This window comes from Streptomyces sp. HUAS 31 (assembly GCF_028198125.1).
Lineage (GTDB): Bacteria > Actinomycetota > Actinomycetes > Streptomycetales > Streptomycetaceae > Streptomyces > Streptomyces chartreusis.
Window position 1 is genome coordinate 2846215 of the sequence record NZ_CP116353.1, and the last position, 457606, is coordinate 3303820.

Genomic DNA, 457606 nt, shown 5'->3' on the forward strand with positions numbered 1-457606 from the left:
AAACCGTTCCCTCGATCGTGGCACACGGAACGGACGATCGTCAGGCAAGCAAGCCGGCGCTTGACCTTGCCGCAACGTCAACGTCTCTACTGGTCCCATGCGGATCGGAGAACTCGCCGCCGCGGTCGGTGTCACCACTCGGACCGTGCGGCACTACCACCATCAGGGGCTGCTGCCCGAGCCGGAGCGGCGGCCCAACGGGTATCGGGAGTACACGCTGCGGCATGCCGTCGTGCTGGCGCGGATCCGGCGGCTGACGGAGCTGGGGCTGGGGCTCGCCGAGGTGCGGGACGTGCTCGCCGAGGACGCCGGGAAGGATCTCGCCGAGGTGCTCACCGAGCTGGACGAGGATCTCGCGCGGCAGGAGGTGGCGATCCGGGAGCGGCGGCAGCGGCTGCGGACGCTGCTGGAGACGGAGGGCGCGGTGACCGCCGAGGGGCCCGTGTCGCCCCAGCTCGCGGCGCTCTTCCGGGACATGGGGCAGGTCTCCGACTCGCCCATGGCCGTCAAGGACCGGGAGATGCTCGCGCTGATCGAGACCACGGCCGGCGCGGAGGGCCGGGACCAGCTCGTGGGCGCGTTCGAGAAGGCGTTCACCCGGCCGGGCGCCAAGGAGCAGGTCCTCGCGGCCTACGCGCTGCTCGACGACCTCGCCGACGCCGACCCCGCCGACCCGCGCGTGGACGACGCGGCCCGCGCCCTGGTCGACTGCCTCGCCCCCGACCTGCTGCCCGAGAAGCTGGACGTCGACCCCGACAGCAGCTTCCTGCGGGCCTTCTACGCCGACTTCGCCCCGGCCCAGGCGGAGGCCATCCGCCGCACACTCCGCCTCCTCATCGAAACGGAAGGAGACGAGCCTTGATGCGGACCGTACTCGTCCTCGTCCGGCACGAGCTGCGGCTCCTCTCGAGCATCGGGCTGTGGGTGGCCCGGCGGCCGCACCAAACAGGGGAAGGAGCCGCCTTCGGGTACTCGCGCGGCCAGGGCCCGATGATGCTGGGATTCGGGTTCGTGATCGTGATCGAGTCGATCATGATGTCCGTGCTGCTGCGGAACCATCCGGCCGTGCAGCGGGCGTGGTTCACGGTGGACGTGTACACCCTGGTGCTCATCGTCGGGATGCACGCCGCCTCCGTCGTACGGCCGCACGTCCTCGACGACGACGTCCTGCGCGTCCGGCTTGCCGCGCACGTCGATCTGCGCATACCGCTGGAGAAGATCGCCCGGGCCCGCCGCGAGCTGCGCACCACGCATGAGCGGACCGAGGGCGAGCTGAACCTCGCCATCGGCTCGCAGACCACCGTGACGCTCGAACTCACCGAGCCCGTCGCCCACTTCACCTTCCTCGGGCGTCGTCAGGACATCCGGCTCGTGCGCTTCCACGCCGACGACGCCGACGGCCTCGTCAAGGCGATCACACGGGCTCGAAGCGCACCTTCGCCGATCCCGGATCCGACTGGGTGAGCCGGACCCTGATCCGCTCCCCCAGCGGCAGGTGCTCCCCGTCCCTGTTCTCGATCCGGCCGATGATCGCCGGGGACTCCAACTGCACGGTCCCGACGGCGGGCCGGCGCTCCTCCACCTCCACCACGCAGCCGTCGAAGACCTCGCCCACCCGGTCCTTGAGCAGCGCCGACTCCACGATGTCCAGGCACTCCCGCTCGACCGTGCCCGCGCGCCGGCTGCCCTCGGCCATCCGGGCCGGCAGCGCGTCGAGGGCTGCCGCCACCCACTCGGGCACCGGCCGGCCGGCGGTGGCCGCCAGGCAGATCTCGGACACGTACCGGTCGACGAGGCGGCGCAGCGGGGCCGTGCAGTGGGCGTAGGGGGCGGCCACGGCGGAGTGGGTGGTGATGGGCGGGAGGGTACCGTCGCGGAACACCGTGTAGCCGGCGCCGCGCAGCAGGGTCGTGCACTCCTGGAGGAAGGCCGCGTGGCGGGGGCGGTGCGGGTCCAGGGAACGGACCAGTTCGGCGTACGACACGTGGTGCGGCCAGTCGATGTGCAGGGCGTGCGCGGTGTGGCGCAGGCGGCCGACCGCGCCGTCGGGGGCGGCGGGGAGGGTGCGCAGGATGCCGGTGCCGAGGGAGAGCATCAGGTCGGCGGCGGCCATGCCGGTGAGCAGGGAGATCTGGGAGTTCCAGCCGTCGGCGGGCAGCGGGGCGCGGTAGGCGAGCTCGTAGGTGTGGTCGTGCTCGACGATCTCCTGCTCGGGTACGCCGAGCGAGATTCCGCCGCGCTCCACCTCCAGCTTCTCCCGCAGCAGCCCGATCTCCTTCAGCAGCGCCAGCGGCTCCTCGGCGGTCCCCGTGTCGATCTGCTTCTGCACGCCCGCGTAGTCCAGCCTGGCCCGGCTGCGCACCAGGGCCCGGGTGACGTCGACGGCGACGGTACGGCCGTCCCCGTCGAGGTCGATCGTCCACAGCACGGCGGGCCGGTCCTGGTCGGGGAGCAGGCTGGCCGCGCCCTCGCTCAGCGACTCGGGGTGCAGCGGGACGCGCAGGTCGGGGAAGTAGAGGGTGGTCACCCGCCGGTGGGCCTCCTGGTCGAGCGGGCCCGCCGGTACGACGAAGGCGGCGACGTCGGCGATGGCGTACCGGACGCGGTAGCCGGTGCCGTGCCGGGAGAGGTGCATCGCCTGGTCGAGGTCGGTGGAGGCGGGCGGGTCGATGGTGAGGAAGGGAAGGTCGGTGGCGTCGTACGGGGGGAGGGCCGGGGCCTTGGCCGTCTCCTCGGCCTGCGCCAGCGCCTCGGGCGGGAAGCCTGCGGGGACGCCGAGCTCGTGGCGCAGGGCGGTGAGGGCGGCCCGGAGGGGGGCTTCGGGGGCGCCGGTCACGCGGATGTGGCGGCGGGGCATGTGTCGAGCGTAGGGCGAGGTTCGCCGGGTGGCACGCCGTACGCTGTGGCGGAGTTCGAGTGAGGGAGTACGTGTGCTTGTCCTGTTGCCGCCGTCCGAAGGCAAGGCCTCGTCCGGTCGTGGTGCGCCGCTGAAGCTGGAGTCGCTGTCCCTGCCGGGGCTGGGCGAGGCCCGGGAGGCGGTACTGCGGGAGCTGGTCGAGCTGTGTGCCGGTGACGAGGACAAGGCGCGGGACGTGCTCGGGCTGAGCGAGGGCCTGCGGGGCGAGGTCGCTAAGAACGCCGGGCTGCCGACGGCGGGCGCGCGGCCGGCCGGGGAGATCTACACCGGGGTGCTGTACGACGCCCTGGACCTGGCGTCGCTCGACGCCGCCGCCAAGAAGCGCGCCACTCGCTCGCTGCTCGTCTTCTCCGGGCTGTGGGGCGCGGTGCGCGTCAACGACCGCATCCCCTCCTACCGCTGCTCGATGGGCGTGAAGCTGCCCGGCCTCGGGGCGCTCGGGGCGCACTGGCGGGCGCCGATGGCGGACGTGCTGCCCGAGGCGGCCGGGGACGGGCTGGTGCTGGACCTGCGGTCGTCGGCGTACGCGGCGGCGTGGAAGCCGAAGGGCGAGGTGGCCGGGCGGACGGCTTCGGTACGGGTGCTGCACGCGCCGACGCGGAAGGTCGTCAGCCACTTCAACAAGGCGACCAAGGGGCGGATCGTACGGAGCCTGCTGACGGCGGGTGCCGTGCCCCAGGGGCCGGCGGAGCTGGTAGAGGCGCTGCGGGACCTCGGGTACGAGGTCGAGGTGGAGGCGCCGGCCAGGGCCGGGAAGGCGTGGACGCTGGACGTGCTGGTGGAGGAGATCCACTGACCGGCCCATCCCTCTTATTGCAGCCTGTGCAATGGGCTTTGCGCAGGCTGCATCTCGTGGGCAGGATGAGGCCATGACCTCAGTCCTGGATCTCGCGCCCGTCGTCCCCGTGGTCGTGATCGACGACCCCTCCGACGCCGTACCGCTGGCCCGGGCGCTGGTCGCGGGCGGGCTGCCCGCGATCGAGGTGACGTTGCGGACGCCGGCCGCGCTGGAGGCGATCGGGGCCGTCGCGGAAGCGGTGCCGGACGCGGTGGTCGGCGCGGGCACGGTGATCACGCCGGAGCAGGTGACGCTGGCGGTCACGGCGGGGGCGCGTTTTCTGGTGAGCCCCGGCTGGACCGACCTGCTGCTGGAGGCCATGCGGGCCTCCGGGGTGCCGTATCTGCCGGGGGTGTCGACCACGTCCGAGGTGGTGGCGCTGCTGGAGCGCGGGGTGCGGGAGATGAAGTTCTTCCCGGCCGAGGCGGCGGGCGGCACGGCGTATCTCAAGTCGCTGAACGGGCCGTTGCCGCAGGCCCGGTTCTGCCCCACGGGCGGGATCGGTCCGGCTACCGCGCCCGACTATCTCGCGCTGCCCAACGTCGGCTGTGTGGGCGGCAGTTGGATGCTCCCGGCGGACGCGATCGCCGCGCGGGACTGGGGGCGCGTCGAGGCGCTGGCCCGGGAAGCGGCGGGACTACGGGCGCAGGTGTGAGGTGTCGTTGAAGAGGCGGACGCTGGCGTTGCCGTCGGCGTAGTACGCGACCGCCGAGAGGGAGGCCGCGGAGAGTTCCATGCGGAACAGGGACTCGGGCGGGGCGCCCAGGGCGAGGCGTACGAACGTCTTGATCGGCGTGACGTGGCTGACGAGGAGGACCGTGCGGCCCGCGTACGCCGCGACCAGTTTGTCGCGGGTGGCGGCGATCCGGGTCGCGGTGGCCGCGAAGCTCTCGCCGTCGCCGGTGGGGCGGGCCTCGGGGTCGGCGAGCCAGGCGTTGAGGTCCTCGGCGTAGCGCTCGCGGACCTCGCCGAAGGTGAGGCCCTCCCAGGCGCCGAAGTCCGTCTCGCGCAGGCCGTCGTCGACGGTCACGTCCAGGCCGAGGTGGGCTGCGACGATGCCGGCGGTCTCCCGGGTACGGGTGAGCGGCGATGCCACGACGGCCTGGACGGTGCCGCGCCTGGCGAGGGCGGCGCCGACCCGCTCGGCCTGCTCGCGGCCGACGTCGGAGAGGGAGGGGTCGGTCCCGCCGCTCCCGGAGAACCGCTTCTGGGGCGTCAGCGGTGTTTCCCCGTGCCGCAGCAGCACGAAGGTGGCGGGCGCCCCCATGTCGGCGGGACCCCAGCCGGTGGCGGGCGCGGCCACGCTCCGCGCGGCCCTGACATCGGCCTCGGCCCTGCCATCAACCCCGGACCCGACGTCAGCCCCGGCCCTGACGGCTCCGCCGCCGGAACTCTCCGCCGCTCCGCGGCGGGACGAAGAACCGGCGGAGGCAGCAGCGCCGCCGGCCCGCCCCTCCGACAGCGCCGCGCGCGCCCGCGCCGCGCCCGCAGCAGCGTCCCCGGGCGGACCGGCCGGCTCCGGCTCGGCCACCGCCCGCGCGGCTCGCGCGTCAGCCGCCTCCAACTCCGCCGTGGAACCCGAGGCCGACCACTGCTCCCCCCGCTTCCCGGCATCCATCGCCTCGTTGGCCAGCCGGTCCGCGTGCTTGTTCTGCTCCCGGGGGATCCACTCGTACGTCACCTGGGGCGCCGGGAAGACCTTCGACGCCTCGAAGGCCAGGGGCTTCATGTCGGGGTGCTTGATCTTCCAGCGGCCCGACATCTGCTCGATGACCAGCTTGGAGTCCATGCGGACGTGCACCGTGGCCGTCGGGTCGAGTTCGTGCGCGGCGCGCAGGCCCGCGACGAGGCCGCGGTACTCGGCGACGTTGTTCGTGGCGACGCCGATGTACTCGGCCGCCTCGGCCAGCGTCTGCCCCGTGGTCGCGTCGATGACGACCGAGCCGTAGCCCGCGGGCCCCGGGTTGCCCCGTGACCCGCCGTCGGCCTCGACGATGAACTCCCGCACGATCAACGCCCCTTACCGAGCCCCTTGCCTACCGGGTCCTACAGACCGGACTCCGCCGTGCGCACCAGGATCCGGCGGCAGTTCTCGCAGCGCACCACCGTGTCGGGCGCGGCCGCGCGGACCTCGCTCAGCTCGGTGATGGCGAGCTCCTGGCGGCAGCCCTGGCAGGTGCGCTGGTACAGCTTGGCCGCACCGATGCCGCCCTGCTGCGCACGGAGCTTGTCGTAGAGCTTGAGAAGGTCCGCGGGGACCGAACCGGCCATGACCTCGCGCTCCTTGGTGACCGAGGCGACCTCGCCGTCGATCTCCTCGAAGGAGGCGTCGCGGCGGGCGGTCGCGTCGTCGACCTTGCCCTGGACCGCGCCGACCCGCTCGGTCAGCTCGGCGACCCGCTCCTGCGCGGACTCGCGGCGCTCCATGACCTCCAGGACGACGTCCTCCAGGTCGCCCTGGCGCTTGGCGAGGGAGGTGATCTCGTGCTGGAGGTTCTCCAGGTCCTTCGGGGAGGTGACGGCACCGGAGTCCAGGCGCTGCTGGTCGCGGGCGGCGCGCTGGCGCACCTGGTCCACGTCCTGCTCGGCCTTGGTCTGCTCGCGGGCGGTGTCGCTCTCCTCGGTCTGCGCGGCGACGAGCAGGTCGCGCAGCTGGGTGTGGTCCTTGGTCAGCGACTCGATCTCGGCGTGCTCGGGCAGCGACTTCCGCCGGTGCGCGAGCTGCTGGAGGCGGACGTCGAGGGCCTGGACGTCGAGGAGTCGGATCTGGTCGGCCGGCGCGGCGTTCAGTTGGGGGCTCCCGTGGTTCGAGTGGGCGGGTTGGACGCCGCGTGGGCGGTCCAGGGGTCGGTGACCGTGTCGGAGACGTGGACGCGCAGTCCCCATCCGTTGCGGTCGGAGATCTCGTCGAGCTGGGTGGCCGCCAGCTCGCACCAGGGCCATTCGGTGGCCCAGTGCGCCGCGTCGAGCAGCGCGAGAGGACTGTGGGCGCGGGCCTCGGAGACCGGGTGGTGGCGCAGGTCCGCGGTGAGGAAGGCGTCGACGCCGGCGGCCCGCACCTGGTCGAAGAGGCTGTCGCCGGAGCCGCCGCTGACGGCGATGGTGCGGACGGTCGCCTCGGGGTCGCCGGCGACGCGGATGCCCTGCGCGGTGGCGGGCAGCCGCTCGGCGGCTTTCAGAGCGAGCTCGCGCACGGTGAGCGGGTGGTCCAGCTCGCAGATCCGGCCGAGGCCGCGGCGCCCGGAAGGGTCCGTCGGGTCCGGCACCAGCGGGCCGACGACGCGCAGGTCCAGCGCGCCGGCCAGGGCGTCGCTGACTCCGGGGTCGGCGGTGTCGGCATTGGTGTGCGCCACGTGCAGGGCGATGTCGTTCTTGATCAGGGTGTGCACGACGCGGCCCTTGAAGGTGGAGGCCGCGACCGTCGTCGTACCGCGGAGGTAGAGCGGGTGGTGGGTGACCAGCAGGTCGGCGTCCAGCTTCACCGCCTCGTCCACGATCTCCTGGACCGGGTCGACGGCGAACAGGACCCGGGAGACCTCCTGGTCGGGGTCGCCCACGACGGTGCCGACCGCGTCCCAGGACTCGGCCCGTTCGGCGGGCCACAGGTTCTCCAGCGCGGCGATGACTTCAGACAGACGGGGCACGAGGGCAAGGCTACCTGGCTGGTCCCCGCGGATGTACCGGCGCCGGAGCCGCTCGCCCGCCCCGCCGGCCGGCCCCTGCGCACGGGCCGCTCCGCTCAGCACACACCCTCTGGTTTCCTCAGGCGAATCGTTCCTCTGCCATCCCTTTGTGTGAAGCGGAACGTCCCCGGTCCCACGCCTGTGCGTGCGAAAACTAGCTTCGTCACCGGAGGTGACCGGACCATGACGGCCAGTGCGTCCCCTGAGCTCTCGACCGCGTTCGAGGAGGAGGGATCCCCACCGCCCGTGGCGGAGGACGAGGGCGGCGACGCGCCTCGTACGGAGTGCACCATCGCGGCGGACGGTTCCTACGCCGCCCGTCTCGCCCTCGACGGCGACTGCTGGTTCCCGGAGCGCTGGACCCTGGACGGCCCCGAGCCGTACGCGGTGCCGCTGCCCTCGCATCAGCCGGAGGAGCCCGGCACCGAGGTGCAGCCGATGGGCGACGGGCGGGTCCTCATCCGCCGCCCGACCGACGGCCGGCACGTCTTCTCGCTGCTGTATCCGACCGGGCCCGGCACGGGCGAGCTCGCGCTCGGCGCGGTCCAGTGCCCGCAGGAGGGGACCCGGCTGCGGTTGCTGCCGCCGGCGCCGGGCGGCGACAAGGCGTACGCCCTCGCGGTGGGCCGGAGCTCCAGCACGGTGTGGCTGGTGGCGGGCGGCGCCTTCGGGCCGGAGCACGTGGCGCGGATCCCGGGGCGCTGTTCGGGCGGGGTGTGGCTGGACCGGGAGGGGCGGATGCTGGCCCTCGACCGGGAGTCGGAGGGCCGTACCAAGGCCGTGGTGGTCGATCTGGAGCGGGGCGGCGAGGTGTCGCCGCTGTTGCAGATCACGGCCGACAGCGACGACCGGGTGCTGCTCGCCGACCCGGACAGCGGGCTGCTGCTGATCCGCTCGGACGCGCCCTCGCCCGGGCAGGAACGGTTGGGCTGGGGGGTGCTGGGCAGCACCCTGCCGGTGCGCTTCCCGGAGTGCCTGCGGATGCCGGAGTGCGTGGTGACGCCGTTCGCGATCCAGCCGGGGCAGGTGCTTACGCCGGAGAGCTGCGGGGTGGCGCTGCGCATCGACGGGCCGCTCGCAAGCTGGGTCGCGGTGTGGCGGCCCGCCGAGCGGCAGCTGCGGCATCTCGCGGCGCCCGAGGGGTGGCTGGCGGGTGCCGGGCTGTGGACGCGGGAGGGGGTGCTGCAACTGCCGTACGCCACCGAGGAGGTGCCGTGCGGGGTGGCCCGGGTGGAGGCTGCGGGGGTGAGGGGCGCCGTGGACGCGGAGCCGGGGACGGCGTCGGCGGCGGCGGAATCGGCCGCTTCTACGGGCGCGGAAACGGACCCTCCGGGTCCCGTCGCACCCCGGCCCGTTCCGTTGCAGCAAGCGCCGTTGGGCGGTCTTGTAACGAAGTAGTGCCGGTTGGCGTGGCCGCCTGGATTCGGCCCGTGGTGGGCCGGTTAAACTCGCCCGGCTGTTAGAAGGATCATGTTTACGGGGTGAGTTTTCCGATGAGCAACGCCAGCACGACCCAGCCGGGGCCGGCCGACGTTCACGACGTACAGAAGGTCTCCGGTCACGGCAGGCACCGTGGTCAGATCTCGGCCCAGGAAGGCGAGACGGCCCCCCGCGGCCGTCACCGCAAGCCGGCCGAGGAGAGCGAGACGGCAGTCTGACGCTGACGCCGCTCGGCCCCGCCCCCGGCATGAGGGGGCGGGGCCGTTCGCGTACCTAGGTCCTTTTCAGTCCGAGGACTTCCGCCGCCGCGAACGTCTCCCCCGCCGGCTGCTGCGCGTAGTGCGCGGTCAGCAGCGCGTCGAGCTCGTCGTAGGTGAAGGTGTCCTGCTTGCTGTCGAACTTGGCGGCCACCCTCGGCCGTTCGACGACGGCGACCATGCCGCCGTGCACGACGAGCAGTTGCCCGTTGACGCGCGCGGCTGCCGGGGACGCCAGGTAGCCGACGAGCGGGGCGACATGCTCGGGGGCGAGCGGGTCGAGCCCGCCCTCGGGCCGCTCCAGGCCCGCGAAGACGTCCTCGGTCATCCGGGTGCGGGCGCGCGGGCAGATGGCGTTGGCGGTGACGCCGTACTTGGCGAGCGCGAGGGCGGTGGAGGTGGTGAGGCCGACGATGCCGCCCTTGGCCGCCGCGTAGTTGGGCTGCCCGGCGGATCCGGCGAGGAACGCCTCCGAGGAGGTGTTCACGATCCGCCCGTACACCGCCCCTCCCGCCGCCTTGGAGCGCTCGCGCCAGTGCGCGGCGGCGAAGTGGGTCGTGTTGAAGTGGCCCTTGAGGTGGACCCGGATCACCGAGTCCCACTCATCCTCGGTCATGGAGAAGACCATGCGGTCACGCAGGATGCCCGCGTTGTTGACGAGGACGTCCAGCTTCCCGAACTCGGCGATGGCCAGCCGGATCAGTTCCCCGGCCTGCCGGAAGTCCGCCACGTCGCCGGTGTGCGACAGCGCCTTCCCGCCCGCCGCGCGGATCTCGGCGGCGACCTCCTCGGCGGGTCCCGCAGATGCCTCGCCGGAACCGTCCCGGCCCGGCTGCCCGAAGTCGTTGACGACCACGGCGGCGCCGAGCCGGGCGAGTTCGAGCGCCTCGGCCCGGCCCAGGCCCCGGCCGGCACCGGTCACGACAGCGGACAGCCCTTCCAGTGGCAACGACACGAAATACCCCCGTCAGATCTCGATGCAGGTACGCAGCGCGGCGCCCGTGCGCATCTGGTCCAGGGCCTCGTTGATCTCGGCCAGCGGCACGCGGTGGGTGATCAGGCCGTCCAGGTCGATACGGCCCGCGCGCCACAGCGCGATCGTCCGCTCGTAGGAACGCAGCACGTCGCCGCCGCCGTACATGGACGGCAGGATGCGCTTCTCGTCGAAGAACAGCTCGAACATGTTGAGCTGAAGGAAGTCGTCCATGGCGCCGGCGCCCACGACGACGAGGGTGCCGCCGCGCCGGGTGTTCTCGTAGGCCGTGCGGGCGGTGGCGGACCGGCCGACGACCTCGAAGACGTAGTCGAAGCCCTCGCCGGCGGTGACCTGCTGCTTGGCGTCGGCCAGCTCGTCCGGGGAGACGGCCCTGGTGGCGCCGAACTTGAGGGCGGCCTCGCGGCGGGAGGCGACCGGGTCGACGGCGACGATCTCGGCGGCGCCCCTGAGCCTGGCGCCCTGGATCGCCGAGATGCCGACGCCCCCGCAGCCGATGACGGCGACCGACGAACCGGCCTCCAGATCGGCGGTGTTGAGGGCCGCACCGAGCCCGGTGGTGACGCCGCAGCCGATCAGGGCCGCGATGTCGAAGGGCACGTCGTCGGGGATCGGCACCGCGCAGCCCGCGTCGACCACGACCTCCTCGGTGAAGGTGCCGGTGCCGGCGAAGCCGAACAGGTCACCGCCGGGGCGCTTGAAGTTGGGGGTGCCGGCGTTCATGAACCCGGCCAGGCACAGCTCGGTCTGGCCGCGCTTGCACGCGGGGCAGGCTCCGCAGGCGGGCAGCCAGCACAGCACGACCCGGTCGCCCGGCTTGAGGTTCCGTACGCCTTCCCCGACGTCGAGGATCTCGCCCGCGCCCTCGTGTCCGGGCACGAACGGGGCGGGCTGGGGCAGGACGCCGTTCATCGCGGACAGGTCGGAGTGACACAGTCCGGTGGCCCGCACCCGGACCCGCACCTTCCCGGGGCCAAAGCCCACCGCCTCGACGTCGTCGAGGACCTCCAGCTTGTCCTGGCCGATCTCGTGCAGTACGGCTGCGCGCATGGTGCGGCTCCCCTCCAGGGCGTTCGGGCTCAGGTGTGTTCGACGACGGTGTCGGCGAGGACGGGCGCGTCGTCCCGCTCTACCGCGCTCACGGCGACCCGCACGGAGCCCTCGCCGGGCCACATGCGGATCCGCAGGGTCTCCCCCGGGTACACGACCCCGGCGAACCGGGTGACGTAGGAGCGCACCCGGGTCACATCGCCGCCGAGCAGCGTGTCGACGACCGCCTTGAGGGTCATGCCGTAGGTGCACAGACCGTGCAGGATGGGCCGCTCGAAACCGGCGACCTTGGCGAACTCCGGGTCGGCGTGCAGCGGGTTCCAGTCGCCGGAGAGGCGGTAGAGCAGGGCCTGGTCCTCGCGCACGGAGCGCTCCACGGTCCGGTCCGGATCGCCGGCGGGGGGTTCGAGGCGGGCCGAGGGACCCCGGTCGCCGCCCCAGCCGCCCTCGCCCTTGATGAAGATCTGGGAGTCGTTCGTCCACAACGGCCCGTCGGTGTCCGCCACTTCGGTGCGCAGCACCAGCACGGCCGCCTTGCCCTTGTCGTAGACGGCGGCGATCCGGTTGGTCGCGGTGGCGGTGCCCGTCGCGGGGATGGGCCGGTGCAGCACGATGCTCTGGCCGCCGTGCAGGACGCGGGCGAGGTCGACCTCGATGCCCGGCATGGACAGGCCGCTGATCACGCCGGGCGATCCGGAGCCGGCGACGGTGGCGAAGCTCGGCAGGACGTGCAGCCGGGACTCCAGGGTGTACCGCAGTTCGTCGGGGTCGGTGGCGGGCAGGCCGGCGCCGATGCCGAGGTGGTAGAGCTGGACGTCCTTGGAGTTCCAGGAGATCTCGCCGGTCCGGGGTTCGGCGGCGAGGGCCTTGGCTGCGTCGATGGGCATACGGCTCCTGACATTGGCGGAGTTCCTGCGAGCGGCGGAGCAAGACCTCGGTACGGCCGTCCGCACCGTCGGCCGCACCGAGGTCGTCACGGGCCGTTCTAGAACGCGTTCCAGTCCGGCGACCTCTGTATAGCCGAGCGCACCGCAGTTGTGAAGGCTCCTGACGCGGCATCAGATCGGGTTCGCCGGATCGGCGTGGCGGTGACATTTGTCCTGCCGTATCGCGTACGGCCGCCACTGCCGCGCGGCGGCCCGGGTCCGTACCGTCGGTGTCATCGGTTCTCATCCGACAGGGGGCAGGGCATGGCCTGGTTGCGCAAGACCCGCGGGAGCTCGTGCGAGACGTTCAGGGACGAGCGGAGCCCCAACGGCTTCAGTCTGCTGCCCTGGCTGCTGATGGGCATGGGCGCCTTCTCCAACCTGTTCCAGGGGGAGACCCCGGACCCGTGGATCGGCGGGCTCGGGCTGCTCACCTTCAACTCGCTCTACGTCTACGTGTCGTTCCGCTCCTTCGTGAAGGAGACGCGCGAGGCGACCTCGACCCGGGTGGCACTGGCGCTGCTGGGCCTGGTCACCTGCGCGCTGGCGCTGGCGTACGGCGGCAACTGGCTGCTGTTCTTCCCGCTGCTCGGGCTGGCCACGGGCGCGGCCGTGCGGATGCCTCAGCTTCGTCCGGTCGGTCTGGTCGTGGGGGTGCTGGCCGGCGGAGTCTCCGTGTTCCACGACGGCTGGGGCGGCCTCGACATCGCCTACGCCACCTGGATCTCGACGATGGTGACGGCGGCGATCCTGTCCCTGTCCGAGGCGGTACGGCAGCTGCGCACGGCCCGCGAGGAGCTGGCCCGGCGTGCGGTGGAGGAGGAGCGGCTGCGGTTCTCCCGGGATCTGCACGACCTGCTCGGCCACACGCTGTCGGTGATCGTGGTGAAGTCGGAGGCGGCGCGGCGGCTCGCCGAGGGGGATGTGGCGGCGGCGCAGGCCCAGCTCAACGACATCGAGGCGGTCGGGCGGCAGGCGCTGACCGAGATCCGCGAGGCCGTCACGGGGTACCGGCAGGGCACCTTGCGCGACGAGCTGGACCGTGCGGTGTCGGCCCTGCGGGCCGCCGGCATCGAGCCCGTCGTACGCCGCTCGGGGCCGCCGCTGGTGCCGCAGACCGAGGCCCTGTTGGGGTGGGTGGTGCGGGAGGCGGTCACGAACGTCGTCCGGCACAGTGCCGCTGCGCGGTGCGAGATCGTCGTGGCGGGCAGTGGTGGGGAGCGGGTCCGGCTGACAGTGACGGACGACGGGGGTGGCGGGGAGCAGGCCGTGCCGCCGGGGGCCGTCGGCGGCACGGGTCTGAAGGGGCTGACGGAGCGGCTGTCCACGGCCGGGGGCACGCTGACGGCAGGGCGTGGGCCGCGTCAGGGGTTCGTGGTGACGGCGGAATTGCCGGTGGAGGCGCGGGGGTTGGTGGCGGAGCGGGTCGAGGTGGGTGTGGGCAGTCCGGTGGGTTGAGTTCGCCGAAGGACGGCTGGGGTTGCGCGGCCATGGCGACTGCGGGTGGGTGGGGGCTGGTCGCGCAGTTCCCCGCGCCCCTCAGGTGGGCTGCTGTGCCGCCAGATTTGCCGCGCCGCTCAGGTGGGCTGCTGTGCCGCCAGATTTGCCGCGCCGCTCGGGTGGGCTGCGCCGCCTCGTCCCGCCGGCCTGCGCGGGCGGCCTCGGTCTGACCGGCGGAGGCGATCCGCACGGCGTCCGGGAGCCGTCGTGCAGGAGGACCTCGGCGGTCCTGGGCGGGTAGGTCGGACAGCTGCGGGGGAGGTCCTGATCAGCCTCGTGCGTCCTACGCTTGGCCCGTGAACGAGATGCCGCGGGACCATCGGCCCACCAAGTCCATTCGGGTTCTGCTGGCCGAGGACCAGGGGATGATGCGCGGAGCTCTCGCCTTACTGCTCGGGATGGAGCCGGACATCACGGTCGTGGCGCAGGTCTCGGCCGGTGACACCATCGTGGACGCCGCTCTCACCCACCGCCCCGACGTCGCCCTTCTCGACATCGAACTCCCCGGTCTCAGCGGCCTCGACGCCGCGGCAGAGCTGCGCGACCAGGTCCCCGACTGCCGGGTGCTGATCCTGACGACGTTCGGCCGCCCCGGCTATCTGCGCCGGGCCATGGAAGCGGGCGCCGCCGGTTTCCTGGTCAAGGACGGCCCCGTGGAGGAACTCGCCGTCGCCGTACGCCGGGTGCTCACCGGTGAGACGGTGATCGACCCCGCCCTCGCCGCGGCCGCCCTGAGCGCCGGCCCCAATCCGCTCACCGCCCGTGAACGCGACGTCCTCAACGCCTCGACGGAGGGCGCGACGGTCGCCGACATCGCCGGCAAGCTCCATCTGTCCGAGTCCACCGTCCGCAACTACCTCTCCTCCGCCATCGGCAAGACGGGCACCCGCAACCGGATGGAGGCCCTGCGGGAGGCCCGCCAGCAGGGGTGGCTCTGACCCCGGGAGCCGCCCCTGCCGGCGAGCCGAGTCGAGCCGCTCCCCCTACTCGGCACCGCCGCCTACCTCGTCACCGCCACCGACTTGTACTCAGTCCCCTTGGGGGCGAGGCACACGAACCAGTTCACCGGGGAGCCGTCCGCCGGGCGGATCACGAAGTCGTCGCTGTTGTAGTCACCCGCCTCGGACACCACGGGGACCTCGGTCTTCGAGCCGTCCTGCCAGGTGCAGGTGACGCTGCGGGCGGTCACGGCGACCTGGCCGACGACCAGACGCTCCGGGCCGCTCTCGGAACCCGGCTCCAGAGGTACCGAGACGGCCTCGATGTCCTTGCCGGACATGTTGTCCTCGGCGGTGAAGGTGTCCTCGATCAGCACCTGGTCGCTCGTCGCGTCCCCGTATTCGCGCCGCACGAAGTACGAGCTCCGGCCGATCAGGTCGGAGGCCTCGCGCAGGTCCGACGGGATGTGCCCGAACTCGGCCATCGCGCCGCGCTCCTCCCGTGCCTCGCGCTCGTTGCGCGGTGCCTCCCAGACGTCGAGGTACACCCGCCAGTCCTTGCCGGCGTCGGTCCCCAGCGCTAGCAGGGTCCGCGCGGGTGTGCGCACGTCCGGAGCCGGTTCGGTGGGCGGGCTGGTCGCCACCGAGGCGCCCCGGTCGCCGTCCCCGCCCGGGATGCCCGCCACCGCGAGCGTGCCCGCCGAGCCCACCAGCACCAGGGCCGTCGCCGTGGCCACGGCCCAGCGGCGGGCCCTGCGGCGGCGGCCGCCCCGAAGGACCGCGTCGTAGGGGGCTATACCGATCTCGACCTCGTCCGCGGCGTCGGCCAGCAGCAGGGCGATGTCCGTGTTGGTCATGTCGTGGCTGGTCATGCCGTGGTTCGTCTCCCGGTCCGCGCTCATCGGCTGCGTCCTCCCTGCGTCACCGTCTCGGCCAGTCCCGGTATGGCGCGGAGTTTCGCGATCCCCTTGGCCGCGTTGCTCTTCACCGCGCCGACGGAACAGCCCATCGCCTCCGCCGTCTGTGTCTCGGTCAGGTCCTCCCAATAGCGCAGGACCACCGCCTCCCGCTGCCGTGGCGGCAGTTGGGCCAGCGCCGAGAGCAGCGCGTCGCGGTCCTCGGCCTGGGCGATGCGGTCGCCGGTGTCCGGCACCTCGCGCGCCAGTCCCGAGTCGTCCTTGGGCGCCAGGAACTCCCTGAGCCTTCTGCGGTGCTTGCGTGCGTGCGCGTTGATCATCACGCGCCGTACATAAGCCTCCGGGTCGTCGGCCGAGCCGACCCTGCGCCAGGCCACATAGACCTGTTCGAGCGTCGACTGGACCAGGTCCTCCGCGGCGTGCTGTTCCCCCGTGAGGAGAAATGCCGTCCGCAGCAGGCGTGGCCAGCGGCCGATGACAAAGCTCTGGAACTCCGAGTCCCGAGCCGCCTTGCGATCCCCCATGGGCACCTCCCTAGATATTCAAAGGAGTCCATGGAGCCCCCGGATCGTTGCCTCGGATGTCGCCTCAGTTCGCGGAGGAGGTCGAGGAGGTCACGGAAGAGGGCTGGGGCGAGGCCGCGGCGGTCTTCCTCGGCAGCCACACCAGCATCAGCACCGCCCCCACCAGCAGCACCGCGGTCGACGTACGGAACACCAGCGCGTACCCCTCGGTCAGCGCCCCCGGCGCCCCGCTCCCCTCAGAACGGGCCGCCGCGATCGTCGACATGACCGCGAGCCCCAGGGAACCACCCATCGTGCGGGAGGTGTTGACCAGCCCCGACACCAGTCCCGCCTCCTCCGGCCGCGCCCCGGACATGGCCAGGGACGCGAGCGGGGGCGTCGCCAGGCCCGCGCCCAGCATCATCAGGATCCCCGGCACCATGATCGAGGTGATGTATCCGCCGTCGACGCTCAGCATCGACTGCCAGCCGAAGCCGACGGCCGCCACCAGCGTCCCCGCCACCGCCACGGCGCGCGGCCCGGCCCCTCGCATGAGCCGCGGCGCGAGCTTGGAACCGAGGACCACCGCCAGCGAGCTCGGCGCCAGTGCCAGACCGGCCTCCAGCGGGGTGTAGTGGAGCACGTTCTGGGAGTACAGGGTCATGAAGAACCACATGCAGAACATCGCCGACCCGCACAGGAACATCGCCGCGTTCGCCGACGCCACCGCCCGCACCCGGAGCAGCCCGAGCGGCATCAGCGGGGCCGCCGTACGCGCCTCGACGGCGAGGAAGACGCCGATCAGCGCGAGACCGGCGAGCAGCGGCACGACCGTGTCCGGCGCCGTCCAGCCCGCGGCCTCGGTCTGTGAGATGCCGAACGCCAGGGTCGCGAGCCCGGCCGTCACCAGCACGGCTCCCGGGAGATCCAGCCGCCGCCCCTCCCCCGCCCGGCTCTCCGCCAGCCAGAGCACCGCCCCGGCCAGCACGACCGCACCCACCGGCACATTGATCAGCAGGACCCAGCGCCAGGACAGCAGGTCCACCAGGACCCCGCCGACCAGCCCGCCCGCGGCACCGCCGCCCGCGCCGACGGCGGTCCACGTCCCTATCGCCCGCGCCCGGGCCGCCCCCTCCGGCACCGCCGCCGTCACGATCGTCAGCGTCGAGGGCGCCAGCACCGCCGCGCCCAGCCCCTGCACGCCCCGCGCGGCCAGCAGCTGCCAGTCCTGCTGGGCCAGCCCGCCGGCCAGCGAGGCCAGGGTGAACAGGCCGAGCCCGACGAGGAACATCCGCTTGCGGCCGTACAGGTCCCCGGCCCGCCCGCCCAGCAGCATGAACCCGGCGAAGGCGATGGCGTAGGCGTTCACCACCCACTGCAGGCCCTGCGCGTCCAATCCCAGATCGGCCCGCATCGACGGCAGCGCCACGTTCACGACGGCCACGTCGAGCACGACGAGGAACTGTCCGGCGCACGCGAGCGCCACCACCAGCCAGGTGGGAGGCGCGGATCGGCGAGGGGCACGGGTGACGTCGGCGGCATCGAGCATGGGTGTCATGCTCTCAACGACCGACGCTCCTGGCATCAGGAATTCGGCCTAGGCCCGGCCCCGGTGGACCTAGGACCACGTCCTCGGCACGGGAACAGACCCCGGCACCGGGACCGGCCCGATCCAGCCCGTTCCCCAAGAGAAGGTCAAGAATTCGTTAGTGACCCAAAGCATCGGAATAGTTGCCCAGGCAGACGGAGTTCGGTGTACACATGACACGAACGACGAACGAACAGCCCATGGGCAGAGCGGACACCGGCACCCCGGGCCCCTCCGGCGCCCTTGTCCCGGTCCTCGCCTTCGCGGGCATCGTTGTCGCGGTGATGCAGACCCTGCTCGTCCCGGTCATCAAGGACCTGCCGCAACTGCTCGGCACCGAGCCCAGCAACGCCACCTGGGTCCTGACCTCCACCCTGCTCTCGGGCGCCGTGGCCACCCCGATCATGGGCCGCCTCGGTGACCTGTACGGCAAGCGGCGCATGCTGATAGCCAGCCTGTCGGTGATGGTCGTCGGCGCCCTGATCAGCGCGTTCACCAGCGCCCTCCTCCCCATGATCGTCGGCCGTACCCTCCAGGGCTTCGCCATGGGCGCGATCCCGCTCGGCATCGGCCTGATGCGCGACATGCTGCCCCGCGAGAAGCTCGGCTCGGCGATGGCGCTGATGAGCTCCTCGATCGGCGTCGGCGGCGGCCTCGCACTGCCCGCCGCGGCCCTGGTCGCCCAGCACACCAACTGGCACGCCCTCTTCTACGGCGCCGCCGGCCTCGGTGTCCTGTCCATCGCCCTCACCCTCCTCGTCGTACCGGAGTCCAAGGTCCGCGCGGAAGGCACCTTCGACGGCCTCGGCGCGCTCGGCCTCTCCGTCGGCCTCGTCCTCTTCCTCCTGCCGATCACCAAGGGCAGCGACTGGGGCTGGACGTCGGCCACCACCCTCGGCATGTTCGCCGGCTCGGCGGCCGTCCTGCTCCTGTGGGGCGTCTACGAGCTGCGCTCGAAGGCCCCGCTGGTCGACCTGCGCACCACCGCCCGCCCGGCCGTCCTCTTCACCAACCTCGCGTCGATCATGGTCGGCGTCAGCTTCTACGTCGTCTCCCTGGTTCTGCCCCAGCTGCTCCAGCTGCCGAAGGAGACCGGCTACGGCCTCGGCCAGTCGATGGTCGTCGCGGGCCTGCTCGTCGCCCCGCTCGGCCTGACGATGATGTTCACGGCCCCCGTCTACGCCCGGCTCTCGGCGAAGTACGGCCCCAAGACCACGCTGATCCTCGGCATGCTGATCATCGCGATCGGCTACGGCGCCGGCCTCGGCCTGATGAGCGCCGCCTGGCAGAGCCTGGTCATCGCGGTGGTCCTCGGCGCGGGCATCGGCCTCGCCTACTCCTCCCTGCCCGCCCTGATCATCGGCGCGGTCCCCGCCTCCGAGACGGGCGCGGCGAACGGCCTCAACACCCTGATGCGTTCCATCGGTACGTCGGTCTCCAGCGCCGTCATCGGCATGGTCCTGGCCAACACCGCGAACAACGTCGGCGGCGTGGCCATCCCGACCATGCACGGCTTCCGCGTCTCCTTCCTGATCGCGACCGCCGCCGTCGCCGTCGGCCTCCTCCTCGCCCTCTTCCTGCCGAAGCAGCGCCCGGCCGCCCACACGCAGCTGCGCGCCAGCAGCGAGGAGGACGCCAACCTGGAGCGCGCCGAGGAAGCCCTGCGCAGCTTCCGGGGCCGGGTCCTGGACGCCGGGGGCACCCCGGTCGCCCGCGCCAAGGTCACCCTGATCGACCGCCGGGGCCGCCAGGCCGGCGCCACCCTCTCCGCCGACGACGGCAGCTACGCCCTCGCCGTCCCCGCCCAGGGCGCCTACGTCCTGGCCGCGCGGGCCGACGGCCACGCCCCGCTCGCCTCGTCGGCCACCCACACGGGCGACGACAGTCCGGTCGACCTGGACCTGTCGCTGCCGGGAGAAACGGTCACCGCCTGACGCACCGGCCGCCCGCCCACGCCCCCCGTCGTCCACATGACGGGGGGCGTGGTGCACGATGGGCGCCCGTACGGTCGTACGACCGACCCACCGCCCCGCCCGTGTGCAACCGGAAGGACCCCCATGGCCCCGGCCCCCAAGCCCGAGATCCTGGCCGCGTTCGAGGCCGCGAAGGGCTTCATGCCCACGGGCGAGGGGCTCGCGCTCCATGCGGCGGCGGTCGAGGCCGGCAGCCTCGGGCTGCCCCTCCTGGAGGTCGGCACCTACTGCGGCCGCTCCACGATCCTGCTCGCCGACGCCGCCCGCGAGGCCGGTGTGACAGCTCTCACGGTCGACCACCACCGCGGCAGCGAGGAGCAGCAGCCGGGCTGGGAGTACCACGACCCGGAGACGGTCGACCCGGCGATCGGCCTCATGGACACGCTGCCGACGTTCCGCCGCACCCTGCACGCGGCGGGTCTGGAGGAGCACGCGATCGCCCTGGTCGGCCGTTCCCCGCAGGTCGCGAAGGTCTGGGGCACTCCGCTCGGCCTGGTCTTCATCGACGGCGGCCACACCGACGAGCACGCGAACGCCGACTACGAGGGCTGGGCCCCGCATGTCGCCGAGGACGGCCTGCTGGTCATCCACGACGTGTTCCCGGACCCGGAGGACGAGTTCACGGGCCAGGCCCCGTACCGGGTCTACCTCCGGGCGCTGGAGTCCGGCGCGTTCACGGAGGTGTCGGTGACGGACTCGCTGCGGGTGCTGAAGCGGACGGGCACGGGAATCTGAACCGCGGCGCGGCTCGGCCGTGGCCTTCCCGCGTCGGCCGCGGTCGGCCCGTAAGGTGTCAGGCGTGTCGTACGTAGGTCCGGACTTCGATCCTCCCCAGCCCCGCCGCGGCCGCCGCCGCGTCCTCACCGTGGGCCTCGCCGCGCTGGTGCCCGGGGCGCTGCTCGGCTGGGTGATGTACGAGGCGGTGGGCGGCGACGGAGGCGGCTCCGGCAACGCGGCCGTGCAGCCGTCGCAGGCACCCTCGGACGAGACGCCGACGGACTCCACCACGAGCGACGACAAGCCGCCGGGCCCCACTCCGACGACGGACTCCACGTCAGCGCCGGCCGGCTCCGGCTCCGGCTCTCTCGACGGCAAGGTCGTCGTCATCGACCCGGGCCACAACCCGAACAACTTCCGGCACACGTCCGAGATCAACCGCAAGGTGAACATCGGCACGAACTGGAAGGAGTGCGACACGACGGGTACGTCGACGAACGACGGCTACTCCGAGGCCGAGTTCACACTCGACGTCGCCCATCGCATGCGCACGCTGCTGGAGAAGCAGGGCGCCACGGTCAAGTTCACACAGGACGGCGACCGTTCCTGGGGACCGTGCGTCGACGAGCGGGCCGAGATCGGCAACAAGGCGCACGCCGACGCGGTCGTCTCCATCCACGCCGACGGCGCGGGCTCCGGCCAACGGGGCTTCCACGTCATCCTCCCCGGCAAGGTGGACGAGGGCGCCGCGAACACCGGCCCCATCGTCGCCCCCTCCCGCGCCCTCGGCGAACGCGTCGCGGGCTCCTTCGTCCGCGTCACGGGCAACGCCCCCTCCAACTACATCGGCGGCGGCACCGGTCTCGTCACGCGTAAGGACCTCGGCGGTCTCAATCTGTCAACGGTTCCGAAGGTGTTCATCGAGTGCGGCAACATGCGCGATAGCAAGGACGCGGCACAGCTCACCAGCGGAGCCTGGCGCCAGAAGGCGGCGCAAGGGATCTCTGAGGGAATCGTGAGTTTCCTGGAGAGGTAGTTCAAGCCAGAAATCGTCATGCGCATGCTCAAATACACCTCAAAACGGTTGCAGAAGCACTCCCCCCTTGATCAGCTGTCCTTGACCGAAGGCGATCAATGCCTTCTCTTTCATGACCATGGGGGATCAGTTGAAGCTCCAATCAGTCCAGCGAGGCGCCACCATTGTCGCCTTGTCCATGAGCCTGCTCGGCATGGGCGCCTCAGCACACGCCGCCCCAGGCACGAAGGGCTCCGATTTCGCGAACACGGGGGAGCGCGGCTCCGTAGCAAAGAGGCTGATCAACGTGCGCTCAATCGGAACCAAGTGCGGCAAGGAACCGATCGCGATGGCCTCAGGCCGAGGCAAGATGACGCTGCGCATAGACGAGACCCGATCCAAAGGCACAGTACTCTCGAAGAACATCGAAGCCTCGAAGGGTGTCATCAGCGCTGGCGTCGGCTGGGATGTGACGAAGTCCCGCAGCATCACCGTGAGCGGCTCTAAGGAAGTACCGCGCGGCAAGCATGGGACGTTGACGGCTTACGTGAAGTACTCCGGGAAGAAGTTCGACGTGCAGGCATGGCTCATACCGGAGGACGTAAAGTGGGTCGCTCAGAAGAACAAGACGGCTTATAAGCCGATCGGCGTCTGCTTCAAGTACAGCGAGCGATAGTCGAGTCACGAGCCACGTCCAGCCCTTGGAGAAGCGGCCCGCCGGAGATATCCCGGTGGGCCGCTTCTCGCTGCGGACCCAAGGTTGCAGTCCGCAGCTCAACTCATAGCCACCTTTGAACCGGGTCGGCCGAACTTGATCGAAATAGTAGGCATCGCATCACAAGCCGTGGATCGACGCCCATTTCCTCGCTGTAACCCGAACGCACGACCATCACCCGACGATATCGTTTGTCCTTGCGTGCAGCGGCGACGGCAACGCCCAGCACGAAACACGAAGGACCTGAAGTCATTCACTCCCCGGCCTAGAGGCCGGAGCGCATCTCTGAGTTGAGAGTCGCGCCCCGTTTGACCAGCCCCAGTCATCACCACAAGGAGGTGCATCCGATGACTACGTTCAGTTCACGTGAGAAGACCCACCGCGCCGTGCTTCCTCAGCGGCGCGCTCTGGAATCCGCAGGAGCAGACACCCCTGGGAGTAGGGACGAAACGGCTTGCGGACTCCCGGCCACCGTGCCGGGCGCGGGTGCTGAACATGGGCGAGGGGAGATCCTGTCGGCGGGCACCCATCCGGCAGGACGTCACCCCTTTCCCGCTGAAGCGGGGAAGGGCGAGACCCGTGAGGGTCATCCAGCGGTGTTCGTTCTGGACAGACACCACCAACCGCTCATGCCATGTACGCCGGCCCGTGCCCGCAAACTCCTCAGTCACGGACGAGCCGTCGTGCATCGTCACGCCCCATTTGTAATCCGCCTCAAATACCGTACCGCCGCCACCTCGGAAGTGACCGGAGTTGAGCTGGGTATCGACCCAGGCAGCAGATTCACCGGCATCGCCCTGTTCCGGGCAGTCGACGAAGCGGACGCATCCGTCCGCCACGGCCTGTTCGCGATCGAGCTCGTACACCGAGGCGGACCGATCAGCGTCAGGCTTACCTCCCGGGCCACGCTCAGGCGGGCACGCAGGCAGCGGAACCGCCGTTATCGAGCACCCCGCTTCAACAACCGCGCACGGCCTGAAGGCTGGCTCGCTCCGTCCTTGAGGCACCGGGTCGACACCATCACCGCGTGGGTGACCAGGATGACCCGCTGGGCTCCTGTGCGCGCGGTGCATGTGGAACTCTCCGTCTTTGATGCTCATGCCATGAGCGCCGGCACGTCTGCATCCGATGCCGAGTATCGAGGCGGCACGCTACAAGGAATGGAGGTGCGTGAGTACCTACTGATGAAGTGGAACCGGGCGTGCGCCTACTGCGGAGCAACGAGCACCCCTCTCAACATCGACCACATCCATCCGCGATCGCGAGGCGGATCCGACCGTGTCTCCAACCTGACCCTCGCCTGCCTTCCCTGCAACAAGCGAAAAAGCAACATGCCGGTCGAGGACTTCCTCAAGAAGAAGCCCGCTGTGCTCTCAAAGATTCTTCAACAGGCGAAGACTCCACTGCGCGACGCCGCAGCGATGAACGCGACCCGTTGCGCAGTGCTCCGAGCGCTCAAGGCCCTACACCCAGACGTACGGCCGTCCACCGGTGGCCGGACAAGATGGAATCGTCGACGCACCGCAACGCCCAAAAGTCACACCCTTGACGCCCTGTGCGTCGGAATTCTGGCAAGCGTGGTGTGCCACCCCAGAGCCATTCAAGTGGTGACGGCAACTGGACGCGGTACCTACCGTCGCACCGCCCCCGACCGATACGGCTTCCCTCGCCTCGCCCTGCCCCGCACCAAGCAATACTTCGGCTACGCAACCGGCGACCTCGTACGCGCGAACGTCCCCACCGGCAAGCGCCAGGGCAGCCACACGGGCCGCGTCGCCGTTCGCGCCACCGGCAACTTCAACATCAAGACCCGCCATGGACTGGTCCAGGGCGTCAACCACCGACACGTCCGCCTCCTCCAACGAGCCGACGGCTACGCCTACACCACACGGGCCGAAGTCGCACATGCCTGACCTGTACGTATCAATCCGTCAACGGTTTCCAAGTCATACGGCTGTTCGCGCAGCGGCGCGATAACAAGAACGCGGCGCTGCTGACCAGCGGCGTGGGGCGCCGCAAGTGCGGGCGTGGAGTCTCTGAAGGGATCGTGAGTTTCCTGCGGGGGTAGTGGTCCACGGGCTGATCCCGGCGGACAACCTCGTCGGTCGGACGATAAGGTCGGCCATACGATGAGGGGCCACCCCCGCGCTTCACACAGGGGCCTGACGGCGACATGGTGACAGCGACGCCTCTACCGACGACGAGACGACCTACGAAGGACCTTTGAAGTGAATATCCGCTCCCTCACTCGAGGCGACGGCGTGGTGATCGGAGCAGCGGTATTGCTGTTCATCGCGTCCCTCCTCGATGTCGCCAGCTGCGACGGCCCTGACGCATACTGCAGCAACGTGCCGAACGCGTGGGGCTTCAACCTTGGCCTCGGGCTCGGCACCTACATGACTGGCGTGATCGGCGGTGCGCTCGTCGCGCTGGCCCGTCTGCTGCCTCAGCCGCGCAAGGTCGCGGGTCTTGACCTGGGACCCGTCGGTGTCGCACTCACGGTCGCGTCCGCCTGGGCCCTGCTGTGGTGGACGATCGACGTGGACGGTGTGGGTGCCGGACTCATCCTCGGCCTGATCGCCGCCCTGATCCTCGCCGGCGGCGCCATCGCCACCCCCCTCGTCCCCGCCCTCCAGGCCGCCCTCCTCCCGGCCCCCAGCCCCTCCGCTCCGCAGCCCTACGGCGGGCAGCCGCAGGGTGGTTACGGTTACCCCGGGGCCCAGCAGCCGCAGCCCTACGGTGGGCAGCCGCAGGCCGGGCAGCCATTCGGGGGTGGGCAGCCGCAGGCTCCCGCGCCGACCGCCGGTGGGGACTTCTCGCCGTTCTGGTTCGCCGTGCCCGTGCCGCGGCCCCTGTTCGCGGAGGACGGCTCGCCGGCGCCGATCGCCGAACTGGCGCCGGGCACCTGGTACCTGGCCGTCGAGCAGCGTGGCGCCACCCTGGTCGCGCAGACGCAGGACGGCCGTCGTGGTGTTCTCCAGGACACCTCGGGCATTCAGCGCGGCTGAGTCGCACAGCAAGCCGTACCGCGGCCCCTCACCCTTCCCGGTGAGGGGCCGTTGTCGTACAGTCGCCCTCCGGTCCAAAGACCTGACGATCCGTCAGTAGGAGGCAGGCTTATGCGGCTCGGGCTCGCACTCGGGTACTGGGGGCGCGGCCCCTCCCCGGACCACGTACCGCTCGCCCAGGAGGCGGAGCGGCTCGGCTACGACTCCGTGTGGACCGCCGAGTCCTGGGGCTCGGACGCCTTCACCGCGCTCACCTGGATCGCCGCGCGGACGTCGACGATCAGGCTCGGTACCGCCGTCGCGCAGATGGCCGCCCGCTCCCCCACGACCACCGCCATGCACGCCCTCACCCTCGACCACCTCTCCGGCGGGCGGATGATGTTGGGGCTCGGGCTGTCCGGGCCGCAGGTGGTGGAGGGGTGGTACGGGCGGCCGTTCCCGAAGTCGCCGCTCACCGCGACGAGGGAGTACGTCGATGTCGTACGCCAAGTGCTGCGGCGCGAGGGGCCGGTGGCGCTGGACGGGCGTTTCCACTCCCACCCGTACAGCGGGCCGGACGGCACCGGCATCGGGAAGGCGCTGAAGCCGATCACGCATCCGCTGCGGGCGGACCTTCCCGTGCTGCTGGGTGCCGAGGGGCCGAAGAACGTGGCCCAGACCATCCGGATCGCCGACGGCTGGCTGCCGTTGTACTGGTCGCCGAGCAGGCCCGACGTGTACGGGGAGACCGTCGCCGAGTTGCCCGAGGGGTTCCTCGTCGCGCCGATGGCCCGGGTCCAGGTCTGCGACGACGTCTCCGAGGGGCTGTTGCCCGTCAAGGCCATGCTCGGGTTCTACATCGGCGGCATGGGCCACGCGGCCCGCAACTTCCACGCCGACCTGATGGCGCGCATGGGGTATGAGGAGGAGGCGCGGCGGATCCAGGAGCTGTTCCTCAGCGGTCGTAAGGAGGAGGCCGTGCTCGCCGTGCCGGACGCGTTCGCCGACGAGATCTCGCTGGTCGGGCCGCGTGAACGGATCGCCGAGCGGCTGGAGTTGTGGCGCAAGGGGCCGGTGACCGATCTGCTGGTGCTCTCGCCCGACCGGCCCACGCTGCGTCTGCTCGCCGAGCTCAACTCATAGCTTCGGTAGAAGAGTTCATTGGAATACCGAGATCGGGTCCAGGGTGAGTTCGCCCGTCGTGGCGTTCCAGGCGCGTACCCGGCCCAGGCAGGTGGCGGGGAACTCCTCGTCCGCCGAGTAGCGGTCGACGCGGAACTCCTCCTCGCGCACCCAGGACCTCTCGCAGGTGATCTTCACCTGCGCGCGGGGTTCGCCGGTGCCGTAGCGGGCGCGCAGGACGACGTCCTCGCCGTCCCCGCGGACGGTGAACAGGCCGGAGACCGAGACGTACGTCCCCCTGACCGCGGTCAGCGGGGTGCCCCTGGCCTCGGTGCCGCGCAGTTCGTCGGCGAGGGCCGCGGTGAGGAAGAGCTGCCCGGTCGCGAGGTCGGCGTCCACCACCATGTCCCGGGCCCGCAGCCGGTCCATGATCAGGCGGATCGTCTTCATGGGCGTGTTGGGCTCCCAGTACTCCCTGCGCGTCTGCGTGTTGGTGTCGCGCTCGGCCCGGCCGCCGACGGTGAAGCGGCCGAACAGCCCGAAGCCGGTGGAGACGCTGGTCTCGTGGGAGACGTTCACGTCGGCCTTCGGTATGCCGAGGATGTCCGCGACGCCCTCGACCCGCGTCTCGTGGAGATAGATGCACATGCCGGAGAACATGCGGCCGTCCCGCACGCGCCGTCTGCGCCGGGCGGCCACCCAGCGGGCCACCACGTACTGCGCCACCACGGCGACGCACACCGCTGTCAGGAGCCAGACGACCATCCAAGGCCACCGCAGGCTCCACCACTGACTGTCAATGACACCCACGGATCTCCTTGAAGGCGTCGGAGAGGGATGACTCGTCGGCGTCGACCATTCGGCCTCCGGTCGCGCGGGCAGCCTTGTCCAGAGCCGCCGCGTCGGCCTCGCCGAAGTGGACGGGGAAGGTGGGCACTTCGCGTGCTTCGGCGCCCAGGCGCTCGTACCGGCGCAGGAACTCCGCGTAGGAGATGCCCGCGTTGCTCTCGCCGTCCGTCATCAGCACGATGGCGACGGGCCGTTCGGGTGCCTCGCGCACGGCGTCGGTGGCGATGCGGTAGCCGCGGTCGAGGGCGGACCAGACGGCGGTGGAGTCGTCGAAGGAGCCGGCGGCCACGACCTTGCCGAGGGCGCGCAGGTCGCCGTCGCCGCGCACGGTGACCGTGCGTTCCTGGAGGACCCGCCCGCCGAACCGTACGACGGTGAGGTGTTCGCCCCGGTAGAAGCGGGCGAACTTGCCGGTGGAGGTGGGGTCGGCGCCGCTGAGCCCGGCGAACGCGGCGCGCAGGCCGGCGATCCGCTCGCCGCGCATGGAGCCGGAGAAGTCGAGCAGGAACACCACCTGGTCGGTGGTGGCGCTCGCGGGATCGCCGTAGTCGGCGACGAGCCGTTCCACGACGGAGAGCCGGTCGGGGTAGGACAGGGCGTTGCCGACCGCCTCGCGCAGCGGCTCGGCCGGGGTGACGTCCTGGTTGACCGGGCGGCGCCAGGTGCGCCGCATCAGCTCGCGCTGCACGTCGTCCCGCAGCAGCCAGTCGACGACCTTGCGGTAGGCGCCCCGCTCGTCGGTGTCGAGGAGGAGCAGCGGGAAGTCGGACAGCACCATGCCGTCGTCGGGGTGGACGATCCGCAGGGGTTCGCGCAGTTTCTTCGAGGCGTTGAGGGAGAGCAGCTCCGACTCGTGGGCGATCAGCGCGTTCGCCTCGCCCTGATGGCCCAGGTAGGCGGCGATGAGCTCCCGCGAGCTGGCGCCGGTGAGGGTCTGGCCGGAGCGGAAGCCGCGCAACCGGTCGCAGGAGACGTCCTGTTCGCGCAGTGCGCTGCCGGTGCCGGCGGCGGCGGTGGCGACGCCGACGAGGGCCGCGCGCCCGGTGTCGCTGCTGCGCGGATCGGCCATCCCGAACCGTACGGTGCCGTCGGCCGCCGCGTCCGCGATGTCCGCCCAGGACAGCCTCGCGTCCGGCGACCGGGCCGTCAGCGTGTCGACGGTCCCCGGGGTGAGGCCGACGACCACGGGCGAGCGCATGATCGGCGTCGACTCGGGGCGGGCCGCCCGTTCGCCCTTGTCCTGGAGCCGCAGCAGGAAGGAGCGGTCGGAGGCCGGCCAGGCCAGGTCGTACGACGAGCCGCGGGCGCCGGACAGGTCGGCCGTGGCCCGGTAGTCCATGTCGAGCTCGACGCCGGTGTCGTCCTTCAGGTCGCCCAGCAGTGGTTCCAGGTCGGCGAGTTCGGGGCTGGCGAGGACGCGCAGGGTGACGTCCTCGTCTCCGCCGCCGCAGGAGGTGAGGGCGGCGAGCAGGGTCAGCGTCAGGCAGGCGGTGAGGGTGCGGCGCTTCACGGGGTGTCCCGGACGGCCGGGGGGCAGGTGCCCACGGAGTCGATGATCTCCTCCAGGACGTCCAGGTCGGGTTCGTAGACCTTGGTCTCGTCGCGGTTGGGTCTCGGCACCTGGATGCCGTGGTCGTCCAGGTAGCCGTTGAGCTGGTCGCTGGTGCCGTCCTCGCCGGAGAAGCGGACGCGGAAGCCCAGTTCGATGGCTCGCCGGCGCAGTTCGGGGTCGTCCTGGATGACGCGGACGAGCCGGTCGCCCTCGCCGCTGAGGGAGATGAGCTGGGGCTCGGTGAGGGCGTAGGGCGTCGGGTAGAGCAGGACGCGGTCGGTGTCGGCCTCGCCGTGCTCGCGCTCGTGGGCGATCTGGTGGGCAAGGTACTGGTGCTCGTAGATCAGGGAGATGGGCGCGATGCTCTCGCCGAGGTCGGAGAGGTAGCTGTCGGCCTGTTCGTCGGCCCACATGCCCTGGAGGTCGATGAGGGGTTTGATCTTCCGGGCGACGGTCCGGGCCTCCGCCATCGCCTTGGTCTCGTCGGCCTGGCCGGCGCCGGGTGTGCTGTCCCCGTTGGCCACGAACGCGAGGATGCTCAGGTAGGTGCCGGCGGCGTTGGACTCGCAGACGCTGGAGGTGCGCACCAGGACCCGGCCGCTGTTGCTTCGGCCGCCGGGCCGGTCGAAGCCGATGCCGTTCCAGGTGTCGGCGCGTTCGGTGACGCCGTCCCGGTCCTGATCGCCGGTCAGGGCCCGGTCCTTGGTGCCGACCCTGCCGTCGAGCAGGCCCATGAAACGGTCCATGTCGAGGTCGTAGTAGAGCGTCCGGCCGCCGGCGGCCGGGGCCGGGGGGGTGGCCACGCCCATCTTCTCCAGGGTCTCGGCGTAGGCCCGGAACGTGCCGAGCACCAGCGGTGTCACGAAGGGGCGCACCGAACGCACCGAGCGGTCCTGCCGGTCGAGGATCAGCTTGGCCGCGGGCTGGCCGGACGGGAAGACGGCGTCCATGCCCGTCAGGGACTGCGTGGCGATGCCGCGGGAGCCGAGGCGGTGGATGTCGACGCGCAGGCCGTGCTTCAGCAGCAGTCGCTGCACCTCGGGGTCCTTGAAGTAGTCGGACTTGGAGGCCATCCTGGCCTCGATCGTGACGACCCGGTCGAACGGCCGCAGCGCGTTGCCCGTGACCAGCAGGGCGATCAGCCCGGCCAGGGCGAGCGGAAGGGCGAGAAGGACGTGGACCGGTAAGCGTGCGCGAGGGCGGTTCCTGTCACGGGTGCGCAGTCGTGGTTCCTGCGCGGTGCGGGGTCTGTCGGCTTCGGATGTGGCGTGCGGTCTGTCTGCTTCGGACACCGGCCCTCCTGCCCTCTCCGGGAGGAGGATCGTCGATGTTCACGATGACCGGTGAACGACATTGCGGGGAACGCCAGTTGAACGTAGCGCCCCGTTCACGTCTCGGCTTCCCGTCGCACGCAGCAGGTTTCGTTCACGCATCAAGGGCAACCCGGAGGGCATGTCCCCTCGATATAGCGCCAACCAGGCCGGCCGGGTCATCGCGATCGTCGCCGATGTCATGGCCCTCATTCTGGGCCTGTGGATTCTGATGTATCTGCTGGACGCGAACCCGGCGAACGACTTCGTCCAGTTCGTCCATGACGCGGCCCGCTGGCTGGCCGGCTGGTCGCACGACCTGTTCACGTTCGACGAGGAGTGGGCGAGGGTGGTCGCCGGTTACGGGCTGGCCGCGGTCGTGTACCTGTTCGTGGGTCACGCCATCGCCGGCCGAGTGCACCGCCACTGAGGCGACCCGGGCGAGCCGAGCACGCCCGCGGTGGCGCACCCCGCTTGCCTTCAGCCGCAGCAGTCCGGGTCCAGCCCCGCGGGCAGGCGGTCCCCGCCGAACACGGCGCAGGTCGCCTCGTGCCCGCCGAGCGCCGCGACGGCCAGCAGCAGGGAACCGGCGGTCCAGGTCGTCAGTTCGCGGGGCCAGACGGCCTCGTCCTCGAAGACGTACCCGGTCCAGTACAGCCCGCTCTCGGCATCCCGCAGATGCTGGATCGACTGCAGGATGTCCAGCGCCCGGTCGGACTCGCCCATCGCCCACAGGGCCAGGGCGAGTTCGGCCGACTCGCCGCCCGTCACCCACGGGTTCGGTACGACGCACCGGACCCCGAGGCCGGGCACGACGAAACGCTCCCAGCCCTCCTCCATTCGGGACTTGGCCTCGGCGCCCGTGAGCGCGCCGCCCAGCACGGGGTAGTACCAGTCCATGGAGTAGCGGTCCTTGTCGAGGAACCGCTCCGGATGCCGGCGTATCGCGTGCCGCAGCGCGCCCGCGGCCAACTCCCAGTCCGGTTGCGGCTCTTCGCGCTGCTCGGCGATGGCGAGAGCGCACCGCAGGGCGTGGTGGATCGAGGAGGAACCGGTGAGCAGAGCGTCCGGGTTCGCCGTGCCGTCCTCGTCGCGCCGCCAGCCGATCTGCCCGCCGGGCTGCTGGAGTTGCAGGACGAACTCGATGGCGGCGTAGACGGACGGCCACATGCGGTCGAGGAAGGTGTCGTCGCCGGTGGAGAGGTAGTGATGCCACACGCCCACCGCGATGTAGGCGACGAAGTTGGTCTCGCGTCCGGTGTCGGTGACGTCGTCGAAGGCACCGTCCGCGTAGGCCGCGTACCAGGAGCCGTCGTCGTTCTGATGCGTCGCCAGCCAGGTGTACGCCCGCTCGGCCGCCGCGTGTTCACCGGCGGTGTCCAGCGCCATCGCGGCCTCGACGTGGTCCCAGGGGTCGAGGTGGTGCCCGCGGAACCACGGGATCGCCCCGTCCTCCCGCTGCACCGCGAGGATGCCGGCCACGGTCGCGGCGGCCTCCTCGGCGGTGAGGACCCCGGGCAGGACGAGGTGTTCTGTCCGGGGGGTGGTCACTTGGCGGCCGCCTCGGAGGTCTCGGAGGTCTCGGAGGTCTCGGACAGCCGCGGCAGGTGCGGCTTGGTCGCGTACGCCACGAAGCTCTTGCCGATCAGCGGGTTCAGCGCCTGCTCGGCGACCCGGGTGGCCAGCGGCTTCTTCATGATGTCCCAGACCAGCAGCTTGTGGTACGCCCGCACCGGCAGCGCCTTGTCGTTGTCGACACCGAACGCGCACTTGAGCCACCAGTACGGCGAGTGCAGCGCGTGGGCGTGGTGGGTGCCGTACGGCTTGAGGCCCGCACCGCGGATCTTCGCGAGGAGTTCGTCCGCCTTGTAGATGCGGATGTGGCCGCCCTCGACCTCGTGGTACTCGTCGGACAGCGCCCAGCACACCTTCTCGGGGCCGTAGCGCGGGACGGTGATGGCGATCCGGCCGCCGGGCTTGAGCACCCGCACCATCTCGGCGAGTACGCCCTTGTCGTCCGGGATGTGCTCCATGACCTCGGAGATGATCACGACGTCGAAGGACTCGTCGGGGAAGGGCAGCGCGAGCGCGTCGCCCTCCATCGCCGTGGCGGTGGCGCCCTCGGGGGCCTCGCCGGCCTCCTTCATCGCCGCGAACCACTTCGCGACCTCGCGGATCTCCTCGCCGTTCTGGTCCAGCGCCACGACCTGGGCGCCGCGCCGGTAGCACTCGAACGCGTGCCGGCCGGCACCGCAGCCGAGGTCCAGGACGCGGTCGCCCGGGGCGAGCGGGAACCGGGAGAAGTCGACGGTCAGCACGAGGCCCTGCCTTCGGGGTTGGATGCGGCGAGTTGCTTGGGGGCGAATGTCTGGGGGGCCGCGGAGCGGTCCGGTGTCGTGCCGGCGGAGCGGGCGACGGCCTCCCGGTACCGGGCCACCGTCCCCTCGGCGGCTCGCGCCCAGGTGAAGTGGCGCAGCACCCGCTCACGTCCGGCGGCACCAAGGCGTACTCGCAGTTCCGGGTCGCCCAGCAGCCGGCTCAGTCCGGCGGCCAGCGCCCCGGCGTCCCCCGGCGGCACCGCCAGACACGTCTCGCCGTCGCGTCCGGCGACCTCGGGAATCGCCCCGCCGGTCGTGGCGACGAGCGGCGTCCCGGTGGCCATGGCCTCGGCGGCCGGCAGGGAGAAGCCCTCGTACAGCGACGGCACGCAGGCGACCTCGGCCGAGCGGACCAGGTCGACGAGTTCGGCGTCGGAGATGCCCTTGACGAACTCGACGGCGCCTTCGAGGCCGTAGCGCTCGACGGCCTGCGCGACCGGGCCCTCGGTGGGCCGCTTGCCGACGACGACGAGATGGGCGTCGGGGTGCTCGGTGCGGACCTTGGCGAGCGCCTCGACGAGGAAGACCAGGCCCTTGAGCGGGACGTCCGCGCTGGAGGTCGTGACGATGCGGCCGGGGATCCGCCGGACCGACGGATCCGGCGAGAAAAGGTCGGTGTCGGCGCCGATGTGCACCACGTGGACGCGGTCCTGGGCGACGCCGAGGTGGTCGACGATCTCCTGGCGGGACGTGCCGGAGACGGTGAGGACGGACGGCAGGCGGCGCGCCACGCGCTTCTGCATCCGGGTGAAGGCGTACCAGCGCCGCACCGACATCCGCCGGCGCCACCCGTCCGCGGCGTCCAGCTCCAACTGGCGGTCCACGGTGATGGGGTGGTGGATGGTGGTGACGAGCGGGGCGCCGACATCGCCCAACAGGCCGTAACCCAGGGTCTGGTTGTCGTGCACGACGTCGAAGTCGCCGCTGCGGGTGCGCAGCAGGCGGCGGGCGCGCAGCGAGAAGGTCAGCGGCTCGGGGAAGCCGCCGGTCCACATCGTCCCCACTTCCAGGGCGTCGATCCAGTCGCGGTACTCGTCGCGTCCGGGCGTGCGGAAGGGGTCGGGCTGGCGGTAGAGGTCGAGGCTGGGGAGCTCGGTGAGGGTCAGCCGGCCGGCGTACTCCGCGCCCTCGTCGAGGACGGGGTAGGGCTGGGAGCCGATGACCTCGACGCGGTGGCCGAGGCGGGCCAGCTCGCGGGAGAGATGACGTACGTAGACGCCCTGGCCGCCGCAGAACGGGTTCCCTTTGTAGGTGAGAAGCGCGATGTCGAGCGGTCGCTCGCCGTCGGCGGCAAGGTCCTCCGAGGCCGCGGCCTCCCTGGCCCCAGCGGTCACTCCGGACCCCCTTCTCCCTGCACTGTCCCGCGAGATTACGCCGGGACGCTAATCTAGAACAAGTTTCAGACTTGATCGTTCAAGAGGCTCTGAATCTACCGGCAGGTAGCGCCGCTGTGAGCGATGGATCAGGTGATTCACGCCACGACCGAGGCCCTGGCATGCTCTGTCCGGTCACTCACCCTCACCGACTGTCACGGAACGGGATCCATGCCTGCGGAAGCCAGTAGCGCGAGCCCCTCCTCACCGCCTCTCACCGAGCGGCAGGAGGCCCGTCGCCGACGCATCCTGCACGCCAGCGCGCAGCTCGCCAGCCGGGGCGGCTTCGACGCCGTTCAGATGCGCGAGGTCGCGGAGTCCTCACAGGTGGCGCTCGGCACGCTGTACCGCTACTTCCCGTCCAAGGTGCATCTGCTGGTCGCCACGATGCAGGACCAGTTGGAGCACATGCACGGCACGCTCCGGAAGAAGCCGCCGCAGGGCGCGACCGCCGCCGAGCGGGTCGCGGAGACCCTGATGCGGGCGTTCCGGGCCCTGCAGCGCGAGCCGCATCTGGCGGACGCGATGGTCCGTGCGCTGACCTTCGCCGACCGCAGCGTCTCCCCCGAGGTCGACCAGGTCTCCCGGCAGACCACGGTGATCATCCTGGACGCGATGGGCCTGGAGAACCCGACGCCCGAGCAGCTCTCCGCCGTCCGGGTGATCGAGCACACCTGGCACTCGGCCCTGATCACCTGGTTGTCCGGACGCGCCTCGATCGCCCAGGTGAAGATCGACATCGAGACGGTGTGCCGCTTGATCGACCTGACGAGCCCGGAAGAGCGCTGACCGCCCCGCGGCACACGTAAGACCTACGAGACGGGTTCCCTTCGCCGGCATGGTCCGGATCAGGTGTTGGGGGTCGCCTTCCGGTCGTACGCCGCGTACGACCTTCCGGCCTCTCAGCCCGACCGTCGACGTCGGCACCGGCGGAAACCCTGTGTCTCTCGCCAGAGTCGGCTACTCCGGTCGGACTCCCTCACTCGCCTCGTAGGCCGACTTCCAGAATAGAACGAATGCCCGGAAATGAACCCGTCCAGAGGAAGATTTCTGGTGCTATTCCTCGGGCGGGAACACCGGCTCCCCGCTCCCGAGCAGGGTGATCACGATCGCCTCGACGGGGCAGCTCTCCGCCGCCGCCAGGATCCGCTCGTTCGCGTCGGTCTCCGGGTCGGCCGGATGGGACTGGCGGCCGGTGTCGAGGCGGAAGCCGTCGGGGGCGTGGTGGACGCACTGGGCCGAGCCGATGCACACCGACCGGTCGACCTCGACTTGCCAGCGGTCACCCATCCCCTACGCCTCCCAGCCGGCCGGGAGGTGGATCATCTTGTGCTCCAGATACTCGCCGAAGCCCTCGGGCCCGAACTCCCGGCCCAGTCCGGAGTTCTTGTAGCCGCCGAACGGGCCCAGCATGTCCAGGCTGAAGGTGTTCACCGAGTACGTCCCGGTACGGACCTGCCGCGCGATCTCGATGCCGTGCCCGGTGTCGGCGGTCCAGACGCTGCCGCTGAGGCCGTAGTCGGAGTCGTTGGCGATCTTCACGGCCTCGGACTCGTCGCCGTAGGGAAGGAGGCAGATCACCGGCCCGAAGATCTCCTCGCGGGCGATCCGCATGGAGTTCTCGACGTCCCCGAAGAGCGTCGGCTCGACGTACCAGCCCTTGTCCCGCCCCGCCGGTCGCCCGCCGCCGACCAGGATCTTCGCGCCTTCCTCCTGCCCGATGCGGATGTAGTCGAGGTTGCGGCGCTGCTGCCGCTGCGCGACCAGCGGGCCCACCTGGGTCGCCGGGTCGAGCGGGTCGCCGACCACCAGCGCGCCGGCCGCGGCGGCGAAGGCCTCGGCGAACTCGTCGTAGCGGGAGCGCGGGAGCAGGATGCGGGTCTGGGCGACGCACGCCTGGCCGTTGTTCATCCAGGCCGCCGGCACGACACCGGCGACGGTCGCCTCGACGTCGGCGTCCGGCAGGACGACGGCCGCCGACTTGCCGCCCAGCTCCAGCGTCACACGGGTGAGATTGCGGGCGGCGACCTCCATGACGCGCTTGCCGGCGGCCACCGAGCCGGTGAAGGAGACCTTGTCGATCGAGGGATGCCCGACGAGATACTCGCTCACATCACGGTCCGCGGGAAGGACGGACAGCACGCCCTCGGGCAGCCCGGCGTCCTTCGCCATCTCGGCGAGGAGATAGGCGTCGAGCGGCGACTCGGGCGAGGGCTTGAGGATGACCGTGCAGCCGGTGAGCAGCGCGGGTGCGAGCTTGGCGGCGGCGACGAACTGCGGGACGTTCCAGGGGACCACGGCCGCCACGACCCCGACGGGCTCGCGCCGCACGAGGATCTTCCCCAGCACCCCGTCGCGTGTCTCCTCGTAGGTGAAGTTCCGGGCGACCGTGATCGCCGCGTCCCAGACCATCATCGCGCCGAGGGCCTGGGCGAGGACGCTCCAGGAGTACGGGGAGCCGTTCTCGGAGGAGATCACGCGGGCGATCTCCTCGTGCCGAACGGCGATCGCGTCCTTGATGCGGGTGACGACCTCGATCCGCTCTTCGAGGCTCATCCGCGGCCAGGGCCCCTCGTCGAACGCCTTGCGCGCCACCGCGACGGCCCGGTCGACGTCGGCGGGCGAGGCGTGCGGCACGCGTCCGATGACCTCTTCCGTGTGCGGCGAGATCACCTCGATGACGTCCTTGCCCAGGGGGTCGGTCAACTCCCCGCCGATGAACAGCTGTCCGTGTTCCACGAGCTCGGTCATGGCCGACTGCCTTCCCGGTGCGTGACTCTGACGATCCATCAGATCTACGGCACTGATACCAGTTCCGTCCGGAGTAGTCCACGGACCGCACGTAGATGACTCGGGCTCCCATCGGAACCTGTTCTAGTTATAGTGATCGGGTCGGCCGGAACGTGTCGCGGCGATTGGGGAACCCATGACGCAGATGTACGACCACGGCGGCGGCGTGAAGTCGATCCGGGTCCCCATCCCCGACAACCCCCTGGGCCACACCCTGGTGTACGTCGTCGACACCGACCGGGGCCCGGTGCTCGTCGACACCGGCTGGGACGACCCGACGTCCTGGGACACCCTCGCCGAGGGCCTCGCGGCGTGCGGCACCGGGCCCGGCGAGATCAACGGCGTGGTGATCACCCATCACCACCCCGACCATCACGGTCTGTCGGGCAAGGTGCGCGATGCGTCGGGCGCCTGGATCGCGATGCACGCGGCGGACGCGGCGATCGTCAGGCGCACCCGCACGACCCGCCCCGACCGCTGGTTCACCTACATGGCGGCCAAACTCACGGCGGCCGGCGCCCCCGAGGACCACGTGGCCCCGCTACGCACGGCTCGCCGCCCCAGCACGATGCCGGGCTTCACCCCGGCCGCCCCCGACCGCGAGATCGTCCCCGGCGAACTCCTCGACCTCCCCGGCCGCCGCCTGCGCGCGATCTGGACGCCGGGCCACACCCCCGGCCATGTCTGCCTCCACCTGGAGGAGGACCACCCCGCGCGACTCCCGGGCCACGGCCGCCTCTTCTCCGGCGACCACCTGCTCCCCGGGATCACCCCGCACATCGGCCTGTACGAGGACCCCGACGACACGACAGTGACCGACCCGCTGGGCGACTACCTTGCTTCCCTGGAACGCATCGCCGCCCTGACCCCGGCGGAGGTACTCCCGGCCCACCAGCACACGTTCACGGACGCCCCCGCCCGCGTACGCCGGCTCCTCACCCACCACGAGGACCGCCTCACCGACCTCCTCACCCTCCTCGCCACTCCCCTCACCCCCTGGCAACTCGCCGAACGCATGGAGTGGAACCGCCCCTGGGCCCAGATCCCGTACCCGTCCCGCAACATCGCGATCGCGGAGGCGGAGGCACATCTGAGGCGGCTGGTGAAGCTGGGGAGGGCGGAGGCGGTGGCGGGGAGTGAGCCGGTGGCTTATGTGGCGGTGTGAGAACAGAAGGTCTGCCGGGTACCGGGACCGCTGTGCTCATGTCGCGCAGCAGTGCTCTTACCTGCACTCACAGGGCCGTTCTCCTCGAACGGGGTTGGCCGGAGGTCGTCTTGTCATGGGCCTTGCGCGAATGCAGCATGAAGGTGTCGAGTTGCCGACGCCGCTGCCGGAATACCCAGTACGGGACGCGACACAATTGCGGGTTCTAGGTGCTCCGGGGCGCATCACCCGAGGGGAACTGTCATGCACAGCGACGTAGAGAACCGCGCCGCCGCACGCGCAGTGGGTGAAACCCCTCGTGCCGCGGGCAAGGCAGACCACCCCGGTCGCGAGCAGCTCACGAAACTGAGTCTCCGAAGTGAGTCGGTCGTCATGCGCGCCACGTCGATCGGCGACAACGCCTCCGCAGGATTCAACTCCCACATCTGAACGGAGCGGAACGACGTGCCGGCGCCAATGGCAGCACGGCCCTTCCGGCAGTTCGTAGTGAAGGTTCACAGTCGGTGCGACCTGGCCTGTGACCACTGTTATGTCTACAAACACGCAGATCAGAGCTGGCGCCGCCGCCCCCGGGTAATGGCGCCGCACGTCGTCAGGGCCACCGCCGAACGCATCGCCGAGCATGCCCGGGCGCACCGGCTCAAGCGGGTCACCGTCGTTTTGCACGGCGGGGAACCATTGCTCGCCGGTCCCGAACGACTGGCTGCCCTGGCACGCGAACTGCGCCGTTCGCTGGACGGCATCGCGGTGCTCGACCTCCGTATGCAGACCAACGGACTGCTCCTCGACGACGAATTCTGCGCGCTCCTGGTACGTGAGCGCATCCACGCGGGCGTCTCCCTGGACGGAGACAGGGTCTCCCACGACCGTCACCGGGTGCGGGCCGACGGGGCCGGGAGCTACGACGACACGGTGCGGGCGCTTCGACTGCTCGGACAGCCCGCCCACCGTCCGGCGTTCGCGGGCCTGTTGTGCACCGTGGACGTGAACAACGACCCGGACGCCGTCTATGACGCGTTGGCCGAAGTACGGCCTCCGCGCGTGGACTTCCTGCTTCCCCATGCCACATGGGACCACCCGCCGGCCCGGCCGCGCGGCAGCACGGACTATGCGGACTGGCTGATCGCCTCGTACGAGCGGTGGAACGCGGACGGCCGGCCCTTCAGCGTCCGCGTGTTCGAGTCGGTGGAGGCCGCGGCGACGGGCGAGCCCGGCTTCACCGAGGCACTCGGGCTCGGCAGCCCCGACCTCCTGGTGATAGAGACGGACGGGGCGATCGAACAGGCCGACTGGCTCAAGACGGTGGCCGAGGGCGCCCCGGAGACCGGCTATCACGTCCTGGTCAACAGCTTCGACGAGGCCGCTCGACACTCCGGCTTCCAAGCCCGGAGCCTGGGCCTGGACGGGCTGTCCGCGCAGTGCCGGGCATGCCCGGTGGTGAACATCTGCGGCGGCGGTCTCTACGGGCACCGGTTCAGAACCGGCAGCGGATTCGTCAACCCGTCCGTGTATTGCGCCGACTTGCTCAAGCTCATCCAGCACATACGGTCGACCGCCCCCAAGACACAACGACACTCCGTGCCGCCGGCCGACATCGGCGCGCTCACCGGCGGCGGTGCGCTGGAGCACGCGGCCGTACTGCGTCTGTCGGAAGCACAGTTGGACCTGCGCCGCGCGATGCTGGCCTATCTTCTCCGCGCCGGCGTCGGCTCGCAGGACACCTGGCAAGCCTTGCTGGAGTTGGACGGCCCAGACCTGGACGCCGTGCTCGCGGACCCCGCGGTCCATTCCTGGGCGGTGGCGGCATGCTCCTCCGACGCGCACGGACAGGCGGCACCGGACACCGACCTCCTCGAAGGGCTGGCTCTGGCGACAGCCGTCCGCGCACGGTGTCGTCTGGAGCTCACGGTTCGAGTGGGCGCGGATGGCGTCGTGCCGCTTCCGTCGGTCGGCCGACTGCGTCTGCTGCCCGACCGCGGGTCCCTCGTGGCCGGAGACAGAGTCCGGTTGGGCACGAACAGCGGGCGCGTGTGGCGGGCCGACGGCGGCACGGCCAGCTGGGAACCCGTGCAACGCCTGTCGAGCGAGGGGTTGGAGGTGAGACTGCAGCGAGACGATTCCCGCACGACGGACAGCGGCACTCCGGCCGACCTCACGGCCACTTGGCGAGCGTCTCTGGCAGCTGCTTGGGGCGTTCTTGCCCGTCGGCACCCACACCAAGCCGCCGCGCTGGCGGCCGGGGTGAACACGCTGGTGCTGCTCGACAGCGCTCCGTCGGAGGACGCCTCCCGCCCACCCTTCGGCGCTCTGGCGCTGGCGCCGACCGACACCGAGCAGGACCTCGTCGCGGCCATGCTCCGAGAGTGGCAATACGCGAAGTTCGCAGCCCTCCGCGACCTGCTCGACCTGGGCGGCACAGGCCAGGAGGCGGCATTGCGACGGGCGTACGCCCGACTGGCCGTGGCCCGAGCATGGCACGCCCGTCGAGGACGGGCCGCCCGGGCCGAGGCGGAACTCTGGGGGAAGCAGACCCTCGCCGCGCTGGACGCCTTCGCCGCAGAGACCGACGCCCCCACTTCAGCCGGCCTGCGCATGGCAACGGACATCAGGACGGCCGCTCACTCGCTCATGACGGGCCCATGACGACGCCGTACACGGGTCCCGGGCTGGCCGACGACCTACAGGCACTCGGACTGCGGTCGGGCGACATCGTCCTGGTGCATTCCTCGCTGCGCCGCATCGGCCGTACCGAACACGGAGCGGCGACGGTCGTCGAAGGCTTGCGAGCCGTCATCGGCCCTGCGGGCACCGTCGTCGTGCCGACGTTTACGGCGGCCAACTCGCTGTCCTCCTCCACCTACCGCGAACGGATCAAGGGCATGACCCGGCCGGAGATCGCCGCGTTCCGGGAGACGATGCCCGGGTTCGACGCGGCCACCACGCCCAGCGATGGCATGGGAGCGGTCGCCGAGTGGGTGCGCCGTACGCCGGGGGCGCGGCGCAGCACTCACCCACAGACGTCGCTGGCCGCGTCGGGCCCACTTGCCGCTGCCCTGACTCGGGACCACCCGCTCACCTGCCACCTCGGGGAGTCCTCTCCGCTGGGGCGCCTCTATGGGCTCGACGCCCGTATCTTGCTGCTGGGCGTGGGCTTCGAGTCGTGCACGGCTTTTCACCTCGGCGAATACCGATTGCCCGACCCTCCCCTGCGTCGCTACGACTGTGTGGTCGCCCACGGACGGCAGGAGGGCGGGGAACCAGGGCGGCGATGGCTGTCATTCGAGGATGTGGCCTTGGACGACGGGGACTTCGCATACCTTGGGGCCTGGCTGGAGCGCCGACGCTCGGACACTGGGGCGAGCATCGTGCGGTGCGGTCGAGTGGGCGGAGGAATTGCCCGGCTCCTCCCTATGGCTCATTCGGTGGACTTGGCTGTGGAATGGTTCAAGGAACACCGCACGGCTGGAGGGGGCAGCGCAGGTGACCGAATCCCACTTATCGGGCCGCCCGGCTGACAGCCAGGATCTGTACTTTTTCCACAGCTACGCGCAGGTGCCCGGCGCCGCCGGCCTGCGTGCGCCGGACGAGCGGCAGGAGGCGTTCCATCAGCTGCTGTGCCAGTTCGTCCTGCAACTGACCACGCACGACGGGGAAACCCCGATCGGCTTCCTCGACAAGCGCATGCCCCTGGGCGGCGAGTGGGAGAAGAACCTGAAGGAGGCGCTGGCGACCTGCCGGGTCTTCATGCCGGTGTATTCACCCCGGTATTTCGCCAGTCACTGGTGCGGGGTCGAGTTCGACGGCTTCCTCCGGCGGCAGGCCGAGCACCACCGCAGTGAGCGCTACACCGTCAGCGCGATCCTCCCGGTGCTGTGGACGTCTCCCGGCAGGATCGTGATGCCCAAGGTCGTCGAGCCTTTCCAGTGGTACAGCCTCGATCTCGGAGACGACTACCGGCGCATGGGGCTGCTGGGTCTGATGGAGGCGGGCAAGTGGCGCGTCTACCGGCGAACCGTGTGGCGGCTCGCCGAGCGAATCGTCGACGTGGCCACGGCTGCCCGGCTCAAATCCTGCGACGTCAAGCTGTTCGACGATCTGAGCAACGTCTTCGCGCCACGTACTCAGGGGGACTCATGACGGACTCGACTCCGGTCTTCTTCCTCAGCTACGCCCGCACGCCAGGGCCCCAGGGGGCCGACGCCGACCAGCCGGTCTTCTCCTTCTTCGAGGAACTCGGGGAGCAAGTGGCCCGCCTCACCGGCGTGCCCGCGGAGCAGGCCGGTCATGTGGACCGTCCCGACGCTGCGTCCGATGGATGGCTCTCGAAGCTGACAGCCAGCAGTGTCTTCGTCCCGCTGTACGCGCCGCGCTACTTCACAGACCCGCTCTGCGGCCGCCAGTGGACTGCCTTCAAGCGACGCGTCGGCCCCGACTACGGCCGGGCCGTGGTCCCCGTCCTGTGGATCCCGCACCGGCAGGGCACCACACTGCCGATGGCCGTCCTGGACATCCCTCCCCATCTGCCGCGCGAGAGTGGGGAGGAGCAGCGCGCCCAGGACCGCTACTCCGAGTCCGGCCTCTACCAGCTCATGGAGATGGAGGATGACGACCAGCGCGCCTACCGTGCGGTCCTGGGACGACTCGCTCAGCGCATTGCGCGGGCGTGGGAGGACACTCCTCCGCGACCCGTCAGCATCGAGCGGCTGACTGATCGGCGTGGCCTGGTGGACGCCTTCGCGCTCCAACCGTCGAAGCCGACCCTGCGGATCACGGTGGTCGCGCCGACCGCCGGCCGACTCCCGCCGGGGCGTGAGGCAGCCTCCTACGGACCGGATACCGAGTCATGGCGGCCCTATCGCACAGCGCACGGGACGCTGACGCAGCAGGCCTTCGCTCTCGCCCGCAATCTCGGATTCGAGCCGGAGCTGGTCCCGATCGAGAAGGCCTACGAGAGCATTGCCCACGAAGGCTCCGCGCGAGAACCCGCCAGGCCCATCGCTCCCTCCGTCCTCGTGGTCGACGCGTGGGTGCTGGGCGATCTCCGGATCGCTGAGCAGGTACAGCACATCGTCCGGGCCAACCGGCCCTGGCTGGCGGTGATGGCGGTGCTGGCCGAGGACGACCCACAGACCCAGCGCGACGAGGCGCGGCTGCAGTCACTGCTGGAGACGACTCTGTCCCGGCACCGGCATCTACGGGAGATGCCTCGCACCGCTCGGGGTACCGCCGCACGAGGCATCCGGAAGGCCGATGCCTTCGCCTGGCTGTTCGCGGAGTTGGCGAAAAGCTGCTATTTGCGGTATCTCGATTCCATCCAGGATGTTTCCCCGCGCCCGTCGTCCGACCCGGCGCGGAGTCACGGGGTTCGGAGGCCAACCAGTGACTGACGAGAACGGCGCGGGTGAAGTGGCGGGGATGCCTACTTCGGGTCCGGAGGAAACGACCCGAGGAAAGGTCATCACCTTCTATTCGTACAAGGGCGGCACCGGCCGCACCATGTCGCTCGCCAACACCGCCTGGATCCTGGCATCGGGGGGCAAGCGGGTACTGGTCGTCGACTGGGACCTGGACGCACCCGGCCTCGACCGCTTTCTGCACCCCTTCCTCGACCAGGACCGGTTACGGACCGCGCAAGGCATCATCGACCTCTTCCTGCACTTCAACCAGACGGTGATGGAACAGCGCAGGCAGCCGGAGACACACGCACAGGACGAGTGGGAGACCGCCGAAGCGGCCTGGGTGGCCACACAGGCCCACTTCAATCATTGCGTCATCCCGATCGACTGGGCATTTCCGAACGGTGGCCGGCTGGACTACGTCTCGCCCGGTACGCAGAACAAGGAGTACCTGTCGGCGTACTCGCAGTTCGACTGGATGCGCTTCCTGGACCACACCTGGCACGGGCCCGTCTTCGTCGAAGCTCTGAAGCAGGAACTCACCCAGAACTACGACTACGTCCTGATCGACAGCCGCACCGGTCTGAGCGACGTCTCCGACGTGTGCACGGTGCTGCTGCCTGATGCCCTGGTCGTCGCCTTCACGCCCAGCAGCCAGGGGATGGACGGCGCACAGGCCGTGGCGCAGAAGATCGACAGCCTCTACGGGTATCGCGGGATCCGGATCATCCCGGTCCCCATGCGCGTGGAGGACGCGAACGGCGAGGCCGACCGGCTGGAGGCGGCGCGGGAGCAGATGCGGGCGAAGTTCGCCGACATCGTGCGCCGCCACTGCGCCCTGGACGCCCAGGAGTACTGGGGCAAGGTCGAGATCCCGTACCGGCCCTTCTACGCCTACGAGGAACTACTGGCCCCCTTCAGGGACGCCCCCGGCAGCCCTACCTCCATGCTCGCCGCGTGCGAACGGCTGACGGAAGTCATCTCCGGCGGCGATGTCACCGCGTTCCCCCGTTTGGACGACGCGGAGCGCAAGCGGGTCCTCGCGCTGTACAAGCGGCCCAGGCCACTGCAGAACACCGACATCCATGTCAGCTTTGTGCCCGAGGATCGCACCTGGGCCGACTGGATCGAGTTCACGCTCAAGTCCGTGGGTTTCCAGGTGCATCTGGTGTCCAACGGTACGACTCACCCGTCCGAACGCTCCGTCCCTGATCCGACCGGGAAGTCGGCCACCCGAACTCTCGCGGTCCTGTCCCACGCCTACCGGGACTCCGCGGAAGCACGAGCGGCGTGGGAGACGACCGACGCCGTCGACGGTCTGGGCAATCGGCGCACCCTGGTGACCGTGCGCGTGGACGACGTACGGATGAGCCCTCCGTTCTCCGATCGCGCCGCCGCCGATCTGGCCCGTTGCGGTCCCAATGAGGAGGCGGCGAGACAGGCGCTGCTGAATGCCGTGGAGGCCCCGACACAGCCGCTGTTCAGCCCGGCCGCCGCAAGCGACAGAGGCCCGCGTTTCCCGGGGGCCGAGCCCTTCGTGTTCTCCCTGCCGATCCGCAACCCGTCCTTCACCGGACGCGAGGAGTTGCTCGGACACCTGCGCGATCGGCTGCGGGCCGGTAACGGCACGGTGCTTCTGCGCGGCATGGGTGGCGTGGGCAAGACGATGCTGGCCCTGGAGTTCGCCCACCGCTTCAAGAGCGACTACGACGTCGTCTGGCACATCCAGGCCGATCAGCGAAACCTCGCAGTGGAGCAGTTCGCGGGGCTGGCAGGCCATCTGGAGGTCTCCGAGCGCAAGAACCCGACGGCGACGGCGGCCGCGGTCAAGGACGCGCTGCGTCTGGGTCGGCCCTACAGCCGCTGGCTGCTGATCCTCGACAACGTCGAGCACGTGAACGATCTGTCCGATCTGCTGGTGAGCAGCAAGGCAGGCCACGTCCTGATCACCAGTCAGCGCTCCGAGGGCTGGGAACGGTACGCGGAGATCGCCGATGTCGGTGTGTTCGAGCGCGAGGAGAGCGTCGCGCACCTCAAGCGCAGGCTCACCGAGTGCAGCACCGAGGAGGCCGACGAAGTGGCTTCGGCCCTCGGCGATCTACCGCTGGCTGTCGAGCACGCGGCCGCAGTGCTCAAGGAGAGCGGCCTTCAGACCCAGGAGTACGTCAAACTGCTCGAGCGCCAGCCCGCCGCCGACACGGCCGGTCTGAGCCCCGACGACCGGCTCCTCGACGTTTCCAAGACCTGGAGCGTGGCCATCGGGCAGCTCAACAAGAACTTCCCTCCGGCGGTTCAACTCCTCAAACTGGCCGCCTGGTTCAGCCCTGAGCCGATCTCCATGGATCTGCTGCAAAGCACGCAGATCGCACAGTCCCTCACCGGTCAGGGCAGCACACGCGATCAGGAGTTCCGGCCGCGCGCCTTCGACAGCACGGAAATGATCGCGCGCGCGTTCCAGGAACTGAGTCGACTCTCGCTCGCGACGGTGGACCGCAAGTCACGCAGTCTCCGCGTGCACCGCCTGGTGCAGATGTCGGTGCGCCTGAACATGACGGAGGAAGATCAGGAGGCCACGCGGGACGTCGTCTTCCGCACCTTGGTGGCCGCCCGTCCCGAACAGGACGACCCCGAGGACCACAACACCTGGGAGCGCTACCGCATCATCTGGCCTCACCTGGGAACTTCTTGGGCCCTGGCAGCACCCGACTACGGCATCCGCAAGCTGATCGTGGACCGAGTTCGCCAGTTGCGCCGCCGCGGCGAGCTGAAGCAGGCGTACGACCTGAGCACGCGCGTGCATCAGGGCTGGCTGGAACACAGCGGACCCGACGAACGCTGGGTGCTGCACATGGGCTTCCAGATCGCCAACATCCTTCGTGCCCAGGGCAGATACCAAGAGGCCCTGGAACTGGACATGGATGTACTGCACCGCCAGGAAGCGGCCCTGGACAGCCCGCACGACCTCCACATCCTCATGACGTCCGGCGGTGTGGCTGCCGACCTGCGCGGTCTGGGCCGCTACAGCGAGGCGCTGGAACGCGACCGGCTCAACCACGAGCAGTTCCTGGAGTTGTTCGGCGAAGACCATCCGCGCAGCCTCATTGCGGCCAACAATTACGCGGTATGTCTGCGGGTGTTGGGGCAGTACACGGACGCGCTGCGGCTGGACCGCAAGACCATGGAGACCCGGAACAAGATCCTCGGCCCGGAACATGCCTACACCCGGGCATCAACCATCAGTTACGCCCGCGATCTCCTCGACTGCGGCGACTACGCCGGATCCGAGCTTCCGTTGCGGCGGACCTACGACCAATGCCTCTCCCATCAGCAGTTCGGGCCGTCCGCTCCCACCACCATCAACGCGGGCAAAGCGCTGTCGGGTGCCCTGCACCAGATGGGCCGGGCCCAGGAAGCGGAGGACCTGACACGCACGGTGCTGTCCAACCTTCCCTCCGAGGAAGGGTCGGCCTCGCCCAACCGGCTGCTGCTCCACCTGGGCCTGGCCGGGATCCTGGGCGCGCAGGGTCGTACCGAAGAGGCCCTCGAGCTGGCCCGCCGGGTCCTGGACGACTGCCGTCGGTTCTTCCAAGACCAACACCCCTACACAGCAGCCTGCTACGCGAACCTGGCCGTACTGCTCTACACGGCCAACGAGGCGGCTTCCTCACTGGCACACGCCGAGCAAGCCGCAAGGGTCTTCGCGGCGATCTTCGACGACGACCACCCGTTCACCCTGATGTGCCGGGTGAACCTGGCCAATGCCCAGGCCGCACTGGGGCAGCGTGGACGGGCCCGCGCTACCTACGAGGAGGTACTGGACCGGCTTCGCGATGTCCTCAACGACGACCAGCACCCCGCCCCACTGGTCTGCGCGGCCAACCTGGCAGTGGTCCTGAACGAGTTGGGAGAGAGCGAGGCGGCCGACCGGCTGCGTGAGGAAGTGCTGGGCGCGATCACCGCGCGGCTCGGGGCCGATCATCCCCGCGCTCTGGCCCTGCGCGAGTGGAGTCGGTCGGGCTGGGAGTTCGACCCGCACCCGATCTGATCTGCGATGTGCTCGCCCACGTCGGCGAGCACATCCGCTACACGGCGGCCCCGAAGCGCTCGCGAGCACGGTCGCGAAGCCAAGCGAGTATTTCCGGTACGGCCGGCAGCGCGGCGAAGTGAGCCGCCCCTGGCTTCAGCACGGCAGTCGCTGAGGGAATGCGTTCGGCAAGCCATCGGAAGTGACCGACGGGCGAGAAGGTGTCGTGCTCACCGTGCCAAAGCAGCAGCGGGACTTCGACGATCTTGCCCGGCTCAAAGCCCCAGTCCCGTCGGAAGGACAGCACGTCGTCGAGCCAGCCGAACGAGGAGCGCACCACACTGGTCTCGTAGTTGGCGAGGAGCAGGCCGCGGATCCCACCGTGTCCCACCACAGCCTTGTCTGCCGTGGGCATCTCCGGAGTCAGTAACCCCAGCAGTGACTCCGGCTTGTCACGAATGGCATCCGCGTTGCTGGCCAGGTTGGCCTTGAGCTTTTCCAGGCACTCCTCGGAACCATCGCGGAGAGCCGCTCGGGCGGCCTTGTAGGCGATGACGTTGGACGGGGCCATCCCCTCGAACCATTCGAGCCCGTCCGCATCGGGAGGAGCGATGCTGACCAGAACGGCAGCACTGGCGACTCTGTCCGGAAGCAGCGCCGCACACGCCAACGCATGCGGCCCGCCACCAGAACGGCCCAGCACGGAAAACGGTCCAAGATTCAACTGGTCGGCGATGGCCGCCACATCCGCGGCGGCGTGACGCACAGCGCGGCCTTTTAACCGCTGCGACTCCCCGTACCCCGGCCGGTCGTAGGAGATGAGCCGGATGCCCAGCTTGTAGAGAACGCTGGTCCGTGGACGCGGACCGACCCTGCTGCCCGGAGTGCCATGCAGCAAGAACACCGGGTGGCCCTTCGGGTCCCCCGACGTCTCGAAGAAGAGCAGCCTGCCATCGCCGCTCTTGACACTTCCCAACACCAGGTGTGCCTCCCGTCGCCAGCGCCGCGGCCGCCCGGAGCAGGACCCAGAGAATCAGCATCCCGCCCGTCAGAGCGCCAGTCGACACACAAACCAGCCGTCATTCGCGACGGACCAAGGGTTTTCCGTAAGACGCAATGCCACGGGGTGACGGTTGCGCGTCCCGCAGGCCGCTCGCACCGACCAAACGGTAGAGGATTCCCACCCTCCGGCAGGTCATTCCAGCCACACCGATAGCCATTCGGCGCAAAATCCATGTTTGGTTTGACACTTCTGTGATCGCAACGCCCAAGGGCGGCGATCACGCGGTCCGAGGGCAGTACCCACATGATGGAGCCACTCGACACGCCTCGCATCCTGACGTCGGCCGATACCGATCCGTCCGCGAGGAAGAGCCGATGCCCCGGCCGGGATCATGCACACGCCCACCATGAAGCTCGGCAACCCCTGCAACATCCATGGGCGAAATCCAGCCGAACCGGCCACCCTCGACCTCGCTCGGCACCGGACCGCCTCCGCCGCCCCCAGCCCCCTCTCGCCCCCCACCTACCCCCGGGTAGAGTGTCGCCGTCGTCATCACACCCGTACGTGGGAAAGCCGGTGCAAATCCGGCGCTGACCCGCAACCGTGAACCGGTCGTCGTCGAAGGCCGGTGAGCCGGATCGCCGCGTACGGGAAGTGACCGGCTCACGTGCCCCGGCAGTCCGCCGGAGTGCGGCACCGTCGAGGTATACGGAGCCGAGCCGCCGGGGTCTCCCCTGTGCTGCCCGGTTCCCCTTAGGGAAGGGCACCCGCCGATCATGTACGTCCGTCGCAGCGCCGCGGTCCTGGCCGCCGCCGTCGTGATCGGCGCGGCCGCGCCGGCCATAGCCGCCGACTCCTCCCCCTCGGCCTCGCCGAAGCCCACGTACCCCGCCGAGCTGTACGGCACCACCGATCCCACCTACGACGGCGTCTGGCGGCAGTCCCTCGCGATGCTCGCTCAGAACACCGTCGGGGTGAAGCCCGCCCCGAAGGCCGTGGACTGGCTGCTCACGCAGCAGTGCGCGAACGGGGCCTTCGCGCCCTACCGTGCCGACGCCGGCGCCGACTGCGACGCCAAGACCCTCGTCGACACCAACAACACGGCCGCCGCCGTCCAGGCGCTGGTCGCGCTCGGCGGGCACGACGCCGCCGTCTCCAAGGCCGTGACCTGGCTGAAGTCCGTCCAGAACAAGGACGGCGGCTGGGGATACATGCCGGGCGGGGCCAGCGACACCAACTCCACGTCCGTGGTGATCGGTGCGCTCACCACTGCCGGGGAGAAGCCGGCGGACGTACGCAAGGACGGGAAGACGGCCTACGACGCCCTCAACGAGCTCGCCCTGCCCTGCAAGGACGACGACGGCGGCGCCTTCGCCTTCCAGCCCGACAAGAAGGGCAAACTGCTCGCCAACGCCGACGCCACCGCGGCCGGCGTCCTCGGCTCGCTCGGCAAGGGCCTCGTCGTGAGCCCCGGCAAGGACGCGCCCGCCGCGGACTGCACCGACGGCGGCTACCCGTCCTCGCAGCAGGCCGCCGTCAACGGCGCCGCCTACCTCACCGACGCCCTCGCCAAGGACGGCCACCTCACCTCCACCCTCCCCGGCGCCGAGGACCAGCCCGACTACGGCAACACCGCCGACGCGGTCGTCGCGCTGGCCGCTCTCTCCGGTGCCGACGCCGCCGAGAAGCCGCTGCGCTGGCTGGAGCAGAACTCCGCGAAGTGGGCGAAGCAGAGCGGCCCGGCCGCCTACGCCCAGCTGATCCTCGCCGCCCACGCCACCGGCGCCGACCCCCGCGACTTCGGCGGCGCCGACCTGGTGAAGCAGCTCAACGCCACCGGCCCCGCACCGCAGGCCGCGACGAAGGCCACGAACGAGGAGAAGACCAAGGACGACAGTCCCTTCGGGGTCTGGTGGTACGTCGGCATCTTCCTCGTCGTCGGCATCGGCATCGGCTTCCTGCTGAGCGGCCGCAAGAAGGGCCCCCAGGCGTGATCCGCCGCGTGCTCGCCCCGCTCCTGGCCGCGCTGGTCCTGCTGACCGGCGCGGCCCAGGGCGCGCAGGCGGCCGGCTACCGCTACTGGTCCTTCTGGGAGCGCCAGGGCGACACGTGGGTCTACGCCACCCAGGGCCCCTCCCTCGCCCGCCCCTCCGACGGTGACGTCCAGGGCTTCCGGTTCGCCGTGAGCGAGGACTCGAAGGACGCGACACAGCCCAGGGGCGCGGCCGAGTTCGCGGTGATCTGCGCCAGGACGCCCGCCGAGGACGGCAAGAAGCGAATCGCCCTGGTCATCGACTTCGGTACGGCGGCCGACGCCCCGTCCGGCGAGACGCCTCCCGCCCGCCGTACGGCCTGTGCCCGGGTGGCTCCCGACGCGACCACGGCCGAGGCCCTCGCGGCCGTCGCCAAGCCCCTGCGCTACGACACCAACGCCCTGTTGTGCGCGATCACCGGGTATCCGCAGAAGGGCTGCGGCGATCAGGTGTCGGGGGGCGGCCGGGAGACCGGGCAGCCGACCGCGGCCGGGCAGACCGCCGGCGCGGCCGAGGACGACTCGGACGGCGGGCTCTCGCTCGGCCTGGTCGCGGGCATCGCCGTGGTGGTGGTGCTGGGGGCGGCGGCGGTCTGGCAGGCACGGCGGCGCGGGGATGCTTGAGCGCACCGCGCCCCGGACGGGAGGCTGGTCCTCCGCGGCACAGTCGTGGCTGATCGCGCAGTTCCCCGCGCCCCTTCGGGGCGCTGCCGTCCCTCCCTTGCACCCCGGCGCCTGGTGGCTCTGGGCCCTCGCTCTCGGCACCGCCGCCACCCGCACCACCAACCCCCTCCTCCTCGCCCTCCTCATCGCGACCTCCGCGTACGTCGTGGCGACCTGCCGCCCGAACGCCCCCTGGGCCCGCTCCTACTCCGTCTTCTTCAAGCTGGCCCTGGCCGTCCTCCTCATCCGGCTCGTCTTCGCCGTGCTCCTCGGCTCCCCGCTCCCCGGCACGCACGTGATCGTCACCCTCCCCGAGATCCCCCTCCCCGACTGGGCGCAGGGGATCCGCCTGGGCGGCAAGGTCACCGTCGAGACCGTCCTCATCGCCTTCTACGACGGCCTGCGCCTCGCGACGCTCCTCATCTGCGTGGGCGCGGCGAACTCCCTCGCCAACCCCACCCGCCTGCTCAAGTCCCTGCCCGGCGCGCTCTACGAGATCGGCGTGGCGGTCGTCGTCGCCCTCACCTACGCCCCGAATCTCATCGCCGACGTCCAGCGGCTGCGTGCCGCCCGCCGGCTGCGCGGCCGGCCCGACACCGGCGTCCGCGGCCTCCTCCAGGTGGCGCTCCCGGTCCTGGAGGGCGCGTTGGAGCGGTCGGTCGCCCTCGCCGCCGCGATGGACGCGCGCGGCTACGGCCGTACCGCCGACGTCCCGCCCCGCGTCCGCCGCACGACCACCGCGCTCACCCTCGGCGGCCTGCTGGGCGTCTGCGCCGGGACGTACGGGCTGCTCACCGCCGACGGCGGCACCTACGGACTCCCGGTCCTCCTCGCCGGAGTCGTCGCCGCGCTCGCGGGCCTGCGCCTGGGCAGTCGGCGTTCCCCGCGCACCCGTTACCGCCCCGACCGCTGGGACGCCCGCGCCTGGCTGGTCGCCGGTTCCGGCGCGGCGGTCGCCGCCCTGCTGACCCTGGCCGCGGACCGCACCCCGGAAGCCCTGAACCCCGGCGTGATCCCCCTCGTCGCCCCCACCCTTCCCCTGTGGCCCGCGGCAGCGGTCCTCCTCGGCCTCCTCCCGGCCTTCATCAGCCCCACGCCTCGCACTCCCGCCGTCCCCAAGGAGCCGTCGTGATCCGCTTCGAGAACGTCTCCGTGACGTACGACGGTGCCGCCGAACCAACTGTCCAGGGAGTGGACTTCGAGGTCCCGGAGGGCGAACTGGTGCTGCTGGCGGGCCCGTCCGGCGTCGGCAAGTCCACCGTGCTCGGCGCGGTGAGCGGGCTCGTGCCGCACTTCACCGGCGGCACCCTGCGCGGCCGCGTCACGGTGGCCGGCCGGGACACCCGTACGCACAAGCCGCGTGAACTCGCCGACGTGGTCGGCACGGTGGGCCAGGACCCCCTGTCCCACTTCGTCACGGACACGGTCGAGGACGAGCTCGCCTACGGCATGGAGTCGCTCGGCCTGGCTCCGGCCGTGATGCGCCGCCGCGTCGAGGAGACCCTCGACCTTCTCGGCCTCGCCGACCTGCGCGGCCGTTCCATCGCCACCCTCTCCGGCGGCCAGCAGCAGCGCGTGGCGATCGGCTCGGTCCTCACCCCGCACCCGAGCGTCCTGGTCCTCGACGAGCCGACGTCGGCGCTGGACCCGGCCGCCGCGGAAGAGGTCCTGGCAGTCCTCCAACGCCTGGTCCACGACCTCGGAACGACGGTCCTGATGGCCGAACACCGCCTGGAACGCGTGGTCCAGTACGCCGACAGGATCGCCCTCCTGCCCTCCCCCGGCCAGGCCCCGCTCCTGGGCACCCCGGCGGAGATCATGGCCGTCTCCCCGGTCTACCCACCGGTGGTGGCCCTCGGCCGCCTGGCCGGCTGGAACCCGCTTCCCCTGACGGTGAGAGACGCCCGCAGAAGAGCAGCAGACCTACGCCAACAGCTTGAGCAACGGCACACCAGCGCCGCTCAAGACCGCCGGGAACCGGTCGAGCAACGGCACACCAACGCCGCTCAAGACCGCCGGGAACCGGTCGAGCAACGGCACACCAGCGCCGCTCAAGACCGCCGGGAACCGGTCGAGGAACAGCACACGAGCGCCGCTCAGGGGCGCGGGGAACTGCGCGACCAGCCACGACCGACCCGCAGCCGCCGCCTCACCACACCCCCCACCCCCTCCGCCGCCACCCCCCACCGCTGGTTCCGCCGCAAGCAGACCCCCACCGCCCCGACATCTCCCCATGCCGCCGAAGTACAGGCCCTCTCCGTAACCCGCGACCACATCCGCGCCCTGCGCCACATCGACCTCACCGTCACCCCCGGCGAGACCGTCGCCCTCATGGGCCGCAACGGCGCCGGCAAGTCCACCCTGCTCAACACCCTGGTCGGCCTGGTGGAACCCACCACCGGCTCGGTGGCCGTGGGCGGCACCGTCCCCCACCGCACCCCGCCCCGGGACCTCGTCCGCCGAGTAGGACTCGTCCCGCAGGAACCCCGCGACCTCCTCTACGCCGACACTGTCGCCGCCGAGTGCACGGCCGCCGACGCCGACGCCGGCGCCGAACCCGGCACCTGCCGCACCCTCGTCTCCGAGCTCCTCCCGGGCATCGCCGACGACACCCACCCCCGCGACCTCTCCGAGGGCCAGCGGCTGACGCTCGCCCTGGCCGTCGTCCTGACCGCCCGCCCCCCGCTGCTCCTCCTCGACGAGCCGACCCGCGGCCTGGACTACGCGGCGAAGGAACGCCTCGTGACCCTGCTGCGCGACCTGGCCGGCCGAGGCCACGCCATCGTGCTGGCCACCCATGACGTGGAGCTCGCCGCCGAGCTCGCCGACCGGGTCGTCCTGCTGGCCGAGGGCGAGGTGATCGCCGACGGCCCGACCGCGGACGTCGTCGTCTCCTCCCCCTCCTTCGCACCGCAGGTCACCAAGATCCTCGCCCCGCAGGAGTGGCTCACGGTCACACAGGTGCGAAAGGCACTGGCATGAGCGCCACGAAGAGCCCGCGCCGAACCCGCCCCGTCGACCTCGGCCCCCGCTCCATCGCCGCTCTCGCCCTCGTCAGTGCCGTAGGTGTCGCCGCCCTGATGTGGCCCTTCCTCGCCCCGCCCGAGTCGGCCGTCATCGCGCACAGCGAGGACGCCCCCTGGTTCTTCGCCTGCCTGCTCGTGCTGCTCGTCGCGGTCGTCGGGGCGACGATCTCGGAGTCGGGGCTCGGGCCGAAGGCGGTCGCGATGCTCGGGGTGCTGGCCGCGACGGGCGCCGCGCTGCGCCCGATCGGTGCCGGCACCGCCGGTCTGGAGCCGATGTTCTTCCTCATGGTGCTGAGCGGCCGCGTCCTCGGCCCCGGCTTCGGGTTCGTGCTCGGCTCGGTCACGATGTTCGCGTCGGCGCTGCTCACGGGCGGCGTGGGCCCGTGGATGCCGTTCCAGATGCTCGCGATGGGCTGGTTCACCATGGGGGCCGGGCTGCTCCCGGACCGCGACCGGCTGCGCGGCCGGGGCGAACTCCTGCTCCTGAGCGCGTACGGCTTCCCGGCGGCGTTCGCCTACGGCGTCGTCACGAATCTGGCGGGCTGGACCTTCATGAAGGGGCAGGCCTCGTCCATCGCCTTCTCCGCGGACTCCCCCGTGTCCGTCAACCTGGCCCGTTTCGTCGCGTACTGCCTGGCCACCTCCCTGGGCTGGGACCTGGGCCGGGCCGTCACCACCGTCGTGCTGACCCTGTTCCTCGGCCCGGTGATCCTCCGGGCCCTGCGGCGGGCCACTCGGCGGGCCGCTTTCGAGAGCCCCGTCACGTTCGACGCACCCGCACGGTGAGGGCTCACGCGCGGACCGTCACCCGCGCGGTGAAGCACCCCACATGACCCATGTCACCTACGATCCGCCCTAGTCGGACAAATCGGATGTCATGTACGCGTCCGCACCGCCCCTGACCTGCGGATAGAGAGCCACGTCACACAGGCCGCCCGACCCCCGCATACGACCACAACTAGCAAAAGGGCTCATTGCGGACACCCTCCCGGCCTGTTTCTCTGGATGACGTCGCACGGCGCCGACGTGCCCTCAGGGCCGCGGCGCCGACGCATGCCACCGCCTCGCATCGCATGGCTCCGGCACGCACACGACGCCCTGTCCCCGAAGAAAGGCTCCCCGTGTCCGCTGTTTCTCTCCTCCGCCGCGCCTCCGCCCCGAAGAAGGCCCTCGCCGGTGTCACGCTGGCCGCTGCCGCCGCCGGCACGCTGTTCGCCGCCGCGCCCTCGCAGGCCGCGACGACCGGGTCCTCCTCCGCGCAGGCCACGGCGAAGAAGATGATCTCGGACTCCAGCCAGTACCAGTGCTTCTCCAAGATCGTCGACCACGAGAGCGACTGGAACGTCAACGCCACGAACTCCTCGTCCGGCGCCTACGGCCTGGTCCAGGCCCTGCCGGGCAACAAGATGGCTTCCGCCGGCTCCGACTGGAAGACCAACCCGGCCACCCAGATCAAGTGGGGCCTGGACTACATGAAGGACCGCTACGGCAGCCCGTGCGGCGCCTGGGGCTTCTGGCAGTCCAACGGCTGGTACTGAGCCGAGCCGAACCCCAGCCCTGAACCGAAGGCGGCGACCCCCGATCCCCGGGGTCGCCGTCTTCGTCGTGTCCGCGCACGGCCTGACCCAGTCGCGGGGGAGGCAGGAACGGGGCGTAGGGACAGGGGTGCTCCTGCCTCCCTCGGGACGGGTCAGCCGCTGCTGACCCGGAGTTCCTTCACTCCGTTGATCCACGCGGAGCGAAGACGGCGGGGGTCGCCGACCAGGCGCAGGTCGGGCATCGCGTCGGCCACCGCGTTGAAGATCAGGTCGATCTCCAGCACCGCCAGGGACTTGCCCAGGCAGTAGTGCGGGCCTCCGCCGCCGAATCCGAGGTGGGGGTTGGGGTCGCGGGTGATGTCGAAGGCGTCCGGATCCTCGAAGACCTCGGGGTCGTGGTTCGCCGAGGCATAGAAGATTCCTACCCGGTCACCCTTCTTTATGCGCTTCCCGCCCAGATCCGTGTCCTGGGTGGCCGTGCGCTGGAAGGACACCACCGGCGTCGCCCAGCGGACGATCTCCTCCGCGGCCGTCTCGGGGCGCTCCCTCTTGTACAGCTCCCACTGTTCGGGGTGGGTGAGGAAGGCGTGCATGCCGTGGGTGATGGCGTTGCGGGTGGTCTCGTTGCCCGCGACGGCCAGCATCAGCACGAAGAAGCCGAATTCGTCCGAGCCCAGGTTGCCCTCGTCCTCGGCGGCCACCAGCGTGGTGACGATGTCCTTCGCCGGGCACGCCTTGCGGTCGGCGGCCATGTTCATCGCGTAGGCGATGAGCTCGGTGGCCGACTCGGCGCCGACCTCCTCGGTGATGGCGTACTCGGGGTCGTCGTAGGCGATCATCTTGTTGGACCAGTCGAAGATCTTGGCCCGGTCGTCCTGCGGGATGCCGATCAGCTCGGCGATGGCCTGCAGGGGCAGTTCGCAGGCGACCTCGGTCACGAAGTCGAAGGGGCCCGCGTGCTCACGGGCGTTCGCGGCGATGTTCAGCGCCCGCGTCCGCAGGCGTTCCTCCAGGGCGCGGATGGCGCGCGGGGTGAAGACGCGCTGGACGATCTGGCGGACCCGGGTGTGCTCGGGCGGGTCCATGTTCAACAGGATCAGACGTTGCGCGTCGATGGCGTCGCGCTCGATGTGTTCGTTGAAGCGGATGATCGCGGTGTTGAGGGTCGACGAGAACAACTCCGGGTGTGTCGATACGTACTTGACGTCCGCGTGCCGGGTCACCGCCCAGTAGCCCTCGTCCTGGAATCCGGCCACGTTGGCCGGCTGCGGGATCCAGCGGACCGGTTCGGCCCGGCGCAGCTCGGCGAACTCCGGGAGGGGTACGCGGTGGTGCAGCACATCGGGGTCGGTGAAGTCGAACCCGTCGGGAAGCGCTGGACAGGACATCGGCAGCTCCAGCCATCTGACGGTCCATCAGAACAGGGTTGCCGCGAAGGTAGTAACGGGTTCTACAAGTGGCAAGAGGCGCGGCACCCCCAATCCGGTGCGGAATTCGTGCAGATCTCCGCAGATCAAGACTCCGGAGCGTGCACGACCCTTGCGGTGACCGACATCACGTCAGCAGACTGCAAGGGGAACTAGAACACGTACTAGTTCCTGGCGGAAAGCCGAGGAGAGCCGAGAGGACCCCGCACCCATGGCTGCCGAACCCGTGATCGTCGAAGCAGTGCGCACCCCCATCGGCAAGCGCGGCGGCGCGCTCGCCAACCTCCACCCCGCCTATCTCCTGGGCGAGACCTACCGCGAGCTCCTGGGCCGTACGGGCATCCCCGCCGACTGCGTCGAGCAGATCGTCGGCGGCACGGTGACCCACGCCGGCGAACAGTCCATGAACCCCGCGCGCACGGCCTGGCTGACCATGGGCCTGCCCTACGAGACGGCGGCGACGACCGTCGACTGCCAGTGCGGCTCCTCCCAGCAGGCGTCGCACATGACGGCCAACATGATCGCCGCGGGCGTCATCGACGTCGGCATCAGCTGCGGCGTCGAGGCGATGTCCCGGGTGCCGCTGGGGTCGGGTTCCAAGCACGGGCCCGGCAAGCCGTTCCCCGACGAGTGGAACGTCGACCTGCCCAACCAGTTCGAGGCGGCCGAGCGCATCGCCCGGCACCGGGGGCTGACCCGCGAGAACGTCGACTCGCTCGGGCTCGTCTCGCAGGAGCGGGCCGCCGCCGCCTGGGCCGAGGAGCGGTTCAAGCGGGAGACGTTCGCCGTCCAGGTCCCGACGACCGAGGAGGAGCAGCGCGCCGGGCAGGGCATGTGGCGGCTGGTCGACAAGGACGAGGGTCTGCGCGACACGTCCATGGAGGCGCTGGCGGGCCTGAAGTCCGTCATGCCTACGGCCGTTCACACGGCCGGCAACTCCTCACAGATCAGCGACGGGGCCTCGGCGATCATGTGGGCGTCGAAGCGGATGGCTCGCGCGCTGAAGCTGCGCCCGCGGGCCCGGATCGTCGCCCAGGCCCTCGTCGGCTCCGACCCGCACTTCCACCTCGACGGACCGATCGACGCGACGAAGGCCGTGCTGGGCAAGGCCGGGATGTCCCTGAAGGACATCGACCTGGTCGAGATCAACGAGGCGTTCGCCTCAGTGGTGTTGAGCTGGGCGCAGGTCTTCGAGCAGGACCTGGAGAAGGTCAACGTCAACGGCGGCGCGATCGCCCTCGGGCACCCGGTGGGAGCCACCGGGGCCCGGCTCATCACGACCGCGCTTCATGAACTGGAGCGGGCGGACAAGGAGTTCGCCCTGGTGACGATGTGCGCGGGCGGCGGACTGGCCACCGGCACGATCATTCAGCGGCTGTAGTCCAGTCCAGGAACGCCGTGAACGTGGCGGGCTCGAACGCGAGCATCGGGCCCGCCGTGTTCTTTGAGTCGCGGATCGCGACGGAGGTACGGGATTCACCGACCTCGACGCACTCGCCGCCCTGGTCGCCGCTGTAGCTGGACTTACGCCACTGGATCGCCGTCAGCATCTCGGTGCTCTCCATAACGCTCCTCCATCACACGCCGGATCAACTCCGCCGAGTCCTTGAGGGAGAGGGCGGCGGCTTGGAGATGATCGTATCGGAGCGAGCAGTCCTTGACGCTGTCCGGGTTGGCCGTCGGATGCCCGCTGCCGTACCCCTCGGTGTAGACGATGGTGGGATCGCCGGGGAAGCGGAAGACAGTGAATGAGCCCTGCAATCCCGCGTGCGCACCGGCCGAAAACGGCAGGACCTGGATGTTGACTCGCTGATTGCGCTCGAAGGACAGCAGGTGGGCCAACTGACCGCGCATGGTTGCCGGGCCGCCGATTTCCTGGTGCAGGGCCGCCTCGCTCAGGATCATCCAGAAGACCGGCGCCTCGCTCTTCTCGAAGATGCGCTGCCGGGCCAGCCGTACCTCGGTGCGGTCGTCGAGGTCGGTGTCGTCCAGCACTCCGAGCACGGCACGCGCGTACTCCTTGGTCTGCAACAGACCGTGCACCATGTGCGTCTGGAAGGTACCGATCTCGATCGCCCGGGACTCCAGCTCGGCCACCTGCTGGAACCAGGCCGGAAGTTGACTGCGCATCACCAGCTCGTGCAGGCGGGACAGCAGTCCGCCCGTGCCCAGTGCGATGTCCGCCCGCTCGCTGAACGGCAGCGTCGGCAACTTTCTCGCCGTTTCGATCTGGCCGACCAGGGAGCCGGTGCAGTAGACGATGTCCCCCAGCTTCTTCTGCGTCAGCCCGGCCTCCTCGCGGTACCGGCGCAGTTCGAAGCCGTAGTAGTCGAGTGGCGAGGCGCCCGGGTCCAGGGTGTTGATGTGGGTCACGCAGAGCTCCCTCTCACGCAACTGGGCCCACTCCGGGACCCGTTGTATCCGTTCCGTAGCCCAAAGTAGTCGTGCGAGGTCAGGCTCGTACCGTGAACGGATACATTCAGTACCGGCTGCGCCTGACCGCCGGTGACCACTCGGCCCGGCACATCCGCGCCGTCGTGCGCTCGCTGCTCGGCGAGTGGGAGATGCGTGAACTGACCGACGCCGTGGAACTGGGCGTGACCGAGCTGGTCGCCAACGTCGTACGGCATGTTCCGGACCGGCGCTGCGAGGTGCTGGTGCTGCGGCAGCGGGACAGGGTGCGGATCGAGGTGTCGGACGGGTGCCCCCGACTACCGTCCGCCATGGCGGAGTTGGACCTGGACTCCGAGAACGGGCGGGGGCTCGTGCTGCTGGACGCCGTGGCCGACAAGTGGGGTGTGGACACCGCCGGGCGACGGGACGGCAAGACCGTGTGGTTCGAGTGCGGAACCACACGGTCGGGATTCACCGGCTCGCCGTCAGCCCTTGGCGGGCTCCAGCTTGATGCTGAAGTGGCGGAGGATCGGTGACTGCTCGGTGATGCGGTAACCGTGCACCGAGCTGGGGTCCTTGGCTATGTCCGCCAGGGTCTGGGCCACGTGGTCGTAGTGGCTGCGGGTGTAGACCCGGCGGGGCAGGGCCAGCCGTACGAGTTCGTAGGGCGCCGACTTGATCGGGTTGCCGTGCTCGTCCTCCTCGCCGAGGTAGAGGGATCCCAGCTCGGCCGAGCGGATGCCGCCGCGCAGGTAGAGCTGGCAGGCCAGCGAGTGGCCGGGGTACTGGTGGGGCGGGATGTGGGGCAGCAGCCGCCCGGCGTTGAGGTACAGGGCGTGCAGGCCGGCCGGCTCGACGATGTCGACGCCCGTGTCCCGGATGCGCTGGGCGAGGTGGGCGGCGATGTCGGCGCGCTCCGCCAGGTAGGAGGGCTCGGTGACCTCCACCAGGCCCTGGGCCATCATGTCCAGGTCGCGCCCGGCGAGACCGCCGTAGGTGGCGAATCCCTCGGTCGCGATGAGGAGGCGCTCGCACTTCTGGGCGAGCTCGGGGTCCTTCAGGCCGATGAAGCCGCCGATGTGGACGATGCCGTCCTTCTTGGCGCTCATGATGCAGCCGTCCGCGAGGCGGAAGGCCTCCTCGGCGACCTGGCGCGGGGTGCGGTCCTGGTAGCCGGGCTCGTGACGGGTCACCAGCCAGGCGTTCTCCGCGAACCGTGCGGCGTCGAGGATCATGGGGACGCTGTGGCGCCGGCAGAGGTCGGCGGTCCGGCGGAGGTTGTCCATGGAGACCGGCTGTCCGCCGCCGCCGTTGTTGGTGATGGTCATCACCACTGCGGCCACCGGGGACTCCTGCTGGTTCTGGAGGATCTGCTCCAGCGCCTTCAGGTCGATGTTGCCCTTGAAGCGGTGCGGGCTGTCCAGGTCCTTGGCCTCGGGGCAGGGAATGTCCCGGGCCTGGCAGCCGACCAGTTCCACATTGGCGCGGGTGGTGTCGAAGTGCGTGTTGGACACCACGGTGCTGCCCGGGGTGAGCAGCGAGGTGAACAGGATGCGCTCGGCCGCGCGTCCCTGGTGGGCGGGCAGGAGGTGCGGATAGCCGGTGAGTTCGCTGACGGTCTCGTGCCAGCGGTAGAACGACCGGGAGCCTGCGTAGGACTCGTCGCCGTTCATGCCGGCGGAGAGCTGGGCGGCGGAGATCGCGCCGGTGCCGGAGTCGCTCAGCAGGTCGATGGTGACCTCGTCGGCACGCAGGTCGAACAGGTTGTAGGAGACCCGTCGCAGGGCTTCCTCACGCTGCTGGGGGGTGGTGAGCGGGATGGGCTCGACGACCTTGATGCGGTAGGGCTCCACGGCTCCTTCTTTCTGATGTTGCTCGGGGCATTCCGATACTGCGCGGGCGGCCTTGTGACGCTGCGCTGGCTTTTCTTATGACGCGCGGATCACTGCGCGGGGGGACGCACCGCGTATGCCTCCGAGGAGACGTAGGCGGTGATGCGGGGTCGGCGGTCGCGCTCGTGCGCCAGTGCCAGGTACGCGATCAGGCCGACGCCGTCGGAGAGTTGCCGCGTACTGAGGGCGGCGAGGGCGCGGCGCAGCATCGAGGGGTCCATGCCGAAGTGGGTCAGCACGGCGGTGGCGCGGGCGAGCGCCTCCTCGTCGTCCCTGACGTAGTCACGGACCGGGACGTGCAGGGTGAACCCGCTGGGCCGGCCGGACCCGGTGTCGGTGAAGGAGTGGCAGGTCAGCGCGGGCCGCCGGTCCAGTCGCGACTCCGGCCCGCCTCCCGCCCCGGTGGGCGGGCGCCCTTCGGCGGCGAGGTGGAAGAAGGCTTCCACGTCCTCGCGTGCCGGGCCGGGCTGCGCGCGGTTCAGTGCGTACGCCTCGGATGCCGCGAGGCGCGGATGCGCGGTGTAGACCTTGACCCGGGGGGTGTCCCAGGTGCCGAGGTCCAGTGCGACGAAGGGATACCCGGTCGTGTCGGGCAGGTTCTCGAAAGCCTGCCGGTGACCGAGTCGGTGGAGTGCCTCCCGCACGGTGGCCGTGGCCCGTTCGGGCCCGGTGGCGGAGGGGTTGAGGTAGACCTTGACGCCGGGTACGCCGCCGGGACGTAACTCCAGCGCGTACCAGAGGGCCAGGTGACCTTGTGGGTTCGAGGGCAGGAACAGGTCCTGGAGACGGTCGAGCTGGGCGGTGGAGAAGTCCCAGCGGCGGGCCATCTCCCGGATGGCGTCGAGCCCTTGGCGGCCGTTGTCCGCCAAGTCGCCCGCCGCGCAGCCGGGTTCGACCAGGACACGCAGGCCCGGGGCCACTCCCGGCCGGAAGGCCAGGGAGAACTCGACCGGTGTGTGATCGTCGGAAATGAAACTGGGTGTGGCGGGCGGCTCGGAGAGCGAGCGACCGCACGCGTCCCCGAGGGACTCCAGGACGATGTGCGCGTACAGCGCCGACTCCGCCGCCGAGGAGCCCACGACCGAGCCCAGACGCAGCAGTTGGCCGACGACGTGATCGGCGAGAGTGGGGGTGTACTCGTAGGTGACCGGTGCCTCGGTGACCGGCGCCGTGCTCGCCGTGCTCACCGGACCTCCCCGGCCGGGGCAAAAAGATACCCGCCGGTGAAGGCGGGTATCCGGCCATAGGGCCATTCTGCTTGGACGCCTATGAGGCCTATGAGGAAGTCCTTCTCCTGAATGAACGTGTGGGACCGGGTGACGGGGCGCAGGGCACGAGCGGCAGCGGGGTTGAACTCCACAGCCCCTCCTTCATCATGTGACGACTCAGATACCCTGCGCAGTCATACCCCGACGCTTTAACGTTCATGCTGTTGCCAGGGGCAGTTGCCTGTTACCTGTGTCACGATCCGGAACCAGGGGTTACGCCCTGACCCACTTCAGGAAGGAACTCCAGAGCCCTCCGCGCTCCTTGTTGGCGTCCGCGTCGGCGGCGGATTCCTGTGCCGTCTGGGACGGCTGGGGCTGCACCGCACGGCGCGGGGTGGTCGGGGTGAAACGGGCCGGCAACTGCGCCAGGGCGCGGTTGAACGGGCCGGGCCGCCAGGTCAGGCTCTCCTCGGGGACGGCGAGTTCGACGTCGGGCAGCTCGTTGAAGAGGTGCTCGATCGCCGCCAGGGTGATGAGGCGGGCCGGCTCCTTGGAGGGGCAGGCGTGCGGGCCCGCGCTCCAGGCGAGGTGGGCCCGGTTGCTGGACTGCCCCGCCGCGGAGCGCGCCGAGGCGGCGTTGGCGGCCTGGAAGCCGACCAGCACCAGATCGCCGGCGCTGAGCTTGCCGCCGGCGAACTCCATGTCCCTGGCCGGGTAGTGGGGCGCGTAGTTCGAGATGGGCGGGTTGTGCCACAGGGTCTCGTCGAGCGCCTCTTCCAGCAGCCCGTTCTGTGCGTACCGGTCGTTGGTCAGCAGCAGGTGCACGGTGTTGGCGATGAGGTTGCGCAGCGGTTCCGCGCCGGCGCCGATCAGCAGCACCAGCTGATGGATCATCTCCGCGTCGTCCAGCTTGGCCGGGTGCTGCATCAGCCAGGAGGTGACGTCGTCGCCGGGCCGCGCCCGCTTCAGCGCGACCAGTTCGCCGACCGCCTGGATCAGGACCTCGTTGGCCCGCTCGGCGTTGATGCCGTCGAAGATGCCGGAGACGCCGAACATGACCCGGTCGCCGATCTCCGCCGGGCAGCCGAACAGTTCGTTGAAGACGAACAGCGGGAGCTGCTTGGCGTAGTCGTTGAGCAGGTCCGCGGAGCCGCGGGTGCTGAACTGGGCGAGGAGGTAGTGCGCGATCCGGTCGACGTTCACGCTCAGCCGGTGGCTGTCGACCCGGGCGAAGCTCTCGGTGACGGCCTGGCGCAGCCGCAGGTGCTCGGCTCCGTCGGTGAACATGCAGGTGGGCCGAGGGCCGAGCAGGGGAAGGACCGGGCTGTCCGGGCTGATGCGGCCCTCGTTGAGGTCGCGCCAGCGGCGGGGGTCCTTGCGGAAGTCCCCCGGGTTCTGGAGCAGGTCCAGCGCCGCCGCGTAGTCCGTGACGAGGGTCGCGGGCACGCCCGGGGCCAGCTCGACGGGGGCCGTCGGGCCGTGGTGGCGCATGTAGTCGAAGTAGGCCTGGGGGTCGGCGGCGAACTCCGCCGTGTACATGGGTATCCGTTGCCCGCTGCCGTGCGCCGGGCAGCCGGGCGGCGGTGCGGGGAAGTCTTCGCTGGTCATGCGTGCTCCAGAGCGGCGCGTTCCTGTAGGTAGCGAACGAGAGTGATCAGCGCCTGCGCCGATGAGTTCTCGTCACGTGCGTCCATTACGACGACGGGGGTGTCCGGCAGCAGGTCGAGCGCTTCCCGCAGGGCCGCTTCGGTGCGTTCGGGCGTGTGGTCGAAACGGTTGACGGCGATGGCGTAGGACAGGCCGTACTGCTCGATCAGGTCGATCACGGCGAAGGAGTCCGCCAGCCGTTCGGGGTCCACCAGGACCAGGGCGCCGAGGGCACCCCGGGCCATGTCCTCCCAGATCTGGATGAACCGCTGCTGACCGGGCGTGCCGAACAGGTAGAGCACCACGTGGTCGCTGATCGTCAGCCGCCCGAAGTCCATGGCGACCGTGGTGGTGGTCTTGCTCCGCACGCCCTTGAGGTCGTCGACCGCCTCCGCCACCCGCGTCATGTCCTCCTCGGTGGACAGCGGGGGGATCTCGGAGATGGTGCCGATGAAGGTGGTCTTGCCGACGGCGAAGTGCCCGACGACAAGGATCTTCACCGCCGTCTGCGCCTCGCCGCCCCGGACATAGGCGTCCTCATCCAAAACGCGCTTGGAGTCCATCCAGCACCTCCTGGAGAAGTTGTTGGTCGACGAGACGCGCCCGCGGCACGGGCGCTCGGGTGATCAGGTATCCCCCCTCTGCCAGCGAGCTGAGGAGGATCTTGAGCACACCCAGGGGGAGTTGGGTGTGCCCGGCGAGCTCGGCGACCGAGAGGTAGCCGCCGGAGCACATGTCCAGGACGTGCTGCTCCTCGGGGGAGAGCCGGGTGGGACGCTGCCGCTCGTCGCTGACCGTCGTCACAAGGGTGATGAGGGAGAACTTGTCCTCGGCGGGCAGCTGGCGCCCGCGTGTGATGACGTACGGCCGTACTAACTCAGCGGCTTCTGACTCTTCGGGGGTGTAGTCAGTCATGAGCGGTGGCCGATGTCCTCACGGGGTGATGTGGCCAGTTCCTTGCCCAACTGGCCGACCAGTTGCTGCATTCGGAAGGTGATGTCCGCCATGTCGATCTCGGGGGCCGCCGAGACCGCGAGGTAGGCACCCTCGCCTGCGGAGATCAGGAAGACCCAGCCGCCGTCGAACTCCACCAGCGTCTGGCGCCACTGCATGTGCTCGCCGTCGACGAAGAAGCCCAGGGACCGGCTGAGCGACTGCACACCGCTCATCGCGGCCGCCACCGTGTCCGCCGAGTCCCGCCCGAGGTCCTTCGTGCGGGCCATCAGCAGACCGTCGGCCGAGACCAGGACCGCGTGCAGCGCCCCGGGAATCTCCAGGGCACTGTCCAGCATCCAAGACAGGTCGTTCTTCACGAGGTGGTCTCCGGTCCCTTGCGTCCGTCGGCGTGGCTCCCGCGCATCGCGTCCAGGGGCGCGGCGCGGCCGGTCTGGGTCCCCCGTTGAAAGGCGCTCATGATCGACGCCGTCTCCTCGGTGGAGCGACCCGGTGATCGCGCGGTACCGCCACTGCTCGGGACGACGGCCATGGGACGCTGCTTGCGCCGGCGCTTGGGCAGCCCGTCGGAGGTCGTCGCCGGGGCGTCGCCGCCGACTTCGTCCGCCTGTGCGTCGGCGTGGGCGGCCGCGTTCGGGATCTTGGGCTCCGGCATGCTGGTCAACAGCTCCTCCGGAACGAGTACGACCGCACGGACACCTCCGTAGGGGGAGGTGGAGTCGACGGAGACGGTGAAGCCGTAGCGCTCGCAGAGCGCGCCGATCACCGCGAATCCGAACTGCGGAGGGTTGCCCAGGTCGGAGACGCTCGCCGCGCGTTCCCCGGACAGCAGCTCCGCCGCCCTGGCCTTCTCCTCCTCGTTCATGCCGACACCCGCGTCGTCGACCACGATGCAGATGCCCTTGGGCACGGACCGGACGTTGATCTCGACCACGGTCTCGGGCGCCGAGTAGCTGGTGGCGTTGTCGAGCAGTTCCGCGACCGCGAGCGCGATGGCCTCGACCGCCCTGCTGGTGACGCCGTAGTCCACCTGCGACAGGATCTCGACCCGCTGGTAGTGGCGGATCCTTCCCTGCGCGCTGCGGATCACGTCGTAGACCGAGGCGGGGTCACGCTGCCGGCCGAGCCAGCCCTGGCACAGAACGGCGATGGACTGCGCCCGCCGGCCGAACTGCGAGTTCATATGGTCGATCTCCAGCAGATCCCGGAGAATCGGTGAATCTCCGTATTTGCTCTGCAACTTGGAGATGACCAGCTGCTGTTCGGCCGCAAGGCCCTGAAGTGTCCGCATCGCGGACTTCAGCACGGTTTTGGTCTCTTCGCCGGCCCGTTCCTCGGTCTGCCGGACGATCGCGTCGTATCCGCCCTCGAGATCGACGTACGAGGACTTGAGCTCGTCGTTCCGCTTGCGTAACTTTCGTATCGCCTTCTGCTGGCGAACAATGATCGTGGCCGCTGCAGGGGCGCCGACAACGAGCCCCCAGATCGCCGGATCCATCACGTATTGCGTCATAAGACTCTCTTCGAGCGACAGAAGCCCCGTTGCTGGAAACCCGCCCGGTCGACCCGGGGGGCGGCAGTACACACGGGCTTGCCGACAGGGGCTCGCCCTTGCCGCCGAGACGTTTCGCCCCGGAGCTCGCGGCCTGCCTGGCAAGTGCAGGGAGCATATCACCGGAGTTGACTGACGCTTCGTCAAATACCTGGTCAATGCCCTCAGTTGGCGGAGATTCGGGTGCCGGGAGATGAAGAATTCGTGTACTCGCCTGTCGCGTCTGGTAACCCGCGGCCGATACCGCCAATGAACGTACCGACCCGAAACCGCGTCTTGGCTCACATGGTCCCTGCCGAACTCACGCGTACCAGACCCGCGCCCCCGGCGTCCGAAGCCGGGCAGTCGCTCCCGCGCACCCTGTGGCACCGCCACAGGGTGCCGTTGCTCGCCACGCTCCCCGCGCTCCCCCTGTACGCGATCTGGTGGGCGTTCCTCGCCACCGGCGGCGGAGACCTCGCGGCGCAGTACGCCTGGGCCGGCTTCGCGGCCCGGCACGGTGATTCCGCTTACAACCTTTTCTGGTACGGAGGCACGCACACCGCCAACTACAGCCTCATATCCCCCTACTTGATGGCCGCCGTCGGCGTGCGGGCCCTCACCGTCGTCTCCGGCATCGCCGCCACCTGGCTCGCGGCCGTGCTCATGGAGCGCGCCGGCCTGCGAAGACCCCTCGGCCCGGCTCTGCTCGCGTCGTTCGCCCTCTGGTGCAACGTGGCCTCCGGCCGCACCACCTTCGCCCTCGGTGTCGCCTTCGGGCTCGCCGCGTGCCTGATGCTCACCCGCGACCGGCGGATCGTCCTCGCCGCCGCCTACGCCGCCCTCGCGACCATGGCCAGCCCCGTGGCCGGGCTGTTCCTGGTCGTCGTGGGCGCCGCCTTCCTCGTCACCCGCGACTGGCCCCGCGCCCTCGCCCTGCTCCTGCCGCCCGCCCTCACTGTCGGCCTGACCACCCTGCTGTTCCCCTTCAAGGGCGAGCAGCTGATGTTCGCCGGACGAATATGGCCGCCGTTCCTCTTCGGCCTGGCCGTCACCTTCCTCGCCCCGCGCTCCTGGCGCGTCGCCCGCATCAGCGGTGCCGTGTACGCGGCGGGGACCGTCCTGACGTATCTCATCGCCTCCCCCATAGGCACCAACGTCGAGCGCTTCGCCGAGCTGTTCGCGCCCGCCGCGCTCCTCGCCGTCCTGCTCGCCCAGCCGCAGCTCGCGAAGGTCCGCCGGAACCTGCTGGTCACCGCCCTGGTCCTGTCCGTCGCCTGGGTCGGCAAGAAGACCGCCGACGACCTGTACGTCTCCACCACCGTGCCGGCCTGGGCCGCCGAGACCCACGGCGTGGTCCGCGCCCTGGACCACCTAGGCGCCGACCGCACCCGCGTCGAGGTCGTTCCCGCCCGCAACCACCGCGAGGCCAGCGGACTCGCCCCGCACGTGAACATGGCCCGCGGCTGGAACCGCCAGCTCGACATGGAGCGGGCCCGGCTGTTCTACGACGGGTCCTTCTCGGCCACCACCTACCGGGCCTGGCTGGACCGCTGGGCCGTCGGATTCGTGGTGCTGCCGCTGGGCAAGCCCGACGGGTACGCCAAGGTCGAGGCACAGCTGGTGCGCGACAACCGGCCCGAGTGGCTGGAGCCGGTGTGGCAGGACGCCCACTGGAAGGTGTTCCGGGTGCGCGACGCGCAGCCGCTGGTGAGCGAGCCCGCGACCGTCGTGTCGACGTCCAGCGTCGACGTCGTCGTCCGCATGTCACGGCCGGGCAGCGCCACCGTACGCATCGCCTACTCGCAGTGGCTGCACACCGACGGCGGCGGTTGCCTGAAGCCGCAGGGCGAGTTCACCCGGCTCACCGTGTCCGCGCCCGGCGAGTACCGGATCAGCTCGGAGTACGGTCCTTCACCGGCGCCCGGGAGTCGCTGCTGACCTCTTCGGCCCGCGCCGTCACCGCCTTGGCGCGCGGGCCCTGGAACAGGTACGTCACCGCGAAGCCGGCGCCCACCACGGCCGCGCCGCCGACCGCGTCCAGCACCCAGTGGTTGCCGGTGACGACGATCGCGGTGACCGTGAACAGCGGGTGCAGCAGGCCGAGGGCCTTCATCCACCATCGTGGGGCGAGGATCAGGATGACCAGGCCGCACCACAGGGACCAGCCGAAGTGCAGTGAGGGCATCGCCGCGTACTGGTTGGTGAGCTCGGTCAGCGTGCCGTAGTCGGGCTGGGTGAAGTCCTGCGGGCCGTGCACCGTGTCGATGAAGCCGAGGCCGGGCATCAGGCGCGGCGGGGCGAGCGGGTAGAGCCAGAAGCCGATCAGGGCGAAGACGGTGGCGAAGCCGATCGCGGTGCGCGCCCAGCGGTAGTCGACGGGGCGGCGCCAGTACAGGACGGCGAGGATCGCCAGCGGGACGCCGAAGTGGAACGACTCGTAGTAGAAGTCGAAGAAGCTCCGCAGCCAGTCGACCCCCACGACCGCGTGGTTGGCCCAGTGCTCGATGTCGATGCCCAGGGCACGTTCGACGGAGTGGATCTCCTCGCCGTGCTGCTCGGCGGTGACCCGGCCGGCCGAGTTGGAGCCGCCGGCCGCGGCCAGCCTGATCTGGGCGTAGGCGTAGTAGGTGACCCGGATCAGCAGCAGCTCGAAGAGCAGGTTCGGGCGGCTGATCACCCGGCGCAGGAACGGCACCAGCGGGATGTGCCGGAAGCGTGCGGGGACCTTGTCGGCGTACCTGGTCGGGACCGGTGTCTGCCAGTAGGGCGAGGTGCGCGACAGGAACGGCACGACGGCCGCCGTGGCGATGGCGGCGAGCAGGACGAGGTCGGCGCGCAGCGGGTGCAGGATCAGCTTGTCCGGCACCATCATCTTCGCCGGCAGGGTCATCACCAGCACGATCGCGACCGGCCAGACGTACCGGTCGGAGGCCCGTCTGCCGACCTGCCCGACGACCGCCAGCAGCACCCACAGCAGCTGGTGCTGCCAGGCGGTGGGCGACACGACGATGGCCGCGCAGCCGGTGATGGCGACGGCCAGCAGGAGCTGCCCGTCGTGGGCGTAGCGCACGGCACGGCGCACCGCCAGGGCGGCGACGCCGGCGCCGAGCAGCAGGAAGAGGACGATCTCCAGGGGCCCGGTCAGCCCGAGCCGCAGCAGGGCGCCGTGCAGGGACTGGTTGCCGAGGTCGTCGGCACGTCCGCCGAGGCCGACGCCCGCCATGTGGTGCACCCAGTAGGTGTACGAGTCGCTCGGCATCGCCACCCAGGCGACCGCCGTGCACGCGGCGAACGTGACGCCCGTGGAGAGCGCGGCCCGGCGACGGCCGGTGAACCACAGCAGCGGCGTGAACAGCAGCAGGGTGGGCTGGAGGGCGGCGGCGACGCCGATGAGCACGCCGCTGGCCCGCTCGCCGCGCACGGCGAAGCAGCCGAGCAGGACGAGCAGGACCGGCATGATGCTGGTCTGGCCGAGGTAGAGCGTGTTGCGCACCGGCAGCGACAGCATCAGCAGGCTGATCGCGACGGGCGCGGCGAGCAGTGAGGTGCGCCGGCTGACCGGCTGCGGCAGGGCACGGGCGGCGACCAGGCCGAGGACGACGACCAGCAGCAGGGTGCCGAAGGTCCAGCCCCAGCCGAGGGCCTGCTCCGCGGCGCGGGTGAGCGGTTTCAGGACGAGTCCGCCGAACGGGGTACCGGTGAACTCGGTCGAGTCGTACAGCGAACCCTTCACGTGCAGGACGCCGTCCGGTCCGACCCAGGTCTCCAGGTCCGTCAGCCGCTCCCCGCGCGGGGTGCCGAGGACGACGGCGACCTCCCGCAGGGCGAGGATCGCGACGATCAGCCACAGGCCGAGCCGCGCCACGCGTACGCGCGCCTGGACCGCGCCGACGGCCGTCGCCCCGATGGCCTCCGGTCGCCCACCATGATCCGCATTCGCCACGCCTCGTCGGCCTCCCGCCCCGATTCGTCCCACGCGTCCCATGCGTCAAGATCCTTACGGACCAAGTGGGGCTCGCACCACCCCGGGGAGAGACGCAGGCAACCCCCGATTCACCTGACGTCCGCTCTCCTTTTGTCCGGATGACGATAGTCGGAGCGGGATTCGGACGCCTCCGCTGGGGGCGGCGTGGCTCACATCCGGCGGCCCCGGCCACAGAACCGGATCATCCGCCGTACCGTCTGAAGCCCTGTCGCCGGCGGGGCTTCGGAGGGCCGGCCGGTACGGAGGACGGAGGGGGCTGGACACGATGGCTGAATTACTGCGGCAAGGGGCACGCGGGCGGGCTCTGGCCGTCGTCCTGGCGCTGCTCGCCCTCCAGCTCGGCCAGCTCGTGGCGCCCGCGTGGGCGTGCGGCTGCGGCGCCATGGTGCCCGGCGACACACGCCGGGTGGCCGTCGGCCGGGAGGAGTCCGTGGTCCGCTGGGACGGGGCACGGGAGCAGGTCGTGATGCGCCTGACCGTCGACGGGGACGCCGAGCGCGTCGCGTGGATCATGCCGGTGCCGGGACGTGCGACGGTCCGCCTCGGCGACCCGGCGCTCTTCGACGAGCTGCACGAGGTCACCGCCCCCGTGCACCGCACGCGGTACCACTTCTGGCCGCAGGACGGCGACTGGCCGCTGGTGGCCGACGACGACACCGCGGGTGCCCCGCCACCGCCCGGCGCCGGAGCGCCCGTGGGCGTGGTCGGCCGGCAGCGGCTCGGCCCCTTCGAGGTGGCCCGGCTGACGGCCACCGACCCGGCCGCGCTGGACGGCTGGCTCGACGCCAACGGCTTCGCCCTGCCGCCCCGGCTGGCGGGCGCCCTGCGGCCGTACGTCGACCGGCGCTGGGAGTACGTGGCCGTGAAGCTGACCCCGCGGACCGGTGGGACGGCACTCACCGGCGCCCTGGACCCCCTGCACCTGACCTTCCGCACCGACGAGCCGGTCTACCCGATGCGCCTGTCGCGGCTGGCCGCCACCCCGCAGTCCCTGGGCCTGTACGTGCTCGCCGCGCACCGGATGGAACCGGCGTCCCGGATCGGCGGCGAACGCCCCCGGGTCACGTACGCCGGACGGGTGACGGCACGGACCGGCCCGCTGGCGGAGCTGGCGGCGGGAGCGCCGTTCCTGACGGCGATCGGCCAGGAGTTCCCGTCCCCCGAACGCATCTCCGGCGACCACGTGCTGCGCCGGGCGGCGGCCGACGACACCTTCCGGCAGGTCATCCACGAGGACCGGCTGCGCACGCTGGCCGGCGTCCCCCTGTGGCTGCTGACGGTCACCACGGCCCTCGTCGCGGCGATCGCGGGGGCGGCGGTGTTCGCCGTACGACGCACCCGGCCCCGTCTCCCCGAGATGTCACGGCCGCCTGCGGCGAGCGGCTGAATCCACCATCCTGGAATTCCGGACTCCGGACCGGTGAGAGATCGTCGGTAGTGCCACTCGGTGCTTTCCAACCGGCCATACGAAAGGCAAGGCGATGAGCGAGCCGCAGGTCTGGGACGACGTCGACGAGTACTTCTCCTCCCAGCTCTCACCCGACGACGAGATCCTCCTGGCGGCCCTGCGCGACAGCGAGGCGGCCGGACTGCCGGCCATCGGCGTCACCGCGACACAGGGCAAGCTGCTTCAGCTCCTCGCCCAGATCCAGGGCGCCCGCAACATCCTGGAGATCGGCACCCTCGGCGGCTACAGCACCATCTGGATGGCCCGCGCCCTGCCCTCCGACGGCCGTCTGATCTCGCTGGAGTACAGCGCCAAGTACGCCGAGGTCGCCTCCCGCAACATCGCGCGGGCCGGCCTGGACAAGGTCGTCGAGGTCCGGGTCGGCCCGGCCCTGGAGTCCCTGCCGAAGCTGGCCGACGAGAACCCCGCCCCCTTCGACCTGGTCTTCATCGACGCCGACAAGGCCAACAACCCGCACTACGTCGACTGGGCGCTGCGGCTGACGAGCACCGGCAGCCTGATCGTCGTCGACAACGTGGTGCGCGGCGGCCGGGTCGTCGAGACGGACAGCGACGCGCCGGACGTGCGGGGCACCCGCGCCGCCATCGAACTGATCGGCAGCCACCCGAGGTTGAGCGGCACGGCGATCCAGACGGTGGGCGGCAAGGGCTACGACGGCTTCGCGCTGGCGCGCGTGCTGGCGTAGCCCCGCCGCCCGGACTCAGGCCTCGTGGTAGAAGCCGACGTTGACGCTGCGGGGGGCGGTGCGGTCGTGGATGACGATCTCGCCGCTGCCGCCCCTCGGCAGCGGCACGGAGCCGCCGTACGCGATCGGCTGGGCGTACTCCCCCACGGTCAGCCGTACCTCGGAGGACGGGTCGGGCTGCGAGCCGCGCAGCCAGCTCACCTGCCAGCCACCGTCCGGTCCGCACAGGAACTCCAGATGCACTCGGGACACGAACAGCCAGTCGTCCGGCGTCGAGAGCCGGCAGACCTGTTTGTCGCGGCCCACCCGCAGCACGGCGCCCGGCTCGCTGGGCGCGTCGGCCATGAGCATGCCGGCCGTGGCACCCTCGTCCGCCGCGGACACGGCGGCCATGGTGAGTTCGAGCACGAGCGCCCCTCCTGAAACGTCCATTACGGCGGCCGTTTTGGCCGCCGACGCCGCATGATAAATCGCCCGGCACTGCCGCGTCCGGCACAATGAACTCATGACCGAGCGAAAGCCCCCCGGTGTCCCGTTCGAGTCCTGGGTCGACAAGCAGATTCACGACGCGCAGGTACGCGGCGACTTCGACAGCCTGCCCGGCAGGGGCGAACCACTGCCGAACGACCTGGAAGCGCCGTACGACGAACTGTGGTGGGTAAAACGCAAGATGGCCCGCGAGGGCCTGTCGGTCCTGCCCCCCGCGCTGGCCCTGCGCAAGGAGGCGGAGGACGCGCTGACGGCGGCGTACGCGGCTCCGTCGGAGCGGGCGGTCCGGAAGATCATCACGGACGTCAACGCCAAGATCCGCGACATGCTGCTGAAGCCGCCGCCCGGCCCTCCCCTGGGCCGCAAGCCGTACGACGTGGAAGAAGTCGTGGGGCAGTGGCGGGAGCGCCGGGCAACGGCCGGGTCAGGTGTGCCGGATGTGCCGGACGGTTCGCGTGCGTCAGATGTGTAGCAGCCGTTCCGCCAGCTCTCGGTAGTCGCGCAGGGCGAGCCGGAGCCGCTCGGTGTCGTCCTTCTCCTCGGTGTCCTGCCAGGACGTGCGCAGGGTGCGACGCCGCTCGCGGACGGTCTCGGCGAACCGGGCCACGATGGCCTCGACCACCTGATCCGCCTCCTCGACGGCGGCCCGGGGACCGTCGACGAATCCGGAGACGGCGTGCTGCAGCCGGAGCTCGAACTTGTCGGACTCGTCGTTCCCCACGAGCGGAGCGTCCGCACGCTCGCTCTTCGTGGTGACTACGGCCCGCGCCGCACCGCCGGTGGGCGCGAGAGCGGGCCCGCTCCCAGCCGGCTCCTTGCCGGTCGTGGTGTCGGTCATGTCACTCAACTCCCCTTCGCCTGACGCCCCGTGAACGACCACGGCATATGGCCGCCGGTCTTCCTCCGCGCTTCGTGGGACTCACGGTGCCGCTCGACCGGAACCGCCACCAGTTCCTCGAACAGCGCACGGGCCTCGACCATGGCCTCACGCATCTCCTCCGTACCCGGCCCGCCTTCGGCCCCCGCACGGGCTGCACGGTGCACCCGGCGGTAGCCGTGCACGCGGCTCGCGTGGTGCACGGACAGCGCGGAGAGCTGCTCCTCGTACTGGTCGCCGTCCGGGTAGCCCCGCGCGTGCGCCAGCTCCGCGAGCAGCCGGTCCGCCTCGTCCACGGCTTCCTTCGGCGAGTCGACGAAGCGCTCCTGGGCCGCCGTCCAGCGAGCCTCGTAGCGCTCGACCTCGGTCGTCTCCAGCGTCCGCTCCCGCAGCCCGCCGTGCCGCTCCACCCGCTGGGCGAGTTCGCGTTCGGCGGCCTTGGCGTCCCCGTCGTGCCGGGCCACGGTCCGCTCGTACTCGGGCCCGAAGCGCCGCTTCAGGCTCCCACCGCCCTGTGCGCCGCGAGTCCGCAGGGCCATGACGGTCACGCCGAGCACGGCGACCGCCGCAATCACGATCAGAATGATCACACCTGTTGACATGCGTGGCGAGTTGCCCGCAATGGGCTCCCCAAACTGCTGCCGACGGCGTGTCGATTCAACGGTTCCCCGATCGACGTCATGGTGAAAGCCACTAGACCCACACGCCGCACACGGAAGGATTCAAGCCATGTCACTGGTCCGGGTCCACAACTTCACCATCTCCCTCGACGGCTTCGGCACCGGCGAGGGCCTGAGCCTCGACGCCCCCTTCGGCCACGCCGGCGAACGGCTGCACGAGTGGATGTTCGCCACTCGCTGGTGGCGCGAGCGGACCGGCGAGCCCGGCGGCAACGGCGGCGTCGACGACGCCTTCGCACGGCAGTTCATGCCCGGCATCGGCGCCGAGATCATGGGCGCCGGAAAGTTCGGCTACCCCGGCTGGCACGAGAACCCCGACTGGACGGGCTGGTGGGGCCCCAACCCGCCCTTCCACACCCCGACCTTCATCGCCACCCAGCACACCCGCCCGTCGATCGAGATGGAGGGCGGCACGACGTTCCACTTCCTGAACGCCTCCCCCGCCGAGGTCCTCGCGGCGGCCCGCAAGGCGGCGGGCGACCAGGACATCCGCATCGGCGGCGGAGTGAGGCTCCTGCGCGACTTCCTCTCCGCCCGCCTGATCGACCACGCGCACATCGTGGTGGCCCCCCTCCTCCTCAATCGAGGCCAACGCCTCTGGGACGGCCTGGAGGGCCTCGAACAGCACTACGCGACCGAGTCCATCGCGTCCCCCAGCGGAGTGACCCACCTGACGCTCACCCGCCGAGACGGAACGGACTGACGGCGGCTGCGGGTGCGTGGGGGCTGGTCGCGCAGTTCCCCGCGCCCCTGAAAGCAGGGCGTTGCAGCCGGCCCGCGTGAAGCCGTGACCGCAGCCATCACAACCGTCCGCGCAGTTCCCCGCGCCCCTGAAAGAAGGGCGTTGCAGCCAAGCCGCGTACGGCGGCAAGGGGACGTGCCGGGGGGTGTCCGCCCGCAGCGGCGGGCGTCAAGACACAGCACCCTTCTGATGCCGGGCAACCGCCCGACCGAGGACGGACACCCCCCGGCACGGCCCCGACCCACCACACAACCGTAGGCGCTACGCAAGCCCCCACAGCCCGCAACGGGCCGCCGCAGGCATCACCGCCCCCCACCGCCGGAGGCACCCGGCTGCTCCCGCTCAGACCCACACAACTCCGCATTCAGATCCTTGACCAACTGAGCCAAATCCGTAGGCCGCTCCGGCCCCCACCAATCCCCCAACAACTCCGCCAACGACTCCTCCCGAACCCGAGCCAGCCGATCGGCCACCACCCGCCCCTTCTCACTCAGCACCAGCTCCAACCCCTCCCGGACAGCCAACCCCCGCCCCTTCTCACTCAGCACCAGCTCCAACCCCTCCCGGACAGCCAACCCCCGCCCCTCCACCTGCCGAGCCGCATCCAGAATCACCGGCAACGGCACAGTGCTCTTCTCGGCCAGCACCCCCGGCTCCACCCACCCGTACCGCTTGATCCGCAGCAACAACCAACTCGCGGCCGGCAACAGGTCGTACCCCGCCCGCTCGGTGATCGTCCGGTACACCTCCCGCCGCCCCTCCCGAGTCCCCAGCACCGACAACGCCCGGCACACCTCGTCGTACGACGACCGCTCCACGGGATTACTGGCCAACGTCTCGGTCACATCGGGCGCCGTCACCGACCCCCGCAGCTTGTCCTCCCGCAGGAACCACGCCAGCACGAACCCGACCACCGCGACCGGCGCCGCGTACAGGAACACATCGGTGATCGAGGACGCGTACGCCTCCAACGCCTCCGGCCGCAGCCCACTCGGCAACTCCGCGATCCCGCGCGGATCCGCCTCCAGCCCCTCCAGCGAGACCCCCTGAGGCAGCCGCACCCCCTGGTACGCCTCCACGAGTTTGTCGTCCAGCCGGGCCGCAAAGATCGTCCCGAAGATCGCGACCCCGAACGACGCCCCGATCGACCGGAAGAACGTCGCCCCGGAGGTCGCGACGCCAAGGTCCTTGTACGGCACGGCGTTCTGCACGATCAGCACGAGCACCTGCATGACCAACCCGAGCCCCAGCCCGAACACGAAGAAGTACACGCTCATCGCCCAGGTGGAGCTGTCCACCTCCAGCTGATGGAGCAGCAGAAGCCCGATCACCGTCACCCCGGTCCCGGCGATCGGGAACACCTTCCAGCGGCCGGTACGGCTCACGATCTGCCCGGACCCGGTGGACGCCAGCAGCATGCCGACGACCATCGGCAGCATGTGCACCCCGGACAGGGTCGGGCTGATGCCCTGCACGATCTGGAGGAACGTCGGCAGATAGGTCATCGCGCCGAACATGGCGAACCCGACGATGAAGCTGATGACCGCGGACAGCGTGAAGGTCCGCACCCGGAACAACCTCAGCGGTAGCACGGGTTCGGCGGCCGTCCGCTCCACCGCCACGAACGCCGCGGCGAGCACCACCCCGAGCAGCGCCAGCCCGACGATCTGCACCGACCCCCACGCCCAGGTCGTCCCACCCAGTGAGGCGACCAGCACCAGACAGGTGGCGACGGAGGCGATGAGGAACGTACCGAGGTAGTCGATGACATGACGGGTCGCCTTGTGCGGGATCCGCAGCACGGCGGCGATGACGACGAGCGCGACGACCCCGACGGGCAGGTTGATGTAGAACACCCACCGCCAGCTCAGATGCTCGGTGAAGACCCCGCCGAGCAGCGGCCCGAGCACACTGCTCGCGCCGAACACGGCACCGAACAGCCCTTGGTACCGGCCACGTTCACGCGGCGGCACGATGTCCCCGACGATCGCCATGGACAGCACCATCAGCCCGCCGCCGCCGACGCCCTGGACGGCCCGGAAGGCGATGAGCTGAGCCATGTCCTGCGCCATGCCGCACAGCGCGGAACCGACGAGGAAGATCACGATCGCGATCTGGAACAGGCGTTTGCGCCCGTACTGGTCACCGAGCTTGCCCCACAGCGGCGTGGCGGCCGTGGACGCCAGCAGATACGCCGTCACCACCCACGACAGGTGCTCGAGCCCTCCGAGGTCGCTGACGATGGTGGGCAGCGCGGTGGACACGATCGTCTGGTCGAGCGCGGCGAGCAGCATCCCGAGGAGCAGCGCGCCGATGGACACGAGGACATTGCCGGGCACGTTCTCGTGCGCCGCGGCGCGCCGTTCCGGGGGCTGCGCGTCACGCACATTTCCCGTCATACCGTGCGCGTCCCCGGCCATGAAGACCTCCCGAGGGTCTCGTTACCCCCTCCATCATGATCGCTGTGTCCCGTTATGGCCCGTCGAGTCCCATTGGAATCGTCCCTTCCGGGGGCTTGGGGAGAGAGCGTGAGGAACGTCTGCATAATCTGGGGAGTTCGCGAGGGAGGGACGAACGCGTGACAGAGCCGAGGGGCACCAAGGGCGCCGGGGATCCACAGGATCCGGGTAGCCCGAACGGTCACCTTTGCCCGGAGTGCGGTACGCCGAGAGCGGCCGACAACACCCCGTCGTGCGGCTGCGGCGAGCGCGCGTCCGAGGCTCTCAGAGACGCCCGTACGGCGGAGGCGGCAGCGGCGGGAGACTTCGATCCGCTGCGCATTCGGCCATACGTGGAGCTGGAGGGCGACAACGCCGCCGAAACGATGCAGCTGCGCCAGGTGGACCCGCGGCAGCCGGCGCCGCCCGCGCCAGCGGCCACCGATGACGCCCAGACTCTCGCCACCCCGCTGGCGTCCGGGGCCACGACCCCGAACGCCCAGGACCTGAGCCTGTTCGAGTCGACTCCGACGACGGCCCCGGCCCCGGCCCCCGCCGACGACGCCGACTGGGACGACTCACCGAGCACGGCCCCCCGCCCCCGACACCGCCGCACGATCCTGCTGGGCGCGGGCGGAGCGCTCGTGGTCGTGATGACGGCGGCGGGCCTGGCGAGCGGCATGTTCACGTACGACGCGCCGTCCCGGAAGACGGCGCTGCCGCACGACGTACGGGCGAGTGTCCCGGTGCCGTCGACCAGCAAGTCGGAGACGACCGCCGCCCCGACCGAGACCGCGACGGGGTCGGCTCCGGCCCCGACCTCCGCGTCACCGTCGGAGAGCCCGACCGAGTCGCCGTCCCCCACCCGGTCGACGTCGTCGCCGAGCCCGACCCCGTCGACGGAACCGACGAAGTCGCCGTCCACGACGGAGGCGGCGACCGACCCCGACGAGGAGTCCCCCGCCGCGCGCCAGCCCACGCCGCCGGTCCTGAGCCGTGGCGACCGGGGTCCCGAGGTCACGGAACTGGAACTCCGCCTCACCCAGCTCGGCCTGTACACGCGGCAGGCGAGGGGGAACTACAACGAGGGCGTGGAGGACGCGGTCGCCCGGTACCAGTGGGCACGGGGGATCCAGTCGGACGACTACGGGGTCTACGACCTGGAGACCAGGGAACGACTGGAATCAGAAACCACGGAGCCGTGACGCGGCGCTGCGGGGGCCGTACGCGGAAGAGCTCGGGGCCCGGGGTTCGTCGGCGGGTGCGGGCCGGTGGGGGTCGTTCGCGCAGTTCCCCGCGCCCCTGAAGTTGGCGGCTGTGAGGCCAACCCTCGGATGCGCTGGGAGCTGCGCCTCTGGGTTGGCGGTCGCTGGGCCGACCTTCAGGGGCGCGGGGAACTGCGCGATCAGCCACAGGCGGCCCGCACCCGCCGACGAACCGCCCGCCCCGCCCCCTCAGGCGATGACGAACCGCCCGCCCCGCCCCCTCAGGCGATGACGAGCCGGACCCCGCCGCCCCCGTCCACCGCCTCGACCCGAACCTGCCGCAGGTCCCTCACCAGCACATCAGGCCCGTGGAACCCGGCCCGCGCACCGACCCCCACAACCCGCATCCCCGCGGAGCGCCCCGCCTCGATGCCGGCCCCGGAGTCCTCGAACACCACACAGTCCGCCGGCGCGACCCCCAGCTCGGCGGCCCCCTTCAGGAACCCCTCGGGGTCGGGCTTGCTCGCGCCGACCGACTCCGCGGTCACCCGCACGTCCGGCAGTTCCAGCCCGGCCGCGGCCATCCGTGCCGTGGACAGCGCGACATCGGCCGACGTCACCAGCGCATGCGGCAACCCCCGCAGCGAGGCCAGAAACTCCGGCGCCCCCGGAATCGGCACGACGCCGTCGACGTCCGCCGTCTCCTCGGCGAGCATGCGCGCATTGTCCGCGTGGTTCTGCTCCATCGGCCGGTCGGGCAGCAGCAGCGCCATCGAGGCGTACCCCTGACGCCCGTGCACGACCTTCATCACCTCGTCGCCGTCGAGCCCGTGCCGCTCGGCCCAGCGACGCCAGATCCGCTCCACGACGGCGTCCGAGTTGACGAGCGTGCCGTCCATGTCGAGCAGGAGGGCACGGGCGGTGATCACGGTGGACTCGGTGGGCGCGGCGGTGGCCGTCATCGGCAACTCCAAGGCGAGGGGCGCGGGGGTACAGGGGTGGCCCCCGGAGGGACAAGGTGACCCCGCCCGCCGGTCAGGGAAAACGGGCGGGAGTCACTTTGTTCCTCCACGGTACAAAACCGAGCCCCGATCGCGCCACCGCCTCCAGAAACCGTTCACCGACAGTTCAGCTCCGAACGACCTCCGAACGACCTCCGAGCGACCTCCGGACGGCCTCCGCACGGCCTCCGGACGATCGGACCCGGACGGTCCGCCGCCATCGGCTCAGCCCGCGATCGCCTCGTACAGGCTCCAGACACCCAGGGTCAGCATCACGAGCGCCGCCACCTTGGTGATCAGCTTCAGCGGCACCCGCTTCATCAGGGCCTTGCCGCCGACGATGCCGATCCCGGCCACGGCCCACAGCGCCAGCACCGCGCCGATACCGACGGACAGCGGATCGTCATAGCGGGCCGCGAGGTTGGCCGTCATGATCTGCGTCAGATCACCGAACTCGGCGACCAGGATGAGCATGAACCCGGCTCCGGAGACCTTCCAGAAGGACTGGTTCTCCGGCTTGCGGACCTCTCCCTCGTCCTCGTCCTTCTTCATGAGCAGCACGGCCGCGCCGCCCAGGAAGAGCACTCCGGTGAGCGCGTGCAGGATCTGCTGCGGGAGCAGGGTCAGCACACTGCCGGCCGCCACGGCCAGCGCGACATGCACCGCGAACGCGGCGGCGACGCCCGCGAAGACGTACGAGGCGCGATAGCGCGTACCGAGGACGAGCCCGGCGAGCGCGGTCTTGTCGGGCAGTTCGGCGAGGAAGACGACGCCGAAGACGACCGCCGTCACGGTGAAGCTGATCAAGGTTCCTCAATCGGTCGGGCTACCCCACCGAGAGCAATGTCACTGCGCTACGACACCTCGGCACGGCAGCACACTGAGCGCCCGTGCCGTGCGGCACAGGCGTGCACTGCTTGCCGAAGGTCTCGCTGGCCGACCTCGTGGACGAGGTCCGCCTCCGGGCGCCGGCTCAGACGAGCTGAGCAGTATGTCGACGGTCCGGCGAAGAGCTACTCCCCTTCTGCGCCACCCATGGTACGCGACGGAGTCGAACGAGCCATCGACGGATTCACAGGAAGAAAGTCACAGTCTCAACCTTGTCGTGTCATGAACACGTCACTAGCTTCTTACCGGACGCACACCTCCCCGCAATGCGGCGTGGCGAGCATTCCAACGCTCGCTCGCCAACACCCCCACCCCTCAAGGGAGTTCGCATGTCGAAGTTCTACGCGCGTCGACGGGTCAGCATACTCGCGGCCCTCAGCGGCCTCATAGCCTCCGTCGCGATTTTCAACGCCCCGACCGCCTCCGCCGCGCTCCCCACCCCCGTCAGCGCCGCCACCGCCCGCACCTACCTCGCCTCGCTCACCGTGGCCACCGAGGACCGCACGGGCTACGACCGCGACCTGTTCCCGCACTGGATCACCCAGTCCGGCGCCTGCAACACCCGCGAGGTAGTCCTCAAGCGCGACGGCACGAACGTCGTCCAGGACTCCTCCTGTGCCGCCACGAGCGGCAGTTGGTACTCCGTCTACGACGGCGCCACCTGGACCGCCGCCTCCGACCTCGACATCGACCACCTGGTGCCGCTGGCCGAGGCCTGGGACTCCGGCGCCGACAGCTGGACCACCTCCCGGCGCCAGTCCTTCGCCAACGACCTGACCCGCCCGCAGCTGATCGCCGTCACGGACAACGTGAACCAGGCCAAGGGCGACCAGGACCCGGCCACCTGGATGCCGTCGCGCACCGCGTACCGCTGCACGTACGTCCGCGCCTGGGTGCAGGTGAAGTACTACTACGGCCTCTCGGTCGACTCGGCGGAGAAGTCCGCCCTCACGAACTACCTCGCGAGCTGCTGAACCGGGCACCAGTGCCCGGCCGACGGTGGGCCGACCGTGAGCCTGCGGAGTTCGGCAAACTGTGATCTGCGGAACCTCCCCGTTCCCCTCCGTCGTTCCGTACCGTACGGGGCGACGGAGGAGGGCATGACGTGGCCGAACTGCGCCTGGGTCCGCTGCTGAGGTACGTCGACGGCTCGACCGCGACCGTGTGGGTCGAGGCGAGCCGTCCGTGCGCCGTGCGGGTGCGCGGGGCGGACGGGTCCGGCGGCGAGGCCCGTACCTTCCAGGTCGCCGGCCACCACTACGCCCTGGTGCCGGTCACCGGCCTCACACCGGGGACGACGACGCCGTACGAGGTCCACCTCGACGGCACGGGCGTGTGGCCGCTCCCCGGCTCGCCCTTCCCGCCGTCCGTCATCCGCACCCCGGCCGACGGCGACCCCGTCCGGCTCGCCTTCGGCTCCTGCCGCTGGGCGGCGCCTCCCGCCGACGAGAGGGACCCGGTCGGGCCGGACGCCCTGGACACGCTGGCCGCCCGGATGGCGGCCGACCCGGACGGCGAGCGGCCTGACGTGCTGGTGCTGCTGGGCGACCAGGTGTACGCCGACGAGACCTCCAAGGCGACCAGGCGCTGGCTGGCCGCCCGCCGCGACCTGAGCGAACCGCCGGGCGACGAGGTCGCGGACTACGAGGAGTACACCCGCCTCTACTACGAGTCCTGGCTCGACCCGGAGGTGCGCTGGCTGCTGTCCACCGTGCCCAGCTGCATGATCTTCGACGACCACGACGTCATAGACGACTGGAACACCTCCGCAGCCTGGCTCGCCGACATGCGGGCCACACCGTGGTGGCGCGAGCGCCTGCTGAGCGGGCTGATGTCGTACTGGGTCCACCAGCACCTGGGCAATCTGTCCCCGGCCGAGCTGGCCGCCGACCCGCTCTTCGCCGCCGTGCGCGAAGCCCCCGACGGCACCGACGAGCTGCGCTCCTTCGCCTGCAAGGCGGACGCCGACCCGGCTTCGGTCCGCTGGAGCTACCGCCGCGACTTCGGCCGGGTGCGGCTGCTGATGGTGGACACCCGGGCGGCCCGCGTCCTCGACGAGGAGGCGCGGTCGATGCTCGACCCCGGCGAGGCGCGATGGCTGCGCGAGCAGGCGCTGGAAGCCCCCGGCTCCTACGACCACCTCCTCATCGGCACGTCCCTGCCGTGGCTGCTGCCGCATCTGGTGCACGACGCCGAGGCGTGGAACGCGGCCCTGTGCCGGGGCGAGCGCGGGGAGCGCTGGGCGCGGTTCGGCGAGGATCTGCGGCGGCGGGCCGACCTGGAGCACTGGGCGGCGTTCCCGTCGTCCTTCGACGCGCTGACGGAGCTGATCGCCGAGGCCGGCTCGGGGCCGGACGCGCCGGCGACGGTGTGCGTCCTGTCGGGGGACGTGCATCACGCGTACATCGCCGAGCCGGCCTGGCCGGCCGGCACCGGGCCCGACGCCCGGGTCCTGCAGCTGACCTGTTCGCCCGTGCACAACGCCATCCCGCTCGCGATCCGGCTCGGCTTCCGCTTCGGCTGGAGCGGGCTCGCCCGGGTGCTGGGGCGGCGGTTCGCGGGACACGGGGGCTGCCCGAAGCCGCCGATCGACTGGCGCCGGACGGGCGGGCCGTGGTTCGGCAACCAGCTGATGACCCTGACCCTGGGGAGGCGCTCGGCGCGGCTGCGGCTGGAGCAGGCGCGGGGCGCTGCGCGGCTGGACGTGGTGGCGGAGTCGCAACTCACGCCGTGACGGTGGGCCGTGGCGCGTGACAGCTCGGGGGTTCGGGCCGGTCGGCGGCTGCGGGCCGGTGGGGGCCGTTCGCGCAGTTCCCCGCGCCCCTGGGTAGGCGGCCGCCAGGCCAACCTTCAGGGGCGCGGGGAACTGCGCGAACGACCCACGACAACCCGCAGCCGACGACCGGCCCGAACCCCCGCAATATCACCGCCGCGTCCGAACTCGCCCCACATTCGAACCGTTGCGACCGCTTGTGACCGGCGTGGCACGTGATGCTCGTGATGCATCCCACACTCACCGACCCCCGGGCTGAGTTCGCCCCTTCGACGACGGCATGATGAGCCGGACCGTCCGCTTCCGCCCGACGGCTCACCCGCTCCAATGCGCCCCACACGCCCGGGAGTCACCCCTTTGACCGCACCGACCCCCGCTCCGACCTCGGTCTCCATCGCCCTGGTCGGCGCCGGCCCCCGCGGCACCAGCGTCCTGGAACGCCTCTGCGCCTGCGCTCCCGAACTCCTGCCGCCCGGCGCGCGCCTCACCGTCCATGTGATCGACCCGGCGCCGCCCGGCCCGGGACGGGTGTGGCGGACCGCGCAGTCGCCCGAGCTGCTGATGAACACGGTGGCCTCGCAGGTCACCCTGTTCACCGACGAGAGCGTCGACTGCTCGGGCCCGATCCGGCCCGGCCCCAGCCTGTACGACTGGGCGGCGGGCGAGCTGGGGCCCGACGAGTACCCGACCCGCGCCCAGTACGGCCGTTACCTGGAGTGGGTGTTCGCGAAGGTCGTGCGCGAGGCTCCGCCCACCGTGCGCGTCGAGACGTACGCGACCCGTGCGGTACGGCTCGACGACGCGCCCGACGGCCGCCAGACCCTCACCCTGGACGACGGCCGCGTCCTGCCCGGCCTGTCCGCCGTGGTGCTGGCGCAGGGCCATCTCCCGACGGCCGCCGACACGGCCCAGCGCCATCTCGCCGCCCACGCCGAGCGGCACGGACTGCGGTACGTCGCGCCCGCCAACCCGGCCGACGTGGACCTGTCCGCCGTATCCCCCGGTGAACCCGTGCTGTTGCGCGGCCTCGGTCTCAACTTCTTCGACCACATGGCCCTGTTGACGACGGGCCGCGGCGGCCGATTCGTCCGTGACGACGAGGGCCTGCGCTACCTCCCCTCCGGCAACGAGCCGCGTCTGTACGCCGGTTCGCGGCGCGGCATCCCGTACCAGGCCCGCGGCGACAACGCGAAGGGGCCGTACGGCCGTCATCTCCCGCTCGTGCTGACGCCGGAGGTGATCGCCGGCTTCCGCAAGCGCGCCGACTCCGGCGAGGCGCCGGACTTCCTCGCGGAGATATGGCCGCTGGTGGCGAAGGAGGTGGAGACGGTGTACTACGCGGCGCTGATACCGGGGGCCGGGCGACCGGAGTTCACCGAGCGCTTCCTGGCCGTCCCTCATCGCGATCCCCAAGAGGCCTTGCTGTTGGACGAGTTCGGGATACCGGAGGGCGAGCGCTGGAGCTGGGACCGGGTCTCGCGGCCGTACGGGGAGCACGGCTTCCCGGATCGCGGGCGGTGGCGCGACTGGCTGCTGGCGCATCTGCGCGAGGACGCGGCCCAGGCCGCCCGGGGCAATGTGCACGGCCCGCTGAAGTCGGCCCTGGACGTGCTGCGCGACCTGCGCAACGAACTGCGCCTGATCGTCGACCACGCGGGCCTCACCGGCACCTCGCGCCGGGATCATCTGGACCGCTGGTACACCCCGCTCAACGCCTTCCTGTCCATCGGCCCGCCGCGGCGACGCGTCGAGGAGCTGGTGGCCCTGATGGAGGCGGGCGTGGTGGAGGTGCTCGGGCCGCGGCTCGAAGTGCGAGAGGAGGCGGACGCCTGGGTCGCGCACTCCCCCGAGGTGCCGGGTTCCGTAGTGCGCGCGACGACGCTGATCGAAGCCCGGCTGCCCGAACCGGACTTGCGGCGCACGGCGGACGAACTGCTCGCCCGGCTGCTGAAGACGGGACAGTGCCGGCCGCACACGGTCGACGGCTACGAGACCGGCGGGCTGGACGTGACCGCGCGCCCGTACCGGCTGATTGACCGTCAAGGGCAGCCGCACGCAAGGCGGTTCGCGTTCGGCGTGCCGACGGAGGGGGTGCACTGGGTGACGGCGGCGGGAGCGCGGCCGGGTGTGGATTCGGTCACTCTTTCGGATGCGGATGCGGTGGCCAGGGCGGCACTACGTGCCGTTATCCCCGGGGCGGAAGGGGATGCCGGGACGCAAGTGTGGCCAAATGTTGAACTTGCAAGCATCGATTAGGCAAGCCTAACGTGGGGCCACCGTTCACTTTCCGTCCCCAGGCCGGTGCCCACCGGCACCGGCCGCAGCCAGACCGAGGGAGCCCCCCACATGACCGGACGCCTCAACAGCGCCCAGCCGTATGCCATCGGCCTGTTCCGCATCGTCGTCGGCCTGCTCTTCGCCTGCCACGGCGCCAACTCGCTCTTCGGCGCCTTCGGCGGCGAGACCCCGGACACCGGCGCCTGGCCCGCCTGGTACGCCGCGGTGATCGAACTCGTCGGCGGCAGCCTGGTCCTGCTCGGCCTCGGCACCCGTGCCGCGGCGTTCATATCCTCCGGCGCGATGGCGTACGCGTACTTCAAGGTCCACCAGCCGCAGGCCCTGTGGCCCATCGAGAACAGCGGCGAGGGCGCCGCCATGTACTGCTGGGCGATGTTCCTGCTGATCTTCACCGGCTCCGGCGCCTTCGGCCTGGACCGGCTGTTCACCAAGCGCTCCGCGGCACAGAGCAGCACGGCGACCGACCAGACGCCGGTCGCGGCCTGACCTCCGGGACCCGGACCTCGCGGCCGGCCGCCGCCCCGGCCGGGTCCCACTCGACGGCGTCCGCGCCCGCGCACCTCGCGGGTACGGGCGCCGTCGCGCGTGCTCTGCGTGTTCGCGCGCCCTCGGCCGGGTGAACATGCTGTGCCGAACACACGAGCACCCGATGGATCTCCTGTCACACCCCCGGCGTACGCTGTATGGCTGTCACATGCCGCCCCTGCCGCTCCCCCAGGACGTCGCGGCACGGGTCTGGCCACGGGGGTAAACGGGGAGTTGCAGTGCTCGAGGGGATCGAGGACGTGGGCGCGTTGACCGCGGGCCCATGGATCTATGTGGTGGTCGCGGTCTCGGTGCTGCTGGACGTGTTCGTGCCCGTCCTGCCCAGCGGCGTTCTGGTCATCACGGCGGCCACGGCCGCTGCCGCGGGTTCCGGTGCCGCCACCGGGGAGGTCCCCGGCGAGGTTCCGGACATTCTGGCGCTGACGCTCTGCGCCGCGACGGCCTCCGTCCTCGGCGACCTCGTCGCCTACCGCGTCGCCCGGCGCGGCGGCGCCCGGCTGGACCGCGCGATCGCCCGCTCCCGCCGGCTGAGCGCGGCGCAGGAACGTCTCGGCGCGGCCCTGGCCCGGGGCGGCGGCGCCCTGGTGGTACTGGCCCGCTTCGCCCCGGCCGGCCGCTCGGTGGTCTCCCTCGGCGCCGGCGCCACCCATCGCCGCGTCCGCGACTTCCTGCCCTGGTCCGCCCTTGCGGGCCTGGCCTGGGCCGTCTACAGCGTGGCCCTCGGCTACTTCGGCGCCCAGTGGCTGGGCGCGACCTGGCTGGCGACGGCGGTGTCGGTGGCGGCGCTGTTCGCGGCGGGGGCGGGGGCGACGTATTTGGTGCGGCGGGAGCCTTCGGCGTAGCCAGGGCGCCCAAGGGCTCGGGGCTTCGGGTCCGACGGCGACTGCGGGCTGTGTGTGGCTGGTCGCGCAGTTCCCCGCGCCCCTTGGGTGGGCTGAGCTGCGGCCGACTCAGGGGCGCGGGGAACTGCGCGACCAGCCCCCGCCGACCCGCACCCGGCAGACGGCCCCGCCCCGTTACCCGGCGGCAGCCCCGCGCGCCGTCGCGGGCGCGCCTCGCACCTCCAGTCCGTCGAGCAGTTCGGCCGTGGCCTCGGCGATGGCCTCCACGGCTCGGTCGAAGACCTCCCTGTTGTGCGCGGCCGGGGCACGGAAGCCGGAGACCTTGCGCACGTACTGGAGGGCGGCGGCCCGAATCTCTTCCTCCGTCGCCTCCTCGGGCAACACGGGCGGACGGAGTGTCTTGATACTGCGGCACATGTCGAACAGTCTCCCTCGGAACCGTGCCCGTCTGCCATGATCACGTCCGGGGCGGCCACCGCTGAGGGGGCGGGGCCGACCGACGAGAGGATGCGCATGACCGCGAACGACGGACTCACCGTGGCGATCCTGGGCCCGGGCGGCATCGGCGGACTGCTCGCCGCGCTGCTGTCCCGCTCCGGCCACCGTGTCATCTGCCTGGCCGGCGACGAGACGGCGAAGACCCTGAGCGCGAAGGGCATCCACGTCCGCAGCGGCCTGTTCGGGGACTTCACGGCCCCGGTCGAGGCCGACACCGAGCTCCGCGAACCGGTCGACGCCTGTCTGATCGCGGTCAAGGCCACGGCCCTGGACGCGTCCCTGACCCGGGTCCCGCCCGCCGTGCTGGGCGACGGGCTGGTCGTACCGTTCCTGAACGGCGTGGAGCACCCCGAGCTGCTGCGCGCCCGCTACCGCGCGGACCGGGTGGCGCCCGCCGCGATCCGTGCCGAGTCGACCCGCGTCGCGCCGGGGGAGATCGAGCACGGGACGCCGTTCGCCGAGATCGACCTGACCGGCGACTCGGTCCCCGACGACCGCCTGGCCGCCCTGGCGCAGGTCCTCGACGCGGCCGGCCCGACGACCCGGGTGCACGCCGACGAGGCGGCGACGCTGTGGTCGAAGATGTCACTGCTGGCGCCCTTCGCCCTCCTCACCACCCGCTACGCCCTGCCCATCGGGGACGTACGCACCCGACACCGCGAGGAGTTGCTCGCCCTCGTCGACGAGTCGACAGCCGTCAGCGCGGCCTGCGGCGGCCCCTCCGACCCGTCCATGGCCATCGCCCGCTACGACGCCTTCCCGGCCACCACGAAGTCCTCGATGCAGCGTGACGCGGAGGCGGGCCGCCCCCTCGAACTGGACGCCATCGGCGGCGCGTTGCTCCGCGCGGCGGACCGCCACGGAGTTCCGGTGCCGGTGGCGACCCGCCTGGTGGGCGAGTTGCGGGCAGCGGGCCACTAACCGGCGGTTCAGTCCCACGAGTTGAAGAGCACCGCTCCGACGGTCTCGGGCCGCCAGTAGTCGATCTGCCGCCACTCCACGGCGGACAGGGCGGAGGTGTCCGCCGAGGAGAGCGGCGACAGCAGCACCGCCGCGCTCAGCACGGTGAATCCGAAGTCGCCGAGGCCGGCGGCCCAGGCGGGCGCCTCCCGGAACTGGTCGGTGTACCAGTCGTGCGGCTCGTCCACGAACGCGACAAGTGGTGTGTAGGCCTGGAACAGGGTGCAGCAGCGGCCGTCCGGGCGCTCGATCGTGGCGGTGTGGAAGGTCTGCGCGATCTGCCGCGCCTCGAACTCCCCGACCCGTCCGCCGGCGGCCCGGGCCGCCGCGTACCACGCCGTACGGCACGCCCTGGGGTCGGTCCGCCGTATGTCGGGATCGCCGCTGGTGAAGAACCCCGTCGAGCCCCGCATCAGCCGGAAACCGTCGCCCGGACCCGCCATCCACGCCTCCCGCCCCGCCCGTGTCCCGCGCCGCCCGTCCCGATCATGCCCCCACACACTCGTTCGCATGAACCCCCCAAAGGCACTCGCAACCCAAAATCGAACAGGCGTAGCATTGCGGCGTGGCTACGCCCTATGACTTTCCGAGTGACCTGCTCGCCGGTCAGGAGGAGCTGCATCAGGTCCGGGCCGAGCTGTCGGCCCTGCTGAAGCGGCTGCCCTGGTCGGTCGAACCCCTGGACGGGTTCAGCGACGACAACGGCTGGCGCAAGGTCGAGCGCCCCGCCTCCCCCGGCTGGACGGAGGACGAGCAGGCCGAGGTGGAGAAGCTCCGGCAGCGCGAGCACGAACTCGCGGTGTTCGTCAGCGGCCACCGGTTCTGGTCGGAGATGGCGGGCTCGGACCGGGTCGACGCCCGCACGAAGCTGAAGCACGCACACGGGGCGACCGAGGGAACCTGAAGCGCGCGGCCGAAGTAGCCGCGCATGAAGGGCAGTTCAGAATCCGGACGTGGACAGAACCGCCCGACGACCGCCCCCGAGGCCCGCCACCATGCGGGCCTCCGCCGTTTCCTGACCCCGACTCACATAGGTCACAGAATCATCCCAACGTCTTCACACCTCCCACACATCAGATATGTTCACCCCTCACGCAAATTGCGCCAAGGGGGGCACATGAGCCAGCAGTACCCGCAGCAGCCCGGATACGGGCCGCCGCAGCAGCCGACGCAGCCCGGCTACGGCTATCCGCAGCAGCCCGGTTGGGGCGGTCCCCCGCCCCAGCCGCCGAAGAAGCGGAGCATCGGCAAGATCCTCGGCATCACGGGAGCCGTCCTCGTCGGCCTCATCGTGATCGGCGCGATCGCCGGCGGCGGAGGAGACGACTCCACCGACAAGAGCAACAAGGACAAGGCCGTCGCCGCCACCTCGAACAAGCCCAAGGCCGCCGAGGAGCCGGCTGCCGAGGAACAGGCCGCCGAGGAACCCGCGAAGGAGGAGCCGGCCGCGGACAAGAGCCAGGCCGAGCAGTTCAAGGCCTGCGTCACCAAGTCCGGTACGGACAGCGAGAAGGCCGCCGTCGGCCACGTCACCAAGGTGACCGGCACCGACAAGACCAACGACATCCTCGACGCCGCCGAGGTCTTCACCGACTACAAGGGCGGGTTCCTGAGCGAGAACGCCGGCGACGCCAAGCTGATCGCGTCGGCCTTCGCGTCCTGCTACGAGTCGAAGAACGGTCTGGTGACCATCTACGGCAGCGACGGCGACATGATCGCCAACGGGAACTACTGACCCGTTCCGACGGACCCCACCGACCGTCGCAGACCGGCCCGGCCCGCACCCGTGCGCGGGCCGGGCCTTCTCGTCGGGCGGGACGGAACGGAAACGGCCCCCGGAGATCCCTCCGAGGGCCGTGGAACGCCGGCTGGGCCGGTGTTCTCTCTGGTGGGCGCGGACGGTTTCGAACCGCCGACATCCTGCTTGTAAGGCAGGCGCTCTACCCCTGAGCTACGCACCCGAGAACGAGTGGACAGCCTACCTTGCCTGGGGCCATGTCCCGCAAACCCGTTCCGGCGAAGGTCAGGGAAGTCCTGGGGTTATCCCCACCATGGATCCGGGAGCGGCCCGGATCCCGCACCGAGCCCGGGGTCCGTACGGTCGAAGCACCATCGCAGCCCTGGGCCGAAGAGGTCGGCCCGGGGAACTCTCAGGGGGAGATCGTCATGGCCCGTACCGTTCCAGCCCGCGCCCTCGCCATCTCCGGGGCGGTCGTGGCGCTCGTCGCGGGACTCGCCGCCTGTGGCGCCTCCGCCGGGGACGACAAGGAGCCGGACCACAAGTCGTTCGCGCTGGAGGGGCGGACACTGACCGTCGACTCGGACGACTCGGCGCTGGAGATCGTCGCCGCCGACTCGAACAAGGCCGGCACGGTGGAGGTCACCCGGTGGTTCCAGGGGTCGGTCGCGATCGGGTCGGACCCGAAGGTGACCTGGGAGATGAAGGACGACCGGCTGGTGCTGCGGGAGAAGTGCAACGGCATGATCGCCGACTGCGCGACCAAGCACCGCATCGAGGTGCCCCGCGGAGTCACCGTGAAGGTCGAGGACGGCGACGGCAGCGTGCGGGCGCGCGGCTTCCGGGACGCGCTGAGCGTGCACACCGGGGACGGCTCCGTGCACGTCACCGACTCCAGCGGCCCGCTGGACCTGCGCACGGGCGACGGGTCCGTGCGGGTCTCCGACGTCTCCTCGCGCCAGGTGAAGGCACAGACCGGGGACGGCTCCGTGAAGCTCGAACTGGGCACCGTGCCGGACAAGGTGGAGACCCGCACCGGCGACGGATCGGTGACGATCGAGCTGCCGCGGGCGACGTACCGCGTGACGACGAAGACCGGTGACGGCGGGGTGGATGTGTCCGTGCCGCGCAGCGACACCAGCTCCCATGTGGTCTCCGCCAGCACCGGCGACGGAAAAGTCACTGTGCGAACCGCGAACTAACCGGCCCGTGTGTTCGTCCTAAACCGGTGGGAGAATGACACCGGGCAGGGTGAATGACAGCACGGGAGAGGGATGTGACGGCGACACCTCGACAGCCGAAATCGCCGTCAGTGCCGCGTGGGCGCAGCCGCTTCGCGCGGGGCCTCCCGCAGGCCGTCCCAAGGGTCGCCCCGCAGCCCGCCTCCCGGATCGCAGGGCGCCCGCGCCGAGCCCTGCGCGACTCCCTCGCCGACTCCCTCACGCTCGTCGCCCTCCCCCTGGTCGTCGCCCTCGCGCTGCCCGCCTCCTTCGCCGGCGGCGGCACCCGGCGCTGGTTCGGGGGCCGGGCCGAGAGCCAGCGGGCCGAGGCGCAGGCCGCGAAGGACGCCGCGGCGGCAGCGTTCTACGAGCTGGACACGGCCCAGCGGGATCTGCGGATCTCGATCGAGACGATCGCGGCCGTGGACGACTCCCCGGCCGCCCGGCGGGCGATCACCGACTTCGACGCCCTGGGGCGGCGCATCGACGAGGTGAGCCACCAGTACATCAACGCGGTCGACGCCCACGACCTCGACCGCGACGACCTGGAGGCCGCGGCCGCGGCCCGCGCCCGTACGGAGCTGGCGAAGGCCAAGGACGACCTCGACAACGTCAAGCGCGAGCTGGACCGGTTCGCGGACGGTCTCGGTCCGCTGCTCGGCAAGGCCGAGACCCAGCTGGCCCGGCTCGCCCCGGCCGTCGAGCGCGCCCGGCAGGGCCTGCTCGCCGCGTCGAACGCGCTGGACACCGTGCGCACATCGGGGCTGCGGGCCGACGACCTCGCGGCCCGGCTCGCGACCCTCGCCCCGGAGCTGACGAAGCTGAACCAGGGCGCCGGGCAGCACGGCGTACCGCAGACGCTGGAGCGCGCCGAGCGGGTCGCGCGGGAGGCGGAAGCGGTCCGGGTGGAGGCGGAGCGGCTGCCGGAGAAGGCGGCCGAGATCGACCACCGGCTCGTGTCGCTGCGGACCCGCGCCCAGGCACTCACCACCCGTGCCGGGCAGGTGGAGCCGGTGCTGAGCGAGCTGCGGCGGCGGTTCACGGCGGCCTGCTGGCAGGACCTCCAGGGTGTCCCGGACCTGGCCGGGGAGAACGTACGGCAGGCGGAGCGGAAGCTGACCGAGGCCCAGGCGGCGCGCGACGAACAGCGCTGGCCGGACGCCACCGCGCTGCTGTCCACGGTCCGGGCCCTGCTGAACATCACCGACGAGTCGGTGTCGGCGGCCGGTGACCGGCTGCGCCGGCTGAACGCCGTGCAGAAGGACCCGCAGCAGGAGATCGACCGGACCCGGTTCGCGATCCGGGACGCCCAGCGGCTGGCGATGGCGGGACGGAACACGCCCGACCCGCGGCACGCGCGCCCGCTGGACGACTCGGTCGCCCGGCTGGAGCGGGCGATCGGCACCCTGGAGGGCCGCCACCCCGACTACTGGCACTTCCTGACCGAGACGGAGGCCGTACGGCAGTCGGTGGCCCGGGTCGTCGCGCAGATCCGCGACGAGCGCGGCGCCGGACACTGAGCCGCACAGCCTCCGTCCAGGGGGCGATCAGGTGCGGTAGGCGTAGAAGGCCGCGTTCGAGTACGACGCGATGATGCTCGCCACCGAACGCCGGTAGGTGTTGGTGGAGTGGTACGTCAGATACGGCACGCCCTGCGGGCTGCGGTAGGAGACGAACATGGTGTGGTCCTTGGACCCGTCCTTGTCGAAGTCCATCTGGAGCACGTCACCGACGTCCAGCTGGTAGACGTTGGCGAGCGGGGTGGTCCGCTTGGAGTTCTGGGCGAACCAGGACCACTCGTTGACGCCGATGAACGAGTGCGACTGGATGTCCGCGTTGCCGAACCACTTGGTGTAGTCGTACACGTAGCCCGGGACGTGCTTCCAGCCGCCCGCCTTCAGGGACTGGCTGACGAAGTTGGTGCAGTCGCCGCCGGCGCCCTGGCCGTTGAAGTCCGGGTAGTCCTTGTTGTAGTTGCTCCAGTACTTCTCCGCGTAGGCGGCCATGGCCTTGTAGTCCAGGGCGGCGCCCGTGAGCGTCTTGGGCTTGGCCGGGGCGGGGTAGGTGGTCGCGGCGCGCGGGGCCGACGGCATGGTGTCGTCGACCGTGGGCGCCTTCACGGACGGCCCCGCGACCGTGTTCACCGCCATGCCCTGGTCGGTGTCGCGGATGCCGGTGAGCTGCCAGTCGCCGTGCCGGTCGGCGGTGAAGGTGAGCTCGTGGTGTGCCTGGAAGCCGGTGGTCCTCGGCTCGTCGCCGCGGACCTTGGCGTAGGTCAGGGTCGTGGTCTCGGTGACGGCGGCCTCGGCCGTACGACCCTTGACGCGGGTGGCGTCCAGGGTGACGGCGGTGTCGGCCTTGCGGTACCTCTCGCCGAGCCGCGCGAGGAGGTCCTTGCGCCGGTCGAGCGTGGTGAGGGCGGTGTCCTCGCCGCGGGCGGTGCGGGAGGACAGACGGACGTCGCCGGAGAAGCCGTCGGTCAGCGGCTTCGCGCTCCGCACGCCGTCGACCAGGGCCTGGGTGCGGTCGGTGAAGACCGCGTCCGCCAGCCGCTGGAAGGTGGCCCGGGTCCCGGCGTCCACCGTCGGGTCGTCGACGACCGTGGCGCCGGCGCTCCAGGTGGGCAGCAGTGCCGCCGAGGCGGCGATCGAGGCGACGGCCGCCGCGACTATGGTGACGCGACGGCGCGCGGGCATGGGTGTTCTTGATCTCACGGGGATTCTCCTTGCCCGGGGTGGTCGAACCCGGGCAAGGAATGTTTACACCTTCTCCTCAACTGTGAAGAACCCGGGGGTAGTTGAGCCTTCAGCGGACTACTTCACCACCGTCGACCAGTCCGGCGACTGCGCCGGGTCCAGCCCGCGCAGCCGTTGGAGCGTCTCGGGCTTCTGCACGTCCATCCAGTCCGCGAGCTCCTTGAAGGACACGCACTTGACGTCCTTCTTCGTGCAGACGTTCTCGATCACCTCGTCGACGGCCTTCATGTAGATGCCGCCGTTCCACTCCTCGAAGTGGTTGCCGATGAACAGCGGGGCCCGGCTGCCGTAGTAGACCCGGTTGAAGCCGGCCATGTAGGTGTCGAGGGTCTCCTGCTGCCACTCGGCGTGCCTGGCCGGGTCGCCGTCGGTCTCGCCGTCGGACTGGTTGTAGAGGAAGTTGAAGTCCATCGACAGGCCCTGGAAGTCGCCCTTCTCGTACGGGAGCATCTGGAGCGGGAAGTCCCAGATGCCGTTCTTCTTCGTCGGCCATATCTGGAAGTCGCCGGTGGAGCTGGCGTCGTAGCGCCACTTGTAGCTCTTCATGGCCTTCAGCAGGTTCGCCTGGCCCTCGAGGCAGGGTGCGCGGCCGCCGGTGACCTCCTTGCGGAAGTCGAACGGCAGCGGGTCGAGGTCGGTGTAGCCGGTGTTGGTCTTCCACCGCTCCACGAAGTCGTAGAACTGGTCGATCTCGCTCTTCCACTCCGCCACGCTCCAGTCGTCGCCGCCCTTGGCGCCGCAGAAGTGGCCGTTGAAGTGGGTGCCGATCTCGTTCCCGTCCGTCCACGCCTTGCCGAGCTGCTCCAGCGTGGTGCGGATGTGCTCGTCGGTGGGGAAGCTGATGGCCGACGAGCCCTTGGGGTGCTGGGGCGGGGAGTAGAGGTCCTTCTTGTCCTTGGGCAGGAGGTAGATGCCGGTGAGGAAGAACGTCATGTGGGCGTCGTACTTCCTCGCCATCTCCCGGTAGTGCGAGAAGAGTTCGTCGTCGCCCTGGAGCGCGCCGTCCCAGGAGAAGACGACGAACTGGGGCGGCTTCTGGCCGGGCTTGAGGGGCTGCGGCTTCAACTGGCCCTTCTGCGGGCCGGTGTAGGAGGTCGAGCCGTCGCCGAGGACCTTCGTCCTGCCGTCCCACTCGGGTTCGCCGCTCGGCTCGGAGGAGGCGCGGCCGCCGTCCGCCGGGGAGGCGCCGGAGGACGCGGTCGGGGCCGTGTTGCCCGTGCGGTTGAGGACCAGATAGCCGCCGACGAGGGACGCGACGACGAGCAGGGCCGCCAGGGTCAGCATCCCCGGGGGCGGGTTGCGGCGGGGTTCGCGGGGTCGGCGACGGCGGCCGGACGGAGACATCATGGGCGGCTCAATCTGCGAGGGAGGTGGGGGGTTGCGGGGGGGGTGGGGCGCCGGGTCAGCCGAGACCTTGGGCGCCGGACCAGATGCCGTACGGGACGCTGCCGGCGGGGGTGCCGGCGATGCCCTTCAGCGGCAGTGGTTCGAGGCTCTTGGTGAGATCGATGCGGTAGGCCACGACGGCCGTCGACACGGAGGACGCGGTGCCGACGTACCAGGCCGCGGTGTCGTCCTGGGTGGTGCCGGTCTTGCCCGCCACCCGCGCGGCGGAGGCCGCGGTGGCCGGGTGGGCGAGGCTGAAGGCGGACCTGAGCGCGGACTGGACCTGCTCGGCCACCTTCGCCGTCACGGCACGGCGGGAGGCGGGCTTCGTCAGCCGCACCGTGGAGCCGTTACGCGTGATCCGGGCCACCGAGTACGGCTCGACGTGCGTGCCCCCGGCGGCGAACGTGGCGTACCCGCTCGCCATCCGGATCGCGCTGGGCGTGGCGCTGCCCAGGGACAGTGCCGGCACCTGCGGCCCGAAGCTGGAGGAGAGCAGCCCGGCCGCCTCCGCGGTCCGGCGCACCTTGTCCAGGCCGGTGTCCATGCCGAGCTGCATGAACGGCGTGTTCACGGACTGCGCGAGCGCCTGGTGAAGGCTGATCCGCCCATAGTCCTTGCGGCCGTCGTTGCGGGCGGCGACCCGTTTGCCGCTGCGGTCCCAGTACGGCCCCTCGGGCGTCATGACCGGCACACCGTCGTCGCCGTCGTACAGCGTGTCCGGAGTGACCTCGGTCGGGCCGCCGTCGCGGGTGCGTTGGACGCCGTTCTGGAGCGCGGAGGCGTAGACGAACGGCTGGAAGGCCGAACCGGCGGGCACGGTGGTCGAGTTGGACTCGTTGTAGCCCTGCCTACGGTGGTCCGGGCCGCCGTAGACGGCGAGGATCCGTCCGTCGGTGGCGACCGAGGCGGCACCGTAGTGCGCGGCCCTCGCCGTGGCCGCGTCCGCCTTGCGGGCCTTGCCGCGGGCCCTGGTCACGGCGTCGGTGAGCGCGGTCTCCCGTTTGCGGTCGAAGGTCGTGTAGATCTGGTAGCCGCCGAGGTCGAACTGCTTGTCCGTCAGACGCGCCGACTTCTTGGCGTACTGCGCGGCCAGCTCCACCAAATAGTCGCTCTGCTTGCCGGTGTCGTACCCACGGGCCTGCTTCAACGGCTCGGGGAAGGTCTTGTACTTCGCCCGCTGCGCCGGTGACAGCCGGCCGAGGTCGACCATGCGGTCGAGGATCCAGGACCAGCGCTCCACGGCCCGCGCGTGGTTGGCCCTGCTCAGCGCGGGGTCGTAGAGGGCCGCCCCCTTGAGGAGGGAGGCGAGGACGGCGGCCTCGCTGACGTCGAGTTCGGAGACGTCCTTGCCGTAGTAGGCCTGGGCGGCGCGCTGCATGCCGTAGGTCCCGCGGCCGAACCAGCTCGTGTTGAGGTAGCCCTGAAGGATGTCGTCCTTGCTCATCCGGTTGTCGAGCTTGAGGGCGAGCATGGCCTCGGTGAACTTGCGGCCGACCGAGCGGTCCTGGTTGAGGTAGACGTTCTTGACGTACTGCTGGGTGATGGTGGAGCCGCCCTGGGTGTCGCCCTCACCGAAGGTGCGCCACACGGCCCGGCCGATTCCGCTGAGGGAGATGCCCGGGTCGCTGTAGAAGCTGGCGTTCTCGGCGGCGAGCACCGCCCAGCGGACGTCCTCGGGTATGTCCTTCAGCGGCATGTCCTGCCGCCGCACCCAGCCGGTACGGGCCATGGGTGTCCCGTCGGACCAGAAGTAGACGTTGTCCTGCTGGGTCGCGTACGAGTTGAGGTTCTCGGGGATGTCGGTGGTGGCGTAGCCCACGCCCAGGCCGACGGTGATCAGGCCGAGGAACGTCAGGACGCCGCCGAGCCACTGCTGCCACGACGGCGCCCAGCGGCGCCAGCCGGTGCGGCCGGGGCGCGGGTACCGCGGGCGCAGCCGACGGACGTAGGGCGCGGCACGGGTCACCCAGGGGCCCGCGGCCGCCTTGAGGCGGGACAGGGCGGCCGGGCGCGTGGCCTTGCGGCGGCGCCCCGGTGGGCGGAATCGGCTCTTGTCCGAAGAGTCGTCGGAATTGCGGGATAAACCCGCCTCGACCGTTCGCAATTGCACGGTCTCGTCCGGCGGGAGCGCGGGGACCTTTAACTGCATGGTCTCGTCCGGCTCCTGCCCAGCCCTGGTCACGGCTGCGCCCCTCCCCGCATTAGGTCGTGCCCGCGAGGAAGGGCATGGCCACCGTGGTCAACGGCAGCGCGCCCCCTGTTCCCCCGGCCTTACGGCTCCTCCCGGCAATCGAAAAGTATCAGTGACCTTTTCAAATTCTCCACACCGGTATCGGACAGCGTCGATCGCAAACGACCGCAGAGGGGTGTGTAACCGGTCATGCCGATTAACCTGTGACCATGCCTCGCTACGAATACCGCTGCCGCAGCTGCGGCGACACGTTTGAACTGAGCCGTCCGATGGCGGAGTCCTCCGCGCCGGCGAGCTGCCCTGCGGGGCATGACGACACGGTGAAGCTTTTGTCGACGGTGGCTGTCGGGGGAACGGCGGCAGCACCCGCCCCTGCGCCGAAGTCGGGCGGAGGCGGGTGCTGTGGCGGCGGGTGTTGCGGCTAGCTGGATCGGGTGCGTAGCTGTCTGCGGGCAGGTGGGGGCTGGTCGCGCAGTTCCCCGCGCCCCTAGCGGGGCGCTTCTGTGCGGGTTGCCTTCAGAAATTCCCGCAGGATGCGCTCCCCCGCCAGCACGCCGCGCTCCGGCAGCGCGCTGATCGCCGGGGCCGTCCAGTCGGCGTCCGCGAGCTCTCCGTGGCCCGGGCGCCAGCCCTGGTCGGCGGCGAGGAGGAGGTCGGCGTCCAGGAGGGAGTCACCGGCGGCCAGGGTCAGGTCGGCGCCGGTGCGGCGGGCGACCTCGCGCACGGCGGCGCTCTTGGTCAGCGGCTTCGGGACGGCGTAGATCTTGCGGCCCTGGAGGGACACCGTCCAGCCGCGGTTCTCCGCCCACACCGCGAGCTCCTTGACCCACTCCTCGGGCAGCAGCTCGCGCTCGACGACGAGGTAGGCGAAGAGGTCCTCGGCGACCCGGTGCTTGCGCACCCACGCCGGGGACGCCGACGCCATCAGGTGGTCCTGCACCTCCGCGAGCGGCGCGCACTGCTCGGCCAGCCGGGCGGCGACCCGCGCGCTCCAGTCCTGGTCGGCGACGCCGTCGACGAGGATGTGGCCGCCGTTGGCGCAGATCGCGTACTTCGGCGCGGGGCCCGGCAGGTTGATGCGCTGGTACTGCTTACGGGTCCGGGTCGTCGTCGGCACGAACACCGCCGCGTCACCGAGGTCGGTCAGCAGCTGGGCCGCCGTCTCGGTCATGTACGACAGCGGCCTGCTCTCGTGCACCTCCACGCACAGCAGCCTCGGCGCCCGCGCGTCCGGCATGGTCAGCGCGAGGGCCGCGGCGGAGTAGATCAGCGTACGGTCGAGGTCGCTCGCCACCAGTACCGGCATCAGAGGTTCACCGCCCGGCCGTCGGCACCCGTCGCGCCCCGCGTGTACTTGGGGTGGATCAACCCCACGCAGGTGTACGGCAGTTCGGCCACTTCCTCCACCGGTACTCCCCTTTGTTCGGCCAGCAGTCGTACATGGTCCAGGTCGGCGCCGGCTCCGGCCCGCGCCAGGATCTTCCAGGGCACCCGGCGCAGCAGCACCCGCGTGGTCTCGCCGACGCCCGGCTTGACGAGGTTCACGTCGTGGATGCCGTACTCCTCGCTGATGCGCTCGACGGCCGCCCAGCCCTCCCAGGTCGGCTCGCGGTCGCCCGACAGCAGCTCCTTGGCGGTCGCGTCGACGGCGTCCACGACCTCCGCGAAGCGTGCGGACACGGCGTCCAGGAAGGCCACGGAGACGTCGGCGCCGGCGAGTTCGCGGTAGAACTTCGCGCCGTGGTAGTCGTTCGGGCCGACCAGGTCGGCGCGCAGGACGGTACGGGAAATCAGGCCGGAGACCGTGGAGTTGAGGCACGCGGAGGGAATCAGGTAGTCCTCGCGGGTGCCGTACGTCCGCACGCAGGAGCCCGGGTCGGCCAGTACGGCGATCTCCGGGTCGAAGCCGGTGATGCCGTCGGACGCCTCGAACTCCCTTATCGCAGCGGTGAGTTCGCGGGTGATGGCGCCCTTGCCTGTCCAGCCGTCGACGAAGACGACGTCCCGCGGGTCGTGGTGCGCGGCCAGCCAGCGCAGGGCGTTGGCGTCGATGCCGCGGCCGCGCACGATCGAGACGGCGTAGTGGGGCAGTTCGAGGCCGTGCCGGAACTGGGCCCAGCGGCGCATCAGGACGCCGACGGGGGTGCCCGCGCGGGCGAGTGAGACGAGCACCGGCCTGGGCGAGCGCTCCGCCAGCACGATCTCCGTCACCGCGCCGGCCGCCTGCGCGAGGCGTGCCGCCGACTCGGCCAGTGCCGTCTGGAACAGCTCCTGGTACTGCTCGCTCGGCTGGTACTCGACGGGCAGGGACTCGGCGTAGTGCGCGCCCCCGCTCTGGATGGCCTCTTCCCGCTCCTCGGTCGGCGCCTCCAGCGTCACGTCCGAGAGGTCCTGGAGCAGCCAGCCGACCTCCTCGGGGGCGTACGAGGAGAAGGCGGGGCCGCGGAGGGGCTCGGGCAGCATCGGGTGCCTTTCGGGAAGGGCCAGGGGCCCGGGGACGTACGACGGCACCACCGCCAGCAGGACCTGCGGGGCATGGGCCGAGAGCCGGGCCAGCAGGCCGTCGGGCGCGTGCAGCTCGGGGGTGTCGGCGACCGAGTCGACGACGGCTATGACGGCGTCGAAGCCGGCGCCGGCGACGTTGTACGCGTAGCGCTCGCCGGGGCCGTCGGCGGGGGTGTCGTGGGCCGGGAAGACCAGGCGGGTGCGTATCGCGTACCCCGGGTCGTCGACGGCGAGGACGGGCGAGCGGGTGGTGGTCGAGTAGCGGACCTCGACGCCCTCGGCGACCTGCTCCAGCTCACGGGCGAGCCTGAGGGGGGCGTACATCAGCTCCTCGAAGCCGAGTACGAGGACGCTCCGCGCATTGGCCGGGAGTGCCTCTGCGAGGCGGGCGGTCATGGCGGGGAGGGCGTCCTCGAGGTGGCTGCGGTGCGCGGGGGTGAAGCCGTGCCGACCCCCGTCGGGGAGGCCGGGGGGCCAGTGCAGGTCTATACGGGTGATGTGGGGGTGGGTGCGCGCGTCCTCCGGCTGCAGGCCGGTGGGGCCTTGTCGCGCAGTTCCCCGCGCCCCTAGGGGGTTGCTCTCCTGGTCGGCTTCAATGCCAAGCCCGCTGCTTGGGGGGTTGCCCTCCCGGCCGGCTTCAGCGGCAAGCCCGCTGCCCGGCGCGTTGCCCTCCCGGCCGGCTTCAGCGGCGACGCCGCTGTTTGGGGGCGCGGGGAACTGCGCGACCGGCCCCGACGGCGCCGCAGACGACAGACCACCGGCCCCGGCACTCTCCGCCTCGTACCGCGCCACCAACTCCTGCCCCTTTTCCAACACCCCCTCCGGCAGCCGTACAGTCCCCGTGGCGGCCGCCACCAGATCAACCCGGGCACCGATCTCACCGGCGAATTCCGCGAGGCGCCCCGCGTCGGCCGCGGACCGCATGTCCACCAGCGCGACCACGACGTACCGCCGCCGCGGATACCGCTCATGAAGGTCACGCACGGTGTTCAGCACCGTGTTCCCCGTCGAGAACTCGTCGTCGACCAGGACCAGCGGCCCGTCACCCACCAGCAGCGCAGGGTCCTCCGGCAGCAGCAGATGGGACGTGGCGTGCGAGTGGGACTCCTCGAAGCCGCCCGCGCGGGCCACGCCGGCGACCGGCCGGCGGGTGGAGTGCAGATACGGGGCGAGCCCGACACCGTCGGCGACGGAGTGCCCCAGCCCGGTCGCCGTCTCCGCGTACCCGAGGACGACCGCCCTGGCGGCCTCCTCCGCGCCCAGCAGCTCCCGCACCCGGCACCCCAGGGCGAAGCCCGCGCCGTACACCACGGAGGGTGACTGCGGTACGTGCTTGCCGAGCACGTTGGAGACCAGCAGATGGGCCCGCTTGGGGTTGCGCCGCAGGGCGAGCCCCAGCATCCCGGTGAGCTCGTCGTCGCCCTCGAGCCGGACCCCGAGCCGCTCGGCGACCCAGCTCCCGGACCAGACCCCGTCGTTCACTGCCTTGTTCATGCGTCCCTTGGTTATAGAAGCCGGTCAGCCGGTGGAGGCCGGTCGGCCGGATCGAAGCCGGTCGGCCCGGTTCAGGCCGGGATCCCGGCGGCCAGCAGCTCCACGAAGCCGATGTCCTCATTGGCCACACCGAACGCCTCGGCCCGCAGCATGGTCCGCTCGGCCCAGGCCCGGTGCGGCTTCACCTCATTCATCTTGTTCGTGTACTGCGACCTGAGTACACCCCCGCCGCAGCGCTCGGGCCGCAGGATGTCCTCGGCGTCGCTGAACTCCTCGTGGCTGACCACGGACAGTGCGTGCACGGGCAGCACATGGGAGGGGTGGATACACGTCTTGCCGAGCAGGCCGTTGGCGTGGTCCATGGTGATCTCGCGCAGCAGGCCGTCCATGGAGTGCTCGATCAGGGCCTCGCGCAGTTCCTCGGCCTGGCCCTCCAGGAAGGGGCTGCGGCGCAGCTGAGGCTTGAACATACGTTCCTGCACCCGGAAGTACTCCCACACCGGCCCGGTCACCGTGAACCCGGTGCCGTCGGCCCGGCCCAGCATGTTCACCACGTCGGCGATCACGGAGGCGACGATCTGGACGTCGTAGGCCGTCATGTCCGGGGCCCGGCGCAGCCCGTACGAGGAGCAGAAGTCGGTCACGCCCAGGCGCAGCGCGAGCACCCGGTCCCGGTACTTGTCGACGGCACGGAAGATGCCCTCCAGGGTCTCCACGCGCGACTCGCGGTAGAGCAGCTCGGGCGACTCCAGCACCGGCATGGCGAACAGGCGGCGGCCGCTGTGCGCCTCGGCGGTGGCGAGGGCCTCCAGGAAGGGCATGCCGCGGTCCCCGGTGAACTTCGGCAGCACGAATCCGGACAGCAGCCGCACGGCAGGACCGATTCTGCGCACCAGGTCGGGGATCTGCTCGGGGGTGCGGACCCGGATGAAGAGCAGCGGCAGATCGTCCGCGCCGTCGCGTGCGGCGAGGTCGGCGAACTGGCGGACCAGGTTCTCCTCGCCCTCAGCGACGTCCTCGTCACCGATCGAATCCTCCAGGCACAGCACCATCGAGACCACGCCGCGTCCGGTCTGCTTGACGATGTCCTCGGCGAGCCGCGGCCGCGTGGCCGGACTGTAGAGCGTGGCGCCCAGGGCCGCGGAGAGCAGCCGGGCCGGAGAGTCGGCGGTGAACTCGCACGGTTCCTGGTGGAACAGGCGCTGCCGCACCTCCGGGGCGATGTGCCCGAAATGACGCATAGAACTCCCCCGTGGAGACTGAGTGACCCCTGTGACCGGTTCACAGGTGGCCGGTAATAGTACGTAGATACCCATGTCGGGGGTTCCCGACGGCCATGAATTTCTGGTAACGCGGACAAACACGACCGCGCACGCCATGTGTACCCCCGCGTTGTCGTGACCAGGACGGAGAGGGCAGGATGACGGCATGACGCACGCGATGTTGAAGGGGTCGAACGTCCCGCTCGAAGCCACGACGGTACGCGCCGTGCTGCGCTGGACGCCCGGGCAGGGGGTTCCGGATGTCGACGCCTCGGCTCTGCTCCTCGGCCCCGACGGTCGTGTGCGCTCCGACGAGGACTTCGTCTTCTACAACCAGCCCCGGCACCCCTCCGGGAAGGTCTGGCGACTCGGCAAGAAGCGACTCGCCGATGGCCTCACCGACACGATCCAGACAGATCTGGCCGGTGTCGAGTCCGGCGTCGGTCAGATTCTGGTGGTCGCATCGGCGGACGGCGTCGTCTTCGACCGCGTACGGGACCTGCGCATCCTGCTGTACGACGCGGCGGCCGCCGAGGGTGATCCGCTGGCGTACTTCGACATCAAGCCGGAGACGGGCCAGGAGACGGCCCTGATCTGCGGCGAGCTGTACCGCCGCGGCGACGGCTGGAAGTTCCGCGCGCTCGGCGAGGGCTATTCGGACGGCCTCAAGGGACTGGCCACGGACTTCGGCATCTCGGTGGACGAGTCGGAGACCCTGGACGACCACTCGCAGACACCCGAGATCTCCCAGCCGCTGCCGCCCGAGCAGCCGACGACCACGGTCCCGCCGCAGCCGGCGTACGGCTACCCGCAGCAGCCCCCGCCGACCCAGCCGGCGTACGGCTACCCCCAGCCGACCAGCCAGCCGGCCATGGTCCAGTCCGGCTACGGCTACCCGCCCCCGGTGACGACGGTGGCGGCCCCGGACTTCCGCCTGCCGCCCCAGGGCCCGCAATTCATCGGACGATGACGGGAGCGCCCCTTCAGGGGCGCCTCCGCCCGGGCGGCTACTTCTCCGCCTTGGTCTTGTAGCCGCGCCCCCACTGCAGTCCCCACCCGAACAACCGGTCCAGCTCCGCCTGGAACCCGTAGACGAACTTCACCTCGCGCCGGACCCAGATCTCGTCCTTCACGTTCTCGATCATCACCACCGCACAGGACCGGGCCTGCGGGTGCCGCTCGTCCAGGCCGATCTCGATCCGGGGCCCGTTGCTCGGATAGAGCGTGACGATCGCGTGCGTGCGGTCGAAGGCCGGCGTCTGGTCGTAGATGTACACGAAGACCAGCAGCCGCTTGATGTTCTCGCGGTGATCGAGGTTGACGTATATCGTCTCGCCGGACGCCGACCCGAACCGGTCGTCCCCGCTGAGTTTCACGTACGGCGGCGAGTTGACGTCCCCGAGGAACCCGCCCAGCGGCTGGACGACGCCCTTCGTGCCGTCGGTCAGCTCGTACAGCGCCCCGAGGTCCAGGTCGACGTTGACCATGCTCTGGCTGTGCCCGAGCACCTCCGGCGGCCTGAGCGCCTTGAAGGGGTGCCGCAGCAGGCTCTCCCGCTGCGAGCCCCCGATGTCGGACGTCCGCATCCGCCAGGTCAGGTTGATCCGCAGGTGCCCGGTCGCGGCGCCCTGCTTGGTGAGCGAGACCCTGTCGTGCCGTTTCGTCAGTTCGATCGAGTTCGACGACGCGCTGCCCGAGTCGAACTCGGCCGCCCGGCCACGCCAGAGCCCGTCCAAGAAGCCCATTCCGCCCCCACGTCCCACTAAGCCCCGCGTCCACTGGATATACCGACGGGGCGGCCGGACGTCCGGCCGCCCCGTCGAGAGCGTTCCTCAACCGCGGGGGTGTCACACCCCGGACGACACCTCAGTCTTCTCGTCCGAGGCCTCCGCTTTTCCCTCCGCCGCCGCCAGCGCGCGGTTGCGCCGCACCGAGGACCAGAAGGACCAGGCGATCAGGATCACGCCGACCGAGCCGGTGATGAACTCGTTGATCTCGTACTGGATGGTGACCAGCAGGATCGCGGCGAGCGCGCCGATCGCGTAGTGCGCGCCGTGCTCCAGGTAGACGTAGTCGTCGAGGGTTCCCTGGCGCACCAGGTACACGGTCAGCGACCGGACGTACATCGCGCCGATGCCGAGGCCCAGCGCCATCAGGACGATGTCGTTGGTGATGGCGAAGGCGCCGATCACACCGTCGAAGGAGAAGGACGCGTCCAGGACCTCCAGGTAGAGGAACATGAAGAACGCGGCCTTGCCGGCCAGGGCGACCGCGGAGCGGGGCTTGCCGGTGCGCTCGGCCTCTTCCTCCGCCTCGTGCTCGCGTTCCTCCTCCTCTTCGAGCTTGTCCTCGAAGTAGCCGGAGAGACCGCCCACGATCAGGTACGTGATCAGACCGCCGATACCGGAGAGCAGAACCGTCTCCGCCTTGTCGACGTGCGCGCCGCCGTGCTGGTGGGCGTTGGCCGCGAAGGTGAGGGCCGAGATCAGCAGGACGATCAGGGCGATGCAGACCGACAGCATGTCGACCTTGCCGAGCTTGGCCAGCGGGCGCTCCAGCCAGCTCAGCCACTTGATGTCCCGGTCCTCGAAGATGAAGTCCAGGAAGATCATCAGCAGGAACATGCCACCGAACGCGGCGATCGCCGGGTGGGCGTCCGTCACCAGCTGCTGGTACTGGTCCTTGTCGCTGAGCGCGAGGTCGACCGCCTCGATCGGGTTCAGCGACGCGGTGACCGCGACGATGACGACAGGGAAGACCAGTCGCATGCCGAACACGGCGATCAGGATGCCGATGGTGAGGAAGATCTTCTGCCAGAAGGCATTCATCTTCTTCAGGATCCCGGCGTTGACCACCGCGTTGTCGAACGACAGCGAGATCTCGAGGACGGAGAGGATCGCCACGATGCCGAGGGCGCTCCACCCCCCGAAGAGGACCGCCGCAACCAGGCCGAGCGCGGTGACCGCGAACGACCAGCCGAAGGTTTTCAGAACCACTGGCTACCCAATCCTATGTGTACGGGGCTCCCGCGCGCCGCACTCGGCTTTACGAAGACTTTGAACCCGAAGTCTAGTCGGCCGCCCTCCGGACCCCACCGGGGCCCGGCTTTTGCTCATATCGCGTTATGAGACGTTGACCCCGAAGTCGAGTGCGATGCCCCGGAGTCCGGACGCGTACCCCTGTCCCACCGCCCGGAACTTCCACTCGCCCTGGTAGCGGTAGACCTCGCCGAAGATCATGGCGGTCTCGGTGGAGGCGTCCTCGCTGAGGTCGTAGCGGGCGAGTTCCTGGCCGTCGGCCTGGTTCACGACCCGGATGAAGGCGTTGCTGACCTGGCCGAAGGTCTGGCCGCGTTCGTCGGCCATGTGGATCGAGACCGGGAAGACGATCTTGTCGCAGTGGGCCGGCACCTTGGACAGGTCGATCAGGATCGACTCGTCGTCGCCGTCGCCCTCGCCGGTGAGGTTGTCGCCGGTGTGCTCCACCGAGCCGTCCGGGCTCTTGAGCTGGTTGTAGAAGACGAACCACTCATCGCCCAGTACCCGACCGCCGCTGCACACCAGCGCGCTGGCGTCGAGGTCGAAGGGGGCTCCGGTGGTGGAGCGCGCGTCCCAGCCGAGCCCGACCATCACCTGAGTGAGGTTGGGTGCGGCCTTGGACAGGGAGACATTTCCTCCCTTGGCGAGCGTGACGCCCATGATGCTGGTCCTCCCCGCGTGATGCTTCTTTGGTTGTCCTGCACTACCCCGAAGGGGGCACCCCCAGGCGCCGCACCCGAACGGTACGGCGCCTGACTCGCCCGGTGGTGTTCCGGGCGATCACATCTCGGATGCCGAACTCAGACGTTCACACCGAAGTCCTGCGCGATGCCGCGCAGGCCCGACGCGTAGCCCTGGCCGATGGCGCGGAACTTCCACTCCGCACCGTGGCGGTACAGCTCGCCGAAGACCATGGCGGTCTCGGTGGACGCGTCCTCGCTGAGGTCGTAGCGAGCGATCTCGGCGCCGCCGGCCTGGTTCACGACACGGATGAACGCGTTGCGCACCTGGCCGAAGGACTGCTGACGGTTCTCGGCGTCGTAGATCGAGACCGGGAAGACGATCTTCTCGATGTCGGCCGGGACGCCCGCGAGGTTGACCTTGATCTGCTCGTCGTCGCCCTCGCCCTCACCGGTGAGGTTGTCGCCGGTGTGCTCGACCGAGCCGTCGGAGCTCTTGAGGTTGTTGAAGAACACGAAGTTGGCATCGCTGCCGACCTTGCCCGTGTTGTTCAGCAGCAGCGCGCTGGCGTCGAGGTCGAAGTCCGTGCCCGTCGTGGTGCGCACGTCCCACCCCAGACCGACGATGACCGCGGTCAGGCCGGGCGCTTCCTTGCTCAGTGATACGTTGCCGCCCTTGCTGAGGCTGACTCCCACGAGTCCTCCATTGGTGTCCAGGGGCGGGGAGCCCCGCCGTGCGTTTGATATCGGATCAACGACTCGATCCTAGTGACGGGTTCCCGTGGCTCGCATGGCTTGGTGCCGAAGAATCACAGGTGTCGGTCACGGGAGGGGTCAGAGGGTGTCTAGCGCCGCGACGTACTCGTTCAGGTCACGCGCGTCCGGCAGGGCGTTGACGACGGTCCAGCGGACGACGCCCTCCTTGTCGATGACGAAGGTGCCGCGCACCGCGCAGCCCTTGTCCTCCGCGAAGACGCCGTAGGCCCGGCTGACCTCGCCGTGCGGCCAGAAGTCGCTGAGCAGCGGGTATTCCAGGCCCTCCTGCTCGCCGAAGACGCGCAGGGTGTGGATGGAGTCGTTGGAGACGGCGAGCACCTGGGTGTCGCGGTCGGAGAACTTCGGGAGGTTGTCGCGGACCTCGCACAGCTCGCCCGTGCACACGCCGGTGAAGGCGAAGGGGTAGAAGAGCAGGACGACGTTCTGGGAACCACGGAAGTCGGAGAGCTTCACGGTGGCGCCGTGGTTGTCCTTGAGCTCGAAGTCGGGGGCCTTGTCGCCGACCTGGATCGCCATCTTCGTGGATGTCCCTTCGGTGGGGCTGTTCGGGTGGGACCCACCCTATGCAGCGGCCACCGCGCGCAGCGCAGAAGGCCGGGCCGGGCTCCTCGGCCCGACCCGGCACAGCCACCGGTTACTTCTTGGACTTGGCGGCCTTGGGCGTCACCAGCCGGCTGCCGCTCCAGTCCTTGCCGACGCTGACGCTCTTGGACGCCGACAGTCCCGCCGTGGTCGCGGCTTCGGAGATGTCGCTGGGCTCCACGTAGCCGTCACGGCCGGTCTTCGGTGTGAGGAGCAGGATCGAGCCACCTTCTTCGATGTACGTGGTGGCATCCACCAGCGCATCCGTCAGGTCGCCGTCCTCGTCGCGGAACCACAGCACCACGGCGTCTGCGACGTCGTCGTACTCCTCGTCCACCAGCTGGCTGCCGATGACTTCCTCAATGGACTCGCGGAGCTCCTGGTCGACGTCGTCGTCGAAGCCGATCTCCTGGACCACCTGCTCGGGCTGGAACCCCAGCCTGACGGCAGGGCTCGTCCGCTCCTCCGCGTGGTCCGCGGTCGCGCTCACGGGTTGCCTCCTGATCATGTCTTGGGAATAACTCAGCCACGCGCGTGCGCGAAGCATTGGCCGTAGTCCACACGGGCGGGACGGATCGCGCAAGTACCCGGCCGTTCAGACCGCCGAAACGGTGACGATCCTGAACGTGTCACCGCAACTCCAGGCACACCCTCATGGTCTCAAGGTGACGCGCACCACACCAATCTGCCCCCTTTGTGAGTTTGGGAACCATGACTGGGTACTCCACCGTTCACGAAGCGCCGGTTACCTAACAGTAGAGATGACGTTTGGCGCCCCGAGGTACACGATGGGGAGCGGTGCAGACACCCAGAAATACGGCCCTCTGACAGGTAAGGAACAGCGTGGCTTCCGGATCAGATCGCAACCCGATCATCATTGGCGGCCTTCCGAGTCAGGTTCCTGACTTCGATCCCGAGGAAACCCAGGAGTGGCTCGATTCGCTCGACGCCGCCGTGGACGAGCGCGGCCGGGAGCGGGCCCGCTATCTGATGTTGCGGCTGATCGAGCGGGCGCGTGAGAAGCGCGTGGCCGTGCCCGAGATGCGCAGCACGGACTACGTCAACACCATCGCGACCAGGGACGAGCCGTTCTTCCCGGGCAACGAGGAGATCGAGCGCAAGATCCTCAACGCCACCCGGTGGAACGCCGCGGTGATGGTGTCCAGGGCACAGCGCCCCGGCATCGGCGTCGGCGGTCACATCGCCACCTTCGCCTCCTCCGCCTCCCTCTACGACGTGGGCTTCAACCACTTCTTCCGGGGCAAGGACGAGGGCGACGGCGGCGACCAGGTCTTCTTCCAGGGCCACGCCTCCCCGGGCATCTACGCGCGCGCGTTCCTGCTGGACCGCCTCAGCGAGCAGAACCTCGACGCGTTCCGCCAGGAGAAGTCGAAGGCGCCGTACGGACTGTCCTCCTACCCGCACCCGCGGCTGATGCCGGACTTCTGGGAGTTCCCGACCGTGTCGATGGGCCTCGGCCCGATCGGCGCGATCTACCAGGCGCGGATGAACCGCTACATGGAGGCGCGCGGCATCGCGGACACCTCCAAGTCGCACGTGTGGGCGTTCCTCGGCGACGGCGAGATGGACGAGCCGGAGTCGCTCGGCCAGCTGTCCATCGCCGCCCGTGAGGGCCTGGACAACCTGACCTTCGTGGTGAACTGCAACCTCCAGCGCCTCGACGGCCCGGTGCGGGGCAACGGCAAGGTCATCCAGGAGCTGGAGTCGATCTTCCGCGGCGCCGGCTGGAACGTGATCAAGCTCATCTGGGACCGCACCTGGGACCCGCTGCTCGCCCAGGACCGCGACGGCCTGCTGGTCAACCGCATGAACACCACGCCGGACGGCCAGTTCCAGACGTACGCCACCGAGACGGGCGCGTACATCCGCGACCACTTCTTCGGCGACGACCAGCGGCTGCGCACGATGGTCGAGGGCATGACCGACGACCAGATCCTGCACCTGGGCCGCGGCGGTCACGACCACAAGAAGATCTTCGCGGCCTTCTCGGCGGCCAAGGCGCACAAGGGCCAGCCGACGGTGATCCTCGCCAAGACGATCAAGGGCTGGACCCTCGGTCCCAACTTCGAGGGCCGCAACGCCACGCACCAGATGAAGAAGCTGACGGTCGACGACCTCAAGCGCTTCCGCGACCGGCTGCACCTGCCGATCGCCGACAAGGACCTGGACAGCGGAGCGCCGCCGTACTACCACCCGGGGCGCGACTCCGAGGAGATCCAGTACATGCACGACCGCCGCAAGGGGCTCGGCGGTTACGTCCCGACGCGTGTGGTGCGCTCCCAGCCGCTGGCGCTGCCGGACGACAAGACGTACGCGACCGTGAAGAAGGGCTCGGGCCACCAGTCCATCGCGACGACCATGGCCTTCGTCCGGCTCCTCAAGGACCTCATGCGGGACAAGGAGATCGGCAAGCGGTTCGTGCTGATCGCGCCGGACGAGTACCGCACGTTCGGCATGGACTCCTTCTTCCCGAGTGCGAAGATCTACAACCCGCTCGGCCAGCAGTACGAGTCGGTCGACCGTGATCTGCTGCTCGCGTACAAGGAGTCGCCGCAGGGCCAGATGCTGCACGACGGCATCTCGGAGGCCGGCTGCACGGCCTCGCTGATCGCGGCGGGCTCGGCGTACGCCACACACGGCGAGCCGCTGATCCCGGTGTACGTCTTCTACTCGATGTTCGGTTTCCAGCGCACCGGCGACCAGTTCTGGCAGATGTCGGACCAGCTGGCGCGCGGTTTCGTACTGGGTGCGACCGCCGGCCGTACGACCCTGACCGGCGAGGGCCTCCAGCACGCGGACGGCCACTCCCAGCTGCTCGCCTCCACGAACCCGGGCTGTGTCGCCTACGACCCTGCCTACTCGTACGAGATCGCGCACATCGTGCAGGACGGTCTGCGCCGGATGTACGGCGGCGACGCCGAGCACCCGCACGGCGAGGACGTCTTCTACTACCTCACCGTCTACAACGAGCCCATCCAGCACCCGGCCGAGCCTACGAGCGTCGACGTCGAGGGCATCCTCAAGGGCGTCCACCGGCTGAGCGAGGGCACCGCGGGGTCGATCCCGGCGCAGATCATGGCCTCGGGTGTCGCCGTCCCGTGGGCGATCGAGGCGCAGAAGATCCTCGCCGAGGAGTGGAACGTCAAGGCCGACGTCTGGTCGGCGACGTCCTGGAACGAGCTGCGGCGCGAGGCCGTGGAGTGCGAGGAGCACAACCTGCTGCATCCCGAGGAGGAGCAGCGGGTGCCGTACGTGACCCGGAAGCTGAGCGGGGCCGAGGGGCCGTTCGTGGCCGTCTCCGACTGGATGCGGTCGGTGCCGGACCAGATCGCGCGCTGGGTGCCGGGCACCTACCAGTCGCTGGGCGCGGACGGCTTCGGCTTCGCGGACACCCGTGGCGCGGCCCGCCGCTTCTTCCACATCGACGCCCAGTCGATCGTGGTCGGGGTGCTGACCGAGCTGGCCAAGGAGGGCAAGGTGGACCGGTCGGCGCTGAAGCAGGCGATCGACCGCTACCAGCTGCTCGATGTGTCGGCGGCGGACCCGGGCGCCGCGGGAGGCGACGCGTAGCGTCCGTCAACCGCCAGAAGGGGTGGTGTTCCCGTGGGTGACCAGGGGATACACCACCCCTTCACATTTCCTACGATGCGGCCATGAAGCAAGCGGTGGCGCAGTTGCGCTGGGAGCGGCACGCCCAGCGGCCCCTGTTCGGTCTGGCCCTGGCGTTCGCCGTGGCCTATGCGGTGCCGATCGTCCGGCCCGACGCGAGCCGCGTGGTCGTGGACACGTGCCTCGCGGTGGAGTGGGTGGTGTGGGGCGCGTTCGCGCTGGACTACGTGGTCCGGCTGGCGCTCGCCGAGCGACGGCGGGACTTCGTACGGTCGCACTGGCTGGACCTCGGCGCGGTGCTGCTGCCGCTGATACAGCCGTTGCGGCTGCTGCGGCTGGTGTCGACGCTGCTGCTGGTGGGGCAGCGGGCGCGGATGGCGTCCCAGATACGGCTCACCACGTATGTCGCCGGCGCCGTGGTCGGGCTGATGATGTTCGGCTCGCTGGCGGTGCTGTCCGTCGAACGGGACTCACCGAACGGGAACATCAAGACGCTGGGTGACGCGGTGTGGTGGTCGTTCACGACGATGACGACCGTGGGGTACGGCGATCACGCCCCGACCACGGGGGTGGGGCGGATGCTCGCCGTCGGGCTGATGCTCTCCGGCATCGCTCTGCTCGGTGTGGTCACCGCGAACATCGCCGCGTGGTTCATAGCCCGGTTCGAGATGGACGACGTCGAAGAGCGCCGCCAGACCGAGGCGATACGCGTGCTCACGGAGGAGGTCCGGGCACTGCGGGCGGAGGTCGCGGCGCTGTCCGGGGCCGATGTGAGTGTGCCGGCCCCAGGAGCGCGGGGAACGGCGCGATCAGCCCCTGACCCGCAGCCGCCCTCGGACGTACAGACCCGAGGACTGTGATGCGTCTGCGGGCCGGTGGGGCTGGTCGCGCGGTTCCCCGCGCCCCTTACGGGGCGCCACGGCACCGGACTCCAGCGGGACCGCTCAGAACAGCCCGCCGCCCGGCGAAGCCGCGCCCGCCAGCCAGATGATCGCCAGCAGTGTGTCTATCGCGCCCAGCACCACCGCGACCAACGCCGAGACGTGGCGAGACCCGGACCAGGTGCGGCCCATGGACAGCCAGCCGCAGGCGATCGCCACCGGGCCGAGGATGATGCCCAGTACGAAGAAACCGGCGATCGCGCAGATGGCTCCGATGATTCCCAGAGTCGCGCGGTCCGGCCCGGTCCGTGACCACGTCCGGCCACGTGAGCGGGGGTGCCTGCGCGTGCTGTGTCCGAAGCCTGCCATCGTCAACTCCCTGAGTCGGCGTTCGACTTGGCGGGTACCCACGGCACGCGCTTCATGCCTCGATGTCCGGACCCCGGCGCGCTGACCCCCTCCGGCAGCGCGCCGCAGGCCCTGGCTTGACCCACTGTGACCTGCGGCGAATGCCGATCGGGAGGGATCTTCGGCGTTGTCACCCTGATAGGGGAACCAACGCCCGGATCCCTCCCGACGAGTCCAACCGGCGCCCTGGGCGCGTCAGATGTGCGCGGCGCCCGCTCCGGCTTCCGCGTTCTCGCCGCGCTTGGTGAGGAACGCGACCGCGACCGCCACGAGCGCCACACCGGCGGCGACGAGGGAGGCGAGGCTCATGCCGGAGATGAACGTGTCGTGCGCCACGTCCGTGATCTTCGTGACGACGGCGTCCGGCGTGCCCGGCGCGACCGGGGCCACACCCACCTGGACCGCCTCGGAGGCCTGGGCCTCCTGGGCCGGGGTGAGCGCCGGGAGCCCGGCGTCCGCCCAGTTGCCGGCGAGGTCGCTGTCGACCTTGGAGGCCATGACGGCGCCGAGGACGGCCGTACCGAGGCTGCCGCCGATCTGCATCGCGGCCTGCTGGAGACCGCCGGCCACACCGGACAGCTCCATGGGCGCGTTGCCGACGATGACCTCGGTGGCGCCGACCATGACCGGCGCGAGGCCGAGGCCGAGCAGGGCGAACCAGACCGACATGATGCCGCTGCCGGTGTCCGTCTGAAGCGTGGACATGCCGTACATGGCGATCGCGGTGAGGGCCATGCCGCCGGCCAGCGGGACCCGCGGGCCGAACTTGGTGATCATCGCGCCCGCGAGCGGGGAGCCGACGATCATCATGCCGGTGAGCGGCAGCAGGTGCAGGCCCGCGTCGATCGGGCTCATGCCGTGGACGTTCTGGAGGTAGAACGTCACGAAGAACAGGCCGCCCATGAAGGCGATGGCCATCAGGACCATCAGGACGACACCCGCGGACAGCGGGACCGAGCGGAACAGCGCGAGCGGGATCAGCGGTTCGCGGACCTTCGTCTCCCAGAAGCCGAAGAGCGCGAAGCCGATCACCGAGGCGGCTATGAACGCCCACGTCTTGCCGTCGCCCCAGCCCCACTCGGGGGCCTTGATGAGCGCCCAGACCAGGCAGAACATCGCGGCGGACAGCAGGGCGATGCCCAGGATGTCGAAGGAGCGCGGGGCCTTCTCGGCACGGTGGTCGAGCAGGATCAGCACACCGAGGACGACGGCGAGGATGCCGACCGGCACGTTGATGAAGAACACCGACTGCCAGTTGACGTGCTCGACGAGGACGCCGCCGAGGATCGGGCCGCCGGCGGTCGAGGCGCCGATGACCATGCCCCAGATGCCGATGGCCATGTTGAGCTTCTCGGCCGGGAAGGTGGCACGCAGCAGGCCGAGCGCGGCCGGCATGAGCAGCGCGCCGAACAGGCCCTGGAAGACACGGAAGGTGACGACCAGCGCGATGCTGTCGGACATGCCGATGGCACCGGAGGCGGCGGCGAAGCCGACCACGCCGATCAGGAAGGTCTGGCGGTGCCCGAAGCGGTCACCGAGCTTGCCCGCGGTGATCAGGGAGACCGCGAGGGCGAGGAAGTAGCCGTTGGTGATCCACTGCACCTCGGCGAAGGTGGCGCCGAGGTCCTTCTGGATGGCCGGGTTGGCGATGGCCACGATGGTGCCGTCGAGGGCCACCATCATGACCCCGACCGCGACGGTGATGAGGGTGAACCAAGGGTGCCCGCGAAGCCCCTTGGCCGGTGCCGCGTCCGACGGGACCGCCGGTGCGTCGCCCCCCGACCCCGTCTTGTCGATGGTGGTCTGACTAGTCATGTGTTCGAGGCTAATGACAGCCGCTGACAATTGACAAACCAATTCACAAGTCGGTAACTGACACCTATGGAAACACTGCGCGAACGCAAGAAGCAGCGCACCCGGGACTCGCTGCTGCGTACCGCGCTGGAGCTCTTCACCAGCCAGGGCTATGAGCACACGACCGTCGACGACATCGCCGCGGCCGTCGATGTGTCGCAGCGCACGTTCTTCCGGTACTTCGCCGGCAAGGAGGAGGCCGCCCTGGCGCTCCAGGACATGACCGTGGCGCACTTCCTGGACGCGGTGCGCGCCCGCCCGGCGCACGAGCCGCCCATGGAGGCGCTGCGGCAGGCGGTCCTGGAGGGCTGGGACACGCTGAACGACGTGATCGAGGCCGTCGCGCCGGTCGAGCTCTACCTGCGCATGTACCAGGTGGTGGAGTCGACGCCCGTGCTGCTCGCCGCCCATCTGCGCCGGTCCGTCGAGATCGAGGAGGCCATCGCGCTCATCCTCGCCGAGCGCGAGGGCGTCGACCCGGACACCGATCCGCGGCCGCGCCTGACGGTGGCCGTGTTCGGCGGGGTGATGCGACTGACGGAGCGTCAGTGGAGTACGGGAGAGGACTTCAGCCTCGACGCGATGCGGGCACTGACCGTCTCGTATCTCGAGCAGATCGGCCCCGCACTCAGCGAGAGCTGGCGAACACACTGAGGTCATGGGCGTGTTCGCAGCGCTGTGATCGAAACGTGATACCTGTCACTTGGTTAACGCGAGACCCTCCCGTTCTCCTAGTGTGTCCTCCCAGTGACTTCCTTCGACACCTCCCCGCAACTGAACGTCTGGCGCGCTCTTCTCGCGCTGGCCGTGGTGTTCGTGATGCTGGCGACCACCGGTTGGACCGCCCTGCGACACCACCGCGGCTCCGCTCCGCTCCAGGCCTCGATCAGCGCCTGGGAGCGCGGCAGCATCGCCGGGCACGAACTGCCGGCCGTGAACTCCTCCCCCACGCGGCTCGCCCGGTTCTTCGCCTCGCTCACCGACGCACAGCGCACGAGCCTCGCCGACCGCTATTCGCTCGCGGTCGGCAACATGAACGGCGCGCCGGTCGAGCTGCGCTACCGCGCGAACCGCTTCGCGCTCGACGACGCCCGTGACGTCGAGCGCAAACGCATGCACGACAAACGGCTCACGCCCGACGGGCAGCGCGAGGCGGGCCGCCGTATGCATCGCTTCGAGGACATGATGCGGCCGCAACGGCACATCCTCGCCTTCGATCCGGACGGCTCCGGGCGGGCCGCCGAGGTGTTCGGAGACCTGACCAGGGCCGAGCGGATCTCGGTCGTCGTCCCCGGCGTCGACACCGATCTGCTCACCTTCCAGCGCACCAACCGCAAGTACACGGCACCGGTCGGCATGGCCGAGTCGCTGTACGCGGCCGAGCGCGAGGCCGACTCGACGACACGCACGGCCGTGATCGCCTGGGCCGACTACACCGCGCCGAACGGGCTCGGCATCGACTCGGCGACCGCGATGCGGGCCCAGTCGGGAGCCGTACGGCTGAACGCGCTGGTGCGGGGCCTGCCCGGCAGTTCGCCCGTCTCCCTGTTCTGCCACAGCTACGGCTCGGTGCTGTGCGGCCTCGCCGCGCCCGCGCTGCCGGAGCGGGTGGCCGACATAGCGGTGGCCGGCAGCCCCGGGATGCGGGTCGCGAAGGCTTCCCAGCTGGGTACGTCCGCACGCGTGTGGGCGATGCGGGACGCGGACGACTGGGTGCAGGACGTGCCGTATCTGGAGGTCGGCGGGCTGGGGCACGGGGAGGACCCGGTGTCCTCGGCTTTCGGCGCCCGGGTGCTGTCGGCGTGGGACGCGAAGGGCCACGCCGGTTATTTCGAGCCGGGCACGGAGAGTGTGGCGAACTTCGCCGAGATCGGCGTTGGCGCATACCACGCGGTGCGCTGCGCACACGATGCCGAGGCCTGTCGGGCGGGTTTGTCCGACACGGCGTCGGCCGGACGCGCGTAGACGCGCAGGAATTGCGGTGTGCGCGAGGTGGCGACGGAGGAGCACGTGCCGCATACGATGAGCCGCATGGGTGACGTACTGGCCGGATTTCATGCCGCCTGGGAGTTCGAGTCCGACTCCGTGCTCATCCGTTACGAACGGGGGATTCGAACACCTAAGCTCTTTCAGGCGCTCGGTGAGCGTCGTGTTCCCTATGCGGCGATCGGTGCGGTGACGCTGACGCACGGCAAACGCGGAACCGTCGCCCTGTGCATCGAGCCCAGGCCCGGCGCAGATCCGCTGCTGGAGGCGGCGGCAGGGCAGTTGAAGGAGAGCGGCGACCCGTACCGGCTGGTGCTGCCCGCGGAGCGCGAGACGCTGGCCGAGTACTACGGCGACGAACTGCGGGCGCAGCTTACGGAGTCCGGGCCGGCGGAGGAGTTCCTCGTGGGGGCGCCCGAGGTGCCGATGCACTTCAAGGCGTATGACGCGAAAGCCACCTTTGACGGCAAAATCGTCCGTTTCAGGTGGTTTTGGACCGGTGCGTCCTCGGCGAAGTGGAAGGCCGGGGACCAGAGTTTCCCGGTGGCCGAGCTGAGCGGCGTGGAGTGGCGGTCGCCGGAGGTGTTCGAGGGGCATCTACGGCTGCTGCGGCGGGACTCGGCGGACGGACAGCCGGCGCAGGCGGATCAGGATCCGGCGGCCGTCGTGTTCGGGCTCGGGTACGGGCCTGTGCACGAGTCGTTGCCGTTCGCGGCGGCGGTTCTGTCGGCCGTGCGGAGGCGTGGGCCGGTCGCCGCGGTGCCGGCCAGTGCGCCGAGGCGCGATCCGGCCGACATCGCGGAGAGGATCCGGCATCTGGGCGAGCTCCATGAAGCGGGGCTCGTGACGGACGAGGAGTTCTCGTCCAAGAAGGCGGAGTTGCTGGCGGAGCTTTAGGGCTTCGCCTTCTGCCGGGTACTGGTCGTTCGGCGGGTGCGGGTCGGTGGGGGCCGGTCGCGCAGTTCCCCGCGCCCCTGAGGGAGTTGCAGATCCCGGCGCCTCGGAGCGCCGCGGCTTTCCTCCTCGAAAGGCCGCGGCTCTCCGCCTCGGTGGGGCGTGCTACTCCCTGCCCGCCGAAGCGAACCGCATGTCCGCGTACCTGTCTCCGGCCACCTTCGATGCGATCGGCTCCAGCAGCGCCAGCTCCTCCTCGGTCAGGACGATCCGGGTCGCCGCCGTGTTCTCCTCGACGCGGGACGGCTTGCGGGTGCCCGGGATCGGGACGATCGGGAGGCCGTGCACCGATGCGCGCTGCTGGACCCAGGCCAGGGCGATCTGTCCGAGCGTCGCTCCGTGGGCCTCGGCGACCGTGCGGATCGGGTCCAGGAGGGCGGCGTTGGCCGCGGCGTTCTCGCCGGTGTAGCGGGGCTGCTGGCGGCGGAAGTCGTCGGCGGTGAGGTCCTCGGCCTTGGCGAAGGAGCCGGTGAGGAAGCCGCGGCCGAGCGGGGAGTACGGCACCAGGGTCACGCCCAGTTCCCGGGCGGCCGGCACCACCTTCGCCTCGATGTCACGGCTGAACAGCGACCACTCGGACTGCACGGCCGCGATCGGGTGCACGGCGTGCGCGGTGCGCAGCTCGTCCCCCGTCACCTCGCTGAGGCCCAGTTGCTTGATCTTGCCCTCGCGGACCAGCTCCGCCATGACGCCGACGGTCTCCTCCAGGGGGACTTTCACGTCGCGGCGGTGCATGTAGTAGAGGTCGATCACGTCGACGTCCAGGCGCTTCAGGCTCGCCTCGACGCACTGGCGTATGTAGGGCGCGTCGTTGCGGATGATCCGCCTGGTCGGGTCCTCGGGGTGGATCGCCAGGGCGAACTTCGTGGCGATCACCAGCTCGTCGCGGTGGGCCCGGAAGAACGGGGAGAGGAACTTCTCGTTCTCCCCCGCCCCGTACGCGTCCGCCGTGTCGTACAGCGTGACGCCCAGTTCCAGGGCCCGCTCCAGGGTCGCCCTGGACTCGTCCGCGTCCGACGGGCCGTACGCGAAGCTCATGCCCATGCAGCCGAGGCCCTGGACTCCGACCTCGGGTCCGGTCGCGCCGAGTCGTGCCGTCGCGATCCTGCTGTCGGTCATACCGCGTTCTCCGTCTTCTCCTGCTCGAACAGACGCCCTGCGTCCGCGTAGAAACTGATCTTCCGGTCGAGCACGGCGAGCGTGTCCTGGAGCTCGGCGATCCGCGCGAGGACGTCGCGCCGGGTCGTCTCCAGCAGTTCGAAGCGCTCGCCGAAGGTGTGGTCGCCCTCGCGCACCAGCTCGGCGTACCGGACCATGTCGGCGACGGGCATGCCGGTCAGCCGCAGCTTGCCGACGAGGTCGAGCCAGTCCAGGTCCCGGTTGCTGTAGCGGCGCTGGCCCGTGTGGGAGCGGTCGACGTGCGGCATCAGACCGATCCGCTCGTACCAGCGCAGGGTGTGGGCCGTCAGACCGGTGAAGGCGACGACCTCGCTGATCGTGTAGCTGTCCTGGCCCGCGGGCCGCCGATGGGGGTGCGGCGGGGCGGCGCAGGTGTCGGTCCTGGTACTCGTGGTCTCCATCACCGTCATGACCTCAACGCTATGACCTTGGAGTGCGCTCCAAGCAAGCGGAAACGGTAAGAAAACCGCGGGACATGACGGGATCACTATGGCTCACGCGCGCCCGCGACCCCTCGATGCGCCGGCACCTTCGGGCCGCATAGGCTCGACGGCATGTCCTTGCAGAGCCTCGCACTGATCGAGAACTGGCCCGTGCCCACCGCGGCGGCGGGTGTCGTACGCGCGGACGGCACGGTCGTGGGTACGCACGGTCCCGTCGGGCACCGCTTCCCACTGGCCTCGGTCACCAAGCCGCTGGCCGCGTACGCGGTCCTCGTCGCCTACGAGGAGGGCGCGGTCGAGCTCGACGAGCCGGCCGGGCCCGCGGGGTCGACGGTGCGGCACCTGCTCGCGCACACCTCGGGGCTGGCCTTCGACGAGCACCGGGTGACGGCCCCGCCCGGGGAGCGCCGGCTGTACTCCAACGCCGGGTTCGAGCAGCTCGGGGACCATGTGGCCAAGGCGACGGACATCCCGTTCGCGGAGTATCTGCGCCAGGCGGTCCTGGAGCCGCTGGGCATGACGGCCACGTCCCTGGAGGGCTCCCCGGCCAAGGACGGCGTGTCGAGCGTCGAGGACCTGCTGCGGTTCGCCGCCGAGGTGCAGGCGCCCCGGCTGCTGGACCCGCGCACGGTCGCCGAGGCGATGACCGTCCAGTACCCGGGGACGAAGGGCGTCCTGCCTGGGTACGGGCACCAGAACCCCAACGACTGGGGTCTCGGCTTCGAGATCCGCGACGGAAAGTCCCCGCACTGGACGGGCGCCTCGTCCTCGCCGCGCACCTTCGGGCACTTCGGGCAGTCGGGTACGTTCCTGTGGTTCGACCCCGAGGCGGGCGCGGCCTGCGTCGCGCTGACGGACCGGGCGTTCGGGCCGTGGGCGGTCGAGGTGTGGCCGCCGTTCACGGACGCGGTGCTGGCGGGGCTGTAGGCCCGGTCACCCGTCCTTGGGCGACCCGGGCTCCGGCAGGGCGCCGAGTTCCTCGCCCGCGCCCTCGGTGTCGATGTGCGGCAGGATCCTGTCCAGCCAGCGGGGCGTCCACCAGGCGTGCTCGCCCAGCAGCGTCATCACGGCGGGCACCATGAGCAGCCGGACCACCGTGGCGTCGATGAGCACACTGACGGCGAGTCCCAGGCCCAGCATCTTGACGACGATGTTGTCGCTGATGATGAAGGCCGCGAACACGCTCACCATGATCAGCGCCGCGCAGGTGATCACACGTGCGGTGATCTCCAGCGCGTGCGCGACCGAGTCCTTGGCGTCCCCGGTGCGCTTCCACGCCTCGTGCACCCGGGACAGCAGGAAGATCTCGTAGTCCATGCTCAGACCGAAGATGATCGCGAACATCATCATCGGCACATAGCTCTCGATGGGCACCTTGCCGTGCACGCCCAGCGCGGGCCCGCCCCAGCCCCACTGGAAGACGGCGACCACGACGCCGTACGAGGCCGCGATCGACAGGACGTTGAGGACGGCCGCCTTCACCGCGACCAGCAGGCCGCGGAAGACCGCGAGGACGATCAGGAAGGCGAGGCCGACCACGACGAGGATGATCAGCGGCAGCCGCTCGGCGACGATGTTGCGGAAGTCGACCTGGGCGGCCGTGGTCCCGGTGACGTAGCCCTTGGCGTCGGTGCCGGACGCCGCGTCGGGGAGCGTGTGGTCGTAGAGCCGGTTGACGAGGTTGGTGGTGTCCTTGTTCTGCGGGGACACCGACGAGTAGACCGTGCCGACCAGGACGTCGCCGTCCTGGGTCGGTTGCAGTGGGCTGACGAAAGAGGTGCCGGACGCGTCGTTCAGGGCCTGCTGGGTCTTCGAGGCCAGGTCGGAGCGCTGCGAGTCCGGAACGTTCGTCTGGTCCACGACGACGGTGAGCGGCCCGTTGGAGCCCGCGCCGAAGGCGTCCGTCATCAGGTCGAAGGCCCGCCGGTCGGTGAAGGACGTGGGATCGGCGCCGTCGCCGATGTGGCCGAGCTGGATCGAGAAGACGGGGATGGCCAGCACCGCGACGGTGACCACGCCGGCGGACAGATACCGCCACGGATGGTGCTCCACGCGCTTGGCATAGCGGTGCCAGGTGCCCTGCGAGATGTCGCCTCCGGGTTCGGTCTCGGCGATGGGCCTGCGCACGTGCCAGCGGTCGATGTTGTGGCCGACCAGCCCCAGCAGGGCCGGGACCAGGGTCAGCGCGCCCAGGACGGCGGAGACGACCGTGACGGCCGCGGCGACGCCCAGCAGGCCGATGAAACTCACGCCGGACACCCACAGGCCCATCAGGGCGACGATCACCGTGGTGCCGGAGACCAGCACCGCGCGTCCGCTGGTGGCGGCGGCGTGTCCCGCGGCGCGCACCGGATCGGCGCCGTCCATGAGGTTCTGCCGGTGCCGGGTGAGCAGGAAGAGGGCGTAGTCGATGCCGACCCCGAGGCCGATCATCGTGGCCAGGGTGGGCGAGACGGTGGCGAAGGTGAACGCGATGGCGAGCAGCCCGAGGCAGGCCAGTCCGCCGACCACCGCGATCAGGGCGGAGATCAGCGGCAGGAACGCGGCGATCAGGCTGCCGAAGCCGATCAGCAGGACGACGATGGCCACACCGAACCCGATCGCCTCGCTGATCCGGTCGTTGCCGGCGGGCCGCTCCAGCTCGCCGAGCGATCCGCCGTACTCGACCTCGACGCCGGCCTGTCTGAGCGGCTCCACGGCGTTGTCGACGCCGTTCAGGTAGCTGTCGCCGAGGAGGGAGGGCTGTTCGTCGAAGCGGATGGTGATGTAGCCGGTCTTCCCGTCCGAGGACAGCGGCCCGACCTTGGAGGAGGTGGCCTCCAGCGGGTTCTGCACGCTCAGCACGTGCGGCAGCTTCTGGAGGTCGGCGACGGTGGTCGACATCTGTGAGCCGAACGAGGTCAGGGGCTTGTCCGCGTCGTGCATGACGATCTGGCTGCTGTAGCCGCCGGCCTGCGGATCGTGCTCCTTGAGGACGTCCAGGCCCTCCTCGGACTGCACGTCGGACAGGGCGAAGTTGTCCGAGTACTCCCCGCCGTGGATGTGGTTGAGAGCCTGGAGCACGCCGAGCGCCACGACCCAGGCGACGATCACGATCACGAAGTGGTGGGCACACCACTCACCGAGCCGTCGCAGTCCCCCACTTTTCGGGGCATCGCCCCGTCCCCCTTCGGCCTTGCGTCTTGCCATGGGCTCGGCTCTTCTCTGCCGGGCGGGTTCGAGACCTCCATTTGACGATGCCCCGACCGATCGGGCATCTCGAACATCACCCGCTAGCCGGCCATCTCCCACATCAGCAGCTCCGCCGCGCTCACCCCCACCGCCTCCACGTCCTTGGCGTCCGTGATGCGGGCCGCGTCCCCGGCGCCCAGCTCCTCGCCGTCCAGGCGCACCGCGCCGCGCACGACATGCACGTACAGATACGCCCCGTCCGGTACGGCCGTCCGCTCGCCCGCGCCCAGCCGGCGTACATGGAGCATGGCGCCGGCCTCCGGCACGGCGTACGGCGTGGAGTCGGCGATGCCGTGGACGATCTCGTACGCGCTCTCGCCGCCCGGCGAGAGCGGGGCCAGCCAGGTCTGGAGGAAGGTCAGGGGCACCTCGGCGTCGTTGCGCTCGACGTGCCGTACGCCGCCCGCCGAGCTGAGCCGCTGGACGTCACCGGGGCCGACCCGGGTCTCGTGGCCGGTGGAGTCGCGGTGGGTGAGCTCGCCCTCGACGACCCAGGTCACGATCTCGGTGTGGCTGTGCGGGTGCTCGTCGAAGCCGGCGCCGGGCGCGAGCCGCTCCTCGTTGCAGGCGATCATCACACCGAAGCGGAGGTTGTCGGGGTCGTAGTGCGGGCCGAAGGAGAAGGCGTGGCGCGACTCGATGCCCGAGGCCGGATCCCCTCCCGGATAGCGCTCCGCGGCGCGCCGTACATCCATCACGGCACCACCGTAGCCGCACCGGGAAAGGCTCACCCGCGACCCTCCGGCACGCACTCGCGTCCGGATAAGGCAGTCTTGTCCCCGTGCCCGAACCCGAAGCCCGAAATTCCCCCGCCGCCGCACACGACGCCCATGACCACTCCGCGACCCTGAAGCGGCTGGAGAAGTCCTCCGGTTCCCTCGCCGCGCAGGCCATCGCGCGGATGGACGAGACGCTGCCGTGGTACCGGGCCATGCCCCCGGAGAACCGTTCCTGGATCGGGCTCGTCGCCCAGGCTGGTATCGCCGCCTTCACCGAGTGGTTCCGGCATCCCGACGCGCCGCAGGCGATCTCCACCGACGTCTTCGGGACCGCCCCGCGCGAACTGACCCGCGCCATCACGCTGCGCCAGACCGTGGAGATGGTGCGCACGACCATCGAGGTCATGGAGTCGGCGATCGACGAGGTCGCCGCTCCCGGCGACGAGAGCGTGCTGCGCGAAGCGCTGCTCGTCTACGCCCGGGAGATCGCCTTCGCCACCGCCCAGGTCTACGCCCAGGCCGCCGAGGCACGCGGTGCCTGGGACGCCCGCCTGGAGTCGCTCGTGGTCAACGCCGTCCTCAGCGGCGAGGCCGACGAGGGCGCCGTGTCGCGGGCCGCGGCGCTCGGCTGGAACTCGCCCGAGCATGTGTGCGTGGTGCTCGGGACGGCGCCCGACGGGGACAGCGAGCTGACCGTGGAGGCCATCCGGCGGGCCGCGCGGCACGCGAAGCTCCAGGTGCTGACCGGGGTGCTCGGGGACCGGCTGGTGGTGATCGCGGGCGGCAGCGACAGCCCGCTCGCCGTGGCCAAGTCGCTGATCGGGCCGTATGCCGCCGGGCCCGTGGTCGCGGGCCCCGTCGTACCGGATCTGCTGGCCGCGACGCGGTCCGCGCAGGCCGCGGCGGCCGGGCTGAAGGCGTGTTCCGCCTGGCAGGACGCCCCGCGGCCGGTGCTCGCCGACGATCTGCTCCCGGAGCGTGCCATCGCGGGCGATCCGAGTGCGCGCGAGCAGTTGGTGGAGGAGATCTACAGACCGCTTGAGGAAGCAGGCTCCGCTCTTCTGGAGACGCTCTCCGTCTATCTCGAACAGGCGAGCAGTCTGGAGGGCGCGGCGCGGATGCTGTTCGTGCATCCCAACACCGTGCGCTACCGGCTTCGACGTGTGACTGACGTCACCGGCTGGTCGCCGTCCGATGTACGCTCCGCGTTCACTTTGCGGATCGCGCTGATCCTGGGGCGTCTGGCCGACGGCGATCTCCAGCTCTAGGCTTTTGTCGGGGCCCCACAAAACCCCCTCGTGTTCTTCGTCCTTGTCCCCACGGGCGGCGCTGCCCGTCCCCAAGAGAGAGTGTGAGAGTGCTCGTACTCGTCGCTCCCGGCCAGGGCGCCCAGACGCCCGGCTTCCTGACCCCCTGGCTCGAACTGCCCGGTGCCGCCGACCGCCTCGGTGCCTGGTCGGACGCCATCGGACTGGACCTCGCCCACTACGGGACGCAGGCCGACGCCGACGCCATCCGGGACACCGCCGTGGCGCAGCCGCTGCTCGTCGCGGCCGGCATCCTGTCCGCCGCGGCACTCGGTGACATTGCTCCCGGTGCCGTCGCCGGCCACAGCGTCGGTGAGATCACCGCGGCCGCCTACGCGGGCGTCCTCGACGACACCGCCGCGCTGACCCTCGTGCGCAAGCGGGGCCTGGCCATGGCCGAGGCCGCCGCGATCACCGAGACCGGCATGTCGGCGCTGCTCGGCGGCGACCCCGAGGTCAGCGTCGCGCACCTGGAGAAGCTGGGCCTGACCCCGGCGAACATGAACGGCGCCGGCCAGATCGTGGCCGCGGGCACCATGGAGCAGCTCGCCGCGCTGAACGAGGACAAGCCGGAGGGCGTGCGCAAGGTCGTCCCGCTGAAGGTCGCCGGCGCGTTCCACACGCACCACATGGGCCCGGCCGTCGACAAGCTGGCCGAGGCGGCCAAGGAGCTCGTCCCCGGCGACCCCAAGGTCACCTACGTCTCCAACAAGGACGGCCACGCGGTCGCCACCGGTGCCGAGGTGCTGGAGCGGCTCGTCGGGCAGGTCGCCAACCCGGTCCGCTGGGACCTGTGCATGGAGACCTTCAAGGAGCTCGGCGTCACGGCCCTGATCGAGGCGTGCCCGGGCGGCACGCTGACCGGGCTGGCCAAGCGCGCGCTGCCGGGTGTGAAGACCCTGGCTCTCAAGACCCCCGACGACCTGGACGCTGCTCGCGAGCTCATCGCAGAGCACGCCTGACAAGGAGCCCGGAGCATGGCGAAGCTGAAGCCCAGCAAGGGCGCCCCGTACGCGCGCATCCTCGGCGTGGGCGGTTACCGTCCCACGCGTGTGGTGCCCAACGAGGTGATCCTGGAGAAGATCGACTCGTCCGACGAGTGGATCCGTTCGCGCTCCGGCATCGAGACGCGGCACTGGGCGAGCGACGAGGAGACCGTCGCCGCGATGTCGATCGAGGCGTCCGGCAAGGCCATCGCCGACGCCGGGATCTCCGCCGAGCAGATCGGCGGCGTGATCGTCTCGACCGTCTCGCACTTCAAGCAGACCCCGGCCGTCGCCACCGAGATCGCCGACAAGCTCGGCACGAACAAGGCCGCCGCCTTCGACATCTCGGCCGGCTGCGCGGGCTTCGGCTACGGTCTCACCCTCGCCAAGGGCATGATCGTCGAGGGTTCCGCCGAGTACGTCCTGGTCATCGGCGTCGAGCGGCTGTCCGACCTCACCGACCTGGAGGACCGCGCGACGGCCTTCCTGTTCGGCGACGGCGCCGGGGCGGTCGTCGTGGGCCCCGCCAAGGAGCCCGCCATCGGCCCGACCGTCTGGGGCTCCGAGGGCGACAAGTCCGAGACGATCAAGCAGACCGTGCCGTGGACGGACTACCGCGCCGGCGAGGTCGACAAGTTCCCCGCGATCACGCAGGAGGGCCAGGCGGTCTTCCGCTGGGCCGTGTTCGAGATGGCGAAGGTCGCCCAGCAGGCGCTGGACGCGGCCGGGATCACCTCGGACGACCTGGACGTCTTCATCCCGCACCAGGCCAACGAGCGGATCATCGACTCGATGGTGAAGACACTCAAGCTGCCGGAACACGTCACGGTCGCCCGTGACGTGCGCACCACCGGCAACACCTCGGCCGCCTCGATCCCGCTCGCGATGGAGCGGCTCCTGGCGACCGGCGAGGCGAAGAGCGGCGACACCGCGCTCGTCATCGGATTCGGGGCGGGTCTCGTATACGCCGCGACGGTCGTTACTCTCCCCTAGGCACTCCGTGCCGGATCATGTGAGCCGGCACGGGAAACGCACCACCTGCCGCTCACGCGGCGGACGCCAAACCCTCTGAGATATCTACGAAGGAGCGCCAAGATGGCCGCCACTCAGGAAGAGATCGTCGCCGGTCTCGCCGACATCGTGAACGAGATCGCCGGCATCCCGGTTGAGGACGTCCAGCTGGACAAGTCCTTCACCGACGACCTGGACGTCGACTCGCTGTCCATGGTCGAGGTCGTCGTCGCCGCCGAAGAGCGCTTCGACGTCAAGATCCCGGACGAGGACGTCAAGAACCTCAAGACCGTGGGCGACGCGACCGACTACATCCTCAAGCACCAGGGCTGATCCTCCGATCCACCCTGGGGCTGCCTGCCCCGCCACCCGGCGGTGGCGCCGCTGAATCCTCGTATCCGTTGGAGAAAGAATTCCCGTGAGCTCGACCAATCGCACCGTGGTCGTCACCGGTATCGGCGCAACCACACCGCTGGGTGGCGACGCAGCCTCTACCTGGGAGGGCCTGATCGCCGGCAAGTCCGGCGTCAAGCCCCTGGAGCAGGAATGGGCCGCCGAGCAGGCGGTCCGCATCGCCGCGCCGGTCGCCGTGGAGCCGACCGAGGTCATCCCCCGGCCGCAGGCCCGCCGCCTGGACCGCTCGGCGCAGTTCGCGCTGATCGCGGCCAAGGAGGCCTGGGCCGACGCCGGTTTCGAGGCCAAGGCCGGTGAGGACCCGAAGGTCGACCCCGACCGCCTCGGTGCCGTCATCGCCTCCGGCATCGGTGGCGTGACGACCCTGCTCGACCAGTACGACGTGCTCAAGGACAAGGGCGTTCGCCGTGTCTCGCCGCACACCGTCCCCATGCTGATGCCGAACAGCCCCTCCGCGAACGTGGGTCTGGCCGTGGGCGCCCGTGCGGGCGTGCACACGCCGGTCTCCGCGTGCGCCTCGGGCGCCGAGGCCATCGGCTACGCCATCGAGATGATCCGCACCGGCCGCGCCGACATCGTCGTCGCGGGTGGCACGGAGGCGGCGATCCACCCGCTGCCGATCGCCGCGTTCGGCAACATGATGGCGATGTCCAAGAACAACGACGACCCGCAGGGCGCGTCGCGTCCCTACGACGTCGCCCGCGACGGCTTCGTCCTCGGTGAGGGCGCCGGCGTGGTCGTCCTGGAGTCCGCCGAGCACGCCGCGAAGCGCGGGGCCCGGGTGTACGCCGAGGCGGTCGGGCAGGGCATCTCCGCCGACGCGCACGACATCGTGCAGCCGGAGCCGGAGGGGCGGGGCATCTCGCAGGCCCTGCAGAACCTGCTGGACCGCAACGACCTGGACCCGGCGGAGATCGTGCACGTCAACGCGCACGCGACGTCGACGCCGGCCGGTGACATCGCCGAGCTGAAGGCGCTGCGGAAGGTGTTCGGTGACGACGCCGACCACATGGCCGTGTCGGCCACCAAGTCGATGACGGGTCATCTGCTGGGTGGCGCCGGTGGTGTGGAGACCGTGGCGACGGTGCTCGCGCTGTACCACCGGGTGGCTCCGCCGACCATCAACGTCGAGAACCTGGACCCGGAGGCCGAGGCGAACGCCGACGTCGTCCGCGGCGAGGCCCGCAAGCTGCCCGTGGAGGGCCGCATCGCCGCGCTGAACGACTCGTTCGGCTTCGGCGGGCACAACGTGGTGCTGGCGTTCCGGACGGTCTGAGCGACCTCTGTACGTACGTGAAGGGCCCCCACCTCCCGAGGTGGGGGCCCTTCACATGTCCGGGACTCAGACCACTTGGTGCAACCAGCGCACCGGTGCGCCCTCGCCCGCGTATCTGAAGGGCTCCAACTCGTCGTCCCACGGCTTGCCGAGGAGTTTGGCGATCTCGGCCTCCAGGTCCGTCTCGTCGCGCTGTGAGCGGGCGAGGGCGGCGCGCAGGCGGTCCTCCGGGATGAGGATGTCGCCGTGGATGCCGGTCACGGCGTGGAAGATGCCGAGTTCGGGCGTGCAGCTGTAGCGCTCGCCCTCTGCGGTGGGGCAGGGCTCGGCCGTCACCTCGAAGCGCAGCAGGTGCCAGCCGCGCAGGGCGGAGGCCAGCTTGGAGGCGGTGCCCGCCTCGGCCTGCCAGGAGAACTCCGAGCGCCAGGTGCCGGGCGCGGCGGGCTGCCGGATCCAGTCGAGGTTGACGCGCGTGCCGAGCACCCCGGCGACGGCCCACTCGACGTGCGGGCACAGCGCGCGCGGCGCGGAGTGCACGTACAGAACTCCACGTGTCGTCACCGGGACCTCCGGGCAGAGCGGACATCTTGCGAACTGGCGGACGATCGTGGCCGGGCGGCCACGTTGATGGCGAGGCTACCGTGCGGCGGCGCAAGGAGTGTGACGTACCGTCGGTCCAGGTGCCGTCAAACGCCCGCCATTCACCCGGGGGGACGCTTGTACGGGTGTGAGCCGTTGCATCGGCCGGGCGGGAACCCTCGTGCGTTGTTATTGGTTGGACACTTCAGTGGGTGGCCGACCGGGACGGACGAGGGGATGGACCAGGGCATGCCGAAGCGACGGCACCTTTCGCGCACCGTCCTGGCCGCCGTGACCGCGGCGGTCCTTGGTGCCGCCGGCTGTGACGCCGTCGGCGGCGACTCGCCGGCACCCTCCGGCACCGACGCGCGCAGCACCCGCCCGTCGCCGAAGCCGACGCCCACCTGGGACCGCAGCCCGGCCTCCGTCGCGGCCGTGGGCGACTCCATCACCCGTGGTTTCGACGCCTGCTCGGTCCTGTCGGACTGCCCCGAGGTGTCCTGGGCGACCGGCAGCAGCCCCCGGGTCGACAGCCTGGCCGTGCGGCTGCTGGGGAGGACGAAGGCGGCCCGGCAGAGCTGGAACTACGCGGTGACCGGGGCCCGGATGGCGGACGTTCCCGGGCAGATGGCCCAGGCGGCGACACGCAGGCCCGAGTTGGTGGCGGTGATGGCGGGGGCGAACGACGCCTGCCGTGCGTCGACCGACGCGATGACCCCCGTGGCCGACTTCCGGGCGCAGTTCGAGGACGCGATGAGCACGCTGCGCGAGTCGCTGCCGAAGACGCAGGTGTTCGTGGCGAGCGTGCCGAATCTGATGCGGCTGTGGGAGCAGGGCCGTACCAACCCGCTGGGCAAGCAGGTGTGGAAGCTCGGCATCTGCCCGTCGATGCTGAGCGACCCCGACTCCCTCACCACGCAGTCCAACCAGCGGCGCGAGACGGTGCAGGGGCGTGTCGAGGCGTACAACAAGGTGCTGAAGGAGGTCTGCGGGAAGGACCGCCGGTGTCGTTTCGACGACGGGGCGGTGTACGACTTCCGGTTCGGCACCGAGCAGCTGAGCCAGTGGGACTGGTTCCATCCGAGTGTCGACGGCCAGGCACGGCTGGCCGAGATCGCCTACCGGACAGTCACGAACTAGTGTTCCGCTCATGAGCGAACACTTCGGCACACTTTCCGACGGCACCGAGGTCCACCGATGGACCCTGGAGCGCGCCGGCGTGCGGGTACGAGTGCTGTCGTACGGCGGGATCGTGCAGTCGCTCGAGGTGCCCGACCGGGACGGGCACCGGGCGGACGTGGTGCTGGGGTTCGCCGGCCTCGACGAATATCTGACCCACCCGGGGCCCTATCTCGGCGCCCTCATCGGGCGGTACGCCAACCGGATCGCCGGCGGCCGCTTCCCGCTGGACGACCTGACGTACGCGCTGGAGCCCAACACGCCGCCCAACTCCCTGCACGGCGGCGAGCGCGGCTTCGACAAGCGGGTGTGGGACGTGACGCCCGTCGAGCACGGGCTGCGGCTGGAGCGGGTCAGCCCGTACGGCGAGGAGGGCTTCCCGGGCCGGCTGGAGGTCACGGTGACCTACACGCTGGACGCCGACGGGGCGCTGCGGATCGCGTACGAGGCGGTGACGGACGCGCCGACCGTGGTGAACCTGACCAATCACAGCTACTTCAACCTCGCCGGGGCAGGTTCCGGCAGCGCGGGCGGGCACGAACTGCGGCTGGCGGCCTCCCGGTTCACCCCGGTGGACGGGGACCTCATTCCGACCGGCGCCCTGGACGACGTCACGGAGACCCGCTTCGACTTCCGTCAGGCGCGCAAGGTCGGCGCCGGGTACGACCACAACTTCGTGCTCGACAAGGGCGTGACGGCGACCGCGCAGGAGGTCGCCGAGCTGTACGACCCGTCGAGCGGGCGGGTGCTGACGGTGGCGACGACCGAGCCCGGCCTCCAGCTCTACACCGGCGATCATCTGCCCGAGCCGTTCGCTCCGGGTGACGGCATCGCGCTGGAGACCCAGCACTTCCCCGACTCCCCGAACCGGCCGGAGTTCCCGAGCACCGTGCTGCGGCCGGGCGAGGTCTTCCGCTCGGAGACGGTGTACGGCTTCTCGGCGCGCTGAGGCGGCGGCGAACCCACGAGCCCCGGTCCAGGTGTTGTCAGGGTCCTGGACCGGGGCTGTTCCTGGGTACTTCTCCCGGGTCAGACGTTAATCGTCGCCGTGACCCGACGGTCCGCGATCGAGCGCCCCACCTGGATCTCGTACGAACCCTTCACAAAGGTCCACGCATTGGTCTTCTCGTCCCAGACCTCGAACGCCCGGCGCGGCAGTTCGACCACGGCCTCGCCCCGCTCCCCCGGTCCCGCCTCCACAGCGGCGAACCCGGCAAGCCACCGCGCCGGCCGCTCGGCGTCCGGCTCGCTCGGCGCCAGATAGACCTGCACGACCTCGCGCCCGGCGCGCTCGCCGGAGTTGCGGACGCGGACGGTGACGGTGCTGCCCTTGACCTCGGCGGACTCGTAGGTCCAGTCGGTGTAGCCGAGGCCGTGTCCGAAGGGGTACGACGGGGCCCTGCCGTGCTTCTCCCAGGCGCGGTAGCCGATGAAGACGCCCTCGGTGTACGACAGCCCGCCGGACGTGGGGACGACCTCGGTGACCGGGGCGTCGGTCAGGGAGCCCCAGGTGGTGGGCAGTCGGCCGCCCGGCTCGTGGGTGCCCGTGAGGACGTCCGCCAGGGCGGCGCCGCCCTCCTGGCCGGGGAACCAGCTCAGCAGCACCGCGGCGACGTCCGCGCGCCACGGCAGTTCCACCGGGGAGCCGGAGTTGACGACCACGACGGTGTTCGGGTTGCCAGCGGCGACGGCGCGCACCAGCTCGTCCTGGTGGCCCGGGAGCCGGAGGTCCGTGCGGTCGAAGCCCTCGGACTCGACGCGGTCGGTGGTGGCGACCACGACGACGGCCGTGTCGGCGGCCCGGGCGGCCTCGACGGCCTCGGCGATCAGCTCGTCGGGGGCGCGCTGCGGCTCCTGGTGGGCGAGCGTGAAACCGACGACCTTCATCGGGACGTCCTCGGGGAACTCCACGACGTGGGTGAGGGAGACCTCCACAGGGGTGCCGGCGGTGAGTTCGGGCTGGGCGCGCGGGACGGGGGCGCCGAAGAAGGTGATGAAGGGGTCGTCCTTGGCGGGGCGCTGGACGTCGTCGTAGTAGGTGGTGCCGTCGATGACGAGCCGGAAGCCGCCGATGCCCTTGATGCCGAAGGTGTGCGCGCCGGTTTCGCGCGGGGTGAAGGTGCCGGTCAGCTCGACGGAGTGCAGGGCCTCGTGGGTGACGCCCTCGGGGAGGTCGGAGCCCATCCACTGGATGTGGCCGCTCGGCGCGGACCCGGTGCCGATGACGTTGCCGTCGGCGTCCCGGCACACGGCTCGCAGCTCGAAGCCCTTGTCGGCGACGGCGAGTTCGGTGTTCGGGTCGGCGCCGACGGCGTAGGTGAGGGTGCCCTCGGGGAGCGCGGCGGTGAGGCCGTCGAGCGGGGAGACGACGCCGGCGGGGAAGACGGTGGCGGAGCCGCCGCCGAGGACGCGGGCGTCGCGGGCGGCGGCTCCGATGAGGGCGACCGTGCCGTTCGGGCGCAGCGGGAGGGCGCCGTCGTTGCGGACCAGGACGAAGGAGCGGCGGGCGATCTCGCGGGCCAGGGCACGGCCGTCGAGGGTCTCGGGGAGGTCGGTGACCACGGGCTCGGCGCCGTCGAGGATGCCGACGCGGGCGGCGAGCCGCAGGACGTTGCGCACGGCTTCGTCGACCTCGGCCTCGGCGACCCCGCCGTCGCGTACGGCCCGGGCGAGGGGTTCGCCGTACACGGTCCGCGGTCCCGGCATGGCGGCGTCGAGGCCGCCCTTGATCGCGCCGGCGGTGGACCGGGCGGCCGTCCAGTCGGAGACGTTGAAGCCGTCGAAGCCCCATTCGCCGCGCAGGACCTCGTTGACGAGGTGGTGGTGCTCGGTCATCGTCGTGCCGTTGACCGTGTTGTAGGCGGTCATGATGCCCCAGGGGCGGGCGTTCTCGACGATGATCTCGAAGGGTGCCAGGTACAGCTCGCGCAGGGCGCGTTCGCTCACGGTGTTGTCGACGGTGAAGCGGTCGGTCTCGGCGTCGTTGGCGACGAAGTGCTTCACGGTGGTGCCGACGCCGCCGGCCTGGACGCCGCTCACATAGGCCGCGCCGATCGTCCCCGTCAGATACGGGTCCTCGCTGTACGCCTCGAAGTGACGTCCGCCCAGCGGGGACCGGTGGAGGTTGACGGTGGGGGCGAGGAGCACGTGGACGCCCTTGCGGCGGGCCTCCTGGGCGAGGAGGGTGCCCGCGCGGCGGGCGAGGGCCGGGTCCCAGGTCGCGGCGAGGGCGGTGGGCGAGGGCAGAGCGACGGACGGGTCGTCGGCGGTCCAGCGCACGCCCCGGACGCCGATCGGACCGTCGGACATGACGAGGGACTCCAGGCCGATCCCGGGGAGCGCGGGCAGGGTCCACATGTCCTGGCCGGAGAGCAGTCGCGCCTTCGCGTCGAGGTCGAGCCGGGCGAGGGCCGCCTCGACGACCGCCTCGCGTGCTTCATCGGCCTGGGTGCGCCTTGCCGCCATCGCGGTGCCTCCTCGTTGAGTGCCTGCCTGGTGTGCCCCCATCCTGCATCGGCCACCTGTAGACCGGTAGGTTTCGTTATCTTGCTGTTATATTAGGGGTACGTCGATGCCGTACGGTGACGCCATGAACGCGAGGGTCAGGAGCGAGGAGCGCCGTGCCGAGATCGTGCGGGCGGCCCTGGAGGTGATCGCCGAGCGCGGTTACCGCGGCGCGAGCCTGGGCGCGGTCGCGGAGCGGGTCGGGCTCACCCAGCAGGGGCTGCTGCACTACTTCCCGACCAAGGACGCGCTGCTCGTCGCCGTGCTCCAGGAGCGGGACCAGTGGGACGCGGTGCCCAACACCCGGTGGCGCATGGACCTGCTGGCCTCGCTGGTCGAGTACAACGCGATGCGGCCCGGCATCATCCAGACCTTCTCCGCGCTGCTCGGCGAGAGCGTGACGGAGGGTCATCCGGCGCGCGAGTACTTCACGGAGCGCTACGTCCAGGTCCGCGCGAACATGGCGGAGATGCTGCGCGCAGAGTACGGCGACCGGCTGCCGAACGGACTGACCCCGGAGCGTACGGCTCCGCTGCTGGTCGCCGTGATGGACGGCCTCCAGTACCAGTGGCTCCTGGACCCCGAGTCGGTGGACATGCCGGGCGCGTTCCGGGACTTCCTCAGCCTGCTGGGTGAGAGGCGGGAAGGAACGGACTGACCGCGGCGACGACCTCGACCTCCACGCGGGCCTCCGGCCGGAACAGCCTCGGCACCTCGAAGGTCATGCTGGTGGGCGGGGTGCCGGTGAGGAACTGCCGCCGCACGGTGCCGTACTCCTCCAGGGTGCCGATGTCGGTGAGGCAGGTGCGGATGTTGACGACGTCCGCGAGGGTCGCGCCGTGCGCCGCGAGCAGCGCCGCGATCGTCTCGAAGATGCCCCGGGTCTGCTCGGCGACCGTCTCGCCCCCGGCGATCTGCCCGGAGAGGAACAACAGGGCGCTGCCGTCTGCGTGTTCGACGCGGGCGACCTGGGAGTAGTACGGGCTGAGCGGCTGGGGCGCGGAGGCCGGGTTGCCGATGGTGATCTGCATGCCTTCGACGCTAGGTCCGCCCCTTGCGATGCGACAAGCGAATGTCCAGCATGGCTGCCATGACGGATCAGCATGGCTTTCCCGAGGTCTCCACGGTGTGGCTGCGGGCGTTCCTCGAAGTCGCCCGGCAGGGCTCCTTCACCGGCGCCGCGCGCACCCTCGGGTGGACGCAGTCGGCGGTGTCCCGTCAGATCTCCACGTTGGAGGGGGCGTTGGGCGGCGTTCCGCTGTTCGACCGGCTGCCGCGCGGGGTGCGGCTCACCGAGGCCGGGCGGGCGCTCGTGCCGTACGCGGAGACCGTCGGGGAGTCGCTGCACGGTGCCGTGCGCGAGCTGGCCGCGCTGCGGGAGGTGGCCGGCGGGCGGCTGCGGTTCGGTGCCTTCGCCACGGCCGACGCGGGACTGGTACCGCGGGCCCTGGCCGGCTTCCGTGCCCGGCACCCCCGCGTCCACGTGACACGCGAGGAGGGCTTCACCCCGGTGCTCCTCGACCGCCTGAGCGCCGGCCATCTCGACCTCGCCGTCGTCTCCACCACGGGCCGCGCCCCGCTGGAGGCGTACGCGCTCCACCACCTCCTCGACGAGTCCCTGTACGTCGCCGTACCCGCCTCCCATCCCCTGGCCGGCCACGAAGGCCCGGTACGGCTGGGCCGGTTCGCCGACGCCGACTGGATCTCCGGCAGTTCCCACCCGGAGGGCACCCTCCTCGACGCGGCGCTGCGACAGGGCTTCCGGCCGCGTGTCGCGCATGTCGTCGGCGAGTGGACCGCCAAGCAGGGGTACGTCGCCGCCGGCCTCGGGGTGGCCCTGGTCCCGGCGCTGGCCGCCGCGTCCGTGCGCCCCGACGTCCGGCTCGTGCCGGTGCTGGACGTGGGCGGCCCGGCGCGGGCGGTGTACGCGGCGACGGCACGGGGGCGGTCACTGCCGCCGGCCGTGCGGGAGTTCCTGAAAGTGCTGGGGGAAGCGGCGGTGAAGATGTCCGGTGCCATGGCGTAGACCACTCCCGTCACGCGATACTTCCGGCGTCCCGCACGACGCACTTGATGCGCCCCCACCGTGACGGAAGGACCGGAAGTCCTTTGAATTCCATACGTGTTCGGATCGGCGTCCTCGGACTGGCTCTGCTGGCCGGACTCTCGGCCCCGACGGCGGGCACCGCTGCCGCCGCCGGTACTCAAGCGGCGCCGCCGACCGTCGAGGAGCAACGGCTCGACAGGGCCGTGCCCCAGGAGATACTGCGCCGCTCCGGATTCGACGCCCCGGCCGCGCGGTTCGCCCGCGACCTCGGGGCGGCGCACTCGTACGCGCAGGCCCGCCATGTCGTCGAGCGGACCGGTTCGGCGCTGTGGCGCAGGGCCGTGGACCGGGCGCAGGGGCGGGGGCCGGCCGGGGGTGATCTGAGCCGGGACGACGATCGGCCGTTGTACTGGGCGCGGTTGTCGATGACGCGCGAGGTGCGGACCTGGGAGCCGGGCTTCGGGCTGAGCGACGGGCAGCGGGGCGCGCTGCTGGACGCGCTGGAGCGGACCTCACGTGGTCAGACCGACATCCGGCTGCCGCAGGGCAAGGGGATCGGGCGGATCCTGGTCACCGGCTTCGACCCGTTCACGCTCGACCGTGACATCCGTATCTCCAATCCGTCCGGGGCCACCGCGCTCGCCCTCGACGGCACGGTGATCGAGACGGCGGACGGGCCGGCGCGGGTGGAGACCGCCGTGTTCCCGGTGCGCTGGCAGGACTTCGCCGAGGGCACGGTGGAGCGGACGCTGCGGCCGTATCTGAAGCAGGTCGACCTGTTCACCACCGTGAGCCAGGGCCGGGTCGGGCGGTTCGACGTCGAGCGGACCAACGGGGCCTGGCGGGGCGGCTTCCCGGACAACGACAACGTCTCCCGCACCGAGACCGTGCCGGTCGCCGACCCGGCCTCGCAGCCGCAGTGGACGACGACGACCCTGCCGTACGCGAAGATCGTCGCCGCGAGCACGGGCCGGTTCCCGGTGTACGACAACACGAGCGTGACCGAGATCCCGGCGGGCGGGACGCAGGCCGTGGTCCGGCCGGACGGGCCGACGCCCGGCTCGAGCGCGCGAGCCGGGGGCGGCGGGGACTACCTGTCCAACGAGATCGCCTACCGGGCGACGCTGCTGCGGGACCGGCTCGGCCTGCACGACACGCTGCCGGGCGGGCATGTGCACACGCCGGTGCTGCAGTTCGGGGCGGGCAACACCGACCCGGCGACCGGGTCGGTGACCGACCCCGAGTTCGTGGCGAACCGGCTGGACATCATCGCCCAGGTCCGGACGATCCTGAAGGTGGCCGCCGGCAGCCCGGTCACCGGCTGACGCTCTCCTGGTCGGGCGCGGGCGCCCCGTCCTCCTGGGTCTCCTCGCCCAGCAGCTCGCGCGCCATCAGCGTCGCCCCCGCCACCGCGCCCGGCATCAGGAACACCGCGACGAACGGGATCAGGAAGGCGGCGGCGAGGGGCGTGCCGAAGCCCCAGATCAGGGTCTTGCGGGAGCGCAGGAGGGTGAGGCGGTCGCGGAGTTCGACGCGGCGGCGCTGGAGGGCGACAGCGGTGAGTTCCTCGGTGAGGAAGAAGCCCGTGACCACGACGCCGAGCACCGGTACGACCGTCTGGCCGACGACCGGGGTGAAGCCGAGGGCGAAGAGCAGCACGCCCCACAGCGCGGCGCGCAGGACGATCCGCAGGCTGTCGCGGCCCGAGATCCACAGCTCGCGCCAGAGCGGCAGGCCGGACTCGGGCGCGGTGCCGTCCGGGGAGACGTCCCGGTCGACCTTCTCGGAGAGGTTCTCGTAGAAGGGCTGGCCGATCAGGAGAGTCACGGCGGTGAAGGTGACGACCGACAGAAGCAGGCCCAGGAGGAACAGCACGGCGGTGAGGAAGCCGCGGAACAGGCCCTGCCAGGGGCTCGACCAGTCGTCGGCGAACGGCGTCGACCAGGACACGAAGTCCTCGCCCCACAGCGCGAGCGCGACGAGCGCGCCCGCGTAGAGCGCCAGGGTGATCAGGCCCGGGATCAGCCCGAAGCCGTACTGCTTGCCGTGCCGGGCCACCCATCGCTGGCCCTTGAGGAAATACCTGAAACCGGCACCAAGATCGCGCATGGCAAGAACTCTAGTCGGGGCGTGTCACACCTCAGTCACAGCCGTTTCGGGGCCGGGTCACCATGACCTCTACACGGGGCTGACGGCCACCACGACACCCGGCTCGGCCGCCGGACTGACCGCCGCCGACACCCGTACCGCGACCCCGCGTGCCACGCGTCCGGTGCGCGAGGCCCCGGCGAGCAGGACCGGCTGGAGGCGTTCCAGTCCGGCCACGAGGAGTTCCTCGCCGGCGATCAGGGCGGGACGGGCGGCCTTGGCCGTGGCCGCCGCCACCTCCGTGAGATCGGCGAGCGGCGGGAGTGCGGCGCGGACGACGTTCGCGCCGGCGGCGGCCGTCCGCTCGGCGAGGGCGACCTGGAGCGGCATCAGCGGGGCCAGCGCGGCCGTCAACGCGTCCGCGATACGGCGCAGTTCGGGGGACGACTCGCGCAGGACCTCCGCGGCGGCGCGCAGCAGCGGGGTCACGGCGAGCAGGGCACCCGCGGCGACGCCCGCCGTCGCCGGCAGCAGGGGCGAGGTCGCCTCGACGAGTTCACCGAGCGCCGCCGCGAACTCCTCGATCGCCGGTTCCACCGCGTCCAGCACCGGCAGCAGGCTGTCGCCGAGGGCCGCGAGCAGGGCCTGCGCCGGTTCGCTCACCGGGTGGACGGCGAGGGGCGCCCCACTGGTGCCGAGGCGGGTGAGGGTCTCGACGATGCGGTAGAAGGCCTCCTGGGCCTGCGGGGAGGCGCTGGCCTCTGCCAGTTCGGCGGTGGTCCGCCGCAGTACGCGCAGGACCTCGGCGCCCGATCCGTCCTTGGGATCGAAAGTGTTGAGGGCGATCCGGGTGAGGTTCCCGGCAGTGTCCAGGAGCTGGCCGGTGATGTCGGTCGTGCTGCGCGCCATGCGGAGTACGTCGTCCCTGCTGGGGAGCGTGGGGATCGTTGCCATGAGTCCTCCTCGCCTTGCACACCCGGGGCCCTCAGCATGCCCGGTCCGGGTGCCCCGGCATGGGCCGTCCGGGGCATCGGTGACACCAACTCCCTCTTGTTGCGGTTGAGTCGAACAGGTACACCTCGCCGTACCGATCACAGGAAGTTCCCGGAGGAGGTACGCGTGCGCATCACGAGAACCGTTCCTGCGAGACCCGTTCCGATCACCGCCCTGGTCCTGGCCACGGCCGGCTCACTGCTGCTCACCCCGCAGACCGCCGTCGCCGAGCCCCGGCCGCCGGTCCACCGCGAGACCGCGCCGGAGGGGCCGGCCGCGCAGACGCCCCTGAGCGCGGCCCGGCGGGCCCTGGCCGCGGCGAGATCCGAGTCCACCACCGAGGCCGCCGCGGAGTCCGCCTCCGCCGCCGTGCTCGGCGACGACAGCCGCGGCTACCCCCGTCGCCAGGTCCTCGCCCCCGACCCCGAGAACCCGGCCGACAGGTCCATCAAGCTCGGTCTCGCCCCGTACCACTCCATCGCGCCGAAGCTGAACGCCCTCCAGGCCCTGGGCGACCGGGTGAGCGTGGAGGTCGCGGGGCGGTCGGCCGGCGGGCACCGGCTGTACCTCGTCACCGTCACCGCCCCGGAGAGCGCCCGCCAGGCCCGCGCCCAGGCGCGCATGCGCGAGCTCATCGAGAACGCGCCCGCGCTCGCCGCCAAGTCGCCCGGGATCAACCGGGACTACAAGGCGCCGGTCTTTCTCAACAACAACATCCACGGCAACGAGTGGGAGGGCACCGACGCCTCCCTGAAGCTCATCGAACGGCTCGCCACCGCCGACGACAGCGCGACGCGCGACCTACTCGCGCACAGCCGGCTCTACTTCAACATCACCGCCAACCCCGACGGCCGGATCGCCGGGACCCGCGCGAACGCGGGCGGCTTCGACCTGAACCGGGACTTCGTCACCGCCTCGCAGCCCGAGGTGCGGGCGATGCGGCGCATCATGATCGACAAGCAGCCGGCCGTCATGCTCGACCTGCACGGCTACGTCAACGGCACCCTCATCGAGCCGACCACTCCCCCGCACGGCGAGAACTACGAGTACGACCTGTTCCTGAAGAACACCTACGCCAACGCCCTCGGCATGGAGGCCGCCGTCAACGGCCTCGGCTACACGGCCGAGAAGGACGGCGTGCAGCCCGCGCAGATCCCGTTCCGGGACCAGGAGGAGGGCTGGGACGACTGGCCGCCGATCTTCACCCCGCAGTACGCGGCCTACCACGGCACGGTCGCCGCGCACACGGTGGAGATCCCGATGCGGGTGAACAACGCCGACTACGCGAGCCTGCCCGTCACCGAGCTGCGCCGCCGCTCCGCCATCAACGTCGACGTCGCCGGAGCCGCCCTGCGCGCCACCCTCGACTTCGTACGCACCCGGCGCGCCTCACTCGTCGCCGACCAGATCGAGGTCTTCCGGCGCGGGGCCACGGGCGCCGCCCAGGTCCCGGTGTCCGAGGAGACCGTCCCGGGCGTCCCCGGCATCGGCCCCGAGGACGTCTACACGACGACGTTCCCCCGCGCCTACGTCATCCCGGCAGGCCGCGCCGCCCAGCGCTCGGCGACGGCCGCCGCCCGCCTGGTGGACCACCTTCTCGCCAACGACGTCCGCGTCACGCGGGCACGGCACGACTTCCGGCTCGGCTCACGGACGTACGCGAAGGGCTCGTACGTCGTCGACCTGCGCCAGTCCAAGCGCGGCCTGGCGAACGCGCTGCTCGCGGACGGGCGCGACATCAGCGACAAGGTGTCGGTGATGTACGACATCTCGGGCTGGAGTCTGGGCCGGCTGTGGGGCGCGACGGTCGAGCCCGTGACCCGCGGCAGCCTGGCCGGCGCCCCGCTGCGGCCGGTGTCGGCCGCCGCCCCGGTCGGGTACGTCGCCCCGCGCGGCGACCTGCGGCTGCGGCTGGACGACCCGCGCGAGGTCGCGGCCCTGAACTCGCTGCTCCAGCAGGGTGTTCCGGCCCGCCGGGCGGCCGACGGCAGTGCGATCGTCCCGGCGTCCGCCCGCGCGAGGGCGGAGGCGGCGGCACGGACGTACGACGTCGCCTTCGACGCGACGAAGGTCAAGGGCACGGCCCCGCTGCACCGCACGCGAGTCGCCGCCGCCGTCACACCGGGTGAGCTCCTGGCGCTGCGGGAGATGAACTTCGAGGTCACTCCGGTCTCGCCGGGCGTGCTGAACGCCGGGTTCGACTGGTCGTCGGTGGACGTGCTGTTCGTGTCGGCGGGGCTGGACCACGACGATCTGACCGACGGCGCCCGCAGCGCCCTCGACACCTTCCTGGACGGGCACGGCCTGGTCGGGCGAGGTGTCACGGGTGCCGAGCTCAACGCGGCGGCCGGGCTGCTTGCCGTGAAGCCGGTCGAGGGCAACGGGGACGCCAACGGCGTGGTGCGGGTGGCGAACTCGCGCAGCGCCCTGATGAACGGCGCCCCCTCGCACGGCTTCGTCTACGCGCCCGTGTGGTTCACCGACCTCGGCCCGGGTGTCCGGGTGGAGCAGTCGTACGCCAACGGCGATCCGCTCGTCTCCGGGCACTGGCGGCCGTCGCAGGACGGCACCGGCGGGCCCGCGGACGCGGCGGGGCGGGCCTCGGTGGTCAGCGGGCCGCAGGCGGTCCTGTTCGGCACCGAGCCGATGTTCCGGGATCACCCCAAGGGAGAATTCGCCCAGGTCGGACGGGCGTTGTTCAGCATGGCGGACGCCGCCGGCACCAGATGAGGAGAGCGGATGACGCAAGGAATCCACGGCACCGTCGCGGACGGCTTCGAGCCGGTGCGCGAGGAGTTCGCCACGTTCGTCGCGGGTGAACTCCCCGACTACGAAGGACAGTTGTGCGCCTATGTGCACGGCCGGAAGGTCGTCGATCTGTGGGCGGGTGACGGCTGCGACGCCGACTCCCTGCACGGCGTGTTCTCCTCCACCAAGGGCGCCGCGTACCTCGTGGTCGCGCTGCTCATCCAGGAGGGCACGCTGGAGCCGGACCGGAAGGTGACGTACTACTGGCCGGAGTTCGGGGCCGAGGGCAAGGGCGGGCTGACCCTGCGCGACCTGCTCTCGCACCGGGCCGGCGTGGTCGGGCTGGACGCCGGGTTCACCGGGGCGGAGCTGGCCGACGACCGCGCGATCGCCGAGCGGCTCGCCGACCAGCGGCCGTTCTGGCGGCCGGGCACGGCCTTCGGCTACCACGCGTTCGTCATCGGCGCGCTCGTCGGCGAGGTCGTGCGCCGGGCCACCGGCCGCACCCTTCAGGAGGTGTACGAGGAGCGGATCCGGGCGCCGTACGGCCTGGACTTCCACCTCGGACTCCCCGAGGAGCTGGAGCCGCGCTACCGCTCGGTGCAGCCGATGGCGCCGACGCCGGAGCAGCAGGCGGTGCTGGACGCGACGCCGACGGGGCCGCACACCCTGGCCTCGATCGCGTTCAACACGCATGTGCCGGGGGCCGGCGAACTCGTGGACTACCCCAACTCCCGTGCCGTGCGCGCGAGCGGGCCGGCCTCCGCGGGGGGTGTGGCGTCCGCGCGCGGGCTCGCCGGGATGTACGCGGCGGCGATCAGCGAGGTGGACGAGCGCCCGCCGCTGCTGAAGCCGGACACGATCGCCGAGGTGGGCCAGATCCACTCCACCGGGTACGACCTGGTGGCCCGGTTCCACAAGTCCTTCGGCCTCGGCTTCCAGGCGATCTCCGACTACGTCTACCCGTTCCTGGGCGCGGGCTCCTTCGGCCACAGCGGCGCGGGCGGCTCCCAGGCCTTCGCCGACCCCCGCAGCGGGCTCGCCTACGGCTACACCCGGCGCCGGTTCGCCTATCCGGGCGGGGCGGCGCCGGAGAACGACCGGCTGGTGCACGCGGTGCATCGCGCGGCGCTGGGCTCCGCCCAGTAGCTCGGGGGGCTCGGTCGTGTCGCGGGTGCGGCCCGGTGGGGGCTGGTCGCGCAGTTCCCCGCGCCCCTTCAGGGCGCAGGCCGCACCCTGCGTCCAAGGGTGCGGCCTGCGCCGTGCAAGACGAACGCGTCAGAGCAGCGTCACGCTGATGTTGCCGCGCGTCGCCTTCGAGTACGGGCAGACCTGGTGGGCCTTCTCAAGCAGGTCCCGGGCCGTCGCGGCGTCGACGTTCGGGATGGCCGCCGAGATCTCGACGATGATCCCGAAGCCGTCGTCGTTCTTGCCTATGCCGACCTTCGCGGTGACGGTCGAGCCGGAGATGTCGGCCTTCTCCTGGCGCGCGACGACGCCGAGGGCGCCCTGGAAACAGGCGCTGTAGCCGGCGGCGAACAGCTGCTCCGGGTTGGTGCCGGCGCCGCTGCCGCCCATCTCCTTCGGCGGGTTCACCACGACGTCGAGCTTGCCGTCGTCGGTGGCGACCCGGCCGTCGCGACCGTTCTCGGCGGTGGCGACGGCCGTGTACAGGACCTCGGACTGCTGGATGGTCATGCGGTGTCTTCTCCTTCTCGGTCCGCCGCGACTCGCGCCCACGATCGACGACGGTTTCGGAAAGAAGTTACCGCATACCGGAAACCCACAGAAGGCGTCAGAGCTTGACGATCATCTTTCCGGTGTTGTCGCCGCGCAGAACCCCGAGGAACGCCTCCAGGTTGTTCTCGATGCCCTCGACGACCGTCTCGCGGTACTTGAGCTGCCCCGAGGCGACCCAGGGGCCGACCTCCTGGACGAACTGCTGCTGGAGGTCGTAGTGGTCGCCGACCAGAACGCCCTCGACGCGCAGCCGGTTCTGGAGGATCTTGACCATGTTGCGCGGGCCGGGGGTCGGCTCGGTCGCGTTGTACTGCGAGATCATGCCGCAGATCACGGCCCGGCCCCTGAGGTTGAGCGCGCCGATCGCGGCCTCCAGGTGCTCGCCGCCGACGTTGTCGAAGTAGACGTCGATCCCGTCCGGGGCGGCCTCAGCCAGCTGCTCGCGGACCGGGCCGTTCTTGTAGTTGAAGGCGGCGTCGAAGCCGTACTCCTCGACGAGGAGCTTGACCTTCTCGTCGGAGCCGGCGGAGCCGATGACCCGCGAGGCACCCTTGAGCTTCGCGATCTGGCCGACCTGGCTGCCGACGGCACCCGCGGCGCCGGACACGAAGACCGCGTCGCCCTCCTTGAAGGCACCGACCCGCAGCAGGCCCGCGTACGCGGTCAGGCCGGTCATGCCGAGGACGCCGAGGTACGTGGACAGGGGCGCGGCCTCGGGGTCGACCTTGACGGCGGCCGTCGCGTCCATGACGGCGTACTCGCGCCAGCCGAAGAAGTGCAGGACGTGGTCGCCGACCGCGAAGCCCTCGGCGTTGGAGGCGACGACCTCGCCGACGGCACCGCCCTGCATGACCTTGCCGAGCTCGAACGGCGCGGCGTAGGACTTGGCGTCCGACATGCGGCCGCGCATGTACGGGTCGACGGAGAGGTACTTGTTCCGTACGAGCACCTGGCCCTCACGGGGCGTGCGGACCTCGGTCTCGACCAGGGCGAAGTCCTCGGGCTTGGGCCAGCCGACGGGGCGGGAGATGAGGTGCCATTCGCGGTTGGTCATGGGGGTGCGCCTTTCCTGGTCCACTGCTTTTGCTGCTTCCACTGCTTCTGCTGCCAAATTTACTTCAGCATCTGAAACAACCATGCTCCTGAATATTTCAGGATGTCAAGTAACAGGGTTACCCTGAGGGCATGGCCACTCCGCACAAGACCCGCCGTCCGGATGAACTGACCCTTGAAGTCGTCGACCTCATCGGTTCGGTCGTGGCCCGGTACCACGAGGAGTACGAGGAGGCCGCCGCCGAGCACGCGCTGACCGGGGCGCAGGCGCGGCTGCTGAGTCTGCTGTCGCTGGAGCCGCTGCCGATGCGGAAGCTGGCGCAGCGCTTGCGGTGCGAGCCGTCGAACGTGACCGGGATCGTGGACCGGCTGGAGGCGCGGGGGCTGGTGGAACGGCGGCCGGATCCGGCGGACCGACGGGTGAAGCTGGCGGCGGTGACCGAGGACGGGCGGACGGTGGCTCGGGGGCTGCGTGAGTCGCTGCGGTTCGCTCGGGAGCCGCTTGCGGGGTTGTCGGAGGAGGAGCGGTTGGCACTGCGGGATCTGTTGCGCCGCATGTTGGGGGTACGGCAGGAGGACGTGCCGCAGTAGGCCGTCGTTCGGGTGCCGGCCCGTCGGGGCCGGTCGCGCGGTTCCCCGCGCCCCTGAAGGCGTTGCCGAACCGCGGCTGACGAGGGCGGCCGGCTTGGGCCTGGCGCCTTGAGCGGCGGTTCTGCAGTGCCCCCAGGGGCGCGGGGAACCGCGCGAGCGGCCCCAACGCGCCCGCAGACGCGAGAGGGCCTGCCGTGGCACATCCCCCGGCGGGATCACCCCGTGCAGGTGATGCGGGGGCCGGGGAGCAAACGGTGGGATGTGTCTGTGGGTGGTGAACGGAGACACGCCGGCACGGGGCCGCGGTGGGCGGCCCGTCTGGCGTTGCTCGTCGCCGCCGGGGCGCTCGTGCTGGTGCTGACCGCGGCCGGGATCGACAGTCTCGGCCTGTTGGTGGTCGGGCTGGCGGGGCTCGCCGTCACCGCCGCCGCTCTGTGGTGGACGCTCTCGCGGCGCGGGCTGGTGCGGGCGCTGGCTGCGGTGCTCGCGTTGCTGACGCCGGGTGCGGTGCTGCTGGCGTACTCGGCGGTGGGGCTGCTGTGGGCCGTGCTGTCGGCCCTCGCGCTGTGGGCCGTCGCGGCGCTGATCGGGCGGTCCGCCCTCGCGGCGGACGCCGGGCACACGAAGGAACGGATCCGTTCGACGCCCCCGCCCAAGGCACCGTTCCTCATCATGAACCCCCGCTCCGGCGGCGGAAAGGTCGGCAGGTTCGACCTCGTGGCGAAGGCGCGGGCCCGGGGCGCCGAGGTCGTCGTGCTGGACCCGGCGCATCCCCAGGACGTCGAGGCACTCGCCCGCCGGGCCGTCGCCGAGGGAGCCGATCTGCTGGGGGTCGCGGGCGGCGACGGCACCCAGGCGCTGGTGGCGGGGGTGGCCGCCGGGCACGGTCTGCCGTTCATGGTGATCTCCGCCGGCACCCGCAACCACTTCGCCATGGACCTCGGCCTGGACCGGGACGACCCCTCGAAGTGCCTCGACGCGCTGACCGACGGCATCGAACTCCGCGTCGACCTCGGCCGGATCGGTGAGCGCGTGTTCGTGAACACCGCGTCCTTCGGGGCGTACGCGACGGTGGTGCAGAGCCCCGCGTACCGCGACGACAAGGTGCGCACCGTCCTGCGGGAGCTCCCGGACCTGCTCACCCATCACACCGGTCCGCGGCTCACCGTGCGGGCGGGGCAGGTGGCCATCGACGCTCCCCAGGGCGTGCTGATCAGCAACAACCCCTACGGTCTCGGCGACGCGGCCGGTCTGGGCCGGCGGCCCCGGCTGGACTCCGGCGCCCTCGGCGTCCTCGGGGTCAGCGTCGACAACGCCGCGCAGGCGGCCGGGCTGCTGCGCGGCCAGCAGGCGCGCGGACTGATCTCACTGGCCGCGGAGGAGGTGGTGGTCCGCTCCGACGCGCCCGACGTCCCGGTGGGCGTCGACGGCGAGGCCCTGCTGCTGCCCGCTCCCGTCGTGTGCCGCGTGATGCCGGGCGCACTGCGTGTGCGCGTACCGCGCGACCGGCCGGGCGTGCCCGACGCGAAGCCACCGGTCGACTGGCGGGCCCTGCGCCGACTGGCGTTCGCACACCGGACCGGGGGTGCCGGCGGGTGACATCACTGGGGGCACCACCGGGTGACGTCAGTGCCTCGAACGCCGGTCACTCACCACATGCACCACCGTGTGACGTTCACCGAGGCGAACGCCGACCGCTCAGGTGCACCACCACAGGAACCGGTTGCACGTCTCCGACGGCGACGGGTCCGGGGTCGGGTCCGAGGCGGTCGGCTCGGTCGTCGGCGTCGGGTCCCCGGCCGAGGTGGGGGTGGGAGCCGGGTCCTGGGTGGACGGGCCGGAGCCGCCGCCCGTCGTCGAGGACTGGGGGTCCTTCGACGGGGTCTCGCCGTCCTCGTCCTTCTTGTCCTTGTCCTTGGGGGACTTGGAGACCGAAGGGGAGGCCGAGGGGTCGTTCGACGCCTTGTCCGCGCCCGCTCCGGCGCTCCCGTCCGTGGCGTCCGGCGAGGGCGACACCTCCGACTCCGCGGCGCCCTCCGCCGACTCGTCCCCGGCGGCGGCCGGCTTGGCGCTCCTGCCGGGGGCGTCCATGCCGAGTTCCGCGAGGCTGAGGCCGCCGGCCGCGAGCACGAACCCGGCCGTGATCAGCAGGACCCGGCGACGGCGGCGCCGGTGCGCGGCGGCCTTGCGATCGCGACGGCTTCCGCCGCCCGCCCCGGACTCCTCGTCGAGGTCCGGGTCGTCCTCGTCCTCGTAGTCGTCGTCGTACCCGGCGGATTCGTCGCTCTCCGCGTACTCGTCGGGCTCTTCGTAGGCGCGCTTGCGTCCACGGCCGCGCCGCTGTGCCGCCCGTCGTGCGGCACGCCCGCCGACCGGCGCGTCCGCGGCGACCGGCTCCGCCTCCGGGACGTCCTCCGGCTCCGCGGCCGACTCGGCCTGCTGAGCGCGCGGTTCGTCGTGACGCCCGTCGTACTGGGCGCCGACGTACGGGGCGCCGCCGTACTGGTCCGTGCCGTACCCGCCGTTGTACTGCCCCGCGCCCGCGTACCCGTCGTACGCGCCCTGGCCCGCGGCTCCCGCGGGCCGTTCGGCCAGCTGCGGGTACGCCTGGTCCGGAGCACCCGCGTACACCCGGGGTTGTTCGACCGTGGCGCCGCACCCCGGGCAGGCGAGGGCGCCATTCAGGTGCCGTCGGCACGGGTGGCAGTAGTCCATGACGCGGGAAGACTAGGTTCCGCAGACGCACAGTTCCTAGTCACAGCTGTGAAAGTTCTGTATGAAACAAGCCGTTCGTGCATGGCGAGTTGACGGATATGCGCGGACACGCCAGAGACGCCCTCCACGCTCCGCGACGGGTTGCCCGAAATCCGTATCGAAAGCGGTGTCGAAACCGTTATGTGTTCGACCCATTGACACTCCGACCGCCCTCTCCCTACTGTCACGTCAGCATTTCGAACGTGTGACGAAATCTCGAACACACTCGAATGCGACGCCAAATGAGCCGACGACGCAGCAAGGGGCAACTGCCGTGCGCATCACCGGAATCAGCACACACGTGGTCGGGACGCCGTGGCGCAACCTGACCTACGTCCAGGTGCACACCGACGAGGGGGTCACCGGAGTCGGCGAGACCCGGATGCTGGGCCACACCGACGCGCTGATCGGCTACCTGCGGGAGGCCGAGGCCAACCACATTCTCGGTTCGGACCCGTTCGCTGTCGAGGACCTCGTCCGCCGCATGAAGTACGGCGACTACGGCCGGGCCGGCGAGATCGTGATGTCCGGTATCGCCGTGATCGAGATGGCCTGCTGGGACATCAAGGGCAAGGCCCTCGGCGTACCGGTCTGGCAGCTCCTGGGCGGCAAGGTCACCGACAAGGTGAAGGCGTACGCCAACGGCTGGTACACCACGGAGCGGACCCCGGAGGCGTACCACAAGGCCGCCCAGGGCGTCATGGAGCGCGGGTACAAGGCGCTCAAGATCGACCCCTTCGGCACCGGGCACTTCGAGCTCGACCACGAGCAGTCCCTCTACGCCGTCTCGCTCATCGAGGCCGTGCGGGACGCCATCGGCCCCGACGCCGAGCTGATGCTGGAGATGCACGGCCGCTTCTCCCCCGCCACCGCGGTGCGGCTCGCCAAGGAGCTGGCGCCCTTCAAGCCGGCGTGGCTGGAGGAGCCCTGCCCGCCGGAGAACCTGAAGGCGCTGGAGAAGGTCGCCGCCAAGGTCGACATCCCGGTCGCCACCGGCGAGCGGATCCACGACCGCATCGAGTTCCGTGAGCTCTTCGAGAGCCAGGCCGTCGACATCATCCAGCCCGACGTCGGCCACATCGGCGGCATCTGGGAGACCCGCAAGCTGGCCGCGACCGCCGAGACCCACTACGTGCTGGTCGCCCCGCACAACGTCGGCGGCTCGGTCCTGACCGCCGCCTCCCTCCAGGTCGGCTTCACCTCCCCGAACTTCAAGATCCTGGAGCACTTCAACGACTTCGCCGACGCGGAGATCAAGAAGGTCGTCAAGGGCGCGCCGCAGGTGAACCCGGAGGACGGCTGCTTCCACCTCTCCGACGCCCCGGGCCTCGGGGTGGAGTTCGACGCCGACGCCGCCGCCGAGTTCCCGCAGCAGCAGGCCCGCTTCGACCTGTGGGCCGAGGGCTGGGAGCAGCGCAAGCCCAAGGGCTCGCAGTGAGCACCGCCGTCGTCATCGAGGCGCCCGGCGAGCACCGGCTCACCGAGCACACGCCGCGTGCGCCGGAGGCCGGCGAGGCGCTGGTGCGGGTCCACGCGGTCGGGATCTGCGGCAGCGACCGGGAGGTGTACCAGGGCAACCGGCCCGAGGGGTACGTCCGTTACCCGCTCACGCCGGGGCACGAGTGGTCCGGGACCGTGCAGGCGGTCGGGGCCGGGGTGCCATCGGGTCTCGTCGGCCGCAAGGTCGTCGGCGAGGGGTTCCGCAACTGCCAGGTCTGCGACCGCTGTCACGCCGGTGAGACGACGCTGTGCGGCGCGGGCTACGAGGAGACCGGGTTCACCCAGCCCGGCGCCATGGCGGGCACGCTGACGCTCCCCGCCCGGCTGCTGCACGTCCTGCCGGACGACTGCGACCTGACCGCCGCGGCCCTGCTGGAGCCGGCCGCCTGCATCGCCGCCGCGGCGATCAAGGCGAACGCGCTGCCGGGTGAGCGGGTGGCCGTGGTGGGCACCGGGACGCTCGGGATGTTCGCCGTCCAGTTCCTCAAGGCGGGTTCGCCGGGCGAGCTGCTCGTGGTGGGCACGCGGCGCGACCGGGAGGCGCTGTCGCGGCAGTACGGCGCGACCGACTTCCGCACCAAGGACCAGGAGCTCCCGGACGACTTCGACGTCGTCATCGAGACCGCCGGGTCCGCGGACGCGGCGCGGGTCTCCGCCGGTCTGCTGCGGCGCGGCGGGCGGCTGGTCCTCACCGGGATCCCGGCGCCGGGCGCGCAGGGGCTCGACCCGACCGATCTGGTCGTACGGCAGCTGGAGGTGCACACCGTGTTCGGGGCACCGCCGGACGCCTGGGCACACACGGTGCGCGTGTTCGCGGCCGGACTGCTCGATCCGCTGCCGCTCGTCACGCACGAGCTGCCGCTCCAGGAGTTCCCGCAGGCGATCGAGCTCGTCGGATCCGGCGATCCCAAGGTGGGCAAGGTCCTCCTCCGTCCTTGAGTGACCCCGGGAAAGTGCAGGCACGCCCCCACGCCCCCCCGGCGCCCCTCAGCCGTACGCCGGTACGGGGGCAACCTGACGGTCCCCGTACCGGCGTACACCCAAGACCCGCACGCCTTGAGCCGCGAACCTCGTCCGATATTTCGAACCAGAAGGACAGCTTGTGACCGACGCTTCCGCAGCCCGTCGACCCGGTGAGCAGGTGCTCTCCGCCCTCGGCCTGGGCGCGCCCGACCTCTCCCCCGCCGACGCCTCGCCCCACTCCTTCCCGGGCGGTGGCCGCTGGCGCACCGAGATCCCCTCGTGCGAGGGTCCCGAAGCGCTCGCCGTCGTCCTCAAGGAAGCCTCGCTGCTGGACGTGCCGATCCACCGGATCAGCCAGGGCAGCGGCGTGTGGATGCTGACCGACGCCGAGATCGCCGAGATGGTCGACGCGACGAACGAACGCGACATCGAGCTCTGCCTGTTCACCGGCCCGCGCGGCACCTGGGACATCGGCGGCTCCACGCGCACCGACTCGCGGGGAGCGGGACTGCGCGCCCGGGGCCACGACGCCGTCGCCGGCTGCGTCGAGGACGCCGTACGGGCCACGGAGCTGGGCGTCAAGTGTCTGCTCGTCGCCGACGAGGGCGTGCTGTGGACGCTGCACCGGGCGCGGGCCGCCGGGATCATCCCGGCAGACACCACCCTCAAGGTGAGCGCGCTGATAGGCCCGGTCAACCCGGCCGCCTACGCGGTCTACGAGAACCTCGGCGCCGACTCGATCAACGTGCCCAGCGATCTCACGCTCGATCACCTCACCGAGATCCGGCGGGTCTCGGCCGCCCCCATGGACATGTACATCGAGGCCCCCGACGATCTCGGCGGCTATGTCCGGATGTACGAGGTCGCCGAGCTGATCCGGCGCGGCGCACCGCTCTATCTGAAGTTCGGGCTCTCCAAGGCCCCCGGGATCTACCCCTACGGACACCACATGCGGGACCTGACGCTGGCCACCGCCCGGGAACGCGTACGGCGCGGCCGGCTGGCCCTGGACCTGCTCGCACGGCACGGAGCTGACGGCGACATGGCGCCTCTCGGTTCACGGCTGCCCGGAACTCTGAACCGATTCGAAACTCCCGCATAACGTTCCGGACAAACCCCCTTCACAGAAGAAGACGCAGTCGAACACAATCCCACACACCCTCGGTCTACTCTCACCGCTGGCCGAACAGCCCTCGACACGCGTCCCCGCAATCGCCCAGACCGAGCCCTGCTCACCCACATCAAGGATGATGATCATGCGTACACGCAGAGCCGCACTCGCCGCCATCGCCTCCGCCGCGTCCCTCGCACTGACCCTGACCGCCTGCGGCCAGAGCGGTGAGGGCGGCTCCAAGGAGGAAGGCGGGGACACCAAGGGCGCGACCATCGGCATCGCGATGCCGACCAAGTCCTCCGAGCGCTGGATAGCCGACGGCAAGAACGTCGTCGCGGACCTGGAGTCCAAGGGCTACAAGACCAAGCTGGTCTACGGCGAGGACGACCCGGACCAGCAGGTCTCGCAGATCGAGAACCTGATCACGCAGGGCGTCAAGGCGCTGATCGTCGCGGCCATCGACAACAAGTCGATGAACAACGTGCTCCAGCAGGCCAAGGACGCCGACATCCCGGTGATCTCCTACGACCGCCTCATCCTCGGCACCGAGAACGTCGACTACTACGCGTCGTTCGACAACGAGAAGGTCGGCGAGCTCCAGGCCGACTACATGGTCGAGAAGCTCGGCCTGAAGGACGGCTCGAAGAAGGGCCCCTTCAACATCGAGCTGTTCGCCGGCTCGAACGACGACAACAACACCCGCTACTTCTTCGGTGGGGCGATGAAGGTGCTGCAGCCCTACATCGACAAGAAGCAGCTCGTCGTCCGCTCCGGTCAGACCAAGCTGACCCAGGTCACCACCCTGCGCTGGGACGGCGGCACCGCCCAGAAGCGCATGGACGACATCCTGACCTCGGCCTACAAGAGCGAGCGCGTGGACGCGGTCCTCTCGCCCTACGACGGCATCTCCATCGGCATCCTGTCGGCCCTGAAGTCGGACGACTACGGCTCCAAGAGCAAGCCGCTGCCGGTCGTCACCGGTCAGGACGCCGAGGTCGCGTCGGTGAAGTCGATCATCGCCGACGAGCAGTCGATGACCGTCTACAAGGACACCCGCGAGCTCGCCAAGGTCGCCTCGGGCATGGTCGATTCCCTGCTCAACGACAAGAAGCCCGAGGTCAACGACACCAAGACGTATGACAACGGCTCGAAGGTCGTCCCGGCGTACCTGCTGGAGCCGGTCGCGGTCGACAAGACCAACTACCAGAAGGAGGTCGTCGACTCCGGCTACATCAAGGAAAGCGACCTCAAGTAACCGCCGGCCCACTCTGATTGGAAGGCACGACCATGGCGGGACCCGTCCTGGAAATGCGCTCGATCGTCAAGACCTTTCCCGGCGTCAAGGCGCTGTCGGACGTCACGCTGACCGTCCGGCAGGGCGAGGTCCACGCCATCTGCGGGGAGAACGGCGCCGGCAAGTCGACCCTCATGAAGGTCCTCTCCGGCGTCCACCCGCACGGCACCTACGAGGGCGACATCCTCTTCGAGGGGGAGGTCTGCGAGTTCAAGGACATCAGGGCCAGTGAGGATCACGGCATCGTGATCATCCACCAGGAACTGGCCCTGATCCCCTACCTCTCCATCGCGGAGAACATCTTCCTCGGCAACGAGCACGCCACGCGCGGGATCATCAGCTGGACCGAGACCCTCAAGCACGCCACCGAACTGCTGCGCCGGGTCGGCCTCTCCGACCACCCCGACACCCGCGTCGCCGACATCGGCGTGGGCAAGCAGCAGCTCGTGGAGATCGCGAAGGCGCTGTCGAAGAAGGTGAAGCTGCTCATCCTCGACGAGCCGACCGCGGCTCTGAACGACGAGGACAGCGGCAAACTCCTGGATCTGATCCTGGAGTTGAAGAAGCAGGGCATCACCTCGATCATCATCTCCCACAAGCTCAACGAGATCCGCAAGGTCGCCGACTCGGTGACGATCCTGCGCGACGGCCAGACCATCGAGACCCTCGATGTGAAGGCGCCGGAGACCAGCGAGGACCGGATCATCAGCGGAATGGTCGGCCGGGACCTGGAGCACCGCTTCCCCGACCGCACCCCGCACGAGCCGGAGGAGGGCGCGGCCCCCGCGCTGGAGATCCGCAACTGGACCGTGCACCACCCGATCGACCAGCAGCGCAAGGTCGTCGACGACGTGTCGATCGAGGTGCGGCGCGGGGAGATCGTCGGTATCGCGGGCCTGATGGGCGCCGGCCGCACCGAGCTCGCGATGAGCGTGTTCGGGCGGACCTACGGCCGCTACCACGGCGGCACGGTCCTCAAGGACGGCAAGGAGATCCGTACGAAGTCCGTCCCCGAGGCGGTGAAGAACGGCATCGCCTATGTCACCGAGGACCGCAAGCACTACGGCCTGAACCTCATCGACACCATCAACCGCAACATCTCGCTCAGCGCGCTGGGCAAGGTCGCCAAGCGGGGCGTGGTCGACGAGCACGGGGAGCGGCAGGTCGCCGAAGGCTTCCGCAAGTCCATGAACATCAAGGCACCGACGGTCTTCGAGCCGGTGGGCAAGCTGTCCGGCGGCAACCAGCAGAAGGTCGTTCTCAGCAAGTGGATCTTCGCCGGTCCCGATGTGCTGATCCTGGACGAGCCGACGCGCGGCATCGACGTCGGTGCCAAGTACGAGATCTACACGGTCATCGACCAGCTGGCCGCCCAGGGCAAGGCGGTCGTCTTCATCTCCTCCGAGCTGCCGGAGCTGCTCGGCATGTGTGACCGCATCTACACGATGGCCGCGGGGCGGCTGACCGGCGAGTTCTCGCGGGCCGAGGCCTCGCAGGAATCGCTGATGCGTCAGATGACTAAGGACAAAGAGGTAACCCGATGAGCACGGATGTGACCGCCAAGACCCCGGCCCCCGCGCCGCCGGGCAAGAGCGGAGGGGCCGCGGGCGACGGCCTGCTCCAACTGGTGCTGGAGGGCCTGCGCCGCAACATGCGGCAGTACGGCATGCTGATCGCGCTCGGCCTGATCGTGGTGCTGTTCGCGGTGTGGACCGACGGCGACCTGCTGCTGCCGCGCAACGTCTCCAACCTGGTGCTCCAGAACAGCTACATCCTGATCCTCGCGATCGGCATGATGCTGGTGATCATCGCGGGCCACATCGACCTGTCGGTGGGATCACTGACGGCGTTCATCGGCTCGATGGCCGCCGTGTTCATGGTCAAGAACGACCTGCCATGGCCCGTCGCGGTCATCCTCTGCCTCGCCATGGGCGCGCTCGCGGGCGCGGCACAAGGGTTCTTCATCGCGTACGGCGGAATACCATCCTTCATCGTGACCCTCGCGGGCATGCTGATCTTCCGCGGTCTCACCGAGATCTTCCTGGAGGGCCAGACCCTCGGCCCGTTCCCTGAGGGCCTGCAGAAGGTCGCCAACGGCTTCCTGCCCGAGGTCGGACCGAACACGAACTACCACAACCTCACTCTGCTGCTCGGCTTCGCGATGATCGCCTTCGTGGTCTTCCAGGAGTTCCGGGACCGCCGCCGGCAGCAGGAGTTCTCCCTGGACGTCCCGCCCTTCAAGCTGTTCCTGCTGAAGCTGGTCGCGCTCGGCGCCGCCATCCTCACGCTGACCATGCTGCTCGCAAGCTACAAGGGCGCCCCGATCGTGCTGCTCATCCTGGGCGTGCTGCTCGTCGGCTTCGGCTACGTCATGCGCAACGCGATCATCGGCCGCCACATCTACGCGATCGGCGGCAACCTGCCCGCGGCCAAGCTGTCGGGTGTGAAGGACAAGAAGGTCACCTTCCTGGTCTTCCTGAACATGGGCATGCTCGCGGCCCTGGCGGGTCTGGTCTTCGCCGCCCGCTTCAACGCGGCCTCTCCCAAGGCCGGCCTCAACTTCGAGCTGGAGGCCATCGCGGCCTCGTTCATCGGCGGCGCGTCGATGAGCGGCGGCGTCGGCACGGTACTCGGCGCGATCATCGGTGGCCTGGTCCTGGGCGTGCTGAACAACGGCATGAACCTCGTCGGCATCGGCACCGACTGGCAGCAGGTCATCAAGGGCCTGGTACTGCTGGCGGCGGTCGGATTCGACGTGTGGAACAAGCGCAAGGTCGGTTCGTAAGTCCAAGCACAGGGCCCCGCCGGAAGGCGGGGCCCTTCAACTTCCTGAGCAGGAGCCGCACATGGACATGAGCAGACGTACGGTCATCGCCGGTGCCGCGGCGGCGGGGATCACCGCCGCGACCATCGGCAGCGCGCACGCCACGGGAGACCGGACGCCGGTGAAGTCGCTCTTCGGCAGACTCGCCGACGGCACGAAGGTGTACAGCTGGTCGCTGGCCAACGGCGGCACGCGGATGAAGGTCCTCTCCTACGGCGGCATCGTGCAGTCCCTGGAGATCCCGGACCGGCGCGGCCACTACGCCAACGTCTCGCTCGGCTTCGACAACATCGAGGACTACGTCGCGGGGAGCCCGTACTTCGGGGCGCTGATCGGCCGCTACGGCAACCGGATCGGCAAGGGGCAGTTCACCCTCGACGGCAAGGCCTACCAGGTCAACGTCAACGACGGCGCGAACAGCCTGCACGGCGGCGCCAAGGGCTTCGACAAGCGCGTGTGGGACGTCGAGCCGTTCACCAAGGGCTCCGACGTCGGCCTGCACCTGTACTACACCTCCGTCGACGGCGAGATGGGCTACCCGGGCACGCTCAAGGTGAAGGTGACGTACAGCCTCACCAAGTACGGCGACTGGCGCATCGACTACGCGGCCACCACCGACAAGGCCACCGTCGTCAACCTCACCAGCCACGTCTACTGGAACCTCGCGGGCGAGGGCAGCGGCACGATCGAGAACCACGAGCTGAAGATCGACGCCTCCCGCTACACCCCCGTCGACTCGGGCCTCATCCCCACCGGTGAGCTGGCCCCCGTCGCCGGCACCCCCTTCGACTTCCGCCGCAGCAAGCGGATAGGCGAGGACCTGCGCGAGCCGCACCAGCAGCTGCTCTACGGCAAGGGCATCGACCACAACTGGGTGCTCGACAAGGGCATCTCGCCGCGTCCCGAGTGGATCGCGACCCTGAAGGACCCCTCCTCCGGCCGCACCCTGCGGATGGCGTCCACCGAGCCGGGCCTGCAGTTCTATTCCGGCAACTTCCTCGACGGCACCCTGGTCGGCACCGGCGGCCGCACCTACCGGCAGGGGGACGCGCTGTGCCTGGAGACACAGCACTTCCCGGACTCGCCGAACAAGCCGGCCTTCCCGTCCACGGTGCTGCGACCGGGGCAGACGTACCGGTCGACGACGATCCACTCGTTCAGCCGCTGAGTCCGGATCAGCCGCTGAGCCCGGCTGATCCGTCCGTTCTGACGGTTCTTCACAGGTGGCGCACAACTTCTCACCGACTTCTCAGTGGTTGAACAGCGCCACCCCAGTATCCGTATGTAAGGGCGGCCCGTGCTCCCCCGCGCGGGCCACCCAAAGACGACGGGCCCGGTCGTCCCCACCGGGCCCGCCCCATACGGAGGTTCCATGGCCGACAACGTCACCTCGCTGTTCCGCAGCACCGCGGCACACAGCCCGTCGATGGCGGCGCTGACGCGTGAGGGCGGCGACGGGGCCGGTCCGGTCGACTTCTGCATTCCCTGCAACCCGTACTTCCCGACGCCGGAGATGTTCGAGGACATGGGGGCCCGGCTGCGGGACATCATCACGTACTACCCGAGCAGTGCCGACACGATCACGGCCGAACTGTGCAGCCTGCTCCAGCTTCCGCCGCAGTGCGTGGCGATGGGCAACGGCTCCACGGAGCTGATCACCTGGATCGACCACCTGATGGTCCGGGAGTCCCTCGCCATCCCCGTCCCCACGTTCGGCCGCTGGACCGACCAGCCCATGGAGACCGGCAAGCGGGTCGACATGTTCCCGCTCCAGGAGTCCAGCGGCTTCGCGCTGGACCTCGCGCAGTACGCCGAGTTCATCCGGGCCAGGGGGACCCGGGTGGCGGTCATCTGCAACCCCAACAACCCTGACGGCGGCTACCTCCACAAGCACGCGCTCGTGCAGTTCATGGACGCCATGGCCGACCTGGACCTGGTCATCATCGACGAGTCCTTCCTGGAGTTCGCCGACGCCGAGCAGGAGCCGTCGGTCGTCCAGGAGGCGATGCTGCGCCCGAACGTGATCGTGCTGCGCAGCCTCGGCAAGAACTTCGGCCTGCACGGCATCCGCTTCGGCTACCTCGTCGCCAACCCGGCGCTGGCCGGCATGGTCCGCTCGATGCTGCCGAAGTGGAACCTCAACGCGTTCGCCGAGCACGTGGTGTTCATGCTCAAGAACCACGGCGCCGAGTACGCGCAGAGCCTGCACCAGGTGCGCCGCGACCGCCTCGACATGGCGAGCCACCTGGCCCAGCTGCCCGGCCTGACGGTCTACCCGTCGCAGGGCAACTTCCTCTTCGTGCGCCTCCCCGTGGGCGCCGAGGGCACCGTGGTCCGCGACCGGCTGCTCACCGAGCACCGGATCCTGGTCCGCGAGTGCGGCAACAAGATCGGTTCGTCCAGCCGCTTCCTGCGACTCGTGGTGCGCCCCCAGGTGGACGTGCGTCGCCTGGTGTCCGGCCTGGAGCAGGTGCTCTACGGGTCCAGGAGGGGAGCCGCCGTACCCGAGCTGGGTACAGGGACCAACTACAGCTCGGGTACGGCGGCCGTGGACCGGTTGGTCAGCTCCACCAACGGCGCGGGAATGCCGGGTCTTGCCGCACAGGCCATGGCGGCGCCGATGCCTGCGGCGCCTCAGCCGCAGGCGGTGCCGCAGGGGGGCGGTATGCCGATGCCGGCGCCGGTTCCGGTGGCCCCGGCCGCCGCGGCCCCTGCGCCGGCTCCCGCTCCGACGCCCATGCCCGCGCCGATGCCGGCGCCGGCTCCCGTGGCGACACCCGCGCCCGCCCCTGCGCCGATGTCGTTCCCCTCGCCCGTGGCGCCCGCCGCGGCGGTGGTGCCGCCCGGGCCCACGCCGCCGGGGGTGCCGGCGCGTGGGGGGCTTACGGCCGCGCAGGTGCGGGGTACCACCGGGCCGGGGTTGACTCCGGCGCCGGCGACCGGGTGGCCGAACAGCCAGAGCTGGCCGAATGCGGCGGGGATGGGGCAGGTGGGGTAGCGCCCTCTCGCCGTAGGGGTGAGGTGTTGTCGCGGGTGCTGCGCCGTCGTGGCTTGTCGCGCAGTTCCCCGCGCCCCTGAGGGGGTTGCGGCTAGGCCGGGTTCAATCGCCACTGTTGGCACGTGTTGTTCAGCCAGGTCCACTGGCGTACGTCCGTGCCGTCCGCCGCGCCGCAGTTCGCCACGTCGGCCACCTTGCCCGTGGCCTGGTTGACGATCCTGACGTGACCGGTGTCCGTGGCGACGAAGCGGAAGCGCTGGCAGGTGTTGTTCAGCCACGACCACTGGCGCAGGTCGGCGCCGTCGGCGCCGGAGCAGTTCTCGGTGTCGAGGACCTTGCCGGTGGCGACGTTCACCAGGCGGTGGGTGTCGTCGCCGAGGTCCTCCAGGCGCCACTTCTGGTTGTTGCCGCCGCCGCACGACCACTGCTGCACATTGGCGCCGTCCGCCGTCGAACTCCCCGCCACGTCCAGGCACTTGCCGCTGTTGCGGTTGACGACCGTGTACGTGGTGGAGGCGGTGGCGGGCTCACCGGACGGGCCGGCGAGGGAGGCGCCCAGGCGTACGGGAGTGCCGAAGTCCGGTGTGCCGTCGGAGTTCCAGGTGAACTTCTGCGCCCGGGTCGTACGGCCGTTGTCGCAGCCGTCGGAGGCGGAGTCGTTGGCGTGGTAGACGATCCAGTTCTCGGTGCCGTCGGGTGAGGTGAAGAAGCCGTTGTGGCCGGGGCCGTACACGCCGTTGGTGTCGCTGCGCTGGAAGACGGGCGTGGACTTCTTGGTCCAGGAGGAGGCCGACAGGGGGTCCGACCCCGTCAGCGTGAGCCGGCCGAGTTTGTAGTCGGGTGTCCAGCAGCCGCTGCCCGAGTAGACGAGGAAGGTTCTGCCGCCGCGCTGGAGGATCTCCGGGCCCTCGTTGACCGTGCCGTTGCGCTCCCAGTCGTACGTGGGCGTGGAGATGGTGGAGAAGCCGGTGGCCAGGGTGTACGGGTTGGACATCCGGGCCGCGACGAGGTTCTGCGTACCGCCGCCGCTCGCGCTGCCGAAGAGATACAGCTGACCGTTGATGGTGGCCACGTTCGGGTCCAGCATCCAGGCGGAGTTGAGCTGGTTGCGGTACGTGTACGGGCCCATCGGGTCGGAGCCGGCGCTCTCCAGTACGTGGGTGCGCTGGGTGGGGATGTAGTCGGAGACGTTCTGTCCGGCGACGTAGTACAGGTACCAGCGGCCGTCGAGGAAGTGCAGCTCCGGGGCCCAGATGTTGCAGCAGCGGTTCGCCGCGTCGCCCTGCCACACCTGCACGCTCGGGGCGGAGGCGAGGCCGGCGAGGGTCGGGGACTTCCGGATGGTGATGGCGTCAGTCCAGCTAGTCGTCACCAGGTAGTAGTTGCCGTCGTGGTAGGCGATCCAGGGGTCGGCGCCCTTGACCGACTTGACGGGGTTGACGAACGAGGCGGCGCTCGCGGACGGCTGGCCGAGGCTCAGCGCGAGCAGCAGGGCCGCCAGCAGGGTCAGTAGGCGACGGGCCATCCGCTGCTCCAGTTCAGAAGGTTGATGCCCAGCTTGGGCGTGCCGTTGTCGGTGCCGTCGTAGTAGTGGTAGACGATCAGGTCGCCGTCGACGTCGTTCATGATCGACTGGCCGCCGGGGCCGATGACGCTGCCGTGCGACTCCAGGACGGGCGTGCCGCCGTTGTTGAGCATCGAGACGCCGTTGCGGTCGTAGTACGGGCCGGTGACGCTCGTGGCGCGGCCGACCTTGACCTTGTAGGTGCTGCTCGTGCCGGCGCAGCAGGTGTCGTAGGAGGCGAAGAGGTAGTAGTAACCGCCCCGCTTGACGACGAAGGGGGCCTCCACGGCCTTGGTGCCGGTCGGGCGGGAGGCGAGGGAGTAGCGGGTGGTGTCGGAGGAGAGCTGTTTGCCGGTGGCGGGGTTGATCCGGATCATCTTGATCCCGGTCCACCAACTGCCGAAGGACAGCCACCACTTGCCGTCGTCGTCGACGAAGAGGTTCGGGTCGATGGCGTTGTAGTCACTGGCTGAGCCGGAGGTGTAGACGGTGCCGTAGTCGGTCCAGCTGCCCGGCTGTCCGGTCGTGGAGCCCGCCAGGCCGATGGCGGAGGTGTTCGAGCCGAACTTCGAGACGGAGTAGTACATCAGGTACTTGCCGCCGTGGAACGAGATGTCAGGCGCCCATGCCTCCGGGACGGAGGAGTACGTCGACCACCAGCCGGGGCGGCTGCCGAAGGCGTCGGCGCCCGCGCTGAAGGCGGTGCGGTCGGACGACGTCTTGCTCGCGATGCCGCCGCCGGTGGCGTACAGCAGGTACTGGCCGGAGGAGGTGCGGATCATCGACGGGTCGTGGGTGACGACGGACCCGGTGACCCGGCCGGGATTGGGGTAGGCCGACGCCGAGGACGGGATCAGGGCGAGGAGCGCGGCGACGGGAAGAGCGAGGAGGGTGGTGCGCTTGCGGCTCATGCGGGTCCTCCTTGCGGTGGGGGTGTCAGACTGGTCGATATACCGAACAGTGCTCGCAAGTTCGAACGGGACCGTAGAATCGAAGCGCTTGCGCGTCAATGCCCCGCGCGTGAACCAGGTAGCACGCAGGTGTGGATTCCGAACAGCATCGGTCGTTTCCCGCTCCGCGCGCGACCCGCTGGGGTAGTTGTGGACGCATGATGCCCTTGGAGGAAGCACGGGACGAGCTGAAGCATCTGCTGGTCCGCTGCGAACGGTGGTTACGGGCGGTCGACGAGGTGTCGGATCTTCTCCCCGACGCCCGTGACCTGGGCTCCGACGTCGAGCGCATGGAGGCCCTGCGCACCCGCGCCCTGTCGACCATGCTCAAGGTGGCACTGCTCGGACGGCAGTCCTCGGGCAAGAGCTTCCTCATCAGCGGCCTCCAAGGCGGCCTGAAATACCTCCCGTTCATCGATGAGGACGGCGAGCAGTCGGACGAGTACGTCGGGATCCTGCCGTCGTCGGCGAGTCCGACCACCGCCTGCCCCTCGACGGTCATCCCCATCGGGGACGACCCCACGGTCGACGCGTACGGGCGGGGGCTGCTGCGGGTCAAGTTCAGGGGGCGAGCCGACTGGGTGGAGGTCGGCACGGATCTGCACCGTGCCGAAGTGGCCGCCTACGCGGCTGCGGACGGCAACAGGGCCGATCGCCGCTCGGAGCACGTCAACGATCACGTCGAGCGGATCGAACTGCTCATCTCCAAGGCGCGACTGCCGATCAAGCTCTTCGACCTGCCGGGCTCGGAGTCCGAGGACGAGGAGCGCGACGAGATCATGTACGAGGCCTGGAAGGAGGCCGACTGCTTCATCTACGTCAGCCAGGCCACCGAGGCCCTGACCTCGAACGAACTGCGCCTGATCCGTGATCTGTACTCGCACGCGGTACCGGCCAGGAAGCGGGTGCTGTGGGTCCTCTCCGGGATCGACCGGGCGGCACAGCGCGAGCACAACCAGGCGGCCTGGAAGAACGTACTGGCGACCAACAACCAGTATCTGCGTGACCGTTACCCCAGCTCCGAGCGGTTCATCGGGGAGGGCTTCCTTCCCGTGTCGGCGGCCCTGGAGGCCCAGGCGGAGTTCGAGGAGGGCAAGGGCAGGGACGGAAGCGCGCTTCACCGGCGCGGCCGGATGGGGGAACTGCGCGACCGCCTCCAGGGCCTGCTGGAGTCCGGCGCCGGGCACAAGCATCTGAAGCTGATCGGGGACGAGGCGGGCTGGGTCGTACGGCGCAGACGGCGGACCGTCGCCGATGTGCTGGATGCCCACCGGGTGGCCGTGGACCAGCTTGAGGTCCAGCGGGACGGCCTCCGGCAGGAGCTGGAAGGCATGGACGAGTCCCTGCAGCGGATGCTGACGGAGCTGAACGACGAACTCGACCGCAGGATCCGCAAGACCCAGCGGCCGTTCAACGGTCTGGCGAGCGAACTGCACCGGGGGCTGGACGGCTTGATCGACGCCGGCAACCTGAGTGCCGAGCACGTCAACGAGATCGGCGTCCGTCACGTCCAGCTCTTCAACGAGTGGATGACGGGCCCCGACGGACCGGGCACGCTCTGGGAGCGCGAACGCGCGGCGCTCGACGACAGCGCCCGGCTGTTCCTGCGGTCACTGTTCGGCGAGGACACCGGCTCCCGGCTGGTCGGACCCGAGCCGCTCGACCTCGACTCCATCCCGGTGGCGAACGACGGGGACAACCCCTGGCGGGCGTACGGCGTGGTTCAGGACGCGGCCAACGTGCTCGGTGTCGCGAGCCCGCTCGCCGGCGGCGCGGTCTGGCTGACGACGAGCCTCAGTCTCGCCACCATCGCGGTACCGGTGGGAGCGGCCGTCCTCGCCGCCATCGGCATCGCCAGGATCACGGACTTCCTGCGGGAACGGGAGTCCAAGATCCAGCAGGCCCGCCAGGAACGCAAGGACATGGTCGACGAGCAGGCCAAGGAGGCCCGCACCGGCTTCGAGGAGATGGTGCGCAGCGACGGCCGGCGCGTGATCGACGCGGCCGCGGAGTACCACCACCGGCACCGGGCCCGGCTGCGCGCGACGCTGGACGAGATAGTGCAACGGATGCGCGCCGAGGACACCGAAGGCAGCCGCGAGATCGTCAGGCGCCTGACGCCGGTCGAGGAGCAGGGCCGTGCCATCGCCGCCGACATGCAGGACCTGCTCGACCGCAACAGGACGGTCTGACGGCCCACCAGCACACACCGACCCGTCAGATGGGCCTGCGCAGGCCCGTGATGAGGAGTTCCACCAGTCGGCGGGCGTCGTAGCGGGGGTCGTTGTCCGCGCCGATGCAGAGGTTGCCGACGCCGCGCATGAGTTCGTAGGCCTCGATGCCGGAGCGGATCTCGCCGGCGTCGGCGGCGGCTTCGAGCAGGTCGGTGCAGACGGGGAGCAGACGGTCGAGGAAGTAGGTGTGCAGGGTCTCGAAGCCCGCGCTGTCGGAGTGCAGCACGCCCGCGAGGCCGTGCTTGGTGACCAGGAAGTCGACGAAGAGGTCGATCCACTCGCGCAGCGCGGTGAACGGGGAGTCGGCGGCGGCCAGCAGCCTCGGGCCGGCTTCGGCGCACTCCTCGATCTGATGGCGGTAGACGGCGGTCACGAGGTCCGCCCGGGTCGGGAAGTGGCGGTAGATCGTGCCCATCCCGACGCCCGCCCTGGCCGCGATCCGGCGGATCGGCGCGTCGACGCCCGAGGTGACGAAGACCTCGGCGGCCGCGGCGAGCAGCGTCTGCTGGTTGCGCTGCGCGTCGGCCCGCTTGGTTCGGGCCGGTGTCTTCCCGGCCGGGTTCTCGGTGGACATCAGGCATTCCTCTGGCGCCGTTGACAAAACGGAACAGCGCTCCGGATACTAAATGGAGCAGCGTTCCGGTTCAGGTTAGTCGAGCCGTGCGCTTCCTGCCATCCACCCTGCCCACCTTCCGGTCGAAGCGACCAGGTGCAGCCAGGGCCCCAGAAGGGAATCGCTCATGTCCGCATCCACACAGAGCACCGTCATCGACCCGCCCGTACCCGTGATGTCGTACGGCCCGGTGGTGCTGCCGATCCCCGGCCGCCCCGTCGATCTGCACCTGCGCGTCACCGCCCCCGCGACCGGCGGCGACCTGCCCGTCATCCTCCTCTCGCACGGGCACGGCCCCTCGAACCACCTCTCCTCGCTGCACGGCTACGCGCCGCTCGCCGACCGCTGGGCCGCGCAGGGCTTCGTCGTCGTCCAGCCCACCCACCTCAGCTCCAGGACCCTGAGCCACCTCGTCGCCGACGCCCCCGGGGCGCCCTTCTTCTGGCGGGCGCGCGCCGAGGACATGACGCACCTGCTCGACCGGTTCGACGCGATCGAGGCCGCCGTGCCGCGACTCGCCGGACGCGTGGACCGCACCCGCGTCGCCGTCGCCGGGCACTCGCTCGGCGGCCACACCGCCGGCCTCCTGCTGGGCGCCCGCAACACCGACCCCGACACGGGGGAAGCGGTGGACCTGCTCGAACCCCGCATCACCGCGGGCGTGCTGCTCGCGGCGCCCGGCAGGGGCGGCGACGACGTCCTGAACGGGCCGATGGCGGAGGCCATCTCGTTCGTCCACTCGTCCGACTTCTCCACCATGACCACCGCCGCCCTGGTCGTCGCGGGCGACAAGGACGAATCCCGGCACTTCACGGACGCCGGACCGGAGTGGCACACCGACCCCTACACCCTCGCGCCCGGCCCCAAGACCCTGCTCACCCTGTTCGGCGCCGAGCACGGTCTCGGCGGCATCGCCGGCTACGACGCCGCCGAGACCACCGACGAGAACCCGGCGCTCGTGGCCGCCCTCGGCCGCCTCGTCCCGGCCTACCTCCGCACCCGGTTCGACCCCGCCGACGACGCCTGGCGTACGACGAGCGACGCGCTGACGACCGGCCGGGACGCCGTCGGACGGGTGGAGTCCAAGTAGCCGGGACGGCCCTGCCTAAAGACCGGCAGAGAACTTGACGGGCACTCACTTTGCCCAACTGACAGCCCATCAACAGCATCGTTTTCTACGGTGCCGTGTCCATGACAGACACTTCGAAGGCAACCCCCACCGCGATCGGACGCCGCACCGTACTGATCGCCACCGGCGCCACGGCCGCGGCACTGACCGTGGGCGCGGCAGCGCCCGAAGCCCCCACAGCCGCCCAGGCACCCGTCGCCGCCGCGGCCGTCTGCACCCTCACGAAGGAGATGACCGAAGGCCCCTACTACCTCGACGGACAGCTCGTCCGCGCCGACGTGAGCGAGGACAAGACCGGCATCCCGCTGGAGCTCACCCTCACCGTCGTCGACGACAGCACCTGCGCGCCCCTGAACAAGGCCCTGGTGGAGATCTGGCACTGCGACGCGCTCGGCGAGTACTCCGGCTTCGTCGGCAACAACGGCCACGACGAGCCCGACAACGGCACCTTCCTGCGCGGCGGCGTGCTCACCGGCTCGGACGGCGTCGCCCGCATCACAACGGTGTACCCCGGCTGGTACCGCGGCCGCTGCGTCCACATCCACGTCAAGGTGCACACCGACGTCACCCTCACCGCCGACGGCTCGTTCACCGGCGGCCAGGAACTCCACACCGGCCAGCTCTTCTTCAGCGAGACGATCACCACGCGGGTCGCGGCCCTGGCCACCTACGCCGCCAACACCGTCCCGCGCACCACCCTCGCCCAGGACGGCATCTACGACGACGGAGGCGCCGCGTCCGGCCTGCTGACCCTGGCCGCGCTCGGCAGCTCGCCCTCCGCCGGCTACGCGGGGACGCTGGCCCTGGGCGTGGAGAGCTAGCCGAACCCGACCCCTACGACCGGGCCGCGCCCGCCGCTTCCGGCGGGCGCGGCCCTACGTGCGCACTACTTGGCCGGGCACTGCTTCCAGGCCAGGTGGTACACCGTGCTGATGTCGCCGTCGGTCGAGTCCATGGTCATGAAGCTGACCTTGCTCGGCGAGGACGAACCGAGGTTCACCCGCAGCTCGGTGTTGATGTTGAAGTTGCGCTGAACCCCGCAGGGCGCCCAGACCAGTTGGGCCCAGTCGGTCTCGTCGGTGGCCTGCCAGTTGTCGTTGAGCGGGCCGCTGAACGGGTGGCTGCGGAACTGCGTGTTCGGCGAGCCCTGGAAGTAGTACGAGGCTCTCTGTATGGCGTTCGAGCCGGACTGCAGGGCGGCGAAGCCGCGGTAGTCGGCGCTGGCGATGGCGTAGGTGAAGCCGCCGGGGACGTGCACGACCAGGCTGAGCTGGCAGTTCTTACGGAACGCCGTGGGGTCGGAGTTGCCGCCGACCTGGGCGAGGTAGTCGCTGTACGTCACCGTGAACGCGGTGTTGTCCTCGGAGACGGCGACCGCCGTGGTGCCCTGGGGGCAGCCGGAGCCGTTCACCGTGGCGACCTTGATGACGATCTTGTCCGGCGGCGGGTCTTCGAACGCCGGCGACGCTTGCGCGGGCAGCGCAGCGATGAGAAGAGCGGCCAGAGAGGCGCCGCTCAGCAGGAATCTCAGGAGTCCACGTGCCATGGATCTCTCCTCGGAAAATGGGGGGTGGCTGCGCCCCCGACCCCTTTCGGCCCCGCCGAGTCTTCGTTGAATCCTTGAAGAAACAGTGAGGTTCCTGTGAAGGTCGAAGGCGTACCGCATCGTAGGAGCCACGGATGTGGCCGACAGGGGCCAACTCCGGCCATTTACAACGCAGTTGAGCTGCGCGCTATTGAGCCGTTCGCATCCGCACACCCATCCGTCACCGGCAACGCACTCAACTCCCCTCACATGACGCGAATCGCAGGGCTCACCGCCCGCGCGGTGCGCTTTCGTATGCGAGTGCACACGGGTGTGCCGGTCGCCGATGGCTCGTACACAGGGCGCGAGGTCATTCACATCGGGCGGCTGTGCTGGGACGACGGGGTGGGTGCCGCGGTCCGCGGGTCCTCACGGCACGTGGTGACACGGTGGCGGACGGCCACAAGGCGACCTTGACAGCGGGGGCCGGTGCCGCACTCCACGGATCGGTCAGGTGCCGACGGGCTGCCGTTCGTCCACGGGCTCGGTTCCGGCCGCCCTCCGCTCCTTCAGATGGGCGCGTACCGAGTACGCCAGGGCGGCTGCCCACAGCCCGTACAGGGCGACGTGGAGGACGTCGTTCGGCAGCAGGGTGCGGGCGTTGGTCACGACGATCACCCCGCCGACCGCCGAGCCCAGCACCCGCGGCGGCAGCAGCCGCACCAGCCACGCGGCGATCGGCGCGGCCACGAGTCCGCCCAGCAGGAACGCGGCGACCCAGACGACGTCGATGCCCTGGGAGCCCAGCGAGAACAGGAACCCGAGACTGGCGGCGACCGCCACCAGGAACTCGCTGGTGTCGATGGAACCGATCACCTTGCGGGGTTCCATCCGGCCACCGGCCAGCAGCGCCGGTGTGCCGACCGGCCCCCAGCCCCCTCCCCCGGTGGCGTCCAGGAAGCCGGCGAGCAGCCCGAGCGGGGCCAGGAACCGGCGCCTGAGCGGCTTGCCCAGGCGGTCCTTCGGCAGGCCCCGGAAGGTGAACCGGGCCATGACGTACACACCGAGCCCGAGCAGGATCAGGGACATCACCGGCTTCGCGAGCCCGGTCGACAGCCGGGACAGCACCGTCGCCCCGAGGAACGCGCCCACCGCGCCGGGCACCCCGATCCGCGTGACGACCTTCCAGTCGACGTTGCCGAAGCGCCAGTGCGCGGCCCCGGACATCAGGGTCGTGCCGATCTCGGCGAGATGGACGGTCGCGGAGGCGGCGGCGGGATTGGTGCCCAGGGCCAGCAGCAGCGTGGTCGAGGTCACCCCGTAGGCCATGCCGAGGCTGCCGTCGACGAGCTGGGCACCGAGGCCCGCGAGGGCGAGCAGGATCAGCGTGCGCATGGGGGGTGACGGTAGGGCCCCAAACTGAGCGCGGCCTTAGGGAAGCTGAGCGCAGTCCTGGAGCCCCATGAGGATTTCTCAGGTGGCTCGATCAACCCAGCCGGATCACGTTCCACGACAGCGGTTCCAGTACGGCGGTGAGCCGGCCGTCCTTCACCGCCGTGCCCTCGACCTGGTGCGGGGCGACCCGCTCGGGGTCGTCGAGGGTGTTGCGGGCGTCCGGATCGGCGTCCGCGAGGGCGCTGTGCTCGACGACGCGCGTGACGTCGAGGCCGTTCAGGGTGACGTCGAGGGGCAGGGCCTCGGTGCGGCTGCGGTTGACGGCGAAGACGGTGACCGAGCCGTCGTCGGCGCGCACGGCGGTGGCGTGCAGCAGGTCGGCCTCGCCGTACTTCTTCGTCTCGTACGTCGGTGAGTCGACCCGGACGTCGAGGACCCGGCCGCGGCCGTGCGCGGCGGCCTGCGCGAAGGGGAAGAACGTCGTCTGCCGCCAGGCGGGGCCGCCCGGTTCGGTCATGATCGGGGCGATGACGTTCACGAGCTGCGCCAGGCAGGCGACGGTGACGCGGTCGGCGTGACGCAGCAGGGCGATGAGGAGCGAGCCGAAGACGACGGCGTCGGTGACGCTGTAGTTGTCCTCCAGCAGGCGCGGGGCCTCGGGCCAGTCGTGCTGCTCGAAGGTCTTGGCGTGCGCCTCCCACTCGGGCAGGTACCAGACGTTCCACTCGTCGAAGGAGAGGTTGATCCGCTTCTTCGACTTCAGCCGGGCGCCCACGTGGTCGGCGGTGGCGACGACGTTGTCGATGAAGGACTCCATGTCGACGGCGGACGCGAGGAAGGAGTCGATGTCGCCGTTCTCGGGCCAGTAGTAGGCGTGCAGCGAGATGTGGTCGACGAGGTCGTACGTCTCCTTCAGGACCGTCGCCTCCCACTCGGCGAAGGTCGGCATGGACTGGCTGGAGGAACCGCAGGCGACGAGCTCGACGCGCGGGTCGATCTGGCGCATGGCGCGGGCGGTCTCGGCAGCGACGCGGCCGTACTCCTCGGCCGTCTTGTGGCCGGTCTGCCAGGGGCCGTCCATCTCGTTGCCCAGGCACCACAGCCGGATGCCGAAGGGGTCCTTGTCACCGTGGGCGACACGCAGGTCGGACAGGGCGGTGCCCTCGGGGTGGTTGGCGTACTCCTGGAGTTCGAGGGCTTCGGCGACGCCGCGGGTGCCGAGGTTGACGGCCATCATGGGCTCGGCCTGCGGGCCGATCTTGCGCAGGAAGTCGATGTACTCGGAGAGGCCGAAGCGGTTGGACTCCGTCGAGTGCCAGGCGAGGTCGAGGCGGCGGGGGCGGTCCTCGGCGGGGCCGACGGAGTCCTCCCACTTGTGGCCCGACACGAAGTTGCCGCCGGGGTAGCGCACGGCCGTGACGCCGAGTTCGCGGACGAGGTCGAGGACGTCCTGGCGCAGGCCCTTGTCGTCGGCCGTGGGGTGGCCGGGTTCGAAGATGCCGGTGTAGACGCAGCGGCCGAGGTGTTCGACGAAGCTGCCGAAGAGGCGGGGGTTGACCTCGCCGACGGTGAAGGCGGGGTCGAGGGTGAAGCGGGCGGTGTGCATGGTCGCCTTTCGGGGTGGGTGGTTCTGGTTGATTGGCGGCTGCGGGTCGTGGGGGTTGCTCGCGCAGTTCCCCGCGCCCCTGAAAGCGAAAAGCCTCTACTGGCCCGCCAGACCGGTATGGGCCACTCCCGCCACGATCTGGCGTTGGAAGAAGACGAAGACGACGATCAGCGGCAGGCCCGCCATGAGGCCGCCGGCCATGAGCTGGGCCCACTGGATGCCGTAGGAGTTCATGACGGTCGCGATGCCGTTCGGCATGGTCATCAGGTCGGGGTTGTTGGTGACCATGTAGGGCCACAGGAAGTTGTTCCACGACGCGATGAAGGTGAAGATGCCGACCGCCGCGAGGGAGGGGCGGGCGAGCGGGACGACGATGGTGAAGAAGACCCGCCAGCGGCCCGCTCCGTCGATGAACGCGGCCTCCTCCAGCTCGCGCGGGACGCCCTGGAAGAACTTGTAGAGGATGTAGACCATCGCGGCGGGCGCGCACTGCGGCAGGATCATGCCCCAGTAGGTGTCGACCATCCCCATCTGCTGGACCGTGGTGAACAGCGGGACGCCGAGGACCGCCGGGGAGATCATCAGGCCCGCCATCACGACGCCCATCAGCACGCCCTTGCCACGGAACTCCGTGCGGGCGAAGCCGTATCCGGCCAGTGCGCTCACCACCAGGACGACGGACGTCACGCAGACCGAGACGACCAGGGAGTTCACGAACCAGTCGGTGATGTTGCCGGTCTCGAACAGGGCCGTCCACGCCTGCCCCGTCCAGTCCTTCGGCAGCCAGTGCGGGGGCACCTCCACCGCCTCGGTCTCCGACTTCAGGGAGGTGAACAGGCCCCAGGCGAAGGGCGCGAGGAAGACGACGGAGACCGCCGTGCCAAGGAGGGTGAGGACGATCTGGCTCGGGGTCCAGGGCCTGCGGGGCTGTGCGGCCGTACTCATCGGGTGGCCTCCTCACGGTTGCGCAGCAGCCACATCCTGGCGAGGGCGACGACCGCGATGATCACGAAGAAGATGACGGAGATCGCCGAGGCGTAGCCCACGCGATAGCTGGTGAAGCCCTCTTCGAGGGTGTACTGCACGAAGGTGCGGGTGGAGTTCTCCGGTCCGGGACCGAAGTCCAGCATCACGACCGCCTGGTCGAAGACCTGGAGCGAGGCGAGGATCTGGAGCGTGACGACCAGGCCGGTGATGTTGCGCAGCATCGGCAGGGTGATGTGGACCATGCGGTGCCAGGCGTTCGCGCCGTCGAGCTTGGCGGCCTCGTAGAGGTGGTCGGGGATGGACTGGAGCGCGGCGAGGTAGAGCAGGAAGCTGAAGCCGACCGTCCACCACAGCGTGGTGATGACGATGGCGAGCATCGCGTACGACTTGTCGGTCAGCCACGGGGTCTCGATGCCGAGGACGTGGTTGACCATTCCCGTGCCGGGGTTGAACAGCCACTGCCACAGGTTGCCGGCGACGGTGGAGGGCAGCAGGAAGGGCGCGAAGAAGCACAGCCGCCACAGCCATCTGCCGCGCTCGATGTGATGGGCCAGCATCGCGAGGAGGAAGGCGAGGACGGTGATGCAGGGCACGACCAGGAGCGTGAAGTACGCGCTGTGGCCGAGCGCGTCCCACATCAGCGGGTCGTCGAGGGCCTCGCGGTAGTTGTCGAGGCCGACGAAGCTCTCGCCGTCGCCGGTGATGTTGGCGTCGGTGAGGCTGAGGTAGATGCCGCGCAGCAGCGGCCAGATCACGAACAGCGTGAACAGCACCAGGAACGGCGCCACGAACCAGCCGCCGTGCTGGAAGCCCTGCTTGCGGCGGATGGTGGCGCTGTCGGCGGCGGTCGTCACGCGGGGCGGTGCGAGGACGGACTCGGCGGTCGTCATACGGCCGCACCTCCTTGCGCGGCGGTCCGGCCGTCCATGGGGTTCTTCATGGCGAGCAGCGCGGCCAGTTCGCTCTTCATTCGGCGGGCGACGGCGTCGGGTTTCGCGGAGCCCATGGTCGAGGAGACGACGATCGGGCCGACGCGCTGGGCGAGGATGCCGGTGGAGCCCGCGAACCACACCTTCGGCTCGTTGGCCTGGTGGTCCATGGCCGAGGCGTACTCGTTCTGCGGTTCGAGCTTTCGGTACGAGGCGGTGGACAGGGTGGGTGTGTACGCGGGGATGTGGCCGCCGGCCGCCCACTGCCGTGCGTGCGTGACGATGTAGGCGGCGAGCCGGTGGGCCCCGTCGTTCGCGGCGCCGCCCCGGTCGGACCGGTGGGGCAGGACGAAGGCGTGCGACTCGGCGTGGGTGGCCTGTTCGCCGAAGACGGGCGGCAGCGGGACGGCGCCGTAGTCGAGCTTCGCGCCCGAGTAGACCGGCACCGACCAGTTGCCCTCCCAGGCGAAGGGGGCGCCGTTGATGAACTGTTCGGCGCCGACGGTGCCCATGCCCGGGTTCGCGTACCCGTCGGCGATGTGCCGGCGCAGGAACTGAAGGACCTGGGTGGCCTTGTCGGTGTCGAAGGTGACCTCGGTGTTGTCCTTGTCGAACCAGGTGCCGCCGAGCTGGGTGTAGAAGGCGACGAAGAACCACCACTGGAAGTTCTGGTCGTTGACCCACAGTCCGATGGTCTGCAGACCCTTCTTCGTGGCCTTCCTGGCCTCCTTCAGCACGCCGAACCAGTCGTCGGCCGAGGTGATGGGCACGATCCGGCCGTCGGAGCCGAGCAGGCCGGCCTTCTTCAGCACGTCCTTGCGGTAGAAGCAGAGCTGGACGTGGATGTCGAGCGGGAGGGCGTAGAGCCTGCCGTCGATGACGCCGCGCTGCCACAGGGCGGGGTTGAAGTCGGCCTCCCGTACGCCGTACTCGGCGAGCAGGCCGACGTCCCAGGGGTCCAGGAGGCGGCCGGGCGAGAAGCCGGTGACCCGGCCGAGGTGCATCACGCCGAGGTCGGGTGCGCGGTTGCCGGCGGCGGCCATGGCGAGCTTGGTGTAGAAGGGGTTGCCCCACTGGAGGGTGGAGTCCTTGACGTCGATGCCGGGGTTCGCCGCGCGGAAGGCGTCGAGCATCGCGATCATGTTGGAGCCGTCGCCGCCGCTGAACAGGTTCCAGTAGCGCACCCGGGTGTCCGCGCTGGAGGCGAGCGCGTCGGCGCCGGTGCCCAGCGCCGCGAAGCCGAAACTGCCGGCCACCGCCAATCCTCCGGCGGCGGCCAGAAGTTGCCTGCGATTCAGGTCAGGTCGTCCCATTGCCTGCCCTTACTGTTCGAGATCTCGAATTCTGCACGTAACTTCGAACGGGACCGTAGGATGCAAGCGCTTTCCAGTCAATGCCTCGTGCACGAATTGCCTCGTGCACGAATTCCGACCACCGGCGGTCGTTCTCGGTTGAACGACGGTCGTCGGATCGCATGACGCGAACAGTTCGCGCCGCGTAGGCTCGAACGGCCCGACCGAACGGTGGGGGAACAGGGGGTGCGATGGACATCGCGGGCGCGCGCAGGAGGGCGGCCCGGGTCGCCGCGGCGTTACGGCCACGGCGTTCTCCCGTCGCCGCCGGGATGCGGGAGCTGGCTTCCGATCTCAGCGCGGCCGTGCGGGCCGGGCCCCACCCCCCGGCGGACGTCGGCGAGTTGTGCCGCGCACTGTGCGCGGAGATGAGCGCGCGGCGCGGCGGACGGCCGGTGGAACTGCGGTTCGAGCGGTTCCCGGACGAGATCGAAGTGACCGGTCTGTGCGTGGAGTTCCAGGACTTCGACCTGGTCATCGTCGAGGAGCGGGCGGAGGCGGTGCAGCGGCTGGTCGTCCTCGGCCACGAGCTGTGGCATCTGCACGCCGGCCACCGCCACCACCACACCGCCGGCAGCGCCGCCGCGCACGCCCTCGCAGGCGGTCCCGGCTGGCAGGACACGGCCCTCGCGGTGGCCGCGCGCAACGGCTCGCGGCAGCGGGACGAGGCGGAGGCCGACGACTTCGGACACCGGCTGGCGGCGGCGTTCCGGCCGCTGCTGTCGGGCGGGAGCGGCACGGACGCGCCCCTCGCGCCGGTCCAGCGGTCCCTGGGCTACCGGGGGCAGAAGCGGGGTACGGCACCATGACGGCGCTCGCACTGACGCCCTCGGAGTTCGTCAACGAGTTCTATCCGACGTTCTGGTGGATCCCCGCCGGGATCCTCGCCGCCGCCCTCGCCATCAAGCTGCCCAGCATCATCCGGCTGTGGCACGACCCGCTGCTGCGCGCGGTCGGCGGGCTGCTGCTGCTCGCCTGCTCGGTGTTCGTGTTCGTGGCGCCGTCGACGATCGCCCGCGTCAACCGCCTGACGGGCATCACGAACTTCTCAGGGCCCTGGGTGTACTCCCTGCTCACCGCGTTCTGCGCGTGCTGTCTGCTGCTGATCACCACCTGGCGCAGCGGGCTGTCCGACCGCTCCCCGCGCACCCGCCGCGCCATGCGCGGAGTCGTCGCCGCGTACTCCGGCGTGATCATCGCGATGTGGGTGCTGTTCGCGCTGGCCGAGGTGCCCGTGGAGCGGCTGCGGGACCTGGACACCTACTACGCCACCACGCCGTACATGCGCGAGCTGATCGTGCTCTATCTGCTCGCGCACACCACGGCGGCCCTGGTCACCAACTGGCTGATCTGGAACTGGATCCGCACCGACGGACTGGACGCCTGGCTGCGCTGGGGCCTGAAGTGCCTCGGCGTCGGCTACACCCTGCAGCTGATCTTCGACGCCGCCAAGGTGACCGCCGTGGTGGCCCGTTGGACCGGCCGGAACCTGGACTGGCTGAGCACGGCGGTGGCGCCGCCCATCGCCTGTCTGTCCGCCATCCTGGTCGCGGTGGGCTTCATCCTTCCGCACGCCGGCCAGTATCTGCACGACCGCTGGCGCATCCGGCTCGCGCACCACGAACTGCGGCCGCTGTACCTGCTGATGAGGACCGTCAACGGCGGCGGCATCCCCTTCGTCCTGCGCGCCACCCCGGAGCTGCGGCTGATCCGCCGCGAGACGTTCATCCGCGATGTGCTGCTGCCGCTGGCCCGGTTCGTGGACGAGGAGCAGCGCGGGCGTTCCTACGACGCCGCCGTCGGCCTCGGCCTGCCGCCGCTGCGGGCGAAGGCGCTGGCCGCCGCGGTGGCGATCCTGGACGCCGTCGACGCGAGGAACGCGGCCCGCGAGGGCGACGGCGCGGGCGAGACCGACACCACGGAGCTGCTGGGGGACATCGGCGCCATGTCCCGGGCGCTGCGCGACGCGGAGGACATCCGGACCGTACGGGAACGGGCCCGGCCACAGGTCCGGCCGGACGGCGTGCAAGTAACCAACTGAGCCGCCCTTAACGGACGTTGCGGGCGAAGGGGCGCCCCGGGCGCTGCTCCCCCAAGGCAGCGCCCGGACCCCCGTGACAGGCCCGGGGCAGCCTCGCAGACAGCGAGCCGGCAGAGCTCGTGTCCCCCGTCGAGGCAGGCCCCGGCCTCATCCGACCGCGTCAAGAGGCGGGTGCGCAGCCGGAAGTCGTGAGCCGCGGAAGCGGAATACGTCTTTCAGTGACGCGATCATTGCTCGCGGTGACCTTCACTGTCAACCATTGCTGCGAATCTATGCAGTTATTACTGCCGACGTTCGCTGGCCGCGGCCCGGGGGACCCGATACGCTCCCGTAAGCCCCAGCCACGGATCCGGCCGACAAGCCCAGGGAGAACAGGGAGACCTCGGTGAGAGACGCCCACGCTTCCCTCGCCGAACTGCGCGAGCGCCTCGAGGAGCTCACCGGCCGGCCCGGCGGGCTGGCCGACGTGCTGGACGTCGCCAAACTGTCGTACGCGACCGGCATGTCCGTGGAGACGATCGTCGCCCTGCTGGCGGGGCGGAGCGTGCCGGAGACGAGCCTGGGCGAGCGCGTCCGGCAGCGGCTGGACTTCCTGCGCGAGACCCGGCGCCGCCCCGACGGCAAGCGGTACTCCCTCGACGAACTCGCCAAAATCGCGGGCACGAGCAGGCAGTGGCTCAGCGAGTGGCGGCGCAGCGGACTGCCCAGCCTGGAGCACGCCGACCGGATCCGGCGCCACTTCGACCTGCCCGCGGGCTTCTTCACCGCCGACGAGGCCGAGGCCCTGCACGCCGCGCTCCAGCCGGTACTGGGAGAGCTGGAGGCGAAGGCCGATCCGCTGGCCCCGCTGCGCACCCCCGGGTTCTACCGGCTGGCCAGGCGTGCTCCGCACATGTCGCCGCGCAAGCTTCAGGCGCTGGCGGAATGGGCCGAGATGATCACGGAGCGCGGCCCGGCGGAGGACGACGACCTCTGAGGACGCGGTACGTGCCGTGTGCATGCTCGGTTTCGGCCATCCCTGGCCGACCGCCGGTGCTCGAGGTGGCTGAGGCGACGCGGGACTTGGCATATTGCACAGGGTCGAACGTCCAGCGGCCACGGGGAGAACCGTGCGTACGAACAGGGAGATGCGTCGTCTCGCCGACGCCCTCATCGGTCCCATCCGCGTGCCCGTCCCCGCGGACGCGGAGACCCTGTTCCAGGCGGTGGTCGACTCGGCCGTCCAGTGGCGCGGACGCCCCATCGTCGTCCACCGCGAGGTCTTTCCCCCGCACACCGCCAGCGGGCTGTGGCTGGAGCGCGAGACACACGACGACGTCATCGTCGACAAGCGGGCCGCCGTATGGCACCAGACAGTGATCTTCTGCCATGAGGTGTGGCACATGCACCAGCGGCGCGGCCCCGCCACCGGCCCGCGACCCGCCGCCGCCCGCACCGACTTCACCCTCGCCGACGAGCAGGAGGCCGACCGGTTCGGCATGCTGATGGGCCGTCGGCTGCGCACCTGGCTGGAGGCGTCGGCGGACTCCGTGTTCGCCGCCGGAGGGGACGCCCAGGACCTCGCCGGGCGCATCGGGGCCGCGCTCAACTACCGCGGGACCAGAGGATGAACGGGCTGCTCGGCTACGTCAGCTGCGCGGTGCTGTGGCTCGTCCTGGCGGTGAAGGCCCCGGATCTGCTCCGGCACCGGGACGACCCCTATCTGCGCACCATCTGCGCGGTGCTGGGCCTGGGCGGACTGTGTTTCCTGCTGGGCGCCCCGCCCACGGTCGGCGCCGTGAACCGGCTCGGCCAGATCCCCAACCTCGCGGCCCCGCTGACGTATGCGGCGATCACCGCCTACAGCGCCGCCTCCCAGATCCTGGTCGTCCTGTGGCGCGGCGGACCCGGCGTGCATCGCACCGCCCGCCGCTGGGTGCTCGCCTACACCGGTGTGGTGCTGTGCATCGCGGTGCTGTTCCTGCTGGGCGACGCCCCGGTGGAGCGCCGGGAGGACCTGGACACCTACTACGCGACGACGCCGTATCTGCGCGAGATGATCCTGCTCTATCTCGTCGGGCACCTGACCGCTGTCTCCGTCACCGGCGTCTCGGCGCTGCGCTGGGCCCGTGAGGTGCGGGGCCCGCTGCGCGCGGGGCTGATCACGCTGGGCACCGGTGCCATGTGCGGCGCCGGGTACAGCCTGTCCAAGCTCGTCGCCGTGGCCGCCCGCTGGTCCGGACAGGACTGGCCTTCGCTCGGCACGGACGTCGCGCAGGCCGCCGCCGGTCTGGGCGCCCTGCTGACGGCCGCCGGCGTGCTGATCCCGGTGGCCGGGCCCCGGCTGGCCGAGTGGCGGAGCGCCTGGCGGACGTACGTACGTCTCGCGCCGCTGGAGCGGGAACTCGACGACATCCTCGCCCGCCGCCGGCTGCGCCTGCCGCGCCCGCGCTGGTCCTCCCCCGCGACCCGGCTGATCTGGCGCCAGACCAGCATCCACAACGGGCTCAGCCACCTGGACGCCCACGTCGACCGGGAGTTGTACGACGAGACCCGCGAGGCCGCCCTGCGGACCACGGGCGACCCCGAGCGGGCCGCGGCCACGGCGTGGGCGGCGGTGATCTCGGCGGCGGCCAGGCTCTGCCTCACGGACCACGACGGCGGGGCCACGGATCCGGCGCCCTGGCGGGCGGTCCGGCGGCCGGGGTACGCCGGTGAGTCGGAGTGGTTCCAGGAGCGGGCGCCCGGCACGGACGCGCTCGTGCGCATCGCGGACGCGCTGGCCGGCTCGCCGCTCGTGCGGGCCACGGCCGGGGCGCCGGCGGTCGCGGCCGAACGGAGCTCCGCCGTATGAGCCTTGTCGTCTATCTGGCGGCCGCCGTCCTCGCGCTGTCCGCCGCCGTGCTGTTCCGCCGCCCGCGCACGACACCCGGCAAGCCGTCGCCCCTGCGCAACCCGCTGACCGTGTCGACCTGCGTCGCCATCGCGCTCGGCGCGGTCGTGTTCCTGTGCTCGGCGCCGATGACGCTGGCCGCCGTCAACGAGCTCACCGGCATCCCGAACTTCGGCGCCCCGCTGACCTACGGGCTGCTCTCGGCGTACAGCTGCTCGCTGCTGATCCTGCTGATCAACTGGCGCGGCGGGCCCCGGGAGCGGGTACGGCGGCTGGTGCTGCGCAGTATCGCCGTGTACGCCCCGCTGATCGTGGCCGTCGTCGTGCTGTTCACGCTCGCGGACGCGCGTGTGGAGCGGCTGAACGACCTCGACACGTACTACGCCAACACCCCCGGCATGCGCGAGATGATCGTGCTCTATCTGCTCGGGCACAGCGCGGCGATCGTGGCGATGTCGGTGGTGTGCGTGCGGTGGGGGCGGGAGGTCACCGGGCTGCTGCGGGCCGGGCTGTGGCTGATCTGCGTGGGCGCGCTGCTGGACCTGGTGGGGTTCCAGCTGACCAAGTACACGGCCGTGGTGGCCCGTTGGACCGGCCACGACCTGGACTTCCTGTCCACCAAGGTCGCCCCGCCGATGGCCGCGCTGGCCGCGCTGATCTGCTCCGCCGGGTTCGTGCTGCCGAGGCTGCTGCCGGCCGCCGTCGGGCACTGGCGCGGGCTGCGCGACTACCGGCGCCTGGACCCGCTGTGGCTGCGGGTGGGATTCGTGTCGACGGCCCCGAAGCCCGCGTCCTCCTGGTGGCAGTCGCCTGCGGAGCGGCTGCACTGGCGCGAAGTGGCCATCCATGACGCCCTGCTGGCGCTGGCGCCGTACTTCGACGACCGGGTGCGCGAGCGGGCGCGGTCGGCCGCCCTGTCCGAGGGTGCCTCCGCGCACGAGGCGCGTGTCGCCGCGGAGGCCGCCATGCTCGCCGCGGCGGCCCGTCGGGCGGCGGCCCGCGAGGATCCGCTGCGCACGCCGAGCACCTGCCGGCTGCACGCCACGGAGACGTCCGGCGCGGGCGGTCTGGTGGAGTTGGCGCAGGCTCTGGGGGCAACGCCTGCCGCGGACACGGTGCGTGAAGGTACGGTGAGGGCCTGAGCGCTCCGCTGGGGGCGCCGCGAAGGGGAGTTGCCACGGATTGCCGTCGGTCGTGTGCCGCGCCGTCGTGGCTTGTCGCGCAGTTCCCCGCGCCCCTTCGGGGCGCTGCCGGACTGCCGTCGACAAGCCGGGCGCCCGGGCCGGCCGGACTTCGTGGCCGCTGAGTGCGAGGGGTCGCAGTGGCGCGTAGAGCTGTCGTCATCGGTGCGGGACTGGCCGGCATGTTGGCCGCGGCGGCCCTGTCCACGGTCGCCGACGAGGTGGTCGTACTCGACCGGGACGAGTTGCCCGACGGGCCGGAGCACCGCAAGGGCCTGCCGCAGGGACGGCACGCTCATCTCCTCATGGCGGGCGGCCTGGCCGCGATGGAGGACCTGGTGCCGGGCGTGAGCATGCGCAAGCATCTGCTCGCCGCGGGGGCGCACGAGGTCCCGGTCGCCAACGGCATGGTCGCCCTCACCCCCGAGGGCTGGTTCCGGCGCTGGCGGCATCCCGGGCCGCAGATGGTGACGAGCACGCGGGCGCTGCTGGACTGGGCGATACGGGTCGCGGTGCTCGCCAACACCGGCGTGGAGATACGCAAGGCGCAGGCGCTGGAGCTGACGGGCTCGCGGCAGCGGGTCACCGGAGTGCGGCTCGCGACCGCCGAAGGGACCGAGGAACTCCCGGCCGACTTCGTGGTGGACGCGAGCGGGCGCGGCTCACGGGCCGTCAAATGGCTGGGAGGACTGGGCATCTCCGATGTCCGTGAGAAGACGGTGGACGCCGGTCTGGTGAACGCCACCCGTCTCTACCGCACGCCCGCCGGCGCCGATCGCTTCCCCCTGACCATCGTGCAGGCCAACCCCTACCTGGGCCTGCCCGGCCGCAGCGGGATGATGCTGCCGATCGAGGGCGACCGCTGGATGGTGAGCCTCGCCGGCACCCGGGGCGGCGGCGAACCCCCCTCGGACCCGGACGACTTCCTGCGCTACGCCCTCGACCTGCCGGACCCCATCGTGGGCCGGCTGATCTCCGGCGCGGAACCGCTCACGGACGTCCACGTCAGCCGCAGCACCAGCAACCACCGGCGGTACCTGGAGAAGACGCGGCACTGGCCCGAGCGCTTCGTCGTCCTCGGTGACGCGCTGGCCACCTTCAATCCGGCCTACGGGCAGGGCATGTCGGTGGCGGCGATGGGTGCGCAGGTGCTGAGCCGGGAGCTGCGGCGCACGGGCCTGGCCGGGGACGGCCTCGCCCGGCGGGTGCAGAAGGCGGCGGCGCGGTCGGTGGAGGGGGCGTGGACGATGGCGGTCAGCCAGGACGTCTGGTTCCCCGGCACCCGGGGCGGCTCGCCCGGGTTCGCGGACCGTCTGGTCACCGCGTACACCCGCCGCATGATCCGCACGGCGACCGCCTCGTACACGGCGGCGTCGGCGGTGTGGGACGTGACGAGCATGACCACGGGGCCGACGCGGCTGCTGCGTCCGTCGACGGTGCTGGCGACGCTGAGCGGCCCGCCGCTGCCGCCGGCGGTGGGCGCACCGCTCACGAAGGAGGAGCGGGAGATCCTGCGGGAGCTGGACCGGACGGGAGGCTGACGGGTACCGCCACCGGCACCCGTCCGCGCCCTTTCTCGTCAGCCGGCGGAGGCGGGCCGCGCCTTTCGCATCAGTCGGCGAGGGCGGGCCGCGCCTTTCCGCACCACCCGGCGAAGGCGGGCCGCGCCTTTCGCGTCACCCCGCGGAGACGGGCCGCGCCTTTCCGCACCACCCGGCGAAGGCGGGCCGCCCCTTTCGCGTCACCCGGCGAAGGCGGGCCGCCCCTTTCGCGTCACCCCGCGGAGACGGGCCACGCCTTTCCCCATCACCCGGCGGAGACGGGCCGCGCCTTTCCGCATCACCCGGCGAAGGCGGGCCGCCCCTTTCGCGTCAGCCGGCGAAGGCGGGCTGGGCCAGCCCCTTCCCCGCGCCCGGGACCACGAGCAGTGAGCCCGACAGCGGGAGCGGGGACTTCAGGCCGACGCGGGCCGTGGTGATGTACAGGTCGGTCAGGTCGGGCCCGGCGAACGCGCACGCGGTCACCCGGGGCACCGGGAGCTCGATGACCCGGTCCAGCTCACCGGCCGGCGTGTAGCGGCGTACCGCCGAGCCGTCCCACAGGGCCACCCACACACAGCCGTCGGCGTCCACGGTGAGCCCGTCGGGGAACCCGGCGCCGTCCTCGATCTCGGCGAACTGCCGCCGGTCGCCGACCCGCCCGTCCGCGTGGTCGAAGACGTCGATGCGTCGCGTGGGCGAGTCGATGTAGTACATGAGGCCGCCGTCGGGGCTCCAGCCCGTGCCGTTGCTGACCGCCACGTCGTCGAGGACGAGGTCGACCGAACCGTCACCGGTGAAGCGGGACAGGCTTCCGCCGCCGGGGGCCTCGTCGTAGCGCATGGTGCCCGCCCACAGGGAGCCGTCGGGGGCGACGGCGGCGTCGTTGGCGCGGCGGCCGGGCACGGGCTCGTGGTGCAGCCAGCGGAAGCTGTCGTCCGCGTCGAGCAGTCCGACGCCGTCACGGAGGTTGAGGACGAGTCCGCCGCCGGCACGGGGCTTGACAGCGCCGACGTGCTGCGGGGTCGTACGGACGCTCCGCCGCCCGGAGACGGGGTCGTAACTGTGGATCCGCGACCCGAGGATGTCGATCCAGAGCAGCCGGCCGCTGCGCGCGTCCCAGGTCGGGCCCTCGCCGAGCTCGGCCTCCACCCGGACCGCGACCTCGTAGCCCGCGCTCACGCCACGCTCCGGTGTCCGAGGCGCTCCGACAGCTCGGCGGCGCCCTTGGCTGCGAGCTGCTCCAGCTCCGCGCGGCGCTCGTCGCTCCAGCGGATCATGGGGACGGAGATGGAGAGGGCGGCGACGACCTGCCCGGCGCGGTCCCGCACCGGTGCGGCCACGCACGAGACGTCCGGGTTGGACTCCCGGCTCTCCACGGCGATCCCGCGCTGCCGGATCGAGGCGAGGGCCTCGCGCAGGGCGACCGGGTCGGTGATGCTGTTCGGAGTCATCGCGACGAGCTCGGCCCCGTCGGGGACCCGGGAGCTGAGCTCCGGCTCGGGAAGGGAGGCCAGCAGCATCTTGCCGACGGACGTGCAGTGCGCGGGGAGCCTGCGGCCGGCGGCGGACACCATCCGCACCGCGTGCGTGGAGTCGACCTTGGCGATGTAGATGACGTCCGTGCCCTCGAGGATCGCCACGTGCACGGTCTCGTCGCAGGTCTCGGCGACGGACCGCGCGACCTGCTGTCCCTCGGCCGCGAGGTCGAGCTGCTCGGCGTATCGGCTCCCGAGCTGGTACGGCCGTACGCCCAGGCGGTACCGTCCCGGCTGACCGGGGACCTGGACGATGTACGACCGGGCTGCGAGCGTGGTGACGAGCTCGTGCACGGTGGTGCGCGGCAGCTGGAGCTTGCGCACGATGTCGGGAGCGGAGAGCGTGCCGTCCCCGTCGAGGAAAAGCTCGAGAATGTCCAGAGCCCGCGTCACGGCTGGTACGAGGCGTCCCACGTCCGGCCCCCTCCCTTACGTCAATGTGGCTGCGTTCGATATTTCAACAGCCGATCGGGATAACGAACACAGGCTACTCAAAGTCCGTTTACCCCGGCAATGGCCCTGCGCGGACCAGCCCGAAAGCTCCTCGGACGCGATGGATGATCACGACGCGGCTGGACGGAGGCGGAAGCCGCGTCCGCGGCACCGCTTCAGTCGCGCGGCCTCCCCGGCCTGGCGTACGTCACGTCGAAGTCCGTCGTCCACCGCTCCCCGTCGGGAGACTGTTCCCAGCTGCCCTCGATGGTGTTGCCGTCGGGGCTGACGGTGACGGTGAGGCGTTGGTGGAAGCCGGGGGCCGCGCGCCACTGGTGCCAGGTGCGGCCGGTCATGGTGGCCCGGTAGACGCGGGCGACCGCGCGGCCGTCGGCGTAGAGGACCGTGAATTCGTCGGACGTGTCGTCGTAGCCGATCAGGGCGAGGGTCGGGAAGGGGGCGTTCGGGGCCCAGGCGCCGGGGAGAGCGGTGTCGGGGCCGACGTCCGCGCGCTGGGCGAGGAACGCGCCGCCCTCCGTCCAGGCGAACTCCGTGCGGATCGGGCCGACGGTGCGGTCGGCGGCCCACAGTTCCCATTCGCCGAGCATGACGTCGAGTCGACGCAGGGCGGGGTGGGGTGTCGGTTGGCGCATCGGGGGTTCCTCCTGCTTCGGGTCCAGGTGCGGTGGTGACCGGGCTCGGGGCGGGAACTCATCGTTCTGGCGGGGTTCGCGGAGCAGGCGGGGGCGCGGCGGGTACGCCGACCTCAGTACGCGCGGTTACTCCCGCTGTCAGACGTGCTCGCCGGCCCCGACCGGCACCGTGATGTCCATGTCTTCCACGCCCTCGAAGAACACGTCGTCCGCCTCGGCCAAGCGGCTCAGCCGGCCCGCGCGCCGGGCCGCCCTCGTCGTCCATGTCGTCGCCTCCGCGAGCTGGGTCGGGCTCACGCTCGGGCTGCTCGCGCTAGGGATCACCGCGGCCGGTACCGGGTCCGCGGTGACCGTGGAGGCGTCGGTGCGGGCCATGAAGTTGTTCGCCGACTGGCTGCTGCTGCCGGTCGCGTTCCTCACGCTGGTCAGCGGGCTGGTGCTGTCCCTGGGCACGCAGTGGGGGCTGGCGCGGCACCGGTGGGTCTACGTCAAGTTCTGGCTGACCCTCGCGACGACCGTCGCCACCGTCCTCGCGCTGCGCCCCGGCGTGAACTCCGCGGTGGCCGCCGTCGCCGCGGGCGGGCCGCTGCCGGACGCCGGTGACGTCATGATGGGGCCGATCGTGTCCCTGTCGGCGTACGTCTTCATGACGGTGATCTCCGTGCTCAAGCCCTGGGGGCCGACCAAGCGCGGCCGGAGGCTGCGGGAGGCCGACGGCCGACGGTCCCGCACCTCCACGAAGCCGGCCGAGTCGGCCGAGAAGAGCCGGCCCGCTCGGCTGGGCGCCTGACGCGTGAACCCGACGTCACAGGTACTGCCCGTCGTCCGCACCCTTCCCCGCCCCCGGCCACACCTTCACCGCCGCCACATGCGCGAAGTTGACCAGGGCGAAGCCGTTCTCGGCGTCGTCCGGGGCGGTCAGTTCGAAGCGGAGGGTACGGGACTCGTCGAAGGCCTCGTTGAGGGCCGCGACCGCCGAGTCCAGGGTCGGGAAGTCGCCGGTGCGCAGCGTGAGGGGTTCGCCCTTCACGGGCTGGAGCCAGATGTGTAACTCCGGGTTCGCGGGCATACGGCCACCATGCGCGCCGGGCCCGGCCCGCACAAGTGCCCCGCCCCGGGCAACCCCCGGCTCCCCGGCGGCGACCGGTACGTGAAGTCCCGTCCCCCACCCAGGGAGTTCACGATGCGTACCCGTCTGTCCCGCCTCGGCGCGTTGCTCGTCGCGCTGTTCGCCCTCGTGGTCGCGCCCGGCGTGACCGCCGCCCCGGCCAGGGCCGCCGACCAGTGGAATCCGCCCTCGGGTCTGGTCCAGCCCCTCGGCGAGGTCTGGAACCACGTCGAGTCGACGTACCCCGACCTCTACGGCTTCCGCAACTACGGCTGGGACCAGGTCATGGCCAACCGTGGCAGCGTCAACTACTGCGTCCGCTGGGAGTCGGACGCCCCGGTCAGCGCCGCCCTGCGGGACCAGATCCACGCCGCGCTGAAGAAGCAGTTCGGGAAGTGGACGGCGGCCATGACCGAGAGCGACGGCACCGGGCACAACGCCTGGCCGTACCGGAACGTACCGGTCAACATCGTCGGCTGGGCCGTGAAGAACCGGTCCCAACTCCAGTGGAGCGACAGCTCCGTCGACATCTACGCCGGAACGCTGGACTCCGGCGGTGCGCCGCAGTGCGCGCCCGACTGCGGGCGGTTCTTCCACCAGGACGGCGACTACTCCATGTGCCCGGGCGGCGCCGCCCGCCACTACGACCAGTCGCTGTGGCTGACCAAGGGCTTCCAGGGCGGGGCCGGCGGCGACTGGGGGCAGCGCGTCGGACAGGAGTACTTCACCTCCGCGCTCGGCCAGGAGAACATCCACATCTATCTGCACGAGGTCGGCCACACCTTCGGCCTCGACGACTTCTACGACTGGAGCCCGACCGGCCAGTGCTGCTTCCTGATGAAGGCCGGCTCCGCCACACAGATCACCGAGTTCGACAAGTGGATGTTCCGAGACTTCTGGCGCCATCTGAAGAGCCGTTACGGGCTCTGAGGCGCATACGCCGGGTCCAACTCCCTATGATCTGAGGACCTTTACGAGTCGGAGGTCCGATGGATCCGGCCAGCGTCGGTACGACCGCTCGCATCGCCTCGTCGGTGGCGCGACCGATCATCGCCAGGCTCTTCGTGAAGGAGGGGCCGGGCGCCGGACTCGTCGACAAACCGGTACGCGTGTCACGGTTGGTGAGCTGGAGCGGCGAGAAGCGCACGCTCACCCACCTCGACATGTGGAAGATCGCCCGGGAACTGGTCAAGGTGGCCGTCGAGGCGAATCCTCACGAGGCGCCGATCGCGTCCGACGAACGCGAAGCCCTGGCCGACGCCCTCGCGGCGACGCTGAGCGCCCTGGGCGAGCTGGACATGGACGACGTACAGGCGGTCCGGCTCGGCCAGGACGAGCTGGCACGGCGTCTCAGGGCGGAGCGTGCGGACGCCACCAGAGACCTGTCGGCCGACGCCACCGCCCTGTACGACAGCCTCCTCGAACTGAGCTGTCTGCACATCCTGCACTTCTTCACCCAGCGCTCGACCTTCGTCGCGGGCTCGCTCGTCGCACAGACCCGCATGCTCGACGAGGCACTGCGCACCCTGGACGCGCTGGTGGACCGGATCCCCCGCCCCGGCAGCGCAGACCAGGAGTTCGAGGCCCGCTACCTGGCCCATGTCGAGCGCAAATACGGCAAGCTCAACATCTTCGGTCTCGATCTGAGCGACCCCGACCGGGCCCGCTGGCCACTGGACACCGCGTATCTGAACCTGGAACTGGCCTCGCAGCGGGCCGGAGGCTCGCCGTCGGCGAACCGGCGGCGGGTGGAGGAGGCCCTCTCGGGGTGCAACCGGGCGATGCTGCGGGGCATGGCGGGGTCGGGCAAGACCACACTGCTGCAGTGGATGGCCGTCTCCGCAGCGCAGAACGCCTTCCCGGACGGGCTCGCGGGACTGCGCGGCCGCGTGCCCTTCATGCTCCCGCTGCGCGCACTCGTCCAGCGGCAGAGGCTGCCCGGCCCCGAGGAGTTTCTCGGGGCGGCCGGCAGCGTCCTGCACGGTCTCCAGCCCGAGCACTGGGCGGACCGCGTACTCGCGAGCGGCCGGGGCATGGTCCTCATCGACGGTGTGGACGAGGTCTCCGAGAGCGAACGGCCCGGGGTGCGGCGCTGGTTGCACGATCTCGTCGAGCTGTATCCGCAGACGTTCTTCCTGGTCACCTCCCGCCCGTCGGCCGTCGGTACCCATTGGCTCGGGGAACTCGACTTCGCCGAGTTCAATCTGCTCCCGATGACCCGCCATGACGTCGACCGGTTCGTCCACCGGTGGCACGAGGCCGTGTCGACCACGGTCGACGAGCCCGAGGAGCGGCAGGCCGTCGAGCGGTGCCGGGACGCCCTGAGCGCCACACTGCGGCAGAAGTACGACCTGTACCGGCTGGCCACCAACCCCTTGATGTGCGCGCTCATCTGCGCCCTGCACCGCGACCGGCTCACCCACCTCCCCGAGCGCCGGATGGAGTTGTACGCCGCCGCGCTGACGATGCTGCTGGTGCGCCGTGACAAGGAGCGCGAGATCGCCGCTCCCGAGGGGCTGGCGCCCACGGAGGAGGCCCAGGTCCAACTGCTCCAGCGGATCGCGTACTGGCTGATCCGGAACGGACGCTCGGAGGCGGCCCAGACCACCGCGGTCCGCATCATCCGCGAGAAGCTCCCGGCCATGCCGCATCTGGCACTGCCCGACCGCGCCGACGACGTCTTCGGCTTCCTGCTGCTGCGCAGCGGGCTGTTGAGGGAGCCGTCGGCCGGCATGGTGGACTTCATCCACCGCACGTTCCAGGACTATCTGGGGGCCAAGGCGGCCGTCGAGGCCGAGGACCTCGACCTGATCGCCGAGTCCGGCCGCGACGACCAGTGGGACGACGTGATCCGACTCGCCGTCGGGCACGCCCGCGACGGCGAACGCGCCTATCTCCTGCGGAAACTGGTAGAGCTGGGCGACCAGACCGCCGACCCGCGGCTGCGCAGGCGCTACCACCTGCTGGCCGCCGCCTCGCTGGAGCACGCCACCACCCTCGATCCGGCGGTCCGCGCCGCGGTGAACCTGCGGGCCTCGGCGCTCATTCCCCCGGACACCGCGGCGGACGCGGAGGAACTCGCCACCGCCGGCGACATCGTCCTCGACTTCCTGCCCGGCCCCGAGCGGCTGACCCCGGAACAGGCCCGGGCGACGGTGATGACCATCGCCCGGATCGGCGGGGAGACAGCGCTGGACCAGCTGGCCCGCTTCAAGCGCGTGGCCGACCGTGACGTACGGCAGGAAGTCGCACTGTCCTGGCCGTACTTCGATGCGCGTGCCTTCACCGACGAGATCCTGGACGGGCTGCCGCTGGACGACGTCACGCTGCATCTGACCGGCCCCGAGCAGATCGCCTGTCTCGACTCGCTCGAGCGCATTCCGCATCTCTCCGTCCGAGGACAGATGCTGACGGCGGAGCTCGTGGACGTCCTCGCCCCGATGAAGGTCCACTTCCTGTCGATCGCGGCGGCGAGCGCCGTTTCGATCACGCTGCCCGCAATGACCCCGCTGAGCGGGCTGAGCCGACTCGCGATCGAGTCCTGCGACGTCATCAGGGACCTGACCGGGCTCAGCGGCACAGCGGCCGTGGAACTATCCCTGCATCGGCTGCCGGACGGGGTGGACCTCTCCTTCCTGGCCCGAGCCGCGAACCTGAGGACTCTGACCCTGTCCTCGCCGCACGGGATCCCGCTGCCCGGCGCACCGCTGGCCCAGGTCACCTCGCTCACCGTGGAGGGCGTACTGACCGGCAGGCAGACCCCCGATTTCGCCGCGGCCTTCCCCTCGCTCACCTCGCTGACTCTGCGCCTTTCCTGCCAGAGCTACCAGTCGGCCGTCGACCTCTCCGCGCTGCGGAACATGCCGCGCGCGCAGATCGACGTGGTCCTGGTGGACGCCGGGAAACTCCATGGCACGGAAGGGCTGCCCGCGGACCGCGTCACCGTACGGCACGAAGGGCGCGACCGCTCGGAGGGCCGTGCCAGATCCGGACTGCTACGGCGGTTCCGCTCCTAGCGGCAGCCGGGGCGCGGTGTCCCGGCCCGGCCTACCGGCGCGTCTCGCCCAGGGCTCCTCTCAACCGCTGTGCGCGCAGCACCAGTTCCAGTTCGAAGCGGCGGTCCGGGTCGTCCATCTCCTCGCCCCAGAGTTCCCGGATCTGGCGCAGGCGGTAGCGGACCGTCTGGGGGTGTACGCCCAGGCGGGCCGCCACCTCGGGGGCGCCGCCCCTGGTTTCCAGCCAGGCCAGGAGGGTCTCCGCGAGGCGTCGGCCGTGGGTGGGTCCGCACTGCTCCAGTGGGGCCAGGCATCTGACGGCCAGGTCGTCGATGAGTTCCTCGGGCTGGAGGAGCACCAGGGCCTCCGTGTGTTCGGTGCAGTAGATGACCTCGCCGGCCGGCAGCAGCCGGCGTTCCATCAGATGGACGGCGGCCTCGGCCCAGCGCAGCGACTTCGCCGCGTCGGAGAGGGGCACCGGGGGGCCGATCGCGCCGGACCAGCCGCACAGCGCCCGGTTCAGCAGTTCGGGGCGGCCGGCGGCGGCCGGCTCGGGGACGACCATGCGTGGCTGCTCGTACTCCAGGTCGAGCAGCACGCCCTGTCCGACGGCGGGCGCCAGTGCCTCCCGGGCCGGCCGCAGCAGCACGCCCACCGCGACCTTCTCGGGCAGCGGCCAGCCGATCCGCGCGGCCCGCTCGGTAAGGGCGTCCGCCGGATCGCCCCGGTGGTGTTCGGCCAGCAGCAGTTCCATCAACCGGCGCTGGAGACGCAGCCGCTCGCCCGCCTGGCGCGCCGCGGCCTCGGCGTAGCCGCGCACCGACTGGTCGACGAGGCCGTCGAGATACTCGTAACCGGCGTCCACCAGCTCGTACATCGCGGGCGGCGGGATGTCGACGCGCTGGCCGATCTCGGCGAACCTGCGCCAGGCCAGCCGTACGCCCAGCCGGTAGATCGCCTGGAGGGAGTCGAGCGATCTGCCGTTGAGGCCCTCGCCGCGGCCGAACTCCTGGAAGACGCCCGGGGGCACGCGCGGGCGGCCCTCCGAGGTCTCCAGGTGCTGCACGAAGACCTCGATCGCGCGTCGTATGCCGACCAGGGCCATCGGCTCGCCCGACTCGTCGAGGACGACCGGCAGATGCGGGTACTCGCGCTGGATCTCGCGCAGGATCTCCTCGGCGAGGGCGGGCGCGTCCGCCATGGCCAGCTCCGCGAAGCGACGGACCTGGAAGCGGGGAACGTCACGCCAGGCCGACCGGGTGGCGGGGGGCGTGGCCGTGGAGCGGGTGGCGGCCACGGTCAACTCCCCTGGCCGGCTTGCTCGTAGGTGATCAATGGGGTGTTCGGCTGGTCGGGGGTCGCTTCAAGGAGTGCGACGACGCCGAGCGCGGCTCCCACCGCGAGAACGGCGGCGAGCGCGACGGTCAGCGCGGCGGCGAGCAGTCTGGGCATCGCAGGGTCAGCCTTCCTGTCCGAAGGTCCCGGAGGTCCCGACGGTTCCGGAGAACTCGAAGGTCCCGGCGGTCCCGGTGGTCCCGGAGGTTTCCCCACCCCGGTGTCGCTTGCCCGATCCCGACCCCTGCCTGTCGGCCCAGTCTCGACAAGGCGTGACAGCGCGTCAAGACATTGACACTCCGTCAATGGACGCCTACGGTTCCCGGCCCAAGAACGGCCAGGCATCGACCGTGCGTCAACCCCCCAGGAGTGCCGGATGCGCCGTACAGCCTCATCTCTCTCGCTGATCCTGCTGGGCCTCGGCACGTTTCTGCTGGTACTGGCGCCGATGCTGGCCTGGTACGTCACCCCGCGGGCCGCCGTGAACCCCATCGACATCGACACCACCGCCGTCTACAAGGGCACCGGGAGTGTCTTCGACACCGACAAGATCGAGACCGTGCCCGACCAGCGGATCACCGTCACCCAGCGGGTGCGGGGCGACGTGGCGGCGAGCGAGCGCAGCGGTGACGCCGTCTGGGACGTGATCACCACCGTCGACACCGACAAGTCGCTGCCGGCCGCGGACCCGCACGACGCGCTGGACTACACCCCGCACCGCTGGGTGATGGACCGCAGGACCACCAGGCCGGTGCACTGCTGCGGCGAGAAGCCGTACATCGAGGGCGAGGCCTATCTGAAGTTCCCCTTCGACGTGCGGAAACGCTCCTACCAGTGGTGGGACAACACCGGCGGCACGACGGTGACGATGCGCTACGACGGCACCGAGAGGATCCAGGGCTACACGGGCTACCGGTTCACCGCCACGGTCGCGCCCCGCAAGGTCGGCACCCGCCTCGTCCCCGGCAGCCTCGTCGACGAGCCGAACCGGCCGCAGGTGCTGGCCGAGGAGTGGTACTCCAACCACGGATTCAAGCTGGTCGTGGACCAGCGCACCGGCCGGGTGATCTACGCGCAGACCGGGCCGCGCCGCACGCTGCGGGCGCCGGGCGGCGACAAGGACGCGGCGGTGCTGCTGGACAGCGAGAAGATCGCGTTCACGACGGCCACGCAGAAGGAGGCCGTACGGCAGGCGCGGGAGGACACCGACCGGCTGCGGCTCGTGGGTACGACGTTGCCCATCGGGGCTGCTGCGGCGGGATTCGCGCTTGCGGTGGTGGGCGGGGTTTTGGTGGCACGTGGGCGAAAGCGCCCGGAAGAGCCGGGGACGGTCGAGATGCCCCAGCCCTCGCTCACAATGTGACGTGACGTCAGCTCTAATAAAGCCGGAAATTGTCACGCCGGTGAGTAGCCGTGGCGAACCGCTGGGCGAAAACTGTCCAACCCCACCCGGACACAGCCTGTCCACACCCCATGCACAACGACCGTAAGACGTCCGAAAACCTTCGTTTCCCCCACAGGAACCCAAACCCTCCCTCCCCCACGCTGAGTTCCGCACCCTGAGACGAGTTGGAGCACTCATGCCCCAGCACGTGCCCACCCCTCTGCATGCCGCTCTCCCCTGGGCATCGCAGCACTCCCCGGCGCACCCCCCACATCCGCGCCGAATCGTTTTTCTTGCCCATCGTGACCTGGGCAATCGATCCGCCGGCGGCTCCGAGCTGCTGGTCGACCGCCTGGCCGACGGCCTCACCCGGCTCGGCCACCAGGTCACCCTGCTGTGCGGAGGCCCCGCTGCCTACCGCGACTACCGGGTCGTCTCGGCCGGCGGCTCGTACGGTCACTACCTGCGCGCCAGATCCGCCTTCACCCGTCAGGTCGGGGACTGCGATCTGCTCGTCGAGGTCTGCAACGGGATGCCGTACTTCGCGCCCATGTGGCACCGCGGACCCACGCTGTGCCTGGTCAACCATGTACACACCGATCTGTGGCAGATGCGGTTCGGCGGACCGCTGGCACCGGCCGCCCGGCTCGGCCGAAGACTGGAGCACTGGGCGCTGACCGGTGCGCAGCAGCAGGGTCTGCTGGTCGCCGTGTCCCCGTCGACCGCGCACGCGCTGCGGGCGATCGGTGTCGAACGGGACCGTATTCGTGTCGTGCACAACGGGGTCGAGGAGCCGGGCCCCCTCGGCGACCGTTCGCCGGAGCCGCTGTTCGTGGCCGTCGGGCGGCTCGTGGAGTACAAGCGGATCGATCTGCTGCTGCGGTTGTGGGAGCGGGTGCGGCCGGTCACCGGCGGCCGGCTCCTCATCGTCGGGGACGGGCCCGAGCGTGCCGGGTTGCAGGCGCTCGCCGGTCCCGGCGTCGAGTTCACCGGACACGTTTCCGAGGCGGAGAAGCACCGGCTTCTGTGTGCGGCGTGGCTGCTGCTGCATCCGTCCGCGATCGAGGGATGGGGGCTCGTCGTCACCGAGGCCGCGACCCGGGAGACGCCGACCGTCGCCTTCGATGTGCCGGGACTTCGGGATTCCGTCGTGGACGGGGAGACCGGGGTGCTGGCGCGGGGTGAGTCGTCGTTCGCCGCCGCTTGGTGCACGCTCGCCCTGTCGGGACATCGCCGGGAGCTGATGGGGAAGGCGGCGCGGGACCGGGCCGCCCGGTATCGGTGGGAACGGACCGTGCGGCAGTTCCTGGCGGTCGCCGGTGAGGCGGTGAAGGGGCATGACGCCTATGCGCCGTAGGGGTGGGGCCGTCCCGCGCGTGCCGGTACGTCGTGGCTCGTCGCGCAGTTCCCCGCGCCCCTATCGGGGCGCCACCGAACCCCCAGTCGTCAAGGACCCTTCCTTCCGGCGTTCCCTCGCCCTCTTTCGTGCCTTCATGCGTGAGCAGGACGACCCCGATTTCTGCTACTCGCTGCTTGCCCGTGATGCCGTCGATCAAGTGGAGGCATACGGCGGGCCGGTCGACGGGCGGGTCGTCGTGGACGTCGGCGGAGGCGGCGGTTACTTCACCCGGGAGTTCCGGGCACGGGGTGCTCACGCCTTCCTCTTCGAGCCGGACTTGGCTGAACTCGGCGAGAAACCCCCCGAAGGAGCCGTCGTCGCCGACGGATACCTGTTGCCCCTTCAGGACGGCGTCGCCGATGTCACCTTCTCCTCCAATGTGCTGGAGCACGTGGCCGATCCGCAGACCTTTCTCAGTGAGCTGGCACGGGTGACGCGGCCCGGCGGGCTGATCTACGTGTCGTTCACCAACTGGCTGTCCCCCTGGGGCGGCCACGAGTGGGCCCCCTGGCACTACTTCGGCGCCGAGCGGGCCCGGGCCCGCTATCGCCGGCGTACCGGGCGGGCCGCCAAGCACACCCTCGGCGAGAACCTCTTCGCCGTGCACATCGGCACCACCCTGCGGCAGGTGCGCGCCCGCGACGACGTGAAGGTCGTCTCGGCGCGCTCCCGCTACTGGCCGTTCCTCGCGGAAGCCGTCGTAAAGGCACCCGGCATCCGCGAGTTCGCCACCTGGAACCTCCTCCTCATCCTCAGGCGGTGTCCACCATGACGACGACCACGGTCCAGGCTCCTCCCCCGGCGGCCGTGCCCACCTCCGCGCCCGCCTCGGGCCCGCCGGAGGGTCCGCGGTCGCGGCGCTGGCTGCTGGGGTTCTGGGCCGTGGTGCTCGTGCTGTTCCTCGCGGCACAGCCGGGGCGGCAGACCTTCGACACCAAGCTGGGCGTGACCGTCGATCCGGGGCAGTTCCTCGCCGACCTCGGGCAGTTGTGGCACGACGAGGGCGGGTTCGGCGGGATACAGGACCAGTACGCGGGCTATCTGTGGCCGATGCTGCCGTTCTACTGGCTGGCCGATCTCGTACGGCTGCCGGTGTGGATGGCGGAGCGGCTGTGGATGTCGCTGATCGTGTCCGTCGCCTTCTGGGGCGCGCTGCGACTGGCGGAGCGGCTGCGCGTGGGCAGCGACGGATCGCGCCTGGTGGCCGCCGTCGCGTACGCGCTGTGGCCGGTCTTCACCATCGTCGTCGGGTCGACGTCCGCCGCCGCGCTGCCGGGTGCGTTCCTGCCCTGGGTGCTGCTGCCGCTGACGAACGAGCGGTACACGGCGCGGGTCGCCGCGCTGCGGTCGGCGCTGGTCATCCCCTTCATGGGCGGCGTCAACGCGGCCTCGACGCTGGCCTCGCTGCTGCCGGTCGGGCTGTATCTGCTGTCCCGTCCACCGGGGCCACGGCAGCGGAAGCTGATCGGCTGGTGGGTGCCGGGGGTGATCCTGGCGACCGCCTGGTGGGTGGTCCCGCTGCTGCTGCTCGGCACGTACGGGGAGAACTTCCTTCCGTACGTGGAGAGTTCGCAGACCACGACCGAGACCATGTCGGCGACCGAGGCGCTGCGCGGCGGCGGCAACTGGGTCGCCTATCTGCACTTCGGCGAGGCCTGGCTGCCGGCCGGCTGGACCGTCGCCGCGTCCGTCGTGGTGGTCGTCTGCTCGACGCTCGCCGCCGGGCTGGGGCTCGCGGGGCTCGCCCGGCGGGACATGCCGGAGCGGCGCTGGCTGGTGCTGACCGTGGTGACGGTGGTGCTGATCCTGCTCGCCGGGTACGGCGGCGCGTTCGGCGCGCCCTTCCACGGGGTCGTGCAGGACTGGCTGAACGGCTGGCTGGTCCCCTTCCGCAACATCTACAAGTTCCAGACGGGGCTGGCCCTGGCGCTGGTGCTCGGCCTCGCCCATCTGGTGGGCGTGGCGGCCGAGGCGCGCGGGGCGCGACCGGTGCCGGGGCGGCGGTTCGCCGCGCTGATCGCGGCCGTGCTGGTGCTGCCGGGTCTGCTGCTGCCGTATCTCAACGGCTCGATCCTCAACCCGGGTTCCTTCAAGGAGATCCCCGAGTACTGGCAGAGCACGGCCGACTGGATGAAGAAGTACTCCCCCGACGCCCGTGCCCTCGTCGTCCCGGCGACCGCGCACGGCATCTACACCTGGGGCTCGACCATCGACCAGCCCCTCGACGTCCTCGCCGACTCGCGCTGGGCGCAGCGGGACTACGTCCCCTTCGGCACCCCCGGCAACCGGCGCGCGATGGACGCCGTCGAGCAGGCCCTGATGACCGGGGGCCGGGTGCCGGGGCTGGCCGACTTCCTGAGCCGGGCGGGCGTGTACTACGTCGTCGTCCGCAACGACCTCGACCCCGACCAGATCGGCTCGGTCCCGACGGCGACGGTGAAGCGGGCCCTGGAGCAGTCCGGGTACCAGCGGGTGACCGGCATCGGGCCGGTCATGACCGGCGGGCGGATCGCCGAGGACACCCCGCTCCAGGTGGAGGGGCTGTATCCGCGGCAGCGGGCGGTGGAGATCTACCGGCCGGCCGACGCCGACGTGCCGCGACCGCACCAGGCCGGGCTGCAACCGGTCGCCGACACGGCCGTCGTCTCCGGCGGCCCGGAGGCGCTGCTGCCGCTGGCGTCCCGGTTGCGGGGCCGGCCGAGTGTGCTGACGGGCGACAACCACCCCGGGCTCGGCTCACCGCAGGTGCAGGTCACCGGTGACGGGCTGCGGCGCGCGGACACCCGGTTCGGGCTTGTCAACGCCAACACCTCGTACACGTACACCCGCGACGAGCGCAACGCGCCGGACGCCGCCCAGGACGCGGGCGAGAAACCGCACCAGATCCTGCCCGGCACGGGCGCCGGCCACCAGACCGTGGCCGAGCTGCGCGGGGCGCGTTCGGTGACGGCGTCCTCGTACGGCAGCTGGCTCTTCCATCTGCCGCAGTTCGATCCGGTGAACGCCTTCGACGGCAACCCGGACACGGCGTGGACCGAGGGTTCGGAGGGCTCGCCGGACGGTGAGTGGCTGCGGATCGCCTTCGCGGGCGGGTCGTACGACATGCCGTCGTCGTTCAAGGTGACGCCGCTGCCGCAGGAGGCGGTGCGGGCGGCGGCCACGCGGGTGCGGGTGGAGACGGAGAAGGGCTCGGTGAGCAGCTTCCTGCGGCCGGACGGCACGGCCCAGAGCGTCAAGGCGCCTGCGGGCGCGACGCGTTGGATGAAGCTGACGATCACGGACTCGGTGGCCCGGCAGGCCGGACTGACCGGCGCGGGCTTCTCCGAGATCGCCCTGCCGGACGTGACGGTGACCCGACTGCTGCGGCTGCCGACGGACGCCGAGGACTCCGCGGCCGCCGCCGAGATCGTCTCGCTGTCCCGGGCGGCGGACCCGACCGGCCTGTCGGCGACCGGCACGGAGGCGGGCCTGCACCGGCGCTTCGGCACGGCCGGCGCGGGGACGTACCAGATGCGGGCGAGCGCGGTGCCGGTCGCCGGCACGGAGCTGGACGAGCTGCTGTACGAGGTGGCGCCGGACCAGAAGAACCGGATCGTCGCGACCGCCGACTCCACGGCGCGGCTGGGGGCGGGGCTGTCGCCGCGCAACCTGACCGACGGCGACCTGACCACCGCGTGGATCGCGGGCGACCGTCCGACGATCCATCTGCGCTGGCCCGACAAGCAGGCCGTCGGGGAGATAGTGCTGGCGCCGGCCGGCGGGCTCTCCACCCGGCCGACCGAGGTCCACATCAGCTCCCCGGACGGCGCGGCGATCGCGGGCGTCGACGAGAACGGAAACGTCCGCTTCCCGCCGATCACCACCGACCGCCTGGACATCACCGTCACGGAGACGGCCCCGCTGACCCTCTACAACCCGGTGGTGGACGAGGACCTGCAACTGCCGGTCGGCCTCACGGAGGCCTACGTCCCGGCCCTCGACCAGTACCGGACCCCGCCGCCGCGCGGCTCCCGGCCGTTCTCGCTGCCGTGCGGCAAGGGGCCGGTCGTCTCGGTGGACGGGGAGCTGTACGGGACGAGCGTGCGGGGAACCGTCGGGGACCTCGTCGAGCGGCGGCAGGTCGAGGTGACGCTCTGCCAGCAGGGCCGTGCGGACGCCGAGTTGCGGCTAGCGGCCGGGGAGCACCGGGTGGAGGCCGGGGACGGCGGGCCGCTCGTGCTGACCGACGTGACGCTGACCCGCGGCACGGTCGCCGAGGCCACGACCGCGGCGCGCGACCTCGGGATACGGGACTGGCTCGGCGACCGGCGCGCGGTCACCGTGGGCTCGGGCGCGGCGAGCTATCTGACGATGTACGAGAACTTCAACGACGGCTGGCACGCCACGCTGAACGGCAAGGAGCTCACGCCGGTCCGGCTGGACGGCTGGCAGCAGGGCTGGCGGATCCCGGCGGGCGCCGGCGGCACGGTCGAGCTGTCGTACGAGCCGGCGGTGGCCTACGAGGCCGGGCTGATCGGCGGCGCCGTCGGCGTCGCCCTGCTGGCCGGGCTGGTGCTGTGGCGCCGGCGGGCCCCGAACACCGACGAGCCGCAGGCCGTGCCGCCGCTGCCGGGGTTGTGGCTCGGCACGGTCGCCGTGACGGTGGTCGGCGTGTTCGTCGCCGGCTGGTTCGCGCTGCTGGTGCCGGCCCTGGCCCTGCTGGCATGGCGCAGGCACGTCCTGCTGGTGCCGCTCGCGCTCCTGGCGCTCGCCGGGGCGGGGATCGCCGCCGCGGTCGGGGCCGGGGAGCCGGTGGGCGCAGGGGACGGCGCGTTCGGGCGTACGGCCCAGGTGCTGGCGCTGATCGGGCTGTTCGCGGGAGTCGTGAGCGTACGGGAGAGGGCTGCCGGGGTGCCTTCGGGCGCCGGGGGCGGTGCCGGGGCGCCGATGGGTGCCGCAGGGGGTGTCCCTGGCGGTGTCCCGAGCGGCTATCCGGAGGCGCCGACGCAGCCGTTGCCGCATCGGGTGCGCGGGCGCAGCGCGCTCGGGACCGATCCCGAGGGCGAGTGGGAGCCGGGTACGAACTATCCGCGCCCCACGTCCGGACCGGCCGCTCCCGAGTCCGGGCCTACCGCCCCCGAGTCCGGGCCTACCGCCCCCGAGTCCGGGCCTACCGCCCCCGAGTCCGGGCCGCACAACTCCGCGTCCGGGCCGACCGTCTCCGCCCGCGGTCCCGGCGTACCGGACCCCGATCCACCGACCACGCGCATCCCGCCACGCAAGCCGCGCCTGCGGGCGACCGGTCCCGAGGGCGCCCCGGCGCCCGCCCGGGAGCACGGCACCGGAACGGCCGGCGACGGGAAGGACGACTCCGGGAAGGGCCAGGCCCCATGACCGCACTCCAGCAACCCGCGCGCGCCGAGGGTCCGTCGCGGCCGGTACGTGTGCCGTTCCCCGTCGTGGACGAGGTCGCCCGGCACTGCCTCCAGGAGGAGGAACCGGAGACGGTCCATATCGAGGTCCATCTGCCGGGACGGCTGGACGAGGCGCGGCTGCGGACGGCCTTCGCGCAGGCGCTGGGCCGGCATCCGCGGATTCTGATGCGGGAGGCGCCGGGGCGGTGGTACCGGCGCCGGTACGAATGGGAGCTGACGGCGGAGCCGGACGTGGAGGTGGTGAGCTTTCCGGCGCCGGGCCGCAACGCCCTGCGGGACGCACGGACCAGGGCGCTCACCCAGGCGCCGCCGTTGACCCTGTCGCCGCCGATCAGGCTGGAGGTCGTACAGCGGAGCGGGCCGGTCGAGGGCAGCGAGGCGACGGACGCCGTGGGAGAGACCAGGGGACGCGGAGGGGCCCGGACGGCTGCTCCCGCGCCGCTCGGGACCGTTCTCTTCCTCACCATCAACCACACCGCCCTCGACGGCCCCGCCTGCCTCCGCGTCCTCGCCACCGCCGCCGAGATCTACGGCGGCCGGGACAACTCCCCCGCGGCCGCGCCGGTCCGCACGCAGGAGCCCCCGCCGCCACCCGAGGAGACCCCCTCCAACTGGTCACCGCCCGCGCGGGTGGCGCCCGGCACCCCCGAGAGCTCTCAGGGCAACGGCATGCTCGTCACCGAACTCCCCCTGCCGCACCGCCCCAAGGGCTCCCCCTACACCGTCAACGACCAGCTCATGGTCACCACGGCCCTGACGATCGCCCACTGGAACAGGGAACACGGCGACCGGCCCCGCCCGCTGCGGATCACCATGCCCGTGGACGACCGCCCCCGGGACGCCACCATGCCCATCGGCAACGGCACCCGGCTCGTCGAAGTCCCCTTCACTCCGGCGGAGTTGGCGGCACACGCCCCGGCCGACATGCCGGCGCTGCTGCACCGCACGGCCACCCGCACCCGCGCCCTGAAGTCCCTCCCCCGGCCCCAGCTCGGCCACGGCGCGGCCCTCCTCACCGCGCCGGTCGCCCCCGTCGCCTGGCGCGCCGCCGTCACCCGGGGCCTGCGCAGAGCCGCCGCGCCCTGGACCTCGACGACCCTGCTCAGCAACATCGGCCGTATCCCCTACGCCCTGGACTTCGGCGCGGACGCCGGCCGGGCGCACGCCGTGTGGTTCTCGGCGCCCGCCCGGATGCCGCGCGGCCTGACCGTCACCACCGCTTCCACGGCCGGCCGCCTCCACCTCGCCCTGCGCTGGTCGCGGGCCCTGCTCAGCCACGGCGACGGAGCCCATCTGCGGGACCTGTTCGAGCACTACCTGCACTCCACGGAGGTGACCGAGTGACGACGACCGCCCCACCCCCGAAGGACCTCCGCGACTTCTACGAGAACCCCGCCGTCCCGGTCGCCTCCGGCACCCCCCGCAGCCGCCGCCAGGCCCGCATGCTCGCCGAGGCCCTGGGCCCGGCGACCGACGGACGGGCGCGCACCGTCCTCGACATCGGCTGCGGCGACGGTACCGCCGCGGCCACCGCCGCCCCCTTCCTCACCGGCCACCGCATCGTGGGCCTGGACTGGTCCCAGGACGCCCTGCGGCGGGCCCGCACCCGGATCCCGTACGCCGTGCGCGGTGAACTCACCGACGGCGGGCTGCCGTTGCGGACCGGATCCGCCGACGCCGTGCTGTTCAGCGAGGTGCTCGAGCACCTCGTGGACCCGGACGCCGCCCTGGACGAGATCCGCCGGGTGCTGCGTCCCGGCGGCCATCTGATGCTGTCCACCCCGAACCTGGCCGCCTGGTACAACCGGGCGCTGCTGCTGGCCGGGGTGCAGCCGGTGTTCTCGGAGGTCAGCCTGCGCGGGATCCACGGCCGGCCGGGACGGGAGGTCGTGGGGCATCTGCGGCTCTACACCGCCCGCGCGCTGCGGGAGTTCGTGGCCGCGTCCGGCTTCGAGGTCGTACGGCTGGCGGGTGCGCCCTTCCACGGCGTACCGCGGGCGCTGCGCCCGCTCGACCGGCTGGCCTGTGCCAGACCGTCGCTCGCGTCGATCCTGCTTCTGCACGCGCGGCGGACCTAGGGGGGGACCATGTGGTGGGGAGTGGCCGCGGCCCTGATGGCGAACACCCTGTACAGCCTCGGTTTCGTCCTGGAGAAACGGGCGCTCACCGCCCTCCCTGAGGTGACGATCCGGCAACCCGCCCGGCTGCTGCGGCTGGTGCTCGGCAGCCCGCTGTGGATCGGCGGGTCCCTCGCTCTCGCCGCCGGTTTCGCCGCCCAGCTCGTGGTCTACCGCACTCTGCCGATCGCCGCCGCGCAGGGCATCTTCGTCTCCGGCCTGGTGCTGCTCGTGCTGCTGTCCGCTCGGCTGCTGGGCGAGGAGACCAGCGGGCGGGAGCGGTACGCGCTCGGCGCGATCCTCGCCGCGCTGCTGATGGTCGTCCTGTCGCTGCGCGAAGGGTCCGACGGCGGGGAGACGGTCGGCCAGGAGGCGCCGTATCCGCTGATCCTGCTGGTGTGCGTGCCGTCGCTGGCGGCGGGCGTGTGGCTGTACGGCTCCGCCGAGCGCAGGACCCGGCACCGGCACCGGCTTCCGACGACCGGCGTCGAGTACGGAGTGGCGGTGGGACTGCTGTACGGGGTCAGTTCCCTCGCGATCAAGGGAGTGTCGAGCCATCTGACGACCGGTGGGCTGGGCGGCGCGGTGCTCGGCCTGCTGCGCTCGCCGTACCCGTATCTTCTGCTCTTCACCGGCGCGTTCGGTCTTGTGATGTCGCAGGCCGCGCTGCAACGCTGCCGGGCCTCGCTGATCGTGCCGGTGTGCACGACGGTGACCTGCGTGTACACGGCCGTGCTCGGCACGCTGTCGTTCGGCGAGGCGCTGCCCGGGGACCCGCTGCGGCTGGCGCTGCGGGTGGCGGGCACGGCGCTCGCCCTGACCGTACTGATGTCGATGCCCCGGCACGACCGGCAGCCCGCTCCACCCTCGCAACCCTCCATCGGTGCCAAGGAGTTGACGCCACCGTGAAACCCGACGACCCACTCCTGCGGATCCTGGCCTGCCCGCTCGACAAGGGGCCGCTGCACCTGGTCGTGCCCGACACCCCGGCCGGGAAGGACACCGAGGAGGACCCGGCAGAGACTGCCGAAGCTCTGTACAACCCGCGCCTGCACCGCCGTTACCCCATCATCGACGGCATCCCGCAGCTGCTGCCGGACTCCGGCCGGCAGGTCTCCGACGACGAACACGAGGAACTCCTCAAACGGATGGCCACATGACCAGGACGATGGCAGCGCGCCTGGCCCCGTACCTGCCGGTCAAGCTGGTCGCGGCGACCGCCAGGGCCGTCTATCCGCGCTTCGAACCGGAACTGGCCCGGATCGCCGACCTGTGCCCGCCCGGCTGCGGCACGGCGGTCGACGTCGGCGGCTGGTACGGCCCCTGGACGCACCGGCTGCGCAGACGCGCACGGCAGGTGGTGACCATCGAGCCGGTCCCGCATCTGGCGCGGCTCCTCGCCTCGGGGACCCCGCCGAACGTGCGCGTGATCCAGGCCGCCGCCTCCGACCGCCCCGGCACGGCCCGCCTCTGGCTGCCGCCGGGCGACTCCGGCGACCGCGGTGTGTCGTCGCTGGTCCGCCGGGACATCCACGCCCGCGCCCTGCACGTGCCCTGCGTCGCCCTCGACGACCTCGGCCTCAAGGACGTCGACTTCATCAAGGTCGACGTGGACGGCAACGAGCTGGCGGTGCTGCGCGGCGCGACCGGCGTCCTGGCCCGCGACCGCCCGGCGCTCTTCGTGGAACTGGAGTCCCGCATCCAGCCCATCGCCCCGGTGGTGACGTATCTGTCCCTGCTGCGCTACGACGGCTGGGTGCTGCCCGGCAGCAGTTGGGTGCCGCTGGCGTCGTTCCCGCTGGAGGCGCACCAGGCGAAGGCGTCGTACGTCGCCTCCCAGGGCCTGCTCCGCCGGGTCCTGCCGTTCGGTGCCCTTCGGGGGCCGCGCTACGTCAACTCGGTCCTGTTCCTGCCGGACGGCCGCCGGCCCGCCGGACCGGTGGGCGACCATGGGTCACATGCCCTCCGGAAAGCCGCCCGCTAGCCCGTTCACCGCCGCCGACTTCCAGCTGGTGCTGCTGCGCCGCATGGCCGACCACAATCCGGACCTGGTGGAGGACGCCCGCCGTGAGCTGGGCGTCTCCCTCGCCGAGATGCGGGAGGCGAACAAGCGGTGGCAGGCGATGGTCCGCTCTCCGCGGGCGCGCGCCGCCGCCTCGCGGTACCGGTCGGTGCTGGGCGCGCCGGAGTCCGTCGTCACCCGCAAGGTCGGCGACCTGGAGTGCGAGGCCTGGTTGTGGCCGCTCCCGCTCTGGCCCGACCTGCGCTTCGAGGTACTGCTCGCCCCGAACGGCGCGGTCTGGAACGAGTGGCTGGTCCGCGCCCCCGGCGCCGCCGCCCCGCCCCTGCGCACCCTCGCCGACCTCACCCCCTGGTCCTGCACGGTCGACGAGGCGGCCAGGGCCTTCGCCCCGGCCCGCCCACTGGAGGGCACGGCTCCCACGCGGTGGGGTCTTGCGTTCGTGGCGCCGGACGAGGGGGGTGTGCGGCGGGAGGTGGTGGCGGAGTTCACTTGGGGGTTGTTGCAGCGGGTGGGGGTGCGCTAGTCCGGAGAGCGCCGGGTCAGCGAGCGGTGGCGGCCTCCCCAGAAGCCAGGTCAGCGGACCGCGGCGGCCTCCACCAGAAGCCAGCTCAGCGGACCGCGGCGGCCTCCACCAGAAGCCAGCTCAGCGAGAGGTGGCGGCCTCCGCCAGGAGCGCTTCCACGACGCGCGGCATCGACCCGGGGTGCAGCCACAGGAAGAGGTTCGGCTCGACCAGCTCCAGTTCCATGACCCGGGGCTGTCCGTCCTCCCCGTCGACGAGGTCCACGCGCGCGTACAGCAGCTCGGCGGCCTCGGGTACGGCGGCCAGGGCGCGCTCGGCGACGGCGAGTTCGGCCGGGGTCGGGGTCCAGGGCTCCAGGCCGGGGTGGGCGACCTTGCGCTCGTCGTAGGGCGTGCCCGGGGTGAGGACCGCGCCCTTGCGGCCGGCGTGCAGGAAGCGGCCGCCGAAGAACTGGAGCGCCCGTTCACCGCTGACGTCGATGCTCTCGACGTAGGGCTGCACCATCGCGGTGAACCCCTCCGCATGCATGCGCGCGAGCTGCCGTACGGCCGTCTCGTGCTCGTCGGGTGTGTAGCGGGCGGCGAAGCGGGCGCCCGCGCCGGAGGTGGGCTTGACGACGTACTCGTGGTCGGCCGGGAGGTCGGCGGTGTCGCCGGGGGCGAGGTAGCGGGTGGGCACGACGGGCACACCGGCGGCGGCGAGGTCGCCGAGGTAACGCTTGTCGGCGTTCCAGCGGACCACGCCGGCCGGGTTCGCGAGCCGGGTGGCCTTGCCGCAGCGCTCGGCCCACGCCAGGAACTCGGCGGCGCGCCAGCTGTAGTCCCAGGTGGAGCGGATGACGGCGAGGTCGTAGCGGCCCCAGTCGGCCGTCTCGTCGTCCCAGTGCACGATGTCGGCCTCGGCGCCGGCCTCCGTCAGTGCCCGCGCCAGCACGGGCAGGTCGCGGTCGACGCTGATCTGGGCGCCGGGGCGGCAGGTGACGAGGGCGATGCGGGGCACGCCGGGCTCCTCCGTGTCGGACGGGTGTGCGGTTCCGCAGGCTAACAAGCCTCTGCGGAACCGGGACAGCCCGCTTGACCTTCACCTTCGGTGAAGCCACAGCATCGGTGCGAGGAATCGAGGGGATCGCGATGCGCGAGAACATGCTGACGATCGGGGCCTTCGCCAAGGCAGCCCGGCTGTCGCCGAAGGCGCTGCGGCTGTACGACGAGCTGGATCTGCTGAAGCCCGGCCGGGTGGACCCGGACACCGGGTACCGGTACTACGCCGTCGCGCAGCTGGAGCGGGCCAGGCTGGTCGCGTGGCTGCGGCGGCTGGGGATGCCGCTGGCCCGGATCCGTCAGGTGTGCGCGCTGCGACCGGCCGACGCCGCCCGTGAGATCCGCGCGTACTGGGCGCGGGTGGAGACGGAGACGGCGGCGCGGCGCGATCTCGCGGAGTTCCTCGTAGAGGAGTTGTCCGCTGCGTCTGTGTCGAGAAAGGACACCACCATGCTGGAACTGCGCTACTGCGCCCACTCGGACCGGGGCCTGGTCCGCCCCGCCAACCAGGACACGGCCTACGCCGGCTCCCGCCTGCTGGCGGTGGCCGACGGCTTCGGCCCGACGGGCCACCCCGCGAGCAGCGCCGCCATCGACGCCCTCCGCATCCTGGACACCCCCGAGGCTCCCACGGGCAACGTCCTGAACCTCCTGGACGACGCGGTACGGGGAGCGACGGACGCCGTGCACGATGCGGTGGCCGGCGATGGAGAGGACGCCGGTACGACACTGACCGCACTGCTGTGGACGGGCTCGCGGCTGGCCCTGGTCCACATCGGCGACTCCCGCGCCTATGTGCTGCGCGGCGGCGGCCTGTTCCGCATCACGGACGACCACACCGTGGTCCAGTCGATGATCGACGAGGGCCGCCTGACACCGGAGGAGGCGGCGACCCACCCCCAGCGCATGCTGCTCCTCAAGGCCCTGACCCCGACCGCCACCCCGGACCTGCGCCTCCAGGACGCCGAACCAGGCGACCGCTACCTCCTGTGCTCCGACGGCCTCTCCCGAGTCATCCCCGACCCCCAGATCCGCCACCTCCTCACCTCCACCCCAACCCCGGACACGGCCGTCCACGCCCTGATAGCAGCAGCGAACGAGGCCGGCGGCCCGGACAACGTCAGCTGCGTGGTGGCAGACGTGGTGGGGCCGTCGGCGGCCTGATCGCACTCCATCCCCCTCCGCATCTGCCTCGGTCGCCTGTTGTGGCTGCCTTTCCAGCCCTTGCGCCTGCTCAGCAACGCAGGTCGAGGGCGTACAGCTCGACGCTGAGCACAAAGGGTTCCGGCACGGGACCGGGGTGAGCGTCCAGCCGACGTCCCTCACCGGCAGGCTCCCCGGATACTCCGCCGCCCAGTAGCTCACTGTCGCCACCGGCACCCCGGCTGGGAGGGGTCCGCGCAGGATGGAACCCGCGGTCAGCCTTCTCCGTCCGGCTCCCAGTCGAGCAGCCGCACCTTCGCCACCGTGCGGACGTGGCGGCGCATGGCGGTGGCCGCGCGGCTCGGCTGCCCGGCGGCGATGGCGTCGAGGATGGCCTGGTGCTGGGCGAGGGAGCGGGTGGGCCGGTGCGGCTGGCGCAGCGACTCGGTGCGGCTCTCGGCGATCTGGCCGGCGATGGAGCGCATGAACTCGGCGAGGATGCTGCTGTGCGCGGCGGCGGTGACGGCGGCGTGGAACAGGCGGTCGCCCTCGACCCCGTGGCCGTCGTCCTCGATCTCCCTCGCCATGTGCGCGAGCGCCGACCGCATCGCCGCGAGGTCCTCCTCCGTGCGGCGCTCGGCGGCCAGTTCGGCGAGTTTCGTCTCCAGCGCCTCGCGGGCCTCCAGGACGTCCGGCAGGCGCCGGCGGCGCTCGACCATCCGCTCCACGGGCTCCACGTCGAGGCTGTCGCGGACGAGATACATGCCGCCCCCGTGCCGCACCTCGACCAGGCCCTGCACCTCCAGGACGACGATCGCCTGCTTCACGGAAGCCCGGCTGACCCCCAGCCGCTGGGCCAGATCACGCTCGGTCGGCAGGCGGTCCCCGGCACCGAGACCGCCTTCGGCGACGTAGGCGCGCAGCCGGTCGAGCACCTGCTCGTAGAGGCGCTGTTTGGTCATGGGGCGCAGGGCGTCGGTCACGATTTCCCCCTTCTCGTCGGGAGCGTAACACCGGGCGGACAGGTGATCGGGCGCATCGAGTGGCCAATTGGCTGAGCCAATTCTTGTGCGAACCCTTGACGTTCCCGGCCCGCCAGCCCACGCTTTCCAGCCATCACCCCAATTGGCTCAGCCACTTTGCCAATCCAAGGGGTGTGGAACCCCGCAACCGCTCCGGGACCCAAAGACGGGAGCCCGCATGTCCCCCGAACTCATCTCGATCCTCGTCCTCGCCGTGGTGTTCGTCATCGCGACGACCCGCTCGATCAACATGGGCGCGCTGGCCTTCGCCGCCGCCTTCGCGGTCGGCACGCTGGTCGCCGACCTCGACGCGGACGGCATCTTCGCCGGCTTCCCCGGCGATCTGTTCGTCGTCCTCGTCGGCGTCACGTACCTCTTCGCCATCGCCCGCTCCAACGGCACCACCGACTGGCTGGTGCACGCCTCCGTCCGGCTCGTGCGCGGTCGGGTGGCGCTCATCCCCTGGGTGATGTTCGCCCTCACCGGCGCGCTCACCGCGATCGGAGCAGTGAGCCCCGCCGCAGTGGCGATCGTCGCGCCGATCGCGCTGAGCTTCGCCGCGCGTTACGGGATCAGCCCGCTGCTGATGGGCGCGATGGTCGTGCACGGCGCGCAGGGCGGCGGCTTCTCGCCGATCAGCATCTACGGCTCGATCGTCAACGGCATCGTCGAGCGGGAGAAGCTGCCCGGCAACGAGGTCACGCTGTTCCTGGCCTCGCTGATCGTCAACCTCGTCATCGCGGCGGTGGTGTTCGTCGCGTGCGGAGGGCTCCGGCTGTGGCGGCAGGGGTCGGTGATAGAGGTCGACGGAAGCGTGGAGGGCCACGGAGGCTTGGAGGGCGCCGGAGGTGCCCTGAAGGGGCGCGGGGAACTGCGCGACCAGCCACAACCGACCGGCACAGGGACCACGACAGATCCCGGCACCCACTCCTCCCCCACCCCCGCCCCCACCCCCTCCCCCTCTTCCTCCCCCACCGCGACCGCCACCCGCGAAGCGACCCCCGCCCCCACCTCCTCCTCCCTCCCCCTCACCCCACCCCGCATAGCGACCCTCCTCTCCCTGGTCGCCCTCGTCATCGCCGTCCTCGTCCTCGACCTGGACGCGGGCCTGACCGCGATCACCCTCGCCGTCGTCCTCAGCGCGATCTGGCCGGACGACAGCCGCAAGGCGGTCGGCGAGATCGCCTGGCCGACGGTGCTGCTGATCTGCGGTGTGCTGACGTACGTCGGCGTACTCGACGAGATGGGCACCATCACCTGGGCCGGCGAGGGCGTCGGCGGCATCGGCGTACCGCTGCTGGCCGCCGTACTGCTCTGCTACATCGGCGCGATCGTCTCGGCGTTCGCCTCGTCCGTCGGCATCATGGGCGCGCTCATCCCGCTCGCCGTGCCGTTCCTGGCGCAGGGCGAGATCGGCGCGGTCGGCATGGTGGCGGCACTCGCGGTGTCAGCGACGGTGGTCGACGTGAGTCCCTTCTCGACGAACGGCGCGCTGGTGCTGGCCGCGGCACCCGATGTCGACCGTGAGCGTTTCTTCCGCCAGTTGATGGTGTACGGAGGGATCGTGGTGGCGGTGGTGCCCGCGGTGGTGTGGCTGTTGATGGTCGTGCCGGGCTGGGGGTAGGCCGGTGGACGACAGCACTCGGTGTCCGTTGAACAGCTAAGGAGTACGACGCGTGTCCTCTCTCTTCCCGGCCCTGACGGCCGGTCCGGCGGGGCGGGTGGCCCTGAGCTTCGGCGACCGGACCCTGACGTACGGCGAGCTCGGCGCCGCCGCCGGTGCCCTCGCGGCACGGATCGGCGGGGCGGGCAGAGTGGCCGTCTGGGCGACCCCGGCGCTGGAGACCGCCGTTGCGGTGGTGGCGGCGCTGGAGGCCGGTGTCGCCGCCGTACCGCTCAACCCGAAGTCCGGGGAGAAGGAGCTCGGGCACATCCTGTCCGACTGCGCGCCGACGGTGGTGCTGGCGGCGGCAGGGGACGAACTGCCCGCAGCTCTGGGCGACTTGGAACGCGTTGATGTGGATGTGCGCGGCGCCGCCCCGCTCCCGGCCGCGCACGCGTCCGCCGAGGACCCCGCCCTGATCGTCTACACCTCCGGCACCACCGGCCCGCCCAAGGGCGCCGTCATCCCCCGCCGGGCCGTCACCCACACCCTGGACGCGCTCGCCGACGCCTGGCAGTGGACCGGCGAGGACGTACTGGTCCACGGCCTGCCCCTGTTCCATGTGCACGGCCTGGTCCTCGGCGTCCTCGGCCCGCTGCGGCGCGGCGGATCGGTGCGCCACCTGGGCCGGTTCGGCACGGAGGGCGTGGCGCGGGAGCTGAACGAGGGCGCGACCATGATGTTCGGCGTGCCGACGATGTACCACCGCGTCGCCCAGGCCCTGCCCGAGGACCCGGGCCTGGCGCAGGCGCTGGGCAAGGCCCGTCTGCTCGTGTCGGGTTCGGCGGCGCTCCCCGTCCACGACCACGAGCGGATCACGGCGGCGACCGGGCAGCGGGTCGTCGAGCGGTACGGCATGACGGAGACGCTGATGAACACCAGCGTCCGCGCGGACGGCGAGGCCAGGGCCGGCACCGTCGGCGTGCCGCTGCCGGGCGTGGAGCTGCGGCTGGTGGAGGAGGACGGGACGCCGATCACGTCGCAGGACGGCGAGACGGTGGGCGAGATCCAGGTGCGCGGCCCGAACCTGTTCACCGAGTACCTCAACCGCCCCGACGCGACGGCCGCCGCGTTCACCGCCGACGGCTGGTTCCGCACCGGCGACATGGCGGTGCGGGAGGCCGACGGCTACGTCCGTATCGTCGGCCGCAAGGCCACCGACCTGATCAAGAGCGGGGGTTACAAGATCGGGGCGGGCGAGATCGAGAACGCGCTCCTGGAACACCCGGGGGTGCGGGAGGCGGCGGTGACCGGGGAGCCGGACCCGGACCTGGGCGAGCGGATCGTGGCGTGGATCGTCCCGTCCGACCCCCAGTCGCCGCCGTCGATCGAGGAGTTGGCGGACCATGTGGCCGCCCGCCTCGCCCCGCACAAGCGCCCCCGCAGGGTCCACCACCTGGACGAGCTGCCCCGCAACGACATGGGGAAGATCATGAAGCGGGCGCTGACTTCATGACGGAACGGCTCGCGGCCCGGCAGGTCGTCGCCCTGCTGACCGACAACTCCTCCTTCACCGAACTCCCGTACCCGGAAAGGCAGTCGGCACCGGACGGCCCCCTCGCCTGGGACGGCTACGACGCCTCGCGCGCCCGTGCCGTCGAACGCACCGGGGAGCACGAGTCGGTGGTCTGCGGCACCGGCACGATCGAGGGGACGCGGACGGTCCTGATCGCCTTCGAGTTCGGCTTCCTGGGCGGTTCGCTGGGCGAACGCACCGGCGACCGGCTGGAGGCGGCGTACGCCCATGCCCGCGCCCACCGCCTGCCCGTCGTCCCGCTGGTGGCGACAGGCGGCAGCCGGATGCAGGAGGGCATGCTCGCCCTCACCCAACTCCAGCGCGTGGCACGCCAGTCGGCGCTCACCCGGGAGGCCGGCCTGCCGCAGATCGCGGTGCTCCGGGACCCGACGACCGGCGGCGGCTGGGCCACCCTCGGCGCGGGCGCCGACGTGAGCCTGGCCCTGCCCGGCGCCCAGATCGGGTTCGCCGGCTCCCGGGTCCGCCCACCGGACGCGGACCCGTCGGCGTACACGGCGGAGGCGCAGGTGGCGGCGGGGGCGGTGGACGGAGTGGTGCGCCCCGGGGAGCTACGGGGCCGACTGGCCCGCTGGCTGCGCCTGCTGACGACCCCCTCCACCGCCCCCGCCCCACCACCGGCCCCCCTCGGCACCACGACCCTGCCGTCCACCGGCTGGGCCGCGGTCCAGCGCGCCCGCTCCCCCCGTCGCCCCCGCGCCGACGCCTACTTGGACGCCTACTTCACCCACCGCGTCACCATCAGCGGCGACCGCTGCGGCGGCACCGACCCCGACGGCATGCTCTGCGGCTTCGGCGAGCACGACGGCCGTACGATCGCCTACGCCGCCCAGACCGGCACGGCCACCCGCCCCGCCGGCTACCGCACCGCCACCCGCCTGATCCGCCTCGCGGACCGGCTCGGCATCCCGGTACTGACCCTGGTGGACACACCGGGCGCCGCCAACGACGCGGAGGCGGAGCGGCAGGGGGTGGGCGCGGCCATCGCGGACCTGTTCGGCACGGTGGCCTCCGCCCGCACCCCGATCACCACCCTCCTGATCGGCGAGGGCGGCTCGGGCGGCGCCCTGGCCCTGGCCGCGCCGGGCAACACGTGGGCGACCCCGGACAGCTACTTCTCGGTGATCGGGCCGGAGATGGCTGCGGCGATCCTGAAGCGCGGGGAAGGGGAGGTGGAGGCGACGGCGGATCAACTGCGGATCAGACCGCACGACTTGGTGGAGCTGGGAGTGATCCGGGGCGTCGTCGAAGGGTAGGGAGCGGAGGACGAGGGGAGGGGACGGTCGGCGGCGAAGGCCGTCGGGAAGGGACAGGTTCCGAAAGCGGGGGCGGCTGCGACGGCCGTCCGGAACAATGGGTGTGCTCGACGGACGACGGGTGACGGGGGCGTCATGACAGGTCTGCGGGGTGCGGAGTGGCATGCCCGGATCGAGTGCGGGGGCAGGGTGTCGGGGGCGGGGTTCCTGGTGGCCCGCGACAAGGTGCTGACCTGCGCGCACGTGATCGAGGACGGTGACGTCGCACCGGTGACGGTGACCTTCCCGCAGCGTCCCGACGAGGCTCCCGTGGCCGCGCGGGTCGTGGCGCACGGCGGCTGGGACGGCCGGATGTCCGAACTGGGCGACATGGCCGTGCTGGAGCTGGACCGTGAGCCGGAGATCGTCCCGGCTCCGCTCGCCCCCGCCGACGTCGCGCACGACGACCGCAGGCTCATGGCCTACGGCTTCCCCGCCGGGTACGACGAGGACGGCACGATCGCCGAGTGCCGCACCGTGACCGAGCTGCTGCTCAGCGGCGAGTGGATCCAACTGGAGACCTGGAGCGGGCACGGCCAGCCGCTGGCCGTCGGCTTCAGCGGTGCCGCGGTCACCCTGGTCGAGACCGGCCAGGTCATCGGCATGGTCACGGCGGCGGCCGGCGCCCACGGCGTGCGCACCGGACGCATGATGCCCACGCGTGTGCTCGCCCGCTACTGGCCGGGACTCAGCGCCCTCGTGCCGCAGCCGCGCGGCATGCGGAAGCGCGACCCGGAGCATCGCTTCGTCCCCGACTCCGAACCCGTCACCCCGGTCCCGGGCCATCCCGACGGCCCCCGGCTGCGTGCGCTCGTCGAGCGAGCCGCGCGTGCCGGTCTCGACTGCGACCCCATGCGGCTCTACTCGGCCGCGGCGGGCTCGTACGACCCCTTGCCGCCCCGGGAAGGCTTCGGCTCGTTGTGGTCGGCCGCGTGGTTCGTGCTGTGCGAGGTGGACGACCCGGACACCGTGACACGGTTCGCCGACCGTCTCGACGCCCTGCTCACCGCGCCGCCCCGGGCCGAGACCGGCGCCATCCTCGTCGAGCTGGGGCACAGCGGCGCCGGTGCGGACCTGGTGCGGGTGGAGGTGTCGGCGTACAGCGCGGGGCGCCGGCATCCGGTGCCGGCGCAGACGGTTCCGAAGTCCCTGCTGCGGACCTGCGTCCAGGACCGTATCGAGGACGCCTTCTGTCATCTGACGCCGGGCGCGGACGAGTTGATCGCCTTCGCGCTGCCCCGCGACTGGCTGGACTGGCCCGTCGACCGCTGGGAGAAGGGGCCCGACGACGACACACCGCTCGGCTGCGTCCACCCGGTGGTGGTGACCGACCACGCCCGGCGCAGAACCAGCACGCGGCATGTCCTGACCAGTGCCTGGAAGCAACTGGACTCCCGTACCGGCGCCCGTGTGCACCGCGTCGCGTGCGGGGGTGTCGAGGACCCGCGGAAGCTGCGGCTGGCGCTCGTGCAGTCCGAGGAGTGCCTGGCCGGCTTCGGGGCGACGTCCGATGCCGCCCGCACCCGCCCGCACTTCGAGACGTCGCTGACCGCGCCGGCCCCGGTGATCGTGTGGTCCCGGCGGGGCTGCGACCCGGACCGGGCGGACTGCACGGGCGCCTCCGACTGCCCCGGCACGGCGTTCCTGGACGCCCTCGACACCCTCGTCTCCCAGGTGCCGCCCGCCCAGCTCCCGCGCCAGGTGCTGAATCTGCGGCAGCTGGCCGACGCGGAGGAGGAGCACTGGGCGCGCGACATCCAGCTCCTGTGGGACGACCCCCGCCGTTTCACCGACCCGCACGCCACGGCCGTACACCGACGGTCGCCCGTCGCCTGACCCGTCCGCCGCCCCTGGGAGCACCATGCCGCACTGGTCCGTCTACACCGGCACCAACGAGCCGCACGACGCCGTCGCCGAGCTGCCCGCGCCGCCGCCGTGGCGGGCGTTCGACGGCGGCCCCGCGCTGTCGCCGCCGGGCGAAACCGACGACGAGGCGGCGGTCTCCCCGGACCGGGTGCACCGGGCGAGGACGTACGTGCCGACCCCGGAGAGCGTCCAGTTGGTCAACGCGGCGCTGTGTCTGCGCCGCCCGCTGCTGGTCACCGGGCCGCCCGGCACCGGCAAGTCGTCACTGGCCTACGCGGTGGCCCGCGAGCTGCGCCTCGGCCCGGTGCTGCGCTGGAACATCACCAGTCGCAGCACCCTCGCCGACGGCCTCTACCAGTACGACCCGCTCTCCCGCCTGTACGCGGCCCGGAGGGACGACGGCCACACCCACGCCCCCGACGGCGTCGAGGACCATCTGCGTCTCGGCCCCCTGGGCACGGCCCTGCTCCCCTACGACCGTCCGCGCGCCCTCCTCGTCGACGAGATCGACAAGAGCGATCTCGATCTGCCGAACGACCTGCTGAACGTCATGGAGGAGGGCCAGTACGAGATCCCGGAACTGGTCCGCGCGGCCCGCCACTCCCGCGACGGCACGGCGCAGGTCCTGGCCGACGGCACGGACACCCCGGTGCCGGTCGCCCGCGGCCGGGTCCGCTGCCGCGCCTTCCCCTTCGTCGTCCTGACCAGCAACGGTGAACGTGAGTTCCCGCCCGCCTTCCTGCGCCGCTGCGTGCGGCTGCGGCTGCGCCGCCCCGACCGCACCCAGCTCACCGACATCGTCCGCGCCCATCTCGGCGAACCCGATGCGCGGGCTCAGGGGCTGATCGCCGAGTTCCTGACCCGCGCCGGCACCGGCGAACTGGCCACGGACCAGCTCCTCAACGCCATCTACCTCACCGGGGTCGCCGGCCTGGAGGCCGACTCCCGCGAGAAACTGGCCGAGCGGCTGATGCCGTTTCTGAGCACGGCGGCCGACGGCGATGGCTTCTGAGGGGCGAGGACAGGAGCAAAGGTGGTCGGCTCCGGGGCCGGCCGCTTCATCGTCGGTACGTTCCGCGGAGGGTGCGGGGTCCGGCGTCGCCCGGCTGGCCGCCGTCCTGGCCGCCGCCACGGGTTCCGACCCTTCTACGGACGGCGGGCCCACATCCCGGGAACTGGCCGAACTCCTCTGGTTCGCCCAGCAGTTGGGCGGACCCGGAGAAGGGGGCCACGGCCCGGCGGCAGCCACCCGCCCCATCGCCGACTCGACCGTCACCCCGGACGCGCCCACCGCGGTACCGGCAGACCCCGCCCCGTCGAACACCGCGGCGCCCGGAACCCCCGCCCCGCCCTCCGGCGGACGCGTCCCTCTCCACCTCCCGGAGCCCTCGCACCCCGGCGCGGCGCACTCGCACGGCACCACCGCGCTGTTCGCCCCCGCGCCCCCGATGCTCGCCCACCCCCTCGCGCTCCAGCGCGCCCTGCGCCCCCTCAAGCGCAAGGTCCCCTCCCCTCGCGCCCGGCTCCTCGACGAGGACGCCACGGCCGACCGGATCGCCCGGCTCGGCGGACGTCCCGACGTGTGGTTCCCGGTGCTGCGCCCGGCACCGGACCGCTGGCTGCGCCTGAACCTGGTGTACGACACGGGCCCGACGATGCCCGTGTGGCGGCCCCTGGTGCGTGAACTGCACACCACGCTCGCCCAGTCGGGCGTCTTCCGCACGGTCACCGTGCACCGGGCCACCCCTGACGGCCGCGCCCACCACGTCCCCCTGCTCGCCGACGGCCGCACGGCCACCCTGATCGTCAGCGACTGCATGGGCCCGCAGTGGCGCCCCGGTCCGGCGGGCGACCGCTGGTACCGCACCCTGCGCCGCTGGGCGACACGCATGCCCCTGGCCGTCGTACAGCCACTGCCCGAACACCTCTGGCACACCACGGCCCTGCCCGCCGCCCCCGGCCTGCTCACCGCGCCGACCGCGGCGGCACCGTCGGCCGCGCTGACCTTCGTGCCGTACGAGAATGCGGCCCGGGAGTCGATCCACGGCGCCCTCCCGCTTCCCGTGCTGGAGCCAGCGCCCGCCTGGCTCGCCAACTGGGCCGCCCTGCTCGCCGCGCCGGGCGGCGGCCATACGCCCGGTGCCCTGGCCTGGCTGCCTCCGACGCCGGAACCGCCCGCCGAACAGGCCCCGGCCGTCACCGCGTTGCCGGCGCCGGACCTGGTCCTGCACTTCCGGGCCACCGCTTCCCCGGAGGCCTTCCGTATCGCCGGCCATCTCGCACTGGCCAATCCCTCCCTGCCGGTGATGCGTCTCGTCCAACGCGCCCTGGACCGCAGCCCTCGCCCGCAGCACCTGGCCGAGATCATCCTCAGCGGCCTGCTGACAGCGGTCCCGGGGCCGCCGGGGTCGTACGAGTTCCGGCCGGGGGTGCGGGAGTTGCTGCTGCGGTCCCTGCCACGGACGGCTCGCACACGGACGCGGGAGTTCCTGGCCCGGGTGGGCGAGTCGATCGACGAGCAGGCGGCCGTCACGCCGGGTGAGTTCCGTGTCGAGACACAGGGCGAGGAGGGGACGGAGTTCGCGACGGTCCGCGCCGAGACGGTGGAGCGACTGGGCGGCGAGACCGAGGAGGGTCTGGTCGGCGGGCGGTACCGGCTGCTGGGCCGGCGGGGGCCGAGTCAGCGCATGTGGGCGGCTGTCGACATGCAGACCGACCGGCCCGTCGTCGTACACCGCTACTGGCCGCAAGCCGCCCCGCAGGAGCGGTTCCTGCGGGAGGCGCGGGCACTGGCGGAGCTGCGGCACCCGAATGTCGTACGCGTGCTGGACTACGGCGTGGAGGCCGAACGGCCGTATCTGGTGGCCGAGTTCGTGGACGGGATCACACTGGCCGAGCTGCTGCTCGGCAGTGGGCCGGGGGTCTCCTTCCGGGTGTACGCGCAGTTGGTGTCCGATGTCGTACCCGCGCTGGAGGCCCTGCACGAGCGCGGTCTGGTGCGTGGGCAGGAGGGCTGGGACGGACTGCTGCTGCGCCCGGACGGGGCAGTGGTGATCAGCAGGTTCGCGCTGGGAGAGGACTCACAGGGCCACGACGAGAGGTCGGACTTCCTCCTGTTCAGGTCGATGCTCAGAGCCCTGGCCTCGGACAGCCCGGTCAGTCTGAGGTTCCAGCGGTTGCAGGCGGAACTGGCGCAGGGCACGGATCCGGTCGACGCCGTACGGCGGCTGCCGCGCTCGGCCGCCTTCGACTGGTCGCTCGGCGGGGTGGAGGCCGACCGCCTGCGCATCACCCTGCTCGGCCCCCTGAACATCAGGCGGGCCGGCCGCTTCCTCACCGCGTCCCCGGACGCTCAGGCCCTGCTGTGCATGCTCCTGCTCAAGCAGGGTCGCCGCGTCACCCGCACCCAGCTGGCCGAGGGCCTCTGGGAGCGGCCTCCGTCGGGCGCGGAGGCCACGCGCCGCCTGCACGAGGTGGCGACGGAAGTACGGCACTGCCTCGGCGCCGGCACGCTCGCCGAGCTCACCGACGGGTACGCGCTGCACCTGCCGGGCGACTACCTCGACATCCACCACTGCGAGGAACTCGTCGCCCGGCGCACCGACGACCTGCCCCCGGACGCCCAACGCTCCCTCGTCCAGGACGCCCTGAGCCTCTTCTACGGCGATCCCCTGGACGGCATCCCCGGCCCCGCCGCGAAGGCGACCCGTGCCCGGCTGCGCACCCTGCGCCTCACACTCTGTGCCGCCCGGGCCGAACTCGACCTGGAATGCGGTGACTTCGCACAGGCCGCGACCGATCTGGCCGGCCTCGTGCAGGATCACCCGGACCGCGAGGACCTTCGCCGGCTGCACATCCTGGCGCTGAAGGGGATGGGCCGGATCACGGAGGCGATGGAGGCGTACGAGTCCTATGCCGAGGTCCGCCAGCGCCAACACGGCGATCCGATCGACCCCGCCCTGCACGAGCTGTACGTCGAGCTGCACGCGGCGCCCGGACGCGAGCGGCCGACGATCGTCTTCGAGGCGGCCGGACTGGACGAACGGCCCGACACCCGGGACGCCCTGGGCCGCGCGGTGACCCAGCTGCTGTCCCGCGGGGATCTGGCCTCGCACCAGTACGAGGTACTGGCCCGCGACAACGGCTACGTCGTGCTGACCGAGCCGGACGCCTATGTCCTGCCCGTACTGGTCGCGCTGCTGCGCAATCTGCCGGAGGCCCTGGCGGAGGTCGAGGAGCCGCCGCGGTTCCGCGTGACGTTCTGGCACGCGCCCTGGTTCGCCGAGTCGACCCGGCCCGTCGTACCGGAGGAGGTGCAGGCCGTTCTCGACGCCGCCGACGCGGACGTGCTGGTCGTCGTCTCCCCCACCCTGTACGAGGAGTTCGCGGACAGCTCCGCCACCCTCGGCCCGGCCCGCTTCGAACCGCTGCGCACGGGCCACGGACCCGGTGCGCCCCTGGCCTGGTACAGCACCCTGAATCTGCCCGGCCGCGGCCAGACCGACGAGAGCCCCCAGGACCTGGTGCGGGGCCCCTTCACCACTCCCGACGCCGGCAGGCTCGGCACCCCGGACCCGGGCCGCACGGCCGTGGTGATCGCCCCGAGCGACGGCCCGATGATCGTCCTGCACCCGGCCCACCCCCTCTCCAGGAATCCGCCGCGGCTCACGACGTACTACGAGGTCGACCTCACGGTGCACCGCACCGGCACCGTCCTCTCCCTCCCCGGCTCAGGCGGCGGGACCTTCGTCGCCACGGCCGAGCTGTCCTGGCACGTCCAGGACCCGGTCGCCTTCCTGCGCAGCGGGGCCACGGGCGTCGTCGGCGTCCTTCTCAGGCACGTCGCCACCGAGGCGAGCCGTATCACCCGCCGCTACCCCTTGCGCCGGGCCGGGGCCGCCCAGCAGGCCGTACGCGCCCGGCTGCAGAACTGGCCGGTGCCCGGGCTGTCGGTGACGTGCGCGGTCCAGCTGGCGGGTGAAACGCCGCCGGGGCAGGCCACCCCCGCGCCCCCGCAGCCGTCCGACACGGCCCCCACGGCCACCCCCGCCGATCTCCTCCGCGCTGCCGAGATCGTTCTGCTCGGCTTCGAGGGGCCGCTGACCAGTCCGTTCTCCGCGAAGGCAGCCCGCAGCGCCGCCCTCGACCTGCTCTCCCTGGTCGTCGACCACCGTGACCCCGAGGACGCGCTGGCGGGCCGACCCCTCACAGGTGCCGGCGGTGCCCCCATCCCGCTCCAGGAGGAACTCGTACACCCCCTGGAGGTACTGCGCGCCTTCGCGGACAACGGCACCCTCGCCACGCTCCTGAGCGACCGCCTCGACGAACTGGAGCTGCGGGCCGTGACCGGGGCCCGCGCGACCCCGGGCGTCGGTGATCTCGTCCGTACTCTGCACGCCTGCGGACGCCGCCTGGCCGTCGTCACCGACTTCTGCGAGCGGGTCGTCCACCGCTACCTGGAACCCCGGGAACTTCCCGTGTCGGCGGTCTTCGGCCGCGGTCTGCCGCTGATGCCGGATCCGGAGCGCCTGCGCCTCGCCCAGAGCCGCTTCGGCCGCACCGCCGCGTTCCTGCTGATCACCTCCACGGCCGCCGAGGTCACGGCCGCCCGGCGCCGTGGCATCCCCGTCATCGGCTACGCCGGCTCCCCCGCGGTCGAACGACGCCTGCGCAAGGCCGGCTGCGACCTGATCGTCGACAGCCTCGCGCCCTTACTCGACGCCGCCCACTCGCTCTGACCGCGACACGCCGCCTGACATCCCATCAGATCCAGAACCCCCCATTCAGCGGCACCCCACCCGGCCCCCTCCAGAAGGCGCCCCCTCCTGGTCCGCCCTCACGATCGATGTCAAGGAGGCTCGCCGCACGGCGGCCCGCACCCACGACCCGTCACCCAAAGCGAGGCCCGCCACCCACCCGGCGGACCCATGGTCTGCGTTTTCCGGGAGGACCCCCATGACCGCCACTCTGGAGCAGCTGCGTCGCTGCCACTTCGCCGTCGATCTGGGGGCGGCCAGGACCCGTGTCTATGTCAAGGGCTCGGGGCTCGTCGTCGACCAGCCGTCCGTCGCCGCCGTCAACACCCGCACCGGCGCCCTGATCGCAGTCGGCGAGTTCGCGGAGCGGATGACCGGCCGGACCCCGGACTACATCCGCGTCATGCGGCCCGTCTCCGGCGGCACCGTCGTCGACATCGAGATGGCGCAGCGCATGCTGCGGCACCTGCTCGGCGACAAGATGCGCCGCGCCCTGCGCCGCAAGCCGTTCCTGCGCGCGGCGGCCTGCACGCCGCACGACGCCGACCCGCTCGCCCAGCGCGCGGCGATCGAGACCCTGGTCGGTCTCGGCGCGCGGCGCGTGGAACTCGTCGACACCCTCATCGCCGCCGCCGTGGGCTGCGGGCTGCCCGTGGAGCAGCCCGAGGCCAGCATGATCATGGTGTGCGGGGCCGCCGCGACCGAGGTCGCCGTGCTCTCCCTCGGCAACATCGTCACCGCCGAGCGGATCCGGGTCGGCGGCGAGGCCGTGGACCACGCGATCGTGCAGCACCTGCGGCACGAGCACGAGCTGATGCTGCCCAGCCAGAACGTACGGCCGCTCCAGCTCGCCCTGTCCGGCAACGGGCTCACCCCGCACGGCCCCGCCTCCACCGAGATCCACGGCCGCGACGTCTGCACCGGCCTCGCCCGCTCCGTGCAGGTCGACACCGCCGCCGTGCGGGACGCCATCCAGACGCCGCTCACCGCCGTCCTCGACAGCATCGGGAAGGTGCTGCGCGACTGCCCGCCCGACCTGGTGGCCGACCTCGCCGACCGCGGCATCATGATGGTCGGCGGCAGCGCCCTGCTCCCCGGCTTCGACCAGATGCTCCGCCAGGCCACCCGCATGCCGGTGCACATCGCCGAGCGACCCGACATCTGCGCGGTCCAGGGCCTGGGCACCATGCTGGAGGGCAAGATCGAGCCGATGGAACTGAACCCGATCTCCTCCTGAACCCCGGCCGGCCTCAGCGCGCCGGCTGCGCCAGGTGCTCCGCGAGGCCGGGCGCCAGCTCCTCCGCCTTCGCCAGGTCCTTGCGGTCCGCCGCCGCGCGGGCCGCGTTCAGGTCCGTCGTCACCGTGGCCGCCACCGCACCGCCCGTGTCGTTCTTCAGCCGCTCCCAGACGAGTTCGAGGCTGGTGACGTCGCCGGCGACGGCGCCCTCGTCCCCGGCGGACGCGTCGATCCCCAACTGCCGTGCCCACAGGGCGAAGCGGTCCAGGTCGACCGTACGTACCGGCTCGTACCGCAGCCGCAGGTCGGACGTGTTCTGGGCGACCCGCAGGGCCGCGGCGAGCGTCTCCTGTCCGTCCTTCGCGGTCACGGCCTCGTCGAGCGAGTCGAGGTCGCGGGTCATCTGGGTCGCGAGCAGTTTCGGTACGGCGTCGGAGTCGCGGTACGCCGTCCACGCTTCGCGTACCGCGCCCAGGTCCGCGGCGGTCACCTCGCCGTCCTGCACGGCCCTCGCGGCACGGTCGAGGGTCCTCAACTCCGTGGGCAGCGGGCCCTGTCGCGTGTCCGTCGGTGCGGCCAGTGACACCGCCTCCAGGTCGCCGCCGCTGTTGCCGGTGGAGAACTCGCCGTACCCGGGGGCGAAGGTCTTGTCCTCCGTCGAGCCGTCCAGGTGCAGTTCGTGCACGGTGATCGCGCCCTTCACCGGCCCGTACGGTCCGTCGACGGTCCGGCCGATCTGCTTCACCGTGACCTCCTCGAAGACCACGCCGGGCAGGTTCTCCGTCCGGTAGACGTCACCCCGCTCCGGATGCGCCGGCATGATCATCGCCGCGGGCGCGTTGTCGCGGCCCGCCTGCCAGGTGCCCTCGGTGTCCGCGACGACGCCGTCCTCGTAGTTGAAGACGTCCTCGCCGAGGTACCAGACGGAACCGTCGTCGGCCTGGGCGTACCGGTCGAGGGCGACCTCGTGCACCCGGCCGCCCGCGAAGGCGACGTACTGCGAGGTCAGGGCCTGGACCTTGTCGCCGCCGAGGTCGATGGTCCTGGTGCCGGGCAGCGTGCTGACCTCGGTGCGGAACGGCTCCCCGTCGGTCTGGCCTCCCATGACGACCTGGTCCGTCTCGGCGGTCGGGTGCAGGGGGTTGGTGATCCGCGTCGGGTCGGTGAACTTCGGCTGGGCCAGGTCGACACGGTCGCTCTCGGGGGCGAGCGGCAGGCAGTCCTTGCCGGTCTCGCCGGTCTGCTCGTCGACGACGTGCACGCAGTCGCCGGCGCGCGCGTTCCCCGCACCGCCCGAGCAGGCGCCGACCGTCAGCACGACGGCTCCCAGAACCGCCTCCGGCCACGGCAACTTGCGGCGACTGTTCATGACGGCCTCCTCGATACCGGTCGCAAGTCCAGACGCTTCGAGAGTGCCTCGCAAGCCCTGAACGGACCCTGAACGTCCCTGAACGCCGTGTCAGAAAGGGCTTGAGCAGGAGGTGGTCCGCTGCGGGTGCGTGGGGGCTGGTCGCGCAGTTCCCCGCGCCCCTGAAGGGGCGTCCGCTGCACGTGCTTGTCTTTTAGGGGCGCGGGGAACTGCGCGACCAGCCACGACCCACCTGCACCCGCCCCGCAACCACCACCCCCTGGGCGAACCGCACTCAACCCGCCGGCAAGGTCACCACGAACCGCGCCCCGCCCAACCCCTCACTCACCCCCACCTCCACCCGCCCCCCATGCGCCACCGCCACCTCCGCGACGATCGACAGCCCCAACCCCGCCCCACCCAGCCCCAGCCCCGGACCCACCCCCACTCCCCGCGCCCGGGACTCGTCCAGCCGTACGAAGCGCTCGAAGACCCGCCTCCGTTCGCCGGCCGGCACACCCGCCCCGTCGTCCTCGACCACCAGCCGCACCCACCCGTCCCCCACGTCGGACAGCCCGAACGCCACCCGCGCCCGGGCATGCAGCGCCGCGTTCTCGCCGAGGTTGCGCACCAGTCGCCGTAGCGCCTCCTCGTCCCCGTTCACCCGCCCCGCACTCACCGCCGTGCTGTCGACCCGCACACCCGGCGAGGCCGACCGCAGCCGGGCCGCCTCCGCCAGGACCAGGTCGTCGAGGTCGACCGGCCGCAGGCCGCCCCGCAGCAGCGCACTCTCGTCAGCGCGGGCGAGCAGCAGCAGGTCGTCGACCAGGCGCTGCATGCGCAGGGCCTCGTCGAGCACCGTCGCGGCCAGGGCCCCCGTGTCGGCGCGCTCGGGGTGGGCGAGGGCGACTTCGGCGTGCTGGCGGACGGTGGCCACGGGTGAGCGCAGTTCGTGGGAGGCGTCGGAGACGAAGCGGCGCTGCGCGGCCTCGGCACGGGTCACCCGGCGCAGGGCGCGGCCGACGCCGGCCCAGGTCGCCGCGGCGGCGAGGACGAGCAGGACGGGCAGGCCGATGAGCAGCAGCCAGGTGACGGTGTCCGTGGCCTCGGCGACCCGGGAGGAGTCCCGCCCGTCGAGGACGACGAGTTCCCGGTCCCCGTCCCGGGCGCCGACCGCGACGACCAGGAAGGGGTCGTCGAGGAGCGGGGCGTCCACGGTGGCGCTCTCACCGGGTTCCAGCCGGGCCGCCGCGGGCCGCCCGGCGACGTTCTCGCTGGCCGCGACGACGGTGCCGTCCGCCGCGAGGACCTGGAGGAACTCCTCGTCGGGCGCGGACACGGTCAGCGCGGGCACCCCGCGCCCCGCCTCGATGACCTGGGCGACCTCCGAGGCGCGCTCCCGGGCGGCGTCCCGTACGTCGCCGCTGAGCTCGGTGCGCAGCCCGACGACGAGCCCGACACCGGCGGCGATCAGGGCGAGGGCCACGGCGAGCACGGCGACGGCCGTGGCACGGACCCGTACCGCCCGCAGCCGGCGCTCGTCCCGCTCGCTCGTCATGGGGCGCCAGAGCTCCCGTCACCCGTCGTCGGGCACGAGCCGGTACCCGTGCCCCCGCGACGTCAGCAGCGACTGCCGTCCGAAGGGCCGGTCGACCTTGTTCCGCAGCCGCCGTACGTACACCTCGACGATGTTGGGGTCGCCCTCGAAGTCGTCGCCCCACACATGGTCGAGGATGGTCCGCTTGGACAGTGCCTCCCCGGTCCGCCGCAGCAGGAACTCCAGGACCGCGAACTCCCGTGCGGTGACGTCGATGTCATGGCCGCCCCGGCTGACGGTCCGGGCCGCCGGGTCGAGCCGCAGATCGCCGGCGGCGAGCACGGCGGGCCGCTGCCGTGCCTCCCGGCGCAGCAGCGCGCGCAGCCTGGCCAGGAGCACGGCATAGGAGACGGGCTTGGTCAGATAGTCGTCGGCGCCGGTGTCGAGGCCCTCGATCTCGTCCCACTCGCCCTCCTTGGCGGTGAGCATGAGGATGGGCGTCCAGTCGCGTTCAGCGCGCAGGGTCCGGCACAGGCGGTAGCCGTTGAGCTTCGGGAGCATCACGTCAAGGACGATCGCGTCGTAGCCGCGCTCGCGGGCCAGCCACAGGCCGTCCACCCCGTCGAGGGCCACGTCGACGGCGAAGCCCTCGGCCTCCAGGCCGTCCCTGAGCCCTGCCGCGAACCGCTCCTCGTCCTCGACGACCAGCACCCGCATGCCCTCACGCTACGTCGGTGAGGGCGTCCGGGCCCGGTGTCAGTACGGCAGGATCCGTCCCGACGGCGTGCGCCGGTCGATCTCGCCCCTGGTGTCGCGGGGAGCGGCGGGCCGGCGGGTGACACGAACACGAACATGGGTCTGGCGGTTCATGGCGCCCTCCTCGTATCTCGGGTCCGTTGCGACCAGCCTTCTCTCCGCAACCTTTCGGCACATCGTGCCCACGGAGGCACTTGTCATGCGTCCGTGGCATGAGCGGATGGGGGCGGAGCTACTTCCGGGGGAGGACGGCGCCCCTGGCTCACCTCGGGGTACCACCGCGTGCGCCGCCCGTGGAGGCACGCCGCCGGGTGTGCAGCGGCCCGGCGGCGGTCCTGGCGCCGCGCGGGATCTGCTGCTCGAACGCGGCCAGCGCGATCGGGCTGTCCGGCGGTACGACGGCCATCATGTGGCGCCGCTGCGCCTCCGCGACGGCGTCCCCGGCGGCACTGCCGTGCCGGGCGTGCACGATGCGCAGTTCCCCTTCGCCGGAGCCGCGGCGGCCGACGGGGGTGACGCCGGCGTTGGTGCCGTCGGGGAGGGTCACCCACAGTTGGAAGTCGTCGTACCGGAAGTAGTCCGCGGCCTTGATCGGCCAGGGGTAGTGGTGCTCGCCGGCCGCCTTGGGCAGGACGCCGGAGTGGTCGGGGGTGGTGAGCGGCACGCACGAGTTGAACAGGGAGTCGGTCCACGCCTCGACGCCGTCGGCGTCCTCGATCTGGGTGTCGAGCAGCTTGCGGGCGCGTTTGTAGCCCAGTTCGTCCAGGGCGGGCAGGGTCAGCGGGAAAGCGGCGATCAGCTCGGCGGCTTCGCGGCGGAGCCGGTCGACCTTCTCGGGGTCGGCGCAGAACTGCGCGCTCCACTCGATGCCGACCCGGGCCCGGTACATCCGCCAGCCGCCTCCGCCCTGCTCGGTCTTCACCCAGAGGCTGCCGCCGTGGTGCATCTCCCAGGGGCCCGGGCCGTACGGCAGCTCCGCGTCCGCGGCCGCCAGCTCGGCGAGGATCAGCTTCGCGGTCGCCTTCGCGGCGCGGAACTGCGAGGACTGGGTGCGCTCCGGGTGCTTGACGACCCGTATCTCCCAAGGGTGGTTCTCCTTGCGGTTCTTGCCGAGCTGGAACCTGCTCCGGGTCACCGGCCGTGCCAGGAGATCAGTCATGTCCGGCCTCCTTTCGGCTCTCCTTCCATCGTCCGCCGGTACCACCCGCCCGTCGACCGCGCTGGACCCGGCCCGCCGACAGGCGCACGCTCGTCAGTGGGGCCCCCGACACCTCTCCCCCACCGCCCCGGTACGGAAGTGATCTCGATGGAAGACAAGCAATGGACCGTGCGGATCCACATCACCGAGGACGGCGACGACACCCGCGCCGAGGCCGTGCTGACCACGCAGGACACGCCTGAGGACCTGATGGCCGTGACCGGCCGGGGTGTGGCCCACCGCAACCCCGTCGACCGGCCGATCCCCGAGATCGGCGACGAACTCGCCGCCAGCCGCGCCCTGGAGGACCTGGCGATCCGGCTGCACGACGTCGCGTCCGACGACATCGTGAACATGGCCGGACCGGCCGACCGGGACGGCAGCGGGGCGTGGGAGCGGCCCTGAAGGGTTCGGGAGCCGCCTAGACGTCCAGCCAGCTGTAGCGCCGCTCGGGCCGTCCCGCCTGCCCGTACCGCAGGGACACCTCGGCCCGGCCCGTGACGCTGAAGTGCTCCAGATAGCGCCGGGCGCTGACCCGGGACACCCCGGAGCGGGCCGCGCACTCGGCGGCGGAGAGGCTGCCGTCGGCCGCCCGTAGCTCGCGTTCGATCAGTTCGGCGGTCTCCACGCTCATGCCCTTGGGCAGGGCGGCCGGCGCGGCGGTGGGCGCGGCGCCCCGGGCCAGTGCCCGGTCGACGTCGGACTGGCCGCTGACCACGGCCGCGTAGAGGTTGCTGCGCCGGGCCGCGTACTGCTCCAGGCGGGTGCGCAGGTCCTCCGCGTCGAAGGGCTTCAGCAGATAGTCGACGACACCCTGGCGTACGGCGCCGCGGACCGCCTCGGACTCGCGTGCCGCGCTGATCACCATGACGTCGCAGTCGTGCCCGGCGGTGCGCAGCCGGGGGATGATCTCCAGGCCGAACATGTCGGGCAGGTAGAGGTCGAGCAGCACCAGGTCCGGTTGCAGCTCGCCGACCGCGGCGATCGCCTGCTCGCCGCAGTTCGCGGTGCCGATCACCCGGAACCCGTCGACGTCGTTGACGAATCCACGGTGGATCCGCGCCACCATGAAGTCGTCCTCCACGATCAGGACGTCGATCATCGGACTGCCTCCGTCGCTCGGTCGGCCGGTCGGCCGACGGACATGCGGGCGGTGAACATGGCGCCCTCCTCGGTGTTGGCCACCGACACCTCGCCGCCCCGGCGCTTGCACACCAGTCGGGTCAGCGCCAGGCCGATGCCGCGGTCGCCGCCCTGCGCGGCCTTGGTGGTGAACCCGTGCAGGAACACCTCCTGCGCGAGCTCGGGCGCCACCCCGGGCCCCGAGTCCCGTACGACGATCTCCACGCTGGAGGCGTCCTGGCGCAGCTCCACCTCCACCCATGCCTCGGGGTCGCCCTCCCCCTGCCGGGCGCCGCCGGCGGCGGCGTCGACGGCATTGTCCACGAGGTTGCCGAGCACGGTCGCCACGTCCGCGGAGTCGGTCGGCTCCAGCCGGTCCAGGGAGGTGCGCTCGGAGATCTTCAGCCGCACCTTGCGTTCCGCGGCCAGCGCCGACTTCGCCATGAGCAGCGCGGCGACGGCCCGGTCACCGACCCGGCTGGTGATGCTCACGTCGAGCGACTCGCGGTGCTTGCGCAGGGCGCGGACGTAGCGGACGACCTCGTCGTGCTCGTTGATCTGGATGAGCCCGGAGATGGTGTGCAGCTGGTTGGAGAACTCGTGGGCCTGGGCGCGCAGCAGTTCGGCGGAGCTGCGGAAGGAGCCCAACTCCCTTTCCAGCTGGGCGAGTTCGGTGCGGTCGCGCAGGGTCGTCACCGAGCCGAGGAGGCGGCCGTCCTTGGTGACGTCCATGCGGTTCATCACCAGGACGCGGCCCCGGCGGATGACGACCTCGTCCCGTCGCGCGGGATCGCCGGATTCGCCCTCGCGCGGGGTCCCGGCCAGGACGTCGTAGAGCCGCCCCTCGATTCCGAGGTCGGCCAGGCTCATCCCGACACAGTTCTCGGGCAGGTCCAGCAGGCCGCGGCCGACGGCGTTGACGAGCGTGAGGCGCTGCTGCGGGTCGAGGGCGACCACGCCCTCGGCGATCCCGAACAGCATCGCCTCCCGGTGCTCGGCGAGCCCGGCGATCTCGCGCGGCTCCATGCCGAAGGTCTGGCGTTTGATGCGCCGGGCCAGCAGCCAGGAGCCGGCCAGGCCGAGGACGCTGGCGACGCCGAGGTAGACCAGCAGATAGGAGGAGGCGCCGACGAGCCGCTGCCACACCGACGGGGAGGTCCGCCCGATCATCACGGTGCCGAGGTGGTCCCCGGCGTTCTTCGTCTCCGCCCCGAGCACCGGCGCCTGCGCGACGAGCTGGGTGACGCCGCCCACCGGCAGCTCCCCGGACCAGCCGACGGCCTCGGTGACCTGGGGTCCGTCGCCCGGCATCCGCGTTCCGACGAGGGTCGGGTCGGTGGCCGCTACGATCTCGCCGTCGGTGTCGGCGACGAGGGCGGAGGTGACACCGGACCTGGTGAGCGTGGACTGGAGCAGCGGGGCGAGCATCTCGGCCGGCGCGGGCCGCACGAGCTGCGTGCGCACCAGGGGGTTGCCCGCCGTCTCCTCGGCGAGGGCGGTCACCCGGCGCCCCTCGACCCGGTCGAACGTGGCCTTGGACTGCGCCAGCGAGACCGCCGCGACGGCGGCGAGCACGATCACGACAATGGCGAGCTGCCATACCAGCAGCTCACCTGCGAGCGTCTGACGCCTGTGTGGCCGGGACGTTATGACCACTATGAACTCAACCTTCAATGGTCACACAACCGAGACGGGGTGTCTCAGGAACCGCACAATCATGGCGCCGGAACGGGCCGAGCGAAAGAGATGAGCCATGAGAAGTCGACGAGCCGCACTTGTCGGAGCTCTTGCCGCCGTGTCGATGGTCGCGGTGAGCGCCTGCGGCGCCACCGCCGACAAGGACGAGTCCGGAGGTGGAAGCGGGTCCGGCAAGCCCGTGACCGGCCTTCGGCTGATGGTCCCCAACACCCCGGGCAGCGGTTACGACCTCACCGCCCGCACCGTCACCCAGGTCATGCAGGACACCGAGGTCGCCTCCGGCGTGCAGGTCTTCAACCTGCCCGGCGCCAGCGGCACCGTGGGCCTGCAGCGCCTGGTGAACGAGAAGGGCAACGGCAAGATGGCCATGCAGATGGGCCTCGGTGTCGTGGGAGCCTCGTACACCTCGAAGTCGAAGGCGACGCTGACCGACACCACGCCGCTCGCCAAGCTGATCGAGGAGGCCGGCGCGATCGTGGTGCCGAAGGACTCCCCGTACAAGACGATGGACGACCTCGTCACCGCCTGGAAGAAGAACCCCAAGAAGTTCGCGGTGGGCGGCGGCTCGACGGCGGGCGGCCCCGACCATCTGCTGCCGATGCAGCTGGCGAAGGCCGTCGGCATCAAGCCGAAGGACGTCAACTTCGTCTCCTACGACGGCGGCGGCGAGCTGCTGCCGGCCATCCTCGGCAACAAGCTGGCCTTCGGCGCCAGCGGGTACAGCGAGTTCCTCGACCAGATCGAGGCCGGCCAGGTCCGCGTCCTCGCGGTCACCAGCGAGAAGCCGATCGAGGCGCTGAAGGACGCCCCCACGCTGAAGGACTCCGGCATCGACCTGGTCTTCACCAACTGGCGCGGCATCGTGGCCCCTCCGGGCATCACCGAGGAGCAGAAGAAGACCTGGGTCGACGCCCTGACCACGATGCACGACTCCAAGGAGTGGCAGGCGCAGCTGGAGAAGAACGGCTGGGTCGACGCCTTCGCGACCGGTGACGAGTTCGGCACCTTCCTGACCGAGCAGGACAAGGCGGTCGCCGACCTGCTGGCCGAGCTCGGGCTGGCATGAGCTCCCAGGTGAAGGACGAACGGACCGTGGAGGACTCCCCTCCGCCCCGGGAGGGCGGGGACCGCACGCAGTACGGCATGTGCGCGTTCCTCGCCCTGCTGGGCACCGCCGTGGTCGTGGACGCCCTCGGCATCCCGCACATCACCAGCGGGACCGACCCGGTCGGCCCGCGCGCGGTCCCGCTGATCCTGGGCACGCTGCTGGTGGTGCTCGCGGTGCTGTACGCCGTCGATGTGGCCCGGGGCGGCCACGGCGAGCCGGAGGCCGGCGAGGACGTCGACCTGTCGGGCGGCGCCGACTGGCGCACGGTGGCGCTGCTGGTCGCGGTGTTCGTGGCGAACGCGCTGCTCATCGAGCGGCTCGGCTGGGTGATCAGCGGCGGCCTGCTGTTCTGGGGCACGGCGTTCGCGCTCGGCAACCGGCACTACATACGCAATCTGCTGATCGCCGCGACGCTCTCCCTGACGACCTTCTACGCCTTCGCGATCGGCCTCGGCGTGAACCTCCCCGCCGGCGTGCTGCAAGGAATCCTGTGAGGCCGCGATGGACAACCTGAACAACCTCATGCAGGGCTTCGCGGACATCATGGACCCGCTGAATCTGCTGCTCGCCCTGGTCGGCGTGATCATCGGCACCGCGGTGGGCGTCCTGCCGGGCATCGGCCCGGCGATGACGGTGGCCCTGCTGCTGCCCATCACCTACGGCATGGAGCCGGTGCAGGCGTTCATCATGTTCGCCGGCATCTTCTACGGCGGCATGTACGGCGGCTCGACGACGTCGATCCTGCTGAACACCCCGGGCGAGTCCTCGTCGGTGGTCACCGCCATCGAGGGCAACAAGATGGCGAAGGCGGGCCGAGCCGCCCAGGCGCTGGCGACGGCGGCGATCGGCTCCTTCGTGGCGGGCACCATCGGCACCCTGCTGCTGGTCCTGATCACCCCGTTCGTGGTGGACTTCGCGGTCAGCCTGGGCGCGCCGGACTACTTCGCGCTGATGCTGCTGTCGTTCATCGCCGTGACGTCGATCCTGGGCTCGTCCCGCATCCGCGGCTTCATATCCCTGCTCCTCGGCCTGACGATCGGCCTGGTCGGCATCGACACGGTCTCGGGCCAGCAGCGCCTGACCCTCGGCATACCGCAGCTGGCCGACGGCATCGACGTCGTCGTGGTCGCCGTCGGCATCTTCGCGGTCGGCGAGGCGCTGTGGGTGGCCGCGCATCTGCGCCGCCGGCCGGCCGAGGTGATACCCGTCGGCCGCCCGTGGATGGGCCGGCAGGACTGGAAGCGGTCCTGGAAGCCCTGGCTGCGGGGGACGGCGTACGGCTTCCCGTTCGGCGCGCTGCCGGCCGGTGGCGCGGAGATCCCGACGTTCCTGTCGTACGCCACCGAGAAGCGGCTGACCAAGCACCCCGAGGAGTTCGGCAAGGGCGCCATCGAGGGTGTGGCGGGCCCGGAGGCCGCGAACAACGCCTCCGCCGCGGGCACCCTGGTCCCGATGCTGGCGATCGGCCTGCCGACCAACGCCACGGCGGCGGTCATGCTGGCCGCCTTCCAGTCGTACGGCATCCAGCCCGGGCCCCTGCTCTTCGAGCGTGAGGCGAGCCTGGTCTGGGTCCTGATCGCCAGCCTCTTCGTCGGCAACCTGCTGCTGTTGCTGCTGAACCTGCCGCTGGCCCCGGTGTGGGCGAAGCTGCTCCAGATCCCGCGCCCCTACCTGTACGCGGGCATCCTCTTCTTCGCCACGATGGGCGCCTACGCCGTCAACGCGCAGCCGCTCGATCTGTTCATCCTCCTCACCCTGGGCCTGCTGGGCTTCGCCATGCGACGCTTCGGGCTGCCGGTCCTGCCGCTGATCGTCGGCGTGATCCTCGGCCCGCGCGCGGAGCTCCAGGGCCGGCGCTCCCTCCAGCTGTCCGGCGGCGAGATGTCGGGGCTGCTGGGCGGACCGGTGTCGTACACGGTCTACACGGTGATCGTCCTGGTCCTGGTGTGGCCGCTGATCCGCAGATTCGTCGTACGTCCCCTGCGCGCGCGTAGCGCCGCCTGAGCATCTGGAGAAAACGAGATGACCATCCTGGTCGGCTACGTCCCCTCACCGGAGGGGGAGGCGGCCCTGCGCGCGGCGATCGACGAGGCCCGCCGGCGCAAGGAGAAACTCCTGGTCGTGAACACCACGCGGGGCGACTCCCTGGTGGATCCCCGCTTCGCGCAGGAACCCGATCTGAGCCATGTCCGCGAGGACCTCGCGGCCCTCGGCATCGACTTCGACATCCGCCAGGTCCTGGGCGCCCGTGACGCCGCCGAGGAGATCATCGACCTCGCGGAGACCAAGGACGCCTCCCTGGTGGTGATCGGGCTGCGGCGGCGCAGCGCGGTCGGCAAGCTGATCATGGGTTCGGCGGCCCAGCAGATCCTGCTGGGCGTGGGCTGCCCGGTCCTGGCCGTGAAGGCGGAGGGCTGACATGGTGCTGCGGACCTTCGGCTGGTCGTTCGCCGTCACGGCGCTCGGCCTCGCCTTCGCCGCGTGGCAGTGGGGCTGGGAGGCATTCGGGATCGTGCTGATCCTGTCGGTCCTGGAGATATCGCTGTCCTTCGACAACGCGGTCGTCAACGCCGGCGTGCTGAAGAAGATGAATGCCTTCTGGCAGCGCATCTTCCTCACCCTCGGCATCCTGATCGCGGTGTTCGGCATGCGGCTGGTGTTCCCGGTCGTGATCGTCGCCATCAGCGCCAAGGTCGGGCCCGTGGAGGCGGTCCGGCTCGCCCTGGACGACCCCGGCCGCTACCAGGACCTGGTCACCGACGCGCACCCGGCGATCGCGGCCTTCGGCGGCATGTTCCTGCTGATGATCTTCCTGGAGTTCATCCTGGAGGATCGCGAGATCAAGTGGCTGGCCTGGCTGGAGCGCCCGCTCGCGAGGCTCGGCAAGATCGACATGCTGGCGGTCTGCCTGGCTCTGATCGCCCTGCTCGCGACGGCGCTGACCTTCGCCGGCCACGCCCACGTCAGCACCGGCCACGCGGACAAGACCGCCACCGTGCTGCTGTCCGGGGTCGCCGGTCTGATCACGTATCTCGTGGTCGGCGGTCTCTCCGGGTTCTTCGAGGACCGGCTCGAAGAGGAGGAGGAACACGAGCACGAGGAGGAGGAGAGGGCCCGGGCCGAGGGCCGGCCGGTCTCGGCGGTCGCGCTCGCCGGCAAGGCCGCGTTCTTCCTCTTCCTCTACCTGGAGGTCCTGGACGCGTCGTTCTCCTTCGACGGCGTGATCGGCGCCTTCGCCATCACCAACCACATCTTCTGGATGGCGCTCGGCCTCGGCATCGGCGCGATGTACGTCCGTTCGCTCACGGTCTACCTGGTCCGGCAGGGCACCCTCGACGACTACGTCTACCTGGAGCACGGCGCCCACTACGCCATCGGCGCCCTCGCCGCGATCCTGCTGATCACCATCCAGCACCAGATCAGCGAGATCATCACGGGCCTGATCGGTGTGGTCCTGATCGCCGCGTCCTTCCTCGCCTCGGTTCGCCGCAACAGGGCGCTGGAGGCGTCCGGGGCGGACGGGACGGACGGGACGGCCGCGGACGGGACGGACGACGCTCAGGACGAGCGGGACGAGAAGGCGGAGGTGACGTCGGGGGCGTGAGACGCGGCCGGGCCTCCGGGGCGGGGCTTTCGGGCGGGACACAAGGCGTGATCCGGGGCAAACGTGGTCCACGACATAGGCGTTTTCGCCCGATTATGGCTAGCTGGATGTGTTTGCCTCGCGCACAGCGTCGCGTCATCCACGCGCCGTCCTCGTCGATCGCCCGCCCTGGAGACTCATGCGCCTCCGCGCCCCCTCCGTCCCGCGAACCGTCTCGGCTCGCCGTATCAGCTCGCTTCCGCCCCTGGCCCTGGCCGGCGGTGCCCTCACCGTCGGCATCGGCGGCCTGTATCTCGCCGGGCTGCTGCTCTCGGGCGGCGACATAGAGGGCGGCACGACAGTGCGCGGCGTGGACATCGGGGGCCTGAGCCGGGCGGAGGCCGTCAAGAAGCTGGAGGACCGACTGGGACCGGCCGGCGCCCGCGAGCTGACCGTGACGATCGGTGACCGCAGGACCACCGTCGATCCTTCGAAGGTCGGCATCACCTTCGACTACGAGAGGACCGTGGACCGCGCGGGCCGCACCGAGAACGCCGACCCGTTCAGCGTGATCGGCGGCCTCTTCAGCTCGGGCGGCCCGGTCGAGCCGGCCGTGCACGTCGACGAGGACAAGGCCCACGGCACGCTGAAGAAGATGGCGAAGGCGCTCGACCAGAAGGTCCGCGAGGGCGCCGTCGGCTTCGAGAACGGCCAGGTGCGGCCGGTCACCCCGCACAGCGGCCACGCCCTCGACACGGACGCCGCTGTCGGCACCCTGAGCACCGCCTTCCTGGAGGGCGACGCCAAGGCCGTCACCGCCCTGCCCACCCATGAGACGAAGCCCAAGGTCACCGAGCGGGAGATGCGCCGGGCGGTGCGCGAGTTCGCGGAGCCCGCCATGTCGGCGCCCGTCACCCTCACCGCGGCCGACCGGCGCTTCAGCATCGAGCAGCCCGTCCTGGGCGAGCACCTTCGGATGCGCGCGGACGACGCCGGGCACCTCACGCCGAAGCTGGACGCCGCGGGCCTGCGCGCCGACCCCGCCGTGGCCCACCCCCTGTCCACGCTGCCCGCCCGGGCGCACAACGCCGAGCTGCGCCTCGTCGGCAACCGGGTCGGGGTGGCCGAGGACGGCCGGGCCGGACATGTCGTCACCGACAAGGCGCTGGGCAAGGCCGTGATGCCGCTGCTCACCCGGCGGGGCGCCGCCCGCAGCGGCGAGATCGCCACGCTCGTGGCCGAGCCGCAGGTGACCCGCGCGAACGTCGAGCGGCTCGGCCTGCGCGAGCAGATGTCCTCCTTCACCGTCAACTTCGAACCGGCGCCGTACCGCTCGCGCAACATCGGCCGCGCGGTGGAACTGATCAACGGCTCCGTCGTCATGCCCGGCAAGGACTGGAGCTTCAACCGGACCGTCGGCGAGCGCACCGAGGCCAACGGCTTCGTGGAGGGTGTGATGATCCTCAACGACGAGTTCACCAGGGCGCCCGGCGGCGGTGTGTCGGCGGTGGCGACGACCATGTTCAACGCGATGTTCTTCGCCGGCGTCAAACCTCTGGAGCACGGCGCCCACTCGTTCTACATCGAGCGCTACCCGGAGGGCCGTGAGGCGACGGTGGCCTGGGGCAGCCTGGACCTGAGGTTCAACAACGACTCGGGCCACGCCATCTACATCCAGGCCCATTCCACCGACTCCTCGGTGACGATCTCCTTCCTGGGCACCCGCAAGTACGACGACATCGGTGCGATCAAGAGCCCGCGCACCAATGTGAAGCAGCCCGAGCGGAAGGTGAGCACGGCCGAACGGTGCGTCCCGCAGACTCCGTTGGAGGGCTTCGACGTGGCCGTGCAGCGGGTCTTCGTCCAGGACGGCCAGGTGGTGCGGCGCGAGCCGTTCCGCACGCACTACCACCCGCGTGACGAGATCGTCTGCGAGCCGCAGTCGCCGTAAGGACCGTAGCCCGGCCGTGTGACATGCCCCGGCCCGAAGCGGCCGCCCAGCGTGCCGGTGCGGCCCAACCACGGCGCGTGGTGCTTGGGTCGGGGCACCGGGCACGCGGCGGTTCTGGCACCGGGCTGCTCATGTCCCCGTGCGGACCGGCGGCCGATCCACTCCCGGCCTTCCCCCACCGTGTCGCCCGCCACCGGTGACGCGTGCCGTCCCAGACGCCGAAGGAGAGATCGCGATGGCAGGAACGGCCGACGACAAGGCGCCGGCGCTGAACGCCCAGCTGCTCAGGGGCCAGAAGGCGCTGGTGACCGGCGCCAACTCGGGCATCGGCCTGGCGACCGCGGTCGCCCTTGGCCGGGCCGGGGCGGACGTCGTGGTGAACTACGTCGCCGGCGCGGACGAGGCCGAGAAGGTCGTGGAGCAGATCAAGGCCCACGGGGTCCGCTCCTACGCCCACCAGGCCGACGTGTCCGACGAGGACCAGGTCGTGGCCATGGTCGCGCAGATGGTGGAGGAGTTCGGCACCATCGACATCATGGTGGCCAACGCGGGCCTCCAGCGGGACGCGCCCCTGACCGACATGACGCTCGCCCACTGGCAGAAGGTCATCGACGTCAATCTGACGGGCCAGTTCCTGTGCGCCCGCGAGGCCGCCAAGGAGTTCATGCGCCGGGGCGTGGTCGAGGAGGTGTCCCGCTCGGCCGGGAAGATCATCTGCATGAGCTCCGTCCACCAGGTCATCCCCTGGTCGGGGCACGTGAACTACGCCTCCTCCAAGGGCGGGGTGGGCATGCTGATGCAGACCCTCGCCCAGGAGCTGGCCCCGCAGCGGATCAGGGTCAACGCGATCGCGCCGGGCGCCATCCGCACCCCGATCAACTACGACGCCTGGTCCACTCCGGAGGCCGAGGCCGACCTGCTGCGGCTGATCCCGTACAAGCGGGTGGGCGACCCGGAGGACATCGCCAACGCCGCGGTCGCGATGGCGTCCGACCTGCTCGACTACGTCGTGGGCAGCACGCTCTACGTCGACGGCGGCATGACGCTCTTCCCCGGCTTCGCCACCGGCGGCTGACCCCCCGGGCAGGGGTGCCCGCACCCGCGTCCCGGCCCGTCCGGTGTCCCCGTCCGGCGCACACCTCGCCGTTCCGCACCCCGCGACCCCGCGGGCCCAGACCACCGAGGCACACATGATCGGCACCGTGTCCCTGCTGGCGGCGAGCACCCCGCCCCAACTCCTGCCGGCCCGTGAGCTGATGGCGTTCACGCTCGCCTCGCACATCCTGCTGGTCCCGTTCGGTGTGGCCCTGCCGTTCATCACGCTGGTCATGCACCACCGGGGACTGCGCCGCAACGACCCCGTCGCGCTCAAGCTCGCCCGGCGCTGGTCGGCCGTGATGGCGATCCAGTTCGCCGTCGGGGTCGTCACCGGCACCGTGCTGTCCTTCGAACTCGGCCTGCTGTGGCCGGGGATGATGGGCCGCTGGGGTGACGTCTTCGGCCTCGGGTTCGGCGTCGAGGCGTGGGCGTTCTTCCTTGAGGCGATCCTGATCGCGATCTACCTCTACGGCTGGCGCCGCCTCAAGCCCTGGACGCACTTCTGGCTGGCCGTGCCGCTGCCGCTGACCGCGCTGCTGGGGGCGTTCGGCATCATCGCGGCCAACTCCTGGATGAACACGCCGCAGGGGTTCGAACTCGACGCGAACGGTGATCCCGTCCAGGTCGACGTACGGCAGGCGATCTTCACCCCGATCTTCGGCCCGGAGTACTGGCACTTCGTGGTGGCGATGTTCCTGACGGCCGGTTACCTGGTCGCCGGTGTGTACGCGGTCGGCTGGCTGCGCGGGCGCCGCGACCGGTATCACCGGCTCGGCTTCACGGTGCCGTTCACCGTGGCCGCGATCCTGACCCCGATCCAGTTCATGCTCGGCGACTCCGCCGCCCGGTCCGTCTTCCACAAGCAGCCGATCAAGTTCGCGGCCATGGAGATCGTCTGGGAGACGGACACCCATGTCCCCGAGTACCTGTTCGGGCGGCTGAACAGCGACGGATCGATCTCCGGCGGGATCAAGATCCCCCAACTGGACTCGATCCTCGCCGGCTTCAAACCCAGCACCAAGGTGACCGGGCTGACGTCGGTACCGGCCTCGGACCGTCCCAACGCCGTCCAGGCCACCATCGTCCACTGGGCGTTCGACATCATGGCCACCATCGGGAGCCTGCTGATCCTGCTCGCCCTCTGGTACGCCTGGTGCTGGTGGCGGCGCCGGGACCTGCCGCACAGCCGCTGGTTCTTCCGCTGCGCGGCGATCGCGGGCGCGGCCTGCCTGGTGACCGTGGAGTGCGGCTGGATCACCACCGAGGTGGGCCGTCAGCCCTGGATCGTCTACAACCACATGCGGGTCTCGGAGGCGGTGACCGACACCCGTGCCGGCTCGCTCTGGGCCATGCTCGGCATCGTCATGGCCGTGTACGTGTGCGTCTTCGGAGCGTTCCTCGCGGTCCTGCTGAAGATGCGGACGCGCTGGCGCATCGCCGACGAGGCCGACCCGACCGCCCGCACCGGGCCGCACCCGGAGACCGACACCCCCTACGGCCCCAGGGGCGAGCCCGAACCGGCGGGCGCCCGCACCGCGCCCGGTGACGGCTCCGGCGACTCCGCGGGCGGTGCGTCGTGATGGCCGACCTCATCGCCTGGGTGATGGTCCTCGCCATCGCCGCCTATGCCTGCGCCGGCGGCACCGACTACGGCGCCGGGTTCTGGGACCTGCTGGCCGGCGGGGCCGAACGCGGGCGGCGGCCCCGTTGGCTCATCGACCACGCCATGGCGCCGGTCTGGGAGACCAACAACGTCTGGCTGATCTTCGTCCTGGTCGTCATGTGGACGGGCTTCCCGACGCTGTTCCAGGCCGTGTTCACCGCCCTGTGGCTGCCGCTCGCCCTCGCCGCGGTCGGGCTGGTGCTGCGCGGCGCCGGGTTCGCCCTGCGCAAGCCGACCCGGCGGCTCGCCCGACGACGGATCTACGGTGCCGCGTTCGCCCTGGCGTCGCTGGTCACGCCGTTCTTCCTGGGGGCGGCGCTCGGCGCCGTCGCCGCCGGCCGGGTCGCCGTCAGCACGACCGCCACCGCGGACGCCTGGGCCAATCCGACGTCGGTCCTGACGGGCCTGCTGGCCGTCGCCGCCACCGCGTTCCTGGGAGCGGTGTTCCTCTGCTCCGACGCGCTGCGCTTCGACGCGGAGGACCTGGTGGACTACTTCCGGGTGCGCGCGCTGTTCGCCTTCGCCGCCGTCGTCGTCCTCGCGATCGTCGCCCTGCCCGTCACCCACGACGACGCCCGCTACGTCTGGGACGGGCTGACCAGCGGCTGGGGTCTGCTGCCGGTGATCCTGGCCGGGGTGTGCGGGGTTGCCACGGTGCTGCTCCTGCTTCGCCGGTCCTACGCGTGGACCCGGTACACCTCGGTGGCGAGCGTCGCGCTGATCGTCGTCGCCTGGGGCCTGGCGCAACGGCCCTATCTGCTGCCCACCTCCCTGACGGTGTCCGAGGCGGCCGGTGCCGCGCACACCCTGCGCTGGCTGGCGATCGTCACGGTCATCGCCGTCGTCCTGGTCGGCCCGGCGCTGGTGCTGCTCTACCGGCTCGACACCATGGGCACCCTGGAGCCGCTCACGGACGCCGACACCGGGGCCGCGAAGGCGCCGGGGGACAACTACTGACCCGCCGTCCCGTCAGCGCAGCCGTTCGGCGATGTGGTCACCGACCCGCAGGGCGTTCGCCATGGCGGTCAGTGACGGGTTCACCGCACCGATGCTCGGGAAGAAGCCGGTGTCCACGACGTAGAGGTTGTCGAGATCGTGGGCCTTGCAGTGCACGTCGAGGGCGGAGCTGCGCGGGTCCGTGCCGAACCGTACGGTGCCGGCCTGGTGCGCGGTGGCCCCGATGGGCATGCCCTTGTGCAGGTAGAGGCTGTGCGGCAGCAGATGGTGCTCGTGCATGCCCAGGTGTTCGAGCATCCCGCGCAGCTTGTGCTGGAGGCGCTCGAGCCCGGCGATGTTGTTCTTCTCGTCCAGGGCGAGATGGACCCCGTCGTCCTCGTCGAGGGTGACGCGGCTCTCGGGCAGCGGGAGGTCCTCCCCGCACAGCCAGAAGTCGACGGCGTGGTGGGCGAGCGTCTCGAACGGCATGTCGGGCGCGACGGCGCCGGCCCAGCGGGGCGCCTCGCCGTGGATCTGGTCGGCGTCGGACTTGCCGAGCATCTGGATGCCGCCGAGCGGGAAGTCCCAGTCGTCCGCGCCCAGATACCAGTCGTGCAGCGCCAGGGTCTTCTGGAACCTGGTGGGGTTGGGCTCCTTCGACACGGCCATCAGGGCCAGGTTGTTGTGCCGCATGTAGTGGCGTCCCACCACGTCGGAGCTGTTGGCGAGGCCGCCCGGGTGCCGGTCGTTCGCCGAACGCAGCAGCAGTACGGCGGAGTTGACCGCGCCGCAGGCCACCACCACGATGTCGGCGCTGAACGACTCGGTCATGTCGCCGATTCGGGTGACCACCTTGGTGACGGTGCGCCCGGTCGGGTCGGTCTCCAGGCGCCGCACCTCGGCGCCGGTCACCATCGTGACGTTGTCGTGCCGCAGCGCCGGATCGACGCAGATCACCTGCGCGTCGGACTTGGCGCCCAGCAGGCAAGGGAAGCCGTCGACCCGGTCGCAGCGGATGCAGGCGCTGGTGCGGGTCGCCCCGCCGTTCTCGTCCTGGGTGAGGTTCACGCCGATGGGCAGGTGGAAGGGGTGCAGGCCCCGCTTCTCCAGGTCGTCGCTCAACTGCTGGATGCGCGGCTCGTGCTCGACCGGGGGGTGCGGGTACTGGCCGCTGACCTGACCTTCCGTCGGGTCCTCGCCGTGCCGGCCGTGCACCAGGTAGAGCTGCTCGGCCTGGGTGTAGTACGGCTCCAGGTCCTCGTAGCGGATCGGCCAGGCCGGTGAGACGCCGTCGTGGTGGCGCAGCTCGCCGAAGTCCTCGGGCCGCAGCCGGAAGAGCGCGGCGCCGTAGAACTTGGTGTTGCCGCCGACGTAGTAGTTGACCTCCGGCGGGAACTCCTTGCCGTGCTTGTCGTACCAGAACTCCGGGGCGCGGTACTTGCCCTTGATGAAGACGGCGGTGGACTCCCAGTTGTCGCGCTCACGCGGCAGGTAGTCGCCGCGTTCCAGGATCAGGACGCGTTTGCCGGTGGGGGCCAGCCGGTGGGCGAGTGTGCCGCCGCCCGCTCCCGTGCCGATGATGATGACGTCGTAGTGCCGGTCGTCGGCCATGCGCAGACCCCCGTTCCGGGAGTGGAACATGTGCCCCCTGTTTCGACGGTATCGGCCGCCTCCGGGAGCGGCGACTCGGCGGGGATCCCGGGCCTGCTCAGAGGACCGCGATCGGATTGACCGGCGAGCCGGTGGCCTCCGGCAGCCGCAGGGGCGCGACGACACAGAGGAACGACCAGCGCCCCTCCTCCTCGCACACCTGCGCCAGGTCCTCGAACTGGAGGTAGTCCAGCAGGTACAGGCCCATGGCGTGGATCGCCAGCACGTGTACGGGGAAGTCGACGCCGTCGGTGCAGCTCGGGGCGGTGTCGTTGTTGCCGTCGCCGCCGAGCACGGCGACCCGGCGCTCCGCGAGGAACTCCATCGCGGACGGATGCAGCCCGGCGCGCGCCCGCGCCACGTGCCAGGCGCCCAGCTCGGCGCGGCGCAGCCGGTGGCCGACCCGGACGAACAGCAGGTCGCCCTCGGTCACCCGGACGTCCTGGGCGCGCTCGGCCGCGCCGAGGTCGTCGGCACTCACGTGATCACCCGGTTCGAGCCAGGGCACGCCGCGCAGCCGCGGGATGTCCAGGAGCACGCCACGGCCCACGATGCCGTCGTGGGCGGCGTCGATCGCGAGCGCGGTGGCGCCGCCCTCGGTGACGGTGCTCGCGGGGACGCCGCCGTGCAGGGTGCCGTCGTAGATCACATGGCACAGGGCGTCGACATGGCTGTCGGCGTCGCCGTGGACGTTCATGGCGAAGCAGTCCATGGCGAAGTGGAGTCCGCTCCCGGACTCGCCGGACCGCCCGGGCCACTGGCTCATCCGGTGCCTGGCGGGCTCCGGATCGTCGGGGCCGGGCGCCGTCTGCACCGGAGCGGCCATGGTTACCGTCCGGCCGGTGCGCACCTCACGGGTCGCGGCCAGCACCCGGGCGGGGTTGCGGGCGCCGCCTGCGTCGGCCTCGGCGGCGCGCCCCGCCAGGCGCCGGTACAGCGCGTCGAACTCGGCCGGGGTGAGCCTGGCGGGACGGGCATCGGTGGCCATGGCTCAGCGCCCCTGCGCAGCCGCGTCGAGCGCCTCGTCGAGAGTGAGGGCGGCCATGATCAGGGACAGATGCGTGAAGGCCTGGGGGAAGTTGCCGAGCTGCTCCCCGGAGGGGCCGATCTCCTCCGCGAAGAGGCCGACATGGTTGGCGTACGTCTGCATCTTCTCGAAGGTGTAGCGGGCCTGGGGCAGCCGTCCCGCGCGGGCCAGCGCGTCGACGTAGAGGAAGGTGCACAGGCTGAAGGTGCCCTCCGAGCCGCGCAGGCCGTCCGGGGAGGCCGCCGGGTCGTAGCGGTAGACGAGGCTGTCGGAGACGAGCCTGCGGTCCATCGCGTCCAGCGTCGACAGCCAGGTCCGGTCCCGGGCCGCGACGAAACCGACCCTGGGCATCAGCAGCAGCGAGGCGTCCAGCACGTCGCCGTCGTAGTGCTGGACGAAGGCCTGCTCCTTCTCGCTCCAGCCGCGCTCCACGACCTGGTCGAAGATGGCGTCCCGCGCCGCGCGCCACCGCTCAACGTCGGCCGGTCTGCGGAAGGTGTCGGCCAGCCGCATCCCGTGGTCGAAGGCGACCCAGGACATCACCCGGCTGTAGGTGAAGTTCCGCCGGCCGCCGCGGGTCTCCCAGATGCCCTCGTCCGGCCGGTCCCAGGCGTCGGCGAACCAGTCCAGTGTCCTGCTCAGCGTCCGCCAGCCCTCGAAGCTGGACTGCTGCGCGACCTCCTGCCCCTGGGAGACGGCGTAGAGGGCCTCGCCGTAGATGTCCAGCTGGAGCTGGTCGGCGGCGCCGTTGCCGATGCGGACCGGCGCGGAGCCGCGGTAGCCCTCGAAGTGGTCCAGGGTCTCCTCCGGCAGGTCGGGGCTGCCGTCGACCCGGTACATCGTCTGGAGCGGCTCCCCCTCCTTGCCCTCGCGCTCGCGCAGCCGGTCCACCAGCCAGTGGACGAAGGAGACGGCCTCCTCGGCGAACCCGAGGTCCAGCATGACCCGCACGGACAGCGCGGAGTCGCGCACCCAGGTGAACCGGTAGTCCCAGTTGCGCTCCCCGCCGATCTGTTCGGGCAGGCCCATGGTGGCGGCCGCGATCAGGGCGCCGGTGGGGGCGTAGGTGAGGAGCTTGAGGGTGATGGCCGAGCGGTGCACCAGCTCGGGCCAGCGGCCCTGGTAGCGGCACTGGCGCAGCCACTTCCGCCAGAACAGGGCGACTTCCTCGAACTGTCCGGTCAGCCCGTCGACGGACGGGGGGTCGGGCGCGGCGCCGCCGGGCGCGCAGACGGTGAACACCGCGCCGCCCGACTCGCCGGCCCGCAGCGTCACCCGGCCGCGCACGTCCCGGCCGTCCGGTTCCAGCGGGAAGGAGCAGCGCAGGTGGGCGTCGATGCCGGGGGCCCGGAACAGGGCGCCGTCCGCGTCGAGTTCGAGCTCGTGCTCGGCGCGGCCGTAGTCGAAGCGCGGCCGGCATTCGAGGGTGAAGTCGACCGTGCCACGCACGACCCGGACGACCCGGATCAGGGTGTGCCGGTCGGTGGCCGTGCGGCTGTTGTCGAGCGGCATGAAGTCGAGGACCTCGCCGACCCCGTCCGGTGACATGAACCGGGTGACCAGGATGGCGGTGTCGGGGTAGTAGAGCTGCCGGCAGGTCCCCTCGGGATGCTCGGGGGACAGCCGCAGATAGCCGCCGCGGTCGTGGTCGAGCAGGGCGGCGAAGACGCTGGGCGAATCGAACCGGGGGGCGGCGAACCAGTCGACGACGCCCTGCGAGGAGACGAGGGCGGCGGTCTGGAGGTCGCCCACCAGCCCGTGTTCGGCGATGGGGGGATAGCGGTCCATTGCGGCTCCGAAATCTCTGAGGAGCAATCTCGGACGGGCCCTGTTCCCACTATCGGGCAACCGCCCCGGTGCCGCCCGCCCTGTCGGTTTGCCGACCGCTCTCCCCGTGGGCGTTACTGAATGTTGCCAGAAGAACACGGAGGGCGAGGCACGGAAGGGGCCGTCATGCAGATGATCCACCTCAGGCTGGTGAGCCCCGCCGATCTCACCCCTCGGGTGTTCGAGCTGCTGACCGGCGACCGCTTCGTCTTCAACCTGGTTCTCCTGCCGGTGCGGGCTCAGCGTCCCACCGGCGACACGATCGTGTGCGACGTCCTGGCGGGCGGCGCGAACACCGTCCTGCGCGGGCTGCGCGAGCTCGGTCTCGACCGGCGCGGGTCCATGGTGATCGAGCCGGTGGAGATCGCGTTCTCCGGCATCGCCGCCGAGACGGAACGGCAGCAGCTCGGTCCGCTCGCCCACGCGCCCGTCTGGGAGGAGGTCGAGGCACGCATCCGCGCGGAGGGCACGTACGTGCCGAGTTTCTACGTCTATCTCGTCATCGCCGGTCTCCTCGCGGCGTCGGGCATCTTCACCAACTCGCAGATCCTCATCGTCGCGGCGATGGTGGTCGGGCCGGAGTACGGCGCCATCACCAGCGTCGCGCTGGGTATCGACCACCGCAGCGGCACCAGGATCCGGCAGGGCCTGCTCGCGCTGACCAATGGTTTCCTGCTGGCCATCGCGGTGACGCTGGTGTTCTCGTGGGTGATCCGGGTCCGCGACCTGCAGCCCACGGCCTTCGAACTGGGCATCAGGCCCGTCTCCTCGCTCATCGACGCCCCCAACTTCTTCTCCGTCGTCGTGGCGGTGCTGGCCGGAGTCGTCGGCATCATGTCGCTGACCCAGGCCAGGACGAGCGCGCTGCTCGGCGTCTTCATCTCGGTCACCACGATCCCGGCCGCCGCGGGCATCGGCGTGTCGCTCGCGTTCTCCGACTGGGACCAGGCACGCGGCTCACTGGCCCAACTCCTGCTCAACATCGTGCTGTTGATCGTGGTGGGCGTGCTGACGCTCAGGTTCCAGCGGTTCATCTGGCGGCGCATCGGCCGACACAGTGGGCGCACCGAGGCACGCTGAGCCTCTCCCCTCAGCCCTCCTCCGGCGCTCCCCCGGGTCGATCCGGCACCGGTCCGATCATGACGGCGACGTCACCGGGCCGCGGCTCGGGCGGGTCACCGCCGCCCGCGGGCTCCAGCCGGCCGCCGGCCCGCACCAGGAGCAGCAGGTCGTACTCGCGCGGGACCGGGCCCTCGAACCGCCGCGCCACGATGCGGGCACCCTGCGCGTACCGCTCGGACACGGCGAGCCGGCTGAGCCGCGGAGCGAGCAGCGTCTCCCCGGTGCCGTACGGGGCCACCACTCCGTACTCGCGGCTGCGCGGGCCGAGGCGGTGAACCGGCACCCCTGCGCCGCGGCGCAGCACCATCGACGCCAGCGCGTTGAAGTCGTCCTCGTCCGTGAGGAACAGCACCGCGGTGATGCCTTCGAGCCGGGCACCGCGTCCGGTGGCCGCCGCCAGCAGCTCCCCCGGCGCCAGTTCGAGGCCCGCCGCCCGGATACGCCCCCGCTGTTCCTCGGAACTGGCCCACATCAGCACCTCAGGCCCCGCCGACCGCAGGGCGCGCCCGAGCGCGACGGCCCAGGGGTCGCCGCCGACCAGCAGCGGGCGGGCGCGGGTGGTCCGGGTGGCACCGAGACGCCGTGCGACGGGGACCGCGGTCAGGCCGTACAGCGTCACGGTCGCGGCGATGACCAGGAAGGTGACCGGCAGGATCTTCGAGGCCCCGCCGATGCCCGCGGCGACCAGACCGGTGGCGAAGGTCGACGCGTTGGCCGCGGCCACGATGCCGCGCGGCGCCATCCACGCGAGGAAGCCGCGCTCGCCACGGCTCAGGCCGGCCCCGAGCGTCGCCAGCCACACGGCCAGCGGACGGGCGACCAACACGAGGACCGCGACCAGGCCGAGGGCCGGCAGGACCACATGGTGCAGCGAGTCCGGGGTGACCGAGGCGGAGATGCTCACGAACAGCAGGCCGATGATGAGCTGCACCAGCGTCTCGAGGAAGGGCCGTTCCTCCGGCACGTCGAACCGGGGCAGATGCACCACCGCCAGCCCCATGACGATCGCGGCGATCAGCCCGGAGTCCGCGCGGACCATGTCGCAGGCCGCCGCCACCGCGATCACCGTGGCCAGCTGCGCGGAGGTGGCCTGCACCTCGCTCGGCCGCAGCCGGACCAGCAGCAGCCACAGCAGGGCCGTCCCCACGACGGCCCCGGCCAGACCGGTCCCGACACTGATCGCGAACTGCACGAGCTGGGTGCCGTCGCCCCTGGTGCCGCCGTCGTCGAGGACGGCGGCGAAGACCAGGGCGCCCAGGACGGCGCCGACCGGGTCGACGAGGGAGCCCTCCCAGACGAGGATCCGCTGGAGCCGATCTGCCGGCCGAACGAAGGCCAGCAGCGGTCCGACGACGGTCGGCCCCGACACCACGAGGATCGCGCCGAGCATCACCGCGGCCTGACTCGACATCCCCAGCACGGGCACGGCGAACAGGGTGGTGAACGCCCAGGACACGGCCACGCCGACCACGATCAGCCGGAGCACGGTGCGGCGCTCACGACCGCGCAGCAGGCGCAGATCGAGCCCCAGCCCGGCGTCGTAGAGGATCACCGCGACGGCGAGCGACACCAGCGGCTCGAAGGCCGCGCCCAGCAGCCGCTCGGGGTGGATGTCGTCGGTCAGCGCGCCCGCGACGAAGCCGGCCGGCAGCAGGACGATCAGCGCGGGGATGCGCGCACGTGAGGCGAGGATCTGGGAGCCGACCGCGAGCACGAAGGTCAGCCCCACTCCGAAGAGGACCTCGTCGGTCGTCACCGCTCGCTTTCCCCGGCTTCTCCCCCGCTTGAGTCGCTCGTCGTTCGCGTCTCATGCTCACTCGGCGGGGAGTTCCTCGCATCTCCGACGGGTGTGCGGCGGATTCCGGTCCGGGAAACCGGAGTTGACGCCTCGTACGGAACGTTTCTTCGCGAAAGAGACGTGCGTGGTGGGGCGGGTGGGACTCGAACCCACGGCCGACGGATTATGAGTCCGCTGCTCTAACCGGCTGAGCTACCGCCCCATAGCGGCGTGTCGCGTACAAGTGTGCGCGCCGTCTGCCGCAGCATAGCCGCTCATACGATCTCCTGCTTCGTATGGTCGACTTCGCATGCCCTGAAGGACTCCGCTCCGACCTGCACGGTTCCCGCCGCAGGTGATCAAGCATGAAAAAGGACCCCCAAGGGGGTCCTCGTTCAGCGTGCTCCCCCGACTGGACTCGAACCAGTAACCTGCCGGTTAACAGCCGGCTGCTCTGCCAATTGAGCTACGGAGGACCGAGCTCCCCGGACTGGACTCGAACCAGTAACCTGCCGGTTAACAGCCGGCTGCTCTGCCAATTGAGCTACCGAGGAAGGTCTCGTTTTGCATCGAACGCACCTACCTGGGTATTCGCCAGGGGGCGTGCGCTCGCTGCGACACATACATTAGCGCAAGCAGGGGGGTGCTCCGCCAATCGGTTCCCCCCGGCACCGACGCCGCACCAGGGACCTACTCAAGGGAAGGGTGGCAGCCATGCGCTACCGGCTCACGTTCGTCATCGGAGTAGCCGTCGGTTACGTCCTCGGGACACGCGCCGGACGCGAGCGCTACGAGCAGCTGAAGAAGACCGCCCGGGACATCTCCCAGAACCCCGCGGTGCGCAACACCGCGGAGTCGGCGGCGCAGCAGGGCCGGGTGTTCGCGGGCAAGGCGTACCACACGGTCAGCGAGAAGGTCGGCGACCGGGTCCCGGAAACAGTGGCCCAACGAGTCCGCTCCCTACGGGAGCGCAGCGCCCACAACGGAGGCGCGGAGGACGACTGGGGCACCAGCAACACATGACAGCACCTCTTGGGCGCCGGGTACAGCAGCCCACTCAGGGGCTCGGGGAACTGCGCGACCGGCCCCCCACGCACCTGCACCCGAAAGCCGCCACGAACCCCCACGACGCCCACGGCCCAAGCAAGCGCAGCGCTACGGCACAATTTGGGCCATGGGGATAGTCGCCGGGCTGGACAGTTCGCCCGATTTCACGCGCATCGTCGTCTGCGACACGGACACAGGCGCCGTGCTCAGGCAGGGGTACGCCCCGCACCCGGGGGAGTCGCCGGAGGGCGGCGCGCGTCCCTCCGACGTCGACCCGCAGGCCTGGCTGCTCTCACTCGGTGAGGCGGCCACCGGCGGGCTGCTCGAAGGTGTGCAGGCCATCGGCGTGTCGGCGCAGCAGAACGCGCTGGTCCCGCTCGACGCGCAGGGCAACACCGTGCGCCCCGCGATGGTCGGCGGCGACAAGCGCGCCCAGGTCGCGGCGGCGGATCTGATCGACGCGCTGGGCGGGCGCGGGGCCTGGGCGCAGGCGGTGGGCTGTGTGCCGCAGGCCGCGCAGCCGGTGACCAAGCTGCGCTGGCTCGCCAAGACCGAGCCGGAGAACGCCGCGCGCACCGCCGTACTCATGCAGGCGCACGACTGGCTGGTGTGGCAGCTTCTGGGCCGGCCCGTGAGAAGGACCACAGACCGGGGCGGCGCCTCCGGCACCGGCTACTGGTCGGCCGCGGCCGGCGGCTACCGCACCGATCTCGTCGAGCTGGCGCTCGGCCACCAGGCCATGCTGCCCGAGGTGATCGGGCCGGCGGAGGCGGCCGGTACGACTCCGGAGGGGCTGCTGATCTCCGCGGGGACGGGCGAGACCATGGCCGCCGCCTTCGGGCTCGGCATCGGGCTCGGCGACGCCGTCGTGTCGCTCGGCGCGTCCGGTTCCGTGATGGCCGTGCACCCCGAGGCGCTCGTCGACAGCTCCGGGATGATCACCTCCCTGGCCGACGCGACCGGCATGCACCTCCCGGTCGTCACCACACTCAACGCCGTGCGCACCCTGCGCGGCACCGCCGAACTCCTCGGCGTGCCGGACCTGGAGGGCCTGTCGGACCTGGCGATGAAGTCGACGCCGGGCTCCCACGGCCTGGTGTTCCTGCCCTACCTGGAGGGTGAGCGGACGCCGAACCTGCCGCACACCGCGGGCACGCTCGCGGGGCTGCGGCGGGAGTCGATGAAGCCGGAGCATCTGGCGCGGGCCGCGTTCGAGGGCATGCTGTGCGGGCTCGCGGACGCGCTCGACGTGCTGCGCGGCCGGGGTGTCGAGGTGCGGCGGGTCTTCCTGCTCGGCGCGGTGGCCGAGCTGCCGGCCGTGCAGGCGGCGGCGCCCGCGCTGTTCGGGACGCAGGTCGTCGTACCGCAGCCCGCGGACTACGCGGCGCGAGGGGCCGCCCGGCAGGCCGCGTGGGCGCTCGGCGCGTCGCAGGGCTCGCTCGACCCGCGCACCCCGCCCATCTGGCAGGGCGCGGCGGCGCAGGTCCTGGAACCCGGCGAGGAACTGGCGGTGGGCCAGGCGGTGCGCCAGCAGTTCGTGTCGGTGCGCGAGCAGACCCATCCCGGGGCGTTCCGGTCGTAGCGGCCGGGGCGTTTCGGTCGTGGCGAGACGGGCGCTGTGGATCTTCGGAAGGTAAGAGAGAGGTAGGAACCGGACCCGGAAGGCCGTATGAGGGGGCGCTGACGGCTTAATCGGTTGAGGTAACGCCGCTGGAGTGTTCGACGATAGGGGCCAGGGGCAACCAAAGGCCGCCCCGTCGCCGACTCCGAGAGAAGCAGCGTGCTCATACGACTTCTGCGGACCCACCTCAGTCCGTACCGAAAACCCATCGCCTTGCTGGTGCTGCTGCAGTTCCTGCAGACCTGCGCCACTCTCTACCTGCCCACGCTGAACGCGGACATCATCGACAAGGGTGTCGTCAACGGCGACACCGGCTACATCCTGAGCTACGGCGCCCTGATGATCGGCATCTCGCTGGCGCAGGTCGTGTGCAACATCGGTGCCGTCTACTACGGCGCCCGCACCGCCTCGGCGCTCGGCCGGGACGTACGGGCCGCCGTCTTCGACCGGGTGCAGTCCTTCTCGGCGCGTGAGCTCGGCCACTTCGGCGCGCCGTCGCTGATCACCCGGACGACCAATGACGTCCAGCAGGTGCAGATGCTGGCGCTGATGACGTTCACGCTGATGGTGTCGGCGCCCATCATGTGCGTCGGCGGGATCGTGCTGGCGCTCGGCCTGGACGTGCCGCTGTCCGCGGTGCTGGTCGCCGTGGTGCCCACCCTCGGCATCAGCGTGACCCTGATCGTGCGTCGGCTGCGGCCGCTGTTCCGGACCATGCAGGTGCGCCTGGACACGGTGAACCGGGTGCTGCGCGAGCAGATCACCGGCAACCGGGTGATCCGCGCGTTCGTGCGCGACGAGTACGAGCAGAGCCGGTTCCAGAAGGCCAACGCCGGGCTGACCGACATGGCGCTGGGCACCGGCAACCTGCTCGCGCTGATGTTCCCGATCGTCATGACGGTGGTGAACCTGTCGTCCATCGCGGTGGTGTGGTTCGGCGCCCACCGCATCGACTCGGGCGGCATGCAGATCGGTGACCTGACGGCGTTCCTCGCCTATCTGATGCAGATCGTGATGTCCGTGATGATGGCCACCTTCATGTTCATGATGGTGCCGCGCGCGGAGGTGTGCGCCGAGCGCATCCAGGAGGTCCTGGACACCTCCTCCAGCGTGGTGCCGCCGACCGCGCCGGTGCGGGAGCTGCGCCGGCACGGTCATCTGGAGATCCAGGGCGGCGGGTTCCGCTACCCGGGTGCCGAGGAGCCGGTGCTGAAGTCGATCGACCTGGTCGCGCGGCCGGGTGAGACGACGGCCGTGATCGGCTCGACGGGCAGCGGCAAGTCGACCCTGCTGGGGCTGGTCCCCCGGCTGTTCGACGCTACCGACGGCCGGGTGCTGGTGGACGGGGAGGACGTGGCGAGGATCGACCCGCAGCTCCTCGCGAAGACCGTCGGCCTGGTGCCGCAGAAGCCGTACCTGTTCGCCGGGACGGTGGCGACCAACCTCCGCTACGGCAATCCGGAGGCGACGGACGAGGAGCTGTGGCACGCGCTGGAGGTGGCGCAGGCCAAGGAGTTCGTGGAGCGTCTGGAGGGCGGGCTGAACGCGCCCGTAGCCCAGGGCGGCACGAACGTCTCGGGCGGTCAGCGGCAGCGGCTCGCGATCGCGCGCACGCTGGTGCAGCGCCCGGAGATCTATCTCTTCGACGACTCCTTCTCCGCCCTCGACTACGCCACCGACGCCGCCCTGCGCGCCGCGCTCCAGCGTGAGACGTCCGAGGCGACCGTCGTCATCGTCGCGCAGCGGGTGGCGACCATCCGGGACGCGGACCGGATCGTGGTGCTGGACGAGGGCCGGGTCGTCGGCACGGGCCGGCACCACGAACTCATGGCGGACAACGAGACGTACCGGGAGATCGTGCTCTCCCAGCTGACGGAAGCGGAGGCCGCCTGATGGCCGGGCCCATGGGACGGATGATGGCCGGCGGCGGGCCCGATCAGCGGTCGCTGGACTTCAAGGTGTCGGGCCGGCGGCTGATCGCGCGGTTCAAGCCCGAGCGGATCACCATCTACGTGCTGCTGTTCTGCGTGGTGGTGAGCGTGGGCCTGTCGGTCGCGGGGCCGAAGATCCTCGGTGAGGCCACCGACCTGGTCTTCGCGGGCATCGTCGGGCGCCAGTTCAAGTCCGGGATGACCAAGGAACAGGTCCTCGCGGCCATGCGGGAGCGCGGCGACGACCAGATCGCCGACATGCTGCGCAGCACCGACTTCACGCCCGGCCAGGGCATCGACTTCGGGGCCGTGGGGAACGTCCTGCTGTTCGCGCTGGCCGTGTTCACGGTCGCCGGTCTGCTGATGGCGGTGGCGACGCGGCTGGTGAACCGGGCCGTGAACCGCACGATGTACCGGATGCGGGAGGACGTCCAGACGAAGCTGTCGCGGCTGCCGCTGTCGTACTTCGACAAGCGTCAGCGCGGTGAGGTGCTGTCGCGGGCGACCAACGACATCGACAACATCGGGCAGACTCTCCAGCAGTCGATGGGGCAGCTGATCAACTCGGTGCTGACCATCATCGGTGTGCTGGCGATGATGTTCTGGGTGTCGTGGCTGCTGGCGCTGGTCGCGCTGGTGACCGTGCCGTTGTCGTTCTTCGTCGCCACGCGCGTGGGCAAGCGGTCGCAGCCGCACTTCGTGCAGCAGTGGCGTACGACCGGCAAGCTCAACGCGCACGTGGAGGAGATGTACACCGGGCACACCCTGGTGAAGGTGTTCGGGCGGCAGGAGGAGTCGGCCAGGCAGTTCGCCGAGCAGAACGACGCACTGTACGAGGCCGGGTTCAAGGCACAGTTCAACAGCGGTGTCATGCAGCCGCTGATGCTGTTCGTGTCGAACCTGAACTACGTCCTGGTCGCCGTGGTCGGCGGACTGCGGGTCGCCTCGGGTTCGCTGTCGATCGGTGACGTGCAGGCGTTCATCCAGTACTCGCGGCAGTTCTCGATGCCGCTGACGCAGGTGGCGTCGATGGCGAACCTCGTGCAGTCCGGTGTCGCCTCGGCCGAGCGGGTCTTCGAGCTCCTCGACGCGGAGGAGCAGCAGGCGGATCCGGTGCCGGGCGTGCGGCCGGAGGAGCTGCGGGGCCGGGTGGCGCTGGAGGGCGTGTCCTTCCGGTACGACCCGGAGAAGCCGCTGATCGAGGACCTGTCGCTGAAGGTGGAACCCGGGCACACGGTCGCGATCGTGGGGCCGACGGGTGCCGGCAAGACGACCCTGGTCAACCTGCTGATGCGCTTCTACGACGTGTCGTCCGGGCGCATCACCCTCGACGGCGTGGACATCGCCCGGATGTCGCGGGACGAGCTGCGCGCCGGGATCGGGATGGTGCTCCAGGACACCTGGCTGTTCGGCGGCACCATCGCCGAGAACATCGCCTACGGGGCGTCCAGGGAGGTCACTCGCGGCGAGATCGAGGAGGCCGCGCGGGCCGCCCACGCCGACCGGTTCATCCGTACGCTGCCCGACGGGTACGACACGGTGATCGACGACGAGGGGTCGGGGGTCAGCGCGGGCGAGAAGCAGCTGATCACCATCGCGCGGGCGTTCCTGTCCGACCCGGTGATCCTGGTGCTGGACGAGGCGACGTCCTCGGTCGACACCCGTACCGAGGTGCTGATCCAGAAGGCGATGGCGAAGCTGGCGCACGGGCGTACGTCGTTCGTGATCGCGCACCGGCTGTCGACGATTCGGGACGCGGACACGATCCTGGTGATGGAGGACGGTTCGATCGTGGAACAGGGTGCGCACGGGGAGCTGTTGGCGGCCGACGGCTCGTATGCGCGGTTGTACAAGGCGCAGTTCGCGCAGGCGGTGGCGGAGGTGGACTGAGTCGCGGTTCGGGGGTACCACAAGGGGTCGTGGGGCGGCTGCGGGTCGGTTGTGGCCGGTCGCGCAGTTCCCCGCGCCCCTGGGTACGTGAACCGAACGCTCCTCAGTCCAGATAGCCCCTCAGCTGGTCCGCGAAGGCGTGGTCGCGGAGCTTGTTGAGGGTCTTGGACTCGATCTGGCGGATGCGTTCCCGTGTCACGCCGAAGATGCGGCCTATCTCCTCCAGCGTGCGGGGGCGGCCGTCCGCGAGGCCGTAGCGCAGCTGTACGACCTTGCGTTCGCGCTCGCCCAGAGTCGACAGCACCGCCTCCAGGTGCTCCCTGAGCAGCAGGAACGCCGCCGACTCCACCGGCGACGTCGCGTCGCCGTCCTCGATCAGGTCGCCGAGGGCGACATCGTCCTCCTCACCCACGGGCGCGTGCAGCGACACCGGTTCCTGGGCGAGGCGCAGGACCTCGCTGACCCGCTCGGGCGCCAGGTCGAGGTGGTCGGCGACCTCTTCCGGCGTCGGTTCGTAGCCGCGCTCCTGGAGCATGCGGCGCTGGACGCGGACGACCCGGTTGATCAGCTCGACGACGTGGACCGGCACCCGGATGGTGCGGGCCTGGTCGGCGAGGGCACGGGACATGGCCTGGCGGATCCACCAGGTGGCGTACGTCGAGAACTTGTAGCCGCGGGCGTAGTCGAACTTCTCGACGGCCCGGATCAGCCCGAGGTTGCCCTCCTGGACCAGGTCGAGCATGGTCAGGCCGCGGCCGACGTACCGCTTGGCGACCGATACCACGAGCCGCAGGTTCGCCTCGATGAGGCGCCGCTTGGCCATCCGGCCCATGACGACCAGACGGTCCAGGTCGAGTGCGAGCCGGCCGTCCAGACCGGGGGTGCCGAGCTTCTCCTCGGCGAACAGGCCGGCCTCGACGCGACGGGCGAGTTCGACCTCCTCGGCAGCGGTGAGCAGCGGGATCCGGCCGATCTCCCGCAGGTACTGGCGGAAGAGGTCCGAGGAGGGACCGCTGTTGTCGGCGCGGGCCCGGGCCGGCAGCGGCGTCTCGACCGGCTCGGCGGTGTCAGCGGTGTCCAGCACCTCGGCCGGCGGCTCCGCCGGTTCGGGCGCGGTATCGGGTTCCGCCTCGGGGTGGTGCGCGACACGGTTCTGCGGCGGCACCGCGACGAGAACGTCGGTCTCCGCGTCAGCGGCCTTGCCGTCCGTACCGGTGTCGGTCTGGATGAGGGTCTGGGTCTGCACGGGGGCGACCTCCAGGATGATCGCTGCCGATGCGTACGGCAGCGCTGCTTCGAGGGCGGAGTCGGCGGCCTCGCCGCTGTCCGTCCCGTACGCGATGAGCGGAACCGCGGGGGTGTGGGACCCGTGGGGGACGGATCGGCCGCGCTCCGAGGACTCAGGCACCGGAACCCAGTGTGGAGTACGACACATCGCCGCCACGAGGGGCGTGCGGTGACTTTTTGCAATCGGGCCGTGACCGCGCGGTTATCCCTGCGGCCGGGGAACCGGGGAACGGTCAGAGCGCCGCGGCGCCGTGTCCGCGCAATGCCTGGTCGTACTGCTGCAGCACCCACAGCTCGTTCTGCACGGAGGCCAGTTGGGCCGGGTCGCCGCCCGCGCCGAGCCGGGTGAGCTGACTCTGTACGTCACGCACACGGCGCTCCACGGCGCGGCGGCGGACGGTGACGAGCTGTTCGCCGGCGTAGTTCTCGTCGACGGTCCTGCGCATGATCGCCTCGACGGCCAGCTCGGTGACCATCGCGCGGACCTGGTCGTCGGGGGCCGCGTCACGGACCCGGACCAGGTACTCCTGCGCGTCCTGGAGGCCGTACTCCGCGCCGCCCGCGTCCATGATCGCCTGGCGTACGGCGGCGTAGGGGGCGGCGGTGAACTCGTCGATGCCGTACGCGTCGAACGCCGGGGAGACCAACTCGGGGCGCTGGAGGGCGAGTTTGAGCAGCTCGCGTTCGGTGGCGTAGACGGGGTTGCGCAGGGTCAGGGCGGGGCCGGAGGTGCGGGGCGCGGGCGCGGCGTCGTACTGCTGCTGCCCGCGGGACGTGGGTGCCTGTCCCCTGCCGCCCCGGTCGCGCGCCCACCGGGCCAGCTGGGCCACCCGCTTGACGACGAACTGGGTGTCCAGGATGCCGAGCATGCCCGCGAGCTGGACGGCGACCTCGTGCTGGGCGCCGCTGTTCTTGATGCGGGCGACGATCGGGGCGGCCTCGTCCAGGGCGGCGGCGCGGCCTCCCGGGGTGTCGAGGTCGTAGCGGACGACGATCTGGCGCAGCGCGAACTCGAACAGCGGGGTGCGCGGTTCGACCAGGTCGGAGACGGCCTCGTCGCCCTTGGCGAGGCGCAGTTCGCAGGGGTCCATGCCGTCGGGCGCGATGGCGATGTAGGTCTCCGCCGCGAACTTCTGGTCGTCCTCGAAGGCGCGCAGGGCCGCCTTCTGGCCGGCCGCGTCGCCGTCGAAGGTGAAGATGACCCGGGCCGAGCCGTTGTCCATCAGCAGCCGGCGCAGGATCTTGATGTGGTCGCCGCCGAAGGCGGTGCCGCAGGTCGCGATGGCCGTGGTGACGCCGGCCAGGTGGCAGGCCATGACGTCGGTGTAGCCCTCGACGACGACCGCGCGGCTCGCCTTCGCGATGTCCTTCTTCGCGAGGTCGATGCCGTAGAGGACGTGGGACTTCTTGTAGATCGCCGTCTCGGGAGTGTTGAGGTACTTCGGGCCGTTGTCCGCCTCGTACAGCTTGCGGGCGCCGAAGCCGACGACGTCGCCGCCGATGTCGCGGATCGGCCACATGAGGCGGCCCCGGAAGCGGTCGATGGGGCCGCGGCGGCCCTCCTGCGACAGCCCGGACAGCAGGAGCTCCTTGTCGGTGAAGCCCTTGCCGCGCAGATAGCGGGTGAGGTGGTCCCAGCCCTGGGGGCTGTAGCCGACGGAGAAGTGCTGGGCGGCGGCCTGGTCGAAGCCGCGCTCGGCGAGGAACTGCCGGCCGGTGTCGGCCTCCGGACCGGCTGCGAGCTGCTCCATGTACCAGTCGGCGGCGATCTTGTGGGCCTCGACCAGGCGGATGCGTTCGCCGCGCTGGTGGGAGGGGTTGTAGCCGCCCTCCTCGTAGCGCAGGGTGATGCCGGCCTGGGCGGCGAGCCGCTCGACGGCCTCCGAGAAGGTGAGGTGGTCGACCTTCATCACGAACGTGATGGTGTCGCCGCCCTCCTGGCAGCCGAAGCAGTGGAAGAACCCCTTGCTGGGGCTGACCTGGAAGGAGGGCGACTTCTCATCATGGAAGGGGCACAGCCCCTTGAGGTTCCCGCCGCCCGCGTTGCGCAGTTGGAGGTACTCGGACACCACGGCGTCGATCGGGACCGCGTCCCGTACCGCTTTCACGTCCTCGTCGTTGATCCGTCCTGCCACAGGGTGATTCTACGGGGCAGGACTGACACTCCTGAGGTGAGCTGCTCACCCCCGGCCGGGGGTCCGGGGGTTGTCCCCCGGGAATTGCAGCACGGGGGCGCACTGACACCTACGGTGCGAGGTTTTCGAGCGGAATGTGCGGATCCGCCAGACTCTCGGCGTTCACCTGCGTCTTCGAGCGGATCAGCTGCTGGATCGGCTCTGTGACGTCCCACACGTTCACGTTCATCCCGGCGAGCACCCGGCCGTCCTTCATCCAGAACGCGATGAACTCCCGCTTCCCTGCGTCGCCGCGGATCACCACTTCGTCGTACGACCCCGGGGGCGCCCAGCCGGAGTACTCCATGCCCAGGTCGTACTGGTCGGAGAAGAAGTAGGGCACGCGGTCGTAGGTGACGTCCCGCTCCAGCATCGCCCGGGCCGCCACCGGGCCGCCGTTGAGCGCGTTGGCCCAGTGCTCCACCCGCAGCCGGGTGTCGAACAGGGCGTGCGGGAAGGACGCCACGTCGCCGGCGGCGTAGATGTCGGGGTCAGAGGTGCGCAGCCGCTCGTCGACGACGACGCCCCGGCCGTGGGCGCGGTCGGCGATCTCCAGCCCGGCCGCCTCCGCGAGGCCGATGCGGGGGGCCGCGCCGATCGCGGCGAGGACGCCGTGCGCGGGGTGCTCCTCGCCGTCGTCGGTGCGCGCGGCCAGCACCATGCCGTCCTGGCCGACGATCTCCGTCAGCCGCCGGCCGAAGTGGAACCGCACGCCGCGCTCCCGGTGCAGCTCGGCGAAGAGGCCGCCCAGCTCGGGGCCGAGGACGCCGTGCAGCGGAGTCGGCTCGGGCTCGATGACGGTGACCTCGGCGCCGTACTCACGGGCCGCCGCGGCGACCTCCAGGCCGATCCAGCCGGCGCCGGCGATCACGATGTGGCCGTTGTCCCGGCCGAGGGAGGCGAGGACGCCCTTGAGGCGCTCGGCGTGCGCGAGGCGGCGCAGGTGGTGCACGCCGGCCAGGTCGGTGCCCGGGATGTCGAGGCGGCGCGGCTCGGCACCGGTGGCCAGCAGGAGCTTGTCGTAGTGGACGACGGTGCCGTCCTCGCCGAACCGCACCGTCTTCGCCGTACGGTCGATCGCGTCGACGGTCTGGCCGAGGTGCAGCTCGATGTCGTTGCGCGCGTACCAGGCGGGTTCGTGCACGAAGACGCTGTCGCGCTCCTCCTTGCCGAGGAGGTAGCCCTTGGACAGCGGCGGCCGCTCGTACGGGTGGTCGCGCTCGTCGCAGATCAGTATCACCCGCCCGGTGAAGCCCTCGGCCCGGAGCGTCTCGGCCGCCTTGGCGCCGGCGAGCCCTCCTCCGACGATGACGAATGTCTGATCCGCGTCGACCACTTGATGCCTCCTCGTAAGGGTGCCGCCACATGAGCGTCCCGCACGCAGCGTGATGCGGGAAGAGGGGGTGACCCGATCAGGCCACGCAGGGTCACTTTCGAGTGCCCGTTCGCCCCCGGTGTCTCACCCGTCGCACGGGGGTGACGGCATCGGCGCTCACGCCCGCTGGGTGAGCCGCCCGTGCAGGGCGCGCGCCGAGGCGTCCGTGAGGGACCCGATCTGGTCGACGATCACGCGCTTGCGGGCGCGATCGTCGCCGGCCGCGTCGAACAGGGCCCGGAACTGCGGGTCGAGTCCCTCGGGCGCGCGGGCGGTGAGCGCCTCGGCCAGTTCGGCGACGACGATCCGCTGGTCGGCACGGAGCCGCTCCTGCTCGGCGCGCTGCATGACGTACCGGTCGGCGACGGCCTTGAGGACCGCGCACTCCAGGCGGGTCGGGCGGGGTACGACGAGTTCGGCGCCGTAGCGGGTGAGCCGGCCGTCGCCGTGGGCGGCGCGGGTGGCGGTCTCGGCGGCCAGGCAGAAGCGGCCGATGAGCTGGCTGGTGGCGTCCTTCAGCCGGGCCTGGGCGACGGCCGAGCCGTCGTAGCCGTGCGGCCACCAGGGGGCGTCCTGGAGCCGGTCGAGGGCGGCGGCGAGTTCCGCGGGGTCGGTGTCCTCGGGGACGTAGCGGCCGATGGCCACCGCGAAGACCTCGCGGCGTTCGGGTTCGGCGTGCAGGCAGTTGGGGTCGATGTGGCCGGCGTGCAGGCCGTCCTCGACGTCGTGCACGGAGTACGCCACGTCGTCGGACCAGTCCATGACCTGGGCCTCGAAGGTGGTGCGGGTACCGGGGGCGTCCTTGCGGACCCAGTCGAAGACGGGCCTGTCGTCGTCGTAGACGCCGAACTTCGGGGATCCCGGGTCGGTGGGGTGGGCGCCGCGGGGCCAGGGGTACTTGGTGGCGGCGTCGAGGGTGGCGCGGGTGAGGTTGAGGCCGACGGAGCCCTCCGGGGTGAACCGCTTGGGCTCGATGCGGGTGAGCAGGCGCAGGGACTGGGCGTTGCCCTCGAAGCCGCCGCAGTCCTCGGCGAACTCGTTCAGTGCGACTTCGCCGTTGTGGCCGAAGGGTGGGTGGCCGAGGTCGTGGGAGAGGCAGGCGGCCTCCACGAGGTCGGGGTCGCAGCCGAGGGCCGCGCCGAGTTCGCGGCCGACCTGGGCGCACTCCAGGGAGTGGGTCAGGCGGGTTCGGGGGCTGGGGTCCCATGCGTTGCTGTGGGTTCCCGGTGTCACGACCTGGGTTTTGCCGGCGAGCCTTCTCAGCGCGGCGGAATGCAGGATTCGGGCGCGGTCCCGTTGGAAGGCGGTCCGGCCGGGGCGCTTGTCCGGTTCGGGGGCCCAGCGTTCGAGTGACTGCAGGTCGTACGGCATGACTCGACAGTACGGGCAGGGGGTGACAAACGGAGTGCGGCTTTGCGTCCGCCGGGTGCGCCTTCGCGTCTGCCGGGTGCGCCTTCGTGTCTGCCGGGTGCTGTTGAGTCGGCGGGTGCGGGTCGTCGGTGGCTGGTCGCGCAGTTCCCCGCGCCCCTGGGTTGGACACCTCCCCCGGCGTCCTAGGCGGTCGCCAGTTCCGCTGTCGTCGTCACCGGCGTCGCCGCCGTCCGGTCGTAGCGGTGCAGGAGCAGTCTCGCCATCGCCGGGTGGGTGCCCAGCGGCGCCGACGCAATCCAGGGGGCCTTCTCCGCGCACTCCGTCGCGAAGCGGCCGGGGGCCGTGAAGTAGGAGGCGACGGCCACCCTTGTGCGGCCCCTTGCCGCCAAGGCGGCCAGTGCGTCCGGGACCGTCGGAGCCGCCGTCGTGGCGTAGGCCGGGACGACCGGGACGCCGAGGCGGTCGGCCAGGAGCCGGGCCGTGCGGGATGTGTCGACCTTGGACTCGGGATCGCGGGAACCCGCCGCCGCCAGGATCACCGCGCTCTCGCCGCGCGTGGCCTCGTCCATGCGGGTGCGCCAGCCGGCCTCCACCAGGCGGGCCGTGAGGGCCTCCACCAGCAGGGGGTGCGGGCCGAGCGCGCCGGCCACGCGTGCGCGTACCGACGACTCGGCGGCCATCTCGGGGATGTCCCGCTTGATGTGGTAGCCGCGGCTGAGGAGGAGCGGGACGAGGATCGCCCGGCGGTCGCCGAGGGCGGCGAGGGTGTCGGGGAGCAGGGGCTCGTTCAGCTCGATGTGGCCGAGGTGGACCGGCAGGCCGGGGCGCAGCACGCGGACCTGGTCGAGGAGCGCGCGGACGGTACTCAGGGCGCGCGGGTCGCGGCTGCCGTGGGCCACGACGACGAGCGCGGGCGGCCGGGGGCGCCGGCTCCCGTCGCGCGAGACGAGGCTGAGCTGGCTGGCGAGCTGGCTGCTGATCCGGTTCATGAGGTGCGCCGTACTGTCGAGGTGGGCCGTCGTGGACTCGTCGTGAAGGTGGTTCGACGCCGTCATGAACCGATGGTGGCGGCGGGACGTTGCCGCCCCGTTTCGCAGGAATAACGGGTTCTTACACCGGGTTCACGGCGCGGTACCCGGGCGGTGTGAGGTGGCATGACCTGCGGTTTCACCGGCCGACGTGAAGCTGCTCACGCCGTGCGGAGTGAACCGCGGCGGCCGGGCGGGCGTCCCTGAAGGTCGAGGACAGGCCGTGTGCCGACCGGGGAGGGACCGTCCGATGCGCCGACCGAAGCTGGGCCGACCGAGACTTCCGCGCACCCGTGCCGGGCAGCGGCGGCTGGTGCAGGCCGTGATGGCGGGATGCGTGCTGGGGCTGCTCCCCGCCACCTGGATGTACGTCGTCGCCGGCGACCGCCTGCGCACCACGGCGGACGTGCCGCGCACCGACGTGGCCGTCGTCTTCGGGGCCGGGCTGTGGGACGGCGAGCCCTCCCCCTATCTCGCCCACCGGCTGGACGCGGCGGCCGAGTTGTACCGCGCGGGGCGGATCAAGGTGGTCCTGGTCACCGGTGACAACAGCCGCGAGGACTACGACGAGCCCGACGCCATGCGCGCGTACCTGACCGGGCACGGGGTGCCCGACGCGCACATCGTCAGCGACTACGCGGGCTTCGACACCTGGGACTCCTGCGTCCGGGCCAGGAAGATCTTCGGCGTGCGCGAGGCGGTGCTGATCAGCCAGGGCTTCCACATCCGGCGGGCGGTCGCGCTGTGCGAGGAGGCCGGGGTGACGTCGTACGGCGTCGGCGTGCCGGACAAGCACGACATGACCTGGTACTACGGCGGCACCCGGGAGATCCTCGCGGCCGGCAAGGCCGCCCTGGACGCCGTCTTCGAGCCCGACCCCCACTTCCTCGGGCGCAAGGAGCCGGGGGTCGCCAACGCGCTGGCCGAGCGACGGTAGCGGCGCCCGGAACGGACGGCCCACGCTCTCGCGCGCAGGTTTTGACGCGCGCACGCCAGCCGACCGTGTGAATGACCCTGCCGAGAGCTTTCCGTAGTCGTTCAACTACTCATAGTGTCCGCGTCAGTTGCGGTGGTGGATCGGACCGCCGCCGCGTCTGGGGGAAAGGACACCTGATGACTCGTCTTCGCTCTCTGTTCGCCACGGCCGCGGCGGCGGTGCTGATCGCCGGCACCGCAGCGGCGGGAACCGCGTCCGCGGCCGACGCCGGACAGCCGAGGGAGCCGGGCTGCGCCAAGCTCTGGGGCTACGGTCCCGGCTGGGCGGACATCTACAACGAGTGCGGGTACACCATCTTCGCCAGCGTCGAGGTCGACGGTTTTGACCCGACGTGCATCCAGATCGGCCCGGGTGCGATCGGGACGATCGGCCTGGAGCCCGGCGACGTCCCGTACTACGCGTACGTGTGCTGATCCAGGGCGTCCTCTGACCAAGGACGGCCCCTGAACGGGCGGGAGCGGGGCATCGGCCCGGCTCCCGCCCTCCTTCATGTCCGGACCCGCCGGGCGCCTCACGACGGCGTCGCGGCGGCGGGGAGGGCACCGTCCCGGCCGCGTAACAGGGGGCCGTCGCGGGCGTAACACGCCGGAAGCACGCTGAAGGGCATGCAGAACTCCGCGACGCCCACCCACTGCCCGTACTGCGCCCTGCAGTGCGGAATGAACCTCACGCCCCAGCAGGACGGGGGTGTCGCGGTGGTCGAGCGCCCGGACTTCCCGGTCAACCGGGGAGCGCTGTGCGGCAAGGGCCGTACGGCTGCCGCGGTGCTGGCTCCGGGCGTCCGTCTGACCTCGCCGCTGGTGCGGTCGGGCGGCACGCTCGTGCCGGCCACGTGGGACGAGGCGCTGGACCGCGTCGCGCAGGGCCTGCACCGCACGCGTACGGAACATGGCCCGGACGCGTGCGGTGTCTTCGGCGGGGGCGGCCTGACGAACGAGAAGGCGTACAGCCTCGGCAAGTTCGCGCGGATCGTGCTCGGCACCTCGCAGATCGACTACAACGGCCGCTTCTGCATGTCGTCGGCGGCCGCGGCCGGGATGAAGGCGTTCGGCCTGGACCGGGGGCTGCCGTTCCCACTGGAGGACATCCCGAGGACCGGCTGCGTCATCCTCGTCGGCTCCAACCCCGCGGAGACGATGCCGCCCTCGCTGCGCTACTTCACCGAGCTGCGGGAGAACGGCGGCACACTGATCGTCGTCGACCCGCGCCGCACGAGGACCGCCGAGCAGGCCGATCTGCACCTGGCCCCGCGCCCCGGCACCGACCTCGCGCTCGCCCTCGGCCTGCTGCACCTGGTCGTCGCCGAGGGGCGGGTGGACGAGGAGTACGTCCAGGAGCGCACGGCCGGCTGGGAGGACGCGCGGGCCGCCGCGATGGCGCACTGGCCGGAGTACGTGGAGCGGATCACGGGGGTGCCCGTGCCGCAGCTCCGGGAGGCCGTAGGGATGTTCTGCGAGCCGGAGCACGCCATGGTGCTGACCGCACGCGGACCCGAGCAGCAGTCCAAGGGCACCGACACCGTGGGCGCCTGGATCAACCTGTGCCTGGCGACGGGGCGGGCGGGCCGGCCGCTGTCCGGATACGGCTGCCTGACCGGGCAGGGCAACGGGCAGGGCGGGCGCGAACACGGCCAGAAGGCCGACCAGTTGCCCGGCTACCGCAAGCTGGACGACCCGGCGGCGCGGCGGCATGTCGCCGAGGTGTGGGGCGTGGACCCGGACAGCCTGCCCGGCCCGGGGCGCAGCGCCTACGAACTGCTGGACGCACTCGGCACCGACATCAAGTCCCTGCTGCTGATGGGCTCCAACCCGGTGGTGTCGGCACCGCGGGCCGCGCACATCGAGGAGCGCATCAAGTCCCTCGACTTCCTCGCCGTGTGCGACGTCGTGCTGTCGGAGACGGCGGAGCTCGCGGACGTCGTCCTGCCGGTGACGCAGTGGGCGGAGGAGACGGGCACGACGACCAACCTGGAGGGCCGGGTCCTGCTGCGCCGCCGCGCGATCACCCCGCCGGAGGGGGTCCGCAGCGACCTGGAGATCATGCACGAGCTCGCGGCGCGGCTGAGCGGGGAACGGGCGCTGGAGAAGGGCTTCCCGACCGACGCCGAGGAGGTCTTCGAGGAGCTGAGGCGGGCGAGCGCGGGCGGGCCGGCCGACTATTCGGGGATCACGTACCGGAGGCTGGCGGAGGAGAACGGGGTGTTCTGGCCGTGTCCGGCGGTGACGGGGGCGGCCGACGACGCGGGCGACTCCGAGGACGCCTCGCTGGACGCCGGGCCCGACGACCCCGCGCAGGACCACGACGCCGACACGGCACCGCACCCCGGCACGCCCCGTCTCTTCCTCGACCGCTTCGCCACACCCGACGGACGCGCGAGGTTCGCGCCCGTCTCGCACCGGGCGGCCGCCGAGGAACCCGACGACGAGTACCCGGTCCTGCTCACCACCGGGCGGGTCGTGGCCCAGTACCAGTCCGGCGCCCAGACCCGCCGCGTCGACGAACTGAACAATGCGGCGCCGGGCCCCTTCGTGGAGCTCCACCCCCGGCTGGCGGCCCGGCTCGGAGCGGCCGACGGCGACCCGTTGGCCGTGATCTCACGCCGGGGCCGCGCGGTGGCCCCCGCCCGCATCACGACCGCCATCCGCCCCGACACGGTCTTCATGCCCTTCCACTGGCCGGGCGAGGGCCGCGCCAACACCCTGACCAACCCGGCACTGGACCCGACATCCCGAATGCCGGAATTCAAGACGTGCGCGGTAAGGGTGGAGCCGGTCGAGTCTTAACGCCCCGCTCAGCGCCGTCCCCAGTCCCCGCTCGCGATCGGCGCGCCCCGGGCCCGCAGCCGGGCCGCGACAGCCGGGGCGGCCACGTACACCCATGCCCGTACGGCGGTTCCGTCGGTCTCGCGGAGCACCTGGCGGGCGACGCGCTCGTAGAGGCTCCGTGGGTCTCCCGGGGTGTACTCCTCCAGCAGGTCAAGGGCGGTCAGCAGCGCCGGGTACTCCTCGGGGCGAGCGGTGACCAGATCGCCGTGCACGACGCCGCCCACCTCCTCGACGACGTACGGATAACCCGGCCCGTCGTACAGCACCGCCCCCTCCATCCGCGCCGGCTCCTCCGCGCGCACGCGCCCCCGCAGGAACAGGTCGTGGTTGGGCTCACCGGGCCGCAGGGTGCCGTAGACGAAGAACGGGAGTCGAGGAGAGAGGGTCACGGAAACGATTCTCTCCTCTCACACACCTCCACGTATTCACCCTGGCCACAGCCTGTTCACGCCCCCTTGAATCTGGGTCAGCTCCCGAGCATCCGCCCAGTTCAAGGAGACCGATGAGCCGAATACGGCCGCACATCCGACGTTCCCGACTGGCCACCGCGGGCACCGCGGTCGCCGTCGCCGGCCTGCTGGCCGCCGTCCTCACCCCCACCGCCGGCGCGGACGAACCGCCCAGCAGGGCCGACGCCGTGGAGAACGCGGCCTCGGTCCTCTCCGAGGTCGCGGGGAGCCTGGGCCTGACGGCCGCACAGGACACCCGCGTCCGGGACGTGGTGGTGGACTCGGACGGCGCACAGCATGTCCGCTACGACCGGACGTATCACCGACTCCCCGTTATCGGGGGCGACTTCGTCGTGCATCTGAAGAAGGACGGCACGTACCGCGGCGCCTCCCGCGCCGTCGCGCGCCCCATCTCCCTGAAGAGCGTGTCGCCCGAGGTCTCCGGGCCCCGGGCCGCCGACCTCGCCGCGACCGCCCTGCGCGCCGTGAACGTCGGCGAGACGCTCAAGAAGCTCACGTCCAGGCCCGAGCTGGTGGTCGACGCCCTGCACGGCGCCCCGAAGCTGGCCTGGCGGACCGACGCGGTCGCGCAGGACTCCCTCGGCAACCCGGTCGCCCGGACCGTGCTGACCGACGCCGGCACGGGCAGGCAGATCGACGCGTGGGACAGCATCGAGACGGCGTCCGGTGACGGCAAGTCGCTGTACGCGGGCACGGTGCCGCTGCAGACGACGGCGTCGGGGTCGTCGTACCAGCTCAAGGACGCCACGCGCGGCGGCACTTACACGGGTGACGCGGCGAACAAGACCGACCTGTGCGTCCTGACGATCTGCCTCAACCGTGCTCCCGCGACGGTCTTCACCGACGCCGACAACCACTGGGGCACCGGCAGCACGGCCGACCGCTCTTCGGCGGCGGTGGACGCGCAGTACGGCACGGACGCGACGTGGGACTACTACCGGGACGTCCACGGCCGCAACGGCATCGCGGGCGACGGCAAGGGCTCGTTCAACCGTGTGCACTACGGCAACGCCTACAACAACGCGTTCTGGGACGACAGTTGCTTCTGCATGACGTACGGCGACGGTGACGGCACCCAGCTCGGTCCGCTGGTGTCGCTGGACGTCGCGGGGCACGAGATGTCGCACGGCGTGACGTCGAAGACGGCGGCGCTGACGTACTCGGGCGAGTCCGGCGGGCTGAACGAGGCGACATCCGACATCTTCGGGTCGCTGGTGGAGTTCCACGCGGACAACTCCTCGGACCCCGGGGACTATCTGATCGGCGAGAAGATCGTCCGGTCGGGGCTCGGGCGCGATGCCCTGCGGTACATGGACAAGCCGTCGAAGGACGGGGTCTCGGTGGACTGCTGGAGCACGTCGACCGCGCAGCTGGACGTGCACTACTCGTCGGGGGTCGGCAACCACTTCGCGTATCTGCTGGCCGAGGGCAGCGGGGCGAAGACGATCAACGGGGTGAGTTACAACTCCCCCACCTGTGACGGGTCTTCGGTGAGCGGGATCGGGCGGGACAAGCTCGGGAAGATCTGGTACCGGGCGCTGACCGTCTACATGACGTCCTCGACGAAGTACGCGGGGGCGCGGACCGCGACGCTCAGCGCGGCCAAGGATCTGTACGGCGCCGGAAGTGCGGAGGAGCGTGCGGTCGCTGCGGCTTGGAGCGCGGTGAACGTGGGCTGACGTTCGGGGCAGGAGGTGGGGGTGAGCCGCGTGGCCGGGTGCCGGTCGTAAATGGCTGGTCGCGCAGTTCCCCGCGCCCCTAGGTTGGCACGGTCCCGCCCAGCCAGGATGGAGCCGTATGTCGTCCGGTCGTGAGTCGTCCGTCGTGAAGATGCGCGCCGATGAGCTGGACATCGACGCGGCGCTGGTCGCCCGGCTCGTCGCGGAGCAGTTCCCGGAGTGGGGCGGGCTGGCGGTGCGGCGGGTCCGTTCCGCCGGGACCGACAACGCGATGTACCGGCTGGGCGACGACATGGTCGTACGGCTGCCGCGGCTGCCCGGCGGGGCCAGGCAGGTCGACACCGAGCACCGCTGGCTGCCGCGCCTGGCGCCGCGTCTTCCGCTGGCCGTCCCGGTACCGCTGGCGAAGGGCGCGCCGGGCGCCGGCTACGCACTGCCGTGGGGTGTGTACCGCTGGCTCGACGGCGAGAACGCCCACGACGCGCCGCTGACCGAACTGGCGGACGCGGCCGAGCGGTTGGGCCGGTTCGTGGCGGCGCTGCGGAAGGTGGACGCGGCCGGCGGTCCGCCGTCCTGGCGGGGCGGACCGGTGGGCGAGAACGACGCCCACGTCCGCACCGCGATCCGCGACCTGGGCGCCGCCGGCACGCTGGACGCCCCGGCGGCGACCGCGGTCTGGGAGGACGCCCTCCGTCTCCCGCAGTGGGACGACGCCCCCGTCTGGCTCCACGGCGACCTCCTCCCGGGCAACCTGCTGACCTCCGCCGGCCGGCTCGCCGCCGTCATCGACTTCGGCGGCCTCGGGGTCGGCGACCCGGCGGCCGACACCATCGCCGCGTGGGCCGTCTTCGACGCCGAGGCCCGCGAGGTGTTCCGTGCGGCGGCCGACGTCGACGAGGCGACCTGGGCCCGCGGCCGGGGGTGGGCGCTGTGCTTCGGCCTGATGGCGGAGCACTACTACGGCGACACCTGCGGAAACGGCACGAATCCGGTGCTGGCGTCCGTGGGGCGGCGGACGGTCGCGGAGGTACTGGCGGAGGCGCACCCGGGCCACGTGTCCTGCTGATTCCGTCACCCGTTCACACCCCGGCGCCCCGCCCAACCGATTCTCTTTCACGCCGCCCTCGTCCCGCCCCGGTGACCTGCTGAAACGGTGCCGTACGCGGGTCCGTCCGCTCCCTCGGAGCGCCCGGCAACCCCTCTTTCGGCGTGTCTCGGGGAGCGCGCTCGCCGTGCCGGGCCTTTCCTCGGAAGGGCAGGGCTCGGCCGACGGCGGCACATGGGGGTGTCGCGGGCCGTCGGTCCGTTGCGCTCGGAGGAGCATCGATGCGTCGTACCGCCCGTCTGCTGACCGGGACCGCGCTGGCCGTCGGCGCCCTGGCGACCCTCGTCGCACCGGCGTACGGCACCGACTCGGACGGCCTGGAGCTGCGCCCGGCCTCGGTCGATCCGGGCGAGCAGGTCACGGTGGACACGACCGCGTGCCGGGACGGCGGCGCGGCGGGCGACGCCAGCGCGGTCGGCGCCGGTTCGTTCACGCTGGCGCCGCGGGAGCGGGCGGCGAGCGGACGGTTCCGGGTGCCGCCGAGCGCGCAGCCGGGGACGTACGAGATCGTCGCGACCTGCGCCAACGGCGGCAAGCGGATCGCGGGCGACCTGGTGGTCACGCTGACGCCGGCGAGCGGGCAGCAGGCTCATCCGAGAGGAAGTGTGAAGACGGGGGTCGGCGGTGCTCTTGACCGCGACCCCGTGCAGACCGCGGCCGGCGTGGCGGCTCTCGCCGTCGCCGCCGCGGGCGGTACCTGGCTCCTGCATCGCCGGGCGAGAGGCGACGGGATCTGACGGACACCCTCCGCTGTCCGTCCGCCGGTACCGCACGTCCCCTCCCCCTCCGGGTCCGACGCCCCTCGCGGCCCGGAGGGGGAACGGGTGGTCCGAGGAGAGTCACGGGAGGCTCGCGTGCGCAGTCGAAGGAGCGTCGGTGACGCCGCGATAGCCGCCGCCACCGTCCTCGCCGTGTGCTGCGGGGCCTGGCTGCTGCACAGCGGCGGCGAGACGCACGCCCCGCCGCAGCCGTCGCCGGCGCAGGCCGGGGCCGCCCCGCCGGACACCGGGAGCGGCGGCCCGCGCACCGGCCCGCGCGACCCGCTGCACGCCGCCGCGCTCGCACTGGCGCCCTCCCCGCCCGACCGCATACGCATACCGTCGATCCGCGTCGACGCCGCCCTCATGGGCCTCGGCCTGACGCGGAACGGCAGCCTCGACGTCCCGCCCGCCGGCCGGGAGAACCTCGCCGGCTGGTACGAGGCCGGCACCACGCCCGGTGAGACGGGCACCGCGATCGTCGCCGGCCATGTCGACGACGCCGACGGGCCCGCGGTCTTCTACCGCCTCGGCGCCCTGCGCAGGGGCAGCACGATCGAGGTGGCCCGCCGCGACGGCGGCACGGCCGTGTTCTCCGTCGACGCCGTCGAGGTGTACGACGCGAAGGGCTTCCCGGACGAGAAGGTGTACGGCGCCGCGGCCCGCCCCGAACTGCGCGTGATCACCTGCGGCGGTGGCTACTCACGGACGACCGGCTACCGGGGCAACGTCGTCGTGTTCGCGCATCTGACCGGCAGCCGCTGACCGCTCCTCGCGCGGACCCAGGATGTTCTCCCGGCCCCATGCCCCGAGCGGGGCCAGCGCCGCGTTGAGCGAGACGCCCAGCGGCGTGAGGGAGTACTCGACGCGCGGCGGCACCTCGTCGTATGCCTCCCGGTGCACGATGCCGTCGGCCTCCAGCTCCCGCAGCTGGGCCGCGAGCACCTTCTCGGTCACTCCCGCGAGCTCCCGGCGCAGCTCCCCGAAGCGGCACGGACGTTCGTTCAGCGCCCACAGGACGAGCACCTTCCACTTGCCGCCCACCACGTCCATCGCCGCGTCGATCCCGCAGACGTACGCCCCCGGCCGCCGTCCGACCGCCATGCCGCCCCTCCCCTGCCTGGCCCCTTTCCCACAGGTAACCGCCCACTCGGAAGTACGTACTTGAGCGGGCCGTTCCCCTGCGACGAGCCTAAACGCCATGACTGACAACCCCGTTGCCTCCCGAACCCCCCTGTCCCTCCTCGGCACCGGTGCGATGGGCACCGCCCTGGCCCGTTCCTGGCTCGCCGCCGGCCATCCGGTCACCGTCTGGAACCGCACCCCGGCCCGTGCCGCGCACCTCGCCGCCGAGGGCGCGGCCGTCGCCGCGAGTGCCGTGGAGGCGGTGGCCGCGAACCGGCTGGTCGTGCTCTGTCTGCTCGACGACGCCTCGGTCGGCGACGCCCTGGACGGCGTCGACCTGTCCGGCCGTGACCTGGTGAACCTCACCACCGGGACGCCCGCCCAGGGCCGCGCCCGTGCCGCCTGGGCGCAGTCGCGCGGTGCCCGTTTCCTGGACGCCGGGATCATGGCCGTACCGCCGATGATCGGGGATGCGCGGTCCGGGGCGTATGTCCTCTACAGCGGCTCGTCCGGCCTGTTCGAGGAGCACGGCGCCGCCCTCGCCGTCCCGGCGGGCACCCGCTACGTCGGCTCGGACCCGGGGTTCGCGGCGCTGCACGACGTGGCGTTGCTGAGCGCGATGAGCGGCATGTTCGCCGGCGTCCTGCACGCCTTCGCGCTGATCCGCCGGGAGGACGTCGCCCCGAAGGACTTCGCGCCGCTGCTGGTGTCGTGGCTCGGCGCCATGGCCCCCGCCGCCCACAAGGCGGCCGAGCAACTCGGGAGCGGCGACTACGGCAAGGACGTCGTCTCCAACCTCGCGATGCAGGTCGCGGGCAACGCCACGCTGCTGGCCACGGCCGAGGAGCAGGGTGTGAGCCCGGAGCTGCTGACGCCGTACATGGCGCTGATGGAGCGGTGGCTGGCCGAGGGGCACGGCGACGAGGACACCACCGGCGCGGTCGAACTGCTCGATGTGCGGCGGGCGGAAGGTGGCCCCGTCTAGGCCAGCCACTGCTCGTACGCGAGCTTCACCACGAGGGAGAAGACCACCGTCAGCAGGACGACCCGGACGAACCCGCTGCCCTTCTTCAGGGCCGTGTGAGCTCCCAGGGTGCCACCGGCGAGGTTGAACACGGCCATCACCGCGGCCAGTTGCCACAGGACGGTGCCCTGCCAGGCGAAGGTGGCGAGCGCGCCGGCGTTGGTGCAGCAGTTGACGATCTTCGCGGTCGCGGAGGCGGTGACGAGGTCGAGGTGGAGCACGGCGGTGAGGGCGAGGACCAGGAACGTCCCGGTGCCGGGGCCGATCAGGCCGTCGTAGAAGCCGATGCCCAGGCCCGCGAGGCCGATCGCCGCGAGGATCCGGCGGGGGGAGGCAGGGCCGGTCGCCGGGGCGGTGCCGAAGGCGGGCCGCAGGATCACGAAGGCGGCCACGCCCAGCAGCACCACCATGATCACGGGCTTGAGCACCTCGGTGCTCATCCCGGCCGCGAAGAAGGCGCCCCCGGAGGAGCCCGCGAGCGCGGCGAGGCCGATGCGCACGGCGAGGCGTACGTCCACCGGCGCCTTGCGGGCGTACGTCACCGCGGCCCCGGTCGTGCCGACGATGGCGACCGCCTTGTTGGTGCCGAGCGCGTAGGCGGCCGGGGTGCTCGCCGGGAGGCCGAGCAGCAGGGCGGGGAGCAGCAGCAGTCCGCCGCCGCCGACCACGGCGTCGATCCAGCCGGCCGCGAGGGCCGCGAGGCACAGGACGACGACCGTGGTCAGGGATATGTCGGGCATGATCGCGACCCTAGGCAGGGGATGCGTGTGCCGTCCATGTACCTGAGGAGCATCTGAGGTTCCCGGCCGGCCGCGCCCCCGTCACGCGCGCGTGCCCTCCAGGTATCTGAGCACCGCCAGCACCCGGCGGTGCCCGGTCTCCGACGGCGGGAGGTCGAGCTTGGTGAAGATGTTGGCGATGTGCTTCTCCACGGCCCGTTCGGAGACCGTCAGCGCGGTCGCGACGGCGTGGTTCGTCCGGCCCTCGGCCATCAGGGCGAGCACCTCGCGCTCGCGGGGCGTGAGCGCGTCCAGGGCCGTGGCGCGCCGGCTCGCGCCGAAGAGCTGGGCGACGACCTCCGGGTCCAGCGCGGTGCCGCCGGCCGCGACCCGCTCCAGCGCGCCCACGAACTCCCCGATGTCGACGACCCGTTCCTTGAGCAGATAGCCGAACCCGGCGGGGTCGCTGAGCAGCCGGGCGGCGTGCGCGGTCTCGACGTACTGCGAGAACAGCAGGACCCCGAGGCCGGGGTGCTCGTGCCGCAGCCGCAGCGCCGCGCGTACGCCCTCGTCGCTCTGGGTGGGCGGCAGCCTGATGTCGACGACGGCGACGTCGGGGGCGTGTTCGGCGACGGCGGTCAGGAGCGCCTCCGCGTCGGAGACCGCGGCGGCGACCTCGACGTCCCTGAGCTGGAGGAGTTGCACGAGCCCGTCGCGCAGGATGGCGGAGTCCTCGGCGATGACGACGCGCATGCGGCTCCGATCGGCGGTGCGGGGCGGTCCGTGGGGCCGAGTCAGGCGCGGGGCAGCTCGACGGTGACCACCGTAGGCCCTCCCGGCGGGCTGTCGCAGGTGAGGGTGCCGTCGACCGTGCGCACCCGGGCCAGCAGCCCGGTGAGTCCGGAGCCCGCGCCGATCACCGCTCCGCCCCGGCCGTCGTCGGCGACGCGCAGGCGCAGCGTGCCGTCGTGGGCGGTCACGGTCACCGTGGCCGTGTCGGCGCCGCTGTGCTTGGTGGCGTTGGCGAGGAGTTCGGCGGTGCAGAAGTAGGCGATGGACTCGACGGCCGGGGTGGGGCGGGTGCGAATGTCGGTGCTGACGTCGACGCTCAAGGGGCTGTCCGCGGCGAGGGTGGCGAGGGCCGCGGGCAGGCCCTCGTCCAGTACGGGCGGATGGATGCCCTTGACCAGGTGGCGCAGGTCGGCGATGGCCTGGGTGGCGTTGGAGCGGGCGGTGTCGACGGCGGCGAGGACACGGCCGCGGCCGGCGTCGGCGGTGACCAGTTCGTGGATCACGGTCAGATGCATGGCGAGCCCGACGAGCCGGGCCTGGGTGCCATCGTGCAGGTCGCGTTCGATCCGGCGCAGGGTGGCGGCGGCGTCCTCGACGGCGTGCGCGCGGGTCTCCTCCAGGGCACGGATCCGGCGGTCGGCGGCGCTCGGGCCGAGCAGCGCCGTCAGCAGCAGACGGTGGGGGGTGAGGGCGTGCCGCAGCAGGGCGGGGGCGAGGGCGAGCAGCAGCAGCCCGGCCGTGACCGGGATCAGCCAGCGCGGCCAGCTGTCGACCTGGTGGCCGAAGAGCTCCAGCGACACCCGCGTCACCGAGCCGTCGGCATGGTGGACGGTGCGGTGGTTCAGGTCCTTGAGCAGCGGATGCAGGGCGAACAGGGCGCCGTATACGTATCCGGCGAGGACGGCCACGAGTCCGAGGACCGCGGTGAACGGGGTCGACAGCGCGCAGGCCACGGCCCGCCAGCCCACCCGCTCCCCGAGCAGCGCCCGCCGCCGGCCCAGCACCCCTGCGCCGCCCGGCGGGGTGGGCGGCTCGATCTCCACGCCGAGCAGCCCGCGGGCCAGGCCCCGCTGGACCGCGCCCAGCGCCAGGGCCCCGCGCACGGTCCCGGCGATCAGCCACAGCCCGAGCGTGGTCACGGAGAGCACTCCGCCCAGCGCCAGCCCGACCAGGACCAGTACGAAGCCGACCAGCGCCAGCGGGAAGGCGACGACCGCGTACAGCAGGGCGGCCAGGGCACGGCGGCCGAAGGTGGCGGCGGCGAGGGAGCGGAGGCGGTTCACGACGGCCAACCTAGGCGAGGGCCGTGCGGGCCCACCGGAGCTGGAGCCCGGTCAGCGCGCGTACGACGCACGGCATGAGCAGCAGGAAGCCGAGCCCGCCGACGATCGCGTGGAACGCCCAGGCCCCGGCGAACGTGGGCCCGCCCCACGCGCCGGCGGGATCGCCGCCCGCGCGCAGGGGCCAGCCCAGGTTCATCGGCACGATCGACCAGCCGTACAGCGTGACGACGGCGCAGATCAGGTTCAGCGGCAGCGCGACCAGCGCGTGCACCAGGCCGCTCCGGGGGCCCCCGGGGATCTCGGCGCCGAGCAGCCGTCGTGCCAGCCCGCGCTGCCAGCGGCCGGTGGGCAGTCCCGTCGCCGCGAGGGGCACGCACAGCGCCCCCACCGGAAGCGCGGTCACCGCGTACGCGGTCCGCCGCCACGTCTGCGCGGTGAACGGCTCACGCACGAGCCGCCACACCCATACGGCGGCGACGTCCCGCCCGGCCGGTCCCCTCCTGCGAACGAGGTCCATCACGCGTTCCCCCCCTGGCATGAGCTGCTGAAAACCGATGCCTCCAGACTCCCGCCGCGCCGGGTCGTATTCGATGGGGGCTGCACGGAAACCGGGGGTACGGTTCACCCCACCCCGCCCGGCCTCACAGCCCGCCCCCGCCGCGCCCTTTGAACCCTCACATCCGCACCCCGGCCCCGCTGAGGGCAGCGTTCCTCGTGGGAAACAGACGTGATGCGGTCGGGAAACACCGGCAACGCACGCTCCTGGACATGACCTCGAATACGCGTGTGGTGGTGATCGGCGCCGGCCTCGCGGGCGTACGGCTCGCCCGGCGGCTCGGCGAGCTGGGCACGCCCGTGACGCTCGTCGGCGACGAGGAGCACCGCCCGTACAACCGGGTGCTGCTCGCCGAGGTGCTGGCCGGACGGTACAGCCCCGACGTGATCGCCCTGCCGGCGCCCGCGGAGCTGACCCGGGGCCGGGTCACCGGCATCGACCGCGAGATGCGAGCCGTACATCTCGCGGACGGGTCGGAGATCGCATACGACACCCTCGTCCTGGCCACCGGCTCCAACGCGGTGCTGCCGCCGCTGCGCGGGCTGTTCACCCCGGACCACCAACTGCCCGAGGGGGTCCACGCCTTCCGCACCATGGACGACTGCCTGGGCCTGTCCAAGGCGGTACGGCCGGGGGTGCGGGCGGTCGTGATCGGCGGTGGGCTCCTCGGGGTCTCCGCGGCCCGCGCGCTGGCACTGCGCGGCGCGCAGGTCGTGCTCGCCCAGCAGTCCGAGCGGCTGATGGAACGTCAACTCGACCCGGCCGCCTCCAAGCTGGTCCGGCGCCATCTCACGGGCCTCGGCGTCGAGGTGCACACCGATCTGCGGGTGCGGGACGTGCGCTGCGTCGGCGGCGCGGTCCGCTCGGTGGAGATGGCCGACGGGTACGCCCTCGACGCCGACCTCGTGGTCCTGGCCTGCGGAGTCCACCCGCGCGCCGGGCTCGCCAAGGAGGCGGGGCTCGCCGTGCACAAGGGCATCCTCGTCGACGACGAACTCCGTACGTCCGACCCGCACATCCGGGCCGTCGGCGACTGCGCGCAGCACGACGGCACGGTGTACGGGCTGGCCGCGCCCGCGCTGGAACAGGCCGACGTCCTCGCCGAGTCGCTGGCCGGGGACGGCGGTGCCCGCTACACCGGCACGCGTGCGCTGACCCGGCTGACGCTGGCCGGCGAGGGCTTCTTCGACCTCGCCGCGTTCGGCGAGACCGAGGCCCTGCCCGGTGACGACGTCGTGCAGCTCACCGACGCCACCCGCGGCACCTACCGCAAGGTCGTCGTCCGCGACGACCGCCTGGTCGGCGGGGTCCTCGTCGGCGAACTCGGCACCGTCGGCGCGCTCGCCCGCGCCTGGGAGGGAGCAGAGCCGCTCCCCGACGACGCCCCCCTGCTCCACCTGCTCACCAACGATGGAGGCTCCTGATGACCGCCACCCCGGAGGCCACGGAGGCCACCCCCACGATCGTGCTCGTCGGCCACGGCATGGTCGGCCAGCGCTTCCTCGAAGCGCTCGCCCAGCGCGGCCTGACCGCCACCCACCGCGTGGTGGTGCTGTGCGAGGAGCCGCGTCCGGCATACGACCGTGTGGCGCTGACCTCGTACTTCTCGGGGAAGACGCCCGAGGACCTGTCCATGACGGACATGGAGTTCATTCAGACGCACGGCATCGAGCTGTACGTCGGCGACCCGGCCGTCTCCGTCGACCGCGAGGCGAGGAAGGTCACCGCCCGGTCCGGTGAGGTCTTCGAGTACGAGACCCTCGTCCTCGCCACCGGCTCCTACCCCTTCGTGCCGCCGGTCCCGAACAAGGACGCCGAAGGCTGCTTCGTCTACCGCACGATCGACGACCTGCTCGCGATCGAGGAGTACGCGAAGTCCCGCACGACCGGTGCCGTGGTCGGCGGCGGTCTGCTCGGCCTGGAGGCGGCCGGTGCGCTGAAGGGTCTCGGACTGACCTCGCACATCGTGGAGTTCGCGCCCCGGCTGATGCCCGTCCAGGTCGACGAGGGCGGCGGCGCCGCGCTGCTGCGCACCATCGAGGACATGGGCCTCACCGTGCACACGGGGGTCGGCACGCAGGAGATCGTGGTCGACGAGACGGGCGCCGTCACCGGCATGAAGCTGTCCGACGGCTCCGAACTCGCCACGGATCTCGTGGTGTTCAGCGCCGGTGTCCGCCCCCGCGACCAGCTGGCCCGCGACTGTGGTCTCACGGTCGGCGAGCGCGGCGGCATCACGGTCGACGAGCAGTGCCGTACGGTCGCCGACCCGCACGTCTTCGCGATCGGCGAGTGCGCGCTGGCCTCCGACGGCCGGGTGTACGGCCTGGTGGCCCCCGGCTACGAGCAGGCCGAGACGGCCGCCGCGACGATCGCCGCCGACGAGGCGTCCTTCACCGGCGCCGACCTCTCCACCAAGCTCAAGCTCCTCGGCGTGGACGTGGCGTCCTTCGGCGACGCGCACGGCGCCACCGAGGACTGCCTGGACGTCGTGTACTCCGACTCCCGCGCGGGCCTGTACAAGAAGCTGGTCATCGGCCGCGACGGCACGCTGCTCGGCGGCATCCTGGTCGGTGACGCGGAGGCGTACGGCACCCTGAAGGCGTTCACCGGCTCGGTGCCGCCGGTCTCCCCCGAGTCGCTGGTGCTGCCGGCGGGCGCCGGTGCACCCGCCCAGCTCGGCCCGTCCGCGCTGCCGGACGAGGCGATCATCTGCTCCTGCAACAACGTCACCAAGGGCACGATCCGCGGCGCGGTCACCGACCACCAGTGCACGACCGTGCCCGAGGTGAAGAAGTGCACCAAGGCCGGTACGACGTGCGGCAGCTGTGTCAAGGTCCTCGGCCAGCTGATCACCGCCGAGCTGGAGGCGTCAGGCGTCGAGGTCGACAAGGGCCTGTGCGGCTGCTTCGCGCAGACCCGCGAGGAGCTCTACGAGATCGTCCTCGCCCTGCGCATCAACACCTACCAGGACCTCCTGGACCGCTACGGCCGCGACGGCGCCCGGGGCGGCGACGGCTGCGAGATCTGCAAGCCGGCGGTCGGCTCGATCATCGCCTCCCTCGCCCCGACGATCGGCGCGAGCGGCTACGTCCTGGACGGCGAGCAGGCGGCCCTCCAGGACAGCAACGACCACTTCCTCGCCAACATCCAGAAGAACGGCTCGTACTCCGTCGTACCGCGCATCGCCGGTGGTGAGATCACCCCCGAGGGGCTGATCGTGATCGGCGAGATCGCCCGGGACTTCGGCCTTTACACCAAGATCACCGGCGGCCAGCGGATCGACATGTTCGGCGCGCGGGTCGAACAACTCCCGCTGATCTGGGCGAGGTTGGTGGACGCGGGCTTCGAGTCGGGGCACGCGTACGGCAAGTCGCTGCGGACCGTGAAGTCCTGCGTGGGCCGGACCTGGTGCCGCTACGGCGTCCAGGACTCGGTCCGGATGGCGATCGACCTGGAGCTGCGCTACCGGGGCCTGCGCTCGCCGCACAAGCTGAAGTCGGCGGTCTCCGGCTGCCAGCGCGAGTGCGCGGAGGCCCAGTCGAAGGACTTCGGCGTGATCGCCACCGCGGGCGGCTGGAACCTCTACGTCGGCGGCAACGGCGGCGCCACCCCGCGTCACGCGGACCTGCTCGCGCAGGACCTCTCCGACGCCGAGCTGATCCGGCTGATCGACCGCTTCCTGATGTTCTACATCCGCACCGCGGACCGGCTGGAGCGCACCTCGGTCTGGCTGGAGCGGATCCCCGGCGGCCTGGACCACGTCCGTGACGTGGTCGTCGAGGACTCCCTCGGCATCTGCGAGGAGCTGGAGACGCTGATGGCGGCCCACGTCGCGAACTACCGCGACGAGTGGTCGGAGACCATCAACGACCCCGAGAAGCTGGCTCGCTTCGTCTCCTTCGTCAACGCCCCCGACACCCCCGACCCGGTCGTCGGCTTCGTCCCCGAGCGCGACCAGATCAAGCCCGACCTGCCGCTGCTGACCATCGGCCACCGTCCCCTGGAAGGAAGCGCCCAGCGATGACCCTGGCACCCGAGACGACCGACCTGAAGATCCAAGTACGGCTGGACGAGGACTGGTTGACGGTCTGCGACCTGACCCGGCTGCTCCCGGGCCGCGGTGTGGCGGCGCTGCTGCCGGACGGCGGCCAGGTGGCCCTGTTCCGCGACCGCGCCGGGCAGCTGTACGCGATCGACAACCGCGATCCGTTCGGCGGCGCGGCGGTGCTCTCCCGCGGCCTGACCGGCAGCCACCAGGGCCGCCCGTTCGTGGCCTCGCCCCTGCTCAAGCAGCGGTTCGACCTGGAGACCGGGCAGTGCCTGGACGACGAGTCGGTGCGGATCACGACGTACGAGGTACGGGCCGCGTAGCAATCTTTCTTGACCGGTCGTTCTCGATCGAACTAGGCTGCGAAACGTGGCCAGGACCAAGGAATTCGACCCCGAGGCCGCGCTGCAGGCAGCTCTTGAGCTGTTCTGGCGGCGCGGCTACGAGGCGACGTCGATGTCCGACCTCGTCGAGCACCTCGGCATCGGACGGGCGAGTCTGTACGCGACCTTCGGCAACAAGCACGAGCTGTACCTGAAGGCGCTGGAGCGCTACGACCGGACCGGACTCCCGCCGATCGTGCGGGAGTTGTCCCAGCCGGGCCCCGCGCTGCCGGCCGTACGCGCCGTCGTCCGGCGGTACGCGACGGAGGCCACGGACGCCCGGCTGCGCCTGAACGGCTGCATGATCACCAACACCGCGGCGGAACTCGGCCCGCACGACCCGGCCGCGGCCCGGCACGTGGAGCGCAACTGGGACCAGTTGGAGACGGTGCTGCACTCGGCGCTGGTCCGCGCGCAGGCACAGGGCGAACTGCGCGCCGGGCGCGACCCGCTCACCCTGGCCCGGATGCTGCTCGTGCTGCTCCAGGGACTGCGCGTGGTCGGCAAGGCGTCGGCAGACCCGGCACGGGTGCGGGACGCGGCGGAGCAGGCACTGGCACTGCTGGACTGAGGAGCGCCTCGAACCGGGGCGCTCCTTTTTTCTGCACTCATACTGAACCGATCGTTCAAGATAACTGGGGAGATCATGACCATCACCTCGCACCACCGCGCGCGCTTCACGGACCGGACCGCCCTGGTCACCGGTGCCGGCTCGGGTATCGGACGGACCGTCGCGCTGGCGCTCGCGACGGAGGGGGCGAACGTCGTCGCGGCGGGGCGCCGGCGGGAGCAACTGGAGGAGACGGTGGCTCTGGTCGAGGCGGCGGGCGGCAAGGCGCTGGCGGTGACCGCGGACGTCTCGCGCGCGGCGGACCTGGAGGCCGCGGTGGCCGCCGCCGTCGAGTTCTTCGGCTCCCTGGACGTCGCGGTGAACAACGCGGGCGTCTTCCGGGGCGGCGCCCCGCTGGCCGAACTCTCCGAGGAGGACTGGCGCACCCAGCTCGACATCAACGTCACGGGCGTCTTCCTCGCCCTGCGCGCCGAGATCCGGCAGATGCGCACCCAGCCGACGGGCGGCGCGATCGTCAACATCGCCTCGACCTTCGGCGTCCACACCCGCAACCCCGGCGCCGCCGCCTACTCCGCCTCCAAGGCGGCCGTCTCCGTGCTCACCCGGGGCGCCGCCCTGGACCACATCCGCGACGGCGTCCGCATCAACGCGGTCAGCCCGGGAGCCGTGGAGACTCCGATGTCGCTGCGCCCCGGCGAGGACGACGGGGCCCGCGCGGCCCGTGCCCGCGCCTCCCTCCCCCTCGGCCGTATCTCGACGACGGACGAGGTGGCCGCGGCCGTCCTCTATCTCGCCTCGGACGACGCCACTTCGGTGGTGGGCACGGACCTGGTGGTGGACAGCGGGGCGACCGCCTGAGTCCACGGGCTCGTGGGGACCGTCCGGACAACGGGGCGACCGCCTGAGTCCACGGGCTCGTGGGGATCAGCGGCTCGCGCGCCGCCGGAGCGCCAGCAGCACCCCGCCCCCGGCGAGCAGGGCCGCGCCGCCCGCCGCCAGGTACGGGGTGCTGTCGTCGCCGCCGGTCGCGGCGAGGTCGGTGCCGTCCTGCTTCTCGCCGTCGGCCGCCTCGCCGGAGGCCGTGCCTTCCTCCGCGACGCCTTCCTCCGCCGACCCTTCTCCCACCGGGACGAAGCCGGCCGGCGGGTTGTCGCAGCCGAGGCCGTCGCCGTCGCGGTCGAGACGGGAGGCGTAGTGCTCGTCGCTCGCGGGGATGTCGGAGTACCCGTTGGCGTACGCCTCGGCGCAGTTCTCGAACGGGTGGGCACCGTCATGGGCGGCGGCAGTGGACGGCAGTGCGGCCAGCGCCAGCGCGGCGACGACGATGGCGCCGGGCTTGCGGAGCAGGTTCACGGGGAGTCCTTCCCTGGTCGTTCACGAGGTGACGAACGTAGCCAGGGGCCGCTGATGCGGCGGAGTTATGAAGGACCCGTGATGCTAACGTGACGTGACCGGACGGTAGCTCTCCGCATGGATGTCCGCGGGGTCCATGTGACCGCCGGGCAGCGGTCCCGCGTCCAGGTAGAACCACTCGGCGTCCGGGCCGGGAGCCGACGCGGGCATCGGTTCCGGCCGCGGGACGGGCCCGGTGGTGACCGGCCCTTCCGCCTTCGCCGGTCCCGGCATCAGCAGCTCCACACGCAGCCCCAGCCCCCGCTGCTGCGCGGTGAATTCCTCCACCTGGCTGCGGCAGGCGTGATCGAGATGCGTCACGCCGGTCAGGTCCAGGCGGATGCGCGGCCTGCCCGAGGCCGCCGCGCTCTCCAGCGCCTCGATGACCTGCGGCAGCCGTAGGAAGGTCGCGTTACCGGCCATGACGACCTTCGCGGTGTCCTCCTCGACGTGCTGCCGGATCACCGTCCGCGACATGCGCAGGGCCGCCAGGACGATCCCGGCCGCGAGGCCGATCAGGACGCCTTCCAGCAGCGCGGTCGCCACGATGACCAGTGTCGTCGTCGTCATCACCACGAACTCGCCGCGATCCTGGCGCCACATCTTCGGGAACTCCTCCGGCGCGAACAGCTTCCAGCCGCTGTGCACCAGGACGCCCGCGAGCACCGAGATCGGGATCAGCGCCAGGACCTGCGGCAGCAGCAGCGCGAAGGCCAGCAGCCAAAGGCCGTGCAGGGTGCGGGAGATACGGGTCTTCGCACCCGCCTGGACGTTGGCCGAGCTGCGCGCCACGACCGCCGTGATCGGGAGGGCGCCGAGGATGCCGGCGATGGTGTTCCCGGCGCCCTGGGCGATGAGTTCGGTGTTGTAGCGGGTGCGCGGGCCGCTGTGTATACGGTCCACGGCGGCCGCGGTGAACAGGCTCTCCGCCGAGGCGATCACCGTGAAGGTGAGGATGGAGGTGATGACCGCGGCGTCCGCCAGCCCCGCGAACTCCCCCGCGCCCGGCACCCGTACGGATGCCAGCAGATTGCCGACCTGGAGCGTCTTCACGTCCACGCCGGGCAGCGCGGCCACCACGATGCCGATGCCGACCGCTACCAGCGCGGCCGGAATCCTTTTCGCCGGGCCCGGCGCCTTCTTCCACAGGAAGCTCAGCACGATCGTGGCGATGCCGAGCAGCGTGGCGATCATCGCCTGCGGGTCGGTGAGGACGTCGGCGAACAGGCCCGGGATCCCGGCCATGTTCTCGATCGGTGTGCCGGGTGCCTTGGCGTCGGACATCGGATAGGCCTGGCTGAACATCAGCGGCAGCCCGATGCCGGCCAGCATGCCCTGGACCACGGCCAGGGAGATCGCCTGGAACATCCGGCCGAGGCGTACGACGCCGAGGACGATCTGGAGGATGCCGGAGAACAGGACGATCACGCCGAGCATCGCCAGGCCGTGCTCCAGCACCGTCTCCGCGACCAGCGCGGCGAGCCCGGCGGCCGGCCCGCTGACCTGGAGCGTGCTGCCCCGGACCGCGCCGACGACCAGACCGCCGATCACCCCGGAGATGATGCCGAGTTCGGCGGGCACACCGGAGGCCACCGCGACGCCGATGCACAGCGGCAGCGCGACGAGGAAGACGACGAGCGAGGCGGTGATCTCGTTGGCGAGATCGAGCCGCGCACCGCCGGTCTTCGCCGGGCCCGCTCCCGCTCCCGCTCCCGTACCGGGAGCCGCACCGCGCGCACCGCCGGTCTTCGCCGGGCCCGCTCCCGCTCCCGTACCGGAGGCCGCACCCGCAGCCGTGGCCGCGCTCGTGTTCGCGGTCTTCGCCGGCCCCGCGCCCCCGGCCTTCGCGCCGCCCCCTTTGCCGCGCGTCCGCCCGCGCGCATGCGCCCCGCTCATCCGGTATGCACCCGGAACCGGCCGTCGCCCTCCAGCTCGTGCACCTGCCCGGTGTCGACCTCGTAGTACCAGCCGTGCAGCCGCAGCCGTCCCCCGTCCAGCCGCTGCCGCACCACCGGGTAGGTCCGCAGTACGGCGAGCTGGTTGACGACATTGCCCTGTGCCACGTCCGGCAGCGAGGGGTCGTCGGAGGCGGCGGTGAGGACCGGCGCCAGTTCGGGGCGGGCCAGCTGGAGCCAGGCGTCCACGCCCGGCAGCGAGGTCAGGTCGTCGCCGGACTTCAGCGCGCCCATGGCACCGCAGTGTGAGTGACCGCACACGACGATGTCCTGAACCCCGAGCACCTCCAGTGCGTACTCGATGGTGGCGGCCTCCCCCGACGCGCCGGGACTGCCGTACGGCGGCACGATATTGCCCGCGTTGCGCAGCTCGAATATCTCTCCGGGCCGCGCACCGGTAATCAGTGCGGGTATGACCCGCGAGTCCGAGCAGGTTATGAAGAGTGCCTCGGGATATTGCCCCTCGGCCAGTTTCCGGTATTCGACGCTCTCGAAATCTACCCTGCGCCTGAACGAGCGGGCACGGTCCAGCAATGCCTTCAACGATGCCTCCGCAGCTTGGAGTTCGACCAGTTCACAGCACCGTAGAGGAGGGCACGCCAGAGGAAGGTTAAGTAAAACCCAGAGCGCGTCCAGCAATTGGACATTCTTTGTCGCAATGCCCCGCAAGCGCTTGTTTCTTGTAGCGTGTCGACGTCAGGGCAAAGAATGCAAATTCACGGAGAGACAGGACGCATGGGCATACGAGTGCTGCTCATCGAGGACGACGAGACGATCGCCGAACCGCTCACCGAGGGATTGGCTTCCTTCGGACTGACGGTGGATCACGTGACCACCGGGGCGGAGGGGTTGAGAAGGCCGTACGGCGATGTCGTCCTGCTCGACCTGGGGTTGCCGGACATGGACGGCATCGATGTGTGCCGGGGCATCCGGCAGCTCTCGGACGTGCCGGTCATCATCCTGAGTGCGCGGGGTGAGGAGGCCGACCGGGTGCTGGGCCTGGAGCTGGGGGCGGACGACTATCTCGCGAAGCCGTTCAGCATCCGGGAGCTGGTGGCACGGGTGCGCGCCGTGACCCGCCGGACCCAGCGGACGGAGACGGCGGCGGAGACGCCGCGTACGGAGACTCCGGGCGAGCCGGAGCGTTTCGAGCCGGCGGCGCTGGACCGTGGCCGTACGGAGGCGCTGGTGGAGCGGCTGCGCGCCGGGGCGCTGGCGGAACGGGCGGCCGCCCCGCCGCCCGCCGCACCCTCGTACGAGGCCGAGCTGCTTCCGTCGTACGACGACCCGACACCCCGGCCCTCGTACCCGCCCGGCCCGTTGGTCGTGGACCGCCGGACCCGTCAGGTCTGGGTCGGCGAGATCCCCGTCACCCTCACGCCGAAGGAGTTCGAGCTGCTGGCGCTGCTGACCGAGGATCCGGGTGCGGTGTACTCCCGGCAGCAGATCCTGGACCGGGTGTGGGACCCGCACTACGAGGGCCCGACCAAGACACTGGACGTCCATGTCGCCTCGCTACGGCGCAAGTTGGGCAACCCGGCGTGGATCCAGACGCTGCGCGGGGTCGGCTTCCGGCTGGCGGTGCAGACCGAACCGGGCGGGCGGCAGGTGTCCTCGCCGTGACCCGCCGGCTGCTGCTCAGCTACCTCAGCCTCGCCGCGCTCGTACTGCTGTGCCTGGAGATCCCGCTGGGCTTCGTGTACTCACGCAGCGAGCGGGAGCGGGTGGTGAACGCGGCGAAGGACGAGGCCGAGTCGGTCTCCGCGTACGCCTCGCTGTCGCTCAGCGCGGGCCGTGCGGAGCGGGATCTGCCGCGCCGGGTGGTGCACTGCGCGGAGCGGATCGGCGGCAAGGTGGTGATCGTGGACGCCGTGGGCACGCTGCTCGCGACCTCGCATCCGCGGGCCGCCGTCATGTCGTCCGACCTCGCCTCGCGCCCCGGTATCGCCGCCGCCCTGCGCGGCACCTCCACGGTGGACGTGCGTACGTCGACCATCGGCGGGGTCGAGTACCTCTCGGTGGCGGCGCCGGTCCGGCACACCTCGGGGCTGCAGGGCGCCGTATGGCTGACGGTGCCGACCCGGACGGTGCACGAACGCGTCCATCACGTCTGGCTTTTGCTGGCCCTCGGCGGGCTCGGCGTGCTCACGGCGGTCGCGGTCGTGGGGTTCGCCATCGCCCGCTGGACCGGCCGGCCGATCCGTGAACTGGAGCGGGCCACCCATGAGTTGGCCGAGGGCGGGCGGGCCACGCCGGTGACGATGACGAAGGGCCCGCCGGAGGTGCGCCGGCTGGCCACCGCGTTCAACCGTACGGCGGCCCGGCTCGCCCATCTCCTTGCCGCCCAGCGGGCGTTCGCGGGCGAGGCGTCGCACCAGCTCAAGACGCCGCTCGCGGCACTGCGGCTGCGGCTGGAGAACCTGGAGCCGAACGTCGCCGCCCGTGGCCTCGGCAGCCTCACCGCCGCCGTGACCGAGACGGACCGGCTGTCCCGGATGGTCGAGGGGCTGCTGGCGATGGCCCGCCTGGAGGAGGACTCCGCGTCGCCCGCCCAGGTCGACGTGGGTGCCGTCTGCGCGGAGCGGCACCGCACCTGGCAGCCGCTGTTCGAGCGACAGCGGGTCTCGCTGGTGCTGTTCGCGGGCAGTGTGGGGCCGGTGCTGGCGGTGCCGGGCGGCGTCGAACAGATCGTGGACAACCTGCTCTCCAACGCGCTGCGCGCCTCCCCGCGCGACTCCACCGTGACGATGGAGCTGCGGCTGCACGTCCCGGCCAAGCGCGCCCTGCGTGACGCCCGTCCCGCCTGGGTCGACCTGCACATCACCGACGAGGGCCCCGGCATGACCGCGGAGCAGCGGGACCGCGCCTTCGACCGGTTCTGGCGGGCACCGGGCGCCCCCAAGGGCGGCACGGGCCTCGGTCTGTCGCTGGTCCAGCGTCTCGCCCACGCGAGCGGCGGCGAGGCGATCCTGCACGCCGCGAGTTCGGGCGGTCTGGACGCGGTGATCCGCCTGCCGTCGGCGGAGCCGCCGCGCGAGGGGCACGGGCCGCTCGGTCCGCTCGGCCCTCTCGGTCCGGGGGTCGACAAGGCGTCCGGGCAACGCAGGCGGGTGATACCGGCGTTGCGTGCGTGAGGGCGGGGATACTCAGGGGGCGCACAGGGGTGGCAGCACTCCGGGGAGCGTACGCGGGTGAGACTCAGCTGAGCGCCGATGAGCAGCACACATCCAGCACTCGGGTATGCCGTCCGTCGGTCATGCGTTGGCCACGGTCCGTCCACCATGCGCCCCTAGTTTCCATGCCGCCCCCCAGGCACGACCCCCGTCGCCGACCGGTGGCGGGGCGGTCTCCACCTCTTGGAGTGAGAGTGGAACGTCGTAATCTGCTGCGTGCGGCCGTCCTCGGCGGTTCTGCCGCCGTCTTCGGCGGAACCCTGTGGCGCGGCGCCGCGTACGCCGCGCCGGCCCAGCCCGGCCCCGGCCCCTACGGGGCGCTGGGCTCCCCCGACGCCAACGGCATCAGACTCCCCAGCGGCTTCACCAGCCGCGTCATCGCCCGCTCCGGCCAGACGGTCTCCGGAACGTCGTACACCTGGCACAACGCCCCCGACGGCGGCGCCTGTTACGCGGACGGCAGCGGCTGGATCTACGTCTCCAACTCGGAGGTAAACCCCTCCGGTGGCGCGAGCGCGGTGAAGTTCTCGTCGTCGGGCTCGATCACGGCCGCGTACCGCATCCTCTCGTCCACCCGGCAGAACTGCGCGGGCGGCAAGACCCCGTGGAACACCTGGCTGTCCTGCGAGGAGGTGTCCCTGGGCTACGTCTACGAGACCGACCCGTGGGGTGTGAACGCCTCTGTGCAGCGCGCCGCGATGGGCCGCTTCAAGCACGAGGCGGCGGCGGCCGACCCGGTGCGGCAGGTGATCTACCTGACGGAGGACGAGACGAACGGCCGCTTCTACCGCTTCGTGCCGACGACCTGGGGCAACCTGTCCTCCGGCACCCTCCAGGTGATGGTCGCCGGCAGTGGCACCTCCGGCTCCTTCAGCTGGGCGAACGTCCCCGACCCGGACGGCTCCCCGACCGCCACCCGCTCCCAGGTCTCGGGCTCCAAGTCCTTCAACGGCGGCGAGGGCTGCCACTACGCCGACAACACGGTCTGGTTCACGACCAAGGGCGACAACCGGGTCTGGCAGCTCAACCTCACGTCGAACACCTACGAGCTGGCCTACGACGACTCCCTCGTCAACGGCACGGCCCCGCTCACCGGCGTCGACAACATCACCGGCTCCTCCTCCGGTGACCTGTTCGTCGCCGAGGACGGCGGCAACATGGAGATCTGCCTGATCACCCCGGACGACGTCGTCGCCTCGTTCCTGCGCATCGACGGCCAGTCCGGCTCGGAGATCACCGGCCCGGCGTTCTCCCCCGACGGCACCCGCCTGTACTTCTCCAGCCAGCGCGGCACGAGCGGCAGTTCGTCGGGCGGCATCACGTACGAGGTGACGGGACCCTTCCGCGCGTAGCGGTCACAAAACAGCCACACCTCCACCACACCCGCTCACCGGGCATTACGGTCATCCCCTCACGCAACACCAGTGGGGGGATGACATGACCAATCCGTACACCACGGCGCCCATGCCGCCGCAGCCACCGCTGCGCCCGGCCCCGAAGTGGGCCCGCAAACGCTACGTACTGCCCGCCCTCGCCCTTGCCTTCTTCATCGGCATCGGCGCGGGCGGCGCGTCCGGCGACGACTCGAAGACCACCGCGGCAAAGCCCACGTCGGCATCACCACAGCCCACGGTCACCGTCACCACGACGGCCGAGGCGCCCGAACCCGAGCCGGCCCCGACGGTGACGGCCACCAAGACGGTCAAGGTCACCAGGACGGTCACGGCCACACCCGCCCCGGACACCGCCACCGTCGACGACGACTCCTCCGGCGCGGACGTCCACTACGCCAACTGCTCCGAGGCCCGCGCGGCCGGCGCGGCCCCCGTCCACCGAGGCGAACCGGGCTACGCCTCCCACCTGGACCGGGACAACGACGGGGTGGGCTGCGACAGCTGAGGCCGCGACAGCTGAGGCCGCGACGGCCGAGGGCCGCGACGACCGCCCGCCGCGGTGCAGCTCGCGGCGGGCGACGACTTCACAGGTCCGGGCTCATTCGACGGGCCAGGGCTCACTTCACCGGGCCGGACGACTGGCCCCAAGCCCTGGACGAGGAACTAGGCCTCCGCCAGCGCAAGGTCAGGACGCTTTTGCAAGGTCGGTGCTCTACTACCTGCCATGGCGACACTTACGGAGCTTCAGCCTGCCCCTGTCATCGACGAGACCGCCCGGCTGCTGACCGAGCACTACGTCTTCCCCGAGATAGCCGAGCAGGTCGCCGGCCTGCTGCAACGACGCCTCGCCGAGGGCGCCTACGACGTCGACGGCGTCGAGGAGCTCGCCCGTGCGGTCACCGCGGACCTGCAGTCCGTCAACGGCGACCGACACCTGAGACTGAAGCACCACACCGACCCGGTTTCCCCCGAGCAGGGGGCGGCCACCATGGAAGCCATGCGCCGGGACTTCGACTCCTCACTGGGCGGTGCACCCCGGGTGGAACTGCTCGACGGAGGGGTCGCCGCACTGGAGCTGGCTCCGATGCTGTTTCCGCTGGAGTGGGCCGCCGAACCGCTGGGTGCCGCGCTCACCCTGGTCTCCCGCGCCCGGGCGCTGATCGTGGACCTGCGCGCCAACCGGGGCGGCGACCCGGACACGGTCGCCTTCGTCTGCAGCTACTTGCTCGACAACCGCACCCACCTCAACACCATGCACTGGCGTGACGGCGAGCGCCGCGAGCAGTCCTGGAGCCTGCCGCACGTTCCCGGCGCCCGCTTCGGCGGCAGCAAGCCGTTGTACGTGCTGTCCAGTGACAGCACCTTCTCCGCCGCCGAGGAGCTGGCGTACAACCTCCAGCAGCTCGGCCGCGCCGTGATCGTCGGCGAGCGCACCCGCGGCGGCGCACATCCGTGCAAGGGCTGGACGGTGCACCCGCACCTGGAGGCCACCATCCCCATGGGCCGCGCCATCAACCCCGTCTCCGGCACGAATTGGGAGGGCACGGGTGTGCAGCCGGACATCCCCTGCTCTGCTGCCGACGCCCTCGACCACGCACACTCGCTGGCCCTCGCCCGACTGGCAGGCTGACCCGGCCCGACGGTCTCGACGCGCGACGCACGGAAGGGCGGCACCCCCGCACGGGTGCCGCCCTCCTTCGTGATCCGGAGCCGCCGTCCATCGGTCTTGAGGGTCGGGGACGGACGGCGGCTCCGGGGTCGAAGGGGCCGTACGGGCTCGATGGCTCGTACGGCCCGTACCGCTAGCGGTGGTCGCTGCCCGCCGACTCGGACGCCGCGCGCCCCGCCTCGAGTCGCGCCACCGGGATGCGGAACGGCGAGCAGGAGACGTAGTCGAGGCCGACCTCGTGGAAGAAGTGCACCGACTCGGGGTCGCCGCCGTGCTCGCCGCAGACGCCGAGCTTCAGGTCGGGGCGGGTCTCACGGCCCGCCTTCGCCGCCGCCGCGACCAGGGAGCCGACGCCGTCCTTGTCGATCGTCTCGAACGGGGAGACGCCGAAGATGCCCTTCTCCAGGTACGCCGTGAAGAAGCTCGCCTCCACGTCGTCCCGGCTGAAGCCCCACACCGTCTGGGTGAGGTCGTTCGTGCCGAAGCTGAAGAACTCCGCCGCTTCCGCGATCTGGCCCGCCGTCAGCGCGGCGCGCGGGAGCTCGATCATCGTGCCGATCGAGAGCTTCAGCTTCGTGCCCGTCGCCGCCTCGACCTCCGCGATGACCTGGTCGGCCTCCTCGCGGACGATCTCCAGCTCCTGGACGGTGCCGACGAGCGGGATCATGATCTCGGCGCGCGGGTCGCCCTTGGCGTTCTTGCGGGCCGCCGCCGCTTCCGCGATCGCGCGGACCTGCATCGTGAACAGGCCGGGGATGACCAGGCCCAGGCGTACGCCGCGCAGACCCAGCATCGGGTTCTGCTCGTGCAGGCGGTGGACGGCCTGGAGGAGGCGCAGCTCGTTCTCGTGGGGCTCCTGACGGGACTCCGCCAGGGCCACCCGGACCGAGAGCTCCGTGATGTCCGGAAGGAACTCGTGCAGCGGCGGGTCGAGGAGACGGATCGTCACCGGCAGCCCGTCCATCGCCGAGAACAGCTCGACGAAGTCCTTCTTCTGGAGCGGCAGCAGCTCCGCGAGGGCGGCCTCGCGGACCTCTTCGGTGTCGGCGAGGATCAGCCGCTCGACCATCTCGCGGCGCTCACCGAGGAACATGTGCTCGGTGCGGCACAGGCCGATGCCCTGGGCGCCGAAGCGACGGGCGCGCAACGCGTCCTCGGCGTTGTCCGCGTTGGCGCGCACCCGCAGCCGGCGCTTGCGGTCCGCGAACGCCATGATGCGGTGGACGGCCTCCACCAGCTCGTCGGCGTCCTGCGCACCGGCGTGCATGCGGCCCTCGAAGTACTCCACGACGGGAGAGGGGACCACCGGGACCTCGCCCAGGTAGACCTTGCCGGACGAGCCGTCGATCGAGATGACGTCGCCCTCCTCGACGACGTGTCCCCCGGGGACCGTCATCCGGCGGCGCTTGGTGTCGACCTCGAGCTCCTCGGCGCCACAGACACAGGTCTTGCCCATGCCGCGCGCGACCACGGCCGCGTGGGATGTCTTGCCGCCGCGCGAGGTCAGGATGCCCTCGGCCGCGATCATGCCGTCGAGGTCGTCGGGGTTGGTCTCCCGGCGGACCAGGATGACCTTCTCGCCCGAACGCGACCACTTGACCGCGGTGTACGAGTCGAAGACGGCCTTGCCGACCGCCGCACCCGGCGACGCCGCGATGCCCCGGCCGACCTGCTCGACCTTGGCCTCCTCGTCGAACTTCGGGAACATCAGCTGCGCGAGCTGGGCGCCGTTGACGCGCTGGAGCGCCTCCGCCTCGTCGATGAGGCCCTGGTCCACGAGCTGGGTCGCGATACGGAAGGCGGCGCCCGCGGTGCGCTTGCCGACACGGGTCTGGAGCATCCACAGCTGACCGCGCTCGATCGTGAACTCGATGTCGCAGAGGTCCTTGTAGTGGTTCTCCAGCGTCTCCATGATCTGCATCAGCTGGTCGTACGACTTCTTGTCGATCGACTCCAGCTCAGCGAGCGGCACGGTGTTGCGGATGCCCGCGACCACGTCCTCGCCTTGGGCGTTCTGGAGGTAGTCGCCGTAGACGCCCTGGTGGCCGGAGGCGGGGTCGCGGGTGAAGGCGACGCCCGTGCCGGAGTCCGGGCCGAGGTTGCCGAAGACCATCGAGCAGACGTTGACGGCCGTGCCGAGGTCGCCGGGGATGCGCTCCTGGCGGCGGTACAGCTTGGCGCGGTCGGTGTTCCACGAGTTGAAGACCGCCTCGATGGCGAGGTCCATCTGCTCGCGGGGCTCCTGCGGGAAGTCCCGGCCGGCCTCCTTCTTGACGATCTTCTTGAAGGCGGTGACCAGCTTCTTGAGGTCGGCGGCCTCCAGGTCGGTGTCGACCGTGACCTTCTTGGCCTCCTTGGCCTTGTCGAGAGCCTCCTCGAAGAGGTCGCCGTCGACGCCGAGGACGGTCTTGCCGAACATCTGGATGAGGCGGCGGTAGGAGTCCCACGCGAACCGCTCGTCGCCGGCCTGCTCGGCGAGGCCCTTCACGGACTTGTCGGAGAGTCCGATGTTGAGGACCGTGTCCATCATGCCGGGCATGGAGAACTTGGCGCCGGAACGGACCGAGACCAGCAGAGGGTTGTCGGCCTGGCCGAGCTTCTTGCCCATGCGGCTCTCGAGAGCGTCGAGGTGCGCACTCACCTCGTCACGCAGTGCCGCCGGCTCCGCCCCGCTGTCGAGGTAGACCTTGCAGGCTTCCGTCGTGATCGTGAAGCCAGGGGGAACGGGAAGCCCCAGGTTGGTCATCTCGGCGAGGTTCGCGCCCTTGCCACCCAGGAGGTCCTTGAGGTCCTTGTTCCCCTCGGTGAAGTCGTAAACGAACTTCGCTACGTGGGGTTCTTTGTTTTCCGACACGGTCTCGACTCCCTCGAGGACGCGGTGGCTGCCCTGACGGCGAGGAACATACCCAGATCGAAGGCGCCTGGGTACGTCTACTCACGCGTCATGCGCCTGTAACCACCCGTCCGCCAGTGGATCGAAAGTCAAGGCTTGGCAAGCCGTGACGGGGTTATGTTTTCACTTCTTGAACGCAAGAGCGTCGACAAGTGCAGTTTCCCGCTCACATGAGCAGCCTTACCGCACGTTTGATTTCGATCGATGAACGATCAAGGGGTGGCACCCAGTGCCACCCCTTGGAGAAGTGCAGTCGCTCAAGATCCGCTCATCTGAGCGGAACCCTTATCAAGGGTGGCGAGAATCACGCTGCCACAGCCGCCGGAATTTCACCATGCGGACCCGACCTCGAAACGGAAACACGGCCGTCACACACCCAGCGCGACCAGCCGATCTTCCACTCGCTCGGGCGCGTAGAGATGCTCCACGACGAGCGCCCCGGCCCCGATCAGCCCGGCCCGCTCCCCCAGCCGCGAGGTCACGACGTCCAGATGAGCGGTGGAGCGCGGCAGCGCCCGCTGGTACAGCAGTTCCCGGACCCCGGTGAGGAAGGCCGTCCCGGCCAGATCCCCGGCGATCATCAGCACCCCGGGGTTGAGCAGCGTCACCACGGTCGCCAGCACGTCCCCGACCTGCCGCCCGGCCTCTCGCGCCAGCGCGGCCGCCCCCGGGTGCCCGGACGCGAGCAGGTCCCGCACGTCCGAGCCGGAGGCCGCGGGCACGCCCGTCTCGGCCAGTCGCCGGGCCACGGCACGGCCGCTGGCGACGGCGGCCAGACAGCCGTAGGAACCGCAGCGGCACTCGGCGTCCGCGCCCACCCGGATGTGCCCGATGTCGCCGGCGCCCCCGTCGATGCCCCGGTAGACCGAGCCGTCCACGACGACGCCCGCGCCGATACCGGTCGACACCTTGACCAGGACGAAGGCCGAGCAGTCCGGGTATCCGGTGCGCTGTTCGCCGTAGGCCATGAGGTTGGCGTCGTTGTCGACGAGGACCGGCACCGGTGCCGCGCCGGTCTCCTCGCCGAAGGCCCTCGCCAGCCGGCCCGTTATGTCGTAGCCGTCCCAGCCGGGCATGATCGGCGGCTGGACGACGCGGCCGGTCTCGCTGTCCACGGGGCCCGGCACCGCGAGTCCGATGCCGCAGACCTCCTCGGCCCCCCGCCCGGCCTTCTCCAGCAGCTCGGCGAACCAGCGCCCCAGGTCGCCAAGGACCGCCTCGGGCCCGTCCTCGACGACCAGCGTCCCGCTGTGCTCGGCGAGGATCTCGCCGGTCAGTGTGAGTACGGCGGCACGCGCGTGCCGGGTCTCCAGGTCGGCGGCGAGCACGATGGCGTGGGCGTCGTCGAACTCCAGCGTGATGGAGGGGCGTCCTCCCAGCGGGGAGTCCACGGGACCGCCGGCGCCCTCGCGCAGCCAGCCGGCGCGGAAGAGGCGGTCGAGGCGCTGGCCGACGGTGGCACGGGACAGCCCGGTCGCCTGCTGAAGTGCCCCGCGCGTGACGGCCCGTCCGCTCCGCACCAGTTCGAGCAGTTCCCCGGCGCTGGCCTGACCCCGTGCGCTCATGCACACCCCCTTGTGTTTCTCAAGCTTGCATTACATATTAGGTTTTGCGTGTTAAATAGACGTAACTCTAAGGTGTTGCCGACCGAACCGGTCGACCTGACGTCTTTTCGGGGAGCCCCGAGTGGATCGCACTGCCCAACTCACCGCCCGCCGCGCGGACCGTGACATTGCATACGATCCGCCGCCCGCGGCCGATTCCCCGCACGCCGGAGCCGCCCGCGTACTGGAGGAGAACTGGACCGGCACCTCCACGGTGCCCTCACGTGGTCTGTACCCCCACCAGTGGTCCTGGGACTCCGCGTTCATCGCGATCGGCCTCCGGCACGTCTCGCCGTTACGGGCGCAGACGGAACTGGAGACACTGCTCGATGCCCAGTGGGGTGACGGGCGCGTCCCGCACATCGTCTTCAACCCCTCCGTGCCGCTCGACGCCTACTTCCCGAGCCCCGACTTCTGGCGCTCCTCGACCGCCGGGCGGGCCGCGGGCGCCCCGCGCACCGTACAGACCTCCGGCATCGTGCAGCCACCGGTGCACGCGCTGGCCGCCTGGCTGGTGCACCGCGCCGACCCTGGGCTGTCCCGGGCGCGCGGTTTCCTCACCCGGGTCTATCCCCGGCTGGCCGCCTGGCACCGCTATCTGCTGCACCGGCGCGACCTCGGCGGCGCCGGCCTCGCGTCGGTCGTGCACCCCTGGGAACAGGGCATGGACAACAGCCCCTGCTGGGACGTGCCCCTGCGCCGCGTCCCGCCCGCGCCGACCCGCTCCTTCCGCCGCGCCGACCTCGACCACGGGGCGGCGGAGGACCGGCCGACCGATCTCGACTACGGGCGGTACGTGCGACTGGCGACGGACTACCGGGACCGCGGATACGCCGACGGCGGAAGTGCGGAGGCGGCCCGAACGGCCTCGTTCGAGGGTGGTGGCGGGGGACGAGCGGGCCTGTTCGCCGTCGAGGACCCGGCGTTCAACGCCCTGCTCATCGCCTCCGAGCACGCGCTGGCCGGCATCGCGCGGGAGCTGGGGGCGACCGGCACGGCAAGGCACGCCCGCGCCGAGCGCCTGACGGCGGCGCTGATCGACCGCATGTGGGATCCGGCGAGCGGGATGTTCCTCTGCCACGACGTACGGGCGGGCGGGCTCATCCCCGAACGCGGCGTCAGCGGCCTGATCCCGCTCCTGCTGCCCACCCTCCCGCGCGACATCGCCGCCACCCTGGTCGGCACGGCGCACGGCCCGCACTTCGGCCTCGGCCGCACCACCCGCCTCGCCCCGTCGTACGACCTGCTGGGCGAGGCATTCGACCCGAACCGCTACTGGCGGGGCCCGGCCTGGTTCAACACCGGCTGGCTGCTGGAGCGGGGCCTGCGCACGCACGGCGAGCGGGACCGGGCCGAGGCGCTGCGCGAGGCGATGCTCGACCTCGCCGTCGCCTCCGACTTCGCCGAGTACGTCGATCCGTACACCGGCAAGGGCTGCGGCACCACACGCTTCAGCTGGACGGCGGCGCTCACGCTCGACCTGCTGCACGACTTCGAGGACCTCATGGACCCCAAGGGAGGGAACCGGGAATGACGGACCGTCACCATCTGCTCGTGTACGGGGGTACGTTCGCCGCCGTGGGCGACGCCGGCGACATCAGCGGCGTACGGGCCGCCGGCTCTCCGGAGGGGTTGTTCGTACGCGACGCCAGGCATCTGAGCCGCTGGCAGCTCACCGTGGACGGGGCGGTGCCCGAGACGCTCTCGCCGGTGGCCGACGGTGACACGGCACGCTGTGTGCTGGTGCCGCGCGGCGGACGCGACGAACCTCCGGCGTACACGCTCTTCCGCGAACAGGCCGTCGGTGACGGCTCGTTCATCGACGCGATCCGTGTGACGAGCAACCGTCCGGTGCCGACGACGATCCATCTCGCGCTGACCGTCGACGCCGACTTCACCGACCAGTTCGAGCTGCGCTCGGACCACCGCACCTACGCCAAGTCCGGCGTCAAGCGCCGCCGCCAGGCCCTCGATCACGGCGTGGAGTTCAGCTACCAGCGGGGCGAGTGGCGCTCGGTGACGACGGTGACGGCCGAGCCCGCGCCGGACGCCGTCGAGGAGACCGGGACCGGTGCCCGCCGGCTGGTGTGGGCGCTGGACCTCGAACCGCACGGCACGACGGAGCTGACGCTGCGCGTGATGGCCCGCCCGCACGGCGACAAACGGGCCCTGCGCGTACCCCGCTCCCCCGCCGCCCTCTCCGCCCAACTCCTCTCGCAGGAGGGTGAGTTCGTCGAGGGCGTGGCCTTCCCGACGGGCTGGCCCGAGCTCGCCGCGGCCTGTGCGCGGGGCCTGGCCGACCTCGCCGCGCTCCAGGTCCCGGCGACGGGCCCCGACGGCGAGGAGCTGCGCGTTCCGGCCGCCGGAGCCCCCTGGTTCCTGACGCTGCTGGGCCGGGACGCCCTGCTCACCTCGCTCTTCACGCTGCCCTACCGGCCCCGGCTCGCCGCGGCCACCCTTCCGGCGCTGGCGGCGACCCAGGCGACGGAACGGACGGGACCGGACGGGGTCTGTCAGCCCGGCAAGATCGTGCACGAGGTCCGGCACGGCGAGCTGGCGCACTTCGGGCAGGTGCCGTACGGCCGTTACTACGGTTCCGTGGACGCGACGCCGCTGTTCCTGATCCTGCTCGGCGCGTATGTGGAGCAGACCGGGGACACGCCCCTGGCGCGGCGCCTGGAGTCGCACGCCCGTGCCGCGATCGGCTGGATGCTGGACCACGGCGGCCTGACCACCCGCGGCTATCTGGTCTACCGCGCCGACCAGGGCGGCCTCGCCAACCAGAACTGGAAGGACTCCCCCGGCGCGATCTGTTCCTCCGACGGCACCCGGCCGGCCGGCCCGGTGATGGCGGCGGGCGCCCAGGGCTATGCGTACGACGCCCTGCGCCGCACGGCGTGGCTGGCCCGCACGGCGTGGCAGGACGGGACGTACGCGGCGCTCCTGGAGCAGGCGGCGGCCGATCTGCGCGACCGTTTCCAGCGGGACTTCTGGATGCCGGCGCACTCCTTCCCGGCCCTGGCGCTGGACGGCGAGGGCCGCCAGGTGGACGCCCTCGCATCCGACGCCGGGCATCTGCTCTGGTCCGGGCTGCTGGACAAGGAGTACGGCGAGCTGGTGGGCCGGCGGCTGCTGGAGCCGGACTTCTTCTCCGGCTGGGGCGTGCGCACGCTTGCCTCCGGTCAGCCCGCCTACCACCCCCTGTCGTACCACCGCGGCTCGGTCTGGCCGCACGACAACGCCCTGATCAGCCTGGGGCTGGCGCGTTACGGCCTGCATGACGAGGCCCGGACGGTGGCGCACGCCCTGGTGGACGCGGCGACCACGACCGGGCATCGGCTGCCGGAGGTGCTGGCGGGCTACGGCCGCGACACCCACACGGAGCCGGTGCCGTACCCGCACGCGTGCGAACGGGAGTCCCGCTCGGCGGCGGCGCCGCTTGCTCTGCTGACGGCGGTGGGCGGCGCGTAGCGGCCCCTCTATGCATCTCCCACCCGCCCCACCCGTACAACTCTCGTCGCCGGGTGCGGGTGGCCCTTGTGGGCGCTGATCACCATCGGCGGCTGCAGGCCCGCGCGACCTGCGGCCGCCGCCCCCGCGAGCCTGTTGGCCCGCCGTTTGCCGGGTGTTTGCCGAGCGCTGGGGCTCGGGGGCTGAACATAGGTGCAGGCCAGCCCGTACGAGGTGATGGCGGGCCCCCAGCCTCCCCAGCGAGGCCCGCCACAACTCCAGCAGGGGCCTCGCACGGAAGGACCTTCGGGTGCCTGTCTTCACGCGCTTTCGTCAACCCAACAGCAAGAACGACGACTTGACCGACAAGGCCCCCACCGACAAGAAGCCCTCGGAAGAGCCCGCGCCGGACAACCAGCCGATCGAACCCGCGGCCGCCGACACCGACGAGCCCTCGACGGCGGATGCCCGGACCCTCGCCCCCGCCCCCACCGACGACGAGCCCTCGACGGGCGACGGGCCCGGCGACCCCGCGAACGCAGAGGAGCCTTCGGCAGACGACCGGACTCTCGAAGCCGCGGACGCCGACGGCGATGAACCCCCGCAGGGGCCACCCGCACCCGGCGACGAGAGTGTCACGGGTGGGGCGGGTGGGAGGGAATCGGGCGAAGGCGGAGCCGAGGACGAAAGGGGGCGGCGGCCATACCTCCGCTGGGCCCTCACCCTCCTCGCCGCCGCCCTCATCTACGTCTGCCTCCAGATGCCGAACACCCTCGGCAACCTCAGACTCCGGGAGTTCGTCCGCCTCCCCGCGGAAGCGGTCATCGGCGCCGCCGTACTCCTCAGCCTCCCCCGCCGCCCCCGCCTGATCACCGCGGCGATATCCGGCGCGGCTCTCGGCGCCCTCACCGTCCTCAACGTCCTGGACATGGGCTTCAACGAGTACCTGGGCCGGCACTTCAACATCGTCCTGGACTGGGAACTCCTCGACGACGCCCAGTCGTACATGCAGGACTCCATGGGCGGCTCCACCGCGGTGCTGCTCACGGTCGGCGCGATACTCCTCGCCGTGGTCCTGATAACCGTGGTCGCCCTCGCCACCGTCCACGTCGCCAACCTCCTTGCCCGGCACAAGGCGAACGCGTCCAAGGGCGCCCTGATGGCCGGCACCGTCTGGATCACCTGCACGGCGTTCGGCGTCCAGATCGCCGGCGTGCCGATCGCCGCCGACCACACCGCCGGCGTCGTCAAGGTGCACGCCCACCGCGCGCTGGACACCCTGCGCGACGAGGCGCAGTTCGCCAAGGACGCGAAGGCCGACACGTTCGGCGGCACACCACCCGCCCAGCTCGTCCCCGACCTGCGCGGCAAGGACATCGTCTTCACCTTCATCGAGAGCTACGGCCGCAGCGCGATCGAGGACCCGGAGATCGCCCCCGGCGTCACGAGCACGCTCGACACCAGCACGAAGGCCCTGGCGAAGGCCGGCTTCCACGCGAAGAGCGGCTGGCTGACGTCGGCGACGTTCGGCGGGAACAGCTGGCTGGGCCACTCCACCACCCTGTCCGGCCTGTGGATCGACAACCAGCAGCGCTACCGCACGGTCATGGCCAGCGACCACCTCAGCCTCACCAAGGTCTTCAAGAAGACCGGCGACTGGGACACGGTCGGCGTGATGCCGGGCGTGCAGAAGAGCTGGCCGGAACAGAAGTACTACGGCTTGGACAAGGTCTACAACGCCTTCCAACTCGGCTACAAGGGACCGAAGTTCAGCTGGTCGACGATGCCCGACCAGTACGCCCTGGAAGCCTTCCAGCGCCAGGTCCACGGCAAGGAGCGCGACAAGCCCCTGATGTCGGAGATCATCCTGACCTCCAGCCACCAGCCCTGGGCCCCGATCCCGAAGATGGTCGACTGGGACGATCTGGGTGACGGCTCGGTCTTCAAGTCCATCCAGAAGGCGGGCGTGAAGCCGGGAGACATCATCTCCGACTCCACCCGCTCCAAGCAGGAGTACGGCAAGTCCGTCTCGTACTCCGTCACCAGCCTCACCCAGTGGCTGGAGCGCTACGGCACCGACGACACCGTCCTCGTCTTCCTGGGCGACCACCAGCCGATGTCCCGGGTCAGCGGCGTCAGGGCCAGCCGGGACGTGCCGATCTCGATCGTCGCGAAGGACCCGAAGGTGCTGGACAAGATCGCCGACTGGAACTGGACGGACGGCCTCCAGCCCGCGCCCAAGGCCCCGGTGTGGAAGATGAGCTCCTTCCGTGACCGCTTCCTGACGGCCTACGGCTCCACGCCGAACCCGTCGAAGTAGCCCCGCCGGACCGCACGGGCGCATCAGCCCCCGGAGGTGTCCAGCTCCGCGTCCTCGCTGATGCCCGCGCAGTCGTAGGGGTCCTTCAGCCAGCCGTCCGGCAGCACCACCCGGTTGTTGCCGGACGTACGGCCGCGGGGCCCGTCGGCGCCGGCGGGCCAGGGCTGGTCGAGGTCCAGCTCGTCGAGACCGCCGCGCAGCGCCTGGAGCGAGGACGTGATCGCGAGCCGCTTGCGCATCTCGGAGCCGACCGCGAAGCCCTTCAGGTACCAGGCGACGTGCTTGCGGAAGTCGATGACACCGCGCGCCTCGTCGCCGATCCACTCGCCGAGCAGCGTGGCGTGCCGGACCATGACGTCGGCTACCTCACGCAGCGTCGGCCGCGCGATGTCCTGCGTACGTCCTTCGAAGACCGCGACCAGGTCGGCGAACAGCCAGGGCCGCCCGAGGCACCCGCGTCCGACGACCACGCCGTCGCAGCCGGTCTCGCGCACCATCCGCACCGCGTCCTCGGCCGACCAGATGTCGCCGTTGCCGAGCACGGGGATCTCCGGCACATGCTCCTTCAGGCGCGCGATGGCGTCCCAGTCGGCGGTGCCGCCGTAGTGCTGGGCGGCGGTGCGGCCGTGCAGCGCGATGGCCGTGACGCCCTCCTCGACGGCGATCCGCCCGGCGTCGAGGTAGGTGATGTGGTCGTCGTCGATGCCCTTGCGCATCTTCATCGTGACCGGCAGGTCACCGGCCCCGCTGACGGCCTCCCGCAGGATCGCCCGCAGCAGGTTCCGCTTGAACGGCAGCGCGGAGCCGCCGCCCTTGCGGGTCACCTTCGGCACCGGGCAGCCGAAGTTCAGGTCGATGTGATCGGCCAGGCCCTCCTCCGCGATCATGCGGACGGCCTTGCCGACGGTGGCGGGGTCGACGCCGTACAGCTGGATCGAGCGCGGCTTCTCGGTCGCGTCGAAGTGGATCAGCTGCATGGTCTTCTCGTTGCGCTCGACCAGCGCCCGGGTCGTGATCATCTCGCTGACGAACAGCCCCTTGCCGCCGCTGAACTCCCTGCACAGGGTGCGGAAGGGCGCGTTCGTGATCCCGGCCATGGGGGCGAGGACGACGGGCGGCTGGACGGTGTGGGGGCCGATCTGCAACGGCGAGGCGGTCGTGGGCATCCACCCATTCTCACGTACCGGACCGGGTGCGGCTAAATTCATTAGTTAGGCGTACTATTCAAGGATGCCGGAGCTCAGCCCACGCCGCCGAGTGCTGGTCCTCGCGATCTGCTGCATGAGCCTGCTGATCGTGAGCCTCGACACCACGGCCCTCAACGTCTCCCTCCCCGCGATGCAGCGCGATCTCGGCGCGAGCACATCGGGGCTGCAGTGGACGATCGACGCGTACACCCTCGTCCTGGCCTCGCTGCTGATGCTGGCCGGCTCCACGGCGGACCGGATCGGCCGCAAACGCGTCTTCATGACCGGCCTGATCCTGTTCACCATCGGCTCGGCCCTGTGCTCCGCCGCACCGACCCTCGATTCGCTGATCGTCTTCCGGATGGTGCAGGCGGTCGGCGGTTCGATGCTCAACCCGGTCGCGATGTCGATCATCACCAACACCTTCACCGACCCGCGCGAACGGGCGCGGGCGATCGGCGTGTGGGGCGGTGTCGTCGGCATCTCGATGGCCGCGGGACCGCTGGTCGGGGGTCTGCTCGTGGACGCGGTCGACTGGCGTGCGATCTTCTGGGTCAACCTTCCGGTGGGCCTGACCGCCCTCCTGCTCACCCTCCGCTTCGTCCCCGAGTCCAGGGCGCCCAAGGCCCGCCGGCTGGACCCGGTGGGCCAGCTCCTGGTGATCGCGCTGTTCGGCGCGCTGACGTACGCGATCATCGAGGCGCCGAACGCCGGGTTCGCCTCGGTGCTGCCGTTCGCGGCGGTCGCGGCGGCGGCCCTGCTCGGCCTCCTCTGGTACGAGCCGCGCCGTGCCGAGCCCCTGATCGACCTGCGGTTCTTCCGGTCGGCGCCGTTCAGCGGGGCCACGGTGATCGCGATCGGCGCGTTCGCCGCGCTGGGCGGGTTCCTGTTCCTGTCGACGCTGTACCTGCAGAACGTGCGCGGGCTGGACGCGCTGCACGCGGGTCTGTGGATGCTGCCGATGGCGACGCCGATGTTCCTGTGCGCACCGCTGTCCGGGCGGCTGGTCGGCAGCCGGGGGCCGCGGCTGCCGCTGCTGGTCGCGGGCGTCGCGATGACGACGAGCTGCGCGCTGTTCGCGCTCTTCGAGGCGGAGACGTCCAATGTCACGCTGCTGCTCGGGTACGTGCTGTTCGGCATCGGGTTCGGGTTCGTGAACGCGCCGATCACCAATACGGCGGTGTCGGGGATGCCGCGGGCCCAGGCCGGGGTCGCGGCCGCCGTCGCCTCCACCAGTCGTCAGCTGGGGCAGACGCTGGGGGTGGCGGTGATCGGGGCGGTGCTGGCGGCCGGGATCGGTTCGTCCTCGTACCGGGAGTCGTTCGTGGCCGCCGCCGGGCCTGGGTGGTGGGTTCTCACGGGGTGCGGGCTGCTCGTCCTTGTCGTGGGCGCCGTGACGAGTGGGCCGTGGGCACGCAGGACTGCTGAACGTACGGCTCAGACGCTGGAGTCCGCCGAGATTCGCGATGCGTCCCGGGTTGTCGCGTAGTTCGGCGGCTATCGGTGAGTGGGGGCTGGCCGCGCAGTTCCCCGCGCCCCTTTGAGGGCGATTTCGTGCAGCTTCTCCAGTCGTACTCCCGACTCCTCGTCCGCCGGGACGTAAGTCACCATCCTCGGGCCCACGTCCGGGCTCAGCCACAGGTCGGTGTGGTCGACCAGGATTCGGCCGACGTGGCGGTTGAGGAACTCCTTGCGCTTGCTGCGGTGGGACACCACCTCGTGGCGCTCCCAGACCTCGCGGAACTCGGGGGATTCGGTGCGCAGGCGCCCGAGGAGCATCTTCCAGGCGGGCTCGCCGAGATGACCGGCCATCGCGGCCCGGAAGCGAGCGGCCATCAGGCGCTGGGTCTCCTCCAGGTGCACGATCGAGGACTGCCAGTCCTGGTTGGTGTACGACAGGATCATGCAGTTGCGGTCCTCGGGCGGCACCGCCTCCAGGTCGCAGAGCAGCAGGCCGTAGGTGCGGTTGTGGGCGAGGATGTCGTACCGGCTGTTCTGCAGGCACGCCGGATACGGCTCCAGCTGCTCCAGTACTGCCCGCATCGCGGGCGTCACCGACGGGCAGGCCGTCGCGGGCGTGGGGTCCACCGCCCCGGCCAGCTGGAAGAGATGGGACCGCTCGCTGGGGTCGAGCATCAGGGTGCGGGCGAGGGCGTCGAGGACCTGGACGGAGACCTGGATGTCGCGGGCCTGCTCCAACCACGTGTACCAGGTCACCCCGACAGCGGCGAGGTGGGCGACCTCCTCGCGGCGCAGGCCGGGTGTGCGGCGCCGGCTGCCGCGGGGCAGGCCGACCTGCTCGGGGGTGATGTGCTCGCGGCGATGGCGCAGGAAGGCGGCGAGTTCATGGCGGCGGACCGCCGAGGCGGCCGTACCGTGCGAGCCGTCCGCGGTCGCCGTCGTCTCCTGCGCCATGGTCGTCATTCCTCCAGCCTGCCGCTTCCCCGACCCTGTTTCCAGGTGGTTCCGCTACCAGGATAAGGACACTCTGGTACCAGTCTCCGGGCCGTCGCAGCCTGGTGAGCGTGACCGAAACCATCACTTCGCACAAGGCCGACCGGGCCACCGCGGCGGCGCCCTCGCTCGGTGGCCTCGGCCTGTTCACGGTGCTGCTCGCAGCGGCACTGCCCCTCATCGACTTCTTCATCGTCAACGTGGCCCTGCCCACCATCGGCCACGACCTCGCGGCGAGCGAGGCCGTGCTCGAACTCGTGGTGGCGGGCTACGGGTTGGCGTACGCCGTGCTGCTCGTCCTCGGCGGGCGGCTCGGTGACCTGTTCGGCCGGCGTCGGCTGTTCCTCGGCGGCATGGCGGCCTTCGGGCTGACGTCGCTGGCGTGCGGCCTCGCCCCCAGCGCGTGGATGCTCGTCGCGGCGCGGGTCGCGCAGGGCGCGGCGTCCGCGGCGATGCTGCCGCAGGTGCTCGCCACGATCCAGTCGGCCACCAGCGGCGGGCGCCGCGCGAAGGCCATGGGCCTGTACGGCGCGACGGCCGGCCTGTCGATGGTCGCCGGGCAGATCCTCGGCGGCGTCCTGGTCGCGGCGGACATCTGGGGCACGGGCTGGCGCTCGGTGTTCCTGGTGAACGTGCCCGTCGTCCTGGTCGGCCTGTTCCTGGCCGCCCGCACGGTCCCCGAGACCCGCTCCCAGCACCCGGAGCCGCTCGACGGCCCCGGCACGGTCCTGCTCGCCGCCGCACTGATCACGCTGCTGGCCCCGCTCACCGAGGGCCGGGCGGCGGGCTGGCCGCTGTGGACGTGGCTGTCGCTGGCGGCGTTCCCGTTCGTGGCGGCGGCGTTCTACGCGGTGGAGCGCAGGGCGGACCGCAAGGGCCGTACGCCGCTGGTGCCGCCGAGTCTGTTCGGCCTGCTGTCGCTGCGCCGCGGTCTGGTGATGATCGTGCCGTTCTCGATCGGCTTCAGCGGCTTCATGTTCGTGATCGCGGTGGCGTTGCAGCAGGGTGCGGGGCTCGGTCCGGTCGGGGCGGGTCTTGCGCTGGTGCCGATGGCGGTGGCGTTCTTCTTCGTCTCGCTCGCCGGCCCGCGGCTGGTCGCCCGGTACGGCACCCGGATCGTGACCGCCGGTGCCGCGATCCAGGGCGTCGGCGTGGCCCTGATAGCGCTGGCCGCCTGGCGTTCCTGGCCGGACCTCGGCCTGCTCGAACTGCTTCCGGGCGCGGCGATCGCCGGTGCGGGCCAGGCCCTCCAACTCCCGGTCGTCTTCCGGATCGTGCTGTCCGAGGTGCCGCCGGCCAGGGCGGGCGTGGGCAGCGGGGTGATGATCACGACCCAGCAGTCGGCGCTGGCGCTGGGTGTGGCGACCCTCGGCACCCTGTTCCTCTCCCTCGTCCCGGGGGCGGGCATGCGGGACGCCCTGGTGACGACGCTGCTGGTCCAGCTGGCCGGTGTGGCGCTGACGGGCCTGCTCAGCCTGCGTCTGCCGCGCACGATCTCCTGAGCGAGTTGTGAGGGTGTGGCCACAGGTTGGTCAACTCGCCGGGCGGGAGTCCCTGTTGATGTTGGTCTTGTTGCACACTCCTTGCTGCGCGGCGCCGCGCATGGAATCTCGATGTCCTCGGACGCTGGAGGCGTCATGCTGGAGATCAACACGAGCAAGGTGAGCCGCTGGGACCACCACGGACGAGAACATGTCGTACGGGTACTCCGCAGGGGCACGCAGCGCACGGTCAGATGCGACACCTGTGGCTGGCGCAAGGGCGCGCAGTTCCTGCCCTGGCTGAAGGCGGAGGAGCATCTGGCCGAGGCCCACCAGGCCACGGTGGACCCGACCGAGTCGCAGACCGGCGGATGAGCCTCATCCGCCGCTACCGGCCCGGGGACCGCGAGGCCGTCGAGGACATCTGCGTCCGCACGGCGCACCTGGGCGGCGACAGCCGGCCGCACTACCGGGACCCCGGCATCTTCCCGGCGACCTTCGCGGTCCCGTACGCCGTCCTGGAGCCGGACCTGGCGTTCGTCCTGGACGACGGGGACGGGCGGGCCGTCGGCTATGTCGTGGGCGCCGCGGACACCCCGCGCTTCGTGACGGCGTTCCGCACACGGTGGCTGCCGTCGGCCGCCGGCCGGTATCCCCTGCCGGAGGGGCCGCCCCGTACGCCGGACGAGGAGTTGGTCGGGCTGCTGCACGACCCGGAGCGGATGCTCGTCGCGGAGGTCGCCGCCTACCCGGCCCATCTCCACATCGACCTGCTGCCCGGCTGGCAGGGCCGCGGCCACGGGCGCGCGCTGATGCGCACCCTGCTGCAGGCCCTCGGGGACAAGGGGGTCCCGGCGGTGCACCTGACGATGGTCACCGCCAACACCCCGGCGCGGGCGTTCTACGACCGGCTGGGCTTCCACGAGATAGCCGTCCCGGACCCGGGCCCGGTCACCTTCCTCGGCCGTACGACGGGCGCACTCGACACCCTGTGACGGCTCAGCCGCGGGCCCGCAGCCCGCACAGCAGCAGGTCCACGAGGGCCTCGAAGTCGCCCTCCACGCCGGGCCGTTCCCACTCCCGGGCGTAGTGCGGGTCGTGGAAGAAGCCGGTCGCCTGGAACAGGGCGCCCGCGGTGACGGCCGGGTCCTCGGCGGTGAAGGCGCCCGCGGCGACGCCCGCGCGCACGAGCTCGGTGAGCTGGCCGGTGAGTTCGGCGATGTGCTCGCCGACGACCGTCTCGGCGGTCTCGGTGGTCAGCACCGTGTAGGTGGCGAACAGCTCCGGGTCGTCGAACGCCTTGCGGCGCTTGGCGGCGAACAGCGCCGCGAGCCACTCGCGCACCCGGGTCTCCGGTTCCAGGTCGGGTGCCGCGACGATGGCCGCGAGCACCTGCGTGGTCCGGTCCAGCCACCGCTTGGTGACCGCTTCGCGCAGCGCCGCCTTGGTACGGAAGTGCCGGTAGACGCTGCCATGGCTGACGCCGAGCGCGCGGGCCACGTCGACCACGGTGGCCTTGGCCGGGCCGTGGCGGCGCAGCACCTCCTCGGTGGCTTCGAGGATGCGCTCGGCGGTCAGGGTCTGGGGCGTCGGTGGCATGCTCTAGACCGTACCTGGCAGGGGGCTGGTCACTTGCTGCCCAGGTATGCCATCTGCGGGGCCGGGTAGCGGTCGCCCGCCGCGGCGTCCGCCGGGACCGCCCGCTCGATCGCCGCGAGGTCGGCGTCGTCCAGCGTGACGTCCAGCGCGCCCAGCGACTCGGTGAGCCGCTCGCGGGTGCGGGCGCCGACGAGCGGCACGATGTCGTCGCCGCGGGAGAGCACCCAGGCGATGGCGATCTGGGCGACGGAGACGCCCTTCTGCCCGGCGATCTTCCGCAGGGCCTCGACGAGGTCGAGGTTGTGCTGGAGGTTCTCGCCCTGGAAACGGGGAGAGTACGCCCGGAAGTCGTTGGCGGCGAGCTGCCGGTCGCGGGTGAAGTGACCGGAGATCAGCCCGCGCGACAGGACGCCGTACGCGGTGATGGAGATGCCCAGTTCACGGGTGGCCGGCAGGACCTCCTCCTCGATGCCGCGGGAGATCAGGGAGTACTCGATCTGAAGGTCGGCGATCGGGGCGGTGGTGGCGGCCCGGCGGATGGTGTCCGCGCCGACCTCGCTGAGGCCGACGTGGCGGACGTATCCCTTCTCGATCAGTTCGGAGATCGCGCCGACGGTCTCCTCGATCGGTACGTCGGGGTCGAGCCGGGCGATCCGGTAGACGTCGATGTGGTCGACGCCCAGGCGCTGGAGGGAGTAGGCGGCGAAGTTCTTCACGGCGGCCGGGCGGCCGTCGTGTCCGATCCAGTCGCCGTCCGGGGAGCGCAGGGCGCCGAACTTCACGCTGACCAGGGCCTGTTCGCGCAGGGCGGCGGGTGCGGTGCGCAGCGCCTCGCCGATCAGCATCTCGTTGTGGCCCATGGCGTAGAAGTCGCCGGTGTCCAGCAGCGTCACGCCCGCTTCGAGGGCGGCGTGGACGGTGGCGATCGACTCGGTCCGGTCCGCGTCGCCGTACAGCGCGGACATGCCCATGCAGCCGAGGCCGAGGGCGGAGACCTGGGGGCCGGTGGTTCCGAGGGAGCGGGTTTGCATCGTCATGCCTCCACCATGCCCTAACAGCTGACAGATTTCAATATCTGTCATTCCATACTTGTCAGCGCACTCACCTGCCCCCCAATGTGGTCCAGACCTATTGACGAAAGGTCTGGACCACGAGCACTGTCATGCCTACGACATCGCGCCCCGACCCCCACCGGGAGGCCCCGTATGCTCCGCCGCGCCCTCAGCTTGCTCACCGCGGCTCTGGCGACCGTCTGTCTCGCCCAGCTCCCCGCCGCGTCCCCCGCGTCAGCCGCCGACACCTGCGCGGTGAAGTCCAAGCCGTCCGGCAAGGTCCTCCAGGGCTACTGGGAGAACTGGGACGGCGCCGCCAACGGCGTCCACCCGCCCTTCGGCTGGACCCCGATCACCGACTCCCGCATGGCCGCGCACGGCTACAACGTGATCAACGCGGCGTTCCCGGTCATCCGCTCCGACGGCACGGCCCTGTGGGAGGACGGCATGGACAGCGGGGTGAAGGTGGCCACCCCCGCGGAGATGTGCGCGGCCAAGGCGTCCGGCCAGACGATCCTGCTCTCGATCGGCGGCGCGACCGCCGGCATCGACCTCAACTCGACGGCCGTCGCGGACAGGTTCGTCGCGACGATCGTGCCGATCCTGAAGAAGTACAACTTCGACGGCATCGACATCGACATCGAGACGGGCCTGGTGGGCAGCGGGAACATCAGCCAACTGTCCACGTCCCAGGCCAACCTGATCCGCATCATCGACGGGATCCTGGCGCAGATGCCGTCCAACTTCGGCCTGACGATGGCCCCGGAGACGGCGTACGTCACCGGCGGCAGCGTCGTCTACGGCTCGATCTGGGGCGCGTACCTGCCCATCATCAAGAAGTACGCCGACAACGGCCGCCTGTGGTGGCTGAACATGCAGTACTACAACGGCAGCATGTACGGCTGCTCCGGCGACTCCTACTCGGCGGGCACCGTCGCCGGCTTCACCGCCCAGACGGACTGCCTCAACAAGGGCCTTGTAGTGCAGGGCACGACCATCAAGGTGCCCTACGACAAGCAGGTGCCCGGCCTGCCCGCACAGTCCGGCGCGGGCGGCGGCTACATGTCACCGTCCCTCGTCGCCCAGGCCTGGCGGCACTACGGCACCTCGCTCAAGGGCCTGATGACCTGGTCGATCAACTGGGACGGCTCGAAGAACTGGACCTTCGGCGACAACGTCAGGTCGTTGCAGGGCCGTTGACGCCGGGGGCACGCAGGTCCCGGACATACCGGTCGAGCAGCGTGCCGTCATCGGTGAACCGCTGCCCGCCGGGCGTGAACCCCGCCCGGCGGGCCACTGCCATGGACGCCGCGTTCCCCGGCCCCACCTGGATCACGGCCTCCTTACTGCCCACGCCGGCCGCGTACCGGCAGACCAGGAGGACGGCGCGGGTGGCCAGGCCGCGTCCCCGCCACGCCGGATAGAGGCCATAGGCGACATTGACCTGGCCGCGGGTGAGGCCCTCCGCCGCGAAGCGCAGGTCGATCGTGCCCGCGAGCGTCCCGTCGGCGCCCGCGCGGATGCCGAAGGCGCGCAGCGAGCCGGCCGTCGCCCACTGTTCCTCGCAGTGCCGGATGTAGGCGTCGACGCCCTCGCGCGTGCCGGGGCCGCCGCTGAGCCAGCGGACCAACTGCTCGTCCTCGCCCGCGAGATGGGCCTCGGCGTCGGCCGGGCGCAGCGGGGACAGGGTGATCACCCCGTCGGACAGTTCCACCTCACGCAACCCCGGGACACCTGCCCTCAGCCCAGTCCATCGGCGTACAGGGCGGCGAACAGGCCCTGCACACGGGTGCCGTCGGGCAACTGCCAGGCGCCGCCGACATGGCCGATGGCCCCCTCGGGCGGCAGCGGGGCACCCTGCGGGGCGGGCCGCAGGACACGGTGCAGCCGCAGGGTCGTGCCGTCCGGCGCGGCCAGCAGGGTGCCGCTCGCCGAGTCCTCGACGACGGGGGCGGCGACCTGCCCCGCCCCGAGGCCCGGACCGGCGTAGGAGCGGGTGACCTCCCGGTCGACGGCGTCGGTGACGCTCTGCGCCTGGGCCTCGGCCCGCCCCTCGATCAGCGCCCACAACCGGTCGACCAGCACCGGGTCGTGGCAGCCGTCGTAGGCCCAGCGCGGCCCGAGCACCCCGTGCTCCATGGTGCCGACGAGGGCGTGCTCGGCGCCTTCGAGAGGAGCGCCGCGATACGTCAGCGGAACCAGATAGCCGACCGTCTCCGGACCGGAGTCGTCCGTCACCACCATGAACTCGATCCCGACCTCGCCCTCCGGGTCGTCCAGCCGGAAGCCACCGGCCTTGACCGGCCGGGCTTCACCGGCGCCGACGTACCACGGGCGGGTGGGCAGCCACGCGGTGAGCAGTTCCAGCTTCGTCGGCTTGAGGGTGGTGTGGTGAATGATGGCCATGCCGCAGGCTCTCACGGAAACCCGACCGACTGGTACGCTTTTTCGATCATGATGACGACGTACTTCTTCCACCTCCGCTAGCCGCTCCGTCGGCACGACGCGGAACACCCCGGCGCCGGCGATGCGGGACGGTCCTCCACCGTCCCGGGCTTCGACGTGGGAGAAGACGGCATCATGCGCACACCGCGCGTGTTCCTGGTGGCCCGGTGCGTACGCGGGCTGGAGTCCGCCCTCGGCACCGAGGTTCTGCGGACGCACTCCGCGACCATCGACCGGATCGGCCACCGCGAGGTGGGCTTCCGGGTGACCGACGACGACATCGCCCCTCGGCTCCGCACCGCCGACGATGTCTTCCTGCCGGCCCACCGCCGGCCGGACATCGGCCCGCACAAGAGCGACCTGCCCGAACTGGCCTCCCTGGCCCGCGAGTTCGACCTGGCGGACCTGGCCCGCGACCGCCGGACCTTGGGCGGCCCGTCCGGCTTCGGCGACGGCATCGAGATCTCGGCGTCCTTCCTGGGCCGCAGGACGTACAACCGCTACGACATCGAGGACACCGTCGGCCGGGTGCTGGCCGAGCGGGCGGGGCTGCCGTACCACTCGCGCCGGCACGGCGAGGCGCCCCCGCCCGGCCACAGCGGCTGGCGGCTGACCCTGGACGGCACCGACGCCACCCTGCTGCTGCGTCTGGGCCGGCGCCCCGCGCACCGGCGCGCCTACAAGAACGCGACGATCCCGGGCACCCTGCACCCGCCGGTCGCCGCCGCCATGGCCCAGGCCGCCGAACTACGGCCGGGACAACGGGTGCTGGACCCCTGCTGCGGCGCGGGCACGCTGCTGATCGAGGCCCATCACACGGCGCCGGGCACCACCCTGCTCGGCTTCGACCTCGACCCGGCCGCGCGCCGGGCGGCACGGGAGAACGCCGGCCGGCTGCCGGTCACGGTCCGCCGCGGCGACGCCGGGGCCCTCCCCCTCGCCGACCGCAGCGTGGACCGCGTGCTGTGCAACCCGCCGTGGGGCGCACAGGTCGACGCGAGCGGCCGTCTCGCCGGGCACCCGGAACGCTGGTGGCACGAACTCGCCAGGGTCCTCACGGACGAGGGACGCGCGGTGGTGCTCCTGCCGGACGCGAGCAGCCTCGCCCACGCCCTGACGGTCGGCCTGTCCCCGGTCCACGTCCAACGCCTCAGCCTGTTCGGCAGCCGACCGCTCCTGATCCACCTGGAACGCCGAGTCCTCGCACCCCCCAAGGGGCGCGGGGAACTGCGCGACCAGCCCCCCGTCGCCGCAGCCGAACCACGGCGCACCCGGCGGAGCCGCTAGCGGGCGGTGACCGCCAGCTTCGCGCCCAGCGCCAGGAACGACCCGGCGAAGGTCCGCCGCAGCCACGTCATCACCCGGGGCCGGGAGGTGACGTGGCTGCGCACGGAGGCCGCGAGGACGCCGTACGCCGCGAAGACCACGAACGTCGCCGCCATGAACACCCCGCTGAGCACGAGCATGCGGGGCACCGCGTTCGCCTCGGCCGGGTCCACGAACTGCGGCAGGAAGGCGAAGAAGAACATCGTCAGCTTCGGATTGAGGATGTTGATCAGCACGCCCCGTAGGACCACCCGCCCCACGGACAGCGGCGCGGGCTCCTCGTCCACCACGAGGGCGTCCTTGTCCCTGATCGTCGCCCACGCCATGTACAGCAGATAGGCGACGCCCGCGAACTTCAGCACCTGAAAGGCGGTCGCACTCGCGTGCAGCAGCGCGGCGACGCCGGTGATCGTGGCCACCATGTGCGGCACGATCCCGAGCGTGCAGCCGAGCGCGGCGACGACACTCGCCCGCCGCCCACGGGACAGAGCGGCGGCGAGCGTGTAGACGACACCGGTACCGGGAGTCGCGACGACGACGAGGGTGGTGAGAAGAAAGGCGAGACTCATACGGACCACCCTGCCGGGCCCGCCGTGGAGCCGTACAAGGCCAATCGCCCACCCGGTTCCGGGACCAATCACCGCTCCGTTCGACACGGTTGGGCGATGGCCGGAGAATCGAAGTGTCGGGCGAGCAGCCCCCGGTGGCGCCTGCCCCCGGCTCCGTGGACGGCCCTGCGCCACCGCAGAGGAGGCGCCATGACCATCCGTATCGCCACCTTCAACGCGGAGAACCTCTTCCGCCGACCCAAGGCCCTCGGCATCCCTGATGTCGAACGACGGCGCCGTATCCTTGCCGACTTCGCCGAGTTGGTGTCGCTGCTGGACCTGGGGAGGTACGAGCGGGACGAGAAGCTGAGGATCGCCGAACTCGTCCAGAAGCACCGGGCCTACGAGACGAACCCGAAGAACCCCCCGCCGATCTTCGTGAACCAGACCCGGATAGGCGGAGCCAAGCTCTTCCAGACCTTCGGAGAGCCGGGTAGCGCCGACTTCGAGGTACGGGTCGTCGCCAGCGGCCGTGGAAACTGGACGGGTTGGGCCGAACTCGTGCGGGAGGACCTGGGCGGGGACGCCGTGAAGAACACCGGCCGAGTGGTCGCCGAGGTCAACGCCGACATCCTGCTGATGGTCGAGGTCGAGGACCGGCTCACCCTGCAGCGCTTCAACGAGCAGATCCTCGACGGGGCCCTGAAGATGAAGCCGTACCCGTACAGCATGCTGATCGACGGCAACGACATCCGCGGTATCGACATCGGAGTGCTGAGCCGCCACCCGATCACCTCGATACGGCCGCATCTCTTCGAGCGCCACGACAACCGGCCGTTGTTCAGCCGGGACTGCCCCGAGTTCGAGATCGATCTCGGCGGAGAGAAGCCCTTGTGGCTGCTCGGCAACCACCTCAAGAGCAAGAGCAGTGACGACCCGGCGCTGCGACTGGCCCAGGCCCGGCGGGTGGCGAAGATCTACGAGGCCGCCCTGAAGCGCTCGCCGAAGGTCGTGGTCGCCGGAGACCTCAACGACTCCCCCGACAGCGAACCCGTAGAAGCGCTCCTGGAGACCGGCCTTCAGGACGCGATGAGTCACCCGGCCTACCGGGGACTGCCCGGCACCTTCGGTGAGTGCGACTCACCCCGCCGCAAGATCGACTACCTGCTCATGTCGCCGCAGGTGTTCAGCGGCGTACAGCACGTCGCCCTGGAGACCCGCGGAATCCACGCCGAGGGCATCAAGTCCTTCGACTCCGTGAAGTCGAGCGCCGACGCCGCCTCCGATCACGCCGCTCTCTACGCCGATCTGGACCTGTGAACGACAAGTTCCCCGCACCCCTCATGGGGTGCGGGGAACTGTGCGGCGGTCGTGGAGCGGGCTAGCAGCCGACGAGGCGGCTGGCCAGGTAGCCCTCGATCTGGTCCAGGGAGATGCGTTCCTGCTTCATGGAGTCGCGCTCACGCACCGTCACCGCGTTGTCCTCGAGCGTGTCGAAGTCGACCGTCACGCAGTACGGCGTGCCGATCTCGTCCTGACGGCGGTAGCGGCGGCCGATCGCGCCGGCGTCGTCGAACTCGATGTTCCAGTTCTGCCGCAGGGCCTGGGCGAGGCCCTTGGCCTTCGGGGAGAGCTCGGGGTTGCGGGAGAGCGGGAGCACCGCGACCTTCACGGGCGCCAGGCGGTGGTCGAGGCGCAGCACCGTGCGCTTCTCCATCTTGCCCTTGGCGTTCGGCGCCTCGTCCTCGACGTAGGCGTCGAGCAGGAACGCCAGCATCGCGCGGCCGACACCGGCGGCCGGCTCGATGACGTACGGCGTCCAGCGCTCCTGGGCCTCCTGGTCGTAGTAGAAGAGGTCGTGACCGGAGGCCTTGGAGTGGGCGTTCAGGTCGTAGTCGGTGCGGTTGGCGACGCCCTCCAGCTCGCCCCACTCGTTGCCGCCGAACTGGAAGCGGTACTCGATGTCAGCGGTGCGCTTGGAGTAGTGGGAGAGCTTCTCCTTCGGGTGCTCGTACCACCGCATGTTCTCCTCGCGCATGCCCAGGCCGGTGTACCAGTTCCAGCGCTGCTCCATCCAGTACTCCTGCCACTTCTCGTCCTCGCCCGGCTTGACGAAGAACTCCATCTCCATCTGCTCGAACTCGCGGGTGCGGAAGATGAAGTTGCCGGGCGTGATCTCGTTGCGGAAGGACTTGCCCATCTGGGCGATACCGAACGGCGGCTTCTTGCGCGAAGCGGTCTGCACCTGGGCGAAGTTGGTGAAGATGCCCTGGGCGGTCTCGGGGCGCAGATAGGCGACGGAGCCGGAGTCCTGCGTCGGGCCGAGGTGGGTGGAGAGGAGACCCGAGAACTGCTTGGGCTCGGTGAACTGGCCCTTGTTGCCGCAGTTCGGGCAGTTGATGTCCGCGAGGCCGTTCTCCGGGAGGTGGCCCTTCTTGGCCTCGTACGCCTCCTCCAGGTGGTCCGCGCGGAACCGCTTGTGGCAGGAGGTGCACTCGGTGAGCGGGTCCGTGAAGGTGGCGACGTGGCCGGAGGCGACCCAGACCTCGGGCGCCAGGATCACGGACGAGTCGAGCCCGACGACGTCCTCGCGCGACGTCACCATGTAGCGCCACCACTGGCGCTTGAGGTTCTCCTTGAGCTCGACACCCAGCGGCCCGTAGTCCCAGGCGGCCTTCTGGCCGCCGTAGATCTCACTACAAGGGAAAACGAAGCCACGGCGCTTGCTCAGGCTGACGATGGTGTCGATCTTGTCGGCGGCCACGGTGCTCTCTTCATTACGACGACGGGCGACGAAGCGAGGCGCTTCACAGCGAATGCTTCAGGGTACCGGCGGGCACTCCCCCTCAATCAAATCGGTAGCCCTCTGTGGACGGCCGCTCACGCTTGTTGACAACCGTTTCCAACTTCGCTGAAAATGACTGTCATGAACGTACGACGACCTCACATATCCGGGATCGCCCTCGCGGCCGTCACCGCAGTCGGTATCGGCACCCTCTCGGCCTGCTCCTCCGACAGCGCCGCCGCGGGCAACACGGACAAGTTCGACGTCGTCGCGTCGTTCTACCCCATGGCCTTCCTCGCCGAGCAGATCGGCGGGGACCATGTGAAGGTCACCAGCCTCACCGAGCCCGGCCAGGAGCCGCACGACCTGGAGATCAGCGCCCGGCAGCGGGCCCAGCTGGAGGACTCCGACGCGGCCCTCTACCTCAAGGGTCTGCAGCCCTCGGTGGACGAGGCCATCGGCCAGTCCGGGCTCGACACGAAGATCGACGCCGCCACCCTCACGAAGCTGGAGGACCACGGCGACGTCGAGCACGACCACGAGGGCGAGGAGGCCCACTCCGAGGAATCGCACTCGGAGGAGGAGGGGCACGCCCTCGATCCGCACGTCTGGCTCGACCCGGTGAAGTACGCCGAGATCGCCAAGGGCGTCGGCGCGGCCTTCGAGAAGGCGGACCCCGACCACGCCGCCGACTACAAGAAGCGCACCGAGGCCCTGGTCAAGAGGCTCGGCACGCTGAACACCGAGTTCACGGACGGCCTGAAGGACACCCGCTCCAAGGTCTTCTTCACGAACCACTCCGCCTTCGGCTACCTCGCCGAGCGCTACGGCCTGACCCAGGAGGCCATCACCGGCGTCGACCCGGACAGCGAGCCGAGTCCGGCCCGGATGAAGGAGCTCCAGCAGGAGGCCAAGGCGGACGGTGTGACCACCGTGTTCTACGAGACACTCGTATCCGACAAGACCGCCAAGACCCTCGCCGACGACGCCGGCCTGAAGACGGACGTGCTCGATCCGCTGGAGGGCATCACCGACAAGTCCAAGGGCGACGACTACTTCGGGGTCATGGAGGCCAACCTCGCGGCCCTGAAGACCGCCCTGGGAGCCAAATGATCGACCCTACGGAGGACGGCATGACCGAGCCCGTCATTTCGCTGCGCGGCGTCCGCGCCGAGCTGGGCTCGCGCCCCGTCCTGCGCGGCATCGACCTCACCGTGCACCGCGGTGAGGTCGTCGCCCTGCTCGGCGCCAACGGCTCCGGCAAGTCGACGGCCGTGCGCAGCGTCATCGGCCAGGTGCCGGTCAGCGCCGGCGAGATCGAGCTGTTCGGCACCGCGCGGGCCCGGTTCCGCGACTGGGCGCGGGTGGGCTACGTCCCGCAGCGCACGACGGCCGCCGGCGGGGTGCCCGCCACGGTCGGCGAGGTCGTCTCCTCGGGCCGCCTGTCCCGCACCCGTTTCGGGATCTTCCGCAAGGCCGACCACGTGGCCGTGCGGCACGCCCTGGAGCTGGTCGGCATGGCGGACCGGGTGAAGGACTCCGTGAACGCCCTGTCCGGCGGCCAGCACCAGCGGGTGCTCATCGCCCGCGCGCTGGCCTCCGAGCCCGAGCTGCTGATCATGGACGAGCCGATGGCGGGCGTGGACCTGGCCAGCCAGGAAGTGCTCGCGCGCACGCTCACCGAGCAGGTCGCGGGCGGTGCGACGGTCCTGCTCGTGCTGCACGAGCTGGGGCCTCTGGAGCCCTTGATCGACCGGGCGGTCGTCCTGCGCGACGGCTGCGTCATGCACGACGGTCCGCCCCCGAAGGCGCTCGGCCAGCACGCGCTGCCCGGCCACGACCACGTACACCCGCACGCGGCTCACGACGCCGAACCGATCCGGACGGGACTGCTGAGCTGATGGACTTCCTGAACTACGAATTCATGCAGCGGGCGCTGCTCGCCGCCGTCCTGGTCGGCATCACCGCCCCCGCCGTCGGCATCTACCTCGTCCAGCGCCGCCAGGCCCTGATGGGCGACGGCATCGGCCATGTCGCGATGACCGGCGTCGGCCTCGGCTTCCTGCTGTCCTGGTCGCCGGTGTGGATGGCCACGCTGGTGTCGGTGCTCGGCGCGGTACTGATGGAACTGATCCGCTGGTACGGCCGCACCCGCGGCGACATCGCCCTCGCGATGCTCTTCTACGGCGGCATGGCCGGCGGCGTGATGCTGATCAACCTCGCGCCGAACGGCTCGAACGCGAACCTGACCTCGTACCTGTTCGGCTCCCTGTCCACGGTGAGCGAGTCGGACGTGACGGCGATCATCCTGCTCGCCGCCTTCGTGGTCCTCGTCACCCTCGGGCTGCGCCGTCAGCTGTTCGCGGTGAGCCAGGACGAGGAGTTCGCGAGGGTCACCGGGCTTCCGGTGCGCGCCCTGAACCTGCTGACGGCGATCACCGCGGCGGTGACCGTGACGGTCGCCATGAGGGTGGTCGGGCTGCTGCTGGTGAGCGCGCTGATGGTGGTGCCGGTGGCGGCGGCGCAGCAGCTGACGCGCAGCTTCGCGGCGACGTTCGCCATCGCCGTGGCGATCGGCATCACGGTGACCATCGGCGGCACCGTGACCTCGTACTACCAGGACGTGCCGCCCGGCGCGACGATCGTGCTGCTGACCATCGGCGCGTTCATCGCGCTGACCGCGCTGGCGACCCCGCTGGCCCGGCGCAGGGCCCGCGCCCTGGCGGCGGCGCAACCCTCCGGCGACCCGGCGGAGTGCGCGATTCCGGCCAGCAGGGAGAGCGACGGGAAGGTGAGCGTCTGACCGCGCTCAGCCCGGGCTGGCACAATGGCCCGGCAAGGCGCAGACGTAAGGAGGCAAACCGGTGACGACCGCTGGACCGCCCGTGAAGGGCCGCGCGACTCGGCAGCGGGCCGCTGTGGCGGCGGCCCTGGACGAGGTCGACGAGTTCCGCAGCGCGCAGGAACTCCACGACATGCTCAAGCACAAGGGCGACTCGGTCGGCCTCACCACGGTCTACCGCACCCTCCAGTCCCTCGCCGACGCCGGCGAGGTCGACGTCCTGCGCACCTCCGACGGCGAGTCGGTCTACCGCCGCTGCTCGTCCGGCGAGCACCACCACCATCTCGTCTGCCGTGTCTGCGGCAAGGCGGTCGAGGTGGAGGGCCCGGCCGTGGAGAAGTGGGCCGACGCGATCGCGGCCGAGCACGGCTATGTGAACGTGGCGCACACGGTTGAGATCTTCGGCACATGTGCGGAGTGCGCGGCCGCCAACGACTGAGGCGAATCAGGCCAGTTGGCCAAAAGATAGACCCCTTGTAATCTCTTCGTGATCTTGTGTTCATATGATCATTACGGCTTCTGCGACCACAGGAGCCACAGAGAACACAGGGGAGAACAACTTGAGACTGGGACGTATGGCAGGTGTGGCCGCCGCGAGCGCCGCGCTCGTGATGGGTGTCGCGAACTCCGCGGTGGCCGCCGACCACACCATGCACACGGGGGACGCCTGGGGCAACGTGCCTGGCGTCGACTGGAGCGGCACCGGCTTCTTCAACGAGTACGGTGACGTTGTCACGATCAAGGACAACGACGCCGACGGCCGTGGTGTCACGATGAACGTGTACATCGGCAGCCCGGACGGCAACCCGCGCTACTCCTTCACCGTCGGTGGCGAGGGCAACACCGCCACCAAGAAGGCCAGCATGGGCGGCAAGTACGACCTGCCGGAGAACACGTACATCGGCTTCAAGTTCTGCCGGGCGCCTGACGGCGAGTGCAAGGACTACAAGTTCCTCAACGACAACTGATGTTGCTCTGAGCGGAACCACGAACGGCCCCGCTCCACTTCGGTGGAGCGGGGCCGTTCCCGTATGTCCCGGAGGTCAGCTCTCCTCGGGGCGGCCTTCCATGGCGAGCAGCTCCTCGTTCGGGATCGCGCCCCCGAACCGCCGGTCGCGCGAGGCGAACTCCACGCAGGCGCGCCACAGGTCGCGGCGGTCGAAGTCCGGCCACAGCACGTCCTGGAAGACCATCTCGGCGTAAGCGCTCTGCCAGAGAAGGTAGTTGGAGGTGCGCTGCTCACCGCTGGGGCGCAGGAACAGGTCCACGTCCGGCATGTCCGGGTAGTAGAGGTACTTCGCGAAGGTCTTCTCGTTGACCTTGGACGGGTCCAGCCGCCCGGCCCGTACGTCCTCGGCGAGGGCCTGCGCGGCGTCCGCGATCTCGGCCCGGCCGCCGTAGTTCATGCAGAAGTACAGGGTCAGCCGGTCGTTGTCCTTGGTCTGCTCCTGGGAGATCTCCAGCTCCTTGGCGACCGACTTCCACAGCTTGGGCATCCGGCCGACCCACCGCACCCGGATCCCCAGCTCGTCGAGCTGGTCCCGGGTCTTGCGGATGAAGTCCCGGTTGAAGTTCATCAGGAAGCGCACCTCGTCGGGCGAGCGCTTCCAGTTCTCGGTGGAGAAGGCGTACAGCGAGATCGCGCCCACGCCCATCTCGACGGCGCCCTGGAGGACGTCCAGCACCCGCTCGGCACCGACCTTGTGGCCCTCGGTGCGCGGCAGCCCGCGCTCCTTGGCCCAGCGGCCGTTCCCGTCCATGACGATCGCCACATGCTTCGGGATCAGCTCGCCCGGGAGCTTCGGCGCCCGGGCGCCGGACGGGTGCGGCTCCGGCGTGCTGTACTCGCGTCGCCGGCGCCCGAGGAACCCACTTACCGCCATGTGCTTGTCGTCTCCCTCTACTTTTCCACGTACCGAAGCGAACGCAGCCCGCGCTCCATGTGCCAGTGCAGATAGGCCGACACCAGCCCACTGCCCTCCCGGACGTACCGCGGCTCGCAGGCGTCCGCGGTCCCCCAGTCTCCCGTAAGCAGCGCCCCGAGCAGTTCCAGGGTCTGCGGCGACGGTACGACGCTACCGGGCACCCGGCAGTCGACACAGACCGAGCCCCCGGAGGAGACCGAGAAGAAGCGGTTCGGTCCGGGCATGCCGCACTTCGCACAGTCGCTGAAGGTCGGGGCGTAGCCGTTCACGGCGAGGGACCGCAGCAGGAAGGCGTCGAGAACGAGGTGCGGGGCGTGCTCGCCGCGGGACAGCGTGCGCAGGGCCCCGACCAGCAGCAGATACTGCTGCACCGCCGGCTCGCCCTCGTGGTCGGTGAACCGCTCGGCGGTCTCCAGCATGGCCGTCCCGGCGGTGTAGCGGGCGTAGTCGCTGACGATCCCGCTGCCGTACGGAGCGATGGTCTCGCTCTGGGTGCACAGCGGCAGACCGCGCCCGATCAGCTCGCTCCCCCGCGCGAAGAACTGCACGTCGACGTGGGAGAAGGGTTCGAGCCGGGCACCGAACTTGGACTTCGTGCGCCGCACACCCCGCGCCACGGCCCGCACCCGTCCGTGCCCACGGGTGAGCAGCGTGATGATCCGGTCCGCTTCCCCTAGCTTCTGGGTGCGCAGCACGATGCCGTCGTCGCGGAACAGACTCATGGGTTCATTCTCGCGTACGGCGGGGGTCAGGGGGTGCGGTCGGGGTGGCTTATGGCCTCCCAGGGGGCCTGATTCCACGGGCTGGCGCGGTTCTCCGGGTCCAGGAGGGCCTTCAGATGCTCGTCGGCGATCGCCTGCGACGCCGGCAGGTCGGACTCCCCCGCGTCCCGCAGTCCCGCCCGCCACACCCGCCGGCCGAGCAGATAGTGATCGGCGTACTCCTGCCAGGAGGCGTACTGCCTCACCACCGTCGGCACGATGTTCTTCAGCGCGGTCCAGGCGTCGGCCTCGCCGATCATCCCGCAGGCGAAGCCCCGGCGGGTGATGTCGACGTACAGCGCCGCGTCCCAGGCCAGCGGGGAGACGCCGGTCTGCCGGTACGCCCGCGCCCGGTAGCCGCTGCGGGACAGGTCGTCGAGCCGGCCGACCAGGGCCTCACGCGAGGTGATCTCCCACTGGTCGGCCAGCCAGCGCCGGGCGCTGTCGTCGTCGATCCGCACATACGGGTACAGCGTCGTGCGCGAGGCGCTCTTGCCCCTGCTCACCGGCGCGCTCAGCGACACCATCCACAGCTGGTGCGTGGTGAGCGGCACGGGGTAGCGGCGGGCCGCCTTCACACCACGCCTTCTCCATCTCCACAAGGCCATGCCGCCGCACCCTATGCGCACCCGCCTACGTCAAGGAACCTCACCCCTGCTGCGAGCGTTCGCGTACGCCGTCGCGGCGCGCAGCCGCTCGGCGGGCGTCGCGTTGCGTACGGCCGCCGGCTCCGCGTCCCATTCCTTGCCGCCGCCGTACGGCCTCAGCTGCACATACGGTCCCTCGTGTCCCATCACGATCCCGATCCGACCCGAACGAGTGTCGATCACGTACGACCCGACGGGTGGCTTCATCGCAGCACCGCGGCGAGGCGCCTCGCGGTCTCCACGGAACAACGGCCCAATTCGACGAGCGGGCACGGAGCTTCACGCGCAAGACTCGCCGGATCGATCCGGAGTGTCGGGAGCGTAATTCCTGCCTTCTCCAGCACCGCCCGCAATTCCTTCACCGTTTCCTCCGCTTCTTCGACGCAACGCGCCGAGTGTCGTGCCGTCACCTGACTCCCCTCGAATTCGGGTTTCACCCTTTCCATCTCCATGGTGACCTGCGACGCCTACACTCGGCAGGAGTCTGTGCCCTACAAGTGCAGGGCAGTGCAAGGGGGTTGGCCATGGCCAACGGTTCACGTCAGGCGGCCTGGGAGTTCTTCGGGGCGGAGCTGAAACGGCGCCGGGAGAACGCGGGTATCACTCAGGTGGAACTGGGTTCCCGGGTATTTGTCTCCGGTGGATACATCGGCCAGTTCGAACAGGCAATTCGAAAGCCGCAACGGGATGTCGCCGAGCGGATTGATGAGGCCCTGCAAACCGACGGTATTTTCGAGCGACTTTGGCGAAAGCTCATCAAGGAACAGCCCTACACCGAGTACTTCGCGCATGTGGCGGAACTGGAGCGCCTGGCGACGGAGATCTGCGAGTACGCGCCGATGGTGATCCCGGGGCTTCTCCAGACGCCGGGCTACGCGCGGGCGGTCTTCCTGGCGAGCAATCCGCTGGCGGCCGACGAGTACATCGAGGAACTGCTCATGGGCCGCATGGAGCGAACACGACTCCTCAAGGACGCCACACGGCCCGTGTACTGGGCGGTCCTGCACGAGGCGGCCCTGCGCATCCCGGTCGGCTCCTCTGAGGTCATGGCGGGCCAGCTGGACCACATCACGGCGCTGATGCGAGAGCGCAAGGTGCTGGCGCAGGTCCTGCCATCCGCGGCAGGGGCCCACCCGGAGATGGGCAAGATGATCAAGCTGATGGAGTTCGAGGACGCCCCACCAACTGTCTATACAGAGGGCGTTCTTTCGGGGAATCTGCTGGACGACCCAGCTGTGGTGAAGCGAGTCCGGTCGTCTTACGATCTGCTCAGGGCCACCGCGTTGTCGGGGGAGGCATCCCTGGCCCTGATCGAGTCGGCAGCGGAGGACTACAGACGATGCGCGAGTACGACCTGAGCAAGGCTCGCTGGCGCAAGAGCAGCTACAGCGGCGGCAGCGGCGGCGAGGACTGCGTCGAGATAGCCGACGGAGTCCCCGGCGTCATCCCTGTCCGAGACTCCAAACTGGCCTCGGACAGTCCCGTACTCCTCGTTCCGGCTCACGCCTGGGACAGGTTCCTCACGTGTCTGAGGTGACCCGCGGAGCCGTCTGCTGACGTTCCGCCTCTGCCCACAGCTCGGTGAACTGGGTGATGTGGTCCTCGATGTGGTCCGGCTCGGTGCTCAGCAGCGTGCTGTCCGGGTTGTTCTCCTGGTCGGGCTTGGTCTCGTGGCAGAGCTCTCCGTCGAAGACGATGAAGTCGCTCACCCTCGGGTTGGACTGCATCAGCGACCGCACCGCGATACGCGCGTCGATACCCCGTCGGCGATGGCTCTCGCACAGCGCTCTGAGTTCCGACGTGACCTCGTCGGGGTCCCGCACGATGAACAGCCGCCGGATCTCCACGCCGCGCCGCTTGATCGCCTTCTCCTGCGCGGCGAGGTACCGCTCGGCCGGCCCGCTGTTCCAGAACTCCCGGTCCACCGAGGTGCTGGTGGCGTCGAGGGTCATCTTCACGCAGTCGGTGATGTCGATCAGCCACTCGTGGTTCTCGCCGGGGCAGTCCGCGCTGCCGCTGCCGAGCCCCTCCATCATCTTGGCGAGCCTGCCCAGTTCCTTCTCGGCGAAGGACTGCACGATGTCGCCGCCCTGTTCACGGACCTTGGTGTAGCCGAGGACCAGCCGGGTCACCTCGTCGGACCGCAGCACCGAACCGTCGACCTGACTGAACAGCGTCGTCGCGGCGAGGATCTCGTTGAAGCGGGTGTCAACCTTCTCGAACCGCTCGCCGAAGTCGATGAGGTACTGCACTATCAGCGCCGCGCTGCCGATGACGATGGACGCCACCCACTGCCAGATGTTGCCGTCGTCCTCGCTGAGAATGCTGGTGAGCAGGAAGGCCCCGCCCGCCGCTCCGGCCGTGATCAGGATCCGCCAGAACATCTTCGGCATCCGCTGTTCCTGGCGCGGTGCCGCATGTCCGTTATTTCCTGCCCCTAACGATGACGCTCCACTCATCTCTCATCCCCCGTCGGGTGTTTCTTCCGGTACTGCCCCTCACGGTGTGCTCAGCGCCTGGTGGGGCGTGGCCACGGCCTGGAGGGCCAGTCGATCTCGGATGCGCCGGCTCAGGTTCTCCCACTGGCGGGAGAAGCCCGGCTTCTCTTCCAGCACGTCCCACAAATGACCCAGCGCCGGGTCCACGTGCGCGCGCGGCATCCACAGATGCAGCAGATGTACGACGACCGGTTGCAGCGTCTCGACCACGGAGGGCCCGTCCGCCGTACCGAGCCGGCTGTTGTCAAGCATGTGCTGAACAGTCGTCAAAAGCCAGTCGTGCAGGGCGAGATCTTCGCAAATGCCCGCCGCCGATGCCGCCGGAATGTGCTCCGGCAGCCGTAGCTCCATGGTCCGCAGCCCGCCCTCGGCGAGGGTGAAGTTCACCAGGGACGCCCGCTCCCCGTCAGAGGTGCGCCGGGCGATCCAACGCAGCCTCGTGGGGCTGGACTTGAACGGCACCCGGCGATCGAGGAGCGGATGCCGGCGCAGCTCGGCCAGCAGGCCCTCGGCGATCATCCCGAGGTCGAGCTCACCGCGCCGCGCGCCCTGCAACACGCCCTCGGCGGTGGCCTGTTGGGGCAGCTTGCCGAAGGGCTCGACCAGACCGGGGCGGACCAGATACTGCCCCCAGGGGCGGCGCATGTCGGGGCCGGACGCCGGGAGGCTGAAGTACGCCGTCGACTGCAGGAGCCGGCCCTCCGTCAGCGACGCGCGGGCGGCGACCGTACCGACGGCCCGGACCTTGGAGCCGTTGGAGGCGGGCAGCCGGCAGTCCACACCCGTCAGGACCTCGGGCGACAGGGCGTACATGGACGGCCGCTCGGAGACCCGGACGTGTTCGTCGGCCCGCAGCCTGAGCAACTGGGCGGCGGCCCGGCCGTCCATGGCCTGATGGGACGGCAGCAGACAGGTGCGCACCTCGCCGCAGGCGAGGACCGAGCGCGCGGGTTGTCCGAAGGCCGCCGTCATCTCAGGTCCCCTCAGCCTCGGAGGAGTCGCCGGGCTCCTCGTAGAAGACGTAGGTGGCGCGCTGCGCGACCGCCGCGGGAACCGGCATCCCCTCGCCGGCGGACCGCTCGGCGACCTGCTGGAGCGCACCGGCGTCGACGTCTATCTGGTCCAGGATGAGCCGTACGGCGTCCTCGACGGCGAGGAAGCGGTTCGGCATCAGGGTGCAGGTGCGGTAGGCGCTGAAGGCCGCCTTGGTGTCGGTGAGTCTGATCAGCGGCGGGAGCCGGTCCCAGTCCTGGGGAAACTCCGCGCTCTCCCACTGGGTCGGCAGCAGCACGGGCTCGCCGAGGTGCCGTAACAGGCCGAGCCGGGCGAGCTGCCAGACGGCGGCCAGGAACGGGCAGGACCACAGCCTCTTGCCGTCCTTCTCGGACCAGAGCTCCACGTCCATGAAGATGGAGTGGTTGCGGGCCGCGGTCTCCTGGGGTGCCGCCCAGCCCTTGACGGCGCCCAGGGCGCTGCGTGAAGTCGACGGTGTGCGCTGGCCGTTGGCGAGCCAGCCGCTGTGGCTCACGGAGGGGCGGGAGCCGTAGCTGCCGGGCGGCGGCGACTCGACGAGGCGGTGCATGACCGATTCCGCGAGCTCGATGCGCTCGGCGACCGCGCACGCCGACTCGCGGGCGAGGTAGTCGATGACAAGGCCCGCCTTCTCGGCCTCCTTGAGCACCATCGGGATCAGCTCGGCCGGAGTGGAGAAGCGCGTGAAGTAGTCGTCGATCAGGAAGCAGGTGCTGATCCGGGGCCGCTTGCTGCGGCGGGCCGCGGAGGCGCGCACGGCGTCCACCCAGATCCGCACCTCGGCGAAGTGCTCGGCCAGCCGCTTGGGGCCCGCCTCGAAGTCCTCCATGTACAGGTGGCCCAGCTCCAGCGACAGGTGGGCCAGCGGAACGGACTGGGTGCGCCGCTCCGCGGTGGTCTCCTGGAACACGGCCTCACTCACGCCTGCTCCCAGTACTTGTCGTCGGTCAGGCGGCCGGCGAGCTGGCTGAGCGCCTGCCAGGTCTCCTGGTTGGCGATCTGGCTGTCGAGCACGTCCTCGTCGGTGATGAGCTGCTCACGCCACTGGAGGACCGGTTCGAGCGGTACCGAGCCGAGGACCTGGCTGTAGCCGATGCCGTGCGTGGAGGCGAGCTGCTTGAGGTCGCCGTCGGTCTTGCGCATCCACGCGGACTGGGTGGGCGAGACCTGCGACCACAGCGGTGACTCGGGGTCGGGTACGGCGGCCCGCACGAAGCGGATCGAGTTGCGCAGCGCGTCCTCGCCGTGGCCGCGCTCGACCCCGCCCGCGACGATGCCGCGCTTGCCGAACACCAGGCTGGCGGCGGCTCCGACATGCTGGCGGGTCCAGCGGTGGAAGACCAGCCAGCGGGCGGTGACCTCGCTCATCTCGGTCTGTGCGGTGGCCTCCAGGACCATGTCGACGGCGTAGGAGCGGCCGGCGCTGAGGTCGACGATCACCAGGTCGAACTCGTAGTACAGCGTCATCAGCAGGTCGACGCAGCGGCGGAGGTTGTCGTCGCTGGTGGCGAACTCGCCGCCGCTGACGTCACCCGGCATCAGCACAAGGCGTCCGCTGCCCGGCGGCGGGAACCGCAGCACCTGGTGCTCCGTCTCGGCCCACACGTCGATCCGGGCCGGTTCGCTGACCTCTCCTATGAGGTAGGCGTGCAGTCCGCGGTCCTCGGTGGCCTGACGGGCGTCACCCACGTCGAAGACGGCCGCGGCGGTGGGTGAGCCGAAGTCGAAGTCCAGGTAGCAGACGTCGTCCCCGGCCATCGCGCGGTGGTAGGCGAGGTTGGCGCTCGTGACGGAGCGGCCCGTGCCTCCTTTGTCGGAGGCGGCGAAGATCAGCACGGTTCACACTCCCCGGTCCGCGGCTTCGCGGGCGCGGGCGAGCGAGTCGAGCTGTCCCAGCACGTCGAGCGTCAACGCGTAGGCGGTACCCGGCTGTTCGTCCACGAGGCTGCGGGCCCGGCGCAGCTTGACCTCGATGTTCCTGAGCTGCATGCCGTGCCGGCCGGCGTCCGAGGGCGCGGGTTCCATCTGTTCGTTGCCCAGCAGGTGCGCGGACTCACTGAGCAACGCCCTTGCGAGGTCGGTCAGTTCGAGGCTGCGGATCGGGGGCTGCCGGTACATGGCGTGGGCCTGCACCATGACCTCGGTGACACGCTCGGTGATGCTCCAGGACACCGGTACGCGCCGTTTGTGGATCTCCGCCTCGGGATACGCGGCGTGGACGTTGTCCCACAGGCCGACGCCCTCGCCGTCGCGGATACGGCGGCGCCACATGTGGTCGAAGATGTCCTCGGAGAGCCGCAGCAGCCGGTCGTGCGAGCCGAGGTTGCGGGACAGGGTGCACAGCTGGACGGTCCGCTTCAGCAGCTGGGCGGAGAAGTCGGTCATGGCCCAGGTCATGGGCGGCCCCAGCCGCTCGCTGCCCTGCAACGGCAGGGCGACGCCGACGTTGTGCAGCTCGTGCACCATCGGGTCGTCGCGGGTCATACGGCTGGTGATGCGGCCGCGCTCGGCGAGGCGCTCCATGATGCCGACGGTGCGGGTGAGGTCGTCGTCGGTGGCCCGGCGGCGCATCAGGTCGTGCACCAGGATGGCGGCGACGGAGAGGGAGAAGTACTCGGACTCCAGCTTCTGTCCCGTCGTACGCCAGGGGATGTCCTCCAGGGGCCAGCGGTCGTCGTCGAAGCGGGCGATGCGGGACCAGTACTGCTGGGTCAGTTCCCACCGCAGCCGGAGCGCCTCGGCGAGTCGCTGCTGTTCGTTGTTGAGCAGGCCGAGGGTCAGAGTGCGGTCGGAGAAGAGGTCCTGGATACCGTCGAGGGCGACCACGGTGAAGTACAGGTACGGCACCGCGTTGGCGACGCCCTCGGGCTGCGGTCCGACCGGTTCCGTCGTCTCGACCTCGGGCGAGTCCTTGACCATGGTCCAGGCCCAGCCGCACTCGAACAGCTGGTTCTCGTCCTTGAGTCCCTCCTGGACGTCGATGCCGAGGTACACGCTCTCGACGATCGCCGCGCGCAGCGCGCGGAACCGGCTCTGGAACATGTTCAGCACCTGGCGCTGCGACAGCCGCCCCTGGCCGAGGAGTTCGGTGAGCGTACGGCCCTGCGAGGAGTCGGTGTCGAAGACGTTGACGACGAAGGAGCGCAGCAGGCTCACCATGGCTGCGGTCAGCCGGTTGCTGGTGGCCTGGCGCAGCTCGGCGATGGTGTCCCGGACGTCGCTGCGCCGGGTTCTGGTCTCGTAGATCTTGAGGAAGCCGAGGGTCGCCAGGCACAGGGTGATCGACATGGAGAAGGAGTCGACCACGCCCAACTGGCGTTGTTCCTCGGTGACTTCCTTCTTCTTGTCCGTCGAGCCGAAGTAGTAGCCGCCGGCGAAGGTGGGCCGCTTGTCGTCACCGGTGTGGGTGCGCATGAAATCGGCGGCGGCGCTCACGAGGTTGGCCGGGATGTCCAGCCGTCCGCCGGCCTTCTTCAGGACCTGCTGCACGTCCTCCTGTGTGGTGTCGGGGTCGTCCAGCCGGAACGCGGGGATCTCGGTTGCCGGGTACAGCAGGCAGAGCAGCCGCTCTGCGTCGGCCACACTGCTCTCTCCGCCCCATTCGCCCCATTGCCACTCTCCCCCGTCGAAAGAGTGGCGAGCGATTCCCTGCCAGATGTCCAGCAGATGCTGGCGTGGCTTGATCTGCATCCCATGCCCCTCACACAGGCCGCCCTGCCATCAGTTGAGGAATATCCCTCTTCTGTTGTGAAGATTCACTGTGAAAATTCACCGATCAGTCGATCGGAATGATCGAGTCCGAATTGCTGCGCCACCCGTAGGCGACGATCATTCCGGAATACCCGTCCCGCACTTCGGCCGCGGATTCGAGCCGTTGGACCTTGAAGTCGCCCGCGAATGTCTCAAGGCTCGCGCGCACCTCGGATTCTCCCACGTCACAGGCCGGGAAGAAATGCTCACCCGCGTGATAGCCCTTGGAATGTTCCATGAAGGCCGCCGCGAAGGGCGCGCCGGGGGCCAGGGCGCGCATGAAACGCTCGACGCCGAGGCGGAACTCCTGGTGGAGTGTGGTCATGGACTCGGCGACGAAGAACATGGTCCCCATGGACCACTGCCGCTCGTACCGCGCGAGGTCGAAGAGGTCGCCCTGCTCGACCGAGACGATCTTGCTGAAGCGCTCACGCGGGTCCGCACCAAGGGAGTTGTACGCCTCGTGCTTGCACAGGGCGCTCCAGAACTGGTCCCAGTTGGGGCCGTAGGAGTGAATCTGGCTTCTGAGGTAGCCGACGTTGGCGGGCGAGCGCTCGAAGAGCGTGATCTCGTCGCACCACGGCATCATGGACAGGGCGGGATAGAGATTGGCGCCGGCACCCACATCGATACCGGAGACGGGGCCGCTGCCCTGCTTCCGGAAATGATCGCCGAAATGATCCCGCAGCATATGCAGGATCTCCGCGTCCTCTGCCTGTAAGTCGCGGTAGTTGTGATCAACGTAGGCGATCGGGTCGAATGCCGCCCAGCGCACCTCAGCGTTCTTCAACTGGACGCCCCCCGACGATCTCTGGGTCATTCTCTCACGGTACCAAAGGAAGGCGCACTGGGAGCGCGTCGAGGCAAAGCACTCTCTCACTCTTGTCGCACTCTTGAACCGCCGGATTGCCCCTGCTCAAGATGGGCTGATCTCCAACTGAGCGCCTGAAACGGCGGGCAACGGGTGCTCACCCGCACGAGTGACACCATTCCATCACATAGGGGGCAGTTGATGGCTGTACCGGAGGAACGTTTCCCTCTTCTGGGTCGCCGCGCTGATCAGGCATTTCTCGCCGACAGCAGCGATCGGCCGCTGACCATGAGGGGCGTCACCGATACGGACCTGCCCGAACTCCTCCGTGTCGACCGGGAGGTCTTCCCCGAGGACCCGTACCCGTACTTCGTGCTGCGCCAGCACATCGACGTGCACGGCGACCGGATCCTGGTCCTCGACGACGGGGAGTACCTGCACGGCTATGTCCTCTTCGTGACCACGTCGGACGGCTATGTGTGCTGGGTGCTGAGCCTGGCGGTCAGCGCCGACCAGCGCGGGCGCGGGCTGGGCAAACGGCTGATGCTGGAGGTGCTGCGGCAACTGCGCAGGGAGCGGGTGCACGAGGTGCGGTTGACCGTCGAGCCGACCAACGCGGCGGCGATCACGCTGTACCGCACCCTGGGGTTCAGCACCGACGGCGGCGTGCACCGGGATTATCTGGGCCCCGGGGAGGACCGGATCATCATGGTGCTGGGGTTGGGTTCCGCGTAGGACGGGCCGGGGGTAATCCCCAGGGAAGATCCGGGAGTTGGCCGGATGTGACGCTCCGTCACGATCCGTCAGGCTGCTGCGCATGAAGCAGATCACGAAGAGTGCCGCCCTGATCGCCGCCGCCTCCGGAGTCGTCTTCGGACTCGTCACCCCGCTCACCGCGTCCGCCACCGGCGCGCCCGCGCCGCTGAAGTGGACCAAGTGCGAGGGTGACGGGCTCGACCCGCGCCAGCAGTGCACGACCGTGTCCGTGCCGATGGACTACGCCGACCCCGGCGGCCCGAGGATAGACATCGCCGTCTCCCGGATCCGGAGCGAGAACCCGTCCGCCCGCCGGGGCGCGCTGCTGATGATCCCCGGCGGGCCGGGCGGCGACAGCCTCGCCCATCCGTCCGACAAGGGGAAGCTGATGCCGCGCCAGGTGCGGGACGCCTACGACCTGATCGGGTTCGCGCCGCGCGGCAACGCGCCTTCCACACCGGTCAGTTGTGACGTCGGCTCCGGCGACCTGTCCGCGACCAGCCTGCTGCCCTGGCCCGCGCCCGACGGCTCCGTCACCGAGAACATGGCGATGGGCCGGCGCCTGGGAGACGCCTGCGCCCGCAACGGCGGCGAGCTGATGAAGCACATCAGCACGCTCAACAACGCCCGGGACATCGACAGCATCCGGGCCGCCCTCGGCGAGCGCAAGCTGTCCGCCTGGGGCGTCTCCTACGGCACCTACGTCGGCGCCGCCTACGCCGAGCTGTTCCCGCGGCGCACCGACCGGATCGTGCTGGACAGCAGCGACAACCCCGACCCCGTGCAGGCGGAGCGTGCCTGGCTGCGGGCGTTCGAGGTGGGTGTCGAGGACAACTTCCCCGAGTTCGCCAAGTGGGCCTCCCGGCCCGGCAATCCGGACCGGGTCGCGGACACCCCGGCCCAGGTGCGCTCCCGCTTCCTCGCCCTCGCCGCCCGGCTGGACCGCGAGCCGATCCCCTGGCCCGGTGCGAACCCGGCGGAGCTGAACGGCAACGTGCTGCGGCAGACCATGCTGTCCAGCATGTACGACCCCGACGACTATCCGGTGCTGGCGAAGCTGATGCTGGCCGCCGAGAGCGGGACGCTGCCGGCCGCTCCGCCGCGTCCGCCGGAGTCCGCGCTCCAGAACTACCTGGCGGTGGGCGCCGGGACGATCTGCAACGACGTGGCGTGGCCCGAGTCGGCGGCCGTGTACGAGAAGGGGGTCACCGAGAGCCGGGCGAAGTACCCGCTCACCGCGGGTATGCCGCGCAACGCCCTGCCGTGCACCGCGTGGCCGTGGGAGCCGCGGGAGGAGCCGGTACGGGTGACCGACCGGGGGCCGTCGAATGTGCTGATGATCCAGAACGAGCGGGATGTGGCCACGCCGCTCAGCGGGGCGATTCGCTTGCGCGAGGCGTTGGGCAGGAGGGCCGTCATGGTCACCGTGAACTCCACGGGGCATGACGCCTATTTGGAGAACGGCAATGCGTGTGGGGATGCTGCCGTGTCTCGGTACCTGGTGACGGGGAAGCGGCCGGGGCAGGACCTGTACTGCGAGTGAGGGTCGTCGTTCGGGTGCGGCGCCGTTGTGGCTGGTCGCGCAGTTCCCCGCGCCCCTGAGGGGGTTGCTGGACCGCCAGTGCCTTGAGCCCCGCACGCTCAGCGGCAGCTCGCGTATCGGTGTGACAAGGCCCGGTAGGCCGCCTTCGGTTCCCAGTGCCACTTCGAGTTCGGGTCGTTCGGGTGGTTTCTGATCGGCTTGGTGATGGCGTAGCTCGCCAGGTCCAGGTCGTAGCGGGGGTTGTCGGGGCGGTGGGGGGCGTCGGGGGTGACGAACTCGAAGGCCATCGCCGCGTAGAGGTCCATCGACTCGAAGACGTCCAGCAGATCGACGAGGTAGGCGGCCTGTGTGCGCTCACTGCGCACCGGGTCGCCTTTGATCTCGTTCGGCTCCTTCGTGTAGTCGACGATGTTCCAGCCCATGCCGGCTGTCTCGGGGGCGCCGACGTAGGCGCACGTGCCGAACTCGGTGATGGCCAGGGGCTTGCCCCAGCGCAGGTATCGGCGCAGTTCGCGGACGTAGTCGGAGGGGTCGCGGAAGTAGGAGTAGTAGTCGATGCCGATGATGTCGAAGAGGCGCCAGTCGACCGGCTCGAACTCCTCGTCCTGGGCGGCGGCGTAGCTGAGGCGGCCGTGGAAGACGGAGCGGCCCACCGCCGCCGCCTTCGCTGTGAAACGGGCCAGGCGGCGCTGCATCGCCGCCATGTCCACGGTGCCGTTCTGGAGGTTCTCCACGCGGTCCAGGACCGTCTCGCCCGGGATGATCCCCGGCACGAACAGCCAGAACTCGCAGCCCACGCTGAAGTCGACGCTCGCGCCCTGCCGGCGCAGCCGCTCCGCGAACCGGCCGCACTCGGCGATCGAGTCCAGGATCTCCCGCTCCGGGACGTCCCCGAGGGTCGGCTGGAGCCAGACGTGCAGCCCGCGTTCGGCGGCCTCGGCGGCCGTGGCGGTGAGGCGGTCGACGCCGTCGCCGGTGACGTCGAGGGTGTCGGCGTGCAGGTCGTCGCGGATGAGGCGGACGTCCCGGCGCATCCGCGCGGCGCTCCAGGCCGTGCCGGGCGTCTCCCCCGCGCCGACGGTGTAGACGACCCCCCGGTGCTTCAGGCCCCGCCGCTTCCGAGGGGCCGCGACGGCCTGCCCCGCGGGCAGCGCCGCCGCTCCCGCCAGTCCCGCAGCCGCCGCCCCCGCGAGAAACCGTGCCCTGCTGATGCCCTTGGTGTTCTCCATACGCCCACTGTGGCGAGCGCGGGCGCCGTCGACTGTCGGCCGATGGTCTACGACACGGCAACCAAGGAATGACGTACGGCGTCGATCACTGAAGAGATCGTCACCACCGTCGGACGAGATCGTCACCATCCGTCTGACGAAATCGAGCGAAGGAGACCGAGATCCTAGGCCGACGCACCCTGCTCACCGCAGGCACCGCCACCGCCGCAGCGCTCCTCACCGGCGCACCCGCCCACGCCACCACCGACCGCCTGCGCGAGCTGGAGCGGCAGCACGGCGCCCGGCTGGGCGTGTTCGCGTACAACGTCCGTACCAGGAGGACCGTCACCCACCGCGCCGACGAGCTCTTCCCGATGTGCTCGGTCTTCAAGACGCTCGCCTCCGCGGCCGTCCTGCGGGACCTCGACCGCGACGGCGAGTTCCTCGACCGCCGGATCCACTACACGGAGGCGGATCTGCCGGAGTCCGGCTCCGACAAGACCAGGGAGCACCTGGCCGAGGGGATGACCGTCGCCGAGCTGTGCGAGGTCGCCATCACCTACAGCGACAACGGCGCCGGCAACCTCCTGCTGCGCGAACTCGGCGGCCCCACCGCCATCACCCGCTTCGCCCGCTCCCTGGGCGACCCGGTGACCCGCCTCGACCGCTGGGAGACGGAGCTCAACTCGGCGGAGCCGTGGCGGGTCACCGACACCACGAGCCCCCGTGCGATCGGCCGCACCTACGGCCGGCTCGTCCTCGACGACGACGCTCTGAACCGCCCGGACCGGCGCCTGCTCACCCACTGGCTGCTGAGCAACACCACCAGCGGCAAACGGTTCCGCGCCGGGCTGCCCAAGACCTGGACCGTCGCCGACAAGACGGGTTCGGGCTCCTACGGCACCACCAACAACGTCGGCGTCGCCTGGACCCCCGACGGCACCCCGGTCGTCCTCTCCGTGCTGTCCACCAAGCCCGCGCAGGACGCGGCATGGGACGACGCCCTGGTGGCGGAGACCGCCGCACAGCTCTCCGAACTCCTCGTCTGACACACGGGCAACCGATTCTTCGTCTCCGGTGGTCTGGAGGGCGAGGGAGGGTGCTTGATGCAGGCCGAACAAGAGGCCCAGTTCCAGGAGTTCGTCAGGGCGCGGTGGTCCCACCTGGTGCGGACCGCGTATCTCCTCACCGGTGACACGCACCACGCCGAGGACCTGCCGCAGACGGCGCTGGCGAAGGCGTACCGCTCATGGCGGCGGGTGGCGCGTGCCGACAGTCCGGAGGCCTACGTCCGGCGGATGCTGGTCAGCTGCAACAGCGACCGGTTCCGCAAGCGACGGGTGGCCGAGGCGCTGACGGCCGCGCCACCCGACGTGGCGGGGCGCGACGAGGGCTACGCGGGCGTGGACGAGCGCGGTGCGCTCATCGGCGCGCTGGCCCAACTCCCGCCCAAACAGCGGGCGGTGGTGGTGATGCGCTACTGGGAGGACCTGTCGGAGTCGGAGGTCGCCGATGTGCTCGGCTGCTCCGTCGGCACGGTCAAGAGCCAGGCGTCGAAGGGGCTGGCGAAGTTGCGTGCGTGTCCGGGGCTCGCCCGGATGACGCCGTCCGGGCAGGGAGGCAGCAGGTGAACGACGACGAGCGGCGGCAGGAAGCGGAGGGCGAGCGGGACTTCGAGGAGCGGTTGCGTGAGCTGCTCGCCGAGGACGCGTACACGATCCGGCCCTCTCCGGCGCCGTATCCGGCGATCCGCAGGCGGGGCGTGGTCGAGCGGCGGCGCCGGGTTGCCGCGGCCGGGGCGGCGCTGGTGACGCTGGCGGCGATGCCGGTCGGTGCGTACGCGCTGAGCGGCGGGGGGCCGGCCACGACCACGGCCGCGTCCCCGACGCCCTCGGCCAGTGCCTCGCGGAGCCCCTCGCCCACGTCGAGCGGGACCACACCGCCGGCGGTCGAGGGGCAGCTGTTCGACGGGATCACGGCCGAGCAGGCGGCGGACGGGCTGGCGAACTGCCTGGACTCCGAGCTGTCGAACGGCCACGCACCGGGCCGGGCGGGCCTCGACCCGGCCGACGAGTACGCGATCGTGCTGGCGATGCGCAGCACCGGCGACTCCAATGCCCCGGGCGACGGCATGTACGTGGTCGCGGCGACGGACGCCTCGGATCAGTCCTATCTGATCTGCAACCTGAAGGACGGCGTGACCGAGGGCATCAGCGCCTTCACCGACGAGAGCGCCGTCATCCCGGACGAGGGGCCGGTGCTGGTCAACCCCAACGGGGGCAAGCTCTACCAGCAGTCTTTCCTCGACCGCGGAAAATGGAAGCTGCCGTTCCGTTGGGGTGTGGTGGGGACGGTCAAGCCGTCGGTGGCCAGGGTGACTGTCGCCTACGGCGACTCCGACGCCGAGGCCACCCTCGACCACGGCCGGTTCGTGGCATCCGGCGTACTGGACGAGCAGGTCACCCTGGCACCGCACATCAAGGGCTACGACGCCGCCGGCAAGCTGATCTACGACTCCGACGACGACAAGTACTACGAACGGACCCTGCCGTAGCGGCACCGCGCGCATGGCACCGACGGGTCGGGGGCGCCGCACCGGGGACGGCGCCCCCGACCCGTCGTCATGCCGAGCGCTGTCCGTCGTCCGGCACCACTCCGTTGACCGCAGCCGCGAGGCTGAACGGCGCCGGCCGGTTCCTGAGCGGCCTGGTCACCTGCTTCGCCACGCACGACGGCATCCCGTCCGTCGCGTCCGCCTCCTGCCGCCGGTAGGCGCTGGGCGACATGCCGACCAGCTCCGTGAAGCGGGTGCTGAAGGTGCCCAGCGAGGAACAGCCGACCTCGAAGCACACCTCGGTGACGCTGCGGTCGCCGCGGCGCAGCAGCGCCATGGCCCGCTCGATGCGCCGCGTCATCAGGTAGCTGTACGGCGACTCGCCGTACGCGGCCCGGAACTCGCGGCTGAGGTGGCCCGCCGACATGTGCACTCCCCGCGCCAGCGCCTCGACGTCCAGCGGCTGCGCGTACTCCCGGTCCATCCGGTCACGGACGCGCCGCAGCGCGACGAGCGTGCTCAGGCGCTGTTCGTCGGACGTCGATCGGCTGGATCCCACACCCGTATCCTCCCGGGCCGGCTCCCACCCCGTCCACTCCCGCGACCGGCGGGAGCGGGACGAGAGCAGGGCCAGCACCGGTGCGGCCTCCATGCACATCGCCGCTCAGCCGCCAACGTACGCCGCGAGGTGCTCACCGGTGAGGGTGGAGCGCTCTGCGACGAGGTCGGCGGGGGTGCCCTCGAAGACGATCCGGCCACCGTCGTGACCGGCGCCGGGACCGAGGTCGATGATCCAGTCGGCGTGCGCCATGACGGCCTGGTGGTGCTCGATGACGATGACCGACTTGCCGGACTCCACGAGCCGGTCCAGCAGGCCGAGCAGCTGCTCGACGTCGGCCAGGTGCAGACCGGTCGTCGGCTCGTCGAGGACGTACACCCCGCCCTTGTCGGCCATGTGCACGGCCAGCTTCAGCCGCTGCCGCTCACCGCCGGACAGCGTGGTCAGCGGCTGGCCGAGGGTGAGGTAGCCGAGGCCGACGTCCGCCATCCGCTCGACGATCCGGTGCGCGGCCGGGATGCGCGCGTCGCCCTCGCGGAAGAACTCCTCCGCCTCGGTCACCGACATCGCGAGCACCTCGCTGATGTCGCGCCCGCCGAAGTGGTACTCCAGCACCGACGCGTCGAACCGCTTGCCCTCGCAGTCCTCGCAGGTCGTGGCGACGCTCTGCATGATCGCCAGGTCGGTGTAGATGACCCCGGCGCCGTTGCAGGTCGGGCAGGCGCCCTCGGAGTTGGCGCTGAACAGGGCCGGCTTGACGCCGTTGGCCTTGGCGAACGCCTTGCGGATCGGCTCAAGGAGGCCGGTGTACGTCGCCGGGTTGCTGCGCCGCGAGCCGCGGATCGGCGTCTGGTCCACCGAGACCACGCCCTCCGGCGCCGGGATCGAGCCGTGCACGAGCGAGCTCTTGCCGGAGCCGGCGACGCCGGTGACGACACAGAGCACGCCGAGCGGGATGTCGACGTCGACGTCCTGGAGGTTGTTGGCGCCGGCGCCGCGGATCGCCAGCTTGCCGGTGGCCTCGCGGACCGTGTCCTTGAGCCTGGCCCGGTCGTCGAGGTGGCGGCCGGTGACGGTGTCGGAGGCCCGCAGCCCGTCGAGGGTACCCTCGAAGCAGACGGTGCCGCCGGCCGTGCCCGCGCCGGGGCCCAGGTCCACGACATGGTCGGCGATGGCGATCGTCTCCGGCTTGTGCTCGACCACGAGCACCGTGTTGCCCTTGTCCCGCAGGCGCAGCAGCAGGTTGTTCATGCGCTGGATGTCGTGCGGGTGCAGACCGATGGTGGGCTCGTCGAAGACGTACGTGACGTCGGTGAGCGAGGAGCCGAGGTGGCGGATCATCTTGGTGCGCTGCGCCTCACCGCCGGACAGCGTGCCCGAGGCCCGGTCGAGGGAGAGATAGCCGAGGCCGATCTCCACGAACGAGTCGAGGCTGTGCTGGAGCTTGGCGAGCAGCGGCGCGACGGACGGCTCCGTCAGCCCGCGGACCCATTCGGCGAGGTCGCGGATCTCCATCGCGCAGGCGTCGGCGATGCTGACCTTGTCGATCTTCGAGGAGCGGGCCTGCTCGCTGAGCCGGGTGCCGCCGCAGTCGGGGCATTCGGCGAAGGTGACCGCCCGGTCCACGAAGGCGCGGATGTGCGGCTGCATCGACTCGCGGTCCTTGGACAGGAAGGTCTTCTGGAGCTTGGGGATCAGGCCCTCGTAGGTGAGGTTGACCCCGTTGATCTTGACCTTGGTCGGCTCGCGGTAGAGGAAGTCGTGCCGCTCCTTCTTGGTGTACTTCGCGATCGGCTTCTCCTTGTCGAAGAAGCCCGACTCGGCGATGACCCGCACGACCCACCCGTCTCCCGTGTAGGTGGGGATGGTGAACGGGTCCTCCGAGAGCGACTTGGAGTCGTCGTAGAGCTGTGTGAGGTCGATGTCGGAGACCCGGCCGCGGCCCTCGCAGTGGGTGCACATGCCGCCGGTGCGGCTGAAGGAGACCTTCTCGGTCTTGGTCTTGTCGGCACCCCGGTCGATGGTGAAGCCGCCCTGCGCCGAGACCGAGGCGACGTTGAAGGAGTACGCGGCGGGCGGGCCGATGTGCGGCTTGCCGAGCCGGCTGAAGAGGATCCGCAGCATCGCGTTGGCGTCGGTGGCGGTGCCGACGGTGGAGCGCGGGTCGGAGCCCATGCGCTGCTGGTCGACGGTGATGGCGGTGGTCAGACCGTCCAGGACGTCGACCTCGGGCCGCGCGAGGTTCGGCATGAACCCTTGCAGGAACGCGCTGTAGGTCTCGTTGATCAGCCGCTGCGACTCGGCGGCGATCGTGTCGAACACCAGGGAGCTCTTGCCCGAGCCGGAGACCCCGGTGAACACCGTCAGCCGGCGCTTGGGGATCTCGATGCTGACGTCCTTGAGGTTGTTCTCCCGGGCACCGTGCACACGGATCAGTTCGTGGCTGTCGGCAACGTGCGGCTCGGTCATCGTGAAGTCTCCATCTGCAACTCGGTCGGGAACGTTGCCGGTGAGGGCGCGGGGGTGGGCTCAGGGAGAGAGCCTCAGGCCCGCGCCTGGATACGGACCAGGTTGCCCGCGGGGTCCCGGAAGGCACAGTCGCGGATGCCGTACGGCTGGTCGGTGGGCTCCTGGACGACCTCGGCGCCGCTCGCCTGCACCTTCTCGAAGGTGTCATCGACGTTCCCGGTGGCCAGCAGGATCCAGCCATAGGTGCCCTTGGCCATCATCTCGGCGATGACACGGCGCTCGTCGTCGGTGACGCCGGGGTCCGCGGCGGGCGGCGCGAGCAGGATGGACGTGCCGGGCCGGCCGGGCGGGCCGACCGTGATCCAGCGCATCTTGCCCTGGCCGACGTCGGTGCGCACCTCGAAGCCGAGGGCGTCGCGGTAGAAGGCCAGGGAGGCGTCCGGGTCGTCGTGCGGAAGAAAACTGGCGTGAATGCTGATGTCCATGCCCGTCACGCTAGCCGTGGCAGGGGGGTGGCGCTTCTCGATTCCTGACCGGCCCCGGCGGCACAGCGGATTCCTTCGCCCCGCCCCTACCGGTCCCGCCCCGCCCGGGCCTCGATCCCCCGGAAATGGACCGCCATCGCCCGCTGCGCGCCCTCGACGTCACGGGCGCGCAGGGCGGTGACGATGTCGCGGTGCCAGCGGGCGGTGACCTCGGGCGAGGGGTCGTCGGGGCGGCCGCGGGCGCCGTTCACACGGCGGAAGACCGTCCAGAACGCGGCGAGGAGCTGCGGCACGAGGTCGTTGCCGAGACAGGCGTAGAGCAGCTCGTGGAACTCGCGGTCCAGCTCCGGGAAGGGTCGCCCGGACCGTCCCGCCGCCTCCATCCGGGACACGACCGCATCCAGCCGGTCCAGCTCGGCCTCGCTCACCGTCGCCGCCACCCGCCGGATCAGCCCCTCCTCCAGCACCTCCCGCACCTGGAGGATCTCGGCGAGCGCACCGGTGTCGTGGTCGTGCCGGGCGAGCGTGCGGAAGGTCAGCCCGTCGATCAGCGGAGTGAGCGAGGCCTGGCCGACATACGTCCCGTAGCCGTGCCTGATCTCCACGATGTCGAGGGCTTGGAGCGCCTTGAGCGCCTCGCGCACCGAGTTGCGGCTGACGCCGAGGTCCTCCATCAGCTCGGCCTCGGTGGGCAGCAGGGCGCCCGCCTGGAGCCTGCGGTCGATGATCAACTGCATGACCTGGCGCTGGATCCGGCTGTTCCTGGACCCCTCGGACGTACGGCTGTTCCTGGGCTGCCCGGGCATGCGGCGCATCGTACGCGCACCCGGACGTCCCACGTCCCATGTCCCGGAAAACCCCCTGACGGGGGGTCAACTCGCGCCATTTCACAGCGCCATTGGTCCGACCTGTGGCAGATGCGCCATTCGCGTGAGATCCCTTGACCGCCCCCAGCGCCCCACCTATGGTCGCGCTGACCGTCAGGACGTAGGACGTCGTATCTCCTCAAACCTTCCGAGCACTCGCTGGAGGAACCGTGCGCGACGTGACCCACGACGTGCCGGCGCTGCACCGCCGGTCGTTCCTGAAGTACACCGGCGCGCTGGGCGCGGCCGCCGCCGTCTCCGCGTCCCTGTCGGCCTGCTCGTCCGGGCCGGAGTCCACGAACGAGACCGGCGGGGGCGGTGGCGCGAACCGGACCCTCACCGCAGTGATCGGCTACGGCAACGACGGCAGCTGGGATCCCACCCAGACGGCGTCCGCCTTCTGCATGGCCGCCAACAACCACATCTACGAGGGCCTCCTCGACACCGACCCCATCTCCCGCGAGCCGTATGCCGCGCTCGCCACCCAGGTGCCGGCCGACCCGAACGCCACGTCGTGGAAGTTCACCCTGCGCGCCGGGGCCCGGTTCCACGACGGCAAGCCGGTCACCGCCGACGACGTGGTCTTCGTCTTCGACCGGATCCTCGACCCGAAGACCCAGACCCTCGCCAAGGGCTTCTTCGTCAGCTGGCTGAAGGAAGTGCGCAAGATCGACGCGCAGAACGTCGAGCTGGTGCTGAAGTTCCCCTTCCCGGACGGGCTCGCCCGGCTGACCCTCGCCAAGATCATGCCGAAGCACGTGTTCTCGCAGCCCGGCGGGTGGGACGAGGCCATCAAGGGCAAGGCGATCGGCTCGGGGCCGTACATGCAGGCCGCGCACCACCCGAAGTCGAACACCACCTTCGAGGCGTACGCGGACTACAACGGCCCGCGCAAGGCGGCCTTCAAGAAGATGAACTGGCTGACCATCGTGGACGCGGCGCCGCGCGTGGCCAGGATCTCGGGGGCCAGCGCGGGCGCGCAGATCGCCGACAACATCCCCTACGCCAACATCGGGCAGCTGGAGAGCGGCGGGCTGACGGTCGCGGGCGGCGCCGGGATGAACAACCTGTTCCTGATGTTCAACACCAGGCACAAGCCCTTCGACGACGTCCGGGTCCGCCAGGCCCTGCACTACGCCATCGACACCGGCAAGATGATCGAGGTCGCGCTCAAGGGACACGGGAAGCCGTCGTCGTCCTTCCTCAACCAGTCCAATCCCAGCTTCCGGCCGGCCAAGACGGTCTACGACTACGACCCGGACAAGGCGAAGGCACTGCTGAAGCAGGCCGGGGTCAGCGGGCTGAAGATCGAGATCCTCGCCGTGAACGTCAGCTGGATCGTGGACTGCCTGCCGACCATCAAGGCGTCCTGGGACGCGATCGGCGTGCGGACGACCCTGTCCCCGCAGGAGACGACGGCCGTCTTCACCAAGATGGACCAGAAGCAGGACTACCAGGTCGTCGCCGCCGCCTCGAACCCCAACCAGTTCGGCCTCGACGCCGATCTGATCATGCATTACAACTACGGGCCCGAGAACCTGTGGATGCAGTACACGCGGTGGGCCGGCAACTCCGTCGCCAAGGCGCTGTTCAAGGACATGGACCGGGCGACCCAGGAGCCGGACGCCGAGAAGAAGAAGACGATGGTCCAGGACTACATCGACATCGTCGCCGAGCAGGCCGTCCTCTACCCGGTCGTCCACAACGAGCTGATGACCGCGTGGAACCCGAAGGAGCTCACCGGGATAAGGGCACAGCCGTACCCCGGCATCAACCTCCTCCAGGCCAAGTGGGCCTAGGAGTCACTGAGTGATCACCGTCGTCAGGATCCTGGCCAGGCGCGTTCTGCTGCTCGTGCCGCTGATGCTGGGCATCGTGCTGTTCGTGTTCCTGGTCATGCGGTTCTCGGACGTCGACCCGGCGTCCGCGTTCTTCCAGGGCGCCAACCCCACCGCCCAGCAGCTGCACGACTTCCGCGAGCAGAACGGCCTGCTGGATCCCCTGCCCGTCCGCTACGTCGTCTTCATCGGCGACCTGGTCCACGGCGACATGGGCACGAGCGCCCTGACCCGGGCGCCGGTCGTCGACCAGGTGATGACCGCGCTGCCGCTGACCATCCAGCTCACCTTCCTGGGGCTCGGCATCGCGGTCGTCCTGTCGCTGGTCGGCGGCGTCACCGCGGCCATCTACCGCGACCGCCTGCCCGACCAGATCATCCGCGTCGTCTCCCTCACCGGGGTCGCCGCCCCCGGCTTCTGGCTGGCGCTGCTGATGATCCAGTACCTCGCCGTCGACCTCGGCTGGTTCCCGACCGGCGGTTACATCAACCCGGCCGACTCCTTCACCGGCTGGCTGAAGACGATGACCCTGCCCGCCCTCGCGCTGTCGCTGCCGGTGGCGGCGCAGCTGACCCGGATCGTGCGCACGTCGGTGGTGGAGGAGCTCGACAAGGACTACGTCCGCACGGCGATCGGCAGCGGCCTGCCGCCGCGGGTCGTGGTCGGCCGTAACGTGCTGCGCAACGCCCTGATCAACCCGCTGACCGTGCTCGGTCTGCGGGTCGGCTATCTGCTGGGCGGCGCGGTCGTCATCGAGACGATCTTCTCCCTGCCGGGCATGGGGAAGCTGATGATCGACGCGGTGAAGAACGGTGACCCGGCCGTGGTCCAGGGCGTCGTCATCACCACGGCGATCGGCTTCGTCGTCGTCAACCTGGTCATCGACATCCTGTATCTGCTGGTCAACCCGCGGCTGCGGGAGGCGACATGACGTTCAACCGCAAGCGTCTGGCCGAGGCGCTGTCCCGGCCCGGCATCCGTCTGCGCGGCTGGCGCAAGCTGCCGATGCTGTCGAAGGTGGCCGTCTGTTTCCTGGCCGTCGTCGTGGTGGTCGCGCTGTTCGCCCCGCTGCTCGCCCCGCACGACCCGCTCGACCAGCAGCCGCCGGTCGACGGCACCGGGCATCCGTCCGCCGGCCACTGGATGGGCCAGGACAGCCTCGGCCGGGACATCCTGAGCCGGCTGATGTACGGGGCCCGCTGGTCGCTGGCGATCGGTCTCGGCGCGACCGCGCTCGCGCTCGTCGTCGGCGCGCTGATCGGCGCCGTCGCGGCGACCTCTCGCAAGGCGGTCGACGAGACGCTGATGCGCTGTCTGGACGTGGTGATGGCGTTCCCGGGCATCGCGCTGGCCGCGGTGCTCGTCGCGGTCTTCGGCGGCGGCATCACCGTCCTGATCTGCGCGATCGCCTTCCTGTTCACACCGCCCGTGGCCCGGGTGGTCCGGGCGAACGTCCTCGACCAGTACGGCGAGGACTATGTGACGGCGGAACGGGTCATCGGCGCCCGCACCCCGCACATCGTCATCAAGCACGTGGCGATCAACTGCGCCGCCCCGGTGCTGGTGTTCTGCACCGTGCAGGTGGCCGAGGCGATCGTCTTCGAGGCGTCGCTGTCGTTCATCGGCGCCGGCGTGCGGCCGCCGGACCCGTCCTGGGGCAGCGTCATCGCGGACGGCAAGAACATGGTCCTGACCGGCGGCTGGTGGGCGACCGTCTTCCCCGGGCTGCTGATGCTGGTGACCGTCCTTTGCCTGAACATCCTCTCCGAGGGCGTCTCGGACGCCTGGGCGGCGCCGTCCGCGCGCGAGGTCGACGTGAAGGAACAGCACGACCACCTCCAAGCGCCCGAGCCGGGCAGCGGCGAGGTGCTTCGGCTGCCCGGGCTCACGGAGGCCGCGGCCCGGCTGCGGTCACGGGCCCGGCCGCTGCCCGGGGGACGGCTGCCGGTGCTCGCGGTGGAGCATCTGGCGATCGGCTTCGAGGGCCGGCACAGCGGCGTGGACATCGTCGACGGCATCAGCTTCGAGGTACAGCCCGGCGAGGTCCTCGGCCTGGTCGGAGAGTCGGGCTGCGGGAAGTCGCTGACCGCGCTCGCGGTGATGGGCCTGGAGCCCAAGGGTGCCCGGGTGCGCGGCCACGTCCGCTTCAACCAGCGGCAGTTGGTGGGCGAGCCGATGCGGGTACGCCGCAAGCTGCTGGGCCACGAGATGGCGATGATCTACCAGGACGCCCTGTCGTCCCTGAACCCGGCGATGACGATCCGCTCGCAGCTGGGGCAGGTCGTACGCCGTGGCGGCCGGCGCAGTCCGCACGAGCTGCTCACCCTGGTCGGCCTCGACCCCGAACGTACCCTGCGCAGCTATCCGCACGAGCTCTCCGGCGGCCAGCGCCAGCGCGTGCTGATCGCGATGGCCCTGTCCCGGGACCCGAAGCTGATCGTCGCCGACGAGCCGACGACCGCGCTGGACGTCACCGTGCAGGCGCAGATCATGGAGCTGCTGCTGAGGCTGCGGGAGGAGCTGGGCTTCGCCCTGATCCTGGTCTCGCACGACCTCGCGCTGATCTCGGACGTCACCGACCGGGTGGTCGTGATGTACGGCGGCCAGATCGTGGAGACCGGCGTGACCGCCGACCTGGTGGAGGCACCGGCGCACCACTACACGCGGGGTCTGCTCGGCAGCGTGCTCTCGCTGGAGTCGGCGCAGGAGCGGATGACGCAGATCAGGGGCGTGGTCCCCTCCCCCGCCGACTTCCCCGCGGGCTGCCGCTTCGCGGACCGCTGCCCGCTGGCGAGCGAGGTGTGCCGCACGACAGCGCCCACTCTGGTGGGAACACCGACGCACACCGCGGCCTGCCACCACCCGGCGATCCTCCTGTCCCCGACGGACCGCTCCGAGAGCGAGGCGGTGACATGAGCGCGAGCGGGACGAACACTCTGGTCGAGCTGTCCGACGCGCACGTCGTGCACAAGGCGCGCAGTGGTGGGCTGTTCACCCGGGACAAGGTGTACGCCCTGACCGGCGCCGACCTCACCATCGCGCCCGGCGAGACGGTGGGCGTGGTCGGCGAGTCGGGGTGCGGCAAGTCGACGCTGGCGAAGGTGCTGGTCGGCGTGCAGCGGCCGACGTCGGGCAGCGTGGCGTTCCGTGGGCGTGACCTGTGGGCCATGACGCCGGCCGAGCGCAGGACGGCCGTGGGCGCCGGCACGGGCATGATCTTCCAGGACCCGTCGACGGCCCTGAACCGCCGGCTGCCGGTCCGGCAGATACTGCGGGACCCGCTGGACGTGCACGAACGCGGCACCAAGCGCGAGCGCGAGGACCGGGTGCGGGAGCTGATGGCCCTGGTGGGCCTGCCCCGCGCCCTGGCCGACGCCCTGCCCGGCCAGCTGTCGGGCGGTCAGCGCCAGCGCGTCGCCATCGCCCGCGCGCTGGCCCTGGACCCCGACCTGGTGGTGGCGGACGAGCCGACGAGCGCCCTGGACGTGTCGGTGCGCGCCCAGATCCTGAACCTCCTGCTGGACCTGAAGGAGCGCCTCGGCCTGGCCCTGGTCTTCGTCTCGCACGACATCCAGACGGTACGGCGGATGAGCGACCGGGTGATCACGATGTACCTGGGCCGGATCGTCGAGGAGGCCCCGGCGGCCGGTGTCACCGACGGCTCCCGGCACCCGTACACCCGCGCCCTGTTCTCCGCGACCCCGGGCCTGCTGGACCCGATCGATCCGATTCCGCTGGTCGGGCCGGTCCCGTCGGCCACCCGGCCGCCCAGTGGATGCCCCTTCCGGACCAGGTGCTGGAAGGCGGACGGGGTATGTGCGGAGGTGATGCCGGAGTTCTCGGCCGCGTCGAGCCCCGCGCACCGTTACAGGTGTCACCATCCAGTGGAGGAGGGCGAGGCCACCCGCGACCTCGTACGAGAGAGCCACAGTTCCAGGGAGCCCTGACCATGATCCCCACCCCGCTCACCGGTGTCGTCCCGCCCGTCTGCACGCCCCTGACACCGGACCGCGAGGTGGACGTCCCGTCACTGCGCAGGCTGATCGACCATCTGATCCAGGGCGGGGTGCACGGCCTGTTCGTGCTCGGGTCGACGTCGGAGGTGGCGTATCTGACGGACCGGCAGCGGCGGCTGGTGGTGGACACGGCCGTACGGCACGCCGCCGGCCGGCTCCCGGTCCTGGCCGGCGTGATCGACATGACGACGCCGCGGGTCCTGGACCACGTGCACGAGGTCACGGAGGCCGGCGCGGACGCCGTGGTGGCGACGGCCCCGTTCTACGCGCGCACCCACCCCGCCGAGATCGCCCACCACTACCGGCTGATCGCGACGGCCTGCCCGGTCCCGGTCATCGCCTACGACCTGCCGTCCGGCGTGCACACCAAGCTGCCCGCCGAGGTCGTCCTGGACCTGGCCGCCGAGGGTGTGCTGGCGGGCCTGAAGGACTCCAGCGGCGATCTGGCCGGTTTCCGCGAGGTCGTCATGGGCGTCCGCAACCGGCCCGACCTCAAGGGCTTCAGCGTGCTGACCGGCTCCGAGCTCATCGTGGACGCGGCTCTCGCGGTCGGCGCCGACGGGGCGGTGCCGGGCCTGGCCAACGTCGACCCGGCGGGCTACGTCCGCCTCGACCGCCTGTACCGCTCCGGCGACCGGGAGTCGGCCCGTGCCGAGCAGGAACGGTTGTGCGCCCTGTTCGGCATGGTGACCGTCGGCGACCCCGAGCGGATGGGCGGCAGCTCCTCGGCACTGGGCGCGTTCAAAGCGGCACTGCACCTGCGGGGCGTCATCGACTGCCCGGCGACAGCGGAGCCTCAGGTGCCGCTGTCGCCGGAGGAGGTCGAACGGGTGGGGAAGTTCCTGGCCGGGGCGGGGCTGCTCTAGGCCGGTTCCGCCACGGCGGCCACTAGCTCAGATCGGTCACCGGCAGCCGGCGGAACTCGATCGTCTCGTAGGTGCCCGACTGCCCCGTCTCGTACAGCAGCCCGACCGTCTGCCCGTCGAGCCGCACCAGGTCGGAGTACGCCGCCCGCTTCTGCGACAGCGTCAGTACCTTCGTGAAGGTCGCCCCGCCGTTCGTGCTGCGCCACACGGCCATCGACTGCCGGGCGGTGGGCACGGACGGACCGGAGAACAGCAACGGAGCTCCGGTGCCCGGGAGTTGGAGAACGCTGCCCTCGACCACCGGCACGTCGTTCAGCGAGGGCTGCATCGTGTACGGCCGGTCCAGACTCTCGCCGCCGTCGCTGGAGACGCTGTCGAGGCGGTTTCCCGCGCTCGTGCCGTTCTGGTCGCGGGAGTTGAAGTACACCCTGCCGTCGGGGAGTTCGGCGGCGGTGGACTCGTTGGCGTTGCTGTAGCCGTCGTAGGTCTCGTCCACGAAGCCCGTCTGCCACGTACGCCCGCCGTCGTCGCTGTAGATGGCGTGGGCGCCGTAGTACTTGGCCTCCTGCCCGGTGTCGCCGGAGCCCGCCGGCGGGGCCACCGAGTGGTTGGAGGGGACCACCAGCCGGCCCGCGTGCCTGCCGTGCCGGAGCGCGATCGCGTGCCCGGGGCCGGTCGCGTACCAGCGCCAGTTCGCCGGCTTCACGTCCCCCGTGACATCGCGGGGCGCGCCGAAGCTCCGCCCGTCGTCCGTGCTGCGCTGCACGAACACCCGGCGGCTCTGCTCCGCCGTCGCCTCGCCCCGCATGATCTGCGCCTCCGTCACATCCCCGCTGTTGTAGGAGGTGACCAGCACGACCGCGCCGGTGAGCGGGTCCACCACCGGCGCCGGGTTGCCCCGGGTGTCCCCGTCCCCGGCGGCGACCACCGCGACCGGTCCCCAGGTGCAGCCGCCGTCCAGGGACCGTCTGAGGACGACATCGATGTCGCCGGTGTCACCGGCCCCGTCGTGCCGGCCCTCGGCGAAGGCCAGCACCGTGCCCGGCGCGGTCGTGACCGTCGCCGGGATGCGGTACGTGTCGTAGCCGCCCTCGCCCGAGACGTACGGCACGGAGGACGTGCAGCCGGGGGCCGCCGAGGCGGTGCCGGCGGCGGTGAGCGGGGTGGTCAGGAGGACTGCGGTGGCCAGGAGTGTGCGGCTCAGGAGGGTCATCGAGCTCCCTTGACGGAGGGTCAGACATTGACCTGTCCGTCACAGGTTCCCCGGAGTCACCATCCCTGACTCATACGCCACGACGACCAGCTGTGCCCGGTCGCGCGCCCCCAGCTTGCCCATGATGCGGCTGACATGGGTCTTGGCCGTGAGCGGACTGAGTCCCAACGCTTCCGCGATCTCCGTGTTGTTGAGCCCGCGCGCGACCAGCGTCAGCACTTCGCGTTCACGTTCGGACAGGCATTCGGGCCCGCCGGCCGCGGGTGCCGAGGGGCTGCGGAGGAACCGCTCGATCAGCCGTGCGGTCGGTCCCGGCGACAGCAGGGAGTCGCCCGCGGTCACCGTACGGATGGCGTCGAGGAGTTCGGCCGGGCGGGTGTCCTTCACGAGGAACCCGGAGGCGCCGGCCCGCAGCGCGTCCACGATGTTCTCGTCGGTGTCGTAGGTGGTCAGCACCAGCACGCGCACCCCGGCCAGGTCCTCGTCGGCCGCGATCAGCCGGGTCGCCTCGATGCCGTCGAGGTCGGGCATGCGGATGTCCATCACGACGAGGTCGGCACGCGAGGTGCGGGCCAGTTCCGCGGCCTCCCGGCCGGTGGCCGCCTGGCCGACGACCTCCATGTCCGGCGCCGACTCGACCAGCATCGCGAACGCCTCCCTGACGAGCGTCTGGTCGTCCGCGAGCAGGACGCGGATCATCTCTCCCCCTCCCGGCCGGTCCCGACGGACACCCGGCTCTCCTCGGGCAGTCCGGTCCCGGTGGGCAGTACGGCGCTCACCTCGAAGCCCCCCTCGTCGCGCGGCCCGGCGTCGAGTGTGCCACCCACGCTGCGGGCCCGTTCACGCATCCCGACCAGACCGTAGCCGGGGCTCTGCGCGGAGGGCGCGGCACGGCCGTCGTCGGCGACCGACAGCCGCAGGGTGCCCATCTCCTCGTACAGCGCGACGCGCACGGCCGGTTCGGGCCCGGCGTGCCGGACCGCGTTCGTCAGCGCCTCCTGCACGATCCGGTACGCCGCCGCCCCCACCGCGGGCGGCGCCTCCCGCACCCGTACGTCGGACTCCACCCGCGCCCCCGCGAGCCGCGCCGCCTCCACCAGGTCGGGCAGTCCGTCCAGCCCGGGCAGCGGCCCGCGGGTCTCGCCCGCGACGCCCTGCTCGCGCAGCACCTCCAGCGTGCCGCGCACCTCACCGCGTGCCGTGCGGCAGGTCTCGGCGATGTCGTCGAGCGCCTTGGCGATCGTTTCCCGGTCCATCCGCTCGGGGTCCGCCGCCAGGACGTGCGCGGCCACCGACGTCTGCACGCCGATCAGGGTGATGCTGTGGGCCAGCAGGTCGTGCAGGTCCCGGGCGATGCGCAGGCGCTCCTCGGCGACCCGGCGGCGGGCCTCCTCCTCGCGGGTGCGTTCGGCGCGCTCGGCGCGTTCGACGACGGCGGCGAAGTACTGGCGGTAGTAGCGGACGTCGATGCCGCAGAGGAGGAACGCGAAGACCCAGCCGGAGATCCGCAGGAGCTCCACCGTCCCGTCGGGGTTGGTGAGGGCGTTCAGGATCAGTGTCACGCCGAGGACGGCGGCGCCGGTGAGCAGCGTGCGGCGCACCGTGCCGGTCGCCGCGACCGTGTACAGCACCACCATGGTCGCGAAGATGGGCGCGGCGTGGTTGTTCTCGAGGGCGTGGTACGGGGCGATGCAGACCATCACCGCGACCAGGACCAGCAGCGGACGGTGGCGCCGCCACACGAGTGGCACGTGTGCGGCGAGCAGCAGGGTCCAGCCGAGTGCGTCGGGCCGGCGCCCGTCGGCGCCGAGCAGGGCCAGGGCCGTGGCGACGACGGCCCACCCGGCAGCCAGCAGCGCGTCGTTGCGGGTGCGGTGCGGGGCGGTCATGGGGTCGCGGTTGATCGCCGCCATGACCCGTTCGCCGACGCGGGGTCGTACCTGTGTCCTGTTTGCCTGCACGGGCTCATCCTCCGCGATGGGGGCGCCCCTCCGGGAGGGAGGGGCGCCCGTCGGTTCAGTTGGCGGACACGGCCACGCGCTCCGGTTCCTTCGGCGGCACCGGCGGCTCCGGCGTCCGGGACAGCGGACCCGGCCACCACACCTTGCGCTTGAGCGCGACGCTGGCGCTGGTGACCAGGTAGGTGCGGACCAGGAAGGTGTCGAGGAGCACGCCGACCGCGATGACGAAGCCCAGCTCCACGAGCTGTACCAAGGGCATGTTGGTGAGCACCGCGAAGGTGGCGGCGAGGACGAGTCCGGCGGAGGCGATGACCCCGCCCGTCGTACGCAGCGCGGTGAGTGCGGCCGAGGCCGGTTCGGCGCCGTTCAGGCACTCCTCGCGCATCCGGTGCATCAGGAAGATGCCGTAGTCGACGCCGAGGGCCACGAGGAACACGAAGGACAGCAGCCCGAGTCCGGGGTCGGTGCCCTCGAAGCCGAAGAGCGGCTCGAAGACGAGTCCGCCGATGCCGAGCGCCGCGGCCCACACCGCGACCACGGCCGCGACCAGGATCAGCGGCGCGACGAGCGAGCGCAGCAGGACGACGAGGATCAGCAGCACCGACAGCAGCACGATCGGCACGACCACCAGGCGGTCGCGGGCGTTGGTGTCCTTCAGGTCGAGCTGCTCGGCGCTGGCACCGCCGACGTAGGAACCCTCCAGCCGGTCGCGCAGGGCCTCGATGGTGGCGGTCTCCCCGGCGGACTGGGGCGCCGCGGTGGCCAGGACGGAGATCTCGGTCCAGCCGTCTCCGGTACGGCCCTCCTGCGCGCTGTCGACGCCGCGCGTGTCCCGGATCGACGCGAGGGTCGCCTCCGCCCGGTCCTCGGGGGTGATGACGCTGATGGGCTGGGTGCCGCGCTCGGGGTAGGCCGCGGCGAGGGTCTCCATGGCGGCGACCGCGTCGGGCTTGGAGGTGAAGGAGTCCTCCTGCTTGAGGTTGCCGGGCAGGCCCAGGGTGCCGAGGGCGAGCGCGCCGAGCAGGACGGCGCCGCCGGCGAGGACGGTGAGGGGCCGGCGTCCGGCCGAGCTGCCCATCGCCGTGAACAGGGACCGGCGGGCCTTGGGTGTGCTGCCGAGGCGCGGCACGAGGGGCCAGAACACGCGCCGCCCGAGCAGGACCAGGATCGCGGGCAGCAGGGTCAGCATGGCGACGAGGGCGCACAGCACGCCGACGGTGCCGAGCGGGCCCATGCCGCGGCTGGAGTTGAGGTCGGCGGCGAGCAGGCACAGCAGTCCGGCGGCGACGGTGCCGGAGGAGGCGAGCACGGCGGGCCCGCAGCCCTTGAGCGCGGCGACCATGGCGTCGTAGGGCCGTTCGATGCGCCGCAGCTCCTCCCGGTAGCGGGAGACGAGCAGCAGTGCGTAGTCCGTCCCCGCCCCGAACACGAGGATGGTCATGATCCCGGAGCTCTGGCCGGAAACCGACGTCCCGAAGCCCTGGTTGAGTCCGTAGGCGACGCCCATCGACAGGTAGTCGGCCATACCGGCGACGGCGAGCGGCACCAGCCACAGGAACGGGCTGCGGTAGATGATGATCAGCAGCAGCGCGACGACGGCGGCCGTGGTGTACAGCAGCGGCCCGTCGAGCGAGTTGTAGACCTCACTGGCGTCGGTGGCGAGCGCCCCCGCCCCACCGACCTCGACGCTCAGCCCGTCGCTGCCCCGCGCGACGTCCCTGACGTCGTTGACGAGCAGGTCGCGTGCCTCCTCGTCGGTCCCCGGCTCGGTGCTCGCGATCGGGTACATCAGGGTGGTCCCGTCCCGCGACGGCACACCCTGCGGTTCACCGGTGAGCTTGTGCTCGCCCGCGATCCGCTGGATCTGCGCGGCGGCTGCCGCCTTGTCCGCCGAGGTCAGCCCGGCGTCGCGGTGATACACCACGACCATCTCGGTGGCCTCGCCGCCCGGCAGCCGCTCCTGGATCTTGGCCACCTGGGTGGAATCCGCACTGGCCGGCAGATAGTCCACGGCCCGGTCCCGCTGCACGTCCGCGAGCTTCGACGCGAACGGCGACACCGCCACCAGGACGACGATCCACAACCCGAGCACAAGCCAGGGCACACCCCGCCGCCGCGCACTCGTCCCTACGGCCCCCATGAGTCGGGCCCCCTTCCGATCGGATGTCTGGACGACTCCAAGACTTCCGTCAGGGGGGTGCCGAATCGTCGGGCGTGAGGGCGAGTTGGGGGCTACTGCCGTGGGCGGCACAGGGCCGCGACTACTCCCGGGGGAGTACGGGTGATCGTCCCGGGGCTACGAAGGCGTACGGGCCGCTGCCGCCAGCAGGCTTGTCACGTCGTCCGTGCAGATCGTGAGGGCGGCGCCCACCGTCGCGAGGGCGTCTCGTTCGGCGGGGGTGTAGGGGCCGTCGGCCAGGGCGATGCGGGCTCCCTGGAGGAGGATCGATTCGCGGCCGGCGGGGGCGAGGTGCGGGGCGAGGGGGTCCAGGGCCTCGTGGAGCTCTATGGCGAGGCCGGCGCCGCAGGGCTCGGAGAAGAGGCGGCCGGTGTCGGCGGCCAGTGCCTCGACCAGGGCGCTCAGCTGGTCCTCCGTGCAGTCGTCGAAGCCGGCCGCGCGCACGGTGGCCGCGGCGGTCTCCAGGGACGGGCGGGCGCAGGTGCCGCCCGCCGCCAGCACGGCGAGGGCGACCGTGTGGACGGCGTCGCGAAGCATCGCGGAGAAGCGGGTGGTGGTCGGATGGTCGAGGACCTCGGTGCCGAAGTGCCGGCGGCAGGCCGCGCACTCCACCACGGGGGCGGTCTCGCCGCGCGGCAGCACGGGCACGCCGAGCAGCGTGAAGCGGCGATGGCCGGTCAGCCGCTGATAGTTGCGGTCGCCTCCGCAGCCGGGGCAGAAGAACTCGCCGTCGCCCACGGCCGACCATGCGGTGCGGGTGCCCAGGATGCGCGCAAGCCTGGCGGCACGGCCGTCTCGTCCCCGTCCTGGCAGCACGTCGCACCTCCGCGAAACCCCGCGGCAACGTCGCCGCGCTTGCGTGATGTTAGCCACATCACGGACGTGGAGTCAGTACCCCGGACGAGACCTTTCCGTGACCTGCACGTGCCGATGGCCGAAAACAGACAGTTCCCCGCGCCCCGGAGGGGCGCGGGGAACTGTGCGACCAGCCACGACGGCGCCGCGCCCGCTCACTCGTCAGTGGGCGCACGGCGGGCACACCGTCAACGCGCCGCCCGGTTGACGGCCGACACGACCGCCTTCAGCGAGGCACGCGTGGTGTTGGCGTCGATGCCGATGCCCCACAGAACCTTGCCGTCGATCGCGCATTCGATGTAGGAGGCGGCCTGCGCGGACGCGCCCTCGCTCATCGTGTGCTCCTGGTAGTCCAGCAGCCGCGCGTCGATGCCGATCTTCGCCAGGGCGTCGAAGAAGGCCGAGATCGGACCATTGCCGGTACCGGCCAGGACCGTGTCCTCGCCGTCGACGGTGGCCTCCACCTTCAGCGTGTCCACGCCGTCCGTGTCGGTCGTCGACTGACCGTTCTTGACCTGGACGCGGCCCCACGGGTTCTCGGGGTTCGGCAGGTACTCGTCCTGGAAGACCGCCCAGATGTCGCCGCCGGTGATCTCGCCGCCCTCGGCGTCCGTCTTGGCCTGGATCAGCTTCGAGAACTCGATCTGCATCCGGCGCGGCAGGTCCAGCTTGTGGTCGTTCTTCAGGACGTACGCGATACCGCCCTTGCCGGACTGCGAGTTGACGCGGATGACCGCCTCGTAGGAGCGGCCGACGTCCTTCGGGTCGATCGGCAGGTAGGGGACGGCCCACTCGATGTCGTCGACGGTGACCCCGCGGGCGGCCGCGTCGGCCTCCATCGCGTCGAAGCCCTTCTTGATGGCGTCCTGGTGGGAGCCGGAGAAGGACGTGTAGACCAGGTCGCCCACGTACGGGTGGCGCGGGTGGACCTCCATCTGGTTGCAGTACTCCCACGTACGACGGATCTCGTCGATGTCGGAGAAGTCGATCTGCGGGTCGACGCCCTGCGAGAACAGGTTCATGCCCAGGGTGACCAGGTCGACGTTGCCGGTGCGCTCGCCCTGCCCGAACAGACAGCCCTCGATGCGGTCGGCGCCGGCCATCAGCGCCAGCTCGGCCGCCGCCACCGCCGTACCGCGGTCGTTGTGGGGGTGGACCGACAGCACGACGTGCTCGCGGCGCGTCAGGTTGCGGTGCATCCACTCGAAGCGGTCCGCGTGCGTGGACGGCGTCGAACGCTCCACCGTGGCGGGCAGGTTGAGGATGATCTCGCGGCCGGGACCGGGCTGGTAGACGTCCATCACCGCCTCGCAGACCTCCAGCGCGAAGTCCAGCTCGGTGTCGGTGAAGATCTCCGGGCTGTACTGGTAGCCGAACTCGGTCTCCGGGCCCAGCAGCTTCTCGGCGTACTCCATCACCAGGCGGGTGCCGTCGACGGCGATCTGCTTGATGTCGTCCTTGGAGCCGCGGAAGACCACGCGGCGGAAGACGGGGGCCGTGGCGTTGTACAGATGCACGGTGGCCCGGTGGGCGCCCTTCAGGGACTCCACCGTGCGCTCGATCAGGTCCTCGCGGGCCTGGGTCAGTACGGAGATGGTGACGTCGTCGGGGATGGCCCCGGGCTCCTCGATGATGGAGCGTACGAAGTCGAAGTCGGTCTGGCCCGACGCGGGGAAGCCGACCTCGATCTCCTTGTAGCCCATCTTGACCAGCTGGTCGAACATCCGGCGCTTGCGCTCGGGCGACATCGGGTCGATCAGGGCTTGGTTGCCGTCACGCAGGTCGGTGGAGAGCCAGCGGGGAGCGGCGGTGACGCGCTTGCCGGGCCAGGTCCGGTCGGAGATGTCGACCTGCTCGTAGCGGCCGTACTTGTGGATCGGCATGGTGCTGGGCTGCTGGCGGTTCGCCATGTCTGCGGGGCTCCTCAGGATGTCCGGAAGGACGGCCGACGACGCAACGCGAAGCTCCGCGGGGAGGGAGTCGACCTGGACTACAGGCCCTCGCCGCGGCAGCTAAGAAGAAGCAGCCCGAAACGCATGATGCGAAGCATGCTAGCCGAGCCTCTCCGGATGCGGGGCGCTGTATCAGTATGCGGGACCCCAGGGATGAAAAGGGCAAAACGTGCGCCATACCACTTCGTCACGGAGAGTGGCGCTCCCTATCCGTATATTTCACCAATCATGGTTGCGGCTAGTGACACCGGACTAACGCAGTGCAATGGTGCCGGACATGACGACCAACGGGGGCTTCGAGCCCGTCTTCTGCACCGTCGTACCACCACACGTGCTGGACAAACTGGCCCGCAATGACGACCCGGCACTCGCCGGTCCAGCCCGCCGCACCCTGATGCGCGACAGCGAGCTGCGCGGCCGCCGCCGCGTCACGACCGAGTTCGCCCTCGCGGCCACCCCGACGGCGAAGGCGCCGTCGGACCGGCCGCTGCGCACCATCTACGACGCCGGGCACGGCACCGCCCTGCCCGGCACCGAGGTCCGCGGCGAGGGCACGGACCCCGGCCAGGACGCCACGGTCAACCGCGCCTTCGCCGGGCTCGGCGCCACCTTCGAGCTCTTCCTCAAGGCCTACGCCCGCCACTCCATCGACGGCGACGGCCTGCCGCTGGACGCCACCGTCCACTACGACGAGAACTACAACAACGCCTTCTGGAACGGCGAGCAGATGGTGTTCGGCGACGGCGACGGCGAGATCTTCCTCGACTTCACCATCCCGATCGACGTGATCGGCCACGAGCTCACCCACGGCGTCACCCAGTACACGGCCAACCTCACGTACTACGGCCAGCCGGGCGCGCTGAACGAGTCGATGTCGGACGTCTTCGGCTCCCTGATCAAGCAGTACACGCTCGGCCAGACCGCCGCCGAGGCCGACTGGCTGATCGGCGCGGGGCTGCTCGCGCCCAGCGTCACCGGCAAGGCCCTGCGCTCCATGAAGGAGCCGGGCAGCGCGTACGACGACGACGTCCTCGGCAAGGACCCGCAGCCCGCGACGATGGACGACTACGTCCGCACCGGCCGCGACAACGGCGGCGTCCACATCAACTCCGGCATCCCCAACCACGCCTTCTACCTGGCCGCCACCGCGCTCGGCGGCCACGCCTGGGAGAAGGCCGGGCAGGTCTGGTACGACGTGCTGACCGGCGGTGAGCTGTCGGACCGGGCCATGTTCACCGACTTCGCGGCGCTCACCGTGAAGGCCGCGCGCGAGCGCTTCGGCGACGGCGGCGAGGAGCTTCAGGCCGTTTCCAAGGCCTGGGAGCAGGTCGGGGTGCGGATCCCGTAGCTCCGTACTAGACAGGGACCCATGCGTATTCAGGTACGGCGCACGGGCGGATTCGCGGGCATCGAGCGGTACGCCGAGGTGGACACCTCGGGGCGGCCCGACGCGGCGGAGTGGCAGGCCCTGGCCGAGAGCGCGGTCGCGTCCGGCCGGGGCACGCCCCCGGTCGGGGTTCCGGACGGCTTCAGCTACCAGATCACCGTGGACGGCACGACGGTGTACTGCTCGGATCCCCGGCTCACCGACGAGCAGCGCAGGCTGATCTCAAGGGTGCTGAAGGAAGGAGCGTAACGGGCAGTTCACGCCGGGGCGTTGACTTCCGTTACCGCCGGTACGGATGATCCGGCGCATGGCGATCGATGAGCGCGGTGCGCAGAGCCCGATACCCCGTTTCCCGGCCGGTTTCCTGTGGGGCGTCTCGACGTCCGCCCACCAGATCGAGGGCGCCGTGGACGAGCGCGAGCGGTCCGTGTGGGACGCCTTCACGGCCGAGCCGGGAACGGTGAAGGACGGCTCCACGGCCGAGGTGGCCTGCGACCACTACCACCGCTACCGCGAGGACGTGGCCCTGCTGGCCGGCCTGGGCGTGGGTGCCTACCGCTTCTCGATCTCCTGGCCCCGGGTGAACTCCCCGAAGGGCCTCGACTTCTACGACCGCCTGGTCGACGAGCTGTGCGCGGCGGGCGTACGCCCGGTCCCGACGCTCTTCCACTGGGACCTCCCCCTCACGCTGGACTGGCTGGAGCGGGACACGGCGGCCCGGTTCGCCGAGTACGTGTCCGTGGTCGCCGAGCGCCTAGGCGACCGCGTCCAGAAATGGATCACCCTCAACGAACCCGCCGAGCACACCCTGCTGGGCCACGCCCTCGGCACCCACGCCCCCGGCAGGCGGCTGCTCTTCGACGCCCTCCCGGTCGCCCACCACCAGCTGCTCGGGCACGGCCTGGCGGTACGGGCGCTGCGCGCTGCCGGCGCCACCGACATCGGCATCGCGAACTCGCACGGGCCGACCTGGCCGGCCTCGCGGGAGCAGGCGGACCTGGAGGCGGCGGACTTCTACGACCTGCTCCTGAACCGGCTGTTCGCCGACCCCCTGCTGCTCGGCCGGTACCCGGACGGCATCGGCGAGCTGATGCCCGGCGACGTCGAGTCGGACCTGAAGGTCATCGCCGAGCCGATCGACTTCTACGGCGTCAACTACTACGCCCCGACCCGCGTGGGCGCCCCGCAGGGCACCGAGATCGACTTCGGCGGGGTGACGATGCCCGCCGAACTGCCCTTCTCGGTACGGGAGATCGAGGGCGTACCGACGACGGACTTCGGGTGGCCGGTGGTCCCCGAGGGGCTGACGGAGCTGCTCACCGGCTTCCGCGAGCGCTACGGCGACCGGCTGCCGCCCGTCGTCATCACCGAGAACGGCTGCTCGTACGAGGGCGTCGACGACCAGGAGCGGATCGCCTACCTCGACGGCCACATCCGCGCCCTGCACCGGGCGGTGGAGGCGGGCGTGGACGTGCGCGGGTACTTCGTGTGGTCGCTGCTGGACAACTTCGAGTGGGCCGAGGGGTATGCGCGCCGGTTCGGGCTGGTCCACGTGGACTACGCGACGCAGGAACGGACGCCCAAGGCGTCGTACGGCTGGCTGCGGGACGTGCTCCGGGCCCAGGTCCCGGCGCGGGGATGACGGCCGACGCCCTGGCCGAACCCACGGACCGGGTCGGCGGGGGCTGGACGACGGCGCTGGGGCTGGCCAACGTGGCGATCTGGGTGGGCTGGTACGGCCCGCTCCAGATCCTGCTGGCCCAGCAGGCGGAGGACTTCGCGCCCGGCACGGGGATGTCGAAGGAGACCCTGCTGGCCTGGGTGACGGGTGCGGGCGCGGTGGTGTCGCTGGCGGCGAACCCGTTCTTCGGCGCGCTGTCGGACCGCACCACGGCCCGCCGGGGCCGCCGTACGCCGTGGATCGTGGCCGGGGCGGCGGGCGGGGCGCTGTCGTTGCTGCTGCTCGCGGGTGCGGACGGGCTGTGGCTGATGGCGCTCGGCTGGTGCCTGGTCCAGCTGACCCTGAACGCGGCCTTCGCGGCGGTGACGGCGGCCGTGCCGGACCGGGTGCCGCGGCTCCAACGGGGCGTCGTGGGCGGCTGGTTGGGGGCGGCGCAGATCCTCGGGGCGGTCGCCGGGACGGGTCTGGCGACGGCGGTCGGCGGGATCGCGGCGGGGTACACGGCGTGCGCGGTGTTCGTCATGGCCGGGGTGCTGCCGTACGTGCTCCGGTACCGGGATCTCCGGCTGCCCGCCGCGGACCGGCCGGCCTGGTCCTGGCGCTCCTTCACGCGCGGCTTCTGGCTGAGCCCGCGCCGCCACCCTGACTTCGGCTGGGCCTGGCTGACCCGCTTCCTGATCAACCTGAGCAACGCGCTGGTGATCCTCTACCTGCTCTACTACCTGCGGGACCGTCTCCACCACGACGACCCCGAGCAGGGCGTGCTGATACTGACCGCGGTGAACGCCGTGTCCCTGCTGGCCACGGTCGTGGTGGGCGGCATCTGGTCGGACCGGGTGGGCCGCCGCAAGCCCTTCGTGCACTGGTCCGGCGTCCTGATGGCGGCGGCCACCGCCCTTCTCGCGGCCTGGCAGACCTGGCCGAGCGCGATCGTGGTGGCGGCCCTGCTCGGCATCGGCCTCGGCGTCTTCATGTCGGTCGACTTCGCCCTGATGACGGACGTCCTGCCCGAGGCCCGGGACCGCGGCAAGGACCTGGGCGTGATCAACGTGGCCAACGCCCTCCCCCAGGTGGCGGCCCCGGCCCTCGCCGCCCCGATCGTCACGTACCTGGGCGGCTACCGGATGCTGTACGCGGTGGCGGCGGTGATCGGGTTGGCGGGGGCCGTGCTGGTGGGGCGGATCAGGGGCGTGGATTAGACAGCCAACGGTTCGGCAGCGCGCCAAAGGGGCGCGGGGAACTGCGCGACCAGCCACAACGGACCCGCACACGACCACCGGCCCGATCTCACAGCGCTCCGGCGTCCCGGGCCGCGTAGACCGACGGAAATAGCGGCCGATACCCCAGCTCCCGCCGGATCCGTTCGGTGGACATGACCGCCAGCCACGGGTCGGGGTCCGTACGGGCGTACAGCTTCTCGGGGATCTCGACCCCGTTCAGCTGATGCAACTCGACCGCCGTCACGGGCACGTCGTCGGCGATGTTGTACACACGGCCCGCGATCCCCGGCGCGTGCAGGATCCGCAGCAGGCCCTGTGCGACATCCGCATGGTGTCCCATGTGCAACCGCTGGGTCGCCGCCCAGTTCCCGGCCCACATCAGGGACTGCGCGAGATGCGGATCGCCCTCGCCGTAGACGAAGGGAAGACGGCCGATGCGTACGTCCATGCCGTCCAGCGCGAGCAGGGCCCGCTCCGCCTGCGCCTTCGACTCCGGATAGGCACCCCACATCGTCCCGCCGGGCCGGCTCTCGTCGTCCTCGGTCAGCGCGCGACCGCGCCCCGTGCCGTACACAAGACCCGTGCTGACCTGCACGAACCTGCGCACCCCTGCGGCCTGTGCGGCCCGGCCCAGTTCGATGGCCGCGTCCCGGTTGACCGCCCGCGCCTCCTCGTCGGGCACGCCCCGGAAGGCCGCCGCGACGTTGACGACCGCGTCGACCCCGGCGACCGCCTTGCCGAGCACCTCCGCGTCCCGCAGGTCGCCGACGACGACCTCGGCGCCCAGCTCGGCGAACGGCTCGCCCCGTGCCGCGTCCCGGACCAGGACCCTGACCCGCTCCCCCGCCCTGGCCTGCGCCAGCAGCCTCGGCACGAAGCGCCGGCCGACCTGTCCCGTCGTACCCGTCACCAATGTCTGCATGATCTGCTCCTCTCGTCACCGACCACCCTCGGACGGGGCCGGTGCGGGCGGGAGAGACCCGTTGATCGGGGGATCGGCAGTCCCTGGATAAGGCGCGCGCCGTGGCGCAGGCTGGAGGGGTGAACCGAGCCGAACTCGCCGACTTCCTGCGCCGTGGCCGCGCCCGGCTGACCCCGTCCGACGTGGGCCTCGCGCCCGGCTCCCGGCGTCGTACACCGGGCCTGCGCCGCGAGGAGGTGGCGCAGCTGGCGGGCATGTCGGTGGACTACTACACCCGGCTGGAACAGTCCCGGGGCCCGCGCCCGTCCCGTCAGATGCTCACCGCGCTGGGCCGCGCGCTGCGTCTGACCGACGTCGAGCAGGACCATCTGTTCCACCTGGCCGGCGAGGAGCCGCCACGGCACGAGACGGCGTCGGCGCACGTGCGCCCCGGGCTGCTGCTGATCCTGGACCGGCTGCACGACTCACCGGCGCAGGTGGTGAACGACTGCGGTGAGGTGCTGGCGCAGAACGCGATGGCCAAGGCGCTGGTCGGCGACGTGATGTCCCGGCCGCGGCGCGAGCGCAACCTGATCCGGCTGTTCTTCCTCGACCCGGCCGCGCGCACGCTCATACCCGAGGAGGACTGGGCGGGCCACGCCCGGACCCATGTGGCCGGCCTGCGCGCGGTGGCCGCGGCCCGCCCCGACGACCCCGAGCCGACCGGGCTGGTCGCCGAACTGAGGGCGGGCAGCGCGGAGTTCGCCCGGCTGTGGGACGAGCACGAGGTGTCCCGGCGCAACCAGGCGACCAAGCGTTTCCTGCACCCCCTGGTCGGCCTGCTGGAGCTGGACTGCGAGGTCATGGTCAGCCACCAGCACCACCACCTCCTGGTCGTGCACTCGGCCCGGCCCGGAACGGACGCCTACGAACGCCTGCAACTGCTGCGCGTGGTGGGCCTCCAGGACATGTCGCCCAGCAGGAGCTGACCGCGACGACGGGCCCGCCGACTGCCCTATCGGAAGCGGTAGTTGACCCGTCGGTAGTTGAGGCCGGAAATCACCCTTGCCGACCCTCGCCCCAGGCGCATCAATGGAAACGACGGTTCCGACGGACCGTCAGATTTCAACTCTCAGCTCTCAGTTCTCAGCTCGCCCCGCAGCGTGCCCGCACCCACCTGCCGAGCTGTCCCCCCACGGAATTCCCCCACCCCGAAAGGGAGCGAATCCCATGAGACGAACACGTATCGCGGCAGGTGCGGCCCTGGCTGCCGGGGCCCTCGCCGTCACCGGCCTCGCCTTCGCACCCGCCGTCCTCGCCGTCACCCCCGCCACCGCGACGATCACCGCCGACTGCGGCAGCTTCGGCGGCGGCGAGGCGAGCATCACCGCGACGCAGAGCGGCACCGCCGCCACCGTCACCGTCAACTCGTCCGCGATCACCGCGCCGATCGCGCTGTCCGAGGACTCGATCGCCTCGACGCTGACCCTGGTGAAGGCGAGCGGCGGCACCGTCGCCTTCTCCGGCACCGAGAACCCGGCGATGGCCGCGGGCGACCCCGTCCAGGTCGGTCCGCTGAACGGCACCGTCGCCTCCGGGGACAGCCTGGATGCCTTCGGCGGCTCGCTTCAGATGACCGTCTTCGGCATCACCATCACCTGCACGGCGACCGGGCCGCAGTCGCCGGGCCCGTTCGTGTTCGACTGACCCGTGTGACCCGGTGAGAAGGGCGCGGTCCCGTCGCTGTCGGCCGACTACAGCGCGTCGGGGCCGCGCTCGCCCGTGCGTACCCGTACGACGGTGTCGACCGGGAGGGCCCAGACCTTGCCGTCGCCGATCTTGCCGGTGTGCGCGGCCTTCACGATGGCGTCGATGACGTCCTCGGCCGCCGCGTCGTCCACGACGACCTCGATCCGGACCTTCGGCACCAGGTCGACCTGGTACTCCGCGCCGCGGTACACCTCGGTGTGGCCGCGCTGCCGGCCGTAGCCGCTGGCCTCGGTCACGGTCAGGCCCTGCACGCCGATCTCCTGGAGAGCGGTCTTGACCTCGTCGAGCCGGTACGGCTTGACGATCGCGGTGATGAGCTTCATGCCTGCTTCTTGACCTTCTGCGCGGCGGGAGCGGACGGGGACACGGACGCGGTGACCGGGGCTCCGTGCCCCAGGACCCCGTGATCGTAGGCGGTCTCGGCGTGCACCGTAAGGTCCAGGCCGGTGTGCTCCTGCTCCTCGCTCGCCCGGAAGCCCATGACCCTGTCGATCAGCTTGCCGAGCCCGAAGGTGACGAGGAAGGCGTACGCCGCCACCGCCACGATCGCCACGAGCTGCTTGCCGAGCTGCGCGAACCCGCCACCGTGCAGCAGGCCCTCGGCGCCGCCCGTCATGGTGGCCGTCGCGAAGACGCCGATCAGCAGGGTGCCGACGACACCGCCGACCAGGTGCACGCCGACGACGTCCAGCGAGTCGTCGTAGTCCAGCTTGAACTTCCAGCTCACCGCGTAGGAGCAGACGACACCCGCGGCGAGGCCGATGACCAGCGCGCCGAGCAGGGAGACCGAGCCGCAGGACGGGGTGATGGCGACGAGTCCGGCGACCGCGCCGGAGGCCGCGCCCAGGGTGGTCGGGTGGCCGTCGCGCTTGTGCTCGACCAGGAGCCAGCCGAGCAGACCGGTGCAGCCGGCGGCGAGGGTGTTGAGGAAGACGGCGGCGGCGAGGCCGTTCGCGCCGAGGGCGGAGCCGGCGTTGAACCCGAACCAGCCGAACCAGAGCAGACCGGCGCCGAGCACGACCATCGGCAGGTTGTGCGGCCGCATCGCGTCCTTCTTGAAGCCGAGCCGCGGGCCGAGGACCAGGCACAGCGCCAGGCCGGAGGCGCCCGAGGTGATCTCGACGGGCAGACCGCCCGCGAAGTCGAGGGCGCCGAGACCGTCGAGGATCCAGCCACCGGGACCCCAGGTCCAGTGAGCGATCGGAACGTATACGAGGAGTGCCCACACCGGCACGAACACCAGCCACGCCCCGAATTTGGCCCGGTCCGCGACGGCGCCGCTGACCAGGGCCGCGGTGACGATCGCGAAGGTGAGCTGGAAGGTGGCGAAGAGCAGGGTGGGCACGGTCCCCTGGACGCTGTCCGGTCCGATACCGGCCATGCCGAGGTGGTCGAGGCCGCCGATCAGGCCGCCGCCGGCGTCGTCACCGAAGGCGAGGGCGTACCCGCAGACCAGCCACACGACGGTGACCAGCGCGATGGACACGAAACTCATCATCAGCATGTTGAGGACGCTCTTCGTGCGGACCATGCCGCCGTAGAAGAGGGCCAGGCCCGGGGTCATCAGCAGGACGAGCGCGGTGGCGGCGAGCAGCCAGGCGGTGTCGCCGGTGTCGACGCTTGCGGCGGCGAGGGGCACGGTGGTCTCCAACCGGGTGGGGGCTCGTCAGAGATTCACGGGCTCGCGTTTCTGGTCGCGTACGGATGTGTTTCCGTGAGGTTTCATTGCGTGAGGGTTTCCGGAAGCTCACACGACGGGGGATGGTCGCTCCCTTGTGCGGCAGGGGCTTGTGGATCAGGGAGAATGGGCGCCATGAGCGTTCGCCATCAGTCATCCGAGCCGTCCGAGGCCCCCCACCGCGCCGGCTTCGCCTGCTTCGTGGGCCGCCCCAACGCGGGCAAGTCCACCCTCACGAACGCTCTGGTCGGCCAGAAGGTGGCGATCACCGCGAACCAGCCGCAGACCACGCGGCACACGGTGCGGGGCATCGTGCACCGGCCCGACGCCCAGCTGATCCTGGTCGACACCCCCGGCCTGCACAAGCCGCGCACGCTGCTCGGCGAGCGGCTGAACGACGTCGTCCGTACGACCTGGGCCGAGGTCGACGTGATCGGCTTCTGCCTGCCGGCGAACGAGAAGCTCGGCCCCGGTGACCGGTTCATCGCGAAGGAGCTGGCGTCGATCAAGAAGACGCCGAAGATCGCGATCGTCACGAAGACCGACCTGGTGGACTCGAAGACCCTGGCCGAGCAGCTGATCGCGATCGACCAGCTCGGCAAGGAGCTCGGCTTCGAGTGGGCCGAGATCGTGCCCGTCTCGGCGGTCGGCGACAAGCAGGTGGGCCTGCTGGCGGACCTGATCGTCCCGCTGCTGCCGGAAGGGCCCGCGCTCTACCCCGAGGGCGACCTCACCGACGAGCCCGAGCAGGTCATGATCGCGGAGCTGATCCGGGAGGCCGCGCTGGAGGGCGTCCGCGACGAGCTGCCGCACTCCATCGCGGTCGTGGTCGAGGAGATGCTCCCCCGCGAGGACCGCCCCGCCGACAAGCCCCTCCTCGACATCCACGCCTTCGTCTACATCGAGCGCCCCAGCCAGAAGGGCATCATCATCGGCCCCAAGGGCAAGCGCCTGAAGGACGTCGGCATCAAGTCCCGCAAGCAGATCGAGGCGCTCCTCGGCACGCCGGTCTTCCTGGACCTCCACGTCAAGGTGGCCAAGGACTGGCAGCGCGACCCCCGCCAGCTGCGCAAGCTGGGCTTCTGAGTCTCCCGGGCCCGCCTCCGCCTCCCCGGGTCCTCCTCCTGGAAAAGGCCTACGGCACTGTCAGTCCCCCGGCGTACCCTTGAAATCGCCAGGCCGCCCATGTGGCGGGCGAGTCGTATCGAGGAGGACGAGCAAGGCCTACGAGCCGGCCCATGACTCAGACACCCACAGCTCACACACCCGCGCAGGGGCAGGCGAGAGCACAGTTCACCGTCCCCGCCCAGCACCCCATGGTGACCGTGCTGGGGTCCGGCGACTCCCTGCTGCGCGTGATCGAGACGGCCTTCCCGGCGACCGACATCCATGTCCGGGGCAATGAGATCAGCGCGGTCGGCGACTCCGCGGAAGTCGCCCTCGTACAGCGCCTGTTCGACGAGATGATGCTGGTGCTCCGCACCGGGCAACCGATGACGGAGGACGCAGTGGAACGCTCGATCGCCATGCTCAGAGCCAGCGAGAACGGGGAGGGGCCGGAGGAGACCCCGGCCGAGGTGCTCACCCAGAACATCCTCTCCTCCCGCGGCCGCACGATCCGCCCCAAGACCCTCAACCAGAAGCGCTATGTCGACGCCATCGACAAGCACACGATCGTCTTCGGCATCGGCCCCGCCGGCACGGGCAAGACCTACCTCGCCATGGCCAAGGCCGTACAGGCCCTGCAGTCGAAGCAGGTCAACCGCATCATCCTGACCCGCCCCGCGGTGGAGGCGGGCGAGCGGCTCGGCTTCCTGCCCGGCACGCTCTACGAGAAGATCGACCCGTACCTGCGCCCGCTGTACGACGCGCTGCACGACATGCTCGACCCGGACTCCATCCCCAGGCTGATGGCCGCCGGGACCATCGAGGTCGCGCCGCTCGCGTACATGCGCGGTCGCACGCTGAACGACGCCTTCATCATTCTGGACGAGGCCCAGAACACGAGCCCCGAGCAGATGAAGATGTTCCTCACCCGCCTCGGCTTCGACTCGAAGATAGTCATCACCGGTGACGTGACCCAGGTCGACCTCCCGGACGGCACCAAGTCCGGTCTGCGGCAGGTGCAGGACATCCTGGACGGCGTCCCGGACGTCCACTTCTCCCGGCTGTCGTCGCAGGATGTCGTACGGCACAAGCTGGTCGGCCGTATCGTCGACGCGTACGAGGAGTACGACAACAGGCACGGCACCCAGAACGGCACGCACAAGAGCCGCGGCAAGGCCGGGCACAAGGGGAAGTAGAGAACACGCAAGCCCATGTCGATCGACGTCAACAACGAGTCCGGCACCGAGGTCGATGAGCAGGCGATCCTCGACATCGCCCGCTACGCGCTCGCGCGGATGCGCATCCACCCGCTCTCCGAGCTCTCGGTGATCGTCGTGGACGCCGACGCCATGGAGCAGCTCCACATCCAGTGGATGGACCTGCCGGGGCCCACGGATGTCATGTCCTTCCCGATGGACGAGCTGCGCCCGCCGTCGAAGGACGACGACGAGCCCCCGCAGGGCCTGCTCGGCGACATCGTGCTCTGCCCCGAGGTCGCCGCCAAGCAGGGAACCGAGGCGCCCACGCAGCACACCATGGACGAGGAGCTCCAACTGCTCACCGTCCACGGTGTGCTGCACCTCCTCGGGTACGACCACGAGGAGCCCGACGAGAAGGCCGAGATGTTCGGTCTCCAGGCGGCCATCGTGGACGGCTGGCGTGCGGAGAAGGGCCTGACCGGTCCTTCCCCGGCCCCGACCGTGTCATGAGTCTCGCCCTCGTCTCCGGCGCCATCGCCCTGGTGGTCGTCGCCTGGCTCGCCGCCTGCGCGGAGGCGGGCCTGGCGCGCGTCTCCAGCTTCCGTGCCGAGGAGGCCGTACGCAGCGGGCGGCGCGGGAGCGAGAAGCTCGCGCTCGTCGCCGCCGACCCGACGCGCTATCTGAACGTGGCGCTGCTGGTGCGCGTGGCCTGCGAGATGGCCGCCGCCGCGCTGGTCACATACGCCTGCCTCAAGGAGTTCGACAGCACCACCGAGGCGCTGCTGGTCGCCATAGCCGTCATGGTCCTGGTGTCGTACGTCGCCGTCGGGGTCTCCCCGCGCACCATCGGCCGCCAGCACCCGCTGAACACGGCGACGGCGGCGGCGTACATCCTGCTGCCGCTGGCCCGCGTCATGGGCCCGATCCCCTATCTGCTGATCCTCATCGGTAACGCGCTGACCCCCGGCAAGGGCTTCCGGCGCGGCCCGTTCGCCTCCGAGGCGGAGCTGCGGGCGCTGGTCGACCTCGCCGAGAAGGAGTCGCTGATCGAGGACGACGAGCGCCGCATGGTGCACTCGGTCTTCGAGCTCGGCGACACCCTCGTGCGCGAGGTCATGGTCCCGCGCACCGACCTCGTCGTCATCGAGCGCTACAAGACCATCCGCCAGGCCCTCACGCTCGCCCTGCGCTCCGGTTTCTCGCGGATCCCGGTGGTCGGGGAGAGCGAGGACGACGTGGTCGGGATGGTGTATCTGAAGGACCTCACCCGCAAGACGCACATCTCCCGGGACGCGGAGAGCGAGCTGGTGTCGACGGCGATGCGGCCCGCGTTCTTCGTGCCCGACACCAAGAACGCCGGTGACCTGCTGCGCGAGATGCAGAAGGAGCGCAACCACGTCGCCGTGGTCATCGACGAGTACGGCGGCACCGCCGGCATCGTCACCATCGAGGACATCCTCGAGGAGATCGTCGGCGAGATCACCGACGAGTACGACCGTGAGCTGCCGCCGGTGGAGGAGCTGGGCGAGGACCGCTACCGCGTCACCGCCCGCCTGGACATCACCGACCTGGGCGAGCTGTACGGCCTCGACGAGTACGACGACGAGGACGTGGAGACCGTCGGCGGGCTGCTGGCGAAGGCGCTGGGCCGGGTCCCGATCGCCGGTGCGTCGTCGGTGGTCGAGCTGCCCGACGGCCGCACCCTGCGGTTGACCGCGGAGGCCGCGGCCGGCCGCCGGAACAAGATCGTGACCGTGCTCGTCGAGCCGGTGGGTCCCCTCGTGCCCCCGGAGGAGGAGAAGGAGTCCGAGTGACCCCTCAGGAGCTGCGCGCCTTCTGCCTGTCGTTCAACGCGGCCGTGGAGGACTTCCCCTTCAATCCGGAGACCTCGGTCTTCAAGGTCCTCGGCAAGCTCTTCGCCCTGACGAACCTGGACGCCCGGCCCCTGACGGTCAACCTCAAGTGCGACCCGGACGACGCGGTCCGCCTGCGCGGCGAGCACCCCGGCCTGATCATCCCCGGCTATCACATGAACAAGCGGCACTGGAACACCGTCACGGCCGACGGCGAGCTCCCGGACCGCCTCGTCCGGGAGCTCGTCGAGGACTCCTACGACCTGGTCGTCGCCGGTCTACCGAGAGCCGAGCGCCTCCGCCTCGACCGCCCCTGATCCGGCCGTCCGCCGGGTGCGCAGTCCGAGGCCGACCAGGGCCGCCGCGGTCAGGACGATCGCCGCGTTCAGGGCCATCGCCGTGCGGGTGCCGGACAGGAGGTCGTCGGCGGTGGTGGCGAGGACGCCCAGCAGGGGAATGCCGACCGTGAGGCCGATCTGCTGGGTGGAGGTGACCAGGCCGGTGGCCAGGCCCTGTTCCTCGTCGGGGACGCCGGAGGTGGCCGTCAGGCCGTAGGAGATGATCGCGCCCAGGTGGAACATGCTCGCCAGCGAGACGGCGGCCGTGGCGAGCCAGACGGACCAGGTCTCGGCGTTCAGGAACACCAGTCCGGAGATGAAGGCGCCCTGCCCCGTGAGGGAGAGCACCAGGGTGCGGCGGGCGCCGAGGCGGCTGACGAACCTCGGGGTGAGCGCGCCCGCGACCACCGAGACCACGCCCTGGACGCCGAAGACCAGACCCGTCTCCCAGGCCGACAGGCGCAGGATCTCCTGGAGGTACAGGGTGAGCACGAAGATCACCGTCGACATCATCGAGAAGGTGACAAGGCCGCCGAAGTTGCCCCACGCCACCGTGCGGCGGCGCAGCATGGGCAGGGAGACCAGCGGAGCGGTGGTGCGGGACTCCACGACCACGAAGGCGGCGAGCAGCGCGAGGCCGGCGATCAGGGTCGCGATGACGTCGGCGCGGGCGAAACCGTGGTCGGCGGCCGTCGTCAGGGCGTAGATCAGGGACAGCAGACCGCCGGTGACGGTGATCGCGCCGGGGACGTCGAGGTGCGGGCGCTCCGGGGTGCGGGACTCGGGCAGCAGGCCGGGGGCGAGGGGCAGCACGATCAGTGCGAAGACCGCGAGCAGGCCCATCGTGGACCGCCAGCCGAGTGCGTCGGTCAGGATGCCGCCGGCGACCATGCCGATGGTGAAGCCGAGGGACATCAGCGTCCCGGAGATGCCGAGCGCCCGGGCCCGGGCGGGGCCCTCGGCGAACGTGGTGGTCAGCAGGGACATGCCGGTCGGGACGATGACCGCCGCGCCGAGGCCCTGGAGGGCGCGTCCGGTGAGGAACGACGCCGGGTCCCAGGCGAACGTCGCGAGCACCGAGGCGGCGGCGAACAGGGCGAGGCCGGTGAGGAACAGCCTGCGGCGGCCGTAGAGGTCGCCGATGCGGCCGAACAGGAGCAGGAAGCCGCCGGACGGCAGCGCGAACGCGGTGACCGCCCACTGGAGGGCCGACTGGCTCATGCCGAGGTCGGCGCCGAGGACGGGCAGGGCGACGTTCAGCACGGAGAAGTCGAGCGCGACCATGAACTGGGCGGCACACAGGACGAACAGGACGAGTCTGTCGCGCGTCGACATCCGGGGGGTGTCGGGCAGGGGCGCGGGGGTGGGCGGGGAGGTGGGTGAGGGAGTGTCGATCGCCATGGGCAACAGCCTGCTGGCGTCGGAATAGCCGTGGGGAGCGGGAAGTTGTGCTGGTGGTGGCACCACCAGCCAACGCGAACGGGGGGATCGGTACGTGTCCGAGGGCACGCTGAAGAGTCATCGGCGGCGCGAGCTGCGCGAGTTCCTGATGAGCAGGCGGGCCCGGGTGACACCGGGCGAGGCGGGACTGCCCGACGGTGGCGCGCGGCGCCGGACACCGGGGCTGCGGCGCGAGGAGGTCGCCGTGCTGGCCGGGGTGGGCGCCTCCTGGTACCAGTGGCTGGAGCAGGGGCGGGAGATCTCCGTGTCGCCGCAGGTGCTGGACTCCGTCGGCCGGGTGCTGCGGCTGAGCAACGCCGAGCGCCGGCACCTGTATCTGCTGGCCGGACTGAATCCGCCGGTGGCCGAAGTGGCGCCCGAGAAGCAGGAGATGTGCGACGGGCTGCGTCGGTTGATCGACGCCTGGATGCCGTACCCGGCGCACATCATGGACAAGTACTACAACGGCGTGCTGCACAACGACGCGGCCGCGACGGTGCTCGGCATGCGCCCCGGCAAGCGGTGGAACTGCCTGATCGACTTCTTCACCGACCCGATGTACCGCTCGCGCTCCAGGAACTGGGAGGCGAACGCGGCCACGGTCGTGGCGCAGTTCCGCGCGGTGTGCTCGGCCTCCCCCGACGACGAGGGGTTCCAGGCCGTGCTGGCCGAGGCGAAGGAGTCCAGCGCGGAGTTCACCGCGCTGTGGGAGCGCCGCGACATCGAGGACGCCGGGCAGATCCGCAAGGAGCTGGAGCATCCGCTGGTCGGGCTGCTGTGCATGGAGTCGAGCGTGATGCAGATGCCGGTGCGCCCCGATCTGTCGATCGTGCTGCACACGCCGCTGGACGAGGCGAACACGGCGGCCAAGTTGGAGTGGCTGGCGTCCCCGGAGGGCCGGCGCGGGGCGATGTACCCCGTGGCCGGATAGGGCCGGTGGCGCTACGTATGCTCAGCGCATGACCGACAACAGCGCACTCGACCCCGAGGACCGCAAGATCGTCACGCTGGCCCGTTCCGCACGGGCCCGCAATGGCGTGCCCGAGGGCGCGGCCGTACGGGACGACACGGGCCGTACCTATGTCGCGGGGACCGTGGCCCTGGACTCCCTGAAGCTGAGCGCGCTCCAGACGGCGGTGGCGATGGCGGTGGCGTCGGGCGCGAAGTCGCTGGAGGCGGCCGCGGTCGTGACGGAGGCGGAGAGCGCCTCCGACGCGGACCGCGCGGCGGTACGCGACCTGGGCGGGCCGGGGACGCCGGTGCTGGTGGCGGGGCCTGACGGGTCGGTGCGCGGGACGGTCACGGCGGGCTGAGTCCGGGCGCCGGACAGCCGCGGGGGCTCAGCGCGGGGCCGCCGCCGTGATGTGGCTGAGCACGCAGAGCCAGCGGTCGTCCCGCCGTACGAACACGTCGGTCGTCCATTCGTCGGCGTCGAAGCGCTCGCCCTTGTAGTGGGCGGTGTTCGTCACGCGCGCGGTGACGACCGCCGATTCGCCGTACACGCGGACGCGGGGCTCGCCGACGATCCGGAAGGCCGAGTGGGTCAGGTCGCCGGACTCGACGTACGACAGGAACCGCGCCCTGGTGGAGATGCCCGACTCGGAGACGATGACCCAGTCGTCGTCCATGAAGTCGGCGATCCGGGCGGGGTCGTTGGAGACCATGGCCGCCGCCCAGTCGTCCGCGCGGGCGGCGAGCACGTTCCGTACCGCGGCGTTCGCGTCGTCGCTCATGGCCGGATGGTAACCAGCGCAGGGCGGCTCGGCGTCCGGGGCGGAGCCGACGGGCGATTGTCAGTGCCCGGTGTCACGCTGAGGGCATACAGGATCGGCGGAAGGGAATCGTCATGATCACCACCGACCAGGCCCCGGGTTCCCCCTGCTGGCTCGACCTCGGCGCTCCCGACGTGCGGGCCTCCGCGGCCTTCTACGGTGCGGTGCTCGGCTGGGAGTACGAGTCCATGGGTGAGGGCGAGGAATTCCAGGGCGGCATGTTCAAGAAGGACGGCAAGACCGTCGCCGGGCTCGGCAAGCTCACCGAGGAGGGCGCGCGCTCGGCCTGGATGATCTACTACACCGTCCCGGACGCGGACGCCACGACGCAGGCGGTGCGGAGCGCGGGCGGCGAGGTGCGGGTGGCGCCGATGGACCTGGAGGACTGGGGCCGGATGGCGCAGTTCACCGATCCGCTGGGCGGGCAGTTCGCCGTGTGGCAGCCGGGGAAGAACTCGGGCTTCGAGCTGGCGGACGAGCCGGGCTCGCTGTCCTGGACCGAGCTGTACACGACCGACGCCGCGGCCGCGAAGGAGTTCTACGGCGGGATCTTCGGCTGGCAGTACGGCGACATGGAACTGCCGGGCGGCGGTGGCGCGTACACCATCATCACGCCCGCCGGGCTGCCCGAGGATCGGATGCAGGGCGGCCTGATGGAGCTCCCGGCCGAGAACCTCGCGCTGGCGGGCGGGCGGCCGTACTGGCACCCGGTCTTCAACGTCGACGACTGCGACGCGGCGGTCGCCAAGGTCACCGAGAACGGCGGCAGTGTGCAGATGGGCCCTGATGACGCCGAGGGCGTCGGCCGGCTGGCCGTGTGCGTGGACCCGTCGAACGCGGACTTCGTGGTGCTGAAGCCGGCGACGCCCAGCTGAGCCGGGCCGCTCGCACACCGGCCGCGTGGCCTCTTGGCGGTGCTGACCCGGGCGGCGGCCACCTGAACCGGCCCGCTCTCACGCCGACCGTCTGAACCCGATCGTCGGCACCGCCCTGCGCAGCGGCCAGGGTCTTCCCGCGTCCTTCGGCACCAGGTCCGTCAGGAACGCGTACCGGCGCAGGGCCTCGGGGTCCTGCCGGTCGAGGGAGCGGACCTGCCGCCACCAGGCGCCGATCTCGGCCCAGCCCGGGGCGGAGAGGGAGCCGCCGAACTCCTGCACCGAGAGGGCGGCCGTCAGGCCCGCGAAGGCCAGGCGGTCGGCGAGCGGCCAGTCCGCCAGGGTGCCGGTGACGAACCCGGCGACGAAGACGTCACCGGCGCCGGTCGGGTCCAGTGCCTCCACGGCGATGGCCGGGACCACGGCGGTCTCCCCGGTCCTGCCGTCCACCGCGTACGCGCCCTCCGCGCCGAGGGTGACGACCGCCAGCGGCACGTGCTCGGTCAATGCGTGGGCCGCCTTGCGGGGGCAGTCGGTGCGCGTGTACCGCATGGCTTCCTGCGCGTTCGGCAGGAACGCCTCGCAGTGCTCCAGGTCCGCAAGTCCCGCCAGGTCCCAGGCTCCGGTGTCGTCCCAGCCGACGTCGGCGAAGATCCGGGTGCCCTTGCTCGCGGCCTGCGCGATCCAGGGCGCGCGGATGCCCGGCACCAGGGAGGCCACGGCGGCACGGGCCCGCGGCGGGCACTCCGGTGCCCCCTCCGGCAGCGGCACGGGCTCGGGGGGCGGCTCGTGGCCGTGGGAGACCATCGTGCGCTCCCCCTCGTACGCCATCGACACCGTGACCGGCGAGTGCCAGCCCTGGACCGTGCGCGACGGCGAGAGGTCGATGCCCTCGCCCTGCTCCAGCGCGTCCCAGCAGTAGTCGCCGTAGTGGTCGTCGCCGAAGGCCGCCGCGAGAGACGTACGCAGGCCGAGGCGGGCCAGGGCGGTGGCCATGTTCGCCACGCCGCCGGGGCTGGAGCCCATGCCGCGCGCCCAGGACTCGGTCCCGCGCACCGGGGCGGAGTCGAGGCCGGTGAAGATGATGTCCAGGAAGACGGTGCCCGTGAGGTACACGTCCCAGGGCGGGTCGGCGGGCGCGCGCAGGCCGGCGAGCGGGTCGACCTGGGCGCGGCGGTACGGCCCCGCCGCCATGGCCGACGGCCGCTGGGGCGAGGGTCCTCTTCCGGTGGGCGCGGTGGGCGTGGTCACGGTGCGCTCCCTGACGTGGTGCCGATCTGGCCAGTGTGCACCAAGCCACTGACAACGCCACCAGGATCTTGCCCGAGCCGCCCGGTCCGTACGGGTCGAGCGGCCGCTACCCGTCCCGGGGCGCCCCTACCAGCGCGGTACCTCCGGTGTTACCCACCCCGGTTCCGCGATCCGCATCGCCGCCGCGTCGTCGCGGTCCCTGAGGGAGCCGTCGTCATCGAGCCACCGGCGGTGCAGCTCGGCGAGGCGGGTGCGGTCGAGTTCGACGCCGAGTCCGGGGCCGTCCGGCACGGCGACCTTGCCGGCCTCGAAGGTGAGGCGCTCGGTGAGGACGTCCTCGGACTGCCAGGGGTAGTGGGAGTCGCAGGCGTGGTGGAGGTCCGGCACGGTGGATGCCACGTGGGTCATCGCGGCCAGGGAGATGCCGAGGTGGGTGTTGGAGTGCATGGACACCCCGACGCCGAAGGTGCGGCAGATCGCCGCCAGTTGCCGGGTGTTGCGCAGCCCGCCCCAGTAGTGGTGGTCGGAGAGGACCACCTGCACGGCGTCCTTGGTGAACGCCTCCTTGATCTCGGCGAACGTCGTCACGCACATGTTGGTCGCCAGCGGCACACCGGTGCGCGCGGCGACCTCGGCCATGCCCGCCGTGCCGAGTGTCGGGTCCTCCAGGTACTCCAGGACGTCCCCGAGCTCCCGCGCCACCCTCAGCGAGGTCGCAACCGACCAGGCCCCGTTGGGGTCGAGCCGCAGCGGATGCCCGGGAAATGCCTCGGCGAGCGCCCGTACGGCCGCGATCTCCTCGTCCGGCGGGAAGACGCCGCCCTTGAGCTTGAAGGACGTGAAGCCGTACGTCTCCTTGAACCTGCGGGCCTGCTCGACGACCCCGGCCGGGTCGACGGCGGCGCCCCAGTCGTCCTTCTCGGCCCGCACGCCCTGCGGGTGGGCGGCCCACTTGTAGAACAGGTACGCGCTGTACTCGACCGCGTCCCGCACCTTGCCGCCGAGCAGCGCGTGCACGGGCAGTCCGAGCGCCTTGCCGAGGGCGTCGAGGCAGGCGACCTCGAAGGCGGAGACGACGGACAGCCGCAGCTTGTCCGCGGTCTGGACGCCGCGCAGCCCGCCGACGTCGACCTGGCCGGAGACCCGGGACCGGTCCACGGCCACCTCGTCGGCGACGGCGAACAGGCCGTTCAGGTCCGTGACCTCGCGTCCGACCAGCTTCCGCGCGAACGGCCGCGCCAGCTCCAGGTACTTGGTGTCGCCGTACGTCTCGCCGACGCCCGTGATCCCGTCGGCCGTCTCGACCTCCACGATCAGTCGGGGCGTGTACGGCTGGTGGACACCCTGGGTGTTCAGCAGCGGCGGGTCGGCGACCAGGATCGGGGTCAGGGTCACGTCCGTGACGGTGAGGTTCACAGCGCGGCTCCCACGAGGTCGAGTCCGGTGCCGAGCAGGGCCCTGAGCTCGGCCAGGTCGCCGGGCGACGGATCGGTGAGCGGGGCGCGGACGGGGCCGACGGGGCGGCCGCGCAGCCGGGCTGCCGCCTTCACCAGGGAGACCGCGTAGCCGGGCACCCGGTCGCGCAGTTCGACGAGCGGGACGTAGAAGTCGCGCAGCAGCTTGTCGGCGAAGCCGTGGTCGCCGTCGCGCAGGGCGGCGAAGAAGGCGTTCGCGATCTCGGGGGCGAAGGCGTGCACGGCGGAGGAGTAGGCGGGGACGCCGACGGTGGCGTAGGCGCGTGCCTGGATCTCGGCGGTGGCGGCGCCGTTGAAGAACAGGAAGCCCTCGGGCGCGGCCAGGGTGAGGCGCTGGAGGCGGTCGAGGTCGCTGTGGCCGTCCTTGAGCCCGATGACGCCGGGGATGCGCGCGATGCGGCGCAACGAGTCGGCGGTGAAGGTGACCTGGCCCCGCTGGTAGGCGATCAGCGGCAGCCGGGTCCGGGCCGCGAGCTGCTCAAGCTGGGCGACCAGGCCGTCCTGCGGGGCGGCGACGAGGTAGTGCGGCAGGACCAGGAGGGCGTCGGCGCCGGCCTCCTCCGCGATCCGCGCGAACCGGGCGGCCTGCGCCCAGCCGTACCCGACTCCGGCCACCACGGGCACCCGGCCGCCGGCCTCCTCGACGGCCGCGGTGACGACGACGCGGTACTCGTCCTCGTCCAGCGAGAAGAACTCGCCGGTGCCGCAGGCGGGGAAGACGGCGCCGGGTGCGGTGGCGAGCTGGGCGGCGACATGGGCGCGGCAGCCGTCCGGGTCCAGCGAGCCGTCGTCGTGGAAGCTCGTCAGCGGGAACGACAGCACGCCGCGTGCCATGCCGTCCCGCAGTCGGCGGATCGTGTCGGTGTCCGTATCGAGGCTCACCCTCGTCATCTCCCCATGTAGACGTCTTCCACGTATAAGAACTGAGATTAGATACGCGAACCGTGACCGTCAATCGCACGGTCCGTCCGATTACGATCGGCCCATGTCAGAGACAGGCGGCGTACGCGAGGTGAAGTCCGCTGCACGCACGGTCGAGCTCCTCGAACTCCTCGCCGCGCGCGGCGACCGGCCCGCGCGCCTCCAGGAGCTGGCCGACGAGCTGGAGGTGCCGCGCAGCTCCATGTACGCGCTGCTCCAGACCCTGATCTCGCGCGGCTGGGTCCGCACCGACGTCACCGGCTCGCTCTACGGCATCGGCATTCACGCCCTGCTCACCGGCACCAGTTACCTCGACTCCGACCCGCGCGTGCGCCTGGTGCGCCCGTACCTCGACGAGGCGTCGCAGGCGCTGGGCGAGACGATCCACATGGCGCGGCTGGACGGCCGGGACGTGGCGTATCTGGCGACGCGCGAGTCGCACGAGTACCTCAGGACGATCAGCCGGGTCGGCCGCCGGCTGCCGGCCCACGTCGGCGCCCTGGGCAAGGCTCTGCTCGCCGAACGCCCGGACGGCGAGCTGCCCGAGGGCCCCTACCGTGCACTCACCCCCAACACCCGCACCAGCCGCGAGGCACTGGCCGCCGACCTCGCCGGGGTGCGGGCGCGCGGCTGGTCGATCGACCGCGAGGAGGGCGTCCTCGGCATCGTCGGCTTCGGCTTCGCACTGCGCTACGACACCCCGGCGCAGGACGCGATCAGCTGCTCGGTGCCGGTGGCCCGGCTGTCGGCCGCGCACGAGGAGCGGATCGTGGCGGTGATGCGGGAGACCCGCGCGAAGATCGAGGCGAGGGCTCCCGGAGGCGGGGGCGGTTCGGTGCACTGGCGCCGCTGAGAGCGCCTGACGAAGGCCCGGGCGAGCATCTCTGCTACCCCCCTTCCCCCACCGCAAACGGAATGTGCCTCAGATCACTCCGCCCCCACTTTTTCGCGGCTCCCTCCGCTTGATACAAATTGCCCGCGCGGTCCTGTCCGTCGACGGCATGCGCCCCTCCCCCTCATCTGAGCCGCTCCTTTCGCATGCCCTGGGACCGCCCGTGTTCGCCCCCCGCACCACCCCCTGGCCTCTCATTGCCCTTTTCACGGCCGGGTACCTCGCTCCGTATCTGCTGCCGACCGTCGTCGGCAGGCTCGACTCCGGACTTCCGCTCTCCCCCACCCAGGCCGGCGCCGTCGGCAGCGCGCTGCTGCTGAGTTCGGCCTCGGCAGGCTTCCTGCTCGCCTCCCGCGTGGACCGCTTCGGCGCCCGCAGGCTGGCCCGGATCGGCCTCACCCTGGCCCTGCTCGGCTACGGCGGCGCCGCCCTCGCGCACACCGTCCCGGCCGTCGTCCTCGGCGTCCTGATCGGCGGCTTCGGATCCGGTACGGCCACCGCCGTCGCCGCCACCCGTATCGCCTCACAGCGCAACCCGCACCGGACCACCACGGCCGGCCTGCTGGGCGTCTCCGCCCTCGCGGGTGCCGTCTATCTGACGGTCCCGCACCTCGGTCCCGGCCATGGCCAGCCGCTGGCCGCCATCGCGCTCACCGCGCTCGCCGTATGGCCGCTGACGGGCCGTATCCCCGTTGACGCGCCGACGGTGGAGTCACGCAGGCCCGCCGCACGGCTCCCCCATCGCCGTCCCGGCCTGGTCCTGGCCGCCTGCATGCTGTGCTGGTCGCTGGCCCAGAACTCCCTGTGGGGCGTCAGCGGCCGGATCGGCCTGACGCAGGCCCAGTTGACGGAGGCCACGGTCGGCGCGGTGTTCGCCATCGCGCTCGGCGCAGGGCTGCTCGGTGTGACCGGGGCGGGCGCGCTCGGCCCGCGTCTCGGCCTCGCCATGCCGATCGGCGCCGGCACGGTCCTCATCGCGGGCTGCATCGCGCTCAGCGCGTCCGCCACCGACCTGCCGACCTTCGCGACCGGCGAGATCGCCTGGAACACGATCTACCCGATCGTCCTGTCGTACGTCATCGGCCTCGCTGCCTCCCTCGACCCACGGGGCCGCTGGGCGGTGCTCGTGGGATCGGCGGCGTCGCTGGGCACGGCGGCGGGCCCGCTGGCCGGGAGCGTGCTGTCGGCGCAGGCCGGGTTCCCGGTCATGGGCGCCGTCCTGGCGGTGGGGCTGCTGGTCGTCTCCGTGCCCATGACGGCGGTGGCGCTGGGCCGCCTGACCCGCACGAGCGGCGAGATCGCCGAGACGGCGGAGGTGGTCGAGGTCGTCGAGATCCCGCTGGACACCGTCGAGGCCACCCCGGCCGCCCCCGACCGCCTGACCGCCGCCACCTGAGCGGCCGCCCGGAGCGCTAGCGGAACTCGTAGCCCTCCACCTCGGCCAAGTACCGCGCCCGCAGCTCCTCGTCGTCCTCCAGGAAGGAGGCGAGGAAGGAGTTGCGGGCCAGCTCCCGCAGCCGTTCCCGGTCCAGGCCCAGCGTCGAGCGGACCGCGTCGAAGTTGTCGCCGGCGTACCCGCCGAAGTAGGCCGGGTCGTCGGAGTTGACCGTGCACATCAGGCCGGCGTCGAGCATCGCCGGCAGCGGGTGGTCGGCGAGCGTGTCGACGGTCCGCAGCCGCACGTTGGACAGCGGGCACAGCGTCAGCGGCATCCGCTCCCGCACCAGCCGCTCGACCAGCGCCGGGTCCTCCATGCAGCGCAGCCCGTGGTCGACGCGCTCGACGCCGAGGACGTCCAGGGCCTCGGTGATGTACGCGGGCGGGCCCTCCTCGCCGGCGTGCGCGACGCGCCGCAGCCCGAGCCGGGCGGCCGCCTCGTAGACCTCGCGGAACTTCACCGGCGGATGGCCGACCTCGGCCGAGTCCAGGCCCACGCCGGTGATCCGGTCGAGATACGGCTCGGCGGCCCGCAGCGTCTCCATCGCCGACTCGGCGGAGTCGTCGCGCAGGAAGCACATGATGAGCCGGGTGGAGACACCGTGGTTCGCCTCGCTGCTGCCCAGCGCCCGCCACAGCCCCTCTACGACGGTGCCCAGCCCGACGCCCCGCTTGGTGTGCGCCTGCGGGTCGAAGAAGATCTCCGCGTGCCGCACGCCCTGGGCGGCGGCCCGCGCGAGGTAGGCGTTCGCGAGGTCCGCGAAGTCCTGCTCGGTGCGCAGGACGGCCATGAGCTCGTAGTACAGGTTCAGGAAGGACTGGAGGTCCTCGAACTCGTACGCCTTGCCGAGCTCGCCGGTGTCGCCGTACGGCAGCCGGACGCCGTTGCGGGCGGCCAGTTCGAAGGCGAGCTCGGGTTCGAGGGTGCCTTCGATGTGAAGGTGAAGTTCTGCTTTGGGGAGGGGCATCAAAGCATCGTACGGCGGCATTACCGACGTTTCGGTAGCGGGACCCTCAGCAGGTCGTGCGCCACCGTCAGCTCCCCGTCGAAACCGGCGTCCCGTGCCTGCCGCTCGAACTCGTCCGGCTCGGTGTAGCGCTGGCTGAAGTGGGTGAGCACGAGATGCCGTACGCCGCTGTCGAGCGCGACGCGGGCGGCCTGACCGGCGGTCAGATGACCGTGCTCGGCGGCGAGTTCGCCGTCCTCGTCCAGGAAGGTGGACTCGATGACGAGCATGTCGCAGCCGTCGGCGAGGGCGTACACCCCGTCGCACAGCCGGGTGTCCATGACGAACGCGAACCGCTGCCCTCGCCGGAACTCGCTCACGTCGTCCAGCGAGACACCGTCGAGGACGCCTTCGCGCTGGATCCGGCCCACGTCCGGGCCCTTGATGCCGTGCGCGGCGAGCCGTTCGGGCAGCATGCGGCGGCCGTCGGGCTCGACGAGGCGGTAGCCGTACGACTCGACGGGGTGCGACAGCCGGGCGCTGTACAGCGTGTAGCCGCCGGTGTCGGCGATGACGCCGTCGGTGTCGACCGGGGCCTGCGTGAGGTCGACGGTCTCGCGGTAGGCGGTGGCGTACCGCAGCCGGTCGAAGAAGCGCTGGCCGGACCGCGGGTAGTGGGCGGTGACGGGGTGCGGGACCTTGTCGAGGTTGATCCGCTGGATGACCCCGGCGAGGCCCAGCGAATGATCCCCGTGGAAGTGGGTGACGCAGATCCGGTTCAGGTCATGGGCGGCGACGCCGGCCCGCAGCATCTGGCGCTGTGTGCCCTCGCCGGGATCGAAGAGGATGCCCTCGCCGTCCCACCGCAGCAGATAGCCGTTGTGGTTCCGGTGCCGGGTCGGGACCTGGCTCGCCGTCCCGAGGACGACCAACTCACGTACGGACACGACGACTTCGGCCTAGCCGGGGGGCCACTGCAGGCCACGGCCGCCGAGGACGTGGGCGTGCGCGTGGAACACGGTCTGGCCGGCGCCGGCACCGGTGTTGAAGACGACGCGGTAGCTCTCCAGCTTGTCCTCGTCGGCGACGGTCTGGGCCTCGCGCAGGACGTCCGCGGCGAGGGCCGGCTCGGCGGCCGCGAGGGTGGCGGCGTCCTTGTAGTGCGCCTTGGGGATGACCAGGACGTGGGTGGGCGCCTGGGGGTTGATGTCCCGGAACGCGACGGTGGTCTCCGTCTCCCGCACGATCGTCGCCGGAACGTGCTTCGCGACGATCTTGCAGAACAAGCAGTCGTCCTGCGGCTCCCCTGCCATGTTCCCTCCGGGGGTTGGGCCGGTGTGGTTTACGGGGGGCATCGTATCGTCGCCGGGTGCGGGTGCATCGTGGCTGGTCGCGCCCACGCGGCGGAGCCGCAAATCGATACAGCCCCGCGCCCCTTTCAGGTTGGCAGAGCCGGCGGTGTCTTCGCCGGGCTGGTCTCCAGCCCCTCCAGCGCGATCCTGATCGCCTCGTCCAGTTGGGCGTCCCTGCCCGCCACCCAGTCCTGCGGGCGCTGGAACACCTCCACGTCCGGGTCGACACCGTGGTTCTCGACGTCCCAGCCGTAGCCCTCCAGCCAGATGGCGTACTTCGGCTGGGTGATCAGCGTGCCGTCGACCAGCCGGTACCGGCTGTCGATCCCGATCACCCCGCCCCAGGTCCGGGTACCCACGACCGGTCCGAGGCCGAGCGCCTTGATCGCCGCGTTGACGATGTCCCCGTCCGACCCGGAGAACTCGTCCGCCACCGCCACCACCGGCCCTCGGGGCGCGTCCTGCGGATAGCTGTACGGCCGCATCCCGCGCGGCAGTTCCCAGCCGACGATCCGCCGGGCCAGCTTCTCCACGACGAGCTGGGAGGTGTGCCCGCCGCCGTTCTCCCGGACGTCCACGACGAGCCCTTCCCGGGCCACCTCGATCCGCAGGTCACGGTGGATCTGGGCCCAGCCCGGCGCCTGCATGTCCGGGACATGGAGGTAGCCGAGCCGGCCGCCGGACTTCTCGTGCACGTACGCCCGCCGGTCCGCGACCCACGCGTGGTAGCGCAGCGGCTGCTCGTCCGCGATGGGCACCACGACCGCGTGCCGTACGTCCCCGCCGCCGGCCGGCGAGATCGTCAGCTCCACCGCCTTGCCCGCCGTGCCGACGAGCAGCGGCCCCGGCCCGGTGACCGGGTCCACCGGCACCCCGGCCACGGCCACGATCGCGTCGCCCGCCCGCACCGCGACGCCGGGCGCGGCCAGCGGTGCCCGCGCGTCGGGGTCGGAGGTCTCCGACGGCAGGATGCGATCGATGCGCCAACTCCCGTCGGCGTGGCGGGAGATGTCCGCGCCGAGCAGCCCCTGCCGGGCGCCGCCGCCGTACCCGCCGCGCGAGGCGACGTAGGCGTGCGAGGTGCCCAGCTCGCCCTGCACCTCCCACAGCAGGTCGATCAGGTCGTCGTGGGTGGCGACGCGGTCGAGGAGCGGGCGGTAGCGGTCCAGGACGCCCGGCCAGTCCACCCCGCTCATGTCGGGCCGCCAGAAGTGGTCCCGCATGATGCGGCCGGCCTCGTCGAACATCTGCCGCCACTCGGCGGCCGGGTCGATCCGCTGCCGTACGCGGGTCAGGTCCACGGTGATGTTGGAGTCGCTGTCCTCGTCGCCGGACGCCCGCCGGTCGCTCGGTACGACCTTGAGCCTGCTGTCGGTCCACAGCAGGACCCGCTTGCCGTCGCCGCTGACCTCGAAGTCGTCGGCGTCGTCGGCGAGATGCTCGACGCGCCGCTGAAGCAGGTCGTAGCGCTCCAGCTCGGTCTTGGGCTCGGGGTCGTCGGGCGTGGCCCGGGAGGCGCCGAGCGCGCCCTGCACCGGGTGGCGCAGCCACAGCACGCCGTCTTTGGCGGTCCGCAGGCCGGTGTAGCGGGCGGCCTCGACGGGGAACGGCACGATCCGGTCGGCGAGCCCTTCGAGGTCGATGCGGGTGGCGGGGGTGCCCTCGCTGTCGGGTGTCTCCTCCTTGTCCGGCGCGTCGAAGGAGCGGCCGTGCCGCTGCGGGCCGAAGGGGGACGGGGTCGTGGCCGCCAGCGTGATCAGGTGCGGGCGGGAGCCGACCACGAAGGCCAGGTCGAAGACGTGCTCGTCGTAGACCGGGTCGAAGGCGCGCGTCGACAGGAACGCCAGGTGCTTGCCGTCCTGCGTGAACGCGGGCGCGTAGTCCTGGAATCGCAGCGGGGTCGCCTCGGAGACCGACAGGTCGGTGGTGTTGGCGAGCTTGAGCTGGGCCAGCGGGCGCGGGCCGGGGTGCGACCAGGCGAGCCAGGCCGAGTCGGGCGAGAAGACCAGCCCCGACACGTCGCCGTCCACGCTGCGGTCGACCTCGCGGACCTCGCCGCTCTCCCGCTCGACGAACAGCACCCGGCCGTCGTGCGCGGCGACCGCCGCCCGGCTCCCGTCGGGCGCCATGGCCAGCTCCAGCACCCGCCCGAGCTGTCCGGCGGCCAGTCTGCGCGGGGTGGCCCCGGGCGCGAGCCCGGTCGCCGGGGCGAACTCCAGCGCGTCGTCGCCCTCGGCGTCCGTCACCCACACCACCCACTCCTCGCCGTCCGCGCGGAAGGTACGGGGCAGCCGGGCCCGTACGCCGGGCTCGGCGGCCAGTGCGCGGGCGGGGCCCGAGCGGTGGGTGACCCAGTGCACGTTGCCGCGGACGCAGACGGCGCTGCCGCGCGCGGTGTGGTCGGGCGCGGCCTCCCCGAAGGAACGGGCGGCGTTCAGCGGGTACGGCTGCCGGTCGGTGCGCTGCCCGCCGAGCCGGATGTCCAGCCGGCGCGGCTCGGCGCCGTCGAGGTCGTCCAGCAGCATGAGTTCACCGGCGGACACGTACACGACCCGGGTGCCGTCGCTCGCGGCGTGCCGGGCGTAGAACCCGTCGACAGATGTGTGCCCGCGCAGATCGGAGCCGTCGGCGAGGGAGGAGTACAGGGCTCCGACGCCCTCGTGGTCGGAGAGGAAGGCGATCCGGTCCCCCACCCACACGGGGTCCTCGAGGTTCCCGTCCAGCTCCTCGTGCAGCCGTACGAAGTCGCCCTCGCCCTCCCGGTCGATCCACAGCTTGCCCGCCGTGCCGCCGCGGTAGCGCTTCCAGCGGGCGGCCTCCAGGCCCATCGGCGCGGAGGCGAGCACCAGGTGCGGCCCGTGCACGACGTCGCCGACGGGGCCGTACGGCAGGGTGGTCGCGGGGCCGCCGTCGAGCGGGACCGTGTGGGCCCAGGTGCGGCGGCTGCCGGCCTGGCCCTGGGTGCTGATCGCGAGGACCCGGCCGTCCGGGGTCCAGCCGCGCACCCGGGTCTGCCAACTGCCCCAGTGCGTAAGTCGCCTGGAGGGGCCGCCGTCGACCGGCGCGATGTGCACCTCGGGGGCGCCGTCGCGGGTGGAGGTCCAGGCGACGGTCGTGCCGTCGGGCGAGATGCGCGGCCGGGAGACCGGCACGTTGTCGGCGCTGACCCGCCAGGCGCGGCCGCCGTCGAGGGGGGCGATCCACACGTCGTCCTCGGCGGTGAAGGCGACCAGGTCGCCGCGCAGATGCGGATACCTCAGATACGCGGACGAGGAGTGTGCGGCCGGCGGGAGGGAGGCCGAGGTCGTCACGGCCGTCGCGGACTGTGTCACCCGATCACCCTAAGCAAGGGCGGCGTGCACGAACAGCCCCTTGGATCACTTGCCCGCGCCGCCCGGGGGACGCGGTCACTTGCCCTCCGGCCAGCAGTTCGGGTGTTCCTTGCAGTAGACGGTCTTCGTGACGGTCACCGTGACGGTGGGCCCGGGCTGCTGTCCGCCGCCGGGGTTCACGGGCGAGGGCGTGGCGTCGCACTTGCCCAGACCGTTGACGTGGAACCACTCCTTGCCGTCGATCTTGGCGACGAGGTCCCCGCGCACACAGGCGCCGCTGACGGCCCGGGTGATCCGGCCGGTGACGACGATGTCCTTGCCGCCGCCGGTCTCGCCCTCGCAGTCGACCTTGACGACGGTGTTCTCGCTCGCCGTGGCACCGGAGCTCTTGTTGCCGCCGCCGTCGTAGGAGCCGGTGCAGTTGAGCCACTGCACGTCGGCCTTCTGGCGCTCCAGTTCCGCGGTCACGGTCTGGTCGGTGGTGAACGCCACGGTCGCGCTGCTCAGTCCGCCCGGGTCGCAGGCGCCCAGCCCGCCGACCGCGACCACGGCAAGCCCGGCGACACCGGCCACCCGCACGCCGCGAGGCCGACGCCCCGCACAACCCCAAACCCTGCTGAATGCCCCCATGGGAGGGCAGCCTGCCACTGTCGCCGCCGACGCGGTAGAGCGCATACGGCCACTCCAGGACCTCGGACATCACAATCGAATGAAGCCCAATCGGCGCTGAAAACCCGGAGACCGGGCGGTGTCCGGCGCCGTAGCGTGGCCGGATGCGATCACACCGCCGGCTGCGCAGGCTCGTCGTGGACGGGCGGACGACGTATCTGTGGAGCGTCCGGCACAAGCACCGCGACGGAGACGTGTGCCGTGAGGTCCTGAACCTCTGCCTGGACGGCGTCCGCACGCGTGTCGTCTTCCGCTCCGGCCCGTCCGGCTCGGGCCGCTACGTCGCCGACGGGTACTGGTTCGCGGGCTGTGTCGCCGACGGACGCGGCAATCTCCTCAACCTGCGCGAGCCGGGGGTCGTGCGGGCCCTCGTCGACGAGGCCGCGCGGCGCGAACTGCTGTCGGGCAAGGGTGAGTTGGACGGCTGGGAGCTGTTCCACGCGGTCGTCGAGGCCGTCGAGGTCAGCCGCGCAGCAGCAGCCACTCCTGGAGTTCCACCAGGTTCCCCTCCGGGTCCTTGAGGTGGACGACCCGCATGCGGTCGGTCATCGGGGCGGGGCCGTGCATGAGGGTCGCGCCACGGGCGGTGATCTGGGCGCAGTAGGTGTCCAGGTCGTCCACGCGCAGGACGACCATGGAGCGATGGCCGGCGGCGTCGTCGCCGAGTTCGCCGAGGGTCTCGGCCATCATGACCCGGTCCTGGAGGGCGATGCCCGCCGAGCCGGTGGCGGGGCTGAACTTCTCGTACGGCCCGTCCGTCGCCCCGGACTGCGGCTTGAGGCCGAGGACGTCGGCGTAGAAGCGGTAGCAGGCCGCGAAGTCGGTGACCAGCAGCCGTACTTGGGCGAGTTCCACGGCGGACGTCCCTCCCGTCAGGACCAGCGGCCGGTGCGGCCGAGGAGCAGTGCCGTCGCCGCGGTTCCGGCGGTGGAGGTGCGCAGGACGGTACGGCCCAGACGGTACGCCTTCGCCCCGGCCTCCTCGAAGAGGGCCAGTTCCTCGGGCGACACCCCGCCCTCCGGCCCGACGACGAGCACGATCTCGCCCTCGGCCGGCAGGTCGGCGGTCGCGAGGGCCTCACTGCCGTAGTCGCGGTCCTCGTGCAGTACGGCGGCGAAGTCGGCCGCCGCGAGCAGCGCCGCGACCTGCTTGGTCGTCGCCGCGTCCGCGACCTCGGGGAAGCGCACCCGGCGGGACTGCTTGCCGGCCTCGCGGGCGGTGGCCCGCCATTTGCCGAGCGCCTTCGCGCCCCGCTCGCCCTTCCACTGCGTGATGCAACGGGCGGCCGCCCACGGCACGATCGCGTCGACGCCGGTCTCGGTCATGGTCTCGACCGCGAGCTCGCCGCGGTCGCCCTTGGGCAGGGCCTGCACGACGGTGATCCGGGGCCGCTCGGGGGCCTCCTCGGCCACGGCCCCGAGCTCCAGCACCAGCCGGTCCTTGCCCTCGGCCGCCTTGACGACGCCCTCGGCCCAGCGGCCGTGCCCGTCGGTGAGGACGACTTCCTCTCCGGCCCGCAGCCGCTTCACCGAGACGGCGTGCCGGCCCTCGGGCCCGTCGAGCACGAACTCGGCACCGCCGGCCCGCTCCAGCGACTCGACGACGAACACCGGCGCGGTCATCCGGCCGCACCACCCTCCGGGAAGACCGACAACGCTGTCGACGCCGCGTCCAACTCCGCGACCAGGACCTCCACCAGCCGCCCGGCGGCGAGTTCGCGGGCCATGCGGTGGCCCTGCCCCGCCCACAGCGCCATGCCCTGCGGGTCGCCGGACGCGGCGGCCTTCTTGCGCAGCGGCGAGGTGAGGTGGTGGACCTCGGGGTAGGCGGCGGGGGCGTACGGGCCGTGCTCGCGCAGGAAGCGGTTGACGAGGCCGCGCGCGGGGCGTCCGGAGAACGCGCGCGTCAGCTCGGTGCGGACGAACAGGGGGTTGGTCAGCGCCTGCTTGTGCAGGGCGTTGGCGCCGGACTCCGGGGTGATCAGGAAGGCGGTGCCGAGCTGGGCGGCACTGGCGCCGGCCGCGAGGACGGCGGCGATCTGGCTGCCTCGCATGATGCCGCCGGCGGCGACCAGCGGCAGGCTCACGGTCTCGCGGACCTGGGCGACGAGCGACAGCAGCCCTATGCCGGTGCCGTCGGTCTCGGGGTGGTCGCGGTGGGTGCCCTGGTGGCCGCCGGCCTCGACGCCCTGCACGATCACGGCGTCGGCGCCGGCCCGCTGCACGGCGAGTGCCTCGTCCGGGGTGGTGGCGGTGACGAGGGTGACGGTGCCGGCGCGGCGCAGGGACTCCAGCACCTCGGCGGTGGGCACGCCGAAGTGGAAGGAGACGACCGGCACCGGGTTGTCGAGGAGCACGGCGAGCTTGGCGTCGTAGCCGTCGTCGCGGCCGCTGTCCGGGTCCCCCAGCTCGACCTCGTACCAGGCGGCCTCACCGGCGAGCTGATGACGGTAGACGTCCACGGCGGCCGCGTCGGCGTACTCGGGCTGCGGCATGAACAGGTTGACGCCGAAGGGGCGCTGGGTCAGTCCCCGCAGCTGCTTGATCTCCTGGTACATCCCGTCGGCGGTTTTGTACCCGGCGGCGAGAAACCCCAGCCCACCGGCCTCGGACACGGCGGCAGCGAGGTGCGGCACGGAGACGCCGCCCGCCATGGGGGCCTGCACGATCGGATGGGGGAAAAGATCGGTCAGCGCGGAGGACATGACGGCATGTTGTCACGTCCTCCGAACAAGTCCGAATCGGCCCTTCCCTTGCCCCGGGCCGGAACTTCCCCCCACCCGTCAGCGACCGTTGAAGGCGTCCTTCAGCCGCGAGAACAACCCCTGCTGACCGGGCTGACTGTGCCTGCCCGGGGGCCGACCCCCGGACCCCCGGCAGCCGGCCGAGCTCGCGTCAGCGACCGTTGAAAGCATCCTTCAGCCGAGAGAACAGCCCCTGCTGACCCGGCTGGAACTGTCCCTGGGGGCGTTCCTCGCCGCGGAGCTTGGCCAGTTCGCGCAGGAGGCGTTCCTGTTCGGGGTCCAGCTTGGTCGGGGTCTGGACCTCGACGTGCACGATGAGGTCGCCTCGGCCGCCGCCCCGCAGATGCGTGACACCGCGGCCGTGCAGCGGGATCGACTGGCCGGACTGGGTGCCGGGCCGGATGTCGACCTCCTCCATGCCGTCCAGCGTCTCCAGCGGCACCTTCGTGCCGAGGGACGCCGCCGTCATCGGGATCGTCACCGTGCAGTGCAGGTCGTCGCCGCGCCGCTGGAACGTCGAGTGCGGGAGTTCGTGGATCTCGACGTACAGGTCACCGGCGGGACCGCCGCCGGGCCCGACCTCGCCCTCACCGGCGAGCTGGATGCGGGTGCCGTTGTCGACACCGGCCGGGATCTTGACCGTCAGCGTCCGCCGGGACCGTACGCGGCCGTCGCCGGCGCACTCGGGGCACGGCGTCGGGACGACGGTGCCGAAGCCCTGGCACTGCGGGCAGGGCCGCGACGTCATGACCTGGCCCAGGAAGGACCGCGTCACCTGCGACACCTCACCGCGACCGCGGCACATGTCACACGTCTGGGCGGAGGTGCCGGGTGCGGCCCCTTCACCGTTACAGGTGTTGCAGACGACGGCCGTGTCGACCTGGATGTCCTTCGTCGTGCCGAAGGCCGCCTCGTCGAGCTCGATCTCCAGTCGGATCATCGCGTCCTGGCCGCGCCGGGTGCGCGAGCGCGGACCGCGCTGGGACGCCGTACCGAAGAAGGCGTCCATGATGTCCGAGAAGTTGCCGAAGCCACCGGCGCCGAAGCCGCCCGCGCCCGCGCCGCCCGCCTGGGACAGCGGGTCGCCGCCGAGGTCGTAGACCTGCTTCTTCTGCGGGTCCGAGAGCACCTCGTAAGCGGCGTTGATCTCCTTGAACCGCTCCTGGGTCTTCGGATCCGGGTTGACGTCCGGGTGCAGCTCGCGGGCGAGCCGCCGGAAGGCCTTCTTGATCTCTTCCTGCGACGCGTCGCGACGCACGCCGAGCACGGCGTAGTAGTCCGTGGCCACTTACGACTCCGCCAGGATCTGTCCGACGTAACGTGCCACTGCGCGTACCGCTCCCATCGTTCCCGGGTAATCCATGCGGGTCGGTCCGACCACGCCGAGCTTGGCGACTGCCTCGCCGCCCGAACCGTAGCCCACCGAGACCACGGAAGTGGAGTTGAGTCCCTCATAGGCGTTCTCGTGCCCGATCCGCACGGTCATGCCCGAATCCCCGGCCTCGCCAAGCAACTTGAGGAGGACGACCTGCTCCTCCAGGGCTTCCAGGACCGGCCGGATGGTGAGGGGGAAGTCATGCCCGAAGCGGGTGAGATTGGCGGTGCCGCCGATCATCAGCCGCTCCTCGTTCTCCTCGACGAGTGTCTCCAGGAGGGTGGAGAGCACGGTCGAGACGGTGCCGCGGTCCTCGATGTCGAAGGCCTCGGGGAGGTCCTCGACGAGCCTTGGCACATCGGTGAAGCGCCGCCCCGCGACCTTGCTGTTCAGCCGTGCCCGCAGGTCCGCGAGCGAGGCCTCGCCGAAGGGCGCCGGGCAGTCGATCATCCGCTGCTCGACCCGGCCGGTGTCCGTGATCAGCACGAGCATCACCCGCGCGGGCGCGAGCGAGAGCAGCTCGACGTGCCGGACGGTGGACCGGGTCAGCGACGGGTACTGCACGACGGCGACCTGCCGGGTGAGCTGCGCGAGCAGCCGTACCGTGCGGGCCACGACGTCGTCGAGGTCGACCGCGCCGTCGAGGAAGTTCTGGATGGCGCGCCGCTCGGGCGGGGTCATCGGCTTGACGCCGGCGAGCTTGTCGACGAACAGCCGGTAGCCCTTGTCGGTGGGGATGCGCCCGGCGCTGGTGTGCGGCTGGGCGATGAAGCCCTCGTCCTCCAGCGCCGCCATGTCGTTGCGGACGGTGGCCGGGGAGACGCCGAGGTTGTGCCGCTCGGTGAGCGCCTTGGAGCCGACCGGCTCCTCCGTCCCGACGTAGTCCTGGACGATGGCGCGCAGCACCTGGAGCCTGCGTTCACTCAGCATCTCGCGCGCACCTCCAGATCTCGTTCCCCTTGGCATCTTTCCTGGCACTCTGTCCATCCGAGTGCCAGCCGTCCCCGGCCAGTGTACGGCGGTGGGGTACACCCCGGGCAAGGCCGGGCCAGGTCCGCCGTGCTCGACACGGGTGTCCCCGCTAGCGTCGCCGCATGACGGTGACTTGGGAAGAGCTGGGATGGGAGCGGCTGGCGTCCGGGGTGGGCCGGTGCCGGCTTCCGGGCTGGGACTGCACGGCGGGGCTGGTCGTGGGGGACGGCACCGCGCTGCTCGTCGACGCCGGGTCGAGCCTGGCGGAGGGCGTGCGGTTGCGTACGCAGGCGCAGTGGCTCGCCGGTCACCGTGTGACTCATCTCGCGCTGACGCATCCCCACTTCGACCATGTCTTCGGGGCGTCGGCGTTCGCGGGCGCGGAGGTCTACGGCCCGGTCGGCATGGACACGATGCTGGACGGCCGGCAGGCGCGCGAGGAGCTGCGGGCCGACGCGGTGCGCAACGGTCTGGATCCGGCCGCCGCGGAGGAGGCGGTGGACGCGCTGATCCGGCCCCGTCACCAGGTCAGCGGCGAGTGGACGCTCGACCTGGGCGGCGGCCGCCAGGTCCTGCTGGCGAACGTGGGCCCCGCGCACACCGCGCACGACCTGGTGGTGCTCGTGCCGGGTGACGTCTCGGGCGACCGGGAGGTGGTCTTCTGCGGGGATCTGGTGGAGGAGTCGGGCGAGCCCCAGGCCGGGTCCGACGCGGTGCCCTCGCACTGGCCCGCCGCGCTGGACCGGCTGCTGTCCCTGGGCGGCGAGGACGCGCTGTACGTACCCGGTCACGGAGCGGTGGTGGACGCGGAGTTCGTACGGCGCCAGCGCGACGAGCTCGCGTCGGAATTCGGCGTGTCGCAGTGAGCGCGGGGGTGCTTCTCCTATCGTCGTCCGAATGCGCCAGTACTCCCCGGACCTGACCCCGCCCTGGAAGAAGCCCAAGCCCGTCCCCGAGGTACCGGCGGAGCCCGGCCTGGTGGTCGAGGAGCCCGGCACGGGGTTCTGCGGCGCGGTGATCCGCTGCGAGGCGGGCACGGTGACCCTGGAGGACCGCTTCGGCAAGCACCGGGTGTTCCCGCTGGAGCCGCGTGGATTCCTGCTGGAGGGCAAGGTCGTCACGCTGGTCCGCCCGTCGGGCGCGGCTCCGGCACGTCCGACCCGTACGGCCTCCGGTTCGGTCGCCGTCCCCGGGGCTCGTGCCCGCGTGGCCCGTGCCGGCCGTATCTACGTGGAGGGCCGGCACGACGCCGAGCTGGTCGAGAAGGTGTGGGGCGACGACCTGCGCGTCGAGGGCGTGGTCGTGGAGTACCTGGAGGGCGTCGACGACCTGCCGTCGATCGTGGCCGAATTCGCACCCGATCCGGACGCGCGCCTCGGCGTCCTCGTGGACCATCTGGTCCCCGGCACGAAGGAATGGCGCATCGCCGAGTCGGTGACGAGCGAGCACGCCCTGGTGGTGGGCCACCCGTACATCGACATCTGGGAGGCCGTGAAGCCGGCGGCCCTAGGCATCGAGGCATGGCCCCGGGTCCCGCGCGGCCAGGACTGGAAGACCGGGGTGTGCCGGGCCCTGGGCTGGCCGTCGGACAACACCGGGGCGGTGTGGCAGGCGATCCTCAAGCGGGTGGGTTCCTACAAGGACCTGGAGCCGGAGCTGCTGGGACGGGTGGAGGAACTGATCGACTTCGTCACGACACCGGCGTAGGGCGGCTGCCGGGCCGGCCGGGTACGCCCGCTCAGTCCACCAGGTCCCGCACCACCGCGTCCGCCAGCAGCCGCCCCCGCAGCGTCAGGACGGCCTGTCCCTCCTCGTACGGACCGCTTTCCAACAGCCCGTCCGACAGGGCTCGGCGGGACGCCCGCAGGCCCTCCTCGCGAAGCAGCGCCAAGGGCACGCCCTCGCGCAGGCGCAGCTCCAGCAGGATGCGCTCGACCCTGCGGTCCTCGTCCGACAGGAGTTCGCGGCCGGCGCCCGGTGACCGTCCCGCCGCCAGGGCCGCCGCGTACGCGCCCGGGTGCTTGACGTTCCACCAGCGCACCCCGCCGACGTGCGAGTGGGCTCCGGGGCCCGCGCCCCACCAGTCGGCGCCGCGCCAGTACAGCTCGTTGTGCAGGCAGCGGGCGGCCTCGGAGGTGGCCCAGTTGGAGACCTCGTACCAGTCGAAACCGGCCGCCGACATCACCTCGTCCGCGATCAGGTAGCGGTCCGCGTGGACGTCGTCGTCCGTCATCGGGACCTCGCCCCGGCGGATCCGGCGGGCCAGCTGGGTGCCCTCCTCGACGATCAGGGCGTACGCCGACACATGGTCGGGTCCGGCGCCGAGCGCCGCCTCCAGCGAGGCCCGCCAGTCGTCGTCGGACTCGCCCGGGGTGCCGTAGATCAGGTCCAGGTTCACATGCTCGAAGCCCGCCGCGCGGGCCTCGGCGACGCAGGCCTCGGGGCGGCCGGGGGTGTGCGTGCGGTCGAGGATCTTCAGCACGTGCTGCTTCGCGCTCTGCATGCCGAAGGAGATCCGGTTGAAGCCGCCCTCGCGGAGCGTGGCCAGATATGCCGGGTCCACCGACTCCGGGTTCGCCTCCGTGGTGATCTCCGCGTCCGGCGCCAGCCCGAACTCGTCGCGGATCGCCCCCAGCATCCGTACGAGATCACCGGCGGCCAGCAGGGTGGGCGTACCGCCGCCGACGAAGACCGTGCGGACCTCGCGCCGGTCGTCGCCGAGGACCTTGCGGGCCAGGCGGACCTCGTCGACGAGGGTGTCGGCGTAGTTGTCGCGGGACGCCAGCACTCCGCCCGTGCCACGCAGCTCGGTCGCGGTGTAGGTGTTGAAGTCGCAGTAGCCGCAGCGGGTCGCGCAGTACGGGACGTGCAGATAGAAGCCGAGGGGGCGGTCTGCGGTCCCGGTGAGTGCGGAGGCGGGCAGCGCGCCGTCGTCGGGGACGGGCTCGCCGTCGGGGAGTACGGAGGGCATGGGTTCCATTGTCCCGTACTCCGCCGGTGTCCCTCCCCGCCGGTCACTCGGCCTGGAGCACCAGCAGTGCCAGGTCGTCCTCGGGCGGGCGGCCGCCGAACTCGTGCACGAGGCGGCGGATCCGTTCCGCGATCAGCTGGGCGTTCAGGCCCGTGCACCCGGCGAGCGCGGTCGCCAGGCCGTCGCCGTCGTCGAACTGGCGGGTGCCGCTGCGCCGCTCGGTGACTCCGTCGGTCACGCACAGCAGGGTGTCGCCGGAGCGCAGCTCGAAGGTCTCGCTGGTGTACGTCGCGTCCTCGACGACCCCGAGGAGGGTCTGCGGCTGGGCGGCGGTGTGGACCTCGCCGTCCGCGCCGAGGAGCAGGGGCAGCGGATGGCCGGCGGAGGCGAGGGTGCAGCGGATACCGCCCTCGAAGGGCGTGAGCTCGCCGTAGAGCAGGGACAGGAACCGGGTCTGCGGGCCGTCGCCGGGCGCCGCCGGGCCGACGAGGGCGCGGGCGGCGGCGTCCGCGGCCTCCGTGGCGTCGTCGAGGAGGAGCTGGTTGAGGCGGTCCAGGACGTCGGAGACGCGGTAGCCCTCGCGGGCGAGGAGCCGCAGCCAGGGCCGGGCGATGCCGATCACCACGGCCGCCTCGGGGCCCTTGCCCTGGACGTCGCCGATGGCGAAGCACCAGCGGCCGTCGCGGGCCGGGAAGAGGTCGTAGAAGTCGCCGCTGGGGCCGCCCTTGTCGCACGGCTCGTACACCAGCGCGCTGGCCACGCCGGGGATCTCCGCGACGGCGCCGGGCAGCAGTCCGCGCTGGAGGACCCGGCTGATGGTGGCCTGCCGGGCGTACTGGCGGGCCGCGCCGATGGCCAGGGCGACCCGGCGGCTGAGGTCCTCGACCAGTCCGGTGACCTCGTCGGGGAAGCGCAGGAGGTCGGCCCGCCCGATGACCAGCGTGCCCAGCGGGTGGCCGCCGGCGATGAGGCGGTACGCGAGCGCGGTGCCGTGCTCCTGGCGCCGGCCGAGCGCGTCACCGGGCCAGGGGTAGGCGACGGGCCCGGTGCGGTGGTTGTCGGGGGGCAGCGGCGGCTCCTTCTCCAGGGCCCGCCGCAGTTCCTCGATGAGGTTCTCGGAGCCGTGCCAGACCCGGGCGAGCCGGGGCCCGGTCCCGGCGATGCCGTCCACGGCCCAGCCCCCGCCGCTGTCCCCGTCGCCGGAGCGGGCGTATCCCCAGCGCCCGGCGACCTCGTCCTCCAGCCAGACCGCGCACCAGTCCGCGAGCCTCGGCACGATCAGCTGGCCGGCGAGCGCGGCGACGAGGTTCTCGTCGAGCTGCCCGGCGAGCAGGTCGGAGGCCTCGGCGAGGAAGGACAGGGCGCCCCGGTTGAGCCAGTCCCGCTCGAGCTCGGCCCGCTGGGGCTCGGGGGCGAGGATCTCGGCGACCCGCAGCCCGCGCTCCAGCGCGCGTTCCTCGGCGTACGCCTCGATGTCGTCCCTGAGCGGCACCGGGTCCTCGGCGGGCAGCCGCGCCCACACGGTCTTGGCGCCGGTGCGGTAGGTGACGCCCCAGGACTCCGCGAGCCGGGACACCAGCCGCAGCCCGCGCCCGTACTCCGGTGTCTCGTACGGCGCCTCCAGCTCCCCGTCGCGCGGGGCGCGTGAGGGGTGGTGGTCCAGGACCTCGACGAGCAGGGCGCCGTCCTCCTCCAGTCGGCAGCTGAGCTCGACCTCGGTGCCGGCGTGCACGACGGCGTTGGTGACGAGTTCGCTGACGGCCACGACGGCGTCGTCGAGGAGCCGCTCGCTCAGGTGCTCGGTGCCGGGGAGTCCGGAGGTGGCCCAGTCGTCGAGGGCGGCGCGCACGAGGGTGCGGGCGGAGCCCGGGGAGAGGGGGCTGCCGGGGAGGACGGTGCGGGTCTGCGCGCACTCGTTTCCGGGCGCGGACGCATCACAGGCACGGGTGATGGTCTCCCGTTGCACCGGAATGGCCCCCATGTACAGCTCCCCGAGCGGTTCGGACGAATACGCCTCAGTCGACGCCGACAGAGTGACAGACTGACCGCGCCCATAAGCACCGAGTTACCGAAGTGGGCCGCCATGAGTGAGAACAGTGCTACGCGTGTGCTCGAAGAAGGACAGAAAGACGGTCAAATTCGAGCATCGGATCTGCGCCCGCTGCTCGCCGCGATGACCGCGGCCCGGGACGGGGACTTCCGCCGTCTCCCGGAGACCGATGAGGGAGTGGTGGCCGAGCTGACGGCGGTCTTCAACCAGATCATGGACCGCAGTACGCACTTCAACACGGAAGTGCAGCGCGTCAAACGGGAGTTGATCCGGCACGGCAGGCTCGACGAGCGGCTCTCGGCGAGCCCGGGCCAGGGCGACTGGACGACCCGCGTCAACGACGTCAACCATCTGCTCGACGCCCTGGTGGCCCCGGCGGCCAACGCCACGCGCGTACTGGACGCGGTGGCCGGCGGCGACCTCACCCAGCGCGTCGATCTGCACGACGGCACCCGTCAGTTACGCGGCGACCTGCGCCGTCTGGGCCGGGCCGTGAACAAGATGGTCGACCAGCTCTCCCTGTTCACCGGCGAGGTCACCCGGGTGGCCCGCGAGGTGGGCACCGAGGGCCGGCTCGGCGGACGGGCCAAAGTGACGGGCCTGTCGGGCAGTTGGCGGGACGTGACCGAGGCAGTCAACGCGATGGCGTCCCGGCTGACGGCACAGGTGCGTGACATCGCCGCGGTGACGACGGCCGTGGCCCGCGGCGACCTGACCCGTACGGTCACCGTCGAGGCGACCGGCGAGCTGCTCGAACTGAAGCTGACCGTCAACACGATGGTGGACCAGCTCTCCGCCTTCGCCGACGAGGTCACCCGCGTCGCCCGTGAGGTCGGCACGGAGGGGCAGCTGGGCGGGCGGGCCCAGGTGCGGGGCGTCTCGGGGGTCTGGAAGGACCTCACCGACAACGTCAACTTCATGGCGTCGAACCTGACCTCGCAGGTCCGCAACATCGCCCAGGTGACGACAGCGGTGGCCAACGGCGACCTGTCGCAGAAGATCACGGTGGACGCCCAGGGCGAGATCCTGGAGCTGAAGTCGACCATCAACACGATGGTGGACCAGCTCTCCGCCTTCGCCGACGAGGTCACCCGCGTCGCCCGAGAAGTCGGCACCGAAGGAAACCTCGGCGGCCGGGCCCAGGTGCGGGGCGTCTCCGGGGTCTGGAAGGACCTCACCGACAACGTCAACTTCATGGCGGACAACCTCACCTCGCAGGTCCGCAACATCGCCCTGGTCTCCACCGCGGTGGCCCAGGGCGACCTCGGCAAGAAGATCACCGTCGAGGCGAAGGGCGAGATCCTGGAGCTGAAGTCGACGATCAACACGATGGTCGACCAGCTCTCCGCCTTCGCCGACGAGGTCACCCGCGTCGCCCGAGAAGTCGGCACCGAGGGAAACCTCGGCGGTCAGGCGCAGGTGCGGGGCGTCTCCGGGGTCTGGAAGGACCTCACCGACAACGTCAACTTCATGGCGCTGAACCTGACCTCGCAGGTCCGCAACATCGCCCAGGTGACGACGGCCGTGGCCAACGGCGACCTGTCGAAGAAGATCACCGTCGACGCGCGCGGCGAGATCCTGGAGCTGAAGGACACCGTCAACACGATGGTGCAGCAGCTGCGGGCCTTCGCCGACGAGGTCACCCGCGTCGCCCGCGAGGTCGGCACCGACGGCCGGCTCGGCGGCCGTGCGCAGGTACTGGGCGTCTCCGGCGTCTGGCGGGACCTGACCGACAACGTCAACTACATGGCCGACAACCTCACCTCGCAGGTGCGGAACATCGCCCAGGTCACCACCGCCGTCGCCAACGGCGACCTCTCCAAGAAGATCGACGTGGACGCGCGCGGCGAGATCCTGGAGCTGAAGACCGCCATCAACACCATGGTCGACACCCTCTCCTCCTTCTCCTCCGAGGTCACCCGCGTGGCCCGCGAGGTGGGTTCCGAGGGCCAGCTCGGCGGCCAGGCGCGGGTGGAGGGCGTGTACGGCACCTGGAAGCGCCTGACGACGAACGTGAACGAGCTGGCGTCGAACCTGACCACCCAGGTCCGCGCGATCGCCGAGGTCGCCTCCGCCGTGGCCCAGGGCGACATGTCCCGCTCGATCACCGTGGAGACGCGCGGCGAGGTCGCCGAACTGAAGGACAACATCAACCTGATGGTGTCCAACCTGCGCGAGACGACCCGCGCCAAGGACTGGCTGGAATCGAACCTGGCCCGCCTGGCCGCCCTGATGCAGGGCCACCGTGACCTGATGGAGGTCGCCGACCTGCTGCTGCGCGAGCTCACGCCGCTCGTGAACGCGCAGTACGGCGCGTTCTTCCTGGCCGACCCGGACGAGGAGAGCGCCTCGCTGCGCACGACCGTTCCGACCAAGGGGCTCGCGTTCATCGCCGGGTACGGCTCGGCGCAGGGCGCGACCGTCGAGACCGGCGGCCTCCCGGTGCACGGACTGGTCCGGCAGGCGGCGCGCGAGAAGAAGCGGATCCTCGTCGAGGAGGCCCCGCCGGACTACATCAAGATCAACAGCGGGCTGGGCGAGGCGGCGCCGACGAGCGTCGTCATCATCCCGATCCTGTTCGAGGACAAGCTCCTCGGCGTGATCGAGCTGGCGTCGTTCTCCCGCTTCTCCGATGTGCACCTGGCGTTCTTCGACCAGTTCGTGAACACCATCGCCGTCGCGATCAACACGATCATCGCCAACTCCCGTACGGAGTCCCTGCTCGGCGAGTCCCAGCGCCTGGCCATGCAGCTCCAGGAACGCTCCGACGAACTCCAGATGCAGCAGGCGGAGTTGCAGCGCTCGAACGCCGAGCTGGAGGAGAAGGCGGCGCTGCTGGCGACGTCGTCGCAGTACAAGTCGGAGTTCCTGGCGAACATGTCGCACGAGCTGCGCACCCCGCTGAACTCCCTGCTGATCCTGGCGCGCCTGCTCTCCGACAACCCCGACGGCCATCTCTCCGACCAGGAGGTCCAGTTCGCGACGACGATCCATCGCTCCGGCTCGGACCTCCTCCAGTTGATCAACGACATCCTGGACCTGTCGAAGATCGAGGCGGGCCGGATGGACGTACGTCCGAAGAAGCTGCCGCTGATCAAACTCCTCGACTACGTCCACGCCACGTTCCGCCCGCTCACCCTGGACCGCGGGCTCGCCTTCGAGGTGTCGGTGGGCGAGGACGTGCCGCGCGAGATGTACTCCGACGAGCAGCGCCTCCAGCAGATCCTGCGCAACCTGCTGTCCAACGCGATCAAGTTCACCGCGACGGGGCGGGTCGAGCTGCGGGTGGGCCGGCTGAAGGACCCCGAGCACCGCTTCGTCCGCGAGAGCGACGAGGTGATCGCCTTCGCGGTCAGCGACACCGGCATCGGCATCGCGCGGGAGAAACTCCCGGTGATCTTCGAGGCGTTCCAGCAGGCCGACGGCACCACCAACCGCAAGTACGGCGGCACGGGACTCGGTCTGTCCATCAGCCGCGAGATCGCGGGCCTGCTGGGCGGCCGTATCGTCGCCGAGAGCGAGCCCGGCAAGGGCTCCACGTTCACGCTGTACGTCCCCGTCGTCAGCCCCGGTCACCCGGCTACCGGGCCGGTGCCCGAGGACCGGCCGCTGCCGGTGCCGGAGCAGCTGTCGGCCGAGCCGTACTCGGCCGCCCACGAGACGGACGACTCATGGCCTACGCCGACCAAGCTGGAGGCGTGGCAGACCGGCCGGGCGGGCCAGGTGCTGCCGGGCCGGCGGGTGCTGATCGTGGACGACGACATCCGCAACGTCTTCGCGCTGACCCATGTGCTGGGCCGGGTCGGCATGCCGGTGCTGTACGCGGAGAACGGCCGCGAGGGCATCGAGACGCTGGAGCGCACACCGGACGTCGAACTCGTCCTGATGGACATCATGATGCCGGAGATGGATGGTTATGAGACGATCTCCGCCATCCGGCGCACCCCGCGCTGGACCCATCTCCCCATCGTCGCGCTGACCGCGAAGGCCATGCCGGGAGACCGGGAGAAGTCCATCGCCCGGGGCGCCAACGACTACGTTCCGAAGCCGGTGGACGTGGATCAGCTCCTCACCGTCGTCTGCGACCTCCTGGACCCCGAGGTCACGCAGCCGGAGGGCCGTTCCGCCGACCCGGAAGACACCGCAGTACCGGGACCGGACGCTTCCGAGGAGGAAGAGGTCCCGCCGACCATCACCGAATGAGGCCACTTCACCATGATCGCTGAGGCAACGACCGACGAGCGTGCCGGCATCCTCCTGGTCGACGACATGGAGGACAACCTGATCGCGCTGGAGGCCGTCCTGGGGTCCCTCAACGAGCCGCTCATCCGCGCGCGTTCGGGCGAGGAAGCCATGAAGGCGCTGCTCCGGCAGCGCTTCGCCCTGGTCCTGCTCGACGTCCGGATGCCGGGCATGGACGGCTTCGAGACCGCCGCGAACATCAAACGGCTCGACCAGACCAAGGACGTCCCGATCATCTTCCTGACCGGCGCGGAGGACGAGCCCGGCTATGCCTTCCGCGGCTACGCCACCGGGGCGGCCGACTATCTGACCAAGCCGTTCGACCCCTGGGTGCTGCGCGCGAAGGTGTCGGTGTTCCTGGATCTGTACCGCAAGAACAGGCAGTTGGAGCATCTGCTCAGTCGCGAGCACGTCCAGAGCAAGCAGCTGAGCACCCGACTGGCGGCCCTGGCGGACCAGTTGTCCGACGACACCGCCCCGGACCTGACGGACCTGCGCGCAAGGGTCCACGAGATACGCCGGCTCGTCGGCTAGGGCTGCGCATCGCGCGCTGAAGGGGCGCGGGGAACTGCGCGACCAGCCACCGCCTACCGGCAGCCGCGATGCAGTCCCCCGCCCTCCCCTACGCCTCGCGGGTGCCGGCGTACATCTCCTCGATGAGCGCCTTGTACTCACGCTCCACAACGGGCCGCTTCAGCTTCAGGCTCGGCGTGATCTCGCCGTGCTCCACATCGAGATCCCGCGGCAGCAGCCGGAACTTCTTGATCGTCTGCCACTTCTGAAGTCCCTCGTTGAGCTTCTTGACGTAGCCGTCGACCATCTCGACGGTGGCAGGCGCGGCCACGATCTCCGCGTACGGCTTCCCGGACAGCCCGTTCTCCTCGGCCCACGCCTGGATCGCGACCTCGTCCAGCGCGATCAGCGCCGTGCAGAAGTTCCGGTCGGCGCCGTGCACCAGGATGTTGGAGACGTACGGGCACACCGCCTTGAACTGGCCCTCGACCTCGGCGGGCGCGATGTACTTGCCGCCGGACGTCTTGATGAGGTCCTTCTTGCGGTCGGTGATGCGCAGGTAGCCGTCGGGGGACAGCTCGCCGATGTCGCCGGTGTGGAACCAGCCGTCGGTCTCCAGAACCTCGGCGGTCTTGTCGGGCAGCCCGTGGTAGCCCTCCATGATGCCGGGCCCGCGCAGCAGGATCTCGCCGTCGTCGGCGATACGGACCTCGGTACCGGGCAGCGGCTTGCCGACCGTGCCGGTGCGGTAGGCCTCGCCCGGGTTGACGAAGGACGCGGCAGAGGACTCGGTGAGGCCGTAGCCCTCCAGGATGTGGATGCCGGCGCCGGCGAAGAAGTAGCCGATCTCCGGCGCGAGCGCGGCCGAACCGGAGACACAGGCGCGCAGGTTGCCGCCGAAGGCCTCACGGATCTTGGCGTACACGAGCGTGTCGGCGACCTTGTGCTTGGCGGCCAGGCCGAACGGCGCGGAGTGGGTACCGGTGCGCCGGAAGTTGTCCTGGGTGACCTTGGCGTACTCGCGGGCGACCTCGGCGGCCCACTGGAAGATCTTGTACTTGGCGCCGCCGCCCGCGCGGGCCTTGGCCGCGACCCCGTTGTAGACCTTCTCGAAGATGCGCGGCACGGCCGCCATGTACGTCGGCTGCACGACCGGCAGATTCTCGATGATCTTGTCGACACGGCCGTCGACGGCCGTGACGTGGCCGACCTCGATCTGGCCGGAGGTGAGCACCTTGCCGAAGACGTGCGCGAGCGGCAGCCACAGGTACTGCACGTCCTCCGCGCCGACCAGGCCGGTCGCGGCGATCGCCTTCGCCATGTACGACCAGTTGTCGTGCGGCAGCCGTACGCCCTTGGGGCGGCCGGTGGTGCCGGAGGTGTAGATCAGGGTGGCCAGCTGGTCCTTGGTGATCGCGCCGACCCGTTGCTTGATCAGCTCGGGGTCCTTCTCCAGCCGGGCCGCGCCGCGGGCCTCCAGCTCGGCGAGGCTGAGCACCCAGTCACCGGTCTCGACGCCGGCCGCGTCGACGACGACGACATGGGTCAGGTTCGGCAGCTCGGCGCGCTTCTCCAGCGCCTTGGCCACCTGGGCGGCGTCCTCGGCGATCAGCACCCGGCTCTCGGAGTCGGAGAGGATGAACGCCGACTCCTCGGCGTTGGTCTGCGGATAGACGGTGGTCGTCGCGGCACCGGCGCACATGATGCCGAGGTCGGCCAGTATCCACTCGATCCGGGTCGAGGAGGCGAGGGCGACGCGCTGCTCGGCCTGGACGCCCAGCTCGATGAGCCCGGCCGCGATGGCGTAGACCCGCTCGGAGGCCTGCCCCCAGCTCAGCGACTTCCACTCGTCGGGCCCCTGCCCCGAGGGCGCCGGCACCGGATAGCGGTACGCCTCGGCGTCCGGCGTGGCGGCCACGCGCTCCAGGAAGAGGGTCGCCACGCTCGGCGGACGGTTCTCGATCAGTGTCTGTGTGTCGCTCAAGACATCCTCCGGGGGCCCGCGACGATGCGGCTGGCTCAGTGCGGCTGGTTCCTACGCGCGAGGCGTTGTTTAACTCGCGAGTAACTATCGAGCAGGGATCAGGTTAAAGGTCGACAGGCCACTGCGTAAGGGTCCGCGCCCTGTCACTTCCTCCAGAAGGTCACCTGGCGTACACAAAGGGGCCCGTCGCACTTGCGTACGACGGACCCCTGTTGCGGCGATTTGCCGGGTCAGCAGGTGTTACCTGCGGTTACTTCTTGCCCTTGCCCGACCCCGCGCTGTCATCACTGCTCAGCACGGCGATGAAGGCCTCCTGCGGAACCTCCACGGAACCCACCATCTTCATCCGCTTCTTGCCTTCCTTCTGCTTCTCCAGCAGCTTGCGCTTACGGGAGATGTCGCCGCCGTAGCACTTGGCGAGGACGTCCTTGCGGATGGCGCGGATGGTCTCGCGGGCGATCACCCGGGAGCCGATGGCGGCCTGGATCGGCACCTCGAAGGCCTGCCGCGGGATGAGCTCGCGCAGCTTGGCGACCAGGCGCACCCCGTACGCGTACGCGGCGTCCTTGTGGGTGATCGCCGAGAAGGCGTCCACCTTGTCGCCGTGCAGCAGGATGTCGACCTTGACCAGGCTGGAGGTCTGCTCGCCGGTGGGCTCGTAGTCCAGCGACGCGTAACCACGGGTCTTGGACTTCAGCTGGTCGAAGAAGTCGAAGACGATCTCCGCGAGCGGCAGGGTGTAGCGGATCTCGACCCGGTCCTCGGAGAGGTAGTCCATGCCGAGCAGGGTGCCGCGCCGGGTCTGGCACAGCTCCATGATCGAACCGATGAACTCGGTCGGCGCGAGGATCGTGGCGCGTACGACCGGCTCGTACACCTCGTTGATCTTGCCCTCGGGGAACTCGCTCGGGTTGGTGACGGTGTGCTCGGTGCCGTCCTCCATGACCACGCGGTAGACCACGTTGGGCGCGGTGGCGATCAGGTCGAGGCCGAACTCGCGCTCCAGCCGCTCACGGATCACGTCGAGGTGGAGCAGGCCGAGGAAGCCGACGCGGAAGCCGAAGCCGAGGGCCGCGGAGGTCTCCGGCTCGTAGACGAGCGCGGCGTCGTTGAGCTGGAGCTTGTCCAGGGCCTCGCGCAGCTCCGGATAGTCCGAGCCGTCCAGCGGATACAGGCCGGAGAAGACCATGGGCTTGGGGTCCTTGTAGCCCCCGAGCGCCTCCGTGGCCCCCTTGTGCTGGCTGGTGACGGTGTCACCGACCTTGGACTGGCGGACGTCCTTCACACCGGTGATGAGGTAACCCACCTCACCGACGCCGAGGCCGTCGGCACCGAGCATCTCGGGCGAGTTCGTCCCGATCTCCAGCAGCTCGTGCGTGGCGCCCGTCGACATCATCTTGATGCGCTCGCGCTTGTTGAGCTGGCCGTCGATGACACGGACGTACGTCACGACGCCGCGGTAGGAGTCGTAGACCGAGTCGAAGATCATCGCGCGGGCGGGCGCGTCCTTGACGCCGACCGGCGCCGGGATCTCCTTGACCACCTTGTCGAGCAGGGCGTCGACGCCGAGACCGGTCTTGGCGGACACCCGCAGCACGTCGTCCGGGTCGCAGCCGACGAGGTTCGCGAGCTCCTCGGCGAACTTCTCGGGCTGCGCGGCCGGCAGGTCGATCTTGTTCAGCACGGGGATGATCGTGAGGTCGTTCTCCATCGCCAGGTAGAGGTTGGCGAGGGTCTGGGCCTCGATGCCCTGGGCGGCGTCGACGAGGAGGACGGTCCCCTCGCAGGCGGCCAGCGACCGCGAGACCTCGTAGGTGAAGTCGACGTGCCCCGGGGTGTCGATCATGTTGAGGATGTGCGTGTTGCCGGGTTCGTGGGTGGGAGCCCACGGCAGCCGCACCGCCTGGGACTTGATCGTGATGCCGCGCTCGCGCTCGATGTCCATACGGTCGAGGTACTGAGCACGCATCTGCCGCTGCTCGACCACGCCGGTCAGCTGGAGCATCCGGTCGGCGAGCGTGGACTTGCCGTGGTCGATGTGCGCGATGATGCAGAAATTGCGGATCAGAGCCGGGTCGGTACGGCTCGGCTCGGGCACATTGTTAGGGGTCGCGGGCACGCAGGGTCCTGTCTCTTGAGGCGCCTTATGCCTCGGGTCGGATCGATACGTAGGTTCCATGGTCCCATGGGCGGCGACCGGGGACCGTTTTGGGCCGTCGGCCGGGCCGCTGGTACTCTGGGTGGCTGTGTCTCATGCCCTCTCAGCGCGAGGCACACCCCGAAGAAATCACCCGGTACGGATTTCGTGCGGTTTCCGCGCGGCCCCGTGCCTGAACCTGAAAAGGCTCAATCAGTGGCGAACATCAAGTCCCAGATCAAGCGGATCAAGACCAACGAGAAGGCTCGGCTGCGCAACAAGGCCGTCAAGTCCTCCCTGAAGACCGCGATCCGCAAGGCCCGTGAGGCCGCTGCCGCGGGTGACCAGGAGAAGGCCGTCGAGTACCAGCGCGCTGCCGCGCGTCAGCTCGACAAGGCCGTCTCCAAGGGCGTCATCCACAAGAACCAGGCCGCCAACAAGAAGTCGGCGCTTGCTTCGAAGGTCGCTTCCCTCAAGGGCTGAACCCCTTATCTGGTCTGATCGGATCCGGCTTCCCGGATCCAGTCGCCGGTAGGACCCAGAGCGGGCCCTCTCTCATCCGCTCCCGACCGGCACCCCGGATTCGCACGCGGCCTGCGTTCGCCACGCGGGTGCGGATCCTGCAGCTTCATTCGAAGGCCCCGGCGCCTCGCCCTTCCCCCGGGCGGGCGCCGGGGCCTTCGACATGCCTGTGTCAGGACCAGAAGTCGTTGCCCTTTTCGATGTCCGCGACGCACTCGTCGAGGTCGGTGATCTTGTCTCCGACGATCCGGAAGACGATGCCGCCCATCTCGTCGATGTGCTTGCCGCCCCGGTCGGCGGAGAAGTGGTGCACGGACATGGCGTGCCCGCGGCCGTCGACGAGGATGTTGCGCAGCTCGACCTTGAACGTCCCGCCGGTCTCCGAGAAGAGCCGGCCGTAGTACCCCTCGAAGATCGAGTCGACGCCCTTGTAGTCCCCCGACAGCGGGTGGGAGCCGGGTACGTGGTGCGTGCAGTCCCCGGTCATCAGGCCGCGCAGGGTGTCCATGTCTCCGCGCTGGAAGGCCTCGTAGCCCTTGCGAACGAGAGCCGCGTGCGGGTGCTCAGCCATGGTGCTCGCCACCTTTCCCAGTCCGGCGATATACGGCTGATACGCCCGATTCTCCTCTCTCGGGCCTAGCCGCGCCCTCTGGAACGAGCCGCCCTGGCGATGGTCACGACCGCCTTCTCCAGGGCGTACTCGGGGTCGTCCCCGCCGCCCTTCACACCGGCGTCGGCCTCGGCGACCGCCCGCAGCGCGACCGCGACCCCGTCGGGTGTCCATCCCCGCATCTGCTGACGGACCCGGTCGATCTTCCAGGGCGGCATGCCCAGCTCGCGCGCGAGATCGGCGGGACGGCCGCCGCGCGCGGAGGACAGCTTGCCGATGGCCCGCACGCCCTGGGCGAGCGCGCTGGTGATCAGGACGGGTGCCACGCCGGTGGCCAGCGACCACCGCAACGCCTCCAGCGCCTCGGCCGCCCGTCCCTCGACGGCCCGGTCGGCGACGGTGAAGCTCGACGCCTCCGCGCGGCCGGTGTAGTACCGCCCGACGACCGCCTCGTCGATGGTGCCCTCGACATCGGCGACCAGCTGGCTCACCGCGGACGCCAGCTCCCGAAGATCGCTCCCGATGGCGTCGACCAGCGCCTGGCACGCCTCGGGCGTCGCCGAGCGCCCCGTCGCCCGGAACTCGCTCCTGACGAACGCCAGCCGGTCCGCCGGCTTGGTCATCTTCGGGCACGCCACCTCACGCGCCCCCACTTTGCGGGCGGCGTCGAGCAGCTTCTTGCCCTTGACCCCGCCGGCGTGCACCAGCACCAGCGTGATCTCCTCGGCCGGCGAGGCGAGATACGCCGTCACGTCCTTGACCGAGTCGGCCGACAGGTCCTGCGCGCCGCGCACCACCACGACCTTGCGCTCCGCGAACAGCGAGGGGCTGGTCAACTCGGCCAGCGTGCCCGGCTGCAACTGGTCGTGGGTCAGATCCCGCACATCGGTGTCCGCGTCGGCGGCGCGGGCGGCGACCACCACCTCCCGCACGGCACGGTCGAGCAGCAGCTCCTCCTGGCCCACGGCGAGGGTCACGGGGGCGAGGGGGTCGTCGTTCGCAGTCTTCTTGGCCATCGCGACAAGGATGGCACGGGCCACTGACAACCCCCGCCGACGCCGGACACCCGGCGGCTACGGCACGGTCACGGCTCCTCCCGCCAGCCGTCCCACTCCCCCGCGAACTCGTCCAGCGCCCCCGGATCGAGCCGGCCGCTCTCGTCCCTCAGCACGACGAGCCACTGCGCGTCCTCGGCATCGTCCTCACCGGCCAGGGCGTCCCGCACCAGGCGCGGCTCCTCGTCGATCCCGAACCGCTCCCCGAGCGCCTCCGCCGCCTCCTGGGCCGCGTCACGGTCGGGCAGCACCAGCACATGTCTCACATCGCTCACGGAGCCATTCTCGGACACCCGACGAGAGGGGAGTCGCCGGGTGTCCGGCGGGAAGGGAGTCTCCGGGTATCCGGCGAGAAGGGAGTCCCCGGGTATCCGGCGAGAAGGGAGTCCCCGGGTGTCCGGCGTGAGGGGGAGCCCCCGGACACCCGGCGCGAGGGGAGCCCCCGGTCAGCCCTTGCGCACCAGCTGCACGTCCAGCTCGACGCGGATGCTCGACCCCACCACCGCGATCCCCCGCGCCAGCATCGTCTGCCAACTCACGGTGAAGTCGTCGCGATGCAGTTCGGTCGTCGCCCGGCACGCCGCCCGCACCTCGCCCTCCATGCCGTTGCCGAGCCCGAGGTACTCCGTGTCGAGCACGACGGTCCGCGTCACCCCGTGCAACGTCAGCGCGCCCGTCACGGCCCAGCGGGTGCCGCCCTTGTGCACGAACCGCTCGCTGTAGAACTCCAGCGTCGGAAAGGCCGCCACGTCCAGGAAGTCCGCCGACCGCAGATGGTCGTCCCGCATCCGCACGCCCGTGTCGATGGACGCCGCGTCGATCACCACATGCATCGCCGACCGCTCGACGGGGTCGGCGATCCGCACCGCCCCCGCGAACGAGTTGAACCGGCCGTGGATCCTGGCCAGCCCGATGTGCCGCGCGGTGAACCCGATCGACGTGTGCGCCGGCTCGACCTCCCAGTCGCCCGGCGCCGGCGGCTCCGGCGGCTGGGCGACGTGGAGGGTCACGTCACCGAGCGAGGCGAGCGTGTTCTCCACGACCGTCGTGGTCGTCCGGTACGGCGTGTACCCCTCGGCCGACACCGCGAGCCGGTACTCGCCCGCCGGCACCGTGATCACGAACGACCCGAAGGGATCCAGCCCCCCGCTCATCACCGTCCGCCCCATGGTGTCGCTCACCACGAACTCCGCGTGGCGGACGGGCTCGTTGACCGGATCGAGCACCCGGCAGCTCAGCACTCCCGCGCTCGGAGGGGTCTCCAGCGCCGCCAGAGGGCTCGTCCGCTGTTCCGGGTTCGTTCTGCTTCCTCGCCGGCGACCGATCATCCTCGACACCCCTGTACGAACTCGACCTCACGCGTTGCCGAAGGGGCATTCGACCACCGCCGAGTTTTTCGGGGCAACACGGGATCACATCGTGGGAAACCGGCAGATGTGCTGGTTCTACCCGCTAGTAGCACCAGTGGGGCACGAGGCCCGACGCCGAGCCCGGGATCCTGCCGCGTCCGCCGGCCGGACGCGGGGCTCGGGGCCCTGTCGCGTCAGCCGGGCCGGTCGGGATCCAGGCTCGGGTCCAGCCGCGTCAGCCGGGCCGGACGGAATCCGGGCTCGTGGTCCTGCCGCATCAGCCGGGCCGGTCGGGCTTGGTCGCCGTCGGCACCCGGTCCAGCTCGATCCCGAACCGTTCCCGGTACGTCCTCAGCACCTCCTCGTCCGTCCTCAACTCCCGCTCCTCACGGGTCCCGTCCGCCGCCGTCGTCTTGAACGTGCGGCCGCTCAGCGTGATCCGTCCCCCTTCCTCCGTCACCCGAGAGCACACCAGTGACTGCGTGAAGTGCGACAGCGGCGAGGTGCTGTGCCACCACGCCCCGGCCACGAAGTCGCCGAGTGCCCGGGGCCGCCGGTCCAGCCGGTACTGCGGTCTGCCGTCCATCACGACGTCCAGGTCCGCCGCCTCCGCCGAGTCGTGCCCGCCGCGTACCCCGGCCGCGTCCGGCCCCGCCTCGACGACCCGGAACACCCCCGCCGGATCCACCTGCTCACCCCGCGCCTCGAACGCCAGCGGATAGTGGCTGTGCGCCCCGAACCCGACGTCCGCCAGCCACGCGCCCCCGTCCACCGTGCCCACCTTCAGCGCCATGTGGTCGTACGGGATCCCGAGCCGCTCCTCCTTGCCGTAGACGCGCGCCGCGAGCAGCGTCACGTCGAAGCCCAGCGCCCCGAGCAACGCCCCGAACGACCCGTTCAGTTCGTAACAGAACCCGCCCCGCCGCGCGCCCACCACCTTGTCCAGCAGCCGCTTCTCCTCCAGCACGATCTCCTCGCCGAGGTGGACCGACAGGTTCTCGAAGGGCACGGTCTGCAGGTGGCGCAGTTGCAGCTCACGCAGTACGTCCACGGTGGGCCACGCCGGGTGCTCGACTCCCAGCCGCCGGAGATAGGCATCAACCTCTACGGAATCCATGGCCTCAGTCTCCCGCCACCATGAGCTCCGCGCCCGTACCCGCGACCGCGAGCGCCCCGTCCTCGTCCGTCCGCAGCACCACGGCGCCCTGTGCCCGCAGCGCCGCGACCGTGGCGGGAGCCGGGTGACCGTACGGGTTGTCCGCCCCCGCGGAGATCAGTGCCAGCCTCGGCGCGGCCCGGCGCATGAGCTCCGGGTCCTGGTACGCCGAGCCGTGGTGGGCGACCTTCAGCACGTCCACTCCGCCCAGCAGCGGCCCCGCCGCCGACCTCAACAGCGCCCGCTGCGCCGGGGGTTCCAGGTCACCGAGCAGCAGGAACCGCAGGCCCGCCGACCGGACGAGCAGGGTGACGCTGGAGTCGTTGGGGCCCTCAGGGGCGTCCGGGGGCAGGGCTTGGTGCGGTGTCGATGTCGGTGGCGGTGGCCACAGCACTCGCCAGCTCAGGGCGCCGGTGCGCCGCTCGTCCCCGGCGGCGGCCCGGGTCACGGGAATCCCCCGGGCAGCTGCCTGTCTGCGCACGAACTGCGCCTGATCCACCGGCTCTTCGTGCCCCGTCGTCTCGATCGCGCCCACCGCCCGCCCGCGCAGCACGCCGGGCAGGCCCGCCACATGGTCGGCGTGGAAGTGGGTCAGCACGACGAGCGGGATCCTCGTGATGCCGAGCGTGCGCAGGCAACGGTCGATCAGCGTCGGATCGGGTCCGGCGTCCACGACCACCCCCGTCCCCTTGCCCGCCGCGAACACCGTCGCGTCGCCCTGCCCCACGTCGCACATCGCGAACCGCCACCCCGGCGGCGGCCATCCCGTGACGACCCTGGTCAGCGGCGGCGGCTGCACCACCAACAGCAGGAGCAGCGCCGCGCAGACCCCGCACCACCAGGGGTGCCTCAGCAGCCGACGTCCGGCGAGCACGACGACCACCGTGACGAGGGCGAGCAGCGCCGCCCCGGTCCAGCTGCCGGGCCAGTCCACACCCGCGCCGGGCAGCGCGGCCCCCGTCCGGGCGACGTTCGCCAGCCACCCGGCCGGCCAACTCGCGCACCAGGCCAGCGCCTTGGCCACCGCCATCGCGAACGGTGCCGTCGCCAGCGCCGCGAAGCCCAGCACCGTGGCCGGCGCGATCGCGAGCTCCGCCAACAGATTGCACGGCACCGCCACCAGGCTCACCCGGGCCGACAGCACCGCCACGACCGGCGCGCACAGCGCCTGCGCAGCAGCCGCGGCCGCCAGTGCCTCGGCGAGCCTCGGCGGCACCCGGCGTCTGCGCAGCGCGGCACTCCAGCGGGGTGCGAGGGTGAGCAGGGCGCCCGTCGCCAGGACGGAGAGCAGGAAGCCGTAGCTGCGGGCCAGCCACGGGTCGTACAGCACCAGCAGCAGTACGGCCGTCGCCAGCGCCGGGATCAGCGATCTGCGGCGCCCGGTCGCCAGCGCCAGCAGCGAGACGGCGCCACAGGCCGCTGCCCGCAGCACGCTCGGGTCCGGCCGGCACACCACGACGAACGCGAGCGTGAGGGCGCCGCCGAACAACGCGGTCGTGCGCAGTGAGATGCCGAGCCGGGGTGCGAGCCCACGGCGCTCGACCAGCTGGGCGAGGCCGGGCGGGCCGATGAGCAGGGCCAGGATGATCGTGAGGTTGCTGCCGGAGACTGCGAGTGTGTGTGCGAGGTCGGTCTCCTTGAACGCCTCGTCCAGCTCCGGTGTGATCCGTGCGGTGTCCCCGACAACCAGCCCCGGCAGCAACGCCCGCGCATCCGCCGGCAAACCGTCGGTCGCCTCCCGCAGCCCACCCCGCAACCGCCCCGCCAGCCGCTGCACCGCCGACGGCTCCGCCACGACCTCCGTCCCGACGGACTCCCGCACCCGCAGTACGGCCGCGATCCGGTCCCCGTCCGAGAGGGAGGGCGCGAGCCGGGCGGCGACGCGCAGACGGGTGGAGGGGAGGAGGGTCAGCCATGGGGTGGGGTGGGTGGTGGAGCCCGCTCCCGATTCGGCTCCGGCTTCGGCTCCCGATTCGGCTTCGGCTTCGGCTTCGGCTCCCGATTCGGCTTCGGCTTCGGCTTCGGCTCCCGATTCGGCTTCGGCTTCGGCAAAAGGCCGAGTCTGGTCGTTGGCATCGGCTGAGGAGCCCCTGCCCGCGTCGACGATCACCAGCACCGGCGCCCGTGTGTCGATCGCCGTGCCGTCCGGCTTCTCGACGCGTCGTACGTCCGCGTTGACCAGCACAGCGGTCGGCGCCATGTGGTCCCCCTTGACCCTGGGTCGGGTGAGCCGGGGGTCAGAGGTGATCTCGATCTCTGCGGTCACCGTGGCGTACTCCCGCGCCAGCCCCGGCACCGGCCCGCGCCGCAGATCGGCCCCGTGCAGCGCGGCGGATACGGCGGCCGCGGCGAAGCAGAGCAGCAGGGCGGCGGCCGAGGTGCGGGGCCATGTAAGTCGCACCGGGAGCGCAAGGATCTGCCCGTCAGTCCCGCCACTCTCGGCTCGTCGCACCGGCGCTCGTCGGCTCCGTCCGCCCGCTCCACCTGGCAGCACTGGCGTACGAAGACTCTCCCCGCCCGTCCCACACCGCCGCACCAGCAGCAGCACGCCTGCCGCAACCAAGCAGACCACCGCCACACCCGCCACCCACTCCGGCGGTGCGTCCAGCATCAGCGCCGCCGTCGCCCAAGCACCGAGCGCGGGCGGGACCAAGCGCAGGTCCGTCGGCCCCTCCTGTCGCGGGTGGGCTGCGCCGAGCCGTCGGCCGGATGTGGCGTGAACAGCGGCTCGGGCGGGCCGGGAGGCGGGGATGAGGGTGTCGTGGCTGTCGTGGGTGTCCTGACTGTCGTGGCTCATGGCCGTACGAGATTCCGTAGATCGGCGAAACGGCGATCGCCGATGCCGTTGACCTCACGCAGTTCGTCCACCGAACGGAAGCCGCCGTGCTGGGTGCGGTAGTCGATGATGTGCTGGGCCAGCACCGGGCCGACGCCCGGCAGGGTGTCCAACTGCTCCACGGTCGCGGTGTTGAGAGGGATCGGCGCGGCAGGTCCGGCACCGGGAGCCGCGGCGCCGCCCACGCCCGTACCCGCACCGGCCTCAGGGGCCGGGGCCGCCGGAGCGCCGACGATCACCTGCTCGCCGTCCACCAGAAACCGGGCTCGATTGAGGGTGTCGGTGTTCGTGCCGGGGCGTACTCCACCGGCCGCCCGCAGAGCGTCGGCGACACGTGAGCCCGCCGGGAGGCGATGAATCCCCGGCTCACGCACCTTGCCGCCGACGTCCACCACGATCTCGGGCGCCGAAGTGCCCGCGGCACCGGGCGCGCCGGCTGCCGACGCACCTGCCGTCGAAGCTCCGGTGCCGGATGCAGCCGACCCGGGCTCACCGGCCTGCTCTCCTCCGGGTTCCCCTCTCCCGTACGGTGCCGCGGCTCGCACCACCTCAGGAGCCCGCACGGACTGCGCCCGCCCGGCCCAGAAGTGCTGCACCGCGAAGCCGGCGGCGAGGACGAGCACCACGGTGAGTGCGACCACATTCCGTCGCTCCAGCCCACAGCGCGCCTGCAACCACACCGGCATCCGCTCCCGCAACGCCAGCCCGGCCCGCGCCCGCCACTCCCCCGAACCGGCACCCGCGCCCGCATCCAAACCGGCGTCACCGGCCCCGGCACGACCACCTGCATCGCCACCGACACCAGCGCCAGCACCGTAAGAAGCAGCCCCGGAACCATCCTCCCGTTCAGCCCCAGCGACCACGCCGCCCCGCGCCAGGTCCATGTCCCGGTCCCGCGCCAGGTCCATGTCCCGGTCCGGGTCCACGTCCGGGTCGAGACCGAACCCCCTCCCCACACCCTCAACCCCACTCCGCCGCAGCGGCGGCCCAACCTCCGGCTCCCCCGGCTCCCCCAACTCCCCCCACTCCGCGCCCCGTTCGGCGAAAATCACCTCCGCCCGGCGCCGCAGCTCCTCCGCCGACGCATGACGCCGACGCTGACGCGCCCTGCCGGTGACATGCGTGCCTCGCCGATGCCGAGTGCGCCCATCGGATCGCGGACCGCGCCCCGGACCACTGGTCACCGTCGCAGTGCGACCCCGTGCGGCCGAGGACACGGACGCGGCCGCAGCCGTCGCCGTAGCAGCGCCCGGCCGCGTGACAGTACGTGAACGTGTACGTGATCGAAGTGCCATGCGAGGAGGATCCGACACCCCGCCCCACCCGCGATGATCTTGCTCAATTCCCGGGGATTACTGCCCAGTTGTGGAAAACCCGGCCACCCACACGAGTGACGCCCCCGGCTCCCCAAGCCCCAATACCTTCACCACAAGCGCCACGAGCGCCACGAGCACCACAATCACCACGAGCAACCCGTCACCGAGGCGAAACCACAACCCCCAACAACCCGGGCCCCGTATGCGCCCCGATCACCGCCCCCACCTCGCTCACATGCAGCTCCGCCAACCCCGGCACCCGCGCCCGCAATCGATCCGCCAGTGCCGACGCCCGGTCCGGTGCCGAGAGATGGTGGACCGCGATGTCCACCTGCGCGCTGCCCGCCCGGTCGGCCGCGATCTCCTCCAGGCGGGCGATCGCCTTGGATGCCGTGCGGACCTTCTCAAGGGGCCCGATCCGGCCGCCCTCCAGCTGCAACAGCGGCTTCACGGCGAGCGCGGAGCCCAGCAGGGCCTGCGCGGCGCCGATGCGGCCGCCACGGCGCAGATAGTCGAGGGTGTCGACGTAGAAGTAGGCGGCCGTGCCCCCGGCCCGTTTCTCGGCGGCCGTCACGGCCTCGTCCATCGTGCCGCCCGTCTCCGCCGCCTCGGCCGCCGCGAGCGCGCAGAACCCGAGCGCCATGGCGACCATGCCGGTGTCCACCACCCGCACCGGCACCGGCGCCTCGCGCGCCGCGACGACCGCCGCGTCATAGGTGCCGGAGAGCTCGGCGGACAGATGCAGGGAGACGATGCCGGTGGCGCCGGACTCGGCGACCTCGCGGTAGTGCCGTGCGAAGACCTCGGGGCTCGGGCGCGAGGTCGTGACGGGCCGTCGCTTCTGCAACGCCTGGGCGAGGGAACGGGTCGAGATCTCGGTGCCCTCGTCCAGCGCCTGGCCGCCGACGACCACGGTCAGGGGTACCGCTGTGATGCCGTGGCGCTCCATCGTCCGGGGCGGCAGGTAGGCCGTTGAATCGGTGACGATAGCGACATGGCGGGACATGAGCTGGAGGTTACCTGGCGTAGTGCCCGGGCGGCAGCCCGACCCCGCTCAGGCGGTGAAGCCTTGACCGGAGCGACGCGTGGCCGCGGGGGCTCAAGTCGTGCTCTCGGGACGGGGTTTCTTCTGCCAGGGGTACGTCTGGCGAGGGCCCGGCGGGTTGATGGCGGGCCTCGTGGGCTCCTCGGCCCGCTGCCGCTGAGGGCTGTCCGGCCAGGTCTGCTCGGACGTCTCGGCGGCGTCTGAGGCGGGTGCCTCCGGCCACGGGGGCGGCGGGGCGGAGGGGCGATCGGGCGCCGCCCCGGCCGCCGCGGATTCCGCCTTCGCAGATCCCGTCGAAGACCTCGTCGCTGACGATCCTGCGGTCGAGGACCCGGACCCGGTCGCCGTCGGCCCTGCCCCCGTCGCCCCGGTCCCCATGGATTCCGTCGTCTGCCAGTGCCGCAGGGCGCCGGTCTCCACGTCGATCTGGGCGCTGAGGGTGTCCAGGTCGTCGTCGGCGAACCTGCGGGCCCTGTCGCGGACCGCCCAGCGCAGTGAGTCCGCGGCCTCGACGATGCGCTCGGTGCGCTCGCGCAGGTCGGGCAGCCGCCCGGCGAGCATCGTACGGTCCGGCTCGGACTCCAGGCGCCGGAGCTCCGCGTCCAGTTCGTGGCCGTGCGCGCTCAGGCGCTCGAAGAGGCCGAGGGACTCCTTGAGGGACTCGTCCTCGCCCACGCCCGCGTGCAGGGCGTCCTGGGTGGCGCGCATCGAGGTGCGCAGCTTCAGCCGCAGCTGCGCCAGCTCGCCGACCGCGCCGGGCTGGGCGAAGGACTTGGCCCGCAGGGTGTGATCCTCGACCGTGCGCCGGGCGTGGGTGATCGTCTCGTCCACGCGGCGCTTGGCGGCGCCGACCACCTTCACGGTGGCGTACGCGCCGAGCACCACGAAGAGCACGAAGAGCAGGGCGACGACTGCGATCACTGCTTCCACGAGCTCCTCCTCCGACCGGCCGCGACCCATGCCACGTCACTCTTCAACGGTAAACGCAGCGGGCAGGCCCGGAGTTCCAGCAGAACCCCGAACCTGCCCGTAGGGGATCACCCCGAGCCGTCCAGCGTGATCATGGCGCCCCGGCGGCACGCTCGCCGACGCAGGATCGCTGACCATGGCGTCCGGCAGCATGTCCGCCGACCGGAGGATCGGTGATCATGGAGCCCAGCGGCAGACTCGCCGACCGGACCATCGCTGACCATGGCGTCCGTCCGGCGTCATGCCCGCCGACCGGACGATCCTTCCGACCCGGTCAGAACCCCGACGCCCTACGCCGGAACGATGTTCACCAGCTTCGGCGCGCGCACGATCACCTTCCGGATCCCGGCCCCGTCCAGCGCGGCCACGACCTTCTCGTCGGACAGCGCGACCTTCTCCAGTTCCTCCTCGGAGATGGCCGGCGAGACCTCCAGGCGGGCCTTGACCTTGCCCTTGATCTGCACGACGCACGTCACCGTCTCGTCGACCACGTACGCCGGGTCGGCGACCGGGAAGTCCTCGTGCACGACCGAGCCCTCGCGGCCCAGCTTGCGCCACAGCTCCTCGGCGATGTGCGGAGCCAGCGGCGCGACCATCAGCACCAGCGACTCGGCGACCGTGCGCGGCACCGCGCCGCCCGCCTTGGTCAGGTGGTTGTTCAGCTCGGTGACCTTGGCGATCGCGGTGTTGAACCGCATGCCCTCCAGGTCCCCGCGCACACCGTCGATCGCCTTGTGCAGGGCACGCAGCGTGTCCTCGTCGGGCTCGGCGTCCACCACGGTCACGGCGCCGGTCGACTCGTCGACGACGTTGCGCCACAGCCGCTGCAGCAGCCGGAACTGACCGACGACCGCGCGCGTGTCCCACGGCCGGGAGACGTCCAGCGGGCCCATCGCCATCTCGTACAGACGCAGCGTGTCGGCGCCGTACTCGGCACAGATCTCGTCCGGAGTGACCGCGTTCTTCAGGGACTTGCCCATCTTGCCCAGCAGCCGGGAGACCTTCTCGCCCTGGTAGTAGTAGGCGCCGTCGCGCTCCTCCACCTCGGCGGCCGGCACCGCGATGCCACGGCTGTCACGGTAGACGTAGGCCTGGATCATGCCCTGGTTGAACAGCTTGTGGAACGGCTCCGCGGAGGAGACGTGCCCCAGGTCGAACAGGACCTTGGACCAGAAGCGGGCGTACAGCAGGTGCAGCACGGCGTGCTCGGCGCCGCCGACGTACAGGTCGACGCCGCCGTGCGGCTGGCCCTCGCGCGGGCCCATCCAGTACCGCTCGATCTCGGGGTCGACCAGCTGCTCGCTGTTGTGCGGGTCCAGGTAGCGCAGCTCGTACCAGCAGGAACCGGCCCAGTTGGGCATGGTGTTGGTCTCGCGCCGGTACCGCTTCGGGCCGTCGCCCAGGTCCAGCGTGACGTTGACCCAGTCCTCGTTGCGCGACAGCGGCGTCTCGGGCTCGGTGTCGGCGTCGTCCGGGTCGAAGGTGCGCGGGCTGTAGTCCTCGACCTCGGGCAGCTCCAGCGGCAGCATCGACTCGGGCAGCGGGTGGGCGATGCCGTCCTCGTCGTAGACGATCGGGAAGGGCTCGCCCCAGTAGCGCTGCCTGCTGAACAGCCAGTCGCGCAGCCGGAAGTTGACCGTGCCCTCGCCGACGCCGGACCGCTCCAGCCACTCGGTGATGCGCGCCTTGGCCTCGGCGACGCCCAGGCCGTCCAGGGAGATGCCCTCGGCGGTGGAGTTGATGATCTTCGCGTCGTACGACGAGAAGGCGTCGTCCCACGTGGAGGTGTCCGTGCCGCGGCCGTCCGTCGGCTCGACGATGCAGGTGATCGGCAGCTCGAAGGCGCGCGCGAACTCGAAGTCACGCTGGTCGCCGCAGGGTACGGCCATGATCGCGCCGGTGCCGTAGCCCATCAGGACGTAGTCGGCGATGAAGACGGGGACCTGCTCGCCGTTGACCGGGTTGGTCGCGTACGAGCCGATGAAGACACCGGTCTTGTCCTTGGCCTCGGCCTGGCGCTCGACGTCGGACTTGGAGGCGGCCTGCGCGCGGTAGGCGGCGACGGCCGCGGCCGGGGTCGCGTGACCGCCGGTCCACACGTCGTGCGTGCCCTCGGGCCAGGCGTCCGGGGTGAACTTGTCGACCAGCGGGTGCTCGGGCGCCAGCACCATGTAGCTCGCGCCGAACAGGGTGTCGGGGCGCGTGGTGAAGACGGTGATGCGCTCGCCGTCCACGGGGAAGTCGACACGGGCGCCCTCGGAGCGGCCGATCCAGTTGCGCTGCTGCAGCTTGATGGCCTCGGGCCAGTCCAGCTCGTTCAGGTCGTCCAGCAGCCGGTCGGCGTACGCGGTGATCCGCATGTTCCACTGGCGCAGCTTGGCCTTGAAGACCGGGAAGTTGCCGCGCTCGGAGCGGCCCTCGGCGGTGACCTCCTCGTTGGCCAGCACGGTGCCCAGGCCGGGGCACCAATTGACCGGCGCGTCGGAGGCGTACGCCAGGCGGTAGCCGCCCAGGACGTCGGCGCGCTCGCCGGCGCTCAGCTCGCTCCACGCGCGCGTGGAGCCGGGTACCGCACGCTCACCGGACTCGAACTGCGCGACCAGCTCGGCGATCGGGCGGGCCTTCCTCGCCTCGTCGTCGTACCAGGAGTTGAAGATCTGCAGGAAGATCCACTGGGTCCACTTGTAGTAGTCCGGGTCGATCGTGGCGAACGACCGGCGCTTGTCGTGGCCCAGGCCCAGCCGGCGCAGCTGGACCTTCATGTTCTCCATGTTGGCCTCGGTGGAGACCCGCGGGTGCGTGCCGGTCTGCACGGCGTACTGCTCGGCGGGCAGGCCGAAGGCGTCGAAGCCCAGGGTGTGCAGGACGTTGTGGCCGGTCATGCGCTGGAAGCGCGCGAAGACGTCGGTGGCGATGTAGCCCAGGGGGTGACCGACGTGCAGGCCCGCGCCGGAGGGGTACGGGAACATGTCCATGATGAACTTCTTGGGCTTGGCGACCAGCTCGGGATCGCCCGCCAGGTCACCCTTGGGGTTCGGCGCCGCGTACGTGCCCTCGGCGTCCCAGAAGTCCTGCCAGCGTGCCTCGATCTCGGCGGCCACGGCCGCCGTGTAGCGGTGCGGCGCGGCCACCTCGGCGGCAGCGGGGTTCGTCTCGCTCATGATCCTCAAAGCTCCATCGATCGTCTCTGCCAGCGGCTGCGATTCCCTGGAAACGAAAAATCCCCTCGCACAGGAGGGGACGCCGCGCCGATGCCGACCATCCGATTCGCCCGGTGGTCGGGATTGATCAGCGCGGCTCGCTAAGCAGAAGGCGTACGGCACGCATGGCGTCAGGGTACCGCAGCGCCACAGCGGGTCGCGACGGGCTTCCGGGGGCGCGCGGCGGCGCGCGATGAGAGGCGGCACACATGAACAACCGCGCCCCCTGATCCGTACCTGGGAGTTGTGAAGACATGGAAAAGCTGAACAACGTTCAATTGTTACCTGGCGTAACAGACGCTAAGGGACATCGCATGCCCCACACAGCCCGTAGATAACAACGCAATAACTCAAACGCCGTACCCCCCGGTATGGAGCCACTTAGAGTGCGGCAGCGGGACCGCCTTCCCGAACCGCTCGGAGTTGCCCCCATGAACCCTCGTCGTAGTAACAGTTCGCTTCCCAGGACGGGCCGGTCGGCCTACGGGGTTGCGACCGCCGCTGTTCTGCTTCTCATACCCCTGGTAGTGCTGCTCGGCGGCACCTGGCTCCAGGAGTTCCTCAACTTCGGTGCCGGTGTCCTCTCGCTCGTCTGCCTCACCTGCTCCGTCATCTGGGGCCTGGTCGCCCAGGACCGGATGATCCTCAACACCCGTCAGCGGATCATCGCGCAGGGCATCCACCGGGTGACCGCCGTCGCCTCGATCGCGTTCCTCCTGGTGCACATCGGCGTCAAGCTGGCCCTGGACCACGCCAGCCCGATCGCCGCGATCATCCCCTTCAGCCTGTTGTTCGCCGGCGGCAGCGAGATCCCGGGCAGCGCGTTCCTCATCGGCCTTGGCTCCCTGGCCGCCCTGCTCATGATCTTCGTCGGCGTCACCGGCGCCCTGCGCAACCAGTTCGCCTCCCCCGCGCCGGTCGCGGCACGCTGGCGCGCGATGCACATGCTGGCCTACCCGGCCTGGTGCGCGGCCCTGATCCACGGCCTGTTCGCCGGCCGCCCGGCGAAGACGTTCTTCATGGTCAGCTACGAACTCTGCGTGGTCGCCGTCGCCGCGGCCCTCGCCCTGCGCGCGGCCCCGCGCCCGGTCAAGCGCAAGTTCGCCGACCGCCTCGCCCAGATCATCGGCAACGAGCCGGGCCTGCGCGAGGACCTGGAGGAGAGCCGCGCCCGGGCGGCATCCGGCTCCTCCCTGCCCGGCTACGAGGACCGGCGCCCCGGGCGGGGCCCGCGCGATGAGCGCCGTTCCCGCGACGAGCGCACCGGCCCACTGCCCGGCATGCCCTCCCAGCCCCCCTCGGCCGCGGAGACCACCGGCGGTTTCGCCGCCGCCTACCGCGCCGTCAACCCGCGCGGCGGGCAACAGCAGCCGTACGCCGACCAGACCTCCCGCATGGACCTGCCCATGGACATGCAGCCGACGGAGGCGATGCCGCGCGTCGACGGCAGCTCCAGCAGCACCGGCAACTGGCCCATCCCCTCCCCGCCCCCGGTCGGCGAGGCACCCCCGTCCGCCTACGACCCGCTCAACGACACGAGCTACAACATCCCGGTCTACGACAATTCCGGAACCACGACCTACGGTTCGAACACTTCGGGCTACGGATCCAACGCGGCCGGCTACGGGTCGAGTGATGTGTACGACACCTCTGAGACAAACGCCGTCTTCGGTACGTACAACCAGAACGACACGTACAACAACAGCGGTCCCGCCACTGAAACATTCCCCGGTGCCCCCTACGACTTCGAGGCACCGGGTTCGGGCGAACCTTGGAACACGCCTTCCGGAGGGTTTAAGTGAACGAGGCCCTGCCCGACGTACCAGAAGTCCGCGTCGTCGGGCTTCCTCAGCTCACGTCGGGCTTCGACCTTGTCGAAAGACTCGATCTGCCCATGCACCTGAAGGTGCACGGGCCGCTCGAACCGATGGGCGGCGAGCAACTCGCCAAGCTCGCCGAGAACATCAACCTGAAGGGCCGCGGCGGCGCGGGCTTCCCCTTCCACAAGAAGCTGCGCTCCGTCGCCGAGACCGCGATCAAGCGCGGCGTACGGCCCGTCGTCGTGGTCAACGGCAGTGAGGACGAACCGGCCTGCCGCAAGGACACGGTGATGATCAACCGTGCCCCGCATCTCATCCTGGACGGCGCGCTGCTGTGCGCCGAGGCCATGGGTGCCCGCACGCTCGTGATCGCGGTGACCCGGGAGTCCACCCAGCGCTCCATGGAGGCGGCCCTCGCCGAGCGCGGCCTGAGCAACAGCCGGCGCTCGGCGCTACGCGCGTTCGTGCAGCGCAACCCGGTGCGCATGGTCACCGGTGCCGCGGCCTCCGTGATCCGCTCGATCGACGGCGGCCCGGCGATCCCGCCCGGCCGCAAGGTCAGCGCCTCGCAGAACGGCGTCGGCGGTGCACCGACCCTGCTCTCCAACGCCGAGACGTTCGCGCAGCTGGCCATCGCCGCCCGCATCGGCCCGGAGCGCTACGGCAACACCGGCCTGTACGACGAGCCGGGCACCGTCATGCTCACCGTCTCCGGCGCGGTCGCCCGCCCGATGGTCATCGAGGTGCCCACGGGCGTACCGCTGCGCTACGTCCTCCAGCTGGCCGGCGCCCCGCCGGTGCCGCAGGGCGTGCTGACGGGCGGCTACCACGGCAAGTGGATCGACGCGGCGACGGTCAACGAGGCGATCGTCTCCCGCAACTCCCTGGACGCGGTGGGCGGCGCGCTCGGCGCCGGCGCGGTCCTGCCGATCACTCAGGAGACCTGCCCGCTGGGCGAGTCGCTGCGGGTGGCGCAGTGGCTGGCCGAGGAGAGCGCGGGCCAGTGCGGCCCCTGCTACCTCGGTCTGCCGGCCGCCGCGCGCGGCCTTGAGGACATCCTCAACGGCGGCGGGCCTGCCGCCCTGGAGGCGCTCAAGCAGGTCGCCAAGAACGTGAAGCGGCGCGGCGCGTGCTCGCACCCGGACGGCTCCGCGATGTTCCTGGAGTCGACCATCAAGGCGTTCACGGACGACCTCGCGGCCCATGTCCTCGGCAATGGCTGCGGACGGCCCGTGGAGGGCGTTCTGCCGCTCTTCGAGGGCGGCAGGGCTCCCACGGGCATCCCGGGCGGCGCCGAGGAGGAGGAGAACGGCCCGGCCCGCCAGAAGATCTACGTCGACTGGACGCTGTGCCGCGGCCACGGCCTGTGCGCCGACATCCTCCCGGAGGTCTTCCAGCTCGGCGCGGACGGCTTCCCGACCGTCGCCCAGGCGATGGTGCCGCGCTATGCCGAGGCCAAGGCCCTGCGCGCGGTGCGGCGTTGCCCCGCCCTCGCCCTGCGGATCGAGGAGGACACCCGCGGGCAGGACACCTCCCGCAACAACCTGCCGGTCCTCTCCCAGGGCCGCGGCAGGCGCGCCCTGGGCCGCTGAGCCCCAGGGGCCGTCCCACCGGGACGGCCCCTGCAATCAAGGGCGTTCGGAACCAAGGGTGTTCGCCTCCCAGGCGCCACACGAAAAAGATCCCGCCGGATGGAATCCATCCGGCGGGATCTTGCTGTGGAGCTAAGGAGAATTGAACTCCTGACCTCCTGCATGCCATGCAGGCGCTCTACCAACTGAGCTATAGCCCCTTGCGTTCCGCCCGGTTTCCCCGGCGGCGACGCCAACATTACCGGTCGACCGGGTGCAGCACCAAATCGTTTACCCTCCAGGGCAGTACGCCCCGAAATGTCGGAATTTATGACCCGAAGGTCATGCCGTGACGAAGGAATAGAAGCGCTTCAGCGTGCAGTGTTCCTCGAGGAGCCGGCCGTAGATCGGCTCGCCCTCGAGTTCACGGTAGGTCTCGATCGGGTCGCCTTTTATGATCAGCGCCCGCGCGCATTCCTCGCACCAGTACTGGTAGTCGGGGTTCACCGGTTCCATGTCACGGACGATCGGCGTTCCGCTGCCGCACCAGTCGCACTTTCGCCTGTGTGCACCCATCGATCAGCTCCAGCTGTGGCCGCAGGCCGTGCACACGTAGGAAACTCCGCCGTTGTCACCGAGAAGCTGGGCGACGTGGACGGAGCCGCAGGAAGGGCAGCTGAGGCGGGTGATCGTGTCCCGTGTCAATGCTGCTTCGAAGAGGTGACCGACCTCTCCGAGGATGCTCGCAGGCATCGCTACTCCCTCCCGTCGGGCCGCGCCCCCTCCGGCCGTTTGATTCTGCCACGGCCGGACCAATACGGTCAGCGACGCCTCAGTACCAGTCCGGACACGGCAGCCTCCATGCCGTACGAACCGTGCGAACACGCACCCCAACGCGCCTCTCCTGAGAGGTATACGCCTGCGAGGCCCAAGTGACTCAAGACGGACCCGAACAGTTCGGATACCAGAAGATCCCGCCGATCTGAGCGATCGACGGGATCTTGTTGTCTGACTGTGGAGCTAAGGAGAATTGAACTCCTGACCTCCTGCATGCCATGCAGGCGCTCTACCAACTGAGCTATAGCCCCTTGCGTTCCGCCCCGCTCAGCGGGGCGAACAAGAAGAACTTTAGCCTGCGACCTGCCAGAAAGTGAAATCCGGGGCCCCGGGTCGCCCCGGCCGGGGAGCCCGGCTTCAGTCGTCGTCGCCGAGGACCGGCTCCGGCAGGGTGCCGGCGTTGTGCTCCAGCAGGCGCCAGCCGCGCGCGCCCTCACCCAGGACCGACCAGCAGCAGTTGGAGAGGCCGCCGAGGCTCTCCCAGTGCCGGGCCTGGAGCCCGAGGAGACGGCCGATGGTCGTACGGATGGTGCCGCCGTGGCTGACCACCACGAGGGTGCCGTCGTCCGGCAGCTTCTCGGCGTGCCGGAGCACCACGGGCGCGGCGCGGTCGGCGACCTCGGTCTCCAGTTCGCCACCGCCGCGGCGCACCGGCTCACCGCGCTTCCACGCGGCGTACTCCTCGCCGTGGCGGGCGATGATCTCCTCGTGCGTCAGCCCCTGCCAGACGCCCGCGTAGGTCTCGCGCAGGGCCTCGTCGTGCGTCACCTCCAGGCCGGTGAGCCCGGCCAGCTCGGCCGCCGTGGCGGCGGCGCGCTGAAGGTCGGAGGCGATGATCGCGTCCGGCTTGAGGTTGACGAGCAGCCGGGCGGCGCGGCGGGCCTGGGAGATGCCCGCCTCGGTGAGGGGGACGTCCGTGGAGCCCTGGAAGCGGCGCTCCACGTTCCAGGAGGTCTGGCCGTGCCGCCACAGGATGACGCGGCGGCCGCGGCCGGGGCGGCCCGCGGACACCTCGCCGGTGGCACTCATCGCCACTCACCGCCGAGCTCGGCGGCCTCCTCGGCGGCCTGGAGCTTGGCGTGCTCGGCGGCCTTGCCGCGGGTGGCCCTGGCGTCCTCGGGCAGTTCGAGCTCGGGGCAGTCCTTCCACAGCCGCTCGAGGGCGTAGAACACGCGCTCCTCGCTGTGCTGGACGTGGACGACGATGTCGACGTAGTCGAGCAGGACCCAGCGGGCCTCGCGGTCGCCCTCGCGGCGCACCGGCTTGGCGCCGAGCTCCTTGTTGAGCCGCTCCTCGATCTCGTCGACGATCGACTTGACCTGGCGGTCGTTGGGCGCGGAGGCCAGCAGGAAGGCGTCCGTGATCGACAGGACGTCGCTGACGTCGTAGGCGATGATGTCGTGCGCGAGCTTGTCGGCTGCGGCCTGGGCGGCGGTGTTGACGAGCTCGAGGGAACGGTCGGTAGCGGTCACTACAAGGCTTTCGATCGGCGGACACTTGACTTCACTCGACATCAAGGGTCTCACGGACCAGTGACAGCACCCCACGTGATTATCGCTTCACGTGGGGTGGCCTGCGGCGATGTGCCGACCGGTGTTACGAGGACGACGGGGCGTAGTCCTGGCCCAGGACCACGGACACGTCGGCGTTCCCGGACACCTCGCCCTTGCTGACCGCGCCCGCGGGCAGTCCGAGCGTCTTGGCGACCTCGGTGGCGTCGTCCTTGTCGGCGGCGTCGGCGTAGACGACCTCCGACGTGGCCTCGGCGGCCCCGGAGCCGCCGTCCTGGAACGAGAAGCCGCCGTTCAGCAGGACCACGCGGGCCTTGCCGGTGTTGTCCTTGACGCCGCTCGCGTTGCGCACGGACACCCGGATCGCGGCGTCCTTGTCGGGGCTCTTCGCGGTGCCGCCGAGGACGTCCTTGACGACGCTGGCGCTCGCCTGGGCGCTCAGCGTGCCGTCGGTCTGCACCGGCAGCAGGGCCGTCTTGTAGTCGCCGCCCTTGGCGAGGTCGGCGAGCCTGGCGAGGAAGGCGCCGAGGTCCTTGTCGGTCAGCGGCGGCTCGATGATCATGCCGAGCGTCTGGACGGTGGTGGTGGCGCCCTGCGCGTCCGAGGTCAGCTTGCGCAGCACGGCCTGCATGACCTGCCCGAAGCGCTCCAGTTGTGCGTTCTGTGCCTCGCCCGAGCCCTGGTAGGTGGCGTAGGCGACGGCCGACTTGCCGCTGAGGGTCTGCGCCTTGCCCTTGCGCACCAGGGGCGCGGTGCCCTTGGACTTGGCTTCCGGGTCGGGGACGTTCGCGTTGGTGTCGACCTCGATGTTGCCGATCAGGTCGACGAGGTTCTGGAGGTAGGGGGTGTCCAGCCGCCAGGTGCCCTGGATCTCGGTGCCGAGGACGGTGTCGATCTCGTCGCGGGTGCCGGAGGAACCGTCGTCGTCGACCGACTTGGCCAGCGTGGTCGTGCTGCCGTCGTCGCCCGAGAGCGCGAGGGCGTTGGGCAGCAGGACCGTGGTGCCCTGCTTGGTGGTGGTGTTGTCGACGAGCAGCGCCGTGGAGGTGCCGCCCTTCTTGGTGTTGTGCAGGTGGACGACGATCACGTCGCGCTTCTGGGCGCCCGTCGGTGTCGCGGTGTCCTTCTTGTCGTCCGACGACGTCAGGCCGGGCAGCTTCCCGGCGTACCAGAGGTAGCCGACGCCGCCGGCCGCGGCGAGCGCCAGGACGACCACGAGGGCGACGACACGCGCGCGTGCCCGTCGCTTGGCCTCCTCGCGGCGCTCGGTGCGGTTCTCGGTGAACTTCAGCCAGTCGATGACGTCCTCGGAGTCCTGGTCGGGCTCCTCGACGAAGGCGAACTGCTCGGTGCGGTAGTCCCGGTCGCCCCGCTCCTGGGTCACCGGTTCCTCGACCGGTCCGGCCTGGTGCGGGATGTAGGCGGTCTGCTCGGCGACCCGCGGCTGCTGCCCGCCGGCGGCGGTACGGCCGTAGGGGTCGTACGACGCCGAGTGGCCGCCGGTGTGCTGCTGCTGGTGCGTCCCGGTGCCGTAGGGGTCGTAGGACGGCGTCTGCGGCTGCTGTCCGGTGTCGCCGCCGTAGGGGTCGTACTGCTGGGCCTGCTGCCCGCCCGTCGCGTACGGGTCGTAGCCGTATCCCTGCTGTGCGTAGCTGTCGTACGGCTGCTGTGTCTGCTGCTGTGGCGGGACCTGTCGGTACACCGGCCGTCCGTACTCGTCGTAGCCGACGAGTTCGTACTGGTCGGCGCCGTGTCCTGCCGCCCCCGCGTCGTATCGGTCGTTCACCGGTAGCCCCTCTCGGCTCACTGCCTCACTCGCCGCGGTACAGCTCACGTTTGTCGATGTAGCGCACGACTCCGTCCGGCACCAGATACCAGATGGGATCTCCCTTCGCGACTCTCGCGCGGCAATCGGTGGACGAGATGGCCAGCGCGGGAACCTCGACCAACGACACTCCGCCCTCCGGGAGGCCGGCGTCGTCCAGGTGGTGGCCGGGCCGGGTGACCCCGACGAAGTGCGCGAGGGAGAACAGCTCCTCCGAGTCGCGCCAGGTCAGGATCTGGCCGAGGGCGTCGGCGCCGGTGATGAAGAAGAGGTCCGTGTCGGGGTTGAGCGCGCGCAGATCGCGCAGGGTGTCCACCGTGTACGTCGGACCGCCGCGGTCGATGTCGATGCGGCTGACGGAGAACTGCGGGTTCTCGGCGGTGGCGATGACCGTCATCAGATAGCGGTCCTCGGCCGGGGAGACATTCCGGTGGCTCTTCTGCCACGGCTGGCCGGTCGGCACGAACACGACCTCGTCCAGGTGGAACTGCGCGGCGACCTCACTGGCCGCGACGAGGTGCCCGTGGTGGATCGGGTCGAAGGTTCCGCCCATGACGCCGAGCCGGCGCTTGCCGGGGTTCGACGGGCCGTTTCCGGGGCCGGTAGGCATGTCCTGCTCTCCCATGCGTGCAGACCCTACCGGCCCCGCCTGAGAGCTCCGGCCGACAGTCGCGCGGGCGGAGCGAGGGGGCTGGCCGGGACTCAGCGGTCGCGGTTGAAGCGGGTGGTGATCCACAGCAGCAGCATGAGAATGATGAACGCGCCGCCACCGGTGGCCAGCGGGCTGATGCTGTCGTGGTTGCCGCCGTGCTCCTCGCCCTCGGCGGCGAGGGTGACCAACTGGGCAGCTGCGCTGTGGAAGCTCATCTTCGGCGTGACCTATCGGTGTGGGCGGGATAAAGACGTCGGCCCATCGTAAGCGGCTGCCATGACGTCGATCACGCCGACTCCACCGTTGGGGCGCCCGGGACGGACCGGCGGGCAACCTTCCCGGCGGTTCAGTCGTCCTTCTGCCTGTAGCCCCGCAACAGGAACCACGCGGTCAGCACACAGCCCACGACCATCACGATCAGTACGACCCGGAGCAGATTCCCCGCTCCCTGCTGCTCGGCCGCCCGCGCGGCCTCGGTGAGCCAGGCGGCCGAGGGGTTGTGCTCCATGACGCGGAACTCCTTCGCTGTAGTGCCCGTCCAAGGTAACTCCGCCTAGGCTGGGCTCTGCTTCGGGGGGCGCAAAGGGCGGAACAAGGCTCCGCAAAGGGCCGAGAGAGACCCATCCACTCGCACATGGGGGAAAGACATGTCCGACGGCCACGAGCACGACGGTCACGAGAACGTGCCGAGCAGGCAGCGCAGGCGTTTCCCGGGGATCTCCTCGCGTGCGTACGAACACCCCGCGGACCGTTCGGCCCTGGTGGCCCTGCGCAAGCTCAGCGGCTTCGACACGGTCTTCAAGGCGCTCAGCGGGCTGCTGCCCGAGCGCAGCCTGCGGCTGCTGTTCCTGTCCGACTCGGTGCGGGTGTCGGACCAGCAGTTCGCGCACCTCAACGACATGCTGCGGGATGCCTGTTACATCCTGGACCTGGAGAAGGTCCCGCCGATGTACGTCAACCAGGACCCGGTGCCGAACGCGATGTGCATCGGCCTGGACGAGCCGATCATCGTCGTCACGACGGGCCTGGTGGAGCTGCTCGACGAGGAGGAGATGCGGGCGGTCATCGGCCACGAGGTGGGCCACGCCCTCTCCGGCCACGCCGTCTACCGCACGATCTTGCTCTTCCTGACCAGCCTCGCCGTCCGGGTCGCGTGGATCCCACTGGGCAACCTCGCGATCATGGCGATCGTGACGGCGCTGCGCGAGTGGTTCCGCAAGTCGGAGCTGTCCGCGGACCGGGCGGGCCTGCTGGTCGGCCAGGACCTGAAGGCCTCGATGCGCGGCCTGATGAAGATCGCGGGCGGCAACCACCTCCACGAGATGAACGTGGACGCCTTCCTGAAGCAGGCCGAGGAGTACGAGGCGGGCGGTGACCTGCGCGATTCGGTGCTGAAGATCCTGAACGTACTGCCGCGCTCGCACCCGTTCACCACGGTTCGTGCCGCCGAGCTGAAGAAGTGGGCCGAGTCCCGCGACTTCCAGCGGATCATGGACGGCCACTACCCGCGGCGCACCGAGGACAAGGACACCTCGGTCACCGACTCCTTCCGCGAGTCGGCGTCCCACTACGCCACCCATGTGAAGTCCTCCAAGGACCCGCTGATGAAACTGGTCACGGACATCGCCGGTGGCGCGGGCGACCTGGGCGGCCGGGTGCGCCGGGGCTTCGGCGGCTTCACGAGCGCGCCCCCGAGGGACGAGCCGGGTCCGGACGGCACGGGCACGGACGGCGCCGACGGTCCGGGCACGGACGGTCCGGGCGACGCCGGAAGCAAGAACTGAGGGCACGTCTCGACGTCGGTCCGGGCGACCGCACGGTGCCCGGACCGGACGCTCAGACCTTGGGCTGCGACCCCGTCGCCAGGGACCCGCACAGCGCCGTCGCGCCGCCCGTGGCGTACGGGTCGGTGCCCGCCGGGCCGCCCTCCTTCGCGGTCTGGCCCGCGAGCAGCGGATGCAGCCGGTTCGTGGAGTCCTCGGCGCAGGACAGCGGGCCCGCCTGGACGTAGGAGACCATCAGCTGGGTCTGGTGCAGCCGCAGGTCCTCGCGGTCGAAGCGGAAGTGCAGCTCCCGGCGCACGGTGAACAGGGACGCCTCGGCCGCCTTCACAGCGGCCGCCGCCTTCTCGCCGGCGCCGGCGGCCACCGCCTTCAGCGCGTACACGAACGTGTGGTCGGCGGTGACCTCCAGCGTCGACGCGTCGGTCTCGGCGGCCTGGAGCGTGCCCTGCACCCGGATGCCGCGGTCGGCCAGCTGCGCCTGCGAGGAGTCGAAGCGGACCAGCCAGCCGGTCGGCGCGTGCCGGCCGTCCGCGGCCGGGTGAGCGAAGCTCTGGTCGAACTGGTCCAGTTGGTCGGGGTCCAGCAGCACCCGCACCGGCCGGATCTGGTCGCCGGTCAACACCTCCGGGTACAGCGAGGACCGCACGATGTAGTCCTTCGCGATGCTCAGCGCGTTCGTGACCTGACCGTCCGAGAAGTGCGCGGTGCGCCGCGCGGCCGGCAGCGGTATGCCCTCGGCGCCGATCCGGAACTGCGCGGCCGGACTGCTCGCGTACAGGTGGTCGGTGTCGCTCGCCCCGGGCACCTCACCCTCGGGGGCCAGCGGGATGACGGTCATCCGCAGCGGCTCGGCGGGCGGCCCGGACTCGGCGGGGCCCTGGTAGGGGTGCCGTACACCCATGTAGATCGCCGTGCCGAAGGCGACGGCGATCAGCAGGACGAGGACGAGGGCCTGCCGGGACAGGCCCCGGCGCACGGGCGCCCGCCTGCGCACGGCGGGGGCGTGGTCGGCCATCCGCTCCTGGGCGGAGAACTCCTGGAGGCGGGCAGCACGGATGAACGACTCGTCGAAGACGACGGATCGGTACTCTTCCTCGCCACCTCCGGGGCCGCCTTCGGGTGTCCCCTCGGGTGGGTCTGCGGACCCTCCCATATCTTCAAGGGTAGGTCGCGGAGAGCTCGGGTAAACGCCCCGCTGCGCGACAAGTTCTGACAGGTTCTCACCAGGATCGCCCGGCGGCTGCGAGTGGCGCCCGGCCCCTCGATCGACTGCCTGTCAGGGCGTGCGCGGGGTCGCCGGGACGGCCGGCGGCGAGTAGTCCGCGGAGGCGGAGGGAGCCGCTCCGCTGCCTTGCTCCAGGCCGGTGGAGGCCGGCGGCGGGACCTGGTCCCTGCTGCCCGAGGAGGCGCCGCGATAGACCGCCGTGAAGGCCAGCGCGACCATGCCGATGCCCATCACGAGGGCGAGCATCCAGGCGACGGGACGGTGCCAGCGGACCTGCTTGCCATAGGCGCCCGGGGCGCCGTAGGGGCCCTCCAGGATGTCCGTGTCGTCCAGATCGTCCAGGTCGGGATCATGGCCGAATCCGGCGCGGCCGTCGGGGCCGTACCCCTCCTCGTACCGCTCGCCCCTGCCATGGGCCCGGCGGGCCTCCGCCTCGGAGGCCTCCGCTCTCGCCTGGGCGGCGGCCAGGAGGCGCTCGACGGCGGTCGGCTCGTGCACCGCGGCCGCCTGCACGAAGGCCTCGTCGAAGACCACGGAGGCGAACTCTTCGTCCGACACCCCGCGGTCGTGGTCGTCGTCGGGCTCCCAGCCGTCAGGGAACGGCGTGCCCCCCACGTCCTCCGGCACGGGATCCAGAGTAGCCCTGGGGGGTCAATTTGGGCAGACGGTATGGAAATTCATCCGCCTTGTGAGACACCCGTCCTGCGGCACGGAGTCATTCCGGGGGCGCGTGTCGGGCGCATATGCCCTGGCCGTGCGCCATGCGCCCCGAGGGCCGCCGACGCGCGCCGACGGCCCGGGAACGGCCTGATTCAGCGCCGTACGTGCCCGTCCCCGGTGACGATGTACTTGGTGCTGGTCAGCTCCGGCAGCCCCATCGGGCCGCGGGCGTGCAGCTTCTGCGTGGAGATGCCGATCTCCGCGCCGAAGCCGAACTGGCCGCCGTCGGTGAAGCGGGTGGAGGCGTTCACCGCGACCGTCGTGGAGTCGACCAGTTGGGTGAAGCGGCGGGCGGCCTGCTGCGAAGTGGTGACGATCGCCTCGGTGTGACCGGACGTCCACAGCCGGATGTGCTCGACGGCCTTGTCCAGCGAGTCCACGACCGCGGCTGCGATGTCGTACGACAGGTACTCGGTCTCCCAGTCCTCGGCCGTGGCCTCGACGACGGTGGCCTTGGAGTCCTTGGCGTACGCCATCACCCGCTCGTCCGCGTGCACGGTGACGCCGGCCTCCGCGAGGGCGTCCAGGGCGCGCGGCAGGAACTCGGGGGCGATGTCCTGGTGGACCAGGAGGGTCTCGGCGGCGTTGCAGACGCTGACGCGCTGGGCCTTGGAGTTGATCAGGATCTCGATCGCCATGTCGAGGTCGGCGTGGGCGTCGACGTAGACGTGGCAGTTGCCGGTGCCGGTCTCGATGACGGGGACGATCGACTCCGAGACGACCGTCTGGATCAGCGAGGCGCCGCCGCGCGGGATCAGCACGTCGACCAGGCCGCGGGCCCGCATCAGCTCGCGCACGCTCTCGCGGCTCTCGCCGGGCACCAGCTGCACGGCGTCGGCGGGCAGCCCGGCACCGCCCACGGCGTCCCGGATCACCCGGACGAGGGCGGTGTTCGACTCGTACGCCGAGGCCGAGCCGCGCAGCAGCACGGCGTTGCCGGACTTCAGGCACAGGGCTGCGGCGTCCACGGTGACGTTCGGGCGGGCCTCGTAGATGATCCCGACGACACCCAGCGGGACGCGGACCTGGCGCAGGTCGATGCCGTTGGGGAGGGTCGAGCCGCGCACGACCTCGCCGACCGGGTCGGGCAGCGCGACGACGTCCCGCACATCGGCGGCGATGGCCCGCACCCGCTCCGGCGTCAGCGTCAGCCGGTCGACGATCGCCTCGCTGGTGCCGGCCTCGCGGGCCTTGGCGATGTCCTTGGCGTTGGCCTCGACGATCTCACTCGTACGGACCTCCAGGGCGTCCGCGATGGCGAGCAGCGCGTCGTCCTTCTCGGCCCGCGGCAGCGGGGCGAGGTCGGCGGCGGCGGCCTTGGCGCGGTAGGCGGCCCGGTTGACCGGGGACATGGAGTCGTACGGCGAGAGCGTGGTCATGAAAGAAGGGTAGTGCGGTTGCCGGACCGTTCCCCCGCGCATTCCGAACCGCGAGACAAGCCGCCCAGGGCCGCTCAATACGGATGGACACCCACCGGAGTCGCCGGTGGCGGTCCGTAGCCCTCGGCGATGCGCTGGTGATAGGTCTCGCGGTCGATGACCTCCAGGCCGACGATCTCCCAGGGCGGCAGTCCCGCGCTCTGCCGGTGCTCGCCCCACAGGCGCAGGGCGACGGCAGCCGCGTCGTGCAGATCGCGGGCCTCTTCCCAGTAGCGGATCTCGGCGTGGTCGCCCGCGTACCGGCTGGTCAGCAGAAAGGGGTGGTCGTGGGCGAGCTGTTCGAGAGCGCGCCGGACCTCCTTCAGCGGGGCCTCCTGGCCGGAGACCGAGAGGGTGACGTGCCACAGGCGGGGCAGGTCCTCGGGCTGCTCGTACCGGTCGCCGGCCGCCACGCTGGTCAACGCACGCTCCTCACCGGCCGCACGGGACGAGCCCCCACCGGCACTGCGGGACGCCGTTCCAGGGCGCACTCGTCTCACGACGGCCTCCTTTTCGCAGTGACCGACCCTGTGGTCGTGCGGAATGTGTCCCGTAGACAAAGTTGAGCAGGCCGCAAGGGCTCGCGGGGCGGTTTTGCGGAACGTCCACCTCAGGGCGAACTTTGAAACGGGGCGTTCCCCCTGTTTTCGGCCGCCTACGGCTCCAGGAGCACCAGGTCGTCGCGGTGCACGACCTCCCGCTCGTACTCCGCCCCGAGTTCCCGGGCGAGCTCGCGCGTGGACCGCCCCAGCAGCTGGGGGATCTCCTTGGCGTCGAAGTTGACGAGCCCGCGGGCGACCGCGCGCCCCGAGGTGTCGCGCAGCTCGACCGGGTCGCCCGCGCTGAACTCGCCCTCGACGGCCGCGATCCCGGCCGGCAGCAGGGACTTGCGGCGCTCCACGACCGCCCGTACCGCGCCGTCGTCCAAGGTGAGCGACCCCTGGGGCGTGGAGGCGTGCTGGAGCCAGAGCAGACGGTCGGCGGAGCGCTTGCCGGTGGCGTGGAACCAGGTGCCGGTGTCGCCGCCGGACAGGGCCTCGGCGGCGTGGATCGCGCTGGTCAGGACGACGGGGATGCCGGCGGCCGCCGCGATCCGGGCCGCCTCGACCTTGGTGACCATGCCGCCGGTGCCGACGCCTGCCTTGCCCGCGCTGCCGATCTCGACGTGGGCGAGGTCCTCGGGCCCGCGCACCTCCGCTATCCGCGAGGTCCCGGGCCTGCTCGGGTCGCCGTCGTAGACGCCGTCCACGTCGGAGAGCAGCACCAGCAGGTCGGCGCGGACGAGGTGGGCGACGAGGGCGGCGAGCCGGTCGTTGTCGCCGAAGCGGATCTCGTCCGTGGCGACGGTGTCGTTCTCGTTGACGATCGGGAACGCGCCCATCGCGAGGAGCTTGTCGAGGGTGCGCGAGGCGTTGCGGTGGTGAGCGCGACGGCTCATGTCGTCGCTGGTCAGCAGCACCTGTCCGACACGGACGGCGTAGCGCGCGAAGGAGGCGGTGTAGCGGGCGACCAGCAGGCCCTGTCCGACGCTCGCGGCGGCCTGCTGGCGGGCGAGGTCCTTGGGGCGGCGGCGCAGCCCCAGCGGGGCGAGCCCGGCCGCGATGGCGCCGGAGGAGACCAGGACGATCTCCCGCTCCCCGCCGCTGCGGCCCTTGGCGAGGACGTCGACCAGCGCGTCGACGCGGTCCGCGTCGAGGCCGCCGGACGCGGTGGTCAGTGACGAGGAGCCCACCTTGACGACGACCCTGCGGGCCTCGTGCACACCCTGCCTTGCCCCTGCCACCTGTGCTCTTCCCCCTTGCGCGGATGCCGGCTGCCTCCCCCGAAATCTACGCGAAGCGGATCGCGTGGTGCGCATCGGTCCAGTCCCCGGACAGCCAAAACGTGACCATTCTCAGCCACCCAAAGCCTTCAAGACATGTGCGTGTCGTCTGTACGCTGCCGCGCGTTAACCGGAGCGCAGGCTTCCCCGCGCCGACCTTGGAGTGACCGCAGTTGCCCACACCCCTGTCCAGCGTCCCGGCCAGAGCCCTGGTCGCGGCGCTCCTGGTCGCAGCATTCTGCGGCCAAGCCCTGGCCGCGCTGCAGCCGCACGTGCCGCTGCTGCTCGCCTCGACGGTCGTGTCCCTGGCCGTCGAGGGCGTGATGTACCGCTGGCAACGCGGCATGCTCTCGGTGTTCGCCAAGTCGCACGCTGACATCACCGTGCGGCACGTGCTGCGGGACCTGCTGCTGGTCGTCGCCCTGCTGCGGCTCGGCGAGCAGGACCGGGAGTCGGTGTACACGCCGCTGGTCGGGGGCCTGCTCGCCTTCTACGCCCTGCACTGCGCGATCCAGGCGGTCTCGGTGCTGGTGCGCCGCACCCGGACCCTGCCGGTGGTCACCCGCAACATCGACGCCTCCGCGCTGCGCCTTTCCACCGCCCCGCCGGCCCTGCTGCGCCGCCCCGGCGACCGGCTGCTGGTCTTCGGCCTCCCGACCACCGCGGGCCTGCTGGCCACGGCCGCCACGGACGACCCGCGCTGCGCCGCCCTCGGCATCGCGCTGTCCCTGGGGCTCGCCCTGGTGGGCCTGTACGACCTTCTCGTACGGCTGCTGCCGAGCCGCCGCCCGGCGGACGAGAACGAGACCCTTCAGTGGCTGGACGCCTGGCTGGCGGAGTACCGGCCGACGGCGGGCCTGTACTTCTCCGGTGGCGTCTCCTCGGCGTACCAGGCGAACATGTGGCTGGAACCGCTCGCACAGCTGGATGGCCGTCCGCTGATCGTGCTGCGTGAGCGGTTCATGGTGGCGAAGATCGGCCCCACCGACGTGCCGATCCTGTGTCTGCCGAAGGTGTCCACGCTGATGCGTCTGGAGGAGTCCTCGCTGGAGGTACTCATCCACCCCTCGAACTCCGGCAAGACCTCCCAGGTCCTGCGGATCCCCACGCTCAAGCACACCTTCGTCAACCACGGGGAGAGCGACAAGCTGTCGTCCTGCAACCCGTACGCGAAGGCGTACGACGAGGTGTGGGTGGCCGGCCCCGCGGCGCGGGAGCGGTACGCGCTGGCCGAGGTCGGCGTCGAGGACAAGGACGTGGTGGAGATCGGCCGTCCGCAGCTGGACGCCGTACGGCCGCAGGGGGAGGCGCCGGCCGGTGGACTCACCACGGTGCTGTACGCGCCGACCTGGGAGGGCTGGGACGGCAACCCGGGCAACACGTCGGTGATCGAGGCCGGTGAGAACCTCGTACGGGCGCTGCTCGCGGACCCGGGTGTGCGGCTGCTGTACAAGCCGCATCCGCTCACGGGGTCGGTCGACCCCCGGGCCGGGGCGGCCGATCTGCGGATCCGTGAGCTGATCCGGGCGGCGGTCCGGGAGCGGGCCGGCGGGCGGCCGAGCGACACCGCGGAGCTCGAACTGCGGACCAAGGAGCTGGACCGGCTGACCACGACCGCGGTGCGGGCGAACGCCGACCAGCTGGAGCGGATGCTGCTCCAGTCGGCGCCGGAGCCTGGGCGGGCGGACGCGGTGGCGGCGGCCACGGCGGCCTGGGAGGAGGCGTACTGGGCCTCGCTGCCCGAGGGGGAGCACCAGGTCTTCGTCGATGCGCGGCCCACGCTGTACGCCTGCTTCAACGTGGCCGACCTGCTGATCAGCGATGTGTCGAGCGTCGTCAGCGACTTCCTGGCGAGCGGGAAGCCGTACGCCGTGGCGAACACCAGCGGCCTCGCGGAGGACGTGTTCCGCAAGGCCTTCCCGACGGTGCGCGCGGCGACCGTGCTGACGCCGGACGCGGCCGGGGTGCCGGACCTGCTCGAAACGGTGCGACACCCCGAGAAGGACGAACTCGTCGAGGCGCGGGCCGAGTTGAAGCGCCATCTGCTGGGGCCGGACGAGCCGACGTCGCAGGAGCGCTTCAACGAGGCCGTACGGGCGCTGGGTTCGGCGGCCCGGGCGCACCGGGCACGGATGGCGGAGCGGATGGCGGCGGAGGTCGCCACCGAGATCCCCGACCAGCGGTCGGCTACGCCGCCGCAGCCCGCCCACCCGGCGTAGCCCCGCCGGAGGACCTCAGCACCCGGCGCGCCTTGCGCACCGCACGCCGCACGAAGGAGTCCGCGCCGCCGTCCCGGTAGCCGGGGTAGGCGCGGGCCTGGCGGGGTTCGGCGAGGTACACCGAGTCGGGGATGCCCGTGGCCGCGTCCCGGAAGTGCGGGTAGGCGAGATAGACACGGCGACCCTTCTTCTCCAGGAGGGCCGCCGGCTGCTTCTTGGCCTTGACGAACTCCACGACGGGCAGCAGGAGTTCGGGGCGCTGCTCGGCGACCAGGTGCAGCCGCAGCCGCTCGTCGACCTTCATGCGGCGGGCGATGCCGGGCGTCCAGAAGGCGTCCATGAGGGGCTTGGCGAGTTCCAGCTTGTGCCGGCGGACCTTCTCGCTGTCCTTGGCGTACTTGGGCCCGAACTGCGGCAGCAGGGTGATGAGTAACGGGCGCGTCATGAGCACGTCGCGGCGGTCACCCGCGGGTATGTGCTCGGCTATCAGGTTCATCAGGGCGCGCGCGGAGTCGAAGCGCAGGGTGTAGCCGCCGCTCTTCGTCACGTGCTTGCCGTCGTCGCGGCCCACCAGGTAGTAGCAGGTGTAGTCGGCGATCACGGAGACGCCGTCCGCCCGCAGGTACGCCTCCATCGTGAACAGCGCGTCCTCGCCGGTCCACAGGGACTCGTCGAAGCGCATGTTGTGCCGCGTCAGCAGGTCCCGGCGGAACAGCTTCTGCGCGCTCAGCGTGAACCTGATGTTGGACGAGAAGACATCCGTACGGTCGAGCGTCCTGCCCCACATCGACTTGGGCGCGCTGCGGTTGACGCCCTCGATGCGGCCGAGGACCACGTCCGTGGCGTTCCGGTCGGCCATCGCGACCATGCGCTCCAGGGCCTCGGGGCCCAGCCGGTCGTCGGCGTCCAGGAAGAAGACGTACCGCCCGGTCGCCTTGCCCAGTCCGACGTTGCGCGGGCCGCTGGGCCCGCCGGAGTTGTCCTGCCGGATGACGGTCACCTGCATGGGCACCCGGCCCGCGAACTCCTCCAGGCACTCCCCCGTGCCGTCCGTGGAACCGTCGTCGACGGCGATGACCTCGATGCGTCCCGGGTCGATGGTCTGTGCCTCGACCGAAGCCAGGCACTCGACGAGGTACGGCATCGCTTCGTACGCCCCGATGATCACAGTCACATCAGGCTGCGTCACGTTTCCCCCTTGTCAACAGGATATTTCCCCCGTATCGCCTCATTCGCTACCTGATAGACGGCTGGACGTTGCAAGCGGTTGCCTCAGGCCTGTGATTTGGTGGTCCAGATCACATCGCAAACTGACATGGCCTCAAGCTATTCGGGAAACGTAAGAGGCCCACGAGAAACGGCGCGGCCCCCGAGGATCACTCCTCGGGGGCCGCGCCGTTCGTGGGGTCCGCGGGTCAGCCGGCCAGGTCGTCCCCGGCCGCCGTCAGCCCGTGCGCCGGCACGGTCGCCGGCTCGGGGTCGGGCTCGGGCTCGGGGTCCGCGTCGGCTCCGGTCGCCGGCGTCTCCTGGCCGAGGTTGCGGGTGTCGGCCTTGAGCGCGAGGTTCGCCACGGCGGTGTTGAACTGCTCGATGGACGTCGGCTCGTCCGGTCCCAGCAGGTACCGCTTGAGGTCACCGCGGTCCTCGGCCAGCGGGTCGCCCGCCGGGTCGCGTACGGCGTCCAGCAGGCCGCCCAGCTCGGTGGCGGCGTTGGACAGGATCACCGCGGCACGCACGGCGGTGTTCTGCCGCTTGAACTCCTCCACACCCAGCTCGGCCGAGTCGGTGACGGCGTACGGCTTGCCGCTGGCGATGAAGTCGGACACCACGCTGGAGATGTCGGAGACCATCGCGTCGGAGACGTTGAAGCAGTCGTACAGACGCGGCTCTGCGCCCGTGATGACGCGGTGCTCGTGGCTGCCGAAGGAACGCCAGTACGCGGTGTTCCACTCGCCGCGCAGCCGGGCGACCTCCTCGTGCACGGCCGGGTCGACCACGCCGTCACGGGTGGCCTCGGCCTCGTCACCCTTGCCGTTCCCGGCGGACTTGCCGGACAACTCGGCGAGGCGGGTCTCGATCCGGGCGAGCTCGGCCTTGGCGGCGGTGCGCGCGGCGGCGTCGGCGGTGAAGCGCCCGTCGGTGGCGCGCTCCGCGGCGGCCTGCTCGACCAGGGCGGTGATCCGGCGGTGCGCGGCGCCGGCCTCCTTGCTGACGGTGCCGGTGAACGGGTGCGGCTTGTACAGGACGCGGACCGGCGGGTCGGCCTTCACCAGCCGCTCGACGATGTTCTCGCCGGCCAGCACGATCGAGGTGTTGCCCGGGTTGCCGTCCCAGCCCTCCCAGGTCGGTGCGTACAGGACGGTCGGGATCCGGCCCTCGGGGACCCCGCTCCAGCCCTGGATGGGCGCCAGCTGCGGGCGGCCGACCTCGACGATGTCGTCGTCGCGGACACCGACGTCCGCTATGGCGTAGCGGTCCCGGCCCGCCCGGCCGGCGGTCCACACCTCGTCGTAGACCTTGCTGTACGGGTTGACGCTGGCCAGCTTGTCGCTGTCGCCGTGGCCGATGAAGACGTGCTTCATGGTGGGCACGCGCAGCAGGTGGATGTTCTTGCCGACGTTCGCGGCGTACAGGGCGACGCGTACGTTCGTCAGGTCCAGGTTCATCAGGTGGACGCCGCCGGGCACGCAGATCACGGGGACCGTGGTGGGCGCCAGGTTGTTCAGGATGGCCCGCTCACGCAGGATGATCAGCGGCTTGGAGTCCAGCTGCTCCATGGTCTCCAGCCACATGTTGACCTGGTAGACGGAGTCCTTGGAGCCGGAGAAGTACAGCACCGTCTCGGGCCCGTACTCGGCCAGCCATTCGTCGACGGCGGCCAGGACCTTCTCGGCGTTCGGCGGGATCTTCGCGCCGCGCACGTACGGCACGAGCCCCAGCACGTACAGCAGGCCCAGGCCCACGGTGATGCCGATGCCGATGAAACCGGCGACGGCGGACTCCAGGGAGGCCGAGACGAGGATGCCGGCGACGGCCGCGAGGTCGAGGTGCAGCATCTTCTCGGCGGAGCGGTGCAGCAGCACGCGCGGCGGGGCGTCCGGGATGCGGATGCGCGAGGCCAGGTCGATGTTGCGGGTGGCGACCGGCATACGGCGGCGGTTGCGGATCAGGGTGACCAGCGCGCCGTGCGGGGCCTGGAGGCCGTAGAAGGCGATGAAGCAGGCGATCGCGCCGTAGTAGATCAGGTCGTCCGCGAGGCCGAGGCGGGCCAGCAGCAGGATCAGCAGCAGCTGCCGGATCAGGAAGCGGATCGACAGACCGGCCCGGACCTTGCTCAGGCGGTTGACCAGGTAGCTGCCCTTGCGGTGCAGATAGTGGTCCGCCAGGTACGTCACGGCGGCCGCCGCCGCGAAGGCGGGGATGCTCGGGACGAGCGCGGCCAGCATGAGCGCCGGGAATCCCAGCACCATGAGGGCCGCCGCGGCCAGCTCGGCCGCGCTGCCCACCCGGGCGACGCGAATAGCAGTGGATATCACGTAGGAACCTGCTCAGGAGAGGGGCCGGTCTGAAGGGGGAAGGACTCAGGCCCCTGTGAATTCTTCGTGAACGAAGATTCCCAGAGGCCTGAATTCCATAAGGCTATTAAATCTTGATTATGCCATGCCGTCCTGCCGGTCGAGGACGCTGGCCAGCGCCTGCTCGAAGCCGGAGGCCTGGCCTGCGGCGGCCGTCGGGTCCTGCTGGCGGACGTCGATGACATGGCCGGTGAGCTCGGAGAGCAGCACGTCGAGGGAGGTCCGGGCGACCGCCTCGGAGGAGAGCAGGCTGCCGGAAGGCTCCTGGCCGAAGGCCTTGGTCCGCATCGGCGTGGCGGTGCGCTCCGGGTTGATGCAGTTCACCCGAATGCCGTCACCGGCCCACTCGTCCGACAGGGCCTGGGTGAGGTTCACCATGGCGGCCTTGGTCGAGGAGTAGAGGCTGTACTCGGCGCGACCGCGGGTGTAGCTGCTGGAGGTGTACAGCAGCAGCTGGCCCTTGGTCTCTGACAGGTACTTGTACGAGGAGCGCGCGATCTGCACCGGGGCCAGGTAGTTGACCTTCAGCGCCTCCTCGATGGTGGCGTTGTCGGTCTCGGCCAGCTTGCCGATGCGCAGCACACCGGCGGTGTTGACGACGTAGTCGATCCGGCCGGTCTCCGCGTACGCCTTGGACAGCGCGTCGTCGACCTCCTCCGGGTTCTCCACGTGCGTGCCGGTGGTGGAGCGGCCCAGCGCGTACACCTTCGAGCCGTAGGACTCGGCCAGTTCGGCGATGTCCTTGCCGATGCCGTAGCTGCCGCCGAAGACGACGACGGTCTTGCCGGTGAGCAGCTCGCGGTAGGCCTCCTCGCTCACCTGCTCGGGCGCGGCGGTGGAGGCGAGCTGGAAGAGCTTGTCGGCGATGAAGACGTCGACCGGCTGAGTGACCTTCATGTTGTACTCGTCGCCCGCGACGACGTGGATCGGCACGTCCGGCAGGTACTTGAGCACGACGGAGCAGTCGTCCGTGGCCTGGAAGTTGGGGTCACCGGCGGCGACCTCGTAGGCCCGCTTGATGGTGGACAGCTTGAAGGCCTGCGGGGTCTGGCCGCGGCGCAGGCGGGAGCGGTCCGGGATCTCGGTGATGAACTCGCCGTCCTCGCCGTGCGTGCGCGTGACGATGATGGTGTCCGCGGACGGGATGGCGACGTCTACGGCCTGGAAGCGCTCCAGCGCCACGACACAGTCGTCGATCACACGCTGTGACAGCAGCGGGCGTACGGCGTCGTGGAACAGGACGTTGAGGTCCTCGCCCTCGGCCAGGCCCTCACCGAGGGCGTCGATGGCGCGCTCGGTGGTCTCGTTGCGCGTCGAGCCGCCTTCGATGACCTTCTTGACCTTGGTGAACCCGGCCTTGGCGACGATCTTCTCGATGTCCGGCACGTAACCGGGCGCCATCAGCACGATGATGTCGTCGATCGAGTCGGCCTTCTCGAAGGTGGCCAGGGTGTGCTCGATGACTGCCTTGCCGGCGATCTTCAGCAGCTGCTTGGGGATCGACAGACCCACCCGCTGACCGGTGCCACCGGCCAGGATCACTGCGGTGGTACGGGGCTTGGCTATGTGCTGGGACACAGGTGACCTACCTTGTGGCGACTGGGAACTTGGAAATGGTCCCACTTGTGGTTACCGCTGTGCAAGGTGAGCGTCCCCGGCCGCATATGTGCGCGCAACCTGGCATTCACCTTGTACGCATGGTCGATGGCGAGAGGCCCTCCGGAAGTTCCGGGAAATTGCTGTGAGTAACCGCACAGGCTCAGCGAAGCCGCAGCCGCTTGAGGCAGCGGTGCCCGAGTACCCGCACGAGTTCTCCCGAAGACGTCTGGTGGACGGTGCGCGACTTGGCGGCCGCGGTGTGCCGGACGGGCGCGGCGGCGGCCGCCGCGAGGGCTCCGTACAACGCCTGCGCGGCGGCCTCGGGAGCGATGCGCGGCTCGGCGGCGACGGCGGCCCCCGTCTCGTCCACCACGGACAGCAACCGCAGGTCACCGAGGACCCGCACCCCCGTCCCGCCGACACGCTCCGCCATCCGGGCGCCGATCTCGGCGGCGGCCTCCACGGCCCATCGCGGGGTGCAGATCTTCACATCGCCGGGACCGGGGGTGCACGTGTTCTTCATATGCATCACCGCGCCGTTCCGGACGAGCTGTGAATACAGCTCCGGGGGCAGTTCATTGGCGCGGAATTCCTTATTAAGATTCCGCAGCATTTCGGTCTCGGCGAGGGTGAGTGAGCGATTCGCGGCGTCCGGAACGGGACGCAACAGACCTTTCGGCAACCCGAGCAGTGTCTCGAATGTGCGCATCAGCCCCTCGCGGTCCCGGTCGTCCACCACGACCACGGTGACCCGCTCGGCACCGGCCACCCGCGCCCAGCGCTCGACGAGCCGGTCATGCCGGTGCCGGCGCCAGAAACTGGGGTTGGGCTTCTCGTACGGCGGCTTCCTGAGCATGTGCGCGAGCCAGTCCTCGTAGCCCATGCGCAGGCCGTTCTGCACGTACTGCTGCCACTGCGAGGGCATGATCCGGGCGAGCGGGCGCAGGGTGACGAGTACGTGCACACGGTCGCCGCCGAGCTGCTCGACGACCCGCGCGACGGTCTCGTCGTCGGGGGCGTCGGCGAAGAACTCGCTGCTCAGCACCGAGGTGCGCCGGCCCGTGGCGCCGACCTGCTCCAGCAGCCGCTGCCAGTGCCGCTCGGTGGGCGCGGTGTCGCCCATCATGCCGGTGCGGGCGCAGGCGGCCAGGACGGCCTCCATGGGGTGCCGGGTCCCGGCCGGCCACTCGACGCCGTGCCGGGCCATCTCGTCCTTCGCCGCGAACAGCGCGCCCTGGATCGAGGTGGTGCCGGTCTTGTGCGGGCCGATGTGCAGCAGCCGGGTCCCGGTGGGCAGCGGGGTGATCACGGCGCCGTCGGCCCGGAGTTCATCTCTCGTACAGTCCGTCTCCATGGTCAGAGGACGGTAAGAGAGGTTCCTGAGACCGCGCTGAGAGTGACCTGGGACACGGATGAGTCCCAGGTCTCCCACCAGCCGTTCCGGCGGTTACACGACCTCGACGCCCGGCCGTCCCGCCTCCACCCGCAGCTGAGCCAGGGTGCTCGGCGTGGCCGTCTGCGCGCGGACCGTGTCCACGACCCTGACCTGTGCGTCGATGCCGTCGCGGCGGATGTCGAAGAGGTGGTAGCCGCGGTGGGCGTCGAGGAGCTTCCAGTGCGGGTTGTCGGGCACGCGGGGGTCCCACTCGCGGTGGAACGCGGCCTGGTCCTGGTCGCCGTTGCTGGAGATGGACGTACCGACGAACTCGGCGCCGACGACGGCGGAGTCCGGGTCGGCGTAGTCCTCCTTGAGGTCGCTGATCATCGTCAGATGGCGGTCGCCGGTGAACACGACCGGGTTGCGGACGTGCTTCAGCTCCTCCATCAGGGCGTTGCGCTCGACCTGGTAGCCGTCCCAGGCGTCGTAGTACCAGAGTTTGCCCGGGCCGACCTGGAGGTCGGTCTCGGCCATCATGATCTGCGAGCCGATCATGTTCCAGCGGGCCGGCGAGTGCCGCAGCCCGTCGACCAGCCACTCCTTCTGCTCGGCGCCCAGCATGGTGAGCGAGGGGTCCTGGGCCGCCTCCTGGCTGGTGACCTGGTCGCTGCGGTACTGCCGGGTGTCCAGCACGCTGAGCCGGGCCAGCCTGCCGAACTCCAGGCGGCGGTACATCTGGATGTGCGGGCCGTTCGGGACGGCGCTCGCCCGGACCGGCATGTGCTCGTAGTACGCCTGGTAGCCGGCCGTCAGACGGGCCACGAAGGCGTCGTGCGTCTGCTTGTCCGGGTCCTGCGGGATCTCACCGGCGAAGTCGTTGTCGATCTCGTGGTCGTCGAAGGTGACCACGAAGGGCGCGTTCGCGTGCATCGCCGCGAGGTCGGGGTCGGTGCGGTACTGGGCGTACCGGTTGCGGTACTGCGCCAGGCTGTACGGCTCGCCCGTGCCCTCGTGCCGGCGCACGCCCGTCGAGGACGGCGTGGACTCGTAGATGTAGTCGCCGACGAAGAGCACGAAGTCGGGGTCCTGGTCCAGCATGTCGGCGTACGGAGTGAAGTAGCCGTGCTGCCAGTTCTGGCAGGACGCGAGGGCCATGCGCAGCCGGCCGCCGGAGCTGTGCGGGTGGGGCGCGGTGCGGGTGCGGCCGGTGGGCGAGAGCTGGCCGCCGGCGCGGAAGCGGTACCAGTAGGTGCGGCCCGGACGCAGCCGTCGTACATCGACGTGAACGCTGTGCCCCAGTTCGGGCCGGGCCTGGGCGACGCCGCGGCGCACCGGCTTGCGGAACCGCTCGTCCTCCGCGAGCTCCCACTCGACGGAGACGACCGAGTCGGGCATGCCGCCGCCGTTGAACGGGTCGGGGGCGAGCCGCGTCCACAGCACTATGCCGTCGGGCAGCGGGTCGCCGGACGCCACGCCGAGGCTGAACACGCCGTCGGGCAGGGGGGTTTCGGCGGCCCGGGCGGCGGTCGGCAGCCACAGCTGGGCGGAGGCCGCGGCGCCGAGCACGGCGGCCCCGGCGGTCAGGAAACGGCGTCTGTCGGTCGACACGGGTCCGGTCTCTCCGGTCATCGGCGAACTCCCTTGTCTCGCTGGCCTCTTGGACACTTCGGATGCTCATGCTTCAGGGCGGTCCGCCCGTTGAACGGCATACTTCGCGTGCATGACAAACACGGAGACAACGGAAGACCCGTCGCAGTGGTGCACGAACGTGCCCTGGCCGCGACGGGTCTGTCGGTGGATCAGTAGGTGAACCCGACGCCGAGCCTGGCCTTCGCCGCCACCGTGCCGAGCGTCCCGGCCCCGAAGGTGAACGAGCCGGTCGGGGTGATCCCGGTCGAGGTCGACCTGAACACCCAGACCGAGCCGGCGTCGGCGTTCTCCCCCGGTGCGCCGACGGCGAGTTCGGCACGGCCGTCGCCGTTGCCGTCGACGAGATGGGTGGCGGTGCCGAAGACGTCCTTGGTCTCGGCCGCGCCCGGCACACCGTCGGTGTTCTGGTTGACGCCCTTGGCGCCGGTGCCGGTCAGGCCGTTCGGGCCGCCGCGCAGGACGACAGTGCCGCCGGCGTCGCTCTGACCGTCGAAGTCCTCGCCGGGTACGCCCGTCGCGACGTCGGCGTACCCGTCGCCGTCGACGTCGGCGACCGAGATGTCGGTGCCGAAGCCGTCGCCGCGCTCGGCGGCGCCCGGAACCCCGGCGGTGTCCTGGTTGACGTACTTCGCCTTCGTGCCGACGGGCCCGTTCGCGGAGCCGGGGATGAAAGCGACCCGGCCGCCCTTGGGGATCGGGGTGTCGAGGTCGCTGTCGTAGCCGTCGACCGGACGGCCCACGACGATGTCCGCGTACCCGTCCCGGTTCACGTCGCCGACACCGACGGACTCGCCGCCCTGCACCCGCCAGTCCCGGCTGTCCCGGAGCACGACGCCCTCGGGCGCGAGCCCGTCGTCCGTGCCCCGCCAGTACGTGACGCGGCGGGCGTCGTACTCGTCTCCGTCGTTCATCGTGCCGACGACATCGTCGATGCCGTCGCCGTCGACGTCACCGGTGGCCAGATCCAGGAAACGGGGGTCGGAGTCGTCGACGACGGTCTGCTCACCGCCGCTCGCCGCGCCGTCCCGCCCGAACGGCCCCTTGATGACACGGAGTTTGAACATGCTCTCCACTGCCACCAGGTCCGGCGCCCCGTCCCCGTTCACATCGCCGACGGTGAGCTTGCCCCGGTCGCTGAGCCGGTCGTAGGTGTCGTGCCCGTACGCCAGCGCGGCCCCGCCGGACAACCCGTTCGGGCCGCCCCAGACGACCTGCACGAGCCCGGTCTCGGCGCCCCCTTCCACACTGTCCTCCCCGGTGACGCCGACTATGAGGTCGTCGTAGCCGTCCCTGTCGAGGTCCGCTGTGCTCACCGCGCTGCCGAACAGGTCGGCCGTCTCGGCGGAGTCGGTGACGCCGGGGGTGTTCTGGCTGACGACCTGCTTGGACGAGGTCTTCAGCCCGGTCGCCGAGCCGTACACGACGGCGACGTACCCGGCCTTCGTCTTCCCGTCGACGGTCGCCTCGGGCGCCGCCACCGCGAGGTCGGAGTAGCCGTCGCCGTTGAAGTCGTCGTGCCGCTCGGCGGCGGCCGGCGCGCCACCCGCCGACGCCTGCGATGCCGGGAGGACAGCGGCCCCGGTGACGGCCATGACGACCGCGAGACCCGTGCGGAGCGTGCCGCGCTGCTTCTTCATGTCGCTTTCTCCTGTGTCGCGTTCGTACGGGGGTGTGGTCGCCGTCAGTCGGCCGTCGAGGCTCCGAACAGGGCCCCGGTCGCGGGCAGGCCCATGGTGGCCGAACCGAACGAGAAGGAGCCGCTCGCCGTGACGCCGGCGGAGGTGGCGGAGAGGATCCACGCGGAACCGTTGCCCGCGTTCTCGGCCGCGTCGCCGACGACCAGGCCGTCCTTCTTGTCACCGTTGCCGTCGACCAGGGCGGTCTCCGCGCCGAAACGGTCCGCCTTCTCGGCGGTGCCCGGTACCCCGGCGGTGTTCTGGCTGAACGACTTGTAGCCGCTCGCGGTCAGCCCGTTCGCGCTGCCCCGCAGCACCAGCACGGTGCCCGCGTCGGTGATGCCGTCGAAGTCCTCCCCGGGCAGCCCGGTCGCCACGTCGAGGTAGCCGTCGCCATTGGTGTCGCCGATCGACAGACCCGAGCCCATGCCGTCGTGGTACTCGCCGGCGCCCGGCACTCCGGGGCTGTCCTGGTTGATCCACACCGGCTTGCGGGTGGTGGAGGCGCCACCGGGGCCGCCGTACACGACGATCAACGCGCCGCCCTTGGTGGGGAGTTCGACATCGCTGTCGTAGCCGTCGGCGGAGTGGCCGACGACGATGTCGCCGTAGCCGTCCTTGTTCAGGTCACCGATCTCGATGTCCTCGCCACCGATGATGCGGCCCTGTCCGTCCTTCAGCACGCCCTTGTCGGTGAAGCCGTCGGGCCCGCCGACGAGCAGCGACACCGCGCGGGAGTCGGACTCCTCGGTGGAGGTGCTGCCGACGGCCAGGTCGGCGATGCCGTCGCCGGTCACGTCACCGGCCGCGATCAGCCTGAAGAAGCTCATGTTGTCCGGGTCGACGGTGAAGCGCCTGCTGCCCGCCGATTCGCCACCGCGGGTGAACGGGCCGCGCAGCACGCTGCCGTCACCCTGGGCCGAGTCGTCGCCGTAAGGGTCGCCCATCATGGTCACATCGGGGTTCTTGTCCCCGTCGACGTCGGCCACGGCGAAGGCGCCCAGGCTGGTGGCCGGGATGCCCTGAAGGATGGTCGGCTCGGCCGAAAGACCCTTGGGGCCACCCCAGTTGACGACGACGAAGCGCCCCTCGTAGCCGCTCACCGGGCTCGACCGCATGGTCGACAGCAGGTCGGCGTAGCCGTCGCGGTCCAGGTCGGCGCTCTGGAGCCCGGAGCCGTACTCCGTCCGCGCCGGCGTCACTCCCGCCCGGCTCGACCAGGTCAGCACCTGCTTGCGCGAGGTCGCCGGGCCGCTGGACGAGCCGTACAGCACGCTGACGGCGCCGGCCTTCGTCTGCTTGCCGAGAGCGGTGCCCGGCGCGCCGATCGCCACGTCGGGATACCCGTCGCCGTTGAAGTCGTCGTGCAGCCGCTTGCTGCTCGGCGCCGGGGTCGTCGCCTCCGTGGCGGCGTTGACGGCGGGGACCACCAGCGCACCGGCGACGAGCGCGACGCCGGTGGCGAGCACCAGGCGTCTGCGGCGGGACGGGAGGGTGCGGCGGCGGGAAGGCGAGGGCACGGCAACTCCGGCGGTCGGAAAGGCGGTTGGAGCGCGTGACGAGGTTCAAGATCCTCATCCACGACGCCCAGTACGACTCACCGACCCACCGGGTGGTTGCCCTCGGATACCCCGGGAATTTTCCCGCCGTTCACCGATTCGGCCAGTGCCGGGGGGCGGGCACGACGACGCCGGGGTGCCTCTCGGCACCCCGGCGTCGTCGAATACGGCTGTCTAGAACGGCTCGAAGTCGTCGTACTCCCGCGACGCCTCGTCCCGTTCGGCGTCCTTGTCACGCCTGCGCTGTGCGGCGGGTCGCGGTGCCTCGAAGCGGTGGTCCTCACCGCGGCGCCCGAGCATCTCGGCACCGGACATCATCGTCGGCTCCCAGTCGAAGACGACCGCGTTGTCCTCGGGGCCGATGGCCACGCCGTCGCCGGCACGGGCACCCGCCTTCATCAGCTCCTCCTCGACACCGAGGCGGTTGAGCCGGTCGGCGAGGTAGCCCACCGCCTCGTCGTTGTTGAAGTCGGTCTGGCGGACCCAGCGCTCGGGCTTCTCGCCCCGCACCCGGAACAGCGGCTCCCCGCCGGACTCCTCGGGCGTCACGGTGAACCCGGCGTCGTCGACGGCCTTGGGCCGGATCACGATCCGCGTCGCCTCTTCCTTCGGCTTCGCGGCCCGCGCGCCCGCCACCAGCTCGGCCAGCGCGAACGACAGCTCCTTCAGACCCATGTGCGCCACCGCCGACACCTCGAAGACGCGGTAACCGCGGGCCTCCAGGTCCGGCCGCACCATCTCGGCGAGGTCCTTGCCGTCCGGCACGTCGATCTTGTTCATGACGACGATCCGCGGCCGGTTGTCGAGCCCGCCGTACTCCCGCAGCTCCGCCTCGATGATGTCCAGGTCGGAGACGGGGTCACGGTCGGACTCCAGCGTCGCGGTGTCCAGGACGTGCACCAGCACGCTGCACCGCTCGACGTGCCGCAGGAACTCCAGGCCCAGGCCCTTGCCCTGGCTGGCGCCCGGGATGAGCCCCGGGACGTCGGCGATGGTGTACACGGTCGAACCGGCCGTCACCACACCGAGGTTGGGCACGAGGGTCGTGAAGGGGTAGTCCGCGATCTTCGGCTTGGCGGCGCTCAGCACGGAGATCAGCGAGGACTTGCCGGCGCTCGGGTACCCCACCAGGGCCACGTCGGCGACCGTCTTCAGCTCCAGGACGATGTCCTGGAGGTCCCCGGGCTCGCCGAGCAGCGCGAATCCCGGCGCCTTGCGCCGGGCCGAGGCCAGCGCGGCGTTGCCGAGACCGCCCCGGCCGCCCTGCGCGGCGACGTACGACGTGCCGTGGCCGATCAGGTCGGCGAGGACGTTGCCCGCCTTGTCCAGCACCACCGTGCCGTCCGGCACCGGCAGCACCAGGTCCTGCCCGTCCTTGCCCGACCGGTTGCCGCCCTCGCCGGGCTTGCCGTTGGTGGCCTTGCGGTGCGGGGAGTGGTGGTACTCGAGCAGCGTCGTGATCGACTGGTCGACGGTGAGGATGACGTCACCGCCACGCCCGCCGTTGCCGCCGTCGGGCCCGCCGAGCGGCTTGAACTTCTCACGGTGGACGGAGGCACAGCCGTGGCCTCCGCTACCCGCGGCGACGTGCAGCTCGACGCGGTCCACGAAGGTGGTCATGGTAGGTGCCTCCAGCACTGCGAAAACGTACGTGTATGTCTCTGCTGTAACACGCGAAAGGCGGACCCGCCTTCCCGCACGGGAAGTGAGGTCCGCCTCGCGAAACGTTCGGTCTGAGCCGTTAAGTCAGAAGACTCAGGCGACCGGAACGATGTTCACGACCTTGCGGCCACGGTGCGTGCCGAACTGCACCGAACCGGCCTGCAGCGCGAACAGCGTGTCGTCGCCGCCACGGCCGACGCCCGCGCCCGGGTGGAAGTGGGTGCCGCGCTGGCGGACCAGGATCTCACCCGCGTTGACGACCTGACCGCCGAAACGCTTCACGCCGAGGCGCTGAGCGTTGGAGTCACGACCGTTACGGGTGGACGATGCGCCCTTCTTGTGTGCCATCTCTCCTCAGTCCCTTACTTCGCAGCCGCGGGGATCTCAGTGACCTTGATCGCCGTGTACTGCTGGCGGTGGCCCTGACGACGGCGGTAGCCGGTCTTGTTCTTGTAGCGAAGGATGTCGATCTTGACGCCCTTGTGGTGGTCCACGACCTCGGCCTGGACCTTGATGCCGGCCAGGACCCACGGGTCGCTGGTCACAGCGTCGCCGTCGACAACGAGCAGGGTCGAGAGCTCGACCGTGTCGCCAACCTTGGCAGTGGAAATCTTGTCAACCTCAACGATGTCGCCGACAGCAACCTTGTGCTGGCGACCACCGCTGCGCACGATGGCGTACACGCGGATCTCACTCTCTCGCTCGGGAACGGCACCCCCGCAGTCCAGCCGCCCGGCACGCGGACAGCCTCTCCAGGACACCCAGTGCTCCGGAGGAAGAGGTTTACGGGGATGTGGCGTGCCTATATCCACGGACACGCCGACGGTCAAGGTTACGGGGCCGTGGCCGAGGGGGTCAAACCGGGCCGGGCCCCAGACGAGTGCGGCCGGTCACAGGGACCGGCCGCACCACACGTCAGTCGTCGTGTGTCACTCGTCGGTGGCGGCGGAGACCGTGGTCTTCTTCGCCGTCGCCTTGGCCGCGGCCGTCTTGGCGGTCTTCGCCGCCTTCTTGGCCGTCGCCTTCTTGGCGACCGTCTTCTTGGCCGCGGTCTTCTTGGTGGCGGCCTTCTTCGCCGTCGCCTTCTTGGCCGTCTTGCGGGCCGTCTTCTTGGCCGGAGCGGCCTCCTCGACGCCCTCCTCCGCGGCCGGGGCCTGCGCCTCGGCAGCGGGCTCGGCCGGTGCCTCGCCCGCCGGGACGACCAGGACGGCCGCCTCGTCGGACGCGCTCGGCGCGGTGGCCTTGCGCACGGCACGGCGGCGCGGACGGGCCGGGGCGGCGCTCTCGGCGACCGGCTCGGCGGCGGCCTCCTCGGCCGGGGTCTGCGCGACCGGCTCGGCGGCGGCCGTCTCGGCGACCGTCACGACGGCGGCCTCGGCCCCCGCGGGCGACCCGGCGGGCGCGGACACCTTGCGGGTGGCGCGACGCCGCGTACGGCCCTTGGGTGCGGCCTCCTCGGCGGCCGGGGCCTCGGTCTGCACGACCGCGTCCTCGACTGCCGCGGGCTCGGCCTTGACGTCCGCGGCCGGCTCGGGCCGGACCGGGCGCTCGATCTCCTCGGCGACGGTCACGTCCTGAGCGGTGGGGACCGCCTCGGCCTTCCTCGGCGCGCCTGCCGGAGCCGACACCCGCCGGCCCCCGCGGCGCCGCGAACGACCGCCACGGCCCGCCGCGGCCTCCGCCTCGGCGACGCTGCTGTACAGCTCCTCGTCGGGCGCGAACTCCGGCTCGGGCAGCGCGGCCGGCTCGGCGGCCTCTGCCGCGACCTCTGCCTCGGTCTCCGCCTCCTCCTCGGCCGTCTCGGCCGGCTCGGTGGCGACGGACGCCTCGTGGACATGCTCGGGACCGGCACCGGCCCGCGCGCGCTTCTTGCGCTTGCCACCGCCACCGCCGGCGGCCGTCGGCTGCTCCATGTGCACGATGACGCCGCGGCCGTTGCAGTGCACGCAGGTCTCGGAGAAGGACTCGAGCAGGCCCTGGCCGACCCGCTTGCGGGTCATCTGGACCAGGCCCAGCGAAGTCACCTCGGCGACCTGGTGCTTGGTCCGGTCCCGGCCCAGGCACTCCAACAGGCGCCGCAGCACCAGGTCCCGGTTGGACTCCAGCACCATGTCGATGAAGTCGATCACGATGATGCCGCCGAGGTCGCGCAGCCGCAGCTGGCGGACGATCTCCTCGGCCGCCTCCAGGTTGTTCCTGGTGACGGTCTCCTCGAGGTTGCCGCCCTGACCGGTGAACTTGCCGGTGTTGACGTCGACGACGACCATCGCCTCGGTCCGGTCGATCACCAGCGAACCGCCGCTGGGCAGCCAGACCTTGCGGTCCAGCGCCTTGGCGAGCTGCTCGTCGATCCGGTACGTGGCGAAGACGTCGACCTCGGAGGTCCACTTCGAGAGCCGCTCGGCCAGATCCGGGGCGACGTGCGAGACGTAGCCGTGGATCGTCGACCAGGCGTCGTCACCGCTGACGACGACCTTGGAGAAGTCCTCGTTGAAGATGTCGCGGACGACCCGGACGGTCATGTCCGGCTCGCCGTACAGCAGCGTCGGGGCGTTGCCGTTCTTGGCCTTCTTCTGGATCTCCTCCCACTGCGCCTGGAGGCGCTCGACGTCGCGGCGCAGCTCGTCCTCGCTCGCGCCCTCGGCGGCGGTGCGCACGATGACGCCCGCGTCCTCGGGGACGATCTTCTTGAGGATGGTCTTCAGCCGGGCCCGCTCGGTGTCGGGCAGCTTGCGGCTGATGCCGGTCATCGAGCCCTCGGGGACGTACACGAGGTAGCGGCCCGGCAGGGAGACCTGGCTGGTCAGACGGGCGCCCTTGTGGCCGATCGGGTCCTTCGTCACCTGAACGAGGACCGACTGGCCGGACTTCAGGGCGGACTCGATACGGCGCGGGCCGTTGGCCATGCCCAGCGCCTCGAAGTTGACCTCACCGGCGTAGAGCACGGCGTTGCGGCCCTTGCCGATGTCGATGAAGGCGGCCTCCATCGACGGCAGCACGTTCTGGACCTTGCCCAGGTAGACGTTGCCGACGTACGAGGTCGACTGCTCCTTGTTGACGTAGTGCTCGACGAGCACGTTGTCCTCGAGGACGCCGATCTGCGTACGGTCGCCGTGCTGGCGGACCACCATCACGCGCTCGACCGCCTCGCGGCGGGCCAGGAACTCGGCCTCGGTGATGATCGGCACCCGGCGGCGGCCCTGCTCACGGCCTTCGCGGCGGCGCTGCTTCTTGGCCTCCAGACGGGTGGAGCCCTTGATGGACTGCACCTCGTCGGACGGCTCGGCACCCCTTTCCCGCGGGGGACGGGGCTCGCGGACCTTGACGACGGTGCGCTCGGGGTCGCCGTCACCGGGCTCGTTGTCGGCGGAGGAGTCACCTGCGCGACGGCGACGGCGCCGACGGCGACGGCTGGAGGAGCTGGACCCGGAGCCGTCGTCGCGGCCGTCCTCGGCGTCCTCTTCCTCCTGCTCGGCGGTGTCCTCGGCGTCCTGCTCAGCCTGCGCCGCGGCGGGCTCGTCGGTGTCGTCGCCCTCGGCGTCCGACTCCGCGCTCTCGCCGCGACGGCGGCGACGGCCGCCACGCCGGCGGCGGCGACGGGACCCGGTCTCCTCGGTCTCCTCGCCGTCGGCGATGTCCTCGGCGCCCTCTTCGGCTTCCTCGGTCTCGTCCTCGGCGGTGGTCTCCGCGACCTGGGTCTCGGTCTCCTCGGCGAATCCGCCGCTGCGGCGCCGGCGACGGCGCCTGGACGCGCCGGCCTGCTCCTCCGGGAACTCCTCGACGTCCTCGGTCTCCGCCTCCGCGGCGGCAGCCTGGGCGGCGCGCTCGGGCGTCTGGAACTGGGGCTCGGTGAACACGGGCGCCTGGAACACGGCCACGGAGGGCCGCGCCCGGCGCGGTGCGTCCTCGGTGTCCTGCTCGGACTGCTCGGCCTTGGCGGCGGCACGGGCGGGCTCGGCGAACCCGGCGGCGGCGCGACGGACGACGCGGCGCCGGCGACGGGGGCCGGCCTCCTCACCGCTCTCGGCGGGGGCCTCCTCGGCAGCGGTCTCGGGGACCTCGGGGGTCTCCGCCGTCACCGGCTTCTCGGTGGACTCGGGCGTCTCGACGGGGGCCTCCTCGGTCACGCGCCGGGTGGCACGGCGACGCGTGCGACGCGGCGCGGCCTCCTCGGCGGCCTCCACGGGCTCGGTGGTCTCGACAGCGGCGGGGGTCTCGGGCGCCTCCGTCTCGGCGGCGGCCTCGGCGTCGTCCGGAGCACCGACGGGCGCGGACACCCGGCGGGTGGCACGGCGGCGGGTGCGACGCGGAGCGGCCTCATCGGCCACCTCGGCGGCGGCCACCTCGGCGGCGGGCGCCTCGACAGCGGCGGTGGTCTCAGTGGCGGCAGGGGCCTCGGCGGCAGCGGGCTCGGCCGCCTCGACGGGCGCGGGGGCACCGGCGGGTGCCGACGCGCGGCGCACGGCACGGCGACGCGTACGGGGCGCGGGCGCCTCGGTGCTCTCCGCGGCGGCGGCCGGGGTCGCTTCCTCGGTGACCGGCGCGGCGGCCGTCACGGGAACGACGGTCTCGGCGGCTTCGGCGGCCTCGGGCGCCCCGGCGGGCGCGGAGGCACGGCGTACGGCACGGCGGCGCGGACGACCGCTGGGTGCGGCCTCCGTCGTCTCCTCGGCCTGCTGGGTCTCTTCGTCCTCGGTGGCCTCGGGAGTCACCTCGGCCTCGACGGCCTCGATGTTCTCATCGGGCTTCTCGGCCTCTTCGGTCACGGCCGCGACATCGGCTGCCTCAGCGACCGGTATGGCCGGCTCGACAACCTCCGCGGGCTGCGCCTCGGTGGCGGCCACGGGCGGTCCCGCCGGGCGGGACGCCGCACGACGCCGGCGGCGCGGCGGCAGGGTGTCGCTGGGAGTGTTCAGTTCGGAACCCTCGGTGGGTTCGGTCGGTTCGAGCATGCGGGCGTTTCTCCCGTCAGGCTCCCGGGCGCCGCGCCTGGTCCGGCGGCATGCCGGTGACGTCCGCGGCTCGCGCGGTGCGCGACTGCCGCCGTCCGGGGCGCGGGCGCCGCACGGGAGCTCTCTGTGTCCTGTCTCGCCGGTTCCGTACGCCTCATGCGTACGGCCTGGCGAAAGTCTTCTGGTCGGTGCGCTGCCCGACCCAGGTGGCTCCCGAGTACGAGGGCTGCGCTTCGACGTACGTCCCTGCGCGGAACCTTCCTTACGCCGGCGCCGGCGCGGCGGCAGCGGGCTCGGCCTCGGTTGGGGCCGTCGCTGCCTCGCGGTCGGGCGCGAGCGGGTCGGTCACCGTGCCTGTCTCTTCATCGAACAGCCCCTGCGCCAGCCTGGTCACCGCTGCGGGGACCGGCGGCGCCAGGTCGGCCACGGCGCGGAGACCGGACAGGACGTCGTCGGGTCGTACGGCAGGCGTCACGTGCCGAACAACCAGCCGCAGTATCGCACAGGGCTGGTCGGTCGGCCTATCAGCCTGGGAACTGTGCGTTTCTGTTGTGTCCGACGCGCCTGACGCGGCTGCTGCTTCTTTCGCGTCCGTCGCGTCGGTGCTTTCCAGTTCGACGACCGCGGGGCGGGCGTCGAAGGTACGCACGCCGTTCTTGGTCATGCGCTGGACCTCGACGGATTCGGCGGCGTCGAAGGCGGCGACCGCTCGCGCGGCGTCGGCCGGGTCCACACCGTCGAGCCGCAGCTCCCAGACGGACGCCGTGAGCCGGTCGGCGAGCCCGGAGACCCGGGCCTCGACCGCGTCCACGATGTCGAGCCCGGTGGGCAGCGACTCGTCGAGGAGCACTCTCAGCTGCTCCGGATCACGCGCCTCGGTGAGGGCGATCTCCAGATACTCCGCCTCACTGCCCGTGCCGGTGGGTGCGGCATTGGCGTACGACACCTTCGGATGCGGCGTGAACCCCGCCGAGTACGCCATCGGCACCTCGGCACGGCGCAGCGCACGCTCGAAGGCGCGCTGGAAGTCACGGTGGCTGGTGAACCGGAGGCGGCCGCGCTTGGTGTAGCGCAGTCGGATGCGCTGCACCGCGGGTGCGGGCGGCGGGCCTTCGGGCTGTCGCTTGCCCAGTGTCGTTCAGTCCTTCGTGAGAGCGGTCGTACTGCTACCAAGAGTACGTGTCTCGCGGCCCCGCGGTTCCCGCGCGGGCACGGCTTCACGCTCCCGGGACTCCCCGAACAGCATCCGCCGGAAGTCGGCGCGCGCCTGCCGTGCGGACTCCCGGGCGGTGGCGAGGGCCTGCCGGGTGGCCCGGCCCACGCTGCGCGCCGCCTCGGCGACGGGCCGCAGCACCGCGTCCCGCACGACATGCCCGACGGGCGTGAGCACCGTGCGGTACACCCAGCGCACCGGCTCGACGAAGGTCCACCGGAAGACGTTCGCGAGGAACCGGCCGACGGCGAGCGAGATGTGGCCGGCGATCCGCCAGGCGTGACCGAGGGCGTCCCAGATCTCCGTGCCGACGACGGCGAGCACCCGGCCGACGGGGGTGAGGACCCACCGGTACAGGCCCAGCGCGGGCAGCACGAGCAGCACGCGCACGATCCAGTACAGGGCGATGCCGATGCCGGTGACGACGGTGCTCACGAGCCACGCGACGCCCTTCGCGCACCAGGCGACGGCATGGCCGACCGGTGTGAGGACCCACTCGTACAGCCACAGGGCGGGTACGACGAGGAGGTACCGCGCCAGCCAGGCCCCGGCGCCGAACACCCCGAGGCCGATGGCGGCGAGCACCGCGCCGAGCCCCTTGAGGACCCACAGGACGGCGTGCCCGATGGGCGTGAGCACGCGCGCGTACAGCCATGTCAGCCCCGCGCCGATCCCGCGCGCGACCCACGCGCAGGCGTGCCCGACGGGAGTCAGCACGTACCGGTAGAGCCACACCAGGGGTATGACGAAGAGCACGTTCCCCAGCCAGGCGAGGCCCTTGGCGACCGGCACGACGACGTACCGCCACAGCGCCACGAACGGCCACACGAAGACCGCCCGGCCGAGCCACAGCAGCGCCCGGCCCACCGGCCGGAGCACCGTGTCGTTCAGGAAGCGCCCGGCGACGACGAGGGCGTCCCACGCCATCCGCACCGGCACGACGAGCACGAGCACGACGATCCGCACGGGCACCCGGATCGCGACGGCAAGACACCCCTCGGGCGCCTGGTGCTGCTGCTGCCGAGCCGGTGGCTTCTCAAGGTCCATATCCGTCTAGACGCCGGAGCCGCCTGTCCGGATCCCATTGCACCCCACAACTATTTCGGGCTCGGACACGCCGGAGACAACACCCGGCCCGGAGCCGGGCGTTCGCGTTTGCGGGATGTCCGGAGGGGGTGAAGAGTGGAGGGGAGAGGCCCGGGTCGGCCAACAGTTGATGCGGTACCGCGCACAGCGCATCGGGAACCATCATGGCCAGAACCACTCGCCGATACGTCCTTCACGGGGTCAACGCGTCTCTCCTGGCTGCGGCACTCGCACTGCCGGCCGGTGTGACGAGCGCGGTGGCGGCGCAGCAGGCGCCCGACGCGGGCAGGCCCGAGGCCCTCATACAGACGCCACCACCGCCACCACCACCGCCCCCGCCCTCGCCTACCCCGACGACAACGTCTCCGCCGGCTCCTCCACCGCCGCCCGAGCCCGAGCCCCCACCGCCCAAGCCGCCGCCGCCCGATGACCCGCCGTCCAGTGACGAGGAAGAGGAGCAGGAGCAACAGCAAGAACAAGAACAGGAGCAGGAGCAGGAGCAAGAACAGGAGCAAGAACAGCAACAGCAACAGGAAGAGAAGGAGAAGACGAAGGAGCCGCCGTCGGAGCAGACGCAAGCGGTTGAAGAGGTGACGACGACGCTCAGCGCGAAGCGCGAGGACGTACCCAGGGAGCTGACGGCGTCCGTCGACACAGTGACCGCCACGCTCCGGGCGTCCGAATCCCCGGACACCACACCGCAGGACCGGGGAGCGGTCACCGACAGCGCGAAGGAACTGGCCTCGGCGCTGGAGGTCATCAGCGACGACAGCACGCCGGCCGAGGTGCGGGAACAACTGACCGTGCTCGTGAAGCAGGTGACCGCCACTCTGGAGGCCGGCCAGGCTCCGGACGTGCCTCCCGAGGACCGTTCGCGGCTCTTCCTGGTGGTGAAGCGGACGACTGCCGCGTTCGGCCTGGTCGCCGATGCTGAGACGCCCCAGGGCGTGCGCGAGCCGACGGTGGCGGCGATCAAGGACACGAACGAAGCGGAGGAACAGGACAAAGGGAGGGACGAGACGGGCGTGACGACAAGTTCCTCACTGGGTCTTGTCAGTGACCGGCATATACCCGAGAAGCAGCGGCAGAGGCTCGCGGAGATCACTGCGGAGGTCAGCCGGCTGATGAAACGGGCGACCGACCCCGCGGCATCGCCGGAGGAACGGGCCGAAGCTCGGCGGGAGATGAAGGACCGGACCTCCCGGATGAAGGACGAGCAGGAGGAAGCCGCCTCGGCTCAGGAACCGCCGGACTCTCCGCTCGGGGAGGCCGCCGAAGTGTGCACCAACGCCGTGTTCGAGGCCGTTTCGCAGCGGGACCTCTCGAAGGGTCTGGAAGCCGTGACGCCCCCGGCTTGGGACAGCACCGGGGTCAAGGACTTCTGGAAGGCCAGCGACAAGGGAAACGACGTGCTCGACGTCCGCGCCCAGTTGGAGAACGACGAGCACACCCACGCCCCCTTCGAGGTCGCGCCGCTCATCACCGGGCTCGCAGAGATCGTCGAGGGGAAGGACCTGATCGGGAAGCTCGGCGGAAAGCCGGCCGCACACTGCCGACAGACGGCCGTGTACCTACAGGAGGAAGGCATCACGACGGGGAGCTGGCTGCCGAGCGACGAGGGATAGGCCCCTCGTCACACACCGGCGGACTTCAGCAGTTCCGCCATGGACACCTCCGCGTCGGCCCGAATGCTCGCGGCCCCGTACCTGTCCAACTCCGTTCGCTCTTCCCGCAGGTCGCCCTTTGTCTCCCAGTAACGAAGCGAGGAGATGGAGGAAGCGGGCCGGACGCCCGGCGACCAACTCGTCGTCACGAACCGTGGTTTGCGTGTCACGTTGATGAGGTTGTTGTTGTGCCGGACGCGCCCGCTGTAGATGATCTGTTGTCCGCACAGCACCCACGGGCAGTAATAGCGCTTGTCGCTTTCGTGCCACGTGTAGTGCGCCTCACTGAACTCGTCCACATCGAGCTTTCCCCGGTCCTTTCTCATGTAGGAGATCTGCACATTGACGCTGACCGTGTCGTAGTGCGCTTCTCTGGGAAGCTGAAAGACGCGCCTGGTCGAGAACTCCTGCCCGACTTCCAGCCACTTGCCGGCGCCGTAGACGTGATTGCTGCTGATCGTGGTCTTCCTGAGATCACCGATGTAGAGCTCGGCCTCCCCCAGCGTGTTTCCCAACTCCCCGGCGGTCTCTCGCCACTCCTCCACCAATTCCGCGTCCCTGGGCACTTTGGAGTATGCGGCGGCCCTGCCGCGGACCGTGTAGATGTCATTGATGACATAGACGGGAATTCCGCCGGTGTTCTTCACGGAGAACGTCAGTGGCACATGGACGAACGGCAGCTCCCGATCCGCCCGTGCCGCCCCGAAATCAGCCTTCAGGGTGAGGTGCATGGGGGCCGCCGTCGGTTGGTACATGGTCGAGTAGGCCAGGCTGACACCGGTCAGGAGCGCGGTGGCCACCACACCGGCCGCGAATCTCTTGGGCCACGGGGCGCCTTTCCAGCATTTCGCCCGCACCAGAACGGCGAGCGCCCACACCGACCAGGACCAAAGGGGCAGGAACATCAGCAGGTAGGGCGTGTACTCCATCTCTTCGAGCCACATGAAGAGCAGGAGACTGGATGTGGCCAGCGCGATGAGCACCCCGACCAGCACGACAGCCCCGGAGATCCTGAACTGACGTCTCCCCCAGTAGTCGAGCACGGTCACCGCGGCCAGGCCCTGCACAAGGCCCGTCAGCACGAAGAGCACGCCGGTCATCCGTTGCGCGAAGGTGAGCGCCCCGGACGCGTCCGGCCATCCGACGGCCGCGCTGAGCACCATGGACGCCAGCAGTCCGGCCATCATCAGCACGAGCGTCGCGTGTCTTCGCCAGGGGTGGTCCGGCCATGTGCCGCTGTCGCCGCCGCGCCAGCAAATGGAGGTCGTGTCCTCCAGGTCCGTATCCTCCGGAAAGCCGTGACGGCGGAGAATCCTGCGCAGCTCCCCCACCGACCAGGCGCTGCCCGCCGTCTCACCGCCAACGGTCACCCGGCGAAAACCACGACTGTCCGGTGCCTCGACGACGACCCATGGGCGGATGCTCATGCCACCAGGCTCGGACGCGGCCCACCCGGGCGCACCCGGGGCTCCCCCGTTCGGCAGCCCTACGGCGTCACGTCCGCGGGGCCCCGGCGTCGTACCAGGAACTTGCCGAGCTCCCACAGCGCGAGCAGGGCGAGCGGTGGGATCAGGGTCCAGGCGAACTCGCGCAGCTCCAGTTCCGTCGTGCCGAGCAGGCGGTTGAAGCCGTCCATCTGGGTCACCATGATCGCGAGGACGAACTCGACGAGCATGGCCCAGTTCATCTGCTTGCTGTCGAAGCTGGCGGTGGTGAGCACGGTGTCCGTCTCGCTGCGGCACTCCAGCGCGGCCACGATCAGGCAGAGCGCGAAGGACGTGAACGCCATCGACTGGCCGACCTTCACGCTGTCGAAGTGGGACTCGCCCAGCTGGATCATGGAGAGCAGGCCGATGGTGATGGCCAGCCCGGACAGCCCGACCGTGATCATCACGCTCTTCGTCAGGACCGGTTCGCCGCGCGGGCGCGGCCGGCGCTCCATCAGCCCCGGGCTCTGTCGGTCGAAGCCGAGCGCGAAGCCGAAGGCCGCGTTGACAAAGAAGTGGATCCACAGCACCTGCGGCGGGGTGAAGGGTTCACCGGAGGCGATGTTGAACAGGGTCGCGCCGAGGAAGGTCAGCACGAACACGACTAGCAGCACGAGCACGAAGCGGATGTACTTGGTGAGGTTGTCGTAGATCTTGCGGCCCTGCTCGACGGCGTAGACGATCGTCGCGAAGTTGTCGTCGGCCAGCACCATGCGTCCGGCGTTCTTGGCGACGTCCGTGCCGGATCCCATGGCGATCCCGACGTCGGCGGCCTTGATGGCCGGGGCGTCGTTGACGCCGTCGCCGGTCATGGCCACCACATGGCCCTTCTTCTTCAGCGTGTCGGCGAGCAGCACCTTGTGCTCGGGGGCGACCCGGCCGACCACGCCGATGTCGTCGATCCGGGCGAGCCGCTCGTTCTCCGGCAGGGCGGCGAACTCCGCGCCGAGGACGGCCTCGCCCTCGATCCCGAGCTGCCGTGCGATGGCGGCACCCGTGACGACGTCGTCGCCGGTCACCATCCGCACCCGGATATGGGCGGACTGGGCGTCGGCCACCGCGGTCCGCGACTCCTCGCGCGGCGGGTCGACCATGCCGACGAGGCTGGTCATCTCCAGGTCTGTGACGTATCCGAGAAGGTCCCCGTCCGGGTCGAACGTCGCGGGGTCGAGGTCGCGCCGCGCGGCTGCCATCACGCGCAGGCCCTCGCCTCCCATGCGTTCGATGTGCTCCTGGGCCCGCCCGCGAGCCTCGTCGTTCCACGGGACGGCCCCGCCCTGCGCCAGCGCGGTGGCCGCCCGGCCCGTCACGGCGGGCGCGGCGCCCTTCACGAAGCACCGCACCACGGGCCGGCCCGCCGCGTCCGTGGCCGAGTTGAAGGTGGCCATCAGCTTGTACGAGGGGTCGAAGGGCAGCGTCGCCAGCCTTGGGAACCGTTCCCTGGTGGCGTCGATGTCCAGGCCGGCCTTGTGGCCGAGCACCAGCAGGGCGCCCTCGGTGGGATCGCCGACGACCCGGCCGTCCACGAGCTTCGCGTCACAGGCGACCAGGTAGGGCAGGATCGCGTCCTCGATGTCCGGCGCGCTGCCGACGGCGTGGTGAATCCTGCCGGCCAGGCCGTACCCGGTGCCGGAGACGGTGTAGCGGTCGCCCGGGTCGAGCACCTCCACGACCGTCATCTGGTTCATGGTGAGCGTGCCGGTCTTGTCGGAGTTGATGGCCGAGGTGAACCCCAGCGACTCCACCGACGGCAGGTCCTTCACGATCGCCTCGCGCCGGGCGAGATCGATCCCGCCGATCGAGAGGATGGTCTGCGTGACGGTGGGCAGGGCCTCCGGGATGGCGGCGATGGCCAGGGACACGGCGCTCACGAACAGCGCGTCCCACGCCTCGTCGCGGCTGCGTCCGAGCACGAACATCACGATCATCGTCAGTCCGGCCGCACCCGTGATCCACAGGGTGAGCCGGTCCAGCTCCCGGGTCAGCGGGGATGCCTCGCGCGGCGTCGCCGAGAGCATTCCGGAGATACGGCCGAGCTCCGTGCCCGCCCCCGTGCCCGTGACCAGCACCGTCGCGCTGCCGTGGGTGACGGGCGTGTTCATGAACGCCATGTTCGTCCGGTCCCCCGGCCCCAGGTCGTCGCCGGTCAGCGGGCCGGAGTCCTTGGCGGCGGGCACGCTCTCGCCGGTCAGCGCCGACTCGTCGATCTGGAGGGCGTTGGCCTCGACGATGCGGCCGTCGGCCGGTACCTCGTCCCCGGCGGCGACGAGCACGACGTCGCCGACGACGACCTCCTCCGCCGGGATCTCGGACTCGGCACCGTCCCTGCGCACTCGGGCGGTCGCCTTCATCATCGACTTGAGGGCGTTCATGGCGCTCTCCGCCTTGCCCTCCTGCCGCATGCCGACCACCGCGTTGAGGACGGTCAGCACCAGCAGCAGCACCCCGGTGCTCCACTCCTTGATCACCAGGGAGACCACGGCGGCGGCCACCAGGACCAGCTGCATATAGCTGCGGTACTGCGCGAGATAGCGCTTCCAGCCGGGCAGCGGCTTCTCCTCGGGCAGCGCGTTCGGACCGTGCGTCCGCAGCAGCTCCGCCGCTCGCGCCGAGGACAGTCCCGTGGCCGGATCGACTTCGAGCGCGACGGCGACGTCCGGCGCCGACAGCCGGTACCACTCCCGGCCCTGCTCGGCCTGCCCGTCCGGGGCGTCCGTGAGTGCGGTCATGACGCCTGCTTGCCCTTCTCGCCTCTGCCCTTCTTGCCCTTCTTGCCCTTCTTGCCTCCGGTGGCCGACTCCGCGTACGGGTCGGGCGAGGCACCCTCCGGGGCCTGGTTCTCCAGCTCACGTCTGACCTTGGCCAGGTCGCGGCGGGTCCGGTTGCTGACGCGCGGATACTGCGGGTCGATGTCCATCAGGGTGTGCGCCAGCACCCCCGCGGCGCACAGCCGCGCGAACCACTTGTGGTCGGCCGGGATGACGTACCAGGGCGCCCATTCCGTGCTGGTGGCGGACAGCATCTGCGAGAACGCCCGCTGGTAGTCGTCCCACCGGGCCCGTTCACGGACGTCGGCCGCCGAGAACTTCCAGTTCCGCTCGGGGACGTCGATGCGCTTGAGGAAGCGGATGCGCTGTTCCTCCTTCGACAGGTTCAGGAACAGCTTGACGACCTTGAAGCCGTTGTCGGTGAGATAGCGCTCCCAGTCGTTGATCTCGCGGTAGCGCCGCTCCCACACGTCGGGGCCGCGTGCCGCCTCCGGCAGTTTCTGCCGGGCGAGGTTCTCCGGGTGCACCCGCACCACCAGGACCTCCTCGTAGTGCGACCGGTTGAAGATCCCGATCTCGCCGCGCCGGGGCAGGCGGGAGGCGTAGCGCCACAGGTAGTCGTGGTCGAGTTCCTCGGTGGAGGGCACCTTGAAGGACGACACGCTCACGCCCTGCGGATTGACGCCGCTCATGACGTGCCGGATGGTGCCGTCCTTGCCGCCGGCGTCGAGC

The 457606-nt window shown here is 71.0% G+C and carries 391 protein-coding genes, 6 tRNA genes, 1 pseudogene and 1 riboswitch (1 of these 399 cut by a window edge); of the genes and pseudogenes, 196 read left to right on the plus strand and 202 right to left on the minus strand.

Annotation, left to right across the window (positions count from 1 at the left end):
* Nucleotides 1–97: 97 nt before the first annotated feature.
* Nucleotides 98–862: a MerR family transcriptional regulator gene (locus PGH47_RS12550; RefSeq protein ID WP_271663490.1), complete on the plus strand. Its 765-nt coding sequence runs from the start codon at nucleotides 98–100 to the stop codon at nucleotides 860–862.
* The gene (locus PGH47_RS12555) at nucleotides 862–1464 is read left to right on the plus strand and encodes a hypothetical protein (RefSeq protein WP_271663491.1); all 603 of its coding nucleotides are present in this window, start codon (nucleotides 862–864) and stop codon (nucleotides 1462–1464) included. The genes PGH47_RS12550 and PGH47_RS12555 overlap by 1 nt, the downstream gene beginning before the upstream one ends.
* Here PGH47_RS12555 and PGH47_RS12560 read toward each other — a convergent pair.
* Nucleotides 1415–2857 (minus strand): RNB domain-containing ribonuclease, encoded by a 1443-nt coding sequence (locus tag PGH47_RS12560; protein WP_271663492.1) that lies wholly within the window; start codon nucleotides 2855–2857, stop codon nucleotides 1415–1417. The genes PGH47_RS12555 and PGH47_RS12560 overlap by 50 nt on opposite strands.
* 73 nt (nucleotides 2858–2930) lie before the next feature.
* Between PGH47_RS12560 and yaaA the strand changes: the two genes are divergently transcribed.
* Together yaaA and eda are read left to right on the plus strand one after the other, a co-directional pair.
* Nucleotides 2931–3713, plus strand: coding sequence for a peroxide stress protein YaaA (yaaA, locus tag PGH47_RS12565; protein WP_107906858.1), 783 nt, complete (start codon nucleotides 2931–2933; stop codon nucleotides 3711–3713).
* 73 nt (nucleotides 3714–3786) lie between these two features.
* Nucleotides 3787–4410: a bifunctional 4-hydroxy-2-oxoglutarate aldolase/2-dehydro-3-deoxy-phosphogluconate aldolase gene (eda, locus tag PGH47_RS12570; protein WP_271663493.1), complete on the plus strand. Its 624-nt coding sequence runs from the start codon at nucleotides 3787–3789 to the stop codon at nucleotides 4408–4410.
* Here eda and PGH47_RS12575 read toward each other — a convergent pair.
* The 3 genes from PGH47_RS12575 to PGH47_RS12585 are packed head-to-tail and all read right to left on the minus strand — an operon-like array spanning nucleotide 4393 to nucleotide 7399.
* Nucleotides 4393–5763 carry a bifunctional RNase H/acid phosphatase gene (locus PGH47_RS12575; RefSeq protein WP_271663494.1) on the minus strand — a complete coding sequence of 457 codons (1371 nt, stop codon included), beginning with the start codon at nucleotides 5761–5763 and terminating at the stop codon, nucleotides 4393–4395. The genes eda and PGH47_RS12575 overlap by 18 nt on opposite strands.
* A gap of 38 nt (nucleotides 5764–5801) precedes the next feature.
* A complete protein-coding gene (locus tag PGH47_RS12580) occupies nucleotides 5802–6545 on the minus strand; it encodes a zinc ribbon domain-containing protein (RefSeq protein ID WP_271668041.1) in 744 nt (247 codons plus the stop codon).
* Nucleotides 6542–7399, minus strand: coding sequence for a Nif3-like dinuclear metal center hexameric protein (locus PGH47_RS12585; RefSeq protein WP_126904022.1), 858 nt, complete (start codon nucleotides 7397–7399; stop codon nucleotides 6542–6544). The genes PGH47_RS12580 and PGH47_RS12585 overlap by 4 nt, the downstream gene beginning before the upstream one ends.
* 222 nt (nucleotides 7400–7621) lie before the next feature.
* On the opposite strand from PGH47_RS12585, the gene PGH47_RS12590 reads away from it, so the two are divergent.
* Both PGH47_RS12590 and PGH47_RS12595 read left to right on the plus strand, forming a co-directional pair.
* The gene (locus tag PGH47_RS12590; protein WP_271663495.1) at nucleotides 7622–8836 is read left to right on the plus strand and encodes a hypothetical protein; all 1215 of its coding nucleotides are present in this window, start codon (nucleotides 7622–7624) and stop codon (nucleotides 8834–8836) included.
* Nucleotides 8837–8931: 95 nt separating this feature from the next.
* Entirely contained in the window at nucleotides 8932–9096 is a 165-nt protein-coding gene (locus tag PGH47_RS12595; RefSeq protein ID WP_271663496.1) for a hypothetical protein, read from the plus strand.
* A gap of 55 nt (nucleotides 9097–9151) precedes the next feature.
* Here the strand turns inward: PGH47_RS12595 and PGH47_RS12600 are convergent, their stop codons facing one another.
* The 3 genes from PGH47_RS12600 to PGH47_RS12610 are packed head-to-tail and all read right to left on the minus strand — an operon-like array spanning nucleotide 9152 to nucleotide 12066.
* The gene (locus tag PGH47_RS12600) at nucleotides 9152–10090 is read right to left on the minus strand and encodes a 3-oxoacyl-ACP reductase (protein ID WP_271663497.1); all 939 of its coding nucleotides are present in this window, start codon (nucleotides 10088–10090) and stop codon (nucleotides 9152–9154) included.
* 12 nt (nucleotides 10091–10102) lie between these two features.
* Nucleotides 10103–11179: a Zn-dependent alcohol dehydrogenase gene (locus tag PGH47_RS12605; protein ID WP_271663498.1), complete on the minus strand. Its 1077-nt coding sequence runs from the start codon at nucleotides 11177–11179 to the stop codon at nucleotides 10103–10105.
* A gap of 29 nt (nucleotides 11180–11208) precedes the next feature.
* Entirely contained in the window at nucleotides 11209–12066 is an 858-nt protein-coding gene (locus PGH47_RS12610) for a MaoC/PaaZ C-terminal domain-containing protein (protein WP_107906852.1), read from the minus strand.
* Nucleotides 12067–12369: 303 nt separating this feature from the next.
* Here PGH47_RS12610 and PGH47_RS12615 point away from each other — a divergent pair, with 303 nt between their 5' ends.
* Together PGH47_RS12615 and PGH47_RS12620 are read left to right on the plus strand one after the other, a co-directional pair.
* Nucleotides 12370–13563: a sensor histidine kinase gene (locus PGH47_RS12615; protein ID WP_271663499.1), complete on the plus strand. Its 1194-nt coding sequence runs from the start codon at nucleotides 12370–12372 to the stop codon at nucleotides 13561–13563.
* A 347-nt stretch (nucleotides 13564–13910) separates the two neighbouring features.
* A complete protein-coding gene (locus tag PGH47_RS12620) occupies nucleotides 13911–14543 on the plus strand; it encodes a response regulator transcription factor (protein WP_107907366.1) in 633 nt (210 codons plus the stop codon).
* A gap of 62 nt (nucleotides 14544–14605) precedes the next feature.
* On the opposite strand, the gene PGH47_RS12625 is transcribed toward PGH47_RS12620, so the two are convergent.
* The 3 genes from PGH47_RS12625 to PGH47_RS12635 form a co-directional block, all read right to left on the minus strand.
* Nucleotides 14606–15445 (minus strand): hypothetical protein, encoded by an 840-nt coding sequence (locus PGH47_RS12625; RefSeq protein ID WP_271663500.1) that lies wholly within the window; start codon nucleotides 15443–15445, stop codon nucleotides 14606–14608.
* Entirely contained in the window at nucleotides 15442–15984 is a 543-nt protein-coding gene (locus tag PGH47_RS12630) for a SigE family RNA polymerase sigma factor (protein ID WP_271663501.1), read from the minus strand. Before PGH47_RS12630 ends, PGH47_RS12625 begins: the two co-directional genes overlap by 4 nt.
* 64 nt (nucleotides 15985–16048) lie before the next feature.
* Nucleotides 16049–17512 (minus strand): MFS transporter, encoded by a 1464-nt coding sequence (locus PGH47_RS12635; RefSeq protein ID WP_443048483.1) that lies wholly within the window; start codon nucleotides 17510–17512, stop codon nucleotides 16049–16051.
* A gap of 212 nt (nucleotides 17513–17724) precedes the next feature.
* On the opposite strand from PGH47_RS12635, the gene PGH47_RS12640 reads away from it, so the two are divergent.
* The 8 genes and pseudogenes from PGH47_RS12640 to PGH47_RS12675 all read left to right on the plus strand — a co-directional run bounded on the left by PGH47_RS12640 (nucleotide 17725) and on the right by PGH47_RS12675 (nucleotide 26101).
* Complete coding sequence (locus tag PGH47_RS12640; RefSeq protein ID WP_271663503.1) at nucleotides 17725–19485, plus strand: MFS transporter; 1761 nt, start codon at nucleotides 17725–17727, stop codon at nucleotides 19483–19485.
* A 123-nt stretch (nucleotides 19486–19608) separates the two neighbouring features.
* Nucleotides 19609–20259, plus strand: coding sequence for a class I SAM-dependent methyltransferase (locus PGH47_RS12645; RefSeq protein ID WP_271663504.1), 651 nt, complete (start codon nucleotides 19609–19611; stop codon nucleotides 20257–20259).
* Nucleotides 20260–20323: 64 nt separating this feature from the next.
* Complete coding sequence (locus PGH47_RS12650; protein WP_271663505.1) at nucleotides 20324–21277, plus strand: N-acetylmuramoyl-L-alanine amidase; 954 nt, start codon at nucleotides 20324–20326, stop codon at nucleotides 21275–21277.
* Between the two features lie 178 nt (nucleotides 21278–21455).
* On the plus strand, nucleotides 21456–21932 hold the full coding sequence (locus PGH47_RS12655; protein WP_271663506.1) for a hypothetical protein: 477 nt from the start codon (nucleotides 21456–21458) through the stop codon (nucleotides 21930–21932).
* Between the two features lie 635 nt (nucleotides 21933–22567).
* The gene (gene iscB, locus PGH47_RS12660; protein WP_271663507.1) at nucleotides 22568–23884 is read left to right on the plus strand and encodes an RNA-guided endonuclease IscB; all 1317 of its coding nucleotides are present in this window, start codon (nucleotides 22568–22570) and stop codon (nucleotides 23882–23884) included.
* A gap of 56 nt (nucleotides 23885–23940) precedes the next feature.
* Nucleotides 23941–24039, plus strand: a pseudogene (locus PGH47_RS43240) (N-acetylmuramoyl-L-alanine amidase); the annotation flags it as partial.
* Nucleotides 24040–24199: 160 nt separating this feature from the next.
* On the plus strand, nucleotides 24200–24979 hold the full coding sequence (locus PGH47_RS12670; protein WP_271663508.1) for a DUF5336 domain-containing protein: 780 nt from the start codon (nucleotides 24200–24202) through the stop codon (nucleotides 24977–24979).
* 111 nt (nucleotides 24980–25090) lie between these two features.
* Nucleotides 25091–26101, plus strand: a complete 1011-nt coding sequence (locus tag PGH47_RS12675; protein WP_271663509.1) for an LLM class F420-dependent oxidoreductase — start codon at nucleotides 25091–25093, stop codon at nucleotides 26099–26101.
* A 15-nt stretch (nucleotides 26102–26116) separates the two neighbouring features.
* Here the strand turns inward: PGH47_RS12675 and PGH47_RS12680 are convergent, their stop codons facing one another.
* The 3 genes from PGH47_RS12680 to PGH47_RS12690 are packed head-to-tail and all read right to left on the minus strand — an operon-like array spanning nucleotide 26117 to nucleotide 29773.
* On the minus strand, nucleotides 26117–26845 hold the full coding sequence (locus tag PGH47_RS12680; protein ID WP_271663510.1) for a hypothetical protein: 729 nt from the start codon (nucleotides 26843–26845) through the stop codon (nucleotides 26117–26119).
* A 31-nt stretch (nucleotides 26846–26876) separates the two neighbouring features.
* The gene (locus tag PGH47_RS12685) at nucleotides 26877–28439 is read right to left on the minus strand and encodes a VWA domain-containing protein (protein WP_271663511.1); all 1563 of its coding nucleotides are present in this window, start codon (nucleotides 28437–28439) and stop codon (nucleotides 26877–26879) included.
* Nucleotides 28436–29773 carry a hypothetical protein gene (locus tag PGH47_RS12690; protein WP_271663512.1) on the minus strand — a complete coding sequence of 446 codons (1338 nt, stop codon included), beginning with the start codon at nucleotides 29771–29773 and terminating at the stop codon, nucleotides 28436–28438. Before PGH47_RS12690 ends, PGH47_RS12685 begins: the two co-directional genes overlap by 4 nt.
* Nucleotides 29774–29933: 160 nt before the next feature.
* Between PGH47_RS12690 and PGH47_RS12695 the strand changes: the two genes are divergently transcribed.
* The gene (locus PGH47_RS12695; protein ID WP_030944651.1) at nucleotides 29934–30221 is read left to right on the plus strand and encodes a hypothetical protein; all 288 of its coding nucleotides are present in this window, start codon (nucleotides 29934–29936) and stop codon (nucleotides 30219–30221) included.
* A 50-nt stretch (nucleotides 30222–30271) separates the two neighbouring features.
* On the opposite strand, the gene PGH47_RS12700 is transcribed toward PGH47_RS12695, so the two are convergent.
* Genes PGH47_RS12700 through PGH47_RS12710 form a run of 3 tightly spaced genes read right to left on the minus strand, consistent with a single transcriptional unit; the run spans nucleotide 30272 to nucleotide 33503 of the window.
* Nucleotides 30272–31342 carry a prenyltransferase gene (locus tag PGH47_RS12700; RefSeq protein WP_271663513.1) on the minus strand — a complete coding sequence of 357 codons (1071 nt, stop codon included), beginning with the start codon at nucleotides 31340–31342 and terminating at the stop codon, nucleotides 30272–30274.
* Nucleotides 31339–32109 (minus strand): class I SAM-dependent methyltransferase, encoded by a 771-nt coding sequence (locus PGH47_RS12705; protein ID WP_271663514.1) that lies wholly within the window; start codon nucleotides 32107–32109, stop codon nucleotides 31339–31341. The genes PGH47_RS12700 and PGH47_RS12705 overlap by 4 nt, the downstream gene beginning before the upstream one ends.
* Nucleotides 32103–33503 (minus strand): glycosyltransferase family 4 protein, encoded by a 1401-nt coding sequence (locus PGH47_RS12710; RefSeq protein ID WP_271663515.1) that lies wholly within the window; start codon nucleotides 33501–33503, stop codon nucleotides 32103–32105. The genes PGH47_RS12705 and PGH47_RS12710 overlap by 7 nt, the downstream gene beginning before the upstream one ends.
* A gap of 210 nt (nucleotides 33504–33713) precedes the next feature.
* Here PGH47_RS12710 and PGH47_RS12715 point away from each other — a divergent pair, with 210 nt between their 5' ends.
* On the plus strand, nucleotides 33714–34331 hold the full coding sequence (locus tag PGH47_RS12715) for a TetR family transcriptional regulator (RefSeq protein WP_107906833.1): 618 nt from the start codon (nucleotides 33714–33716) through the stop codon (nucleotides 34329–34331).
* 267 nt (nucleotides 34332–34598) lie between these two features.
* Here the strand turns inward: PGH47_RS12715 and PGH47_RS12720 are convergent, their stop codons facing one another.
* The gene (locus PGH47_RS12720; protein ID WP_125528684.1) at nucleotides 34599–34832 is read right to left on the minus strand and encodes a ferredoxin; all 234 of its coding nucleotides are present in this window, start codon (nucleotides 34830–34832) and stop codon (nucleotides 34599–34601) included.
* Between the two features lie 3 nt (nucleotides 34833–34835).
* Nucleotides 34836–36293, minus strand: a complete 1458-nt coding sequence (locus tag PGH47_RS12725; RefSeq protein WP_271663516.1) for an aldehyde dehydrogenase — start codon at nucleotides 36291–36293, stop codon at nucleotides 34836–34838.
* Nucleotides 36294–36468: 175 nt separating this feature from the next.
* Between PGH47_RS12725 and PGH47_RS12730 the strand changes: the two genes are divergently transcribed.
* The 6 genes from PGH47_RS12730 to fxsT all read left to right on the plus strand — a co-directional run bounded on the left by PGH47_RS12730 (nucleotide 36469) and on the right by fxsT (nucleotide 46938).
* Nucleotides 36469–37497, plus strand: a complete 1029-nt coding sequence (locus PGH47_RS12730; protein ID WP_271663517.1) for an MBL fold metallo-hydrolase — start codon at nucleotides 36469–36471, stop codon at nucleotides 37495–37497.
* Between the two features lie 456 nt (nucleotides 37498–37953).
* On the plus strand, nucleotides 37954–40140 hold the full coding sequence (locus PGH47_RS12735; protein WP_271663518.1) for an FxsB family cyclophane-forming radical SAM/SPASM peptide maturase: 2187 nt from the start codon (nucleotides 37954–37956) through the stop codon (nucleotides 40138–40140).
* A complete protein-coding gene (locus PGH47_RS12740) occupies nucleotides 40137–41012 on the plus strand; it encodes an aminoglycoside N(3)-acetyltransferase (RefSeq protein WP_271663519.1) in 876 nt (291 codons plus the stop codon). The genes PGH47_RS12735 and PGH47_RS12740 overlap by 4 nt, the downstream gene beginning before the upstream one ends.
* Nucleotides 40978–41634: a TIR-like protein FxsC gene (locus PGH47_RS12745; RefSeq protein WP_271663520.1), complete on the plus strand. Its 657-nt coding sequence runs from the start codon at nucleotides 40978–40980 to the stop codon at nucleotides 41632–41634. Before PGH47_RS12740 ends, PGH47_RS12745 begins: the two co-directional genes overlap by 35 nt.
* On the plus strand, nucleotides 41631–42884 hold the full coding sequence (locus tag PGH47_RS12750; protein ID WP_271663521.1) for a TIR-like protein FxsC: 1254 nt from the start codon (nucleotides 41631–41633) through the stop codon (nucleotides 42882–42884). The genes PGH47_RS12745 and PGH47_RS12750 overlap by 4 nt, the downstream gene beginning before the upstream one ends.
* A 28-nt stretch (nucleotides 42885–42912) precedes the next feature.
* Complete coding sequence (fxsT, locus tag PGH47_RS12755) at nucleotides 42913–46938, plus strand: FxSxx-COOH system tetratricopeptide repeat protein (RefSeq protein ID WP_271663522.1); 4026 nt, start codon at nucleotides 42913–42915, stop codon at nucleotides 46936–46938.
* Between the two features lie 37 nt (nucleotides 46939–46975).
* Here the strand turns inward: fxsT and PGH47_RS12760 are convergent, their stop codons facing one another.
* Nucleotides 46976–47896 carry an alpha/beta fold hydrolase gene (locus tag PGH47_RS12760; RefSeq protein ID WP_271663523.1) on the minus strand — a complete coding sequence of 307 codons (921 nt, stop codon included), beginning with the start codon at nucleotides 47894–47896 and terminating at the stop codon, nucleotides 46976–46978.
* Nucleotides 47897–48477: 581 nt separating this feature from the next.
* Nucleotides 48478–48572: riboswitch (adenosylcobalamin-variant (AdoCbl-variant) riboswitch) on the plus strand.
* Nucleotides 48573–48696: 124 nt separating this feature from the next.
* Here PGH47_RS12760 and PGH47_RS12765 point away from each other — a divergent pair.
* From PGH47_RS12765 to PGH47_RS12790, 6 genes are all read left to right on the plus strand, one after another.
* Entirely contained in the window at nucleotides 48697–49914 is a 1218-nt protein-coding gene (locus PGH47_RS12765) for a prenyltransferase/squalene oxidase repeat-containing protein (RefSeq protein WP_271663524.1), read from the plus strand.
* Complete coding sequence (locus tag PGH47_RS12770) at nucleotides 49911–50576, plus strand: SCO2322 family protein (protein WP_271663525.1); 666 nt, start codon at nucleotides 49911–49913, stop codon at nucleotides 50574–50576. Before PGH47_RS12765 ends, PGH47_RS12770 begins: the two co-directional genes overlap by 4 nt.
* Nucleotides 50569–51747 (plus strand): energy-coupling factor transporter transmembrane component T, encoded by a 1179-nt coding sequence (locus PGH47_RS12775; RefSeq protein ID WP_271663526.1) that lies wholly within the window; start codon nucleotides 50569–50571, stop codon nucleotides 51745–51747. Before PGH47_RS12770 ends, PGH47_RS12775 begins: the two co-directional genes overlap by 8 nt.
* A complete protein-coding gene (locus PGH47_RS12780; protein WP_271663527.1) occupies nucleotides 51744–53597 on the plus strand; it encodes an ABC transporter ATP-binding protein in 1854 nt (617 codons plus the stop codon). The genes PGH47_RS12775 and PGH47_RS12780 overlap by 4 nt, the downstream gene beginning before the upstream one ends.
* Nucleotides 53594–54427, plus strand: a complete 834-nt coding sequence (locus tag PGH47_RS12785; protein WP_107906825.1) for an ECF transporter S component — start codon at nucleotides 53594–53596, stop codon at nucleotides 54425–54427. The genes PGH47_RS12780 and PGH47_RS12785 overlap by 4 nt, the downstream gene beginning before the upstream one ends.
* Nucleotides 54428–54762: 335 nt before the next feature.
* A complete protein-coding gene (locus PGH47_RS12790; RefSeq protein WP_030949453.1) occupies nucleotides 54763–55179 on the plus strand; it encodes a transglycosylase SLT domain-containing protein in 417 nt (138 codons plus the stop codon).
* 152 nt (nucleotides 55180–55331) lie between these two features.
* On the opposite strand, the gene PGH47_RS12795 is transcribed toward PGH47_RS12790, so the two are convergent.
* Nucleotides 55332–56567 carry a cytochrome P450 gene (locus PGH47_RS12795; protein ID WP_271663528.1) on the minus strand — a complete coding sequence of 412 codons (1236 nt, stop codon included), beginning with the start codon at nucleotides 56565–56567 and terminating at the stop codon, nucleotides 55332–55334.
* A 250-nt stretch (nucleotides 56568–56817) separates the two neighbouring features.
* Here PGH47_RS12795 and PGH47_RS12800 point away from each other — a divergent pair, with 250 nt between their 5' ends.
* Entirely contained in the window at nucleotides 56818–57987 is a 1170-nt protein-coding gene (locus PGH47_RS12800; protein WP_271663529.1) for a steroid 3-ketoacyl-CoA thiolase, read from the plus strand.
* Here the strand turns inward: PGH47_RS12800 and PGH47_RS12805 are convergent.
* Both PGH47_RS12805 and PGH47_RS12810 read right to left on the minus strand, forming a co-directional pair.
* Nucleotides 57971–58171 (minus strand): DUF397 domain-containing protein, encoded by a 201-nt coding sequence (locus PGH47_RS12805; protein WP_271663530.1) that lies wholly within the window; start codon nucleotides 58169–58171, stop codon nucleotides 57971–57973. The two genes, PGH47_RS12800 and PGH47_RS12805, sit on opposite strands and share 17 nt — an antisense overlap.
* Nucleotides 58131–58979 carry a helix-turn-helix domain-containing protein gene (locus PGH47_RS12810; protein WP_271663531.1) on the minus strand — a complete coding sequence of 283 codons (849 nt, stop codon included), beginning with the start codon at nucleotides 58977–58979 and terminating at the stop codon, nucleotides 58131–58133. The genes PGH47_RS12805 and PGH47_RS12810 overlap by 41 nt, the downstream gene beginning before the upstream one ends.
* Nucleotides 58980–59071: 92 nt before the next feature.
* Between PGH47_RS12810 and PGH47_RS12815 the strand changes: the two genes are divergently transcribed.
* Entirely contained in the window at nucleotides 59072–59536 is a 465-nt protein-coding gene (locus tag PGH47_RS12815; RefSeq protein WP_271663532.1) for an ATP-binding protein, read from the plus strand.
* On the opposite strand, the gene PGH47_RS12820 is transcribed toward PGH47_RS12815, so the two are convergent.
* From PGH47_RS12820 to PGH47_RS12850, 7 genes are all read right to left on the minus strand, one after another.
* Nucleotides 59486–60853, minus strand: a complete 1368-nt coding sequence (locus PGH47_RS12820; RefSeq protein ID WP_271663533.1) for a tryptophanase — start codon at nucleotides 60851–60853, stop codon at nucleotides 59486–59488. The genes PGH47_RS12815 and PGH47_RS12820 overlap by 51 nt on opposite strands.
* A gap of 89 nt (nucleotides 60854–60942) precedes the next feature.
* The gene (locus PGH47_RS12825) at nucleotides 60943–62079 is read right to left on the minus strand and encodes a tryptophan dimethylallyltransferase family protein (RefSeq protein WP_271663534.1); all 1137 of its coding nucleotides are present in this window, start codon (nucleotides 62077–62079) and stop codon (nucleotides 60943–60945) included.
* A gap of 294 nt (nucleotides 62080–62373) precedes the next feature.
* A complete protein-coding gene (locus tag PGH47_RS12830) occupies nucleotides 62374–63708 on the minus strand; it encodes a cytochrome P450 (RefSeq protein ID WP_271663535.1) in 1335 nt (444 codons plus the stop codon).
* Nucleotides 63705–64310, minus strand: a complete 606-nt coding sequence (locus tag PGH47_RS12835) for a GTP-binding protein (RefSeq protein ID WP_030949427.1) — start codon at nucleotides 64308–64310, stop codon at nucleotides 63705–63707. Before PGH47_RS12835 ends, PGH47_RS12830 begins: the two co-directional genes overlap by 4 nt.
* Nucleotides 64285–64662: a DUF742 domain-containing protein gene (locus tag PGH47_RS12840; protein ID WP_107906818.1), complete on the minus strand. Its 378-nt coding sequence runs from the start codon at nucleotides 64660–64662 to the stop codon at nucleotides 64285–64287. The genes PGH47_RS12835 and PGH47_RS12840 overlap by 26 nt, the downstream gene beginning before the upstream one ends.
* Nucleotides 64659–65060, minus strand: a complete 402-nt coding sequence (locus PGH47_RS12845) for a roadblock/LC7 domain-containing protein (RefSeq protein ID WP_107906817.1) — start codon at nucleotides 65058–65060, stop codon at nucleotides 64659–64661. Before PGH47_RS12845 ends, PGH47_RS12840 begins: the two co-directional genes overlap by 4 nt.
* A complete protein-coding gene (locus PGH47_RS12850) occupies nucleotides 65057–66214 on the minus strand; it encodes an ATP-binding protein (RefSeq protein WP_269643312.1) in 1158 nt (385 codons plus the stop codon). The genes PGH47_RS12845 and PGH47_RS12850 overlap by 4 nt, the downstream gene beginning before the upstream one ends.
* Before the next feature lie 324 nt (nucleotides 66215–66538).
* Between PGH47_RS12850 and PGH47_RS12855 the strand changes: the two genes are divergently transcribed.
* Nucleotides 66539–68173, plus strand: a complete 1635-nt coding sequence (locus tag PGH47_RS12855; protein WP_376055478.1) for a hypothetical protein — start codon at nucleotides 66539–66541, stop codon at nucleotides 68171–68173.
* On the opposite strand, the gene PGH47_RS12860 is transcribed toward PGH47_RS12855, so the two are convergent.
* The gene (locus tag PGH47_RS12860) at nucleotides 68127–70178 is read right to left on the minus strand and encodes a bifunctional glycosyltransferase 87/phosphatase PAP2 family protein (RefSeq protein WP_271663537.1); all 2052 of its coding nucleotides are present in this window, start codon (nucleotides 70176–70178) and stop codon (nucleotides 68127–68129) included. The genes PGH47_RS12855 and PGH47_RS12860 overlap by 47 nt on opposite strands.
* Nucleotides 70179–70485: 307 nt before the next feature.
* Between PGH47_RS12860 and PGH47_RS12865 the strand changes: the two genes are divergently transcribed.
* Together PGH47_RS12865 and PGH47_RS12870 are read left to right on the plus strand one after the other, a co-directional pair.
* On the plus strand, nucleotides 70486–71607 hold the full coding sequence (locus tag PGH47_RS12865; RefSeq protein ID WP_271663538.1) for a DUF2330 domain-containing protein: 1122 nt from the start codon (nucleotides 70486–70488) through the stop codon (nucleotides 71605–71607).
* 94 nt (nucleotides 71608–71701) lie between these two features.
* Complete coding sequence (locus tag PGH47_RS12870; protein WP_271663539.1) at nucleotides 71702–72373, plus strand: O-methyltransferase; 672 nt, start codon at nucleotides 71702–71704, stop codon at nucleotides 72371–72373.
* Between the two features lie 15 nt (nucleotides 72374–72388).
* On the opposite strand, the gene PGH47_RS12875 is transcribed toward PGH47_RS12870, so the two are convergent.
* A complete protein-coding gene (locus PGH47_RS12875; RefSeq protein WP_030957333.1) occupies nucleotides 72389–72781 on the minus strand; it encodes an FHA domain-containing protein in 393 nt (130 codons plus the stop codon).
* Nucleotides 72782–72878: 97 nt separating this feature from the next.
* On the opposite strand from PGH47_RS12875, the gene PGH47_RS12880 reads away from it, so the two are divergent.
* Nucleotides 72879–73334: a J-domain-containing protein gene (locus tag PGH47_RS12880; RefSeq protein ID WP_271663540.1), complete on the plus strand. Its 456-nt coding sequence runs from the start codon at nucleotides 72879–72881 to the stop codon at nucleotides 73332–73334.
* Here the strand turns inward: PGH47_RS12880 and PGH47_RS12885 are convergent.
* Nucleotides 73323–73700, minus strand: a complete 378-nt coding sequence (locus tag PGH47_RS12885; protein ID WP_443048484.1) for a hypothetical protein — start codon at nucleotides 73698–73700, stop codon at nucleotides 73323–73325. The genes PGH47_RS12880 and PGH47_RS12885 overlap by 12 nt on opposite strands.
* 5 nt (nucleotides 73701–73705) lie before the next feature.
* Entirely contained in the window at nucleotides 73706–74341 is a 636-nt protein-coding gene (locus PGH47_RS12890; protein WP_271663541.1) for a hypothetical protein, read from the minus strand.
* A 127-nt stretch (nucleotides 74342–74468) separates the two neighbouring features.
* Between PGH47_RS12890 and PGH47_RS12895 the strand changes: the two genes are divergently transcribed.
* Nucleotides 74469–75122 (plus strand): dihydrofolate reductase family protein, encoded by a 654-nt coding sequence (locus tag PGH47_RS12895; protein ID WP_271663542.1) that lies wholly within the window; start codon nucleotides 74469–74471, stop codon nucleotides 75120–75122.
* Between the two features lie 341 nt (nucleotides 75123–75463).
* On the opposite strand, the gene PGH47_RS12900 is transcribed toward PGH47_RS12895, so the two are convergent.
* Nucleotides 75464–77581, minus strand: coding sequence for an MDR family MFS transporter (locus PGH47_RS12900; protein ID WP_443048485.1), 2118 nt, complete (start codon nucleotides 77579–77581; stop codon nucleotides 75464–75466).
* A gap of 158 nt (nucleotides 77582–77739) precedes the next feature.
* Here PGH47_RS12900 and PGH47_RS12905 point away from each other — a divergent pair, with 158 nt between their 5' ends.
* Entirely contained in the window at nucleotides 77740–78804 is a 1065-nt protein-coding gene (locus PGH47_RS12905; protein WP_271663544.1) for a peptidoglycan-binding domain-containing protein, read from the plus strand.
* Nucleotides 78805–79085: 281 nt separating this feature from the next.
* On the opposite strand, the gene PGH47_RS12910 is transcribed toward PGH47_RS12905, so the two are convergent.
* Both PGH47_RS12910 and PGH47_RS12915 read right to left on the minus strand, forming a co-directional pair.
* Nucleotides 79086–79766 (minus strand): HAD family hydrolase, encoded by a 681-nt coding sequence (locus PGH47_RS12910; protein ID WP_271663545.1) that lies wholly within the window; start codon nucleotides 79764–79766, stop codon nucleotides 79086–79088.
* A gap of 264 nt (nucleotides 79767–80030) precedes the next feature.
* Nucleotides 80031–80612, minus strand: a complete 582-nt coding sequence (locus PGH47_RS12915; RefSeq protein WP_271663546.1) for a TMEM165/GDT1 family protein — start codon at nucleotides 80610–80612, stop codon at nucleotides 80031–80033.
* 410 nt (nucleotides 80613–81022) lie between these two features.
* Between PGH47_RS12915 and PGH47_RS12920 the strand changes: the two genes are divergently transcribed.
* The 5 genes from PGH47_RS12920 (at nucleotide 81023) to PGH47_RS12940 (ending at nucleotide 87152) form a co-directional block, all read left to right on the plus strand.
* Complete coding sequence (locus PGH47_RS12920) at nucleotides 81023–81667, plus strand: HNH endonuclease family protein (RefSeq protein ID WP_271663547.1); 645 nt, start codon at nucleotides 81023–81025, stop codon at nucleotides 81665–81667.
* A 131-nt stretch (nucleotides 81668–81798) separates the two neighbouring features.
* The gene (locus PGH47_RS12925; protein WP_271663548.1) at nucleotides 81799–83427 is read left to right on the plus strand and encodes an alkaline phosphatase D family protein; all 1629 of its coding nucleotides are present in this window, start codon (nucleotides 81799–81801) and stop codon (nucleotides 83425–83427) included.
* Between the two features lie 366 nt (nucleotides 83428–83793).
* Nucleotides 83794–85722, plus strand: a complete 1929-nt coding sequence (locus PGH47_RS12930; protein ID WP_271663549.1) for an FAD/NAD(P)-binding protein — start codon at nucleotides 83794–83796, stop codon at nucleotides 85720–85722.
* A 90-nt stretch (nucleotides 85723–85812) separates the two neighbouring features.
* Nucleotides 85813–86250, plus strand: a complete 438-nt coding sequence (locus tag PGH47_RS12935) for a DoxX family protein (RefSeq protein WP_271663550.1) — start codon at nucleotides 85813–85815, stop codon at nucleotides 86248–86250.
* A gap of 278 nt (nucleotides 86251–86528) precedes the next feature.
* A complete protein-coding gene (locus PGH47_RS12940; protein ID WP_107906801.1) occupies nucleotides 86529–87152 on the plus strand; it encodes a DedA family protein in 624 nt (207 codons plus the stop codon).
* A 174-nt stretch (nucleotides 87153–87326) separates the two neighbouring features.
* On the opposite strand, the gene PGH47_RS12945 is transcribed toward PGH47_RS12940, so the two are convergent.
* A complete protein-coding gene (locus PGH47_RS12945; protein ID WP_107906800.1) occupies nucleotides 87327–87569 on the minus strand; it encodes a DUF2277 domain-containing protein in 243 nt (80 codons plus the stop codon).
* 96 nt (nucleotides 87570–87665) lie between these two features.
* Here PGH47_RS12945 and PGH47_RS12950 point away from each other — a divergent pair, with 96 nt between their 5' ends.
* Nucleotides 87666–88571 (plus strand): ketopantoate reductase family protein, encoded by a 906-nt coding sequence (locus PGH47_RS12950; RefSeq protein ID WP_271663551.1) that lies wholly within the window; start codon nucleotides 87666–87668, stop codon nucleotides 88569–88571.
* Nucleotides 88572–88579: 8 nt separating this feature from the next.
* Here the strand turns inward: PGH47_RS12950 and PGH47_RS12955 are convergent, their stop codons facing one another.
* Nucleotides 88580–89053, minus strand: coding sequence for a hypothetical protein (locus PGH47_RS12955; RefSeq protein ID WP_271663552.1), 474 nt, complete (start codon nucleotides 89051–89053; stop codon nucleotides 88580–88582).
* A 122-nt stretch (nucleotides 89054–89175) separates the two neighbouring features.
* Between PGH47_RS12955 and PGH47_RS12960 the strand changes: the two genes are divergently transcribed.
* A complete protein-coding gene (locus tag PGH47_RS12960) occupies nucleotides 89176–89514 on the plus strand; it encodes a hypothetical protein (protein WP_271663553.1) in 339 nt (112 codons plus the stop codon).
* Between the two features lie 213 nt (nucleotides 89515–89727).
* Nucleotides 89728–90345 carry a hypothetical protein gene (locus PGH47_RS12965; protein ID WP_271663554.1) on the plus strand — a complete coding sequence of 206 codons (618 nt, stop codon included), beginning with the start codon at nucleotides 89728–89730 and terminating at the stop codon, nucleotides 90343–90345.
* 151 nt (nucleotides 90346–90496) lie between these two features.
* Here the strand turns inward: PGH47_RS12965 and PGH47_RS12970 are convergent.
* A tRNA-Val gene (locus PGH47_RS12970) sits at nucleotides 90497–90571 on the minus strand.
* Between the two features lie 205 nt (nucleotides 90572–90776).
* Here PGH47_RS12970 and PGH47_RS12975 point away from each other — a divergent pair.
* Nucleotides 90777–91550 carry a DUF4097 family beta strand repeat-containing protein gene (locus PGH47_RS12975; protein WP_271663555.1) on the plus strand — a complete coding sequence of 258 codons (774 nt, stop codon included), beginning with the start codon at nucleotides 90777–90779 and terminating at the stop codon, nucleotides 91548–91550.
* A gap of 74 nt (nucleotides 91551–91624) precedes the next feature.
* Nucleotides 91625–93088 (plus strand): hypothetical protein, encoded by a 1464-nt coding sequence (locus PGH47_RS12980; RefSeq protein WP_271663556.1) that lies wholly within the window; start codon nucleotides 91625–91627, stop codon nucleotides 93086–93088.
* 27 nt (nucleotides 93089–93115) lie between these two features.
* Here PGH47_RS12980 and PGH47_RS12985 read toward each other — a convergent pair whose 3' ends face one another.
* The 3 genes from PGH47_RS12985 to PGH47_RS12995 form a co-directional block, all read right to left on the minus strand.
* Nucleotides 93116–94264 carry an amidase domain-containing protein gene (locus PGH47_RS12985; RefSeq protein ID WP_271668042.1) on the minus strand — a complete coding sequence of 383 codons (1149 nt, stop codon included), beginning with the start codon at nucleotides 94262–94264 and terminating at the stop codon, nucleotides 93116–93118.
* Nucleotides 94265–94381: 117 nt separating this feature from the next.
* Nucleotides 94382–95671: a hypothetical protein gene (locus PGH47_RS12990; RefSeq protein WP_271663557.1), complete on the minus strand. Its 1290-nt coding sequence runs from the start codon at nucleotides 95669–95671 to the stop codon at nucleotides 94382–94384.
* 55 nt (nucleotides 95672–95726) lie between these two features.
* Nucleotides 95727–97862: a transglycosylase domain-containing protein gene (locus tag PGH47_RS12995; RefSeq protein ID WP_271663558.1), complete on the minus strand. Its 2136-nt coding sequence runs from the start codon at nucleotides 97860–97862 to the stop codon at nucleotides 95727–95729.
* A 251-nt stretch (nucleotides 97863–98113) separates the two neighbouring features.
* Here PGH47_RS12995 and PGH47_RS13000 point away from each other — a divergent pair, with 251 nt between their 5' ends.
* The gene (locus tag PGH47_RS13000) at nucleotides 98114–98329 is read left to right on the plus strand and encodes an FmdB family zinc ribbon protein (protein WP_176577306.1); all 216 of its coding nucleotides are present in this window, start codon (nucleotides 98114–98116) and stop codon (nucleotides 98327–98329) included.
* A gap of 62 nt (nucleotides 98330–98391) precedes the next feature.
* Here the strand turns inward: PGH47_RS13000 and PGH47_RS13005 are convergent, their stop codons facing one another.
* From PGH47_RS13005 to PGH47_RS13015, 3 genes are all read right to left on the minus strand, one after another.
* Complete coding sequence (locus PGH47_RS13005) at nucleotides 98392–99210, minus strand: HAD family hydrolase (protein WP_271663559.1); 819 nt, start codon at nucleotides 99208–99210, stop codon at nucleotides 98392–98394.
* On the minus strand, nucleotides 99210–101903 hold the full coding sequence (locus PGH47_RS13010; protein ID WP_271663560.1) for a phosphoribosyltransferase domain-containing protein: 2694 nt from the start codon (nucleotides 101901–101903) through the stop codon (nucleotides 99210–99212). Before PGH47_RS13010 ends, PGH47_RS13005 begins: the two co-directional genes overlap by 1 nt.
* Before the next feature lie 71 nt (nucleotides 101904–101974).
* Entirely contained in the window at nucleotides 101975–103144 is a 1170-nt protein-coding gene (locus tag PGH47_RS13015) for an HpcH/HpaI aldolase/citrate lyase family protein (RefSeq protein WP_271663561.1), read from the minus strand.
* A gap of 187 nt (nucleotides 103145–103331) precedes the next feature.
* Between PGH47_RS13015 and PGH47_RS13020 the strand changes: the two genes are divergently transcribed.
* Entirely contained in the window at nucleotides 103332–104135 is an 804-nt protein-coding gene (locus PGH47_RS13020; RefSeq protein WP_271663562.1) for a TerD family protein, read from the plus strand.
* 37 nt (nucleotides 104136–104172) lie between these two features.
* Here the strand turns inward: PGH47_RS13020 and PGH47_RS13025 are convergent, their stop codons facing one another.
* The 6 genes from PGH47_RS13025 to PGH47_RS13050 form a co-directional block, all read right to left on the minus strand.
* Nucleotides 104173–104910 carry a TerD family protein gene (locus PGH47_RS13025; RefSeq protein WP_030944551.1) on the minus strand — a complete coding sequence of 246 codons (738 nt, stop codon included), beginning with the start codon at nucleotides 104908–104910 and terminating at the stop codon, nucleotides 104173–104175.
* 102 nt (nucleotides 104911–105012) lie between these two features.
* Nucleotides 105013–106161, minus strand: a complete 1149-nt coding sequence (locus PGH47_RS13030) for a DUF475 domain-containing protein (protein ID WP_107906787.1) — start codon at nucleotides 106159–106161, stop codon at nucleotides 105013–105015.
* Between the two features lie 126 nt (nucleotides 106162–106287).
* Complete coding sequence (locus PGH47_RS13035; protein WP_030944546.1) at nucleotides 106288–106863, minus strand: TerD family protein; 576 nt, start codon at nucleotides 106861–106863, stop codon at nucleotides 106288–106290.
* Nucleotides 106864–107003: 140 nt separating this feature from the next.
* The gene (locus tag PGH47_RS13040; RefSeq protein ID WP_030944541.1) at nucleotides 107004–107579 is read right to left on the minus strand and encodes a TerD family protein; all 576 of its coding nucleotides are present in this window, start codon (nucleotides 107577–107579) and stop codon (nucleotides 107004–107006) included.
* Between the two features lie 138 nt (nucleotides 107580–107717).
* Nucleotides 107718–108176, minus strand: coding sequence for a peroxiredoxin (locus PGH47_RS13045; RefSeq protein ID WP_269639883.1), 459 nt, complete (start codon nucleotides 108174–108176; stop codon nucleotides 107718–107720).
* Nucleotides 108177–108294: 118 nt separating this feature from the next.
* On the minus strand, nucleotides 108295–108732 hold the full coding sequence (locus PGH47_RS13050) for a DUF3052 domain-containing protein (protein WP_269639882.1): 438 nt from the start codon (nucleotides 108730–108732) through the stop codon (nucleotides 108295–108297).
* Nucleotides 108733–109085: 353 nt separating this feature from the next.
* Here PGH47_RS13050 and aceE point away from each other — a divergent pair, with 353 nt between their 5' ends.
* Both aceE and PGH47_RS13060 read left to right on the plus strand, forming a co-directional pair.
* Entirely contained in the window at nucleotides 109086–111833 is a 2748-nt protein-coding gene (gene aceE, locus PGH47_RS13055; protein WP_271663563.1) for a pyruvate dehydrogenase (acetyl-transferring), homodimeric type, read from the plus strand.
* Nucleotides 111834–111916: 83 nt separating this feature from the next.
* A complete protein-coding gene (locus PGH47_RS13060; RefSeq protein WP_271663564.1) occupies nucleotides 111917–112732 on the plus strand; it encodes a potassium channel family protein in 816 nt (271 codons plus the stop codon).
* Between the two features lie 84 nt (nucleotides 112733–112816).
* On the opposite strand, the gene PGH47_RS13065 is transcribed toward PGH47_RS13060, so the two are convergent.
* Nucleotides 112817–113122, minus strand: a complete 306-nt coding sequence (locus tag PGH47_RS13065; RefSeq protein ID WP_271663565.1) for a small hydrophobic protein — start codon at nucleotides 113120–113122, stop codon at nucleotides 112817–112819.
* A 234-nt stretch (nucleotides 113123–113356) separates the two neighbouring features.
* Nucleotides 113357–114976: an MFS transporter gene (locus PGH47_RS13070; protein ID WP_214331608.1), complete on the minus strand. Its 1620-nt coding sequence runs from the start codon at nucleotides 114974–114976 to the stop codon at nucleotides 113357–113359.
* Between the two features lie 66 nt (nucleotides 114977–115042).
* On the opposite strand from PGH47_RS13070, the gene PGH47_RS13075 reads away from it, so the two are divergent.
* From PGH47_RS13075 to PGH47_RS13085, 3 genes are all read left to right on the plus strand, one after another.
* On the plus strand, nucleotides 115043–115669 hold the full coding sequence (locus tag PGH47_RS13075; RefSeq protein ID WP_271663566.1) for a TetR family transcriptional regulator: 627 nt from the start codon (nucleotides 115043–115045) through the stop codon (nucleotides 115667–115669).
* Between the two features lie 93 nt (nucleotides 115670–115762).
* Complete coding sequence (locus PGH47_RS13080) at nucleotides 115763–116980, plus strand: alpha/beta hydrolase (protein WP_271663567.1); 1218 nt, start codon at nucleotides 115763–115765, stop codon at nucleotides 116978–116980.
* Between the two features lie 57 nt (nucleotides 116981–117037).
* Nucleotides 117038–117898: a DUF4429 domain-containing protein gene (locus PGH47_RS13085; protein WP_271668043.1), complete on the plus strand. Its 861-nt coding sequence runs from the start codon at nucleotides 117038–117040 to the stop codon at nucleotides 117896–117898.
* 162 nt (nucleotides 117899–118060) lie between these two features.
* Here the strand turns inward: PGH47_RS13085 and PGH47_RS13090 are convergent, their stop codons facing one another.
* Complete coding sequence (locus PGH47_RS13090; RefSeq protein WP_271663568.1) at nucleotides 118061–119074, minus strand: aldo/keto reductase; 1014 nt, start codon at nucleotides 119072–119074, stop codon at nucleotides 118061–118063.
* The gene (locus PGH47_RS13095; protein ID WP_271663569.1) at nucleotides 119071–119544 is read right to left on the minus strand and encodes a MerR family transcriptional regulator; all 474 of its coding nucleotides are present in this window, start codon (nucleotides 119542–119544) and stop codon (nucleotides 119071–119073) included. The genes PGH47_RS13090 and PGH47_RS13095 overlap by 4 nt, the downstream gene beginning before the upstream one ends.
* A 144-nt stretch (nucleotides 119545–119688) precedes the next feature.
* Between PGH47_RS13095 and PGH47_RS13100 the strand changes: the two genes are divergently transcribed.
* Nucleotides 119689–120504, plus strand: coding sequence for a serine hydrolase domain-containing protein (locus PGH47_RS13100; protein ID WP_125523751.1), 816 nt, complete (start codon nucleotides 119689–119691; stop codon nucleotides 120502–120504).
* Nucleotides 120505–120510: 6 nt separating this feature from the next.
* Here PGH47_RS13100 and PGH47_RS13105 read toward each other — a convergent pair whose 3' ends face one another.
* Both PGH47_RS13105 and PGH47_RS13110 read right to left on the minus strand, forming a co-directional pair.
* The gene (locus PGH47_RS13105; RefSeq protein WP_271663570.1) at nucleotides 120511–122766 is read right to left on the minus strand and encodes an MMPL family transporter; all 2256 of its coding nucleotides are present in this window, start codon (nucleotides 122764–122766) and stop codon (nucleotides 120511–120513) included.
* A gap of 83 nt (nucleotides 122767–122849) precedes the next feature.
* Nucleotides 122850–123503 (minus strand): pirin family protein, encoded by a 654-nt coding sequence (locus PGH47_RS13110; protein ID WP_271668044.1) that lies wholly within the window; start codon nucleotides 123501–123503, stop codon nucleotides 122850–122852.
* Between the two features lie 86 nt (nucleotides 123504–123589).
* Here PGH47_RS13110 and fasR point away from each other — a divergent pair, with 86 nt between their 5' ends.
* The 5 genes from fasR to fabF all read left to right on the plus strand — a co-directional run bounded on the left by fasR (nucleotide 123590) and on the right by fabF (nucleotide 128521).
* On the plus strand, nucleotides 123590–124795 hold the full coding sequence (fasR, locus tag PGH47_RS13115; RefSeq protein ID WP_093745868.1) for a fatty acid biosynthesis transcriptional regulator FasR: 1206 nt from the start codon (nucleotides 123590–123592) through the stop codon (nucleotides 124793–124795).
* Between the two features lie 89 nt (nucleotides 124796–124884).
* Nucleotides 124885–125796: an ACP S-malonyltransferase gene (locus tag PGH47_RS13120; protein ID WP_107906776.1), complete on the plus strand. Its 912-nt coding sequence runs from the start codon at nucleotides 124885–124887 to the stop codon at nucleotides 125794–125796.
* Nucleotides 125797–125811: 15 nt separating this feature from the next.
* Nucleotides 125812–126813, plus strand: a complete 1002-nt coding sequence (locus PGH47_RS13125) for a ketoacyl-ACP synthase III (RefSeq protein WP_107906775.1) — start codon at nucleotides 125812–125814, stop codon at nucleotides 126811–126813.
* Between the two features lie 102 nt (nucleotides 126814–126915).
* The gene (locus tag PGH47_RS13130; protein WP_004001566.1) at nucleotides 126916–127164 is read left to right on the plus strand and encodes an acyl carrier protein; all 249 of its coding nucleotides are present in this window, start codon (nucleotides 126916–126918) and stop codon (nucleotides 127162–127164) included.
* 85 nt (nucleotides 127165–127249) lie between these two features.
* Complete coding sequence (gene fabF / locus PGH47_RS13135; RefSeq protein ID WP_176577297.1) at nucleotides 127250–128521, plus strand: beta-ketoacyl-ACP synthase II; 1272 nt, start codon at nucleotides 127250–127252, stop codon at nucleotides 128519–128521.
* 66 nt (nucleotides 128522–128587) lie between these two features.
* Here fabF and PGH47_RS13140 read toward each other — a convergent pair whose 3' ends face one another.
* The gene (locus tag PGH47_RS13140; protein ID WP_030955030.1) at nucleotides 128588–129082 is read right to left on the minus strand and encodes a DUF3145 domain-containing protein; all 495 of its coding nucleotides are present in this window, start codon (nucleotides 129080–129082) and stop codon (nucleotides 128588–128590) included.
* Between the two features lie 267 nt (nucleotides 129083–129349).
* Here PGH47_RS13140 and PGH47_RS13145 point away from each other — a divergent pair, with 267 nt between their 5' ends.
* Both PGH47_RS13145 and PGH47_RS13150 read left to right on the plus strand, forming a co-directional pair.
* Complete coding sequence (locus PGH47_RS13145; RefSeq protein WP_271663571.1) at nucleotides 129350–130240, plus strand: SGNH/GDSL hydrolase family protein; 891 nt, start codon at nucleotides 129350–129352, stop codon at nucleotides 130238–130240.
* Between the two features lie 10 nt (nucleotides 130241–130250).
* Nucleotides 130251–131228 carry an aldose epimerase family protein gene (locus PGH47_RS13150; protein ID WP_271663572.1) on the plus strand — a complete coding sequence of 326 codons (978 nt, stop codon included), beginning with the start codon at nucleotides 130251–130253 and terminating at the stop codon, nucleotides 131226–131228.
* Nucleotides 131229–131308: 80 nt separating this feature from the next.
* On the opposite strand, the gene PGH47_RS13155 is transcribed toward PGH47_RS13150, so the two are convergent.
* Nucleotides 131309–133744, minus strand: a complete 2436-nt coding sequence (locus tag PGH47_RS13155) for a glycoside hydrolase family 3 protein (protein ID WP_271663573.1) — start codon at nucleotides 133742–133744, stop codon at nucleotides 131309–131311.
* 106 nt (nucleotides 133745–133850) lie between these two features.
* Between PGH47_RS13155 and PGH47_RS13160 the strand changes: the two genes are divergently transcribed.
* A complete protein-coding gene (locus PGH47_RS13160; RefSeq protein ID WP_214331622.1) occupies nucleotides 133851–134441 on the plus strand; it encodes a TetR/AcrR family transcriptional regulator in 591 nt (196 codons plus the stop codon).
* Here PGH47_RS13160 and PGH47_RS13165 read toward each other — a convergent pair.
* Nucleotides 134404–134814: a RidA family protein gene (locus PGH47_RS13165; RefSeq protein ID WP_271663574.1), complete on the minus strand. Its 411-nt coding sequence runs from the start codon at nucleotides 134812–134814 to the stop codon at nucleotides 134404–134406. The two genes, PGH47_RS13160 and PGH47_RS13165, sit on opposite strands and share 38 nt — an antisense overlap.
* Before the next feature lie 50 nt (nucleotides 134815–134864).
* Here PGH47_RS13165 and PGH47_RS13170 point away from each other — a divergent pair, with 50 nt between their 5' ends.
* On the plus strand, nucleotides 134865–135809 hold the full coding sequence (locus PGH47_RS13170; protein ID WP_376058401.1) for a LysR family transcriptional regulator: 945 nt from the start codon (nucleotides 134865–134867) through the stop codon (nucleotides 135807–135809).
* Between the two features lie 83 nt (nucleotides 135810–135892).
* Complete coding sequence (locus tag PGH47_RS13175; RefSeq protein WP_271663576.1) at nucleotides 135893–137155, plus strand: pyroglutamyl peptidase; 1263 nt, start codon at nucleotides 135893–135895, stop codon at nucleotides 137153–137155.
* Here the strand turns inward: PGH47_RS13175 and PGH47_RS13180 are convergent.
* Complete coding sequence (locus PGH47_RS13180; protein WP_271663577.1) at nucleotides 137145–137939, minus strand: EI24 domain-containing protein; 795 nt, start codon at nucleotides 137937–137939, stop codon at nucleotides 137145–137147. The genes PGH47_RS13175 and PGH47_RS13180 overlap by 11 nt on opposite strands.
* A gap of 69 nt (nucleotides 137940–138008) precedes the next feature.
* Nucleotides 138009–138872, minus strand: a complete 864-nt coding sequence (locus PGH47_RS13185) for a hypothetical protein (RefSeq protein ID WP_271663578.1) — start codon at nucleotides 138870–138872, stop codon at nucleotides 138009–138011.
* A gap of 165 nt (nucleotides 138873–139037) precedes the next feature.
* Here PGH47_RS13185 and PGH47_RS13190 point away from each other — a divergent pair, with 165 nt between their 5' ends.
* Together PGH47_RS13190 and PGH47_RS13195 are read left to right on the plus strand one after the other, a co-directional pair.
* Nucleotides 139038–141641: a M14 family zinc carboxypeptidase gene (locus PGH47_RS13190; RefSeq protein WP_271663579.1), complete on the plus strand. Its 2604-nt coding sequence runs from the start codon at nucleotides 139038–139040 to the stop codon at nucleotides 141639–141641.
* A 9-nt stretch (nucleotides 141642–141650) separates the two neighbouring features.
* Nucleotides 141651–142808: a serine hydrolase domain-containing protein gene (locus tag PGH47_RS13195; protein WP_271663580.1), complete on the plus strand. Its 1158-nt coding sequence runs from the start codon at nucleotides 141651–141653 to the stop codon at nucleotides 142806–142808.
* A gap of 129 nt (nucleotides 142809–142937) precedes the next feature.
* On the opposite strand, the gene PGH47_RS13200 is transcribed toward PGH47_RS13195, so the two are convergent.
* Complete coding sequence (locus PGH47_RS13200) at nucleotides 142938–143357, minus strand: organic hydroperoxide resistance protein (protein WP_271663581.1); 420 nt, start codon at nucleotides 143355–143357, stop codon at nucleotides 142938–142940.
* A gap of 97 nt (nucleotides 143358–143454) precedes the next feature.
* Nucleotides 143455–144453, minus strand: coding sequence for an NADP-dependent oxidoreductase (locus PGH47_RS13205; RefSeq protein ID WP_271663582.1), 999 nt, complete (start codon nucleotides 144451–144453; stop codon nucleotides 143455–143457).
* Nucleotides 144454–144584: 131 nt separating this feature from the next.
* Between PGH47_RS13205 and PGH47_RS13210 the strand changes: the two genes are divergently transcribed.
* Both PGH47_RS13210 and PGH47_RS13215 read left to right on the plus strand, forming a co-directional pair.
* Nucleotides 144585–145043, plus strand: a complete 459-nt coding sequence (locus PGH47_RS13210; protein WP_271663583.1) for a MarR family winged helix-turn-helix transcriptional regulator — start codon at nucleotides 144585–144587, stop codon at nucleotides 145041–145043.
* A 231-nt stretch (nucleotides 145044–145274) separates the two neighbouring features.
* Nucleotides 145275–146642 carry a diacylglycerol/lipid kinase family protein gene (locus tag PGH47_RS13215; protein ID WP_443048611.1) on the plus strand — a complete coding sequence of 456 codons (1368 nt, stop codon included), beginning with the start codon at nucleotides 145275–145277 and terminating at the stop codon, nucleotides 146640–146642.
* A gap of 99 nt (nucleotides 146643–146741) precedes the next feature.
* Here PGH47_RS13215 and PGH47_RS13220 read toward each other — a convergent pair whose 3' ends face one another.
* Entirely contained in the window at nucleotides 146742–147758 is a 1017-nt protein-coding gene (locus tag PGH47_RS13220) for an SCO2400 family protein (protein WP_271663585.1), read from the minus strand.
* Between the two features lie 313 nt (nucleotides 147759–148071).
* Between PGH47_RS13220 and PGH47_RS13225 the strand changes: the two genes are divergently transcribed.
* The 8 genes from PGH47_RS13225 (at nucleotide 148072) to PGH47_RS13260 (ending at nucleotide 158490) form a co-directional block, all read left to right on the plus strand.
* Entirely contained in the window at nucleotides 148072–149235 is a 1164-nt protein-coding gene (locus PGH47_RS13225) for a mandelate racemase/muconate lactonizing enzyme family protein (protein ID WP_107906764.1), read from the plus strand.
* Nucleotides 149232–150236: a zinc-dependent alcohol dehydrogenase gene (locus PGH47_RS13230; RefSeq protein WP_271663586.1), complete on the plus strand. Its 1005-nt coding sequence runs from the start codon at nucleotides 149232–149234 to the stop codon at nucleotides 150234–150236. The genes PGH47_RS13225 and PGH47_RS13230 overlap by 4 nt, the downstream gene beginning before the upstream one ends.
* 163 nt (nucleotides 150237–150399) lie before the next feature.
* Nucleotides 150400–151362 (plus strand): hypothetical protein, encoded by a 963-nt coding sequence (locus PGH47_RS13235; protein ID WP_271663587.1) that lies wholly within the window; start codon nucleotides 150400–150402, stop codon nucleotides 151360–151362.
* Between the two features lie 154 nt (nucleotides 151363–151516).
* Nucleotides 151517–152629 (plus strand): multiple monosaccharide ABC transporter substrate-binding protein, encoded by a 1113-nt coding sequence (chvE, locus tag PGH47_RS13240; protein WP_365106668.1) that lies wholly within the window; start codon nucleotides 151517–151519, stop codon nucleotides 152627–152629.
* A gap of 32 nt (nucleotides 152630–152661) precedes the next feature.
* Nucleotides 152662–154212: a multiple monosaccharide ABC transporter ATP-binding protein gene (gene mmsA, locus PGH47_RS13245; protein WP_271663589.1), complete on the plus strand. Its 1551-nt coding sequence runs from the start codon at nucleotides 152662–152664 to the stop codon at nucleotides 154210–154212.
* Entirely contained in the window at nucleotides 154209–155453 is a 1245-nt protein-coding gene (gene mmsB / locus PGH47_RS13250; protein WP_030950373.1) for a multiple monosaccharide ABC transporter permease, read from the plus strand. The genes mmsA and mmsB overlap by 4 nt, the downstream gene beginning before the upstream one ends.
* Nucleotides 155454–155514: 61 nt before the next feature.
* On the plus strand, nucleotides 155515–156660 hold the full coding sequence (locus PGH47_RS13255; RefSeq protein ID WP_271663590.1) for an aldose epimerase family protein: 1146 nt from the start codon (nucleotides 155515–155517) through the stop codon (nucleotides 156658–156660).
* 204 nt (nucleotides 156661–156864) lie between these two features.
* Entirely contained in the window at nucleotides 156865–158490 is a 1626-nt protein-coding gene (locus tag PGH47_RS13260) for a pyridoxal phosphate-dependent aminotransferase (RefSeq protein WP_271663591.1), read from the plus strand.
* A gap of 91 nt (nucleotides 158491–158581) precedes the next feature.
* Here PGH47_RS13260 and PGH47_RS13265 read toward each other — a convergent pair whose 3' ends face one another.
* A complete protein-coding gene (locus tag PGH47_RS13265) occupies nucleotides 158582–160015 on the minus strand; it encodes a family 43 glycosylhydrolase (protein WP_271663592.1) in 1434 nt (477 codons plus the stop codon).
* Nucleotides 159997–160965, minus strand: a complete 969-nt coding sequence (locus PGH47_RS13270; protein ID WP_271663593.1) for an arabinan endo-1,5-alpha-L-arabinosidase — start codon at nucleotides 160963–160965, stop codon at nucleotides 159997–159999. The genes PGH47_RS13265 and PGH47_RS13270 overlap by 19 nt, the downstream gene beginning before the upstream one ends.
* Before the next feature lie 200 nt (nucleotides 160966–161165).
* Between PGH47_RS13270 and PGH47_RS13275 the strand changes: the two genes are divergently transcribed.
* Nucleotides 161166–163196 (plus strand): dynamin family protein, encoded by a 2031-nt coding sequence (locus tag PGH47_RS13275; protein WP_271663594.1) that lies wholly within the window; start codon nucleotides 161166–161168, stop codon nucleotides 163194–163196.
* Nucleotides 163197–163221: 25 nt separating this feature from the next.
* Here the strand turns inward: PGH47_RS13275 and PGH47_RS13280 are convergent, their stop codons facing one another.
* Nucleotides 163222–163812: a TetR/AcrR family transcriptional regulator gene (locus PGH47_RS13280; RefSeq protein WP_271663595.1), complete on the minus strand. Its 591-nt coding sequence runs from the start codon at nucleotides 163810–163812 to the stop codon at nucleotides 163222–163224.
* Between the two features lie 166 nt (nucleotides 163813–163978).
* On the opposite strand from PGH47_RS13280, the gene PGH47_RS13285 reads away from it, so the two are divergent.
* On the plus strand, nucleotides 163979–164941 hold the full coding sequence (locus PGH47_RS13285) for an alpha/beta hydrolase family protein (protein WP_271663596.1): 963 nt from the start codon (nucleotides 163979–163981) through the stop codon (nucleotides 164939–164941).
* A 101-nt stretch (nucleotides 164942–165042) separates the two neighbouring features.
* A complete protein-coding gene (locus PGH47_RS13290) occupies nucleotides 165043–165801 on the plus strand; it encodes an intradiol ring-cleavage dioxygenase (protein WP_271663597.1) in 759 nt (252 codons plus the stop codon).
* Between the two features lie 65 nt (nucleotides 165802–165866).
* Here PGH47_RS13290 and PGH47_RS13295 read toward each other — a convergent pair whose 3' ends face one another.
* The 6 genes from PGH47_RS13295 to PGH47_RS13320 all read right to left on the minus strand — a co-directional run bounded on the left by PGH47_RS13295 (nucleotide 165867) and on the right by PGH47_RS13320 (nucleotide 172735).
* On the minus strand, nucleotides 165867–166526 hold the full coding sequence (locus tag PGH47_RS13295) for a DUF4360 domain-containing protein (RefSeq protein ID WP_271663598.1): 660 nt from the start codon (nucleotides 166524–166526) through the stop codon (nucleotides 165867–165869).
* A gap of 489 nt (nucleotides 166527–167015) precedes the next feature.
* The gene (locus PGH47_RS13300) at nucleotides 167016–167900 is read right to left on the minus strand and encodes a sulfite exporter TauE/SafE family protein (protein ID WP_271663599.1); all 885 of its coding nucleotides are present in this window, start codon (nucleotides 167898–167900) and stop codon (nucleotides 167016–167018) included.
* A gap of 91 nt (nucleotides 167901–167991) precedes the next feature.
* Nucleotides 167992–169506 (minus strand): arabinosylfuranosidase ArfA, encoded by a 1515-nt coding sequence (gene arfA, locus PGH47_RS13305; RefSeq protein ID WP_271663600.1) that lies wholly within the window; start codon nucleotides 169504–169506, stop codon nucleotides 167992–167994.
* Between the two features lie 96 nt (nucleotides 169507–169602).
* Nucleotides 169603–170451, minus strand: coding sequence for a carbohydrate ABC transporter permease (locus tag PGH47_RS13310; protein ID WP_271663601.1), 849 nt, complete (start codon nucleotides 170449–170451; stop codon nucleotides 169603–169605).
* A complete protein-coding gene (locus PGH47_RS13315; RefSeq protein ID WP_271663602.1) occupies nucleotides 170448–171383 on the minus strand; it encodes a carbohydrate ABC transporter permease in 936 nt (311 codons plus the stop codon). Before PGH47_RS13315 ends, PGH47_RS13310 begins: the two co-directional genes overlap by 4 nt.
* The gene (locus PGH47_RS13320; protein WP_271663603.1) at nucleotides 171380–172735 is read right to left on the minus strand and encodes an extracellular solute-binding protein; all 1356 of its coding nucleotides are present in this window, start codon (nucleotides 172733–172735) and stop codon (nucleotides 171380–171382) included. Before PGH47_RS13320 ends, PGH47_RS13315 begins: the two co-directional genes overlap by 4 nt.
* Before the next feature lie 230 nt (nucleotides 172736–172965).
* Between PGH47_RS13320 and PGH47_RS13325 the strand changes: the two genes are divergently transcribed.
* The 7 genes from PGH47_RS13325 to PGH47_RS13355 all read left to right on the plus strand — a co-directional run bounded on the left by PGH47_RS13325 (nucleotide 172966) and on the right by PGH47_RS13355 (nucleotide 180409).
* Entirely contained in the window at nucleotides 172966–173583 is a 618-nt protein-coding gene (locus PGH47_RS13325) for a toxin-antitoxin system, toxin component family protein (protein WP_271663604.1), read from the plus strand.
* Complete coding sequence (locus PGH47_RS13330; RefSeq protein WP_271663605.1) at nucleotides 173580–174815, plus strand: DUF6545 domain-containing protein; 1236 nt, start codon at nucleotides 173580–173582, stop codon at nucleotides 174813–174815. The genes PGH47_RS13325 and PGH47_RS13330 overlap by 4 nt, the downstream gene beginning before the upstream one ends.
* 385 nt (nucleotides 174816–175200) lie before the next feature.
* Nucleotides 175201–175791, plus strand: a complete 591-nt coding sequence (locus PGH47_RS13335; RefSeq protein WP_271663606.1) for a helix-turn-helix domain-containing protein — start codon at nucleotides 175201–175203, stop codon at nucleotides 175789–175791.
* Nucleotides 175792–175924: 133 nt separating this feature from the next.
* Entirely contained in the window at nucleotides 175925–176425 is a 501-nt protein-coding gene (locus PGH47_RS13340; RefSeq protein ID WP_271663607.1) for a toxin, read from the plus strand.
* A complete protein-coding gene (locus tag PGH47_RS13345) occupies nucleotides 176422–177648 on the plus strand; it encodes an MAB_1171c family putative transporter (RefSeq protein ID WP_271663608.1) in 1227 nt (408 codons plus the stop codon). The genes PGH47_RS13340 and PGH47_RS13345 overlap by 4 nt, the downstream gene beginning before the upstream one ends.
* Nucleotides 177645–178829: an MAB_1171c family putative transporter gene (locus PGH47_RS13350; protein WP_271663609.1), complete on the plus strand. Its 1185-nt coding sequence runs from the start codon at nucleotides 177645–177647 to the stop codon at nucleotides 178827–178829. Before PGH47_RS13345 ends, PGH47_RS13350 begins: the two co-directional genes overlap by 4 nt.
* 179 nt (nucleotides 178830–179008) lie before the next feature.
* Nucleotides 179009–180409 carry an NAD(P)/FAD-dependent oxidoreductase gene (locus PGH47_RS13355; RefSeq protein WP_271663610.1) on the plus strand — a complete coding sequence of 467 codons (1401 nt, stop codon included), beginning with the start codon at nucleotides 179009–179011 and terminating at the stop codon, nucleotides 180407–180409.
* A gap of 330 nt (nucleotides 180410–180739) precedes the next feature.
* Here the strand turns inward: PGH47_RS13355 and PGH47_RS13360 are convergent, their stop codons facing one another.
* The 3 genes from PGH47_RS13360 to PGH47_RS13370 all read right to left on the minus strand — a co-directional run bounded on the left by PGH47_RS13360 (nucleotide 180740) and on the right by PGH47_RS13370 (nucleotide 183029).
* On the minus strand, nucleotides 180740–181588 hold the full coding sequence (locus tag PGH47_RS13360) for an SMP-30/gluconolactonase/LRE family protein (RefSeq protein ID WP_271663611.1): 849 nt from the start codon (nucleotides 181586–181588) through the stop codon (nucleotides 180740–180742).
* The gene (locus tag PGH47_RS13365) at nucleotides 181585–182358 is read right to left on the minus strand and encodes an IclR family transcriptional regulator (RefSeq protein WP_030967316.1); all 774 of its coding nucleotides are present in this window, start codon (nucleotides 182356–182358) and stop codon (nucleotides 181585–181587) included. Before PGH47_RS13365 ends, PGH47_RS13360 begins: the two co-directional genes overlap by 4 nt.
* Nucleotides 182359–182552: 194 nt before the next feature.
* Nucleotides 182553–183029, minus strand: a complete 477-nt coding sequence (locus tag PGH47_RS13370) for a hypothetical protein (RefSeq protein WP_271663612.1) — start codon at nucleotides 183027–183029, stop codon at nucleotides 182553–182555.
* Nucleotides 183030–183207: 178 nt separating this feature from the next.
* On the opposite strand from PGH47_RS13370, the gene PGH47_RS13375 reads away from it, so the two are divergent.
* On the plus strand, nucleotides 183208–183819 hold the full coding sequence (locus PGH47_RS13375; RefSeq protein ID WP_271663613.1) for a DUF2269 domain-containing protein: 612 nt from the start codon (nucleotides 183208–183210) through the stop codon (nucleotides 183817–183819).
* A gap of 15 nt (nucleotides 183820–183834) precedes the next feature.
* On the opposite strand, the gene PGH47_RS13380 is transcribed toward PGH47_RS13375, so the two are convergent.
* A complete protein-coding gene (locus PGH47_RS13380) occupies nucleotides 183835–184098 on the minus strand; it encodes a hypothetical protein (RefSeq protein WP_107906742.1) in 264 nt (87 codons plus the stop codon).
* A 114-nt stretch (nucleotides 184099–184212) separates the two neighbouring features.
* Between PGH47_RS13380 and PGH47_RS13385 the strand changes: the two genes are divergently transcribed.
* Nucleotides 184213–185067 (plus strand): hypothetical protein, encoded by an 855-nt coding sequence (locus tag PGH47_RS13385; RefSeq protein ID WP_271663614.1) that lies wholly within the window; start codon nucleotides 184213–184215, stop codon nucleotides 185065–185067.
* Between the two features lie 59 nt (nucleotides 185068–185126).
* A complete protein-coding gene (locus PGH47_RS13390; protein ID WP_271663615.1) occupies nucleotides 185127–188153 on the plus strand; it encodes an NACHT domain-containing protein in 3027 nt (1008 codons plus the stop codon).
* Nucleotides 188154–188184: 31 nt separating this feature from the next.
* Here PGH47_RS13390 and PGH47_RS13395 read toward each other — a convergent pair whose 3' ends face one another.
* Nucleotides 188185–189429: a PucR family transcriptional regulator gene (locus tag PGH47_RS13395; protein WP_271663616.1), complete on the minus strand. Its 1245-nt coding sequence runs from the start codon at nucleotides 189427–189429 to the stop codon at nucleotides 188185–188187.
* A gap of 2 nt (nucleotides 189430–189431) precedes the next feature.
* Nucleotides 189432–189584, minus strand: coding sequence for a hypothetical protein (locus PGH47_RS13400; RefSeq protein WP_163016988.1), 153 nt, complete (start codon nucleotides 189582–189584; stop codon nucleotides 189432–189434).
* A gap of 259 nt (nucleotides 189585–189843) precedes the next feature.
* On the opposite strand from PGH47_RS13400, the gene PGH47_RS13405 reads away from it, so the two are divergent.
* From PGH47_RS13405 to PGH47_RS13450, 10 genes are all read left to right on the plus strand, one after another.
* Nucleotides 189844–190830, plus strand: coding sequence for a DUF3068 domain-containing protein (locus PGH47_RS13405; RefSeq protein ID WP_271663617.1), 987 nt, complete (start codon nucleotides 189844–189846; stop codon nucleotides 190828–190830).
* A 217-nt stretch (nucleotides 190831–191047) separates the two neighbouring features.
* Entirely contained in the window at nucleotides 191048–192208 is a 1161-nt protein-coding gene (locus tag PGH47_RS13410; protein ID WP_271663618.1) for a glycosyltransferase family 4 protein, read from the plus strand.
* A 136-nt stretch (nucleotides 192209–192344) separates the two neighbouring features.
* The gene (locus PGH47_RS13415; RefSeq protein ID WP_271663619.1) at nucleotides 192345–193022 is read left to right on the plus strand and encodes a class I SAM-dependent methyltransferase; all 678 of its coding nucleotides are present in this window, start codon (nucleotides 192345–192347) and stop codon (nucleotides 193020–193022) included.
* Entirely contained in the window at nucleotides 193019–197623 is a 4605-nt protein-coding gene (locus PGH47_RS13420) for an alpha-(1->3)-arabinofuranosyltransferase domain-containing protein (RefSeq protein ID WP_271663620.1), read from the plus strand. Before PGH47_RS13415 ends, PGH47_RS13420 begins: the two co-directional genes overlap by 4 nt.
* Entirely contained in the window at nucleotides 197620–199008 is a 1389-nt protein-coding gene (locus tag PGH47_RS13425) for a condensation protein (protein WP_271663621.1), read from the plus strand. Before PGH47_RS13420 ends, PGH47_RS13425 begins: the two co-directional genes overlap by 4 nt.
* Nucleotides 199005–199742, plus strand: coding sequence for a class I SAM-dependent methyltransferase (locus PGH47_RS13430; RefSeq protein ID WP_271663622.1), 738 nt, complete (start codon nucleotides 199005–199007; stop codon nucleotides 199740–199742). The genes PGH47_RS13425 and PGH47_RS13430 overlap by 4 nt, the downstream gene beginning before the upstream one ends.
* A gap of 21 nt (nucleotides 199743–199763) precedes the next feature.
* On the plus strand, nucleotides 199764–200690 hold the full coding sequence (locus tag PGH47_RS13435) for a hypothetical protein (RefSeq protein WP_271668045.1): 927 nt from the start codon (nucleotides 199764–199766) through the stop codon (nucleotides 200688–200690).
* Entirely contained in the window at nucleotides 200687–200941 is a 255-nt protein-coding gene (locus PGH47_RS13440) for a Trm112 family protein (protein WP_030947729.1), read from the plus strand. Before PGH47_RS13435 ends, PGH47_RS13440 begins: the two co-directional genes overlap by 4 nt.
* The gene (locus PGH47_RS13445; protein WP_271663623.1) at nucleotides 200938–201765 is read left to right on the plus strand and encodes an FkbM family methyltransferase; all 828 of its coding nucleotides are present in this window, start codon (nucleotides 200938–200940) and stop codon (nucleotides 201763–201765) included. The genes PGH47_RS13440 and PGH47_RS13445 overlap by 4 nt, the downstream gene beginning before the upstream one ends.
* Entirely contained in the window at nucleotides 201731–202327 is a 597-nt protein-coding gene (locus tag PGH47_RS13450) for a hypothetical protein (protein ID WP_271663624.1), read from the plus strand. The genes PGH47_RS13445 and PGH47_RS13450 overlap by 35 nt, the downstream gene beginning before the upstream one ends.
* 120 nt (nucleotides 202328–202447) lie before the next feature.
* Here PGH47_RS13450 and PGH47_RS13455 read toward each other — a convergent pair whose 3' ends face one another.
* On the minus strand, nucleotides 202448–203326 hold the full coding sequence (locus tag PGH47_RS13455) for an ATP-grasp domain-containing protein (RefSeq protein ID WP_271663625.1): 879 nt from the start codon (nucleotides 203324–203326) through the stop codon (nucleotides 202448–202450).
* A 131-nt stretch (nucleotides 203327–203457) separates the two neighbouring features.
* On the opposite strand from PGH47_RS13455, the gene PGH47_RS13460 reads away from it, so the two are divergent.
* The gene (locus tag PGH47_RS13460; RefSeq protein ID WP_271663626.1) at nucleotides 203458–204531 is read left to right on the plus strand and encodes a MerR family transcriptional regulator; all 1074 of its coding nucleotides are present in this window, start codon (nucleotides 203458–203460) and stop codon (nucleotides 204529–204531) included.
* Between the two features lie 254 nt (nucleotides 204532–204785).
* Here the strand turns inward: PGH47_RS13460 and PGH47_RS13465 are convergent, their stop codons facing one another.
* Entirely contained in the window at nucleotides 204786–205493 is a 708-nt protein-coding gene (locus PGH47_RS13465) for a FadR/GntR family transcriptional regulator (RefSeq protein ID WP_271663627.1), read from the minus strand.
* A gap of 217 nt (nucleotides 205494–205710) precedes the next feature.
* Here PGH47_RS13465 and PGH47_RS13470 point away from each other — a divergent pair, with 217 nt between their 5' ends.
* The 7 genes from PGH47_RS13470 (at nucleotide 205711) to PGH47_RS13500 (ending at nucleotide 218883) form a co-directional block, all read left to right on the plus strand.
* A complete protein-coding gene (locus tag PGH47_RS13470) occupies nucleotides 205711–207156 on the plus strand; it encodes an SLC13 family permease (RefSeq protein ID WP_271663628.1) in 1446 nt (481 codons plus the stop codon).
* Nucleotides 207157–207208: 52 nt separating this feature from the next.
* Nucleotides 207209–208651, plus strand: a complete 1443-nt coding sequence (locus tag PGH47_RS13475; RefSeq protein ID WP_271663629.1) for an acyl-CoA synthetase — start codon at nucleotides 207209–207211, stop codon at nucleotides 208649–208651.
* A complete protein-coding gene (locus PGH47_RS13480; protein WP_271663630.1) occupies nucleotides 208648–209985 on the plus strand; it encodes a carboxyl transferase domain-containing protein in 1338 nt (445 codons plus the stop codon). The genes PGH47_RS13475 and PGH47_RS13480 overlap by 4 nt, the downstream gene beginning before the upstream one ends.
* A gap of 135 nt (nucleotides 209986–210120) precedes the next feature.
* On the plus strand, nucleotides 210121–211860 hold the full coding sequence (locus tag PGH47_RS13485) for a VMAP-C domain-containing protein (RefSeq protein WP_271663631.1): 1740 nt from the start codon (nucleotides 210121–210123) through the stop codon (nucleotides 211858–211860).
* 25 nt (nucleotides 211861–211885) lie between these two features.
* Nucleotides 211886–212902, plus strand: coding sequence for an AAA family ATPase (locus PGH47_RS13490; RefSeq protein WP_271663632.1), 1017 nt, complete (start codon nucleotides 211886–211888; stop codon nucleotides 212900–212902).
* Complete coding sequence (locus PGH47_RS13495; RefSeq protein WP_271663633.1) at nucleotides 212892–217628, plus strand: SAV_2336 N-terminal domain-related protein; 4737 nt, start codon at nucleotides 212892–212894, stop codon at nucleotides 217626–217628. Before PGH47_RS13490 ends, PGH47_RS13495 begins: the two co-directional genes overlap by 11 nt.
* Nucleotides 217629–217845: 217 nt before the next feature.
* Nucleotides 217846–218883 carry a rod shape-determining protein gene (locus PGH47_RS13500; protein WP_271663634.1) on the plus strand — a complete coding sequence of 346 codons (1038 nt, stop codon included), beginning with the start codon at nucleotides 217846–217848 and terminating at the stop codon, nucleotides 218881–218883.
* Nucleotides 218884–218896: 13 nt separating this feature from the next.
* On the opposite strand, the gene PGH47_RS13505 is transcribed toward PGH47_RS13500, so the two are convergent.
* The 4 genes from PGH47_RS13505 to PGH47_RS13520 all read right to left on the minus strand — a co-directional run bounded on the left by PGH47_RS13505 (nucleotide 218897) and on the right by PGH47_RS13520 (nucleotide 223683).
* Nucleotides 218897–220252 carry a hypothetical protein gene (locus PGH47_RS13505; protein ID WP_271663635.1) on the minus strand — a complete coding sequence of 452 codons (1356 nt, stop codon included), beginning with the start codon at nucleotides 220250–220252 and terminating at the stop codon, nucleotides 218897–218899.
* 274 nt (nucleotides 220253–220526) lie between these two features.
* The gene (locus PGH47_RS13510; RefSeq protein WP_271663636.1) at nucleotides 220527–221789 is read right to left on the minus strand and encodes a sensor histidine kinase; all 1263 of its coding nucleotides are present in this window, start codon (nucleotides 221787–221789) and stop codon (nucleotides 220527–220529) included.
* A gap of 18 nt (nucleotides 221790–221807) precedes the next feature.
* A complete protein-coding gene (locus tag PGH47_RS13515; RefSeq protein WP_271663637.1) occupies nucleotides 221808–222485 on the minus strand; it encodes a response regulator transcription factor in 678 nt (225 codons plus the stop codon).
* Nucleotides 222486–222786: 301 nt separating this feature from the next.
* Nucleotides 222787–223683, minus strand: coding sequence for a DUF6424 family protein (locus PGH47_RS13520; RefSeq protein WP_271663638.1), 897 nt, complete (start codon nucleotides 223681–223683; stop codon nucleotides 222787–222789).
* A 147-nt stretch (nucleotides 223684–223830) separates the two neighbouring features.
* Between PGH47_RS13520 and PGH47_RS13525 the strand changes: the two genes are divergently transcribed.
* Nucleotides 223831–224127 carry a DUF1876 domain-containing protein gene (locus tag PGH47_RS13525; protein WP_271663639.1) on the plus strand — a complete coding sequence of 99 codons (297 nt, stop codon included), beginning with the start codon at nucleotides 223831–223833 and terminating at the stop codon, nucleotides 224125–224127.
* Nucleotides 224128–224143: 16 nt separating this feature from the next.
* Here the strand turns inward: PGH47_RS13525 and PGH47_RS13530 are convergent, their stop codons facing one another.
* Together PGH47_RS13530 and PGH47_RS13535 are read right to left on the minus strand one after the other, a co-directional pair.
* Entirely contained in the window at nucleotides 224144–224824 is a 681-nt protein-coding gene (locus tag PGH47_RS13530; RefSeq protein ID WP_271663640.1) for a response regulator, read from the minus strand.
* The gene (locus tag PGH47_RS13535) at nucleotides 224821–226500 is read right to left on the minus strand and encodes a sensor histidine kinase (protein WP_271663641.1); all 1680 of its coding nucleotides are present in this window, start codon (nucleotides 226498–226500) and stop codon (nucleotides 224821–224823) included. The genes PGH47_RS13530 and PGH47_RS13535 overlap by 4 nt, the downstream gene beginning before the upstream one ends.
* 97 nt (nucleotides 226501–226597) lie before the next feature.
* Here PGH47_RS13535 and PGH47_RS13540 point away from each other — a divergent pair, with 97 nt between their 5' ends.
* The 9 genes from PGH47_RS13540 (at nucleotide 226598) to PGH47_RS13580 (ending at nucleotide 236902) form a co-directional block, all read left to right on the plus strand.
* Nucleotides 226598–227608 carry a Bug family tripartite tricarboxylate transporter substrate binding protein gene (locus PGH47_RS13540; protein WP_271663642.1) on the plus strand — a complete coding sequence of 337 codons (1011 nt, stop codon included), beginning with the start codon at nucleotides 226598–226600 and terminating at the stop codon, nucleotides 227606–227608.
* Nucleotides 227605–228144 (plus strand): tripartite tricarboxylate transporter TctB family protein, encoded by a 540-nt coding sequence (locus PGH47_RS13545; protein WP_271663643.1) that lies wholly within the window; start codon nucleotides 227605–227607, stop codon nucleotides 228142–228144. The genes PGH47_RS13540 and PGH47_RS13545 overlap by 4 nt, the downstream gene beginning before the upstream one ends.
* A 7-nt stretch (nucleotides 228145–228151) precedes the next feature.
* Complete coding sequence (locus PGH47_RS13550; RefSeq protein ID WP_271663644.1) at nucleotides 228152–229654, plus strand: tripartite tricarboxylate transporter permease; 1503 nt, start codon at nucleotides 228152–228154, stop codon at nucleotides 229652–229654.
* 18 nt (nucleotides 229655–229672) lie between these two features.
* Nucleotides 229673–230068: a universal stress protein gene (locus tag PGH47_RS13555; protein ID WP_030946795.1), complete on the plus strand. Its 396-nt coding sequence runs from the start codon at nucleotides 229673–229675 to the stop codon at nucleotides 230066–230068.
* Nucleotide 230069: 1 nt separating this feature from the next.
* On the plus strand, nucleotides 230070–231254 hold the full coding sequence (locus tag PGH47_RS13560; RefSeq protein WP_271663645.1) for a DUF475 domain-containing protein: 1185 nt from the start codon (nucleotides 230070–230072) through the stop codon (nucleotides 231252–231254).
* Nucleotides 231255–231432: 178 nt separating this feature from the next.
* On the plus strand, nucleotides 231433–233184 hold the full coding sequence (locus PGH47_RS13565) for a VanW family protein (RefSeq protein ID WP_271663646.1): 1752 nt from the start codon (nucleotides 231433–231435) through the stop codon (nucleotides 233182–233184).
* A gap of 235 nt (nucleotides 233185–233419) precedes the next feature.
* A complete protein-coding gene (locus PGH47_RS13570; RefSeq protein ID WP_271663647.1) occupies nucleotides 233420–234259 on the plus strand; it encodes an SDR family oxidoreductase in 840 nt (279 codons plus the stop codon).
* Between the two features lie 115 nt (nucleotides 234260–234374).
* The gene (locus PGH47_RS13575; protein ID WP_271663648.1) at nucleotides 234375–235862 is read left to right on the plus strand and encodes a cytochrome ubiquinol oxidase subunit I; all 1488 of its coding nucleotides are present in this window, start codon (nucleotides 234375–234377) and stop codon (nucleotides 235860–235862) included.
* Entirely contained in the window at nucleotides 235862–236902 is a 1041-nt protein-coding gene (locus PGH47_RS13580) for a cytochrome d ubiquinol oxidase subunit II (RefSeq protein ID WP_271663649.1), read from the plus strand. The genes PGH47_RS13575 and PGH47_RS13580 overlap by 1 nt, the downstream gene beginning before the upstream one ends.
* Nucleotides 236903–236914: 12 nt before the next feature.
* Here PGH47_RS13580 and PGH47_RS13585 read toward each other — a convergent pair whose 3' ends face one another.
* From PGH47_RS13585 to PGH47_RS13595, 3 genes are all read right to left on the minus strand, one after another.
* The gene (locus PGH47_RS13585) at nucleotides 236915–238492 is read right to left on the minus strand and encodes a GMC oxidoreductase (protein ID WP_271668046.1); all 1578 of its coding nucleotides are present in this window, start codon (nucleotides 238490–238492) and stop codon (nucleotides 236915–236917) included.
* 97 nt (nucleotides 238493–238589) lie between these two features.
* Complete coding sequence (locus PGH47_RS13590) at nucleotides 238590–239519, minus strand: cyclase family protein (protein ID WP_271663650.1); 930 nt, start codon at nucleotides 239517–239519, stop codon at nucleotides 238590–238592.
* Between the two features lie 3 nt (nucleotides 239520–239522).
* On the minus strand, nucleotides 239523–241346 hold the full coding sequence (locus tag PGH47_RS13595; RefSeq protein WP_271663651.1) for a glycoside hydrolase family 15 protein: 1824 nt from the start codon (nucleotides 241344–241346) through the stop codon (nucleotides 239523–239525).
* A 165-nt stretch (nucleotides 241347–241511) separates the two neighbouring features.
* On the opposite strand from PGH47_RS13595, the gene PGH47_RS13600 reads away from it, so the two are divergent.
* Nucleotides 241512–242465 carry a DUF389 domain-containing protein gene (locus tag PGH47_RS13600; protein ID WP_271663652.1) on the plus strand — a complete coding sequence of 318 codons (954 nt, stop codon included), beginning with the start codon at nucleotides 241512–241514 and terminating at the stop codon, nucleotides 242463–242465.
* Nucleotides 242466–242475: 10 nt separating this feature from the next.
* Here PGH47_RS13600 and PGH47_RS13605 read toward each other — a convergent pair whose 3' ends face one another.
* The 4 genes from PGH47_RS13605 to PGH47_RS13620 form a co-directional block, all read right to left on the minus strand.
* Nucleotides 242476–244263 (minus strand): cation:proton antiporter, encoded by a 1788-nt coding sequence (locus tag PGH47_RS13605; RefSeq protein ID WP_271663653.1) that lies wholly within the window; start codon nucleotides 244261–244263, stop codon nucleotides 242476–242478.
* 167 nt (nucleotides 244264–244430) lie between these two features.
* Nucleotides 244431–244507: transfer RNA gene (locus tag PGH47_RS13610), tRNA-Ile, on the minus strand.
* Nucleotides 244508–244687: 180 nt separating this feature from the next.
* Nucleotides 244688–244760 (minus strand) — tRNA-Asn (locus tag PGH47_RS13615).
* 5 nt (nucleotides 244761–244765) lie between these two features.
* Nucleotides 244766–244838: transfer RNA gene (locus PGH47_RS13620), tRNA-Asn, on the minus strand.
* A gap of 160 nt (nucleotides 244839–244998) precedes the next feature.
* Here PGH47_RS13620 and PGH47_RS13625 point away from each other — a divergent pair.
* The 4 genes from PGH47_RS13625 to PGH47_RS13640 all read left to right on the plus strand — a co-directional run bounded on the left by PGH47_RS13625 (nucleotide 244999) and on the right by PGH47_RS13640 (nucleotide 250773).
* Nucleotides 244999–245307, plus strand: coding sequence for a YtxH domain-containing protein (locus PGH47_RS13625; protein WP_125525786.1), 309 nt, complete (start codon nucleotides 244999–245001; stop codon nucleotides 245305–245307).
* Between the two features lie 151 nt (nucleotides 245308–245458).
* Nucleotides 245459–246913, plus strand: a complete 1455-nt coding sequence (locus PGH47_RS13630) for an FGGY family carbohydrate kinase (RefSeq protein ID WP_271663654.1) — start codon at nucleotides 245459–245461, stop codon at nucleotides 246911–246913.
* Between the two features lie 198 nt (nucleotides 246914–247111).
* Nucleotides 247112–248845: an ABC transporter ATP-binding protein gene (locus PGH47_RS13635; protein WP_271663655.1), complete on the plus strand. Its 1734-nt coding sequence runs from the start codon at nucleotides 247112–247114 to the stop codon at nucleotides 248843–248845.
* A complete protein-coding gene (locus tag PGH47_RS13640) occupies nucleotides 248845–250773 on the plus strand; it encodes an ABC transporter ATP-binding protein (RefSeq protein WP_271663656.1) in 1929 nt (642 codons plus the stop codon). The genes PGH47_RS13635 and PGH47_RS13640 overlap by 1 nt, the downstream gene beginning before the upstream one ends.
* A 103-nt stretch (nucleotides 250774–250876) precedes the next feature.
* Here PGH47_RS13640 and PGH47_RS13645 read toward each other — a convergent pair whose 3' ends face one another.
* The 5 genes from PGH47_RS13645 to PGH47_RS13665 form a co-directional block, all read right to left on the minus strand.
* Entirely contained in the window at nucleotides 250877–252181 is a 1305-nt protein-coding gene (locus PGH47_RS13645) for an RNA polymerase sigma factor (protein ID WP_271663657.1), read from the minus strand.
* Nucleotides 252182–252293: 112 nt separating this feature from the next.
* Nucleotides 252294–254195, minus strand: coding sequence for a DNA primase (gene dnaG / locus PGH47_RS13650; RefSeq protein ID WP_107906703.1), 1902 nt, complete (start codon nucleotides 254193–254195; stop codon nucleotides 252294–252296).
* Nucleotides 254196–254304: 109 nt separating this feature from the next.
* Nucleotides 254305–255570, minus strand: coding sequence for an NAD(P)/FAD-dependent oxidoreductase (locus tag PGH47_RS13655; RefSeq protein ID WP_271663658.1), 1266 nt, complete (start codon nucleotides 255568–255570; stop codon nucleotides 254305–254307).
* A 156-nt stretch (nucleotides 255571–255726) separates the two neighbouring features.
* On the minus strand, nucleotides 255727–256980 hold the full coding sequence (locus PGH47_RS13660) for a deoxyguanosinetriphosphate triphosphohydrolase (RefSeq protein ID WP_271663659.1): 1254 nt from the start codon (nucleotides 256978–256980) through the stop codon (nucleotides 255727–255729).
* Between the two features lie 182 nt (nucleotides 256981–257162).
* A complete protein-coding gene (locus PGH47_RS13665; protein ID WP_271663660.1) occupies nucleotides 257163–258035 on the minus strand; it encodes a sirohydrochlorin chelatase in 873 nt (290 codons plus the stop codon).
* A gap of 223 nt (nucleotides 258036–258258) precedes the next feature.
* On the opposite strand from PGH47_RS13665, the gene PGH47_RS13670 reads away from it, so the two are divergent.
* From PGH47_RS13670 to PGH47_RS13680, 3 genes are all read left to right on the plus strand, one after another.
* Nucleotides 258259–258945 carry a SanA/YdcF family protein gene (locus PGH47_RS13670; RefSeq protein ID WP_271663661.1) on the plus strand — a complete coding sequence of 229 codons (687 nt, stop codon included), beginning with the start codon at nucleotides 258259–258261 and terminating at the stop codon, nucleotides 258943–258945.
* A 176-nt stretch (nucleotides 258946–259121) separates the two neighbouring features.
* The gene (locus tag PGH47_RS13675; protein ID WP_271663662.1) at nucleotides 259122–259418 is read left to right on the plus strand and encodes a hypothetical protein; all 297 of its coding nucleotides are present in this window, start codon (nucleotides 259122–259124) and stop codon (nucleotides 259416–259418) included.
* A gap of 192 nt (nucleotides 259419–259610) precedes the next feature.
* Nucleotides 259611–261788 carry a molybdopterin oxidoreductase family protein gene (locus PGH47_RS13680; protein WP_271663663.1) on the plus strand — a complete coding sequence of 726 codons (2178 nt, stop codon included), beginning with the start codon at nucleotides 259611–259613 and terminating at the stop codon, nucleotides 261786–261788.
* Between the two features lie 8 nt (nucleotides 261789–261796).
* On the opposite strand, the gene PGH47_RS13685 is transcribed toward PGH47_RS13680, so the two are convergent.
* Entirely contained in the window at nucleotides 261797–262219 is a 423-nt protein-coding gene (locus PGH47_RS13685) for a gamma-glutamylcyclotransferase family protein (protein ID WP_271663664.1), read from the minus strand.
* Between the two features lie 113 nt (nucleotides 262220–262332).
* Between PGH47_RS13685 and PGH47_RS13690 the strand changes: the two genes are divergently transcribed.
* The 4 genes from PGH47_RS13690 (at nucleotide 262333) to PGH47_RS13705 (ending at nucleotide 266607) form a co-directional block, all read left to right on the plus strand.
* Nucleotides 262333–263979 carry a M4 family metallopeptidase gene (locus PGH47_RS13690; protein ID WP_271663665.1) on the plus strand — a complete coding sequence of 549 codons (1647 nt, stop codon included), beginning with the start codon at nucleotides 262333–262335 and terminating at the stop codon, nucleotides 263977–263979.
* A 118-nt stretch (nucleotides 263980–264097) separates the two neighbouring features.
* A complete protein-coding gene (locus PGH47_RS13695; protein WP_271663666.1) occupies nucleotides 264098–265045 on the plus strand; it encodes an aminoglycoside phosphotransferase family protein in 948 nt (315 codons plus the stop codon).
* Between the two features lie 260 nt (nucleotides 265046–265305).
* Complete coding sequence (locus tag PGH47_RS13700) at nucleotides 265306–265821, plus strand: hypothetical protein (protein ID WP_271663667.1); 516 nt, start codon at nucleotides 265306–265308, stop codon at nucleotides 265819–265821.
* Nucleotides 265822–265938: 117 nt separating this feature from the next.
* Nucleotides 265939–266607 carry a class F sortase gene (locus tag PGH47_RS13705; protein ID WP_271663668.1) on the plus strand — a complete coding sequence of 223 codons (669 nt, stop codon included), beginning with the start codon at nucleotides 265939–265941 and terminating at the stop codon, nucleotides 266605–266607.
* On the opposite strand, the gene PGH47_RS13710 is transcribed toward PGH47_RS13705, so the two are convergent.
* Nucleotides 266545–266946, minus strand: coding sequence for a winged helix-turn-helix transcriptional regulator (locus PGH47_RS13710; RefSeq protein WP_271663669.1), 402 nt, complete (start codon nucleotides 266944–266946; stop codon nucleotides 266545–266547). The two genes, PGH47_RS13705 and PGH47_RS13710, sit on opposite strands and share 63 nt — an antisense overlap.
* A gap of 97 nt (nucleotides 266947–267043) precedes the next feature.
* Between PGH47_RS13710 and PGH47_RS13715 the strand changes: the two genes are divergently transcribed.
* Nucleotides 267044–267952, plus strand: a complete 909-nt coding sequence (locus PGH47_RS13715) for an NAD(P)-dependent oxidoreductase (RefSeq protein WP_271663670.1) — start codon at nucleotides 267044–267046, stop codon at nucleotides 267950–267952.
* Here PGH47_RS13715 and PGH47_RS13720 read toward each other — a convergent pair.
* The 4 genes from PGH47_RS13720 to PGH47_RS13735 all read right to left on the minus strand — a co-directional run bounded on the left by PGH47_RS13720 (nucleotide 267949) and on the right by PGH47_RS13735 (nucleotide 271302).
* Nucleotides 267949–268731, minus strand: a complete 783-nt coding sequence (locus tag PGH47_RS13720) for a sulfite exporter TauE/SafE family protein (RefSeq protein ID WP_030959978.1) — start codon at nucleotides 268729–268731, stop codon at nucleotides 267949–267951. The genes PGH47_RS13715 and PGH47_RS13720 overlap by 4 nt on opposite strands.
* A gap of 81 nt (nucleotides 268732–268812) precedes the next feature.
* Nucleotides 268813–269463: a LuxR C-terminal-related transcriptional regulator gene (locus PGH47_RS13725; protein WP_271663671.1), complete on the minus strand. Its 651-nt coding sequence runs from the start codon at nucleotides 269461–269463 to the stop codon at nucleotides 268813–268815.
* A gap of 41 nt (nucleotides 269464–269504) precedes the next feature.
* Nucleotides 269505–270785 (minus strand): sensor histidine kinase, encoded by a 1281-nt coding sequence (locus tag PGH47_RS13730; RefSeq protein ID WP_271663672.1) that lies wholly within the window; start codon nucleotides 270783–270785, stop codon nucleotides 269505–269507.
* 10 nt (nucleotides 270786–270795) lie between these two features.
* Entirely contained in the window at nucleotides 270796–271302 is a 507-nt protein-coding gene (locus PGH47_RS13735; protein ID WP_271663673.1) for a hypothetical protein, read from the minus strand.
* A 251-nt stretch (nucleotides 271303–271553) separates the two neighbouring features.
* On the opposite strand from PGH47_RS13735, the gene PGH47_RS13740 reads away from it, so the two are divergent.
* The 5 genes from PGH47_RS13740 to PGH47_RS13760 all read left to right on the plus strand — a co-directional run bounded on the left by PGH47_RS13740 (nucleotide 271554) and on the right by PGH47_RS13760 (nucleotide 277204).
* The gene (locus tag PGH47_RS13740; RefSeq protein WP_271663674.1) at nucleotides 271554–272765 is read left to right on the plus strand and encodes an NAD(P)/FAD-dependent oxidoreductase; all 1212 of its coding nucleotides are present in this window, start codon (nucleotides 271554–271556) and stop codon (nucleotides 272763–272765) included.
* Nucleotides 272765–275368 (plus strand): nitrite reductase large subunit NirB, encoded by a 2604-nt coding sequence (nirB, locus tag PGH47_RS13745; protein ID WP_271663675.1) that lies wholly within the window; start codon nucleotides 272765–272767, stop codon nucleotides 275366–275368. The genes PGH47_RS13740 and nirB overlap by 1 nt, the downstream gene beginning before the upstream one ends.
* Complete coding sequence (gene nirD, locus PGH47_RS13750) at nucleotides 275365–275715, plus strand: nitrite reductase small subunit NirD (protein ID WP_030954721.1); 351 nt, start codon at nucleotides 275365–275367, stop codon at nucleotides 275713–275715. The genes nirB and nirD overlap by 4 nt, the downstream gene beginning before the upstream one ends.
* A gap of 46 nt (nucleotides 275716–275761) precedes the next feature.
* On the plus strand, nucleotides 275762–276346 hold the full coding sequence (locus PGH47_RS13755; RefSeq protein WP_271663676.1) for a TetR/AcrR family transcriptional regulator: 585 nt from the start codon (nucleotides 275762–275764) through the stop codon (nucleotides 276344–276346).
* 75 nt (nucleotides 276347–276421) lie between these two features.
* On the plus strand, nucleotides 276422–277204 hold the full coding sequence (locus PGH47_RS13760) for an SDR family NAD(P)-dependent oxidoreductase (RefSeq protein ID WP_271663677.1): 783 nt from the start codon (nucleotides 276422–276424) through the stop codon (nucleotides 277202–277204).
* A gap of 66 nt (nucleotides 277205–277270) precedes the next feature.
* Here PGH47_RS13760 and PGH47_RS13765 read toward each other — a convergent pair whose 3' ends face one another.
* The 3 genes from PGH47_RS13765 to PGH47_RS13775 all read right to left on the minus strand — a co-directional run bounded on the left by PGH47_RS13765 (nucleotide 277271) and on the right by PGH47_RS13775 (nucleotide 280236).
* The gene (locus PGH47_RS13765) at nucleotides 277271–277699 is read right to left on the minus strand and encodes an excalibur calcium-binding domain-containing protein (RefSeq protein WP_271663678.1); all 429 of its coding nucleotides are present in this window, start codon (nucleotides 277697–277699) and stop codon (nucleotides 277271–277273) included.
* An 84-nt stretch (nucleotides 277700–277783) separates the two neighbouring features.
* Entirely contained in the window at nucleotides 277784–279634 is a 1851-nt protein-coding gene (locus tag PGH47_RS13770) for a SulP family inorganic anion transporter (RefSeq protein ID WP_271663679.1), read from the minus strand.
* A complete protein-coding gene (locus PGH47_RS13775) occupies nucleotides 279631–280236 on the minus strand; it encodes a carbonic anhydrase (RefSeq protein WP_150502867.1) in 606 nt (201 codons plus the stop codon). The genes PGH47_RS13770 and PGH47_RS13775 overlap by 4 nt, the downstream gene beginning before the upstream one ends.
* 192 nt (nucleotides 280237–280428) lie before the next feature.
* On the opposite strand from PGH47_RS13775, the gene PGH47_RS13780 reads away from it, so the two are divergent.
* From PGH47_RS13780 to PGH47_RS13800, 5 genes are all read left to right on the plus strand, one after another.
* Nucleotides 280429–281316 (plus strand): response regulator transcription factor, encoded by an 888-nt coding sequence (locus tag PGH47_RS13780; protein WP_271663680.1) that lies wholly within the window; start codon nucleotides 280429–280431, stop codon nucleotides 281314–281316.
* Complete coding sequence (locus PGH47_RS13785; RefSeq protein ID WP_271663681.1) at nucleotides 281313–282827, plus strand: sensor histidine kinase; 1515 nt, start codon at nucleotides 281313–281315, stop codon at nucleotides 282825–282827. Before PGH47_RS13780 ends, PGH47_RS13785 begins: the two co-directional genes overlap by 4 nt.
* Nucleotides 282828–283060: 233 nt before the next feature.
* A complete protein-coding gene (locus tag PGH47_RS13790; protein WP_271663682.1) occupies nucleotides 283061–284218 on the plus strand; it encodes an alkaline phosphatase PhoX in 1158 nt (385 codons plus the stop codon).
* An 85-nt stretch (nucleotides 284219–284303) separates the two neighbouring features.
* Nucleotides 284304–284765 (plus strand): excalibur calcium-binding domain-containing protein, encoded by a 462-nt coding sequence (locus PGH47_RS13795; RefSeq protein WP_271663683.1) that lies wholly within the window; start codon nucleotides 284304–284306, stop codon nucleotides 284763–284765.
* A 219-nt stretch (nucleotides 284766–284984) separates the two neighbouring features.
* Nucleotides 284985–285890, plus strand: a complete 906-nt coding sequence (locus PGH47_RS13800; protein ID WP_271663684.1) for a S41 family peptidase — start codon at nucleotides 284985–284987, stop codon at nucleotides 285888–285890.
* A 172-nt stretch (nucleotides 285891–286062) separates the two neighbouring features.
* Here the strand turns inward: PGH47_RS13800 and ppdK are convergent, their stop codons facing one another.
* Nucleotides 286063–288783: a pyruvate, phosphate dikinase gene (ppdK, locus tag PGH47_RS13805; protein WP_125528578.1), complete on the minus strand. Its 2721-nt coding sequence runs from the start codon at nucleotides 288781–288783 to the stop codon at nucleotides 286063–286065.
* Between the two features lie 407 nt (nucleotides 288784–289190).
* Complete coding sequence (locus tag PGH47_RS13810) at nucleotides 289191–290387, minus strand: ROK family transcriptional regulator (RefSeq protein ID WP_271663685.1); 1197 nt, start codon at nucleotides 290385–290387, stop codon at nucleotides 289191–289193.
* 121 nt (nucleotides 290388–290508) lie between these two features.
* On the opposite strand from PGH47_RS13810, the gene PGH47_RS13815 reads away from it, so the two are divergent.
* The 3 genes from PGH47_RS13815 to PGH47_RS13825 all read left to right on the plus strand — a co-directional run bounded on the left by PGH47_RS13815 (nucleotide 290509) and on the right by PGH47_RS13825 (nucleotide 296196).
* Complete coding sequence (locus PGH47_RS13815) at nucleotides 290509–291960, plus strand: MGH1-like glycoside hydrolase domain-containing protein (RefSeq protein WP_271663686.1); 1452 nt, start codon at nucleotides 290509–290511, stop codon at nucleotides 291958–291960.
* Complete coding sequence (locus PGH47_RS13820; protein ID WP_271663687.1) at nucleotides 291957–293897, plus strand: amylo-alpha-1,6-glucosidase; 1941 nt, start codon at nucleotides 291957–291959, stop codon at nucleotides 293895–293897. The genes PGH47_RS13815 and PGH47_RS13820 overlap by 4 nt, the downstream gene beginning before the upstream one ends.
* A gap of 337 nt (nucleotides 293898–294234) precedes the next feature.
* Nucleotides 294235–296196 (plus strand): CDP-alcohol phosphatidyltransferase, encoded by a 1962-nt coding sequence (locus PGH47_RS13825; protein ID WP_443048486.1) that lies wholly within the window; start codon nucleotides 294235–294237, stop codon nucleotides 296194–296196.
* 23 nt (nucleotides 296197–296219) lie between these two features.
* Here the strand turns inward: PGH47_RS13825 and dusB are convergent, their stop codons facing one another.
* The gene (gene dusB, locus PGH47_RS13830) at nucleotides 296220–297362 is read right to left on the minus strand and encodes a tRNA dihydrouridine synthase DusB (protein ID WP_271663688.1); all 1143 of its coding nucleotides are present in this window, start codon (nucleotides 297360–297362) and stop codon (nucleotides 296220–296222) included.
* Nucleotides 297363–297426: 64 nt separating this feature from the next.
* On the opposite strand from dusB, the gene PGH47_RS13835 reads away from it, so the two are divergent.
* A complete protein-coding gene (locus PGH47_RS13835) occupies nucleotides 297427–298872 on the plus strand; it encodes an MFS transporter (protein ID WP_271663689.1) in 1446 nt (481 codons plus the stop codon).
* A gap of 8 nt (nucleotides 298873–298880) precedes the next feature.
* On the opposite strand, the gene PGH47_RS13840 is transcribed toward PGH47_RS13835, so the two are convergent.
* A complete protein-coding gene (locus PGH47_RS13840) occupies nucleotides 298881–299807 on the minus strand; it encodes a helix-turn-helix transcriptional regulator (protein WP_443048487.1) in 927 nt (308 codons plus the stop codon).
* A gap of 101 nt (nucleotides 299808–299908) precedes the next feature.
* Between PGH47_RS13840 and PGH47_RS13845 the strand changes: the two genes are divergently transcribed.
* The 3 genes from PGH47_RS13845 (at nucleotide 299909) to PGH47_RS13855 (ending at nucleotide 302313) form a co-directional block, all read left to right on the plus strand.
* Nucleotides 299909–301339, plus strand: a complete 1431-nt coding sequence (locus tag PGH47_RS13845) for an MFS transporter (protein WP_271663691.1) — start codon at nucleotides 299909–299911, stop codon at nucleotides 301337–301339.
* Nucleotides 301340–301474: 135 nt separating this feature from the next.
* The gene (locus tag PGH47_RS13850) at nucleotides 301475–301693 is read left to right on the plus strand and encodes a hypothetical protein (RefSeq protein WP_271668048.1); all 219 of its coding nucleotides are present in this window, start codon (nucleotides 301475–301477) and stop codon (nucleotides 301691–301693) included.
* Nucleotides 301690–302313 carry a GNAT family N-acetyltransferase gene (locus PGH47_RS13855; RefSeq protein WP_271663692.1) on the plus strand — a complete coding sequence of 208 codons (624 nt, stop codon included), beginning with the start codon at nucleotides 301690–301692 and terminating at the stop codon, nucleotides 302311–302313. Before PGH47_RS13850 ends, PGH47_RS13855 begins: the two co-directional genes overlap by 4 nt.
* A 4-nt stretch (nucleotides 302314–302317) precedes the next feature.
* On the opposite strand, the gene PGH47_RS13860 is transcribed toward PGH47_RS13855, so the two are convergent.
* Complete coding sequence (locus PGH47_RS13860; protein ID WP_271663693.1) at nucleotides 302318–302917, minus strand: TetR family transcriptional regulator; 600 nt, start codon at nucleotides 302915–302917, stop codon at nucleotides 302318–302320.
* A 29-nt stretch (nucleotides 302918–302946) separates the two neighbouring features.
* On the minus strand, nucleotides 302947–303954 hold the full coding sequence (locus tag PGH47_RS13865) for an aldo/keto reductase (RefSeq protein ID WP_271663694.1): 1008 nt from the start codon (nucleotides 303952–303954) through the stop codon (nucleotides 302947–302949).
* Nucleotides 303955–304122: 168 nt separating this feature from the next.
* On the opposite strand from PGH47_RS13865, the gene PGH47_RS13870 reads away from it, so the two are divergent.
* Complete coding sequence (locus PGH47_RS13870) at nucleotides 304123–305169, plus strand: chitinase (protein WP_107906663.1); 1047 nt, start codon at nucleotides 304123–304125, stop codon at nucleotides 305167–305169.
* On the opposite strand, the gene PGH47_RS13875 is transcribed toward PGH47_RS13870, so the two are convergent.
* Together PGH47_RS13875 and PGH47_RS13880 are read right to left on the minus strand one after the other, a co-directional pair.
* On the minus strand, nucleotides 305147–305683 hold the full coding sequence (locus tag PGH47_RS13875; RefSeq protein WP_271668049.1) for a GNAT family N-acetyltransferase: 537 nt from the start codon (nucleotides 305681–305683) through the stop codon (nucleotides 305147–305149). The two genes, PGH47_RS13870 and PGH47_RS13875, sit on opposite strands and share 23 nt — an antisense overlap.
* A 26-nt stretch (nucleotides 305684–305709) precedes the next feature.
* The gene (locus PGH47_RS13880) at nucleotides 305710–306375 is read right to left on the minus strand and encodes a maltokinase N-terminal cap-like domain-containing protein (protein WP_271663695.1); all 666 of its coding nucleotides are present in this window, start codon (nucleotides 306373–306375) and stop codon (nucleotides 305710–305712) included.
* Between the two features lie 174 nt (nucleotides 306376–306549).
* On the opposite strand from PGH47_RS13880, the gene PGH47_RS13885 reads away from it, so the two are divergent.
* Nucleotides 306550–307701 carry a methyltransferase domain-containing protein gene (locus PGH47_RS13885; RefSeq protein ID WP_271663696.1) on the plus strand — a complete coding sequence of 384 codons (1152 nt, stop codon included), beginning with the start codon at nucleotides 306550–306552 and terminating at the stop codon, nucleotides 307699–307701.
* On the opposite strand, the gene PGH47_RS13890 is transcribed toward PGH47_RS13885, so the two are convergent.
* Complete coding sequence (locus PGH47_RS13890) at nucleotides 307698–308309, minus strand: LysE family translocator (RefSeq protein WP_271663697.1); 612 nt, start codon at nucleotides 308307–308309, stop codon at nucleotides 307698–307700. The two genes, PGH47_RS13885 and PGH47_RS13890, sit on opposite strands and share 4 nt — an antisense overlap.
* Before the next feature lie 189 nt (nucleotides 308310–308498).
* On the opposite strand from PGH47_RS13890, the gene PGH47_RS13895 reads away from it, so the two are divergent.
* The gene (locus PGH47_RS13895) at nucleotides 308499–309608 is read left to right on the plus strand and encodes an endonuclease/exonuclease/phosphatase family protein (protein WP_271663698.1); all 1110 of its coding nucleotides are present in this window, start codon (nucleotides 308499–308501) and stop codon (nucleotides 309606–309608) included.
* Nucleotides 309609–309669: 61 nt separating this feature from the next.
* On the opposite strand, the gene PGH47_RS13900 is transcribed toward PGH47_RS13895, so the two are convergent.
* A complete protein-coding gene (locus PGH47_RS13900; RefSeq protein WP_269642975.1) occupies nucleotides 309670–311052 on the minus strand; it encodes a glycine--tRNA ligase in 1383 nt (460 codons plus the stop codon).
* A gap of 162 nt (nucleotides 311053–311214) precedes the next feature.
* On the opposite strand from PGH47_RS13900, the gene PGH47_RS13905 reads away from it, so the two are divergent.
* The 5 genes from PGH47_RS13905 (at nucleotide 311215) to PGH47_RS13925 (ending at nucleotide 314883) form a co-directional block, all read left to right on the plus strand.
* Nucleotides 311215–312186, plus strand: coding sequence for a metal ABC transporter solute-binding protein, Zn/Mn family (locus PGH47_RS13905; protein WP_271663699.1), 972 nt, complete (start codon nucleotides 311215–311217; stop codon nucleotides 312184–312186).
* A complete protein-coding gene (locus PGH47_RS13910) occupies nucleotides 312183–312974 on the plus strand; it encodes a metal ABC transporter ATP-binding protein (protein WP_271663700.1) in 792 nt (263 codons plus the stop codon). Before PGH47_RS13905 ends, PGH47_RS13910 begins: the two co-directional genes overlap by 4 nt.
* On the plus strand, nucleotides 312974–313876 hold the full coding sequence (locus PGH47_RS13915; protein ID WP_093745953.1) for a metal ABC transporter permease: 903 nt from the start codon (nucleotides 312974–312976) through the stop codon (nucleotides 313874–313876). Before PGH47_RS13910 ends, PGH47_RS13915 begins: the two co-directional genes overlap by 1 nt.
* A gap of 61 nt (nucleotides 313877–313937) precedes the next feature.
* Complete coding sequence (locus PGH47_RS13920; protein ID WP_214331822.1) at nucleotides 313938–314354, plus strand: Fur family transcriptional regulator; 417 nt, start codon at nucleotides 313938–313940, stop codon at nucleotides 314352–314354.
* A 136-nt stretch (nucleotides 314355–314490) separates the two neighbouring features.
* Nucleotides 314491–314883 (plus strand): hypothetical protein, encoded by a 393-nt coding sequence (locus tag PGH47_RS13925; RefSeq protein ID WP_107906653.1) that lies wholly within the window; start codon nucleotides 314491–314493, stop codon nucleotides 314881–314883.
* 75 nt (nucleotides 314884–314958) lie between these two features.
* Here the strand turns inward: PGH47_RS13925 and PGH47_RS13930 are convergent, their stop codons facing one another.
* The 4 genes from PGH47_RS13930 to PGH47_RS13945 are packed head-to-tail and all read right to left on the minus strand — an operon-like array spanning nucleotide 314959 to nucleotide 317455.
* Nucleotides 314959–315798, minus strand: coding sequence for an isoprenyl transferase (locus tag PGH47_RS13930; protein WP_271663701.1), 840 nt, complete (start codon nucleotides 315796–315798; stop codon nucleotides 314959–314961).
* A gap of 17 nt (nucleotides 315799–315815) precedes the next feature.
* Entirely contained in the window at nucleotides 315816–316562 is a 747-nt protein-coding gene (gene recO, locus PGH47_RS13935) for a DNA repair protein RecO (protein ID WP_107906651.1), read from the minus strand.
* A 26-nt stretch (nucleotides 316563–316588) separates the two neighbouring features.
* Complete coding sequence (locus tag PGH47_RS13940; protein WP_271663702.1) at nucleotides 316589–317209, minus strand: DUF1266 domain-containing protein; 621 nt, start codon at nucleotides 317207–317209, stop codon at nucleotides 316589–316591.
* A 30-nt stretch (nucleotides 317210–317239) separates the two neighbouring features.
* Entirely contained in the window at nucleotides 317240–317455 is a 216-nt protein-coding gene (locus tag PGH47_RS13945; protein ID WP_269642983.1) for a hypothetical protein, read from the minus strand.
* A 317-nt stretch (nucleotides 317456–317772) separates the two neighbouring features.
* Here PGH47_RS13945 and PGH47_RS13955 point away from each other — a divergent pair, with 317 nt between their 5' ends.
* Nucleotides 317773–318606 carry a helix-turn-helix domain-containing protein gene (locus tag PGH47_RS13955; RefSeq protein WP_271663703.1) on the plus strand — a complete coding sequence of 278 codons (834 nt, stop codon included), beginning with the start codon at nucleotides 317773–317775 and terminating at the stop codon, nucleotides 318604–318606.
* Nucleotides 318588–318785, plus strand: a complete 198-nt coding sequence (locus PGH47_RS13960; protein ID WP_271663704.1) for a DUF397 domain-containing protein — start codon at nucleotides 318588–318590, stop codon at nucleotides 318783–318785. The genes PGH47_RS13955 and PGH47_RS13960 overlap by 19 nt, the downstream gene beginning before the upstream one ends.
* Here the strand turns inward: PGH47_RS13960 and PGH47_RS13965 are convergent.
* The 6 genes from PGH47_RS13965 to PGH47_RS13990 form a co-directional block, all read right to left on the minus strand.
* Complete coding sequence (locus PGH47_RS13965; protein WP_271663705.1) at nucleotides 318769–319641, minus strand: DUF6879 family protein; 873 nt, start codon at nucleotides 319639–319641, stop codon at nucleotides 318769–318771. The two genes, PGH47_RS13960 and PGH47_RS13965, sit on opposite strands and share 17 nt — an antisense overlap.
* A 105-nt stretch (nucleotides 319642–319746) precedes the next feature.
* Nucleotides 319747–320718 carry an SCO2521 family protein gene (locus PGH47_RS13970; RefSeq protein ID WP_271663706.1) on the minus strand — a complete coding sequence of 324 codons (972 nt, stop codon included), beginning with the start codon at nucleotides 320716–320718 and terminating at the stop codon, nucleotides 319747–319749.
* Between the two features lies 1 nt (nucleotide 320719).
* On the minus strand, nucleotides 320720–321700 hold the full coding sequence (locus tag PGH47_RS13975; protein ID WP_271663707.1) for an SCO2522 family protein: 981 nt from the start codon (nucleotides 321698–321700) through the stop codon (nucleotides 320720–320722).
* Nucleotides 321697–322614, minus strand: coding sequence for an SCO2523 family variant P-loop protein (locus tag PGH47_RS13980; RefSeq protein ID WP_030947850.1), 918 nt, complete (start codon nucleotides 322612–322614; stop codon nucleotides 321697–321699). Before PGH47_RS13980 ends, PGH47_RS13975 begins: the two co-directional genes overlap by 4 nt.
* Before the next feature lie 3 nt (nucleotides 322615–322617).
* Nucleotides 322618–324468: an SCO2524 family protein gene (locus PGH47_RS13985; RefSeq protein WP_271663708.1), complete on the minus strand. Its 1851-nt coding sequence runs from the start codon at nucleotides 324466–324468 to the stop codon at nucleotides 322618–322620.
* An 85-nt stretch (nucleotides 324469–324553) separates the two neighbouring features.
* Nucleotides 324554–325348, minus strand: a complete 795-nt coding sequence (locus tag PGH47_RS13990; RefSeq protein WP_271663709.1) for an SCO2525 family SAM-dependent methyltransferase — start codon at nucleotides 325346–325348, stop codon at nucleotides 324554–324556.
* A gap of 279 nt (nucleotides 325349–325627) precedes the next feature.
* Here PGH47_RS13990 and PGH47_RS13995 point away from each other — a divergent pair, with 279 nt between their 5' ends.
* Both PGH47_RS13995 and PGH47_RS14000 read left to right on the plus strand, forming a co-directional pair.
* On the plus strand, nucleotides 325628–326074 hold the full coding sequence (locus PGH47_RS13995) for a GNAT family N-acetyltransferase (protein ID WP_260608997.1): 447 nt from the start codon (nucleotides 325628–325630) through the stop codon (nucleotides 326072–326074).
* Between the two features lie 82 nt (nucleotides 326075–326156).
* Complete coding sequence (locus PGH47_RS14000) at nucleotides 326157–327638, plus strand: alpha/beta hydrolase (RefSeq protein ID WP_271663710.1); 1482 nt, start codon at nucleotides 326157–326159, stop codon at nucleotides 327636–327638.
* 98 nt (nucleotides 327639–327736) lie between these two features.
* On the opposite strand, the gene PGH47_RS14005 is transcribed toward PGH47_RS14000, so the two are convergent.
* Nucleotides 327737–328867 carry an abortive phage infection protein gene (locus tag PGH47_RS14005; protein WP_271663711.1) on the minus strand — a complete coding sequence of 377 codons (1131 nt, stop codon included), beginning with the start codon at nucleotides 328865–328867 and terminating at the stop codon, nucleotides 327737–327739.
* Nucleotides 328868–329028: 161 nt separating this feature from the next.
* Here PGH47_RS14005 and bla point away from each other — a divergent pair, with 161 nt between their 5' ends.
* The 3 genes from bla to PGH47_RS14020 are packed head-to-tail and all read left to right on the plus strand — an operon-like array spanning nucleotide 329029 to nucleotide 331400.
* Nucleotides 329029–329895 carry a class A beta-lactamase gene (gene bla, locus PGH47_RS14010; RefSeq protein WP_271668050.1) on the plus strand — a complete coding sequence of 289 codons (867 nt, stop codon included), beginning with the start codon at nucleotides 329029–329031 and terminating at the stop codon, nucleotides 329893–329895.
* A 57-nt stretch (nucleotides 329896–329952) separates the two neighbouring features.
* Complete coding sequence (locus PGH47_RS14015) at nucleotides 329953–330477, plus strand: SigE family RNA polymerase sigma factor (protein WP_271663712.1); 525 nt, start codon at nucleotides 329953–329955, stop codon at nucleotides 330475–330477.
* A complete protein-coding gene (locus PGH47_RS14020) occupies nucleotides 330474–331400 on the plus strand; it encodes a hypothetical protein (RefSeq protein WP_271663713.1) in 927 nt (308 codons plus the stop codon). Before PGH47_RS14015 ends, PGH47_RS14020 begins: the two co-directional genes overlap by 4 nt.
* A gap of 67 nt (nucleotides 331401–331467) precedes the next feature.
* On the opposite strand, the gene PGH47_RS14025 is transcribed toward PGH47_RS14020, so the two are convergent.
* The 4 genes from PGH47_RS14025 to PGH47_RS14040 all read right to left on the minus strand — a co-directional run bounded on the left by PGH47_RS14025 (nucleotide 331468) and on the right by PGH47_RS14040 (nucleotide 335719).
* Nucleotides 331468–331884, minus strand: a complete 417-nt coding sequence (locus tag PGH47_RS14025; RefSeq protein ID WP_255346099.1) for a helix-turn-helix transcriptional regulator — start codon at nucleotides 331882–331884, stop codon at nucleotides 331468–331470.
* 180 nt (nucleotides 331885–332064) lie between these two features.
* Nucleotides 332065–334428 carry an excinuclease ABC subunit UvrA gene (locus PGH47_RS14030; protein ID WP_271663714.1) on the minus strand — a complete coding sequence of 788 codons (2364 nt, stop codon included), beginning with the start codon at nucleotides 334426–334428 and terminating at the stop codon, nucleotides 332065–332067.
* A gap of 74 nt (nucleotides 334429–334502) precedes the next feature.
* Nucleotides 334503–334913 (minus strand): VOC family protein, encoded by a 411-nt coding sequence (locus tag PGH47_RS14035; protein ID WP_271663715.1) that lies wholly within the window; start codon nucleotides 334911–334913, stop codon nucleotides 334503–334505.
* 86 nt (nucleotides 334914–334999) lie between these two features.
* Complete coding sequence (locus tag PGH47_RS14040; RefSeq protein ID WP_271663716.1) at nucleotides 335000–335719, minus strand: FadR/GntR family transcriptional regulator; 720 nt, start codon at nucleotides 335717–335719, stop codon at nucleotides 335000–335002.
* 230 nt (nucleotides 335720–335949) lie between these two features.
* On the opposite strand from PGH47_RS14040, the gene PGH47_RS14045 reads away from it, so the two are divergent.
* The 5 genes from PGH47_RS14045 to PGH47_RS14065 are packed head-to-tail and all read left to right on the plus strand — an operon-like array spanning nucleotide 335950 to nucleotide 342499.
* Entirely contained in the window at nucleotides 335950–337578 is a 1629-nt protein-coding gene (locus tag PGH47_RS14045) for an ABC transporter substrate-binding protein (protein ID WP_271663717.1), read from the plus strand.
* Nucleotides 337579–337588: 10 nt separating this feature from the next.
* Nucleotides 337589–338548: an ABC transporter permease gene (locus tag PGH47_RS14050; RefSeq protein ID WP_030951358.1), complete on the plus strand. Its 960-nt coding sequence runs from the start codon at nucleotides 337589–337591 to the stop codon at nucleotides 338546–338548.
* A complete protein-coding gene (locus PGH47_RS14055; protein ID WP_271663718.1) occupies nucleotides 338545–340533 on the plus strand; it encodes a dipeptide/oligopeptide/nickel ABC transporter permease/ATP-binding protein in 1989 nt (662 codons plus the stop codon). Before PGH47_RS14050 ends, PGH47_RS14055 begins: the two co-directional genes overlap by 4 nt.
* Nucleotides 340530–341564: an oligopeptide/dipeptide ABC transporter ATP-binding protein gene (locus PGH47_RS14060; RefSeq protein WP_271663719.1), complete on the plus strand. Its 1035-nt coding sequence runs from the start codon at nucleotides 340530–340532 to the stop codon at nucleotides 341562–341564. Before PGH47_RS14055 ends, PGH47_RS14060 begins: the two co-directional genes overlap by 4 nt.
* A gap of 2 nt (nucleotides 341565–341566) precedes the next feature.
* On the plus strand, nucleotides 341567–342499 hold the full coding sequence (locus tag PGH47_RS14065) for a dihydrodipicolinate synthase family protein (protein WP_271663720.1): 933 nt from the start codon (nucleotides 341567–341569) through the stop codon (nucleotides 342497–342499).
* Nucleotides 342500–342521: 22 nt separating this feature from the next.
* Here PGH47_RS14065 and PGH47_RS14070 read toward each other — a convergent pair whose 3' ends face one another.
* The 6 genes from PGH47_RS14070 to leuA form a co-directional block, all read right to left on the minus strand.
* On the minus strand, nucleotides 342522–343712 hold the full coding sequence (locus PGH47_RS14070) for a sialidase family protein (protein WP_271663721.1): 1191 nt from the start codon (nucleotides 343710–343712) through the stop codon (nucleotides 342522–342524).
* 39 nt (nucleotides 343713–343751) lie between these two features.
* Nucleotides 343752–344411, minus strand: coding sequence for a response regulator (locus tag PGH47_RS14075; protein ID WP_107906629.1), 660 nt, complete (start codon nucleotides 344409–344411; stop codon nucleotides 343752–343754).
* The gene (locus tag PGH47_RS14080; RefSeq protein WP_443048488.1) at nucleotides 344408–345673 is read right to left on the minus strand and encodes a sensor histidine kinase; all 1266 of its coding nucleotides are present in this window, start codon (nucleotides 345671–345673) and stop codon (nucleotides 344408–344410) included. Before PGH47_RS14080 ends, PGH47_RS14075 begins: the two co-directional genes overlap by 4 nt.
* 55 nt (nucleotides 345674–345728) lie before the next feature.
* Nucleotides 345729–347813, minus strand: coding sequence for an MMPL family transporter (locus tag PGH47_RS14085; protein ID WP_271663722.1), 2085 nt, complete (start codon nucleotides 347811–347813; stop codon nucleotides 345729–345731).
* A gap of 156 nt (nucleotides 347814–347969) precedes the next feature.
* Nucleotides 347970–348668 carry a TerB family tellurite resistance protein gene (locus PGH47_RS14090; protein ID WP_271663723.1) on the minus strand — a complete coding sequence of 233 codons (699 nt, stop codon included), beginning with the start codon at nucleotides 348666–348668 and terminating at the stop codon, nucleotides 347970–347972.
* A 227-nt stretch (nucleotides 348669–348895) separates the two neighbouring features.
* Nucleotides 348896–350617 (minus strand): 2-isopropylmalate synthase, encoded by a 1722-nt coding sequence (gene leuA, locus PGH47_RS14095; protein WP_271663724.1) that lies wholly within the window; start codon nucleotides 350615–350617, stop codon nucleotides 348896–348898.
* Nucleotides 350618–350936: 319 nt separating this feature from the next.
* Here leuA and PGH47_RS14100 point away from each other — a divergent pair, with 319 nt between their 5' ends.
* From PGH47_RS14100 to PGH47_RS14115, 4 genes are read left to right on the plus strand one after another with little or no spacing between them, the layout of a single operon-like run.
* Nucleotides 350937–352007 carry a M4 family metallopeptidase gene (locus tag PGH47_RS14100; protein ID WP_271663725.1) on the plus strand — a complete coding sequence of 357 codons (1071 nt, stop codon included), beginning with the start codon at nucleotides 350937–350939 and terminating at the stop codon, nucleotides 352005–352007.
* Between the two features lie 21 nt (nucleotides 352008–352028).
* Nucleotides 352029–352295: a protealysin inhibitor emfourin gene (locus PGH47_RS14105; protein WP_271663726.1), complete on the plus strand. Its 267-nt coding sequence runs from the start codon at nucleotides 352029–352031 to the stop codon at nucleotides 352293–352295.
* Nucleotides 352296–352341: 46 nt separating this feature from the next.
* Nucleotides 352342–353688, plus strand: a complete 1347-nt coding sequence (locus PGH47_RS14110) for a GH1 family beta-glucosidase (protein ID WP_271663727.1) — start codon at nucleotides 352342–352344, stop codon at nucleotides 353686–353688.
* Nucleotides 353685–354926, plus strand: a complete 1242-nt coding sequence (locus tag PGH47_RS14115) for an MFS transporter (RefSeq protein WP_271663728.1) — start codon at nucleotides 353685–353687, stop codon at nucleotides 354924–354926. The genes PGH47_RS14110 and PGH47_RS14115 overlap by 4 nt, the downstream gene beginning before the upstream one ends.
* Nucleotides 354927–355014: 88 nt before the next feature.
* On the opposite strand, the gene PGH47_RS14120 is transcribed toward PGH47_RS14115, so the two are convergent.
* Nucleotides 355015–355869 carry an NAD-dependent epimerase/dehydratase family protein gene (locus tag PGH47_RS14120; protein WP_271663729.1) on the minus strand — a complete coding sequence of 285 codons (855 nt, stop codon included), beginning with the start codon at nucleotides 355867–355869 and terminating at the stop codon, nucleotides 355015–355017.
* Nucleotides 355870–355988: 119 nt separating this feature from the next.
* Here PGH47_RS14120 and PGH47_RS14125 point away from each other — a divergent pair, with 119 nt between their 5' ends.
* Entirely contained in the window at nucleotides 355989–356837 is an 849-nt protein-coding gene (locus tag PGH47_RS14125) for a helix-turn-helix transcriptional regulator (protein WP_271663730.1), read from the plus strand.
* A 241-nt stretch (nucleotides 356838–357078) separates the two neighbouring features.
* Nucleotides 357079–357555, plus strand: coding sequence for a hypothetical protein (locus tag PGH47_RS14130; RefSeq protein WP_271663731.1), 477 nt, complete (start codon nucleotides 357079–357081; stop codon nucleotides 357553–357555).
* Between the two features lie 47 nt (nucleotides 357556–357602).
* On the opposite strand, the gene PGH47_RS14135 is transcribed toward PGH47_RS14130, so the two are convergent.
* Both PGH47_RS14135 and PGH47_RS14140 read right to left on the minus strand, forming a co-directional pair.
* Nucleotides 357603–357941, minus strand: a complete 339-nt coding sequence (locus PGH47_RS14135) for a P-II family nitrogen regulator (protein WP_030949199.1) — start codon at nucleotides 357939–357941, stop codon at nucleotides 357603–357605.
* Nucleotides 357938–359257: an ammonium transporter gene (locus PGH47_RS14140; RefSeq protein WP_271663732.1), complete on the minus strand. Its 1320-nt coding sequence runs from the start codon at nucleotides 359255–359257 to the stop codon at nucleotides 357938–357940. The genes PGH47_RS14135 and PGH47_RS14140 overlap by 4 nt, the downstream gene beginning before the upstream one ends.
* A 165-nt stretch (nucleotides 359258–359422) precedes the next feature.
* Between PGH47_RS14140 and era the strand changes: the two genes are divergently transcribed.
* From era to PGH47_RS14165, 5 genes are all read left to right on the plus strand, one after another.
* On the plus strand, nucleotides 359423–360382 hold the full coding sequence (era, locus tag PGH47_RS14145) for a GTPase Era (protein ID WP_269638302.1): 960 nt from the start codon (nucleotides 359423–359425) through the stop codon (nucleotides 360380–360382).
* Nucleotides 360383–360534: 152 nt separating this feature from the next.
* The gene (locus PGH47_RS14150; protein ID WP_271663733.1) at nucleotides 360535–361599 is read left to right on the plus strand and encodes a PhoH family protein; all 1065 of its coding nucleotides are present in this window, start codon (nucleotides 360535–360537) and stop codon (nucleotides 361597–361599) included.
* 15 nt (nucleotides 361600–361614) lie between these two features.
* On the plus strand, nucleotides 361615–362112 hold the full coding sequence (gene ybeY, locus PGH47_RS14155) for an rRNA maturation RNase YbeY (protein WP_030949212.1): 498 nt from the start codon (nucleotides 361615–361617) through the stop codon (nucleotides 362110–362112).
* Nucleotides 362109–363416 carry a hemolysin family protein gene (locus PGH47_RS14160; RefSeq protein ID WP_271663734.1) on the plus strand — a complete coding sequence of 436 codons (1308 nt, stop codon included), beginning with the start codon at nucleotides 362109–362111 and terminating at the stop codon, nucleotides 363414–363416. The genes ybeY and PGH47_RS14160 overlap by 4 nt, the downstream gene beginning before the upstream one ends.
* Nucleotides 363413–363772 (plus strand): MmcQ/YjbR family DNA-binding protein, encoded by a 360-nt coding sequence (locus tag PGH47_RS14165; protein ID WP_271663735.1) that lies wholly within the window; start codon nucleotides 363413–363415, stop codon nucleotides 363770–363772. The genes PGH47_RS14160 and PGH47_RS14165 overlap by 4 nt, the downstream gene beginning before the upstream one ends.
* Here the strand turns inward: PGH47_RS14165 and PGH47_RS14170 are convergent.
* Nucleotides 363734–365194 carry an MFS transporter gene (locus PGH47_RS14170; protein WP_271663736.1) on the minus strand — a complete coding sequence of 487 codons (1461 nt, stop codon included), beginning with the start codon at nucleotides 365192–365194 and terminating at the stop codon, nucleotides 363734–363736. The two genes, PGH47_RS14165 and PGH47_RS14170, sit on opposite strands and share 39 nt — an antisense overlap.
* Nucleotides 365195–365342: 148 nt before the next feature.
* Between PGH47_RS14170 and PGH47_RS14175 the strand changes: the two genes are divergently transcribed.
* Nucleotides 365343–366164 carry a helix-turn-helix transcriptional regulator gene (locus tag PGH47_RS14175; protein WP_051918986.1) on the plus strand — a complete coding sequence of 274 codons (822 nt, stop codon included), beginning with the start codon at nucleotides 365343–365345 and terminating at the stop codon, nucleotides 366162–366164.
* A gap of 28 nt (nucleotides 366165–366192) precedes the next feature.
* The gene (locus tag PGH47_RS14180; protein ID WP_125525147.1) at nucleotides 366193–366546 is read left to right on the plus strand and encodes a cytidine deaminase; all 354 of its coding nucleotides are present in this window, start codon (nucleotides 366193–366195) and stop codon (nucleotides 366544–366546) included.
* Between the two features lie 27 nt (nucleotides 366547–366573).
* Here PGH47_RS14180 and PGH47_RS14185 read toward each other — a convergent pair whose 3' ends face one another.
* On the minus strand, nucleotides 366574–366966 hold the full coding sequence (locus PGH47_RS14185; RefSeq protein ID WP_271663737.1) for a nuclear transport factor 2 family protein: 393 nt from the start codon (nucleotides 366964–366966) through the stop codon (nucleotides 366574–366576).
* Nucleotides 366967–367079: 113 nt separating this feature from the next.
* Between PGH47_RS14185 and PGH47_RS14190 the strand changes: the two genes are divergently transcribed.
* Nucleotides 367080–367880, plus strand: coding sequence for a VOC family protein (locus tag PGH47_RS14190; protein WP_271663738.1), 801 nt, complete (start codon nucleotides 367080–367082; stop codon nucleotides 367878–367880).
* Nucleotides 367881–367958: 78 nt separating this feature from the next.
* On the opposite strand, the gene PGH47_RS14195 is transcribed toward PGH47_RS14190, so the two are convergent.
* The 3 genes from PGH47_RS14195 to PGH47_RS14205 form a co-directional block, all read right to left on the minus strand.
* Complete coding sequence (locus PGH47_RS14195) at nucleotides 367959–369074, minus strand: carbohydrate kinase family protein (protein WP_271668052.1); 1116 nt, start codon at nucleotides 369072–369074, stop codon at nucleotides 367959–367961.
* Between the two features lie 183 nt (nucleotides 369075–369257).
* Nucleotides 369258–370547, minus strand: coding sequence for a glucarate dehydratase family protein (locus tag PGH47_RS14200; protein WP_271663739.1), 1290 nt, complete (start codon nucleotides 370545–370547; stop codon nucleotides 369258–369260).
* Nucleotides 370544–371440, minus strand: a complete 897-nt coding sequence (locus tag PGH47_RS14205) for a 5-dehydro-4-deoxyglucarate dehydratase (protein WP_376055715.1) — start codon at nucleotides 371438–371440, stop codon at nucleotides 370544–370546. The genes PGH47_RS14200 and PGH47_RS14205 overlap by 4 nt, the downstream gene beginning before the upstream one ends.
* Before the next feature lie 151 nt (nucleotides 371441–371591).
* Here PGH47_RS14205 and PGH47_RS14210 point away from each other — a divergent pair, with 151 nt between their 5' ends.
* Nucleotides 371592–372380 carry an IclR family transcriptional regulator gene (locus PGH47_RS14210; protein ID WP_271663741.1) on the plus strand — a complete coding sequence of 263 codons (789 nt, stop codon included), beginning with the start codon at nucleotides 371592–371594 and terminating at the stop codon, nucleotides 372378–372380.
* 202 nt (nucleotides 372381–372582) lie between these two features.
* Nucleotides 372583–373815: an MFS transporter gene (locus PGH47_RS14215; protein ID WP_271663742.1), complete on the plus strand. Its 1233-nt coding sequence runs from the start codon at nucleotides 372583–372585 to the stop codon at nucleotides 373813–373815.
* 16 nt (nucleotides 373816–373831) lie between these two features.
* Here PGH47_RS14215 and PGH47_RS14220 read toward each other — a convergent pair whose 3' ends face one another.
* From PGH47_RS14220 to PGH47_RS14240, 5 genes are all read right to left on the minus strand, one after another.
* Entirely contained in the window at nucleotides 373832–374824 is a 993-nt protein-coding gene (locus PGH47_RS14220; protein ID WP_271663743.1) for an adenosine deaminase, read from the minus strand.
* A 20-nt stretch (nucleotides 374825–374844) separates the two neighbouring features.
* A complete protein-coding gene (locus PGH47_RS14225) occupies nucleotides 374845–375750 on the minus strand; it encodes a ribonuclease Z (protein ID WP_271663744.1) in 906 nt (301 codons plus the stop codon).
* A gap of 12 nt (nucleotides 375751–375762) precedes the next feature.
* Entirely contained in the window at nucleotides 375763–376116 is a 354-nt protein-coding gene (locus tag PGH47_RS14230; protein ID WP_107906607.1) for a histidine triad nucleotide-binding protein, read from the minus strand.
* 125 nt (nucleotides 376117–376241) lie between these two features.
* On the minus strand, nucleotides 376242–379388 hold the full coding sequence (locus tag PGH47_RS14235; protein ID WP_435887845.1) for a S41 family peptidase: 3147 nt from the start codon (nucleotides 379386–379388) through the stop codon (nucleotides 376242–376244).
* A gap of 174 nt (nucleotides 379389–379562) precedes the next feature.
* Entirely contained in the window at nucleotides 379563–380117 is a 555-nt protein-coding gene (locus PGH47_RS14240; protein WP_376055667.1) for a hypothetical protein, read from the minus strand.
* Between the two features lie 143 nt (nucleotides 380118–380260).
* Here PGH47_RS14240 and PGH47_RS14245 point away from each other — a divergent pair, with 143 nt between their 5' ends.
* Complete coding sequence (locus tag PGH47_RS14245) at nucleotides 380261–380677, plus strand: hypothetical protein (protein WP_271663745.1); 417 nt, start codon at nucleotides 380261–380263, stop codon at nucleotides 380675–380677.
* On the opposite strand, the gene PGH47_RS14250 is transcribed toward PGH47_RS14245, so the two are convergent.
* From PGH47_RS14250 to hrcA, 5 genes are all read right to left on the minus strand, one after another.
* Nucleotides 380619–381011: a VOC family protein gene (locus tag PGH47_RS14250; RefSeq protein ID WP_107906606.1), complete on the minus strand. Its 393-nt coding sequence runs from the start codon at nucleotides 381009–381011 to the stop codon at nucleotides 380619–380621. The two genes, PGH47_RS14245 and PGH47_RS14250, sit on opposite strands and share 59 nt — an antisense overlap.
* Before the next feature lie 17 nt (nucleotides 381012–381028).
* On the minus strand, nucleotides 381029–381778 hold the full coding sequence (locus PGH47_RS14255; RefSeq protein ID WP_271663746.1) for a 16S rRNA (uracil(1498)-N(3))-methyltransferase: 750 nt from the start codon (nucleotides 381776–381778) through the stop codon (nucleotides 381029–381031).
* Nucleotides 381775–382860 (minus strand): nitronate monooxygenase, encoded by a 1086-nt coding sequence (locus PGH47_RS14260; protein ID WP_271663747.1) that lies wholly within the window; start codon nucleotides 382858–382860, stop codon nucleotides 381775–381777. The genes PGH47_RS14255 and PGH47_RS14260 overlap by 4 nt, the downstream gene beginning before the upstream one ends.
* Before the next feature lie 190 nt (nucleotides 382861–383050).
* Nucleotides 383051–384187 (minus strand): molecular chaperone DnaJ, encoded by a 1137-nt coding sequence (gene dnaJ / locus PGH47_RS14265; RefSeq protein ID WP_126900425.1) that lies wholly within the window; start codon nucleotides 384185–384187, stop codon nucleotides 383051–383053.
* Entirely contained in the window at nucleotides 384188–385204 is a 1017-nt protein-coding gene (gene hrcA, locus PGH47_RS14270; RefSeq protein WP_030967637.1) for a heat-inducible transcriptional repressor HrcA, read from the minus strand.
* A 164-nt stretch (nucleotides 385205–385368) separates the two neighbouring features.
* Between hrcA and PGH47_RS14275 the strand changes: the two genes are divergently transcribed.
* Both PGH47_RS14275 and PGH47_RS14280 read left to right on the plus strand, forming a co-directional pair.
* The gene (locus PGH47_RS14275; protein WP_271663748.1) at nucleotides 385369–386112 is read left to right on the plus strand and encodes an MBL fold metallo-hydrolase; all 744 of its coding nucleotides are present in this window, start codon (nucleotides 385369–385371) and stop codon (nucleotides 386110–386112) included.
* A gap of 31 nt (nucleotides 386113–386143) precedes the next feature.
* Nucleotides 386144–386953 (plus strand): DUF3097 domain-containing protein, encoded by an 810-nt coding sequence (locus tag PGH47_RS14280; protein ID WP_271663749.1) that lies wholly within the window; start codon nucleotides 386144–386146, stop codon nucleotides 386951–386953.
* Between the two features lie 31 nt (nucleotides 386954–386984).
* On the opposite strand, the gene hemW is transcribed toward PGH47_RS14280, so the two are convergent.
* The gene (hemW, locus tag PGH47_RS14285; protein ID WP_271663750.1) at nucleotides 386985–388217 is read right to left on the minus strand and encodes a radical SAM family heme chaperone HemW; all 1233 of its coding nucleotides are present in this window, start codon (nucleotides 388215–388217) and stop codon (nucleotides 386985–386987) included.
* 43 nt (nucleotides 388218–388260) lie between these two features.
* Entirely contained in the window at nucleotides 388261–390198 is a 1938-nt protein-coding gene (locus tag PGH47_RS14290; RefSeq protein ID WP_271663751.1) for a SpoIIE family protein phosphatase, read from the minus strand.
* Between the two features lie 192 nt (nucleotides 390199–390390).
* On the opposite strand from PGH47_RS14290, the gene PGH47_RS14295 reads away from it, so the two are divergent.
* Complete coding sequence (locus PGH47_RS14295; RefSeq protein WP_435887842.1) at nucleotides 390391–394470, plus strand: HAMP domain-containing protein; 4080 nt, start codon at nucleotides 390391–390393, stop codon at nucleotides 394468–394470.
* A gap of 12 nt (nucleotides 394471–394482) precedes the next feature.
* Nucleotides 394483–395043: a response regulator gene (locus tag PGH47_RS14300; RefSeq protein ID WP_271663753.1), complete on the plus strand. Its 561-nt coding sequence runs from the start codon at nucleotides 394483–394485 to the stop codon at nucleotides 395041–395043.
* Between the two features lie 88 nt (nucleotides 395044–395131).
* Here PGH47_RS14300 and PGH47_RS14305 read toward each other — a convergent pair whose 3' ends face one another.
* On the minus strand, nucleotides 395132–397006 hold the full coding sequence (locus PGH47_RS14305) for an AMP-dependent synthetase/ligase (RefSeq protein WP_271663754.1): 1875 nt from the start codon (nucleotides 397004–397006) through the stop codon (nucleotides 395132–395134).
* Nucleotides 397007–397256: 250 nt separating this feature from the next.
* Nucleotides 397257–399125, minus strand: a complete 1869-nt coding sequence (lepA, locus tag PGH47_RS14310; protein ID WP_126900434.1) for a translation elongation factor 4 — start codon at nucleotides 399123–399125, stop codon at nucleotides 397257–397259.
* A 234-nt stretch (nucleotides 399126–399359) separates the two neighbouring features.
* Between lepA and rpsT the strand changes: the two genes are divergently transcribed.
* The gene (gene rpsT, locus PGH47_RS14315) at nucleotides 399360–399626 is read left to right on the plus strand and encodes a 30S ribosomal protein S20 (protein ID WP_030947131.1); all 267 of its coding nucleotides are present in this window, start codon (nucleotides 399360–399362) and stop codon (nucleotides 399624–399626) included.
* Between the two features lie 211 nt (nucleotides 399627–399837).
* Here the strand turns inward: rpsT and PGH47_RS14320 are convergent, their stop codons facing one another.
* The 10 genes from PGH47_RS14320 to leuS all read right to left on the minus strand — a co-directional run bounded on the left by PGH47_RS14320 (nucleotide 399838) and on the right by leuS (nucleotide 413162).
* A complete protein-coding gene (locus PGH47_RS14320; protein WP_271663755.1) occupies nucleotides 399838–400236 on the minus strand; it encodes a nuclear transport factor 2 family protein in 399 nt (132 codons plus the stop codon).
* A gap of 65 nt (nucleotides 400237–400301) precedes the next feature.
* Nucleotides 400302–401291: a DNA polymerase III subunit delta gene (gene holA / locus PGH47_RS14325; protein WP_271663756.1), complete on the minus strand. Its 990-nt coding sequence runs from the start codon at nucleotides 401289–401291 to the stop codon at nucleotides 400302–400304.
* A 68-nt stretch (nucleotides 401292–401359) separates the two neighbouring features.
* Complete coding sequence (locus PGH47_RS14330) at nucleotides 401360–401605, minus strand: hypothetical protein (RefSeq protein WP_271663757.1); 246 nt, start codon at nucleotides 401603–401605, stop codon at nucleotides 401360–401362.
* A 171-nt stretch (nucleotides 401606–401776) separates the two neighbouring features.
* Nucleotides 401777–402658 (minus strand): YceI family protein, encoded by an 882-nt coding sequence (locus tag PGH47_RS14335; protein ID WP_271663758.1) that lies wholly within the window; start codon nucleotides 402656–402658, stop codon nucleotides 401777–401779.
* A 298-nt stretch (nucleotides 402659–402956) separates the two neighbouring features.
* Nucleotides 402957–403796: an arylamine N-acetyltransferase family protein gene (locus PGH47_RS14340; RefSeq protein WP_271663759.1), complete on the minus strand. Its 840-nt coding sequence runs from the start codon at nucleotides 403794–403796 to the stop codon at nucleotides 402957–402959.
* A 4-nt stretch (nucleotides 403797–403800) separates the two neighbouring features.
* Nucleotides 403801–406632, minus strand: a complete 2832-nt coding sequence (locus PGH47_RS14345) for a ComEC/Rec2 family competence protein (RefSeq protein WP_443048490.1) — start codon at nucleotides 406630–406632, stop codon at nucleotides 403801–403803.
* Nucleotides 406629–407888 (minus strand): ComEA family DNA-binding protein, encoded by a 1260-nt coding sequence (locus PGH47_RS14350; protein ID WP_271663761.1) that lies wholly within the window; start codon nucleotides 407886–407888, stop codon nucleotides 406629–406631. Before PGH47_RS14350 ends, PGH47_RS14345 begins: the two co-directional genes overlap by 4 nt.
* Nucleotides 407889–408147: 259 nt before the next feature.
* Nucleotides 408148–408993 carry a DegV family protein gene (locus PGH47_RS14355; protein WP_271663762.1) on the minus strand — a complete coding sequence of 282 codons (846 nt, stop codon included), beginning with the start codon at nucleotides 408991–408993 and terminating at the stop codon, nucleotides 408148–408150.
* Between the two features lie 93 nt (nucleotides 408994–409086).
* Complete coding sequence (locus tag PGH47_RS14360; protein ID WP_271663763.1) at nucleotides 409087–409962, minus strand: hypothetical protein; 876 nt, start codon at nucleotides 409960–409962, stop codon at nucleotides 409087–409089.
* Nucleotides 409963–410291: 329 nt separating this feature from the next.
* Nucleotides 410292–413162 (minus strand): leucine--tRNA ligase, encoded by a 2871-nt coding sequence (gene leuS, locus PGH47_RS14365; protein WP_271663764.1) that lies wholly within the window; start codon nucleotides 413160–413162, stop codon nucleotides 410292–410294.
* Between the two features lie 470 nt (nucleotides 413163–413632).
* Between leuS and PGH47_RS14370 the strand changes: the two genes are divergently transcribed.
* Nucleotides 413633–415003 carry a ferric reductase-like transmembrane domain-containing protein gene (locus tag PGH47_RS14370; protein WP_271663765.1) on the plus strand — a complete coding sequence of 457 codons (1371 nt, stop codon included), beginning with the start codon at nucleotides 413633–413635 and terminating at the stop codon, nucleotides 415001–415003.
* Complete coding sequence (locus tag PGH47_RS14375) at nucleotides 415000–416613, plus strand: NADH-quinone oxidoreductase subunit NuoF family protein (protein ID WP_107906587.1); 1614 nt, start codon at nucleotides 415000–415002, stop codon at nucleotides 416611–416613. The genes PGH47_RS14370 and PGH47_RS14375 overlap by 4 nt, the downstream gene beginning before the upstream one ends.
* A gap of 127 nt (nucleotides 416614–416740) precedes the next feature.
* On the opposite strand, the gene PGH47_RS14380 is transcribed toward PGH47_RS14375, so the two are convergent.
* The 9 genes from PGH47_RS14380 to PGH47_RS14420 form a co-directional block, all read right to left on the minus strand.
* Nucleotides 416741–416813: transfer RNA gene (locus PGH47_RS14380), tRNA-Ala, on the minus strand.
* 121 nt (nucleotides 416814–416934) lie between these two features.
* Nucleotides 416935–417168 carry a hypothetical protein gene (locus PGH47_RS14385; RefSeq protein ID WP_003976229.1) on the minus strand — a complete coding sequence of 78 codons (234 nt, stop codon included), beginning with the start codon at nucleotides 417166–417168 and terminating at the stop codon, nucleotides 416935–416937.
* 439 nt (nucleotides 417169–417607) lie between these two features.
* A tRNA-Ala gene (locus PGH47_RS14390) sits at nucleotides 417608–417680 on the minus strand.
* A 106-nt stretch (nucleotides 417681–417786) separates the two neighbouring features.
* Complete coding sequence (locus tag PGH47_RS14395; protein WP_271663766.1) at nucleotides 417787–418458, minus strand: histidine phosphatase family protein; 672 nt, start codon at nucleotides 418456–418458, stop codon at nucleotides 417787–417789.
* Nucleotides 418455–418901, minus strand: a complete 447-nt coding sequence (rsfS, locus tag PGH47_RS14400; RefSeq protein WP_271663767.1) for a ribosome silencing factor — start codon at nucleotides 418899–418901, stop codon at nucleotides 418455–418457. The genes PGH47_RS14395 and rsfS overlap by 4 nt, the downstream gene beginning before the upstream one ends.
* 124 nt (nucleotides 418902–419025) lie before the next feature.
* Nucleotides 419026–420726: an LCP family protein gene (locus tag PGH47_RS14405; RefSeq protein WP_271663768.1), complete on the minus strand. Its 1701-nt coding sequence runs from the start codon at nucleotides 420724–420726 to the stop codon at nucleotides 419026–419028.
* Nucleotides 420727–420751: 25 nt separating this feature from the next.
* Nucleotides 420752–421390, minus strand: coding sequence for a nicotinate-nucleotide adenylyltransferase (gene nadD / locus PGH47_RS14410; RefSeq protein WP_271663769.1), 639 nt, complete (start codon nucleotides 421388–421390; stop codon nucleotides 420752–420754).
* Nucleotides 421391–421467: 77 nt separating this feature from the next.
* Complete coding sequence (locus PGH47_RS14415; protein ID WP_163016976.1) at nucleotides 421468–421632, minus strand: hypothetical protein; 165 nt, start codon at nucleotides 421630–421632, stop codon at nucleotides 421468–421470.
* A 131-nt stretch (nucleotides 421633–421763) separates the two neighbouring features.
* The gene (locus PGH47_RS14420) at nucleotides 421764–421925 is read right to left on the minus strand and encodes a hypothetical protein (RefSeq protein WP_093745985.1); all 162 of its coding nucleotides are present in this window, start codon (nucleotides 421923–421925) and stop codon (nucleotides 421764–421766) included.
* Nucleotides 421926–422064: 139 nt separating this feature from the next.
* Here PGH47_RS14420 and PGH47_RS14425 point away from each other — a divergent pair, with 139 nt between their 5' ends.
* Entirely contained in the window at nucleotides 422065–423201 is a 1137-nt protein-coding gene (locus PGH47_RS14425) for a M48 family metallopeptidase (protein ID WP_269640929.1), read from the plus strand.
* A 52-nt stretch (nucleotides 423202–423253) separates the two neighbouring features.
* Here the strand turns inward: PGH47_RS14425 and PGH47_RS14430 are convergent, their stop codons facing one another.
* The 5 genes from PGH47_RS14430 to proB form a co-directional block, all read right to left on the minus strand.
* Nucleotides 423254–424354: an SCO2583 family membrane protein gene (locus PGH47_RS14430; RefSeq protein ID WP_271663770.1), complete on the minus strand. Its 1101-nt coding sequence runs from the start codon at nucleotides 424352–424354 to the stop codon at nucleotides 423254–423256.
* Nucleotides 424355–424477: 123 nt separating this feature from the next.
* Nucleotides 424478–425053 (minus strand): SCO2584 family spore wall biosynthesis protein, encoded by a 576-nt coding sequence (locus tag PGH47_RS14435; protein WP_271663771.1) that lies wholly within the window; start codon nucleotides 425051–425053, stop codon nucleotides 424478–424480.
* A gap of 185 nt (nucleotides 425054–425238) precedes the next feature.
* Nucleotides 425239–426525 carry a glutamate-5-semialdehyde dehydrogenase gene (locus PGH47_RS14440; protein WP_269640926.1) on the minus strand — a complete coding sequence of 429 codons (1287 nt, stop codon included), beginning with the start codon at nucleotides 426523–426525 and terminating at the stop codon, nucleotides 425239–425241.
* Between the two features lie 74 nt (nucleotides 426526–426599).
* Nucleotides 426600–427064: a hypothetical protein gene (locus PGH47_RS14445; protein WP_271663772.1), complete on the minus strand. Its 465-nt coding sequence runs from the start codon at nucleotides 427062–427064 to the stop codon at nucleotides 426600–426602.
* Nucleotides 427065–427219: 155 nt separating this feature from the next.
* A complete protein-coding gene (gene proB, locus PGH47_RS14450; protein WP_271663773.1) occupies nucleotides 427220–428347 on the minus strand; it encodes a glutamate 5-kinase in 1128 nt (375 codons plus the stop codon).
* A gap of 212 nt (nucleotides 428348–428559) precedes the next feature.
* Between proB and PGH47_RS14455 the strand changes: the two genes are divergently transcribed.
* Entirely contained in the window at nucleotides 428560–430605 is a 2046-nt protein-coding gene (locus PGH47_RS14455; protein ID WP_271663774.1) for a hypothetical protein, read from the plus strand.
* On the opposite strand, the gene PGH47_RS14460 is transcribed toward PGH47_RS14455, so the two are convergent.
* The 13 genes from PGH47_RS14460 to PGH47_RS14520 form a co-directional block, all read right to left on the minus strand.
* Nucleotides 430574–431794 (minus strand): glycosyltransferase family 2 protein, encoded by a 1221-nt coding sequence (locus PGH47_RS14460; RefSeq protein ID WP_435887843.1) that lies wholly within the window; start codon nucleotides 431792–431794, stop codon nucleotides 430574–430576. The two genes, PGH47_RS14455 and PGH47_RS14460, sit on opposite strands and share 32 nt — an antisense overlap.
* A 226-nt stretch (nucleotides 431795–432020) precedes the next feature.
* A complete protein-coding gene (locus tag PGH47_RS14465) occupies nucleotides 432021–434141 on the minus strand; it encodes a hypothetical protein (protein ID WP_271663775.1) in 2121 nt (706 codons plus the stop codon).
* Nucleotides 434142–434258: 117 nt separating this feature from the next.
* Complete coding sequence (locus tag PGH47_RS14470) at nucleotides 434259–435758, minus strand: bifunctional cytidylyltransferase/SDR family oxidoreductase (protein ID WP_107906574.1); 1500 nt, start codon at nucleotides 435756–435758, stop codon at nucleotides 434259–434261.
* Between the two features lie 181 nt (nucleotides 435759–435939).
* A complete protein-coding gene (locus tag PGH47_RS14475; protein ID WP_271663776.1) occupies nucleotides 435940–437133 on the minus strand; it encodes a hypothetical protein in 1194 nt (397 codons plus the stop codon).
* 93 nt (nucleotides 437134–437226) lie between these two features.
* Complete coding sequence (locus PGH47_RS14480; RefSeq protein WP_271663777.1) at nucleotides 437227–438786, minus strand: alkaline phosphatase D family protein; 1560 nt, start codon at nucleotides 438784–438786, stop codon at nucleotides 437227–437229.
* Nucleotides 438787–438956: 170 nt separating this feature from the next.
* Nucleotides 438957–440444, minus strand: coding sequence for an FG-GAP-like repeat-containing protein (locus PGH47_RS14485; protein WP_271663778.1), 1488 nt, complete (start codon nucleotides 440442–440444; stop codon nucleotides 438957–438959).
* Between the two features lie 44 nt (nucleotides 440445–440488).
* Nucleotides 440489–442003: an FG-GAP repeat domain-containing protein gene (locus PGH47_RS14490; protein WP_271663779.1), complete on the minus strand. Its 1515-nt coding sequence runs from the start codon at nucleotides 442001–442003 to the stop codon at nucleotides 440489–440491.
* A gap of 213 nt (nucleotides 442004–442216) precedes the next feature.
* On the minus strand, nucleotides 442217–443662 hold the full coding sequence (obgE, locus tag PGH47_RS14495; RefSeq protein ID WP_271663780.1) for a GTPase ObgE: 1446 nt from the start codon (nucleotides 443660–443662) through the stop codon (nucleotides 442217–442219).
* Between the two features lie 135 nt (nucleotides 443663–443797).
* Nucleotides 443798–444052, minus strand: coding sequence for a 50S ribosomal protein L27 (gene rpmA / locus PGH47_RS14500; RefSeq protein ID WP_010041940.1), 255 nt, complete (start codon nucleotides 444050–444052; stop codon nucleotides 443798–443800).
* Between the two features lie 14 nt (nucleotides 444053–444066).
* Nucleotides 444067–444387, minus strand: a complete 321-nt coding sequence (gene rplU / locus PGH47_RS14505) for a 50S ribosomal protein L21 (RefSeq protein ID WP_007381993.1) — start codon at nucleotides 444385–444387, stop codon at nucleotides 444067–444069.
* 246 nt (nucleotides 444388–444633) lie between these two features.
* Nucleotides 444634–448656: an Rne/Rng family ribonuclease gene (locus tag PGH47_RS14510; protein ID WP_271663781.1), complete on the minus strand. Its 4023-nt coding sequence runs from the start codon at nucleotides 448654–448656 to the stop codon at nucleotides 444634–444636.
* A 262-nt stretch (nucleotides 448657–448918) separates the two neighbouring features.
* Complete coding sequence (locus PGH47_RS14515) at nucleotides 448919–449746, minus strand: TIGR03936 family radical SAM-associated protein (protein WP_271663782.1); 828 nt, start codon at nucleotides 449744–449746, stop codon at nucleotides 448919–448921.
* Between the two features lie 48 nt (nucleotides 449747–449794).
* Nucleotides 449795–450916 (minus strand): hypothetical protein, encoded by a 1122-nt coding sequence (locus PGH47_RS14520; protein WP_271663783.1) that lies wholly within the window; start codon nucleotides 450914–450916, stop codon nucleotides 449795–449797.
* Nucleotides 450917–451212: 296 nt separating this feature from the next.
* On the opposite strand from PGH47_RS14520, the gene PGH47_RS14525 reads away from it, so the two are divergent.
* Entirely contained in the window at nucleotides 451213–452580 is a 1368-nt protein-coding gene (locus tag PGH47_RS14525) for a hypothetical protein (protein WP_271663784.1), read from the plus strand.
* A gap of 8 nt (nucleotides 452581–452588) precedes the next feature.
* On the opposite strand, the gene PGH47_RS14530 is transcribed toward PGH47_RS14525, so the two are convergent.
* The 3 genes in view from PGH47_RS14530 to PGH47_RS14540 are tightly spaced (at most 59 nt apart) and all read right to left on the minus strand, a layout consistent with a single transcriptional unit that may run on beyond the window.
* Entirely contained in the window at nucleotides 452589–454046 is a 1458-nt protein-coding gene (locus PGH47_RS14530; protein ID WP_271663785.1) for a hypothetical protein, read from the minus strand.
* 59 nt (nucleotides 454047–454105) lie between these two features.
* The gene (locus PGH47_RS14535; RefSeq protein ID WP_271663786.1) at nucleotides 454106–456835 is read right to left on the minus strand and encodes a cation-translocating P-type ATPase; all 2730 of its coding nucleotides are present in this window, start codon (nucleotides 456833–456835) and stop codon (nucleotides 454106–454108) included.
* Nucleotides 456832–457606, minus strand: partial view of a polyphosphate kinase 2 family protein gene (locus PGH47_RS14540; protein ID WP_271663787.1) — the 3' portion only. Its footprint extends 227 nt past the window's final position; the window shows 775 of its 1002 coding nt (coding positions 228–1002); its start codon lies off the right edge, out of view — the gene reads right to left on this strand; it ends in the stop codon at nucleotides 456832–456834. The genes PGH47_RS14535 and PGH47_RS14540 overlap by 4 nt, the downstream gene beginning before the upstream one ends.

Bases quoted from the DNA above. Each gene is read 5' to 3' on its own strand.
- leuA (WP_271663724.1), bottom strand. From the start codon at position 350,617: ATGGCGAACCGCCAGCAGCCCAGCACCATGCCGATCCACAAGTACGGC.
- PGH47_RS13330 (WP_271663605.1), top strand. From the start codon at position 173,580: ATGACGGCGCTCGCACTGACGCCCTCGGAGTTCGTCAACGAGTTCTAT.
- PGH47_RS13495 (WP_271663633.1), top strand. From the start codon at position 212,892: ATGGCTTCTGAGGGGCGAGGACAGGAGCAAAGGTGGTCGGCTCCGGGG.
- PGH47_RS14475 (WP_271663776.1), bottom strand. From the start codon at position 437,133: ATGGAGACGGACTGTACGAGAGATGAACTCCGGGCCGACGGCGCCGTG.
- PGH47_RS12910 (WP_271663545.1), bottom strand. From the start codon at position 79,766: ATGACGGCCACCGCCGCGCCCACCGAGTCCACCGTGATCACCGCCCGT.
- PGH47_RS14480 (WP_271663777.1), bottom strand. From the start codon at position 438,786: ATGACCGGAGAGACCGGACCCGTGTCGACCGACAGACGCCGTTTCCTG.
- PGH47_RS12645 (WP_271663504.1), top strand. From the start codon at position 19,609: ATGGCCCCGGCCCCCAAGCCCGAGATCCTGGCCGCGTTCGAGGCCGCG.
- PGH47_RS13180 (WP_271663577.1), bottom strand. From the start codon at position 137,939: ATGCGCGATCTTGGTGCCGGTTTCAGGTATTTCCTCAAGGGCCAGCGA.
- PGH47_RS13015 (WP_271663561.1), bottom strand. From the start codon at position 103,144: ATGCGTCATTTCGGGCACATCGCCCCGGAGGTGCGGCAGCGCCTGTTC.
- PGH47_RS12955 (WP_271663552.1), bottom strand. From the start codon at position 89,053: ATGGCGGGTCCGGGCGACGGTTTCCGGCTGATGCGGGGCTCGACGGGG.
- PGH47_RS13970 (WP_271663706.1), bottom strand. From the start codon at position 320,718: ATGACGGCGGCCTTCGGACAACCCGCGCGCTCGGTCCTCGCCTGCGGC.
- PGH47_RS13105 (WP_271663570.1), bottom strand. From the start codon at position 122,766: ATGGCAAGACGCAAGGCCGAAGGGGGACGGGGCGATGCCCCGAAAAGT.
- PGH47_RS13575 (WP_271663648.1), top strand. From the start codon at position 234,375: ATGATCGGCACCGTGTCCCTGCTGGCGGCGAGCACCCCGCCCCAACTC.
- PGH47_RS13405 (WP_271663617.1), top strand. From the start codon at position 189,844: ATGCGCCGTACAGCCTCATCTCTCTCGCTGATCCTGCTGGGCCTCGGC.
- PGH47_RS13385 (WP_271663614.1), top strand. From the start codon at position 184,213: ATGCGTACCCGTCTGTCCCGCCTCGGCGCGTTGCTCGTCGCGCTGTTC.
- PGH47_RS12830 (WP_271663535.1), bottom strand. From the start codon at position 63,708: ATGACCAGCGAAGACTTCCCCGCACCGCCGCCCGGCTGCCCGGCGCAC.
- PGH47_RS12880 (WP_271663540.1), top strand. From the start codon at position 72,879: ATGACCGAGCGAAAGCCCCCCGGTGTCCCGTTCGAGTCCTGGGTCGAC.
- PGH47_RS13480 (WP_271663630.1), top strand. From the start codon at position 208,648: ATGACGGAACGGCTCGCGGCCCGGCAGGTCGTCGCCCTGCTGACCGAC.
- recO (WP_107906651.1), bottom strand. From the start codon at position 316,562: ATGAGTCTGTTCCGCGACGACGGCATCGTGCTGCGCACCCAGAAGCTA.
- PGH47_RS12675 (WP_271663509.1), top strand. From the start codon at position 25,091: ATGCGGCTCGGGCTCGCACTCGGGTACTGGGGGCGCGGCCCCTCCCCG.
- PGH47_RS13780 (WP_271663680.1), top strand. From the start codon at position 280,429: ATGGGCATACGAGTGCTGCTCATCGAGGACGACGAGACGATCGCCGAA.
- PGH47_RS14275 (WP_271663748.1), top strand. From the start codon at position 385,369: ATGACGGTGACTTGGGAAGAGCTGGGATGGGAGCGGCTGGCGTCCGGG.
- PGH47_RS13890 (WP_271663697.1), bottom strand. From the start codon at position 308,309: ATGAGTCTCGCCTTTCTTCTCACCACCCTCGTCGTCGTCGCGACTCCC.
- PGH47_RS14100 (WP_271663725.1), top strand. From the start codon at position 350,937: ATGACGACCAACGGGGGCTTCGAGCCCGTCTTCTGCACCGTCGTACCA.
- PGH47_RS12680 (WP_271663510.1), bottom strand. From the start codon at position 26,845: ATGGTCGTCTGGCTCCTGACAGCGGTGTGCGTCGCCGTGGTGGCGCAG.
- PGH47_RS13555 (WP_030946795.1), top strand. From the start codon at position 229,673: ATGACCATCCTGGTCGGCTACGTCCCCTCACCGGAGGGGGAGGCGGCC.
- PGH47_RS14295 (WP_435887842.1), top strand. From the start codon at position 390,391: ATGACCGCGGCCCGGGACGGGGACTTCCGCCGTCTCCCGGAGACCGAT.
- PGH47_RS13185 (WP_271663578.1), bottom strand. From the start codon at position 138,872: ATGGCAACGATCCCCACGCTCCCCAGCAGGGACGACGTACTCCGCATG.
- PGH47_RS12740 (WP_271663519.1), top strand. From the start codon at position 40,137: ATGACGACGCCGTACACGGGTCCCGGGCTGGCCGACGACCTACAGGCA.
- PGH47_RS13295 (WP_271663598.1), bottom strand. From the start codon at position 166,526: ATGGCACGTGGACTCCTGAGATTCCTGCTGAGCGGCGCCTCTCTGGCC.
- PGH47_RS12715 (WP_107906833.1), top strand. From the start codon at position 33,714: ATGCCTGCGGAAGCCAGTAGCGCGAGCCCCTCCTCACCGCCTCTCACC.
- PGH47_RS14425 (WP_269640929.1), top strand. From the start codon at position 422,065: ATGTCCGACGGCCACGAGCACGACGGTCACGAGAACGTGCCGAGCAGG.
- PGH47_RS13940 (WP_271663702.1), bottom strand. From the start codon at position 317,209: ATGGCCTTGTGGAGATGGAGAAGGCGTGGTGTGAAGGCGGCCCGCCGC.
- PGH47_RS13630 (WP_271663654.1), top strand. From the start codon at position 245,459: ATGGGGATAGTCGCCGGGCTGGACAGTTCGCCCGATTTCACGCGCATC.
- PGH47_RS13450 (WP_271663624.1), top strand. From the start codon at position 201,731: ATGGGTCACATGCCCTCCGGAAAGCCGCCCGCTAGCCCGTTCACCGCC.
- PGH47_RS13490 (WP_271663632.1), top strand. From the start codon at position 211,886: ATGCCGCACTGGTCCGTCTACACCGGCACCAACGAGCCGCACGACGCC.
- leuS (WP_271663764.1), bottom strand. From the start codon at position 413,162: ATGAGCGAGACGAACCCCGCTGCCGCCGAGGTGGCCGCGCCGCACCGC.
- PGH47_RS13565 (WP_271663646.1), top strand. From the start codon at position 231,433: ATGCGCCTCCGCGCCCCCTCCGTCCCGCGAACCGTCTCGGCTCGCCGT.
- PGH47_RS13640 (WP_271663656.1), top strand. From the start codon at position 248,845: ATGGCCGGGCCCATGGGACGGATGATGGCCGGCGGCGGGCCCGATCAG.
- PGH47_RS13155 (WP_271663573.1), bottom strand. From the start codon at position 133,744: ATGGCGGCAAGGCGCACCCAGGCCGATGAAGCACGCGAGGCGGTCGTC.
- PGH47_RS13510 (WP_271663636.1), bottom strand. From the start codon at position 221,789: ATGACGAGCGAGCGGGACGAGCGCCGGCTGCGGGCGGTACGGGTCCGT.
- PGH47_RS13670 (WP_271663661.1), top strand. From the start codon at position 258,259: ATGCGCCGACCGAAGCTGGGCCGACCGAGACTTCCGCGCACCCGTGCC.
- PGH47_RS12725 (WP_271663516.1), bottom strand. From the start codon at position 36,293: ATGACCGAGCTCGTGGAACACGGACAGCTGTTCATCGGCGGGGAGTTG.
- PGH47_RS13100 (WP_125523751.1), top strand. From the start codon at position 119,689: ATGTCCTTGCAGAGCCTCGCACTGATCGAGAACTGGCCCGTGCCCACC.
- ybeY (WP_030949212.1), top strand. From the start codon at position 361,615: ATGTCGATCGACGTCAACAACGAGTCCGGCACCGAGGTCGATGAGCAG.
- PGH47_RS13965 (WP_271663705.1), bottom strand. From the start codon at position 319,641: ATGCCGAAGATGTTCTGGCGGATCCTGATCACGGCCGGAGCGGCGGGC.
- PGH47_RS13445 (WP_271663623.1), top strand. From the start codon at position 200,938: ATGACCAGGACGATGGCAGCGCGCCTGGCCCCGTACCTGCCGGTCAAG.
- PGH47_RS12965 (WP_271663554.1), top strand. From the start codon at position 89,728: ATGAGCCAGCAGTACCCGCAGCAGCCCGGATACGGGCCGCCGCAGCAG.
- PGH47_RS13870 (WP_107906663.1), top strand. From the start codon at position 304,123: ATGCTCCGCCGCGCCCTCAGCTTGCTCACCGCGGCTCTGGCGACCGTC.
- PGH47_RS13310 (WP_271663601.1), bottom strand. From the start codon at position 170,451: ATGAGTACGGCCGCACAGCCCCGCAGGCCCTGGACCCCGAGCCAGATC.
- PGH47_RS13675 (WP_271663662.1), top strand. From the start codon at position 259,122: ATGACTCGTCTTCGCTCTCTGTTCGCCACGGCCGCGGCGGCGGTGCTG.
- PGH47_RS14205 (WP_376055715.1), bottom strand. From the start codon at position 371,440: ATGGCACGCGGCGTGCTGTCGTTCCCGCTGACGAGCTTCCACGACGAC.
- PGH47_RS14115 (WP_271663728.1), top strand. From the start codon at position 353,685: ATGACGGCCGACGCCCTGGCCGAACCCACGGACCGGGTCGGCGGGGGC.
- PGH47_RS14440 (WP_269640926.1), bottom strand. From the start codon at position 426,525: ATGACCACGCTCTCGCCGTACGACTCCATGTCCCCGGTCAACCGGGCC.
- PGH47_RS14170 (WP_271663736.1), bottom strand. From the start codon at position 365,194: ATGGCGATCGACACTCCCTCACCCACCTCCCCGCCCACCCCCGCGCCC.
- PGH47_RS14175 (WP_051918986.1), top strand. From the start codon at position 365,343: ATGAGCAGGCGGGCCCGGGTGACACCGGGCGAGGCGGGACTGCCCGAC.
- PGH47_RS13350 (WP_271663609.1), top strand. From the start codon at position 177,645: ATGAGCCTTGTCGTCTATCTGGCGGCCGCCGTCCTCGCGCTGTCCGCC.
- PGH47_RS13255 (WP_271663590.1), top strand. From the start codon at position 155,515: ATGGACATGAGCAGACGTACGGTCATCGCCGGTGCCGCGGCGGCGGGG.
- PGH47_RS14180 (WP_125525147.1), top strand. From the start codon at position 366,193: ATGACCGACAACAGCGCACTCGACCCCGAGGACCGCAAGATCGTCACG.
- PGH47_RS13910 (WP_271663700.1), top strand. From the start codon at position 312,183: ATGATCGACCCTACGGAGGACGGCATGACCGAGCCCGTCATTTCGCTG.
- PGH47_RS13570 (WP_271663647.1), top strand. From the start codon at position 233,420: ATGGCAGGAACGGCCGACGACAAGGCGCCGGCGCTGAACGCCCAGCTG.
- PGH47_RS13600 (WP_271663652.1), top strand. From the start codon at position 241,512: ATGCAGATGATCCACCTCAGGCTGGTGAGCCCCGCCGATCTCACCCCT.
- PGH47_RS13720 (WP_030959978.1), bottom strand. From the start codon at position 268,731: ATGCCCGACATATCCCTGACCACGGTCGTCGTCCTGTGCCTCGCGGCC.
- PGH47_RS13270 (WP_271663593.1), bottom strand. From the start codon at position 160,965: ATGAGCCGCAAGCGCACCACCCTCCTCGCTCTTCCCGTCGCCGCGCTC.
- PGH47_RS14105 (WP_271663726.1), top strand. From the start codon at position 352,029: ATGCGTATTCAGGTACGGCGCACGGGCGGATTCGCGGGCATCGAGCGG.
- PGH47_RS14385 (WP_003976229.1), bottom strand. From the start codon at position 417,168: ATGGGTGCACACAGGCGAAAGTGCGACTGGTGCGGCAGCGGAACGCCG.
- PGH47_RS13545 (WP_271663643.1), top strand. From the start codon at position 227,605: ATGAGCTCCCAGGTGAAGGACGAACGGACCGTGGAGGACTCCCCTCCG.
- PGH47_RS14485 (WP_271663778.1), bottom strand. From the start codon at position 440,444: ATGAAGAAGCAGCGCGGCACGCTCCGCACGGGTCTCGCGGTCGTCATG.
- PGH47_RS13160 (WP_214331622.1), top strand. From the start codon at position 133,851: ATGCCGTACGGTGACGCCATGAACGCGAGGGTCAGGAGCGAGGAGCGC.
- PGH47_RS13820 (WP_271663687.1), top strand. From the start codon at position 291,957: ATGACGGACCGTCACCATCTGCTCGTGTACGGGGGTACGTTCGCCGCC.
- PGH47_RS12975 (WP_271663555.1), top strand. From the start codon at position 90,777: ATGGCCCGTACCGTTCCAGCCCGCGCCCTCGCCATCTCCGGGGCGGTC.
- PGH47_RS14355 (WP_271663762.1), bottom strand. From the start codon at position 408,993: ATGTCCCGCCATGTCGCTATCGTCACCGATTCAACGGCCTACCTGCCG.
- PGH47_RS14120 (WP_271663729.1), bottom strand. From the start codon at position 355,869: ATGCAGACATTGGTGACGGGTACGACGGGACAGGTCGGCCGGCGCTTC.
- PGH47_RS14340 (WP_271663759.1), bottom strand. From the start codon at position 403,796: ATGGATTCCGTAGAGGTTGATGCCTATCTCCGGCGGCTGGGAGTCGAG.
- PGH47_RS14520 (WP_271663783.1), bottom strand. From the start codon at position 450,916: ATGGACCTTGAGAAGCCACCGGCTCGGCAGCAGCAGCACCAGGCGCCC.
- PGH47_RS13460 (WP_271663626.1), top strand. From the start codon at position 203,458: ATGCGCGAGAACATGCTGACGATCGGGGCCTTCGCCAAGGCAGCCCGG.
- PGH47_RS13375 (WP_271663613.1), top strand. From the start codon at position 183,208: ATGTCTTCCACGCCCTCGAAGAACACGTCGTCCGCCTCGGCCAAGCGG.
- PGH47_RS13210 (WP_271663583.1), top strand. From the start codon at position 144,585: ATGGCCACTCCGCACAAGACCCGCCGTCCGGATGAACTGACCCTTGAA.
- PGH47_RS13800 (WP_271663684.1), top strand. From the start codon at position 284,985: ATGGCGACACTTACGGAGCTTCAGCCTGCCCCTGTCATCGACGAGACC.
- PGH47_RS13300 (WP_271663599.1), bottom strand. From the start codon at position 167,900: ATGCGCACGCTGATCCTGCTCGCCCTCGCGGGCCTCGGTGCCCAGCTC.
- fxsT (WP_271663522.1), top strand. From the start codon at position 42,913: ATGCCTACTTCGGGTCCGGAGGAAACGACCCGAGGAAAGGTCATCACC.
- PGH47_RS13995 (WP_260608997.1), top strand. From the start codon at position 325,628: ATGAGGGGCGTCACCGATACGGACCTGCCCGAACTCCTCCGTGTCGAC.
- PGH47_RS13020 (WP_271663562.1), top strand. From the start codon at position 103,332: ATGACGCACGCGATGTTGAAGGGGTCGAACGTCCCGCTCGAAGCCACG.
- PGH47_RS13710 (WP_271663669.1), bottom strand. From the start codon at position 266,946: ATGGCGGTCGGACGGCGGCCGGGGGCGTACGTCTGCGGGATCGACGCG.
- PGH47_RS13025 (WP_030944551.1), bottom strand. From the start codon at position 104,910: ATGGGCTTCTTGGACGGGCTCTGGCGTGGCCGGGCGGCCGAGTTCGAC.
- PGH47_RS12795 (WP_271663528.1), bottom strand. From the start codon at position 56,567: ATGTCCTGTCCAGCGCTTCCCGACGGGTTCGACTTCACCGACCCCGAT.
- PGH47_RS13665 (WP_271663660.1), bottom strand. From the start codon at position 258,035: ATGACGGCGTCGAACCACCTTCACGACGAGTCCACGACGGCCCACCTC.
- PGH47_RS12840 (WP_107906818.1), bottom strand. From the start codon at position 64,662: ATGACTGACTACACCCCCGAAGAGTCAGAAGCCGCTGAGTTAGTACGG.
- PGH47_RS13945 (WP_269642983.1), bottom strand. From the start codon at position 317,455: ATGAAGCCACCCGTCGGGTCGTACGTGATCGACACTCGTTCGGGTCGG.
- PGH47_RS12560 (WP_271663492.1), bottom strand. From the start codon at position 2,857: ATGCCCCGCCGCCACATCCGCGTGACCGGCGCCCCCGAAGCCCCCCTC.
- PGH47_RS13795 (WP_271663683.1), top strand. From the start codon at position 284,304: ATGACCAATCCGTACACCACGGCGCCCATGCCGCCGCAGCCACCGCTG.
- PGH47_RS13165 (WP_271663574.1), bottom strand. From the start codon at position 134,814: ATGCAGATCACCATCGGCAACCCGGCCTCCGCGCCCCAGCCGCTCAGC.
- chvE (WP_365106668.1), top strand. From the start codon at position 151,517: ATGCGTACACGCAGAGCCGCACTCGCCGCCATCGCCTCCGCCGCGTCC.
- PGH47_RS13150 (WP_271663572.1), top strand. From the start codon at position 130,251: ATGAGCGAACACTTCGGCACACTTTCCGACGGCACCGAGGTCCACCGA.
- PGH47_RS14210 (WP_271663741.1), top strand. From the start codon at position 371,592: ATGTCAGAGACAGGCGGCGTACGCGAGGTGAAGTCCGCTGCACGCACG.
- PGH47_RS13485 (WP_271663631.1), top strand. From the start codon at position 210,121: ATGACAGGTCTGCGGGGTGCGGAGTGGCATGCCCGGATCGAGTGCGGG.
- PGH47_RS14075 (WP_107906629.1), bottom strand. From the start codon at position 344,411: ATGATCCGCGTCCTGCTCGCGGACGACCAGACGCTCGTCAGGGAGGCG.
- PGH47_RS12695 (WP_030944651.1), top strand. From the start codon at position 29,934: ATGTCCCCTCGATATAGCGCCAACCAGGCCGGCCGGGTCATCGCGATC.
- PGH47_RS12800 (WP_271663529.1), top strand. From the start codon at position 56,818: ATGGCTGCCGAACCCGTGATCGTCGAAGCAGTGCGCACCCCCATCGGC.
- PGH47_RS14530 (WP_271663785.1), bottom strand. From the start codon at position 454,046: ATGAGCATCCGCCCATGGGTCGTCGTCGAGGCACCGGACAGTCGTGGT.
- PGH47_RS13320 (WP_271663603.1), bottom strand. From the start codon at position 172,735: ATGGGACGACCTGACCTGAATCGCAGGCAACTTCTGGCCGCCGCCGGA.
- PGH47_RS13205 (WP_271663582.1), bottom strand. From the start codon at position 144,453: ATGACCAACCGCGAATGGCACCTCATCTCCCGCCCCGTCGGCTGGCCC.
- PGH47_RS13060 (WP_271663564.1), top strand. From the start codon at position 111,917: ATGAAGCAAGCGGTGGCGCAGTTGCGCTGGGAGCGGCACGCCCAGCGG.
- PGH47_RS13515 (WP_271663637.1), bottom strand. From the start codon at position 222,485: ATGCGGGTGCTGGTCGTCGAGGACGAGGAGCGGTTCGCGGCAGGGCTC.
- PGH47_RS13500 (WP_271663634.1), top strand. From the start codon at position 217,846: ATGACCGCCACTCTGGAGCAGCTGCGTCGCTGCCACTTCGCCGTCGAT.
- PGH47_RS13200 (WP_271663581.1), bottom strand. From the start codon at position 143,357: ATGACCATCCAGCAGTCCGAGGTCCTGTACACGGCCGTCGCCACCGCC.
- PGH47_RS12870 (WP_271663539.1), top strand. From the start codon at position 71,702: ATGAGCGAGCCGCAGGTCTGGGACGACGTCGACGAGTACTTCTCCTCC.
- PGH47_RS13540 (WP_271663642.1), top strand. From the start codon at position 226,598: ATGAGAAGTCGACGAGCCGCACTTGTCGGAGCTCTTGCCGCCGTGTCG.
- PGH47_RS13865 (WP_271663694.1), bottom strand. From the start codon at position 303,954: ATGACGATGCAAACCCGCTCCCTCGGAACCACCGGCCCCCAGGTCTCC.
- PGH47_RS14085 (WP_271663722.1), bottom strand. From the start codon at position 347,813: ATGGGGGCCGTAGGGACGAGTGCGCGGCGGCGGGGTGTGCCCTGGCTT.
- PGH47_RS13145 (WP_271663571.1), top strand. From the start codon at position 129,350: ATGCCGAAGCGACGGCACCTTTCGCGCACCGTCCTGGCCGCCGTGACC.
- PGH47_RS13085 (WP_271668043.1), top strand. From the start codon at position 117,038: ATGAGCCGCATGGGTGACGTACTGGCCGGATTTCATGCCGCCTGGGAG.
- PGH47_RS13740 (WP_271663674.1), top strand. From the start codon at position 271,554: ATGACCTCGAATACGCGTGTGGTGGTGATCGGCGCCGGCCTCGCGGGC.
- PGH47_RS13925 (WP_107906653.1), top strand. From the start codon at position 314,491: ATGGCAGGTGTGGCCGCCGCGAGCGCCGCGCTCGTGATGGGTGTCGCG.
- PGH47_RS12865 (WP_271663538.1), top strand. From the start codon at position 70,486: ATGGCTGAATTACTGCGGCAAGGGGCACGCGGGCGGGCTCTGGCCGTC.
- PGH47_RS13220 (WP_271663585.1), bottom strand. From the start codon at position 147,758: ATGGACTACTGCCACCCGTGCCGACGGCACCTGAATGGCGCCCTCGCC.
- PGH47_RS14185 (WP_271663737.1), bottom strand. From the start codon at position 366,966: ATGAGCGACGACGCGAACGCCGCGGTACGGAACGTGCTCGCCGCCCGC.
- PGH47_RS13695 (WP_271663666.1), top strand. From the start codon at position 264,098: ATGTCGTCCGGTCGTGAGTCGTCCGTCGTGAAGATGCGCGCCGATGAG.
- PGH47_RS13130 (WP_004001566.1), top strand. From the start codon at position 126,916: ATGGCCGCCACTCAGGAAGAGATCGTCGCCGGTCTCGCCGACATCGTG.
- PGH47_RS12885 (WP_443048484.1), bottom strand. From the start codon at position 73,700: ATGACCGACACCACGACCGGCAAGGAGCCGGCTGGGAGCGGGCCCGCT.
- PGH47_RS13660 (WP_271663659.1), bottom strand. From the start codon at position 256,980: ATGCCGTACGACCTGCAGTCACTCGAACGCTGGGCCCCCGAACCGGAC.
- PGH47_RS14110 (WP_271663727.1), top strand. From the start codon at position 352,342: ATGATCCGGCGCATGGCGATCGATGAGCGCGGTGCGCAGAGCCCGATA.
- PGH47_RS13415 (WP_271663619.1), top strand. From the start codon at position 192,345: ATGCGTGAGCAGGACGACCCCGATTTCTGCTACTCGCTGCTTGCCCGT.
- PGH47_RS13625 (WP_125525786.1), top strand. From the start codon at position 244,999: ATGCGCTACCGGCTCACGTTCGTCATCGGAGTAGCCGTCGGTTACGTC.
- PGH47_RS13505 (WP_271663635.1), bottom strand. From the start codon at position 220,252: ATGAACAGTCGCCGCAAGTTGCCGTGGCCGGAGGCGGTTCTGGGAGCC.
- PGH47_RS13285 (WP_271663596.1), top strand. From the start codon at position 163,979: ATGTCCGCATCCACACAGAGCACCGTCATCGACCCGCCCGTACCCGTG.
- PGH47_RS13265 (WP_271663592.1), bottom strand. From the start codon at position 160,015: ATGGCCCGTCGCCTACTGACCCTGCTGGCGGCCCTGCTGCTCGCGCTG.
- PGH47_RS14005 (WP_271663711.1), bottom strand. From the start codon at position 328,867: ATGGAGAACACCAAGGGCATCAGCAGGGCACGGTTTCTCGCGGGGGCG.
- PGH47_RS13550 (WP_271663644.1), top strand. From the start codon at position 228,152: ATGGACAACCTGAACAACCTCATGCAGGGCTTCGCGGACATCATGGAC.
- PGH47_RS13195 (WP_271663580.1), top strand. From the start codon at position 141,651: ATGACGCAAGGAATCCACGGCACCGTCGCGGACGGCTTCGAGCCGGTG.
- PGH47_RS12990 (WP_271663557.1), bottom strand. From the start codon at position 95,671: ATGATGTCTCCGTCCGGCCGCCGTCGCCGACCCCGCGAACCCCGCCGC.
- PGH47_RS14220 (WP_271663743.1), bottom strand. From the start codon at position 374,824: ATGCCCCTCCCCAAAGCAGAACTTCACCTTCACATCGAAGGCACCCTC.
- PGH47_RS13810 (WP_271663685.1), bottom strand. From the start codon at position 290,387: ATGAGCGCACGGGGTCAGGCCAGCGCCGGGGAACTGCTCGAACTGGTG.
- PGH47_RS12895 (WP_271663542.1), top strand. From the start codon at position 74,469: ATGTCACTGGTCCGGGTCCACAACTTCACCATCTCCCTCGACGGCTTC.
- PGH47_RS14130 (WP_271663731.1), top strand. From the start codon at position 357,079: ATGAGACGAACACGTATCGCGGCAGGTGCGGCCCTGGCTGCCGGGGCC.
- PGH47_RS13915 (WP_093745953.1), top strand. From the start codon at position 312,974: ATGGACTTCCTGAACTACGAATTCATGCAGCGGGCGCTGCTCGCCGCC.
- PGH47_RS13520 (WP_271663638.1), bottom strand. From the start codon at position 223,683: ATGACTGATCTCCTGGCACGGCCGGTGACCCGGAGCAGGTTCCAGCTC.
- PGH47_RS13580 (WP_271663649.1), top strand. From the start codon at position 235,862: ATGGCCGACCTCATCGCCTGGGTGATGGTCCTCGCCATCGCCGCCTAT.
- PGH47_RS12855 (WP_376055478.1), top strand. From the start codon at position 66,539: ATGGTCCCTGCCGAACTCACGCGTACCAGACCCGCGCCCCCGGCGTCC.
- PGH47_RS12995 (WP_271663558.1), bottom strand. From the start codon at position 97,862: ATGCAGTTAAAGGTCCCCGCGCTCCCGCCGGACGAGACCGTGCAATTG.
- PGH47_RS12640 (WP_271663503.1), top strand. From the start codon at position 17,725: ATGACACGAACGACGAACGAACAGCCCATGGGCAGAGCGGACACCGGC.
- PGH47_RS13990 (WP_271663709.1), bottom strand. From the start codon at position 325,348: ATGACCCAGAGATCGTCGGGGGGCGTCCAGTTGAAGAACGCTGAGGTG.
- PGH47_RS14190 (WP_271663738.1), top strand. From the start codon at position 367,080: ATGATCACCACCGACCAGGCCCCGGGTTCCCCCTGCTGGCTCGACCTC.
- hrcA (WP_030967637.1), bottom strand. From the start codon at position 385,204: ATGCTGAGTGAACGCAGGCTCCAGGTGCTGCGCGCCATCGTCCAGGAC.
- PGH47_RS13325 (WP_271663604.1), top strand. From the start codon at position 172,966: ATGGACATCGCGGGCGCGCGCAGGAGGGCGGCCCGGGTCGCCGCGGCG.
- PGH47_RS13290 (WP_271663597.1), top strand. From the start codon at position 165,043: ATGACAGACACTTCGAAGGCAACCCCCACCGCGATCGGACGCCGCACC.
- PGH47_RS14135 (WP_030949199.1), bottom strand. From the start codon at position 357,941: ATGAAGCTCATCACCGCGATCGTCAAGCCGTACCGGCTCGACGAGGTC.
- rpmA (WP_010041940.1), bottom strand. From the start codon at position 444,052: ATGGCACACAAGAAGGGCGCATCGTCCACCCGTAACGGTCGTGACTCC.
- PGH47_RS14335 (WP_271663758.1), bottom strand. From the start codon at position 402,658: ATGATCGGTCGCCGGCGAGGAAGCAGAACGAACCCGGAACAGCGGACG.
- PGH47_RS14300 (WP_271663753.1), top strand. From the start codon at position 394,483: ATGATCGCTGAGGCAACGACCGACGAGCGTGCCGGCATCCTCCTGGTC.
- PGH47_RS12775 (WP_271663526.1), top strand. From the start codon at position 50,569: ATGCTTGAGCGCACCGCGCCCCGGACGGGAGGCTGGTCCTCCGCGGCA.
- PGH47_RS13840 (WP_443048487.1), bottom strand. From the start codon at position 299,807: ATGACGACCATGGCGCAGGAGACGACGGCGACCGCGGACGGCTCGCAC.
- PGH47_RS13560 (WP_271663645.1), top strand. From the start codon at position 230,070: ATGGTGCTGCGGACCTTCGGCTGGTCGTTCGCCGTCACGGCGCTCGGC.
- PGH47_RS13880 (WP_271663695.1), bottom strand. From the start codon at position 306,375: ATGGCCATCATTCACCACACCACCCTCAAGCCGACGAAGCTGGAACTG.
- PGH47_RS13770 (WP_271663679.1), bottom strand. From the start codon at position 279,634: ATGAGCGGGGCGCATGCGCGCGGGCGGACGCGCGGCAAAGGGGGCGGC.
- PGH47_RS14060 (WP_271663719.1), top strand. From the start codon at position 340,530: ATGAGCGCGAGCGGGACGAACACTCTGGTCGAGCTGTCCGACGCGCAC.
- PGH47_RS14150 (WP_271663733.1), top strand. From the start codon at position 360,535: ATGACTCAGACACCCACAGCTCACACACCCGCGCAGGGGCAGGCGAGA.
- PGH47_RS12555 (WP_271663491.1), top strand. From the start codon at position 862: ATGCGGACCGTACTCGTCCTCGTCCGGCACGAGCTGCGGCTCCTCTCG.
- PGH47_RS14370 (WP_271663765.1), top strand. From the start codon at position 413,633: ATGAACCCTCGTCGTAGTAACAGTTCGCTTCCCAGGACGGGCCGGTCG.
- PGH47_RS12985 (WP_271668042.1), bottom strand. From the start codon at position 94,264: ATGCCCGCGCGCCGTCGCGTCACCATAGTCGCGGCGGCCGTCGCCTCG.
- eda (WP_271663493.1), top strand. From the start codon at position 3,787: ATGACCTCAGTCCTGGATCTCGCGCCCGTCGTCCCCGTGGTCGTGATC.
- PGH47_RS13170 (WP_376058401.1), top strand. From the start codon at position 134,865: ATGGCTGCCATGACGGATCAGCATGGCTTTCCCGAGGTCTCCACGGTG.
- PGH47_RS13715 (WP_271663670.1), top strand. From the start codon at position 267,044: ATGACTGACAACCCCGTTGCCTCCCGAACCCCCCTGTCCCTCCTCGGC.
- PGH47_RS13955 (WP_271663703.1), top strand. From the start codon at position 317,773: ATGGCCAACGGTTCACGTCAGGCGGCCTGGGAGTTCTTCGGGGCGGAG.
- PGH47_RS12595 (WP_271663496.1), top strand. From the start codon at position 8,932: ATGAGCAACGCCAGCACGACCCAGCCGGGGCCGGCCGACGTTCACGAC.
- mmsA (WP_271663589.1), top strand. From the start codon at position 152,662: ATGGCGGGACCCGTCCTGGAAATGCGCTCGATCGTCAAGACCTTTCCC.
- PGH47_RS13045 (WP_269639883.1), bottom strand. From the start codon at position 108,176: ATGGCGATCCAGGTCGGCGACAAGGCCCCCGACTTCGAGCTCAAGGAC.
- PGH47_RS13530 (WP_271663640.1), bottom strand. From the start codon at position 224,824: ATGATCGACGTCCTGATCGTGGAGGACGACTTCATGGTGGCGCGGATC.
- PGH47_RS12930 (WP_271663549.1), top strand. From the start codon at position 83,794: ATGCGCCCCACACGCCCGGGAGTCACCCCTTTGACCGCACCGACCCCC.
- PGH47_RS13895 (WP_271663698.1), top strand. From the start codon at position 308,499: ATGACCATCCGTATCGCCACCTTCAACGCGGAGAACCTCTTCCGCCGA.
- PGH47_RS13280 (WP_271663595.1), bottom strand. From the start codon at position 163,812: ATGTCCACCGAGAACCCGGCCGGGAAGACACCGGCCCGAACCAAGCGG.
- PGH47_RS12935 (WP_271663550.1), top strand. From the start codon at position 85,813: ATGACCGGACGCCTCAACAGCGCCCAGCCGTATGCCATCGGCCTGTTC.
- holA (WP_271663756.1), bottom strand. From the start codon at position 401,291: ATGGCCAAGAAGACTGCGAACGACGACCCCCTCGCCCCCGTGACCCTC.
- PGH47_RS12625 (WP_271663500.1), bottom strand. From the start codon at position 15,445: ATGAGCGCGGACCGGGAGACGAACCACGGCATGACCAGCCACGACATG.
- PGH47_RS14195 (WP_271668052.1), bottom strand. From the start codon at position 369,074: ATGGCGGCGGGGCCGTACCGCCGCGCCCAGGTCGACCCGCTCGCCGGC.
- PGH47_RS13125 (WP_107906775.1), top strand. From the start codon at position 125,812: ATGGCGAAGCTGAAGCCCAGCAAGGGCGCCCCGTACGCGCGCATCCTC.
- PGH47_RS13700 (WP_271663667.1), top strand. From the start codon at position 265,306: ATGCGTCGTACCGCCCGTCTGCTGACCGGGACCGCGCTGGCCGTCGGC.
- PGH47_RS13855 (WP_271663692.1), top strand. From the start codon at position 301,690: ATGAGCCTCATCCGCCGCTACCGGCCCGGGGACCGCGAGGCCGTCGAG.
- PGH47_RS13590 (WP_271663650.1), bottom strand. From the start codon at position 239,519: ATGGCCACCGATGCCCGTCCCGCCAGGCTCACCCCGGCCGAGTTCGAC.
- PGH47_RS14240 (WP_376055667.1), bottom strand. From the start codon at position 380,117: ATGGGGGCATTCAGCAGGGTTTGGGGTTGTGCGGGGCGTCGGCCTCGC.
- PGH47_RS13010 (WP_271663560.1), bottom strand. From the start codon at position 101,903: ATGAACAAGGCAGTGAACGACGGGGTCTGGTCCGGGAGCTGGGTCGCC.
- nirD (WP_030954721.1), top strand. From the start codon at position 275,365: ATGACCCTGGCACCCGAGACGACCGACCTGAAGATCCAAGTACGGCTG.
- PGH47_RS14510 (WP_271663781.1), bottom strand. From the start codon at position 448,656: ATGCTCGAACCGACCGAACCCACCGAGGGTTCCGAACTGAACACTCCC.
- PGH47_RS13420 (WP_271663620.1), top strand. From the start codon at position 193,019: ATGACGACGACCACGGTCCAGGCTCCTCCCCCGGCGGCCGTGCCCACC.
- PGH47_RS12805 (WP_271663530.1), bottom strand. From the start codon at position 58,171: ATGGAGAGCACCGAGATGCTGACGGCGATCCAGTGGCGTAAGTCCAGC.
- PGH47_RS13215 (WP_443048611.1), top strand. From the start codon at position 145,275: ATGCGGGGGCCGGGGAGCAAACGGTGGGATGTGTCTGTGGGTGGTGAA.
- PGH47_RS13345 (WP_271663608.1), top strand. From the start codon at position 176,422: ATGAACGGGCTGCTCGGCTACGTCAGCTGCGCGGTGCTGTGGCTCGTC.
- PGH47_RS13075 (WP_271663566.1), top strand. From the start codon at position 115,043: ATGGAAACACTGCGCGAACGCAAGAAGCAGCGCACCCGGGACTCGCTG.
- PGH47_RS12590 (WP_271663495.1), top strand. From the start codon at position 7,622: ATGACGGCCAGTGCGTCCCCTGAGCTCTCGACCGCGTTCGAGGAGGAG.
- PGH47_RS14255 (WP_271663746.1), bottom strand. From the start codon at position 381,778: ATGACCGCGCCGGTGTTCGTCGTCGAGTCGCTGGAGCGGGCCGGCGGT.
- PGH47_RS13005 (WP_271663559.1), bottom strand. From the start codon at position 99,210: ATGCCGGTACTGGTGGCGAGCGACCTCGACCGTACGCTGATCTACTCC.
- PGH47_RS13410 (WP_271663618.1), top strand. From the start codon at position 191,048: ATGCCCCAGCACGTGCCCACCCCTCTGCATGCCGCTCTCCCCTGGGCA.
- PGH47_RS12720 (WP_125528684.1), bottom strand. From the start codon at position 34,832: ATGGGTGACCGCTGGCAAGTCGAGGTCGACCGGTCGGTGTGCATCGGC.
- PGH47_RS14025 (WP_255346099.1), bottom strand. From the start codon at position 331,884: ATGGACCGGGAGTACGCGCAGCCGCTGGACGTCGAGGCGCTGGCGCGG.
- PGH47_RS14345 (WP_443048490.1), bottom strand. From the start codon at position 406,632: ATGAGCCACGACAGTCAGGACACCCACGACAGCCACGACACCCTCATC.
- PGH47_RS13735 (WP_271663673.1), bottom strand. From the start codon at position 271,302: ATGGACCTCGTTCGCAGGAGGGGACCGGCCGGGCGGGACGTCGCCGCC.
- PGH47_RS14280 (WP_271663749.1), top strand. From the start codon at position 386,144: ATGCGCCAGTACTCCCCGGACCTGACCCCGCCCTGGAAGAAGCCCAAG.
- PGH47_RS12730 (WP_271663517.1), top strand. From the start codon at position 36,469: ATGACGCAGATGTACGACCACGGCGGCGGCGTGAAGTCGATCCGGGTC.
- PGH47_RS13960 (WP_271663704.1), top strand. From the start codon at position 318,588: ATGCGCGAGTACGACCTGAGCAAGGCTCGCTGGCGCAAGAGCAGCTAC.
- PGH47_RS13390 (WP_271663615.1), top strand. From the start codon at position 185,127: ATGGATCCGGCCAGCGTCGGTACGACCGCTCGCATCGCCTCGTCGGTG.
- era (WP_269638302.1), top strand. From the start codon at position 359,423: ATGGGCGCCATGAGCGTTCGCCATCAGTCATCCGAGCCGTCCGAGGCC.
- PGH47_RS14030 (WP_271663714.1), bottom strand. From the start codon at position 334,428: ATGACCGAGCCGCACGTTGCCGACAGCCACGAACTGATCCGTGTGCAC.
- PGH47_RS12850 (WP_269643312.1), bottom strand. From the start codon at position 66,214: ATGACGCAATACGTGATGGATCCGGCGATCTGGGGGCTCGTTGTCGGC.
- PGH47_RS13835 (WP_271663689.1), top strand. From the start codon at position 297,427: ATGCCGGAGCTCAGCCCACGCCGCCGAGTGCTGGTCCTCGCGATCTGC.
- PGH47_RS13680 (WP_271663663.1), top strand. From the start codon at position 259,611: ATGCAGAACTCCGCGACGCCCACCCACTGCCCGTACTGCGCCCTGCAG.
- arfA (WP_271663600.1), bottom strand. From the start codon at position 169,506: ATGCACACCGCCCGCTTCACCCTCGACCCCGCCTTCACCGTCGGCGAG.
- PGH47_RS13905 (WP_271663699.1), top strand. From the start codon at position 311,215: ATGAACGTACGACGACCTCACATATCCGGGATCGCCCTCGCGGCCGTC.
- hemW (WP_271663750.1), bottom strand. From the start codon at position 388,217: ATGCCCTCCGTACTCCCCGACGGCGAGCCCGTCCCCGACGACGGCGCG.
- PGH47_RS12610 (WP_107906852.1), bottom strand. From the start codon at position 12,066: ATGCCCATCGACGCAGCCAAGGCCCTCGCCGCCGAACCCCGGACCGGC.
- PGH47_RS12635 (WP_443048483.1), bottom strand. From the start codon at position 17,512: ATGCTCGATGCCGCCGACGTCACCCGTGCCCCTCGCCGATCCGCGCCT.
- PGH47_RS12835 (WP_030949427.1), bottom strand. From the start codon at position 64,310: ATGGACTCCAAGCGCGTTTTGGATGAGGACGCCTATGTCCGGGGCGGC.
- PGH47_RS13070 (WP_214331608.1), bottom strand. From the start codon at position 114,976: ATGACTAGTCAGACCACCATCGACAAGACGGGGTCGGGGGGCGACGCA.
- PGH47_RS14055 (WP_271663718.1), top strand. From the start codon at position 338,545: ATGACGTTCAACCGCAAGCGTCTGGCCGAGGCGCTGTCCCGGCCCGGC.
- PGH47_RS12785 (WP_107906825.1), top strand. From the start codon at position 53,594: ATGAGCGCCACGAAGAGCCCGCGCCGAACCCGCCCCGTCGACCTCGGC.
- PGH47_RS13035 (WP_030944546.1), bottom strand. From the start codon at position 106,863: ATGGGCGTCACGCTCGCCAAGGGAGGAAATGTCTCCCTGTCCAAGGCC.
- PGH47_RS14290 (WP_271663751.1), bottom strand. From the start codon at position 390,198: ATGGGGGCCATTCCGGTGCAACGGGAGACCATCACCCGTGCCTGTGAT.
- PGH47_RS14320 (WP_271663755.1), bottom strand. From the start codon at position 400,236: ATGGCTGAGCACCCGCACGCGGCTCTCGTTCGCAAGGGCTACGAGGCC.
- PGH47_RS12920 (WP_271663547.1), top strand. From the start codon at position 81,023: ATGTCGAAGTTCTACGCGCGTCGACGGGTCAGCATACTCGCGGCCCTC.
- PGH47_RS12615 (WP_271663499.1), top strand. From the start codon at position 12,370: ATGGCCTGGTTGCGCAAGACCCGCGGGAGCTCGTGCGAGACGTTCAGG.
- PGH47_RS12605 (WP_271663498.1), bottom strand. From the start codon at position 11,179: ATGCGCGCAGCCGTACTGCACGAGATCGGCCAGGACAAGCTGGAGGTC.
- PGH47_RS13595 (WP_271663651.1), bottom strand. From the start codon at position 241,346: ATGGACCGCTATCCCCCCATCGCCGAACACGGGCTGGTGGGCGACCTC.
- PGH47_RS14260 (WP_271663747.1), bottom strand. From the start codon at position 382,860: ATGTCCTCCGCGCTGACCGATCTTTTCCCCCATCCGATCGTGCAGGCC.
- PGH47_RS14040 (WP_271663716.1), bottom strand. From the start codon at position 335,719: ATGCCCGGGCAGCCCAGGAACAGCCGTACGTCCGAGGGGTCCAGGAAC.
- mmsB (WP_030950373.1), top strand. From the start codon at position 154,209: ATGAGCACGGATGTGACCGCCAAGACCCCGGCCCCCGCGCCGCCGGGC.
- PGH47_RS13850 (WP_271668048.1), top strand. From the start codon at position 301,475: ATGCTGGAGATCAACACGAGCAAGGTGAGCCGCTGGGACCACCACGGA.
- PGH47_RS13380 (WP_107906742.1), bottom strand. From the start codon at position 184,098: ATGCCCGCGAACCCGGAGTTACACATCTGGCTCCAGCCCGTGAAGGGC.
- PGH47_RS13985 (WP_271663708.1), bottom strand. From the start codon at position 324,468: ATGCAGATCAAGCCACGCCAGCATCTGCTGGACATCTGGCAGGGAATC.
- PGH47_RS14015 (WP_271663712.1), top strand. From the start codon at position 329,953: ATGCAGGCCGAACAAGAGGCCCAGTTCCAGGAGTTCGTCAGGGCGCGG.
- PGH47_RS13090 (WP_271663568.1), bottom strand. From the start codon at position 119,074: ATGACCGACAGCAGGATCGCGACGGCACGACTCGGCGCGACCGGACCC.
- PGH47_RS12735 (WP_271663518.1), top strand. From the start codon at position 37,954: ATGGCAGCACGGCCCTTCCGGCAGTTCGTAGTGAAGGTTCACAGTCGG.
- PGH47_RS13275 (WP_271663594.1), top strand. From the start codon at position 161,166: ATGCCCTTGGAGGAAGCACGGGACGAGCTGAAGCATCTGCTGGTCCGC.
- PGH47_RS14230 (WP_107906607.1), bottom strand. From the start codon at position 376,116: ATGGCAGGGGAGCCGCAGGACGACTGCTTGTTCTGCAAGATCGTCGCG.
- PGH47_RS12950 (WP_271663551.1), top strand. From the start codon at position 87,666: ATGACCGCGAACGACGGACTCACCGTGGCGATCCTGGGCCCGGGCGGC.
- PGH47_RS14065 (WP_271663720.1), top strand. From the start codon at position 341,567: ATGATCCCCACCCCGCTCACCGGTGTCGTCCCGCCCGTCTGCACGCCC.
- PGH47_RS13425 (WP_271663621.1), top strand. From the start codon at position 197,620: ATGACCGCACTCCAGCAACCCGCGCGCGCCGAGGGTCCGTCGCGGCCG.
- PGH47_RS13400 (WP_163016988.1), bottom strand. From the start codon at position 189,584: ATGCCCAGACTGCTCGCCGCCGCGCTGACCGTCGCGCTCGCCGCCGTT.
- PGH47_RS14420 (WP_093745985.1), bottom strand. From the start codon at position 421,925: ATGGAGCACAACCCCTCGGCCGCCTGGCTCACCGAGGCCGCGCGGGCG.
- PGH47_RS14415 (WP_163016976.1), bottom strand. From the start codon at position 421,632: ATGAGCTTCCACAGCGCAGCTGCCCAGTTGGTCACCCTCGCCGCCGAG.
- PGH47_RS13690 (WP_271663665.1), top strand. From the start codon at position 262,333: ATGAGCCGAATACGGCCGCACATCCGACGTTCCCGACTGGCCACCGCG.
- PGH47_RS13095 (WP_271663569.1), bottom strand. From the start codon at position 119,544: ATGACGGTGATGGAGACCACGAGTACCAGGACCGACACCTGCGCCGCC.
- PGH47_RS14430 (WP_271663770.1), bottom strand. From the start codon at position 424,354: ATGGGAGGGTCCGCAGACCCACCCGAGGGGACACCCGAAGGCGGCCCC.
- PGH47_RS14070 (WP_271663721.1), bottom strand. From the start codon at position 343,712: ATGACCCTCCTGAGCCGCACACTCCTGGCCACCGCAGTCCTCCTGACC.
- PGH47_RS13725 (WP_271663671.1), bottom strand. From the start codon at position 269,463: ATGCGCGTCGTCATCGCCGAGGACTCCGCCATCCTGCGCGACGGGCTC.
- PGH47_RS14000 (WP_271663710.1), top strand. From the start codon at position 326,157: ATGAAGCAGATCACGAAGAGTGCCGCCCTGATCGCCGCCGCCTCCGGA.
- PGH47_RS14245 (WP_271663745.1), top strand. From the start codon at position 380,261: ATGCGATCACACCGCCGGCTGCGCAGGCTCGTCGTGGACGGGCGGACG.
- PGH47_RS13110 (WP_271668044.1), bottom strand. From the start codon at position 123,503: ATGGATGTACGGCGCGCCGCGGAGCGCTATCCGGGAGGGGATCCGGCC.
- PGH47_RS12630 (WP_271663501.1), bottom strand. From the start codon at position 15,984: ATGGGGGATCGCAAGGCGGCTCGGGACTCGGAGTTCCAGAGCTTTGTC.
- PGH47_RS13370 (WP_271663612.1), bottom strand. From the start codon at position 183,029: ATGCGCCAACCGACACCCCACCCCGCCCTGCGTCGACTCGACGTCATG.
- PGH47_RS12550 (WP_271663490.1), top strand. From the start codon at position 98: ATGCGGATCGGAGAACTCGCCGCCGCGGTCGGTGTCACCACTCGGACC.
- PGH47_RS12900 (WP_443048485.1), bottom strand. From the start codon at position 77,581: ATGGCCGGGGACGCGCACGGTATGACGGGAAATGTGCGTGACGCGCAG.
- PGH47_RS12655 (WP_271663506.1), top strand. From the start codon at position 21,456: ATGAGCCTGCTCGGCATGGGCGCCTCAGCACACGCCGCCCCAGGCACG.
- PGH47_RS13525 (WP_271663639.1), top strand. From the start codon at position 223,831: ATGGAAGACAAGCAATGGACCGTGCGGATCCACATCACCGAGGACGGC.
- nirB (WP_271663675.1), top strand. From the start codon at position 272,765: ATGACCGCCACCCCGGAGGCCACGGAGGCCACCCCCACGATCGTGCTC.
- PGH47_RS14160 (WP_271663734.1), top strand. From the start codon at position 362,109: ATGAGTCTCGCCCTCGTCTCCGGCGCCATCGCCCTGGTGGTCGTCGCC.
- PGH47_RS13065 (WP_271663565.1), bottom strand. From the start codon at position 113,122: ATGGCAGGCTTCGGACACAGCACGCGCAGGCACCCCCGCTCACGTGGC.
- obgE (WP_271663780.1), bottom strand. From the start codon at position 443,662: ATGACCACCTTCGTGGACCGCGTCGAGCTGCACGTCGCCGCGGGTAGC.
- PGH47_RS14395 (WP_271663766.1), bottom strand. From the start codon at position 418,458: ATGAGTGCCACCGGCGAGGTGTCCGCGGGCCGCCCCGGCCGCGGCCGC.
- PGH47_RS13885 (WP_271663696.1), top strand. From the start codon at position 306,550: ATGCGCACACCGCGCGTGTTCCTGGTGGCCCGGTGCGTACGCGGGCTG.
- PGH47_RS12945 (WP_107906800.1), bottom strand. From the start codon at position 87,569: ATGTGCCGCAGTATCAAGACACTCCGTCCGCCCGTGTTGCCCGAGGAG.
- PGH47_RS14035 (WP_271663715.1), bottom strand. From the start codon at position 334,913: ATGGACATCAGCATTCACGCCAGTTTTCTTCCGCACGACGACCCGGAC.
- PGH47_RS12765 (WP_271663524.1), top strand. From the start codon at position 48,697: ATGTACGTCCGTCGCAGCGCCGCGGTCCTGGCCGCCGCCGTCGTGATC.
- PGH47_RS13860 (WP_271663693.1), bottom strand. From the start codon at position 302,917: ATGCCACCGACGCCCCAGACCCTGACCGCCGAGCGCATCCTCGAAGCC.
- PGH47_RS14535 (WP_271663786.1), bottom strand. From the start codon at position 456,835: ATGACCGCACTCACGGACGCCCCGGACGGGCAGGCCGAGCAGGGCCGG.
- PGH47_RS13260 (WP_271663591.1), top strand. From the start codon at position 156,865: ATGGCCGACAACGTCACCTCGCTGTTCCGCAGCACCGCGGCACACAGC.
- PGH47_RS13000 (WP_176577306.1), top strand. From the start codon at position 98,114: ATGCCTCGCTACGAATACCGCTGCCGCAGCTGCGGCGACACGTTTGAA.
- PGH47_RS13315 (WP_271663602.1), bottom strand. From the start codon at position 171,383: ATGACGACCGCCGAGTCCGTCCTCGCACCGCCCCGCGTGACGACCGCC.
- dusB (WP_271663688.1), bottom strand. From the start codon at position 297,362: ATGCCCACGACCGCCTCGCCGTTGCAGATCGGCCCCCACACCGTCCAG.
- PGH47_RS13585 (WP_271668046.1), bottom strand. From the start codon at position 238,492: ATGGCCGACGACCGGCACTACGACGTCATCATCATCGGCACGGGAGCG.
- PGH47_RS13760 (WP_271663677.1), top strand. From the start codon at position 276,422: ATGACCATCACCTCGCACCACCGCGCGCGCTTCACGGACCGGACCGCC.
- PGH47_RS12890 (WP_271663541.1), bottom strand. From the start codon at position 74,341: ATGTCAACAGGTGTGATCATTCTGATCGTGATTGCGGCGGTCGCCGTG.
- PGH47_RS12750 (WP_271663521.1), top strand. From the start codon at position 41,631: ATGACGGACTCGACTCCGGTCTTCTTCCTCAGCTACGCCCGCACGCCA.
- nadD (WP_271663769.1), bottom strand. From the start codon at position 421,390: ATGGGAGAGCAGGACATGCCTACCGGCCCCGGAAACGGCCCGTCGAAC.
- PGH47_RS13930 (WP_271663701.1), bottom strand. From the start codon at position 315,798: ATGGCGGTAAGTGGGTTCCTCGGGCGCCGGCGACGCGAGTACAGCACG.
- PGH47_RS13470 (WP_271663628.1), top strand. From the start codon at position 205,711: ATGTCCCCCGAACTCATCTCGATCCTCGTCCTCGCCGTGGTGTTCGTC.
- PGH47_RS12620 (WP_107907366.1), top strand. From the start codon at position 13,911: ATGCCGCGGGACCATCGGCCCACCAAGTCCATTCGGGTTCTGCTGGCC.